The sequence below is a fragment of the Paenibacillus sp. PsM32 genome (assembly GCF_030433815.1).
GTDB lineage: Bacteria > Bacillota > Bacilli > Paenibacillales > Paenibacillaceae > Saccharibacillus > Saccharibacillus kyungheensis.
The window spans coordinates 1-346,857 of the sequence record NZ_JARUWY010000004.1 but is presented as its reverse complement, the minus strand read 5'-3'; the positions used below and the strand labels follow the sequence as shown (position 1 = coordinate 346,857).

Annotated in this window: 313 protein-coding genes, 1 tRNA gene, 2 pseudogenes and 4 riboswitches; of the genes and pseudogenes, 89 read left to right on the top strand and 227 right to left on the bottom strand. The window is 39.6% G+C overall.

What is annotated here, in order from left to right; translation table 11 throughout:
• Positions 1-22 precede the first annotated feature (22 nt).
• Genes QCD85_RS11610 through QCD85_RS11600 form a run of 3 tightly spaced genes read right to left on the bottom strand, consistent with a single transcriptional unit; the run spans position 23 to position 3,518 of the window.
• Positions 23-1,273 carry an MFS transporter gene (locus tag QCD85_RS11610; protein WP_301262697.1) on the bottom strand — a complete coding sequence of 417 codons (1,251 nt, stop codon included), beginning with the start codon at positions 1,271-1,273 and terminating at the stop codon, positions 23-25.
• A gap of 20 nt (positions 1,274-1,293) precedes the next feature.
• Complete coding sequence (locus QCD85_RS11605; RefSeq protein WP_301262696.1) at positions 1,294-2,289, bottom strand: ROK family protein; 996 nt, start codon at positions 2,287-2,289, stop codon at positions 1,294-1,296.
• Positions 2,286-3,518: an ROK family transcriptional regulator gene (locus QCD85_RS11600; protein ID WP_301262695.1), complete on the bottom strand. Its 1,233-nt coding sequence runs from the start codon at positions 3,516-3,518 to the stop codon at positions 2,286-2,288. The genes QCD85_RS11605 and QCD85_RS11600 overlap by 4 nt, the downstream gene beginning before the upstream one ends.
• A 245-nt stretch (positions 3,519-3,763) precedes the next feature.
• On the opposite strand from QCD85_RS11600, the gene QCD85_RS11595 reads away from it, so the two are divergent.
• A complete protein-coding gene (locus QCD85_RS11595; protein ID WP_301262694.1) occupies positions 3,764-4,270 on the top strand; it encodes a Crp/Fnr family transcriptional regulator in 507 nt (168 codons plus the stop codon).
• Between the two features lie 48 nt (positions 4,271-4,318).
• Here QCD85_RS11595 and QCD85_RS11590 read toward each other — a convergent pair whose 3' ends face one another.
• Positions 4,319-5,335: a PTS transporter subunit IIC gene (locus QCD85_RS11590; protein ID WP_274171535.1), complete on the bottom strand. Its 1,017-nt coding sequence runs from the start codon at positions 5,333-5,335 to the stop codon at positions 4,319-4,321.
• Between the two features lie 215 nt (positions 5,336-5,550).
• A complete protein-coding gene (locus QCD85_RS11585) occupies positions 5,551-5,970 on the bottom strand; it encodes a FlxA-like family protein (RefSeq protein ID WP_273614028.1) in 420 nt (139 codons plus the stop codon).
• Between the two features lie 134 nt (positions 5,971-6,104).
• Here QCD85_RS11585 and QCD85_RS11580 point away from each other — a divergent pair, with 134 nt between their 5' ends.
• The gene (locus tag QCD85_RS11580; protein WP_301262693.1) at positions 6,105-6,617 is read left to right on the top strand and encodes a cupin domain-containing protein; all 513 of its coding nucleotides are present in this window, start codon (positions 6,105-6,107) and stop codon (positions 6,615-6,617) included.
• Here the strand turns inward: QCD85_RS11580 and QCD85_RS11575 are convergent, their stop codons facing one another.
• On the bottom strand, positions 6,618-8,669 hold the full coding sequence (locus QCD85_RS11575; RefSeq protein ID WP_301262692.1) for a methyl-accepting chemotaxis protein: 2,052 nt from the start codon (positions 8,667-8,669) through the stop codon (positions 6,618-6,620).
• A gap of 561 nt (positions 8,670-9,230) precedes the next feature.
• Here QCD85_RS11575 and QCD85_RS11570 point away from each other — a divergent pair.
• Positions 9,231-9,395, top strand: coding sequence for a hypothetical protein (locus QCD85_RS11570; RefSeq protein WP_273614031.1), 165 nt, complete (start codon positions 9,231-9,233; stop codon positions 9,393-9,395).
• An 82-nt stretch (positions 9,396-9,477) separates the two neighbouring features.
• Here QCD85_RS11570 and QCD85_RS11565 read toward each other — a convergent pair whose 3' ends face one another.
• From QCD85_RS11565 to QCD85_RS11555, 3 genes are read right to left on the bottom strand one after another with little or no spacing between them, the layout of a single operon-like run.
• Entirely contained in the window at positions 9,478-10,386 is a 909-nt protein-coding gene (locus tag QCD85_RS11565; protein WP_301262691.1) for a serine/threonine protein kinase, read from the bottom strand.
• A 35-nt stretch (positions 10,387-10,421) separates the two neighbouring features.
• On the bottom strand, positions 10,422-11,471 hold the full coding sequence (locus QCD85_RS11560; RefSeq protein ID WP_273614033.1) for a YcjF family protein: 1,050 nt from the start codon (positions 11,469-11,471) through the stop codon (positions 10,422-10,424).
• A gap of 33 nt (positions 11,472-11,504) precedes the next feature.
• A complete protein-coding gene (locus tag QCD85_RS11555) occupies positions 11,505-12,536 on the bottom strand; it encodes a zinc-binding alcohol dehydrogenase family protein (protein WP_301262690.1) in 1,032 nt (343 codons plus the stop codon).
• A gap of 210 nt (positions 12,537-12,746) precedes the next feature.
• Between QCD85_RS11555 and QCD85_RS11550 the strand changes: the two genes are divergently transcribed.
• The 4 genes from QCD85_RS11550 to QCD85_RS11535 all read left to right on the top strand — a co-directional run bounded on the left by QCD85_RS11550 (position 12,747) and on the right by QCD85_RS11535 (position 16,898).
• Complete coding sequence (locus QCD85_RS11550; protein WP_301262689.1) at positions 12,747-13,604, top strand: sugar phosphate isomerase/epimerase family protein; 858 nt, start codon at positions 12,747-12,749, stop codon at positions 13,602-13,604.
• A complete protein-coding gene (locus QCD85_RS11545) occupies positions 13,601-14,785 on the top strand; it encodes a Gfo/Idh/MocA family protein (protein ID WP_301262688.1) in 1,185 nt (394 codons plus the stop codon). The genes QCD85_RS11550 and QCD85_RS11545 overlap by 4 nt, the downstream gene beginning before the upstream one ends.
• Before the next feature lie 37 nt (positions 14,786-14,822).
• A complete protein-coding gene (locus QCD85_RS11540; protein ID WP_301262687.1) occupies positions 14,823-15,956 on the top strand; it encodes a Gfo/Idh/MocA family protein in 1,134 nt (377 codons plus the stop codon).
• 75 nt (positions 15,957-16,031) lie between these two features.
• Complete coding sequence (locus QCD85_RS11535; RefSeq protein ID WP_301262686.1) at positions 16,032-16,898, top strand: AraC family transcriptional regulator; 867 nt, start codon at positions 16,032-16,034, stop codon at positions 16,896-16,898.
• Between the two features lie 86 nt (positions 16,899-16,984).
• Here QCD85_RS11535 and QCD85_RS11530 read toward each other — a convergent pair whose 3' ends face one another.
• The 3 genes from QCD85_RS11530 to QCD85_RS11520 are packed head-to-tail and all read right to left on the bottom strand — an operon-like array spanning position 16,985 to position 23,063.
• Positions 16,985-18,763 (bottom strand): S-layer homology domain-containing protein, encoded by a 1,779-nt coding sequence (locus QCD85_RS11530; RefSeq protein WP_301262685.1) that lies wholly within the window; start codon positions 18,761-18,763, stop codon positions 16,985-16,987.
• Positions 18,764-18,804: 41 nt separating this feature from the next.
• Positions 18,805-19,929, bottom strand: coding sequence for a response regulator (locus tag QCD85_RS11525; protein WP_301262684.1), 1,125 nt, complete (start codon positions 19,927-19,929; stop codon positions 18,805-18,807).
• Positions 19,926-23,063 (bottom strand): hybrid sensor histidine kinase/response regulator, encoded by a 3,138-nt coding sequence (locus QCD85_RS11520; protein ID WP_301262683.1) that lies wholly within the window; start codon positions 23,061-23,063, stop codon positions 19,926-19,928. The genes QCD85_RS11525 and QCD85_RS11520 overlap by 4 nt, the downstream gene beginning before the upstream one ends.
• Before the next feature lie 214 nt (positions 23,064-23,277).
• Between QCD85_RS11520 and QCD85_RS11515 the strand changes: the two genes are divergently transcribed.
• Positions 23,278-24,216 (top strand): NADP-dependent oxidoreductase, encoded by a 939-nt coding sequence (locus QCD85_RS11515; RefSeq protein WP_274171522.1) that lies wholly within the window; start codon positions 23,278-23,280, stop codon positions 24,214-24,216.
• A gap of 20 nt (positions 24,217-24,236) precedes the next feature.
• Entirely contained in the window at positions 24,237-24,572 is a 336-nt protein-coding gene (locus QCD85_RS11510; RefSeq protein WP_301262682.1) for a hypothetical protein, read from the top strand.
• Between the two features lie 90 nt (positions 24,573-24,662).
• Here the strand turns inward: QCD85_RS11510 and QCD85_RS11505 are convergent, their stop codons facing one another.
• The gene (locus tag QCD85_RS11505; RefSeq protein WP_367317641.1) at positions 24,663-25,304 is read right to left on the bottom strand and encodes a pyroglutamyl-peptidase I; all 642 of its coding nucleotides are present in this window, start codon (positions 25,302-25,304) and stop codon (positions 24,663-24,665) included.
• 183 nt (positions 25,305-25,487) lie between these two features.
• Between QCD85_RS11505 and QCD85_RS11500 the strand changes: the two genes are divergently transcribed.
• From QCD85_RS11500 to QCD85_RS11490, 3 genes are all read left to right on the top strand, one after another.
• Positions 25,488-25,982, top strand: coding sequence for a glutathione peroxidase (locus QCD85_RS11500; RefSeq protein ID WP_204826009.1), 495 nt, complete (start codon positions 25,488-25,490; stop codon positions 25,980-25,982).
• A gap of 85 nt (positions 25,983-26,067) precedes the next feature.
• A complete protein-coding gene (locus tag QCD85_RS11495; RefSeq protein WP_204826008.1) occupies positions 26,068-26,463 on the top strand; it encodes a rhodanese-like domain-containing protein in 396 nt (131 codons plus the stop codon).
• Between the two features lie 456 nt (positions 26,464-26,919).
• Positions 26,920-28,506: an alpha-amylase gene (locus QCD85_RS11490; protein WP_301262681.1), complete on the top strand. Its 1,587-nt coding sequence runs from the start codon at positions 26,920-26,922 to the stop codon at positions 28,504-28,506.
• 83 nt (positions 28,507-28,589) lie between these two features.
• Here the strand turns inward: QCD85_RS11490 and QCD85_RS11485 are convergent, their stop codons facing one another.
• Positions 28,590-29,225, bottom strand: a complete 636-nt coding sequence (locus QCD85_RS11485; RefSeq protein ID WP_301262680.1) for a nitroreductase family protein — start codon at positions 29,223-29,225, stop codon at positions 28,590-28,592.
• A gap of 102 nt (positions 29,226-29,327) precedes the next feature.
• Here QCD85_RS11485 and QCD85_RS11480 point away from each other — a divergent pair, with 102 nt between their 5' ends.
• Positions 29,328-30,407 (top strand): DNA alkylation repair protein, encoded by a 1,080-nt coding sequence (locus QCD85_RS11480; RefSeq protein WP_301262679.1) that lies wholly within the window; start codon positions 29,328-29,330, stop codon positions 30,405-30,407.
• Positions 30,408-30,560: 153 nt separating this feature from the next.
• Here the strand turns inward: QCD85_RS11480 and QCD85_RS11475 are convergent, their stop codons facing one another.
• Positions 30,561-31,163 carry a nitroreductase family protein gene (locus QCD85_RS11475; RefSeq protein WP_204826005.1) on the bottom strand — a complete coding sequence of 201 codons (603 nt, stop codon included), beginning with the start codon at positions 31,161-31,163 and terminating at the stop codon, positions 30,561-30,563.
• Between the two features lie 282 nt (positions 31,164-31,445).
• Between QCD85_RS11475 and QCD85_RS11470 the strand changes: the two genes are divergently transcribed.
• Entirely contained in the window at positions 31,446-32,297 is an 852-nt protein-coding gene (locus tag QCD85_RS11470) for a DUF72 domain-containing protein (RefSeq protein ID WP_301262678.1), read from the top strand.
• Between the two features lie 88 nt (positions 32,298-32,385).
• On the opposite strand, the gene QCD85_RS11465 is transcribed toward QCD85_RS11470, so the two are convergent.
• The 3 genes from QCD85_RS11465 to QCD85_RS11455 form a co-directional block, all read right to left on the bottom strand.
• Positions 32,386-34,056, bottom strand: a complete 1,671-nt coding sequence (locus tag QCD85_RS11465) for an alkaline phosphatase (RefSeq protein WP_441005620.1) — start codon at positions 34,054-34,056, stop codon at positions 32,386-32,388.
• A gap of 172 nt (positions 34,057-34,228) precedes the next feature.
• A complete protein-coding gene (locus QCD85_RS11460) occupies positions 34,229-35,557 on the bottom strand; it encodes a cryptochrome/photolyase family protein (protein ID WP_301262677.1) in 1,329 nt (442 codons plus the stop codon).
• Between the two features lie 45 nt (positions 35,558-35,602).
• The gene (locus QCD85_RS11455) at positions 35,603-36,271 is read right to left on the bottom strand and encodes an HAD family hydrolase (protein ID WP_273614051.1); all 669 of its coding nucleotides are present in this window, start codon (positions 36,269-36,271) and stop codon (positions 35,603-35,605) included.
• 282 nt (positions 36,272-36,553) lie between these two features.
• Between QCD85_RS11455 and QCD85_RS11450 the strand changes: the two genes are divergently transcribed.
• Complete coding sequence (locus QCD85_RS11450; RefSeq protein ID WP_204826001.1) at positions 36,554-36,742, top strand: CsbD family protein; 189 nt, start codon at positions 36,554-36,556, stop codon at positions 36,740-36,742.
• 109 nt (positions 36,743-36,851) lie between these two features.
• Here the strand turns inward: QCD85_RS11450 and QCD85_RS11445 are convergent, their stop codons facing one another.
• The 3 genes from QCD85_RS11445 to QCD85_RS11435 all read right to left on the bottom strand — a co-directional run bounded on the left by QCD85_RS11445 (position 36,852) and on the right by QCD85_RS11435 (position 38,283).
• Positions 36,852-37,160, bottom strand: coding sequence for a hypothetical protein (locus QCD85_RS11445; RefSeq protein ID WP_301262676.1), 309 nt, complete (start codon positions 37,158-37,160; stop codon positions 36,852-36,854).
• Between the two features lie 99 nt (positions 37,161-37,259).
• Entirely contained in the window at positions 37,260-37,442 is a 183-nt protein-coding gene (locus QCD85_RS11440) for a hypothetical protein (protein ID WP_301262675.1), read from the bottom strand.
• Positions 37,443-37,611: 169 nt separating this feature from the next.
• Positions 37,612-38,283 carry an NAD(P)H-dependent oxidoreductase gene (locus QCD85_RS11435; RefSeq protein WP_273614054.1) on the bottom strand — a complete coding sequence of 224 codons (672 nt, stop codon included), beginning with the start codon at positions 38,281-38,283 and terminating at the stop codon, positions 37,612-37,614.
• A 200-nt stretch (positions 38,284-38,483) separates the two neighbouring features.
• Here QCD85_RS11435 and QCD85_RS11430 point away from each other — a divergent pair, with 200 nt between their 5' ends.
• Positions 38,484-38,891, top strand: a complete 408-nt coding sequence (locus tag QCD85_RS11430; RefSeq protein ID WP_301262674.1) for a DoxX family protein — start codon at positions 38,484-38,486, stop codon at positions 38,889-38,891.
• Positions 38,892-38,951: 60 nt separating this feature from the next.
• Here the strand turns inward: QCD85_RS11430 and QCD85_RS11425 are convergent, their stop codons facing one another.
• Positions 38,952-39,770, bottom strand: coding sequence for an AAA family ATPase (locus QCD85_RS11425; RefSeq protein ID WP_273614056.1), 819 nt, complete (start codon positions 39,768-39,770; stop codon positions 38,952-38,954).
• Positions 39,771-39,877: 107 nt separating this feature from the next.
• A complete protein-coding gene (locus tag QCD85_RS11420) occupies positions 39,878-40,828 on the bottom strand; it encodes a hypothetical protein (RefSeq protein ID WP_301262673.1) in 951 nt (316 codons plus the stop codon).
• Positions 40,829-41,087: 259 nt separating this feature from the next.
• Between QCD85_RS11420 and QCD85_RS11415 the strand changes: the two genes are divergently transcribed.
• The 3 genes from QCD85_RS11415 (at position 41,088) to QCD85_RS11405 (ending at position 47,639) form a co-directional block, all read left to right on the top strand.
• Complete coding sequence (locus QCD85_RS11415) at positions 41,088-41,891, top strand: VLRF1 family aeRF1-type release factor (protein WP_273614058.1); 804 nt, start codon at positions 41,088-41,090, stop codon at positions 41,889-41,891.
• A gap of 291 nt (positions 41,892-42,182) precedes the next feature.
• The gene (locus tag QCD85_RS11410) at positions 42,183-42,602 is read left to right on the top strand and encodes a hypothetical protein (protein WP_274171513.1); all 420 of its coding nucleotides are present in this window, start codon (positions 42,183-42,185) and stop codon (positions 42,600-42,602) included.
• Between the two features lie 18 nt (positions 42,603-42,620).
• Positions 42,621-47,639 (top strand): DUF4132 domain-containing protein, encoded by a 5,019-nt coding sequence (locus QCD85_RS11405; protein ID WP_301262672.1) that lies wholly within the window; start codon positions 42,621-42,623, stop codon positions 47,637-47,639.
• Between the two features lie 150 nt (positions 47,640-47,789).
• On the opposite strand, the gene QCD85_RS11400 is transcribed toward QCD85_RS11405, so the two are convergent.
• Both QCD85_RS11400 and QCD85_RS11395 read right to left on the bottom strand, forming a co-directional pair.
• Positions 47,790-48,989, bottom strand: a complete 1,200-nt coding sequence (locus QCD85_RS11400; protein WP_301262671.1) for an ROK family protein — start codon at positions 48,987-48,989, stop codon at positions 47,790-47,792.
• 246 nt (positions 48,990-49,235) lie between these two features.
• A complete protein-coding gene (locus QCD85_RS11395; RefSeq protein ID WP_273614062.1) occupies positions 49,236-49,877 on the bottom strand; it encodes an NAD(P)-dependent oxidoreductase in 642 nt (213 codons plus the stop codon).
• A 279-nt stretch (positions 49,878-50,156) separates the two neighbouring features.
• On the opposite strand from QCD85_RS11395, the gene QCD85_RS11390 reads away from it, so the two are divergent.
• Positions 50,157-51,038 carry an NAD(P)-dependent oxidoreductase gene (locus QCD85_RS11390; protein ID WP_301262670.1) on the top strand — a complete coding sequence of 294 codons (882 nt, stop codon included), beginning with the start codon at positions 50,157-50,159 and terminating at the stop codon, positions 51,036-51,038.
• Between the two features lie 151 nt (positions 51,039-51,189).
• Here the strand turns inward: QCD85_RS11390 and QCD85_RS11385 are convergent, their stop codons facing one another.
• A complete protein-coding gene (locus QCD85_RS11385) occupies positions 51,190-51,747 on the bottom strand; it encodes a guanylate kinase (RefSeq protein ID WP_301262669.1) in 558 nt (185 codons plus the stop codon).
• 144 nt (positions 51,748-51,891) lie between these two features.
• On the opposite strand from QCD85_RS11385, the gene QCD85_RS11380 reads away from it, so the two are divergent.
• Both QCD85_RS11380 and QCD85_RS11375 read left to right on the top strand, forming a co-directional pair.
• On the top strand, positions 51,892-52,638 hold the full coding sequence (locus QCD85_RS11380) for an ATP-binding cassette domain-containing protein (protein ID WP_301262668.1): 747 nt from the start codon (positions 51,892-51,894) through the stop codon (positions 52,636-52,638).
• Positions 52,635-53,396 (top strand): ABC transporter permease, encoded by a 762-nt coding sequence (locus QCD85_RS11375; RefSeq protein WP_274171507.1) that lies wholly within the window; start codon positions 52,635-52,637, stop codon positions 53,394-53,396. Before QCD85_RS11380 ends, QCD85_RS11375 begins: the two co-directional genes overlap by 4 nt.
• Positions 53,397-53,476: 80 nt before the next feature.
• Here the strand turns inward: QCD85_RS11375 and QCD85_RS11370 are convergent, their stop codons facing one another.
• The gene (locus QCD85_RS11370; protein ID WP_301262667.1) at positions 53,477-54,403 is read right to left on the bottom strand and encodes a DMT family transporter; all 927 of its coding nucleotides are present in this window, start codon (positions 54,401-54,403) and stop codon (positions 53,477-53,479) included.
• Positions 54,404-54,676: 273 nt separating this feature from the next.
• On the opposite strand from QCD85_RS11370, the gene QCD85_RS11365 reads away from it, so the two are divergent.
• Positions 54,677-54,973: a DUF6509 family protein gene (locus QCD85_RS11365; protein WP_307301301.1), complete on the top strand. Its 297-nt coding sequence runs from the start codon at positions 54,677-54,679 to the stop codon at positions 54,971-54,973.
• Positions 54,973-55,674 (top strand): NAD(P)-dependent oxidoreductase, encoded by a 702-nt coding sequence (locus tag QCD85_RS11360; RefSeq protein WP_301262666.1) that lies wholly within the window; start codon positions 54,973-54,975, stop codon positions 55,672-55,674. The genes QCD85_RS11365 and QCD85_RS11360 overlap by 1 nt, the downstream gene beginning before the upstream one ends.
• Before the next feature lie 121 nt (positions 55,675-55,795).
• On the opposite strand, the gene QCD85_RS11355 is transcribed toward QCD85_RS11360, so the two are convergent.
• The 12 genes from QCD85_RS11355 to QCD85_RS11300 form a co-directional block, all read right to left on the bottom strand.
• Complete coding sequence (locus tag QCD85_RS11355) at positions 55,796-56,224, bottom strand: hypothetical protein (protein WP_301262665.1); 429 nt, start codon at positions 56,222-56,224, stop codon at positions 55,796-55,798.
• Between the two features lie 114 nt (positions 56,225-56,338).
• Complete coding sequence (locus tag QCD85_RS11350) at positions 56,339-56,695, bottom strand: hypothetical protein (protein WP_301262664.1); 357 nt, start codon at positions 56,693-56,695, stop codon at positions 56,339-56,341.
• Between the two features lie 52 nt (positions 56,696-56,747).
• On the bottom strand, positions 56,748-57,929 hold the full coding sequence (locus tag QCD85_RS11345) for a response regulator (protein ID WP_301262663.1): 1,182 nt from the start codon (positions 57,927-57,929) through the stop codon (positions 56,748-56,750).
• A complete protein-coding gene (locus QCD85_RS11340; protein ID WP_441005619.1) occupies positions 57,904-59,781 on the bottom strand; it encodes a cache domain-containing sensor histidine kinase in 1,878 nt (625 codons plus the stop codon). Before QCD85_RS11340 ends, QCD85_RS11345 begins: the two co-directional genes overlap by 26 nt.
• Before the next feature lie 148 nt (positions 59,782-59,929).
• The gene (locus tag QCD85_RS11335) at positions 59,930-60,754 is read right to left on the bottom strand and encodes a carbohydrate ABC transporter permease (protein WP_273614071.1); all 825 of its coding nucleotides are present in this window, start codon (positions 60,752-60,754) and stop codon (positions 59,930-59,932) included.
• Positions 60,755-60,770: 16 nt separating this feature from the next.
• Positions 60,771-61,661, bottom strand: a complete 891-nt coding sequence (locus QCD85_RS11330; RefSeq protein ID WP_274171504.1) for a carbohydrate ABC transporter permease — start codon at positions 61,659-61,661, stop codon at positions 60,771-60,773.
• Positions 61,662-61,778: 117 nt separating this feature from the next.
• Positions 61,779-63,098, bottom strand: a complete 1,320-nt coding sequence (locus QCD85_RS11325; protein ID WP_301262662.1) for an extracellular solute-binding protein — start codon at positions 63,096-63,098, stop codon at positions 61,779-61,781.
• A gap of 211 nt (positions 63,099-63,309) precedes the next feature.
• Positions 63,310-64,380: an ABC transporter substrate-binding protein gene (locus QCD85_RS11320; RefSeq protein ID WP_301262661.1), complete on the bottom strand. Its 1,071-nt coding sequence runs from the start codon at positions 64,378-64,380 to the stop codon at positions 63,310-63,312.
• Positions 64,377-65,198, bottom strand: a complete 822-nt coding sequence (locus QCD85_RS11315) for an ABC transporter permease (RefSeq protein WP_204825979.1) — start codon at positions 65,196-65,198, stop codon at positions 64,377-64,379. Before QCD85_RS11315 ends, QCD85_RS11320 begins: the two co-directional genes overlap by 4 nt.
• A complete protein-coding gene (locus tag QCD85_RS11310; protein WP_204825978.1) occupies positions 65,191-66,000 on the bottom strand; it encodes an ABC transporter permease in 810 nt (269 codons plus the stop codon). The genes QCD85_RS11315 and QCD85_RS11310 overlap by 8 nt, the downstream gene beginning before the upstream one ends.
• Positions 65,990-67,099 carry an ABC transporter ATP-binding protein gene (locus tag QCD85_RS11305; protein ID WP_273614076.1) on the bottom strand — a complete coding sequence of 370 codons (1,110 nt, stop codon included), beginning with the start codon at positions 67,097-67,099 and terminating at the stop codon, positions 65,990-65,992. Before QCD85_RS11305 ends, QCD85_RS11310 begins: the two co-directional genes overlap by 11 nt.
• A 147-nt stretch (positions 67,100-67,246) precedes the next feature.
• Positions 67,247-67,615 carry a hypothetical protein gene (locus tag QCD85_RS11300; RefSeq protein ID WP_301262660.1) on the bottom strand — a complete coding sequence of 123 codons (369 nt, stop codon included), beginning with the start codon at positions 67,613-67,615 and terminating at the stop codon, positions 67,247-67,249.
• Between the two features lie 170 nt (positions 67,616-67,785).
• Between QCD85_RS11300 and QCD85_RS11295 the strand changes: the two genes are divergently transcribed.
• The 4 genes from QCD85_RS11295 (at position 67,786) to QCD85_RS11280 (ending at position 74,500) form a co-directional block, all read left to right on the top strand.
• On the top strand, positions 67,786-69,021 hold the full coding sequence (locus QCD85_RS11295) for a right-handed parallel beta-helix repeat-containing protein (protein ID WP_301262659.1): 1,236 nt from the start codon (positions 67,786-67,788) through the stop codon (positions 69,019-69,021).
• 287 nt (positions 69,022-69,308) lie between these two features.
• Positions 69,309-70,910, top strand: coding sequence for a hypothetical protein (locus QCD85_RS11290; protein ID WP_301262658.1), 1,602 nt, complete (start codon positions 69,309-69,311; stop codon positions 70,908-70,910).
• Positions 70,911-71,036: 126 nt separating this feature from the next.
• A complete protein-coding gene (locus tag QCD85_RS11285) occupies positions 71,037-72,191 on the top strand; it encodes an aminotransferase A (RefSeq protein WP_301262657.1) in 1,155 nt (384 codons plus the stop codon).
• Between the two features lie 269 nt (positions 72,192-72,460).
• Complete coding sequence (locus QCD85_RS11280; protein WP_301262656.1) at positions 72,461-74,500, top strand: methyl-accepting chemotaxis protein; 2,040 nt, start codon at positions 72,461-72,463, stop codon at positions 74,498-74,500.
• Between the two features lie 136 nt (positions 74,501-74,636).
• Here QCD85_RS11280 and QCD85_RS11275 read toward each other — a convergent pair whose 3' ends face one another.
• Complete coding sequence (locus QCD85_RS11275) at positions 74,637-75,473, bottom strand: YitT family protein (RefSeq protein ID WP_273614081.1); 837 nt, start codon at positions 75,471-75,473, stop codon at positions 74,637-74,639.
• A 408-nt stretch (positions 75,474-75,881) separates the two neighbouring features.
• On the opposite strand from QCD85_RS11275, the gene QCD85_RS11270 reads away from it, so the two are divergent.
• Complete coding sequence (locus QCD85_RS11270; RefSeq protein ID WP_301262655.1) at positions 75,882-76,316, top strand: nuclear transport factor 2 family protein; 435 nt, start codon at positions 75,882-75,884, stop codon at positions 76,314-76,316.
• Positions 76,317-76,367: 51 nt separating this feature from the next.
• Positions 76,368-77,243: an NmrA family NAD(P)-binding protein gene (locus tag QCD85_RS11265; protein ID WP_301262654.1), complete on the top strand. Its 876-nt coding sequence runs from the start codon at positions 76,368-76,370 to the stop codon at positions 77,241-77,243.
• Here QCD85_RS11265 and QCD85_RS11260 read toward each other — a convergent pair.
• The 10 genes from QCD85_RS11260 to QCD85_RS11215 form a co-directional block, all read right to left on the bottom strand.
• Positions 77,240-77,836: a TetR/AcrR family transcriptional regulator gene (locus QCD85_RS11260; RefSeq protein WP_301262653.1), complete on the bottom strand. Its 597-nt coding sequence runs from the start codon at positions 77,834-77,836 to the stop codon at positions 77,240-77,242. The genes QCD85_RS11265 and QCD85_RS11260 overlap by 4 nt on opposite strands.
• A gap of 54 nt (positions 77,837-77,890) precedes the next feature.
• On the bottom strand, positions 77,891-79,012 hold the full coding sequence (locus QCD85_RS11255) for an N-acetyldiaminopimelate deacetylase (RefSeq protein WP_301262652.1): 1,122 nt from the start codon (positions 79,010-79,012) through the stop codon (positions 77,891-77,893).
• 172 nt (positions 79,013-79,184) lie between these two features.
• Positions 79,185-79,898 carry a 2,3,4,5-tetrahydropyridine-2,6-dicarboxylate N-acetyltransferase gene (gene dapD / locus QCD85_RS11250; RefSeq protein WP_204825966.1) on the bottom strand — a complete coding sequence of 238 codons (714 nt, stop codon included), beginning with the start codon at positions 79,896-79,898 and terminating at the stop codon, positions 79,185-79,187.
• A gap of 231 nt (positions 79,899-80,129) precedes the next feature.
• Entirely contained in the window at positions 80,130-80,819 is a 690-nt protein-coding gene (locus QCD85_RS11245) for an ECF transporter S component (protein WP_301262651.1), read from the bottom strand.
• Complete coding sequence (locus QCD85_RS11240) at positions 80,792-82,474, bottom strand: ABC transporter ATP-binding protein (protein WP_301262650.1); 1,683 nt, start codon at positions 82,472-82,474, stop codon at positions 80,792-80,794. The genes QCD85_RS11245 and QCD85_RS11240 overlap by 28 nt, the downstream gene beginning before the upstream one ends.
• The gene (locus QCD85_RS11235; protein ID WP_301262649.1) at positions 82,456-83,334 is read right to left on the bottom strand and encodes an energy-coupling factor transporter transmembrane component T; all 879 of its coding nucleotides are present in this window, start codon (positions 83,332-83,334) and stop codon (positions 82,456-82,458) included. Before QCD85_RS11235 ends, QCD85_RS11240 begins: the two co-directional genes overlap by 19 nt.
• The gene (locus QCD85_RS11230; RefSeq protein ID WP_301262648.1) at positions 83,331-84,404 is read right to left on the bottom strand and encodes a DUF4430 domain-containing protein; all 1,074 of its coding nucleotides are present in this window, start codon (positions 84,402-84,404) and stop codon (positions 83,331-83,333) included. The genes QCD85_RS11235 and QCD85_RS11230 overlap by 4 nt, the downstream gene beginning before the upstream one ends.
• A gap of 103 nt (positions 84,405-84,507) precedes the next feature.
• Positions 84,508-88,581 carry an S-layer homology domain-containing protein gene (locus tag QCD85_RS11225; protein ID WP_301262647.1) on the bottom strand — a complete coding sequence of 1,358 codons (4,074 nt, stop codon included), beginning with the start codon at positions 88,579-88,581 and terminating at the stop codon, positions 84,508-84,510.
• A gap of 170 nt (positions 88,582-88,751) precedes the next feature.
• Positions 88,752-88,951, bottom strand: a riboswitch (cobalamin riboswitch).
• Between the two features lie 137 nt (positions 88,952-89,088).
• Entirely contained in the window at positions 89,089-90,165 is a 1,077-nt protein-coding gene (locus tag QCD85_RS11220) for a branched-chain amino acid aminotransferase (protein ID WP_301262646.1), read from the bottom strand.
• 231 nt (positions 90,166-90,396) lie between these two features.
• Positions 90,397-91,272: an Abi family protein gene (locus QCD85_RS11215; protein ID WP_301262645.1), complete on the bottom strand. Its 876-nt coding sequence runs from the start codon at positions 91,270-91,272 to the stop codon at positions 90,397-90,399.
• Positions 91,273-91,495: 223 nt separating this feature from the next.
• On the opposite strand from QCD85_RS11215, the gene QCD85_RS11210 reads away from it, so the two are divergent.
• Positions 91,496-92,320 carry a class I SAM-dependent methyltransferase gene (locus QCD85_RS11210; protein ID WP_273614093.1) on the top strand — a complete coding sequence of 275 codons (825 nt, stop codon included), beginning with the start codon at positions 91,496-91,498 and terminating at the stop codon, positions 92,318-92,320.
• A 136-nt stretch (positions 92,321-92,456) separates the two neighbouring features.
• On the opposite strand, the gene QCD85_RS11205 is transcribed toward QCD85_RS11210, so the two are convergent.
• Positions 92,457-93,059, bottom strand: coding sequence for a YjgB family protein (locus QCD85_RS11205; protein WP_301262644.1), 603 nt, complete (start codon positions 93,057-93,059; stop codon positions 92,457-92,459).
• Positions 93,060-93,350: 291 nt separating this feature from the next.
• Here QCD85_RS11205 and QCD85_RS11200 point away from each other — a divergent pair, with 291 nt between their 5' ends.
• The 6 genes from QCD85_RS11200 to QCD85_RS11175 all read left to right on the top strand — a co-directional run bounded on the left by QCD85_RS11200 (position 93,351) and on the right by QCD85_RS11175 (position 100,106).
• Positions 93,351-94,901 carry an NAD(P)H-binding protein gene (locus QCD85_RS11200; RefSeq protein WP_301262643.1) on the top strand — a complete coding sequence of 517 codons (1,551 nt, stop codon included), beginning with the start codon at positions 93,351-93,353 and terminating at the stop codon, positions 94,899-94,901.
• A gap of 215 nt (positions 94,902-95,116) precedes the next feature.
• On the top strand, positions 95,117-96,355 hold the full coding sequence (gene pepT, locus QCD85_RS11195; RefSeq protein ID WP_301262642.1) for a peptidase T: 1,239 nt from the start codon (positions 95,117-95,119) through the stop codon (positions 96,353-96,355).
• A gap of 62 nt (positions 96,356-96,417) precedes the next feature.
• Complete coding sequence (locus QCD85_RS11190; protein WP_301262641.1) at positions 96,418-97,536, top strand: 5-methyltetrahydropteroyltriglutamate--homocysteine S-methyltransferase; 1,119 nt, start codon at positions 96,418-96,420, stop codon at positions 97,534-97,536.
• 37 nt (positions 97,537-97,573) lie between these two features.
• Positions 97,574-97,843 (top strand): YkgJ family cysteine cluster protein, encoded by a 270-nt coding sequence (locus tag QCD85_RS11185; RefSeq protein ID WP_301262640.1) that lies wholly within the window; start codon positions 97,574-97,576, stop codon positions 97,841-97,843.
• A gap of 371 nt (positions 97,844-98,214) precedes the next feature.
• Complete coding sequence (locus tag QCD85_RS11180) at positions 98,215-99,057, top strand: methyl-accepting chemotaxis protein (RefSeq protein ID WP_273614099.1); 843 nt, start codon at positions 98,215-98,217, stop codon at positions 99,055-99,057.
• A gap of 206 nt (positions 99,058-99,263) precedes the next feature.
• The gene (locus tag QCD85_RS11175) at positions 99,264-100,106 is read left to right on the top strand and encodes a methyl-accepting chemotaxis protein (protein ID WP_301262639.1); all 843 of its coding nucleotides are present in this window, start codon (positions 99,264-99,266) and stop codon (positions 100,104-100,106) included.
• Positions 100,107-100,193: 87 nt separating this feature from the next.
• On the opposite strand, the gene QCD85_RS11170 is transcribed toward QCD85_RS11175, so the two are convergent.
• Entirely contained in the window at positions 100,194-101,357 is a 1,164-nt protein-coding gene (locus QCD85_RS11170) for a GGDEF domain-containing protein (RefSeq protein ID WP_301262638.1), read from the bottom strand.
• Positions 101,358-101,621: 264 nt separating this feature from the next.
• On the opposite strand from QCD85_RS11170, the gene QCD85_RS11165 reads away from it, so the two are divergent.
• A complete protein-coding gene (locus QCD85_RS11165; RefSeq protein ID WP_204825942.1) occupies positions 101,622-102,245 on the top strand; it encodes an acetate uptake transporter in 624 nt (207 codons plus the stop codon).
• Positions 102,246-102,362: 117 nt separating this feature from the next.
• Here QCD85_RS11165 and QCD85_RS11160 read toward each other — a convergent pair whose 3' ends face one another.
• The 4 genes from QCD85_RS11160 to QCD85_RS11145 form a co-directional block, all read right to left on the bottom strand.
• Positions 102,363-103,007, bottom strand: coding sequence for a class I SAM-dependent methyltransferase (locus tag QCD85_RS11160; protein ID WP_273614102.1), 645 nt, complete (start codon positions 103,005-103,007; stop codon positions 102,363-102,365).
• Positions 103,008-103,165: 158 nt separating this feature from the next.
• Positions 103,166-104,269 (bottom strand): carbohydrate ABC transporter permease, encoded by a 1,104-nt coding sequence (locus QCD85_RS11155; RefSeq protein WP_273614103.1) that lies wholly within the window; start codon positions 104,267-104,269, stop codon positions 103,166-103,168.
• On the bottom strand, positions 104,269-105,351 hold the full coding sequence (locus QCD85_RS11150) for a carbohydrate ABC transporter permease (protein WP_273614104.1): 1,083 nt from the start codon (positions 105,349-105,351) through the stop codon (positions 104,269-104,271). The genes QCD85_RS11155 and QCD85_RS11150 overlap by 1 nt, the downstream gene beginning before the upstream one ends.
• Positions 105,352-105,458: 107 nt before the next feature.
• A complete protein-coding gene (locus tag QCD85_RS11145) occupies positions 105,459-106,886 on the bottom strand; it encodes an ABC transporter substrate-binding protein (protein WP_274171482.1) in 1,428 nt (475 codons plus the stop codon).
• 482 nt (positions 106,887-107,368) lie between these two features.
• Here QCD85_RS11145 and QCD85_RS11140 point away from each other — a divergent pair, with 482 nt between their 5' ends.
• Positions 107,369-112,150, top strand: coding sequence for an immunoglobulin-like domain-containing protein (locus tag QCD85_RS11140; RefSeq protein ID WP_301262637.1), 4,782 nt, complete (start codon positions 107,369-107,371; stop codon positions 112,148-112,150).
• A 201-nt stretch (positions 112,151-112,351) separates the two neighbouring features.
• Here QCD85_RS11140 and QCD85_RS11135 read toward each other — a convergent pair whose 3' ends face one another.
• Complete coding sequence (locus QCD85_RS11135; RefSeq protein WP_273614107.1) at positions 112,352-112,687, bottom strand: DUF1475 family protein; 336 nt, start codon at positions 112,685-112,687, stop codon at positions 112,352-112,354.
• 522 nt (positions 112,688-113,209) lie between these two features.
• On the opposite strand from QCD85_RS11135, the gene QCD85_RS11130 reads away from it, so the two are divergent.
• Positions 113,210-114,145, top strand: a complete 936-nt coding sequence (locus tag QCD85_RS11130) for an aldo/keto reductase (protein WP_301262636.1) — start codon at positions 113,210-113,212, stop codon at positions 114,143-114,145.
• 212 nt (positions 114,146-114,357) lie between these two features.
• Here QCD85_RS11130 and QCD85_RS11125 read toward each other — a convergent pair whose 3' ends face one another.
• The 8 genes from QCD85_RS11125 to QCD85_RS11090 form a co-directional block, all read right to left on the bottom strand.
• On the bottom strand, positions 114,358-114,831 hold the full coding sequence (locus QCD85_RS11125) for a DUF6526 family protein (RefSeq protein WP_301262635.1): 474 nt from the start codon (positions 114,829-114,831) through the stop codon (positions 114,358-114,360).
• 137 nt (positions 114,832-114,968) lie between these two features.
• Positions 114,969-115,469, bottom strand: coding sequence for a DinB family protein (locus tag QCD85_RS11120; RefSeq protein ID WP_274171477.1), 501 nt, complete (start codon positions 115,467-115,469; stop codon positions 114,969-114,971).
• 30 nt (positions 115,470-115,499) lie between these two features.
• Entirely contained in the window at positions 115,500-116,867 is a 1,368-nt protein-coding gene (locus QCD85_RS11115; protein WP_301262634.1) for a sodium-dependent transporter, read from the bottom strand.
• Between the two features lie 98 nt (positions 116,868-116,965).
• The gene (locus QCD85_RS11110) at positions 116,966-117,535 is read right to left on the bottom strand and encodes a GNAT family N-acetyltransferase (RefSeq protein WP_301262633.1); all 570 of its coding nucleotides are present in this window, start codon (positions 117,533-117,535) and stop codon (positions 116,966-116,968) included.
• Positions 117,532-118,074 carry a hypothetical protein gene (locus QCD85_RS11105; protein WP_301262632.1) on the bottom strand — a complete coding sequence of 181 codons (543 nt, stop codon included), beginning with the start codon at positions 118,072-118,074 and terminating at the stop codon, positions 117,532-117,534. Before QCD85_RS11105 ends, QCD85_RS11110 begins: the two co-directional genes overlap by 4 nt.
• A gap of 23 nt (positions 118,075-118,097) precedes the next feature.
• Positions 118,098-118,418 (bottom strand): hypothetical protein, encoded by a 321-nt coding sequence (locus QCD85_RS11100; RefSeq protein ID WP_273614114.1) that lies wholly within the window; start codon positions 118,416-118,418, stop codon positions 118,098-118,100.
• A gap of 45 nt (positions 118,419-118,463) precedes the next feature.
• Entirely contained in the window at positions 118,464-119,201 is a 738-nt protein-coding gene (locus tag QCD85_RS11095) for an oxidoreductase (protein ID WP_301262631.1), read from the bottom strand.
• A gap of 81 nt (positions 119,202-119,282) precedes the next feature.
• Complete coding sequence (locus QCD85_RS11090; protein WP_301262630.1) at positions 119,283-119,678, bottom strand: hypothetical protein; 396 nt, start codon at positions 119,676-119,678, stop codon at positions 119,283-119,285.
• Between the two features lie 121 nt (positions 119,679-119,799).
• A riboswitch (cyclic di-AMP (ydaO/yuaA leader) is annotated at positions 119,800-119,977 on the bottom strand.
• A gap of 410 nt (positions 119,978-120,387) precedes the next feature.
• Between QCD85_RS11090 and QCD85_RS11085 the strand changes: the two genes are divergently transcribed.
• The 3 genes from QCD85_RS11085 to QCD85_RS11075 all read left to right on the top strand — a co-directional run bounded on the left by QCD85_RS11085 (position 120,388) and on the right by QCD85_RS11075 (position 122,476).
• On the top strand, positions 120,388-120,846 hold the full coding sequence (locus QCD85_RS11085) for a hypothetical protein (RefSeq protein WP_301262629.1): 459 nt from the start codon (positions 120,388-120,390) through the stop codon (positions 120,844-120,846).
• A 51-nt stretch (positions 120,847-120,897) separates the two neighbouring features.
• The gene (locus QCD85_RS11080; RefSeq protein ID WP_273614118.1) at positions 120,898-121,548 is read left to right on the top strand and encodes a universal stress protein; all 651 of its coding nucleotides are present in this window, start codon (positions 120,898-120,900) and stop codon (positions 121,546-121,548) included.
• Between the two features lie 238 nt (positions 121,549-121,786).
• The gene (locus QCD85_RS11075) at positions 121,787-122,476 is read left to right on the top strand and encodes an SDR family oxidoreductase (protein ID WP_273614119.1); all 690 of its coding nucleotides are present in this window, start codon (positions 121,787-121,789) and stop codon (positions 122,474-122,476) included.
• A 108-nt stretch (positions 122,477-122,584) separates the two neighbouring features.
• Here the strand turns inward: QCD85_RS11075 and QCD85_RS11070 are convergent, their stop codons facing one another.
• Both QCD85_RS11070 and QCD85_RS11065 read right to left on the bottom strand, forming a co-directional pair.
• Positions 122,585-122,881 (bottom strand): hypothetical protein, encoded by a 297-nt coding sequence (locus tag QCD85_RS11070; RefSeq protein ID WP_301262628.1) that lies wholly within the window; start codon positions 122,879-122,881, stop codon positions 122,585-122,587.
• A gap of 46 nt (positions 122,882-122,927) precedes the next feature.
• Positions 122,928-124,514, bottom strand: coding sequence for a DUF4153 domain-containing protein (locus QCD85_RS11065; protein WP_301262627.1), 1,587 nt, complete (start codon positions 124,512-124,514; stop codon positions 122,928-122,930).
• Between the two features lie 533 nt (positions 124,515-125,047).
• Between QCD85_RS11065 and QCD85_RS11060 the strand changes: the two genes are divergently transcribed.
• On the top strand, positions 125,048-126,913 hold the full coding sequence (locus tag QCD85_RS11060; RefSeq protein ID WP_301262626.1) for an ABC transporter substrate-binding protein: 1,866 nt from the start codon (positions 125,048-125,050) through the stop codon (positions 126,911-126,913).
• A 158-nt stretch (positions 126,914-127,071) separates the two neighbouring features.
• On the opposite strand, the gene QCD85_RS11055 is transcribed toward QCD85_RS11060, so the two are convergent.
• From QCD85_RS11055 to mmuM, 3 genes are all read right to left on the bottom strand, one after another.
• A complete protein-coding gene (locus tag QCD85_RS11055; RefSeq protein ID WP_301262625.1) occupies positions 127,072-128,076 on the bottom strand; it encodes an asparaginase in 1,005 nt (334 codons plus the stop codon).
• Positions 128,077-128,143: 67 nt separating this feature from the next.
• Complete coding sequence (locus QCD85_RS11050; RefSeq protein ID WP_301262624.1) at positions 128,144-129,559, bottom strand: amino acid permease; 1,416 nt, start codon at positions 129,557-129,559, stop codon at positions 128,144-128,146.
• Positions 129,560-129,621: 62 nt separating this feature from the next.
• Complete coding sequence (mmuM, locus tag QCD85_RS11045; protein ID WP_301262623.1) at positions 129,622-130,611, bottom strand: homocysteine S-methyltransferase; 990 nt, start codon at positions 130,609-130,611, stop codon at positions 129,622-129,624.
• Positions 130,612-130,988: 377 nt separating this feature from the next.
• Here mmuM and QCD85_RS11040 point away from each other — a divergent pair, with 377 nt between their 5' ends.
• The 3 genes from QCD85_RS11040 (at position 130,989) to QCD85_RS11030 (ending at position 134,965) form a co-directional block, all read left to right on the top strand.
• Positions 130,989-132,518, top strand: coding sequence for an MFS transporter (locus QCD85_RS11040; RefSeq protein WP_274171464.1), 1,530 nt, complete (start codon positions 130,989-130,991; stop codon positions 132,516-132,518).
• A 197-nt stretch (positions 132,519-132,715) separates the two neighbouring features.
• A complete protein-coding gene (locus QCD85_RS11035; RefSeq protein ID WP_301262622.1) occupies positions 132,716-133,846 on the top strand; it encodes a glycoside hydrolase family 88/105 protein in 1,131 nt (376 codons plus the stop codon).
• A gap of 165 nt (positions 133,847-134,011) precedes the next feature.
• Complete coding sequence (locus tag QCD85_RS11030) at positions 134,012-134,965, top strand: serine hydrolase domain-containing protein (protein ID WP_301262621.1); 954 nt, start codon at positions 134,012-134,014, stop codon at positions 134,963-134,965.
• 100 nt (positions 134,966-135,065) lie between these two features.
• Here the strand turns inward: QCD85_RS11030 and QCD85_RS11025 are convergent, their stop codons facing one another.
• From QCD85_RS11025 to QCD85_RS10995, 7 genes are all read right to left on the bottom strand, one after another.
• Entirely contained in the window at positions 135,066-135,611 is a 546-nt protein-coding gene (locus QCD85_RS11025; protein ID WP_273614129.1) for a DinB family protein, read from the bottom strand.
• A gap of 93 nt (positions 135,612-135,704) precedes the next feature.
• Positions 135,705-136,637, bottom strand: a complete 933-nt coding sequence (locus tag QCD85_RS11020; RefSeq protein ID WP_301262620.1) for a helix-turn-helix transcriptional regulator — start codon at positions 136,635-136,637, stop codon at positions 135,705-135,707.
• 180 nt (positions 136,638-136,817) lie between these two features.
• Complete coding sequence (locus QCD85_RS11015; RefSeq protein WP_274171461.1) at positions 136,818-138,179, bottom strand: nucleobase:cation symporter-2 family protein; 1,362 nt, start codon at positions 138,177-138,179, stop codon at positions 136,818-136,820.
• Positions 138,173-138,805 carry a xanthine phosphoribosyltransferase gene (locus QCD85_RS11010; RefSeq protein ID WP_301262619.1) on the bottom strand — a complete coding sequence of 211 codons (633 nt, stop codon included), beginning with the start codon at positions 138,803-138,805 and terminating at the stop codon, positions 138,173-138,175. The genes QCD85_RS11015 and QCD85_RS11010 overlap by 7 nt, the downstream gene beginning before the upstream one ends.
• A 193-nt stretch (positions 138,806-138,998) precedes the next feature.
• Positions 138,999-139,102, bottom strand: a riboswitch (purine riboswitch).
• 640 nt (positions 139,103-139,742) lie between these two features.
• Positions 139,743-141,053 carry an MFS transporter gene (locus tag QCD85_RS11005; protein ID WP_301262618.1) on the bottom strand — a complete coding sequence of 437 codons (1,311 nt, stop codon included), beginning with the start codon at positions 141,051-141,053 and terminating at the stop codon, positions 139,743-139,745.
• Positions 141,054-141,293: 240 nt separating this feature from the next.
• Positions 141,294-141,950, bottom strand: coding sequence for a bifunctional 2-keto-4-hydroxyglutarate aldolase/2-keto-3-deoxy-6-phosphogluconate aldolase (locus QCD85_RS11000; protein ID WP_301262617.1), 657 nt, complete (start codon positions 141,948-141,950; stop codon positions 141,294-141,296).
• A 56-nt stretch (positions 141,951-142,006) separates the two neighbouring features.
• Positions 142,007-142,801, bottom strand: coding sequence for an IclR family transcriptional regulator (locus tag QCD85_RS10995; RefSeq protein WP_301262616.1), 795 nt, complete (start codon positions 142,799-142,801; stop codon positions 142,007-142,009).
• A 331-nt stretch (positions 142,802-143,132) separates the two neighbouring features.
• Between QCD85_RS10995 and QCD85_RS10990 the strand changes: the two genes are divergently transcribed.
• Positions 143,133-143,723 carry an AAA family ATPase gene (locus tag QCD85_RS10990; protein WP_301262615.1) on the top strand — a complete coding sequence of 197 codons (591 nt, stop codon included), beginning with the start codon at positions 143,133-143,135 and terminating at the stop codon, positions 143,721-143,723.
• A 138-nt stretch (positions 143,724-143,861) separates the two neighbouring features.
• Here QCD85_RS10990 and QCD85_RS10985 read toward each other — a convergent pair whose 3' ends face one another.
• From QCD85_RS10985 to QCD85_RS10975, 3 genes are all read right to left on the bottom strand, one after another.
• Positions 143,862-144,794, bottom strand: a complete 933-nt coding sequence (locus tag QCD85_RS10985) for a dihydroorotate dehydrogenase (protein WP_301262614.1) — start codon at positions 144,792-144,794, stop codon at positions 143,862-143,864.
• Positions 144,775-145,521, bottom strand: a complete 747-nt coding sequence (locus QCD85_RS10980; protein ID WP_301262613.1) for a dihydroorotate dehydrogenase electron transfer subunit — start codon at positions 145,519-145,521, stop codon at positions 144,775-144,777. The genes QCD85_RS10985 and QCD85_RS10980 overlap by 20 nt, the downstream gene beginning before the upstream one ends.
• A gap of 97 nt (positions 145,522-145,618) precedes the next feature.
• Positions 145,619-146,650, bottom strand: a complete 1,032-nt coding sequence (locus tag QCD85_RS10975) for a YdcF family protein (RefSeq protein ID WP_273614135.1) — start codon at positions 146,648-146,650, stop codon at positions 145,619-145,621.
• Positions 146,651-146,833: 183 nt separating this feature from the next.
• Here QCD85_RS10975 and QCD85_RS10970 point away from each other — a divergent pair, with 183 nt between their 5' ends.
• From QCD85_RS10970 to QCD85_RS10950, 5 genes are all read left to right on the top strand, one after another.
• On the top strand, positions 146,834-147,202 hold the full coding sequence (locus QCD85_RS10970; RefSeq protein WP_301262612.1) for a YxeA family protein: 369 nt from the start codon (positions 146,834-146,836) through the stop codon (positions 147,200-147,202).
• A gap of 185 nt (positions 147,203-147,387) precedes the next feature.
• Positions 147,388-148,095 carry a response regulator transcription factor gene (locus QCD85_RS10965; protein WP_301262611.1) on the top strand — a complete coding sequence of 236 codons (708 nt, stop codon included), beginning with the start codon at positions 147,388-147,390 and terminating at the stop codon, positions 148,093-148,095.
• Complete coding sequence (locus QCD85_RS10960) at positions 148,092-149,081, top strand: sensor histidine kinase (protein ID WP_301262610.1); 990 nt, start codon at positions 148,092-148,094, stop codon at positions 149,079-149,081. Before QCD85_RS10965 ends, QCD85_RS10960 begins: the two co-directional genes overlap by 4 nt.
• A 106-nt stretch (positions 149,082-149,187) precedes the next feature.
• The gene (locus QCD85_RS10955) at positions 149,188-149,952 is read left to right on the top strand and encodes an ABC transporter ATP-binding protein (protein ID WP_301262609.1); all 765 of its coding nucleotides are present in this window, start codon (positions 149,188-149,190) and stop codon (positions 149,950-149,952) included.
• Positions 149,927-151,819: an ABC transporter permease gene (locus tag QCD85_RS10950; RefSeq protein WP_301262608.1), complete on the top strand. Its 1,893-nt coding sequence runs from the start codon at positions 149,927-149,929 to the stop codon at positions 151,817-151,819. The genes QCD85_RS10955 and QCD85_RS10950 overlap by 26 nt, the downstream gene beginning before the upstream one ends.
• Before the next feature lie 102 nt (positions 151,820-151,921).
• On the opposite strand, the gene QCD85_RS10945 is transcribed toward QCD85_RS10950, so the two are convergent.
• Positions 151,922-152,893, bottom strand: coding sequence for a pectate lyase family protein (locus QCD85_RS10945; protein ID WP_301262607.1), 972 nt, complete (start codon positions 152,891-152,893; stop codon positions 151,922-151,924).
• A 260-nt stretch (positions 152,894-153,153) separates the two neighbouring features.
• On the bottom strand, positions 153,154-154,260 hold the full coding sequence (locus tag QCD85_RS10940) for a metallophosphoesterase (protein ID WP_301262606.1): 1,107 nt from the start codon (positions 154,258-154,260) through the stop codon (positions 153,154-153,156).
• A 332-nt stretch (positions 154,261-154,592) separates the two neighbouring features.
• Here QCD85_RS10940 and QCD85_RS10935 point away from each other — a divergent pair.
• Positions 154,593-155,003, top strand: a pseudogene (locus QCD85_RS10935) (Rpn family recombination-promoting nuclease/putative transposase); the annotation flags it as partial.
• Between the two features lie 94 nt (positions 155,004-155,097).
• Here the strand turns inward: QCD85_RS10935 and QCD85_RS10930 are convergent.
• Complete coding sequence (locus tag QCD85_RS10930) at positions 155,098-156,543, bottom strand: DEAD/DEAH box helicase (protein ID WP_273614143.1); 1,446 nt, start codon at positions 156,541-156,543, stop codon at positions 155,098-155,100.
• 190 nt (positions 156,544-156,733) lie between these two features.
• Positions 156,734-157,312: a hypothetical protein gene (locus QCD85_RS10925; RefSeq protein WP_301262605.1), complete on the bottom strand. Its 579-nt coding sequence runs from the start codon at positions 157,310-157,312 to the stop codon at positions 156,734-156,736.
• A 191-nt stretch (positions 157,313-157,503) separates the two neighbouring features.
• Between QCD85_RS10925 and QCD85_RS10920 the strand changes: the two genes are divergently transcribed.
• On the top strand, positions 157,504-158,406 hold the full coding sequence (locus QCD85_RS10920; protein ID WP_301262604.1) for a PhzF family phenazine biosynthesis protein: 903 nt from the start codon (positions 157,504-157,506) through the stop codon (positions 158,404-158,406).
• A 71-nt stretch (positions 158,407-158,477) separates the two neighbouring features.
• Here QCD85_RS10920 and QCD85_RS10915 read toward each other — a convergent pair whose 3' ends face one another.
• From QCD85_RS10915 to QCD85_RS10905, 3 genes are all read right to left on the bottom strand, one after another.
• Entirely contained in the window at positions 158,478-158,984 is a 507-nt protein-coding gene (locus tag QCD85_RS10915) for a GNAT family N-acetyltransferase (RefSeq protein WP_301262603.1), read from the bottom strand.
• Between the two features lie 73 nt (positions 158,985-159,057).
• Positions 159,058-159,543 carry a transcription elongation factor GreA gene (gene greA / locus QCD85_RS10910; protein ID WP_273614148.1) on the bottom strand — a complete coding sequence of 162 codons (486 nt, stop codon included), beginning with the start codon at positions 159,541-159,543 and terminating at the stop codon, positions 159,058-159,060.
• Positions 159,544-159,782: 239 nt separating this feature from the next.
• A complete protein-coding gene (locus QCD85_RS10905; protein WP_273614149.1) occupies positions 159,783-160,460 on the bottom strand; it encodes a TIGR00266 family protein in 678 nt (225 codons plus the stop codon).
• 264 nt (positions 160,461-160,724) lie between these two features.
• Here QCD85_RS10905 and QCD85_RS10900 point away from each other — a divergent pair, with 264 nt between their 5' ends.
• Positions 160,725-162,218, top strand: coding sequence for a peptide MFS transporter (locus tag QCD85_RS10900; protein WP_274171444.1), 1,494 nt, complete (start codon positions 160,725-160,727; stop codon positions 162,216-162,218).
• 110 nt (positions 162,219-162,328) lie between these two features.
• Here QCD85_RS10900 and QCD85_RS10895 read toward each other — a convergent pair whose 3' ends face one another.
• The 13 genes from QCD85_RS10895 to QCD85_RS10835 all read right to left on the bottom strand — a co-directional run bounded on the left by QCD85_RS10895 (position 162,329) and on the right by QCD85_RS10835 (position 177,466).
• Positions 162,329-163,624: a glycosyltransferase family 2 protein gene (locus QCD85_RS10895; RefSeq protein ID WP_273614153.1), complete on the bottom strand. Its 1,296-nt coding sequence runs from the start codon at positions 163,622-163,624 to the stop codon at positions 162,329-162,331.
• Entirely contained in the window at positions 163,617-163,760 is a 144-nt protein-coding gene (locus QCD85_RS10890) for a hypothetical protein (RefSeq protein WP_273614154.1), read from the bottom strand. The genes QCD85_RS10895 and QCD85_RS10890 overlap by 8 nt, the downstream gene beginning before the upstream one ends.
• A 32-nt stretch (positions 163,761-163,792) precedes the next feature.
• Positions 163,793-164,698 carry a GGDEF domain-containing protein gene (locus tag QCD85_RS10885; protein WP_301262602.1) on the bottom strand — a complete coding sequence of 302 codons (906 nt, stop codon included), beginning with the start codon at positions 164,696-164,698 and terminating at the stop codon, positions 163,793-163,795.
• Complete coding sequence (locus QCD85_RS10880; RefSeq protein WP_301262601.1) at positions 164,699-165,814, bottom strand: glycosyl hydrolase family 8; 1,116 nt, start codon at positions 165,812-165,814, stop codon at positions 164,699-164,701.
• Between the two features lie 216 nt (positions 165,815-166,030).
• Positions 166,031-167,446, bottom strand: a complete 1,416-nt coding sequence (locus tag QCD85_RS10875; protein ID WP_301262600.1) for an alpha-L-fucosidase — start codon at positions 167,444-167,446, stop codon at positions 166,031-166,033.
• 58 nt (positions 167,447-167,504) lie between these two features.
• Positions 167,505-169,259, bottom strand: coding sequence for a glycoside hydrolase family 35 protein (locus tag QCD85_RS10870; protein ID WP_301262599.1), 1,755 nt, complete (start codon positions 169,257-169,259; stop codon positions 167,505-167,507).
• 34 nt (positions 169,260-169,293) lie between these two features.
• Positions 169,294-170,187: a carbohydrate ABC transporter permease gene (locus QCD85_RS10865; protein WP_273614159.1), complete on the bottom strand. Its 894-nt coding sequence runs from the start codon at positions 170,185-170,187 to the stop codon at positions 169,294-169,296.
• A 1-nt stretch (position 170,188) separates the two neighbouring features.
• Positions 170,189-171,073, bottom strand: a complete 885-nt coding sequence (locus QCD85_RS10860) for a carbohydrate ABC transporter permease (protein ID WP_301262598.1) — start codon at positions 171,071-171,073, stop codon at positions 170,189-170,191.
• Between the two features lie 60 nt (positions 171,074-171,133).
• Positions 171,134-172,516, bottom strand: a complete 1,383-nt coding sequence (locus QCD85_RS10855) for a carbohydrate ABC transporter substrate-binding protein (protein WP_301262597.1) — start codon at positions 172,514-172,516, stop codon at positions 171,134-171,136.
• A gap of 201 nt (positions 172,517-172,717) precedes the next feature.
• The gene (locus tag QCD85_RS10850) at positions 172,718-174,043 is read right to left on the bottom strand and encodes a response regulator transcription factor (RefSeq protein WP_301262596.1); all 1,326 of its coding nucleotides are present in this window, start codon (positions 174,041-174,043) and stop codon (positions 172,718-172,720) included.
• Entirely contained in the window at positions 174,033-175,850 is a 1,818-nt protein-coding gene (locus QCD85_RS10845; protein WP_301262595.1) for a sensor histidine kinase, read from the bottom strand. Before QCD85_RS10845 ends, QCD85_RS10850 begins: the two co-directional genes overlap by 11 nt.
• 154 nt (positions 175,851-176,004) lie before the next feature.
• Positions 176,005-177,105: a 23S rRNA (adenine(2503)-C(2))-methyltransferase RlmN gene (gene rlmN / locus QCD85_RS10840; protein WP_301262594.1), complete on the bottom strand. Its 1,101-nt coding sequence runs from the start codon at positions 177,103-177,105 to the stop codon at positions 176,005-176,007.
• 43 nt (positions 177,106-177,148) lie between these two features.
• The gene (locus QCD85_RS10835; protein ID WP_273614165.1) at positions 177,149-177,466 is read right to left on the bottom strand and encodes an ArsR/SmtB family transcription factor; all 318 of its coding nucleotides are present in this window, start codon (positions 177,464-177,466) and stop codon (positions 177,149-177,151) included.
• A 170-nt stretch (positions 177,467-177,636) separates the two neighbouring features.
• Here QCD85_RS10835 and QCD85_RS10830 point away from each other — a divergent pair, with 170 nt between their 5' ends.
• Entirely contained in the window at positions 177,637-178,014 is a 378-nt protein-coding gene (locus QCD85_RS10830) for a nuclear transport factor 2 family protein (RefSeq protein WP_273614166.1), read from the top strand.
• 270 nt (positions 178,015-178,284) lie between these two features.
• Here the strand turns inward: QCD85_RS10830 and QCD85_RS10825 are convergent, their stop codons facing one another.
• Genes QCD85_RS10825 through tenA form a run of 4 tightly spaced genes read right to left on the bottom strand, consistent with a single transcriptional unit; the run spans position 178,285 to position 181,898 of the window.
• Positions 178,285-179,025 carry an energy-coupling factor transporter transmembrane component T family protein gene (locus QCD85_RS10825; protein ID WP_301262593.1) on the bottom strand — a complete coding sequence of 247 codons (741 nt, stop codon included), beginning with the start codon at positions 179,023-179,025 and terminating at the stop codon, positions 178,285-178,287.
• A complete protein-coding gene (locus QCD85_RS10820) occupies positions 179,022-180,620 on the bottom strand; it encodes an ABC transporter ATP-binding protein (RefSeq protein WP_301262704.1) in 1,599 nt (532 codons plus the stop codon). The genes QCD85_RS10825 and QCD85_RS10820 overlap by 4 nt, the downstream gene beginning before the upstream one ends.
• Positions 180,598-181,194: an ECF transporter S component gene (locus QCD85_RS10815; RefSeq protein WP_301262703.1), complete on the bottom strand. Its 597-nt coding sequence runs from the start codon at positions 181,192-181,194 to the stop codon at positions 180,598-180,600. Before QCD85_RS10815 ends, QCD85_RS10820 begins: the two co-directional genes overlap by 23 nt.
• Before the next feature lie 17 nt (positions 181,195-181,211).
• Positions 181,212-181,898, bottom strand: coding sequence for a thiaminase II (tenA, locus tag QCD85_RS10810; RefSeq protein ID WP_301262592.1), 687 nt, complete (start codon positions 181,896-181,898; stop codon positions 181,212-181,214).
• A 145-nt stretch (positions 181,899-182,043) separates the two neighbouring features.
• Positions 182,044-182,147: riboswitch (TPP riboswitch) on the bottom strand.
• A 171-nt stretch (positions 182,148-182,318) separates the two neighbouring features.
• Between tenA and QCD85_RS10805 the strand changes: the two genes are divergently transcribed.
• Together QCD85_RS10805 and rluF are read left to right on the top strand one after the other, a co-directional pair.
• The gene (locus QCD85_RS10805) at positions 182,319-183,215 is read left to right on the top strand and encodes a TIGR01777 family oxidoreductase (RefSeq protein ID WP_301262591.1); all 897 of its coding nucleotides are present in this window, start codon (positions 182,319-182,321) and stop codon (positions 183,213-183,215) included.
• A gap of 121 nt (positions 183,216-183,336) precedes the next feature.
• Complete coding sequence (rluF, locus tag QCD85_RS10800; protein WP_204825881.1) at positions 183,337-184,044, top strand: 23S rRNA pseudouridine(2604) synthase RluF; 708 nt, start codon at positions 183,337-183,339, stop codon at positions 184,042-184,044.
• Between the two features lie 96 nt (positions 184,045-184,140).
• Here rluF and QCD85_RS10795 read toward each other — a convergent pair whose 3' ends face one another.
• From QCD85_RS10795 to QCD85_RS10785, 3 genes are all read right to left on the bottom strand, one after another.
• Positions 184,141-185,013 (bottom strand): Abi family protein, encoded by an 873-nt coding sequence (locus QCD85_RS10795; RefSeq protein ID WP_301262590.1) that lies wholly within the window; start codon positions 185,011-185,013, stop codon positions 184,141-184,143.
• Between the two features lie 118 nt (positions 185,014-185,131).
• Positions 185,132-185,488: a nucleotide excision repair endonuclease gene (locus QCD85_RS10790; protein ID WP_204825879.1), complete on the bottom strand. Its 357-nt coding sequence runs from the start codon at positions 185,486-185,488 to the stop codon at positions 185,132-185,134.
• A 163-nt stretch (positions 185,489-185,651) separates the two neighbouring features.
• Positions 185,652-186,053 carry a GNAT family N-acetyltransferase gene (locus tag QCD85_RS10785; RefSeq protein ID WP_273614172.1) on the bottom strand — a complete coding sequence of 134 codons (402 nt, stop codon included), beginning with the start codon at positions 186,051-186,053 and terminating at the stop codon, positions 185,652-185,654.
• 136 nt (positions 186,054-186,189) lie between these two features.
• Here QCD85_RS10785 and QCD85_RS10780 point away from each other — a divergent pair, with 136 nt between their 5' ends.
• Positions 186,190-187,551 carry a hydroxysqualene dehydroxylase gene (locus QCD85_RS10780; protein ID WP_301262589.1) on the top strand — a complete coding sequence of 454 codons (1,362 nt, stop codon included), beginning with the start codon at positions 186,190-186,192 and terminating at the stop codon, positions 187,549-187,551.
• 90 nt (positions 187,552-187,641) lie between these two features.
• On the opposite strand, the gene QCD85_RS10775 is transcribed toward QCD85_RS10780, so the two are convergent.
• Positions 187,642-188,406, bottom strand: a complete 765-nt coding sequence (locus QCD85_RS10775) for a sugar phosphate isomerase/epimerase family protein (RefSeq protein WP_301262702.1) — start codon at positions 188,404-188,406, stop codon at positions 187,642-187,644.
• Between the two features lie 154 nt (positions 188,407-188,560).
• Here QCD85_RS10775 and QCD85_RS10770 point away from each other — a divergent pair, with 154 nt between their 5' ends.
• Both QCD85_RS10770 and QCD85_RS10765 read left to right on the top strand, forming a co-directional pair.
• Positions 188,561-191,143 (top strand): LuxR C-terminal-related transcriptional regulator, encoded by a 2,583-nt coding sequence (locus tag QCD85_RS10770; protein WP_301262588.1) that lies wholly within the window; start codon positions 188,561-188,563, stop codon positions 191,141-191,143.
• Positions 191,144-191,479: 336 nt separating this feature from the next.
• On the top strand, positions 191,480-192,007 hold the full coding sequence (locus tag QCD85_RS10765) for a hypothetical protein (protein ID WP_301262587.1): 528 nt from the start codon (positions 191,480-191,482) through the stop codon (positions 192,005-192,007).
• Positions 192,008-192,076: 69 nt separating this feature from the next.
• Here the strand turns inward: QCD85_RS10765 and ypfJ are convergent, their stop codons facing one another.
• Positions 192,077-192,919, bottom strand: coding sequence for a KPN_02809 family neutral zinc metallopeptidase (gene ypfJ / locus QCD85_RS10760; RefSeq protein ID WP_274171425.1), 843 nt, complete (start codon positions 192,917-192,919; stop codon positions 192,077-192,079).
• 337 nt (positions 192,920-193,256) lie between these two features.
• On the opposite strand from ypfJ, the gene QCD85_RS10755 reads away from it, so the two are divergent.
• Both QCD85_RS10755 and QCD85_RS10750 read left to right on the top strand, forming a co-directional pair.
• Complete coding sequence (locus QCD85_RS10755; protein ID WP_274171424.1) at positions 193,257-194,111, top strand: alpha/beta fold hydrolase; 855 nt, start codon at positions 193,257-193,259, stop codon at positions 194,109-194,111.
• 205 nt (positions 194,112-194,316) lie between these two features.
• The gene (locus QCD85_RS10750; protein WP_273616382.1) at positions 194,317-195,837 is read left to right on the top strand and encodes a sensor domain-containing diguanylate cyclase; all 1,521 of its coding nucleotides are present in this window, start codon (positions 194,317-194,319) and stop codon (positions 195,835-195,837) included.
• Positions 195,838-195,891: 54 nt separating this feature from the next.
• Here the strand turns inward: QCD85_RS10750 and QCD85_RS10745 are convergent, their stop codons facing one another.
• The 3 genes from QCD85_RS10745 to QCD85_RS10735 all read right to left on the bottom strand — a co-directional run bounded on the left by QCD85_RS10745 (position 195,892) and on the right by QCD85_RS10735 (position 197,979).
• The gene (locus tag QCD85_RS10745) at positions 195,892-196,392 is read right to left on the bottom strand and encodes a GyrI-like domain-containing protein (protein ID WP_301262586.1); all 501 of its coding nucleotides are present in this window, start codon (positions 196,390-196,392) and stop codon (positions 195,892-195,894) included.
• 63 nt (positions 196,393-196,455) lie between these two features.
• Positions 196,456-197,394 (bottom strand): helix-turn-helix transcriptional regulator, encoded by a 939-nt coding sequence (locus tag QCD85_RS10740; RefSeq protein WP_301262585.1) that lies wholly within the window; start codon positions 197,392-197,394, stop codon positions 196,456-196,458.
• Between the two features lie 9 nt (positions 197,395-197,403).
• A complete protein-coding gene (locus QCD85_RS10735) occupies positions 197,404-197,979 on the bottom strand; it encodes a GNAT family N-acetyltransferase (protein ID WP_301262584.1) in 576 nt (191 codons plus the stop codon).
• Between the two features lie 163 nt (positions 197,980-198,142).
• Between QCD85_RS10735 and QCD85_RS10730 the strand changes: the two genes are divergently transcribed.
• Positions 198,143-199,027 (top strand): arylamine N-acetyltransferase family protein, encoded by an 885-nt coding sequence (locus QCD85_RS10730; RefSeq protein ID WP_301262583.1) that lies wholly within the window; start codon positions 198,143-198,145, stop codon positions 199,025-199,027.
• 112 nt (positions 199,028-199,139) lie between these two features.
• On the opposite strand, the gene QCD85_RS10725 is transcribed toward QCD85_RS10730, so the two are convergent.
• The 3 genes from QCD85_RS10725 to QCD85_RS10715 all read right to left on the bottom strand — a co-directional run bounded on the left by QCD85_RS10725 (position 199,140) and on the right by QCD85_RS10715 (position 201,561).
• The gene (locus QCD85_RS10725; protein WP_301262582.1) at positions 199,140-199,937 is read right to left on the bottom strand and encodes a class I SAM-dependent methyltransferase; all 798 of its coding nucleotides are present in this window, start codon (positions 199,935-199,937) and stop codon (positions 199,140-199,142) included.
• A 100-nt stretch (positions 199,938-200,037) separates the two neighbouring features.
• A complete protein-coding gene (locus QCD85_RS10720; protein ID WP_301262581.1) occupies positions 200,038-200,781 on the bottom strand; it encodes an SDR family oxidoreductase in 744 nt (247 codons plus the stop codon).
• A gap of 183 nt (positions 200,782-200,964) precedes the next feature.
• Positions 200,965-201,561 carry a TetR family transcriptional regulator gene (locus QCD85_RS10715; RefSeq protein WP_301262580.1) on the bottom strand — a complete coding sequence of 199 codons (597 nt, stop codon included), beginning with the start codon at positions 201,559-201,561 and terminating at the stop codon, positions 200,965-200,967.
• Between the two features lie 163 nt (positions 201,562-201,724).
• On the opposite strand from QCD85_RS10715, the gene QCD85_RS10710 reads away from it, so the two are divergent.
• Positions 201,725-202,549 carry an SEC-C motif-containing protein gene (locus QCD85_RS10710; protein ID WP_301262579.1) on the top strand — a complete coding sequence of 275 codons (825 nt, stop codon included), beginning with the start codon at positions 201,725-201,727 and terminating at the stop codon, positions 202,547-202,549.
• Between the two features lie 38 nt (positions 202,550-202,587).
• Here the strand turns inward: QCD85_RS10710 and QCD85_RS10705 are convergent, their stop codons facing one another.
• From QCD85_RS10705 to QCD85_RS10685, 5 genes are all read right to left on the bottom strand, one after another.
• Positions 202,588-202,875: a hypothetical protein gene (locus QCD85_RS10705; RefSeq protein WP_273616383.1), complete on the bottom strand. Its 288-nt coding sequence runs from the start codon at positions 202,873-202,875 to the stop codon at positions 202,588-202,590.
• 339 nt (positions 202,876-203,214) lie between these two features.
• The gene (locus tag QCD85_RS10700; RefSeq protein ID WP_301262578.1) at positions 203,215-204,264 is read right to left on the bottom strand and encodes an LLM class flavin-dependent oxidoreductase; all 1,050 of its coding nucleotides are present in this window, start codon (positions 204,262-204,264) and stop codon (positions 203,215-203,217) included.
• Positions 204,265-204,425: 161 nt separating this feature from the next.
• Complete coding sequence (locus QCD85_RS10695; RefSeq protein ID WP_301262577.1) at positions 204,426-205,208, bottom strand: isocitrate lyase/PEP mutase family protein; 783 nt, start codon at positions 205,206-205,208, stop codon at positions 204,426-204,428.
• Entirely contained in the window at positions 205,205-206,305 is a 1,101-nt protein-coding gene (locus tag QCD85_RS10690; RefSeq protein WP_301262576.1) for a bifunctional transcriptional activator/DNA repair enzyme AdaA, read from the bottom strand. Before QCD85_RS10690 ends, QCD85_RS10695 begins: the two co-directional genes overlap by 4 nt.
• Positions 206,306-206,472: 167 nt before the next feature.
• Positions 206,473-206,814 (bottom strand): zinc ribbon domain-containing protein YjdM, encoded by a 342-nt coding sequence (locus QCD85_RS10685; protein WP_301262575.1) that lies wholly within the window; start codon positions 206,812-206,814, stop codon positions 206,473-206,475.
• Between the two features lie 173 nt (positions 206,815-206,987).
• Here QCD85_RS10685 and QCD85_RS10680 point away from each other — a divergent pair, with 173 nt between their 5' ends.
• On the top strand, positions 206,988-207,749 hold the full coding sequence (locus tag QCD85_RS10680) for an AIM24 family protein (RefSeq protein ID WP_274171412.1): 762 nt from the start codon (positions 206,988-206,990) through the stop codon (positions 207,747-207,749).
• A gap of 189 nt (positions 207,750-207,938) precedes the next feature.
• Here QCD85_RS10680 and QCD85_RS10675 read toward each other — a convergent pair whose 3' ends face one another.
• The 3 genes from QCD85_RS10675 to QCD85_RS10665 are packed head-to-tail and all read right to left on the bottom strand — an operon-like array spanning position 207,939 to position 211,562.
• A complete protein-coding gene (locus tag QCD85_RS10675) occupies positions 207,939-209,207 on the bottom strand; it encodes a PTS ascorbate transporter subunit IIC (RefSeq protein ID WP_273614191.1) in 1,269 nt (422 codons plus the stop codon).
• Between the two features lie 25 nt (positions 209,208-209,232).
• Positions 209,233-209,499 (bottom strand): PTS sugar transporter subunit IIB, encoded by a 267-nt coding sequence (locus QCD85_RS10670; protein WP_069326492.1) that lies wholly within the window; start codon positions 209,497-209,499, stop codon positions 209,233-209,235.
• Complete coding sequence (locus QCD85_RS10665) at positions 209,496-211,562, bottom strand: BglG family transcription antiterminator (RefSeq protein WP_301262574.1); 2,067 nt, start codon at positions 211,560-211,562, stop codon at positions 209,496-209,498. The genes QCD85_RS10670 and QCD85_RS10665 overlap by 4 nt, the downstream gene beginning before the upstream one ends.
• 353 nt (positions 211,563-211,915) lie before the next feature.
• On the opposite strand from QCD85_RS10665, the gene QCD85_RS10660 reads away from it, so the two are divergent.
• Positions 211,916-212,842, top strand: coding sequence for a prenyltransferase (locus QCD85_RS10660; protein ID WP_301262573.1), 927 nt, complete (start codon positions 211,916-211,918; stop codon positions 212,840-212,842).
• A 220-nt stretch (positions 212,843-213,062) separates the two neighbouring features.
• Here QCD85_RS10660 and QCD85_RS10655 read toward each other — a convergent pair whose 3' ends face one another.
• From QCD85_RS10655 to QCD85_RS10635, 5 genes are all read right to left on the bottom strand, one after another.
• On the bottom strand, positions 213,063-214,187 hold the full coding sequence (locus tag QCD85_RS10655) for a type II asparaginase (RefSeq protein WP_373462007.1): 1,125 nt from the start codon (positions 214,185-214,187) through the stop codon (positions 213,063-213,065).
• A 240-nt stretch (positions 214,188-214,427) separates the two neighbouring features.
• On the bottom strand, positions 214,428-216,611 hold the full coding sequence (locus QCD85_RS10650) for a carbohydrate-binding domain-containing protein (protein WP_301262572.1): 2,184 nt from the start codon (positions 216,609-216,611) through the stop codon (positions 214,428-214,430).
• A gap of 52 nt (positions 216,612-216,663) precedes the next feature.
• The gene (locus QCD85_RS10645; RefSeq protein WP_273614198.1) at positions 216,664-217,350 is read right to left on the bottom strand and encodes a DUF4956 domain-containing protein; all 687 of its coding nucleotides are present in this window, start codon (positions 217,348-217,350) and stop codon (positions 216,664-216,666) included.
• Positions 217,343-218,110, bottom strand: coding sequence for a polyphosphate polymerase domain-containing protein (locus tag QCD85_RS10640; RefSeq protein WP_273614199.1), 768 nt, complete (start codon positions 218,108-218,110; stop codon positions 217,343-217,345). The genes QCD85_RS10645 and QCD85_RS10640 overlap by 8 nt, the downstream gene beginning before the upstream one ends.
• 267 nt (positions 218,111-218,377) lie before the next feature.
• Positions 218,378-219,583, bottom strand: coding sequence for a hypothetical protein (locus QCD85_RS10635; RefSeq protein ID WP_301262571.1), 1,206 nt, complete (start codon positions 219,581-219,583; stop codon positions 218,378-218,380).
• A 185-nt stretch (positions 219,584-219,768) separates the two neighbouring features.
• On the opposite strand from QCD85_RS10635, the gene QCD85_RS10630 reads away from it, so the two are divergent.
• Positions 219,769-220,449: a response regulator transcription factor gene (locus QCD85_RS10630; protein WP_301262570.1), complete on the top strand. Its 681-nt coding sequence runs from the start codon at positions 219,769-219,771 to the stop codon at positions 220,447-220,449.
• Positions 220,449-221,729, top strand: coding sequence for a sensor histidine kinase (locus tag QCD85_RS10625; protein ID WP_274171401.1), 1,281 nt, complete (start codon positions 220,449-220,451; stop codon positions 221,727-221,729). Before QCD85_RS10630 ends, QCD85_RS10625 begins: the two co-directional genes overlap by 1 nt.
• A 130-nt stretch (positions 221,730-221,859) precedes the next feature.
• On the opposite strand, the gene QCD85_RS10620 is transcribed toward QCD85_RS10625, so the two are convergent.
• The gene (locus tag QCD85_RS10620) at positions 221,860-222,885 is read right to left on the bottom strand and encodes an endo-1,4-beta-xylanase (protein WP_273614203.1); all 1,026 of its coding nucleotides are present in this window, start codon (positions 222,883-222,885) and stop codon (positions 221,860-221,862) included.
• Between the two features lie 211 nt (positions 222,886-223,096).
• The gene (locus QCD85_RS10615; protein ID WP_301262569.1) at positions 223,097-224,113 is read right to left on the bottom strand and encodes an SDR family oxidoreductase; all 1,017 of its coding nucleotides are present in this window, start codon (positions 224,111-224,113) and stop codon (positions 223,097-223,099) included.
• A gap of 258 nt (positions 224,114-224,371) precedes the next feature.
• Here QCD85_RS10615 and QCD85_RS10610 point away from each other — a divergent pair, with 258 nt between their 5' ends.
• A complete protein-coding gene (locus QCD85_RS10610; RefSeq protein ID WP_301262568.1) occupies positions 224,372-225,259 on the top strand; it encodes a diacylglycerol/lipid kinase family protein in 888 nt (295 codons plus the stop codon).
• 157 nt (positions 225,260-225,416) lie between these two features.
• On the opposite strand, the gene QCD85_RS10605 is transcribed toward QCD85_RS10610, so the two are convergent.
• The 4 genes from QCD85_RS10605 to QCD85_RS10590 form a co-directional block, all read right to left on the bottom strand.
• Positions 225,417-226,022: a WGxxGxxG-CTERM domain-containing protein gene (locus QCD85_RS10605; protein WP_301262567.1), complete on the bottom strand. Its 606-nt coding sequence runs from the start codon at positions 226,020-226,022 to the stop codon at positions 225,417-225,419.
• Between the two features lie 122 nt (positions 226,023-226,144).
• Positions 226,145-226,690: a DUF2812 domain-containing protein gene (locus QCD85_RS10600; RefSeq protein WP_301262566.1), complete on the bottom strand. Its 546-nt coding sequence runs from the start codon at positions 226,688-226,690 to the stop codon at positions 226,145-226,147.
• Positions 226,683-227,009, bottom strand: coding sequence for a PadR family transcriptional regulator (locus tag QCD85_RS10595; RefSeq protein ID WP_301262565.1), 327 nt, complete (start codon positions 227,007-227,009; stop codon positions 226,683-226,685). The genes QCD85_RS10600 and QCD85_RS10595 overlap by 8 nt, the downstream gene beginning before the upstream one ends.
• A gap of 294 nt (positions 227,010-227,303) precedes the next feature.
• Complete coding sequence (locus tag QCD85_RS10590) at positions 227,304-227,858, bottom strand: hypothetical protein (RefSeq protein ID WP_301262564.1); 555 nt, start codon at positions 227,856-227,858, stop codon at positions 227,304-227,306.
• Positions 227,859-227,954: 96 nt separating this feature from the next.
• On the opposite strand from QCD85_RS10590, the gene QCD85_RS10585 reads away from it, so the two are divergent.
• The gene (locus tag QCD85_RS10585; RefSeq protein WP_273614210.1) at positions 227,955-228,869 is read left to right on the top strand and encodes a phosphatidate cytidylyltransferase; all 915 of its coding nucleotides are present in this window, start codon (positions 227,955-227,957) and stop codon (positions 228,867-228,869) included.
• An 84-nt stretch (positions 228,870-228,953) separates the two neighbouring features.
• Here QCD85_RS10585 and QCD85_RS10580 read toward each other — a convergent pair whose 3' ends face one another.
• The 19 genes and pseudogenes from QCD85_RS10580 to QCD85_RS10500 form a co-directional block, all read right to left on the bottom strand.
• On the bottom strand, positions 228,954-229,709 hold the full coding sequence (locus QCD85_RS10580) for a class I SAM-dependent methyltransferase (RefSeq protein ID WP_301262563.1): 756 nt from the start codon (positions 229,707-229,709) through the stop codon (positions 228,954-228,956).
• Between the two features lie 341 nt (positions 229,710-230,050).
• A complete protein-coding gene (locus QCD85_RS10575; RefSeq protein ID WP_301262562.1) occupies positions 230,051-230,944 on the bottom strand; it encodes an alpha/beta hydrolase in 894 nt (297 codons plus the stop codon).
• 167 nt (positions 230,945-231,111) lie between these two features.
• Entirely contained in the window at positions 231,112-231,402 is a 291-nt protein-coding gene (locus tag QCD85_RS10570; protein ID WP_301262561.1) for a putative quinol monooxygenase, read from the bottom strand.
• Between the two features lie 90 nt (positions 231,403-231,492).
• Positions 231,493-231,975 (bottom strand): HEAT repeat domain-containing protein, encoded by a 483-nt coding sequence (locus QCD85_RS10565; RefSeq protein WP_273614214.1) that lies wholly within the window; start codon positions 231,973-231,975, stop codon positions 231,493-231,495.
• Between the two features lie 16 nt (positions 231,976-231,991).
• Positions 231,992-232,684: a hypothetical protein gene (locus QCD85_RS10560; protein WP_301262560.1), complete on the bottom strand. Its 693-nt coding sequence runs from the start codon at positions 232,682-232,684 to the stop codon at positions 231,992-231,994.
• A gap of 157 nt (positions 232,685-232,841) precedes the next feature.
• A complete protein-coding gene (locus QCD85_RS10555) occupies positions 232,842-233,345 on the bottom strand; it encodes a DUF2247 family protein (RefSeq protein WP_301262559.1) in 504 nt (167 codons plus the stop codon).
• Positions 233,346-233,361: 16 nt separating this feature from the next.
• On the bottom strand, positions 233,362-233,796 hold the full coding sequence (locus QCD85_RS10550) for an Imm8 family immunity protein (protein WP_301262558.1): 435 nt from the start codon (positions 233,794-233,796) through the stop codon (positions 233,362-233,364).
• A gap of 57 nt (positions 233,797-233,853) precedes the next feature.
• Positions 233,854-234,135, bottom strand: coding sequence for a hypothetical protein (locus tag QCD85_RS10545; RefSeq protein ID WP_301262557.1), 282 nt, complete (start codon positions 234,133-234,135; stop codon positions 233,854-233,856).
• Positions 234,136-234,406: 271 nt separating this feature from the next.
• The gene (locus QCD85_RS23945) at positions 234,407-234,583 is read right to left on the bottom strand and encodes an Imm8 family immunity protein (protein WP_367317640.1); all 177 of its coding nucleotides are present in this window, start codon (positions 234,581-234,583) and stop codon (positions 234,407-234,409) included.
• 138 nt (positions 234,584-234,721) lie between these two features.
• The gene (locus QCD85_RS10540) at positions 234,722-235,054 is read right to left on the bottom strand and encodes a hypothetical protein (RefSeq protein WP_273614218.1); all 333 of its coding nucleotides are present in this window, start codon (positions 235,052-235,054) and stop codon (positions 234,722-234,724) included.
• Between the two features lie 11 nt (positions 235,055-235,065).
• Positions 235,066-235,299 (bottom strand): annotated as a pseudogene (locus QCD85_RS23940) (polymorphic toxin type 17 domain-containing protein).
• Positions 235,296-235,913 (bottom strand): RHS repeat-associated core domain-containing protein, encoded by a 618-nt coding sequence (locus tag QCD85_RS10535; protein WP_301262700.1) that lies wholly within the window; start codon positions 235,911-235,913, stop codon positions 235,296-235,298. The pseudogene QCD85_RS23940 and the gene QCD85_RS10535 overlap by 4 nt, the downstream one beginning before the upstream one ends.
• 252 nt (positions 235,914-236,165) lie before the next feature.
• Complete coding sequence (locus QCD85_RS10530) at positions 236,166-236,414, bottom strand: hypothetical protein (RefSeq protein WP_301262556.1); 249 nt, start codon at positions 236,412-236,414, stop codon at positions 236,166-236,168.
• A 315-nt stretch (positions 236,415-236,729) separates the two neighbouring features.
• Complete coding sequence (locus QCD85_RS10525) at positions 236,730-237,014, bottom strand: colicin immunity domain-containing protein (protein ID WP_301262555.1); 285 nt, start codon at positions 237,012-237,014, stop codon at positions 236,730-236,732.
• Positions 237,015-237,158: 144 nt separating this feature from the next.
• Positions 237,159-237,491 carry a hypothetical protein gene (locus tag QCD85_RS10520; protein ID WP_301262554.1) on the bottom strand — a complete coding sequence of 111 codons (333 nt, stop codon included), beginning with the start codon at positions 237,489-237,491 and terminating at the stop codon, positions 237,159-237,161.
• A gap of 268 nt (positions 237,492-237,759) precedes the next feature.
• Positions 237,760-238,098 carry a hypothetical protein gene (locus QCD85_RS10515; RefSeq protein WP_301262553.1) on the bottom strand — a complete coding sequence of 113 codons (339 nt, stop codon included), beginning with the start codon at positions 238,096-238,098 and terminating at the stop codon, positions 237,760-237,762.
• A gap of 163 nt (positions 238,099-238,261) precedes the next feature.
• Complete coding sequence (locus tag QCD85_RS10510; RefSeq protein ID WP_301262552.1) at positions 238,262-238,699, bottom strand: Imm8 family immunity protein; 438 nt, start codon at positions 238,697-238,699, stop codon at positions 238,262-238,264.
• Positions 238,700-238,972: 273 nt separating this feature from the next.
• Positions 238,973-239,476, bottom strand: a complete 504-nt coding sequence (locus QCD85_RS10505; RefSeq protein ID WP_301262551.1) for a barstar family protein — start codon at positions 239,474-239,476, stop codon at positions 238,973-238,975.
• Positions 239,477-239,983: 507 nt separating this feature from the next.
• The gene (locus QCD85_RS10500) at positions 239,984-243,769 is read right to left on the bottom strand and encodes an S-layer homology domain-containing protein (RefSeq protein ID WP_301262550.1); all 3,786 of its coding nucleotides are present in this window, start codon (positions 243,767-243,769) and stop codon (positions 239,984-239,986) included.
• Between the two features lie 265 nt (positions 243,770-244,034).
• Here QCD85_RS10500 and QCD85_RS10495 point away from each other — a divergent pair, with 265 nt between their 5' ends.
• The gene (locus QCD85_RS10495) at positions 244,035-244,304 is read left to right on the top strand and encodes a hypothetical protein (RefSeq protein WP_301262549.1); all 270 of its coding nucleotides are present in this window, start codon (positions 244,035-244,037) and stop codon (positions 244,302-244,304) included.
• A 5-nt stretch (positions 244,305-244,309) separates the two neighbouring features.
• Here QCD85_RS10495 and QCD85_RS10490 read toward each other — a convergent pair whose 3' ends face one another.
• From QCD85_RS10490 to QCD85_RS10415, 16 genes are all read right to left on the bottom strand, one after another.
• Positions 244,310-244,711, bottom strand: coding sequence for a hypothetical protein (locus QCD85_RS10490; protein WP_301262548.1), 402 nt, complete (start codon positions 244,709-244,711; stop codon positions 244,310-244,312).
• Between the two features lie 40 nt (positions 244,712-244,751).
• Positions 244,752-245,210 (bottom strand): VOC family protein, encoded by a 459-nt coding sequence (locus QCD85_RS10485; protein WP_273614230.1) that lies wholly within the window; start codon positions 245,208-245,210, stop codon positions 244,752-244,754.
• Positions 245,211-245,480: 270 nt separating this feature from the next.
• Positions 245,481-247,133, bottom strand: coding sequence for a rhamnogalacturonan lyase B N-terminal domain-containing protein (locus QCD85_RS10480; protein WP_301262547.1), 1,653 nt, complete (start codon positions 247,131-247,133; stop codon positions 245,481-245,483).
• Between the two features lie 451 nt (positions 247,134-247,584).
• A complete protein-coding gene (locus QCD85_RS10475) occupies positions 247,585-248,481 on the bottom strand; it encodes an ABC transporter substrate-binding protein (RefSeq protein ID WP_301262546.1) in 897 nt (298 codons plus the stop codon).
• Between the two features lie 233 nt (positions 248,482-248,714).
• Entirely contained in the window at positions 248,715-249,143 is a 429-nt protein-coding gene (locus QCD85_RS10470; protein ID WP_301262545.1) for a hypothetical protein, read from the bottom strand.
• A 389-nt stretch (positions 249,144-249,532) separates the two neighbouring features.
• Positions 249,533-250,096: a HupE/UreJ family protein gene (locus QCD85_RS10465; protein WP_301262544.1), complete on the bottom strand. Its 564-nt coding sequence runs from the start codon at positions 250,094-250,096 to the stop codon at positions 249,533-249,535.
• Entirely contained in the window at positions 250,089-251,291 is a 1,203-nt protein-coding gene (locus tag QCD85_RS10460; protein ID WP_301262543.1) for a hypothetical protein, read from the bottom strand. Before QCD85_RS10460 ends, QCD85_RS10465 begins: the two co-directional genes overlap by 8 nt.
• 249 nt (positions 251,292-251,540) lie before the next feature.
• Positions 251,541-252,143 (bottom strand): TetR/AcrR family transcriptional regulator, encoded by a 603-nt coding sequence (locus QCD85_RS10455; protein ID WP_301262542.1) that lies wholly within the window; start codon positions 252,141-252,143, stop codon positions 251,541-251,543.
• Positions 252,144-252,313: 170 nt separating this feature from the next.
• Positions 252,314-253,822 carry an efflux RND transporter periplasmic adaptor subunit gene (locus QCD85_RS10450; protein ID WP_301262541.1) on the bottom strand — a complete coding sequence of 503 codons (1,509 nt, stop codon included), beginning with the start codon at positions 253,820-253,822 and terminating at the stop codon, positions 252,314-252,316.
• A 53-nt stretch (positions 253,823-253,875) separates the two neighbouring features.
• Positions 253,876-255,414, bottom strand: a complete 1,539-nt coding sequence (locus tag QCD85_RS10445) for a DHA2 family efflux MFS transporter permease subunit (RefSeq protein ID WP_301262540.1) — start codon at positions 255,412-255,414, stop codon at positions 253,876-253,878.
• A 14-nt stretch (positions 255,415-255,428) separates the two neighbouring features.
• Positions 255,429-256,082, bottom strand: a complete 654-nt coding sequence (locus tag QCD85_RS10440) for an HlyD family secretion protein (protein ID WP_273614241.1) — start codon at positions 256,080-256,082, stop codon at positions 255,429-255,431.
• Between the two features lie 80 nt (positions 256,083-256,162).
• Entirely contained in the window at positions 256,163-256,705 is a 543-nt protein-coding gene (locus tag QCD85_RS10435) for a PadR family transcriptional regulator (RefSeq protein ID WP_273614242.1), read from the bottom strand.
• Between the two features lie 305 nt (positions 256,706-257,010).
• On the bottom strand, positions 257,011-258,939 hold the full coding sequence (locus QCD85_RS10430) for a PTS fructose transporter subunit IIABC (RefSeq protein WP_301262539.1): 1,929 nt from the start codon (positions 258,937-258,939) through the stop codon (positions 257,011-257,013).
• A gap of 15 nt (positions 258,940-258,954) precedes the next feature.
• A complete protein-coding gene (locus QCD85_RS10425; RefSeq protein ID WP_273614244.1) occupies positions 258,955-259,833 on the bottom strand; it encodes a ketose-bisphosphate aldolase in 879 nt (292 codons plus the stop codon).
• An 18-nt stretch (positions 259,834-259,851) separates the two neighbouring features.
• Positions 259,852-261,717, bottom strand: a complete 1,866-nt coding sequence (locus tag QCD85_RS10420; RefSeq protein WP_273614245.1) for a BglG family transcription antiterminator — start codon at positions 261,715-261,717, stop codon at positions 259,852-259,854.
• Positions 261,718-261,993: 276 nt separating this feature from the next.
• On the bottom strand, positions 261,994-262,443 hold the full coding sequence (locus QCD85_RS10415; protein WP_367317642.1) for a VOC family protein: 450 nt from the start codon (positions 262,441-262,443) through the stop codon (positions 261,994-261,996).
• Positions 262,444-262,619: 176 nt separating this feature from the next.
• On the opposite strand from QCD85_RS10415, the gene QCD85_RS10410 reads away from it, so the two are divergent.
• On the top strand, positions 262,620-263,057 hold the full coding sequence (locus QCD85_RS10410; RefSeq protein WP_273614246.1) for an Lrp/AsnC family transcriptional regulator: 438 nt from the start codon (positions 262,620-262,622) through the stop codon (positions 263,055-263,057).
• A gap of 226 nt (positions 263,058-263,283) precedes the next feature.
• On the opposite strand, the gene QCD85_RS10405 is transcribed toward QCD85_RS10410, so the two are convergent.
• The 8 genes from QCD85_RS10405 to QCD85_RS10370 all read right to left on the bottom strand — a co-directional run bounded on the left by QCD85_RS10405 (position 263,284) and on the right by QCD85_RS10370 (position 277,375).
• A complete protein-coding gene (locus QCD85_RS10405; protein ID WP_441005618.1) occupies positions 263,284-267,201 on the bottom strand; it encodes a glycosyl hydrolase 53 family protein in 3,918 nt (1,305 codons plus the stop codon).
• Positions 267,202-267,508: 307 nt separating this feature from the next.
• Positions 267,509-269,038: a malate:quinone oxidoreductase gene (locus tag QCD85_RS10400; protein ID WP_301262538.1), complete on the bottom strand. Its 1,530-nt coding sequence runs from the start codon at positions 269,036-269,038 to the stop codon at positions 267,509-267,511.
• A 365-nt stretch (positions 269,039-269,403) separates the two neighbouring features.
• Positions 269,404-270,405 carry a glycoside hydrolase family 43 protein gene (locus QCD85_RS10395; RefSeq protein ID WP_301262537.1) on the bottom strand — a complete coding sequence of 334 codons (1,002 nt, stop codon included), beginning with the start codon at positions 270,403-270,405 and terminating at the stop codon, positions 269,404-269,406.
• 135 nt (positions 270,406-270,540) lie between these two features.
• A complete protein-coding gene (locus tag QCD85_RS10390) occupies positions 270,541-271,113 on the bottom strand; it encodes a cysteine hydrolase (protein ID WP_301262536.1) in 573 nt (190 codons plus the stop codon).
• 274 nt (positions 271,114-271,387) lie between these two features.
• Entirely contained in the window at positions 271,388-272,806 is a 1,419-nt protein-coding gene (gene araA, locus QCD85_RS10385) for an L-arabinose isomerase (protein WP_274171365.1), read from the bottom strand.
• Positions 272,807-272,960: 154 nt separating this feature from the next.
• Positions 272,961-273,656 (bottom strand): L-ribulose-5-phosphate 4-epimerase, encoded by a 696-nt coding sequence (locus QCD85_RS10380; RefSeq protein ID WP_301262535.1) that lies wholly within the window; start codon positions 273,654-273,656, stop codon positions 272,961-272,963.
• Positions 273,657-273,658: 2 nt separating this feature from the next.
• On the bottom strand, positions 273,659-275,275 hold the full coding sequence (locus QCD85_RS10375) for a xylulokinase (RefSeq protein ID WP_441005617.1): 1,617 nt from the start codon (positions 275,273-275,275) through the stop codon (positions 273,659-273,661).
• A 531-nt stretch (positions 275,276-275,806) separates the two neighbouring features.
• Positions 275,807-277,375, bottom strand: a complete 1,569-nt coding sequence (locus tag QCD85_RS10370) for an SAM-dependent methyltransferase (RefSeq protein WP_301262533.1) — start codon at positions 277,373-277,375, stop codon at positions 275,807-275,809.
• 342 nt (positions 277,376-277,717) lie between these two features.
• Between QCD85_RS10370 and QCD85_RS10365 the strand changes: the two genes are divergently transcribed.
• Genes QCD85_RS10365 through QCD85_RS10350 form a run of 4 tightly spaced genes read left to right on the top strand, consistent with a single transcriptional unit; the run spans position 277,718 to position 281,664 of the window.
• A complete protein-coding gene (locus QCD85_RS10365) occupies positions 277,718-278,791 on the top strand; it encodes an iron-siderophore ABC transporter substrate-binding protein (RefSeq protein ID WP_274171362.1) in 1,074 nt (357 codons plus the stop codon).
• Positions 278,784-279,824: a FecCD family ABC transporter permease gene (locus QCD85_RS10360; RefSeq protein WP_301262532.1), complete on the top strand. Its 1,041-nt coding sequence runs from the start codon at positions 278,784-278,786 to the stop codon at positions 279,822-279,824. The genes QCD85_RS10365 and QCD85_RS10360 overlap by 8 nt, the downstream gene beginning before the upstream one ends.
• Complete coding sequence (locus QCD85_RS10355; RefSeq protein WP_273614255.1) at positions 279,821-280,852, top strand: FecCD family ABC transporter permease; 1,032 nt, start codon at positions 279,821-279,823, stop codon at positions 280,850-280,852. The genes QCD85_RS10360 and QCD85_RS10355 overlap by 4 nt, the downstream gene beginning before the upstream one ends.
• The gene (locus QCD85_RS10350; protein WP_301262531.1) at positions 280,852-281,664 is read left to right on the top strand and encodes an ABC transporter ATP-binding protein; all 813 of its coding nucleotides are present in this window, start codon (positions 280,852-280,854) and stop codon (positions 281,662-281,664) included. The genes QCD85_RS10355 and QCD85_RS10350 overlap by 1 nt, the downstream gene beginning before the upstream one ends.
• Positions 281,665-281,833: 169 nt before the next feature.
• On the opposite strand, the gene QCD85_RS10345 is transcribed toward QCD85_RS10350, so the two are convergent.
• From QCD85_RS10345 to QCD85_RS10330, 4 genes are all read right to left on the bottom strand, one after another.
• Positions 281,834-282,814: a hypothetical protein gene (locus QCD85_RS10345; RefSeq protein ID WP_301262530.1), complete on the bottom strand. Its 981-nt coding sequence runs from the start codon at positions 282,812-282,814 to the stop codon at positions 281,834-281,836.
• A gap of 368 nt (positions 282,815-283,182) precedes the next feature.
• The gene (locus QCD85_RS10340) at positions 283,183-283,881 is read right to left on the bottom strand and encodes a hypothetical protein (RefSeq protein WP_301262529.1); all 699 of its coding nucleotides are present in this window, start codon (positions 283,879-283,881) and stop codon (positions 283,183-283,185) included.
• 148 nt (positions 283,882-284,029) lie between these two features.
• A complete protein-coding gene (locus tag QCD85_RS10335; protein WP_301262528.1) occupies positions 284,030-285,178 on the bottom strand; it encodes a PQQ-dependent sugar dehydrogenase in 1,149 nt (382 codons plus the stop codon).
• A 319-nt stretch (positions 285,179-285,497) separates the two neighbouring features.
• Positions 285,498-286,610: an NADH-dependent flavin oxidoreductase gene (locus QCD85_RS10330; RefSeq protein WP_301262527.1), complete on the bottom strand. Its 1,113-nt coding sequence runs from the start codon at positions 286,608-286,610 to the stop codon at positions 285,498-285,500.
• A 175-nt stretch (positions 286,611-286,785) separates the two neighbouring features.
• Here QCD85_RS10330 and QCD85_RS10325 point away from each other — a divergent pair, with 175 nt between their 5' ends.
• Positions 286,786-287,208, top strand: coding sequence for a MerR family transcriptional regulator (locus tag QCD85_RS10325; protein WP_273614261.1), 423 nt, complete (start codon positions 286,786-286,788; stop codon positions 287,206-287,208).
• Between the two features lie 96 nt (positions 287,209-287,304).
• Here the strand turns inward: QCD85_RS10325 and QCD85_RS10320 are convergent, their stop codons facing one another.
• On the bottom strand, positions 287,305-287,778 hold the full coding sequence (locus QCD85_RS10320; RefSeq protein WP_301262526.1) for a DinB family protein: 474 nt from the start codon (positions 287,776-287,778) through the stop codon (positions 287,305-287,307).
• A 230-nt stretch (positions 287,779-288,008) separates the two neighbouring features.
• On the opposite strand from QCD85_RS10320, the gene QCD85_RS10315 reads away from it, so the two are divergent.
• A complete protein-coding gene (locus QCD85_RS10315; protein ID WP_301262525.1) occupies positions 288,009-288,404 on the top strand; it encodes a MerR family transcriptional regulator in 396 nt (131 codons plus the stop codon).
• Positions 288,405-288,549: 145 nt separating this feature from the next.
• On the top strand, positions 288,550-289,737 hold the full coding sequence (locus QCD85_RS10310) for an MFS transporter (RefSeq protein WP_301262524.1): 1,188 nt from the start codon (positions 288,550-288,552) through the stop codon (positions 289,735-289,737).
• 488 nt (positions 289,738-290,225) lie between these two features.
• Here QCD85_RS10310 and QCD85_RS10305 read toward each other — a convergent pair whose 3' ends face one another.
• The 45 genes from QCD85_RS10305 to rpmH form a co-directional block, all read right to left on the bottom strand.
• A complete protein-coding gene (locus QCD85_RS10305) occupies positions 290,226-291,965 on the bottom strand; it encodes an ABC-F family ATP-binding cassette domain-containing protein (RefSeq protein WP_301262523.1) in 1,740 nt (579 codons plus the stop codon).
• 384 nt (positions 291,966-292,349) lie between these two features.
• Positions 292,350-293,069 carry an SDR family NAD(P)-dependent oxidoreductase gene (locus QCD85_RS10300; RefSeq protein WP_301262522.1) on the bottom strand — a complete coding sequence of 240 codons (720 nt, stop codon included), beginning with the start codon at positions 293,067-293,069 and terminating at the stop codon, positions 292,350-292,352.
• A gap of 61 nt (positions 293,070-293,130) precedes the next feature.
• Complete coding sequence (locus QCD85_RS10295; protein WP_301262521.1) at positions 293,131-293,409, bottom strand: hypothetical protein; 279 nt, start codon at positions 293,407-293,409, stop codon at positions 293,131-293,133.
• Between the two features lie 255 nt (positions 293,410-293,664).
• Positions 293,665-294,315 carry a DUF2306 domain-containing protein gene (locus QCD85_RS10290; RefSeq protein ID WP_301262520.1) on the bottom strand — a complete coding sequence of 217 codons (651 nt, stop codon included), beginning with the start codon at positions 294,313-294,315 and terminating at the stop codon, positions 293,665-293,667.
• A 447-nt stretch (positions 294,316-294,762) separates the two neighbouring features.
• Positions 294,763-295,869, bottom strand: coding sequence for a HEPN domain-containing protein (locus tag QCD85_RS10285; RefSeq protein ID WP_301262519.1), 1,107 nt, complete (start codon positions 295,867-295,869; stop codon positions 294,763-294,765).
• A 248-nt stretch (positions 295,870-296,117) separates the two neighbouring features.
• Positions 296,118-296,597, bottom strand: coding sequence for a 23S rRNA (pseudouridine(1915)-N(3))-methyltransferase RlmH (rlmH, locus tag QCD85_RS10280; protein WP_301262518.1), 480 nt, complete (start codon positions 296,595-296,597; stop codon positions 296,118-296,120).
• Between the two features lie 85 nt (positions 296,598-296,682).
• On the bottom strand, positions 296,683-298,116 hold the full coding sequence (locus QCD85_RS10275; protein ID WP_301262517.1) for a VanZ family protein: 1,434 nt from the start codon (positions 298,114-298,116) through the stop codon (positions 296,683-296,685).
• A gap of 710 nt (positions 298,117-298,826) precedes the next feature.
• Complete coding sequence (locus QCD85_RS10270) at positions 298,827-300,785, bottom strand: acyltransferase family protein (protein ID WP_301262516.1); 1,959 nt, start codon at positions 300,783-300,785, stop codon at positions 298,827-298,829.
• Between the two features lie 402 nt (positions 300,786-301,187).
• Entirely contained in the window at positions 301,188-301,355 is a 168-nt protein-coding gene (locus tag QCD85_RS10265) for a CxxH/CxxC protein (RefSeq protein WP_069326412.1), read from the bottom strand.
• 50 nt (positions 301,356-301,405) lie between these two features.
• Entirely contained in the window at positions 301,406-302,659 is a 1,254-nt protein-coding gene (locus QCD85_RS10260) for a S1C family serine protease (protein WP_301262515.1), read from the bottom strand.
• Positions 302,660-302,746: 87 nt separating this feature from the next.
• Positions 302,747-303,553, bottom strand: a complete 807-nt coding sequence (locus tag QCD85_RS10255; protein WP_204825770.1) for an MBL fold metallo-hydrolase — start codon at positions 303,551-303,553, stop codon at positions 302,747-302,749.
• Positions 303,554-303,562: 9 nt separating this feature from the next.
• Positions 303,563-304,264, bottom strand: a complete 702-nt coding sequence (yycI, locus tag QCD85_RS10250) for a two-component system regulatory protein YycI (protein ID WP_441005621.1) — start codon at positions 304,262-304,264, stop codon at positions 303,563-303,565.
• Positions 304,265-304,330: 66 nt separating this feature from the next.
• Positions 304,331-305,662 (bottom strand): YycH family regulatory protein, encoded by a 1,332-nt coding sequence (locus QCD85_RS10245; protein ID WP_301262514.1) that lies wholly within the window; start codon positions 305,660-305,662, stop codon positions 304,331-304,333.
• Positions 305,659-307,509, bottom strand: coding sequence for a cell wall metabolism sensor histidine kinase WalK (gene walK, locus QCD85_RS10240; protein WP_273614277.1), 1,851 nt, complete (start codon positions 307,507-307,509; stop codon positions 305,659-305,661). Before walK ends, QCD85_RS10245 begins: the two co-directional genes overlap by 4 nt.
• 1 nt (position 307,510) lies before the next feature.
• Positions 307,511-308,239 carry a response regulator YycF gene (gene yycF / locus QCD85_RS10235; RefSeq protein WP_273614278.1) on the bottom strand — a complete coding sequence of 243 codons (729 nt, stop codon included), beginning with the start codon at positions 308,237-308,239 and terminating at the stop codon, positions 307,511-307,513.
• A gap of 159 nt (positions 308,240-308,398) precedes the next feature.
• Positions 308,399-309,952 (bottom strand): M23 family metallopeptidase, encoded by a 1,554-nt coding sequence (locus QCD85_RS10230; protein ID WP_301262513.1) that lies wholly within the window; start codon positions 309,950-309,952, stop codon positions 308,399-308,401.
• Between the two features lie 314 nt (positions 309,953-310,266).
• Complete coding sequence (locus QCD85_RS10225) at positions 310,267-311,553, bottom strand: adenylosuccinate synthase (protein WP_274171336.1); 1,287 nt, start codon at positions 311,551-311,553, stop codon at positions 310,267-310,269.
• Between the two features lie 315 nt (positions 311,554-311,868).
• Positions 311,869-312,258, bottom strand: coding sequence for a GNAT family N-acetyltransferase (locus QCD85_RS10220; RefSeq protein ID WP_301262512.1), 390 nt, complete (start codon positions 312,256-312,258; stop codon positions 311,869-311,871).
• A gap of 80 nt (positions 312,259-312,338) precedes the next feature.
• Entirely contained in the window at positions 312,339-312,557 is a 219-nt protein-coding gene (locus QCD85_RS10215) for a hypothetical protein (protein WP_273614282.1), read from the bottom strand.
• 5 nt (positions 312,558-312,562) lie between these two features.
• Positions 312,563-313,066, bottom strand: coding sequence for a hypothetical protein (locus QCD85_RS10210; protein WP_301262511.1), 504 nt, complete (start codon positions 313,064-313,066; stop codon positions 312,563-312,565).
• A 53-nt stretch (positions 313,067-313,119) separates the two neighbouring features.
• Positions 313,120-314,481 carry a replicative DNA helicase gene (dnaB, locus tag QCD85_RS10205; protein ID WP_204825760.1) on the bottom strand — a complete coding sequence of 454 codons (1,362 nt, stop codon included), beginning with the start codon at positions 314,479-314,481 and terminating at the stop codon, positions 313,120-313,122.
• A 2-nt stretch (positions 314,482-314,483) separates the two neighbouring features.
• Positions 314,484-314,927: a 50S ribosomal protein L9 gene (rplI, locus tag QCD85_RS10200; RefSeq protein ID WP_273614284.1), complete on the bottom strand. Its 444-nt coding sequence runs from the start codon at positions 314,925-314,927 to the stop codon at positions 314,484-314,486.
• Positions 314,924-316,918, bottom strand: coding sequence for a DHH family phosphoesterase (locus tag QCD85_RS10195; RefSeq protein ID WP_273614285.1), 1,995 nt, complete (start codon positions 316,916-316,918; stop codon positions 314,924-314,926). Before QCD85_RS10195 ends, rplI begins: the two co-directional genes overlap by 4 nt.
• A gap of 11 nt (positions 316,919-316,929) precedes the next feature.
• Entirely contained in the window at positions 316,930-317,877 is a 948-nt protein-coding gene (locus QCD85_RS10190) for a DUF2232 domain-containing protein (protein WP_274171333.1), read from the bottom strand.
• A 96-nt stretch (positions 317,878-317,973) separates the two neighbouring features.
• Positions 317,974-318,432 (bottom strand): CBS domain-containing protein, encoded by a 459-nt coding sequence (locus QCD85_RS10185; RefSeq protein WP_204825756.1) that lies wholly within the window; start codon positions 318,430-318,432, stop codon positions 317,974-317,976.
• Positions 318,433-318,600: 168 nt separating this feature from the next.
• Positions 318,601-319,623 carry an LCP family protein gene (locus tag QCD85_RS10180; RefSeq protein WP_273614287.1) on the bottom strand — a complete coding sequence of 341 codons (1,023 nt, stop codon included), beginning with the start codon at positions 319,621-319,623 and terminating at the stop codon, positions 318,601-318,603.
• A 225-nt stretch (positions 319,624-319,848) separates the two neighbouring features.
• Complete coding sequence (gene rpsR / locus QCD85_RS10175) at positions 319,849-320,124, bottom strand: 30S ribosomal protein S18 (protein ID WP_069326395.1); 276 nt, start codon at positions 320,122-320,124, stop codon at positions 319,849-319,851.
• Positions 320,125-320,145: 21 nt separating this feature from the next.
• The gene (ssb, locus tag QCD85_RS10170; RefSeq protein ID WP_273614288.1) at positions 320,146-320,652 is read right to left on the bottom strand and encodes a single-stranded DNA-binding protein; all 507 of its coding nucleotides are present in this window, start codon (positions 320,650-320,652) and stop codon (positions 320,146-320,148) included.
• 40 nt (positions 320,653-320,692) lie between these two features.
• Positions 320,693-320,980, bottom strand: a complete 288-nt coding sequence (rpsF, locus tag QCD85_RS10165; RefSeq protein ID WP_204825753.1) for a 30S ribosomal protein S6 — start codon at positions 320,978-320,980, stop codon at positions 320,693-320,695.
• 255 nt (positions 320,981-321,235) lie between these two features.
• A tRNA-Ser gene (locus tag QCD85_RS10160) sits at positions 321,236-321,327 on the bottom strand.
• A gap of 587 nt (positions 321,328-321,914) precedes the next feature.
• Positions 321,915-322,133 (bottom strand): DUF951 domain-containing protein, encoded by a 219-nt coding sequence (locus tag QCD85_RS10155; RefSeq protein ID WP_204825752.1) that lies wholly within the window; start codon positions 322,131-322,133, stop codon positions 321,915-321,917.
• A gap of 106 nt (positions 322,134-322,239) precedes the next feature.
• Positions 322,240-323,268 (bottom strand): mechanosensitive ion channel domain-containing protein, encoded by a 1,029-nt coding sequence (locus QCD85_RS10150; RefSeq protein ID WP_273614290.1) that lies wholly within the window; start codon positions 323,266-323,268, stop codon positions 322,240-322,242.
• 12 nt (positions 323,269-323,280) lie between these two features.
• Positions 323,281-323,532 carry a DUF3343 domain-containing protein gene (locus tag QCD85_RS10145; protein ID WP_301262510.1) on the bottom strand — a complete coding sequence of 84 codons (252 nt, stop codon included), beginning with the start codon at positions 323,530-323,532 and terminating at the stop codon, positions 323,281-323,283.
• Positions 323,533-323,698: 166 nt separating this feature from the next.
• Positions 323,699-324,211: a DUF4446 family protein gene (locus QCD85_RS10140; protein ID WP_273614292.1), complete on the bottom strand. Its 513-nt coding sequence runs from the start codon at positions 324,209-324,211 to the stop codon at positions 323,699-323,701.
• A gap of 97 nt (positions 324,212-324,308) precedes the next feature.
• Positions 324,309-325,481: an aminotransferase class V-fold PLP-dependent enzyme gene (locus QCD85_RS10135; protein WP_301262509.1), complete on the bottom strand. Its 1,173-nt coding sequence runs from the start codon at positions 325,479-325,481 to the stop codon at positions 324,309-324,311.
• 16 nt (positions 325,482-325,497) lie between these two features.
• Complete coding sequence (locus tag QCD85_RS10130) at positions 325,498-326,346, bottom strand: ParB/RepB/Spo0J family partition protein (protein WP_301262508.1); 849 nt, start codon at positions 326,344-326,346, stop codon at positions 325,498-325,500.
• Positions 326,339-327,100 carry a ParA family protein gene (locus QCD85_RS10125; RefSeq protein ID WP_204825746.1) on the bottom strand — a complete coding sequence of 254 codons (762 nt, stop codon included), beginning with the start codon at positions 327,098-327,100 and terminating at the stop codon, positions 326,339-326,341. Before QCD85_RS10125 ends, QCD85_RS10130 begins: the two co-directional genes overlap by 8 nt.
• Positions 327,101-327,193: 93 nt before the next feature.
• A complete protein-coding gene (gene noc, locus QCD85_RS10120; protein WP_273614295.1) occupies positions 327,194-328,012 on the bottom strand; it encodes a nucleoid occlusion protein in 819 nt (272 codons plus the stop codon).
• A gap of 278 nt (positions 328,013-328,290) precedes the next feature.
• Positions 328,291-329,013: a 16S rRNA (guanine(527)-N(7))-methyltransferase RsmG gene (gene rsmG / locus QCD85_RS10115; protein WP_273614296.1), complete on the bottom strand. Its 723-nt coding sequence runs from the start codon at positions 329,011-329,013 to the stop codon at positions 328,291-328,293.
• A gap of 3 nt (positions 329,014-329,016) precedes the next feature.
• Positions 329,017-330,903, bottom strand: a complete 1,887-nt coding sequence (gene mnmG, locus QCD85_RS10110) for a tRNA uridine-5-carboxymethylaminomethyl(34) synthesis enzyme MnmG (protein WP_301262507.1) — start codon at positions 330,901-330,903, stop codon at positions 329,017-329,019.
• Between the two features lie 197 nt (positions 330,904-331,100).
• Entirely contained in the window at positions 331,101-332,477 is a 1,377-nt protein-coding gene (mnmE, locus tag QCD85_RS10105; RefSeq protein ID WP_273614298.1) for a tRNA uridine-5-carboxymethylaminomethyl(34) synthesis GTPase MnmE, read from the bottom strand.
• A gap of 112 nt (positions 332,478-332,589) precedes the next feature.
• Positions 332,590-333,324 carry an RNA-binding cell elongation regulator Jag/EloR gene (gene jag / locus QCD85_RS10100; RefSeq protein ID WP_273614299.1) on the bottom strand — a complete coding sequence of 245 codons (735 nt, stop codon included), beginning with the start codon at positions 333,322-333,324 and terminating at the stop codon, positions 332,590-332,592.
• Between the two features lie 113 nt (positions 333,325-333,437).
• Positions 333,438-334,301: a YidC/Oxa1 family membrane protein insertase gene (locus tag QCD85_RS10095; RefSeq protein ID WP_204825740.1), complete on the bottom strand. Its 864-nt coding sequence runs from the start codon at positions 334,299-334,301 to the stop codon at positions 333,438-333,440.
• Between the two features lie 76 nt (positions 334,302-334,377).
• Entirely contained in the window at positions 334,378-334,728 is a 351-nt protein-coding gene (gene rnpA, locus QCD85_RS10090; protein ID WP_069326379.1) for a ribonuclease P protein component, read from the bottom strand.
• Positions 334,729-334,853: 125 nt separating this feature from the next.
• Entirely contained in the window at positions 334,854-334,988 is a 135-nt protein-coding gene (gene rpmH, locus QCD85_RS10085) for a 50S ribosomal protein L34 (protein ID WP_069326378.1), read from the bottom strand.
• Positions 334,989-335,651: 663 nt separating this feature from the next.
• Between rpmH and dnaA the strand changes: the two genes are divergently transcribed.
• The 8 genes from dnaA (at position 335,652) to QCD85_RS10045 (ending at position 346,317) form a co-directional block, all read left to right on the top strand.
• Positions 335,652-337,004 carry a chromosomal replication initiator protein DnaA gene (dnaA, locus tag QCD85_RS10080; protein ID WP_069326377.1) on the top strand — a complete coding sequence of 451 codons (1,353 nt, stop codon included), beginning with the start codon at positions 335,652-335,654 and terminating at the stop codon, positions 337,002-337,004.
• A 210-nt stretch (positions 337,005-337,214) separates the two neighbouring features.
• Positions 337,215-338,357: a DNA polymerase III subunit beta gene (gene dnaN, locus QCD85_RS10075; RefSeq protein ID WP_273614300.1), complete on the top strand. Its 1,143-nt coding sequence runs from the start codon at positions 337,215-337,217 to the stop codon at positions 338,355-338,357.
• 151 nt (positions 338,358-338,508) lie between these two features.
• Positions 338,509-338,727: a S4 domain-containing protein YaaA gene (gene yaaA, locus QCD85_RS10070; RefSeq protein WP_204825738.1), complete on the top strand. Its 219-nt coding sequence runs from the start codon at positions 338,509-338,511 to the stop codon at positions 338,725-338,727.
• A 17-nt stretch (positions 338,728-338,744) separates the two neighbouring features.
• Positions 338,745-339,857: a DNA replication/repair protein RecF gene (recF, locus tag QCD85_RS10065; RefSeq protein ID WP_273614301.1), complete on the top strand. Its 1,113-nt coding sequence runs from the start codon at positions 338,745-338,747 to the stop codon at positions 339,855-339,857.
• Between the two features lie 15 nt (positions 339,858-339,872).
• A complete protein-coding gene (gene remB / locus QCD85_RS10060; RefSeq protein WP_069326373.1) occupies positions 339,873-340,124 on the top strand; it encodes an extracellular matrix regulator RemB in 252 nt (83 codons plus the stop codon).
• 51 nt (positions 340,125-340,175) lie between these two features.
• The gene (gyrB, locus tag QCD85_RS10055) at positions 340,176-342,095 is read left to right on the top strand and encodes a DNA topoisomerase (ATP-hydrolyzing) subunit B (protein ID WP_273614302.1); all 1,920 of its coding nucleotides are present in this window, start codon (positions 340,176-340,178) and stop codon (positions 342,093-342,095) included.
• Between the two features lie 314 nt (positions 342,096-342,409).
• Positions 342,410-344,959: a DNA gyrase subunit A gene (gyrA, locus tag QCD85_RS10050; protein WP_301262506.1), complete on the top strand. Its 2,550-nt coding sequence runs from the start codon at positions 342,410-342,412 to the stop codon at positions 344,957-344,959.
• Positions 344,960-345,210: 251 nt separating this feature from the next.
• Entirely contained in the window at positions 345,211-346,317 is a 1,107-nt protein-coding gene (locus QCD85_RS10045; RefSeq protein WP_301262505.1) for an HD-GYP domain-containing protein, read from the top strand.
• Positions 346,318-346,857 lie beyond the last annotated feature (540 nt).

The following is a 346,857-nucleotide window of genomic DNA, read 5'->3' as shown; positions in this document are numbered from 1 at the left end:
TTAAAAATAAAATAATCATTGATTAAGATTGAGGAACAGAAGAGGAATAACGGCTGTGCACCGCTACATATAATAATAACAAAGAACCCAGTAAGGCACTAATGACGCAAGAAAGGTTCATCGCTTGCGATCCGCCAAGCTCAAGTAAATATCCATTGAGCAAATTACCAATAATACCTGCTATCCCGACAAACACCATATTAAAAATACTTTGTCCGGTCGCTTGCATATGTTTGGATGTAATGCGTGATACATATTCTACTGCCGCAATATAAAAGAATCCGAACGATAAACCATGTAACAATTGTACAGCTAGCATAACCGTTGGAACAGGAAATAACCACTGGATACCCCAGCGCAAAATATAAGCAAAAGCCGCTAACAGCAACATTTTCTCATGCCCGATCCGGCGAATCACTTTGGCGGCTATTAGCATAGATGGAATATTCGCTGCTGAAGCGATCAGCAATCCTACTCCTGCCAGTTGAAGTGTACCCCCTGCATCTTGAAAAGACAGCACAAAATAAGAATTAAATGCTGTTAACGTCTGGTTCACCAACAAGCTACCACCGAGGAAAAATAAAAACAAACGATTCGTTAATAATGTTTTGATTCCTGCACTAAGCGATTGATTGAGAATCCGGCTTTCATCTGAACGTCGTGGTAACGTGAATGCTAATATTGCCGCTAACACATTGAACAACATAAACGGAATCCAGATCAGCGATACATCATATTGACTGACATACAATCCGCCTAAATAACCTCCAACTGCTGTACCTGCACTACCAAGAAAACGGATCGCTCCGTAGGTAGTATTGGCTTTTTGCGCGGCAACCAGTGCATACGAATCTGCCATAGGCGCTTGGGTCGCTGTAAATACAGTAGAGATCGTATAGACCATAATTAGAATGAGAAAGTACGGGCTTTGATACAAAATCGATAACAATCCTGGAATCGCTACACTTAACAGCAAAACCAATCTCATTTGTTGAAAACGGTCAACGATTAATCCCCATACTGGCTGTACCAGAATCGAGATAAACGTACCTATCGATAGCAATAAGCCGACCTGTCCACTTCCCAGCCCTCCACCTACAAGCATCGAAGATAAATAAGGATTAAATATACCTCCAGCTAGTCCTGCCAGCAGATAAAAGCTACGAATCCGTAGTAGTACATCTTTGGGTGATTGTTCCTCTGTCCATTGATCTGCTAGCCGCTTCGAGGAGTCCCGTATTCCTTTTAATTTAGCACTCCATATCGAAATCATTATGATCGGCTCCTTTTGACCTAACGGCTATGTTTGTAGATTGCTAATGGATGATGTAGTACACCATAGACAGCTCCAAGCGCACCCGCTGTATTGCCTAATACCGCAGGCACCAGTTGAGTCTGAATTGGGGTAAAATGACCAATCCGTTGATGTAATTGCTCAATATAATAAGAAGAATCCGCTACACCGCCACCAATAACGACACATTCTGGATTTAGTAACGAAATCATATTAGCTATTCCTACTGCCATATAATCGATCGGTACAGTCATAATCTGCTGTGCATCGGGATGCCCTGCTTGAGCCAATCGCAATACATCTACAGCATTCACCTGCTCGATCTGACCGCCTGCATGTTCTACAATCGGATGAGTATGATCTGCTCTATGCTCGGTTAACCATTGTCTTGCATATACACCAATGCCTGTACCTGACGCATGTGATTCGAATCGTCCAAATTCCTGACTATTCGCTGTGGCTGACGATACCTGTTCTGGCTGATGATCGACCACCAAATAAGAGACTTCACCGGCGGTATAATCCGCACCACGAAACAATTGATGATGCAAAATGATCGCTCCACCGATTCCTGTGCCTACTGTGAGCATAATCAGATGCTTTTTCCCGATGCCTGCACCTTGCCAGTGTTCTCCAAGAGCCGCTACATTCACATCATTATCCAGATAAAGAGCACCCTCATAAAAAGGTTGAATCTGTTCTAGCAATGACACTCCATCTAACGGCAATGCAGGAATATGAGTGATAACACCTGTCTCGATATTGACTGCTCCTGGAAGTCCCATTCCTATCGCTTCAACATCTGTTATCGTGCGATCGATCGTAGCCAGTAGCTGATCCACCTGTTCAAATAACAAAGCAAAAAAAGTTGACGGTTGCTCTGCTTGTATCGTAGGTTGTTTTTGTTGTGCCAGTATAGCTCCATTCCGATCTGTTACGATCATTAATGTTTTGGTTCCACCGATATCAATACCGATCATCAAGCCTACAGTCATTCTTTTTCCCCCTGCTCTGCAAATAACATTTTACCGCCAACGACTAACATATCTTCTCGTATATATTGAAATGCTCGATGAATCCCTGACCATGCGGCTCCTTGAATAACCCCTTTGCCAGTTAACATCGTTGTCGTTAATTGAGGGCATACCGGAGCATACTGCTCCATCTGCTTCTGAATAGTAGGGATAAATACATCTGCATACTCTCCAATCTCACCACCAAATACAATCATTTCAGGTGCTAACATCGATGCTAGATTGATCAGAGATAGTGATAATTGTTGACCGTATTGCTCGATAATGTTGTGTGCATCAGCATTGCCTTGACGCGCTTGATTCATCAACATCTCTATATTCCAATGACGAATAGTATCTGCTGTGTCCGAATCAGAATGAGAGTCACTATATTGCTGAATAAGACGACGAATTCCTGCGCCACCGATCTGTTCTTCTAAGCGCTCATTATCTCCAGCTCGGGAAAGGCATCGTCCCATTTCACCTGCTGATCCAGATAATCCACGATATAATTTACTGTCGATCATAATTCCTGCTCCGACACCTTCACCCAAAGATACATAGACGATATGCTCTACTGATTGAGCCGCGCCATATTCTTTTTCAGCGATAGTTGCCAGATTCACATCATTATCAAGTAGGATTTCACAAGGAAACAAAGAAGCTAGTGAAGAAGAGGATAATACCGAATGATATTGTTCAAATTGAGGAAGTAACGTATGAATCGTTCCATTTTCAGGATGTACTACTGCTGGAATCCCTGCTGACAAAAAGCGTACATGATCCCATCCGATATTCGCGTCGGCAATTAACCGATCCATATGCTGTTTGAGATGTTCTAACATATCCTGCCCGTTATACGAAGCATCAAGAGGAAAATGCCCTGTCTGAATAATATTCCCTGCTAGATCTGTTAATCCGGTGCGAATATAATCTGCTCCGATATCAAGTGTTACAATATAAAATACAGTCGGATTAAATGAAAGCAATTGCCCTTTGCGTCCCTGCTGATGGCTATCATCTTGTCCTATTTCTGCAATTAATTGATGTTGCAATAAATTCTGCACCGCTGAAGAGACTGTAGGCTTACTCAAGCCTGTACGCCGACTAATCTCTGCTCGTGATAAGCTATCGTGTTGCACAATCACTTCCAAAATCAAATATTCATTCAGATTGCGGATCATTTGCGGATTGCCGATAGATAGTAACATGACATGCTCCTTTGAACTTTTTTTGTAATTAGTAAATGTTCTTTACTAATGAGTTGACAATAGTATACGTCGGCTTGAAGATGCTGTCTAGCGTATTTGTTAAAGATATTTTACGGTAATGAATATATTTTTATAATATCGTTTGTTCTCTTGCTCGCCCTATACATATTTTCAAATAAAAAAGCTATTTTACTGCATCTATACAGTAAAATAGCTTTAGCAAACTATCGAAAAGAGGTTAAATGATGATTTTACATAAAGGTGAGTTTTTGTTCCGCCAGGGAGAACATGGTGGACTTTATCATATTACAAGCGGACTTTTCAAAATTGTACGTCTGCATGAAGATGGCAATCATATTTTATTTAATATTATTGTGCCCGGTGAGACGATTCCACATCATTCGTTAATTAGCCCGATGGCATATCACGGTACAGCGATTGCGTTAACGACCAGTGAAGTCGAACCGATTCCTGCTACAGAATGGTATGCTCAATTGGAACGTGAACCGCTTCGCTACCGTGATATTGCGATACAACTGCAAGACAAACTGCGCATGATGCAACAACGGATAGATCAATTAACCCAGATTGCTCCAGCCGACAAATTGACTCATTTACAGAGCTGGTTCCAGAATTATCTAAGCGATATTCCGATTACTGCTATTTTGACTCAAGATGAGATTGGACAATTAATCGGGGTACGACGGGAAACGGTAAATCGATTGTTACGAGCACAGATCAAACATATATAATCGAATAGATCATGACAATCACATCAAATTCTACTTATCTGTTTACACCTATTGTACTTCCATGTGAAGATCCCCTGTTTTGGCCCAGCCAATTTTTTTGAGTACATAATACAGCACCAACGTAATGATTGCTGGTAATAACACGCCGATCATGAGATAGATGATAAAGGCGCTTGCTCCTTGTGTTGCCAAAATATTTAACGGTGCAATCATCGAGTTCAAGCCTAATCCTGCTAATTCATATGACGCTTGAAAATGGAATACCAGTGTTGCAATCGGAGCACAAATAATAGCTGCGATAAACGTAGGTAACACCAACCGCGGATTTTTGACCAGATTCGGAAATTGTACTTTTGGCGTAACTAGAATCTGTGCTATAATTCCGCCTGCATCATTTTGGCGAGCAGACATTAATGTAAATCCAACAAACTGTACCGTACAACCAATCAATGCCGCTGCACTAGAGACTGGATCTAATTTCAAAGCAATCGCAATCGCTGCTGAGGATGCAGGAGACATTAACAATATACTCCATACTAATGAGATCGCCATCGAAGCCAAAATAGGAGAACCCTGTACAGATTGAGTAATGCCTGCGCTGATCGTAATCAACAATGGAGTCACTACTGCTGCCAGCCCTGCTCCGACCAAACCACCGACAAATACAGCTCCTAACGGAATCGCCATCATATCAAGTTTGGTACGTCCGGTGATTCGCTTCCCTACATATGTAGCTACAATCGCTGCCAGTACAGCACTGATCGGTTGCCCGGGAACCAATGTCATGCCGCCTTCTACATTGAGATGAAGTGCTGCTCCACCAATCGTACTTGCGATCATGGCACTAAAAAGAACCAGTGTATTGCCACCCAATTGGAAAGCAATCCCTGCGCCTAATGCGGGAGCAAGCAATATTTTTGCAACCGATCCGATAGCGATCAGTGTGTCCCATCCAAGAAATTTACCAAATGTCTCAAAAAGTAATCCGATCCCCAGTGTAACGAGAACCGCATTTGCCATTCCTGCTGAAGCTTTGTACATCCGACTAACGACATATTCTTTCATTTGCTACATACTCCTCTGTGCTCCATGCGTGTAATGGTCAAACTGATTATTAGTTATCCTAACACTATCATTTTGATACTGTAAATCATATATTTTCAGAAATACCTATTTTCGATGAAAATGTTCATAATGTTGCAATTCATTTCAGCAGTGAATATCACAAAAAAAGCCATCTCCAAGGAAAGATAGCTTTTCAAAATTCAGATATACGTTTATTAGACAGTGATATCTAGCAATCCGCCTACACCCATATCGGCTGTACTGCGTTTTGCTTTTTCTTCTTCTTGTGTTTTGCGAACAGCTTCTTGTACATCTTTGAGCGATTGAATCGCTGCTTTGGCTGTTGAACCGGTACTGCTTGTAGAATCAGTTGAATCGGTAGAGGCTGTACCCGTATCTGACGAATCGCTACCACTTGACTTGGCACTCGCTTGAGCGATTTGGCGCTCGATTTGTTGAATCTGTTGTTGCACTTGTTTGATCTGTTGTTCGCTGTCTTTTTTGTCTGTACTGCTTTGTAATTTGGTTAATTGTGCTTGTAGCGCTGTTTTTTGCTTTTCAAGTGCGCTCGTGTCTGTTGTCGTTGCAGTAGAAGCTGCCTGGTAAGCACTTGATGTTACTGAAGAAATATTCATAGGTATTACCCCTTTGTCCGATAGATTACCCCTTTCTTGTTCATTATTCCCTGCATGTATTATCGGCAGTTTATGTCACTTTGTGTATAGTGATATTGTATATGTATACATGTATTTAAGGAGGTTATAAAGATATGACTGATCATTCTGTCCAAACGTATTATTTTGAAGCGAATCATGGAATACCCAATCATCCGACATTGCCTGTACTACTGTATCCACAAGCACTGCAATCTAAGCCGACAGATACTGAATCTATTTTCAATCAGAATCATTGGTTAAATAGCTGGACAAACGGTGTATTTAATTACCATCATTATCATAGCAATGCACATGAGGTATTAGGCGTGATCAGCGGACAAGTTACTGTTCAGCTAGGCGGAGAAGAAGGTCAATTATTCACCATGTATGCAGGTGATGTCGTTGTTCTACCTGCGGGTACAGGGCATAAGCGTATATCTGCTAGTCCTGACTTTCGCATTGTTGGCGCTTATCCTGACGGAATGTCTTACAATACTCGCACAGCGACAGAAACAGAAAAAGAACATGCGACAGCTTTAGCTGAAATCTCACATGTTCCTCTTCCGAAAATGGACCCTATATACGGATCACAAGGACCACTTTTACAATACTGGCATTCCGTCTAATTAGATTTTGAAGCGTTGAATCAATTGGTTCAGACGATCTGCACTATCATTTGTTTTCTTCGCTTCTTCTGCAATTTCATTCGCTTTGTGAACTACAACTGTTGTTTTGTCTGCAATCTCTTCTGTGCCTTCAGCAGACTCATTGTTAGAGATCGAAATTTCATTGATCGCTTGAGCTAGATTCTGTACAGAAGCACTTAATTGTTCACTGGTTGCGCTAAATTCAGACACCATACGGTCGATATACGTCGCATCATTCATATACGATTCGCTAGTTTTGTTCATCATTGCATAATCTTCTGAAATGTTGCCTGCTAGTAGACCGATTAGACGTTGTGTAAAGTGCTGTAAGTTGCCTACAGAATCGGTTACGTTGTTCGTAATCACTTGAATCTGACCTACAGTGTCTTTAGAAGCATCCGCTAATTTGCGGATTTCTTCTGCCACTACAGCGAATCCTCGACCCGCTTCACCCGCTCTTGCAGCTTCAATCGAAGCATTAAGCGCTAGTAAATTGGTTTGTTTAGTAATCTGTAGGATCGAATCGCTTAACTCTTTGATAGTATCTACAGATTTGGATTGTTCTAGAGCTTCATTTAATCCTATTTTCACTTCTTCATAGACTACGCCAGTTTCAGCAACCGATTTTTCCAAAGCTACTTTGAAATCAGTCGCACGTTTACTAATAATATTTGCTTCTTCTGCACCTTCTTGCGCACCTTTAGCAATAGACTCAATCGCTTTTTCAAATTCTTCGGTTGACGCATTGATTTGTTGTGCAGAAGCGGCTGTTTCTTCCATACCAGCAGACATATTTTGTGTTGTCGCTGAGACATCATGCAACTCTTTGTCCATATCCATAAACATCGTATGCGCTGTATTACTTGCTTCTTTTAGCTTTTTGGATTCTTCGCTAACCGATTGAACCACTTGCTTCGTAAACTGGTGCATCCGGTTCATAGAACGAATCAGAACTCCTGTTTCACCTACACTATTTTCATATTGCAAAGGCAATGTTTGCGAGTAGTCTCCTTGAGACATCATTTCTAATTGTTCGGAAGCTAGACGAATCGGTTTGACAATACTGCGTACGACTAGGAACAGAACTACCAAAGCAATCAATAGAGCAATAATCGTAATCACGATAATCGTTGTTAAAATGCTATATAGATCACTCATATAACTGCTAACCGGTAAGAACGTTACTACATTCATTTTAAGAACATCATCTTTTACAAACGAAGCTAGATAATGTACTCCATCGATCGTTACATACCCTGTACCATTTTCAGCAGTCGTAATATTTTGCAGACCATCTTCATTATTCAATTTCGTAAAGTCTGTTTTGAGCACTTGATTCGCATCTTGTGAGGCGATAACTACCCCTTTATCATTGGTCACGATAGTACTGATCGTTTGTTCTTTTTCTTTTTCAGTAATGCCGTCTAGTAATATATTGATATTCAGTGGAAGAGCAAATACGTTTAACACTTTATTGGTAGTCGGGTTTTTGACAGGTTCGACAACTACGATAACAGGGTTACCTGTAACTGGTGAAATCTGAGTATCCGATACCATCGGATTGCCACTTTCTAGCACTTTTTTGTACCACGGTGAAGTCGAGATCAAGTCGGTACCTTGAGATTTTCCAGCAAGACCATCTAAGAATACTTTGTCTTGATACGAGAAAAATATATTTTCATACAATCCATTTGAATTTTGCAATTTTTCATTAAGGTTGCTTTGAATACGATTGAAGTTAGTTGTATTCACTACGCCTGTTGCGGTAAGATTTTGAAAAAAGTCGACATTGTAAATTTCTTTAGCGATTGAGCTAGCTAATGTCTGTTGAGCTGCTACAGCCATTTGAAGTTCAGTAACTTTCTCATTGGCTACACGTGTTAATGAATTGGTGTTCATCGACTCATACGAACGAGTAGTCATAATTCCTACAGTAACAATAGAAACCAGCATAGACAATATAATACATACAGCAGCAATAGATAATATCCGCGAGAACAGACTCCCGGTTATATTTCGAAATAATTTCATAGTAATGATTAACTCCTCTTAATATAAATTCTGATTGATACTCTATGTGACTAACGACAGGTGATTAAATCACTAATTAAAAGACTAATTTAGCCTTTTATAGAATAATAGACTAATAATAATACTTTTTTCGACATTTAATAATCTATTAGGATTAGTTCTTAATAACTATATATATTTTAATATATACTTTTTTTCGACATTTGAATCACTATTGTTTATATTTTTTTCTAATTTAATTCATAAAATTAAATTTTGCGTGATTCAATTTTTATGTAACTTCTTTTATAAAGGGCTTACATAATATAGAAATACGAGCAAAACGTTGTTACAACAACGTTTTGTCCACATGTAGATATTGTGTCGTTCTCGTAGCAATTGCTATAAAATTTAGAAACCTTATCGTGTATCTTTCGTAAAAAGGAGAGATGAAGAGGAAAAACAACGATTTTTAATGCAGATATGTTAAACGTTTATCATGCCATATGACCTACTTCATCTTCATTCATGTGACAGCAATACAAATAGTAACCAAAAAAGCACATAAAGGAGCTAACGATTATGGGTATTCTGAAAAGTATTATCAAGCAAATCATTTCATCTAAAAAAAATCGTCGTCGTTCGTATAGCAGTAGTGATCGTTATCGTCGTGGAGGATTCCACAATCAACATGGACGTGGTCATTATCGGGGGAAGCGTTCCTCTAGTTCGTACAGCAGTAGCTAATACCGCTATCATGTTCTTATGTATATTTAGCTATCTTCACATCACAAATATCCCGCTCAGTCTATCGTAGATACATCCGATATTAGACTGGCGGGATATTTAGGTATGTGCTGTTGTTGGCAGGTAAAGATTCCAAATCTGTAATAATCCGATCGATATCTTGCACAATCTCATCAATATGCTGATACGGTTGCTCTGGCGCTACCAAAAGCATTTTGCGAATCATCTGATGTGTACGTGGATGAAGTTGTAATTCCTCTTCCCAGCTACGTTCTTGACGATCTGTTAGTGAAGAATGTGAATTTCCCTCTTCTTCGTAGCTATAGAGAAGAAATAATAACAAATGCCCTAATCCGTAAAAATCACTCGTTACATCTAGTGCACGTCTAATCCGCTTTTCTTCCTGATCGCCACTCACCAGTTCATCAAGCAGAGCGACATCTGCTGTTCCTTCTCCTTGTTGCCACATTAATCCTAGATCGATCAAATAGACTTTATGCTGATGATAGATCACATTGGATAGACTAATATCTCGATGTACCCATCCTTGTTGATGAATCACTGTTACAATCTCTACTAGTTGCTTGATCCATTGTAACGATTGAAGCTCTGTAAAGGTAAGCCCCTCTTCAAAAATCCATTCACCTACATTATGCCCTTCAATATATTCCATCACCAGACAATGATAATGATGATACTGAAATGTATCTAGCAATGACGGAATGCTAGGATGATCTATTGCACTCATCGCTCTGCATTCACGTTCATAGATCAATTGTGCTCGCATATGACCACCACGCAAAGGATACACTCTTTTCAAAACACAGATCTGCGCGGTCTGGATATCTTCACATAGATAAGTGACACCATAGCTACCTTTGCCCAAACGACGGCAAATTTTATAGCGCTCATGAATCAACTGTCCTTCGGAAAAGTGTCGTTCTTGAATCCAGCGCATCATATGCCCTTGTATGCGTTGTAATGCCTTCAATACATTATCCAGCCTTTCGATTCACATCATTATCGTTACTTGGGATCATCTAATGATGTGATTTGAGATACATCTTGCTTTTTGGTACGTTCACGGAATTTTTTATACAATCTGCCTACCGTTTCGGGAGTTACTTCGATATTGCGTTCATATGCGTATTTGACAGAATACCCGAGTGCCAGTGTAATCGCACCTGCTACCCCTGCTCCGGCTACAGAACCTGCTCCTGGGAAGATTTTGAGCACTTGAGCAAATAAGCTTTTGCCTAGATTACCGACAATAGCGGTAATCACAATTTCTTTAGCTGTTTCCCGACTAATCGGCTTGTTGTATAACGCAGCTAATCGAGTTAACAGACCTATCTGAATAGCAGTGATCGGAATAATATCAGCGCCCGGAATCGGTGCCGCTCCTACCGCCCCCGCCGAAGTAGCCGCGCCAATAATCCATTTGTTGGCGGTTGACGACTTTTCTTTGATCGTACGGGCGAATAAAATGTCTTTACTTTTTTTTTTCAACAAATCCAATATACTATCACGTAGTGTATCGATATTTTGTCCGGTACGTGAAGACACAGGAATCACCTGATATTTATGACCGGTTTCTTGTTGAATACGACGAACCAGACGATCAATCTCATCTGCCGCATCAATTTTGTTCAGTACAATAATAATATTGCTATTGATTTTCTCTAACGCTTGTAACGAATTTTTTTCCGCTTCCGAGTAGACTGTTCCTGCGGCATTGAGGAAAAAAAGAACTACATCTGTTTTGCGATAGTATTCACGGGTAACCGCAGAATTGCTTAAATTCACATCATTCAATCCCGGTGTATCGATAAAAATAATTTTTTCCCGATAAGCATAAGGCTTAATCTCTGTAGTCTCTCCAGGTTCTGCACCTACGCCTGCGACCTCTTCGCCTACAATGCGATTAATAGTAGAAGATTTCCCTGCATTTACATCGCCGATCAAAGCGATCAATACTTCATCTTTCATCTGGCGGTTAATCTCATCCATTTCTTTGTCGAACGCTTCATCTGCTGTTTTGCGAATCGTTGCTTTGAGCTGTTCATTCGTACTCATCCTGTGCCTCCTGTATATAGATCAAGATATTGATTAAGATTCAAAGCCTTCTAATACCAATTTGCCGATCATATCTCCTGCTTCTAGCAAACGATGAGCTTCTTGCAATTGAGCCGCATTAATCGGACGCAGACGCTTCGTCTCTGTCGTGCGAAGCTTGCCTTCATCAATCTGAGTCGCAATCCGGTTCAAAATCACACCTTGCTCGTTCATATCGTCTGTCTCATACATTGAACGGGTGAACATAAATTCCCACACAAAGGTAGCACTTTTATTTTTGAGTGCTTCCAGATCAATCGGTTCCTCTGTTTCTACAATCGAACAGATTTTGCCTTGAGGAGCGATCGCATCCGCCATATGTTGCCAGTGTTGATCAGTATGATTTAAGCATAAAATATAATTCACATCAGAGATACCTATCTTTTGCAATTGAGGAACAAATTCATCATGATGATTAATTACATGATCAGCTCCATGTGCTCTAGCCCAATCGGTTGTCTCTGAACGAGACGCTGTACCGATCACTGTTAGGCCTGCTTGCTGAGCAATCTGTGTAGCGATAGAACCAACACCACCTGCGGCATTGATAATCAGAATCGTCTGACCCGAGTTCGCTGACGCATCCTCAGAGATACCCAGACGTTCATGAATAGCTTCCCATGCTGTCAGTGATGTTAACGGCAGTGCGGCAGCCGCAGAGAAATCAAGTGACTTCGGCTTATGACCTACAATACGTTCATCAACCAGATGGTATTCACTGTTACCTCCTGCTCTTGTCACACTTCCTGCATAAAAGACTTCGTCCCCGATCTGAAAATCGGTCACATGCTCTCCTACTTCAACAACAGTTCCAGCTACATCCCAGCCTAGAATACGAGGATTCTCCTCGACTTGATCTTTGGGTGCTCGAATCTTTGTATCCACCGGGTTCACCGAAATCGCTTGAACTTGCACAAGCAGATCACGTCCGCTAGCAGATGGTTTGGGTATTTCTACATCCAATAGACTATCCGGTTGATCAATTGGCAAATAACGGGTTACTCCTACAGCTTTCATCATACTCATTGTTTTCATCCTTTCGGTATCTATGTATGTCGTTACTGTATATTTACCCGTTATTCATTTATCTCACACTAACCGCTTTTCTCTTTTGTTTATCCCTTATTCTACTTCTACGCTTCGATCCTCTTATTGGATACAAATACATGGTACATTGTGCAAATCAATGTATTTGTTTTTATCCTAACCGATGATGAAGGAGCTGACTATTTACGTATGAAACTTTCAGTGTTTACTGTATGTACGCCTGATCTTACACCAGAACAATTAATAACAGCAGCTACACAGGCAGGTATAGACGGGATTGAGTGGCGCTTTGCTGCTATTCCGCAAGATGCGCAAGCAGAAGTTCCTTCTTTTTGGCGACATAATCGTTGTTCGATTGATCCAGAACATACTGAACCTAGTGTTTCTATTATCAAGCAATCTGTACAACAACATCAATTAGAGTCGATTGCTCTTGTTCCTTATCTGAAATGTGGGGATCTGGATAGTACCCATCATGCGTTTGCCACTGCCAGCCAATTAGGGGCTTCGATGATGCGTGTCGGTGTACCCATGTATGATCGTAGCCGTCATTATCGCGATCTGGATGCAGAAGCTACCCGTTACCTTTCCAGTGTACAAGAATTATCTCAACAATACGGGATTCAAGCTCTAATAGAGACCCATCATCAGACGATTGCTGCTAGTGCTTCTGCGGCGTTACGTCTGGTCGAACATCTGGATCCACAGTATGTAGGTGTGTTATACGATCCCGGCAATATGGTACATGAAGGATATGAAAATTACCGGATGGGGCTTCAATTGCTAGGGCCTTATCTCGCTCATGTTCATGTCAAAAATGCAGCATGGATTCAGCAAGATCAGCAATGGCAGTGTCAGTGGGCACCTATGCTTGAAGGAATTGTGCCCTGGCAACAGATCATTAGCGATTTGCAAAGTGTAGGCTATGACGGTTATCTGGGTGTTGAAGATTTTAGCGGGCAAATGGATTCGTTTGAGATGTTATCGTATTTTGCCAGATCATTTCGTGAACTTGCCGGACAGTCTATCAAGGAGGGTCAACGATGAAAGATACATCTTCTACTATACGTGTAGGCATTATTGGTGTCGGGAATATGGGGAGTGCTCATGCTCGTACATTATTATCAGGGACGATTATCGGTGCAGAACTGGTCGCTGTTTGTGATATTCGCGAAATGATGCGTGATTGGGTAAGTGAACAGCTATCACCGACTATTGCATTTTGGAGCAATGCCGAAGACATGCTCTCTTCTGGAACAGTAGATGCAGTGATTCTGGCAACTCCACATTATGATCATGCCAGACAAGCCGCGCTCGCATTTGCCAAAGGTATTCATGTTCTTGTAGAAAAACCTGCTGGCGTATACACCAGACAAGTACGGGAAATGAACGAAGCGGCAGCAGCAAGTGGTAGTGTATTTTCGATTATGTACAATCAACGCACCAATCCACTTTATATCAAATTAAAAGACTTGATTTCTTCAGGAGAATTAGGAGAGATCAGACGTCTGAATTGGATTATTACGAACTGGTATCGCTCGCAAAGTTATTACGATTCCGGTGGTTGGCGGGCAACATGGAGTGGTGAAGGCGGTGGTGTATTGATTAACCAATGTCCGCACCAGCTTGATTTGTTGCAATGGACAACAGGGATGATGCCGACCCGAATACGTGCTTTTTGCCAGTTCGGTAAATATCGCAATATTGAAGTGGAAGATGATGTGACCGCCTATGCAGAATATGAGAATGGCGCAACAGCCGTTTTTATTACAACTACAGGCGAATATCCGGGTAGTAATCGATTTGAAATTACAGGCGATCAAGGCAAAATTGTGATCGAAAACGATACGTTAACTTTCTGGCGTTTGCGTGAATCCGAGACGGTATTTAATCAAAATTATACAGGCAAGTTCGGACATCCTGAATGTTGGAAATGTGAGATTCCGATTGAAGGAAATGAGACTGGACATCCTGGCATTATACGCAATTGGATTGAAAGTATTCAGCATGGTACTCCATTGATTGCTCCCGGCGAAGAAGGGATTCGTGGTCTAAGTCTATCCAATGCGATGTATTTGTCGACATGGATCGATGATTGGGTAGAACTACCTGTGAGTGAAGAGCAATTTGAGCATGAATTGGAGCAACGCAAACAGCAATCTTCTATTGCCAAGCCTGATTCTTCGGCAGATGAATTGCCTGCTGATCTAAGTGCTACTTATAAATAATAGAAACCAAACCAAGCTATGTTAAGGAGATTACACTATGAGTCATTCGCAAAAAGACGGTATGTTCTACGCACCAACTAGTGAATATCGATCCCAGCCGGTCTGTGCACCCGATCAATGTCAAATTGCTGTGGCTGCACTGGATCACGGGCATATCTACGGAATGTGCGAAGGATTGATACAAGCCGGTGCTACGCTAAAATGGGTATACGATCCTGATCCGCTCAAAGTACAGCAATTTTGCAAGCAATTTCCTCAAGTGAGCGTGGCGCCAACATTAGAACATATTTTACAAGATGAAAAGATTCTTCTGGTCGCTGCCGCTGCTATTCCATCAGATCGGGGACCGCTTGGCATACAGGTGATGCAAGCTGGCAAAGATTATTTTACCGACAAAGCGCCTTTCACCACATTAGAACAATTAACCCAAGCTAAAGTCGAAACTGTTCGTAGTGGACGCAAATATATGGTCTATTATAGCGAGCGCCTGCATGTAGAAAGTGCTGTCTATGCAGAGCAACTTATTCAACAAGGTGCTATCGGACAAATAGTACAGGTTATGGGTACAGGCCCACATCGCTTGCAAGCAACAAAGCGACCGGATTGGTTTTTTGAGCGTGAACGATATGGCGGTATTCTTTGTGATATTGGCAGTCATCAGATTGAGCAGTTTTTGACATTTACCGGCTCTACAGATGCGACAATTCAGCATAGTCGTGTCGCTAATTTTCATCATCAGCAGTATCCTGAACTAGAAGATTTCGGTGAAATTTCATTGCTAGGCAATAGTGGTGCTTCAGGGTATATGCGTGTAGATTGGTTTACGCCTGAAGGTCTTAGCACATGGGGAGATGGACGCACTACCATTCTAGGGACAGACGGTTATATTGAACTGCGTAAGTATGTAGATATTGCTCGGGATAATGCAGGTGATCATGTCTATCTTGTTAATCATGAAGGGGAATATCATTTTGAAGTCAAAGGTAAAGTAGGCTTTCCATTTTTCGGTCAGTTGATTCTAGATGTATTAGAGCGAACTGAACATGCGATGACTCAAGAGCATGCGTTCAAAGCCGCTGAATTATGTCTGCTCGCGCAACAGCAAGCGTGGAAAAGAACAAACGCACTACAAGGATTTAATACTGCTCCTTTGGCCAATCGTCTGTCCTAGCGCTCTTTGCCAGTGTTACAATGGAGTCAAGATCATCTGATGAATAGACCCCATTGCAGGAGGTATACTGGCAAGATGCCTAATACATTGCGCTTAGACCAGTCTGTGACTTATGGATATCGCTCGGAAATGCCTTTTCAGCCACCGACTGTAGACGGATTCCACTCTCATTTACATTATGAGATTTATTATTTTCATGCAGGCGTGTGCACCTACATTATAGGAGATCGTAGCTATGATCTGCGTCCGGGCGATGTGTTATTGATGCATGGTATGACTTTGCATCGCCCTCATCCTGCACCTGATCAACCGTATATTCGCTCGATTTTGCATTTCGATCCAGCGGTGTTACACAATTATATTCAACCTGAACATATCTCGGAATTGCTGTATCCTTTTGAACATATCGGAAATTGTCGGCTGTCTCTCAATCCAGAACAACAAGCAGAATGGGAGCAGTCGTTAGCTTATCTACAACAGATCGCTCCTCAGCCAAATGAAAAAGTATCTTTGCGATTTATAATGCGGATGTGTGATCTACTATCACTGCTTGCTGAACGTTGTAAGCAAGAACATATCACTTATGAACGGATTGGAAAATCAGGATATGCGCAAGCGATTCTGGATTATATCGAAGCTCATTATATGAACGATATCACTCTGGATGATATTGCCGATCATCTTCATTTATCCAAGCCTTATATTGCGAGTGTGTTCAAGCAATCGACAGGAACTACAGTATTCAAATATCTATACAATCGGCGGATTACACAAGCTACTTTATTATTGCAATATCAATCCGATCTATCGATCACTGAAGCTAGTCGATTGGTAGGATTCAAGCAATTGACTCATTTTAGCCGATTATTCAAACAAATGGTTGGTTGTTCGCCTGAAGTATATCGTGCCCGTTGGTTACAGGATGCGATCAATGAACACTAGCTCTATGACAAAAGCCTACCCCTATTATGATACATTTTAGGGATAGGCTTTTATTGTATTGTAGTCTTTATTTCAGTTAAGTTGGATCAGATCCAACCAGATCGTTGTAACAATCGGCGAATCATGGTTGTTGCTTGTGCACGTGACACATCGCTTTGTGGCTCTATAGCTCCTTGATTTCCTTCAACAATATGATATTTGACAGCCAAAGCCAGTGCAGGCACAGCCCAATTGGAGACTTGCTTGCGATCAGAAAAACCGCTTAGCTGTGCATTGGCTTCATTGGTCGTAATATCTGTACTCAAGCCTGTTAATTTCATCGCATGACTCAATATTTCGCTTGCTTCTTCGCGGGTAATCTGTTGATTCGGGCGAAACGTAGTATCGTTATATCCTTCGATCAATCCATGATTACTTGCACTGCCAATCACACCAGCATACCAATCAGAATCATTCACATCGGAAAAAGTAATTTTGCTAGGTTCCGCCGACAATCCCAGTGCTCTAACAATCATCGCTGCAAATTCCGCCCGGGTTACCAGTCGATCCGGTGCAAAGACTCCTCCTTTTTCCCCTGTTACGACAAGCCTTGCAGCCATATCATTCACATCTGTACGGCTCCAATGTGTAGTCATATCGACAAAAGATGGATGATGAGCTATCAGTGCATAGATACCGTTACTCCATCCATGAATACGTGCTAGTGATTGACTGTCTGCTGATGAGGGTGAGATCACTGTAGGAACAGGATTGATCGTCTGATCACTGTGATACACAATCGCTGTAGTGGCTGTAGCATTAGCAGAAGGAGTAGAGGTTGTATTCGGTACTGACATTGTTACGTCGAGACTTTGGTCACTTCCCTGCGGATTCACGGCTACTGTCTGTCCGTTATATTCAGCATGTAATTGAATACCTACCGGAGAACCGATCATCGTCAGCCCTTGTTGGTTCACAATAGATTGCAAAGGTGCTAACTCACTACTGGATGGTGTACTGATATTGATAATTAGCGTAATCGGAGTGACCGCTGATGGCGGGTTGGTAAATGATTGAATTAACTGTTGTTGCGGTAGTATAGCGATAGGCAAAGTGTACGTTACTTGCGGACACACAATTATCAGCGAACCCTGTTGCTCATACAATGCTTGTAATAATGAACCTTCAATTGGTACTTGAATCGATGGTTGATCTTTTGGGATTGAAATCGTTAATTGATGATCATTGTTCGCTGTTAGTTGTTGAATCGCTAAAAGATTGTTGATGTGGATGGTAGGCAAAGTAGAATCTGTAGCCGGGTCAATTGTAACTAGCGGCTTCGTCTCCATACTATTCTCTTCATTCGTAACCATAGGAGTCGTTGCCATATCTGCGGAATCCGGTGATCCGATAACAGGTTCTGCAAGCGACGAATCTACAGTCGTTGGGGCAATAGATGTTATGGTAGGATCGACAAATATATAAGCGCCATCTCTACCCAACTGTATAACCGCTACTAAGCGAATATTAGTAGGATCTGCTTGTTCTCGAATATACAGATAACCCGGTTGCCATTGTACAGGTGTAACGATCATTTCTGCTTGAACCCATGTACCATTGGTGCCGTTAGTAGAATCTATGCTATATTCCATCGCTGTGGTCGTCCCTGTTAGCCACCCTGCTAGAATATTCACACCTACATCCGCTAGATCCACTGATGACCCTGCTAGTACAACAGGCGATGATAAGCTGTCTGATGAAGTAGATTGTTCGGCTGCTTGAACATCTTGTACAGCTCCCCATCCCCAAGCCACCATCATTAGCAGACTGATGCAACAGATATACAGCGAATACCGACTGATATCACGTCCACGATAATGCGCCATCGCGAACCCCCTATCCTTTTTATAATTATATATTTGGTCATTTATTGGTGAAGTCGTTGATATAATTGTATCGTTTCTTTTTGAGGTTCAATGCCTAGATCTTCTTGTAGTAAATTCACAAAACTTCGATAGCAACTTGTTAGCAAAGCATAATGACCGATACTGGCATAAGCAGTCATTAACAATCGGCAAATTTCTTCTGAATACGGATCTTTTTGCCATGCGCTTAATAGACGCTGAATAGCTTGCTGTTCCCGATTATGATTGATCTCATATTGAGCGGTGGTGAACAATAGATTCATATAAGCTTGCAATAAATTTTGGCGACGAATACTTGCCCATGGATAATCATGTTCTTCTAAATAATCACCTCGATATAACGATAACAAGTGTTCATTTTGATGATAGCAATCTTCGGCATAATCTTTGTCCGCTTGAATGCCTGCTTCAAATCGATCTACATCATTCATAATACCTTCTTGATTCAATCGATATCCTTCTTGTGCATATTCCAGCTTGGTAGTGATACCCCATTCTTTGAGCAACTTCCGAATCTGATATACCGATGTATGCAAATGAGTGGTTGCTTTTTCTTCCGTATATTCCGGCCATAACGCATCTATAATTTTTTCTTTGGAGACCCATTCTCCTTTGTGATGCATCAGAAAAGCAAACAACTCTTGAGCTTTCATTGTACGCCATTTTAGTTTTTTGCCATCATGGTGTCCATCTTGTAAAGTAAGCCGCTTAAAGCATAATACTTTGACCATATCTTCAGCAGGCTCGGTCTCTACCACTTGAGTAGTTGGAATCGAATTGCGTATCCGTTCTAACGTTTTTTGAAAACGAACAGGCACAATCGGTTTTAATATATAATCCAGTGCATTTAATTCAAATGCTTCTAAAGCATATTCAGAATAGGCTGTAATATAAATAATTTTGATTCTATGATCAATCTGTTGAATATATTCAGCCGCTTCTAGCCCATTAATCTCAGGCATCCCAATATCGAGAAAAACAATATCGGTTTTGTCTTTTTTCAAATGATCGATCCCTGCTTGAGCAAATGTATATTTGCCAACGACCTCAATATTGCCATCTTTGTTTAACAGTTTTTCCAAGTGTAACAATGCTGGTTTTTCATCATCGATCAAAATCGCTCTCATGCGCTTATTTCACCTCCCGGAATCATAAAGCTTACCGTTGTTCCTTTACCGATAGTACTTTCAATTTGTAGCCCTTCCCCGTACATTGCGAGTAGACGTTTGTGAATATTAATCACACCTACACCACTATTGGCAGACGCCGCAGACTCGCCTGCTAACAACGCTTGAATCTTTTCAGGTGCGATACCGATACCATCATCGTGAATACGTACGAATAGATCATTCTGTTGTTCTTGAATCGAGATCGTCAGTATACCACCTGCTGCTCTGTTCATCAGCCCATGTCGTACTGCATTTTCAACAAGCGGTTGTATACTAAGCGGTGGAATCATTTGCCCGATTTCACGATCAATATCCCATACAATCTGCAAGCGTTCATCAAAGCGTGCTTTTTCCAAAAATAAATACGATTGAATCAATTCGATTTCTTTGTTCAATGTGGTTAACTGATCCCGATTCTGAAAATCAAAACTTCGCCGTAAATACTGACTGAGCTCAATCAACAATTCCGAAGCTTGATCTGGATCAATCGAACACATCGCAATAATCGTATTCAGCGCATTGTATAAAAAATGAGGCTTGATCTGTGCTTGTAAAAAAGCCATTTCTGTCCGTAACACAGTCTGTACAGATGATTTGAGTGCTAATAATGTATTCACACGTGCTCTTAGCTCGATCGCATGAACAGGCTTGCCTAGAAAATCATTAATCCCTGCTGCAAATCCATTCTGAATATCTTCAGGACGACTTCGTGCAGTCAACATCAATATCGGTAATTCAGATAGAGAATACCGCTGACGAACCTGCCGGCATAATTCCAGTCCCGACATCCCTGGCATCATCCAATCGGTAATCATTAGATCAATTTTCGGATGGTACCGTAATTTATCCAGCGCTTGCTTCCCACTTTGAGCTTCAATCACCACATACTGTTGTAACGATAAAATATTGTTCAACACCTGCAAGTTCATCGGATCATCATCGACAATCAAAATAACATGCGTATGCGGAGCAACAGATGATTCATCATCGTTATGTGCTACTGCATCTTTTTCACGTTGTAACACAGGTTTGTTTTTAGAGATCGATTGTTTGACTTCGTGTTGAACAGTGATCGGTTTGGAGAACGTGGTAAGTTCTTTGGTGATCGGTACATCCGCTGTCGGCAACGTCACTGTAAATGTAGATCCTTGACCGGGAACCGAGTCTACAGTGATCTGTCCATCGTTCAGCTCGACTAGCTTTTTAGTAATGCTAAGTCCTAGCCCTGTACCAGCATAACTTTGTTCTGATAGCCCTAACCCTTGCTCAAATGATTTGAAAATATCTTCATACCGATCTGCTTCGATCCCGATACCTGTATCTGTTACAGAAAAAGTAACCGCTTGTGCACCGACTTCTACAATAAAACGAATCTCTCCTTGTTCAGTAAATTTCACAGCATTGCCAAGCAAGTTATATAAAATCTGAATTAACCGATCTTCATCGGTATACAGTGGAGGTACATATTCAGGCCATTCTTGTATAAATACAATTTGTCGTCCTGCTGCGGTATAACTAACAATTTCGAGTACGGATTCAGCAACAGTACGTAGATCAACCGCTTTGCGATCTAACAACAGATCACCATTTTTCAATTTGGAATAATCCAGAATATCATTGATTAATGCTGCTAGCTTACGCCCTGTTGAAGATACTAAGATCAGTTGCTCCGCTTGCTGGTCTGCTACAGGCCCGGCCGCCCCTTCTATCAGTGATTCCGTCATATTAATCATGCCATGTAAAGGGGTACGAAGCGCATGTGATGTATTGGCTATAAATTCATCTTTTAATTCATCTAACGTCAGTAATTGCTGAGATAGGTTCTCGATTTGTTGAAAAGAAAGGGCAAATTGTCGGCCGATCAACAGACACTGCGTAATGACAAAAAATAATACTTCTAAAGGAATAATCACTGTATTGTCGATAATCCCTCGCAGACTGATTAAACTAATAATCGCAACGACCGCTAGACTATGCACACTTAACAGCATTGCCTGACTATTCGGTTGCTTGCGAATAACCGCTCTCACTACGATATAGAGGATATATGCCACTGTAAGCAAGTTACAGAAAAACCATCCTTTATCCACCTGAGTGAAAAAAGTTGTCGGTGTTGCTAACGCCATAATCAGCAATATAATAGACATGATTCGATACATACGTAACACCCAGCGATGAGCTACATTCGGTAACGATTTACTTACATAAAACAGCAAACAATAATAGAAGGTTACCGAACAGATGAGTTGAACACGCAATACAATATCGTAGGAAAGATCGGGTAATATCATACTGAATAACTTTTCTCCATGTGTTAGAACATGTACAAAAGCAGCGATACAGAAAAATCCTAGATATAGCAAGGTCTGATCTTTACGACGCATATGATAAAGAATCAATACATACAGACCGGGAAGCAGAAATCCTCCCATCACTGCGATATCACTAATAATCGAAATTTCACGTTCTTTAGTAATCGAAGCCAGATCACCAAAATTGATCGGATAAACGATACCACCAGACGAATAACTATAATTCGAGACTTGAACAACCAGATCTATCGTATTACCATTTACAGGAACCCATGTGTTATAAGGAACATTGTTAGGGATCGTCGTTGCTGCTGTCGTCCCCGGAGACCCGCTAGACCCTACAAGTTGTCCATTGATAAAAATGCGATTAGCTGTACGGATATTTTTGACATGAATACCATACATGCGTTCCGCTTGCTCTGGATCTGATACCAGAATGCGCAAATGATACGTTGCATACCCAAAAGCAGAAGCTCCATGTTGCTCCATCACTTTATTCCATGATTGAGGAACTTGAATAGGTTGAGCCGGAGTATTCGTCGATATTGCTTTTCCATGTTGAAAATCTTGCGGATTCAGCAAAACAGAGGGGTAAATATCCCATTCCCCATTAAGGGGAACAGTGCCATCTGCTGTGTAATCCCACTGACGCAAATCCATGACTCCATGTTGTGAGACAGGATGTTTGATTGTATCGTCAAGATATTGCCGGATAAATCCATATACAGGCAAAGCGATTAATAAGAATACAATTATGGGGACTAGCCATTGTTTTTTCATAACGGCTCCTTCATCTTCTTCTGATGTTTACTATTTATGTAAGAATCATTTGCAGATTTGCGCAAAATAGTTCATGTTCTAATCTATATAACGGTCAAAAGCATCCAGAAATGTTGGTTTTGACGCAAAATAATTAGACTTTTTACTAATTATTCAAGATGTATGATTTGGTGTATGTTAACTATAGAGTCATAGCATATAAGGAGGAATAATAATGAAAGCAGTTGTAATCGAACAATACGGTGAAAAAGAAGAACTGAAAGAAATGAATGTTCCTGATCCTGTGCCCGGAGAACATCAAGTAGTCGTCAAATTAAAAGCGACTTCGATCAATCCGATTGACTGGAAATTACGTGCGGGTTATTTAAAACAAATGATGGATTGGGAGTTCCCGATTATTTTGGGATGGGATGCTGCTGGTGTGATTACAGAAGTCGGCTCTGCGGTTACCGAATGGAAAATCGGAGATGAAGTATTCGCTCGTCCGGAAACAACGCGCTTTGGTACGTATGCAGAGTACACGTTGGTAGATGATCATTTGTTAGCAGCATTGCCTGTTAGTGTGACCTTTCAAGAAGCGGCTTCGATTCCGTTGGCAGGACTTACTGCATGGCAAGCTCTGTTCGATCATGGACAATTGAAAGCCGGTGAAACGGTACTGATTCATGCAGGAGCAGGTGGCGTAGGTAGTCTTGCGATCCAACTTGCTAAAAATGCAGGTGCTCATGTTATTACAACAGCTAGCGAAAAAAATAAAGAATTTCTTGAATCATTAGGAGCAGATCAAATAATCGATTACAAATCGGCTGACTTCTCCGAAATCTTGTCCGATGTCGATCTGGTATTTGATACGATGGGCGATAAGATTCAAGCCGATAGCTTCAAAGTACTCAAACCCGGTACTGGACGCTTAATCTCAATCGTTGGAGAACCGGATGAGAAGCTCAAAGCACAATACGATGTAACTGCCAAATCGATCTGGTTACAACCTAACGGCGAACAGTTGCAAAAGTTAGCGTTATTAATGGCTGAAGGTAAGCTCAAAGCCATCGTCGGCACTGAAATTCCTTTTTCTGAAAAAGGTCTTCAAGAAGCTCATGAATTAAGTGCTACTCATCATGCTAAAGGTAAAATTGTAATCACGTTTGAATAGAAACGGTGGTGCAATCTCCAATGGGATGGATTAATCCTGCAAGTGTGTTTCCAGATCCTTTATTTCGTCTGGTCTGGTTGATTGAATTGTTGGTTTTATTATTTATTATTTTGGCAGGTTCACGTTTTTCTCGTAAAAGCTGGATCGGTACGACAATCTTATTTGTACTGGGATTGTGTGCTCTTCTGCCGGGGTATATTTATCAACTAACTCATCCAGATCCAATAGGAGCGTTAATTGATATTCCGTTATTATTGATGTTCCCGATTATGTTGGTCAGTCTGATATGGGCAATCATCATCTGGATCTATCGATGGTACAGTAGACAACGTTCACGCTCTTCTACCACAGGTTAACATCACAAAAACCTCTTACTTCGATAGATCACCGAAATAAGAGGTTTTTGCTTTTTATTTATAAGAATAGACTACAGATAGGACTAGCAATTATTCGTCTTTTTGCAATTGCTCTACTGTCGTACGTATAATTAATTGTAGTGCTCGGGACATTAAGTTGATCGGCAATGTCGGAAGACTTGGCTTATGCAGAGCCATTTCTGTTGAAGCTGGAAAATGAACAAAGCCTGCACTAACACCCGGACTGGACTGCTTTACATAATCCAGCATACCGTACATGACATTGTTACAGATAAACGTTCCGGCTGTATTAGAAATGACGGCTGGAATCCCATTTTCAATCAATCGATCAGTGATCACACGAATCGGTAACGTTGAAAATAATCCATCCGGTCCATTCGCCCGAATCGGTACATCTTGTGGACGTTCGTTACGGTTATCAGCATAACTGGAAGCTTCGATGTCTTTGATATTTACTGCAATCCGCTCCAAATTAACAGCTGTACGTCCTGCTGCCAGCCCGCAAGCGATAATAATATCAGGCTGGAATCGCTCCACTTCAGCAAGCAGTAGTTCGACACATTCATCATAGTGTACAGGTAACAAGATCGTATGCAGTTCTAACGAAATATCTGTAAATGAATAATCTTCCATCGCTTGCAATAAAGACTGTGTTGGATTGATAGTATGACCACCAAATGGTTCAAATCCAGACAATAATAGTTTCATCATTTACCGCCTCCTGTATCGTATACGGGTGTGCTATTTGTAGAAAAAAAGACCTTTGCTTTGTTTACAGTTTACATGAAGTTGATCAAGTTGGACATTGACATTTAAAATGGATACGTTACAATTAAGATATATATTTATGAAAATTAAATTTTGCAAAATCATTTTTAAAGGAGATGGAATAGAATGTCAGTCTACGATTATTCAGCAACAACAATTGATAAAGAAGAAAAGTCTCTTGCCGATTACAATGGTGATGTACTCCTTATCGTGAATACAGCAAGTGGTTGCGGTCTAACTCCTCAATATGAAGGTCTGCAAAAATTATACGATACGTATCAAGAACAAGGATTCAAAGTACTTGGCTTCCCTTGTAACCAGTTCAAAGGACAAGAGCCAGGCACAGAAGAAGATATCAAATCTTTTTGTCAGGTGAACTATAATGTTAGTTTCCCGCTATTCTCCAAAGTAGATGTGATTGGTGAAACTGCTCATCCATTGTTCCAATATCTAGTGAATGAGACTCCTGCTCCTTCTCGTACAGGCGAGATCGAATGGAATTTTGCCAAATTCTTGGTTGACCAAAAGGGAAATGTGGTTAAACAATATCCATCACGTCTTGATCCAGCAGAAGTAGAAAGTGATATTCAAAAAGTACTTGCTGGTGAAAAGTTAAACTAATTGTATGCTGAATACAGTTGTTAAATTGTGGTAAAATAATGATGAAGTACTACTTTCACACTAACTAACTGGAGGTCGATGAACAATGGCATTAACATTTACGGATATGGTAACAAAAGCAAGAAATAACGTACCTGGTGTATCTTCTGAAGAAGCACGCAAAAAAATCAACGCACAACCTGAAACATTTATTATTGATGTACAGGATGCTAAAGACGCTGGAGCTTGTGGTCTAATTCCAAGTAGCGCTAATATCACGTTGGGTATGTTGCCAATTCGTGCTGATCTACAATTGCCAGAAGAACTGCGCGATGGTCGTTTGTCAGATCGTTCACGTCCGATTCTAGTGACTTGTGGTGCAGGCGGACAAGCTGCTCTTGGTGCTTACCTTCTTAAAGAAATGGGCTTCACTGATGTAGCTTATATCGATGGCGGAACAGCAGCATGGAAACAAGCTGGCTTTGAAGTCGAAGAAGCATAATTTATTTTCCTCACAACTATTATTGTCTATTTATTTTTTAAAAGAAGCCTTGAAGATTGCTTTCAAGGCTTTTTGTTTATCGTCTTTTCTACATTACATACTGACTTGATTGTTGTTGATAAGGGTAAATAATAATGGCTATTATTTGTAATCGTTCTCATTTTTGGATTTTTATAAAAGTTGTTCTGATGTTGCTAAAAGATTATTTTTATAAAAAAGGCGAAATAGAGCGATATTCCTGCTCAAATGGGCTTAATCGCTTATTAAAAGTAGATACTCTTCTACATTATAGCGATAACCTGCACTTTGCTACGTTTAACATGCCTAACTAAATGGGTAATGTTTTTCACAGCCGTACGCAGTCTACGCCGAGATTGGTACTTTTGAGAGTTATGGTCTCTCTTCTTCCTCCGGTGGCAGGTCGTTCGCTTGAAAAGATCAAGGGGGTAATAATAGATGAGTCGCAATGTAACAATGATGCAATTTTTTGAATGGCATGTCGAGGCTGATGGTTCACACTGGAAAAGATTGCAGGAGACAGCAAAAGACCTTAAAAAAGCAGGAATCGGAACGGTATGGATTCCACCGGTAACCAAAGGGCATACACCACAAGATACAGGATACGGTGTGTATGATCTGTATGATTTGGGTGAATTTGACCAAAAAGAATCAGTACGTACTAAATATGGTACCAAAAAAGAATTGCTAGATGCGATTGCTGCCTGTCACCGACTTGGAATCAATGTGTATACCGATCTAGTCATGAATCACAAAGCAGGAGCAGATGAGACCGAAGCATTCCATGTCATCGAAGTCGATCCGAATAACCGGACAGAAGAAATTTCTGAGCCATTCGAAATCGAAGGTTGGACGAAGTTCACTTTCCCGGGTCGTGGCGAAGAATATTCTGCTTTCAAATGGGATTATCATCATTTCAATGGTACAGATTATGATGCTCGTGCAGAACGCACAGGTATTTTCCGTATTGCTGATGAAGGCAAACAATGGAATGAAAATGTAGATAATGAATTTGGTAACTATGATTATTTGATGTTTGCTAACATAGATTATAATGTTCCAGAAGTTCGTGAAGAAATGATCAACTGGGGTAAATGGATGATTGATACCACTCGTTGTGACGGTTTCCGTCTGGATGCTATTAAACATATTAACTATGAATTCCTACGTGAATTTGTAGGCGAAATGATCAACAAACGTGGACAAGATTTCTATATTGTAGGCGAATTCTGGAATCCTGAATTAGCTGCTTGTCAGGAATTCTTGGATACTGTTGATTATCAGATTGACCTGTTTGACGTATCACTACATTACAAATTACATGAAGCTTCTCAATCTGGAGCTGCTTTTGATTTGTCTACGATTTTCAACGATACGTTAGTACAGACTCACCCGACCAATGCAGTAACCTTTGTCGATAACCATGATTCTCAACCAAATGAAGCGTTAGAGTCATGGATCGAAGATTGGTTCAAACCATTAGCGTATTCATTGATTTTGCTACGTAAAGATGGATATCCTTGCGTATTCTATGGTGATTATTTCGGAATCGGTGGCGAACATCCAGTAGAAGGTAAAAAAGATATGCTGGATTGCTTGCTATACTCTCGTTACCACAAAGCTTATGGTGAACAAGATGATTACTTCGATGATGCCAATATTATCGGTTGGGTACGTAAAGGTAGCGAAGAGATCGAACGCTCTGGTTGTGCAGTCGTGATGTCTAATAGTGATGGTGGCGACAAACGGATGTTTATCGGTGAAGATCATGCTGGTGAAATCTGGGTAGACATGACCAATGCGCGTGAAGATCATATTACGATTGAAGAAGACGGTTGGGCGACTTTCCCTGTCAACGGTGGTAGCGTATCGGTATGGGCATTGCCTGAACTGGATATCGAACATACAGAAGACAATGAAGATGACGGCTGTGTAGCTGTTCCTGAAGGAGAAGAATTAGAAGCGAACGTTGTAACCGATCATGATCACCATGAATCTCATGACAACGAACCTGCTAATTCATAATAGTCGATCATAAATCAAAGCGGAATATCCCCTTATACAAAGGAGATATTCCGCTTTTTTTGCTATATAATTGAAAGAACATATCAATTGGATTGAAACTGATGATAACTTACAAATTCAGCGACAGGCTTGCGGTAACCGCGAGGTCTTTGACTGGAAGTATCTTCTTTGCCAATAGTAATCATCATAACAGGTACATGGGTATCTGGAATATCCAGTTCGTTCACAACTTGTACCGGATCGAAGCCGATCATTGGACAAGTATCCCAGCCTTTTTCTTTGGCGATAAGCATTAATGCCATAGCAGATAGACTTGCGTTACGAATCGCTTCTTCTTTTTGAAAAATCTCGCCTCGATCTTGATAAAACTGGATCGTAGAAGACACGGTCTGATCATATTCTTGCTTGCTAAGTATCCCTAGATTGAACATACCTTCATAAATCTCAGCTGTATGCTGGTGAGCTTGTGTATTGCCCAACACCACAATCACAGCCGATGAAGTAAGTACTTTATATTGCTTACCTGAAGCTTCATACATTTTCTGCTTACCTTCAGTATCGTTAACGACTACATAATGAACATGTTGCAAATTAAAAGCAGAAGGTGCAAGCTTAACAAGGTTGAAAATTTCATCTAATTCTTTCTCAGTGATCTGAATATCCGGTACAAATTTGGTTGCTGATCTTCTGTTTTTGTATACATCCAAAAATTCTCCCAATGTATTTCCTTCTTTCTTATAACTAATTTATAGTATATATTATTTTATCGGTTAGTTATTATAAATATGTATACCAATATTCAAAAAGATTGGAGTTCTACGATGGAAAATTTTAAAGATCGATTTAGCGAATCTTTTTTACAGCATTTTGTTGATGTGATGATAGAACAATCTTCCGAGTTCCAAGCAGATCTATTTTTGCAACAGATTTATGATGATCAGTGGCACGAACTTGCTTTCAAACAACGTTTACGGCATATTGCTGAAGCGATTACGGTTGCTCTTCATCTACCTTATCCACAAGCTATCGATATCTTAATTAAAGCCGCTCCCTACTGTCGGGGTGTAGAATATTTATTTTTCCCGGATTATGTAGAGTTAAATGGTCTGGAGCATTTGGATGTGTCGATACGTGCTTTGGAAGTATTCACTGTGTATTCTAGTGCTGAATTTGCTGTACGTCCTTTTATTATTCGATATCCGGCACAGATGTTAGAGCAGATGGATCGCTGGATCGTAAGCGATAATGAGCATCTACGCCGTCTGGCGAGCGAAGGATTCCGTCCACGCTTACCCTGGGCGACCCAGTTGCCTTTGTTTATTCAAGATCCATCGCCAACGCTAGAACGGTTAACCAAGCTTAACAACGATCCTTCGCTTTATGTACGTAAAAGTGTAGCCAATCATCTAAATGATATTGCCAAAGACCATCCTGATCGTATCGCCGAGTTAGCTCAACAATGGTATGGTCATCATACTCATACAGATTGGATTGTTCGTCACGGCTGTCGTACACTGCTGAAGCGTGATCATCCTGCTATATTGCAATTGTTCGGCTATATCGCCAGTGAAGACGTACATATAACCCATTTTCAAGTACAGCCGACTACAGTGATGATGGGCGATTATGTTGAGTTTTCATTTACACTGGTTAACGAATCGGCTACAGAGCAATCGTTGCGGATTGATTACGAGATTCATCATATGAAAGCAAACGGCAAAAATGCTCCTAAACGGTTCAAATGGACAGCCAAATCTTTCGCTTCTGGCACCCATGTTATCCGTAAAAAGCATCTATTTAAAGAAATTACTACACGTAAATATTATGCAGGTATTCATTATGTATCGATCTATATTAATGGTGTAGAGCAAGATAAAGCTTCGTTTATGTTAGAGCTGTAGTTCATTTCAGTATTATCATTGCTTATAAGATTGCTTATGACTTTTGTTATGAAATACCACTCTTATATACCATCCAGATAGAATCATTCCAGCAAAAAAAGCAAGCCAGCTACAGCATTTAACTGTAGTTAGCTTGCTTTTTGTTATTAGCCATTATTTCAAAACGCGAATACGTTCTTCAAGCGGCTTGAACTCTTTGTCGCCTGCAGGTGCTGTTGGCTTACCAAACGGCATTTCTGCAACCAATTTCCATGATTCTGGAATATCCCATTCTGCTTTGATCTTCTCATCGATCAATGGATTGTAATGCTGTAGTGAAGCGCCATAACCTTCAGCTTCAAGCAATGTCCAGATCAAATATTGATGCATACCGGAAGATTGTTGTGACCATACCGGGAAGTTATCTTGATATGCTTGGAACTGCTCTTGCATACCACGAATAACCGACTCATCTTCGAAAAATAGGATGGTACCATAACCAGCTTGGAAGCTATCCATTTTTTCTTGTGTAGGGCCGAATTTATCAGCAGGTACGATTTCTTTTAGAATATCCGTTGTAAACTGCCACAATTGATCATGTTTTTCACCTAACAACACAATTACACGAGCACTTTGAGAGTTAAATGCGGATGGTGTATGTAGTACCACCTCTTCTACAATCTCTTGAATACGTTCGTCAGAAGTTACAGCTTCTTTGCTAATACCATAGATACTTCTTCTGTTCTTCATTGCACTAAGTATATCTGGATTCGTCATTACAATCATCCTCCTTCAATCAAATTGAGTACGGAAATATAATTGGTGCTCCTATGTTATTTACCCATTGTGATAAAAAACTATCAGTAACGTACAAAAATAAAGAGAAATACAATGTACTTTCTTGATCTATACATCTGTAAAGCTCGCTATAAGTATATAAAAATAATACATATGTAGAGACACGGTCATTTCATTTGTTTAAGGATTTATCTCTTTCGTTTAATACTACTTAGAATTCAAAATTATTATTCAATTAGAGACGCTAGGAGGGAAATGAGCATGATTGAGATCGGACTTACCGGATTCGGAGATCATCCCGAACTCTATGGCAAAATCAAAGCGCCAGAACGATTACCTACGTATAGTGAACATTTTCCTATCGTTGAAATAGATAGTTCGTTTTATGCTGTTCAACCTGTCAAAAATGTAACCAAATGGGTAGAACAGACACCTGATCATTTTGGGTTTGTATTCAAAGCCTATCAAGGGATGACCGGACATTTACGCGGGAAAAAGAATTATTTTGATACCAAAGAAGAAATGTTCCAAGCATTCCATGTGTCGTTACAACCGGCGATCGATGCAGGCAAATTAAGGATGGCGTTATTTCAATATCCACCGTGGTTTGAATGTAATCGTGACAATGTCGATACCCTGCGCGAAACACGTGAACTCATGGGCGATATTCCTTGTGCTTTAGAATTTCGTAACCAGACCTGGTATATGCCAGAATTCCGGGAGAAAACGCTAGACTTTATGCGTAAAGAAGATTGGATTCATACGATTGTTGATGAACCTCAAGCAGGCATGGGCTCGATTCCGATCATTACCGCCGCTACTTCCAAACAAGCAACCTATGTACGGATGCATGGACGCAATATAGATGGCTGGCATAAAAGTAGTGATCCAAATTGGCGCAAGCTCAGATATCTGTATAAGTACAATACCGAAGAGTTAACAGAATGGCGGGATCGACTGCTAGAGATTCAAAATCAGTCCGAACATGTCTATGTAGTATTCAATAACAATTCCGCTGGCGATGCGACGCCGAATGCCAAAGAGTTAATTGAACTATTAGCTGACAAAAATGTGTTGTCTGAAAAACATGATATCGGAAGTTCTTCATCATAATATATTTTAATGTAGTTTATACCGCTATTTTTTTACGCAAAAAAGTCATATCTCTTAATAAGAGATATGACTTTTTGCTTGGTCTTATTTATGAAAACAAATCAACAGCATCTTGTGGTACATAAGTCTGTACACCGTTATGAATAACATTGCCTTTGAGCTTCACCGTTTTGCCATTCCAGTCTGCTGTATTTTTAAATACAGGTAAGCGCAATGTATCGTTTCCTTTGGTGACGACCACCACTGGATTACGAGCATCAGTCGCATCCCATTTAACAGTAGCGCCTTTAGCTGCAAAAGCAGTTTTGGCAGGTACAAATAATTGCTTCGATACATCTGCTAGATCCACTTGCAATGCTGAAGCCATATAACTAGCGATATCACTATTTTCAACCACTCCTGTTAACTGTACACCGCCCGGTGCATACGAATACAGAACCACTTCACCGCCCGTATGACCGCCTGTTGTCCAGCCGATATGAGCACGTTTGCTAATCATTGGACCGACTGCGTAATTCATACGTCCTTTTTCGGCTGCTTTGATTGTAGCGATCTCTTCTTTTGTCAGATCAGTAATACCATAGTATTGCTTCATCACTGCTTTGATATTGGTACGGTTACTATTGAATTTCTTTTCCAATCCTTCACCGGTTGCTTTTGCTTTTTTCAACGGAGCAATAAAGGTAGACAACGGTTCTTCGTCATATGTTCCGGTTGTACCTGCATCCCCAATCGTAATCCCGCCGTTACCATGATCGGTAGCCGCAATCACTAATGTATTCTGATCTTGTTTGGCAAAAGCAAGTGCTTTCGCAACAGCGCGATCAAAAGCATTCACTTCACTAATAATCCCGATCGGATCATTGGCATGAGCTGCCCAATCCACTTTACTGCCTTCTACCATTAAGAAGAATCCTTCTTCATTTTGGGAAAGGACTTGAATCGCTTTGTCTGTCATTTCCGCTATACTTGGTTGCTTCACAGGATCACGATCCATATCGTTTGCCATCGCTGTATCTGCAAACATTCCCCATAACTTGCCGGAAGAAGCGGCTTTTAGTTCTGCTGTATTTTTAACGATATTATAACCGGAGCTCGCGATCACTTTGGTCAAATCTTCGCCATCTTCACGTCCTGCTGGTGTAAAGTATGTCGCTCCGCCACCAAGTACCACATCCATACCTGCATATACTTGTTGTTCGCTTAGAGCATCATAATTGCTTCGATCTGGATAATGAGCACTAAAGTCTGCCGGAGTCGCATGCATAATTTCAGAAGTCGCTATAATCCCTGTCGATTTACCTGCTAATCTTGCTGCTTCTACAATATTGGCAACAGGTTTTTTAGCATCACCAGGTGCTAATTTGGGAAGCCCTGGCATTGTATTTTGATCAGGCAATACGCCTACATAACCAGTATGTGATTTGAATCCTGTAGCAAAAGCTGTTCCTGCGGGAGCCGAGTCAGCGATAGCGGCATCCGCAGAATATGTACGCACAAGTCCGCTTGCCATTTCATCAAGTGCTAATGCTTTGCCTCCATTATACCAACGGGCTAACGTTGTACCATCCATGCTCATTCCATCTGGAATTAACATAATCACATTTTTGGCACGAATTTCTGGCTGTTCTTTACTCGCCGCACTAACCGTTTCACCAGCAAGACCGAGTAGTAATGAAACAGCCAGTGTACCCGCTGTAATAGAAAGCTGTAGCTGATTTAATTTGCGTTTGTTGATCATCTTAAATATAACAATCATCCCCTTTTTTCTTTATGAACAGGATGATTGTAGCAATCAATGATCAATTAAATACCTTTATTACGTGCAATCTTTGTTAAAATCAAACCTAATGATTAACGCTATATTAAATCTTTTATTTTATATGTCATTATTCAAATAAACCTTATAAAACCTTTTATACAGGCAATATTTACACATTATTCACGATTTTTTTATAGATTTCAATCGCACTTGCACGTGATTGTTTAAGATCAACGATCGCATTTTTTTGCGGTTGGTGAATTTCTTTCGCAGATAAGTGTTTTAGCTCTGGCATCCATTCACGAATATAGTCGCCTTCTGGATCATACTTGGCAGACTGAGTTACTGGATTAACTACCCGGAAATAAGGAGCCGAATTGACACCTAATGAAGCACACCACATCCAGTTGCCCCGATTGATCACATTATCATAATCCAGTAATTTGCGACGGAAATACTGCTCGCCTAATGTAAAAGGACATTGCAGATTTTTGGTCAAAAACATACCGGATAAGATCCGCAACCGATTGTGGATTCGCCCTGTTTCATTGAGCTGTCTCATCGACGCATCTATAACTGGAATGCCTGTTTCTCCTTTATACCATGCTTCAAAATGCTGATCGGTCAATTCAGACAGATCATACTTGTGTTCATATTTAAAATAATGCTCATCATAGATCGCCTGATATAAGTAGAAATCACGAAAAGATAGCTGTCGCACCCATTCTTCGTGTCCCTGTGTACGCAAAGCATCATCAAGCATCTGCCGAATCGAGATCGCTCCAATCGTCACATGTGGATTCAGATCGCTAGAGGGATCAATACTGTAATAATCACGTTCTTCACCATAATCAACCATTTTGCTTTGAAGAAATGTATGCAAGATCGGTTCTGGATCTTCTGCCGGTTCATAATCATCCAATGAAAAAGGTAAATCAAATTCAGCAGACAAAGATAAAGGATCACGCGAAACATGCAAGTCTTTTAGACTGATACTGGACTCATGATTAGGATGCTGTTCGAGAAAGTCTAACCATTTACGATGAAAGGGAGCAAACACTTTATAAAACCCATCTTTTCCTGTGAAATCTGTAAATGGCTCGACATCGATTAACATATGATCGACAAGTAATGTGAAAGCGACATCGGCTTTGTCTGCAACAGCTTTTAATTTGCGATCTCGTTCTTTGGCATACGGGGTAAAATCGCGGTGAGTCACCACTTCGTCAATATCAAGCTTGTCCAATACCTGCTCTAACACCCTATCAGGCTGTCCATATACGATATGTAACGTTTTGTGTTGAGCCTGATATAACTTCTGTAGACGATGCACATGGCGTAGAAAGTTCACACCGCTATGCTCTTTTTCTCTTCCTTTTCGCAATAAAAAAGGATCAATAATCAGTAGATGTACACTTTGTGCTTCGGCTTCATGAATATAATTAAATCCGACTAGATCATGAGCTCGCAAATCTTTGCGATGAATAAATAATTTCAAAAGGAATTCCTCCTATAATGTACGTCTGCTACTCTTAATTAGGGATTACCCTTTTGCCGTACTTTCATTCAACCGTTCAATGATTTCAGTCAACGTCATATCTGTCATAGATGTTAATCGTAGGTCATGGTGTTCAAATGGCAAAAAGGATGTCACCGGATTCGGCACAATAGTACAGCGTAATCCAGCGGCTTTGGCGGCAGTCAATCCATTTAACGAATCTTCAAAAGCCAGTGCTTCGTACGGTTCTACTCCAAGCGCTGTCACCACCTGTGTATACAATTCTGGATCAGGTTTCACTTTGGTGACATCATCACTGGTGCGAATGACTTGAAAATAATCTGCCAATCCTAGCTTCGTCAAAAAGCGCTCAATCCATGCACGATTCGAACTGGTTGCCAGACCTATTTTTAATCCCAATTGCTGTGCTTCGGCTAGATACTCATGTACACCTGCGCGAGCTTCTAAATGTTCCATTTTCTGATCGTGTAAACGGCTGACCGCTTGATCCACTTCTGCTGAAATACCCGGTTGCTTCAATGTGAGATCAATATAATCTAGAAATTCTGTTCCATGTGTGCCAATACTCGGTGCGAATTGTTCCAGTGCAAGCTCCATTTTATACGTACGTAGTACCTCTTGATAACATTCAAACCACACACTTTCGGTATCCAATATTAACCCATCAAAATCAAAAACGACCGCTTTTATCATTCCCTTTTCTCCCCTTTAGTTCAAGTATTTATCTACATTTATTTAGTCGTTAAATCGGTTATCACATCAGCTATTTCACTATCTTTTTTCTTCTTAAACATTTTGTCTGTTCATGTAATCTTTTGTCAAACGATTAAAATGTATTGTTTAAATTACAATGCTGTCGGGTAATGTTAACTATCAGCGAGTTCGAGCTAAAGCATAGACGGCTTGTTGATCATTTAAAAATGATTTCTTTACATTAAATACAAATTTATTCTATTTGAACAGGAGATGTTAATGATGAGTAACGATAACGGTTTGGGCGATAAAATTAAAGGTGCAGTATCTAAAGCTAAAGGCGAAGTGAAAGATCAAGTAGGTAATGCTACAAATAACACTTCTCTACAAGCAGAAGGTAAAGTAGATAAAGCTAAAGGCGCAGTACAACAAAAAGTCGGCGAAGCAAAAGACGATCATAACCGCCACTAAAATTAAATTTCAACACAATCCCCTATAGCATATGCAGTCATAAATATATTTTATAAAAAAACTCACCTCATTTGATACGAGGTGAGTTTTTTGTTGCTATTAATTAGTCTTATTCTTTCCCTTTTACAAAAGTACCCGAATCCATCATGATCACAGTAGTAGAATCATCTACATCGGCATCATTATATACAGTATGCGTATATTCAGGAGCAGGAAGCGGATGACTAGCATCTACTCGATAAAAAACACCGTATTCGTTGTAAATCGTGCCCACTCTGTTTTGCAGTTCTTCCATTTGTGTAGAACTTGCCAATTGTTGATCTGTAACCTCATTAGCACTTTCAAAGCTATGCACAGCTACACCAGCAGTCAATACAAGCGCACTTGCTACTGTAATGACACTTAACTTCTTCATCATAAACGCATCACCTACTTTATTTTATATGTACTTTTTAAATTTAACATTTATTAGATAATAATACCATTTTAAGGTTAACGATTCTCAAGAATAAAATATTTAAGATCTTTCTTGGCGATCTGCAAACAAGAAAATGACGAATACTATGAAAGAGATCAATACGAAATACATATTTTCTACCCAATCGAGTTTATATAATGTATCTGTAAACAAGCGATAGAGCACAATCAAGATACCGGATACCACCATAGACAAAATAAAGCTGATAATTTTCTTTTTCATACATTATATTTGCATCCATCTCATGATTTCATTGTTGGATGTCCTTTCTTCTAGTTTGTTGAAGTTTTCATTCTAAACTTGTCATCTATATAAATCAAATACCTTCTCAAACAAAAAAAGACCCAACTTCTTGGGTCTTTTCGTATATTTAGCAGTGATATTCTGTTTCTTATTTAACCCATTGCACGATTTCGTCTAGAGATCTTCTTGCTTTAGGGCGTAATTCTTTTTCTGTACGGTAGCCAAAAGCAGCCATAACACTTACGCCGTACTCGCCACTACCCATTAGACCTGCATCGCTCAAAATTTGTTCAACCGCTTCTTTTTGGAAGCCTTCGATCGGACAAGAGTCGATACCGATTTCTGCCGCAGCCGTCATCATATTACCTAGTGCAATATAGGTTTGTTTGGAAGCCCAGTCAAAAAGAGCACGTTCGCTTTCCAACAAGTTCAAGTCTCTTTCTTGGAACTCTTTATAACGTGGAAGAATTGTTTCGAACATTTCTGCTGGCATTTGTTTTACTTCGATCATTTGATCTCGCAAATAATCAGAATCATAACGTACATCTGTACGCGCCAAAATGACTACAAAATGACTTGCTGTTGGTAATTGACCTTGTGCACCCCATGTAAATTCACGTAATTTCTCACGCAATTCCGGGCTTTGGATCACTAGAAATTTCCAAGGCTCTGAGCCCACAGAACTTGGTGACAAGCGACCTGTTTCTAAAATAAATTCAAAATCGTCTTCGGAAATTTTTTGCTCTGGATCAAATGCTTTGGTAGCATGTCTTGCTTCATAAGCTTGCAAAATCTCTTGTTTGCGTTGTTCTTTATTCATGGATATCTCTCCTATACCTATAATTTATTCTCTATTATAGTATGCACGATATATAACATACTTACTTTTAAATACCAAAGATAGTATAACGTTTATATCGTTTGTCGTCAATTGGATCACATTCAATTTGTGGCGATTGGTTTAATATATACATAAGCCTGTTATGATATACGTTAGACATGCTGTAAAGGAGATGAATTATGAATACATATCCAACCACAGTGCCACGTACGATTGCACGTTTTATCTTTGCACTCTTTTTTATAGCGGCGTGTGTAGCTCACTTTGTTGAAGTTGATGGATTTGCCAAATTATTACCTGCCTTTGTTCCTTTCAAAAGTGCATTAATTATTTTGACAGGGATTATCGAATTAGCATTAGCGATTCTGATCTTGATTCCTGCCTGGCGTCAACGTGCGGGTGTATGGACGGCATGGTATCTAGTGCTGATTTTCCCGGCGAATATTTATGCAGCGATTTACCAGATTCCAGCACCGGGTCAAGCGTATACTGATCCTGCTGCTCTATGGATTCGCTTGATTTTTCAGCCATTGATGATCTGGTGGATTCTATGGTGTACCCGCCCACCGAAGCCACGTACAGACTAAGTCTATCCCAATCCAAACAAAAAGCACTGGTGAAAGAAAGATGCCAGTGCTTTTTCTTATTTATACATATGCATGCACTTTAGGATTGTATTCCTGATACGCTGTCTGCAATTGATTCAGTGTTAATGCGCTATCTTCGATAATAGCTTTACGCTTTGCTTTGAGTACAATCTGTTCAATATCTGCAAAGCTACACCCATGTAGCATCGCTGATGCTGATTGTTCCAGACTTCCTATTGTAGCAAATGAACCGATCAGTAAATGAATATACTGCTGACGATCTTGCTCGGACGGCATACCATAATCCATCTTCGTATCAAAACGACGCCACACTGCATGATCTAACTCATCTGCTAGATTGGTCGCCGCTACCAGAATACTTTCTCCTTCGAATTCATCCATACATTGCAGTAGCGTATTGACGACCCGTGACATCTCTTTTACTTCATCGTTGTTATCACGAGTGCGTGCAATCGCATCGAATTCATCTAGAAATAACACACAAGGCGAAAGACGGGCAAAATCAAATATTTTGCGAATATTCGAAGCTGTTTCTCCTAAATGGCTATGAATAATCGTATCCAAACGAACAAGTACCAGTGGCAATTGTAGTCGCTCTGCTATATAAAAAGCAGTTAGCGTTTTTCCTGTTCCCGGAGGCCCTGACATCACTAATTTGTTAGGCATAGGTACATCTTGTTCGATAAACTTTTCTTTCATATCCAGGATCATCATAAATTCATCTATAATACGTTGATTGCACTCATTTAGCACGATATGTCTTACTTTGCGAGCACATTCTTTAGGCATATATACAGTCGCCATATCTGTTCCTTTTGCTTTGGGCAAACGGCTGTTATTTTTATTCGTTTTGTTCATACAGGTTAACAACTCCTTGCTCCACTTTATTAATAGTAATGATTACTATTAAACAGTTTAACAAGTTTTGCACTGAAGAACCAGTCTTTTCTTTATAGTTGTATCGTCTATTTGGTAGTAACGATAGTGTAATTGCCTGATAAATGGGTAGCAAACTGAATCGCTTTGGTCGTCGGATTGTAGTTGGTTAATTTGCCTTTCAAATATTGCTGTGTTCCATCTGCATATTCTGCACAGACAGAGAGATGATTCAGTTGAGACGCTGTTAATTTTTTGTCAGGCAATGGAAGAGCGATCCATACATCTTGAGGCGAACTGGTATCTGGGATCACGACTTGTAAGGTAGTTCCTACTGCTCCTTGTGGGGAAATCGTTTGACGATCGCTACCTAACCGAATCGTCATATCTGTATGATCAGATTGCAATGCTTGGCGAGGAATCGTCATTCTACCATGCCAGGCTTGGATACTAATTCCCAGTTGGGAGTCGGCAAACAATTTTTGAGCACGTGATGTTAATACTACAGCTAGTTCAGCCGCAGGAGGCATTTCTGGAGGAGCAGGCATACTCAAGTAAGCTGTACTTCCTGTATCTCTACGCAACATATCTACTGTTAAAGCAGCTTCTTTCACATCAATTTTGGCGGTATCTTGCAGATATTCATTATCTTTTAGTAGACGTTGTACTTGCATAGAAACAGGATGCCCTTTTTGATCGGTATGCATAAGCGCTTCAGATACAATTGTTCCAACAATGGATTCATCTGCCGAAGGATTCACCATATGTTCGTCTGGCATAATATCGGTCATACTTGGTGCTTCTGTCGGAATAGTTACAGCAGGTTCAGGCTCGGATCTATATTCATCCTGAACTTCAGTCACTTTGCCGGATTCATCGGTACTCATCATCGCATACGCTTTATTTTGTTGATGTTCATTCGTCAATTGTATAGGTAAAAAAGAAGTTGTCGTTATGGCTACAATAGATAAGGATGCCATCATCGCTACAGGGGTATGAATATATTTGTTCATTTTTTGAATGAATAAGCGTAATTTCATCCTGATAACCTCCATTAATAAATGTTATAATCTGGAATATCAGATTACTATTAGTATAATATATTCCGCTGAACATTTCCTGAACATTCCTACTTTTAGTAAATACTTCCTATTCCTAATTTTAACTTTTTTCCCCTCCTATATCGCTTAATTTCCGAATATAAAACCACCGAAATTTGACTTCTTATTTACAGTTATTGTTTAATTTAAGTGTAAACGGGTAATTACAAAGGAACTCTCTTTGAGGAGGTACAAACTAATGGGATTTATGGAAAATTGGAAAGCACTTCAGAAGTACTCTGCTAATGCAGCAGAACGGTTTTTGACCATCTATCTGAACACCGAACCAACTGCCAACACCCAGCCGGAATGGAAGCTACACCTCAAGAACGGTTTCAAAAAGCTTGCTGAATACACTGAAGCCGGTGACGAACGTAGACATTTAGATAGCCTACTTGCTCTACAGTCCAAAGTCGAAGAACGCGTAGAAAACAGTCGGAATGATATGAAAAAAGGTCTGATTATCGTAGCGGATTCATCTGGTGGATTATTCTTTTGTGAAAAAGTACAGATTGGATTATCAAATGCTTTTTATTATGAAGCAGAACCACGTTTAGAAGAATTACATGCGATTACGTCCAAATGCCCTGCTGCGGGTATCGTGCAATTGAGCAGTGATTCGGTAACTATTATTGATAGTCTACTATGTGAGATTAACAATGAATATTATTTTGAATGGGATATTGTGAATGATGAGTGGCGTGAACGTCCAAGTCAGAGTACAAGCGATCTCAAGTCAACGGTGAACAAGCAACGTGAGGATTACAAAGAACGTTGGGAAGTTGATCAAGCTCGTTGGGTCAAACGATTGACTCCAATCATTGAACGTATGGCTAGAGAAAAGCAGTGGGAAGAAATTATTTTAAGCGGTGAAAAAGCTGCTGCTTCTCATGTGAAAGAAGCTCTGCATACAACCACACCGATTCATATTGTTCCTAAAAATCTAAACAATATGAAATCACGTGAAGTGTTACAAGAAGCTTATGCTGTTCTTCAATCGTAAAATGCATATGTAATCTATGATTTGATTTCTAATAAGCATAATCATAATGGATCATTGACATGATAGTGAAAATAACAGCCCTCTATTGCTGGTTCTTAACCATAAATAGAGGGCTTTTTTAGTATGTATTTATAGGAACATTTGTTCTTGTTATTATTTTGTGATAAGGTGGATATCATAGCAGTGTATCGTATACACTTAATAGCAAAAGGCCAATCATCGCTTAACAACGGATATAGCTTGTTTGCATAGTATACGATTGATAATGATGATAGGTAAGGAGGATAGTATATGCGTATTTATGTGACTGTCAAAAGTCTGGGCAAACGCAAAAATGCTCTAACTCGTGAACCTCTAGATATTCTTAATGTGCCTGGCACATTACGCGACTTTTTAACTGAAGTTGTTCAAGAAAATGTACGTGCTTTTACAGAGCGTCAGAGCAATTCTTCATTGCTCTCTTATTTAACACCAGAGCAGGTTAATGAACAAGGCGAAACAGGTAAAGTTGGATTTGGTCATATTCATGATGATCGTATTCCTGACGAGGCAAATGCTGTTCAAGCTGCATTGTTGGCTTTTGAAGATGGACTGTATAAAGTATTTATTCGTGAACAAGATATTGAACATCTAGATGATGTTATTCAACTCTCTGATGGAGATGATGTTGCTTTTATTCGATTTACAATGCTGGCTGGACGCCTATGGTAAGAAAGGGGAGTATCGATAATGAGTGAACGCAATTATTATGGTGAATATCTTGAACATTTGCAATCAGTGACTGCTGAACTAACAGGTCAACAACAGCAGATTGCTCAGTGCTGTGTACACTTTTACGAGCATACGTATATCAGTAATAGTGAGGATGAAGTCGAACAATTAAAACAGATATTAGGGGTAAAAAGTGAGACACAGACTGTGTCATTTGAACCTTTAATTGAAGTCGTGGAACATTTATCAGATCAAGCGACTGCGGATAAATTCCGTTATATTACACAACATGCGACCGAATATCCGTATAGTGTAGGTTATTATCGTCGTCCTTATCGTACAAACGATATCTCTTTACATATAGAAGCTATCTTATCTCAACTTGTGTCTCTCTTTTTCCTGAATGCTTATGAGTTCGATCTGATGACGTATTTGACTGATCGCAATTATCCGCTAAATCAGGATTATCGTGTACAAAAAGATGCGATTGCTATTCATATTGCTTACGCATGGGATCACGATCAAGCTGAGGTAAAGCAAGCGTTACATGACATTATTTATGGTGATAATCAGACTGCTCTATTCGATCGCTTGATGATTGAAGGAATGCTGATGAGTCATCAACCTGAAGCATATCAGATGATTAGTGAGTTACTGGTAGCGGCTCGTCTGCAAGAAGGTCTACGTCAAAGTATCGTCGAGCAACTGGATGAAGGTACTTTAGAAGCGACGATGACTATACTTCGTACTATTATTGAAAATGATCTGATTCGTTACAGCTCTATCGTGCGTGCATTAGGAACATGGACAGGTATTAATCTGGAAGCGACCAATCCACGCCTATCCAAGCAACTCATCACACAAGCATATGAAGCATTAACAGACAGTTCGGTACGAGAAGAATGGTTAAGCAGTGAGAATGCGAATCATATCTATATGAGCCTTTGGGCAACTGCTGTACATGAAGAACAGGATGTCTATGATCGCATTCAACATCTAATGGATACAGGAGCACGTTATCAGAAGATTGTAGCGCTCTATGTTCTTCGAAATAGTCAGAATAAAGATTTGCGTCTACGCATTGCACAGCCTCATCTGTCTGAAGAAGATGATGAATTACGCTACTGGGTACTGGTGAACTATGATTATGAATGTAACTACTCATGGCAAACGATCAATGATACGTCCGCTCTTCAATTGGTTGTTCCTCGTACCCCATTATTAGAAGATAAAGACGTACGTAGACGTGATTTTGAACATTTCCGCCATCTATTTTTAAGTCTTAATGGACGTGAGATCTCATTCCAATCGAGCGTACTTGATTTTGTACAGGTGAGTTATTCTGCAGATCTGCCTGTCAGAAAAATGCTGTATCTAGCGGCTTATGATATGGATGAACAATGGATCAGTGAGATTTTGCAATTAAAAGATAAATTAAGCCCTGATCTACGGGGAACTATACTACAACATTATCTTTCCAATACAAATGCACCGGAACAACGTCAATTTGTGTTTGCTTCGCTGTCTGACAAAAGTATGTCTAATCGGGAGTTAGCACTCAAACAAGCTAAAAAGCTTACTTTAACCGATCCTGAATTACAAAATATCGAAAATCTACTCAAACTCAAAACAGGTTCATTGCGTCAAGGTTCTATTCAATTACTATTGAATCAACCTGCGGACTCACTAGATGTTACAGTGGAACGTCTGATCCAAAGTAAAAGCGAATTGCAACGTCTAGCTGGACTGGAGACGATCAGCGAATTACAAAGCAAGCCAGAGCGTTCTGAGCAGTATGAACGTTTGCTTCCATTGATCGAAAAAATCTCCAAACCAACAGCCAAAGAACAAGTATTGATCGACAAATTAGGGGCTTCCGAGGAATATAACGAAACCAATGGCTTTGGATTGTTTGATCCGCAAATGATGGATACATGGTTAAAAGAAAAGCCAGAACAACCTGATTTCCAGTTGAATCGTGATGTATTTACAGTGGAACCGAAGCGTATCACCGATTTTCTACAAGGATTAAACGATCTAATACATGAACATCGAAATCATGAATATACAGTCGAATACTATAGTGGTTATAAAGAAACGCTGTTAATTGGTAATCGACTCAGGGGGAATTGGCAAAATCCGAATGCAGATAGTCAGACTCTGCAAATAGAGCAATATCCTTTGCCTGAAGTGTGGCAACACTATTTACAACAAAGCGATCTTCCGGTTGAAGGAATGATACAGTTGTATCTGTATACCCAATCCGAAATGTATGATCAGACTTTAGATGATCTATACAGCTATTTTATCGATCAAATGGATTATATGGAGCTTGGAAAACATAGATTGTTAGAAGGTTGGCGAAAAACATTTATCGAGTCTATTTATCCGTTAGAACAAATCTTAGAAATACAGACATTCTACCAAACACTTCCATATCGTCAACAATTAGATGAGCTGATTCATCGCCAACAATTGGATGAGCTAATCCGAGCTTATTTGGAAGATAGTGATAAACAGGCTACTTTCGCTATGGTTCGGGATGCGCTGATTACAATAATCTGTACATTCCCACAAGAAAAGTTAAAAGAAGAAAGTGGTCTTTTTAAATTTTTGATTTCACCGTGGCGTTCGTTAGTACGAAGTCGTCTCTACGATCAAGAATCGTCAATGCAAATGTTCCATATCTTTTATACATTGGAATTTTATTATGGTCAGGATGGTCTACTGGGCACAACCGATTATGCACGTGCTTATGAATGGGACAAAATCAGCGATAACGAAATCTACTCCAAAATCATGAGCAGCGATCTGAGTCGCCAGTTTATTCGAGAATTAACATCTCAAAATATCAAATACGATACTCAGATTAATGTAAAAGAATATCCTAAAATGATACCGATTCGAGATGCTGTACTTGCTCGCATTTTGGAAATTGAACTTAGCCGTGGGGAATTGGTAACGGGAGTCACTTCACTGGCGATGAATATTCAACGTGTAGAAGGCACGGAAGTCTTTGTACGTATTCTATCGAATCTACAAAAAGAAACGTTTGTACGAGGATATATTTACGGATATGGCGATAGTATTACAAAGAAAGAAACGTTCAGTCATTTGCTCAAAAATACGTATCCTTTAGAAGGTGAAGATGAGCACACGCTAGAGTCGTTACTTCAGCAATATCCTATCGATGATAAAAAGTTACTCGAAGCGGCAATGTATGCTCCGCAATGGATCGAACTGATCGCCAAACATCTAGGTTGGAAAGGTCTACGTAGTGCGGCATGGTATTTCCATGCACATATCAATGAGACATTTTCGGCAGAAAAAGAAACGATTGTCGCTCACTATTCACCGATCTTACCACAGGAATTCAACGATGGTGCATTCGATATTGTCTGGTTCCGACAAGCTTATGATGAATTAGGAGCAGAACGATTCGATATTTTATATGAATGTGCTAAATATATCTCAGCAGGTTCGAATCATCGTCGCAGTCAACTGTTTGCAGATGCTGTACTTGGTAAGCTTGATCTGGCATCGATTCAGCAATCGGTAGCCGATAAGCGTAACAAAGACCAGTTGCTGGCTTATAGCTTGATTCCACTCGCTTCCGGTACCAAGCGTGATGCTGATATTCGTCAGCGGTATGAATTTATCCAATTGTTCCTGAAGCAAAGCAAAACATTCGGTGCACAACGTCGTGCTAGTGAAGGCACAGTCTCTGCCATTGCTTTAGATAATTTGGCACGTAATGCAGGTTATACCGATGTTACCCGTCTACAATGGGATATGGAATCACGTAAATTGGATGATTTGCTCAGTTATTTTGAACCACACGAGATTGAGGAAGGACTGAATGTCTCTCTTGTTATTGATAGCGAAGGACAGACTAGCTTAACAGCGATCAAGCAAGATAAGCCGCTCAAGTCAGTTCCATCACGTCTGAACAAAAATGAATATATTATTCGTTTAAAAGAAGTCAAATCCGAACTGACCGACCAATATCGTCGTGCCCGTCAAGAATTAGAACGTTCCATGACGAACAGCACTACCTTTACAGCAGATGAACTGATCAAATTGTCACATAATCCGGTTCTTGCTCCACTGGTCAACAGTCTGGTATTACAAACAGACAACAAGCTTGGTTATATAGATGGAGCATCTTCTGTATTGCGAAGTCCTGACGGCACAGAGCATCCGTTACAATTAGACGATCAAGTGATTATCGCTCACCCTGTTCATCTTTATGAAAGTGGTCAATGGAGTCTATATCAACGTGATCTGTTTGACCGTCAACAACGTCAGCCATTTAAGCAAGTATTCCGTGAATTGTATATCCCTAACGAAGATGAGAAAGCTAACGGTACATTATCTCGTCGTTATGCGGGTTATCAGATTCAACCGAACAAAGCGGTCGCTTTATTACGTGGAAGAGGTTGGACAGTGAGTTACGAAGAAGGATTGCAGAAAGTGTATTACAAAGAAAATATTATTGCGAATCTGTATGCACTCGCAGATTGGTTCTCACCTGCGGATACCGAAGCACCTACACTGGAGACTGTACAATTTTATAATCGTGCTACGTATGAAATGGTGCCATTTGATCAAGTATCGCCACTTATTTTCTCTGAAATTATGCGCGATGTTGATCTAGTGGTCAGTGTAGCTCATGTAGGCGGTGTAGATCCAGAAACAAGCTTAACTACGATTGAAATGCGTCGTGTGATTGTTGAAGAATCGCTACGTTTACTTCGTATCGATAATGTACAAGTTGAAGGCAATCATGCTCGCATAAAAGGAAGTCTGGGCAATTACAGTGTGCATCTTGGTAGTGCGATTGTGTATCAACAAGCGGCTAGTGCTCTGCATATTATTCCTGTGCATTCTCAGCATCGGGGACGATTATTTTTACCATTTATGGATGAAGACCCGAGAACAGCAGAGATTTTGTCCAAAATCGTAATGCTTGCTCAAGATAATAAAATCAAAGATCCACAGATTCTAGCACAATTACAACCGCAACAATCTTCATAACGTTAACATAAATAGTGCATCTGTATCGGGGAACAATCCAACGTATATCCCAAAGTATGTAAGTCTCTACTTCACCTAAACAAATCTAAAAAAACCTCTGATGACTCTTTCTAACGTATCTCTAGAAAGAAGATCAGAGGTTTTTTTCACTTACAACTCCATCTCATGCCAGACCATAACTGCGGCTCCGGTAGCGACTGCATTTTCTTCTAATATTCCTTTAGAAAACACAGGGCGATAACTATTTGAATAATAGATATTCTGCTGGGCTACCGCAATAGCTGTATTGTAGAACAGATCATGTGAATTGATCAGTACACCGCCAAGAATTATCTTTTCAGGGTGTAAAATATTGATCAGATTAGCCAGCCCTATGCCCATGTAAGCCGCAGATTGTGCGAAGATTTCTTTGATGTAGTCATTTCCTGTTTCCAGCGATTGTACCAGTGTAGTGAAATTGATCGCTTCCGGCTTGACTGCTACATGTCCATCCCACACATCGCGTCCCATTTTACTACGTGCTCGAACTTGTTGTTCTAATGCTTGTACCGAGGCAAAAGCTTCTAACGCTCCATAATTACCTGCACCATGAAGTCGCGGGCCGTCTGTCTGAATAATCATCTGTCCGATCGAGCCTTCCATATCCACAGCGCCATGTACGACATGTCCGTTAGACATCATTGCAGACCGTAGACCTGTACCGACATGCACGTACAACATATGCTGGATATGTTCATCACGCACCATCCAGTGCTCTCCTGTCAAAGCGGTATTGGCTCCATTTTCAAGAGTAACCGATAATCCTGTTGCTTCTTCTAACCAGCGCCGAAGAGGAACATCTTTCCAACCCGGAGCGGCAAAATATAGGGGGTTAAGTATTTTTCCTTGCTCACGACTAAGCGGGCCTACAGCACCTACGCCCATTCCTATCACTAATTCTGGTGCTATTCCTTGCTGAGATAACATCTGTGCTACTTGCCCTTGAACATGTTGAACTAACCGCTGAGGTGTCATACTTTCATCCATAGACCAACGCACCATTGCTAACGGTTGCATCCGCATATCATATAAGCCTAACACTGAATAAATACGTGAAATATCCAGACCAAAAATATAGCGGAAATTCGCATTGATTCGATACAAAATCGGTCGTCTTCCACCTGTCGATTGACCGAATCCAGACTCCATAATCCAGCCTTCATTGGTCATTTCTTCAAGCAGACGGGTTAGACTACTGCTGGTCATCTGAAATTCATTCATAATTTCTGCTTTGGATATATCGTCCTGCATCGCGATTCGGTCATAGACTGCTTTTTTGATGGAGGTTACGCCTTTCATATGCTTACCCATAATAATCCCACCGTTTTCCCTACAATTCTGATCGGAATTGTTTTTTTCACTTATTATATATGGTTTTTACAGGGAATGCTATGTATTTATTGCATTAAAATAGAGAAATATAACGATAAAAAAACCTCTTTTCTATAAGCAGAAAAGAGGTCGGTACTATCATGCTAATGTTCTAACAAACGATTATATCTAAAAAGATACGATCAGTCATAGATGTTCATTTGCAAAAATGGTTATTAAAAATGATTACTTCGCTTCGCCCACTACACTAAAGCGCGCGTTCACATGTGCTGCTTTTTCCGCTTCGTCTACAATTGCAATCGCATAATCAGCATAACTGATATAGCTGTTACCTTCATTGTTAACGATCATTTTCTCTCCACCCGCTGTGTAAGAACCGGTACGTGGACCTTGTGCATCAAAAAAGGCAGCAGGGCTTAAAAATGTCCATTGAATACCGCTTGATGCTTTCAAATCGTCCAAGTTTTTACCCTGGTTAGATGCTGTTGGTTTGTAAGCATCAGGGAAGTCCGGTGTATCGATAAGGCGTACAGAATGAGCATCATCCACATAAAGGCTACCTGCACCACCTACAACGATTAAACGAGTATCAGGAGCACCTTTCAAAATGTTGATCAACGATTGACCTACAGTGATATGAGATTCTTCTTGTCCTTGTGGAGCAGCATACGCATTGACTAGAATATCGTATCCTTTAATATCTTCGGTTGTAATATCCAATACTTCTTTTTCGATTACATTTACTTTGTCATTTTGCACTTTAGAAGCGTTACGTACGATAGCTGTAACTTCGTGCCCTCTGCTCAAAGCTTCTTCAACGATCAATGATCCTGCTTTACCTGTTGCACCGATAACTGCGATTTTCATACTTAAAACCTCCATGTTGTATTAGTTGATGTATTGTAATGCTTATTACTATATGTGTAGCTCTAAAGCTTGTACTGTGTATTTCGCCTTACATGTAACAATTATAGTTACAGGATGAAATAATGTCAACTGTTCTGGTCGGATTACCAATAACTATTTATTATAAAGTATAGATAGCAGTGAAATTGGGTATTCATACATTAGTACCTTTAGCGCGGTTATTCTAAACAAACGATAACGTCAATTACACGGTAGTATCCAAAACTAAGGAGTGTCATTATGAAAAATATAGCGTGGATCGGAACAGGGCATATGGGCTTACCGATGGCTCATAATTTGTTGAAAGAAGGATATACATTACATGTCTACAATCGCACCAGTGAGCGTGCGAAGCCGTTAGAACGTGCAGGAGCAACACTGTATGCTAGCCCTGCCGAAGCGACTGCTCAAGCTGAAGTGGTGTTTGTGATGTTAACCAAAAAAGATGCGATTGATGATGTATTAAGCGGCGAACAAGGTATTCTTAGTCAGCTACGTGCAGGTATGTATGTGATCAATATGAGTACGATCAGCCCTGAAGAAGCCAAAGCGTTGGCGAAGCAAATTACAGATAAAGGCGCAATTTATGTAGATGCTGCGGTATCTGGCTCTGTCGCTCCGGCAGAACAAGGAAATCTGGTTATTCTTGCAGGAGGTCAGGCTGAAGATATTCAAGCTTGCCAACCGTTTTTTGATATTTTAGGTAAAAAAACGATCCATTTCGGCGAAATTGGTCATGGGAGTTCTGCCAAATTATCTATCAATCTATTGTTAGGCATTTCGACACAAGCGATTGCCGAATCACTATTAATCGCTGAACGTTCAGGACTGCAACGTGAACAAGTATTAGAAATGTTCGGTGAATCTGCTGTAGCCACTCCGTTATTAGCAGGCAAAAAAGACATGTTTATCAACAACGAATTTCCAGCGGCATTTATGTTAAGTCTAATCTCCAAAGATCTAGGCTTACTCACTAATGAAGCCAAACGATTACATGTACAATTGCCTCTAGCTGAAGCAGCAGATCAGACATATCGTGAAGCTAATGAGAACGGTAAAGGTGAACTTGATCTAGCCGCTATCTGGCTTGAATTGCAAGAACGTCATCCCGATCAATCCTAAAACTTAACGATTCTTGAGATGATTCTATAGACATACGAAAGCCTCCCATAAAGTCAGCCATCTATACTCACTTTATTGGAGGCTTTTATCTAGTTATTATGACATCAATTATCCTATTTCTATTGATCTGTATGTTAGCGAGAACATGAATTTATTTGCGCGCTGTACGAGTAATGCCTTCTCGAATATAGTCGATCACCTTTTCTGCTGTACGCAATTGTCCTTCTGAATTATGAATAATCAGATCACATTGTGATAATGCCGCTCGTTCCTGATCATAGCTCTGAAGACGTTGCTCTTGTTCATCAATACTCACTTTACGATCAAATAATCGCTTTGCCAGTTGCTCACGATCTGCTAGCACTCCGATTAACAATACCCGATCGCCCCATTTTTCTTTGACCAGCTTAGCTCCTGGCGGGTCCATTACTGTCGAACGTACCTGTCCATCTTTTCCTGCATCTTCAATCGAACTGATCGAAGTTCCGTACAGATTGTTACGGTATTCGCTCATTTCTAACATTAATCCCTGACGAAACATAAGCTCAATTTGTTCTCTAGTCGCAAAATGATAATCAACCCCATCTTGCTCGCCTGCTCTGGGTTGACGGGATGTCCATGTGACAATTTTGGGTACTCCTAATCGTGCTTGTAATGTGCTTTTACCTGATGCACTGGGCCCTTGAAAAACAACGATTGAAAATGACATATTACATCCTCCTGCATCTGTAGTTCTTGTTTTTTTGTACAATCAGTATACCAAAAGATACACTGCATGATCTTTCTGCTGTGAAATACGCATTTATACTACAATAATACTTAGCCAAAACCCGAAAGGATGCTTGATCCACAGATGACATTATCGCCATCACCTACATATGCAGTTCAATTCCAACATATCTCTAAATCTTTTCCCAGTGCACAGCGTGCTAGACCTGTATTAGACCAGATTAGCGGGAATATCGAACAAGGCTCGATCACCACACTAGTAGGCCCTTCCGGTTCAGGCAAAAGCACATTATTATCGCTGTGCAATCTATTACTTACACCAGATTCAGGACAACTATATATTCAAGGCAAAGAAATACAGACATGGTCGATTACTGAATTACGCCGAAAAGTTGGCATCGTATTTCAAGATGCTCCAATGGTACAAGGAACCGCACTTTACAATTTACAGACTGCGCAACGATTACATGGGATTGATATCGGTGATCCTTCGACTCTTATCGAACAAGTAGGATTGTCTGCTCATGTGCTTCATCAGCAAGTACAAGACCTTTCAGGTGGTCAAAAGCAACGGTTAGCTCTAGCGCGCACCCTTGCGAATCAACCTCAGATTTTGCTGCTGGATGAGATTACTTCTGCACTTGATCCTTCTTCTGTACGGGAGGTTGAGCAATTGCTACTAGATATCCAACGCACATCAGGCATTACACTCATCTGGGTCACACATCAGATGGAACAAGCGCAACGTGTCGGACAACAAACATGGTTTCTGATGAATGGGCAATTGCTAGAACAGCGACCAACCGCAGAATTTTTTGCACATCCACAGACCGAAGAAGCACAGCGATTTATAAAAGGGGAACTCCAATGACGATTATTGCGTTAACGCTGTCTTTATGTTTTGTTTTATTTGCTGTAGTGTTGTCTCGTTCGTTCAAGTTAGGTCTGGAAAAAGATGTGCTAATCGCCACATTACGAGCTACGATCCAACTGCTAATTATCGGCTATGTATTGAATTTTATTTTCGGCTTAGAGCAGTTATGGGTCGTCGGCTTATTTCTATTAGTGATGATCACTGTCGCGTCGCTCAATGTATCTAAAAAAGGCAAATCGGTTCCTTATATGACGATCAAAGTTTTTTTGACACTGGTGATTGTGGAGATCGTAACGCAGGCACTATTGTTAGGATTCGGAATAATTCCAGCAACAGCACGTTATATTATTCCGATCAGCGGTATGATTATCGGCAATTCTATGATTCTAGGCAGTCTATTAGTGACTCGGTTACGTTCGGAAGTGACGTTGCGACAGCGTGAAATCATTTTGCTATTGTCGCTTGGAGGCACACCTAGACAAGCGATTTTGCCGGTGCTCAAAAGCGCTGTTCGTTCCAGTATGATTCCAACGATAGACGGGCAGAAAACACTCGGTCTGGTTCAGTTACCCGGTATGATGACCGGACAGATTATCGCCGGTGCTGATCCGATTACAGCAGTGCGTTTTCAATTGTTAATTGTGTTCACTACGATGACTTCGGCGATTATTACAAGTATTTTGCTTAGTTTATTTATTGCGCCTAGCTTGTTTAACAAACAACAACAGTTGCAGACCGAACCGTTAGAACAATAGATAAGCATACAAAAAAGACTCCTCAGTGCATGATGATGCGTAGAGGAGTCTTTGCTTATAGTAATTAGATCAGATGGTGATTACGAATGAACTTCTTTGGTATCGATATTAACGATAGGCGTATGACCGGACTTTTCTTTTGGTGTACGATTTACCAGCAAGATACTAATAACGATCAAGACCAAGCCGATAATCAGATTCACTGTTACCGATTCACCCATAAATAACACACTAAGAATAATAGATACTAATGGAATCAAAAACGTATATGAACCGACTGTACTCGCTTCGCCTGAACCAACAAGACGGAAAAAACATAACCAGCTAAGAGCGATAGCGAAAATACAGATAAACAGTAATACTCCGATAAATGTAGCGTTCCACGTAATATCTGACCAGCTTTCGGTACCTGTACCAACGGCTGTCATTACGACGCCACCCATAATCAATTGAATGGTTACTAACCAGATCGGATCAACCCGATCGCCTACTTTTTTCACATAGACTGTTCCTACACCCCAACTAACCGCAGATGCTAATGCAAGTACGATACCAATTACCGAGATGGAACCAGAGAATCCTCCTGCACTAATCGTGGCTACACCTGCGCAACCTAATACAAGACCTATCGCTTTGAGCGGATTCATCGATTCGCCTACCCATAACCAGGATAAAAATCCGACTAATACTGGCTGTAAAAAGACAATCGCCGAGAACAATCCAGCAGGCATATAAGCGATACCGATCGTCTGACAACCGTAAAACAAAATAATATTTAGAATGGCAGAGATTGCATAGATTTTCCATGTCTGCTTCCAGCGAAGATCACGCAAACGTGGTAAAGCAACAATCAATAACAACAACCCTGCAATCAATGTCCGAATACCGGAAAATAAAATAGGTGGTGCATAGTTTAACGCGAACTTGGATAACGGCCAGTTCACGCCCCACATTAAGATCAAAAATGCTAAAAACAGAGCAGTCTGCCCTTTGGATAACGCCTTCATTCTATTTCTCTCCTCTAAGCCAATCTGGATGACGATCACTTACGACAAAGCTGACATGTCATGTACCTTTCGAGTATACAACGCTTTTTACAATTGTTCAATAGACATTAAACATTTGTTCAAGTAAAAAGAAATTACTACTTTCACTATCCTCTACTTCCTAGCAATCGTGCTATAATAAGACTTCACTGGACAATGACAGTGCACTTCGTATGTACATCATGATTAGAATAATATAAGCGCATCTTTGCTAGATGCAGGAGGAATAGAATAATGGAAATAACAAGTTATCAGGTAGAAATGATTAAAGACCCTTTTGAAATTTTGGTCGGCACACGTTACGAATTTTTTATTGATTTTGAAGTCGATGAAGAGGACGATATCTATTCGGTAAACGGTCTCTATATTCGTGCTATTTATAAAGTTCAAGAAACAGGCAATGGTATTGTAAACTACGATATTATTGAAAAAGGAACCGATCGTGTACTGGATTTCGATCTAGAAGAAGAGGAAGAGCAAGAGTTAGCAGCGTTTTGTGAGCAAAACTGGAAAAACGCTGAGTCTAACTAATGCGTATTCTACTGCTTGGTGCGACAGGTCGTGTCGGACAATCGGTTCTACAATATGCGCTTCATGATGGTCATGAAGTGACTGTATTGGTACGTTCTCTGGATAAGTTAAATGAACAATTGGCAGACTATGCAGAGGGTTTGGTAGAGACTTCTAAAGCATTGTCAGCGATCAATCACTCTTTACCTATCAGCGAACAGATTCCGAATCTGCATGTTATGGTGGGCAATGTATTGAACAGCAATGATCTTGAGACCGCTTTGAACGGGGTACAAGCTGTCATTAGTACACTCAATACCGATAAAACGAATACGTTATCTGTTAGCACGCCGATCATCGCCCAGCTGATGCAGAAGAAGTCGATTGCACGCATTATTACAGTAGGCACAGCAGGCATTTTACAGAGTCGTATCGAAGCAGATAAATACCGCTATGAATCTTCTGAATCCAAGCGAAAAAGCACTCGTGCTGCTGAAGAACATCGGGTGATGTATGAGACGTTGCGAGATTCCGGGCTCGACTGGACAGTAGTCTGCCCGACGTATTTGCCGGATGGAGAGTATACGGGTGTCTATCGTGATGAAAAAGATGTGCTACCTGAAGATGGAGCATCGATTTCTACAGGAGATACAGCCTATTTCACATATCAGCAATTAAGCGATCCTCGTTATATTGGACATCGTGTAGGATTGGCTTATTAGATTAGGCAGTATTTCATTTTCAGATTTAAGTATCAAATAAATAACAGTTCTACACATAAAAACCCTAATTTCTATACGAAGTTAGGGTTTTGTGTATTCAATATTTAATTCACGATCATGCTTATTTTACTTTTATTTTCAAAGCATAGATTACGCCATCATTTCCCCATGTACCATCCACACCAAATACATATACACCTGATTTGTCCGGTACGATGATTTGATTAGATGCTTTATCTATATTTTTAAATTCTGTTTTACTCGGATATTCACGAATTCGAATTTCATCAGGACTTGTACCATTAAAAGAAAGTTGAATAGTAGCATTTCCTTTTACAATGGTAGGTTCTTGCTTTTCTGTAGCTTCCCAAGGTCCTCCATACGTCATTTGTCCATGCCAATTGTACGTAGCTACTGTGACAGGGATACTTATTTTTTTACTAGAATCATCCCATTGTGCATTTAACTCAGGAATGTTGTTTTCAGATTTTTGGTTACTGCAACCTATAGCAATACAAAAACAGAAAACGATAAAAAATACCAAACGCATAGCATATGTATTAATAATCAGTGCATCCTTTCTACTCCGAAATTCATATCAATGAAACTAACTTTCCAATTACAAAACTAAACAGTTTGTTATATAGATTACTACGAGTATTTATTATTTCAATCTAGTGTTCCGTTTACTAATCATCAGCTTTTTTGCATATCCATAGAAAAGACATCCTTCTAACACCCAGAATATTAATTTAATAATGATCCATTGGTGCACCCAAAATAAATACACAATGATCATCAAAGACGAGACCGTCACAAACACGTTAAACCATCTGTATTCAATGCTCGTCTGATTGTTATAATCATGTATATATTTGATAATAGCTTGTAACGTAAGCATCCCCATTAAGATAACCGAACCTATCGAAACAGTATTCAACGGTTGCGAAACATAGATCAGTGCTACACCCAACACAATGAGTAGAATAATATTAAACATATTCTTTTCTGACGTAGACATCATTCACCTCCTTTATATGTTGATTCATCTCTATTCTGTTCTCACATCGCACTCACGTATTCAAGATTTTTTCCTGCATTCGATATTCGGTCGGAGTAACCATAAACTTCTTGCGAAATACTTGGGTGAAATGCCCTACATTGGTGTAGCCGATCTGTTCTGCAATATCAGCAAGCTTGAGCTTGGGGTTGTGCAGTAGCACTTTGGCTTGTTCCATGCGCAGGCAGATCACATAATCTTTGTATCCTTGCCCTGTTTTCTGCTTGAACAATTGACTGAAATAAATTGGATTAAGAAATACAACAGCCGCTACCTTTTCTAAAGATAACTCTTCGTTAAAATGAGCACGAATATATTGCAGAGCGACTTGGATCGCATGATCGCTACTGCTTCCTTCTTCTGGCGCATCCACTTGTGCTGTCTTTTCTTCACGTAAGCGATTCACTTCAACAGCGACATGTTCAATCTCTTGGTGAGGACCGGAATGTCTGGTCGCAAACGGGACTTTCAAATACTTTTGCAAATGTCCTTGTAGCGGTTCTAATAGTTGCTCAATCTGGATATGATTATGCAGTGTGACCAGCCCTAATAGACTATTGCGATCAAAGCTCACGACGAACCCTTGACCTGATTGATCGATCAATTCATTTAATACATTTTCTACGATAAAATGCTCCAAATGGGTACTGCGTTGATCTTGTTCGATATTGACCAGAATGAGATAGAATTCAGGATAGTCTGCGATAAAGGTATCTAGACTGATTTTGCCCATACTGAGCCCTGCGGCTAATCGTTGAAATACAGCTTCACGCAAATAATTTAGCCCATCTTTGAGCGCTTCTTCCCCTTTAGAGACTACTCGCTCCTGACGAATCTCGATTGTGAGCGATTCCATTAATTCCACCAATTTCTTTTTGCCGATCGGTTTGAGTAGATAGTCTCGTGCACCTAGATGCATCGCTTGTTGAGCATAGGAAAATTCCGAATGTGCCGAGATAACGATCCATTTGGCTTGTGGCTGACTATGACGGGAAATACGCATCAGTTCCAGACCATTGATGCCAGGCATCAGAATATCGGTCAAAATAATATCGATTCGGTGCTCACTCATAATCAACACCGCTTCTTCAGCAGATGAAGCCAGATGAACATGATAATTAGGAAAAACACTTTCGATGGTACGCTTGATCCCTTCACGAATAAAACTTTCATCGTCTGTAATCAGAATGTGCACGAACAATACCTCCTTTATCGATCGAAATAGGTTGATCTGAATATTCAGACTCTACAGTCTGTGAAGATAATTGAGCGACAGCGGAAGCATCGGATAACGGCAATACCAATTTGACTGCTGTTCCTTTGTCGAGAGCGCTCTCAATATGTATCCCGTTCGTGATCCCGAACATATGAGAAAGTCGCTGATGTAGATTTTGCAAACCGATACTTTTGCGTTCACGATGAACAGGATCGGTGGGGTGAAGCAAAGAATCTCGTAGTCGTTCTAATGTAGATTCATTCATCCCTTTGCCATTATCTGAAATAATAATATTAAGGTATTTCCGATCCGGTATCGCTCTTACTCGCAAAACACCCGGTCGATCTAACGCTTCCAGACCATGCTTGACTGCATTTTCGATAATCGGTTGTAATAACATCTTAGGCACATGCAGATCCATCCACTGCTCTTCGACATCGATCTCTACGCTCAATCGACCATCCAGTCGCATCGTAATAATCGTCAGGTAATGACTAATCTGCTCTATCTCTTCACGTAACGTCACCAGTGCATGATCTTCCCAGTGACTGCTATACCGGAACATATGCGATAACGATAACACCACATCGCCTAGCTCATCATTGCCTTTTTCATCTAGCATCCAGTAGATCATATCCAGTGTGTTGTAGAGAAAGTGAGGATTCACCTGTGATTGAAGCGCATGGAGTTCTGCATTTTTTTCACTGACTGAAGAGACTTTGACCCGTTCGATCAGTTCTTCGATTCGAGCGACCATATGGTTAAACGATACTACAAGCGAATTGATTTCTTCGTAAGAAGTCACAGTAACCATCCCGCGAAAGTTTCCATTTTCCACTTGCTTCATTTCTCGAATCAGTCGCTTTAACGGAGAAGAAATCGTACGGGATACGATAAAAGCGATCAACGCAGACACTACAATCAGCACAGTAACCACAATAAATAAATACCGCTTCGTCTGCGTCAGTTCGACATTGAGATCACGATCCGGCGTTGAACTGACAATCGTCCAATTGGTGGTGCCAAGCTTGGAAGCGGCGATCAGACGGCTATTATTCTGCTGTACATTCACCTGACCCGGTATCTGTGGCAACGAAATATTCGGCGGTAATGAACCGGGCTTACTGTTCGGTTCGATCGAAGTGGGCATATGTTTACCGTCTCCGGTTACAATATTCACTTCGCTATGTGGGCCTAATTTCAAATTATTCATCGCTGTCAAAAACGTATCTGCCCGCGCTTCGATCAGTACAATTCCGATCTGATGTTGTTCATTGAGATTGAATATCGGACGACCGAAAGCAAATACAGGTTGATCTTCCGCCTGATCAATAATCGAATGAGGAAACACACCTAACCAGACCATCTGACCGGACGAACCACTAATCTGCTGATACCATGATGACTTGGTGTATTCAGGATCGATCACATTCATCGAATTGCTATAGTCGTAGATTTTGCCATTTTCACCGATCACATGAATACCTACCAGATCGTCTCTGGAAAAGTAGATTGCTCCCATAATCGTTGTAATATAATTCTGATTAATATACTCAACCTGCGGCGAACTTGCTGACTTCTGACCGAGCAGGCGTACAATATCCACATTGGCACTAATCGACTTGGACAGGCTATCATAACTACCGAGTAGAAGATCAAGCAATCCCACCGTTTGCGATACATTTTTCTGCGCAATCTCGCCTAACTTTTCATGAAATTGAGTGGTTGTACGGTTATAAAAAAGGATACTGACTAGCAGTACAATCCCTGCCATACAGAATAGAAACAAAATAAACAATCGATTATGGATCGAATGTAGACTACGTGACAAAGTGAAATGCTCCTTTCTACAACGGTCGCTAAAAAAGCCAAAGGGCGGTAACCATAAAAAGGATTGGGTCCTCTTTATGATTACCGCCAAGTCCCTATACAGAGATAGTACCAATAAAGGTAGCTTCTGGCAAAATCATTTTATACAATTATCCTTTAACTGCTCCTGCTACCATACCTTTAGTGATGCGTTCAGACAAAATAAAGTAGAAAATAATAACCGGTAACGCACCCATGACAAGGAATGCTCCGATATTTCCGTAATTGACCGAATACTGACTGACAAACGTATACACCCCGAACGGCAATGTTTTGAGTTCTTCGGATGAAATAAACGTCGCCGCTACAATATACTCATTCCAGATATTGATAAACGTCAGAATACATACAGTCATCACAGGTGGAACCGAGATCGGCAAAATAATGCTACGGAAAATCCGGTATACACTTGCTCCATCCATAAACGCAGATTCTTCAATATCTGTCGGGATCGACCGCATAAATCCACTTAAAATAAATACAGCAATCGGCAACGCAAACGCGGTATACGGAATAATGATCGACCAGCGTGTATTTAGTAAATCTAGATTTTTGAAAATAATCATCAATGGCAATAATGTCGCTTGTAGTGGAATCATCATTCCTAGTAAAAATAGCAACATCACATATTGCCCATATTTCCACTTAAATCGAGTAATCGCATAAGCGGTCATGGAGCTCAAAATAACAACTGCAAACAAACTAACCGCTGTAACCAGTACACTATTTCCTAGATATTTCAGATAACTACCGGAAGTATAAGCATCTGCATAGTTATGCCACTGAGGAATATTCGGAAGAGCGAAAAAGCTACCTCCCAGAATTTCTTCGTTTGTTTTGAGTGAGTACATCACTAACCATAACAGCGGATATAACTGCGTAACGATCAGGATCGCGAAGAGTAGATACACGAACCATTTTTTCACATTATTCATATCGTGCTCTCCTCCTCTACGTCACTTTACGTTCGATTTTGTTAAATACGCCATTAATAATCACAGTAATGACCAGACAGAAAATAACAAGGAATGTAGCTACCGCACTACCGTAACCATACTTCTGAGATAAGAACGACATGTTATACATATGCGTCGCTATCGTATCGGTCGCATGTGCAGGGCCACCGCCTGTCATAACCATAACTAACTCGAATGCTTGTAATGATCCGATAAACGCTAGCACAACCGAGATTTTGAAAATAGGTACAACCATCGGGAACGTGATATAACGGTCTGCTTTGAATCCATCTGCACCATCAATTTTGGCAGCTTCATAGATTTCATCCGGTATATTTTGTACCCCTGTAAATTGAATAAGTAAATGGTAACCAAAGTACTGCCATAGCGATACAAAGTAAATCGCATACATCGCAATTGCAGGCTCCGTTAACCAGCTATGTGTCCAGCTATCCAGACCTAGCTTGATCAATACACCATTTAACATCCCGCCCATTGAAGCCGGGTTGTAGATCGTTTTCCACAATTGTCCTAGAATAACGTTAGACAAAATAACCGGTACGAAATAGATCGTCACCAGACGATTTCCTTTACGTACATAGCGATTCAGCAAAATAGCAAACAGCAAACAAAATGGAATCTCAATAATGGAGAAGACGGCATACATAATCGTACGCTTCACCGACATCCAGAAGTTCGGATCATCGAACAGTAATGTTTTGAAATTCGCCAGACCGACAAACTTGGCATCTGAAATCCCATTCCAGTCCAACATCGCCGTATAAAAAGAAACTAGAATAGGAACAAACACCGTCCCTATGTAAAGGATAAGACAAGGAAGTACAAAAATAGCGATCGTGCGAGCAGGTACTTTTAGTACATTCATGGCTTCTCCCTCCTTCCAACTCAAAAGTGTATTTTCTCTCTTTAGCCTTATTCTACTCATAGCGAAGGGGACGCTGTTGACGCCCCCTCGCTGCTACATATCCGTCTCTATGTTGATTTAAGGATTCGCTTCAAATGCAGCTTGGTGCTCTTGTGCAATTTGTTTTGGATCAACTTGTTGTACAAATAGACTTTGAATACTGCTCAAATGTACTTGAGATACCGCTGGATTCATCGTGTTATCGAATGACAGATCGCCACCTTTTACATTTTTGAACAGATCAAGTACATCAATCGCTAGTGGAGAATATCCAGCCGCTTTGAAGTCACCGTCTACTTTTTGACCTAGACCAACTGCATTTTTCAATTCAAATGATACTTTAGGTAAGTTCAGTGCAAAGTAGTTTAAGAAATCTTTCGTTTCTTGTAAATGTTCGCTGTTCGCAGATACGGCAAATGCACTACCTGGAGCAAGCATGAACTCATCTGGATTTCCTTTGCCATTGACTGTTGGGAATTTGAATACGCTCACGTCTTTACCTACTGTTGAACCATCATTCGCACCAGTCTCCCATGTACCGATAAAGAACATCGCTGCTTGACCTGTACGGAACATATTACCGCCTGCTGTAGCATCAATCGATGTTGCTCCTTCAGGGAAAGCTCCGGCTTGAACTAATTTTTGGAAAGCATCGACAGCTTCGACAAAGGCAGGATCATTAAATGTCTTTTTGCCATCAGCTACATCTTGTAAGAATCCAGGACCACCGTTAGTGCGAAGCAAGATGTTCATAAATAGGAATGAACCTGTCCATGAATCTTTTTCACCGATCGCGATAGGTGTGATACCTGCATCTTTAAGCTTTTTCACATCAGCTAATAGCTCATCAAATGTTGTTGGTGGAGCAGCAATACCTGCTTTGGCAAATAGAGCTTTGTTATAAAATCCAACTTCGATATTATTACCATCTGGAAGAGCGTACACTTTTCCATCTTTGCTGTAATAATCAAGCAGTCCTTCTTGATATGTATCTTTTAGACCGCCTTTGTCAATGACATCGTTTAATGGAGCAAGCAAGCCTGCATCGATATACGGTTTCATCTGAGCTGCTGGATTCACAATCGTGATATCAGGAATTTCTTTCGAAGCAGCCTGTGTTTTAAGTTTGAGTTTTTGTTGATCTGTATTTAGTGTATCCAGTTCGATATCAATATTTGGATGTTCTTTCTCATATTGATCAACGATCTGGTGAATCATTTTGTACGTTGGTGTGGTTGGATCAGGATAAATATTTTGGAATGTGATTTTTGTTTTGTCACCGCTATTTCCACTTGCTCCTGAACCGCTTGAACTTGAATCGCTGTTCCCACAACCTGCAAGTCCGAACGCCATTGCTCCTGCTAATAACAGAGCTACTGTTTTACTTGGCATTTTCATATCTTTTAATATCCCCCTCAATGGATAATTTGTACAAAACGTACTGTTTATGACTTTATTATGATGTTAGCGCTTACTTTTAACAATGTGTGAAATTAAGATTTATAGTTTGTATTTTCAAGGTATTCGCTTTTCTTATATTTTTCTTTATTTTGCCAACCACAAAAAAAGCTGCCCTTTATAGAGGACAGCTTGCTTACTACATCTCAGATCACTTATTCATTTTAAACTGTAAAAATAGCTCATTATAATGCACCAACATCTTTTTCCCCAGATTATCATACACTTCAAGCTTATCAGTCAGCTCTTGTGGCGGGTAAAAGCGTTCATCGCCAGAGATGTCTTCCGGCAATAATTTGAGTGCTTCGGCATTCGGAGTCGAATAACCGACATACTCTGTATTTTGCTCGGCAACTTTGGGATCAAGCATAAAGTTGATAAATTTATGAGCGGCATCGACATTGGCGGCTGTTTTGGGAATTACCATATTATCGAACCATAGATTCGTACCTTCTTTGGGAACGACAAAATCCAATTGATCATTTTCGCTCATAATCTCAGAAGCATCACCGGAAAAGACCAATCCTGCTGCCGCTTCATTATTCGCTAGTAACATTTTAATTTCATCCCCGACTATCGCTTTGACATTAGGAGTTAACGTTTTGAGCTTGTTTAACGCTTGTTGTAAATGTTGCTCATTGGTATCATTCAGCGAATATCCCAGACTGTTGAGCGACATCCCGATCACTTCGCGGGCACCATCGGTGAGCAGTACATTGTTACGTAGCTTCGGATTCCAGAGATCGTCCCAGCTATCGAACTTGATCCCTTGAGCTAGATTCGGATTATAGACAATCCCTACCGTTCCCCAGAAGTAAGGTGCAGAATATTTATTGTCTGGATCGAACGATTGATTCATAAATTTAGGATCGATATTTTTCAAATTTGGCAATTTGCTATGATCGAGCGGAATCAACAGATTTTCTTCACGCATTTTGGAAATCGCATAATCCGACGGAATCGCTACATCGAATGTTGTTCCACCTTGTTCGATCTTCGTCAACATTGCTTCATTGGAATCAAAGGTCTGATAGATCACCGTAATACCGGTTTCTTTTTGAAATTGAGCCAGAATATCTGGATCGATATAATCGCCCCAATTGTAGATTGTCAGCGTATTGCCACTTGAATAACCTTCGCTCACATTTAAGCGTGACGCAGTGTACATTAAGATCAGCGCTACCACCATAATACTGAGAAACATTCGGGTAAGAGTCTTCATCTTGGACCTCCTACTGCGATCGGTTCTTCGCGGCGTGGTTTGTTCGTGGCACGTCGATTAATCATATAGTAGCCAACTACCAGCATAACAGTGAATAAGAAGATCAATGTAGATAACGCATTGATCGATAACGCTACCCCTTGTCTAGCACGAGAATAGATTTCAACCGATAATGTGGAATATCCATTCCCTGTTACAAAAAAGGTCACCGCAAAATCATCTAACGAATACGTAAACGCCATAAAAAATCCTGCAAAAATACCGGGCTTGATAAATGGCAAAATAACTTTACTAAGTACATCACGACGACTTGCACCTAGATCACGCGCCGCATCAATCAAAGAAGGGCTCATTTCTTGCAATCTCGGTAGAATCATCAGTACCGTAATCGGAATACTAAAGGCGATATGCGAGATAAGTACCGAAGCAAAGCCTAACTTGATGCCGATCATCGTAAATAAGATTAGAAATGATGCACCAATAATAACATCAGGGCTAACGATCAATACATTATTGAGCGACAACACCGTATCTTTTAACCGGCGACGACGAATCCGATCGATTGCTAGCGCGCCGATAATCCCGATCATTGTTGCAATTGTTGAAGATAATAAAGCAATTACTAATGTGTTAATCACAATAATAATCAGCCTTGTATCTTGAAAAACTTCGCCATACCATTCCCATGTAAATCCTTCAAATTCATGCATATTGCCTGCACTATTGAACGAATAATACATCAGATACAGAATCGGCGCATATAATAGAGCAAACACAAATACAAGATAAAGATTGCCCCAACCATTTTTGTTAGTCATGACGTACCTCCTTGCCGAAGCCGCCACTTAGAATCATGATCACAGCCATTGCAATAATTAAGACTACCGCTACTGTTGAACCCATTCCCCAGTCCTGTGTCACAAGGAAATGCTGTTCAATCGCTGTACCGAGCGTAATGACTTTATTCCCTGCTATCAACCTTGTAATCATAAATAGCGAGAGTGATGGAATAAAGACAGCCATACAGCCAGATTTCACTCCTGCCATCGTTAATGGCAAAATAACACGTCGAAATGTTACCCAACCGGATGCGCCTAGATCACGTGCCGCAGATACCAGAGTAGGATTCATTTCTTCCAGTGCATTATAAATTGGCAAAATCATAAATGGAATAAAAATATACACCGATACAAATACAAAACTAGACGCATTAAATAACAACTGTTGCTCACCGAATCCAAGTGTACCCAGTAGTGCATTAATCGGGCCATACGTTCCAAAAATACCGATAAACGCATATGTTTTGAGCAATAGATTAATCCATGTCGGCAAAATAATCAGCAGAATCCATAACTGCCGATGTTTGGTACGAGTCAGCAGATAAGCCGCAGGATACGCGACTAATAGTGAAAATAATGTTACTAGAAAAGCATACCAGAACGAACTGATCGTCATTTGCAAATAAGTCGGGGTAAAAAATGTCCGATAATTCTGAAGCGTCAAATTCCCATCGACATCAAAAAAAGAATAATATCCTACCAGCACCACCGGTGCGATAACAAATAACACGATCCAGATATAATAAGGCAGCATATAAATGCTGCGTGTATTAGCCTGCATAGACCCCACCTTCTTCATAACCTTCAAGGCGACGATCAAAGTCTTCTTCACTTTCACCAAAACGCATAACATGAATCGCTTCTGCTTCAAAATCAAGCCCGATTTCACTACCTGGATCAGCTTTGCGAGTCGAATGTACCAACCATTCATGACCGGAATCATCATAACAGCTAATCTCATAGTGAACGCCACGGAATAATTGGGTATCTACACGCACTTTAAGCTTGCCTTTTTCAACCGTAGTCAGTTCCAGATCTTCCGGACGAATCACGACTTCAATACTTTCATTATCACGTAGACCCTGATCGACACAGTGGAATCGCTTGCCGTTAAATTCCACCAAAAAATCTTCGATCATACGTCCGGGAACAATATTCGATTCTCCGATAAAATCAGCTACAAAGCGGTTAATTGGCTCATCATAGATATCATTCGGCGTACCACTTTGTTCGATTTTCCCTTTGTTCATCACAAAAATCTCATCAGACATCGCCAGTGCTTCTTCTTGATCATGCGTAACAAAGATAAATGTAATCCCTAGACGTTGCTGAATTTCACGCAGTTCATATTGCATTTCTGTACGTAACTTCAGATCCAGTGCAGACAATGGTTCATCAAGTAACAGCACTTCCGGTTCATTCACCAGTGCACGCGCGATCGCTACCCGTTGCTTCTGTCCACCAGACATTTCACTGATCGAACGTTGATCATATCCTTCAAGATTGACGAATTGCAGAGCTTCTTTGACTTTGGTCGTCACTTCGTCTTTTTTCATTTTTTTGATCCGCAATCCGAAAGCTACATTTTCAAATACATTCAAATGTGGAAAAAGGGCGTAATCTTGAAATACCGTATTCACTTGACGTTTATTTGCAGGTACTTTGTTGATGACCTGACCGTTAAAATAAATCGAACCTCCTGTCGGTTCAGTAAAGCCAGCGATCATACGCAAAATCGTTGTTTTCCCGCAACCGGAAGGGCCGAGTAACGTGTAAAACTTACCCCGTTCTACTTCAAACTCTATATTCTCAAGCACTACTGTTCCATCTTCATAGCGCTTGGATACTCCGTCAAATCGAATAATTGTATTGTCCCCCATAACAGCCTCCTTTAATAACCTCTATCTCTTATTATAACCAATAGATGTCACAACGATTAAAGTATTGTATCCCCTATGTTAAATAGCGATCTGCTAAACATAAATAAAATCCAATCCGCAATTCTCAAGATTGGATTACGATATACTTTATAATTGACGTTTTCTACCTAACCAGCTATCCAATAGACCAAATATCATCGTATAAAATGGTGCTATTTGCCATTCCGAGTACTCTATCCATATCCCTATAAAATAAAGGTTCAATGCAATTATAAAGAAAACAGCCAGAATTGCAATTACATTATCAGTCAAAAGCCTTACAATAAAAGAAATAACAGCTCCGCCCACCCATACAAAACAATAACTAACCGCAAAAAAGATCAAACCGATCCATACTGTATCGCTTGTATTAAAAAGTAAAGGGTCACTATTCTTATCGATCAATAAAAGACCTATCGTTACGATCAAGCAAGTTAGTGCAGTCACTATACTATAATGACGTATTGCTAAAGGCATACCTGTACTCTCCTTATACGCTATTTGATCGAGCACCCAATCTGTATGTATTTCTGCATTTTATGATGATTTACTTCTGTATTATCTTGCAATGACTTAACCTGTCCAAATGCTCAAGTCCCCCATCAATATTCTATCTACAAGGAGGAATTAACCTGCACACCCTTTCTATGAAGCGATGGGTCATCCTATCGATTTCTGTTCTTATCTTATTCTTTTTACCTGCTATCTTTTCACATGCAGACTCTTCTACATCACTTTCCAAAGAACCAGATGAAAGTATTGTCGATGCTTCTGGAAAAGGGGATTATGTCTCTCTTGAGCAAGCCCTTCAAGCGCAAGCTACTGATATTTATATACGGAATGGGATCTATGATGTAAACACTACGCTTCAAATTGATCTGGACGACACAAGCATACGTGGACAATCCCGGGATGGTGTTGTTCTTCGTCAGGCACAAGCACCTAACGATCTAGTAGTGATCCGCGCAGATCGTGTACATATTTCTAATCTTACACTGGATACGTATACCTATAATGCAGGAGCAACTCTGGTCGTTGCCGATGCGAATCAAGTAATAGTGCAAGATTGTTTGTTTAAAGGTTCAGAACGTATTTTTGCTGTTTATTTTGCAGGGCCTTCAGTTGCCGCAGGTCAGGATACACTAGCCGCTGTCGAATCAGGAACACTTGATGATGGCAACCAATTTCTGCGCAATGAAGTATATTCTCATTATGCAGGCGACGGATTGTCTTTTTCATTACAAAAAAATGGGCTCGTTCAACATAATACTCTTCATAACGCTGTACTCGCTTTTTATATGTGCCGTAATAGCGAAGTGTCAAACAATCTGATCAACGATTCACCTGGCGTCGGTATTCATTATTCGATGCCTGCGTATGACAATATTATTCGGGATAATGAGATCTATCGTTCATTAGGATCAGGGATACGTGCTTCTGCTAATCTAGAACACCCTGTACCAACAACCGCTCTATACGAAGGATTGCTGATTGAGCATAACATTATTAAAGATACCCGTTCATTTGGAATAGAACTCGATCAAGTAGGTAGTCGTACACGAATTCAGCGTAATACGATTCGCCAGACTGACTTTTCTGGAATCATCGTTCTTCGTTCCTATGATCTACGGATTCATAATAATCAGTTATCGAACAATGCGTATTATCGTGTACGTGGCAAAATTCATGATTGGGCAGGTAACAGCGGTGGCATTGATTTGGAAAACACCGTTACTGCTACCAAAATCACATACAATACGATCACCTCTAATGGAAAAAGTGATTTTGGGATTCGTTTTTCACCGATACAAGGAAAAAATACGATCTACAAAAACAAACTTGTAGGCACAACTGTAATGACGGATATTATTCGTTTACCTTAAAAATTCCTACTATATATAGCTATATTCCTTGTCTCTATCACTTATCCTTTTCAAGCGACTCCTACTCTACAGTAAGCTAAGTAGGAGTTTTGTTTTTTCAAGAATTTTAGTTACAATTCCTTGATTATCCATATTGACGTAAGCGCTTCCATAAGTAAAAATGAGTGAGATAAATGCTACATAATGGAAAAAAGTGTGGGTTTTGGAACTTTGATCAATTGAGTGTGAAACCTTCCTTTTTAGTATTTTATGCTTCATTTATCTACTATCCTTGAGGAGGAATATGGATGAAAAAGAAATTCACTCACTTGTTGCTCACAGCAGTACTGGTTGTAGGTGCGACTTTACCATCAGCAGGCATTGTGAGAGCAGACGCGGCAAGTGATGCTTCTAACCGAGCATTAACATGGTTAGAAACACAACAAGATGCTACAGCAGGGCTGGCTTTTGACGGATTAGTAGATAGTTTCGAAGATTTCTGGGGCCCTAATAATCCGAAACAGATCGTCTATACTTATGATCAGGCGGTAGCCGCGATAGCATTTATCGTAAAAGGCGAGCGTGGTCGTGCTGAAAAAGTACTTAACAAAATGCGAGATATTCAAGATCCTACAGGCTACTGGCTCAATTCGTACTGGTACAACAATGGTGCAGGCGAAGAGATTCGTGAACATGTAGGCCCTGTTGTATGGATGGCAATGGCAGCGATGGCTTATGAGAAACAATACAACGATACTCGTTACCGTCCTATGGCGCTCAAAGCACTGGATTGGTCATTACAGTATCAACAAGCGAATGGTGGCGTAGCTGGCGGTTGGAGTGCTTGGAGCAACTCTAATGAACCGTGGAGCTCTACCGAGCACAATATTGATATTTATCGGGTATTGCAATATTATGCATCTGTCGATTCAACCAAAGCAGCTAAATATAATGCGGCAGCTACTAAAGTGAAAAGCTTCCTTGATACTAAAGTATGGGACGATGCTAACAAACGCTTTACCGGTGGATGGAAAAACGATACCAATCTGATCGATCCTAAACTCCCACTTGATGTGAATCCATGGGGCGTATTAGCACTGGGTACAACAGGTACGCATAATTATGGAGCAAGCTTAGATTATGTTGAAAATGCTAACGGTGTTCCGGGTACACTGGCGAATCCTCGTTACAAACAGACGCTGACTTATAATGATGCTGGCAATACATTAACCGGTTATGATTTTGATTGGACCGATGAAGTGAAGCCTGCTTATGACGACAATGGCAATCAGATCGGTAATACAGGTGCAGACGTATGGTTTGAAGGATCAGCCTTTATGTCACTGGCGTATTATATGAGAGGCGATGTCTCCAAAGCCAATGCGATTAATACTGAAATTATCAAAAAACAAGGAACGAGCGGAGCTTCATTAGGCGGTATTCCGTATTCTCTTAAAGGTACAAGTAATAGCTATTGGGTGATGGCGCAACAGAACTGTGTATCCAGTACAGGTTGGTTGATCTTATCGCTTGCTCATTTCAACCCGTTCACAGGTCAGTATCTGACAGGTGGGAACCCGACAACACCTACTGATCCAACAACACCTACACCTGATCCGGGCACAGGCACAGGTGATCATACAACTGCGGATTATACAGCAGGTGTAACCAAATCATCTGCTACAGCGATCAGTATCAATATTAAGCCTGTAACTACTGCTAAATATGTAGATGTTCATTACAAAATCAATGGTGGCACTCAGCTTAATTACCGTATGACGAACAGCTCGGGAACATGGAAACAAAGTGTGACCGGACTGAGCGCAGGTACCAAAATCGAATACTGGTTTACGTATGAAAAATCAGGCCCTCAATACGATTCAGCTCATTATACGTATACCTTGAATTAAATCATCTCACAGAGCATCTAATAGAGTATTCTATTAGGTGCTTTTTGCTGTTCGCGGGCAACCTTTTCGTCTATGATTTAGATAGAGTATGATATACATATTATTGTTCAAGAAAGGAACGAAATGATGGAACATTTAATCAATGCTTCAGTCAAAGATATTCAAATTAGCGGTATTCGCAAAATTGCTAATGCAGCCGCGCAGTATCCGAATGCAATCTCACTTACGATTGGACAACCTGACTTTCCTACACCTCAACATATTATTGGCGCGGCTGAAGTCGCAATGAATAATGGCAAAACAGTCTATACGCCCAATGCAGGTCTACCTGCTCTACGACGTGCAGCAGCACATTTTGTCAGACAAAAATACGGGCAAGATTACAATCCTGATGATGAAGTGATTGTAACTAACGGAGCAAGTGAAGCGCTGGATATCACACTACGGACGATTATTACACCGGGAGATGAAGTGATTTTGCCCGGGCCAATCTATCCGGGATATGAGCCGTTGATTCGCTTATCCGGTGGGATTCCTGTATATGTAGATACTCGCTCGACTGACTTCAAATTAACTGCCGATTTGATCGAAAAACATCTATCGACACGTACGAAAGCCATTATTTTAGGTTATCCTTCTAACCCTACTGGACGGGTCATGAGCGGTACAGAATTACAGGAGATCGCTACATTATTGCAAGCACGCGAAGTGTTTGTCATTTCCGATGAAATCTATAGTGAATTGATCTATGATACCCCTCATCAGTCGATTGCTTTATTCGATGGTATGCGTGACCAAACGATTGTGATTAACGGATTGTCCAAGTCTCATTCGATGACAGGCTGGCGGATCGGCTTTACTTTTGCTCCTGCTGAGCTGACTCAACATATGCTTAAAGTGCATCAATACAATGTCACCTGCGCCAGTTCAGTGAGTCAATATGCTGCACTCGAAGCACTTACACAAGGCATCGACGATGCCCTTCCGATGAAAAAAGAATACCAGCAACGGCGTGATTATGTGTATGATCGCTTAATCGCTATGGGGCTAACGTTAACCAAGCCAGAAGGCGCTTTTTATTTGTTCCCTTCGATTGCTCATTTGAATATCGGTTCGATGGAATTTGCTTTACGTTTATTGGAGGAAGCAGGATTAGCGGTTGTTCCCGGAGATGCTTTTTCTGAATACGGAGAAGGATATATTCGTATTTCTTATGCTTATTCGCAAGATGTTTTGAGCAGAGGATTAGATCGGTTGGAACAGTTTATACAGCAATTATAATATGCACCAGACAGTATAAATAAAAACAGGTATCTTTGGAGCGATTTTGGCACCTAGAGGTACCTGTTTTTGCGTTTACAATTAGAGATAATCAGATGTAAAACGACTTTTTTTAGTAATAATCGTTGCTCCTATCAGACAGATATGAAATGAAAATTTGAGTTTCATGAAAAATCTTTAATATTTTCATGCTCTACTCTATTTCTTTAAGCGATATTTGCCGATGTTAGTATAAGAATAAATATGCAGATATTATTAGGAGTGGAGTTATGAAAAATATTAAACAATTTTTGAAATGTCAAACGATTGGCAGTAAATTAATCATTTCTTTCTTTATTGTGATGATTTTAGCTTTGGGTACTTCTAGCTTCACTTCGTATTGGTTAGCTCAAAAAACGCTAAGTAATGAAATGCTCAATAGCGCTTCTTCGAGCGTCGAAACATTGAATTCAACCGTCAATACTGAAATGCAGCAAAATATAGATATTGTTGATTATTTCGCCAGTCAGGTAGCTCAAGCTAATTATGCAGATAGAGATGCTCTTGTGAACGGATTTAGAAGTTATTCTACTTCTCTCAAAAAAATAGAATCACTGTATGTAGGAAATACGACAGGTCAATTTTTTACTTCTTCTGACAAACCTAATCCTGCCGGATACGATCCTCGTGAACGTGACTGGTACAAGCAAGCTTTGACTTCACCTGGAAAAGCTATTATTACGAATCCTTACATTTCTGCTTCTACCAAGAAGTTAACCGTTACGATTGCTAAGCAAACAGCAGATCAAAGCGGAGTTATCGGATTAGATATTAATCTAGAAGCATTACAAGCAACAACAGCAACAGTCAAAATCGGTAAAGAAGGATATGCTTTTATCGTAGGGAAAGACAGCAACTTTATTTCCCATCCTACAGCAATTGGACAGAAAAATGCTTCTTCCGAAGAATTGATGGCTCGTCCAGATGCCAAAGGTAGCTATACCTATCTTTATCAAGATAAACAAAAAGAATTAGTCTATACGACCAGTGATCTGACTGGATGGCGGATTGCAGGTAGTTTTTATCAAAATGAAATCAATGAAGCAACACAACCTATCTTATACAAAATGGTGATTGTTCTATTACTTTCTCTTATTGTAGGTGGTATTGTGGTTGCACTGGTTACTCGCTCTATTACCAAGCGTCTAAGTAATATTGTCGTTGTAGCTGAAGCGATTAGTGATGGCGACCTAACACACCATATCGTAGACCGTAGCAAAGACGAGATTGGCAGATTGTCGCATACCTTTAACAATATGAACGCATCGCTAAGTTCATTGATCCACTCTATTAACGATTCCGTCAGTGACGTTGTCTCTTCTTCAGAGCAATTGAATGCAAGTTCAGAACAAACTAGCCATGCAACCGTACAGATTACGACAGCGATCGAACAATTCTCGGTCGGTAATGAACGTCAAAATAAAAATGTAAATCAAAGCGCAGAGCAATTAACTCAAGTCGCCAATTGGTTACAAACGGTCAAAACCAATTCGAACTCATTACTTTCATTGTCTGAATCATCGAATTATTTAGCAGATAGTGGAGACCGCTTAATGCAACAAACGGTAGGTCAGATTCAGCATATTGATCAATCGGTGCATCAAGCGAATGAAGTAGTCACGAACCTTTCTCGCAAATCCGAAGAAATTTCGGTTATTTTACAAACAATCAATGATATTGCCAAACAGACCAATCTATTGTCTCTTAATGCGGCAATCGAAGCAGCGCGCGCAGGCGAACATGGCAAAGGATTCAATGTCGTTGCAGGTGAAGTGCAGAAGTTAGCCGAGCAATCCCGTTCTTCTTCTCAACATATCGAGAATCTGTTGAAAGAAATTACAGACGAGATTGGGCGTTCATTGTCTACCTTTACCGATATTCATGGTTCTGTTGCTGAAGGGATGATGACGGTTCAACAAGCAGCCGATCAGTTCCAACAGCTACGTACATCATCACATCAGATTTCTTCAAGTCTGACTGAAATGAATACGTTAGTGCAAGAAGTGAACGGCAATGCTGTAGAAGTCGCTCAATCGGTACATGAGATCAGTGAAATTTCCAATGTAAATACTGCTTCTACCCATGAGATTGCGGCTTCAGCAGAAGAGCAATTAGCAGCAATGGAAGAAATCACTGCCTCCGCTCACGCTCTAGCTTCATTGGCAGAAAATTTACAACAAGAAATTCACCGCTTCAAAACAACCGATTCGGTAGCTAGTCCATCAGCGTCTCACGCTACAGCAAGCACTGATAACGATACTGTAGAATAACAGCTATTATGATCTAATTTGAATACGATTAGTACAAAAAAAGCCTTACCGCTTCTATGATTGCATAGACGGTAAGGCTTTTTAGTTGTGCTTTGTGATTGGCTATTGGCTATCGCTTGTTGCATATCACCGAGCATTATTTAGATAATTCAAGGAACCCTTCACCAAATACATCCCGTACATCATGAATGGTGATAAAGGCATTAGGATCAGCCGCTTTGACGATCTTTTTGAGTACCGATACTTCTTGCTTGCTAATCACGATATACAGTACTTCTTTCGGTGTCTTTGTATAATATCCATGACCGGATAATACCGTCACTCCGCGATCCATCACTGTAATGACTTTTTCCGCGATCTTATCTTGCTGTGCGGAAATGATCATCACAGCTTTTTTCGGATTCAATCCTTCAATAATAAAGTCCATCGTTTTGGTACCAATATACAACATCACAATCGTTAACATCAGGCTTTGTGCCCCGATAATAAAGTAAGACGAGAAAGCTACAATCAGATCGAAGAAGAGCAACCCATAACTAATATTCCAGTCCAGATATTTGTTCGCAATCCGCGCCAGAATCACTGTTCCTGCTGTTGTACCACCTGCTCGAATAATCAGCCCGATCCCTACACCTGTAAACAATCCACCGAATATCGTATTAATCATAATTTCACTCGAATCGATCCGCCAGTCTGCGGTCAGATGAAGGAAAAATGAGTTAAAAGCAACTGCCAGAATCGTATAGATCGTCGTCGTTTTATCCAGAAATTTGTAACCAATAATCAATAGAAACGCATTAATCACCAAGTTCATCAGTCCAGGTGACAATTGCCATACATAAAATAAGATAATCGTAACCCCGGTTACGCCACCTTCACCCAGTTCATTCGGTATTACAAATAAGTTAATTGCTAACGCAAAAATAAATGCACCCAGTGCTATAAAAGCAATATCAATAATCCTTTTTTTCATCTATTTATACTCCCCTTTTATCCAACCCTAACAAATGAGTATTGTAAGCGATAAAACCTTGACAAGTCAAAGCTTTTTTAAGTTACTGTCCTCTGCTATTTCGGTAGTCTATCACCGTTAAAAAGCACGTTGTTAGGTGAAAAATAATGCCATTTGGATAGGCAGTGTATATTTATGCTGGAAAGAGGAATATTTTGTTTATTTTTTAAATAAATCTTGTATATCTAGTGTATATCAATAAAACGTAACCCATAATCATGCGATGTATTTATCTTTTAAAATAATTCCAGACCAATCATTCCGAATATTATTGACTAATTAGTCCGGAATGATTATAGTAAATGTATCGCTTCTGAATTTGAGCCAATTTATTAACTACATTCACTCATTCGAAAGGCAGGTACCCCTATGGAAAATCAATCTCTACATGAATCTTCAACATTATCTATTGAGGCTTATCTTGAACAAGCTACACAGATGATGAATACGTTTAGTCAAGCGATGCTAAATGAGGATATTGATTTATTCCTTAGTCTTTTTAGTCAGGATATAGTCTTTCAATTCCCGTATGCACCTGAGGAATATGCCAAGCAATTGGATGGCATTGATGCTCTACGACAACATCTCGAATCGTTAAAAGGAATGATCGCTTTTACTCATTTCACTACTCCAGTGATTCATATTTCTGCGGATACTTCTACCTTTATTGCTCAATTTCAAGGTGTGGGTACTTTTGTTGCTACAGGCTTACCTTATGAGCAAGACTATATCTCAGTAGTCACTACAGCAAATGGGCAAATTACCCGTTATCAAGATTATTGGAATCCTCTTCAAGTATCTTAATCTTGTGCCATTTTTATTTACTATCTGAATAGCATTATAAAGGAGTATATTATGAAATCTATTGATCGAATTTTAGTTACTGGTGGACAAGGTAAAACGTCTTCTCGTATTACATCTCTTCTTCTGACAGAGGGTTATCACGTTCGTACAGCAGGTAGGAGACCTTCTTCATTGCAACATCCTCACGCCGAACATGTGCTTTTTGATTGGCATGATTCGTCTACGTATGCACAAGCTTTGCAGGGAATTGATGCCATCTATGTGGTGATTCCTGTCACGATGCATCCTGAACAACCCGTTGTTCCTTTTATCGAGCTTGCCCTTGCTCAAGGTATCCAACGGGTTGTGTTACTATCCAGTGCCTCGATCCATATCGATGAACCTGTTTTTGGATATTTACATGGATGGATCAGTGAACACGTACCGCAGTGGGCAGTATTACGACCTTCTTATTTTATGCAAAATTTTACCGAAGCACAGCAAGCCGACTTGATTCACCAACATAGAATAATTGCTAGCGCTACACATGAAGGGAAAATTGGATTTGTCGATGCTGATGATATCGCGGCTGTTGCTGTAAAAGCATTAACAGATATCACTCCTCATAATACTGAACATCTGATTACAGGTCCTCAATCACTCACTTATGAGGAAGTAGCGACTATAATTACAGAAGTGACAGGCGTACCGATTACGTATCATGCCACCAGTGAATCAGAGTTGCAACAGCAATTGATAGGGGCTGGAATCGCACCAGATTATGCTAGTTTTCTAGCTCATTTGGATACACGAATTGCTGTAGAAGGGATCGAAGATCAGGTAAGCGATAGTGTTGAGCGTGTCACAGGGAGACCCCCAAGATCATTCCGCCAATATATTGAGGATCATCGACATTTATTTGTAAATACAACAAAAGGCAGCGCTTAATGCTGCCTTTTTGCATATAATACGGATAATGCGATCTCTGTAATTGTGTTCAATTTAGCCTGATCGGCACCCAACTTGGTCGTAAAAATCAGTGCTGTTCGTTCATGGACTAGATACTGTGCCATTGCAGTCAAATTCACCTCTGACCCCAATTCTCCTTGCTCTACAGCACGTTCTAATAAACGGTAAAATCCTGCTTCAATCTGTGCGTTATTATCCTGCAAATATTGATGTAATTCTGTATCATGTGGAGCATATTCTATAGCACTTGCGATAATAAAACATTCTTGAGCTAATTCGTTATCAGTCAGTACACTAATCATCTTTTGAAAAATCTGCTCGATTAATGGCAAGACTTCACCAGATTGCTCTAGCAATGATAATAAATCTGCTGTTTTATGATCCATATAGTGCTTAACCGCAAGAATAAATAGATCACGCTTGGTTCCATACGTATCATATAGACTCTGACGAGCAATCCCTAATTCTTGCAACAGATCAGGTAAAGTCGTTCCTTCATATCCCCGACTGCCAAACGTCTTCATCGCTCGATGCAACACGATAGTCGTATCAAAAGCTTTCGTACGTGCCACTATCTTTCACATCCTCTATCTTTCACTCTACCCTATAAGCTAACCTTACACCGCTTACTGCACTGATTTCCAGCTCAAATAATCAGTAATCGTCGTGATCGCTACGTCAATCGCATCTTCACTCGGCTCAAGCTTTGCATGATGCAATCCATAAGGCGTGTCCACACCTAACCAGAACATAAATCCCGGAATGTGATCCAGAAAATAACCAAAATCTTCGCCGGTCATCGCTTCTGTACATTCTACTAGATTTACATCAGAACGTTGTCCTAACCAATCCATAAATTCATGAGTTAAAGTCGCTTCGTTAAACACTTGCAAGTAATTGGAGCCCCAATCAATCTCTGCCTGACATTCAAATCCTGCTTCGATTCCTTTGACCAGTGCTTCTATACGAGATTTGACAGCGACCATCGTATCGGCTGACAGTGTACGAATTGTGCCTTCCAGACGGGCACGCTCGGCGATAATATTTTGCTTGGTACCGCCTTCTACTTTACCAATCGTCACAACAGCCGAGTCTAACGGATTGATATTACGGGCGATAATCGTCTGCAACTGTCCCACCAATTGACAGCCTGCAACGACCATATCATTGGCTTTGTGCGGATAAGCGGCATGTCCTCCTGTACCGATCAGATCGATAAACAATTCAGATGTATTGGCAAATAAAATTCCTGCACGTGTCGCGATCGTACCGACAGGATATTCAGGTGCCACATGAAGTCCGATCATCTGATCTGGCATCCAATCGGCTAATTCTGCACTGGCTAACATCGGTTTGGCTCCGCCCGGCCCTTCTTCTGCTGGTTGGAAAATAACCACAAGATCGTCGGTCATTTGATGATTTGCAAAATGAGTCAATACGCCGAGTCCAATCGTCATATGTAGATCGTGTCCACAAGCGTGCATATATCCTTCATGTTCACTTTGAAAATCGTAAGACGTCTGCTCGACAATTGGCAATCCATCCATATCGGCACGATAACCAAAACGGCGCTTCGGTGCACTGCCATGAATATAGACTAGAATCCCTGTACGCCATGTGCGAATTTCCAAATGGTTTTGTGGAAGAGTAGCGATATAATCAAGCAAATACTGTTGCGTTTTGAATTCTTGAAATCCTGGTTCAGGAATACGATGAAGATCACGCCGAATCTGAGTAAAAGTAGTCATCTGAATCTCCTTTTTCTTTCTCATTCTATACGAATAGTTATACTACATAGCGTCAGTGTACCATCCAAAGTAGCACTAAAAACAAACTCAACACCAAGCTCAAAGGATGAAAGAAAGACCCAGCATGTGCGGGGTCTCCAGATCGAAATATATAGTTATACCTAATTATCAATTACAGTGTACGTAGATCTTGCAAAATTTCTGTTTTAGACTTTGTTTTGTCGTCTACTTGCTTGATTACACGTGCTGGAGTACCTGCTACAACAGAGAAAGGAGGTACGTCTTGCGTTACCACAGCGCCAGCCGCTACAACAGCACCTTCACCGATACGTACGCCTTCAAGTACAACCACATTAGCACCGATCAATACATCATCTTCAACCGTTACAGGTTGAGCAGAAGGTGGTTCAATGACGCCAGCAAGAACAGAACCTGCTCCGATATGACACATTTTACCGACTTGTACACGTCCACCTAGAACAGCACCCATATCGATCATTGTACCTTCACCGATCACAACACCGATATTGATAACAGCGCCCATCATAATAACAGCGTTGTCGCCGATAGATACCATTTCACGAATAAATGCGCCTGGCTCAATACGTGCATTGATGTTTTTCATATCTAACAAAGGAATCGCAGAGTTACGACGATCGCTTTCGATCACTTGATCTGCAATTTTGCTTGCATTTTCAGTCAAAACGCCTTGAATATCTGCCCAATCGCCGAAAATAACACCTGTGTTGCCAGTGATAAATGTCTGTACGTCTTCAGGGAATGTAATGCTGTCCAATTCACCTTTAAGGTATACTTTGACTGGAGTTTTCTTTTTGCTCGTTTTGATCAAGTTAATAATTTCGTGTGTATTCATTTCCGTGGACATGTATAAAGGCTCCTTTTATATAACTGCATGTATTTTTAAATGGATCGTCAGACAAAAATCTGAGCTACATCCTTTATAGCACAATCAAAGGTGCAGTCGCAATGGACACAAGGCTTCCAAATGTTCACTACGTATGGAATAACTATACCATATGCACTCTATAAGTTCGCCCTAATCCGCAAAAGATACAAAAAAATAGAGAAGAAGTACAAATGCACTCTTCTCTCGTTTTTAACCGCTATCCAGTAACCCGTATTTTTTGCGAAAACGTTCTAATACTTTGATCCATCCACCTGCCAGAATCGCAAGGAAAAAGACATTCGATAACGCATGAGCTAGATCAAAATAAAAGCTTTGTACATATACTGCTAACACGGCTTTCCATTCCAAAGCAACGGCAAGATCGATCACGACCCACAGATTCATAATCCAGCCAAATAAAAAGCCCCAGATCAGCCCGAATGCAAGTAAGCCGAGTCGCTTTTTCATCCACCATGTCTGACGAAGTAAGCCTGCACTTACGCCCATCATCCCCCATGCAAACATCTGCCACGGTGTCCACGGGCCTTGCCCAAAATAGATATTCGATACAAGTGCCGCCATCGCGCCCACAATAAAGCCTGCTTCAGAGCCAAATACGAGTGCCGACAGAATGACGATTGCCGATACAGGCTTCACACTGGGTAAAGCGGCAAAAGGAATCCGGCTGACTGCTGCAATCGCCGCTAACATCGCCAGCAGAACCAATTCACGCGCTTCAAGCTTACGCCGTTCAAAGCGGACAAATAACGGCAACATCACCGCCAATAACAATACAAAACTTAACAACATATAATGATCACTCAGCACTGCATTAGACAATGCTAATATTAAAATACTTAGACCTACTGCAATCATAAGCCAGAGGCGGGAACGCGCCATACATCCAGTACCTCCTCTGCGGTGAGTACACCCGGTAACCAATCACGTACAACCCGATTAACGGCTGTCGTATAAAATACATTTTCGCTAAAAAAGATCGAAGGTATATCTGTCGTAGTAATCATGCCATCAAATAACATCGCACAACGACTGCTATAACTTGCTGCAAATTCTACATCATGCGTCACGATCACAATCGTATGTCCGGCTTGACGAAGCTCTAGTAATTGCTGGGCTAGAGCGATTTTGGCAAGTGGATCAAGTCCTTTGGTAGGCTCGTCTAATAGCAAAATATCTGGATTGAGCAGTAACACAATCGCTAAGGCTGTTTTCTGCTGTTGTCCACCACTAATATCATGCGGATGCTTCTGTTCTAATCCTTCTAATTGTAGTTGCTTCATCAGCTTCGCAATCGCAATCTCTGGTTCTGCAATACCTGCATGTTGAGCCGCTGTTGATAATTCTTCAGCAACTGTGTCATGACTGAAATACAGCAATGGATTTTGCGCAAGATAGCCGATGTTTAGCTTATTGGCTTTTTTGATTGTTCCTCTTCGTGGTTGAAGTAACCCTGCTAGCAATTGAAGTAATGTCGATTTGCCTGCTCCATTGCCTCCTAGAATCGCTAACATTTCTCCCTGAACAATCTGCAAATCTAACTTTTTCAACACTTCATCACTTTTCTTCTCATATTGAAAAGTGACTTCACGACATTCTAGCAATATCTGTTCTTTGGCAAAAGAAGTCGTAAGCGGTGCTGAATCAGCTAATGGTGCTATCGTGTCCGCCAAAGAGCGATCCCAGTCCAACGTCTGTAACCACTGCTTTCCTTCACGTACTGTAAAAGGAACAGCAGATAGAGCAGGAACCTTTTCGGTTATTTGCTTGTTATGCATCGTCCAGAATAACTGTGTAACCGAAGGCAAATATTTAAAATCATCGGGATCATGACGCTGTATCTGTTCACTCACTTCACGAGGAGAGCCGCTGTATTTCAACTTCCCTTTTTCCAACAGAATCATCTGATCCGCTAAAGGAATGACTTCTTCTAAGCGATGTTCACTAATAATAACAGTTGTTGAAAATTCTCGATTCAATCGGTAGACCATCGAAATGAATTCACGTGCCGCTACCGGATCAAGTTGTGAAGTCGGTTCATCCAATAACAGTAATTTCGGTTGTAACAGCAACACAGAAGCTAGATTAAGCAGTTGCTTTTGCCCGCCCGATAATTCGTGAATTGGCTTGTATAATAAAGGCTCTAATCCAAAAAACTGCGCAATTTCTGCTAATCGACTGCGCATCACTGGAAGAGAATAGCCCAAATTTTCCATCCCAAATGATAGTTCATGCCAGACTACATCCATCACAATACTGTTATCTGGATTTTGAAAAACCATCCCGATCTCTTGCGCTGACTGATGTGCTGGTAATTCATTTAACATATTGCCGTTATAATAGATCGTACCGCCGATTTGACCGACAGGCGTTAATTCAGGCTTGAGCTGGCGTAACAATGTCGTTTTGCCACAGCCTGACGCTCCGCACAATACAACAAAATCTCCTGCATGGACAGTGAAATGAATATCACTTAATACCTGATGTTGCTCGTCAGGATAAGCAAAAGAAAGTTGATTTACTTGGAGTATTTCCATGATATCCATTCCTTTCCTTCTATAATCACTGGAATCAGCAGATACAGACCAAAGCATAAGTATAGTATCCAATCTTGCATACTAAATACCATGGACTGCATACGCGGATAGATGACAGCTCGTCCCCAGCCAAGCGCCCCACCGATCATAATAACGATAATCAACACAGACAGACATCCGGTTAACCAGCGATCTCTGCGATCCATACGATGGACTGCATACGCTGTACGCTTGGTTGTACCATATCCGCGTGCTTTCATCGAGTCTGCACTTTGTAGCGCTTCTTCTAGTGACCAGACTAGCAGTACTTTGACAAGAGTCATTCCATCTCTCATACGCTTGGTGAGCGATCCTTCATGAACGCTGATTCCACGTGTACGTTGCACCAGCGTAATCTGAGTTAATCTTCGGCGCAATAATGGCACAAATCGTAATGCCATCATCACTACCAGTGCACTTTGAGGCACAAGTCTGGCAAACAAATACATAAATTTATCAGTCGTTACATTATAGTTATACGATAGACTGGTCAGCAGAATAAGCGTGAGCGATAACAACATAGTGACGCCATACAATACGGATTCCAACGTAATCGGCTGATCCATAAAGTAAAATAAAATATGTCGACCTCGGTGTGAAATCAATGGATTAATCACTACAATCGCTATACCGATCAGCAGATAAAAAGGCAACATACGCACGATAGTACCTGCATGCTTTTGTATACTAATTAACACAATCAGCAAGATGATACCTGTCAGCAAAAAGACAGGATGAAATAACAACATCCCGCTCAATAACAATCCTCCATAAAACAAAAACAATGTGATGGGATGCAGAGCACGAAATCCGCTGTTCAATTTTTGGCTCCTACATCTTTTCCAAGATCAGTCGTATACAACCAGTCAATCTGATCTCCCGCTTGCACTTTGTATGCGCCTGCGCTCATATTTGGAAAATTGCCATTAACTTTGAACATCCATCCACTGGTAGGCCCTTCGTCAAATTCATACAGATTATCGATTCCTTCTACATAAGCGAACCCACTAGACCCTTGATACTCCATAGGTATTCCTTTGCTACGGGTTACACGCTTCAGTAAATCCAGCGCGCTTTCTCCTGCTTCTACTGGCACAGAGGTAGATCCCAGTATGTTACTGTCGCCTGTAATAGATAATGTAACTGTAGACGCTTGAGGTTGTGGCTTAGGTGCTGATGGTGTTGTAGGCGTTGCTGTTGTACCTGAATCTTTAGCTGTATTGCTAGATGGTTTGGATGTACTGGTTGATGGTTTGGAATCTTTTATTGTTGTTTTGGTGTTGTCTTTGGTGCTCTTTGTAGATGTATCTTTGGTAATGCTTTTAGACTGATCTTCAGAAGTTGCTGTTGATTTTTGAGATAATTGAGTATCTGAATCACTAGATGTCGAACTGGATTTTTCTTTGGTGTTACTGGTCGATGGTGTGCTAGTTGAAGTCGATGATTGGTCTTTGTTGGTATCTGTCTTCGTTGAAGCACCATCAGGCGTGTTCTCTTTGGGATCAGCCGTCTTTTGTGTGTCTTTCGTTGTCTGCTGGTCTGCTTCTTTTGCCCCGGTAGAAGCTTGAGAATCGGTAGCTGGTGTGGTGTCTTTATCTGTTGGTGCTGTCGCAGAATTGGATTGATCTTTAGTTACAATCTTATCTGGAGAAGCAACTTCATCCGAAGTTGTCGGTGACTCTGTGATCGTAGCTGTTGAAGAATCGGTAGCCGATGATTGATTAGTCGGTGCAGTAGAAGAACAACCACTGATCAATAACAACGTCAACAACATTGCTATGATAGCTACTGGCAAGTGTGAATATTTGCCTGAATGCTGAGCAGAAGTTGGTGTTAGCACAGTATGATGATGTTGTTGCTGACAATCTCTACGTGGATGTTGATTGCTCATCTTGATCGATACCCTCCTTACATACACAAAACGGAACGCTGGACACTATGATCCCCGTTCCGCTATTTGTGTAATCTATTATTTCTTTTAGTTTACCGTAAAATTAGTTCGCTTGTGCCATCTTCTGTACATTGATCGCTACGACAGCTGCCATTTCACGTGTTACTTTGGCTTGAGGATCAAATTTGTTATTGGCACCCACCATAATTCCATTATTCACTACAGCGCTAACTGCGCTACGTGCATAACTACCGATTTTCGCTTGATCTGCAAAAGAAGCAGTCGATGTGCCTTGAAGTGCAAATGCACGAGTTAACATCACAGCCATATCTTGACGGGATACCGGCTGATTCGGTTGGAATGATGTTGCGCTAATACCTGTGATAATGCCTTTATTTTGGGCAGTCATAATTGCATTATAATACCACTGATTAGCCGATACGTCTTTAAATGTCGATTTACTAGTAGAAGTATTTCCTGACTCGGTTGCTCCGGTCAAACGAACTACTAATGCAGCAAATTGAGCACGTGTTAATTGTTGTTTAGGAGCAAATACAAGTTCCTGATCACTCACACCTAACATCAACCCTGCATCGTAAGCACGATGTACAGAATCAGAAGCCCATGTTGAAATGGTATTTTCATCTGCAAATGTAACTGTTGTACTTGTACCTGTATCTACAGGCTTAGTAGCAGTACTTGCTAAATTATAAATCGTATTTCCACTGTTCATATACTGCTGATATGCAACCAGAGCAAGTAATGCTTGTTCTGTAGCGATATTGTCGCTTGCACCGCCTACCGTATGGCTATAATTTCCATTTGCTTGACGGAACTGGCTTAGACGCGTAATTAGGTCACCATTGGACTTGGTAAAACGTGCGTCTTTTGGATTGATACCTGCTGATGTTAGTGCAACGATTACTTGAGAGACACTTTCGCTACTATCATCGTTATAAGCAGAATATCCTCCGTTAGCTTGCTGTTGTGCAGATAGATATTGAACAGCTTGGTCGATCGCTGTTTGGACTTTGGCCTGTGTGCGTTCAGGTGCAAGTGCAGCAACTGCCATTGCTGTCATATCTACACTGCTCGCTTCGCCTGTTGCCAGTGGGAATCCACCATCGCTATTTTGCGCACTTAACAACCATGTCACTAGCTTGTCTTGGTTCCATGTAGCTGTTGAAGGCATTGTATACTTATCGCTATTTAGCGCAATCAAAGCAAAGATAGGTCCATTGGTTCCTTGAGCTGTCATTTTCTCATGGTTGACCATTTTGTCGATTAAGTTCACACCGCTCACAGATGTTGGATCGCCACCTGCTGCTTTGATCCCTAGAATCAATCGTTCCAGATCAGTCACTTTGCGGAATGTACCTGCTGATTGTTTGACTTGAGCTGTTGCATTAGTTAGGTAACTGGCTGGCAAAGTTCCACCTGCACGTACGATTCCTACTGCTTCCCATTCGGTTAACGGGTTATGAGAAAGCACATTTTTAACTGTTGCATTGATATCTGTTGTTATTTGTTGCTGGTCTGCTGAGCTTGCTAATACATCTTTGTTGATCACCGCATATTGGGTAAAGTGAGAGACTGCTCCGGTGATAATACCAGTTTTGGCATCCAAAGCTGTTGGAACAGGAACCCATTGCTTAGTTTCTTCATTTAGCCACGCAATCGTCAGGCTAGACATTGTATTAGCATAGACTGGGATTTTGAATGAAAGGTATACAGGCTTTTCAAACTGTTGTCCTTTTGGCGTAAATTCATACAGACTGGATACAAGCTCTGGACGACTAGCCATTTCTTCTTCAATTCCAATCGTAGTGTTACTCTTCACACTATTGGCTGGCACAATAAATTGTACTTTACCTGCTGGATCAGCAAGTGTCGCTTTCTGATCAGCAGTCACTTCTGCACTGACACTTACTTTTGCCGCAGATGCTAAAGCTTTAGCAATTGAATTGGCTGTACTAGCAGTCATTGGAGAACCCGAGTTGAGTACTGTACTCGACTGCCCTGCTTCGTTCACAGCCAGTTGATTGTTGGATTTGATTTTCAGTTGAGACAATTCACTTTCTACTTGAGAAGGAATGATTGTCGGGAAAGGAACTCCCAGACTGTTATTCGCACTTCCTCCACCGCCACCAGAAACAGTAGCTGTACCATCGCTATAGCGCCATGCTAGATTGTCTCCAGCTTTTAACGTATAGGCTCCGGCTCCTGTGTTCGGTTGTTGTCCGTTGACTGTGTACACCCAACCGCTTAATGGCCCTTTATCAAATTCACTTAATCCATCAATAGCTGTTACATAAGCAGTAGCACCACTACCTCTGTAACTTACACGACTAGAACCTAACTGACGTAACAATACGCTAAAAGCAGTATCTCTATTTTGCAATGTAATCGAAGTCGTAGGCAGAATCGTACTATCACCTGTGACGGACATCGTAATTGTATTGGCAGTAGGTGTAGTTGTACTGCCACCTGTACTGTTATCGTTCGCCACAATTAATGTAGAAGTACTGCGTACAATCGAAGGTACACTGTTATTCTGGTATCCTGTCACTGCTACAGTATAGGAACCTGAACTCATTTTATTAAATGAAGCTACACCCTGTGCATTGGTTGTTACTGTTTGGTTACCGACTTGTACTTGTACATTTGCCGCAGGACTGACTACTTTGTCGCTAGTAAATGTATCGTTATTCCATATCCAATCGGCTTTTTGTACCGTAATATCGAAGCCACTGCTTGCTTTTGGCACCGCAGGCGATGTCGTTACAGACTCTACTAATGAGATTCCATAAGCTCCGAAATACACATACACTTGATCCGAAGGTTGTAATACAAAGGCATCCATACCTACATCCGGTGATATCCATTGACCATTACGTTTTACCGCGAATAACCAACCACTAGATGGATCAAGATCACCACTATTGATGCCTGCGATCCCTGTTACATATTTACCAAATGAAGCAGATGCAATCGTTAGCTTTACTCCATGTTGTGAAGCAACATTTTGTAATGCGTCTAATGCATAGACAGCTTCAGTCACGCCTGTAGTTACAGGAGCAGAAGGGCCTTCTACGATAACACTTGCTTGTACTTTGGTGCCCTGCCCCGGTTCAGGAGTAGGCGTTGGTTCTGGCTCAGGCTGTGGTGCTACAGGAGGATTAGGATTGGTATACAGCACTCCTGCATTTTTTGTATACAGATCATACGCTACTAATGCTCGTAATGCTTGATCTGTTGAAAAAGCTTTGTCCGATGCACTTGCAGCTAATTCATGACGGAAACCACCATCACTATTTTGAAAAGCAAGTAAACGGTCGATTAACGATTTGCCATTTTTCTCAAATTGTACATCGGTTGGATCGATTCCAAATGAAGCTAATCCAATAATCTCCTGTGCAATCGATTCACTGCTTGAATCGTCTGATTTTTGGAGCAACCAATTCACTGCTTTTTGCCCTGCTGTCTGTACATCTGCACGATCTTTGTACGGAGCTAGAGCACTAAGTGCCATTCCATAATAATCTGTCGACATTTGCGGGCCATTAATCGCTGCAACTACACTATCGATCAGTGTATCGCGTCCTTGCTTGGCATCATTAGGCACTTGATATGTACCAGAATCTAATGCGATCAATGCAAACATCGGTCCATTAACACCTTGTTGATTGATATTCGCATGATTGTATAATTTTTCGATCAAATTACAATCGGAAATATTCGTAGCATTTAAACCTACCGATGCGCCTGCAATCGCCATTCGTGCTAGTTCGGTTACCGAAGGCTTCGCTTGAGCACACAGATTTTTTACTTCTGTTCTTAAACTACTGTAGTAGCTAGCAGGAATGGCTTTGCCTGTACGTGCATAGCTGACTGCAATCCAATCGCCATCGACTCCACCATTAGCGTCGATATATTGCATCGCTTGCGTGATAGCCTGACCATATACAGATTGGGTGACGTTCGTATTGACGATTGAATCGTTAGTAGAAGAATCATTCGAAGTGTAGACCGCTTGAGATACAGTGGTTGTCGTAGGATTCGGTTCATCTGCTGCATACGCAGAAGCAGAGAATACACCGGACGGTACTAATGTAGCGATCGTAAGCACCAGTGTTAAGATCGTAGCGATCCACTGACGGGATAGAGATGATTTCATAGGAGACCTTCTTTCTTGGTTTAGTAAAATAGACATAACGACAGTACAACATAAAAAAGCCACTTCAACGGAAGTGACTTCAAAGGCATAACAGCACAACCATTCACCACCTGTGACGATACAGGCTTAGAATGCTAGGACTGTTTCTCCTCTTTGCTCCGAAGATGATAGAAACGATTGCTCGCAAGGCAGGTCTCCTGGCTATGCTTCATCACATCCTCCTACCTTCCCATCGCTTCATGCAACAGTGGCTCGATTCAGGAGTTGTTCAGCATTTACAGTGGCGGGACCGCGCCGGAATACACCGGACTTCCCTTTTAAGCGGATACAAAATCATATTCGTATCTGCACCTTGGACAATAAATTATATAGATTTGTAGTATTTATCATAGCGATAGCACCGGGCTTTGTCTACGAATTCTAGCAAATTACTTATCGGAAACATGTGAAAAAATAAAAGCGCATCCTGATCACAGGACACGCTCATAAATAACGATACGATTTAGCTTACGCTTTAACTTCTAACGTCCAACCAAATGGATCTTCGGCTACACCTTTTTGAATACCGGTCAATGTCTCATACAATTTGGCAGACAATTCGCCTGTTTTACCTTCGTTGATAACCATTTTCTCACCTTGCCAGTTCAATTCGCCCATAGGAGAAATAACGGCTGCGGTACCGGTACCGAAAGCTTCTTCTAACTTGCCTTCTTTGTGCGCTTCTTCCAATTCATCAATCGAAAGAATACGTTCTTCCACAGGAATATCCCAGTGCTTCAGCAATTGGATAATCGAATCACGCGTAATCCCGCTTAGAATACTGCCGTTGAGTGCAGGTGTTACGACGATACCGTTAATTTTGAAAAAGACGTTCATACTACCGACTTCTTCAATATATTTACGGTGTACACCATCTAACCACAGTACTTGAGAATAACCCAATTCTGTAGCGCCTTCTTGTGCTTTGAGTCCAGCAGCATAGTTACCTGCTGTTTTTGCCATTCCTACGCCGCCGGGAACAGCACGTACATATTTGGATTCTACGAAAATTTTAACCGGATTGATGCCTTCTGCATAATAAGCACCTACAGGTGAAAGGATAATCATAAATTTATATTGACGTGAAGGTGATACGCCTAGTGTTGGTTCTGTTGCAATAACAAACGGACGTACATAGAGTGAATTACCTTCACCTTCTGGAATCCATTCACGATCGGTAAGAATCAACTGACGCAAGGCTTCAAGCGCCAATTCAGGATCCACTTCTGGAATACTCATACGCTCGTTAGAGATATTAAGACGCTCTATATTTTTAGTAGGACGGAACATAAGCACACGTCCATCTTCTGTTGCATATGCTTTGAGTCCTTCAAAAATCGTTTGTCCATAATGGAATACTTTAGCTGCCGGATCCATCATAATCGGTTGATACGGAACGATACGTGCATCATGCCAACCTTGTCCAGCATCATAATCCAAAATAAACATATGATCTGTAAATTGTGTACCAAATACTACCCCATCCATGGATGCCGGTTTCTCTTTTTTATTCGTTGAGTGTTCGATCTTGATCTCTATAGTCATGGTTTATGTCTCCTTAAACAATTATTCCTTAAATCATATCACTTCTTATCCCAAATCGAAAATACTTAAAAACAATAAGTTGATAGGCAATATGTCAATAGACATACTATAGTTTAATTTATGTACCATATATAATGTAAAAAAACTCTATAAAAAAACTAAGAGCGGTCGCTGACAGCGACCGCTCGTACAAACCACAAAAGTGATTTTTTCCTTAGACTTATTTTAAGCTTAGTCTACAATAAAATCAACCAGTTTATGAATGTAATCAAAAATACTTTGTAGTAATTGATTTTTATTATAATAATGAATATTTTTCTTGATTCTCTGCATAATTAATTGTAATTCATCATTTCGTTTTTTCCTAACTCCGCTACTGAGCACATATGTTGAGTGACAATATAACAAAGCTGATAGATCATGTATTCTTTGATTTTCTAATCTTTTCTTCCTTGTATGTTTGCTAATATTCGGGACTTTTCCAACAAATAATTTAATATACTTTGATTGTCTATCATGTGTTAAAGTTTGCTCATTTAATTTTATTAAAATAGGGCTGCTGTGAGCACATATATTTCTAATATTCTTTACGTATCTTATAATAGAGGCAATTTCTATATATTCATTTTGATGCTCATGTTCGTAATAAAACTCCACAAATCTAACAAATTCTCCAAAAGTTATAATTTCAAATAATACCCATATCGATAAATCGTTTTTTCTTTTTAGATAAAGATCATAATTATAATGTCTACTTGCGTATCTAATATGATCAAAAAAAGATTCTGAACTTTTACCTATTTTTTGCGAAAACCTATCTATAATGGTGTATCCATCTTCCTGACTCTTAGTAATATCAGCTAATATTTTCGTTTTTAAAAAGTGTTCAATATCAAGCGTCATTTGAAGAAGAGTATATCTAAGTTGCATATCAATACTTGCTAAATCAACAAGATGTTGAAAATCTAAATGAATATATTTTCCTTTATTATCCTTAGGAAAATTACTTCGATAAGCAGATAACTTATAATAGTAATTTGAGTGTTCCAGAATATGCTCTGGTGTTTCTAAAGAAGGAAGATTAAACTGAATTCCTTTATCCTTCATATGAACTATTAACTCTGAAAAATCAAGCTTTTTCTTGCTCCCAATAATGCTCAGTCCTCCTTTCGATATAAATCATATATAGCCCTTATTCTTTAATATATTATACGACTTTTATAAGTGCAAAAAATTATTTTTGCATATTATTTCTATTTTCCCTGTAGAGCTGTTTCTTTCTCCTTTATAATAGAACAAAGTACATTCAAACAAGGAGGCAATATCTGTTATGACTATTCCTGAAAATAATTCTATCAACAATATCGAACGATTTTCCGGTTTTGAAGATGTGTATGATCAGTATCGTCCGACGGCGCCTAGTCTTGTGGTAGATATTCTTTCGAACTATTTGCAAAAGAAACCTGGATTGGTCGTGGATGTAGGCTGTGGCACAGGGTTATCTTCGTTTATTTGGCGGGATCGAGCAGATCGTATTATTGGGGTAGAACCCAATCAAGATATGTTAAATAAAGCACGTTATAAATTAAGTCTGACGACTCAAGCAGATCACCTTTCGTTTGAACAAGGATATTCCAATCAACTTTCGCTGGATTCCAATAGTACAGATATCGTTACTTGTTCGCAGTCTTTTCACTGGATGGAACCGAAAAGCACATTGAAAGAAATTGCTCGTGTACTGGTACCCGGCGGAATTTTTGCTGCTTATGATTGTGATTGGCCACCAACTGTGAACTGGCAATTGGAGCGCGAATATATCCATCTATTAGCGATCTCGGAACGGATTATTGCAGAGCAAGCGAACCCCGAGCAAGTCGCTCGTAAGCGAGATAAAGACAACCATCTACAACAGATTGAGCAAAGCGGACATTTTCGGTTTACTAAAGAAATTGTATTCCATCATATTGAACCCTGTAGTGCAGAACGGTATGTAGGTATTTTGCTTAGTCAGGGCGGGATTCAAGCCGCATTGAAGTTGAACTCCGATTATTTAAAGTCTGAAATTCAGATTTTCCAAGCGATGGCAGATGATTACTTCCGTGGTGGAGTCACCAATGTAATGTTCAGCTATCGACTAAGACTTGGCATACATTGATCTTATTCTGGTAAACTTCAAGCAGAAAATGATAGTTGTAATAGAACAAAAAAAGCACTGAACATATGTTCAGTGCTTTTTCGATTCAAAAATGAGAGTATACTCCAGCTCATCTTCAATTCAGTTGAAGTTTGATTTATACGCCTTTTTCACGCAAATTGATATGATCTAGCTCTGTACTACTGTTGAAAATAAATTCTAACTGATACGCTCCGCGAACATACGTCACTTTGGTTTGTTTCAGTTTACCGTTTTTGATCGTAGTAGTAGATGTTGGTGTATACCAGTTTTTGAGCAACATTTTCATGGTAATCCCGCCAATATTCGTCTGGCGTTCCACACTTGTGCCCATATAACGCATTTCACGAATTTTTGTTAATTTGTAATTGAATGCATAACCAGGGTTACCCATCTCTGCATGATACACATCAAATCCATCAGAGTCTTTCATGGCTTGATCAGGCTTACCGAAAGCTTTGACTACTTCATTTCTTGTCGTTTTACCTACAGTAAATGCACTGGCATTGCCCGGGAATTGACCTTTCAATGCTGGCTTGTAAAAGCTATTCAATGTTTTCAAAGCCATTTGACTATCGCTAGCAGTGACTTTACTCGTTGTAGCAGCAGATGCTGTCTGTACCGAAGATATTCCACTGGTTACTCCAAGTGTACCCACAGCTAATACTCCTGTCAGTGTTGCTGTACATATCATTTGTTTGATCGATTTCTGAGTGTTCATGTTCTTTTCCTCCTTGTAGATAAGGTATTTCAAGTGCTCATACTTGCCTAATTCTAATACATTCCAGTTCTACTTATTGTCTCTTTATTCAAATACTAACATAATAAAGTATCGCATTTCAAAAGTATAAGCGCTTATACTTAACGATTTTGAGTATACTTTTTAACGTGTTATTTTGTCAATCAAATAGGACTTTGGTCGCTGTATCAATCTATTAACATGAGGTTGAAGTGCTACGAAAAAGGGTATGTAAAAGCTACAGACTTTTAAATGAACAGGGGTGTGGAGACAATGGATATGGAGACAACTGCAAGCGAAGAAACGACTATACAACACCGTCCTAAAATTGCCTTAACAGGAGCAAGTGGTTATATCGGGCACAATTTACTGAAGCGGTTAACAGATGAGTATGATGTGATTGCATTATCCAGACATGGCGATGACAAAGAAAATAGTGAGCATGTTGAATGGCGTTCTTGTGAGCTATTCTCGATATCTGATGCAGAAAAGGCACTCAAAGGTGCAGATTATGCTATTTATCTTGTGCATTCTATGATGCCTACTGCGAAGTTGACCCAGGCTCATTTTGAAGATATGGACGTGATTTTAGCAGACCATTTTGCCAGAGCAGCCAAAAAGAATGGTATCAAACAAATTGTGTATTTAAGCGGTATTATCCCTGAAGGTGTACCACGGGAAAATTTATCGCGTCATTTACGCAGTCGTCTAGAAGTAGAGCAAATTCTAGGTTCTTATGGAGTACCTGTGACAACGATTCGGGCTGGATTGATTGTGGGACCGCAAGGTTCTTCGTTCCCGATTCTAGCGAAGTTGGTTCAGCGTCTGCCGATTATGACACTACCAACATGGACACGTACTGAGACGCATCCGATTGCACTATCTGATGTATTGCAAGCTTTGAAAAAGAGTATCGGCAGTAATGAGTTATACGATCGGGCAATCGATGTTGGTGGCCCTGATATTATGACCTACAAACAAATGATGATGAAAACCGCAGAAGTGATGGAGAAAAAGCGTTCGTTCCATGATGTTCCTTTTCTAACGATCCATCTTTCTCGTCTCTGGGTGACATTGGTTACCGGTATGCCTAAAGAAATGGTCTATCCTTTGGTAGAAAGTCTAGCGCATCCGATGGTCGCTAATCCTGAACGCAAAGTAGAAGGCATTAGCGATGGACAGATTACTTTTGAAGAGTCTGCCAAATCTGCACTTGAAGAAGAAGAGAAGGAAAAAGAAAAAGCACAAGAGAAAAAGGAACAATCTGGTTCTTCTCCTGAACACAAAACCGAATCGGTATCTGATGTGCGTTCGATTCAACGTGTTGTTTTGCCGGATGGTAAAAATGCCGATTGGGCTGGTAAATACTATATGAAATGGCTGGGTGGAATCGCCAAATGGTTGATTCGCACCGAGTACGATGGTAGCAGTATTTATCGTGTCTATATCCGCCCTTCCAGTCAACCTATTTTGGAGTTAACATATTCTCCTGAATTGAGTAGCGAAGATAGTGCCGTCTACCATATTACAGGTGGTGCATTTACCAAAACAAAAGAAAATCATGAAGGACGATTGGAATTTCTACAAGTTCCCGGCACACAGGATTGTGTTATTGCTATTCATGATTATCTTCCATCATTACCATGGTTTATTTACAAATTCACACAAGCCAAAGTCCATCTATGGGTTATGTATGCATTCCGCCGTCATTTAAAACGGATGATCAAAAGTGGTAAGCAACATGAATTCCCAGAAGGTCATCAATCTCAAGATTCACAACATCCGGCTACTCATACGATGAGCAGTTCACATAGTACGCCGTAATTCGATAATCTATTCAACTGTAAAATATATAATGTTATCTAGCAGGTCTGAACGCTCTTCATCTTCGTGATGAATAGCTTCAGACCTTTTTAGGTATAGCCTATTTCGATATCAACATAGTTGGAATCTCAATCTCCTTTTGGGATGATCCGCCAATTCATGATAAAATGAATACATACGATTGATACCACAAGCCGAAGGGAGCTTTTTATACTGTGAAAAACGAACTGATTGATCGCTTAACTTCTTATGTGCAAATAGATACACAATCCAATGAGGATAGTGAGACATGCCCTTCTACACCCGGACAATGGACGCTTCTTCATCAATTGGTAGAAGAATTAGAACAGATCGGTATGGAAGATGTCACATTAGATGGTAACGGTTATGTGATGGCGACTTTACCTTCAAATACAGATCAACCAGCACCTGTTATCGGCTTTTTAGCTCATGTGGATACAGCGACTGATTTTACAGGGAAAAATGTAAAACCTCAACTGCTTGAAAATTACAACGGTGGCGATATTCTACTTAACCAGAATGAAGGGATTGTATTATCCCCAAAAGACTTCCCTGAATTGGAGCAATATAAAGGTCATACATTGATCACTACTGATGGCACTACACTTCTTGGTGCAGATAACAAAGCAGGGATTGCTGAGATTATGACAGCGATGCACTATTTGATCGATCATCCAGAGATTAAGCATGGCAAGATCAGAGTCGCTTTTACACCGGATGAAGAGATTGGTAGAGGTCCTCATTTGTTCGATGTAGCTAAGTTTGGTGCCGAATATGCGTATACGGTAGATGGTGGCCCTCTTGGAGAACTGGAGTACGAGACATTTAATGCCGCAGCAGCCAAAATCACGTGCAAAGGCAGTAATGTGCATCCAGGTACTGCCAAAAATAAAATGGTAAATGCTGCGAAAATCGCGATGGAATTGCATCGTCGTCTACCCGCAGGAGAAGCGCCTGAATTTACAGAAGGCTATGAAGGATTTTTCCATCTGTCTTCGATCAATGGTGATGTGGAAGAAACGCAATTGTCTTATATTATTCGTGACTTCAAACGGGAAGACTTTGATCATAAGAAAAATCTTCTGAATAGCATTGTCGAAGAATTCAGACAAACCTATGGCGAGAACAATATCTTGATCGATATGAAAGATCAGTACTATAATATGCGTGAAAAAATCGAACCTGTAAAACATATTGTTGATATTGCAGGACAAGCGATGAAAAACGTAGGGGTTGAACCTCATATTACACCGGTTCGCGGTGGTACAGATGGTGCTCAATTATCGTATATGGGTCTGCCTACACCTAATATTTTTACAGGTGGCGAAAATTATCATGGCAAATACGAGTATGTATCTGTCAACAATATGGTGAAAGCTACAGAAGTGATTGTAGAAATCACTCAATTGTTTGCTAAGCCCAATCAGGCGTAAACCTATCCTACGTTTTGATATTTTAACGTTCTTACATTATATAGAAAGCAGGTAATGATACGATGACATTTTCGACTTCTCTTCAACGCACAGTAGCGCCTTTTCGCGCAGATCAAGTAGGCAGTCTATTACGCACAGATAAGATCAAGCAAGCTCGTCTGGACTTGACTAACGGTACACTGGATGCAGAACAACTACGCATGATAGAAAATGAAGAAATTCGCCGCATTGTTGCCAAACAAGAAGAAATCGGTCTATTGTCGATAACAGATGGTGAATTTCGCCGGGCTTGGTGGCACTTTGACTTTCTAGAACGTTTGGATGGTGTAGAAGGCTATGATACCGAAGGTGGTATTCAATTCCACAATACAACGACCAAAGCACATGGTGTCAAAGTGACAGGCAAAATCGACTTTACTACTCACTCTCATCTAGAAGATTACAAATTTCTTCATAGTGTCGTGAGTACAGGTCATACAGCCAAAATGACGATTCCAAGTCCAAATATGTTGTTATTCCGCGGACAAATTCAGACCGATCTGTATCGTGATCCTGAAGTGTTATTACATGATCTAGCTGAAGCATACAAAAAAGCGATTCGTGCTTTTTACGATGCAGGTTGTCGTTATCTGCAATTGGATGATACGTCTTGGGCTGCATTCTTTTCAGAAGAAGCCAAAGCCAAATTACGCAGTGATGGCAAAGACCCTGATCAAATGCTTGCTGATGCCGCTAAATTAATCAACCAATCAGTAGCCGATCGCCCGGCGGATATGACGATTACAATGCATATTTGCCGTGGGAACTTCCGCTCGACATGGGCAGCATCCGGTGGTTATGATGGTGCCGCCGAAACGATTTTGGATGGACTGGATCTGGATGGATTATTTATGGAATACGATGATGAGCGTTCAGGATCATTCGATGCGTTGCGCTTTGTGAAGCGTCCGAACTTACAGATTGTTCTTGGTCTGGTCACTTCTAAATATGGTGAATTAGAGAATCCTGATGATATCAAGCGCCGGATTGATGCTGCATCCAAATTCGTTAATTTAGATCAATTGTGCTTGAGTCCACAATGCGGATTTGCTTCAACTGAAGAAGGTAATTTGCTGACAGAAGAGCAACAATGGGATAAGTTACGTCATGTCATCCATATTGCTCAGGATGTATGGAAATAATTATAGTGTAGTGTATTAAATATTGGAGTGAATTATTATGGAATGTCGGGTTGGCTGTGCCGCCTGTTGTATAGCAATCTCTATCTCTTCCCCAATCCCCGGTATGCCGGAAGGCAAGCCTGCTGGAGTTCCTTGTCCACAATTGACCGCAGAACGTCGTTGCGGATTGTTCGGTCGACCAGAACGTCCAGATGTCTGTGGAGGGTTGCCGGCTTCATTGGAAATGTGTGGCACTACCAATGAAGAAGCTTTTGCTTATTTAGAAGCGTTGGAGCAAGCTACTGCTCCAACAAAGCGTTCTCATTAACAACGCTAATGTGTTTACGTTAAGATCGAATAGAATCCCTTGCATTCATTAAGAGTGTAAAGACATCTTTTATAGATGGATTTGCTCTTACAATATGAAAGGGATTTTTTTCTATGCTATTTTCTAATCGCTTCTAAATAAGGAAATCTACCGAAACATCTACATTTGTATTGTCCAAACAATTATATTACTTCTATTTATGTAAATAAATTTCTTTTACTATATAGAAAAGTTAAAATTTAAAATATAATTATGTATTTATTGCTATTTTATCTGTTTTTCCGAGCAATTACCCTTAATTTCAACATTTAAACGTCCGATAATATAGGAGTATGATGACTATAAAAATGAGATTAAAGGGTGATTGACACATGAGTATGCTTGATTCTTTTTTACTATTTGTGCCGTACATTGGAAAAATTTTGAGAGAAAGAGCCACAGTATGTTTGTACGACAAGACACATATGCTTTACTATGAACAGTTAGATGGTATCGATCTTGGTTTCAAAACAGGTGATGTTCTTCCAGCCGGATTCGATAATTTCTCTTCCCTCCCCGACAAAGTCAATCCTTCTATTAGTCATTATCCCAAAGAAATGTTCGGTGTGCCGTTAGAAGGAATCAATGTTCCTATCTATGATGGTAATACACTATTTGCTGTACTTTCTGTTAATTATGATAAGAGTACAAAAGAAAACCTGGATTCTGTGTTACAAGAAAATGTATCTGCTGCTGATGGTCTTGTTGATATGGTGCAACATGTTGCCGCTCATGCACAGCAACTACAAGCAACGAGCGAACAAATTTTGCAAAATAGCAAAATAACAGTTGAGAAATCAGGCAAAATTAATGAAGTCGCTACATTGATCAAAGATATCTCTGAACAAACGAATTTGCTGGGTCTAAATGCCGCTATTGAAGCTGCTCGTGTAGGTGAATTGGGTGCAGGATTTGGTGTGGTTGCGACTGAAGTTCGTAAATTGTCAGTGAATGCCAAACAAGCGACTGGAGATATCGAAACGGCTCTTCGTGATGTACAACAATCGATTCGCCATATGGAAAATGAAATTGCTCAAATTACAGCCTCTTCTCAAGAACAATCTTCTCTTGTTGGTTCATTTACAGACGTGATTGAACGCTTGCAATCCGCAAGTACAGAAATGAAATCGATCACCAACAATCTATACCGCTACAGCGTCCCTCTTAACAAATAATCTCAGCCTATCTACTTCCCTTATCACACTAGAGCCTATTCTGAATAAAAAGCTCTAATGTATGTTAGAGTTTTTTATTTTTACAATTTGTTATCTTCTATACCACATTAACTCAAAAGATTAGTCTTTATTATAAGGCTCTTCTGTCCGATAGTAATACATATAGATACTATCAAAAATTGAGTAAGAAAAGGATGATTAGAACTATGCCAGTAATGCAAGCACTTTTAACCGCTTTGCCATACATCGGAAAACTTTTGCGCGAGCGCGCTACCATTTGCTTATATGATCATGAAAAGATCCTCTATTATGAACAATTTGGAGGTATTGATCTAGGATTTGTAGCAGACGGTCCTTTAGCTCCTGGCTTTGAAAACTTTGCTGGAATTGCGGATAAAGTGAACCCATCCATTACTCCTTTTCCTAAAGAAATGTTTGGTGTTTCTCTTGAAGGAATCAATGTGCCGATCCATGAAAATGGTCAAATCGTAGGCGTTATGACGATTAGCTATGATCAAAGAACACAAGAAGATCTTGAAGGTGTTATGACAGAAAACGTATCTGTATCTGAAAATCTTGTAGATATGGTGCAACATATTGCGGCTCATGCACAGCAACTACAAGCAACCAGCGAGCAAATTTTGCAAAACACGAAAACAACGGTTGAAAAATCAAGTAAGATCAATGAAGTAGCAATCCTAATCAAAGATATCTCTGAACAGACCAATTTGCTTGGTCTTAATGCTGCGATTGAAGCTGCTCGTGTAGGAGAATTGGGCGCAGGATTTGGTGTAGTTGCGACTGAAGTTCGTAAATTGTCTGTTAACTCCAAAAAAGCTACAGGCGATATTGAAACAGCACTTCGTGATGTACAAGAATCTATCCGTCAAATGGAAAATGAGATCACTCAAATTACCACTTCTTCTCAAGAACAAGCGACACTTGTCGGTTCATTTACAGAAGTAATCGACCGTCTTCAAGCTACAGGCGAAGCGATGAAAGATATCACTAAAAATATCTACTACTATAACAGTCAACCCAATAAATAAGCAGATTCATTTTTCTATATTCCAAAAAGCTCTACAACCACATTCAGTGATTGTAGAGCTTTTTTTCAATAGATAACCATATCACTCTTAGCCGCTCTCTTCTTGCACCATTACCAGACTCCGTGCTGTACGATTACGACCTGCATATTTGGCTTCATATAATGCTCGATCGCTGTGTTGATATAACATACTAAGCTGCGTCTCTTTGGTAGCAGATACTGTGACCACTCCTACACTAATCGTATACGACAACGGCAAAGCATGAAACCGATGATGCTCAATCGTAGAACGTAGTTGTTCAGCGATTTGACTGGATCGTTGTTCATCCGTATCAGGTAGCAGAATAGCAAATTCATCACCACCATATCTTCCAAATATCGCTTGTTCCTCTAACTGCTCTGTCACAAGTATCGCCATATCACGCAATACCCGATCGCCAATATGATGACCATATGTATCGTTGATCGCTTTATAATGATCGATATCAAATAAAAGGTACGATACGGATTGCTGCTTTTTGGCTAATTCATAGATACAATTTTTACTTTCGATCATAAATGTCCGCCGATTCAATATACCTGTCAGATCGTCATAGCTGGCAATACGCAGTAGATCGACATCTGCTTGCTCTTTGGATAACAGCACAAAACCGGTATTGCCCAAAATCATAATCAAATACAGCGACAGAAACGTAAACGTCTGATACATCCCTGTTGTAAATAATCCAACAACAGCACCAAAATACATAGCAAACACAGCTCTAAACCATAGACTAATCACAACAATACTATACAAATAACCCATCAAATGCTGAAGTGAAGATGCTTGTCGATCTGAGATCATGCGGTAGGCGGGATAAAGGATAAACAAAGAGGTGGCGATAGAAGCATAAATAATACGAGTCGTTTCTGTTACACCTAAGAAGTAAATTGATACAAAACCAATAATCGTTATCGTAGTATAGCCCATATACAGATTGCGAATTTGTTTAGAAAACGCTTTTTGTAACACTAGAAACGAAGCTGTCTCCAAAGCGGCACCGATAAATAAAAAAGAATTAGCAACTGCAATCGAGAAAAAATCAGGAGCAGTATTGCGAAAAATCAACATAAACCATGCGATAGCCTGTACCCATTTGGAAAGGTAAAACATGTTAACAGCACGATCTTTCATATAATTCTGACGATATGCACGGATCAAGATGACAGTAAAAATGTGTCCAAATACAAGGGAAATGAACACTGTTTTCATATCCAGATTGAAATCCATCTGTTTTATTCACACACCTTAACCAATGAAATGTAATTACCTATCAGTATAACAAGTTTTGAGCGACGTAAATAGTCAAATAATTCCCCAAATTGAAATAAATAAACAGTAGTATGACAGGTATTTCTCTAATTGATATGTAACTAATAATATTTCTTTTCTATCTGCGTCTTTTCAGGTACAATGCTTGAGGTATGTCTGACGACAGTGAGGGATACCTAACAATTATTGGAGGCTAAATTCCTTATGCAAACTTCTTCGCAAACTCATGTTAAGATCATCAATGCTGATCCTAGCGCACTCGGCCTGTTCGGTCTGGCTATTGTTACTCTGGTAGCTTCTTCTCAAAAGCTAGGTCTAACGACAGGACTCAGCTATGCTATTCCCTGGGCGATCTTTCTGGGCGCTTGCGCTCAATTATTCGCTTGTATTCAAGATTCCAAGCGAAACAATACATTTGGTACGACGGCATTTGGAGCATTTGCTTTCTTCTGGTTCGCGATGGCAGGCAACTGGATGATCAAAATGGGCGTATTCGGCACTGCTCTAGCCAATGATGTAGATGGTAAGCAACTAGGCTTTGCTTTTGCCGGTTATCTTGTTTTTGTACTCTTTATGACGATCGGTGCCATGGAGACACACAAAGTATTATTTATTATTTTCTGCTTGATCGATCTGTTATTCCTCGGACTCACCTTTGATGCGTTTGGTGTGGCTCCTCATATTTTCCATACACTTGCTGCTTATGCAGAGATGGGTATTGGGATTATGTCTTTATACGGTACAGGTGCATTGGTATTGAATACTCATTTTGGCAAAACATTTTTACCTATTGGTAAGCCATTTGGTATTTTCAAAGACCATAACTAAGTATTGTTCTCTATAACCAAGCACCCATTAAGCACCAATCAACACATGCGATTATTCTATTGCATGTGTTTTTTTATATCTATAGTGCGAGACTTTATCTGCGAGAAAGTACAATAACTATACGCCTACTTTATAAATATAAATTTTGGTACGGTGAATATCCACACATTGTACAATCTTTTCAGGTGTCCAATCGGGCAATGCAAAATAGACACTAATAATATATGTATACGCTACAGCACGTTCACGCAAAATCGTACTCAATTGCTTCATCGCTCCCGGAAACAAATAACACACAATAATATTTGCTTCTTCATAAGGGTATTGATACATATCTCCACGGATAAATGTAAGTGGCACTTTCTCAAACTTGGCCCACCATTTAGAAATCCAAAAAGGCACTACCGAATTTTCGATACCGATCACATGATAATTCGGGATATGTTTGGCTAAAAATATCGCTAATGTTCCCCAGCCTGAACCGGTTTCTACAATAGTTTTTTGACGTGCTTGGTATTCCATATGTTGTTGGATAATCGAATATTGTTGCGCAGGATCATCTGTTTCTAATTTGAAAAGCGGATGATCTAATTCTTGTACTTTAGACAAACGCAACACTTCTTCTGCTACTTTACTTCGCAACAACAATGATGCTGGTAATGGGGAGATGCCATTACGCCAGCTATAATACACAATCGACAATACAGCCAGTAGTGCAATAACAAGCAATACCGTCGATATAATCAATGATCCTGTATCCATACACTTCCCACCTTTTTGTAACATGTAGTCTATTCATGATACAATTCTAAGCCAATAAATTCCAGTTGCTTCTCTACTATTCAACAAATACATAAAAGACCGCTCCTCCTATATCGAAGAGCGGTCTTTTATTATCGTCTTTTGGACTAAACACCTTATTATCCTTTGATCGATCCACCCAATAGACCACGTACAAAGTACTTCTGTAATGCAAAGAATACAGCAAGTGGTGTTAGCATAGAGACAAATGCTGCTGCTGTTAACAGATGCCAGTCACTACCACGCGAACCAACCATATTCGCAATATTCATTGACAATACCTGTACTTCCGGTTGAGAACCGAGGAAGATAAGCGATACCAGATAATCATTCCATACCCATAAGAACTGGAAGATACTAATCGAAGCCAGTGCAGGTACAGATAATGGAAGAATTAATTTAGAGAAAATGGTAAAGTTAGTTGCTCCATCCATATAAGCCGATTCGAATAGATCACGAGGAAGCTGACTAATCGAATTGTACATAAAGTACGTAATTAGCGGCAGACCAAATGCCGTATGTGCTAACCATATACCGAAGTACGTTCCATTGAGTCCAAGTGCTGTGTAATCTCGCAAAATCGGAATCAAAGCCACTTGTAAAGGTACAACCAGTAGTGCAATCACGATTACAAAAAAGACGCGTCGTCCTTTGAACTTGAGCCATGCAAAAGCATATGCGGCAAAAGAAGCAATAAAGATTGGGATGACTGTCGATGGAATAACAACAGCGATTGTATTCCAGAACGATCTTCCCATCCCGCTACCTTGCTCGGTTTTGACGGTGCCATCAGGTTGCGTGATTTTGTACTGTTTACCGCCTAGCACTGTTTCATAGTTCAGCGTTGTAAAATCAAGTGTGAATCCACTCCATTTTTTATCCTGCACATCTACAGTACGTGAACGGCGATTTTCCCAGACCAGACGTTTATCACCTTGCATTACACCTGATTTGAGTTGATCATCGCTAAATGTCTGTCCATTAACGGTGATCGGCTGACGAAGATCAGTATCTTTGGGAAGTTTCACTTGTTCTTCAGTTGCCCACTGGCGATGAGGGAATACCGTCCACCAACCAGTCTGCAAAATATCTGCTGCCGGACGCACTGATGAGATCAACAGCCCCAGTGTAGGAATAAACCAGATAATACAGATAATCGCTAGAATCGTATTAACCAACCAATTCGCTTTGCGTTTGGGTGCTTTATTTTTTCGTTTAGCCATCAGAAGCTTCCCTCCTTCTGAAGCTGGCGCAGATTCAGGATAATAACCGGAATAACTGCAATCAGCAACACAATCGCAAGCGTCGAACCGTAGCCTGCATTTTGATACATAAATAATTGACGGTAGAATTCAGTTGCAACTACTTCTGTTCCGTACTGTCCACCGGTCATAATCATAACGACATCGAATATTTTCAGTGTAAATACGATAATCGTTGTGGTAACTGCAAGTACTGTACTAGAGATCACAGGCAACATAATTTTGAAAAAGATACGTACTTCACCTGCGCCATCCATCCGCGCGGCTTCCAACATATCTTCCGGTATACCTTTGATCGAAGCGGAAAAGATAACCATAGCAAACCCGGTCTGCATCCAGACCAATATGACAATCAAGAAGAGGTTATTCCAGGGTTGCACCATACTGAGCCAGCCCTGCGGCTGGAGTCCTAACTGCACCATAATAGCGTTAAGTAGACCGATCTGGTCATCGCCTGGTTGGTAGTAATAGATGAATTTCCAGATAACCCCTGCGGCTACGAACGAAATCGCCATCGGCATAAACACAATCGCTTTGGCAAGACGTTCAAAGCTACTGCGGTCAGCCAGTACAGCGACTAACATCCCTAAAATAACGCATGCTAAGGTTCCGAATACTACCCACAGCAAGTTATTCCGTAGCGCTGTTAACAATAGTCTGTCTGTAAAAACAGCTCCAAAGTTAGCTAGCCCTACAAATCGGGTCGAATCGGCATTGAAAAAACTAAGATATAACGTACGTAATGTTGGTAAAAACAGCAACCAGCCTAGCAATAATACAGCCGGTCCTACAAATACATAAGGAATGACGCGTTCTTTCCATTTATCCGAATATTGCTCAACTACCCAGTTCAATGAAAAATAAATAGAATAGATCCCAAATATTCCCCAGATCACAGCAAGCAAAGCATTCAAGACCGGTGGAAGATCCGAGCTTCTAAAAAATAAAAAGATCGAGAAATGCAAGCCTACGTTTAAAGCAGGAACAAGTATTGATAACAAAATCAACTTCAACATAGACCCTTGATTGGCTCGCACGTCCATCGGCTTTCCCCCTTAATCAAGCCAAAATCGGACCGATAGCATCGGCCCGTTCTGACTCATGTCAATGTATACCTGCTATCTACATGCATAGTATCTATCGTGCGATACTATTGTTTTTTGAAGCCTGATTGAATCTCAGCCATCGCTTCATCTAGATTAGCTGTACCACTCACATAATCCGTCATACCTTTCCAGAACGTTCCTGCGCCTACAGCACTTGGCATCAAGTCAGAACCGTCAAAGCGGATTGTTTTGGCTTCTTGTACAAACTGAGACATACGACGTTCTTGATCATTAGCGAACCAATCATCAGGAGTACCGTTCATTGGAGGTGTTACACCACCGGATTGAATCCAGCTTTGTAGAGATTCTGCTGTTGTAAAGAATTCCATGACTGCACGTACTTCTGGACGATCATTGAACATCGCATAGATATCACCAGAGATCATCGCAGGTGTACCATATTGCTCATCGATCGATGGGAACGGGAACCAGTCATACTCGTCTGCTGTTACACCTTCAGGAATAAAGGATACGATAAATCCAGCTTGACGGTTTAACCATGCTTTTGGAGGATCTGTAAACAACGGTTGGATGGAATCCCCGAAGTTCGTTGTTACGATTGAACTACGTCCACCGTATACATAATCTTTGTTGAACCAAATATCAGACATTTTTTTAACTGCATTTTTAACAATAGGATCTGTAAATGGCAAGTCGCCTTTTACCCATTTGTCATAGTTTTCAGGAGTAGTTGTACGAAGCATAATATCTTCGATCCAGTCTGTTGCAGGCCAGCCTGTTGCTGTACCACTTTCAATACCGATACTCCAAGCAGGATCGCCATCTTTAGCGATTTGCTCTGTTAATGCCATCATTTCATCCCAAGTCTTAGGTACTTCATAACCAGCATCTGCGAATGCTTTTTTGTTGTACCATACTAAGCTTTTCACACTACTACGTGCCCATACGCCCGCAGTAATTTCTTTGCCGCCTTCACCTTTCATCTTCGCCATATCTAGCCAGCTATCTTTGTATTGCTCTTTCAGATAGTTAGCATCCATAAAGCTAGATACATCAACCACTTTACCAGAGTTAGCGAATCCTTCTAACAATCCTGGTTGTGGGAAGTCAGCGATATCCGGTGCATTACCACCGTTAACACGTACATTGATAGTAGCTTCAAATTCTTTGGAACCTTCATAAGCAATATCAATACCGGTTTGATCTTCGAATGCTTTGATACTTGCATTGAATTTCTGCTCATCCGCGTCTACGAATGGACCGTACATCGTTACTTTGGTTCCTTTATATTCACCTTTTAAGGCTTTTTCTAATTCAGATCCAGCTGGAACTTTCGCTGTCTTGATCATATCTGTACCTGTTGTTGTCGTTGCTGTTGTATCTGTTCCGGTTGCAGCGGGTTCTGTTGATGCTGTATTACTTGTTGTTCCTCCACATGCACTCATGACGACTGAAAATAGCAAAACCATCATCAGTGACATTGTGCTGCTTTTTTTCAACTTACGCTTCATGTACTCAGCCCCTTTTTTTTAATTACACCTTGAATCAAGAACAACAAAAGAACATAAATAACATAATTAGATATTTTTTACTTCTTACCCATTTTCTTATGTAATGAGCAAAAAGTAAATAGGAATTTGATAACGCTATCAAAAAATCTTCAAACTCCTGTTATACAGTAGAAAAATAGCATTTACAAAAGAGAGGGATTACATCTATACATGTACTCACAACACTCTTTGCAAACGCTTGCATTCATCTGCAACCTCATTTTAGGACATGATTGACTCATAAGCAAGAGTTATTTTCATCGATGAAAATAATTTAAATTTACCCTTATCTGTGCTATATATCGCCATTAATCATTAATAGATATGTAATGGATAAAAATGGTAAAATCATGATCTTAATAAATGTTCAGAAATTGTTCAGTCTGATTCGATATAGTAAAACAAGATTCACAGATTTAAAAAGCAAAGGGGATATTTATAGCATGAAAAAATGGATGATTTTATGCTTAGCTGTATTGATTGCATTGCCGGGGACAGCAACGACAAATGTTTTTGCTGAGGACAATACAACCAATACAACAACTAGCAACGAATCAAGCTCGGTTACCAATGACACTTACTCTTCTGGCACTCCTGTCACTCATGTCGAAAGTACAAATACTGGTGTTTCTTCGAATCAAACAAACAGTAAACCTGTGATTACGTTGATTGGAGATGCACAGATTCAAATTAAAGTAGGTAGTACCTTTTCTGATCCAGGTGTAACCGTACAAGACGATGTATACCCTGATCTCAAAACAGCTAATATCACTTACGATTATAATGGTTCTCCTACATCAGGTATTGATACAAATAAAATAGGAGTCTTTACTATCCATTACAATGTAACGAATGGTGATCATGCAGTTGCAGATGAAGTGACACGTTCTGTTGTTGTTACATCTACTCAAAACTATGTTGATCTTTCTAAAATTTCTATACCTAATGCATATGGCATGGCTTACTACGGCGATTATGTATATGTAGCACAAAGGGACACAGGAATTTCTCGTGTTAACCTCTATACAGGTAAAGTAACACCTGTTGTAGAAAGCGATACTTCCTTCATGTCAGTCGCTTTAAATTCAGCTGGCGATTTATTTTATACTATCGATAGCGACAAAAATATTTACAAATTATCGCATACTGAGTTAGACCAACTCCCACTGACAGCGACAGACTTTTCTGATAAAAGTACTGTAATTTTCTCTAATACGTATAAACGTATATATGGATTAGCTTTTGATGCTAATGATAAGCTTTATTTTTTTGATAGAGGTAATAACGCAATACTAAGACTTCAACCCGGTTCAATTACGCCAGAAACGGTAATTAGTGATTTTCAAACTACTTATTTCGTAAGCTTCTCATTTGATTTAGCAGGGAATCTTTATGCAGGTGGAGACAATTCACGTATTTATCGTATTTCTTCACAAGATCTAAAAAGTATTCCAACGGATGAAAGTAGGCTTGTTGATTTAAAAACTGATTCTTTTGATAGTGTTTACGGTATGGTCTTCCTTCCTAATGGCGATTCTTATATTGGAAATAGTGATAATATGCAGAAATCACCTATAGCATCCAGTCGCCCAGTTATTAATCTTATTGGTTCTTCTGAGATCACGTTAAATGAAAAAGATACTTTTACAGATCCTGGTACAACTGTTACAGATAGTAACTATAATAATCTAGTAGCAAAAGTAACTTTTACATTCAATGGACATTCTGTCGCTAACATAGACACTTCTATCGCAGGCACATATATAATCCATTACAATGTGATCAATCCTGCAAATTCGTACGCTGATGAAGTGACTCGTACTGTTATTGTTAAGCCATTTAATGGTTATTTTGATCTTAGTAAAGTAAAGGTTCTAAACCCATTTGATATGGAATATCACAATGGATATGTATATGTAGCCTCCTATGGAAACGGGATTGATCGTATATCTGTAACTACAGGTGAAGTAGAACATGTCGTTAAATCATCAGGTTCTTTTTTAGGCGTTGCTTTAAATAAAGCAGGCGATCTATTTTATACCAAAAACGGAGATAAAAATGTTTACAAATTATCTGCAAGTTATCTACAAGATCTTCCGTTAGATTCAGCAACTCTTAATAACAAATCAAACGTTTTCGATTCATACAATACTAACAGTGATTCTAATACCACTATGTATTCATTGGCTATTGATAACAATGACAATATGTATATCGGAAACTACAATTTCGGTTACGATCTTGACGGTATACTTATCAAAGTAAACCTGACAACGAAAGCAAGACAAAAGGTACTCACAAGTACTACAAGTTCTAATTATAATGGTATTTTGGGACTCACTATAGACACCAAAGGAAATTTATTTTATAGCCCTAACGGAAACATTATGGGACTTAAAAAGATAAGTTATGATCATTTACAAAACTTACCTGTGGATGATTCATTCATTGAGTCTTACCAAAGTGATTTCAATTCTGCTTTTGGACTGGTTATCCTACCGAATGGTAAAGGATATTATAGTAATGGTGCTTCTATTCAACCATTTAAAACAGCCGCTCCTCCTGTTATCAAATTGAATGGTGATTACTCTGTACGACTAACTCAAGGTGATGCTTATGTTGATGCAGGCGTTGCTATTACAGATGCTGTAGATAGCAATCTTCAACCAACGGTAACTTATACGTTGAATGGTGAGCCTGTGAATGCTATTGATACCTCTGTTGTAGGTACCTATATTATTCATTACAATGCAACAAACAGTTCTGGTTTGAGTGCACAAGAAGTGACTCGTTATGTATCTGTCAAAGCTATTCCGACTGACCTTACTAATGTTGAACTGAATTACCCACTTGAATTAGCTTATTTCGATGGTGATGTTTATTATTCTAGCTATAAAGGAATTTACAAAGTATCTGCCACTACTTTAAAAACAACTCAAATCGCTAAAAGCGAAAGTAATATAACTGCTGTGACGGTAAGTAAAGCAGGCGATATCTACTACTCTCAAAGAGGCGATTCTAAAGTATGGGTATTAAAACAAAAGTATCTACAAAACAGTGAATTATTGCCTTATAGCGCATCAGATTTAGAAGATTATAGTACTCTTTATTACAGCGCACCTACTCAAACATTGAACCCTTCAAGTACGTCTAGTAATGAAGTTTCAATCCAAACTCCTGTAAATAGCACTTACATTACTGGATTGGCTATGGATCAACAAAATCGATTGTATGTAGCTACAACTACAAATAATTACTTTGAAGAAATTACGACTTCTACTATTGTTCGTGTATCTGGTGCTGAACTTAATTCTGAATTGGTAGCATCCTATCCAACAAGAATTAGTGGTATTACGATTAGTCAGCTTGGAAATCTGTATGTAAATATTGATTCTGTTGGTTTGTATAAAGCTAAAGCTTCCCTACTTCAAAATCTTCCTGTTGGAGCACAAAATTTTGAAATGATGGGTAGCAAAGAATATGCTTATGGTGTTACATTCTTACCTGATCGTACAGGTTATATAAGTTTTGAAAAATCTAATGTCTTAACTAAACTAGACTTCTTGGATGAAGCAGAAGTGATTCCAGTAACTGGCATTACTTTAGACAAAGCAACATTAGATTTCAAGAAAAAAGGCGCTGCTCAAACATTAAAAGCAACTGTTACTCCTGATAATGCTACAGATTCCACTGTATTATGGATCAGCAGCAACCCAAGTGTAGCTACAGTTACCGATGGAGTAGTTACTCCAATAGGTAAAGGTACAGCAGTTATTAGCGCTTACTCTGTAACTCAAAAAGAAATTTTTGCAAGTGCAACTGTAACAGTCAAAGAATCCGATGATAAAACATCTTCTTCAGGTGGTTCACAAAAGATCACACTTGATGTAGATGATGGTAAAGGCAAAACAACGATTCCTGCTACAGCAGTGGTTAACCGTACGACTCAATCTAATGGTCAAAAACAAGATCAGATCACATTCTCAACTGATAAAGTGATCGAAGCGATTACGAAGCTAAAAGATGCTGCTCAACAAACGGTTCGTCTAGTTGTTCCAGATGCTAGCGATGAAGTATCTCAAACCGATATCACTTTACCGTTAACAGCAGCGAAAGATTTGAAAAATGCAGCAATGAATTTAGAAATTAGCACTAACGATGCGAAATTGTCTGTTGCTTCTACTTCATTGAACAATATTACAAACGATCTTTATTTCCACTTTGTACCACTCAAAACAGTAGCACAACAAAATGCAGTAGCAAATCGTGCAAAACAAGAACAGATCGTAAAACAAGCTCTAGGCAATGGTGATATCTCTGTAGTGGGTCGTCCAATGACGATTGAAACGAATTTGCAAAATCAACCGGTTCAATTGGTAATGCCGATCGACAACAGTTCGATTCCACAAGATGCAACAGCCAAACAACAATGGTTAAATCAATTGCGTATCTTTATCGAGCATAGTGATGGCGATCGTGAATTGGTACAACCAAGCGTAGTGGATTATGGTAATGGTCAGACAGGTCTACAATTTACAGTTAACAAATTCAGTACATTTACGATTGTAGATATGCAGAACCTGGCATCTGCTCCAACGAATAATTCAACAACAGATAATAACAATGTCAATACAGATACAACGGCTGGCGTAGTCAAACCTGCTTATATCCAGGGTTACCCGGATCAAACATTCCGTCCAAACAACAGCATTACTCGTGCGGAAATGGCTTCCCTATTGTATCGTTTACAAGCAACTGCACCAAAAGCATCTGCTAGTGGTAACGGAAGTTATTCTGATGTATCTGCTACGTTCTGGGCACATCAAGCCATTGCTTCTATGCAATCCACTGGGCTGATGAAAGGTCTAACAAACGGTAAGTTCGCTCCAGCTCAACCGATCACTCGTGCAGAGATGGCTGCTATTGTAAGCCGCTGGCAAGGTCTTAGCGGTACAGGAAGCTCCTTTGCGAATGATATCAACGGACACTGGGCAGCAAACGATATCAAGCGTGTAACAACGGCTGGATTGATGCAAGGTGTATCACCTTCTAGCTTCCAACCAGATCAACCGTTAACTCGTGCTCAAGCCGTAACAATTTTGAACAAAATTTTAGAAAAAACAGCTAACTTAACAGCTGGCAACAAAGCATGGAAAGATGTTCCTGCTAGTCACTGGGCTTATGCAGATATCATGGAAGCTTCTAACTCCTACACTTTGAAATAAGTAGCGATTAAGAAGACAAATGAGCATAGTATCATTCAAAGGGCAACCTCCTATTCGTAGGAAGTTGCCCTTTTTGATTTGTCTTACGAATTGTATTGTGAGTCGTCTTGTGAATGATCATTTTAATAGTAGAACATTGTTAATTTTCTAAACTCACATTATAATTTAGCGATTTTTTTCATCTAGTTTTATATTCATTTTCTAGTGCCCTATTACTCGTTTGCCATAAAAGAATTTATTCCAATCTCCATCACTATGACGTAACGCTAGATAAATATACAGCGACGTGGAGAAGTTACCCAGACAGATACATAACAAGATCCACAGAAGCAATTGCCAACCCGATTCTTTGCGAAAAATCATCCAAGAAATAAATAAAATCATCCCCACATAAAAATCGACCAGCACCAACCGACCCCATAACAATGACAACAACATTTGCCCTTCTACCAACACATCCCCAAATACAGCTCCATACACATTGCTACAAATCATCACAATAAATAAAACCAAACTCAACACCTTAGCCGTTTTCATTGATGCTCTTCTCCTACCTTCCCTCACGTACATATTCATTCCCTACACTGACCCAATCCTATAGAACATATCTGATAACTATCTTCTTGCCATCTATTTTCTTGCCATCTATTTTCTTCCAATCTATTCATCCAACTACCCTATACATCCTCTTACTCCACACCATTCATAACTACACTAACTCCTAATTATATACTCTTTCCCTTCCTGCCCCTCCTCTTCAAGGAGAGGAATCATTCACACTTGTTTTAAATTACCCACCCCCATGCCTCCTCGCACAGAGCGGAAGAAAATAATTTATTCTGAAAGTCGCCTTTGAAGTCCAATCCCGACTGCTTGCCAGTCATTCAAGGGATTAGACTTCACCAGCGACGGCAAGAACAAATTATTTTCTGGAGCGTATTCCCACCAAGCATAAAATTCCGAATTCAAAACCCAATTATTCCGATATTTTAACTCCACATGATATTCTGTTAAAATAGAAGAGAATCAAGTAAAGAGATCAAAGGAGCTGAATGAATCATGACTGAAAAACAACAATTAGGTAAAAGCGATCTATGGGTAAATCCAATCGGACTGGGTACGAATGCGGTTGGTGGACATAATATTTATCCTAATTTGGATGAAGAAGTCGGTAAAGAAATGATCCGTACTGCACTAGCAGAAGGAATAGATTTTCTAGATACTGCATTCATTTATGGACCTAAGCGCTCTGAAGAATTGATTGGTGAAGTGCTTCAAGAAACAGGTAAGCGTAAAGACGTTATTATCGCTACCAAAGGTGCTCATAAATTTACAGATAGCGGCGAAGTGGTGATTGATAACTCACCTGCATTTCTACGTGCAAGTGTAGAAGAAAGTCTACAACGCCTACAAACCGATTATATCGATTTATTTTATATTCATTTCCCTGATGAACATACACCAAAAGATCAAGCTGTAGCCGAGCTGAAAAAGTTGAAAGACGAAGGTAAAATTCGGGCGATCGGTGTATCTAACTTCTCGTTGGAACAGTTAAAAGAAGCGAACAAAAACGGCGATGTCGATGTTCTTCAATCTCATTACAATCTGTTCCATCGAGATGCTGAACAAGATCTATTACCGTATACCGCTGAAAATGGAATTACATTTATTCCTTATTTCCCGCTTGCTTCAGGATTACTAGGTGGTAAATATACCAAAGATACCAAGTTCGATGATATTCGTGCAAATAACCCACTCTTTACAGGTGAAGCGTTTATCAATAATTTAGAAAAAGTAGATAAACTTCGCCCGATTGCACAAGCCAAAGGTGTCGATATTGCTCATATTGTATTAGCATGGTATCTTACACGCGATTCGATTGATGCTGTTATTCCAGGTGCGAAGCGTGCTGAGCAAGTGAAAGACAATCTTCAAACGCTACATGTACAATTAACACCACAAGAAATTGCACAGATTGATACCATTTTTAGCTAATTGATTATCTGTATTCTAAATAGCAAAGCCGAGCGTCTACATGATCTGTAGTGCTCGGTTTTTTGGTATGGTTTCAATTTTTATCGTATCTATTTGGAGTGATCGAGGTATGTTGCAACAAAAAAAGCCGCTCTGTAGAGAGCGACTTCAGGCTATATTTTATATCATTTCGATACACATCATAAGTTGATAAGTATCATATTCGCTATCGACTAGATACGCATATGATCGGCGCGCCAGTTCGTAATCGCATTTTCGATATCTGAACTAGATAGATTCTCATTGGCTGCACGTTCGGATAATGCAGGAAATTCTGCATCACTTGCATAACGAAGTGCAATAATTTGAGCTTTGGATAGACGAGGGTCTAATTCTTTACCGGTTAAACGGAAATAACGGAACTGTTCTTCGATACGCACAATACGATCTTGCGTTTTGGTCGCATAGACTCGAATCCGTGGAATCGCAAAAAATAAACAAACCATTAATATTAACAGTAACCATGATAACAATACATGCTCATCATAACGAATCGCTTCGATCCAATAGATCACAGTTAGCACAAACGTTACTAATAAAAGAGGCAAAGCCACAAAATGATACGGCCAATCATAACGAATCGATTTCTTCTTCGGTGGTGTTGCCATGATTACACATCCTTTTTCTACTGTAAATGTAGTTCCCATGTATTATTACACCAATCCCTGGAAATACTACCATGATCACAAAGAAAGAAAAGAGATCGACGGCTCATAGCAGAACACTTTCGCTTATAAAGAAGAAATAATACTCAACTCAATCATACAAAGACCTGATGTATACGTTAAGCAGGATATCCGCCGCCCGGTGGTGGCCATGCGCCAAACAGACGACGTAACAATACGATTTCGCCTAAATGATACGTATTATGCGAAGCGATATTACGCAACAATCCAGCAGCTGTTTCTCCCGGGAAATGCACTAATGGTTGCTCCAGATTCATCGTACGTGCTAACTCACAAGCGTAATCGATCCCTTGCAAAAAGCGATCCAATACATCTTGCCATGTCGCTTCATCGACAGCTTGGACTTCTGTAGGCCAACTTTCGCTAACATTCGCTGGCAATTGAGGCTTTTCACCACGTAAATGAGTCAACATAAAATCTTGCCAGTAACTCATATGACTAATCAGTTGGTAAATTGTATAAGGAGAATGTTCTAGCACACGACCGGACAATTCTAGATCGATATCCGACAACGCGCGCGCGATAGGTAAATGCCCTCTTTCTCCGATCAAAGACTGTACTAATGCTTTGGAAAAAGCTTCTTGAGAAGAAATAGTCATGAGAGTGCTCCTTTGATTGTTGTATTCAGTTTATTCTGGTTGGATAATACCTACCGAATATAAGAAAATCAGAATAATTAAGATTGGTGCCACATAACGTAGAATAAACATCCATGTGTTGTACCAGAAGCCAGATATTCCTGCTTCTTCTCCTGCACGTTTCCATGCATATCCTGTAAAGATCGTGACAATAAATCCGCCCACAGGCATCAAAATATAAGAAGTGACAAAGTCGAATACATCAAAAATACTTTTGCCATCCAATGTGATAAAGCTAAGAACACCCCCGACAGATAACGCGGCAGGAACACCGAGTATGAAAGAGAAAATACAGACAATACTCGCTGCTTTTTTACGAGTCCAATTCCATTGTCCCATCGCATACGCTACAGGTACTTCGAGAATAGAGAAGCATGAAGTAATCGCCGCAATCGCTAGCAATAAGAAGAATAGACCGCCAAAAAAAGCACCTAAAGGCATTTGCGCAAATGCCGCAGGCAACGCCATAAATGCTAGCCCCACCCCTTGATCCGGTTTGAGTCCATAAGAGAATACTGTAGGGAAAATAATCAGTCCTGCTAATAGTGCATAGAACAAGTCTCCTGCTCCAATAGCAAGCGCTGCTTTACCTAGTGATTGCTCTTTACGTACATAAGAACCGTACGTTAACATACAACCCATTCCAAGTGACAGCGAGAAGAACGCATGTCCTAGCGCTGTTAAGATCGAAGCACGACTTAATTTAGAAAAATCAGGTGCTAAGAAAAATTCTACCCCTGCCGCTGCTCCAGGCAACGTCAATGAACGGAACATCAATATTAGCAAAATAACCAAAAATCCTGGAATCAGAATCTTATTGTACTTCTCAATTCCGCCAGATACCCCTTTAGCTATAACGATACCTGTAATTAGCATTACAACCGCTTGCCAAAACAATGGTGCATAACCACCAGCAAAATTCGTAAATGCTGCTGTAAAATCAGTATTAACATCAGACAGACTACCGCTAAAAGACAATACCGTATAATGCAGTGTCCATCCTGCTACCACACCGTAATAACACATAATCAAGAAAGAAGTCACTACTGGAATCGTACCGATCCATTTCCAATGCTTCTTCCCTGTAATGTTGAAAAGCGAAGCCGCAGCATTACCCCGTCCACTTCGACCAATCGCCATTTCTGCCAATAGAATCGGTAGACCTACTACGATCAGACAAATAATAAACATTAAGAAAAAGGCAGCCCCACCGTATTTACCGGTGATATAAGGGAACTTCCACATATTCCCCAGACCTACTGAACTACCAATCGCTGCCAAAATAAACCCGCTTGTTGAAAACCGTTCGATCTTACCACTGCCTGTACTTGCTGAATCTGAACCTTCTTTTTGTGCCATAGGTATACTCCTTATCAATAAAGTGAATTATGCCTATGTTACACAAAACGTTATATATTGTCCATGAAAAGAAAGTAACAAACTGAAAAAAATCATGATTATTCGTTTTTTTGCTGATTATTAAAGCAATACGAGAGCAATTGTTGCTGATCTTCATCTGTTATTTCGCGCTTACTGTACTGATCCTCTGTATATTGTGACAATATATTGTTCCAGAACGATTGAGTATGATGATTTCGTGAGGAAGCATTGGTCTGTAGTTCCCAATCGCCTCGATATTGGTCAAATACGTGAATAGCCGCTTGCTGAGCGACTCCTTGTCCACGAAATGGACGCATAACAAAAAACTCGTTTAAGTAATATTGTGCATGAGAACCATCAGGGATATAAGGAGGAGTCGCTATCAAAGCAAATCCAGCAGGCACGCCGTTCACACGAATAATCCACGGATATAGAACCCCTGGATGTCGCCACCAGATCAGAAACGCATCGCTTTGCTGGTGAAGCGTAGCATATTGTTCTTCATCAAATATGCCTTGTGAATTCGGCTGACGCTCCCATATCTCTGACAGATCGTACAAGTAATATGGATACATATTGCATATGATATGAGCTTCTTCTTCCCGGCACAGAGTTACCTGAATATGGTTGTTCGTATCGTGATTCATCTTATTCTCCTGTCTGCATCATCTGCCGGATTCCATTTCCATTCTATAATGACATAATCGCTATATTCACGCCGTATCGTGGCTCCGCAACGCTCAATATACGTATGATGTAATTTGGCATACGAGCGTTCATTTTTGAAAATATGTGCAGCCAGTAGACGATATCCTTCAGCCGATAATGTATCTCGTAACAGCGTAATTACAGGTACAGCTAATTTGAGATCTTGATAATTGAAATAGATTTGAAAATCACTGATATAGACCGCATCCAGCCCGCACCCTTTTTCAGAAGGATCATCTTCTGACTCGGTAGGCTTAACAGCTTGTGAATATGTGACCTTGAGATACCCGATCAACAACATCGAAGCAGGCGGAATGGTAGATTGATCATCCGATACAATCGTAGAACTATCTGTAGATACTTCGAGCGCTGGTTCTGGTCTGTGCATATAGATATTTAGACTATGGGAGTGCGGTTCAAATGCAATATAAAAATCGCCAATTACACGACTGCACAGTGGAATATACCCGTCTGGCATAGAGCACTCCTGCCTGTCATTCATTATTTTTGTAGAAATTGGATCGTAAATTGAATCGCTTCTAATGCTTCTTGCACAAATGCTTTATTTTCTTTTTCCCATTCATTCGGATCGTCCATAAATGAATCATCTAACCAATCTTCAAGTCCAGCCACGATTTTGCGACGTTCATTAGGTGCAGGTGCTTTTCCACGTAATGCTTGAATAGCACTGCGCATCACTTTGCAAGAAGATTGGATAAAAGGATAATCGTCTTTATCCCATGCTTTGGCATTATCCATATCGTAAAAAGCAATCCATTTTTCGATAATTGAAGCAGCTTGCTTTGGTTCTAACTGAGGCATATTGATATTCTCCATTTCTATAATTAAAAATTGAACTATAACCTACTATGATCTCGCTGATTTGCTCATTGAAGCGGAGCGACTCTGGGACTCGTCTGCGATTCGTTGCAATTGATCTGACATATATATGTGAGTACCTGACTTGGAGGTCTGAGCGATCCGATACATCGCTCGTGCAACGTCACTTGCTTCGATACCTCGATATTTGCGGAGAGGACCTATCATTAGAAATGATAGTGCTTGAGAGACTACAGCACCGAATTGCTCTCCTGCGCGGCTATTTTTGCGTTTGCCTAGCAATAAAGAGGGGCGAACAATCGATAATGAAGAATAACCAACTTGTTGTAACCGTTGCTCCATATCTCCTTTGGTACGTGTATAAAAAATACTGGATTTGGGATCAGCGCCCATCGAGCTGATCACGATAAACTGCTTGGCTCCTTGTTTGTACGCCACCATAGCGACAGACACAGGATACAATACATCAATCTCGATCATCTGCGCTTGCGTTCCTGCTTGCTTAATCGTTGTACCGAGACAGCAAAAAACATCATCTGCTTTCATCTCTGCTCGATAATCTTCTAATCTATGATAATCCACTACGATCTGTTGCAACTTCAGATGTTGTAGTTGTTGCACAGGTTCGCGGACAAGAGCAATCACTCGTGTATATTCTGTGCTATCTAATAACTGACGCAACAACTTTTTGCCCACAAGACCTGTTGCTCCAGCGACGAGTGCTGTTTTACCGATCACAACGATCATCTCCATTCTGCGCATCATCTTGGTTCTCTATCTTCTTTATTATCAAGATATCACCGACAAATTGCAAAATAAAATGATCGTTGGATCAGCAGTCTTTTTTTATAATAAAAACGAAGCGCTACTTCCATTGGTATGAATAATATAATCTGCACCCAAACCACGATAAATTAAGCGTGATTGGCTGCCTTCTGTAATGACATATAGCTTATCAGATGTCCATGCACGACAGATCTGGATATAACGACAACATAACGGTAGACTACGTTCAAATAAATAGATTTTGCCAATATTCAATTGCGGGATACGCCATAAGTCTTGTCGCTGAGTATCTATTACTAGAATATGCTCAATACCTATCTTTTCAAATCGAATCTGATCTGCCTGACTGTTCACTATAATAGCAAACGGTATTTTTTTAACTTTGAGTAATTGAATAAATTGCTCCCCTGCTACTGTAGCAGGCGATACCAGTACAAATTCCTGTTCGTACTCCATGCGTGTTCGCGCTCCTCCACTCATTGTAGACAACAAAAAAAAGCCGTTAGAAGAGGACCTCTTCATCAGCTTCTAAGACAGGAGCAAAAAAGCCCCTGATAATGGCATAGATGACTGTTGTCGTCTCTCTTATTGCAGCTTACGAGGTTAGCTGACGGATTCGGAAGTAAGAGTCTCCCTACAGATAGATCAGCCTGAGCTGTCATCTCTGATTCACCCCTGAATAGATCTTGTAATACCCTGTCTATTCGTATGGTTCCCCCGCTTTCTGAAAGGTCTAGATTTAGCCTTTCAGTCATTAAGCTGTAATGAACTTGAATGAAATCATACGCCCGCCTTTTTCGTTTGTAAAGCAGTCTGACTCTTCATAAGGAGTGAATTTGAATCAATTCCTTTATCTTTTGAGCAGTATGCTCTTATTTGCATCATTCCATCCTTTTTTTCTGCTGTTTGCGCAGTATTTATATAAAAGGTTGCATCAGCGAGCATGATAGCCATTAGAACGTGATTGAGTCCAATGAATCCGATTACATCGTTATTTTCAAGCATATAACGCCTATTAAAAGCTTAGATTTGATTTTACTTCTACCCTTAACGGTACTATGATTGCTAACAATATCTGACATCAAAAAAGTGTGCCGGCTACTGATTTATCTGGTTTTACTATGTATAGAGATAGCGATTTTATTTGAAGGAGTGTAGATTTGAGATGAGTTTAATTTCGCCGATAGCGCCTGCTAGCAACACTGTATCCACGGTGGATCTGGCTATACATCATATTCATTCGATTGAAGTGTTCCAGTATGATAATCATCTGCTCGCGTTACCTGATATGGATGGGTATCTGCATTGTGGGCTGTTAAAAATAGCAAGTCATGGGATTACCGGTTGGGCGGAATATTCGTTTACCGATCAGGTTCAACATTTAGACCTGGTGAAATGGTGCCGGGTATTCTCTACGCTGAAAAAATGCTCGTTACAGCAAGCACAATCTCATATCGCTCAACATCATGCTAGCTGGGGAGATGTACGTAGTCAGGTGATGGTAGAGGCTTTAACTGATCTATGCAATCGACTACAAGATCCGCCCGATGTATGGGCATCTTCTGATATACTGGTGAATCATGCTTTTTTGTTAGATTATACAATCGCTTATTATTCCTTTTAAATAATTATGGTTAATGGATCATAACTACCTCAATAAAGGAGTGTATCTAGCTTGAATTCTGAAAAGATTATGGTCTGTGTGTATTATGGACCCAATGGAGAACGATTGATCAGGCGTGGTATTCATTTATCTCAACTTATTCAGTCTCCACTTTGTGTATTAAGTGTAATCGATCAACCTCTCGATGAAATGGATCAACAACAAGAGAACTATGTAGCGTTATGGCGTAAATTAACAGAAGAAGCTGGCGGTCATTTTGTGCTTTTAGAAAGTAACGGACAAGAAGCGGCTGATATTATTACTTCTACCGCTCAACAACATGATATTACACAACTTATTATTGGACAATCGGCTCAGACTCGCTGGCAAGAAATTATAAAAGGTTCGATCGTAAACGACCTACTGGAAAAGCTGGGAGCGATCGATCTACATATTGTAGCGGTACAGCGTATGCAAGCCCATCTCGAAGAAACCCATGAACAAGGTGTAGATGTAGACGTGATTCAGACTTCGCGCGGATACGAAATTGCGTATGAGACGCATGGTCGACCGATCATTACAGAAGGTATCTTTTTCAAAGATATGCATACAGACTTCGATAACGGGTTGCTCAAATTATGTATCGACGGGCAATATCAATATCTGAAAGTATTCAAAGGCAAGTTGATTGATGAATTGGTATTGGAACCTCATTCGGTGTAATATAGCACATGTAAAAAAGACACTCACTCTTAGCCTGCAATTTCTTCATCTATCAAAGGGTTGCAGGTAATTTGCTATGCGATCAGGGAAATCAATTGGAATATATTTTGATTATCAAAAATTTATATTCAAAAATGTTGTTAACTATAATCTTTCTCACTGTGCTCCTTACCTAGACATGATAATGTGAAGTTGTTCCCTTCCACTATCTCATATCAATAAAGGAGTTTATTGAATTATGAAAACAGGATTTGTTGTGATTACAGGCGCGTCGTCAAGTATAGGAGAAGCTACTGCCAAACTTTTTATCGCTAAAGGACATAATGTATTGTTACTTTCTCGTCGTGAAGATCGGTTAAAAGCATTTGCTGGTCGTCAGGTGATGAAAGCGATTATTGATATTACAGATCGACCTGCTCTGGATCAAGCGATTGCAGAAGCAGAAGAACATTTCGGTCCGGTCAAAGGAATTGTGAACAATGCAGGTCGAATGTTGCTTGGTGATATTACGACTCAAGATCCAGCAGAATGGCAAGAGATGTATAATACCAATGTCATTGGACTTCTCAATGGAATGCAAGCTGTACTTCCATCAATGATTGAGCAAAAGTCAGGTACTATTATCAATATCAGCTCGATTGCAGGCAAAAAAACATTTGCCGATCATGTCGCTTATGGTGGAACCAAATTTGCTGTTCATTCAATCAGCGAAAATGTACGTGAAGAAGTAGCTCCGCACAACGTACGGGTCGTTACGATCTCTCCTGGATTAACTGAGACCGAGTGGAACGATCAGACGACCGGAGAAAAAGCTAAACTCAACTTAATGCCACAAACGATTGCAGATACGATTTACTTTGCATTCAGTCAGCCTCAAAGTATCAATATTCGTGAGATTGCTCTAGCTCCAACGCAACAACAAAGTTAAGTGTATTGACTATAGATATAAGATCAATGATGGCTCTAGCATAGAACAAACACCATAGACTATATAAAAAAGCCCTCCTTTGATATGGAGAGCTTTTTGCGTTATATATTAATGAGTTTCCCCTACAATCGTCACATCGGCTACATAAGAACCTGCCCATAATAAAAATGTAAATCCTTCTTCTAACGGATCATCGGGATCGGTCAGAAATTGAACTTCTGCATACGTATTCCAAGAATCTGGCAAAGATTCTGTAATTCGAATCCGGATATTCCATCCTTCCTCTGTAGGGTCAACGGTAGAAGAATACAAGTCTACATTGAGTTGTTGATCTGTTAACCATTTCTGCTGTGGCAACGAAGTGGGATCTATATTCCATTCGATCAATGCTTGAGTTACCATCATATTTCGCTCCTTTGGTGCTGTAAGATAATATGCTTTTCGATCCAAATTAAGAAGATCCATCGCTACGAAGCGCTCGTATTGCGCGGTAATCTGCCCAGTTAATCGACTGCCAGGATTGTTCTTTTTCAAATAAATAAGCTTTATCCTGACGGAAATAATGCTGAGATGCAGGTAATAGTGTCGCACTTCGCTGTAACAATACAGGAATCGCATCACTGGACAAATTGTTGAGATAATCGAAATCAATCTGTCCTGTCTGTTCATATCGATCTAAATTCTGCACAGCGATAATTCGATCCATCCCTACATAATTCACAACCACATAAGCGGTAAGCGCAAGCACGATATAACATTTGACAAGTGGTACCTTTTTCCAATAGATACGCAAGCCTGCGACCAGTAATAATACCCCGAGAAAGATCATAAACGCATGCACAAGAAAACGGGTATACGTATATCCATAAGCTTGTTCATATAAGATAAGACGGGCAAATGCTGAATATAACATCACACCAGAGCAAATCAGTAAAATATACAACATACTATTGTTGATACGGCGCAAGATCAGATTGCTGTCTGCCATATACAAAAGTACACATACCATAATCAGAAAGTTCAATGAAGTCACCATGACCAGTTCAACAAATCCACTGCGAGCATATTCTGCATAAGAATGTCCATCTGGAATCTGCCCTTGTCCTGCACCAAATAAGTAAGAGAATTGCACCACTACAAAGAGCACATACACAATATTAATCAAGATCAGTATCGTCGCCATAATAATAGGATCAATGCGTACCGGATGACGCTTGGCAACAGGAGACGCTAATAGCGGTTGCGGTCCATAGACAGGCGGAACAGGTGAAGATAGACCGACTCCAGAGACAGAAGAAGCTGAACGCGGTAACGGTTGTTGTCTATAATCAACGACTGGCGGATAGATATAGGGTTGTACAAATCCCCACAAATATCCGAAAAAAATCAGTCCTCCAATCACAATCCATAGCACGCGAAAACTACCTTCTCCAAACGACAGTCCATCAATCCAGTTCGGCAATGTAGATAATAAATTTCCAAATATGCGATCAGCCGATGTTAGCAGACTGATAATAATCAATAGTAGCGGAAAAGAAATTACCAGACCGATCAATATTTTGGTTACGATTTTCTTTTTTTCCTGTTCCATTTTGCCTGTAGCAGCATTTTTGAGTATACGAAAAGGAGTAACCCAATGTCGTACTGCTTGTGGAATCATATGATCCAGTGCGTCGATCAACAGCTTAGGACGATGCCAAGCTAACCTGCGATGGCTTAACATATAAGCAAGATGCAAAAAGATCAGACAAGGCACAAACAAAGCATTCAGTACCATAAAAATCGGATTGGTGAACAGTCCATATGTGAGTGACAGTAAAATAATAACGGTCATCGCAAAACGGCTAAACCATGATCCTGCACGTAGCTTGTCCCCTGCATAAGTGTACATATATAAGTAGAATAAAAGAATAAATACCGGATACGAAATCCCCAGGCTATGCCCGTAAAATAAATACTGATGAACAGTCGCCAATCCCAACGCGCCAAGCAAAGCAATCCACGTCCGATGCTTAGCCACGATCAATTTCTCGTACATTTTCGATCTCCTTTTTTTGGAATTGCATCATTGTAGTAACCTATTTAGCTAACAGATCCTATTTTTCTTATCATCACGCTTACCATCTGTTAGGTTTGTTGTTATTTTTATTGTAGATGATAAAATAAGAAGATAAAGAGAAGAATTATTTTATTAAATTTCCTATTTTAACAAATCAATTTTAATAAAGATATAATTACATATTCACTCAACTTTATTTACTGTCTCAATACATCTTTATAATTCAACTATAACTTACAAACGTAACCTGTATATTTTTTATAAAATCAAATTCTCTAAAATCTACTTTTACGCTTTTTTAAACCTGCCCGCCCCACATTACAATCATTGAGGTGTCTCCATGCTCGGAGCGGAGGGAAAGAAATCGTCCGTAAGAAGCGAAGCGTTCTCCTTTGTAGCCGGATTTTGACCGCTACAGCGGTTATCCAAAAAATCCGGCTACAACAGCGATCGACAGGACGATTCCTTGCCCGAAGCGGTCCCCAGCATGTAACCCAAGGAGTATAATCCCTATGAAATTACATCATCAGTTTTTGTTATTACATTCACAGTATGGTCAGCATAGCGAAGTGCAGATTACATTAGATGAGTTAGCGACTACATTTGAGTGTACCCATCGTAACGCTCTGAATTTAATCACACGAATGACAGAACAAGGATGGATCAAGTGGAGTTCACAACGTGGACGTGGACGGCGATCGACACTGACTTTTAGTATTCAGCCTGAAGAAATCGCTATTGAGTCGATGATGCAGACGATTCAGCGCAAAGACATTCAGCAGACGTTAACCGAGATTCGGCAATATGCTCAATCCTCTACATTAGAAAATAGGGTACAAGATTGGCTTTTTGGCTACTTCGGCCCCCATTCCGAAATACAACGCAATCGACAGGTCGATACGCTACGATTACCGATTCGTCAGCAGATTCATACTGTCGATCCGCTATATATGAATTTGCTAGCCGAATCGTTTGTATCCAGTCATATTTTTGATGGATTGGTACGACAAGCTTCACATTCACAGCAGATTATTCCTCATCTTGCACATGCCTGGGAAGTGAATGAACAACGTACAGTGTGGACATTTTTTCTACGAAAAGAAGTCATGTTCCATCACGGGCAAATGATGACAGCAGACGATATTGTGTATACATTTCAGCGATTAATGGAGACTTCGCAACCGATGTTATATCGCTTTATCGCCAAACAAATACAGTCTGTACACGCGCTCAACAACAATACAGTGCAGATCATATTGAAACAACCGAGTGAATTGTTTTTGCCTTTTTTGTGTACCAGTCGAGCGGCAATAGTACCGAACGGATTGAACCGAAGAGGAGAAGAATTATTCGGAGTGAAGCCTAGCGGTACAGGCCCTTTTCGGATGGTTGAAATGAGTAAAGATAACTGTGTGCTGGAAGTTTTTAAGCCTCATTTTCAAGGACGAGCACATCTGGATCAGGTGGAGATTATTCATATCCCATGGAATGTAGCACCCGATCAGCTAGAACAGCCTGATCGTCAATCTCCTTTTCATATGATGCATCAGCATACCTCGGGTTCGGCATCAGAACAAGGCGCTTGGAGCCAGATGCATTCCCCTGTAACGGTACGCAAATTCGTCACCTATAATACGCGCAAAGAAGGATTACTACGTGATCCGCATATTCGCGCTCATATCAGTCGGTGCCTGCAATATGCGCGTGAAGCAGAGTCTTTAGCGATAACCAGCACTATCTTCGAAAATAGTTCCGATCACATCGAAAATTATACAGAAAACAATTCTACTACGAATAACAATACTTCTTCTGCATCTCATGATTCTTTGGATATGAATAGCCGTTCTAACTACAGTTATCCTAAAAAGCTTCATCCTGAACTGGATCAAGCAACGATAGCACAGATCGCCGAGACACCGCTTCGAATCCTCACGATTCCACAATATCGCAAAGATGCACACTGGATTGCAGATACGCTACAGCAAGCAGGGTATCAGTGTAATGTGGTATCTACGCCTGTAGAGCAATTTAAAGGCAGTGTGCGGATGGAATCCGATCTCATCGTCTTTTCACTGACAAGAGATCAAGATGAGCAACTACGATTATTCGATCTCTATCGCACATTAGCCGGTCATGTGGAGCATCATACGGTGATCGATATTGAGCATTTGTTAGAACAGATTCAGCGGCAACCTGATCCGCTGATCCGTACTCAATATTTTCAGCAGATCGAAGATCGATTACTGGCAGAATATCAATTGCATATTTTATATGAAAAGCCTTTTCAGACGACATATCTTCCTTCTGTACGCGGAGTTACTTTTAACAGTCAGGGCTGGGTCGATCTGCGTCATATCTGGTTCCCACCTAAATTATAAAATGTGACTCTATCTAACTTTGACAAAAAAGATGTAGCGGTATATGAAAAACCCTGCTTCCTTAGTGATTCAGGAGCAGGGTTTCATTTAGTATAGCTTCACTTGTATTCCAGTGTATGATCTAGTATTTCAATGTAACGACTGGACGATTACCTTCTTTATCGAATCGGCATCGTAATCTCATCGACATAATTGGTCGCCATCATTCGCTCTACTTCAGCTGGATGGTCTGTCTGACCAAGCACCCACATCATTTTGGTTGTTAGTGCTTCGGTAGTCATATCGTAGCAAGGGATAACACCTTTTTCGAGTACCTTTTGCCCGACTTCATAGATCGTCAGATCGCCACCTTCATATAGACACTGAGTAGTGACTACAATGCTGATGCCGCTTTTAACCAACTCTTCGATCTTATCGATTAGATTGATTTCTTTGAAAGGTACACCACCCATACCGAATCCTTCAACGATAATTCCTTTATATCCTAACGCTTTGACCGCATCGAAAATATCAGGTTGCATACCAGGAATCAATTTGAGTAGAAATACATTAGGCGAATAATGATCATTGTATACATGCCCTGCTGGACGCTGAGTATGTGGAATGTCATTATAGACAATCGAATCTTCTTCCAAATAACCGATATACGGATGATTAATACTTTCAAATGCATTGTAGCTTTTGGTTCTGACTTTAGAAGCACGTGCTCCATTAATGATTTTGCCATTAAAAACAACGAATACGCCGGATAATTCAGTGGATGCTGTACGGAACGCATCTTTGATATTAATACGTGAATCACTATGCTCTGCCAGTACGGATACTTGAGAACCTGTAATGACCACAGGCTTATCCAGTGCACCTAACATAAAGCTAAGTGCGCTTGCTGTATATGCCATCGTATCTGTTCCATGAGCAATAACAATGCCATCGTAATGAGGCAAATGTTCATGGACGGTCTGAGCAATCGTCACCCATTCTTCCGGCTGAATATTGGTGCTGTCTACACTCATCAAAGTCATCGCTTCAATATTACAAATATCTTTGAGTTCTGGCACAGCGGCAACAATATGTTCTGCGGATTGAGTAGGAGTAAGTCCTCCACCTTGCTCGCCAGAAGAAGAAATAGTACCGCCTGTATTGATAAACAAAATATTTTTCATTAGTGTAAGTCCCTCCGCTGTTCTTTTACCGCTATACTAGCCTTGCTTGCTCATTTCAGTATATCACTCAAAGTGCCTTTTTTCCTCTTCTATTCTGGATATAATACGCCAGATAACACAGCACCATAAAGGCAATTCCACAATAAAAAGCAAGACTTTGATTGGGATCAAAAGCAATCCCGATACAAGAAGCAAAACAAAGTACAAATGCAGCAATCGGCACAATCGGATACAGTGGTGTCCGGTACTTCAGCTCGCTAAGATGATGCCCATCACGCACAAATTGACGACGGAACATGTATTGAGAAGCCGCAATTCCCATCCAGACGACCACGACAGCGAACCCTGATACCGATACTAAGAAAATATAGATCGTGTCCGGCGCAACAACACTAGATAACAGCGATAATCCACCACCAACCATACTGATAATCATCGCGTTCAGTGGAATACCTGATGAAGTCAGACGTGAAAATACAGAAGGCAACATTTTTTCTTTAGATAACGACCATAACATCCGTGAAGAAGCATATAGCCCTGAATTCGCCGCAGACAATAACGCTGTAATAATCACAAAGTTCATAATATCTGCTGCATATGGAATCCCAATTCGATCAAATACAACAACAAATGGACTTTCGATCACCCCTGCATCTCGCCACGGAATCAACGCAGACAGAACAAAAATCGTACCGACAAAAAAGATGATCAATCTTCCGACTGTTGCTTTGATCGCGCGCGGAATCGTTTTGTCTGGATCTACACTTTCCCCTGCCGCTATCCCGATTAATTCTGTACCGGAAAACGCAAAATTCACTGATAACATCGCCATAAAGATCGGCAAAATCCCGTTCGGAAATAGCCCGCCATCACTTGTGAAATTACTAAATAACGGTGCACCCGCTCCTGCTTCTCGCATCGGAATAACACCAAACACAGCAGCTCCACCTAATATAATAAACAGTAAAATAATAGCGACTTTGATCCCTGAAAACCAGAACTCGGCTTCTGCAAAAAAACGCACTGAAAAAGCATTTAACAGAAACACAAGTAAAGCAAATACGCCACTCCACATCCAGACCGATGTGTCCGGGAACCAGCGCTGCATCAACAACCCTGCTGCGGTAAATTCAGAACCGAGCGCTACTGTCCATGTTAACCAGTACATCCATGCCACCATATAACCTGTACCCGGCCCGATAAACTTGGCAGCATACGCATGAAAAGCTCCTGTAACCGGCATATGCACCGATAGCTCTCCTAGACATAACATCACTAAATACACAATCACAGCGCCCACTAGATAAGCAAGAATCGTTCCAAGTGGCCCTGCTTGATTGATCGTATAACCAGAACTTAGAAATAACCCTGTGCCGATAACTCCACCCAAAGACAACATCACTAGATGTCGGCTTTTCATTTTCCGCTGAAAAGTACCTTCTTCTGTACCTGTTGCTTCAACTTGCTCTTGCTCTAATGCCATCGTCCCCCGACCTTTCCTAGCTTATCTTCAAAAATAGCAAACCTTTGACAGAATCTATTTCGTTAGTTCATAATTTCTTTAATTTGAGCAATATCTTGGGGTGTCGTACGACAACAACCGCCGATAAGACGCGCGCCTTTGTTATACCATTGATGTGCTTGTTGCCCGTAATGTTGATCACAAGAGTTACCATGCCATGTTTTGGTCACCGGATCATATTGTTCACCCGAGTTCGGATAGACAACAATAGGCTTATCGGTGCTTGTAGCGATCTGCTCGATCAGTGATGGAATATATTCAAGCGCTGTACAGTTAATACCCACTGCCGCTACTTGCTCATGAGTGTGTAACCATTTTGCACAATCGGCTATACGTTCTCCATTGCTAATATGCTGTTGGTCTTTGGCACTGAAGCTAATCCATGCATAGGAACCTGGGAACTCTTCCAGCACTTTGACGATCGCACGTGCTTCGACCAGACAAGGAATCGTTTCACAAGCTAAAATATCTGCTCCAGCTTCGATTAATAATTGAATCCGTGGACGGTGAAAATCGATCAATTGCTGTTCAGTGAGATCATAGTCTCCTCGATATTCAGAACCATCTGCTAAGAAAGCTCCATAAGGCCCAACAGAAGCAGCAACAAGTGGCTTAGGACGATCATATTGATCGTTTGGTTGGAGTGTATCCGCTGATCCTTCGATCGGTTGCTCTGTACGATATTTTTGCACATAGGTTGCCCAGAACTGGTCTCTAGCTTCTACAGCGATTTGCACTGATTTTTGTATTAAATGAATAGCTTCTTGTTCTGTGTATCCTCTAGCAACAAAGCCTTCGATAGTCGCTTGATAGCTAGCCGTTATCGCACAATCTGCGCCTACTTCAAAATATTGACGATGCACATCTGCGATCAATTCAGGATTTTCAATTAATAATTTGGCAGACCAGAGACTATCATTCAGATCAGCGCCCTGACGCTCTAATTCGGTTGCCATTGCTCCATCCAACACCATAAGCGGAAAGTGTTGCAAAATATATTGTATAGGGTTCATGGTTTACTCCTTTTATGCGGTAATGTGAATGAGTCTGAACGTATTCTAGATGATTATACATCCTTTGTAAACCTTCATCCTACTCTTCAAATACATCTTTTTTAAAAGACCGATGAAAGAGGAAATCAATATCATATACCATTTTAGATATAGATGCTGTAAAAATTATTGTTGTAAGCCTTTTCCTAAATGATGTAGAATAATGTTATTAATTGGTTTATTTATGTGTATTAAGGTTCTTATGGGTTCAAATGGTTATCTAAAAACTATTGAGATTACAACGAAAGGAGGAAAATGTTAACGTTAACAATTAAGGTATAATAGAGGTAAAGAGGAGTTACATATGATAGTCATTATAAAGCGAGGTGCCATTCACAATGGAACGAACGATTAAGACACGTCATACACTTGCTTATGGGAGCGGTAACATCTTAGGAAGTGGTGCACTGGCTGTTAGTGGAGCATGGTTATTATACTTTTATACTACTTTTTGCGGACTATCTCCTGTTCAAGCAGCATTAATCTTTTCGATTGCGAGTATTGTTGATGCAGTCAGTAATCCTATTATGGGTTTTGTCAGCGACAATTTCCACCGGACACGACTCGGGCGACGGTTTGGACGACGTAAATTTTTTATTATGCTAGGTATTCCTTTAATGCTAGTCTATCCGTTAATGTGGATGGATGGTTTTGGATTCTGGTATTACTTATCTACCTACGTACTATTTGAATTGATTTATACATCGGTAATGGTTCCTTATGAAGCACTTGCATCAGAGATGACACGTGATTTTGGAGCACGTTCACGTCTCACAGGCTGGAAAGCGATGTTTGGTAAAATGGCGAACTTTGCGGCTGCTTTTATTCCCGGACGCTTTATCGCTGAATATGGCAAAGATTCACCGTTACCGTTCTTTTATACAGGCTTGGTGTTTGCCGGATTATTGATTGTAGCATTGATCTTTCTGTATAAAAACACATGGGAACGTCCATCTGAAGAATTGCAAAAAGAATTGGCAGATGAAGCTCCACTGTCATTTATCGATTCAATGAAAAAACTGTTTATCGATATTTCTTCAACGTTTCGGGTCAAAACGTTCCGTCATCATTTGGGGATGTATCTAGGTGGATTTTCAGCAGAATGGTTATTCACATCTGCATTTACGTATTTTATTGTATTTTCTTTATTTCAAAGTTCAGAACAAGTATCCAATCTTAACAGCTTTAACTCGGTTATTCAGTTGATCTCTACCTACTTTTTTATCCAATTCTGTGTACGTAAAGGATTCAAAATGCCATTTATTATGGCACTTACGATTGTCTGCTTCAGTGTCGCAGGATACGGTATTCTGTATCTGACCGGTGCTTCTAATATGATGGTCTGGTTGTATGTGATCACTTTATTTATGGGTCTGGGTACAGGCGGTGTCTATTATATTCCATGGAATCAATATACATTTCTAGCCGATGTCGATGAAGCGCTCACCGGACGCAGACGAGAAGGCATCTACGCAGGGATGATGACATTTGCAGGTAAAATGGTTCGAGCTGTCGTTGTATTTATTCTCGGCTGGGTATTACAGTACTTTGGCTTTGTCTCCAAAGCATTAACACAACCGGTCAGCGCGCAACATGCTATTTTCGGGGTACTCGTATTTGGAACGATTATTTTAGCGATTGTCGGTATTTTGGCTACACTTGTAATGAAATTGACGATTGATAATCACAAAAAAATGATTGCCGAGATTGATCGACTCAAAGCAGGCGGTTCTATGCAAGACGCTACACCTGAGACACGTACTATTTTTGAACAACTGACTGGATTTGCTTATGAACGCTGTTGGGGACACAATAATGTAGGTTACAAAAACGTTCCTCGCGATCAAAGTATTCCTGTCAAAACATAATAAAAGCGCTTTGGAAAGTATGTACTTCTGTTATCTACACTCAATGCAGTGTACAATAGTGACAGTAAGCAATATCCGCTTAACTAGTCGTTATTTCAACTTTTTCCGCTTTATTATGTAAGCACTTCTATTTACTTATATTCCAATAACAAGTAAATAAAATGCAACACAAATTAATGATTGAGGTGAATAGTGTAATGACAAGTACAGTATATGATGTAGACACGATTCAAAATTGGGCTGCACGAATGAGCGATTCTGTGATGCAACGTACTCCTGAATTAAAGCACAAATGGGAATACGACAACGGTGTTATTTTCAAAGGAATGGAACTGGTCTACGAGTTAACGCAAGATCACAAATACTTAGATTATATTCGTACTAATATGGACTTTTTTATTGAAGAAGCAGGCAGTATTCGTGGTTATACGGTTGACGAATACAATATTGATCACGTGAACAATGGTAAATTATTATTCCCTCTGTATCGTGCAACCGGTGAAGAGCGGTATCGTATCGCCGCAGATCTGCTACGTCAGCAATTGATGAATCATCCACGTACCAGTGAAGGCGCATTCTGGCATAAGCAAATTTATCCGTACCAAATCTGGTTAGATGGGCTGTATATGGGTGCTCCATTCTACGCCGAATACATTCGTGAATTTGCCGATATCAAAGACTATAGCGATGTGACGCAACAATTCAAATTATGCTATCAACATACACGTGATCCACAGACAGGACTGCTCTATCACGCATGGGATGAGAAAAAAGAGCAACCGTGGTGTGATCCTGAAACAGGGCTATCCAAAAATTTCTGGGGACGTTCAATCGGCTGGTTTGTGATGGCATTGGTCGATGTATTGGATATTTTGCCAGAAGATCATGAAGATCGGGATGCTATTATTCAGATGCTTACAGAAACGATGGAAGCATTGATGAAAGTACAAGATCAAGAGAGTGGTGTGTTTTATCAAGTTCTGAATTTGCCAGATGCGAAAGGCAATTATCTAGAATCGTCCGCTTCTTGTATGATTCTGTATGCTGTTACCAAAGGACTGCGTAAAGGTTATCTACCCGAACGCTATCGTGTCAAAATGGAGCAGATTCGCAACGGAATTATTGAGGAATTTATCACGATCACCGAAGAAGGTCTGATCAATCTGAATAAAACTTGTCAGGTTGCTGGGCTTGGTGGTAAAGACAAACGCGATGGCACCTATGCTTACTATATTAGCGAACCGATTATCTGTAACGATCCCAAAGGAATCGGTGCTTTTATTCTAGCGATGGCTGAAGTGGAACTGTTGAACCAACCCGTTAAGTAAATAGAATTAGCAGATAGAACACCCATACGATCTACTTTCGGATCTATAAAAGATAGTCCTATCGAACAAGCGCTGTGAAGCTGTAACGATTCTGTTATCGCTTCACAACGCTTGTTTTTGTTTTATGATGAGAAGAGCAATGATCTCAAAGGAGGTACCATTTCTATGAAATTGATCGATACTACACCGCTCATCTCTCAACTGACTGAGCGAGAATTATATAGTTGTCTGATCGTCCAACAGGGCGTGCAAATTTTAGATTATTATCGTGAGCCTGATCAAAAAGAGATTCCACTCAAAATCAATTCCTGTACCAAAAGTATATTGTCTAGCTTGGTGAGTATAGCGATTGATCAAGGCATTATGCCTGCGCCAGATACAGCGATCTCTACTTTTTTTCCACAGCTTCATCAAGATCCTGATCCACGTAAAGCTCAAATTACAATCGAGCAGTTACTTACGATGTCTGCTGGATTCAACTGGACTGAATTTGGAGGACAACATTCATTTCCTACAATGAGCAAAACGTCCAATTGGATTGAATTTGTACTGTCGCAACCGCTTGTTCATGAGCCTGGCACCGTGATGGAATACAATTCAGGTTGTTCGCAGTTGTTAGCAACGATTCTAGCACGCACGTCAGGGCAATCGGTAGCTTCTTTTGCTGAACAGCATCTATTTGCACCATTGGGTATTACTCATTATATCTGGGAGACTGATCCGCAAGGTGTACATACAGGTGGATTTGGACTGCAACTACCTCCAGCAGCGATGCTACAATTTGGATTGTTGTATTTACATGAAGGTCAAGTGAACGGGCACCCATTGATTCAATCATCTACTGTACGACATGCTACAAGCCCGCTAATCGCTGTAGATAGTCCGCAAAAAGCACACTACGGTTGGCACTGGTGGCATTCTTCTTTTACATTGGACAGCCAGCCCAAAGTCGATATTCCCTATTATTATGCGCTAGGATTCGGCGGACAGTATATTGTCGTTGTGCCTTCTTACGAGCTAGTCGTTACAGTATCAGCAGACCGATTCAAACGCAAGCGTACACCGCTTGATGTATTTCGTGATTTTGTAGTGCCTTTGCTAGAAGAACAAGACGTATAATCATGGCACTTAGCGTATACATGTGATAAATAAAATATACAAAAACACGACTACGATTATAGGCAGTCGTGTTTTTGCTATTTCGATATTATTAAACTTGTTATACTGTCATTCCCAAAAATTGATCTAATCGATTTTTTTGAAGCCAGTGATGACGGTAATGCATATCAATAATCGTAAACCATTCCTGAGCGTTTAAATGCCCAAAGCGTGGATGAGCCACTGTATATTGTGGATTCACTGTCGCTAAAAGAGGCTCTATATTCTGCATACGTGCACGTACTTGTTCTAATCCTTCTAGCAATTCGGCTTTGGTAGAAGGTTGTGTAGGTGTATAAAATGGAGAAGCTGGAACCTGTACACGAATAGGTGGAAAATTGCCTAATTCCAGTATTGCTTCCCCTGCATAGGTTTTGTAGTTCACTTCGGTAATCTCTTCTTCTGCTTGCTGACGCTTGATACAGGTATCAATATTGGCAAGATGCATCTGTTGCGCCGATTGTATCAAATGATTGTACATTTGACCGAGTGACCATTGTTCTGCCTCAGGTTGTAACGTTAACTGTTCAATACTATACGGTTCCAACGCTTGAATATACTGATCGACTTCCTGTTCAAATTGTTGCAGTACCTTTTTCGTATCCATCGATATCTCTCCTTGGGCGCTTCACGATCTGAAGTAGCGATCTGAGCGGTTGATTTGTATTTACTATACAAAAACGCTACTGACAACATTATGTCAGTAGCGTTTTAACATATTATTTATTTTTTCAATCATTTGTAATCGCAACGATGTCGGGTCTAACACAGTCACCTGATCTCCCCAACTCAATATCCAGAAAAGCACATCTTCTACCTGCCGTACACGTAGCGTAACGATCGTAGCAGATGGTTCTTCTTCTATTTTTTCGATATAAAAATTGCCTACTTCTTGAATACGTTCGGTCATATGAGGATCAAATTGTAAACGTATCACCATGTTCCGATCATCAGGCGGGCGGTACTCGGACAATTTGAAATGCTCGGGTAACACAAAGCTATCCGTTAATTCCACCAGATCAGAAATACGTGACAACCGAAAATGCCGAATATCTTGCCGTAATTCACAATAAGCTACCAGTACCCAATGATTCGTATTAAAGGCTAGACCGTATGGACAGACTGTTCGTGTAATAGCAGAGTGATGTGGCTTACTATATCCAAATTGTAATTTGCGTTTTTGGACAATCGCTTGTCCGATCGGTTCAATATATTGCCTGTCGTCTACTGTCGCTGGTGTTCTTTTTTGAGCCAATAAGCGAATCCCTTCACGCATTGGATTCGATTGTTCACGTACGATAGCTGGCAAAATAGATTCGATTTTGCGCCTTGCCACTTCTGCATTACGGCGATAATGTTGTCCGAATTGCTGTTCTACAAAATCGGTACCGATTAACAAAGATACTGCTTCAGAGGCTGTAAAATGAACCGGTGGCAAAAAGTACCCTTCCATTAACGAATACCCTTGCCCGGGAGAACCAAGCAATGGCACACCTGCTTCACTGAGTGCCTGCATATCGCGGTAGATCGTTCGTACGCTGATCTCAAAGGTACTCGCTAAATCTTCTGCACGTACCCACGATTTGCGCTGAAGCTCCAGTACAATCGCTAACATGCGCTCTGTTTTGTTCATTGCTTCACCTCATCCGCTCCCACAATCACTATTTAAAAAATACTATACTGTTATTTACTTTATTTGACCAACTTTTTACGGATAGCTATCTATAATCCACACTCATGACTGGGTAGCACAAAAAAGCCGTTACTGCATAGTTTACAGTAACGGCTTAGTAGATATGAATTTGTACAAATATTACGTGGTTTGCGAAGAAATCCCTGTCTTCACCTGTGTGCTATCTCCAGCATCAGATGCCATAGCACTTGAATTTTCATTGTCCTCTGGATTGTCGAACATTTCACCTTTACGCGATAAAATAATATTTAACAAGACCGCTGTAATCGAACCGGTCACGATCCCGTTTTGCAAAAGAGTCTGAGCAAAGCTTGGCAATTGACCGAACATATCTGGCAATACCGCAGAACCTAATCCAACAGCAATACTACATGCTACGATCATCAGATTGCGATCATTACGCAAATTCACTTCTGACAGGATCGAGATACCCGATGCCGCTACCGATCCGAACATCACGATCATCGCTCCGCCTAATACTGCATTTGGAATCACAGTCGTAAGAGCTGCTAATTTCGGCAATAAACCCAGTACAATCATAATGCCGGATGCTGCAAAAATGACATTACGTGTTTTGACTTTGGTAAGCGAGATTAGCCCGACATTTTGAGAGAACGCTGTATACGGAAAAGCATTGAAAAATCCACCTAACATAATCGCTAGACCTTCAGAACGAAGTCCGTTGACGATCTGTTTTTGCTCGACTTTCTGCTCAATCGCTTTCCCGACCGCAATATACACCCCTGTCGATTCAACCATACTCACAATATTAACAATGACCATCGTAACAATGGCGGTTAAGCTAAATTCCGGTATACCGAAGTAAAAAGGCTGTGCTACACGTACCCAAGAAGCTTCCCCAACCGATCCGAAATGCACCATTCCCATACTATACGCCACTACAGTACCAACAAATAATCCGACCAATACCGAGATCGAACGCAAAAATCCTTTAGCCAGACGATTGACTAACAAAATCACTAATAACGTTATTAGGGCAAGCATAAGATTACGAGGTGCGCCAAAATCACTACTGCCTTGTCCGCCTGCTACATTGTTCATTGCAACTGGAATCAAAGATAAACCTATAATCGTTACTACCGAACCGGTAACGATTTTCGGGAAAAAGCGAAGCAGTCGACCATATAATGGCGCGATCAAGACGACGAATAATCCAGATAAAATAATCGCTCCATAGGCAGTGGCGAGATTCGAGGTCGACGCGATGGCAATAATCGGTCCTACAGCAGTAAACGTACATCCCAATACAACCGGCAAACCACTACCAAAATAACGTGTTCCTAGTACTTGTAGCAATGTAGCAATCCCGCAGGTAAATAAATCAGCGGCGATAAGATAAGCCATTTGTTCGGCAGTCAGATGAAGTGCTCCACCAACAATAAGTGGTACAGCAATCGCACCTGCATACATCGCCATCACATGTTGAAGCCCTAGTGTAAATATTTTGCGTCTGCTTAACATGGAGAATCCTCATTTCCAGAAGCTACGGTCACCAGAGAAGGAACCAATGGTGTCTCCTCAATAAAATCAACATGCCCTGGAGACATCGATGAAATGCGTGCCAGCGATTGAATCGGAATCTGGCGTTCTTCCAGTAGTCCGCGTCCCTCCTGGAATGTCTTCTCGATCACACAACCGACACCAACCAATGTTGCTCCTGAAGCTTCTACAATATCTGCTAACCCAACTAGCGCCGCTCCTGTGGCTAAGAAATCATCCACGATCAAGATACGATCTTCTTTATTCAGATAACTTTGGACGATGGTCACTTGATACGTTTCTTGCTTAGTAAATGAATGTACAGAAGCCGCATAGACCACATCACCTTGCGTGATCGCTTTTTTCTTTTTGGCATAGACGAAAGGAACACCCAAAGCAATTCCCGTTGCCATCGCAAATTGAATCCCGCTTGCTTCAATCGTTAACACTTTGGTGATCTTTTCATGGGCGAAAAGTCGGGCGAATTCTTTGCCGATCTCAACCGCTAATCCAGTATCCACCTGATGATTCAGAAATGAGTCCACTTTCAATACCTTTTCGGACAAAATCTGTCCTTCCTGACGAATACGTTCTTGTAATTCTTTCATATGGTCTCTCTCCTTTAGAATAACGATGTAATTTGGGGGGAAATAAAAAAAGACAGACTTCCTTGAGTGATTGCTCTCAAGTGAAGTCTGTCTGTATCGGTCATCTATAATCATCATGTCCAATTATAAAAAATATGATCCGTATCACATAACAAAAGTCTGTATTGATCCCAAGCGAATGTTATCGCTATGCTTCAATACATGCTTCACTCATAGTCAGATCATTACAGTGGTGATCCGGTAGAAACTTTTGGGCCATATTCCCAATATTATATGAGGTTGATTGCCGATTTCTCACGCAATCTGTATAAAATTATATATGTATACTACACGTATTCATGTAACGTTTCAAGAATAATTTTCACATTTTCATAAGAGAATAGCCTTTTATAAGATATTCTCCTTCAACAAACCATTTTTTCAAATTATTTTCTGCTTTAATATAGGATTCAATAAAATAGAGATGAACAAATGAGCTAACCCGATAGCAGAAGCCATAAAAACAATAAATATAAAAGAAAGAACGTATTCTTCATATCCTGCGATAATCATCAGTACTACAAAGTTAAGGATATACATACTACCAATATACGTTTTTACTCTGTTTTGATACGAATTGAAATATAAAAGAACCTGCAAGAGGATAGAGAAAAATAAGATATAAAAAGCAGGCAGAAATATAATCACTGTGGCAAGATTATTAAACAGTAGAAATTCATCTTTCAAAGAACTACTTGGCCAATAAATCATTACTCCGTAGGAAGAAACAATAGTAGAGGCCATAATCCAAATGTAATAAATGTATATCAATGTGCTTCTCCTCCTTTCTACAACTGTACAGATCTTATAACAAAATTAAATATACACAAAAAAAACCGCCAAAGAGTTCTTACTACTATCAGCGGTTTTTATCTACATTTTCTACAATTATTAAATGTTACACTACCGTACTAATAGGCTTTTTTAAAAAGACACCGTAAGAAATAGCGCCCATCACAAGCAATCCTGCTCCAAGCAAAAATACATTATTGAAGCTACCCGTGGTATCCAAAATATATCCGGTGACGACAGGAGCAAGTGCGGCTCCCAAAAATCCACCGAAGTTCTGGATCGCACCGAGTGAAGCGACTTGTTCACTTGGCGCGATATCCGCTGCAAGTGTCCAGATCACACCCGAAGGTAGTTGTGAAGCAAAATAGCCAATCGATAACAATACAATACTCAGTGTCGTATTATCTATAAATGGAATCGGAGCTACGGAAGCGGCTGCTAGAATCGCTCCACCAACGATAGGCACTTTACGCGAAGTTACAGGAGCAACGCCTTTACGAATAAAATAATCTGAAATGAAACCGCCGAGCAACACTCCAATAATCCCTGCCACAAATGGAATCGAAGCAATCCAGCCTGTTTCTTTTAGTGTAAATCCTTGCTCTTTCTCTAAATAACTTGGCAACCACGTTAAATACACCCAGATTGTAAACATGATACCAAAGTTACCTATAATCATAAACCATGTGCTGGGATGCTTGAACAAGCCAGACCATTTGGCTGGCGATGCTTCGGTTGAAGTTGTTACTGGTTCTTGCTCTGGTTCTACAGGTGTATCTGCTTCATTGATCCACTGTTTCTCTGCTAGTGTCGGATCACGATACACTTTGAGCCAGATCAACATAATAATAAATCCAATCACCCCGATAAAAATAAACATGCCTCTCCACGTCATCGTCAACATCAAGATGGTTAATAATGGAGGAGCAATCGCATTCGCAATCTGTGAGCCCGTATTAATAATCGAAGTCGGTAATCCACGTTCATTTTTAGCAAACCATTTGCCTGTTACTTTCAACCCTGATGTGAAAAAAGGAGATTCTGATACGCCGAGCAACATCCGCATCGCATATAGCAATGAATATGAATTCACAAATGCGCTTATAATTGTTGCAGCAGACCATAATCCTGAAGCCCAAGCAAACATCTTTTTCGGACCAAAGCGATCGACTAACCAGCCCGCAGGTAGATTCGCCAGTGCATACGGCCATAGAAAAGCAGATAATAACAGACCCATCTGTGTAGCTGACAATCCAAATTCAGCAGCAATTGTAGTGTTGGCAATACTTAGATTCGACCGATCCAAATAATTCACTACCGCTCCAAGCAATAATAGCAAAATAATCCCCCAGCGTAAGCGAGGTTTTTGGGTAGGGATCGTAGATGTTGCTTGAGAAATAGTACTTAATTTTGCCATAAGAATACACTCTCCTTATTCTTTCCCACTTTTCATATATATCATCTATACGTTGTTAAAAGAATATTAATCTTTTTAAGTTTGTTGCTTATTTGGTGGCATGTATAGAACAGTGATGACTTTATTCATATTTGTATCCGCTTGCAGAAAATGCTTTATTAAAAACTTGTTGTATTGTTCAATTACTGAACGAAAAAGTGGATCTGTCCGGCTATATAGCCGGCATTATCCATAAATACTTTATTTGATAGAAGAACGTGCTTGCGCAACAGCTGCTAAAAATTCTTGAGCTGCCGCAGTGACTTTACTATAGTCTCCATCTTTTTGCGCGGCTTTGGTAATATAACTACCTACACCTACACCGATACATCCAGCTTCTAGCCATTCATGTACATTTTGTGGTGTGACTCCACCTGTTGGGGTGATTGGTGCTTGAGATAATGGCGCTGTTACCGATTTTACATATTGAGGTCCTAATGTTTCGGCAGGGAATAATTTGACGATATCTGCTCCTGCTTCTAATGTTTCTAAAATTTCAGTCGGTGTATACGCTCCGCTCACCGTCACCGCTTGATAACGATTCGCCATTTTGATCATAGCTGGATTCAATTGTGGGCTAACTAACAATTCAGCTCCTGCCAGAATAGCCGCTCTAGCTGTCTCCGCATCTAGAATCGTACCTGCTCCAACCAATACATCAGCACCTTTATACTTTCGGGCTAATGTCCGAATAACATCAAGTGCATTCGGAACACTCATTGTAATTTCTAATGCTTTGATTCCACCTGCTACAGCAGCTTCGGCTACAGCGAGTGCTTCTTGTTCATCATCCAGACGAATAATCAATACAATGCCTGTATCTGCGATCCGGTTGAGATTCTCCAACTTTCTCCACATAATTCTGTCCTCCAATAACGGATATAGCACCTATAGCTATATTAATATGTCTACTTTTATATCTGATTCGGATACAAACGATGACCACTATACCCAAGCTGATTCGATAATTTTAGAGCCGCTTCTTGTACAAGACGAACAATCATTTGCTCGCGTTCAGGATTCATACCGGAATACATACTGGCTACACTAATCGCAGCAACAGGATGATTCCATTGATCATAGATTGCTGAAGCAATACAGTACATCTCCAAGTTATCTTCGCGATCATCAATCGAATATCCACGCTCACGAATCGCTCGCAAATCTTGCAATAAGTCTGGTATCGTAACTTTGGAATATGATGTTCTGGCAGGTAATTCACTATCCCCTAGAATATGTTGAACTTTATCATCAGGCATAGCTGCTAATAACGCTTTGCCCAGTCCAGTTGTATGAATATATCTTCTTGAGCCTAATTTGGCTGTAGGTCGCATCACAGAATAACTTTCTGCTTTGTCTAGATATACGACTTTACCTTTGTCTTCTATACCAAGAAATACAGTACTGCCAGTTTGACGATTCAGTTCTTGTAATAGCGGTCTTGCCAGATGTGGAATGCCAAGGTTGGACACATAAGCCATCCCTGTCTCAAAAATACCTAGCCCCAGACGATACGTTTTCAGGCGCGCATCATCCAACTCAATAAAACCTTTATATAGCAAAGTCTGTACTAACTCAAAAGCACTACTTTTGGGTAGCCCCAGTTCTTTACAGATTTCATTTAACGTCAGAGGCGAACTACTTTTAGATAACAGTACCAAAAGATCGACAACCCGTTCTGCTGATTTGTTCACACGAATTTTATCCATATAGACTCCTTAAAAGCACTATCTTTTAAAGTTCGTATATGTGAACTAGTTTCGCTATTTCGAACTATGACCCCATTATATAGATAACATTTTGGAAATTCAATCATTTTCGACAAAAAAATTATTTTATAATTCTCCTATGAAAAGGACTTGAATTCTAAATGAAAACGTTATACTCTATTTATGTTCATTCGATATTGCGAATCAAGTTCGTATATACGAACTACGAGTGCGATATATTAGTGTTTATTTTGTTTATTTTGTACTTTTGTATATTGAAATCGCTTTATATCTTATTATTTTATCATTCCTGCTTGAGGAGGAACATACTTTGCAACCAACTGTAATTTTTTTGATAGGTTCTGCTGGTTCAGGTAAGTCTACCATCGGTCAATGGATAGCCCAACAATATAATTATTGCTATTTGGATAAAGATACCATTTGTAATACATTTACTGGAGAATTGTTAGAATTGAAAGGGTACTCACGAAACGATCGTGATGGATGTGCTTACTATAGCGAAGTGGTGATGCCGTTAGAGTATCAGGCTTTGCTGAATATTGCGAATGATAATGTGCAATTAGGTCGCTCAGTTGTACTGGATGCTCCATTTCTAAGCTATTTCCCTGATCCACACTATATTACTAACCTTATTGACAAGTATGGATGGCAACAGACACGTGTAAATCTAGTCGTATTACAGATTACCGTAGATGATAAAGTACTGCGTACACGTATGCAAGAACGCAACTTGGAACGGGATCAGTGGAAATTTGATCATTGGGATGCTTTTATCGAAGGGCTACGCAGTAAGCATTGTCTCTGGGAAGGGATTAGTAAAATACAGTTTGATAACAGCTCGGCTACGATTCATACCGAACACTTAAAGGAAGTATTGGATATTCACTCTATCCATGAATAGATCACAAGTAGGGACAGACTGCGGTCTTATTGTGTAGGTGCTGTATTGTCTGTGGCATCACCACGTATCCCTACTTGCTGGAATGTTCTATTGTTTATACGCTTTTCTGATTTGAGAGATCGGTATTTGCGATTGAAGTCAAACAATCCCACGAATCTCGTCTAGCGACTGTACCTTTTCCTTTTCCATCCATGCTGTCAATCCAGATACCAATTCCTCACCTGCATGTAAATTCACAAAATTATACGTCCCGATCTGCACAGCTTCAGCGCCTGCCATAATATATTCAATGATATCTTCTACAGAGCTAATCCCGCCCATCCCGATCACTGGAATAGAGAGTGCTTGAGAGACTTGATGCACCATTCGTAGCGCTATCGGCTTGATCGCAGGGCCAGATAGACCTGCATACGTATTTTGAAAAGCACTACGCCGCTGAGCAATATCGATCTTCATCGCTGAAAAGGTATTCACCAGCGATACTGCATCCGCACCTTCTTGCTCACACATGTACGCCATTGCGACAATATCTTGTGCATTGGGCGATAATTTGACGATTAACGGAATACGAGTAACCTGTCTAACTGCACGTACAATCTGACGAGCCACTTCGGTATCGACTCCGAATTGAATACCGCCTTCTTTGACATTCGGGCATGAAATATTCAGTTCCAGTAGATCAACAGCCTTCTGTCCCAAACGTTGACGGAGATCGCAAGATTGGCTGATCTGCGCCGCACCAGTTACGTATTCTTCCAGATGTGCTCCACCCAAATTGGCAATTACCACCGCCCCACTGGCAACCATATAATCTAATTCATTTTCCAAAAAAGACGTTATTCCTGGATTCTCCAGCCCGACACTGTTCATCATACCCGAAGGAGTCTCCTGCACACGACAACCGGTATTGCCTGAACGTGGATGCAACGTCAGACCTTTACTCGCTATCCCGCCAAGTATACTGAGATCATACAACTCGCCATATTCTCGTCCGAATCCGAATGTTCCAGAAGCCATAATGATAGGATTACGCAGTGCTACGCCTGCTAGATTACATATGAGAGAGGTCATTCCAGTTCACCTCCTCTGCTGTAAATACAGGGCCCTCTTTGCACACACGAGCATTGCCATGCACTGTCCGAATTGAGCAAGTGAGGCAAGCGCCGATACCACATGCCATTCGTTTTTCTGTTGAAATGTATAATAATGTGCGCGCATGGAGTGATTTTATTTTTGTAACCAAAGCTTGTAACATACCCGCAGGGCCACATGCCATAATGACTGAATACAATCTAGGATCTACGATATCAACGATATTGGTGTGTTGCCCCTGAGTGATATGAATCTGCTGGCTGTCCTCTACGATCTGCTCGAAAGACTCGACCGCAAACGAATGATGATTAAATCCTACATAAATATCTGCCTGACGGTAATGTTTAGCCGCTAATAGTAACGGCGCTACTCCCATTCCTCCGCCAACCAAAGCAACCGATTCAGAAGGATCAACGACCGGGAATCCATTTCCAAAAGGGCCGGACAATTGCAATTCCTGTCCTACCGATAAGCTTGCTAATAGAGCTGTTCCTCTACCTGTCACTCTATATAAAAAGGCGATATAATCATCGCCTTGATCATGAATACTCAGCGGACGAGACAGCAAAGGATCGGTTATAGCAATCCCCTGTGTAGCACGATGACGTATCATATAAAATTGTCCCATCGCTCCTGCCCATTGACCTGCTACCTTGATCACATACACGCTTGGAGATACTTCTATATTTGAGATAATCGTTGCCATTCACACTTCCCCCTTTTCACCGCTCACTATCTTACAGGGAAGTGTAGTATTTGGTTGTAACTATTTTCACAGTTGTCTTATCTTTTTGATCATTTATTTAGCGTACTAGATTAATATTTAGCAGACTAAGCCCTATCACTGTTAACAAAATAAAAGCAGTCATCATCACATGTACTTTGCGGTACATTACCAGAATAGCGATATATTCGCGGATAAAAGCATTTGGTAAATAATAAAATGCAGTACGTGAACCTACCCCATCGCCTGTAATCCCTGCTTCTCGTGCATAGATACCTGCGCGGAATAAATGGAAATTGTTCGTCACAAATATACAGGAATATGGATTACCTTCCATCAATGCATCCATTTTTTGTTTGGAAAATTGCATATTTTGTAGTGTATTTACAGATTGATTTTCGACAATAATCTGATCATTAGGGATTCCTTTGGATCGCAGATAATTGCGTATCGCTTCTGCTTCAGCAATCGCTTCGTCACTACCCTGTCCACCTGAAGCAACAAATCGAGGGGGTGATTGTATTTTTTGTTGTCGATAATAAAAAGTAATCGCACGATCAATACGACTTGCCAATAGCGGGGGAACCCGATCTTTAATCAATCCACTGCCTAAAATAATAATAAAATCTTGATTGAGCTTTACTCGGTTGAGGTTGTACAAAGTGGAGGATACCAGATAACAAATAAATAAAAATCCATAATACACAAAGCATAACTGAATAAAGATAATAACAGGTTGCAAAATACCGACCGAAGGCATCAGGAATGTAATAACAGGTAAAGTCGCTATCCCTATGCCTACAAGCAAAGATAGCAAGTTAGGTAATTTCCAGCCTTCTTTGGATAATAACGTACGTCCATTGTAGATCAGTGCAATTCCAATCACTAATAACATGACAGGAGCAAGTAATACTAGAATAAGTACTAATAATAGACCGATATATGGAATAACCCCATCCAGATTACTGATTGCATACACAATCGAACTGAACAAAAGAAGCAATATTCCAATCGTCAGAAAGACTCCATTTCGTACCCGCCGCTGATCGATTGCGTAATTGATAACGAACAAGATAAGAAAAAAGACAGTCAAACTGTATATATAAATCACGTATTTTCCTCCTGTTGTCTATGTTCCATTTTGATCATTCAGACTTCTTTTTTAGCATATCGGGTTGGTACGATAAATCAACTTACAATACTGTAAGGTAGACGTAAGCCAAATCGATAGTACACATAGCTAGTTGGTTAGTAAAGTAGATCGTAACATCTCTACACGAAAGGAACGATCATTATGCGTAACGGAACTAAGCTTTTACTATTTGTACTCACGATAGTTATCTTGCTTGTGATCACATTGGTTAGTCAATTATCTGAGAACGACCTGACCAAACTTAATCCGTTGATTCCTAAGCAAATCTATTATGTACAAGTTCATAATTCGTCTTCTAATACTCCATCCTCACAGGATGCAACTGTCGAATACACATTACCCGCATGGGATGAAAAAGGAAACCCTCAAACGATTACATTTTTCGGTATGCATTCATTACGTGAAGGTGCTTATCTCCAATTAACACTCAAAAATCAACAAGTGCTATCTTATAAGGAAATTTCTTATGACCAGATTCCCACAGTAGTCCAATCCTATTTGCGTCACTAACTATTTATTCTACCGTTGAGAGCTACGTCATCTCATGACAGGTTGCCAGTCTATAAATAATTAGAATACTTCTTTTATGTAAAAAAAGGACTCTCTTTTCTTCGTGTTTGCGATAACATGAAATAGAAAAGAGTTCTTTTTAGGTTAAATAATACCGATGAATTGTAGGTAAGGAGTGAATAATCATGCAGACTATTTTGATTGTCGAAGATGATCGTAAGATTGCTGAATTATTGCAATCGTATATTGTGAAATATGGCTACCATGTTATTGTAACCACAGACTTTGAACATGTGCTACAACAATTTCAACAAGAGCAACCGGATATGGTACTTCTGGATGTGAATCTCCCCAGTTATGACGGGTATTACTGGTGTCGTCAGATTCGTGCCCATTCCATCTGTCCGGTGATCTTTATTTCGGCACGTGCAGGGGAAATGGATCAGATTATGGCTCTGGAAAATGGAGCCGATGACTATATTACCAAACCGTTTGATTATGGTATCGTCATGGCCAAAATTCGCAGTCATCTACGGCGTGCTTACGGAGAATATGCTTCCAAGCATGAAGAGATTATTTTGCATAAAGAAGGATTATCTTTATACCCTGAACGACTAGAACTTCATTACAACCATCAGAGCGTATTATTAACGAAAAAAGAAGCTGATATTATCGAAAGTCTGATCGAACGCCATCCACGTGTAGCTAGCCGGGAAGCGTTACTTGAAAAGTTATGGGACGATCAGACCTATGTCGATGAAAATACACTGAACGTTAATATCACTCGTGTACGCAAAAAGTTTCTTGATCTGGGTCTATTGGATGCGGTAGAAACGGTGCGCGGCATCGGTTACAGACTGCATATTTCGTGGAATCAGGATGATGGATTATGAAGCTTTTTTTGAAAGAACATGCGCTGTTAATCGTTATTCAGATTATTCAATTTAGTGCCGTTATGAGCATTTATTGGTTAGATGGATACCGGAATGTTGGCCCTGCTCTGTATTCGATTATGTTAGGGCTGTTTTTCTTAGGTGGATATTTATGTTATCAGTATTACAGCCGTCGTCATTATTATCGGCGCTTACAGGAGCCTCTACTCTCATTAGATGATTCGGTTCAGCAGTTAGATCAAGCTCCTGTCTCAGAAGCATTAGAACAATTGCTACGCCAGCAGTATCGATACTACCAACAACGCCTTGCTACGATTAATCAACAACAGCAAGAGCATTTAACATTTATGAATCAATGGGTACATCAGATGAAGACACCATTATCTGTGATCGAATTAACAGTACAAGATGTGGATGAACCTGAATTTGCAAGTATTCGTGAAGAACTGGAACGGATGAGTTCAGGGCTAAATACGATTTTATATATGGCACGTTTAAGAACATTTGAACAGGATTTTCATATTCGCTCGATCTCTTTATCTGAAATAATCCGTGAAGTCGTGCAAGAACATAAGCGTCTCTTTATTCGCAATCAAGTGTATCCTGATGTGCAGATCAAAGACGGTGATCTCTGGACAGAATCGGATCAGAAATGGCTCTTTTTTATGGTTTCCCAACTGGTAGTCAATGCGGTCAAATACTCGGCACACACCAACAATAAAGTGATTCTTTCTTCATATATTGTAGATCATCAAGCGGTGATCGAAGTACAAGATTATGGTGTAGGGATTCCAGCTTCGGATATAAAGCGTGTATTTGAACCTTTTTTCACCGGCGAAAATGGTCGGCATTTCCGAGAATCAACAGGTATGGGCTTATACCTAACACACGAAGCAGCTCAGCGACTAGATCATCAGTTGGAGCTAGAATCTACGGTAAATCAAGGTACAACAGTACGTATTCTTTTCCCATCATATCAGCGTTAATGCTATCTTACAGCGCTGTAAGGTGATTGAAAGAGAAATCGATAGTTCCTTTAATCGGTTCTATCTATACTAAACGTATCGAATCAATCACCTAGGGGGATAAGACATGTTACACGTTAATCAGGTTAGCAAAATATATGAGGGCAAAGTCACTTATCAAGCGTTATCCAATATTCAATTTACGATCGAAGATGGTGAGTTTGTCGGTATTATGGGGCCTTCAGGTAGCGGTAAAACAACACTGCTTAATATGATTGCCACTATTGATGAACCGACCACCGGAGAAATTTTGATCAATAATCAGAATATCAATCTTTTGAAAAAAAATGATCTTGCTACATTTCGGCGGCGTGAACTTGGATTTGTTTTTCAAGACTTCAATCTTCTGCATACACTGACAGTCGAAGAAAATATTGTACTTCCTTTGACACTGGATGGGGTAAAAGTCGGTGAAATGAAAGAAAAAGCGGCTATTATCGCTGATAAGCTCGGTATCACAGCAATTATGAATAAGCGTACTTATGAAATTTCTGGTGGACAAGCACAACGTGCCGCTATAGCGCGTGCAATGATTCATACGCCGCATCTTTTATTAGCGGATGAGCCGACAGGTAATTTGGATTCCAAGTCTGCTCGTGATGTGATGGAGCTACTGGAAACGATCAATCAAGAACAACAGACAACAATGATGCTTGTCACTCATGATCCGCTTGCTGCTAGTTATTGTCAGCGTGTGATCTTTATACGCGATGGCAAATTGTATACCGAGATTCATCGCGGGGAACACCGTCAGACTTTTTTCCAAAAGATTATTGATACGTTATCACTGCTAGGGGGTCACGCTAATGACATTTCGTCAATTCGCGTATAACAATATCGCCCGTAATAAGCGTTTGTATGCCGCTTATTTTCTAAGCAGTATGTTTACAGTTATGGTCTTTTTTACGTTTTCGATTTTTGCTTATCATCCAGCGCTCAATCAAGGTACGCTAAATCATGGTGCTGCTACTGGACTATCTGCTTCCAAATGGGTCATTTATGTATTTTCATTCTTTTTCGTGCTTTATTCGATGAGTTCATTTCTACGTTCCAGACAAAAAGAATTTGGATTATTAATGATGCAGGGAATGTCTGTAGGGCAACTACGCAAGATGGTATTTTTAGAAAATATGATGATCGGATTTGCCTCGACACTGGGCGGTATTGGACTTGGACTTGTATTTGCTAAAGTCATTTTGCTCATAGGTGAACGGATGCTTATTCTGGAGGAATCTCTTTCTTTTTATATCCCTTTGCAAGCAATGATCGTAACGTTTATTTCATTTATGATCCTGTTTATGTTGATTTCGTTATTTATTACGTTTGTGCTACGTAATCGGCAATTAATCACTTTAATCAAAAGTAATCAGACTTCCAAAGGTGATCCTAAATCATCCATCTGGTTATCAATGATAGTCGTTTTATTGATCGGGATTAGCTACTTCGTCTCCTTAACTGCTTCCGGAGAAGAAGCGATCTATTTACTATTCCCGGTTATTATTATGGTCAGTATTGGAACATATTTGTTATTTACACAATTAAGTGTCTATATTATTCACCGCTTAAAAGCACGCAAATCATTATTTTGGTACAAAACAAATATGTTGTTATTTTCGGATCTAGCGCATCGGATGAAAGATAATGCTCGTACCTTTTTTCTTGTCGCTATTGTATCAACTGTTTCTTTCTGCGCAATCGGTTCATTGTATGGTCTTCAGTCTGTATTAATGTCGAATACCGTTTCATCTAGTGCTTATCCTATGACTTATTTTTCTACAGAAAAAGATACAGCACGAGCACAACATATTCAAGATATTAATGACGCGTTAAATACACATCATATTGATATGACTCCTGCTGAATTACATCTATTGCGTTATAAAATCAATGATTCTAAAGATACCGTCACAATTGTTAGTCTTGCTGATTATAATCGATTGGCTACTTTGCTAGGTGAACCTACTCTTACTTTACCGAATCAACAAGCCGTCATTCGCAAAACATCTACAATTGGAGAACAATCGAAAAACGATGTGTTACACGGACAAATTACGTTAGAAAAAGGATTGTCTATTCAGATAGCCAATCAATCAGCTATGTCTCAAGTCATTCCAATGGTTAGAGATTATATCGTTGTACCAGATACTTTTTATCAAAAGCTTCAACATCCGTATGCTACCAATCAGATTAATGTATGGAATGGATCTGTAGAGCAATCGACAGCTATACAAGTTGCTTCAGACATTCAGCAGTCTGTTAAGACTAATGAAGCTGATTATCAATTTTTCGCTAAAGACTATGAAATCTATATGCAAAAGAAACAATTTGGTTTGCCTCTGTTTATTAGTTTGTTTATCGGGATTGTGTTTTTTGTCTCGGCAGGGAGTTTCTTATACTTCCGTCTATACAGCGATCTGGATGAAGACAAACAGAAATTCAAAGCTATTTCTAAATTAGGATTAACAACCAAAGAGTTACACAAAGTACTCAACTGGCAGATTGCATTACTGTTTTTCGCTCCGATCGTCGTGGCTTTGGTTCATGGAGCTATAGCGTTAACAACATTATCGAATATGTTTAACTTTTCACTTGTAAAAGAATCCAGTATGGTGTTAGGCATATTTTTATTGATACAGATTATTTATTTCTTTATTGTGCGACACTTTTATGTCGGGCAAGTGAAATCCGCTTTACGCTAATAAATCATAAAAAAGCATCCTGTTTATCTACAAATCTCTGTAGTATAAACAGGATGCTTTTGGTTTTTGGTTATCTGTTATTCCAGTTCTGATCTAGCATGATTATGGAGTGACTACACCTGTTCCACCATATTGAGCAATCGTTGATTGTAATGTACTTCCACTGTCCAGATTGTAGGTGTAAGGTACACTGGTTAAGCTTCCAACTTGTCCGATCATATTATTTCCACTACTTACATATACATTGTTACGCTCTACTACATATCCATCGATTCCTTTTGTTTTGGTCGTCATAATCGGAGTTTTAACATTGTTAAAGTAATTACCTTCTACAAGTACCTGAGCTCCGATACGTGAATTGACGCCTGTTTCTGCATTTTCATAATAATTGTTGTAGATATGCCCTGTTCCAAAGCGTAAAGAAGGTAAGCGAGAATTGGTATTTACAAATGAATTATGATGATACGTCACATGGAACTTACCTGTATCTTCGCTAGCATTGTTATCACTATGCCCTACAAGCGATGTTTTGAAATGATCATGGAATTTGTTCCAGGAAGCAGTAACATAATCTGATCCGTGAGAAATATCAAGTAATCCATCATAATAATCTTTGTCATGAGACAGGTCACTCGATAGATCATTATGATCTACCCATACATGATTAGAAGCTTGTACTGTGATGGCATCGGTTCCGGTTGCTTCAGAAATATTTAAGTTTTGGATAATGACGTTACTAGAGTTTTTAACACGTAATCCGCCACCGGTTAAGCCTGAGCTTTTGCCTACGCCTACTACTGTTTTATTAGACGTGATATCGACTTGTCCGCTTAGATTAATTGTACCGTTGACTTTGATAATATATTTACCTGATGCAGTACCGTAATTTTTTAACGAAGCTAGATCACTTACTGTAACGGTTGTTCCTCCTGCCCCACCTGTTGTCGATCCGCTTACTGTGGCATATCCTTTTATCGCAAAGTCAGGTGCTGCTGAAGCAGGTGCTATTAAAGCTAAAGAAGTGACAACGCCCAGACAAAGTGCCATGATCGATTTCTTGTTCAATACTTTCATTAACTATTTTCCACCTTTCAAATGTGAGATAACAACCTGGCATCAGCATAAGTTTATTTGTAAATAATTACCATATAAAAATAAAGAATATGATAATAATGAAATATAAATGCATCAATATCCCCTTAATGTTAACGTTTACATTTTGAAAGTAGTAATAAAACGAACAAAAAAAGAAGATCCTCTTATCTCAACAGAGTATCTTCTTCCCTTTGATATAGAACTAACTTGAAATATCACTACTGATTACTGATATTACATTACGATTCACTTTGTGGTTGAAATGAAATATTGATTTCGACGATCTCTGAACGTGTACCTATGCGCATCGGTGTTCCCCAGAATCCATAACCTGACGATACGATCGAATGCAGTTGCCCTTTTTGCAAATAGCCCCAATCATTCTCATAGATACGTTTGGTGATCAGATGCGCTGGAGCAACCTGTCCCCGATGCGTGTGACCGGAGACAACAAGATCAGTTCCTAATTTCTGCTCAGCATCTAATTCATACGGTTGGTGATCCATCACAATAATCGGCTTCGAATGATCGACCGATTCTAATAATTTCGCTAATTCTGCACGTGGACGATCACTGTAATCTTGACGACCAACCAGTGTAATCCCATTATCCAGCACTGTCGATTCATCATACAGTATATTCAGATCGCTATCATCTAACACCTGAATCAGATTAATCCCTTTTTCAAAACGATCATGGTTCCCAAGAGACGTATATACAGGAGCTTCGATCCCTTTCAAAATCTGCGGAATATTTGTTTTCACAAAGTACGGCAGATTATCATCGATCACATCACCTGGAAATAGCACCAGATCGGGCTTTAATTCGTTGATCATTTTCACCATTCGTCTAGCATGCGATTCATTGGACAAAACACCAAAGTGAGTATCCGATACCATAATCACTTTCATATCCTGCTTGCCTGTAACTGGCTTATCAATCGTAATATCATAATTACGTACCACCGGACTGTACGCATTGAACATGCCTACACACGCTACAATCACAAATACAAACAGTGTAGTCCATCCCGCCCATACAATTACTAGATGTTGAGATAAAGAGGTGAAACGAGTAATAAGTACACCTAGATTCATGATCGGTAACCATAAGACTAAAATATATAACACCATAAACCAGACAGCACTAATGATTTTAATTGTTATACTTTCACGTACCCAGAAGTTCAAAAAGAATGAATAGGCTAAAACAACCAGCACCGCAACAAAGATGTATCTCACAAAATGATGATCTGGCAAAATCTGTCCAAACCATACCCAACCATTCCATCCCATATACAGCAAGATCAAATTATAAACAATAAAAATAATGATTCCTATTAACAAATAAGTTGACTCCTATCTCTGTTGTATAATGATTACTTTTTGCTTGTAACTATCTCTATATAAGTATATACGATATACAATCATGTACCAAATTATAAAATTAGGATTCCTTTCTTTTTTACTATAAATACTTAAATACGAATAAAATACAGTAAAAACGCTTTATAAAAATCGTAATTAAGATATAATAAACGTAATTACATATTAAAAATTTATTTTTACTACTCTCTTTAGCTATCGGAGGTTCTCACCTGTGTCTGAACTACTTGATCCCAAAAATGATTTTTTATTTAAACGTATTTTTGGTAGTGAAAAAAACAAAGATGTATTGCTTAGACAGTCCATTAGTGAATTGGTTATTATTTCTTAAAGGTACTGATCCATCACACTGGGAGGTGCTATCTATGAATGAACCTGAATTAAAAAAAGCGATGACTACGCTCGAATTCCTAAGTCAAGATCGCGAAGCTCGTATGCGTTACGAAGCGCGCCAGAAATTCCTGCATGATGAAGCTTCACTTGTCGATTCTGCGATGGCAGAAGGCGAACGCCGTGGCGTTGAAGCAGGTTTTCAAAAAGGAATCGAACAAGGTATAGAAAAAGGCTTAGAGCAAGGCATTCAGCAGGGGAAACATCAAGCACTGTTAGACATGGCTCGTAATATGCTTTCTCTTCGATTAGATATTGAAGTGATTGCCAAAGCAACCGGTTTATCTCAAGAAGCTATTCGTTCTCTATCCTGAGTCTACAATTCAAAACTGCATTGTTCTCTATAATTTAGCTTTAGATTCGTAATATAAGTAAAAGCCTATCATCGCGATAGGCTCTTTTTTAACTTTATTTCAACGCTTTGTGCACTTTCAGCAATTTACCTTTAACTGTCGTATCCTTCATCACTTTCAGTACATGAGGGCCTTTGCCATTCAGAATCTCTACATAAGTCACATTATCCTGAATCGTAATAATTCCAATATCTTCAGCCGTTACGCCTTCGATCCGAGCAATTGTGCCTACAAAATCGACTGCACGTAGTTTTTTCTTTTTGCCGCCATTAAAATACAACTTCATGATTTCTTTGTTCAATTGCTCACTTTTGGCAGGTTTGCGTTCTGCACGAATTCCCATTTTTCCCTCAAATGCTTCACGCGCACGATCCACCTCTGTCGCTTCAGGTGCTTCTTTGTGTGGAATCGCAAATCCGATATAGTCTTGAATTTCACGCAAAAATTTATCTTCAAATGGAGTGACAAATGTGATCGCTAGACCGCTTTTACCTGCACGTCCTGTTCGTCCTGTACGATGCACATAGCTTTCTTTTTCCAGCGGTAGATCATAGTTAATCACATGTGTAATATTGTCGATGTCGATTCCGCGAGCAGCCACGTCGGTTGCTACTAAATAACGGAATTGTCCTCGTTTGAAATCTTCCATTACAGCAAAACGATCTTCTTGCAACATCCCGCCATGAATCTTCGCACAGGTATAATCGTTCGCTGTTAATCGTTCACTCACCATGTTTACATTATCTTGAGTACGGCAGAAAATAATACAGCTATCTGGATTCTCAACAACCGTAATATCTTGCAATAGATTAAATTTATCTGCATCTTTCACTTCGTATAATGCATGCTCTATCGTTGCAGTCGTAAGCCCTGTCGCTTGAATCTCAATATGCTCCGGCTGGCGCATATGACGATGGCAAAGACGTTCGATATCTTGTGGCAACGTTGCCGAAAACAGCAATGTAGTCCGATCTTTCGGCAATGCTTTGATAATATTTTCAACTTGTTCTATAAAGCCCATATTTAACATTTCATCGGCTTCATCGATAATTAGAAATTCTATTTTGTCCAAAGCCAGTGTACCGCGCTGAATATGATCCAATACACGTCCAGGTGTACCAACTACAACATGACTTTTTTGCTTCAATTCGAGTGTCTGCTTGGCATAAGGTTGTTTTCCATAGACTGCGGTTGCTTTGATACGCTTAAAGCGTCCGATATTAGTAATGTCTTCTTTTACCTGTGCAGCCAGCTCACGTGTCGGGGTGAGGACTAACGCTTGTGGTTTGTTCTCATTCCAGTCTACTAACTCGCACAACGGAATACCGAATGCAGCCGTTTTACCGCTACCTGTCTGCGATTTCACGACTAGATCTTGACGTTCCAACGCCACAGGAACCACTTTTTGCTGTACTTCTGTAGGCTGGGTGTAGCCCAGTTGTTGCAATGCTTTTAAAATATCTTCACTTAATCCATACTCTTGAAAATTAGACTGACTCATGAAATACCTCTTCTTTTTATAAATTAACATACTTTTCATTTCATTAAGCATGCTGAATAATGAACATAAAATCGCTTCAACAATAGCACAAATAGATCGCTTGCCTGATCGTATACATTTTCACTCACTCTATTCAGTATACGCTATATTGGCAGGTAACATCTGAGAAAATAGCAAAAAAAGACGTAGCTTACTGCTCAAATTCAATAATTTTTATATTTCGTAAAAGTTCTTCTAGTTCATGTGTGACTTTATCCCAGATCACAGTCGCTTCTTGAACCAATACCTGTTCACGTTCATCCTGATGATGCTCTACTTGGACGGATGTACATAGTATTAATGTTCTGTCTGCAAAAGAGCGTAACAGGTCTGCAACTGTAGACATATGATCTGACGAATTAGACAACTCTAATCGGTTAAAGTAATAATCCATCTCTTCGGATAATTTACTACGTATCTTGGTCGTATCTGTTCTAGATAAATCTGCATCTTGAAAAGCTAATTCGATCGCTGTCGTCATCATATATCTTGCTTCATACATATTCAAATTGTAGTGTCGTTGCTGGATATGTAGTAAAACTGCTACTTGCAACGCAGTCAGACGGAACCAGTACAGCTCTGCATATACTGAACCCAATTCCCTTTTAGAAAATAATACAGAAGATGTATTACAGATATGTAGTGATTCTATTTGAGGCCAACGAATAATTGTTCGAGCAACTTGCCGTATCGCTTTGCCCAAATGTATACGACTTGGTGGTTGATCCATAGTAAACACATCTCCTTCCAGCAAGCAAATTAGAGGTAACCTACACCTCCTTACCCATTTCACTGCAAAAGAAAAATAAAATCTAAAGCATCTATATAACAAACGATTTTACAAATAGCAAAAAAATATGTATGATAGATATATCGAATTATCTCGATATATCTATCATACATAAAAAGGAGTGGATTTCTGTGCGAAACATTAGAGTTTATCATGTCGATGCTTTTACAGATCAACCGTTTACAGGAAATACCGCAGGGGTCGTATTGGATGCAGAACAACTAACTGGAGAAGAAATGCAACAGATTGCAAAAGAACTTAATTTATCTGAATCTATCTTTTTACTTCCTTCGGATCAAGCAGGTATCGATTATAAAGTCAGATATTTTACACCGACTGACGAAATTCCTTTTTGCGGACATGCTACTATCGGATTAACCTGGTTATTGGCTACAGAACTTGGATTATCTCAGCAACAAGATGGAGTCGTTCTAGGAACCGGAGCAGGTGCTATTCCAGTCGTCTGGCATCAAGAAGAAGGTCGTGTACAGCGGGTTGAAATGACTCAGATTGCTCCGCAAATCAAATCGTTACCTGTAGACTTACAAGCAATTAGCGAAATGGTAGGCGTTCCTGTCGATGCAATAGATCCTGCTTATCCAATCCAATTATCCCACACCGGTAACTGGCATTTATTCATTCCTGTACATAGCCAGCAAGCTATAGACGAAGCAACACCTGACCTTACAGCACTAAGTAAGCACAATAAAGAACACCAGATTGCCACAACTCATTTATTTACGTTTACTCCTGATGCTGAGGATGATTATGATTTGTACACTCGTGATTTTGCACCCGCTATCGGGATCGCTGAAGATCCTGTAACAGGCGCAGCCAACGGAGCTTTGACCGGATATCTGTATCTCAATCATATGATTCCACAGGATCAGATAACACAGCTCAAAATTGCGCAAGGGCGTGCTATCGGTCGTCCTGGATTTCTATATGTACAAGCGATCCCAAATGGAGATCATCCAATTATCAAAGTAGCAGGTACTGCAACGATTACGATTCGAGGCACATTAGATATCTAATGATATATAGTAAAAAAGCAAAGTCTTTAGCTATTGCTAAGGCTTTGCTTTTTGAATAAATACCTTGTAGATCAATGGGTCAAATCTAACACCATAAATTCCTCATCCCAATACTGACCTTCATATTTTAGTGCATTGCGTTCGAATCCATATACGATAAATCCTAGACTCTGATATAGTTGCTTGGCTGCATTATTATTAGATATAACGGTTAAATGTATCTGCTCTAGCCCTTCAAATAAACGTGCTCTTTGGACTAACTCTGTGATCAAAGCTTTACCTAGCTTTTGACCTCTAGCTTCTGGCGAAACGTACATCGCATAGATATTGCCTTTATGTATCGTTTTGGCATTACTTTCTCTTATAAAAGTCACCATTCCTACAAGCTCGTCCTGATCAAAAGCACCTAATGTGAATCGATTATTAGAATATTGAAGCTTATGTTGTACATCTTCTATCGGTTTGGAGACTTCACTATCATATGTAACTAAAAAAGCTTCGGGATTTTCTTGTAATGACCTTAACCTAAGTTCACGATAGGGTACTGCATCTTCAGAAGTCAAAAGCCTAATATCCATCTTACAACCTCCTATACTTATATAAAAAAACAAAGCCTTTAGAAAATCTTTGGCTTTGCCTTTTGAACTACAATTATACGATTCTAATTTCCAACAGCTTATACTTGAATGTTCCCATAGGCGCTTCAAAAGTAATCGTGTTACCGACTTTTTGTCCGATCAACGCTTTACCTAGTGGGCTTTCATACGATAATTTGTTGTTAATAACGTCTGCTTCAGCAGGTCCGACAATCTGGTATTCGATATCTTCACCGAACTCCAAATCATGTAGGAGTATAGTAGAACCAATACTGACTTTGGAAAGATCCAAGTTATCTGCATTGACCACTTGTGCATTACGTAGCATTTTTTCTAGAATAAGAACGCGTGTCTCCATAAAAGCTTGATCGTCCTTCGCTGAATGGTATTCACTATTCTCTTTCAAATCTCCGTAACTGATAGCAAGCTTCAAACGTTGCGATAACTCTTTACGGCGTGGCCCTTTCAGTTCTTCAAGCTCATCTTCCAGCTTTTTGATACCTTCACGGGTCAAAATAATTTCTTCGTGTTCCTTAGCCATATGCGCTCAACTCCCTCATTTAACAGTATACGCTATATTGGCACACTTTCGTTACTTTAATTGTAAAATAAAGTGATTAAATTTATAAGATATCTAAGTTGTATACAAATAAAACGCATACATTGGTTAAACATCAACTTTCATCCTTATTGTATTGCCCCTGATAAAGACAATGTACCAAAAAAGCTAAATTCTATCTCAACGCTCGAGAAATGAATTTAGCTTTTGGTGAATATCTTTTACTTGCTCGGAATAAACTGTCTGATCCAATTACCGAATCCAGCCGGATTACGAGACTGAATTAGAACAACCCCTTCGCCCCGGAAGCGACACACAATGCCCTCTCCACTGGTTACACTGGATAACCAACCTTTGGATGCTTTTTCAATCTGGTAATTCATATATCCCGGCCATGCCACCAGATGGGCATTATCGACGATTACTTCTTCACCATGAGCTAGATTGATCGCATGAATCGAACCATACGAAGATAAGAAAACAGTTCCTTTACCCCGAATTTCGATAATAAAGAAACCTTCACCTGAAAATAATCCTTTTTTCAGATTTTGCATTTGCGTACCCACTTCAATACCTTCTGTACCTGCTAAAAAGCCATCTTTCTGAACATACAAACTATACGATCCATCTAATTCTACAGCAGTTACATCGCCAATACTGGAAGGTGCTAACAACACTTCCGCAGGGCCACGTGTAGAACGCAACTCTTGAAAAAAGAATTTTTCTCCTGATAACATACGACCCAGACCACCCATCAGTCCGCCGTCCATCGTTCCTTTAATTTCTACATTGGGAGACATCGAGACCATAGCGCCAGATTCAGCTTTGATCGCTTCTCCTTGTTCTATATGTACCTTCAACATGGCAAACGCGCCTTCATACAAAATGTCATATTTCATCTTTGTTCACCTATCCTTTCAATATATTAAGCTTATTTATATTATGACACTTCACCTTTGGCATTGTATATATGCACTACGTTTAATTGTCTTTGTAATTTCTCATTGATGATATGCAAAATATGTTGTATTCTGATGGTTCGATTGCTGAAGTGACGTGTAAATATTTTCGATAGCCCTATATGTTGATATGTAAGTATTTAAGCGTGTAATTCTGTAATGAATCTATTCAAATAAAAGATAGTTAGATCAGGAGGTTCATTTGTGTCAGAAGTGAATAAGCAACAAGTAGTAGACAGCGTACCGCAAAAAGGATTCTTCGGTCATCCTAAAGGATTGTTCACTTTGTTTTTCACTGAATTCTGGGAGCGGTTCTCTTATTATGGAATGAGAGCGATTCTTGTATTCTACATGTACTATGAAGTATCTAAAGGTGGACTTGGATTCGATGAAGCGACAGCGCTTGCGATTATGTCGATTTACGGATCACTTGTCTATATGTCCGGTATTATTGGAGGATGGTTAGCTGACCGCGTGTTTGGCTCATCCCAAGCGATATTCTATGGCGGCGTTTTGATTATGATCGGGCATATTGTGCTCGCTATTCCTAACAGCGTACCGCTATTATTTGTATCGATGGGCTTGATTGTACTCGGTACAGGACTACTCAAACCGAACGTTTCTAATGTAGTTGGTGAATTGTATGGGGAAAAAGACAATCGCCGCGATTCTGGTTTTAGTATTTTCTATATGAGTATCAATCTAGGTGGATTTATCTCTCCTTTGATCGTCGGTGGATTGCAGACCAGTTATGGTTTCCACTGGGGTTTTGCTACAGCAGCGATCGGGATGTTTTTAGGATTGGTTGTATTTGTATTAACGAAAAAGAAAAATCTAGGTCTAGCAGGTACTGTAGTAGGTAATCCACTATCTGCTGATGAGAAGAAAAAAACGATCAAAATTTTTGCAATCAGTGCGGTGATTATTGCGATTATCGTAGTACTGGCAATTATGATGGGTTGGTTAACGTTAAAATCATTTGTCACTGTAGTGGCTATATTAGGAATTTTGATTCCTATCTGTTACTTCGTTACGATGTATCGTAGTAAAAAAACAACAGATGTCGAACGTTCACGTCTGCTTGCTTATATTCCTTTATTTATAGCGGCTGTGATGTTCTGGTCTATTCAAGAACAGACGTCAACCGTACTGGCAACTTATGCAGACAAACGTACTCAATTGGACTTTATGGGTATTCATATTGCTCCTGCATGGTTCCAATCACTTAATCCGCTATTTATTATTGCGCTATCTCCTGTGTTTGCAGCGATCTGGCTCAAACTTGGAAATCGTCAACCGATCATTCCGCGCAAATTCTCTTTAGGATTGCTGTTTGCAGGGTTGTCGTTCCTTGTTATTCTTATTCCTTCTTACTTCGGTGGTGAGAATTCGCTTGTAAGCCCGCTATGGCTTGTACTGAGCTATTTTATTATTGTAGTTGGAGAGTTATTCCTTTCTCCAGTTGGGCTGTCTGCAACAACCAAGCTCGCTCCTGCGGCTTTCTCTGCGCAAACGATGAGTCTATGGTTTTTATCTAATGCTGCTGCTCAAGCGATCAATGCGATTATCGTTCAATTTTATAGCCCTGATACCGAAATGATCTATTTCGGAGTGATTGGCGGTGTATCTATCGCACTTGGTGTGATCCTGTTCGTGATGGGTCCCAAAATTCAAAGCTTTATGAAGGGTGTACTTTAACCTAGATACGTACATTCAACTGCAAATAAAGCCAGTCTCTTTAAAAAGAGATTGGCTTTATTTGATTTCACTATATAAATCAAGACAGATCGAGATGGATCAAGCGATCTTTAGCCAAAGCGCTTGGTTTTGTACCATTTGCTTTCTCTACCGGTAATCCGATCATACGTAATCGAGAAGAATGCTTTGACCGAGATAATCAGGAATAATTGCGAATACGTAAAGTAAGAGACGCACGATAAAATAAAGTTACGTGTATTACTTTGTCCGATATCTGTTGCCAATGCCATATTAATCTGCAATACATAGATGTAATACATAAGCGCCCAACCAATGACCAGATACACATATACATCTCCAACAAATTGAACAGGAGAAACAACCGCAGGATTAAATAGCTCTATAATCTGATACACAATATTAGCTAGAAAAATAATATCGGAAACAATAATAGCGATCATAAACCAGAAATAACTAGCTGCATAATACATAACATGTAGCTTGATACGCCAGCTTGTTTTATCAAATAAATGATGAATATTGTCCATCACTACACTGTAATTCCCTTTAGACCAGCGTTCCCGTTGCTTCATATACACACTGAGCAGTTCCGGTTCTTGTTGATACGCTTCGGCTTGAGGAGCTAATGCAATCAGCTTACCACGCGTCAAAATTTCAAATGAAATCGCGGTATCTTCTGTTATGGCTTGCGGGTCCCATCCACCGATCTCTTCCATTAAGTCTTTGCGCACAATAAAGTTCGTGCCCGGAATCGTACCCAATCCGAATAACTCCCACATACCTGTATGATGCACGCGCTGAATGGTGACAAGTTCCAAATTGATACAACCGGATAAGAAGTTCTGGCTGCGATTACGTGCTTTGTTGCGACCGAATACAGCGCCGTATTTCTCGGGTTGTTCCATTGCTTTTTGGGTTAGAAAAAGAAGTGCATTTTTCTCGGGCGCGGCATCTGCATCATATACGCATAACCATTCGCCTTTGGAGATCACCATCGCATCATTTAACGCACCGGATTTACCACCACTACCCGTACGCTCCATAATAGTAAAGTCACGATCAGCATAAGCAGGTTGTTCTTTCAAAGCTCGCAAACGAGCAGCCGTATTATCACTACAATTATCAGCTACGATAATAATCTGTACTTTGTCTTGAGGATAATTCAGCTTCAAAATATGCTCGACGGTAGACATAATGACGATCTCTTCATTATGTGCAGGTACAATCACTGTTACATTCGGGAAATGATCCATATTTTCAGGAATCACCATCGGAATTTTATTCTGCTTGAACATAAACCGAATCGCACCCCACATAATTACGATTGATTCGAATACAGCAATCCATATACTCATAATCGAGATGAGCAAAATAGCATCAGACATGATTTTTCCCCCGGTCATACTTTTTATTTACATTTGCACGGAAAACCAATGTCATAATGGTAAGTACAATAATAGCGATACCGAATAAGCTACTAATCACAATACAAAGCGGGATAAACCAGCTCGTATATTCCATCTCTATCAACCTCCTTATGAACAAACATGTATTTAAATATATTCTGCAATCAGATCGGTTTCTGTATTGCGTTCTAGCGCAGAGATAATGCCATCAATATTTTCATAGGTGCTGAATTGTTCTTTTTGAAATACGAATGCTCCTGCGCGAATTACAAATTTCAGCTCTTTGCCTTTTTTATCTAAAAATTTGATATTCATCATAGCGTTTTTGATCCGATCGGTTAGCAATTGCAGATATTGTTGATCGGTCATAGGACACAAAATAATAAAGCGTCCATCTTCAATCGAGAACTTATAATCTTCATACCGAATTTGTTTTTGAATCGTCTCGGACAACTCCAACAGAAATTGCGAATAGAGCTGGCTACCTAACGATTCTTGTACCAGTGCTAGAAATTCAATCTTGAACATCGCCATCGAAAATGTATACTTTTCGGAATAACGTCTAGCCAGGTTAGACTGCTTGATAACAGTAGCTTCTAACGCTTTTTTGTTGCCTAAGGTCGTATACAAATCAATTTCAGGATCACGCTTGCGCAAGTCTTCTAATCGTTCGCTAACTCTTTGATTACGAATCAACGTCGATTTGATAAAAGCAGCAATCAGAATATTAGCTGGTATCAAAAATAGTTCAAAAAAGATCAGTGTATTGACTGGCGCATATGTCACCATCCATACAAAATAGGTCACTATAAATATAAAAATAACTACTACAGCAATGCCCATCGAAACGACAAACCCGAACAACAATGCAACCATTGCCCCTATATTCAAAGCGATCTCTAATAAGCTATAGCCACCATCTGCATAAATATTAAAAAATACAAGCACTTCCTGTGCGATCGCCAGCACAATCAAAATGATATAACCCAAACGCATTTGATTAATAATGCTGGTGTTGGTACTTAATTCTTTACGTTTTCGACTTGTTCTCATTTACTTCGTGTCACTGCCTTTCTGCAAATGTGTCTCTGCTAACAGAGGAAATAAATCATCAAAAATATGGGTATCTCCATCAAATACATAGCCTCCCGGATAAGCTTGATCCCATCCTCTCATCGTTAGCATTTGTGCATATAATTGGTCTGCCCACTGCTGATCTTTCTCCTGTAAAGCTAACAAAATCGCAAGTCCGTACACTGCTGGCGATTCATATGCTACATCTGCGGTCTGATCAGCACGCTTATAGCGTCCGGCTAACTTATGATTCTGCTCAAATTCTTTTTTCATAAAAGTGATCAGTTGATCGGAAGGCTCACCTAATTCACTCCGATGGATCGCTAAAATCAGTTGATCTATCAGATTAATCGTATCGTCATAGTTGTATTTGCCTGTAGCTACGCTGTATGTTCTGGGGTAAAAGACTCCATCATTGGGCGTATTGTGAAGTAGATCGGTGTACTTCGTGTACTCTTGAGTGGTGATGATGTTGGTCTGCTTCATCTGTTCCAAAGCAGGCACATCAATATACGTTAGGCTGAGTACATCTGCGGAATATCCATGTTCAAAATCATGATAATCGACAAGATAACCATGTTGCTGATCTGAAGCAAGCAACGTATCGACAATTTGCTTGGCAGTTGTATGATAACTAGGCTGTTTCCACTGGGTAGATGCTTGTAACAGCGCGCCTACGATACGTAGATCATCTCCAAGTGCGTTGGTATTCACTTTCGATTGTCCGTTCGGCTCTAATTTCCAATAAATATAATGCTTGTCTTTGTCCAAAAAATACTGTTGTAACAACGTATAACTGTGTTCAAAACTTTTGGAGTCATCGGTTAGTAGCGCATATTGCATCCACAATCCTAGCGATTCAGATAATGCTTCTCGGCCAGCTACAATATCAGGATCTGTCGAAGTAGCGGGTAAAAGACGACTCGCTAACGTCCCATTCTCATTGACCATATGGGATGTAATAAACGTTGCTGTAGGGGAGGCTTCTGGTTGAGAACGATATGTATACACTCCGCCTATGATCACAATAACTGCGATACAACCTATCATAAGCAATATCCATTTCTTCGGAAAATGATGTTTCTCTCTTTTCATATCTTTCTCCTATTGCATACATTTCTGCTTTAGAAATATACGTATTCTACTTTATTTATCGGTTACTCTTGAAGATATAGTTACTTTTTTCTATCAAAATTCGACAATATATGCATCTGCTATATTTTGAAAAGCAAAAAACCAGATCATTCGCAGTCATATGCTACGAAATATCTGGTTTTATCATATAATCTCGTTCGATAGCTGTCTAGTTGATTAATACACTTCTATCGATTGTAATGTTGGACAATAACGCGATTCGACAATAGATATTCGAATATACTGTGCACTAATATCTGAAAAACGACAAATATGCTTATATCCGACAATAGAACCATGATAACATTCGATCCATTGTTGATGACAATCCTGATAAGAAATCGTAAAAGATTCGATACGTTGCCCTGACTCAATATGTTCCATTAATACGATTCGATGAAATGTCTGGATTGTTCCCAGATCCAGTTCGATCTCAGCTTGCTCTGTTCCATAGGGAGTACACCAATACGTCTCTTCCGCGAGATCGATAGCGAGAGGAGCAGGATGCTCTGGATCTGAATCAGATGCTTGAATTAGAGCATGTTCAGCTAGATTGTATTGATAATAATTCTTTATCTTCCCCCCTAGTTGTTGCAACTCATACACATCTTGTTCATGAATTAACCCTCTACGATCAGGCGGTATATTTAGCAAAAAGCAAGCATTCCCACCTACTATTCTTTCATATAATTCCATAAGTTCTGTGGATGTTTTGACCTGATTATCTTCAGCCGAATGATAAAACCAGCCCGGGCGAATCGATGTATTAACTTCTGCAGGATACCAGATCAAATGCTCTGTTTCGGCAATCATATGGCGACTACCTAGATCGTCTTGATCCGAACGCACCAATGTAGCAAATTCTCCATTATCTTCAGTTTGTGAGTTGGCTTGTATCTTTTCGTTATCCTGCATGCTTGCAGGTACAACACTCCATTCAGAAGAACGGGTATGCCCTGCTTCATTACCACACCAGCGTACATCGGGGCCACATACTGAAATCACCGCTTGTGGTTGAAGTCTGCGAATAACTGCGTAATAGCGATCCCAATCATACACTTGCTTTTTCCCTTGCTTGCCTTCTCCACAAGCCCCATCAAACCATACGCTAAATAATTCACCATATCCAGTTAACAGTTCTTCAAGCTGATGTACAAAATAATCGTTGTAGGCTTCAGAATCTCCATATGTAGGTTCATAACGATCCCATGGAGAAAGGTAAATCCCGAATTTCAGACCTGCTTTGCGGCAAGCTTCGGATACTTCTTTGACCAGATCTCCTTGTCCATTGCGCCACGGACTACTCTGTACCGAATGGTCTGTATATTGACTGGGCCACAAGCAAAATCCATCATGATGCTTGCACGTTAGAATAAGTCCTTTCATGCCTGCCGCCTGACAAGCATCTACCCATTGCTCTGCATCCAATTGCTCTGGATTAAATAACGCAGGTGACTCATCACCCATTCCCCATTCCCTATCGGTAAATGTATTCATCGAAAAATGAATAAAGCTATAAAATTCTAACTTTTGCCAGGCTAATTGTCTGGCAGATGGATAGATATGAGCCGCTTGTTCAATCGAAATCACCATATGTGGTTCTTCCTTTCGTATCATCAGTATGCTATATCGAATCTGTTATCTTTTTTTACTAGCCTAGATCAGCAGTATCCACCAACTGTACTTGCAATTGCTTGTATCCATGTAATTCGAACAGGATTAACTCATTATCGCCTTGCTTCAACAATGGCGCAGGAATATATAGTGTTTTCTGCGGCCCTACTTGCCAGTATCGACCTAGATTAAATCCATTTAAAAACACTACCCCTTTGACCCAACCATCTACTCTTAGAAATGTATCGACTGGAGATTGTACATGAAATATGCCACGGTAAAAAGCTGGTTGATCAAGTGGGGCTGATAGCGTCTCTGTCTGCGTATAGATAAGGTCGCTGAGCGAATGTAGCGGTAATGGATAGATCGTCCAGTCATATAGAAACGCATTGCCATGCCGTGCACCTTCCGTAATCCCTTTAGGATCGCGTAAGTAAGGGCCATAATTAATACGTCCCATATTTTCGACTAGAATATCTAAACGTATACCTTGTTCCGGTACTTCTAAAGGAAGATTAGACGGGGTCCAGCGCTCGATAATCCCTTGATATGTTTCATCTACATATACGATAGCCCGATCACTTACCTGTTGAAGAATAAGTTCCATTTCGGTTCGTGGCCCTTTGACTATAGTGGAATATAAAATAAAGCCATACGCTTGCCCTAGCTTTTCCATCGGTTCAGGTGAAGAAGAATGAATCGCTGTAGTTAGCACATCTAGATTCTGAAATAAAGGACTATATTCATGTAAAGTTACAGTGCCATAATTAGCAGTCGGGATCGGTACAGGTAATTCCAATGCAGGTAAATCTATATATTCACCAAGCACTTCTCGAACCGCAAAAAATTTGTCTGTTGGCTGTCCCTGTTCATTTAATAAAGCTCCATAATCATAACTTCCTACAGTTGGTTCATACTGCTTAATATGATTGGCTCCATTGTAAAAGCCAAAGTTTGTTCCTCCGTGGAACATATAGAAGTTGAGTGAAGCTTGTTCATATCGCATAATGTCATCAACAGTCTCTGCTGTATCTTGTGCTGAACGGGTCTGATGAGGTTCCATCCAATGATCAAACCAACCATCCCAGAACTCCATCACCATAAGTGGAGCATCCGGTTGATACTGCTTGAGCTTAGCAAAAGCAGACGTTGCATTCGATCCAAAATTAACAGTCGCTAGTACACCAGGAACCATCCCACCCTGCAACATAAAGTCTTCCGGTCCATCTGAAGTGAACAACAATACATCCATTCCCCGTATCACCATTGCTTCTTGAATGTATTGAAGATATGCTGTATCGTTGCCATAACTTCCGTACTCATTTTCGATCTGCATCGCTATAATCGGTCCACCTTTGGTACATAACAAAGGTTGAAGAAGCGGTAATAACACATCATAATAAGCATCTACTTTATCCAGATAAGATACATCATAACTACGTAGTCGCATATTCTGATCAGCAAGCAACCATGCAGGCAATCCTCCAAATTCCCATTCGGCACAAATATAAGGGCTGGGTCTAACAATCACATGCAATCCTAATGATCCGGCTAGTTGAATAAAGGCTACTACATCTGCGATACCTGTAAAATCAAAAACACCTTCTTGTGGTTCATGCAGATTCCATGGAATATACGTCTCCACTGTATTTAAGCCGAGAGCTTTTAACTTGAGCAACCGATCTTCCCAGTATTCAGGCACAATGCGAAAATAATGTATTGCACCAGACAGCAGACGAATCGGCTGACCGTTATAGACAAAGTCATTGCCAACAACTTCAAAAGTGTTCAACAGCGCTTCCTCCCTATGATCTGATCTACTTCGATCAACCTTTGACCCCGCCCATCATCATGCCTTCGGTTAATCTTTTCTGCAATAATGCATAGACAATGACGGTAGGAATCAATACAATTACTAATCCTGCAAACAGAGAACCCCAATCTGTCGCATATTGTTGAATCTGCATCAGATTAGCCAGCCCGATCGGAATCGTTTTTTTCTCATCACTTGTGACTAATGTTAATGCCAGTACATATTCATTCCAGAAGTCAAAAAAGCCGAATACCACCAAAGTGACAATCGCAGGACGTGTAATCGGTAAAATAATACGGAACAAAATATTCATATATCCTGCTCCATCAATCAGCGCCGCTTCTTCAAAATCTTGTGGAATCGACTTCATAAATCCAATCATCAGATAGACAGAAAAAGAAAGGCTACCTGTCGCATAGACTGCACTTAGCCAGAAGCGATTGTCCAGCATATGTAGATTATTCATCAGAATAAATAGCGGTACAATAATATACGCACCTCCGATAAACAACCCTGCCATATACAGATTGGTAATCAATCCTCTGCCTCTAAATTGCATTCTACCTAACGCATAGGCTGTCGGTAAAGCTACCGCTAACAAAATAACCATCGACATCGCAACCACTAATACCGAATTCAGCATATAATCGCCAATACGAGCGGTAGTAAAAGCATTCACATAATTTTCCCAGTTCAATGTCTTTGGTAAGCTCCACGGACTTTCCATCACTTCTGTATTTGTTTTGAACGAAGCTAATACATTCCAGATCAAAGGATAAACGACGATTAATGCCTGTATGATCAAAAAAATACGTAACACGATATGACCTACCCAGCGCAGTGGTGTTTTGGATACACTAACCTTAGGCTTTGTGCTCCCGCTTTCAAAGTTGGCTGTCATCGACATGTTAAGATGCCTCCCTTCGTGTTAAACGGTTGCTTAAAATCGCTAACAAAAACGACATTACAAACACAAATACACCGATCGCCATCGCATAGCCAAAATTCGAATTGGAAAAAGCCTGACTGTACAGATACGTCATAATCACTTCGGAATGACGATTTGGCCCTCCGCCTGTCATGATCGATACGATAATAAAGCTAATTGTAAGCACACCGTTAATACTGAAGATAATCGTAATTCGAATAATTTCCCATAACATCGGAATCGTAATATGGATAAACTGCTGAATTGGGGTAGCTCCATCTATACCTGCCGCTTCATACAAATCAGGAGATATACTATCAATTCCTGCCATATACATCACCATATAATAACCAACCGCTTGCCAGATCATCGTGATTGCTAACGCCCACAATACTGTCCGTTCATCGCCTAACCACGGAAGCGCCCAGCTACTTAATCCGATGAAATCAAGCCCTGAATTGAGAAATCCAATCGTCGGATGATAAATAAACGACCATAGAATAGCAATGACGACAAAAGATAAAATACTGGGAAAGAAAAATAAAGTGCGATAAAGTCCACGTTCTTTCAATTTGGAACGTGTTAGAATCGATGCATTAATCAATGCGATAAATAACGTCAACACAGGTACCACTAACATCAAAAATCCGGTATTGCGTAACGATAACAAAAATACATCATCATTGAATAAGTCGATAAAGTTTTGTAGCCCTACCCATTTCGGCTCATCTCCGATACCTGTCCATAAGTAAAAAGATTTCTGGAATACTTCGACCGTAGGATACAACTTAAACAACGTAAGCAATAAAAGTCCGGGCAACAAACAAAATAATAAAAACCAGCGCCGTCTTGTCTTCATTTTCATAGGATGCGAAGACTCCTTTCGATCAAAGAGGACGATGTTATCGCCCTCCTTAGTTTTTACTTATGGTGTATTATTCGCTAACTCTTGATTCAGTTCAGTATATAATTTGGTCATTTGCGCACTATATTGATCTAATGTCATCTGCTTATTCATCAATGAAGAAATCGGATTATACACTTCTTCGCTTGGATTGTATTTGCTACCTTTAGCTACCGATTTAAACGAACCGTTTATTGCTACCATACCGCTATCGACTGTTTTGTAGACATTGTAAGTCGTATCAGAAATATACTCTTTGACCAGATCGGGTGCTCCTTTAACAGCAAGGATTCCTTTCGATTTTTCAGCATTGAGTTTTACACTTTTATCAGTATACAGATACGATAAAAAGGCTTTAGCTAATTCTGGATTTTTGGCTTTGGCTGGAATAACGATCTGCTCTACACTGGTCATCGCTGTAACCGGATCACCTTTTTTAAAAGCAGGTACGCCTAGAAATCCGAACTCAAATCCTTCTTCACGCGGAGCATCTTTCATTTCATCTTCAAACCATGTGCCATTCGGAATAAACATCGCATGACCTTGCATAAATTCAGTCTGTGCTTGTGTATGATTCAAAGCGACTGTACCTTTCATCAATCCGTTATCTTCGGTAGCGATCTTTTCCAGTACACCCCATACCTGACGGAATGTGTCACTTGTCCAAAATGTAGGATTGTAATCAAAAAAATCAGTTAATCCCTTCTGCTTACTCACACTATAGATCGAAGGTACAATGATTTCTTCCAGATAACCTGGATATAACCCTTGATACGTAAATAGCGCTCTATTATTTTGTTGTGCTGTTGTATTGAGTGCTAATAATTCATCCCATGTTTTTGGAACTTCAATTCCTTTTTGTTTAAAAAGAGTTTTGTTATACCACAATCCCATTACACCAAAGTTAAACGGGGCAGCATACACTTTGCCATCTCCATAAGGAGCCATCGCTCTGGATTCTAAAGCACCGAGTAGAATTTTATTTTTGAGCGGCTGTGTTTCTCCTTTTGGCGTGCTATCAAACACATCGGTTAAATCTAGTAAAGCATGGTCTTTGACCAGACCATCTAGCAACGATGTATTATCACTGCCTGCAATATACATTAAATCTGGCGGATTACCGGCTACAATTTTGGGGCGAATCAATTCAGCGATCTTGGGACTGGCGGTAATATTGATCTTGGTTCCCGGATAATCTTTCATAAAGTCTTCTGCAATCGTATCCCAGTATTCCCGTCCATATCCTCCTTGAAAAACAGCGATATTGAGGTCTGGATCAGCAAATTGGCTATTGGCTGCTTGAGTGCTTTTATCTGTACTGCTTGCATTACCCCCACATCCAGCCAACAACGAAAATGACAATACAACTGCACTTAACATATTTAATGTTTTGATCCCCTTCATACATTCACCCCATTTATATAATGAGCTTCTGGATAGAAGCGACGCTGCATGTATTCAGTATAGAAGGGTTCTGATGATAGTAAAATGTACAATAAAGGTAAACCTTATAGATGATTTTTAGTTTTTTTATATACGATGAACAAAAAACTAGACAATTTTATGATCATACATAAAATCATCTAGTTTTTTTATTTTTATCTATCATGATAAGACAGGTTTTATCTGTTTAGGTGAGATTCCATAACGTTTTTTAAACAAGCGATTGAAATAAAATGGATCATGAATACCTACTTCTAACGCTACCTGTTTGACCAGCCATTGTCCTGAGGATAGCATTTGATACGCATGATTCATTCGAATATCGTTTAGATATGTTAGAATACTTTGTCCTATTTCTACTTTAAATACCTGACACAAATAAGGTTCAGACAGATTCACATAAGCCGCAATTTCAGATAAATGAATACGCTCTGCATAATGAGTCTGCAAATAATCGATCACTTTTTGTACTTCTGGCCGAATCATCACTTTATGATCGGAATGAGATGGACTTAATCTATGGGGTGTTGGCTTTATTGCTAAAGGTAGAGGGGATTCTTCGATATTCAGACAGTACTGGATATGTTGTCTGAGTTCATGCTCATTACTTGCTCCTATCGTATACACAATCTGTAAAGGAATATTGTAATACATGTTGGATAAACTGATCAGCCGTTGCGCTATTGTTTCACTCCAAGAGGATGGATTCGCAGATATTAACGAAGAACTTTTTTCACAAGTTACGCCTACAATAAATTGATGATTGTTCAGTTCAGCTAACATTACATGATGACTATTGGAAAAAAGTTCATCTGACAATCCCGATAAAGCTGATTTTAAGCGTTGAGCTGCATTCAATAGATTGTCGTTAGCATTAGCTTGTTCGATATTGACTGCAAATAAAAAGAGGAGTTGTCGCTCGATATCCAATGGACGATAAGAAGAGTCTGAAGATGTAGATGATTGTGTATTGATCTCTGCACGTTGAAGTAACTGGATAGCGGAATGATCTATACCGCATATCTCCAATAATTGCTGCTGAAAATCACTATATTCTACAGGGTCAGCGATACTGAGAGATGTATTTTTTTGGAGTACGGGTTCTTTTTGATCTATTTTAGCAGCCATTTCTTCAAGCACTTGCATAAAGTTATCTGTCTGCAATGTTAATTTGAGCATATAATCATGTGCACTATGCTTGAGTGCTTCACGTACCAATTCAAAATCATTGTAGTTGCTCAATACTAAGATCTCTCCATGATACTGATCAGCTCGTAATTGCTTAATAAGCGCTATCCCATCCATATCAGGCATCTTGATATCGGTAATCACAATATCAATATCAGTCTGTGCGATAAGTTCAAGCGCAGTACGTCCATTCGAACATGACCCCGCATATTCAAATCGACTGCCTTCCCAATGAATCAGCGTTTTTACAGCATGACGAACAATCAACTCATCATCAACAATCAACACTTTATACATCATTTTTGTCCTCCTTTGTACGATCTCGCTTAGGTAATATAATCTCAGTCGTTGTTCCATAATTAATTCTACTATGTGTGATTAGACCATAAGGTTCTCCATAATGAAGCCTGATTCGTTCATGTACATTTGTAATACCTATTCCAGATAATGAGCGATATAACGCTGTCTGTTGACGTTGTTCAGTCTGGTCAAATCCTTTGCCATTGTCGCAGATAAGAATCTGTATTCCTTGATCAGACAGACTGGCTTCTATTCGAATATTTACTTTAGCATGTTCATCTGCTCCAGCATGCAAGATCGAATTTTCGACAATCGGCTGTAAAATAAATTTGGGTACCATCCATGTAGCGGTGTCTTCGTGTAACTGCACTTCCAGATGAAATGAATCACCATAACGAATACGCTGAATATTTGCATAATGTTGTACATTTTCAATTTCTTTTGCTAACGGGATCATTTCTTCTTTTACTAGAATCGTATTGTGAAGCAGTTCAGATAATGAGCCAATCCCTTGTGTTAGCGAAGCATTGCCACTGAGCATTGCACTCCATTTCAACGAATTTAATGTATTAAATAAAAAGTGAGGATTAATCTGAGCTTGTAGCATTTTGAGTTCTGCTTCCCTTTTCGCTTGCTGTTCGGTCTGGATCTGCACGATCAATTGTTTGAGTCTATCTACCATGTTGTAGATAGTTGATGTTAATTGCTGCATTTCATCTGGATAAGGCCCTTGTTGAGGCATTCCGTCTAACTTCCCACGATCTACCCGTTTGGCAAATAATAAAAGCGAACGCATCGGCGAACTAATACTAAAATATATCCACATAGATACGATAGCAGACAATAGTAACGTCAATAGACATAACGCAATAATATGATTTCGTAATCCGGTAAGTTCTGACACGATAAAAGAATGAGGAATCAAGCCGATAATATGCCAATTTGCCATCTGAATCTCTGCACTGGTCACCAGCATTTTTGTATTCAAAATCGTTGATTCAAATGCTTCAGATTTGCCTTGATGTTGTTCGCTGATCATTTTAGATATGATATCTTTGTGAAAAATATTGCCTTGTACAATCGCTGGATTCAACGAAGAAATCACCATTCCATTATCATTGGTTATGTAGATACTACTACCTTTTCCTAGATTGACAGACTGATATAGATTACGGGCAAAACTTTTTTCATCAAAACAAAGAACAATATAACCTAGAGATGAATTTAGATCATTTTCGGAATAGATTTTGCGGGTGAGGGCTAATGTTGGCGTACCACGATTAGAACGAAGGTAAGACCAATACGCATTACGAGCAACGCCTTCTGTTTGAGTCATCACTTTACTTAATTGATCACCTGGATACCATTGATATCCTAGATCGAAAAAAGCCGCGCCTGTATTGGTCATAATAACGACATTAGAAAGGTTACTAAAGCTGAAAATCTGCTGATCCAGTTGTTTGCGAATCAACGTTTGCAATACATTTTTGTCCAGATCGGTTAACTGATTGTAATTGGCTAGCCCTGTCTGAATCGAAGGGTTAATAATAATATTTTCACTTAATGTCTCGTATTGTTCCAGTTCTCTAGCAATATTGCGAGCTAATTCATCTAGTGTCTGTGTAGACGTCTCGCTGATCTTGGTTGTGGTCGATGTCTCATAGATTTGATTGGAGTAAAAGGCGACAATAACGACAGGTAAAAGAGAAGTAATGAGAAAAGCGATAAGTAAGCGATGCTTGATCGAAAGATGACGAAGTAGGAACGAGGATTTTTTGAACCATTTCAATTTAGCGTTAGAGGGCATACCAGAACACCTTCTTGCATCATTTTTCATACTATAATAGCAGAAATTAGAACGCTTGCAAGATCACATCAAGATGATATATTGCAAAAAAGACTGCCGGAATTCACCGACAGCCTGCTTTATTTCATCTTCATACTTTATCAATTCATTAGAATCATGAACCAACCACAACAGGATTGTCTTCATTTTTCGCTTGTGCTGCTTTTTTAATTTGTTTACTGCGCAATTGTCCGCAAGCTGCATCAATATCTGTTCCATGCTCCAGACGAACTGTACAGTTCACACCATTCTTTTTCAACGTATCGTAGAATGTAATAATCGATTCTTGAGAACTACGTTGATACTGGCTATGCTCATCAACCGGATTGTATGGAATCAGATTCACACTAGCTGACTTGTTCATATGAGCGATTAGATCAGCCAATTGCTGTGCATGTTCTTGATGATCGTTCACATCGCGTAGCAAAATGTATTCTAGCATAATACGGCGATTTGTTTTGGTTAAATAGTACTCTACAGCAGACATCAATTGCTCTAATGGATAAGCACGATTAATTTTCATAATGCGTGTACGCAGTTCATTATTCGGTGCATGTAAAGAAAGAGCTAGATTCACCTGTAGATCACTATCGGCAAATTCTCTGATTTTGTCAGGCAGACCACTTGTAGAGACAGTAATACGTTTGGGCGCAATTACCAGACCTTTGCGATCTTTCACAATATTTAAGAAATCGACCATATTTTCAAAATTATCAAATGGTTCGCCGATTCCCATGACTACGATATGCGTAACCAATTGATCTTGCGCGGCTGCATCCAGATGAAATTGCACTTTCATAATCTGTTCCACAATCTCACCTGCGGTGAGGTCACGACTTTTCTTAATTAGACCACTGGCACAAAAGCTACAGCCGATATTACAGCCTACTTGAGTGGTTACACATACCGATTGACCGTACTTCTGACGCATCAATACCGTTTCGATCAAGTTGCCATCTTCCAAACGGAACAGAAATTTCACTGTGCCATCAGCAGATTCTTGCTTCACATGTTCGGTTAATGTCTGAATTGCAAAATGCTCAGCAAGCAAAGCGGTACAAGCCGGATTCACTTCATTCATTTCATTAAATTCGGTTACACGCTGACGATACAAATAATCCCAGACCTGACCGGCGCGGAATTTCTTGTGTCCACGCTCACCAAGCCATGACGATAATTGATCTAATGTTAATCCATAAATGGATGGTTTATTCATGGTATACCTTCTTTCAAAGCTATTAAATTTGAGGAAAAACAGATTAGAGTAGATCTTTTTCTTCCGTTTGAAGAATAGATGCTAACAATCCAGGAAATTGAGTGTCTAGTTCACTTTGGCAAATACGATAAAAATGTTGTCTGCCATCAATGCGTAATTGGATTAATCCCGTTTCGCGTAATATTTTAACATGATGAGACAAGGTGGATTTGGAAATATGACTCATTTGAAAACCTGCACAACTTTTTTCTCCATGATGTGCAAGACACAGTAGTATTTTCAATCGCACAGGATCACTTAGTGCGCTGAATACATCGACAAGCTTGATCGGTGTCGGTCTGGTAGCTTCTAATATTTTCATACTCTTCAACTTATCATTTATTGGAGCAACTATCAATTGAAAAGTACGATTTTGGTCGAACTATTTATTATGTTAGATGTATGATACACTTTAACAGTTCGAATTTCATCAAACTATTAAATACAATGAGAGCAAGATTGTGTTTTTTTACCAAAAAGGAGCCTTATCAAATGACAACAGCTATCCAAACATTAAACGACTATTTCCGCTTATTCGATGCTTCACGTACTGATCCACAAGCGATGGAACAATTGTTGGATTTATTTATTCCAGATGTAGAGATTGTACTGAACGGAGCTACACGTAACGGGTTCAAAACCTTTATGGATACATTCTATCAATACAATATTGATATCAAACATATGCATGAGCCGTGGGAACTGCAAACCAACGGAACCTACGAATCCCGCTGGGCAGTATGTGGCATGTCGAGTGAAGGAACAGTCTATGCCAAAACAGGAATTGATATTGCTCGCGTGAATGAAGAAGGTAAGATTGTATTTTTGGAAAATGTACAGGAGAATCAAGACGCTTTTAGCAAGTATTAATGCTAAGTATGTAGATTAAGTTCTATGTTTATTGCGATAGGATCTGACTGCTACAATCGTAATCCATGTCAGTACCGCTACGACAGCAATCAGTATTCCCATCGTAATCAACAAATTACTCCATACGATATGCATATCATTCACCTCATTTATATCTGGATTTTATTGGTAATGATAATAAGTGTACATAAGCGATCATCATCATGCAAATGAACAGCATATAGACAAGCAAAGGAGCATCTTCGTTCACAAGATGCTCCTTCTTTTGATCTACTTTTTCAATATAAATGTTATTCCTAGAACGACTATTAACAATAACCCCATATACCAACCATCTCTGCCTGCTAATTGTGGAGTCAGATAATAGGTACGCTGACGTGTGCCTGTGAATCCGCGTGCTTCCATCGCTATCGCTATTCGTTCAGACTTGCGAATACCTTGCGTGAATAGTGGTAGTGCATAACGGATAAAAGATTTCCAGCTATTCTTCTGCTTATACCCTCTAATCTTATGCGCCGATTTCATTTGAGCCAGTTCTGTCTGGAACAAAGGGATAAAGCGAAATCCTGCTAACAGTCCATAAGCCCACTTTGGCGATAATCTACATTGATGAACCAGACTCATAATCATAGCAGTAAGATCGGTGGTCGATGTGAACAGCAGTCCATACGTAACAAATCCAAGCATCCGCAGGGCGATCATTAGACCATTATTCAGACTTTCTTCAGTAATATGGAACCATCCCCATTGCCAGATGGTATGCTCACCTTTACCAAATGCCGCCATCATCCAGAAAATCATTACAAAAAAGATCGTGTACGGCAATAATCGTTTGAGCAAATAAGCAATCCGCCAACCACCCAAAGTCATTCCAATCACCAGTGCTACTAACCAGATCGCTAAAGTGATACGAGGATCAGTGACTGCCATCAATACGCACATCACTAACAAATGAGTCACCAACTTGATCGTCGGATTCAAGGTGGATAACCACGAATGATTGCTTTTCATACAATACTCCGCTCCTTCTGTGGCTGTAGCAACCGGTAATGAAGTGGAGGGATAATCGCATGATCCCCGATCTGTTCTGGATTAGCAAAGAGATGATAAGGCGCTCCATTGTAGATTACTTTGCCCTGATCAAACAAAATCACGGTATCGGCGTATTCATCGACCAGATCCATATCATGAGTGACCATCACAATCGTTGTTCCTTGAGCTTGCCGTTGTTGCAGTCGCTTGATTAATTCAGCCGATGTTTTAGCATCTTGCCCGAATGTAGGTTCATCTAATAGAAGTAACGACTGATCGAATAACAGCATAGTCGCTACACTCAAGCGCCTTTTTTGCCCCAGACTAAGTGTAAATGGATGTTGATCTTGATAAGCTTCTAAGCCGAATTCTTGCAACAATTGTATCGTTTTGGAGGTTACTTCCTCTTCTGACCAATTCCGTTGTCGTCCACCAAAAGCGATCTCGTCAAACACCGTATCGGTTACAAATTGCAGTTCAGGATTTTGAAAAACAAATCCTGCTTGCTCATACAGATCACGATCACTCCATTTTTTTAATAATTTATGGTGAAAAGAAAGCTGACCACTACGAATACGTTCTAACCGAATTAAGCTTTTGAGAAATGTACTTTTCCCACTTCCGTTAGCTCCGACAATCGCTACCCATTTCCCTGACTGAATCGAGATATTCATATCGCTCATAACGGATTTTTGACGATACCCGATCTCCAGTTGTTCGGTAACTATGATATCAGGTGTATGATTGTCTGTTGTATCTGCATGTAGTGTAGCTGTATGGCGTTGTTGTAGTGTGTGTTGCAACTGCTTCGCTAATGGATGAGACGGATGATCTTGTACATCTTCCCATGTATACGGGAATAATTGAGGTTGCCATATGCCAGCTTCTTCCATCTCTGCACGATACCGCTCGATCATCTCTGCTGGCTTGCCTTGAGCCATAATACGCCCTTGTGCATTCATTAAAATGACTGTATCCATCCACTCAATACACCCATCTAATGTATGTTCTACAAATACCATCGTCTGCCCGTACTGATCAGCTAAGCCATGTAGCAATTGAAAGATTTCTTTGCGACTGATCGGATCAAGTTGCGCTGTCGGTTCATCGAAAAAAAGAACTTCCGGTTCAAGCGCTAACAGACACGCTAGCGCTAGCCGTTGCTTCATACCTCCAGATAGTGTCTCAATAGCAGTATGACGATCTATATTCAGACCGACTTGCTTCATCACTGTATCTATCATAGTGTCCATCTGAGCACGCGGAATAGAGCGATTTTCCAAGCTAAAAGCAATCTCTTCATCCACATGAAGCATACAGAACTGCGAATCCGGGTCTTGAAACATCACGCCACATTGAGGAGCTAACTGAATCTCGCCTTCCACTTCAGCTTCTACATGTTCAGGAATAATACCGGACAATGCAGACAATAGCGTCGACTTGCCACTACCACTTGGCCCGAGAATCAATACTTTTTCTCCACGTGAAATCGATAAATGAATATCTGTTAATACATTTTCTTCTCGCTGATAAAAACGTACTGACAGATCTTTACACCCTAGAAGCGATTCCATTCGCATTTCCCTTCTTCCGCCGTACTTTCATAATTTCGTATTGATCCAGTACCCCTGTTTTGCACAAAGCTTCTACAATAATTTTGGCTAACCATCCACCTAAAATCATTCCACTGATCACTTGAATAACTAGAGTAGTCAGCAATACTTGTGTGGTGTAATAGCCGAATCCATTAGCGATAACGTTATACAATACTCCACCTACTGCCGCCAGCGCTCCTGATAACATTAACGTCATCAAGTTATAACGTTTGTAGCCAAATAGAGCAAAAGCAATCTCTGCTCCAATCCCTTGAAAAACACCGATCAATAAAGCAGACAATCCAAAATGACTACCTGTTAACAGCTCTACAGCCGCAGCCGCTACTTCAGCGATCAATGCCGCCCCTGGCTTACGAATAATATAAGCTACAATCGGACTTGCAATAATCCAGATACCGAACATAAATCCTGCACCTACAGGCCCCACTAATGCAGAGATCGGTATCCATAATGTGGACCATCCTAGATAAATAACGCCACAAGCCACCGCCAGAATAACAGTCAACACCACTTCTTTCATTTTCCATGTCATAGAGATCGATGAGGAACTCATACGCGTGCAACCTCCATCGGCACAGGCCAATCTTCCAGAGTGTACGCCATATCCCAGAACATATATTCAAACTGACAACTTAGAAGAAAATGCTCTTTCATACGCGCCCGATGTGCAGGTGTCGTCTGCTCTGCCCATTCATCCAACCGAGCACAGAATTGATGAGTAATCGTATCGGTACGATTGCCATAGAAGTTAATCCAATCATAAAAAGGATGGGAGGCATCAGGCTTCACTTCATCCAATAATTTCACACCAATCTCCCAATACGTCCACGGGCAAGGCAACAATACCGCCAAAATATCGCCTAAACCCCCTTCATGAGCCACAGTTAACATATGACGAATATAATGATGAGAAGAAGGAGAAAGCGCATATCCTTGCAAATCTTCATACTTGACGCCAGCCACCTCGCAAAAGTTATTATGAGGATGAATTTCACTATGAAGCACAAATGAAATCTGCTCGTTAAACATCGCCATATCTTCACGTGTTGGGCATTTCGCAATCGCCGTTCCATAGATACGCATAAAAGAATTCAAATACTCAAAATCTTGCTTTACATAATGGATCAATTGCTCACTACGCAGATCACCTTTGGCAATCCCTTGTACAAATGGATGATTAAAAATCGCTTCAAAAATAGGGTCTGCGGCCTGTCTAATTTCCTGTGAAAAACTCATAACTGTATCCTCCTTAGATTGAAGCATCGATAGCGACGCTTGGTTAATAAAGAAGGACCACTACTGGAATATATGGAAAAATACATGCAAAAAAGCCGCCCCGTGATGGAGCGGCAGAATAGGTGTACGTATATGTACAGGTACCCTTGCACAGTCTCCACTTTCCTACGCTAGTATGAACTAGATCAGGTTCCAAGGGTCCGGGATCTTCCCGTCTCAGCCTACACAAAGGCTCCCCTAGTGGTCATTCGATTCATTTGCATCTTACTGTACACACGATTGAACAGACTGTCAACTGCTATAACCTCAGTAATCTTTCCTTTTTTAACAGTTATAGGGTTATAAAATGGTGTAAAATATAATTATTAGTAAGGATTTGCGCGTAGATTTAACTATCTAAACAGAATTGAGTTGATCTCGATGACACGTAAAGTGGTATTGGCAGGTGGCACAGGATTTATCGGACAGTATTTGGAAAAAAGATTTGCAGCATTGGGTATTGAAGTGCAGATCATTTCCAGACAATCGCCGCATATCGCATGGGATGATCATCAAGGAATTGTTCAAGCTCTCGATGGAGCAGAAATGGTGATTAATCTAGCGGGTAAATCGGTCAATTGTCGTTATAACGAACAAAATAAACGTGAAATTATGAACTCTCGAATCGAAACTACCCAGATTCTTGGAAACGCTATCCTGGCTTGTGAACATCCGCCTGCGCTTTGGATCAATTCCAGCACAGCTACCATTTATCGCCATGCAGAAGATCGCCCTATGACCGAGACCAAAGGCGAAATCGGTAGCGGATTTTCGGTAGATGTTGCCAAAGCGTGGGAAGAAGCTTTTTTCTCTTTTAGCCTTCCCCATACCCGTCAAGCCGCACTACGGATTGCTATCGTATTAGGGCCCGGTGGTGGTGTGATGACCCCTTTCAAAAATCTAGTTCGCTTCGGGCTGGGCGGTCATCAAGGGTCAGGGAAGCAGATGTTTAGCTGGATTCATGTTGAAGATTTATTTCAGATTATTTTATTTATTCAAGAGTGGGAATCGCTTGAAGGAGTATTCAACTGCACGTCTCCTAATCCGGTGACCAATCGTGAACTGATGGCAACGATGCGCAAAGTGATGCATCGTAAAGGCGGTCTACCTGCGTCTACATGGATGCTTAATCTAGGGGCTAGAGTGATTCGGACGGAACCCGAATTGGTGCTTAAAAGCCGTTGGGTGATCCCTAATCGTCTCATCAAAGAAGGATTTATGTTCAAATACGGACGGTTGGAACAAGCACTACACCATATTTTGCATACAAAATCATAACATCATACCGTACAGACGAACATGACTTTTAAAATAAAGCAAAAAAGGGTATCGTAGAGGTAGACTTGAGTAACGGCTTGAATAGCTTACTCAAAAATTAGAGTTAAAGGTGTGCTTATACGTGCGAATTAATAAATATATTAGTGAATCTGGAATTACATCCCGCCGGGGTGCTGATAAATGGATCAATGAAGGTATTGTCACAATCAATGGTGTGGTTGCCGAGCTAGGCAGTCAGGTCGAAGAAGGCGACGATGTGCGGGTCAAAGGCAAACCGATCAAAGTCGAACAAGAAAATGTCTATATTGTGCTCAACAAACCGGTAGGCATTACCAGTACAACCGAGCGTCATATTCGGGGCAATATCGTAGATTTTGTCAATCATCCTCTGCGTATTTTCCATGTCGGACGATTGGATAAAGATTCGGATGGCTTGATTATGCTGACCAATGATGGCGATATCGTTAACGAAATTTTGCGTGCTGAAAATAAGCATGAAAAAGAATATATCGTCACTGTGGATCAACCGATTACACCTTCTTTTCTCAAACAAATGGCTTCCGGTGTAGAAATACTAGATACAGTTACGTTACCTTGTCAGGTCGTTCAACAATCCAAATATGTATTCAAAATCATTTTGACGCAAGGGTTGAATCGCCAGATTCGCCGCATGTGCTCTGCACTGGGCTACGAAGTTCGCGCTCTGCGTCGCACACGCATTATGAATATCCGTCTGGGCAATCTACCAACAGGCAAATGGCGCGACCTGACGACCGATGAACTCAATCGCCTATTCCGCGATCTGGAATATACGCCCAAAAAACGCTAATAGACCAAAAATGTAAAAAAACCTCTTTTATAATCTGTTACCGAATGTAGGGTAGCGGATTAATTAAAAGAGGTCTCTTTCACTTAAATTATTATTTTATTTTTTTAAAACAGTATACCAATCTGGCGGAAATCCTATTAATGTTCGATCTATTTCTGAATACATATCAAGTAAACTTTTAAGTTTTTCTAACCAATCATTCCATACATCTTTGTTTGGGATGAAGTATTTCATAATCAAAATAACAGAAAAAACTTTCTTATCATCTATAATTTTTGGCTTATCTTTTTTAAATAATTGAGGAGGATGTGGAAAATTTCTATTATACACTCGTCCATAATGAGCACATATATTTCTAAGATTACTAATCGAATGTAGCCAACTACTTACATAAAACCCTTTTATACCACCATAATACATATATCCTATGTAGTCTTTATCTTCCTTCTTCAAGTTTTTGAACAATTTAGATATCATTCCAAAAGTAGTAATTTCCATAGCTACCCATACAGGAAACTCACCAGCATATTTCGAATAATAATGCTTAACAAAAACATCTTTAGACAGCTCAAGAGTTCTATTTAATTCTTTGATAAAATTATCATGCTTATCTGAATCCATAAAGTTTTCAGCATATATATAACCAATGCCATCATATTTTTGGGAAAGTGTAAGAGAAATATGTGTACGCATAGATATTTCAATAGCTTCAGTAACTTCCATTACTAAAGATCTTAATTTTAGATCAAACTCATAAAGACGATAAATATTCTCGAACGTGACATTTTTGTTGAATTGATCTCCATTTTTTAGAGATAAAGTATATGCAGTTAAGCGATAGTAACTAACATGGGTAAGTATACTCTTCGCCCATTCTTCATTCCCAATAATTAATCCTCTTGATTTAAAAATATCTAATTGCTCTTCAACAGTTTTGGAAGGCTTAACAGAGTGAGGGATACTTTTCATTGTATGTAAATAACTCCATATAAAAAAATTGTCTCGCCCTGGTGCGCAACCTTGAGGTATGCGTGGCGAGATCTGTTACCTTAATTATAAAGGATTAGCGTATATCTATCAACACTATTTACTTGTAAAATACTTTTTCTACATTGTATTTCGCATGAAGTGTATTGATAATGTACGTCTCGTAAATTTCACGATCCATAGCGTTGTCGATCAAGCAGACTTCAATCTTAGTGACTTCATCACGGTGATCTTTGATCGGTGATACGGTATCTTCGAAATGCTTTTTGATACGAGGTCTAAGCTTACGTGCTTTACCGACAAATAGTAATTCATCTTGTTCGTTATAGAACATAAAGATACCGCCTGTTTCACGCGAAATCAGATGAAAATCGGTAAATCCGTAAATATGGCTAAGCTCAGGGTTAATTTGTTTGGTAATCGTAACATCCGCTGTCGGGATTGTTATAGTAATCAATATGGTCACTTCCTCATTCTATATAGGTGTTCATCCTATCATAATTTACACTGCAAAACTACGAATACTCTCATCTTACCACGTTGCTGATCTGCATCTCTATATGATTTTGCTAGTTATAGATGAGGTATCACTCTATTTCAGCAAATGATTTGTGCAAATGCTATACCTTTTTCCACCACATGCCTAAGGAATGAGGTGCTGTATACGTAAATCCATACTGTGCATACAATTGGTCTGCCGGCGGATCTGCGAATAGTACCGCATGAGATTGAAGAGACATATTCTTTTCCAAGTATGTTGTGATCTCACGCATAATCGCTTTGCCGTAACCTTTGCCTTGATATTCTGGGCGCACACAGATATCGGTAATATGAAAAAATAATCCGCCATCTCCTACGACCCGTCCCATCCCGATTGCTTGTCCTTCTTCTTCCAACACAACAGCAAATAGGGTATTCGGTAATCCTTTACTTGCGCCTTCGACACTCATTTCGCTCAGCCCGGATACTTTACGCAACGTTAAGTACTCTTCGATCGCTGGAATACGATGAACAATCTGCATGTATGTACAACTCCTTTTTTTATCTCACATGATAACAAATAATCCCTATACTGCATACGAATGTATACAAATAAAGTTGACGCTCTCTATTAATGGTTAATATCTTAGTAAAAGAGGAAAAGGTTGGTGACATTACATGGCGGTACATAACCAAAAAGATACTACGGTAGAACCTACAATAATTATTGGAGCAGGACTGGCAGGTCTATGTTGTGCTTTTGAATTAGCCGACCAAGGCAAGTCTGTAATCGTTCTTGAAGCAGCTCCTTATATCGGAGGAAGAACAGCCAACTGGGTCGAAGACGGCATGGCAGTCGAATCTGGATTTCATAAATTTCTAGGTTACTACACTGTCCTGCCTGAAATTTTGAAAAATGCAGGTATTTCGATAAGCGATATGGTGCACTGGGAAGAGACCACCAATATTCGTCATACAGAAGCACAGGGTACATTCGGATTAGACCCTTTCAAAGCTCCTCTCAAAACGATTGCAGGTGCACTTGGGAATAACGATCTTATCTCTCCAGCAGACAAAGCATCGTTGATTCCTTTTTTTGCAGCCGGATTTAAAGATTATGTCAGCAAGCCAGATAAACTCGATCAATCTTCGATTAAAGAATACGCTGAACAGCATGGTGTATCTACCGATGCGATTGAGCGATTGATTCAACCATTATCATCTGGGATTTTCTTTTTACCGATTGAAGAATATTCTGCGTATGCGTTTTTCGGTCTATTTGCTCCAGCTCTGCCACGTATCGCCAAAGTACGTATCGGTGCTTTTAAAGGCGGAATGACTGATGTTATGACAGGCCCTCTTGCCAAAGCGATCGAAGAACGTGGTGGACAGGTGCTAACAAATAAAACGGTAGCTCATTTACTATATGATAATGAAAAAGTCGTTGGTGTGCAGTTGGAAGATAGCTCTCAAATTTATGGCGAACAAGTAGTTGTTGCTACAAATATCCGTCGTGCTCAGATGCTATTATCCGAACATTTCCATGCACATGAGTGGTTCCAAGATTTCTTATCATTAGAATCGATGCCTTATATTACAGCTCAATTTGAAGCAACAGAAAAATTAGCAGCCGTCGATCATACGATGTTTGGCCCGGGTACACAATTAGGTTCGTTCAGCGAACAATCTCGAACTACATTTGAACGTCCAACTGGACGAGCTTCGATCATTCTGGTTGATCCTGATACATTAATTGATCTACCGGATAAAGAAGTATGGGAAATCACCAAAAAATCACTTCACGATGTTGATCTTCCTAATGTAGATACGATGACACAGTATCGAATTATACGGGGCAAAGAAAACTTTTATCGTCTGGCAAAAGGAAATGAACACAAACGTCCGAAGCAGATTACTCCAATTGATGGACTATTTCTTGCAGGTGATTATACTGATCAACCGCTCCTTGCAACTATGGAAGGTGCAGCTATTTCAGGCAGACGAGCAGCAACCGGTATTTTAAAAGGAAGAGTCATTTAAGAATAAAATTAGCAATAAGACCTTGTCATAAGACAAGATCTTATTGCTAATTTTTATATATTCTACTAACACTAATTTTTATAATTATACTTATAGAGCTGTAAAATATTTGGCACTCTCGACCATCGGTGTACAATCGCTGTGATCGCCTACTAGATTAATCTCAAAAATATAATCTTTGCCTTTTACAAAAGGCTTCACCATCTGCCAATCGATCAGACCTTCACCCAGTGGCAAGGAATCATGAACTTGTCCCATACTATCCACCAGATGATAATAGACCGCATATGGAGCAGTACGTTCAAGCACATCACGTAATTTCTGATTATCTCCTCGAAAAGCGATAAAGGTATGGCTTACATCAACATTCAACGGCAAATCTAACGGAATAATAAGATCATCTATTAAGTATGGATTGGAATAACAAAATAGCCCTTCTGTTGAATCTTCCCAGACAATCTGTTCACGTCCATATTCTAAAATAGCAGCAATTTCTTCTCGCAATGCGATTGTACGTTCACGTGAAACTTCTGCATTTTCACTACGTACATAATGTGCATGTAACACACACTTTGCACCTTCTGCTTTACAAATTTGAACCAATTGGCGTGTTGATTCATGATAAAATCGGCGCAGCTCGATATTTGTACTCATAATATCTAAAAATGTATTTTGATATCGGGATGGATGGTGTAAATATACTGTAACTCCTCTATTTTTCAACTCACGTATTCGAGCAACAATCAAGTCGGGTTGTTGCATATCTGTCGCACTCAAATAAAATTCGATAATCTCGGGGTTATACGCAAGTCGGTTATCTAGACTTGATCGATCTAAGCTTCCTTTTAGTCGCATATTATTCACAGTACTCTCTCCTTTTTTCACTCTATCTACTCTATCGTTTTCTATGTATCTATATATTACAATATATGAAATAAACCTTGATGCGTAATTATATGTGTATTTGTAAAATACGAATATAATCAGCCAGGGAGACAGGACGGAATCTATGGAAAGTTCGATACTTCTAAAAACGAAAGTTTCTAAACCGATGATTCGTAACTACACGATTGACCGTCCAGAGTGGATTCATCGTGTAGAACAAGGCATGAATTTTAGAATAAATATGATCTATGCACCAGCAGGAAGTGGTAAAACTACCTTACTAGGACAATGGTTATATGAAAAAAAGCAACCGTACGCATGGCTTTCCCTAGACGAACGTGATAATGATCCTCGTCGATTCTGGCGCTATATGATCTATTCTTTGTCTTGTTATATGATTCCTGATCTAGAAGAGCGATTATTACCTCTGCTGTCCAACTCTTCTATGAGTAGTATCACGTCTTTTATCGATATGTTTATTCATGAATTAGACCAATTAAAAGCACCACTTGCTATGATACTGGATGATTATCAATTTATAGCAAGTTCTGATATTCACAAAGGATTGTGTTATCTGAGCGATTATTTACCACCCCATATTCATCTCTATATTTCGTCTCGCCAAACACTTCCATTTGTACATATTGGAAAATGGTTAGTTCGACAACAATTAAATATTATCGCCGCCGGTGAAATGGCTTTTTCAGAAGAAGAAGTTGCTTTACTTTGTCAGCATACGATAGGTTATTCGCTACCTACTGAGATTATTCATAAGCTTGTTCAACAAACCGAAGGCTGGATTGCAGGGATTCAATTGGCTTTGATTTCATTTCAACAAGATGAAGGACAATACCGTTTTACTTTAGATTTTAATGGCAAGCATCGCAGTATAGCAGATTATTTATTTTATGAAGTATGGAGCGGTTTTGATGAAGAACTACAATCTTTTTTATTACAAACGTCTATTTTGAAGCGTATGAATGCAGAGTTATGTGATGAGCTCACCGGTCTGCAAGACAGTCAGTGCAAATTACATCGTCTACAACAGCTTACTCTATTTCTAATTCCACTGGATGAAGATGGCGAATGGTATCGATATCATCATTTATTTGCAGAATTTGTCCAAAATGTATTACGTCAATCGTCACATACACGATGGATCAGCGGGCATCAGAAAGCGAGCCAAATCTATATCGAGCGACAATGGATCGAAGAAGCAATCGATCATTCTTTGATCGCCCACAACTATGAACAAGCCGCACAATTAATCGATAATCATGTAGAAGAATGGCTAAGTAAAGGTGAACTCGATACGTTACTGCACTGGTTCCAGCTATTCCCTGCTGATTATGAATTTACAATAGCACTCTGTCTGATTCAAGCGTTTATTTTAGGAATTGTGGATCGTTTTGAAGAATCGATTGAATTACTAAAGCGATGTGAGCAACGTATTAAAGCATTATCTTCTTCTGACAAATATTCTAATTATTTAGGCATTTTATTTTTGGTCAAAACTAATATTTTATTTGCATCTCGAGACTTTGATGAATGGTTTGCTTTTATGCGTTCTATTCAACAACAAATCCCTCAAAACTCGGTCTTTTTCCACTTTAATTATAATAAAAACGAACCGTTTGTTAGAAATACAGCTTTTGGCTTAAAAGGGCTTCTAAGTCAGGAAACAGCTCATGTCAGTGCAGAAATGATCCGTATCTTGCATCAGCAACATGGAGAAAATTCGTTATTGGTACAGTATGTTATGCAAGCTGTTGTTGAAGGATCTTATGAACGTAACGATCTCAATACCTGTATCTATTGGGTTCAAAAAATATCGAAAAACGATAACTATCGCATCGTTCCAGGATTGCTTGTTCCTTTCCGCTTAATGACAGTCAAATTAAAATTGAAAGAAAAACAGTATATTACAGCACGTACTATTCTCGAAAATACATTACAACTGCTGGAAGATCCTCAATATCATAACTGGCGCAAACATCTATATGCTTTTATCGCATGGATCGATCTTTTAGAAGGTGATATCGAGAAATCTATCCATGTATTAGATTCGATCTCAATCACTAGCAAGCAACGTATCTCTTTAGATCAATCGCTTGCATTTATGATATTATCTCGTGTACTTATAGCTAATAAAGACTATAATACCGCTCTGGAAATTTTAGCTTCTATTCGCTTTTTTGCAGAAAATGAGCATTCGACCAATATTGAGTGTTCTGTTATTGTTCTTCAATCGATCTGTACTTATCGCAAAGGACAAGTAGATACGGCTATTTTATTGCTCCAACAAGCGATTGAATTAGTCATGCCGTTTGATTATGTACGAACATTTGTAGATGAAGGAATGGTTATCTATATTTTGCTACAAAAATTAAGCCATAAAAAGCATATCGTTAACCATCCTCAGATGCTTAAATATATAACTAAATTACTAAATATATTAGAAGCAGAAGGTAAAACGCCTCTATTATTGTCAGACAATCATCTTATTGAAGCGTTAACACCTAAAGAATTAGACGTGCTCAAATTGATTCGTCAAGGTCATTCTAACCAGCAAATTGCTGATCAATTGGGGCTTACGATCGGTACGATCAAAGTGTATATCAATCGCATTTATAATAAGCTGGGCGTGACTTCTCGTGTTCAAGCATTACTCAAATCGCAGGAATTAGAACTGCTTTCCGGTCTATAAATAAAGGGTTGAACATTATATTTTTTTATTAAAAAAGTATCTCATTTGTAATAAAAATGTATTCAAGTTAACTTTAGTTAATAGATGCGTACGGCTTGGATTTGCTACAATAAAAACAACCCAGATCATGGGAGAATAAATGACATCAAATAGAAAATCTTCTGCTATCATTCGATTTTTCTCTGTGATCTTACCTATCCGAACGGTTTCCTCCAATCATATTTTTGTAGACCTCGATTCGGCAGATATTATCGAGGTCTTTTTTTTTACAGATAATAAATGGTCAAAAAGATGGTTGATACCGATGTACCGTTTAACCAAAAGGAGTTGTTAATGATGAATTATCGTATACAAGCTTGTTCCAATGCGGTGTATCAAGAACAACATATGACATTTGTATTAGAAAATTATGTTCCGCTTCATGTGCCTAATACTTTTTTATTAACACTTGGCTTTACGTCTGCTCCTCTTCTTTTAGAAGAAGAATGTTTTATCACTCTCGATCAACATGATGAAGTGATCGGGGCTTGGAATTATCTGTATGGAACAGAAGAATATGCTTATTACAATACTGAAGTGATCCAGATTCAATCTGTGATTTTGAGCGCTCCTTATCGCAAAACCAGACTATTTGCTCAAGGCCTTCAACATCTGGTTCGACATATTGATCAATCCAGAAGAGGAGTCAAAGAAGTGCGCTTCTGGATTGCTGCTGATCCCAAATTAAAAAGGTTATGTTCCAAATTCGCCAAGCCTACTTCTACTTTATTGACCCCTCAAGGTATTGTAGAAGAATATCGTGTTCCTTTTAACCAACTCTATAATTATGCTAGAGGATTACAAAGCAAACGACATGCCCGATAAATTAAAATAAGCCCGATACGGCTTCTCTTATGCTTACAAAGAGAAGATCGTATCGGGCTTTGTGATGTCTTATAGGCTGCTAGCGTTAAATGTATCTCCACCGGCAATCGTTCCAGATTCAAATCCTTTATAAAACCAGCGTTGACGTTGTTCTGACGTACCATGTGTAAAGCTATCCGGCACGACATACCCTTGTCCTTGCTTTTGCAAGGTATCATCACCGACAGCACTTGCGGCGGTTAATGCTTCTTGTAGATCGCCTTCTTCTAACAGATTGGTTCCTTGGGCATCATGAGCCCAGACACCTGCTAGATAATCGGCTTGTAACTCTAATTTAACCTGCATTTTGTTATATTGCGTTTCGCTCATATTTTGACGGGCAGATTGAATCTTATCCATCGTTCCAAGCAATGTTTGTACATGATGACCTACTTCATGAGCAATCACATAAGCCATCGCAAAATCACCCGGGGCTTTGAATTTCTGTTGAAGCTCATCATAAAAACTCAGATCAATATATAATTTCTGATCACCCGGACAATAAAAAGGCCCTACCGCAGAACTGGCTGTACCACAAGCAGAATCAACACGATCGTTATACAGTACCAGTGTAGGCTTAGTATAGGTTAATCCTTGCTTTTCAAATTGAGCTGTCCAGACATCTTCTGTACTGGCTAATACTACAGATACCATATTCACTAACTCTTGTTCTTCTGCGGTTGCTTGATAAGGTGCAGACGATTCAGTCGTTGTGGATGTTGTCCCATTCAATAATTCACTAGGATTGCCTCCTAATAACGTTACAATCAAAATAATAATAATACCGCCAATTCCGCCACCTATAATTGTTTTTCCACCTTTACCTCTGCGATCTTCTACGTTGGAACTTGTTCGTCTACCCTGTAACTTCATCTTTCTGCCCCCTAATGACTGATCCAAACCGATTTCTTTTACGTATGTATTAGTGATATACCCCAAAAGAATTGTAACATCCCATTTACGTTCTATCTCAAGCCATTTATTTCGTTTTTTACCTATCTACATAGTTCTATCACAACGACAAATTATTGAAACCCTATTTCATATAATTAAGTTAATTTTTTAATATAAGGTTTTTTCTTTAGTAAATATGTTTAATATAGTATCAATCAACTACATCGATAATCATGATACGAATATATACGGTTGTATCATTTATCAAAATAGCATGATCACACACTATAATAACAAACATCAGGAGGCGACAAGAATGGGACGTTACGTACAAGTAGAAGACAATGTAAAGATTTATGTAGAAGATATTGGTGAAGGGATTCCGGTTATTTTCTTACACGGATGGCCAGCAAACAACCTTATGTTTGAATATCAATACTCTATCCTACCTAAAGAAGGCTACCGTTGTATCGGAATCGACTTCCGCGGATTCGGTAAATCAGATGCACCGTGGGAAAGCTATTCATTTGACCGTATGGCAGATGATTTGAAAGCGGTTATCGACGAGCTTGATATCGAAAATGCAGCTTTGATTGGCTTCTCAATGGGTGGAGCAGTGGCTTCTCGGTATATGGCACGTCATCAAGGTAAAGGCATCTCTCATCTTGCATTGATGGGTTCTGCAACACCAGTCTTTACACAGCGTCCTGATTTTGAATATAACATCACGAAGGAAGACCTTAATGAACAATTAATTATTCCTACGTATGAAGATCGTCCAAAAATGCTATCTCAATTCGGTCTTAAATTTACGCATACGAAGTCCAAAGCAGCTATGATGGTATGGTTAGAATCATTGTGCTTCCAAGCTTCTAATCACGGTACAATCAAAGCAGCAGAATCATTACGTGATGAAGACTTGCGTGGAGACTTGCCACATATTAATGTACCGACAGTCATTTTCCAGGGTCAAAAAGATAAAATCTGTGATCCTCAATTAGCTGAATTAACACAACAAAGTATCGCTGGTTCTCGTCTTGTTGAATTTGAACATAGCGGTCATGCTATGATGTTCGACGAGCAAGAGAAGTTTAATTCAGAGTTACTATTATTCCTTAACCAAATGTCTCGTGATAACCATACACCAAGAGCAGCAAGCCGTAATCTATAATATTTCCTATCATCTGATGAAGATTAAAGCTGGCGATCCCAAGTTGTGATCGTCAGCTTTTTTTATGCTTATTTTTTACGAAATAATGACGATATTATACGTAGTATCTGTTATTCCATAGTAACGCAATAATAGATATGTATAGGGAGCATGCACGAAAGGCTAAGTATGTAATCTATGGGAAAGGAGAAGTATACGCTTGAATGTGCTGGAGTCACTAATTCCGATAGCTCTTTATGTTTTACCGATGCTCTTCTTTTTCTATATGGGGATTAATGTGTTATTACGCAATCCCAAAAAAGTAGAACATCGTCTGGTAAGTATCGCGATTGGTTGTTATTTTTTACTTTTTTTAGAAGAGTATGTTCGCTACCAATTACCGCTTGAATATAGTTCTACTCTGTCTTCTTTGTGGTTCGCTAATGTAGGTATTGTGTTACCGAGTTTGAGTTTTCATTTTATTATCAAGCTATCCGGAGCTTATCGCAAAATGCCCAAATGGTTGTATCCGTATATTTTTTATCTTCCTCTCCTGATTATTCCGGTAGGCATTATGAATAACTCAAAATTTATTTCTTCACAACAATTCGTCATGGCGGGCATGTGGAAAGTGCCTGTATATAATACTTCTTATTATGCCGCTCTTACTGTAAGTATTCTAATCAGTGTTGCTTCACTAATCTTTCTTTCCCGTCATCAGGCTTTGAATCGCTCATCTGAACACCAAGCCATCTATCGTATATTGCGACGGGGTATGAGTATTTCTTTAAGCTGGATCGCTTTTTTTGGTTATTTTCATTTCGGTGAATCTTTGCCGCCTTATCCGTATTTGTATGGCGGATTAATCTGGTGCTTTACGTTACAAGTCGCTATGAAAAAATATGATTTTCTCAACTTTGATCATCATCGTTACAAAAAATTGTTTGATATGAATCCAGCGGCGATCCTGTTAGCTAATGTATCAGGCACGATTAAAGAAGCGAATCCCAGTGCCAGACAATTATTTTCTTTTGTTGATTTGGATGATACGAATTTGCATACACTAGCCAGTGAAGACTTGGCTTCTAAATTACAAAGGCATCAAGGCATTATTGATATGGAAACCAAAGTGTGGAATGGTGAACAATGGATCGATATTCTGGTCAAAGGCGACTATGTATTCGTAGAGCATGAAGATCATGTTATTCTTATTATGCGTGATATTACAGTCAAAAAAGAACAACAACGTCAGATTGCTTTTCTCGCTTATCATGATTCTTTAACAGAATTGCCGAATCGTCGTTACTTTTATCAAGAATTAGAGAAGTCGATTGTACAAGCCGAGCAACATCAAGAACAACTTGCCATTATTCTGATTGATCTGGATTATTTCAAAGAAACCAATGATCGGTACGGGCATCAAGCAGGTGATGAGATGCTTCAACATACCGCCAAGCTTATTCAACAATTAGTAGGCTCTACCGGTATGGCGGCACGTCTTGGAGGCGATGAATTTGTGTTATTTATTCATCCTGTCGAACATCAGATTCAAGTCCAGAAGATTGTGAATCAATTGAATGCTGTATTCGCTCAAGCGGAACTGGCATATGGTAATGATACACTTTCGATTCCGATGAGTTGTGGTGCTAGTATCTACCCACAAGACGGTACCGATGTCGATACACTGCTCAATCATGCAGACAAAGCCATGTATCGTAGCAAACGTCAACGTAAATTAAAAATATAAAAACCGTCTATATCACCTGACTGTGGTATAGACGGTTTTTTTATAGAAGAAATCTTATTGAATCGCAATATAAATCTTCACTTCTGCTTGTTCAGGATTAGCCGTCGATTCATACACTTCAAAATCGCCTGTATATGTTCGCACTTCCGAAGCATCCTCGAAATAATTCCAGATCGTGCCCCATGTCTGAGCAACAGTCTCAAATACAGGTCCTTTCGGTGTGGTAAATACCATATAACGACTGGCTGGTACAGTAATCTCTAGTTGTCGCTGTGCTGATTCTGAAGCATTAGCATAATCTTCTGCTTGCTGTCCGATCACCACTGTATAAGCTCCGGTCGCATCACTTTCATAATCGGTATACAGTGCATAGGTTGGAGCATCACTAGAAAATAGATCAGGATGTTGACCTTTGTAATGCAGATAAGATGCCCACAACTGTGGTAAACGTGCATTGGTAACTCCTAATTCGTCTGCATTGGTTGTTCTTGTGCCCATGCCATGTATTACAAAAGCAGGTAACTGTACAATCGTCGGTGTCGCTACAGTAGTCATACATCATCCCTCTTTCTGTTCTTTTATTCAAAGTATACAGAAGGAATATAGACAACTGTCTGTCTAGTTAGAATAGCGGTCGATTATTTTTTGCGCACGCTGTATTAATTCTGGAATAAGGGTTGGCGGCGATTGTATCTGCACCTGATCTCCGAAGCCCAGCACCATACTATAAAACCAATCATCTATAATAAAAGCACCTTGCACATCAATATCTCCATCTGGTTGCACAGTAATCCAAGCAGGGTCAAATATATCGCTTAAACGATGGCGAACTTGCGGACTGAATCGTAATCTTACGTCCTGTCGCTGTTCTTCATTTGTTCCACTATTCCATTGATATTGATCCCAATCTGGAATGTCACGCCGCTCAAATGTATGTGAAGTACATTCTAATTCCAGAATACGAGACAACCGGAACAAACGAAAATCTTGCCGTAATGTGCAATAGGCGTGTAGATACCAGACATATCCTTTCAAAATCAAAGCAGACGGTTCTACGGCTCGTTCACTTTCAACGCCGTTGGTATTGAGATAATGTAAATTCACCTGATAGGTATTGGTGATCGCTTCACGTAATAGATTCACTTTATCACGTGTCGCTGGATTCTGTCCCCAGGGGTTAAAATCAAATACAATACCTGCACTTTGTATCGTAGTCTGCATTCGATCGTGTGGACGAAGTAGCGCTTGTACTTTATCCAGTAATGTAGCAAACATCTGATCATTGAATACGGTTGTCATCCCTTTTACCGCAGAGATCATCGCATCAATCTCACTTAGTGTCAAAAACTGACGGGCAATCGTGTACTGCTCCATAATCTCAAATCCGCCGGTGGTGCCTTGATGAGCGACAATCGGAATACCTGCCTGACTGAGAGTATCAATATCTCGATAAATCGTTTTGGTCGATACTTCAAAGCGTGTCGCCAATTCTTTGGCACTGATCCGTTGGCGATTCAATAACAATACAGTGATCGCAAGTAATCGATCTATTTTCATAATGTCTCCTTAGCTTATGCTCTCTGCTGTATACTCACTTTGCAATAGAGCAAAAATCGCAAGATCCACATACGTTTCTTTTTCATATTCATGTTGTCTTAGTAGACCTTCTTGTACAAATCCCAACTTTTCTATTAGACGAATCGAAGCTTGATTGGCTGGCTCAATTTTGGCTTCAATCTTATTCAATTTCATCTGCTCAAATCCAAACTGAATAATACATAAAGCCACTTCTTTCATAATGCCTTTGCCCCAGTATGCAGAAGATAGATCATATCCTAATTCTGTTCGATGATGTTCCTGCTCATAAGCTAGAAATCCACATGTGCCTATCACTTTGCCTGTCTCACGATCTTCGATCATCCAGCGTAATCCAGATTGTTCGGCAAAAATACGCTCATACCATTTCATCTCATCTAGCGCTTCTTCCACCGAAGTGAACGGAGTAAATGACATATATTGTATAACAGCTTGATCTGCATACAATTGATATAGATCATCTGCATCTGTGAGTTGTGCTTGTCTTAATACAAAACGTGGAGTCTCTAACTGTGGAAATTGCTCAAACGTAAATAAATCGCTCATTGTTGTACTCCTTTAGATTATGTATGGTGCCACACTTCTATCTGTACCGTTACAGTTGGCTGATTTGGAAAGTACCCATCCTACATTATTCTCGTATACTACATATCATACTACTTATCCTAATCTTATCATCATACCTTTAATATAATCGAGGTGCGTATCCATGTACACATTATCTACAACAGAAATTCAAACCTATCTTCAACAACTGGGAGTCGAAGAGATTCAGCCTCCTACTCTAGATTATTTAGTTCAATTGCATCAAGCTCATGTGCGCCGCTTTTCATGGCAAACGGTCGATATTTTTGCAGGGCATCCGACCGGTATCGATATACAGCAATCTATTGCACTGCTTTTAAGCGGGCGTAGCGGTTATTGTTTTCATCTGAATGGAGCGTTTAGCACTTTGCTACGTTCTCTAGGTTATCAAGTGTTCTGGCATCGAGCAGGTGTACAGCCTTTGGGTACAGAACCGCGTATCAATTCGTTTCATTTAGGATTAACAGTTCATCTGGATCATGAAGGAATATCGCAACCATGGATTATTGATGTGGGTCTTGGCGATATGCCTTATACGCCGCTGCCTTTAATAAAAGGGACTTATACTCAATCGCCTTTTCAATATGCAGTAACATCTTCAAGTATTGATCCCAAAGGATGGCGGTTAGAACATGATGCTTATGCTTCTATTGTCGGTGTCGATATCGATCATCAGGTGGTCACTGATCTCCAACCTTTTGAAGATAATCATGAATTTTATAGCCGTTCTCCGCAGTCACCGTGGTTTGATGTCTTTCTTTTGCGCCAACGAGATCAATCCACCAGTCATGAATTACGTGGATGTGTGCTCAAAACGATTGATGATACAGGTGTTCAGTATATCGAAATTGTACACAAACAAGAATGGTTGAATGTGTTACATGATATATTTGGCGAATCTTTTGTTCCATACACTGCTTTAGAAAAAGACGAGTTCTGGCATCGTGTACAGCAAGCTCATGAAGTATGGAAACAGACCCAATCATTGTCCAATCATCCACATTTATAATCACGTATTGCACCTGTGTATCTTATAATTTCAAGTATCCTACATGTAAAATGCTAAAAAGCCACTCCTACGTAGGAGTGGCTTTGCTGATTATATTGAATATCAAGCTGGATTACACATGTAACTGCTGTGCAACGATAGTGAATGTTTTGGGAATCCCTTTATCAAATACTTCTGAAGATTGATTCGGCAATTCTTCCAGTACTTTGATCATCAGACCCGATGTAGCCACAGCAGTAACAATCTCGCCGATTGTCCACTGACGTAAATACACTTTTTGCTCGTCTTTGATCTGTTGATCAGATTCGGCATATTTAGAATAAGAGACGGCTTTTTCTGTTAATGAAGTATCAAAGTAATCTCCTGTTACTTTATGCTTGCGAATATTAGCTGTTGTACCTTTAGAAGTAATCAGCTTGGTCGAGATCGGGTGGAAATCTTGTAATACCAATTGACCACCTGGCGCAAGTAAGCTAGATACTACATGGAATAATGGCTGTAGATCGGTAAAATAATGCAAAATGCCAAATTCCATAAATACGATATCATATTGATTAGCCAGTTCCTGTAAAGGCAGTTGAAGCACATCAGATACGATATACTGCAAAGGCACTCCTGCGGCACGTGCTAAATCTTGAGCATATTGCTCATTTTCAGCAGAGAAATCTACGATCGTCAGTTCAGCCCCGAGCAAAGCTAATGCAACTGCTTTGTTACCATTAGAACCGAGTAAATTGATGATTTTTTTGCCTTGTATATGGTCTTCCATATGTTTGAATGCTGTACCGATCCGTTTTTGCGGATCTTGTTTAATTTTCTCAGCCGCTTCTTCTGGTGTACCAAAGCGATTCACCCATGATTGATAGGTGCCGTTGTTCCAAGCATTTTTGTTCTGTTGTGATGATTCCATAAAAAACCCTCCATAGATAGCGTAACGCGCAAAAATATTATTTTATCTATCGTACCATCTTATGAAGGAATGTAGTTATTTTTATCGTTTTTTATAGCGATTAGATAAATCCACCATTGGCACGTAACGTCTGACCTGTGACCCATTTGGAAGATTCACTTGCTAGAAATAATACAACCCCTGCAATATCATCTGGTTCACCCAAGCGTCCAAATGAATTCATATTGCGAAGACCCTCGATCTGTTGCTCGGTTTTGCCTACTGTGAACAATTCGGTATTAACCGGTCCCGGAGCTACTGCATTGATCGTAATTCCTTTTTTACCAAATTCTTTGGCGAGTTGACGGGTGAATTGCTCGACTGCACCTTTGGTTCCTGCATAGACGCTATAACCAGGGAACATCTGACCTATAACCGATGTTGAAAAGTTAATAATACGACCGTTAGGCTCCATATGTAGAGCCGCTTGCTGACACGCAAAAAATGTTCCTTTGACATTGATCCCAAACTGTTGCTCAAAGTCCTCTTCGGTTACTTCTGTGATCGATTGTGTTTTCATTACACCTGCATTGTTGACTAGAATATCTAATTTGCCATATGTCGATAAAGTAACGTGAAATAATTGTTCAAGTTCAGTCAGTTGACTGATATCGGCTTGAACAGCTGTAGCTTCACCGCCTGCTTGCTTGATCGCTTCCACTACTTCTGCTGCTTTGTCAGGGCTACTTGTATAGTTCACAATCACTTTAGCGCCATGAGCAGCTAATTGTTGTGCAATCTCACGACCGATTCCTCGGGATGCGCCTGTAACTAAAGCCACTTTACCTGCTAATATGGTTTCCATAACATAAACCTCCTCTGTGTACTGTACGATCTATATATTTGATGTGTTGATTATAAATAACTCCTCTCAAATAATCAAGTGACAATTTTTGATATTTGTCATTATAGCTATTTTATTGATTATATGCATAGCAAAAAAACACACTCTCTGTGATGCAGAAAATGTGTTCTGGGACTGATACGTCTATGATGAATGAGCTTGAATACTGGCTAAAACCATATGCCAGACCTGTTCAAATTGTTGATCGATTGCCGGATCTGTCCATTGATAAGCATGAGCAGGATGATGAAAATAAGAAGTCGCTATTATTAATGTTCGGGCTATCTGCTCAGGTTGACCCTGCTTAAATTCGTTATCTTCTATCCCTTGCTGAATAATAAGAGATACTTGCTCCACTAGCAGATCAACATGATTCACTATAGAAGGCAAAGCTTCCATAGTAACCGCTGTATACATTTGGAACATCTCTGGATCTTCCACAGCATATTTTCGCTTAGTCTGTGCCAGTGTCTCTAACCATTGACGTAAACGTTCTGTTGCGGAATGATCATGATCTTGAACGATATGCTGTAAAGGGCTTGAAATCTGTTGTAACCAACGTTCTGTGACTGATTCTCGTAGTGCTGCTTTGCTAGCAAAGTGGCGATAAATCGTGCCATGACTGACTTTTAAAGTGCGGGCAACATCGACGACCGATGTTTTGTCAGGCCCGTACCGACGTAACGCTTGCTCTGCCGCATCCAAAATTTGTTCTTTTGTTAATGGTGCATCATATGCCATCTGTTTCACCTCAATATATGTTTTACGATAGCATAGCAATAATGGGATATCAATTCATGTTTATTGTTATTCTCAAGCAACATAGAACTTCCAGAGCAATTAGCGATATAATAGTCTATAGCTCTACAGCACGTTAGCAACAGGAAAGGACGTGACTTCATCCGTGTCCGATACAACTTCTTACTCATTCTCTCGAAATCAGCTATGCTTTTGTGGAAGCGGGCAAAAGCTTAAACATTGTCATAAAACAGCCGAGCCGGATAGCCGGGCTGCTCATCTATACCAATTGTATCAAGATATCGATCATACGATTGACGATTACCGCGCAACAAGTGTGCAACAGCCTCCTTGTTCAGCAGGTTGCCGGGCTTGTTGTTCGGATTATGTACCTATTTCGCAGGTGGAATTTGAATTGTTGCTGATCTATATGGAGCGCAATTGGAGTACATCTGATATTGAAAATGCTTTTGCCAAAGCGGCTAAAGACTGGGAGACTTTTCGAGTAGAAAATCCACCCATGTATGCTTCTTTAGCACATCCTACCAACACTGATGACGAATTGAATGCGATCCGTCATCACGCTACACGTAATAGCTTTGCTTGTCCATTACTGGATGCTGAAAAAGGAACCTGTCGTGTGTATCCAGTACGTCCTTTTATTTGCCGTACTCATGGAAGTTCTCATACTTTTTATGGAACATGGAAAGAACGTCTTCGCCCTGAAAAGATATGCGAATATATTCCCGGTGGTAAGCCTCATCGTAAAATCACACCTAATATTGCAGATCGTTGGAGTGATTATGAACGTATTGCGGATGTAATGATTGGACCGAAGCGTCGCCCACTCCGTCAATATCCGATTATGTACTGGTTGGTATTGTATGCCAAACATGGTGGCGGAGCTACAACAGCTATCGGTAATCTCGATAACTTCAAGCTTTCTCTTCAAGATCACAATAATAAAATGGCTCAGTATACAGGCAAATAAAAAAAGAGCAGCGATATCGATATCGTTGCTCTTTGTGCTTATTTCTTATGCGTATATTCTTCGTTGGCTTTGTCTAACATCGATTTCCAATCACTGAAGTTTGTCTCACGATTGACATGACGATCAAACAATTCGCCTTCAACATTTTGAATGTCCTCTAGCGTGTCTGCTTGGAAATTACCTTTTTTCAAAAATTCAGCAAAGCTATCCAGACTCGAATACTTGCTCATAAATCCGCGGTTAAACAACATATCCAAAGATACATAGCCTTCACCTTGTGCTTCTTTTTGCCCTTGCAAATCTTTTAACAAATCTTCCATTGACATCGGTTTTTGCTTTTTCAAATGACCACTCCTATATTGTGTTTTGGCAATAGATAACTTTCGTTCGATTGCAAACATCTTGTTATTGTAAGCTATCTCAACAGAAAGCACCATACTTCTACAAGTGAAATAGAATATAGATACTCCCTATGACTTCTTTATATAACATACTTCTACTTATTATAACATTAACCGCTCTAGATACCCAGAAACACCTTGTGATTTCTTTCCCAATTCTTTGCTACATATTTATGGATTGCCGTTACTTGTTAACAAAAAAACCTTCAAGATCATAAGCAACAGAAATCATGCTTATGACTTTGAAGGTTTGGAATTGCTTTATTATTGATTGGCTTCCCATTCTGCAACTTCTGCACGTACCCGTGGTGCAACTTCTTTTCCTAACAATTCAATCCCGTGCATCACCTGATCATGTGGCATGGTACCTACAGGTGCATGTAAAAAGAATCGTGTAATTCCAACTTGTTTGCGCAAATTAATAATTTTACGAGCCACTGTCTCTGGATCACCGACATATAGCGCGCCTTGCTCACTACGAGCAGCATCAAAACTATTGCGTGTATAAGGACCCCAACCACGTTCTTTACCCAGCTTGTTCATACTTTGTTGAGTCGAAGGGAAAAACTGCTCTACGGCAAGTTCAGTCGTATCTGCAATAAAGCCATGGGAATGACAAGCTACAGACAGTGTCGAAGCATCATGCCCTGCGTGAGCCGCTGCTTTGTAATATAGCTGAACCAATGGAGCAAATTGAGCCGGTTGTCCACCAATAATCGCTAATACCAATGGCAAGCCCAGCATACCTGCACGAATCACAGACTCTGTATTTCCTCCACTACCTATCCATACTGGCAATAATTCTTGTACAGGACGCGGGTAGACCCCTAGATTGTGAATCGCTGCGCGGTGTTGTCCTTGCCAGCTTACTTTTTCAGAAGCTCTAATTTTCAAAAGTAAATCTAATTTCTCATCAAATAATTCATTATAATCATCTAGATCGTAGCCGAATAAAGGGAACGATTCGATAAAAGAACCTCGTCCCGCCATAATCTCAGCCCGTCCATTTGAAATACCATCTAATGTTGCAAAATCTTGAAACACACGTACCGGATCAGCCGAAGATAGTACAGTAACAGCACTGGATAAACGAATACGTTCGGTTTGCGAAGCCGCTGCTGCAAGAATAACCGCTGGTGAAGAAGCCGCATAATCTTCTCGATGATGCTCTCCTACTCCATATACATCCAATCCTACTTGATCGGCAAGTACAATCTCTTCAACCACTTCACGAATACGTTGTGCATGACTCATGACTTCACCGGTTTGTGCATCTGGCGAAGTTTCTACAAAGGTGCTTATGCCTATTTCCATCGAAACATTCCCTGCTTTCTTATTCTATATTATTCTTTATCTATATCGCTATAAATTTGTTATTTACTAACTTTACAAGTAATATCTTTATATTGAACCTTTTTGACATGAATATCAAGTCTTTTATAACAAATATAGATAAAAAAAGAATAATTAAGGAATTAACGACTGGCTAAAGCTTGCTGACCTACTTTTTCCAACGTATTCATCACTTGCTGATAAGGTGACGGCCCATAACTTATTCGGGATACTCCCCATGCAGAACATTCGGATACGGAAGGGGTATCTGTAGTAAGCATAATATTGATTGGTAATGGAGAATGAGTGCATAACATTTGAATCGAAGAAGGATCACTCAACCCGGGTACAAAAAATCCATTCGCTCCTGCATGAGCATAGGCGATAGCACGTGTTAAAGCCTGTTCGGTATTCTCCTTTTGCACAGAAGCAGAAGACAGCGGATCGGCTTGTAAAAAAATATCGGTGCGAGCATTAATAAACAAAGGAATACCTAACTGGTCAGCAGCTTGGCGAGCTGCAACAATACGTTCACATTGATCTTCGATCGTATATAATCGTTGTTCACCGATAATCTGATCCTCGATATTGATGCCTACTGCTCCAGCTTCGATAACCATTTTTACAGATTGAGATACTTGTTCAGGAGTATCGCCATATCCACCTTCTATATCAATCGTGACAGGTAACTGTACTTTTTGCGTAATCTTTTTGAGATTGTCGATCACCTGTGTAAAAGGAAATGCTTGTCCATCTTCATAACCATGCGCACTAGCGACAGACCAACTGCCTGTAGCGATCACTTGGGCACCTGTACGTTCGATAACCGCTGCACTTCCTGCATCCCATATATTGACCAACACCAACGGATTTCCTTTTACATGTAGATCATGTAATACTTGTGCTTGCTGAATTTGAGTAGTCATAAGTTATATTCTCCTTGTTCATGTATTAAAGGGGTAGACGATTGAATAGCTTGTAGTGGAGTTCGTTCATGTTGTAATAACCATGTTTTGCGGGTAAGCCCACCGCCATATCCACCCAATTCTCCATTGGAATTAATCACACGGTGGCAAGGGATCACAATCGCTAATTGATTCGCTCCATTGGCTTGAGCAACCGCACGAAAAGCAGACGGCTTCCCTAACGCTGATGCAATCTGAGCATAAGAACGAGTTTCTCCTGCTGGAATCTTCATTAATTGATCCCATACCTGTTGTTGAAAAGGGGAACCTAGTAATTGTAGCGGTGTTGTAAATGTCGTAGATTTTCCTGAAAAATACGCATTCAATTCTTGCTCGATTAAGCGAATCGGTTCAGTCATTCCTGGTATAATCGCCGATTTTGTTTTTATCCGTAATCGTTCAACTTCACGTTCCAATCCTCTACGATCTACAAATTCTAATAGATACAATGCTTCTTCACTTGAGACAGCAATCATCGGACCGAGTGTCGTATCGATCCAGGAAGCTTTGAGCACTCGATCTTCTGTTAACAACGTCGGTGCAGCACCCATAATTCGTGCAAACGCATCTCGAAATCCACTACTCGACTCATATCCTGTTGACAACTGTGTATCAATAACCGTTTGCCCGGAACGGATATGTTTGAGCGCTAGTCCCATTCGGCGAGCACGCGCATATTCGACAAACGTCATGCCAAAGCGCTTTTTAAATTGGCGACGAGCGGTGGACTCATCTACTGATAATTGACGGAAATCTTCTTCACGCCAGCGCTTTTCAGGTTCTTTTTCTACCGCTTCCACCAGTGTACGTACAACATCCGATACATGATTCGGATGGGACAATGGACGACAACGTTGGCAGGGGCGATAAGAAGCGAGTAAAGCTTCTTGCGCAGTTGCATAAAACTCACAATTTTCAAATTTCGGCTTACGCGCTGGACAAGTAGGACGACAAAATACGCCTGTCGTTTTGACACCGACATAAAATAAACCTTCGTATTCTGTCTTTTTCTCAAGTAATGCTTGGTAATACTCTTGCTGGTATTCAGGCGAGATCATAGAGATGCTCCTTTACGAGAAGTGGATACGTTTATTATAATTCCCCGACTGTATGTTCATCGCCGAAATTCAGGCATTGATTTTTTTATACGAAAAAAGCTAAGCACAATGCTTAGCTTGATCCCCGTTATATCGCTATTGTATAGACTTATTCAAAGAATTAATCATTAAATCTTTTTCACAAATTCAGACTTCAATTTCATCGCGCCAAAGCCGTCGATTTTACAGTCGATATCATGATCGCCATCGACCAGACGGATGTTTTTGACTTTGGTGCCAATTTTGAGGGTAGAAGAACTACCTTTCACTTTCAAATCTTTGATAATCGTGATCGAATCGCCATCTTGTAAAATATTGCCGTTGGCATCTTTAACGACTTTCTCTTCGCTATCTTGAGTCTCTTTAGCGTTTGGATTCCATTCATAAGCACATTCCGGGCAGACTAACATATCGCCATCTTCATATGTATATTCAGAATGACATTTAGGGCAATTGGGCAAGCTCGACATCTTTTCATTTCTCCATTCGTTCGGTTCATTTGACAACCTGTTTATGCTTATATTTTGCCATAGACTTGGAAGTTCTACAAATTTTTATTCCAGATCAACTATGATTTCCTTATTGCTCCATATTTCGTTAAAATAAAGATATCTTTTTACGATATGAACAGGGGGCGTTACATATGGCTTTTACTATCAGCAATCTTACCGATAATAGCAATACAGTGATCAAAGACAAATTAGGTAGTTTTACCGTATTGGAATATATCAAAGATCTTAGTTGTACCTCGGTAGGTGAGGCTAGTGCTCAATATTATATGTCCAAAAGCAATATGCATCGCAAACAGTTAATGATCGAAATTAACAATAGCGAAATTATGATGCGTGCAGGCGCGATGCAGTACACCGTTGGTAATATGGAAATGACAACAGGCGTTAAAGGCGCTGGTGGTGCTGTGCGTGGTTTTCTAAGCGGAGCGGCAACAGGTACTGGCTCTATCAAACCACTTTATAACGGAACAGGTACGATCTTGCTAGAACCTACCTACAAATACATCTGGTTAATTGATGTCGATAACGATGAAATTGTGCTGGATGATGGATTATTTTTGGCTTGTGAGACGACACTCAAAATCGGCGTTGTCGCACGTAGTAACTTCTCTTCTGCTGTACTTGGTGGTGAAGGATTATTTAATATGAGTGCTAGCGGTAAAGGCGTTATTGCTCTCGAAGCACCTGTTCCTGCTGAAGAAGCTGTTGTGGTTGAACTGCAAAATGATGTACTAAAAGTCGATGGCAATTTTGCGATGATGTGGTCGAATACACTCAACTTCACAGTCGAGAAATCAGGCAAAACCAAAATGGGTTCTATGGCATCTGGTGAAGGATTAGTGAACGTGTATCGTGGTACAGGAACTGTCTGGTTAGCTCCGCCTTCGAATTAACATATCATAGATTAATCAGACATCTTGTGCTCTACTAATCTACTCATTATTTAATGAATAACATTGATAAGGACACCTCATATAAAAGAACAACATCAAGATTAAAAAGACAATAACAAAAAAGGTAAAGAACGCGATTATGCATTCTTTACCTTTTGTTAGTTTATTATCACAATAGATACGATGTACTTAAGCCGCTCCAAAAATCTTCATTAAGCCCATAATCAGAATCCCTACAGCGCCAAAGTCAGTATCGCCAAATGTCGAACCGCCGAAGCCAAACTGTGTCAGGAAGATGAGCAAAATTGCTGGTAAGAAGCTAATTAACAATCCATTTGCAAATGCACCGATCATCGCTCCACGTCGTCCACCTGTCGCATTCCCGAATACCCCTGCTGCCGCTCCTGTAAAGAAGTGAGGAACCAAACCCGGAATAATCACCTTCAAGCCGACAGCTGGCAAAATAAACATCGACAATAATCCTGCCAAAAAGCTAAATAAGAAACCGATAATCACTGCATTGGGTGCAAATGGGAATACAGTCGGGCAATCGAGTGCTGGCTTCGTATTTGGAGCCCATTTCTCAGCTATCCCTTTAAATGCAGGTACAATCTCTGCAATCAACATCCGTACACCAGCAAGAATAATATATACCCCTGCTGCAAAAGTAATCGCTTGAATTAGAGAGAAGACGATAAAGTTAGAACCGTTAGACAATTCGGTCTGGATATATTCTTGTCCTGCAAACAAAGCCACGACGATAAAGAAGATCGACATTGTCAGCGAGACTGCTACAGAAGTATCTCGCAAAAAGCCTAACGATTGCGGAACTTTAATCTGCTCGGTCGTTTTTTCTTTATTGCCGAACCATTTCCCGATGGTCGCAGAGACAAAGTAACCGATCGAACCAAAATGCCCTACAGCAAAATCATCACTACCTGTAATCTGACGTACATACGGCTGTAAAATCGCCGGGAATACAACCATACATAATCCCAAAATAATCGATCCTACAATCACCAGTGGTGCGCCGCTCATACCACCAACTGTTAACGATACAGCAATTAGACAAGCCATAAATAGCGTATGGTGTCCAGTTAAGAAAATGTATTTAAGCGGTGTAAAACGTGCCAGTATAATATTCACGATCATCCCGAATACCATAATAAGAGCCGTAGATGCTCCAAATTGACTTTGGGCTGCTGCTACAATCGCTTCATTGGTCGGAATAATACCGGGAACCTGAAAAGCATGAGTAAACATTTTGCCAAAGATATCTAAAGCACCTGTTAATACTGTTGCACCGGCTCCAATAATTACAAACCCCATAATCGTTTTGAGTGTACCGGAGACTACGGTAGCGATAGGCTTGCGCTGTAATAGTAGTCCGATCAGCGCAAACAATCCAACCAGTATAGACGGTGTGCCTAGAATATCGTTCATTATTAAATTCATCATATCGGCTCTACCTTCTTCCCTCAGATCAAGCTAGAAGCGGTTCTAATTTGGATTTAATTTCAGGGATACTCATCATATTTTCAAGCGATACGACTGTACGACCCCCGTCGCTAAGTTGTGCCATAATATCTGCCGCTCCGATAAAGATATCTGCTTGCTCGGATTTGGCTGACGATAGATCGGTATGATCCACATCTGCTACTTTGCCCATTTCTGTTAAAGCCTTTTTGATATTGATCTCCATAATAAAACTGCTTCCTAATCCGTTTCCACATACGACCATAATTTTCATTCTGTTTCCTCCTTAGAATATTGATGAATATATTGCATGAGTACATTTTTATCCGGGCTGTTCAAAATATCTTCGATATTCGACGGTTCCCCTAGCAAATGCGTTAATTGCACCAATGCTCGCAAATGGGACGAACGATCTGCCGCCGCCAAAATAATAATCAACCGTACAGGCTTATCCGGTGCAAAATAAACCGCTTCTTCTAATCGCAAAAAGCTCATTGATAGCGAGCGTACTCCTTGATCTGGACGAGCATGAGGAATCGCCACTCCCGGCGTAATTACCACATAAGGTCCATTTTGTTCAATCGATTGGATCATCGCTTCAATATATTGTTCTTCGATCGTACCCATCTCTAATAGTGGCTGAGAGGCTACTGCAATCGCTTCTTTCCAATCGCTAACGTTGGACTGGAAAGTTATTGTCTTTTCAGTAATCAATTGTTCCAGCACAGGTTTCTCTGCCCCCTCTAGGGAATGCTTATTTGTTCTATGCGTATAGGTATATATGTGTGCTTGTAATGCTTTTTCTAACTCTTCCGGTTGCAAAATAGTAGCGTGCTGACCAATCACTTTGAGCAGTGAAGCGGTATCTACTTTTTCTATCGTGTACCCGTATAATTCTTGCATCACTTGCTGTCGTAGCTTTTGTTTATCTGGAATCTCCATAATTGGCGGAACTACGAACAATGGCGCAGATGTTCTAAGATGAACGGTTGAAAAAACCAGATCATATCTTAGCGTATAATTCGCCATATCTCGTACTGACAAAGCATCCAAAAATAGAATATCTGGAAACATTTCACGAAGCGTATACATCAGAATATGACTGATTCCTATACCGTTCGCACAGACAACAATCGCGCGCTTGCGATCATCAAGTACAGTTCCCTGTCTACGTAACCATCCACCAAAATGAATCGTAAAGTAAGCGGCTTCATCTTCAGGCACTTTGACCCCGATACTTTTTTCAAGCGGAATCAGTGCTTTGTGGGTTAAATGATGAAGTTCAGGATAGACTTTCTGAATCCGCTCGGTCATCTGGTTGATCAAAGAGATTCCATATAACATCCGGTAATACGCAGGACGCAAATGAACATATAACTGTTGGTACAACAGCTCCTGATCTTGCAGACTTACACATGCCCAGCGTTCAAATTCCGATACAATCTCACGAATCAACTGCTGGATCACTTTGTCTTCCTGTAGTGGCGAGATATCTCGGGTACGATTCATACTAAGCAAATGAAGTGTCGCATACAGACATTCATTTTGACTCCACTCCTGCTCAAAAGCAGACGATTGCACCATTTGCTTCACCAGTTGATACTCTTGTGTAGCTGTTAACTCTTCCCAACTTTGCTGGACTGATAAAGTAGCACCTTTGCCAATCAATTGATCGGTACATAATATCAGGTATGTCAGTTCTTGCAGGCGTTCATCGGCAAAGCTAATTGCCAGTTGATGCTCAATCTTTTCCAATTGTTGACGAATCTGTTCCAACTGCTCTGTGTGATCTTCCCAGATACATTGAATAATTAATAAATGGCTAGGGCTATGAAGCACCTCGGGTAACCATTCTTCAATTAGATGGCGTTTGCGATGATTGCTTCCTTTGATCACATATCCATCTTTTTTGGAATATTCAATCGACAATTTGTAGGCGTGTAACTTGGACTTCAGTCGTTGCAGATCTTTGAGCACCGTATTACGAGACACACTGGCGATCGACTGAAAATGGTAAACAGATAATGATTCTTTGCTTAGTAGTAAAAGCAGTCCGAATACTTTTTCCCGATCTCCTTCTGAAAAAAGATAAGATCGTTTGGTTAATTTCACAGGCACATCTTCTGCTCGAATAATATCTGTTAAGTAGTAACCGACTTGACGATCATAAGAAATCTCAGAGTAACCATGATGTACCAACCAATCATTTATTTTGTTGATGCTGTATTGCAATTGTCTTCGGGTAAGCTCCATATGAGTTTCCAACTCGACCATCGTGAGTGCTGATGACTGTTGAAGTAATTGTAAGATGCCGGCACTTCGTTCATCTAAAATCATCTTTGTGTTGCCTCCCTTGTGATAACGATACAACAATAACCGACAAATCTATACTGTTTTTGAGTCCCTTTATTGTCGAATAATCTGCACAACAATATACACTTCTTGTGCATAGTGATATCAACAAGCATCTTTCCAGTCAATGACTAAATATTCTATTTTTACTTTTGATATAGTGTTCTCAACTTTGAAAACCTATTGATAAAAAGACGAAATTGATTGTGCATATGAACAGCTAAATAAGATTGTTGTGTTGGATCATATCAAGGTCCAATGTGCCGCAATTCGGGTAATAGACAAAGAACCATACCCACGATACATATTATACTTTGCGTATGAAAGGAGTTAACCGCTTGAATCCTTCGGCTATTTTGCTTTTGAAAAACACGATCCGGTTATTACGACCGATTGCTGTGATTACTTCCAGTGTGGTGATTATCTTCTCAGGTGTTTTTCCACTTTTCGCTTATTATGATCTGCCTAAAGGGGTATTAAGCGCTGTCTCGTTATTACTACTGGTTGGATGCTTTATGATTCATGGCGCATTAACTCATGCACTGAATGATTATACCGATTATTTATCAGGTACCGATCAACACAGCCCTGCTTATTTATCTGGAGGAAGCCGGGTTATTCAAGAAGGTCGCATCGCTCCACAGACACTCAAATGGATCGGATATGGACTTGCGATCGGGTTATTGGTGATTGCCGGAGTACTGGCTTTGCTCGGATATTATCCGTTAGCTTTACTGCTGGTGATTGGTGTCTGGGGAGCCGCTTCTTATTCGATGCCTCCGTTACGATTCAGTTATATTCCGCTAGCAGGTGAATGGTTAAGTACATTTCCGTCAGCCTTTTTCTTAGGATTAGCAGGCGTATGGATCATGTTAGGGGATTTTCCAGAATGGGCGGTACAAAATGCTGTTATCAATGCGCTATATTGTATCGCCTGGGTAATGATCCACCATATTCCTGATCTAGCAGCCGATCAGCAAGCTTCTCCTGTGAAGCGGACAAGTGTAGTCTGGTCTGTCGCTATGTTTGGTCCCAAGTACAGCTCGCTTCCTGCAATTGTCTATATGATTCTGATCGGATTATGTGCATTATGGTTAGGTACCGATCGGCTATGGGCAGCTATAGGTGTAGCAGTAATTACGATTGTATCTATCTTTTTGATCGTCAGAACTGATATACAAGATGCCGAACAAGTAACTGCCTGTGAGAAAAAGCTATTATTGATCGCGATGATCACAGCGATATGGTTAGGTATTTTTATATAAATAGATACAGATATACACTTCACTACATCTAACCATGCTTCAATGATAAAAAAAAGAAACGCTATCGACCAAGCTTGATGATCGGTAGCGTTACTTTTTGGTTTTTTTCATGTTGATGTGTTCATTACATACTGCACATCTATTGATTAGATAGCGCACATACAATTATAGGTACTTACCACTTTGGACAAATTATAGGATTATCGCTACATCCCTATTCTTAATACGCTTCAAAGTAGCTTTGAATCGTTGCAGGGTCTTTGGTCTGAGTTAGAGCTAACATTAACAAAATGCGAGCTTTCTGCGGATTCAGTGAATCAGCATATAATGTACCTATTTCAGCATCCGAATCTAATGGAGTGACTACACCACTACCTGTACGTGTCGAACGTACAACAGTTACTCCTTGATCAACCGCTCTAGCTGCGCCTTCACTGGAACGGGTAGATAATGATCCATTCCCACTACCTGCTACGACAATGCCTTTAGCACCTGAAGCTACTGCCGCATCATACAGATAACTGCCATTGTTTTGATATTCGTATAAAATATCGACCTGTGGCAATTCGGTCATTCCTTTGACATCAAAAACTGTATTTGCTGTATGTTTACGTGTCGATTGATTATAAAAGTACACTTTATCGCCAGACACGACACCCAGATAACCTTGTTCGACCGATTTGAATGTATCGGTTCCTGTCGTATTGGTTTTGGTAATATAACGTGCCGCCCCAATCCGATCATTCAGAGCAATCATGACTCCTTTGCCAGTAGACTCAGGGTTACTCGCAATTTTGACAGCATTGTATAAATTAAATGAACCGTCTGCACTAATCGCTGTTGCCGGGCGCATCGCTCCTACAACCACTACGGGCTTATCACTTTTGACGACCAAATCTAGAAAATACGCTGTTTCTTCTAATGTATCTGTACCATGTGTCACTACAATACCATCGACATCATCAGAAGAGAGTAATTCATTGATCCGATTGGCTAATTTGAGCAAAACCGCATTGTCGATATCAGGGCTACCAACATTCGCAATTTGTTCTCCGCTGATATCTGCTACTTTTTTCATTTCAGGTACAGCATTAATTAATACATCGATACCTAATGCGCCTGCTTTATATCCGGTTACATCGGTATTGGATTCTGAAGAACCTGCAATAGTACCGCCTGTAGCAAGAATTTTGATGTTTGGCAAAGATGTTTGTACAGCTGTCGTCTGAGAAGTAGGATTGGTGTCTGTCGCCGCCGATGCAGAATAACTCATAACAGGCATTAACAATACCGCTGTTAACATAGAGACACACCATTTTTGTTTCCATTGCACTGATAATTTCATACCTATTCCCCCTTGTAATTAAATAATAACGCTATGACTTTAAATCTTATGTAAATTAATATTACATAAATATAATATTAATATGTATTATAGCGATAAAAAGCTAAATAACTCAATAGTATTGTATATTTATGCAAACAATATGTTATTTTATATAACACAAAATAAGGATATCAGCTTATAATAACTGATATCCTTATTTTCCATGTTAGATTATATTTACTTTTTACTACATAATGATTATTGTGCTGTATCTGATGTGCTATTGGTTGTACCTGTCGTGTTGTTCGTCATATTTCTAGTCGGTCTTTGACCGCCGCCTCCACCAAATCCTGTGTTCGCCGTTGTTACCCCTGACTCATTCACCCATGTGATCTGGCTAGCTAATTCAAAATCGACTACTTTGGTTCCGCCTGTATATTCACCATCTGCATATAGTCCATCTGTTGCTGTACCTGTAGACGTTCCACCTGTGTAGATCGAGTATGAATCACCTTTGACCAGATCAGGAGAACTGACAACAACGGATTGATAATCTTTAGTCGGTGCAAAAGTAAGGATATTTTTGCCTGTGCTATCTTGAATATGAACCAGTGTACCTGCTGATTGGGTAGCAGAATAACTCATACTGATTGCAGATTGCGTAGAATCGTCAGAAGGTGCTTGAGCCATACCTGAACTGCCGACAGCGACTACATATCCACCTGTCATTTCAAAGGTACCATCATAATCGAGTGGGCCATTTCCGTTCGCAGTTGGGCCATTAACGATAACAGTTCCGCCTGACATCGTAATAGATCCATTGGAATCTAATCCATCTCCCTGTGCATCTACAGTAAGTGTACCTCCTGTAATATTTAATAGCGCATTTTGGGAACTACCTTGACCGCCGCCTCCACCAAAACCTCCTGGAGGAGCGCTGTTACCTGCTGGATCGGTGTCTGTCGATGTTGCTGGTTCTGTAGTCGTTGCAGTGGTTGACTCTGTGGTGGTTGAAGCTGTTGTCGATTCAGTCGATGCTGTTGTACTTGTTGTGTTCGCATCACCAGAAGCATTTACACCATCATCAGAAGCTATCACATTCGTATCTCCACCAGAGACATTGATATTTGTCGCTTCTAACCCTTCATAACTGGTAGTTACATTGATCTTGCCACCAGAGATATTCAGATCCACATCTGCATGCATAGCATCATCACCTGTAGCAATTTCAAGTGTACTGCCTGTGATATGAATTGTTGCATTACTATGAACAGCATCATCTGCGGAATCTATGGTGAACGTTCCACTATTGATTGTGATATCACCTGTTGCTTTCAGCCCTTTGGTGCTGTTAGATTCAGTAGCTGTTGCATCTGTGTCTGTGGATGCAGTCGTGTCTGTCGATGTTGTTGTATTAGCAGTCGCTTTGGTAGTTGCTGTAGCTTGATCTTCTTGACCTCTTGGTCCACCGAATCCTCCACCTTGACCGGGTTGTTCTTCCACTTTGGCTTCAGCTTTGGTATGACCTCCACCGGATACAATCGTAAATGTACCGTCATCAATAACTAACTGCTTTTCAGATTGAATACCATCATTCATAGATTGGATATCGAAAGTTCCACCTGCTATAGCGACAAATCCTTTATCTGCATCAGTATCGTTTGTAGACTTGATCCCATCTCCACCCGCTACGATCTTAAATATTCCATCTTCGATCGCCACCATATCTTTACCGACTATACCATCATCTGTAGCGGTAATATTTAGTGTGCCAGATACGATTTTGAGATCGTCTTTGCTGGTAATGCCGTCTTTGTAATTGGCATGTACAGATAATGTACCTTCACCATTGATAGTTAAGTCTGCTTTGCTAAAAATCGCTGCGCTTGGTTCATCTGTAGTATCATCTGCAAAAGTATATTCTGCTCCATCTGTGATCACATTTTCTGTACCGTCGGCTAAGGTAATAAACGCATTCTTCGCTTCTTTGATATAAATTGGTGCACTATCACTATCTGTAATCGTTACGCCATTTAGTACCAGTATGACATCTTCTTCATCCTGTGAATCGACCACAATCTGTCCATCTGTCAATTGACCGCTAAGCACATACGTACCACCTGCGGTAATCGTAATGACTCCATCTGCTACAGTTGCACCATTGCCTGTAATGGTTGCACTGGAACCTGTTAATTGGATCGCTGTATAGTCGGATGATTTCCAATCTATCGCATCGTCTCCACTATCAAATGTAACCAGATCAGAGACTTTCAGTGGTGTTGAAGAGGATACTGTAGTCGCTGTTGTTGCCACTGTAGCAGTCGAGCTAGTTGCTGCCGCTAATGCCTCGGATGCTGTCGGTGTTGTTGAACTGCATGCTGATAATGCCAGTGTACTTAGAAGAACTATGCTTAAGTTGGTTTTTGTGATCCATTTTTTCATATGATATCGTTCCCTTCAATCGTTAGTTTGGAATTCGTTCGGTTTGGATAATTTAATATGCTTCTACTGCTGTTGGACTCATCGTTAAGGAGAGGTCGAGGTTACCGTTGCGACACCGGATCGCATCCAGAAATTCTTTTTGGTTGGTAACCTGGTTCATTGTGACCAAGTAGACCAGTTCATACAGACTGCCAAGCTCGGTTGTTCTAATTTTTTTCAAATCATACTGTACGTTAAATTGTTGGAATACTTCTGCAAATGCTTCGTCATAAGCTAAATTTTCTGGAATCGTGACTTTAAGTGTTTTTTGCAATTTTTTACTGACACCAAATTTGAAGCGGTTGAGTACAAACATCATCACACACAGGATGATCGTGAATAACACAGCATAACCAAAGTATCCTGTACCACAGGCAAGACCTGCTGCCATGGTGAACAATACATATGCGATATCTTTAGGATCGCCGGGAGCACTTCTAAAGCGAATAATCGAGAATGCACCAGCAAGACTGAATGCTCTGGCGATGTTGCTACCAATCAGTAGAATAATGATAGCGACGATCACTGGAAGCAGTACCATCGTTAATGTAAAGTTTTGCGAATACCCGCTCGGGTTCGTTTTCATATACGTCAAGCTGATTAATCCGCCTAGAACAATAGCGACGAATATCGTGAGTAGCGAAGTGGTTAAAGTCAGGTCTGTTGTGGTTGTAGCCACCGTTAGTAATGAATCAAGCATAAAGAATGCTCTCCTTTTCAGTTGGAATATGTTCTACAGGTTGGTTTATTTTTGATTTCAATAGTTGTTTGTATTCGTTGCCGTATTTGGAAAAGCTCGTACGGTACATTCCGTGTTCGGACAACTTTTGTGATAACCATAATGGAATCGTTTTTTCAGCTTTGACTTCCATCAGCCATTGCCCTTTCTCCATCAACTGGTCGCCATAATCACCTTGTTCTAATTTGAGATCATAACGCCGGGTGCGGATATTGCTATCAAATGTGATCCGTAGATCACGATTGTGCTTGCTGAACAATGCTTTGCGATCATACGAAAGATATAATTTCGGTGCTAGATCGTAAATTTGCAAAAAGTAAGTCAGCTCGTTCAGCACTTGCTGATTCATATAATCCTGGTACTCCGGTGCCAGACCTGTGCGAACAAATTCATAGGCTTCGTCTAATTTCAGCGCTGTCCGGCGTTTGTTCACCAAGCCCATCACTTTCTTTTTAATTTCCAGATAGACTTTAGCATTCTCACCGGGAACGCCGTAAGCCCGCAAGCGTAGCTTTTCTTTGTATTTCGGTTTGGAAAGACTCATACGAATTAACGAGTCATGCGGTGTATCAAAGTACAGATTGCTGATCGAGTAAAAATCGTGTTGTTGGCAATATTCATCGACTTCCATATACTCCAACAATTCGTTATACAATTTGAAATACGATGGAGTGTCCATCAGATATTTACTTTCATACCGGTTGAATACTTCGATTGCCATGTGGATCATTTCCTTTCGTGTAAGCATGTATTGGATATTGTCTGATTGGTTTTTGGAAATAGTTATAAAGTGTGTATTGAGTCTTACCTCACATGTAGATGTTGTTGTCTGTTGGTGTGTCTCGCTTGCTTATATTTGAATCTTACAGCCCTAACCTTTAGTGAATCTTAAATGTTTTACATTGCGAAAACATTTTTGACAAAACACAAAAAAAGCCATGACGCATACGCGCACATGGCAATAATGAATGATTTATATGATTGACTTCTATAAAGAAGAATGTTGCTCGCTTTGTTTTATTTTGAATATAAACTGCTGCTTGTAATCGATCCGGGCACAATCTTCTGTCCATAATGTATATCCCTGATCATTATAGATATATAATTGCCGATCTTCACTCCCCAGACGTTGATCTATAGTAACAATTCCTTCTTCTATCATCGTAACGATTCCTTGAGGTTGTAAAATCTCAGCAATCTGCTCGCCTGTGCTTAACTTATACAATCGAGTAGACATATCCGACGTGTGGGTAGCATAAAAGATGTGGTTCAGATGATATAATTTGTTATACACATGTGGATAACTAATATATTCTTTATTTTGGTTATCCACAGTGTATATCATCAATAGAGAATCTGCTGTATCAAATCGCTCGACTAAAATGACTAATTGATGATCCAGTATAATCAAATCTGCAAAAGCTTCATGACTTTGAGCAGAAAATATAATATGATCACTTAAATCTGTATCGTTAGCTTGCACTTTGGCAATAAATTCATCGACTGCAATCACTATTAATTGTTCGACTTCTGGACGGTTATATTCCCAATCTATTTTTCGTTCATGTACCATATGTTCACCTGTTTTGATCAGCAGATATTCTGTCCCATTACAGTTGAATCCCATGATAGATTCTATATTGCGAATGATATCACCGGGTATAAAAGGAGTGATATTTTGCTCTACGGCATCGATCAGCGCATAGTTATACCCTCGCTCTTGATCTGGCAACAGATAAGAGATCAGAGCATACCGATTATTCAGGGAACAGAAATGATGAACAGACCAGATACGATTGATCGATGGCTCGTAGGCGCCACGTATATCTTTTGTAAATACAAGCTGATCTACTTCTGCTTCCAGATCGCGTTTATAACAGTAAAGCCTATTATAATAATCACTATAAGCTAGATAAAATAACGTATGTGTATTTGCACTATTACTTAATGTTGCTACTTTAGATTGCGGAAAATAATATGTAATCACTTCACCTGTTCTGGCATCACAACTTAGAATGCCTTTATATAGAAACAAATCTTCAATATGTAGATCAAAATCAAAATCGTCTGGAGACATATCTACGTATTTCTTGATCGCAAATAATTGCCTTGTCTGGTACATGAATTGGATATGTCTGATCTCATATTCTGGCGAAATCGTGGTTGTAACAGTACGCATTATTGGTTTACTCATATAAGCCCACCTTCTTAGATATATTCAAATTTGGTGCAGATCTGGTCGATACAGTAATAAGGTTTAAGATTGGCTAAAGCTTTGACCATTATCATTAATGTATCATACAAACAATCCGTTACTCTACCAAGTACGTGGATAATGATCAATGTGTAGAGAACGATATATAAAGGAAGATAGCCACTATGCGAATATTAATAGTAGAAGATGAACTGCATTTAGCAGAAGCGTTAACCCAAATTTTGAAAAAAAATCATTATTCCGTTGATGCCGTACATGATGGTCGTACAGGGATGGATTATGCCCAAAGTGGGATCTATGATCTGTTATTACTGGATATTATGATGCCCGAAATGGACGGGATCAGCGTTCTCAAAACATTACGTCAACAAGGCGTAGCAACACCTGTTATTTTGCTGACCGCTAAAGGTGAGATTACCGATAAAGTGATCGGACTGGATTATGGCGCAGATGATTATATCGCTAAGCCTTTTTCATCGGAAGAATTGTTAGCTCGTATTCGGGCTGCACTCCGTCGTAAAGGAGAAGTTTTACCCGAAGATGGACTCCGATTTGGAGATATTCAATTAAATACAGCCAATCTCAAGCTATCGGTGAATGGCAAAGAGATGAAGTTAAATCTGAAAGAGAATGAGTTGTTAGAACTTCTTATCACTCGCAAGCAAGGGGTCACTTCCAAAGAGCAGATTATCGAAAAGTTATGGGGATTTGATTCGGATGTAGAGTACAACAATGTGGAAGTATATATTTCTTTTTTACGGAAAAAGCTGAACTTCCTGCATTCCCAAGTTAAGATTAATACGATTCGTGGAGTCGGTTATGTATTAGAAGAGGTGACTTCTTAATGTTCAACAAGCTTCGTAATCGATTTCTGATTGTTAATCTCGTGACGATTTCGGTATTGATGCTAATCGCATTTGCTTCGATCTATACGATTACGTATCGTAACGCTCAAAATGATATCCGTAGTGAGTTATCTCGCATTGCTAACATCGCTCCGCGTAACTTCGATAATGGACAGAATCCTCCAGGTGGAGGGGGTATGAACAATCCCGGCGGGATGAATGGAAATGGTCAACCTGTAGACGATACATTTACAGAACGTTCGTTATCTTTTTCTATCGAAATCGATAGTAACTGGAAAATGACAGCCACCCATTCTCCATTTGATATGGATACTACTTTGTATCAATCTGCTCTGGCAGAAGCGAAAGCGATTAACAAAAACAATGGACAATTCAAGCTCGATAATAGTGACTGGGCATTTATCAAACAACCTATCAGCACAGGGTATAAGCTTATTTTTCTAGATGTCACTGCGCAACAAGATATTTTAAAAAATCTGATCTATACATTTGCTGTAGTAGGATTAATCATGTTGGTCGCGTTGTATTTCACCAGCCGCTTTTTTGCTAATCGTTCGATTTATCCGGTTAAAGAAGCTTTTGATAAACAAAAGCAATTTATCGCCGATGCTTCACATGAACTCAAAACACCGCTGGCGATTATTAATACGAATGCCGATGTGCTGTTATCTAATCGCGAAGAAACGATCGAAAGTCAGGCTAGATGGCTAGAGTATATCAAGTTAGAAACAGAGCGCATGGCTCGCTTAACCAACGATCTATTGTATTTGACAGAAATGGACGATTCTCGAACTTCGATGGTATATACGCCATTTGATCTGAGTGAAACGGTAGAACGAATTATATTAACGATGGAAGCTGTTATTTTCGAAAAAGAATTAACACTGGATTATGAGATTGAGCCGAATCTTATGGTACAAGGTAGCCAAGAACAGATTCATCAGGTGATTATGATTGTTCTGGATAATGCGATCAAATATGCTAATTCTCAAGGGACAATTACGATTTCACTTACACATCAGCAACAGGAAGTTTTATTGAATGTGACCAATACTGGCGAAGGGATTGCGCCAGAACATCTTACCCGTATTTTTGACCGCTTTTACCGGACAGATACTTCACGTGCTCGTAAGCAAGGCGGTTATGGATTAGGGCTTGCTATTGCACGCTCTATTGTCGATCAGCATGAAGGCAAGTTATATGCTACTAGCGTCGTAGGAGAGTCGACCACTTTTCATTTACTATTCAATGCGGTCTGAATGAGATTCATCGTACTCCCAATACATGTGTTATATAGACACTATATAAACAAAGGATGCTAACGATCAAGCTAGCATCCTTTTTGTTGCTATTTTATAAAACTGTTCCATCTATCAGGTATATTCACAATTATGGAGCAGGTACTTCAGTAGTCTCTAAGTTATCTTTTTCCAGCATAATAGACTGTCCATCTGTGATCCCTTTGCCGAAAAATTGTTTTAACCATTTTAGTGCAGGGCGTTCTGTACCATTCGCATTCAGTAAATGCGTATTCGGCTCCCATGTCTGTCCTTCGATGTATCCCCATAGTGTCACTCCTTTGACAGAAGGGTGATTCCAAAGTACAGGGAATTTTTCTTTATAACGTGCTAATTGAGTGGCATCGTCACCGGTCATATCCAGTTCAGATACGTAGATCGGTAATCCTGTCGATCCTAATTTGTTCAGTACTGTTGTCATTGTACTGGTCGATACATTATTCATATTAAAATGGTGACATTGAATACCGATTCCATCGATTAAGCCACGACTTTTGAGAATATTAATAATTTTCACATATTGATCCGCTAGATTAGGATCGCTAATAACGCCGTATTCATTGATAAGTAATTTGGAATTAGGAAATTGTTGTCTCGCCTGTTGGAAAGACCATACAATCCAATCCCAGCCTGTCGCTCCACTTCCACCGATCGCATTACTGTAAGATGGCTTGGCATGAAATGGCTCGTTGACTACATCAACAAAAGCAGATTTCGAATATTTCTGACCTGCTAACTGTATCCATTGGGTTACTTCTGCTTTTTGCTCTGCCGCAGATAGACCACTTACCCATCCAGGTTCTTGACTTCCCCAGACTAAAGTATGGAATTTGAAAGGGTAGCCTTTACTTTGCGCATAATTGTACGCCATATCGGCTTGTCCCCAGTTCATCGAATTGCGATTGCCTTCAACGGCTCCCCATTTGGTCGAATTTTCCGGTGTCACTTGATTCCAGTAGTTACCGTAACTTGCGGGAACATTCCCAGCAATAATATTACCTAAAAACTTACTTCCACTGGTTAGACTCGCATAGCTGTACTCTGCAAAAGTAGATGTACATAATACCCCTGTTAATGCGACCGTTCCAATCACTTTCCATAGGCTTGATTTTGACATCTCATTTCCTCCTCTGGATAAATAGATGGACTGCGTATGTTTCGATATCGAACATTACCAAAATATGAGATAAGCGCTTACATTTGTAAGTTTAACAACTTATCTTCATTTTTTCGCTATAAACATAAGGAAATAATAGAATATGCTATATAACCACATAACAAAAAAAGAGAAAGCACTGTATATGCTTTCTCTCTAATGAAATAAAATTTTAAGAACGAACAGATTGAACCGCATTTTCCAAAGCTACAATCACTTTATCGCACCATGTATCAAATTCAGGATCTTCTTTTTGCAATGCAGGATGATTCAGAATATGATTCACTACCTGCTTCACTCCTTGATCGAAGCGAGTCGTCGCTACAAAGTCAGGTACTAACCGTTTAAGCTTACTATTATCAAATACAACCGAATTGGCTTTGTCTCCAAGCAAACTTCCACGATAATCTTCTGTACTGCACGCATCCAAGAATGTAGAAGAGACATAGACTGCATTCAGCTTCACACCAAGCGCATCTGCTACCGCTCCATATATCTGATTCCAGGTTAGCGATTCATCTGATGTGATCTGTACCGCTTCTCCAATCGCTTGAATATTACCCATCAACCCGATAAATCCTTTGGCAAAATCAGTATTATGAGTCATCGTCCACAACGATGTACCGTCTCCATGAATAATCACCGGTTTATTTTCTAGCATCCGCTTGGCGACTTGCCAGCTTCCTTCGCTACCATGTACACCCATAGGAATCGAACGTTCATCATACGTATGACTTGGACGTATAATCGTGACCGGGAAATTGTGTTCACGATACATTTTCATCAAATAATCTTCGCAATCGATTTTGTTACGTGAATATTCCCAATAGGGATTGGATAAAGGAGTGCCTTCATTAATGCGATAATCCGCAGGTGGGGACTGGTACGCAGAAGCGGAGCTGATAAAAATAAATTGCTTTGTTTTACCTGCAAACAGTCGATAATCTCGTTCCAACTGAGAAGGTTCAAATGCAATAAAATCAGCAACGACATCAAAGTCTAGATCTGCAATCAATGCTGCTACTTGCTGTTCATTATTAATATCTGCTTGCAACAGATGTGCATTAGCAGGTAAATCTTGATTACGATTTCCTCGATTCAGCAGATACAATTCGCAATCAGTGGTTAACAATTGTTGCGTGATCGCCGAACTGATAATCCCTGTACCTCCAATAAATAGCGCTTTCATAAATACACCTCCGTTGCAAAATAGCCAATCTTTTGAGCAATAATCTGAAATCTCCTATACGATACCATTTCTAGAGGAAGCAAACAAATGATAAAGGAAGGACTTTTATTATTATATTTTTCAATAATTTAGGCGAAAAGGTAATATTCTTGTATCATCACTGCTATTTTGGGTAATGGTAATTGATGTCGAATTCATTTCCAACTTTTCAAAATTGCTTACATGCACTTATATAAATTGTAGAGGGGAATTCATCTCATGAAGGCAACGATCATTATTAATCCATCTTCAGGTAAAGAACAAGCCTTAGAATATGTCAAAAAAGCAGAAGATATTCTCAGCGAACAAGGATACCATGTTACAGTCAACGAGACTGCCAAAGAATTAGATGCTACTCAATTCTGCACAGACGCTTGTAAAGAGTGCCATGATCTGGTCGTATCGATTGGTGGAGATGGTACTCTGCACGAGACGATTAATGGATTGATGGATCAAGACCATCGTCCGAAATTAGCGATTATTCCACTTGGAACAGTCAATGATTTTGCACGTGCTCTTCAGATTCCATTGAACCCTGATCAAGCGATAGAGACACTGCGATCTTCTCATGTCAAAAATGTAGATATGGGTAAATTAAATGATCAATTATTTGCCAATGTGATTGCTGCTGGTTCTCTGGCAGAAGCATTATCGTCTGTTCCTTCTGAAGACAAATCCAAATTAGGCGCATTTGCTTATTTTAGAGATGGGATGAAAGAATTGATGAGCAATTCGGCTTCTCCTTTAAAAATCGAACATGACGGCGAAATTTGGGAAGGGGAAGCTCCTCTTTTTCTAGCGGCACTTACCAACTCGGTTGGCGGATTCGAAAGTATGGTTCCTGATGCGGAAGTAGATGACGGGTTATTGCACTGCTTTATCATGACGAACCTGAATATGTTCAATACATTAACCGCAGGATTATCGTTATTGCTTGGTAATCTAAAAGACCACAAAGATGTTATTTATTTTACTGCCAAGCATGTTAAAGTCAGTTCAACCGATCCTGTCAAAACCAATGTAGATGGCGAAGAAGGCCCTCCTTTACCTGTGGATCTGCGGATTATTCCTGGTCATATTCGTGTAGTTGTACCTGAAGAATTGTAAAAGATAAACGATAGGCAAACGTTAGATGTCTGTATCATGTCTATATTCATCGCTGTATCCAAAAAAACACCGACGACATATTTTGTGTCATCGGTGTTTTTTGATTGATCTTATTTTGGAGATATTTATCTAATCTATTTGGGTAATTGATGTGTGATTAAAGAGGTCTATTGGTGTCACGTGGATCATGACGTCGTCCTCGAAGACCTAACAATCCAAGAAGACCTAACAACCCGAGCCATCCCCAATCCATATCATTATCGTCATCATCCATATCGGTAGTCATCGGTGCATCATTTCCAGTAGTTGTTGTAGCCACACCAGTTGCTCCAGTAGAAGTTGTTCCTGTGGTTCCTGTTGTATCGGTTCCTGTTACGCCAGTCGAGTCTGTTCCTGTGGTTCCTGTTGTATCGGTTCCTGTTACGCCAGTGGAATCTGTTCCGGTCGTTCCGGTCGCATCCGTTCCTGTTACTCCAGTCGAATCTGTTCCTGTAGTTCCCGTCGCATCGGTTCCTGTTACGCCAGTAGAGTCTGTTCCGGTCGTTCCCGTTGCATCCGTTCCTGTTACGCCAGTAGAATCTGTTCCGGTCGTTCCTGTAGCATCCGTTCCTGTGACTCCGGTAGAATCTGTTCCTGTGCTACTTGTAGTACCTGTGCTTCCCGTCGTTCCAGTAGTTCCTGTTGTCGAAGCGAATGTCGGCGTTGCCCCAACGGTCAATACGATTAATAATGAGAGAAAAGTAGTCTGAAATTTTTTCTTCATGATGTCATAATCTCCTTAGATTAATGTATTTTGATGTTAGGCTATATTAACCGTTAGTCTACTATTCAAACACTATTTTTTACATTTTTATGAATAAATTGTATAAATGTAGTGGAATAATCTTACTGCTTCAAGGATGTAGATTTTTCTTGTAGTCTACGATTTTGGGCATTAAGACGAGTAATCCCGTACAAAAATAGTGCGAAAATCAACAGATAAACGACCAGAATCGTCGTGCGAATTTGCCACATCGGTTGTAACATCATATTCATAATTAGAATAGGTATTAATACCAGACCTACCGTAAGCAATGTTGTTTTGATCCGATTGTTACGCTGAACTATTGAGTCCACATCTGAATAAATTTCTGGACGTTGCTCTGGATGATCTGCTAGATAGGATTTACGCCATAAATACCAATTATTTTTCGCATACATCTGTTCCCAGCCTGCATCTTCATACAACTGCTTATAATCCTCAGCTACGTCATACTGATAATCAAATACATATCGCATTGTGCGTGGAGAACCTTTTGCAAATTGAAATCTCAGCAAGTTACTTTTTACTTGGACTAAATGCCAGCCTTGTATTTCCTGTGCTTCGATCCACCGCTCTATTTTTTCAGATTCCCAACTCCACCACCAACGGAATACATTCTTGTTACTCATTGTTATTCCCCTCCATTTGGATAGCGTTATGATATAATTCGCTAATTCGTGCGATTTCTTGCTGAAGCAAACTTTTGCCCAAATCTGTGGCTATATAAGACTTACGTCGATTTTCTTCACCTACTACCTTAATCAGCCCATCCTTTTCCATTCGAGATAGACTGCCATAAATAGTTCCTGCACCAAGCTTAATCCGACCTTTAGTTAATTTCTCTACATCCTGCATAATGCCGTAACCGTAACGAACTTTCTGCAAAGTTAGTAGAATATAAAAGGCAGTCTCTGTCATTGGTAGGTAACTGCTTATTTTTTTGTTCATAAATTCCTCCACTTTTCTACCCCAACTATATCGTACCTCGATATAGTTTAATACAGCTACTATATCACGCCACGATATAGTAATTCAATAGTAAACTCCATCATTGAGAAAATATACAAAAGCTTATGGGTGCTAGTTTTTACATTCTTCTGTGTTATAAAGCTCACTACTCAATACTTTTATTTGATTAGTCTCATAAAAAAATCCACAGTCTAAACCTGTAATATACAAGTCTACATTGTGGATGCTTACTTTTATTTATTCTTATTTATTGGTGTACAGACTATATGAGAATTAGCGACTTTCTTCAGACTTCACTGCATACTCACTTAACTTGCCTTCATAGATCAATTGCAATTGGTCACTTTGGCGAAAGTCGTCTGGAGTAACAAGTGCAGGAAGCTTGTTCCAGATTTTGATACCGGAACGTTGCAATATTTCAGCGACAAATTGAGAGCAAAAATAAGAATTACTGAACTCGACAGGTTCTTTGAGCGTGATGCTGATTACGCCTAGAATATTGTATAAATATTTCTGATGCTTACGGATAAACAGTTGCAACACCCGTTGCATTTTCTCTACTTCACGCTCGGTAACTTGAAGTTCATAGATCACACAAGTGGTATTCGGATATTTGCTATATGTACCTGTTTTAATATCTTCTTTCACAAAACCACCATTCAGCGGATTGCTCGGATGCTTCCTTCCAAAGCTATACAACTCCGATAATTCACGATCAAACGAAATCGAAGCATGATTGTACGGTGCTTTCGTATAGGTCTGAATCATTTTGGTAAATAACGTTCCTGTATTGGTCAATAAAATAAAAACTGATCGCTCTGCCGCCATCACAACATTTCCCCTTATCAATTCACCTTTATTCCTTCATAATAGCATATGATCCCTTTTATGGAATCCTAATTCAAGGTAAGTTGGTGCTGATTTATGAATAGTTCGCTAATAACATTAATCCTTATTTTTATTGCTTTACTGGTTATCCATTTTATTTACATTATCGTCAGCAAAATTCAAAAAAATCAAGATTATAGTGTAATCGGATTGCGGATCAAAACGTGGTGGGGAATGTTCTTTATTTTCTGTCTGGCTACGCTATTTAATCCAATTGTATCGCTATTGTCGCTGATGGTTTTGACCTTTTTTGCACTAAAAGAATACTTTTCGATGATCCGTTCACGCAAAGCGGATCGGCGTTTATTTTTATGGGCGTATCTAGCCATTCCTATTCAATTTTATTGGATCTATATCGGTTGGTACGGCATGTTTATCGTATTTATCCCGATCTATGTGTTTTTGCTGTTACCTTTGCCACGCTTAATTAACAAAGGCACAGGTGGATTCCTACGGAGTGTTAGCTCAACCCAATGGGGATTGATGCTAATGGTATTCGGACTCAGTCATCTTGCTTATTTTCCATTTGCGACGGCTCAATATGGAGGAAGATTGGTATTATTTCTGGTGTTACTTACCCAGCTTAATGATGTTGTGCATTATGTCGCCTCTATGTATATCGGGAAACGCAAAATTGTACCGACATCCAATGCTAGCTTAACTTGGGAAGGCTTTGCTTGTGCTTTTGTAGTGACGGCTGTGACTTCTTACTTTGTAGCTCCTGTGCTTACACCACTCGGTGCTAACTTTGGTCTGGTCACCGGGATGCTGATTAGTTTGAGTGGCTTTTTCGGTAGTCTAACCGTTTCTGTACTCAAGCGAGATCTGCTCATAGGCGAAGATCAGAAAGTAGATAATGAAAAACAAAGTTATCTCAGCCGTATCGACAGCTTAACGTATACCGCTCCTGTCTTTTTCCATGTGGTACGTTATGTGATGGACTTTATGTAATACGCGATTGTATATCAGAATAGATCAGCAAAAAAGCCTCTATCTTTGAAGATGGAGGCTTTTTTTAGATAATATATAATCCAGTTAGACTTCTCCCCAGAACACTTCAGTCTCATAATCGAAAAAGACTACCCCTTCTTGTTGATTCTGCTCGAAAATAACCTTTAATTGCTCCATCATATCGTGATACTTAGGATCATCTGAAGTAGGCACATAGGAAGAAGATTGTAAACGTCCTGCTAATCCATCGAAATCAAATACCTGCCGATTGCCGAACTTCGCCAGTTCCATCGTATCTTTTTTGAAAAAAGGTTCTAATTTCTCTGCTGAAATATTTTTATGATTAACTTTCGTATAATCTGTTCCATAATCACGCAATAATTGCTCATATTGTTCTAAAAATGGAGTGCCTGTCGTCAATCTAGAATTCCAGACTAACATCACTTTACCTTCAGGTCGCAAAATACGTTTGAACTCGGTTTGAGTCGCTTGCTGATCAAACCAGTGAAAAGCCTGTGCACAAGTAATATAATCCACCGACTGATCTGCAAGACCTGTCGCTTCTGCCGATCCTGCAATCACTTCGAAATTAGGTTCTTCTGCTAGCTTGGTTGCCGCTACTTCCCGCATTTCAGTATTCGGCTCAACCCCAATCACATGGTTACCACGTTCCAAAAGCAATTCAGCAAAAATACCTGTACCTGCACCAATATCTGCAATCTTACTTTCTCGCTCGACACCAATCACATCATACAAATAATCTATAGCGGCTACCGGATAACTAGGACGGTATTTGACATATGAATCTACTCGATCTGAAAATCTTTCTTTACTATTCATTGTTATCACGCTCCTATAGTTTCATCTAATAAAACTATGTTTCATTTAAATATTATAAATCAATCTACTTGAGATAGCTAGTTCCGGTATGCTGTTATTGTGGCTTTATAATCATGTGATTTACGGTTAGAACGCCATTTTGCTTGATATCACTTTTTTATAGATATATTTTCTTGTCGATACGTAGGTTTTCGATATATAGATATACTTTTATCCATTGAGTTATATTCCTTATATGATCTGATTGCCAAAAAAGACGATCCTCTACTATATCAGGGATCGTCTTTTTTGTATGATGCTATATTCAATTATGGATGCAAGGTAAATTCTATATTCAATTATTAATGTGCCGTAAATGCTTCTTTTAGTTTATCGCTCATTAGATGCCAGGCATCTTCTGCTACAGCTAGCTCACCGTTATGAGTAAATCCATGTGCGGCTCCTGCATATTGCTTCGCTGTAACCTGCACACCTGCTTCCTCCAACTGCTTAGCATAGCCTACCGTTTCTGCTGCCAATGAATCGCGTTCTGCGGTAATAACCAGTGCAGACGGAAGCCCTATTAAAGATGGAGCAAATACAGGTGAAGCTAACGGATTACGTGCATCTTCTGGATTTTCCAAATAACAAGCGTTAAAGATGCGAGAAATATCATTAGGAATCGCTTCAGGAAATTGTGGCTTTTGCTCAGGATCGGTAGCGAGATCAAGCGGTGCATAATCCAGCACCTGATACACAATATTGAGTTCATCGCCACGCTCTTTGTTCAATAGACAGATCGCTGCCGCTAGATTACCACCTGCGCTATGCCCGCCGACCGCTATACGTGTTGCATCAATACGGAGTTCTTCGGCGTGTTCTGCAATCCATTTTACCACTTCATACGATTGGTACACTGGAGCTGGAAATTTATGTTCAGGCGCTAATACATAATCCACATTAATCACAATACATTCTGCGCGATCGGCAATCACACTACACCACGGATCATCCATTTTGGGATCACCCATCACAAATCCACCACCATGAAAGTTAACGAATACCGGTAACGGATGAGCAACCTCTCGATCAGGGATGTGCACAGTCACAGGGGCATCGCCATACGTTGTTGGGATGACGCGCTGTTCTTGCTTCACCTGTGGTGTGTAGCTTGGTTGTAATGTAGAGCCACTGACATTATTCATCGATGCTTCTCTTACTTTTTTCACCATTGCAAGTTGTTGGTCTTTATCCATTGGTTCTCACTCCTATTCGTCTGGTGCATGATCTAATTATAAAAAAGATAATGGAAGATAATCAAATTTGGCGCTCAGACAGCGTATGGTTGCTACTATTTACGCAAAATCCACAAACTAAAAAGTGATTTCTACGATCAGAAATCACTTACGTGGTGAGCTTGCTTTTACTGTTCTACTTTGTGCAAACGGAACGCTTCACGAGAATCGACCAGAGACGCAATATTTTCACGATACGATTTGAAATGAGGCGTATTCATATGAAATTCAAGCGCCGCTTCATCTTCCCAGATTTCATAAAATACAAATACACCCGGTTCAATCGATTCATGTAACGTATATTGAATACAACCACTTTCACTACGAGAAGGCTCCAACATTTTGATCAATTCTGCTTTCAACTGCTCTTCATGCCCTGCTTTTGCTTTCAAAATCGCATTATTTACAAGATTCGTCATAGATCTATTCTCCTTGTGGTTCATTTATTTTTGAGGTGCTATGTATTATCATACCCGTTTTGGAGGAAGATCAAAAATCGATACTTTAAATTACAACATATCCCTAGCTTCGGATAGAAGATCGTGTTTCTCCTCTAAACGCTCAATCTCATCTTTTAATCTCTCTAGATATTCTTGTTTTGTTCCTTCCGATATATTTTCGATGATAGATTCAATTAATAAAAAAGACTTTCTACTTACTTCAAAATTACCTTCAATTAAAAAACCGAAAAGCATATCAATATGATTAGAATAATCAAACGGTTCTAAAGAAGCTAATAAAGTCCCTCTATACCCTAGCGTTTTAGGATCTTTTAATACATGTACTATAGGTTCAACCGCATCTGAATTTCCGATATCACGTAAAGCAAGAGCAATTGAATTTCTCAATACATGACTTTTGGTGAGTTGTAATTGTTCAATAAGATAAGGAACAGCTTCATTCAGCCTTTTCTCTCCTATTTCTTCTATCATACATATGGCTTCATCGATATGATTTGTATTTATTTTTTCTTTTAATATAGAAATTAACAATAGCTTTTCTCCTATTTTATATAATCGTAATACTGTTATAATAAATATCTTGTTTATTAAGGCATAAATTTAATCGGTATGAAGATATACCTTCTATTATTTTTTTCAGATGTTGTAAGCGTGTCTTTTCATCGTTGACACTTATCGTTGTACTTCCGCCTAGATTTCCGATAGATATAATCTTATTTTGTTGATGTCTTAATGCATCGTGAAGATGTAATACAGTTACGACTGTCTCATGTAAAATACAATGACTTCCAGTCTGAATAACGAAAGAGGATACCCAACGTTCAAGTTGATCTACTTCTAATACAGACAAATACTGATCATCTAGCACTTTATTAGCGAGAAAATATATTTCTTCTACATATTTAATCTTTGCTTCAAGTACGTTCTCTTGGACTATCATTACTTCTATAAAATTTCTTTTTCCAACTAAAAATTCATATATTTCATTAAGCTCTTCTATATAAATAGATTGTTTGCTTTCTGTATAACCCCATTCCCAATCATCTAACAAAGGATCGTTAATATCTCGAAGTCTCAACAAAATATCTAGTATTAATCGGTATCTCAAAAATGTATTGTACCCTTGCTTATACATGAAATGATGTTTCTCATCTGCCCAACGAGATAAAGATTCTATTTTAGTGAGATTTTGAATAGTGTATTTTACCTTGATTATAAGTTCTTCTATCATGTCTTCCATAGATTACCTCACTGGTGTATAGAATCCTATTTTATATCTATCAGTATGCATCATCAATTGCTACACAGATGAGATTAAATAGTTAAAGTAAAGGGCCTTGAAAAATAGCTGTTTTAAATTCCCTATAAAATATAGCCATTTCTATGTATACATAAAATCACTTAGAGAATTTTATTTTTGCTGCTCTTAAATACATTTCCCAATTCTTAAACAGTCTATCTATACTTGCTTCTACTGAGTTCAATCTATGTTCGGATGAAGGCATATAACGAACAAAATTAGAAATTTCTTCAGGATAATCGAAATCAACATAAATAATCTCCACCATCTGAAGCGGATCTGAAAATTGTTCTTTATGTTCAAAAATCCAATTCAATAGCAGATATAAGAATTTCTCTTGTAAAGTATTGTCTTCTTGTTCTACAATTTGATTCGTTAACTCATTTAGATAAAAATCGATCTCTGCGTCATTATTAACCCAAGCCAAGGAAAGAACGGTCTGCGTTGGTTTTTCTTCTTTTTCAATAACATCATAGGCATATTTCACAGCAGCATTCTTAGCCATGAGATTATGTTCTAGAGCAAATAAAATGTCACTCCATGTCAAATCAATATGACTTATAACATACTCGTAAGGAAGCATTATATGTAACGTGTTCATCTTTATCGCTCTATTCTTATTCATTATCTTTCTCTGATTCTTCTTTAATCATTTCAAATAATTCCTCAACAGTCAATCGTACAGAATCTGTATATTCCCACGAGAAATAAGGTTTAAGAGATATAGCAACCTCTTCCCAGGTTTCGCCTTGATGCTTTGATAAGATTTGATTAATCGTTTCAGTAATCAATTCAAAGTCTAACTTATTTACAATAAAATGTTGTGCACCTAGAATAATTTGTTTTCCATCTTCCAATTTTTTGGCTAATGCTTTGGGTGTGATGATAACAAAATCGAAATTATCTTCACCTATCGAATCTTCTTCTCCTATACCCGCCGTCCCGAATAAACAAAAATCGTCCCCAATATCTTCGGTTTCTGTAAATTGTAGCTTTCCATAAATATTAGGGTTCCCTGTGATGGTAAGGTCTTTCAATACGGGTTGGATCAAATGCTATTTCACTCCTTCAAATATAATTATACTATCTGTACCATTTATTATAATCCTCTAATCGAAATGAATAGCTATTAACAACTGCTTTACTTTAGGCAATAGAATCTCTAATTTGGAGCTATCAAACCACTCTATGTCTTTCAATAGTTCAACAGCTAATTCAAATTGCTCAGAAGCATAGACGATATCTTCTCGCTGATAAATATCATTTCCATGTATAAGATCGTCTATGATTTCAAAGCAAATTACTTCGATATCATCAACCTTCATATCTTCAAATAATTCTTTGCAATCTTTCAATTCTTGTATTTCATCTGTAGAGAATAATATTTCCATAACAATTCTCCTTCTTTAAACCATCTAAACAGCTTCTATTTTAGATCAAAAAAAGCAAACTAATTATGAATGTGCATAAACATAATCATCTCAGGATGTTACTTGATAGGGTTATTTGTGAATCAAAATGTAAGTATTACCTTGCTTAACATACTATGCTACTTCGTAATCAAGAAAATCTTGAAAGACACAAAGCTAATCAATATCATATTTAATATGTTAAAATCTAATTCTTACTTTTCTACAAATCCAGATGAAATACTATAAAAATTTAGGTATCCATCTCCCATCTAAAATATTTGGAGAGCTCCTTCATTGCTACATCATAATCAGCATTCTGACATTTTGAGATAATCTGATTTACTGTAGATTCTATATGTTTTATATTAAAATCATTCATGATTAAATATCCTCTACCTATTTCGATATCGATTTGAAATATTTCCAATTTCTCATCTTTTGTTAAGAATTATTGTACTTTATTTTTCATGTTCATTCCTAAATTTTATAAACTGATTTCGAGCTTCTTTCAGGAAATTTTGGAGTACTGCATCAACGTACGATTCTGTAATATGACCTACGAATATTACTCAAATTGAATATTTATCATTTTGATTCCTTCTAACATAAAAATACAGTTTTCAGTTGTATCAGAGGCTAGAAGTTCAGTTACAGGGTCGCCAAATCGTATCCATTTGTTTGCAATACATTCCAAAATTCTATTTAGTTTCGATTCAGTTTGATTTTCCGAAATTAACATTGTAATTTCTACAATATATACTTCGTCCATCTTCCAATAAGGTTCTATCTTCTTAATTTCTTTATTCTCTAGTATAGGGGAAAATATTCTAAAAACTTTTTCTAAAACTACACGCGCTTCAGTTTCACTCTTTGCATTTACAAAAAGTCGAACAAACATACTTGATCACCTTATTTATGAGTTATTTTACCATCTAATGATACATTTAAATGCGAACCATCTCTACTAAAATGCCCCAATTGATTTTTTCCTGTTCTTTAAAGTTGGACATTCCATTCAAAGGATTGTCCTTGAGTTCTAGATGGTCCTTTAGTCTAAAGATTTCCAAACCTATCTTTATAACCACCATTCATCTTAGGTAAGGGTTCAGATGGTGACCAGTTACTCGGTGGAACATATCTTATCTTACCCTTAGTAGGTAATTGAGCACCTTTAAAACTGATTTTACACTGGATATAGATTTACTTTTACCTGATCCATTACCAACCACTGTGCCCATAGCAAGTACCGCAACATATTCTGCCGCTTCATACTCCTGATATGCACTTATCAACTGACCTATCGCCCAGTCTGATTTCCCTGTGCTATTTCCATAAGTACTTGTCTTTGTCGTTAAATCAAATAGGTAATTGTAGGTGTTCTCATCTGTGAAATTTCCATAGATTTCAGTGATCTTTGCTTTATACTTCCCGTATAATTCACTCGACTTTGATTTCACCTTACTTCGAGCATCTTGTAGTAAATTCCGTAGTGCTCCATCATTATACGATTCGTTAATATGACCTGTCGGATCGACATACCCCATCGGATTGTTATTGACATAGGCATAAATATTGAGAGTCAATGGATTACCAATCTGTCCCTCAACCGTATCTTCGTTCAAGAACCGTCCCATAGTTGAATCATAATAACGAGCATTTAGATAATACAATCCACTCTTGCTATCCTGATACTCGCCTGCATATTTGAATGGATTGGACGTCTTCTCTTGTTCCGCTACCGTTCCATTATCATACAGAATCCCGATAATGTCGCTATGTTATACAGGTACCTTTCTACATTTTTTATCAGTAGTAAATGATCCCAGCGAATGAAGTCATAATTAATATTACAAAAATTTTAAAAACAGATTGATTATAGTCATATCTGACCATAACCGATCTGTCGATGTAACTTAATATATTTAAAATACTATGATAAAATTTTTAAACTAATACTAACTCATTTATTAAGCGATGGAGACATTCAGCACTGAATAGTTCTTGTTTGGTTAACATTTTTCCCAATATACAGCCTGTGCTATAATGTTCACCTTTCCTACATCATGTTCACCCAGCAGTATGATTTCGATAACCCTATTTTCAGGATAAATTTTCGCTTTGAGAATTTCACTACTGTTTATCAAAAACGAAAGTGGCTCTATTGTAAATGACTCTACATCAGTGAAAGATAATATGCCTTCCTGCATTTCGGATTCGGATTCATCATAATCAGCTTGCTTCCATTGGCATAATTCCAATGTGATAAGAACCTTTTTCTCAGACGGTAAATATTCAATATTCTCTACTACACTATCATGCAGATCATAAATCGCTAATAATTCGCTTATTTTAATTTCGATCTCCTCCTGAATTAAGGTAAGATATAGGACATTTTTGAACCTTTTGCAATAACATCAAATCTTGTTCTCATTTCAGACTCAGGGTTAATGTACTCTCTAGAAATTGTATTTGATTATTATCTGCATTTTCTTTCGAATCTGTTCCAGCTAGGGCCATATGTATACGTTTCTTGGGGTACATTGGAACAAACCAATACACCTTAGTAAATAACTTTATTTCTTTAGAATATTGAGTTTTCTGTTGATTTCTAAGGCTTCTCTTTTTACTTCTTGTTCAGTATAGTATACATTTTGAAAAACAAAATCTTTTTCATATGGAGAAAACCTTGTAGTAACCGAACTCAACTCTAAGAATAATTTATTTTCTACTTCATTTAAATCTTCATAATCAGTTTCTGTATTGAATATGATTGTAAATTGATCACAGAAAGTTTTTGTATCGTAATTACCTTTGATATACTCATGAATTAGGTAATAGAGCTGCTCTTTTGATATCATAAGTGATTCCTCCTTTATTCAGGGTTAAATTCTTTTGGTTCGTACTGCCTCACTCATTCGATATTAGGTAGGAATAAAGAAAAGACTTTGAAAGATTGTTGTCCTCAAGGTCGAATTTTGATAAATCTCTCTTAGAAATGTTCATTAAATCCTTTCCTCTTCCATAGTAAAATAGTCATCATCAATTTTTCCATCTAAATTAAATAGCAATCGGTATAACCCTATTTCTTTTCCATTATAAATTATTGGAACATAGGATATTACATGATTATGATTACATTCAGGGTAATTACCTAGCATCAATGCTATTTGTGTTATTTTCACATCAAGATTATCTCTACTAAAATTTTTAAAAAAATGGTTGAACTCATCAGGATCTTCTTTTTGATAAGAGTTCAAGTTCAACCAAAATCCTTGTAACGTTCGTTTTTCAATTTCTTGTTCAACTATCCATTGTTTAAATTCATCGATAGGCATTCAACCACCCCAGTCTAATGTTTTCTTTTGACAAACAAATTAAATAATAATAGAAAATGTTACTTTCTTTTCACCCGCTCTATCGAAAAAAAGTGTTTTACTATTCTACAGTTGCGATTCATTTTTGAAAAACTATAATAAAGTGAAGATAACAAAAATAGGTCAATCATGATAATATCCACGTAATCAACTCATTAAACGGAATAGTGCTATTTGGGTAAAAAAAGACCTTAAAGAAAATAATCTCCAATATCAGACAGACTATCTTTTAATATGTATCAAAGTATTCATCTGAGAACTCACCATCAATATTATAATCAACATGATAGTAGAAAAGTTGTATTCCCGTTTTGGGATGAACCAAGTCAAAACAAATCCTAAAATAAGGAAACTCTCTATCAAAGCTATTTAAAAATATACTTACATATCTATATTGTATTTTTAAATCTGAATAGCTTAAGTCTTTTGGCAAACTCATCTCCTTATCTTTTAAAAAATTGTTCGAGCATTTACGTACAAGTCCTTCAAGTATTGCTTGGGTAGAATCCTTCAATTTTTCGAAGTCATAAATGAGATTAAAAGTGTTTTCTATTGACTTCAAGTCCATTCTTCTCACCACTCTCTATTTGCTATTTCCCACTGGTCATATAATCAAATATCATAGCACCATTATTACACGAGTATTTAAAAACCCAGAAGAGCATAAATACTCATCTGGATTAACTGAAAAAACTATATTCAATACAATTATTTCTAAATGTTAATTCATATTATTCATTATCTTTCTCAGATTCTTCTTTAATCATTTCAAATAATTCCTCAACAGTCGTCAATCGTACAGAATCTGTATATTCCCACGAAAAATAAGGTTTAAGAGATATAGCAACCTCTTCCCATGTTTCACCTTGATGCTTTAATAAGATCTGATTAATCGTTTCAGTAATCACTTCAAAATCTAACTTATCTACAATAAAAATTCCTTTACCTATAATAATTTGAGTTCCGTTCCTCAATTGTCTTTCTAATTCTTTTGGAGTCATAATAGTAAAATCAAAATTATCTTCACCAATCGAATCTTCTGTCCCTATACATGCTGTTCCAGATAAATAAAAGTCGTTCCCAATATCTTCTGTTTCTGTAAATTGTAGCTTTCCATGAATATTAGGATTCCCTGTGATGATAAGGTCTTTCAGTACGGGTTGGATCAAATGCTAATTCACTCCTTCAAATTATGATGAAACTGCTGTACCGTTTATTGTAGTTGTATAATCAACGTTTTTTGGAATTTCGTTTAATCTACATTGATCAAACAAACAATTCATTCTTTAATATTTGGAATAAAAAAATCTTGCAGATTTGCGTTTCCAAGATCAAGATATTTAATCACCTGCAATATGTATAGCTTTGATATTTGCACCACTTAAAGCTTGGATCAAACGATCTAACAACGAATGATGCATGGAGTCAATATGAGTTATTTCTTAAATGATTACTAGATCAATTCCTAGCTCTTGAAACTTATTTATAACTTTTTGTGCATTACCTTCTGTACTATGGAAAATAATTTTAAAAGGAATTGGAGATGTTTTCATCGCTCCAAAATCTCTACCCTGTTCCCATTCCATAATAGTATTCTTCATTATATTTAAGAACGTCACTAGACTCTCCATGTTTAACTCTAAAAGAGCCTCTGAATTGCTAATGAATAACACATAACTCTCAGCATTTAACCAACTAAGATCATTTATGCACTCGTCAAAAGCATTCCAATTCTCTCCGAAATACCAAGGAAACTGAAAAACCGCAGAAAACTCATTAAATAAATTTTCAGTTGTAGTGCATTTTGTTCCTCTAACCAGTCTAGCTATCCATTGTTCATTAACTCTTTTCAAATCCCATAATAGGTTTGTAAACTCGGATAGATCACCTTTTTTAATATAAAAATAAGGTTGACCTAAAGTTAGATCTATATTGTTACTAATCATGTATTCGACAACCTCATTTCTAGCTAATTTTCACTTTAGAGAATTTTATTTTTGCCGCTCTCGAATAGATTTCCCAATTTTTAAAGAGTCTCTCTCTACTTGCTTCTACTGATTTCAATCTATGTTCTGATGAGGGCATATACCAAACAAATCAGCTATTTCCTCAGGATAATCAACATCAGCGTAAATAGTCTCGACTATCTAAAACGGATCTGAAAATTGTTATTTATGTTCAAAATCCAATTTAATGAAAAATATGGATGTCTATTCATCTTTAAGATAAATCCCTTTTTTATCACGATACTTTGGATTATACTTGGTAATTCTCCACATGAAATTGGTTGTCATAATAATACCTACTTTATTCACTTATTCTATTTAATATACCATTCTAAGTTTCTATTATTTTTATGTAGTTAATCACAATATAAAAGAAGCTATTTTGAGTGCTTATTGATTTTATAAAAAGCAGACACCTTATAGATGCCTGCTTTTTATAATTAGTAGTTATTCATTAACCTTAGTTACACTTACATATCCAAAGTCAGATAATGGTGTACCTACTCGATCAGCTAACTGATGTTTAAATCCTTCAATAGAACGTGTATATTTGATTTCAATATTTTGACCTTTATCCATAGCTTCTTTTACTTTAGCTGCATAAGGGTCATTAAGATCAATAAATAAGAGATTTCCTTCTCCCTGATAGTGGCCTTCTGGAGTCCATTTAAAATTATAACCTGAAGCAATCGTTCCACGAAGTAAATATTCTTGACCATCTACTTTGACCGTCATACCTGCTACGTTGCTCGAGCCGCCCTTAATATTGTAATCAGGCGCAAATATTAAAGCTATTTGTCCAGATTGTTGCGAATACTGTGCTTCAGGTACTCCTGCATCTATCATTTGAGAAAAGTAGTCCCTTTTGAGTTCAGAAGCAAAAGTATCGCCTGCCCAATTCTTCACACCATTTGTATCTAGTTTGAGTACTGCTTCACCCTCCGGTAAAGACTGTTCGAATGTTAATACATAGCTAAGATTGTTCATCGTAGCTGTACTAGCAAATGCATCAACGGATATGGTTGGTTTTGCAGAGATAGGATGATATGTTTTTCCTGCGACTTCTACAGTGAACTTAGAAAGAATATCATTACTAAATGAAGAATTATCTTCTGGATACCATCCTGGATTAATATTTACATCTATTGTTTTACGATCCACACTAATATAAAGAGAATTAAGTTCTTCCGTTCTTGGTAAGTTACGATGGTTTTGATATGTCGGCATCTTTACAGGAACAGGACTAAGATCTTGCAAGCGATCACCACTATAACTTACATACACTTCATCTGCTAGATTTTCCGCCTTCAACTCTACATAGGAAGCAGGCCAAGCTTTTGCAGTGTCATAATTGTGTATACTTACTGACTTCACTTTTCTAACTCCACCATACTGATAAGACCATGTGAAATCTTCTGGAGAAGGTACAGAATTAGGATCAAGCTTCTGATAATAATAAATACGAATCGTATCTCTAGCATCATTAACATATATCGTTCTTAGACCAAGATTATACGGAGAATCTTCTTGTCTAGTCGCTTCGTCTAATGAAAGAGTTGTTACTTGATTAGATGTGTACAATGATTGAGCATCTTTAACTACAAATTCAATATTGATCCGATCACTATCTATAACGGAAAGACCCACACCTGTATCAAAATCTTGTACCTGACCGACTTGATTTTTATTAATTTCGAAATAAGGCCATGCTAAGATACCTGTCGGTTCTATGCCTGTTTCACTAGCTCCTTGTAGAACTGATGTTACACTTGCAGATTGAGCTCCTTTTAGACCATGAATCACCATATACACTTCACCTGATTTGTTCAGTGCATACTTCACATGAATCGTTCCATCTTTTACATAAGCTTGCGGATAGCCTTTGACAAAATAGCTGTCCACATAATCACTATGATGTACAATACCCGTCTGTTGTGCACGCACAATGACGTTGTACGTATGTGAACCTTCTAATGTGCCACTAAGTGTAGCTGTTACGTTCACAATTTGATCGTTCTGTTGATCTCTCGTTACTTTTCCATCCTGATTAATAGCTTGCTCTTGATCTATTGTCCAGTTAATATTGACACCTTCATAATCTGGTAACGAATTAGATAATGTTAGGTCACTTACAATATTACTTGCATCACTATTACTACCTAAATATTGATCTTCTAATGAAGCGAATACTGCCTCACTATTTTTCGGATTCGGATTCACATCTACGGGCTGATACGTAATCTGCATCGACAGATCAGGAGATCCATTTTGAGATGCTACTACATTATAGACATTCACTTCATTTGGATTAGACATATTCAATCGTACAAGGAATTTGCCATCTTGATAACCTTTTATAGAGGATTGACTTTTATCTGATGTATACGTGTTGTTAGTCACTGTCATTTGGACAGCAGAATTGTTAAGAAACGGTTGACCCAAAGAATCAGTTAATCCTACAACTGCATATACAGCATAAGTCACAGAAGATTTTTCTTTTTGTAAAGGTGCTTGTGCTGTTAAAGAAGCATTATAATGATGCTCTTGTTGTAGCGACTTCTCGTAGCTTGTGACTTTTACATTTTGGTTGTTTTTTACCGTTTGCGAATCAACAGTTATAGTGGAATCGACCAAATCGTCTGTATATGTTGATAATGTTAGCCCTGATACTATTGTAGAAGACGGAACAGTTACGGTAGCTGTACCGACAAATCCGCCATCACGTGTCGTTGCTGTTACTTTAGCCGTTCCTGGTGCTTTGGCAGTAACCTTTCCATTCGTACTTACTGTAATAATACTTGCACTTTCAGGTGCTACAGCCCATATTACTTGAGGATTAGTCGCTGTATTTGGATTAACTGTTGCTATTAATTGTTGGCTTTGTCCTACCTGTAAAGATACTGTATTGGGAACAATAGCGACTCCTTTAACAGCAACTGTAGAAGTTCCACCACCTCCGCCTCCACCGCTTCCAAAGGAAGTTACCGCATTTGTTCCGTTAGTAGTAGGAGTAGGGGACTGAGCAGTTGGCGCTGTTGTTCCATTTACAAGCACAGTAGCACTACCTGTTTGTGTAGTATCAATTTTCACATTACCTGTAAGCTGAGTAGCTACATTAGCTACCAATACTTTAATATTTCCGTTAGCTACAATAGATGCCTGTGATGATTGATTCGTTACTTTATTGAAATTACCATCCAAGTTCACAGCCTGAGCTGCAGGAATACGAGATGAAATCTCTACACTATCGAAAGCACGCTCAGCTCCGTCAGTAGTCACCAAAGAGGCTCCACTATTAAGTATGGTTACTGGAATATTTGTATTTCCTTTAGCTTGAATACGAACTTTACCGTTGTATTTATTGATGTTTAAAGATTGCTGTACCGTTGAGTTATTGAAAATAACCGAGTGTTCTCCTCCACCCTGTACATATACAGAACCACTAACAGTCACATTATTCAGTGTAACTTCACCTTCTCCAACACCTTGAGTTAGATAAAGATCGCCTGTAATTTTAGAGTTATTTAATACAACATTCGGTATGTTAATAACCATATTACCCTGTACATCTTCTTGATACTGTCCCGGCTGTGTTACTAAAGTGTGAATCAAATGATCAAAAATAGTAACAGCTTCAGCACGAGTCAGATTTTTTTGGGGACTGAATGTACCATCTGGTAATCCACCTATAATCGCTTTAGAAGCTAGCGCCTGAACTGACCCTTTTGCCCATGGCGCAATTTGTTGATTGTCTTTGAATGCGCTGGTAGTTAAGGCATTGTTGATCTGAAATGCTCCTGCGATAAGTGTAGCGGCTTCTTGTCTGGTGATTTTATTTTGCGGTAATGCTTTACCATCTGTTCCTTTTAATACAGAAGCTGCGCTTAATTTACGTATAGAATCGGTATACCATTGGTTCTCACGAATATCAGAAAATTCAGTATTTCCTTCCTCTATGTATTTCATAATATTATTGATCATTACTGCGAACTCAGCTCTTGTTACAGGTTCATTGGGTCTAAAGCTACCATCTGAGCCTTTAACAATACCGTATTTATTCCACTTCTCAATCGCACTTTGTCCCCAGTGTCCATGTACATCACTAAATACAGAGCTTGCTATTTGCGCCTGCGATGCGCTAGCTACATTACCATGAAACGGTGCTACTCCAGATAGAAGTAAAGTAGATATAACACTAAGCGAACCTATTCTTTTCAACAAAAGCCTTCTCATTAATGTAGCCCCTATTCTATTTAATTTTAAAATGATTTGTATTCACTATTTTATATTGAATCTAACTTTCACCACCTTTTAATAAATATAGAAAAAAATTAATAAATAGTTACTTTACCATAATATCACAATCTACTTATTTACTTCCTCTAAATCTTAAGGAATCTTTGCCCAATTTACATTCATCTAATATCGTATAAGTAAGCGTTATCTTTTATAATCAATACATAATACTAGAACTTCAATGCCAAAGGAGAGTTTAACGATGCAGTTCACAGCAAATGCGACGTTAATTATCGAAATAGAAGATGTGAATGCGATGTGTTGTTATCGAGATCGAGATGGGTATACATTCGAAGAATCATTACGATTTGAAATTCTATTGCAGGATTTCATTTTGACGCCGAGTTGTATATTAGCTATCGACTTTCCAGCAGAGATGTTTCTCGATCCTTATTATGAAGCTGAAAAAATAATGGATGCAGTACAGCATGTGATACAAGAACTCTATACTGCTCCTAGGTCGATCTATTAATCACTTTACAGATAATATAACTTGGCTTGCTCTATCCACTCTTCCTTACTAAAATCTTCAAAATCTCCTGCGGATTCACACTTTTCTAAATAAGCCAGTTCGGCTTTAGCTTCTTCTTCATCTATATCTAGTAGATATAACTTGGTCTGCTCCAAGCCAGCTCCGCATAACAATTGCACATCAATCATCACAAATGAGTCCATACTGAGACGTTTGGCTTGCCAGATCAACCTTGTATCTTCTATCTGCCCTAGCGAAAATAACTGCATACATAACAGTCTCATATATTCATGATCTTCCCGCCCAGTATTGGCACATTCTTCCTGTAGTAATGTGCGAATCGTCTGCAAATGCTCTATCTGTGGTGTTAATCCATATATTTCGATAACCTGTTCTAATTGATTCATGTTTGGTCTCCTTTATCTAAATCAAATAGACTACAGATGCCTACTCTCTGCCATGAAGTGTCTCCCATTCTTGCCAGGACATGATTTCCAGATCGGCTCTAGGCTCATCTTCTAACATCGCTAGTAACTCGACCGAATGACCATCTGGATCTGCAAAATAAATCGAGACCGCAGGCATAAATGGAAATACCGATAACTGTTCAGCACTTTCTCCAAAAAAGTTCGTCGTCTCAATACCCAAACCCTCCAGATAACTACGAGCTTGTGGCATATCTTCTAGCTTAATACGAAAAGCAAAATGTTGTCTTTGCACAAGTGGCGACGGATAATTTTCCCGAATCCCGAGCATCGCTTCTCCCGGCTTACCTACCCAATAGAACTTCGATTTGCGAAAAGGATCATGATGGAGCGGAGTAATATGTAACAATTTCTCGTAAAATGCTGCGGATCTCTGGTAGTCACTCACATTAATATGCGTTTCAAAAATTCCTTGTATCATTTAAAAATCTCCTCGCTTTAGATCGTAGTTATATAGTTTTATTTTAACGCGAATAGTTTTTTACTGTCTACTAACGAGCACTACTACACCAACAAATGAACATCTATCTGATGATAAGTAATCACCAAAAAGAGGTGCTACGTTCTTATAGATCAGAACATAGTACCTCTTCTCATTTTTTTGCTTTCTTAAGCTTTAGTTTTTACTCTTTTTTCATTACTTTGAACTTTTTATCATTACCAAACCACTCTATTCTAACCCTTCAACTGCTTAATTCAACAACTCCACCGCATCATATACCCATCCTGCACTAAGCCAATTTCCAAGATCGCTTGAACCGCTAATCGGAGTGAGCGAGATTGTATTGGTGCCTTCTACTAGAGCGGAAGCGGGGATCGTCCATGAAAATGTAGTGTTGTTGCCACGATAGGTTCCAATCGTAAAGCTACGTGAATTCGGTTGTGTGGATGCTTCTGGATTACTTAATATGGTGTTATTCACAGTCACACTAGGACGACCATTATTATATGCCGCTGTAATTCCGATATTCAGCACATGTGGTAAAGACGCTTGAGCGGCTGTTAGATTAAATGTGATCTTAGTTGGTGAATTTTGCCCTCTAAATTGAATTGCAGGGAATTTATTGGTTGCTCCACCGACGGCATACGTCACAGGGCCCCAACTTGCATTACGACTGTCGGATGGATGACGGACAGCAATAGTCTGTCCATTCAAGAATTCTAGCGGTGTGCCATCCCATGTGCCGATACGCCATAGTGCTGGTTTGCTTGCAGGATCACCTGAAATGGTTCTTGTATTGATCGTTGTTGTATTACCTGCGGTGACATTGACACTTTCTTTATACACGCCTAACTCGCCTTTGTAGACGGTCATCGTATATGTGCCAGGGATCATATCGCGGCGGACAGCCGCTCCACTCGATGATGCTGTTGTCCAGTATTGAGCATTATCATTGGCAAATCCGATAGTATACGGCGAACCGCTCACCATGCCAGATAGTCCATTCAATACAACTGTTCCACGACTGGATACCCAACCTGTTAATCCCAGCCCAGACATCCAGCTAAAGTCTGGTACACTTGGCGTTGACCCTGTAGTAAAGATCAGCGCATAAGGCCCATGTAGACCAAGTCGCCAATCTTCTGTCTGCTCATGACCAGAGTTCATATAGTTGTAGACTTCGGTATCTCCACCACTTTGAAATTGAATATCTCGAAAGAAAGGGCCTCCTGAACTTTTCTCCCGATTGCCATACGCCATAAATACACCTACGCCATTGCCTGTCACACCGCGAATACTCAAATCTTTCGCCTGATCGTTGCCAAAATATTTGGATACGGTCTGACCGTTAGACAATCCAAACACATCCTGACTTTCAATCGCTCCTGTATTGTTGCGGATATTCGAATTGGTAGGAACACCTGTCAATACATTGCCATTTCCTCTAAAAATATAACGCAATTCCCCGACAGAAGGCTCTGCTGTAATATATGTCGCCATATAAATAATATTTTCGCCGCTACGTGAGACATAATAGTGTGTTAACGTGCTTGTTTTAGTAATAATCGTCACTGTGGCACCGGATGGAGATGTATTCCATGTGACATCTGCCCCTGACCCCAGACCAGAACTGATATGAGAACCTTTGCCTGCGGAGCTACTTAATTCGATTCCATTCATTTTGCTAGATGTAATATCTCCATTGTCTTTGTTTACGGTATAGACTAGCCCTGCACCTGTATTGACAACAATCGTTGATCCATTGTCTGTTACACCGATAGCCGCGGCATGTCCGGTAGAAGCAGGAAATACACTCAATACACCTACCAATATCACTACAATCCACAGCGTCAACCATTGACGCCATCCCCATTGTCTTGCTTGCGATTCAACTTTGTTCATCATTATCCCTCCATGATTAGAATAGAAGTCATTTTGATAACGCTTACAAAATACTGAACGACAGGACATTACTTTCAAAGGGCGATGTTTAGTGATTATCATTTATTAGTATAATAAGGAATAAAAAGTAATTTTCTATATATTATATGAAGTTACCATCGTTTTGAATGGATTTTCGGAATTGTTATACGGTAACTCTGTTTTTTCATCTGCTTTGTATAGTAGAGGTAATTATTGTCTAAATATTATAGATAAACGAGGTATAGTAACGATTTTAGGTCATCATTTAAAATAATAATTTGTATTCATTAATTAAAACACAAAAAAGCCTTCATGCTTACAACGAAGGCTTTTCTTTGTGTAGATCTTATGGTGCTTGTATATTTGCTCTTCTATGACTGATGATTGTATGTCTGCTTACTGTACATCTGTGATCTGGATAACAGATAAATCACTTCTCATCTAACATCTTTTCCAACTGTTCTAACGCTTGTAGATTACCTGAAGCAGAATAGTCTAACCATGGTTGCTCTGTGATCATATAGATTTGTTTGTTTTTAACAGCTTTGAGACCTAACCAGATTGGATCGGATTGTAGCTTTTCAAATACTTGATCACTGCCTTCGTCTACCGAAGAGACGAGTACAAAGATCGCATCTGCATCCAAATCAGGTAAGATTTCTTTGGAGATATTTTCCCAGTTCTTATCGATGGTGGTGACGTTGGGAGAAGGGGTTAATTTCAAATCTTCAAACAAAATAGGGCCAAGCGGGCGATCCATACCATAGATACGGAATCCTTTTGCTGATACACGCATCGCTAACACTTTACCATTGCCAATCTTTTGTTGGAATCGCGTACTGACTTCTTTTGCTTTGGCTTCGTAAGCAGTAATAAATGATTCTGCGTTCTCTGTGCGATCTACGATTTGGGCGATTGTGCGTAAGTGATCTTGCCATCTTCCTTCATCCAAATTAATCACATGTGTAGTAGCTATCTGCTCAAATTTATCTAATCCATGCTTATCTGCAAATTCAGCATCTATAAAAATCTCATCCGGTTGTAATCCGATCAATGCTTCCATATCCGGTTCTTTGGTAAATCCTAAATACTGTATCCCTTGATATTGCTCCCCTGTAATCGGTAAATAATCGCTTGTTGTTGTTGCCGCAGGCTTAATACCCAATGCCATTAGATCACCTGTCAAAAAAATAGAAATCGAAGCAATCTTTTTGTTCTCTGTAGCTTCTGTTGTGCTTGTTGTTGCAGTTAGTGCTGGTGCTGACCCACAAGCACTCAGTATCCAGATCATACAAATTCCTAGTGTTAACCCTATCCACTTTTTCATACTTAACCCCTTTATGTGTTTATTTCTCTCTGTGGAACGATTGACATATTGTAATGTATATAGAATTAATCTGTGTACTCATCTATATACTCAAACAACCTAATTGATAATTATTATCAATTAGGTTGAATTTTATAGTAGCTTCTATTCGTTGTCAATGGAAATGATTGTTACCATGTCACCCTATACATATGATACTTGTTCTGTATCATAATCGATAATTGTAGCTCATTCTAATCGTCATTTATATTGTTGAGCAGTTCTTTTCTATATTTCTCTTTGAACTGATCAGGAATCTGATCAAAAATATGTAAAGGTATTCCACATATAGACTTTAGGATTGTAGCCTGCTCATTTGTATAACTGTCAAGAAAATCCCAATATATCAAAAGAAAATTTTCTTCATGAATATATTCGAGCCAACCATCTGCAATCCTCTGATCATTTTGGTCAAACACCGCAATCCCTGAAAAATTATCCAGCGGTTCACCCATGTATGTAGTCATTTTTCCTTCTATACAACTATCTGACCAATCGAATTTATAGATATCTTTTTGAATGTGATAAAAATTCAAATCCTTTACTAATTGACGTTCGATTTCTGCTCTCAACTGGTTACTCAACGGATAACTTAACCCCAGATCTATATAGTTTGGTTTCAATATATACCTCCATCTATGTGCCTATTATAGTTATCTTCATTTCTTACTTAGCAAATATATTCCCAAAATGACTACGATTAGAATAGCTAGTATTCGTATCTCATGAGGCAAAAATTTTGTCATCCATAAAGCTGTAAATATTGTGGATATCGCTAGATAGCCTATCCATTCTGTAGCATCAATATTCTTTTTATTAAGAAATATATTTATATATCCTATTGGGGGAACTACAATCGATAATACAATAATAACTATTGGTCGCAAATACCATTTTGTTTTCATTTAACCTCCGTATATTTAATTCTTGTTACATGTATTTAATAATAACAGATACTATACCCACCTCTTTAACTGCAATGTCTGTTCCTTAAAATATTTTCTATATTTTTTCAAAAGAAAATCAGTTTCAGTCCTACGATTAAAATCACTATCCCTATCCCTCGTAACCGGATAGCTCCTTTGGGTTCTTCCAATATTAATAAACCTCCTACAGCTCCGATCACATGCAAGCCAATCGTGGTGATTAAGAATCCAGTAATGTAGACGGCTGGACTGAGCAGTAGAGGAATTTCAAGCCCATGTGCGTAACCATGTGCAAATCCGAAAAGAGCGACTCCACAACTTGCAATCCATACGGACTGTTGGCGATTCCAGACAATCGCTAATCCTAACAAACACACAGAACAAGCAATATACACTTCCAGATGTGACCATAGCCATCCCTCTAATCCAACTACACCCCCTAGCAACATCATCAAGACAAAGCAAGATGGCACGATATAGATCGCTTTGCCACCAATCTGCGCGCTCCATACTCCAACAGCAAGCATCGCTACCAAATGATCCACTCCTGTTAATGGATGCAGAAAACCACTGCCTCCAAATCCATGTGCATCGGCAATACTTGTATAGAATCCTCCTAAGATCAGTACAAGCACTATAATTCTAATCATGTGACATCATCTCTTTTTGCTTTTGATGATCTTTTACAATTACGATCAAACTTAGAATCGCAGGGATCATCGGAAACAGCGACGTATACATGCCTGAGAAATACTCATATCCTACTCCTTCTTGCACCATTCGGACGATAGGAAATACAAGCAAATGTGTAGGTTCCCCTAGAATCATACCTACAATCATAAACCACAAAATAAAATTGCCAAATGCTTGTCTTTTCCATAGACTATACGCACCCAATATCCAGAAAAATGGGCCTATCAAAGTAATCAAATAATCGAAATCGCGATCTGTCCATGTCTGTCCGGTAATCGATGCAATGCCTTGATTAAAATGAGTCAATACTTCTTCTCCAACATGAATATAAAAAAGAGCTTGTAACAATAAATATAGCGGTACTACTGTATATGGATCAGCCGGTAGATACGAAGTTGTTTTTCGCCAGCAGACCAATCCACCCATCATAGAACCGATAATCACACCTACTGGTAATAAGCTACCTGTTTGCGTATAAAAAGTCATCCCATAGATCGCAATACAAGTGACAATCAAAATCGTCCATAGATTTTTTTTACGTCGACTTAGTGGTTGTATCGATTCATAATGTATAACTTGTTCTTGTGGTCGAATAAGCTTCAGTATGCCTGTACTTCCTAGATAAAATAATAACATTGCTACCCAGACTCCGCCGAAATAATGATGCATATATAACGAATAGTGTCCTAATTCTACAATCAGTTGAATCACTGATTCCACAGCTACATAGGCATATCCCCACCATGCAAAAAATGCACCGACTGTATATCCTTTGCTCAAAAAATAACCACCAAACAACAAAATAACAACAGGTAATCCAACCATCCAGATAAACCAATAGGTATGACTCATTACAAAACCATTAGCAAATCCTACTGAATAATGTATTGCTATAAAACTTGCATACATCGATGTATAACGAAGCGTATTCAGTGCTATTAGCAATACGATACAGATGATATAGACAGGCAAAAGTGAATCCATACGAGGAGCTGAGCGATAGGAGTAAGTTAACCACCCTACCAAAGCAAGTCCAGTTACCAGCGCATATTCTACACTTATTCCCCACCCTACATGAATCAATAATAAGACTGACAAGGTAACAGATATCGAAATAACGGTCAGCAAACTTTTAATATTAGAAGTGGTCATCTTTTATCACCTATCTCCCCTCAAAATGTGATTTAGATTCGAAGTAAATAAACAACATGTTGTTGCTTAAATTGTAGCAATTTGACGCCTATATTCAACAAACAATACCGCTAGAATTGTTGCTTAACCTACACTTTATTGTAGAGTGATGATTATCTCTGGAATTACGCACAATACTGATAATAGTGACGAGCAACAGCACAAAAAAAGCCACTTCATTGATAGAAGTGACTGTTGTCTGAAAAAGGATTAAGTTGAAGTCTGTTGTAAAGTTTGTAGCGGCCCTTCCACAAAAAGATGCGCCATTTGGGTAGCCATAAATTCGGCTGAATAAGGCATTACACCTGTTAACCATTGTGTAAGTAACCCTACATTGGCTGTTGCTACATACGTAATAGCTATATCTTGAATAATCTGTTGTTGAGGATTAGAAGAAAAGTGTTGCCCGATCACTTCATAAAGATTAGCTTTGATTACCCCGGTAAGTTGAGATTGAAAAGAAGGTAACCCTTTATCTCCAAGCATTACTTTAAAATAAAGCTGATGACGAGAAATAATTGTAAGTACACGCAAAAATAAAGCTTCTAACGAGTGAATATCTAATTGTACTTTTTTCATATCACTTACTTTCACTTCAGCTTGGAGTGAAGTTAGCATATCATTCATACTTTTTTCCAATAGATCGTATTTATCCCGGTAATGCTGATAAAAAGTAGCCCGATTAATCCCTGCTTCGCGGGTTAGACTTTGTACAGTTACCGCATCGAATCCTACTTGATCTATTAATTTGATCAATGCTTCTCGTAGCCAACTTTGTGTTCGTACCACACGTAGATCATTGACATTCACCATGTATGCTCACCATCCTTGGTGGTATAAGTCTAGCCATGTAAATAGGAAATAACTGAAGATTAGATATATAAAAGATTCATTACCATCTATTTTATACAATTACACAGCAAAAAACCGCTCTATACAAAGATAGAACGGTTTTTTAGAACTAATTAAATATACTGAACAGTTTAATCTCCACTTACTGTAACCGTACCTTGATCGCTAAGAAGCGCTATATTATTTTGAATAACTTTATCGCCATCTTTTAATCCGCTAGTAATCAACGTCTGAGAACCTACTTCACTGCCTACTTTTACTTCTTTACGAATCGCTTTGTTATTGACAGCTACATAGACATAAGAAGTGTTACCGTCTTTTTGAATCGCTTTGGTAGGTACGATAATGCCTTCTTTGGCATCTTTACCGATAAAGCTTACATCTGCCAGCATCCCCGGTTTGAGTTTGTTATCTGCATTGGAGACAGCTACTTGAACAGGATAACCATTTCCACTACTATCGATAGAGTTAATATTTTTCACTTTACCTGTTGTCAAAATATTGGATGAAGCTACACGTACCTGTACACGATCTCCTGCTTGGATACGATTGATCTGATCTGCCGGTACATAGATCAACATATTCACTGTACTAAGATTTGCAATCACAAGCGAAGGCGCAGAAGGAGCGACCATTTCACCGGTTTCTGCATTTTTGGTAGTAATGATGCCGTTAATCGGTGAAGTGACTACTGCATTTTTGAGATTATCTTGAGCGATATTGACATTCAATCGAGCTTGCGCTACTTTTTGCTCGCTTGCCGAGATACCTGCTGTACTTTGAGCCACATCCAGTTGACGTTGAGCATTACTGTAACCGCTATTGGCATTCTCATAACTGCTGGTTGCATTTTCATATGCACTTTGAGCAGTGGATAAGCCTTTTTGCGCAGTACCTAGAGCATTTTGAGCAGCGACCAGTTGTTCTTCTGCATTGGCTTTGGTATTTAGAGCATTCTGATAAGCGGTCTGTGCGGTAACGACAGCAGCAGTTACCTGTTCTAATTCTGCTTGTGTCGCTAGACCGTTATTGAATAATGATTGCGTACGTGATGCTGTTTTTTGCGCAGTAGTTACATTTTCTTGAGTCTGCTTAATCGTATTGGTTGCTGTAGAGATAGCAGTCTGTGCTTGCTTGAGCGCTGTTTGAGCTTGATTGACACTTGCTTGCGCTTGATTCATTCCACCTGTCGCTTGATCGATCGCGCTTTTAGACGAAATAACGCCACCTTTAGAACTGACTACACCTGAATTGGCAGAGACCATTCCGGATTCACGTGAATCTTTAGCAGTGGTCACTCCTGCTGCCGCTGCTTCTACATTCGATTGAGCAATTTTGAGATTGTTACGAAGATCGTCGTCCTCTAATTTGAATAAGACCTGCCCTTTTTTCACTTCTGTTCCAATATCGACAGAGATAGCCGAGACTTTACCTGATATTTTGGGCATAATATTTACTGTCTCTGAAGGGGTGACTGTGCCTGTATAGATTTCGCCTTGTCCGATCATTCCTTTTTGCGCCTGACTGACTTTGACAGTGACATTCATCGCTTGAACCGGTTCACCACTAGAACAACCCGCTAACATCATACTACTTACTATTAAGGCAACGGCTGTAACTTCCCACTTTTTGATTTTCATCGCTTCTTTCCTTTCTATAAGAACATTCCTGAACATATTTATCTGTTGTCACCTTAGGCTTTGGCTAAAATAACTTCTTCTTTCGGTACTTTCGGTTTGCGTTTGCTGATAAATAACAAGATCAATGGAATCGAGCAAAATAGTGGAATCGACGAGATCACAAATGTATCGGCAATTCCGCGTGAGTATGCATCCAGAGAAATCATACCGGTTAACGAAGATACCCATGAGCTACCGAGTGTAGATTGCAAGGTCTGTGCACCATCTGTCGTAATCGATTCAGCAATATGTTGACCATGTAAAGCAGTTCGACTTTGCATAATAAAGGTCAAAATCGCAATAGCGATAGAACCGGCAATTGTACGAATCAGATTGGATGCCGCAGAAGCATTGGCTACTTTTTCCGGTGCAACAGCATTCATGCCTACAGTAGACAAAGGCATAAGACACATTCCGATCCCAATTCCGCGCAGCACTGTAATCGTTTCGAACCACGTACGAGAAGTCTGAGGAGACAGGCTGTACATATGGAATGTCATCAGACTGGTTAACGTCAAGCCAACTAGCCCTATAGGCACAATCCCTACTTTATCGAGTAATTTACCGGCAAATGGCATCACAATTGCCATCGCTAATGCTTGCGGAAGTAAGATCAAGCCGGTATCAATCGCCGAGTACGACTGTACACTTTGTAAAAATACAGGAGCCAAAAATGTTCCGCCATACATCCCCATCATGACAAAACTAGAGGTAATAACACTGATCGTAAATTTATAATTTTTAAATAAAGATACATCGATAACAGCATTGTCTTTACCGGATTCGACAACGATCAAAAAGATCAATGACCAGATAGAGATAAACAGCAAGCCTACAATTTCAAAAGATGTCCATCCTTTAGAAGAACCATTCGATAATGCATACAATAATGTACCTGCACATGTTCCTGCTAATATAAAGCCCAGCATATCGAATTTAATCGGTTCACTTTTGGGTGGTTCTTTGATCAACAGAATCACCATCAGAATAGCGAATAATGCAATCGGCACACAGGCGATAAATAGAAAGCGCCAGTTAAACCATTCAATCAAATATCCACTTAGTGTAGGCCCGATCGCAGGAGCTGCCATTGCTGAAATCCCCCAAATACCGATTGCCATCCCTACTTGCTCACGTGGAATAATTTTATAAATAATCGTCATACTTAGTGGAATAATAACCCCACCGCCAAGCCCTGCAATAATACGAGCAATAATTAGCGACATATCATTCCATGCAAAAATACAAAAGGCTGTGCCCAGAGTAAACACCGATAAAGCACCTATCAGGAATTTTTTATAACCGACTTTGCGCTCCATAAATCCGGTGATCGGTACGATAATACCTGAAGCCAGCGTGTACCCTGTAATCACCCATTGAATTCGAGTGGTCGTTGATCCTAGATCTGTTGTTAATTGCGGAATAGCTACATTGATCAGACTGTTATTCAGTACAGCGATAAAAGCACCAAGAACAATAGCGAAGAAAGCAAGCCAGCGTTCTTTGGATGAGGTATCCAAGGAAGGAGCAACAGCGATTTCATTAGAAGCCACAGAGACTCCTCCTTTTACTGTGTATAGATTTTTATTTCAACATTTGTGCCGGGAATTAGTGTCAATCCATCCGGTACATTTAAAGCAATTTCGATCGGAATCCGTTGGGTGACTTTGTTAAAGTTACCGCTTGTATTGGTAGCAGGAATCGCAGAAAATACCGAATTTGAAGCTTGTCCGATTTTACGAACTTTTCCTTGAATACTTTCGCCTTCGATAGTATCAAGAGTGATATCTACCCGCGCACCTAGCTTAATACGGTTAATATCTGTTTCTTCGATATTGGCAGAGACGTATAGATTTTTCATATCAGCCATAATGGCTATCGCTGCACTGGGTGATCCCATTTCACGTTCTTTGGATTGTACTTTAAGTACAGTGCCGTCAATCGGTGCACGTACTACAGATTTGCTAATATCACTAGCTTCCAGACCGGAAACATCTTGTTCAGCGATCGGTTCATTCTTTTTGAGAATATCGCCTTCTTCTACATCAATATGATCTAAGCGTGCGGTTAGCTGAGGCATGACTTTATACTGATCTGCACTGATACGTGCATCTTCTGTTTTGACAAAATGACTTCCTTGATACCAGTAGTAATAACCGAGCGCTCCACCGCTTACTACCAGTAGCACCAATAAAATGATTAAAACAATCTTTTTCTTCACACATTCCACCTCAGCAGTCTAAAAGTTTTGAATAATTGATAGCTCTCATATTGATCTTCAGCGCCAAAAGACACCGTAGATCAAGACTGTTTTTGCTCTAATAAAGATAGTAATTTTTTAAAAGATTTCAGTTCGACTTTTTGCTTTTCGGATTTGTAATCTTTCATAAAAAGGGCCATTTCTTGTTGCTCTGGTGAAATATATTCCGGCAACGGATGATCAGCATTCGCTTCTAAGTACGCCAGCTCTTTTTCGATGTTCTCAATCACTTCAAGTGTGGAATAGATCAGCTTATTCGTATCGACCAAATGCACAAATAACAAAGAAGCAAATAAAGACCGCACATCATCAGCGTTTTTAAAACTTTTATAAATCATATCTTTGAGTGCTTGTTTGCCTTTTTCGGTAATCGCGTAATTGGTTTTTTCAGGACGGTTGTCGTTTTGCACTGTATTTACTTTTTGAACATATCCTTTTTTCTGCAAGGCTTCGAAATTGTAATACAGATTACCGTCTGTTACGCGAACTAGATTTTCACCAGCATTGTTAATACTTTTTTTGATATCGTACGGGTGATAATCCTGTTCATGAAGTCGTCCTAAAATAAAAATTTGTAAAGACAATAGAGTTCATCCTTTCATTGCACGTTCATTTTTTATAAAAGACATATTAATGTCGCTTATTTTTATACAGTAGATGTCTTTCCCCCGAAAGTATACTTTGTATAGATTACTCTGTACAGAGTAATGAACAGATTTATTCTATGTAATTTTTTGAAGACTGTCAATACTTTTAGCCATTTAATTAGGTATGTAATGTATTTGAGTATGAATAGGGCAATATATGCACAAAAAAGAGTAGAATCTTTTACGTAGATGTAAAAGGTTCTACTCTTTGCGCTAGCTGTGTATCTATATAATATTTGACATTAAGCAGATTTGATCGTTGGAGATACTGGATTAGAATCGACTTTGTCTTCGGTTTGCTTAGTAGCGCTATACATCGGCTTTTTCAAAAAGCCAATAATACAAGCAGTCACTACAGACCCGACAGCAATACATAGGATATACAGTAGTGGATTACTTGCCGCAATCGGTATTACGAAGATTCCTCCATGTGGAGCTTGAAGCGAAATGCCCAGTGCCATACACATTCCGCCACCGATCGCTGCCCCGATAATATTCGCTGGAATAATCCGTAAAGGATCATTAGCGGCAAAAGGAATAGCGGCTTCCGTAATAAAAGATGCGCCCATCACATAAGCGGCTTTGCCTGCATTACGTTCTTCGATTGAGAATTTATTTTTAAATAATGTGGTCGCTAGTGCGATCCCGAGCGGTGGAACCATTCCTCCTACCATCAGAGCTGCTGACGGTTCAAAAATCTGATTGGCAAACATCGCCAATCCAAAAGCAGACGCTGTTTTGTTAATCGGGCCACCCATATCGGATGCCATCATACCCGCAAGTAAAGCACCTAACAATATCGCATTGGTACCTGTTAAGCTATTCAGCCAGCCTTGCAACGATACGTTAATCCATGCCATCGGTGTATTGACGACAAAGTACATAATCAGAGCGGTCACAAACGAACCAACTAATGGTAAAATCAGTACTGGTGATAGACTTTGCAAAGAGTCTGGAATGCCTCTCACCAATCGTTTGATTGCTAAAATACTATAACCTGCGATAAATCCAGCTAACATCCCGCCGAGAAATCCTGATCCGCCAAGTGTAGCCAGCATTCCGCCAATCATACCAGGCGCTAGACCCGGACGATCTGCAATACTATACGCAATATAACCTGCAAGTACAGGAACCATTAATGCAAAGGCTGCGCTACCACCTGCTGTACTAAGAAAAGCAGCAAAAGCATTATAATCAGGGCTATTAGGATCAGCCGCGTGAATGCCGAACATAAATGAGAGCGCAATCAATATTCCGCCAGCGACAACGAATGGAATCATAAACGAGACACCATTCATAATATGGCTATAGATTTTAGGCTGTTTGAGACGTGTCTTTTCTTTGGCTTCTTTGAGATTGGATTGACCTTGATTCTGAGCGACCCCTTTACCTGCAATCGCTTCTTCGATCAGATCTTTGGCATGATGAATACCGTTTTTGACTGAAGTCTGGACTACTTTACGGTCGCCAAATACACTCATATCGACTTTGACATCGGCAGCGACTACAATTCCATCGGCTTGCTCAATATCTTCTGCGGTTAACTCATTTTCAACACCTGTTGAGCCATTGGTCTGAACTTTGATCTGTACGCCTAATTCTTGAGCGGCATTTTTTAGTGATTCTGCCGCCATAAAAGTATGTGCAATCCCGGTAGGGCAACCGGTAACGCCGACTATTTTTTTGCCCGCATGTTTCTTATGACTATGCAGAGCTGCTGTATCTTGTTCTTCTGCTTGTTCAAATAATCGTACAATCTCTTCCCGATCACGAGCCAGAATCAGCTTCGCTCTGAATAATTCATCCATTAAAAAGGTTGAAATTTTGGATAAAGTCTGCAAATGTTCAGACGAAGAATGTTGATCGACCGCAATCATAAAAAACAGATTACAGGATTCTGTACTGTAATTAATACCGCTGAGCGATCGCCCCATAATAATCGCCGGGGCTTTGACACCTGCGGACTTGGCATGAGGAATAGCTATACCAAATCCTACTTCTGTTGGCACCTGTTCTTCACGCGCCCAGATATCTTTTTTAAATTGCTCCATATCGCTTAAATAACCATTATCCTTTAACTTCTGCGCCAATTCATCGATCAATTCTGCTTTGGTGGTAGCTGTGACATCCAATATGATATTTTCCGGTTGTAACACACTAGAAATCTTCATGATCGATCGCTCCTTTTATAGCTCTCCCAATTTGTAAAGTGGCGCTTTGCCTGTAGAGCCGAATAGATCCATTTTTTTCTTCACTAATTCTGTTGCCGCTTGCGTCGCTTCAGGCATTAAGAAATCAGGCTCATACGCATTTGGATTCGCATCAAGTGTTTTTCTTAATTGATTGTAAAAGGCTCGCTTCATATCTGTAGATAAGTTAATTTTGGCAATACCATGCTTCACGGCTTCTCGAATCTCTTCATCTGGATTATCTGATCCACCATGTAAGACTAACGGAATTTTTACTTTTTCATGGATTTGTTTGAGTCGATCAATTTTGATCGAATGGTCTTTCGTTTGCGGATAAATACCATGAGACGTTCCTACTGCAACCGCCAGTGTATCGATACCTGTCTGTTCTACAAAAATCGCAGCTTCATCTGGGTTGGTATACAAAATCTCGTCTGCTCCACCTTCTGAACTACCTTCATTACTACCGATCGTACCCAGTTCACCTTCAACCGATACATCCACCAGATGTGCTAATTCTACCGCTTCACGAGTAGCTGCAATATTTTCTTCAAATGGTAAATGCGAAGCATCCATCATGACAGAGGTATAACCGTTACGAATCGAGCGGGTGATATCTTTGATACTTGCGCCATGATCCAGATGAATAACAAACGGCACTTTCGATTTGGATGCGGCTTCACGTACATAAGCGACAAAACTATCTGTTACCAGATCAATTTCATTGGGATGAATCTGCATAATAGCAGGAGAATTTTGCGCTTCTGCGGCATTGATCACGACTTTGACAAACTCACTATTCGCTACATTAAAAGACCCGACTGCAAATTTATTTTCATACGCCACTTTAAGTAAATCTCTCATATTGATTAACATATCATTTCCTCCTAAGGGTTATTTGGAAGACCAGACTTCCAAAAATTCATCGTAATTTGTAATATTGAGTAGTTTCTCTGTCATATTGGTCTGCTTGAACACATCGTAAATTTCTTCAAAAAATTTGGTATTGTTCACCTTTTGATTTTTGGGTGGGATAAAAAGAAAAATGATCTGTGCCATCTTATCGCCCCACAATATCTTTTGCTTATTGATCGCCACGAGTACACGTAATTTTTTGTTATCTCCGCAATCAAATGGATGGGGCATAGCAACCAAATTTCCAATATTGGTACTCGACATTTTTTCCCGTTCCAGAATACTGGTATACAAATGTTGAATATCTCCTAATTCTGTAAGGGTTTTCAATAAATCGATAGGTTGATCTTCATCCAAGAAAAAGAGATCATTCGGTGATAAATAATATTTCAGCAAGCCTCGATTTAACTGGATCGAAATATTTTTCATATCTTCACTGGTAATCATTTCACTAACGACAATAATATTTTGAGCATCCAGATGGTGTTGCTCGGCAATCTCGCTTGTCGTAATAATCGTTTCAATCCCTTCAGGTAGAAGATGAATTTCATGATTGGCGAGCAGACTATCAATTTTGATATTCGGAAAATATAGATTGATCTTGCGTTCTAACAGCTTCCCGACTAACGGATTTTTACCATAAATAATAGCGATTCGTTTGCGGGTTTCTTGAGAGTTCTCGATAATACCCATAATATGGAGGGTCAAATAACCGATCTCATTTTCAGGGATTTTGATATTTAAGCAAAATTGCAGTTCTTTCGCTAACACAACCGCGATATTATAAGCATTGGTATATTCTGATTTTATTTGAGCAATAAAAGGATTTTCGACAGGAAAGTAATATTTTAACGGATATAAAGACTTGGTAATATGAGCCAGTAGTCGATCAAATAGTTCTTCATTTTTATAACTCACAAATCCATACTGCTCTCCAACATGCTGGATGACTGCTCTGATTTTGGCTTCAATCTCATTGGATTGTTCATGCTCGATGCCTTCATTTTTTTTCGGTAAAATCTGTAGCGCAATCAGCAGATAGCCTAAATACTGATATTCGTATTCATCAAACGGAGTCTTTAATTCCTGAGTCAGACGGTTCAAAATAGAGCGTGCGATACGCAATTCTTCAAAACTTGTATGATCGAGTCGCATATCTTGTTCTGCGATAGGTTGTCCCAATTCAACCCGCTTGAGGCTGATCAGTACATTGACACAGATCGAAAATAATTCCTGCGAACTCAGTAGCAATTGATATCGTGCCACTTCTTCCTCAATACAATTGTAGATAAAAGTAATCGCTGATTCGTTAAACCAATCGCCAAAATAATACTGTAAGGCTTCATCTAACGACATACGTTTGAGACAATCAGCAGTGACCAATTTTTTGAGCAAAATCCGTTTTTCGACTTCGCTTCCTTTGAGCCGTATCCCTTGAAAAATAATCGCTTCGATCTCAATATTTTGCTTTTCCGCTTGAATCGTCTGTAGTAATTTTTGTACATCTTTACGAATCGTTTGTGTAGAAAAGTAAAGATTTTTGGCTAAGTCTTCATAGGTGATAAAGTCTGTCTGGGACAGCAACGCTTTAATAATATGAAAAGCTCGCTCTTCGTAATCATCTTCATTCTGATGGAGATTCGATAAATCTCCGACAAGCTTATATCCTTTGCGAGTGTTACCCGTGATGATCGCTTTATCTAAATAATTCTCGTTGATTTCTTTGATGTCATTGCGTATCGTTCTCGTCGTTACATCAAATAGATTAGCTAATTCGCTCCCACTCACAAAGTCATGCTCCGATTGTTTTAAATGCTCCAATAGCTTAATGTAACGTTTCCGCATTTGTTTTCCTCCTCGCATTTATACTAATGCAAGCGCTTTATTTACACCAAGCCTATAGTGTTTCCTAATAGTTAGGAAGTGATTCGTTGTTTGTTCTATGATACCTACTTTTTAAATATCTAAGGCACTTCACTATTTAAGAATCTTTGATAAAAAAATAAATAGCAAAAAAGCCTTGAAAAAGTAACGAATAGATATCATCACTTTTCAAGACTCACGTTTATGATTTTAAATTAAAGACATCCTACATCCTATTTCAGAAAATGTATTCAATCTCTACGATATAGCATTAACATCAAAACTGATTTCTTCTAAGAATTCAATGACTTCTCCATTTGGACTTTGAATAACAGCATTATGCACCACCAATTCTGGATGACCTAATACAAGATGCGCCGGTTTGATATAAGGGGAGGCTCCATATAACAAAGACTGCTGATATATAGCTTCTACATCATCTACATAAAAAGCAAAGTGTAACATCGCTCCATAGCGAACCTCATCGCGTGATTGTGCACGCTCTCCTTGCGCAGGAATAACTGCGCCTGTATCAAATAACTCGATACAAGTACGCTGATCCGGTGAAATAAGCATACAAGCATGTTCAATATGAAAATCAGGTAAACTCCATTGATGACCTATTTGAAATCCAAGAACCTCTTGATAAAAAAGAAGCGTTTTTTTATAATCTTCTGCTTGAATCGCTACGTGTGCTAATCCATTAATGCCTATTTTAATCGCCCCTTCATGATATGATCATTTTATTATAAAAGAATATAAAGTAGTCATATATAAAGAAACAACGGACTTTAGCGAATAATAATAAAGAAAAAAGTTGATTTATATGATTTGCCTTTTATTCAAATAATTCAAAAAATGAATCCTAAAGGAGAAAATATAGCATGCCCTATTCAATAGATAGTACCGATCGCAAGTTGATGCTCAAGCTTCAACACAATGCTCGTATCACTGTTGTTCAACTGAGCAAAGAACTTCATATGTCTGCTCCTTCGATCAGAGAACGAATACTACGGTTAGAAGAACAAGGAATTATTACAGGATATCATGCAGCATTTGATGATAAACAATTAAATCTTCATTTGACAACTTTTATAATGATCAAAACAGAGCGCTGTCAAGAATTTGTAGAGTTTTGTGAACAAGCTTTGGAAGTTACTGATCTGCATCGAATCAGTGGTGAATATAATTATTTGCTAAGAATTCAGACAACTTCGATGGAAGAACTTGTACAATTTCAGGAGAATATCAACCATTTAGGTGTTTCCAAATCACATGTAAGTATCAAAAGTATATTTGAACATCGCTATCCTAGTTTTTAATACTCTGTTCTAGCCTTTGTGTAGGAGATAAGTTAACATCAAGGCTATTTTGTTTGATAATTCCTGTATTAATCTTTTATACAGAGATCAAGTCTGTTGCAACTTCTTCGACTACTGACTATATCGCATAGGTCATATTTACACAAAGAGCAAACATTTCTATCTTTATTTATAACGAATAGAAGCAAGATAAAAAAACGTTCCAGCATATAGCCAGAACGTTTTTTTAGTTTATCATAGGAGTTTTTGCTGTTGCTGTCATAATATCTGCAAATGCCCAATGAGATGCTGGAACATCTGACCAGTTCGACAATGTTGTACCCGTTGCAGGCGCTATCTTCAATACGCGATTGAACAAAGTGACTGCTTCTGCACGACTTAATGTCTGGTTGGGCTTGAATGTTCCATCTGGCATCCCTTGCATATAACCTGCTTGCTGAACCTGAGCAATCGCTACGGCTGCCCAGTGTCTTTGGGTATCTGCAAAAGTTGCTCCTGTTCCACTAAGCTTCATCCAACGCGCGATAACGGTTGCGATTTCAGCTCTAGTGATCGGACGCTCTGGTGCGAATGTATTTTTATCGTACCCTTGCATCCATCCTGCACTAGTTACTGCTTGGATCGCTTCCGTACTCCATTTGCCAGCGATCACATCTGTATAGTTTGGTGTCTGAGTAAGAACACTCGAAGACGATGCTAATTCCCCTCCCAGACGGAAAAGAATAGAAGCTAACTCCGCACGCGTCACTTTCCCGCCAGGTTGGAATGTTCCATTAGGATATCCTTGCATATACGATGTTGTTGCCTGCGTACTTTCTGTCCCTTTATCATTTGGTACAGAAGGATCAAGATGAACAATCGTAAATGTACTGAATTTGCTGACGTTAAATTGTAATCCGGACGGTGTATTGCCTTCAGATACTACTGTAGGTTGTACCAGCTCTTTGGTTCCATCGCTATGCTCAGTATAGATCATTAGATTGTTCACAAATGTCTGACGTTCTGTTGTCGATGTTGGTAAAGATTGCTGTGGTAAAGGAAGGACTAGATTCACAGGCTGTCCTTGTAGATTTGTATCGATCTCTACAGGAGTACCGATTACTTGTACAGTTCCACTGCCAATCTTAGCTTGCACCAGACGATCTTGTTGCACACGCTCAGTAACAGCTTGTTGATCGGTTGCTTTTTGCAAAGGATGTACTGTAAATTGACGATCTTCGCTCACTGTAGACAATGTAGATACAGGTAAGCTTAATCGTGCATGATTCGTATACACTTCTAGATTTATCCCGTTAGTTGCTAGAAGTTGAGCTGTTGCTTGAGGTAAGCCAAATTGTAATTGACTCACTTCATTGTTAGCATCCGGCATCACCAGACGTATAGTTGATTTACCTGTTGCTTTTACTTTTTGCACCGCTTCTTGTGCTTGGGAAGCTTCATAATTGACAGTGTCTTTTTTGGAGCCGTCTGCAAGTGTTGTGCGCTTGATCGTAATATTCGCTAATGACGTACTATTTTGCCCGCCATCTACATAAGCTGTGATATTCTCAGTCGCTACCGATGAACCACCACCGCCTTTACTGGAAGAATTACCAGTGTTTGGGGTAGGCTCGGGAGTTGGAGTTGGTGTTGGTTCTGGATTAGGGATAGGAGTAGGTGTTGGCGTTGAACCATCATCCGGTGTTGTAGCTTCTAAGTCGCGTGCAAAGGTCAGATAGAAATCATCTAGTGACCCCCATGCTCCACCGCCTGCTTGAATCGTCGCGCCTACCGTTAACATCCCATCGGTCACTTTAATCTCTTTCAGTTCTGGCTGATTCCATTGTACCCAGCCTTTAACACCTGTCTCTGCTTGTACTTCTTGTCCAATCGTTGATGCGAATAATGCCATGTTTGCATTTGAAGCATCGCCACCTTGAATCGCCATTGAAAGATCATAATAACCTGGCTTCAATCCTTGTACAGTCTGCTTCACTTGAAAATTCACACCATCTGCTGAATAGAAATGAAGCGAGTATTGACCGGATTTGGCATCTGAAGCTTTGTTCTGGAAATCGGTATGTGGTGTACTTCCATCGCCATACGCAATCTTCCACATACTGCGATCGCTTTGTTCGAATCCACCATTTAGCAGTAGATTAGGACGGCGAATATCCAGTACCGCTTTTGCAATATGTCCACCTGTCGTCGTACCTTGTATCGTATACTGACCTGCACCTTTACTAATTGCTTCTTGTAACGCTTGCTGATCCCAGCTTACCGATAACGTACCTGTACTACCATCGTTATAAGTGGCTGTGACTACCGTAGGTAATGTGATCGGATCACCTGCATTGACAGTGATATTCACAGTCTGCACCTGATCGACTTGGAGTGCTGCGACAGCTCCTGTATTTACATATTTGAATACATTGAGCGAAGGTAATGGATGACCTGCAAAATCAAACAACGCCTGATTATCGACAGCACTACCGCCATACCATTTACCTGCATCATCAGGATCGTATTCTGCGGCATAACTAGATGCCCAACCTGATCCATATTGTTCCCAAAGTTTTTTATTTTGCTCTAGATTTTCTTTCGATCCTACCGGTAACCATGCAGGCTCCCAGTAAAATACACCGATTCCTGCATCTCCAACTTGTGATACCGCTTGGATTACGTTACGCACCGATGTCGCTTGCCCTTGAACACTGATCGGGTAATCCAATGTCTGTCCAGAACTGCGAGGTGCTGTATTTTCATGTCCATCGCCATCTTCAGCAGTATACGCATAAGACGTTTCAGCCACCATTACTTTTTTGCCGTACGTATCAGCGACTTGCTTCAATACAGAAGTTAGATTGCTAAGTGTGCCATGCCAGAACGGATAATATGAACTAGCAAATACATCATAGTCTACCCCTTGTTCAGAAAGTGCTTTGGCATAAGACAGATAACGACCCGGTGTCTCTGGATTCGTAAAATGCAAAGCGATCAGAATATGAGGATCAACTGCACGTATCGCCTGACTGCCCTGGTTGAACAATTTGCTAATATTGACCCAGTTATTTTCGCCGATAAATGATTGGTTGGTCTCATTACCAACCTGTACCATGCCTACATCAACCCCTGCGTCAATAATCTGTTGCAGGCTAGTTTTGGTATACGTATAGACAGCTTGCTCTTTATCAGCGAGCGATAGATTTTCCCATGCTTTTGGAATATGTTGCTTGCCTGGATCTGCCCAGAAATCAGAATAATGGAAATCGACTAACAATTTCATGCCATTGGCTGTTGCTCGTTTTCCCATTTGGATCGCTTTGGTAAGATCATTATCTCCACCGCCATATCCTTTGCCATCCGCCGTATACGGATCATTCCAGATGCGCACACGAATATAATTCACACCGGATTGTTTTAACGTGGTGAATATATCTTGCTCGATCCCTTGCTCATTATAAAAACGCACTCCACTTTGTTCTAGTGAAATAATACTCGATACATCGACACCTTTGATAAAATCAGAATTCAATCCCTGTACTTTTTGCACAAAAATATCTGCTGTTACAGGGGTAGAAGTATCGGTACTTGTCTGCTTCAACTTCACTGCATCAAGGTATCCCCATGCTCCTGCTCCACCTGTGATTCTAGCTCCGATCTTGAGATTGGATGTCGGCTCGGTTAGCACAAATTTCAATGTTACTGTACCCCACTGATTGTAGCCTGTCGTGGCGACTTCTTTACTTTGCTCATTGCCTGCGAACAATTGAACATGACCGGCTTCTGTCCCTGTACCGCCCATCGACTGCACAGACAACTCGTAACTTCCAGCCGACAAAGTAGGTACGTTTTGACTGACAGTGACTTGTTGATCGGTTGTCGATTGATCGCTTACCCAATATTTGAACGCATACGTATCTTCTGCTGGTGTAATAAAAGAATCATTTGCATACGCATATTGCTGAATATCGACGAATTGCCAATCTGAAGCATCCACTTGCCAGGATTGATCACTCCAAAAGTCGCTTTCAAATCCTCCATTTTGGATCAATGCGTTGTTAGTAGTGTCTGCTGCTAGAGCAGGTGTAATGTGAATCGGTAATAGTCCGATTATCATAACGATCATTAACAACAATGAAGCTATCTTTTTCTCCCTTTTCAATTGCTTATCCCCTTCCGTTATTCCTATGTGTATATCTTCACATAAGCACTCATTTGCATTGTGAAGCGCTTACATATAGCTGTGATCACTATAGCATCCTCTTTTCACTAGCGACATGGGACGATTGCAACATTTTGTGTTTTTAGACAAGCATTTTAGTAATCCATATCATTCCTACGATTTTGATTGGTTATTTATGTAATTTTGATCAAAAAAAGAACCTTTCATCTGTAATAGATCAAAGGTTCTGCTGTATTTGATATCTTTTTTTATCCTACCTATTCGCATAGTAAGCCTAGCTGTGAAGCTATACTTTTTTAAAGACTTTGGTATCCATATCTAGCTCGGTTGCTGGATAATCGCTTAGACCTAACGTTTCGGAAGTTGACGCATGAATAGTCTGGAACAGGTCTGGATGTTCCGCTAATCTTTTACCATAAGAAGGAATCATATCTCTAAGCTTCGGTTCCCACTCTGGCATCCGTTGCGGGAAGCACTTCTGGAACAGATCGAGCATCACATGTACTGCGGTCGAAGCACCCGGAGAAGCTCCTAACAAGGCAGCGATCGATCCATCCGCCGCACTAACGACTTCTGTCCCGAATTGAAGTGTGCCTTTGCCATCCTCGGTGTCTTTGATAACCTGTACACGTTGACCTGCAACAACGATTTCCCAATCTTCGCTTTTCGCATTAGGAACGAACTCACGTACTTCTTCCATCCGTTTATCGTTTGACAGCATCACTTGTTGAATCAAATATTTGGTTAGTGCCATCTCTTTCGCACCTGCGGCTAACATCGTGAACAAGTTGTTCGGTTTGACCGAATTGATCAGATCCATATTTGAACCCGTTTTCAAAAATTTTGGTGAAAAGCCTGCAAACGGCCCGAACAATAATGCTTTTTTGTTGCCAATATATCGGGTATCCAAATGCGGTACAGACATTGGCGGAGCGCCCAATTTTGCTTTACCATACACTTTCGCATGATGTTGCTCAATCACTTCAGGATTTTTACATGACATAAAGACGCCACTCACCGGAAAGCCACCGATATGCTTGGACTCGGGAATACCTGTTTTTTGTAGCAACGGTAGACTACCGCCACCACCGCCAATAAAGACAAATTTGGCAATATGATGTTCTGTTGTGCCTGTGCTGATATTGTGGACTTTGACTTCCCAGCCACCTTCAGAAGCACGTTTGATATCTTTAATAATATGGTTATAGTGTATTTCTACATTTTTAGTTTTGAGATCTTCGAATAATATACGGGTTAATGCTCCAAAGTTCACATCAGTTCCGTAATCGATTTTGGTCGCTGCGATCGGTTCATTCGATGTACGACCTTCCATCATCAAAGGAATCCATTGTTTTAACTTATTTGGATCTTCTGAATATTGCATTCCTTGAAATAATGGATTTGCCGAAAGCGCTTTAAATCTTTTATTGAGAAAAGTAACATTACTTTGTCCTAATACAAAACTCATATGTGGAATTGGCTTGATAAAGTCTTGTGGTTGACGGATAATATTGCGCTTCACTAGATGAGACCAGAACTGCTTGGACAATTGAAATTGCTCGTTGATATTCACAGCTTTGCTAATATCGATCGATCCATCTGGCTTCTCAGACGTATAGTTCAGTTCACACAGTGCAGCGTGACCGGTTCCTGCATTATTCCATTCGTTAGAGCTTTCTTCTCCTGCACTGGCTAGCTTCTCAAACACTTTAATTTCCCATTCCGGTGCTAACTCTTTAAGCAATGACCCCAAAGTCGCACTCATGACTCCGGCACCAATTAAGATAATGTCTGTTTTTTTCGGTATGCTGTTCATAAAAACCTTCCTTTATCTCTTTATATTTGCAAAAAAGAGCAGGCGCTTCTATCCAGGTCATTCCAGAAGCAAAGCTCCACTCAGGAATATACGTTATCTGTATTCATTATAACCAAATTATCTTCTATTTAAAATATTATCGGCATGTATCTCTTCATTATAAACTATTTTGATCTGGTAAAAAATGAGAAGATTGACTGAAAAAGTCGTACAACTTAAAGTCTATCGGGTTACTTTGCTTTTGTCTAGCAACACCCTTCTTTTATTATGTTATATTATACATAATATGTAGGTCAAAAGGATACCCTAACTCGTCTAAGTTAGTCATGTATCCTTTATAATACAACGCTACCTTCTCTCTATCCTTAGACAGTTTGAGCAGGATATTTTAATAGAAATTGATCTCCAGTATCTTCTATTTCATATAGATAGCAACGGGATGCTGGCATGTCAAAAGGTCGGTGTAAAATTAACATCCATTGCTGATCAAACGTCTGGAACAGCATGCCGTGACCGCTATCTTCTTTCACTAATGGCTCCAGTTGTTCCCATGGACCTGCGAGTGTACCACTGATCGAACGAGCTATCGTCTGTACATAACTATTCCGTTCATAGCTTGACCATAGCATCATCAAATGTCCGCCAGATGTACGATATAACTGACAACCATCGGTTACATAGACTGTATCTTCTGGATGATCTGATATGTTTTGTTCACGATCCTGCTGAATCCATAGTGCAGAAGATGCTTGTAACAAAGTGATCGGCTCCCCTACAGCAGTAGACAAATCTTCGGTAAGACGTACCGCTTCAATCGTACCATCGATTGTCTGAATCCATTCATGGCAATAGACCATCCATGGTTGATTCTGTTCATCAATATATAGCGTACCATCTAATGTCATCTGGGTTGGAGAGACAACCGGAGACTCGGAATGGATCATTTCAAAAGGGCCTGTCGGTGAATCGCTCACAGCAATCACAGTGCCTCTCCAATGCTTGGCATAGCCTTGAACAGGTTCACCTTCTAACGGCCGATCCTGATGATGCAATGTCACAAATAAATAATAACGCCCTTGATAAGCGTGTACTTCGGGAGCCCATGCTCCATGTTGTGGATGTGCCCAACTATCTTCTGGTACTGTAAAGACCACGTAAGGCCCTTCCCAATGCTCCAAGTCTTGGCTACTATACGTTAATACTCCATAAGCTTCTACCCCATGTAGCGAAGGCACTGCGCCGGTATACAAATAATAGGTACCTGTAGATGTATCTGCCAGCACAAATGGATCATGAGCAGGAATATCAGTAAGCAGGTGACCTTGCTTCGGTTGACTTACATCACAAGCACTATTATAGACAGTCATAGCGATCAGCTCCTTTTATTGAACACGCTTTCAAATCAATAGAGAAGGTAATACAATAGACGCTTTAGAAACAGGATAACCATTCCAACAACGCCTATGTATTTTCATTATCTCTAATCAACTAGTATTACTTTACTATTTTTGCAAAGAATTGACCCATTCATCGACCGTCGATACTTCAGCTTGCATTGGAAATACTTTCTCGATCAGTACACGATGCACTTCAGGATCATTATCTATACACGCATCAGACAGAACATGTAACATAAAGTCTTTATCTGCACTTTCTCGCAACGTCGACAAAACCACTCCACTTGTCGCAATACCGCTCAGAATCAACGTATCAATCTGTTGAGCACGTAATATTACTTCAAGGTCACTGCCTGTAAAAGCACTGACTCTGCGTTTATTTAAGATCATATCTTGTGGCTGAGGCTTGAGCGAATCATGAATTTCCATCATTTCTTCTGGAACAGCAGATCCTCCACGCTGTGCGATCCCGCCAAACATTTTGTTACGCAGGCTAATCTCAGGATAACCTTCACGAAACGTCACCCGTACATAGATCACTGGAATATGATGCTCATGTGCGGTTTGCACAGCTTTTTGAAAAGGAAGAAGTTGCACTTCATCTTGTACATAACGGGAAACAATACTATTTTGCATATCCATCATAAGGAGTGCACGTTTACCTGTTGTACCCGACATTATTTATTACCCCTTTGTTATCGCATTAATAGATCGTTATCATGACTTCTTCTAATCCCATGATATATATAGATGTAAAATAGAATATTCTTCGAAAATTAGATAGGTTTACTACTTATTTAGCATTATACCGTAATAAAAGGCTTTTAGGTATACCGGATTTGTTAGATTGCTTGGGAGTCAATAAAACGATCAAAAAGCACATGCAAAGCCAGCAATACACTCCGGCTTTACATGTGCAATCATCTATCACATCTATACTTGATTCAATTGATTATTTAATAATGACATAATCCAAGTTTACTAATTTTGCATACGTTACGATTTGGTCTGTTGTAAGGTTCAACGATACAACTGTATGGTGACCGCCACCGTTTTCGATCCAAGCACGTACGCCATCTTGGAAGTTAGGTTTTACTTGCCATAGTACACGTGCTACCGGTAAGTTCGGTGCAGGAACTGTTGGTTCGAATGCAGATACTTCGTTGATTAGCAATTTGTAATGAGTACCAAAGTCAGCCATCGATACCACCACACCTTCGCCTGCTTTACCATCAAATACAAGACGTGCAGGATCTTCGCGATCGCCAATTCCTAATGGAGATACAACCACTTTTGGTTTGCTACTTGCTAGAGTCGGATCGACTTCCAACATATGAGATTGCAAGATCGCTTCTTGACCTGCTGCCATTTCATACGTGTAATCTTCCATAAAGCCTGTATTTTCGTTATGGCTCATCACTTTCATTAGACGATCCAATGCTGCTGTTTTCCAATCACCTTCACCTGCAAAACCATAACCTTGCGCCATTAGACGTTGCACAGCAAGACCTGGAAGTTGCTTCATACCATGCAAATCTTCAAAGTTAGTTGTAAATGCAGTGTATCCACCGTTATCTAAGAAACGCTTGATAGCGATCTCATAACTTACTTGTACACGTACACTTGCTTCCCAAGCTTCTTGACTATACGTACCATATTCGAAGTCATATAACTCTTTGTATTCTGCAAGTAGTGCATCGATTTCTTGTTCAGTCACAGCATTTACATATTCAACAAGATCGCCAATACCGTAGTAATCGACTGTCCAGCCAAATTGAATTTGTGCTTCGACTTTGTCGCCTTCGGTTACGCCTACATTACGCATATTGTCGCCAAAGCGAGCAACTTTGATATTAAAGCTTTCGTTATAAGCAAAGGCAACATCCATCCAGTCAGCGATCTGCTGTTGTACTTCTGGACGTTCCCAGTAGCCGACAACGATTTTGTTTTGTTTGCCCAGACGAGCATTGATAAATCCATATTCACGATCACCGTGTGCCGCTTGGTTCAAGTTCATAAAGTCCATATCAATTGTAGACCAAGGAATACTTTCATTATATTGTGTTGCCAGATGAAGCAACGGTTTTTGTAGCAATTTTGTACCACGAATCCACATTTTTGCAGGAGAGAATGTGTGCATCCATGTGATCACACCTGCTACTTCGTCACGGTAGTTAACTTCTTTCATAATGCTTGTGATTTTATCTGCGGTTACAGCCAAATCTTGCAATACCAATGGATACGGCAATACTCCGCTTGCGTTTAAAGAATCTGCGATTTTTTGAGCATTCGCTTTTACCTGTCCCAATGCTTCTTCTCCGTACAAATGCTGTGAACCGACTACGAACCAAAATTGTTTAGTTGCTGACATATCATTTCATCCTCTTTTCATCATTATATTAGTGAGCGTTATTTACAAGTGAGTTAATTGAAAAAATCTAGTGTATAAAGAGACCTGTATATATAGTTACTTTAATAAATCATCATAATCTTGTACTCTCTACATTCAAAAAGATTCCAGTGGATTACTTTTGACCGTAATAAGCGTCTTTACCATGTTTGCGTAGGTAATGTTTGTCCAAAATATTCTGTGGCAATTCTTTCGCAAAGTTGTTCAATTGACGTGCATATAGATTCATTTTGCAGACTTCTTCCAGTACTACACTGTTCACTACAGCAGACTTCGCATCTTTACCCCATGTAAATGGTGCATGACCGTGAAGCAATACGGCTGGTATCGCCATCACATCAATTCCACGTTGTTCAAATGTCTCAATAATCACATTGCCTGTCTCTGCTTCATAGCCGCGATCAATCTCTGCTTGATTCAGAAAGCGTGCACAAGGCACAGCGCCATAAAATGTATCTGCGTGGGTTGTTCCCATTACAGGAACATCCAGACCTGCTTGCGCCCAGATTGTTGCCCATGTAGAGTGGGTATGCACAATGCCGCCGATTTGCGGATAATGCTTGTACAGAACCGCATGAGTCGCTGTATCGGAAGAAGGTCTCATATCGCCTTCGACTACATTGCCATCCAGATCGACAACGACCATATCGCTAGGTTTCATCGTCTCGTAATCTACACCGCTTGGCTTGATGACAAATAGATTACTTTCACGATCGACAGCACTTGCATTACCCCATGTGAATTTGACCAATCCATGCTTCGGTAATTCCAGATTCGCTTGATAGACTTCTTCTTTTAACTGCTCTAACATGCTTAATTCCTCCCATTCTCTAACAAATGATCTACAGCCGCTTGTTCAATAGCCAGTCCCTGCTGGTAACGTTCGATAAATGCTTCAAATCCTTTGACATCCGATGCATCCGGTTGTACTTGTTCACCGACAACATCATGGAATACTTTTTGCTCCAAAAAGACATCTAGACTTTCCTGTTCGTCTTTGTTGATCATGTATGAAGCAAGTAACGCCATTCCCCATGCGCCACCTTCGCCAGCCGTAGCCATAACTGAGATCGGAACATTCATAGCGGCTGCCACGATTCGCTGTCCGACTACAGGCGTTTTGAACAGACCACCATGAGCGAGAATACTATCAATAGCTACATTTTCATTTTTCGTTAAAATATCCATCCCGATCTTCAATGCACCGAATGCAGAGAATAGATGAGTACGCATAAAGTTCGCTAGATTAAAGCGACTTTCTGGTGAGCGTACAAATAACGGGCGACCTTTTTCGATACCTGTAATATTTTCACCGGAATAATAACCATAGCTAAGCAGTCCGCCACCATCTGGATCAGCTTCAAGTGCTTTGTTAAACATCACGCTGAACAATTTGGCATTATCAGCTTCATATCCCATCGCTTCGGAAAATTCACGGAACAATCCTAACCATGCATTGATATCACTAGAACAGTTGTTAGCATGTACCATACCAACAGGGCTACCATCTGGTGTGGTTACGATATCGATCTCTGGATGAACTTTAGACAATTCTTTTTCCAGTACGATCATGGCAAATACTGATGTACCTACCGAAATATTACCGGTACGCTTTTTGACACTATTCGTTGCTACCATACCTGTTCCAGCATCGCCTTCTGGCGGACAAAATGGAATACCTGACTGTAGTGCTCCTGTCGTATCGAGCAATTTAGCGCCTGCTTCTGTTAATAGACCGGCTTGTTCGCCTGCACGATACACAGTAGGAAGCAAATCTTCAATCTTCCATGCGTACCCTTTATCTGCAATCAATTCGTTAAATTGAGTCAACATCGATGGATGATAATTATGAGTCGCTTCTTCAATCGGGAATATGCCGGAAGCATCGCCGATACCGACTGCTTGATTGCCTGTTAACAACCAGTGTATGTATCCAGCTAATGTTGTTAGAGAAGCAATCTGAGGCAAATGATCTTCTTGATTCAAAATCGCTTGATATAGATGCGCAATACTCCAACGTTCAGGAATATTGAACTGGAACAATTCGGTTAATTCTTTGGCTGCGACACCTGTAGTCGCATTACGCCATGTACGGAAAGGAACCAGTAATTGCCCTTGTTGATCCAGTGCTACATAGCCATGCATCATCGCTGAGAATCCAATTGAGCCTACCGTCTGTAACGTGATTCCATATTGACGCTCTACTTCTTGCTTCATTTCACGATAAGCTGTCTGCATCCCTGTAATAATGTCTGCTTGATCGTATGTCCAGAATCCGTCTTTTAGTAGATTTTCCCATTCATAACTCCCCGAGGCGATCGTCTCAAATTGCTTGTTGATCAATACCGCTTTGATTCGGGTAGAACCAAATTCAATCCCGAGCGAAGTCTCGCCACTCATAATCGCTTCTTTCATATCCACATGACTCATGCTCATGTAGTCCCCTCTCTTCTTGCAGTCTGGTGTTACTACGATTGCTGTGCTGAATAAAGCATATATTTCCGAACAAAGTCGCTACGTTATCTATAAGTATGGTAATCTCCAATATTCTTTTTAAAAAGAATGCGTTTTCTTTTTGTAACAGTTACAGTATATTTTTTGTACGTACATTTGTCAATGTGATATGTATTTTTTGATCATAAAAAGAATAAAAATAGGTCTTTATGTTGCAGTACAAGTAAGAAAGATCATCTTGGATATTCCTTTCTAAAATCTTAAATCAAGTAAAAATGCGCTAAAAAAGCCTTTTTAACTCTTTTATTAACGTATTTAAGATCATTTATAGCTTTCTTTCTAGTATTTCTGAACAAGTTTTACGATAGACAAAATATGTACGTACAAGTTAGAGATATTGATCTGTAATTGTCTGTTTATGGGCAAATAAAAGAAGCATCAAAGAGATACTATGTCTCTTTAATGCTTCTGAATATTAAGCTTATATATACCTAGTCATGCCAGCGATTATTCTTCAGCCACCAGCACCGACATTAACGCTAATGCTTCTTCATGATCCGGTTCAAGAACAAGCAATTGCTTCAAGTACTCTTCTGCTTGATCCATCAGATCGAGTTCCAGACAAGCAATCGCCAGACAATAATAGACCGTCGATACCACTTCATCTTGCTCTTGAGCAACCGATATTTCTAGATATTGCTTCGCTTCTTCAAACATATCCATTTCAAATAAAATCAGACCAGCATCCAGTGCCAGATCATACCGCTGTGGCATCACATAGAACGATGACCACATTTTCTGAATGCCCATCCAGAGGTCTTTCTTTTCCTCGTCATTGGCTTCTGGCAATAATGCTGAGAGTTGCTTGGTGGTCTGAATAAAGAATTCAGCATCATACCCACCTAAGCGCCAAAAACTTAAAATCTGTTGCATACCTAGCTCATCCAGATGGCGATCAATCCACATTTTCAGACTAAAGAAATCATCCGGTCCAAAGCGTTCAACTGAACGACGATAAGCTAATCGTGTATTCGTATAGGCTTTGGGCTGACCTACATGTAAAATACAACCTACATTAATATTGTTGTAATGATGAGGAACGAATAGGATTTCAGCACCTTTTTGCTGGAATACATATTGCACCGCATGGTAATTCGCGATTAATGAAAAGCTACCATGCAACACCAGTTCAGGCGGTTCTGCAAACTCCCAATTTTCGATCAAATGATCTCCTTTATCAGCAGTCAACAACATAAATCCTGATTGAGATAACGCATCCAGACGATCCAGACATTCGAGTCCTACTTTGGGAAATAAAATATGTGCATCTTCCAGACGTTCTTGATAAATGGCAATCAGATCACGATAGATATAATCATCTTGCTCATATTCCGGCGCTTTGCGGTATTCATAACTTAAATGAATATGATTCAGTTGTTGCGATGTAGTCAGCGCTTCAAATTCTGCGCCTGTTTTGGAATATTCGATATATACATCTGCTTCATAAATACTACCTTCATCCACATAGATCAATTCTTGCGGAATCGCATCGAAAAAGTAGTTTGCAATAATCAGTAATGGCTGCGTAAGATCCCCTTGCTTAATCACCTGACCCGATACAGTTAGATGAAGTGCATCACTTTGCATCGCATCAAATGGAGCAAAATCAAGAATCCCTTGCTCAATAAATGGTTGTAAAGCAGGATGCTCTCTCCACCCGATCACATTGTTCATCGCTAGATCGGTCATCACATAATGATACTCTGGCAGATCGATCCCGGCGTATTCTTTAAGCTTTTGCAATTCATATAACACATGGTACGCCAGACGACCTGCGCCTGCACCCAATTCTACAATATAGACAGGTTCTGCCCCTAATCCTTGATTCATCTGATCTTGTAAAAAAGCAAAAATCATTTCCGCATAAGCAATAGCTGTTGCTGGATTGCTGGTGATATATTGCGGAACCTGATCGTTTCTCCATGCTTCTAATCCTGCATCTTCGTAATATTTGCGTTGTAGACTCCATATCGGTGCTTCACTAAAACGGTAACGTTGTTGGTGCTGTTCTGTCATTTTATAATATCCTGCTTTCTTGAAATTAATCATTTACGATTTCGTGGAAATATCTATAAATATATTGTAAACCACTACCTGCTTGTGATGTAAAAAAGTTTATTATACCAATGCATACATACTTTAGCGAAAAGAGAAGAATTATCGCGGATTTCCTTGTAAAATTGCCATTTTTTTATTGACACTATAGAAGATAAAACGCTATATTGTTGAGGTTGATAATCATTATCATGTATTACATATCTTTATATTTCATTTGAGTTTACTCATTTAAGATAATCAACACCACATTAGTGATAAAGTGCTACGACCGATACGGATCGAGTACGAAAGGGGATCATTATGAATACTAGACAGAAGTTATCTTTTACCGCGGTACTGATCTTAATGTTGTCGATTGTTGCGCTTGTTGGTTGTTCCAACAATCAAACAGCATCTACAACTACTCCAGCTCCAACAGAATCGACCACTACGGAGACTGCTACACCGGCAGATACGACACAATATCCGATTGTAATCAAGCATGCGCTTGGCGAGACAGTGATCGAAAGCAAGCCTGAACGTGTAGCTACTGTACAATGGGCGAATCAGGATGTAGCTCTTGCGCTTGGCGTTGTGCCTGTAGGGTTTTCGGCAGCGAACTTTGGTGTTCAAGACGGTAGCGGGCTTTTGCCATGGACAGCCAAAAAGCTAGATGAACTTGGCGTGAAAAATCCAAACGTTTTTCAGGATACCGATGGACTTGATTTTGAAGCCATTTCCGATTCTAATCCAGATGTGATTCTGGCTGCTTACTCCGGTATTACGCAAGAAGATTACGATACACTTAGCCAGATTGCGCCTGTTGTCGCTTATCCAACTGCTCCTTGGGCAACCACGTGGCGTGAACAAGTTCTACTAAATGCAACAGGTATGGGCATGAAAGCTCAAGGCGAACAATTGATCAAAGATACCGAAAAATTAGTGAATGACAAGTTAAGTGCCTACCCGCAAATCAAAGGTAAAACTGTTGTGTGGGTAAATTTCTCTGATACCGATATGTCGAAGCTTCATATCTATACACCTGCTGATTCGCGTGTCGCTTTCTTAAAAGAATTAGGTATGGAAGCACCTGCAAGTATTACGAAAGAAATCAAAGATCCTAAAAGCTACTCTTTAAGCTTGAGTGCTGAAAATGCAGAAGCATTAAATGATGCAGATATCTTAATCGGCTATGGTGATGACAAATTGTATCAAGCCGTCAAAGCTGATCCATTGTTAGGCAAAATTCCTGCAATCCAAAGAGGTTCTGTAGCGTTTATTACAAGCGATACACCTTTGGTTGCTGCTGGAACACCTAATCCACTTTCGATCTCCTACACCATCGATGAATATTTGAAATTAATCGGTGCTGCTGCTGATAAAGTAAATGGATAGTTCAACTCTTTCTCATGATAAACAGGTACATTCACATCTACCTAAACATTTCATATGGGTGCTGATTAGTTGCTTGGTCTTACTGATTCTCACTATTGTTGCCTCACTGGTCTTAGGTTCACGATCAGTGGGGTGGCATGAATTAATAAATGGTTTATTTCATCCCAATGTCGATACCTATGGCGCTAATATCGTACGCAAACGAATTTCTCGTACCGTATTCAGCTTATGTTGCGGAGCAGCACTGGGTGTATCGGGAGCATTAATGCAAGCTGTTACCCGTAACCCGATTGCTGATCCTAGTATACTGGGAGTCAATACAGGGGCATCGTTGTTTGTTGTATTCGGGATTGCTTTTCTCAATATTAGTCATGCTGGTCAGTATATCTGGTTAGCACTGGCGGGAGCGGCGATCACAGCGGTATTCGTATTTGGAATCGGCTCGATGGGGCGTGGCGGCGCTACACCGATCAAGCTTGTGTTAGCAGGAGCAGCGACCAGTGCAGCACTTTCTTCACTCGTTACAGCCATTATGATTCCTCGTTCGTATGTAATGGATCAATTTAGATTCTGGCAAGTGGGTAGCGTCGGCTCTGCCAATTGGAGCGCGATTGCTACCTTTATCCCGTTTTTGGCGGTCGGATTGTTAATCGGTCTGATCACAGCACCTGCACTGAACGCACTTGCACTCGGTGATGATGTTGCTACAGGACTCGGTGTACGCACCGGAACATTGCGATTCATCGCGGCATTAGCAGGGGTTCTATTATGCGGAGCGGCTACAGCATTGGCAGGCCCGATAGGCTTTGTCGGCTTACTGGCTACTCATGTCATACGGCTAATTCTGGGAGCTGATTTACGATTGGTGATCCCGATGTCGGCGATTACAGGCGCTATTATTTTGACGGTATCTGATGTCGGCGGCAGACTGATCAGTAACCCGGGTGAGCTTGAAGTTGGTGTAGTCACTGCATTTATCGGTGCTCCTATCTTAATCGTCTTGGCGATGCGCTCGAAAGTACGTTCACTATGAGCCAGTCTGCAATTGAATTTATCCAAGCAGGTAGACGTCAACGACACCGCCGCTGGTTGCTTGTGACCGGACTGCTTGGGATACTTGCTGTGGTGCTTTGCTGCGCTATGCTTGTACTGGGAAATACAATCTATCCTCTTGAAGATGTACTTCGTGCACTATCAGGGGAAAAGATCAAAGGCGTTTCATTTGCTGTCAGTACGATTCGTTTGCCACGTATGTTAGCAGGTCTTTTTGCCGGGTTTGCTTTTGGCGTAGCTGGCTATACTTTTCAGACCATATTACGCAATCCACTGGCGAACCCGAATGTGATCGGGATTACGTCAGGTGCAAGCGCAGCAGCCGTATTTTGTATTGTTATTCTTCATGCTAATAACGCAGTTATCTCGATGGCTTCAGTGATAGCAGGGTTAATGACAGTTATTTTTATTTATATCTTATCTAGAGGTAAAGTCTTTTCCATCGGGCGCTTAATTTTAGTCGGTATTGGGATTCAGGCGATGCTAGATGCGGTGATCTCTTATCTGCTACTTATCAGTGCTCAGCAAGATATTCCGTCCGCCCTTCGGTGGTTAACAGGAAGTCTGAATGGTTCACAGATGCGTGAATTGCCACCGCTGATTATTATTGTGCTGATCGGTGCGCCGCTGATTATGGGGCTTAGCAAACATTTGAGCATTTTAGAATTGGGCGAACAATCTGCTTTTTCTTTAGGTGTAAATACAGATATGACACGAATTGTGCTGATCGTTAGCTCGGTATGTATGGTAGCCATTGCAACAGCCACTACAGGGCCAATCGCTTTTGTATCATTTCTAGCCGGACCAATTGCCAAACGATTAGTCGGTGTAGGTTCATCCAATATTCTGCCCGCAGGGTTAGTCGGCGTTAATCTTGTGCTAGCAGCCGATCTGATCGGACAATTTGCTTTTGAGTACAGATTCCCCGTAGGTATCATTACCGGATTACTCGGAGCGCCTTATCTCATCTTCTTGCTTATCCGAATGAATCAAAAGGGGGAACTATAATGAAGCCGACACATCTATTTCAAGCAGAACAATTAGTCGCAGGTTATGAACATAAAACCGTTATTCATGGCGTAGACCTGACGATACCCAGTCATCAGATCAGTGTCATTATCGGCTCAAATGGTTGCGGTAAATCGACGCTACTCAAAACACTGGCACGATTGATTAAGCCAACATCCGGTCATGTTACTTTGGATGGTAAGCCGATTAGCAAATTCCCTGCTAAATCGTTAGCACGTATCATTGGACTGCTTCCCCAGTCGCCTATTGTGCCTGAAGGAATTTCAGTAGCTGATCTGGTTGGACGAGGACGGTTCCCTCATCAGAAAATGTTCGGAAGCTGGAGCAAAAAAGATTATGAAGCTGTTGCAGAAGCGATGACCATTATGGATATCACGCAATTCGCTAATCATAATATCGACGAATTGTCTGGTGGACAACGTCAACGGGTCTGGATCGCAATGGCACTCGCTCAACAAACAGATATTTTATTTTTGGATGAACCGACTACTTTTCTAGATATTACGTATCAAGTAGAGATTCTCGATCTACTAACCGATCTGAATCGCAAGCATGGTACTACTATCGTAATGGTACTTCATGATATCAACTTATCTGCGCGCTATGCGGATCATATGTTTGCTCTTCATACCGGCAAGCTCGTTGCTCAAGGTACACCTGCGGAAGTGGTTACCAGTGAGCGGGTGAAAGAGATTTTTGGATTGGATTGTACTGTAATTCCCGACCCTATCTCTGGCTCACCATTAGTCGTGCCAAAAGGACGGTATCATGCAAGTGGAGCTTTAAAATAGATTCTGTAATTCATCCAATTCAAAATAGTAAGCTAGTTATAAGCAGATTTTGTTTATTCTTTACTACTATTTCATAATAAAAACCTTATAAATAAGCTAGAAAATTAAATTTATCAAAAATAGGATTACTTCTTAGTAAGAAGTAATCCTATTTTAAAGAAATAAAAACTTATTTTAATGAACTGGCAATATTTTTTAATTGATCTTCTGTATAAATTTTACTGCCTGAAGCAAACAAAGTATAAGACAAGCCATCTTGTTCCCAATCTAAAATCTGTGTTACACCATTATTTAAATAATTTGTTTCTAAGTTATTTTTAACAAGTTCACCTTTTTGAATTGAAAAATTATTAGATGTTGGTATTACACTAGCATTACTGGCTTTTAAAGTTATATAGTCTGAATTCTCTTCACTCAAATAAGTAACCTCAGTAGCGTCTATTTTGCCAATTTTTGATTTTTGAGAATATACATCTTTTATCTGAAAAGGTAAAAATGAAGGTAACTTCATTCCTAATGAATTATTTCCTAAAGCTTTTGTTCCATACACACTTTCAGAAACAGTAGTAGATTTCACTAAAGAGTCCTCATTATTATTTTGAGGCAATAAACTCGCACTAGATACAGAAATTTGATTAGCTTGTGTGTAAGTTCTACAAAAAGCTGCTGTTGCACCTGTACAACTGATTGATGGCATATTTTGAATTTCTAAAACTGATACTGGACTTTTATAAGATGCAGGATAATAACCTGCAGTTTTATTAATTCCAGTAGTGACACTACTATAATCCCATAAATGATATCCATAATGATCATTATCTGTAAACAAAAGACGATTGTTATAATTATCTGTAACGTAATAAGATTTGTATATAGGATCCCCACGCGTAACACTTGGCTTCCAAGTTGTAGTTATGTAGTTTATGTGATAAGCGTCAGTTGCATTAACATAATCAGAAAGAGTATTTTTAAAATTTACAAAATCATCAATTTTAGATAATGAATTAGCACAGGTTAAACTTTTACCTATACCTACACTACAGAGTTTATCAGAATCACTTGCTAAAGCTTTTGAAGCATAGTTTCCTCCTAACAACAAAATAGCAATAAATCCTAAACAACAAACAAATTTTAAAACTCTAATTTTCAAATCAGTACAACTCCTTTTTTTATTTTTTATTACATAAAAAGGATATCATACATTTAATTGTATTTGAATATTGAAAAATTTATTTATTTTGTATATAATATGGGTTAAACTTAATTATAGATAGAGGTGCTTAATGATTATAGGATTTATTATTATACTTATTGTAACCTTAACTCCCTTATTTTATCGTCAAAATCAGAGATTACGAGTAATAGAAGAAAAATTGAATCGTTTAGATGATAAAAATATTAAATAATCAAAACTTAATTCATAATCATGAATTAAGTTTTGATTTGTTTATAGAATCATTATATTTAATATGAATAAATTCTAATTATGCTAAAAATAACCTCTTTAATAAATCACTTCTAAATTATTCCTCTCCATCGATGTGCTTTGCCGTATTCCTGTTCTGTATAATACCAGATCACAAAATCCAACCATTCAGATGATCGTTCTACACTCACTTTATGAAGTGTCTGGCGTATATTTTCTTGATACAAATAAATAAGTACCGGTTGAAGTGGCTTAATGATATCGCTCAGCTCCAGAATATACTTCGTAATTACGGCTTGATCTGCGTTATTTTTTGCTAATAACATACACATTGGATTTTGAAAAAAACAACATTCTACAATAACTACTTCATCGGTAGATACTAATCGCTCTGCAAAATCTCTCCAACTCTGTAACATCAATTCGCAATGTCGAGCTAACGATAATTCGTAAATATCATAAGTCGCTATATATGTATATAGATCATCTGCAAAAGTATCTTGTAATATCTGTTTTGCTTTTTTGTACGAGAAAAAATAATTGTAGCCCTCAACACGAACCATCTGCTGAATACATTGTTGGTCATATGCAAACTGATGCAATAATAAATTGTACTCTTGTTCATTCAGACAAGAGACACCTTCAAAATCAATCGGATGATCGAGGTCTCCTTCCAAAAATACATTTACTTTCCTATGCTGTTGTTCTACATATTTCCCGATAAAAGAAGCTGTAGAGGTTTTGCCTGTCCCCATCAGACCTTCGACAATAATCAACTGAGTATTCTTCATATCTGCTCCTCTCCTACTGTATTCCATTCAATCATACCACTTTGGTGTAGATCATAGAAAAAGAAGTAATCCAGCACAGATATCATGCCCAAATTACTTCTTTTTATTTGGATCATCAAGTAGTAAATCTATCTATAATGACCTTTACTTATTTTAAAATCAGCAAGCGATCATCGTTCTTTTCTGGTGTTCCGCCTGCGGTATTGTTAGTAATCACATAAATCTTACCGTTATGGATCGCTACATCACGTACACGTCCGACATCGGTTAAGATATCAGTCATTTTTTTGGAGATAGGATCGAATTCTTTCAGACTTTTGCCTGCCAGTGTAGCGACAAGTATTTTATCGTCTGGAGTCGTCGCGATACCGGATGGAGCAATCGCTTTGGAACTAGCTACATAGAGCGGTGAAACCATATTTGGCGCTGTTTCGGTTCCCATAATCTTAGGCCAGCCATAGTTGGAACCTGGCTTAATTAGATTCATTTCATCTAGTCCTGTGCGATCGGTGCCACCGCCTGGTATTGGTGCACCACTTGGCCCATGATCGGATGCATACAATTTGCCATCAGATGTCCATGCGATCCCTTGCGAGTTACGTAGTCCATAAGCATAGACGTATGAATTTTTGATCGGGTTGTCTTTGGGAACTTTACCTGTAGACGTCATCCGTAGAATCTTGCCACCCAAGCTATCCAGATCTTGAGAAAGCTCTCTGACATTGGTCTCACCGGCTGTACTATACAGCATACCGTCCGGCCCAAAAGCTAAACGTCCACCTTCATGAATACGTCCGCCGGGAATACCTTCTACCAATTTACTTTGCTCTTTCCAGACGTTGCCAACTAACTTCACTTTAACGATTCGATTGAATCCTTGTCCATTTTTCTCATACGCATGATAAATATATGCCATTTTATTTTTAGTAAATTTAGGATCAAGTACAAATCCTGTCAATCCTGCTTCGCCTACAACACGAAGTGGCTTTTTGGTTTGCACTTTTTGTACGGTTTGCTTCCCATTCTTAATCTGTACGATACCGCCACCACGTTGTGTGATATACACCGTATTGCCAGAGAACTGCATAGACCACGGTACATCTAGCTTCGTTCCTGCTACTGTGTAGCCACCTTTTAACGCGCTGGTAATTTTGGATGGAGTAGTTGTCGATGTTGTAGCAGCGATTGCTGTTTCTGATGAGGATATAGATGGTATGATACCTGCGACAGTAGATAGCGGTAGAGCAATCAATACGGCTACCGTTAATGCTTTCCCTTTTGATTTCATATTAAACATTATATTCCTCCTCTTCCTTTTAGTTGTTCTTTACCCGTTGGAGGTGTGTTTAATCGGGAAAAGATAAGGAAATCGGCAAAAATACTTAAAAATCCATCGTCATATTCACATAGATACATAAAAAAATTCACTCTAATTGTTAAGAAGAGATTACTCCTATAAATAATCTACATTCACTTTCTAGCTATTCCACATTACACAATTTGTGTATACCACTAAAAAGACAGATCATCTTTAAGATAATCTGCCTTTTCAAAGTAATAGAGCATTATTTTTGATTTATAATGTGGTATACATTTATCCGAACTATCACTCTATATTATTCGCTAATATTAAACCAACCTGGTGAGTTTTTAAGAATAGTTACCAATTTTTCTGGAAGTTGAATACGGGACAGATTTAATTCGGAAGTAATCTCTGATTCGCGTCCGCTTTCCACTTTCTCTACCCAATCAGGATTCATAATTATTGTATGTCCAAGCGCAATCAATGGTAATCCTGATTCTACATGTTCAAGAGCTTGATCTGCTGTTGTTACCGAACCTGCTGCTAATACAGGCACTCTACCGTTTGCTTTTTCCAAAATCAATTCAAGTCTGGTGCGATCATCTTGAGCATCTACTGGCTTGGAGGACAAATGATCTAATGAAGCATGAATATAATCCAGATCTTGTTCGACTAGAAAATCGATCAATTCATACGTATCTTTCATACGCAATCCATCGGCTTTGGATGATTCTTCTGGTGACAAGCGATAGCCTACCATGAATGGCTTGGTAGCATATTTTGCTATAACAGATTTGATTTCTTCAATAATCGCTAATGGAAAACGTAGTCGGTTCTCTAGTGTACCGCCCCATTGGTCTGTCCGTTGGTTCGTCGACGGTGACCAGAAGTTTTGAATTAAAAATCCATGAGCGCCATGAATCTCAACTCCGTCGAATCCTGCTTCTATCGCTCTTCTTGTTGTATCTCCAAAAGCTTGAATCATCGAAAGCACTTCTTCATGTGACAATTCTCTTGCTGCTGCGGTTGCTCCAAGAGCTGTACTTTCAGAAGGTAATGCACTTGCACTGACAACATCCAAGTCTGGCAATGCTTTATTACCTGCATGGAAAATCTGTAAAATAGCTGGTGCGCCTCCACTTTGGGTGACTTTCGCTAATTTTTGTAGACTCGGTACAAATTCATCAGCATATCCTGCAAATTCATGTGTAAACCCTTGTCCATTCGGAGTTACATGCGTACATCCTGTAATTACAAGTCCAACCCCATTTACACGCTCTTGATAATAGTCCACTTCTTCATCGGAAACGGTAAGATCTTCATTGCTTGCCCATGTGGTCATCGGTGCCATAACCACTCTATTATTAATGGTGACTCCACTTTTAAAAGTAAACGGTTCAAATAACTTGCTATATTTTGTATTCATATCGGTATCCCTCTTTATGTTATATTTTCTTTACAATACTTATTGTAATTGGTTGACGTAAGGGGAAGTAAAGAAGAATTTTTTATAGCTTTACTAATATTTTTATAGTTTCTACTTCTGCTTTTATGATATGATCTAGTTACAGTAACTGTAACTAAAAGGTGGAGAAAATAATATGGTCTATACCATGAATTATGTTATCGAAAATGTAAATATTTCTGCGAAAACGCTAAGATTTTATGAAGAGCAAGGCATATTACCTAATATCTCCCGCGATGAAAAAGGAAGAAGAGTCTACACCGAACAAAATATAGATTGGCTTGCTTTTATTCGGTGTCTTCGAGAAACAGGAATGTCTATTGCCAAAATCAAAGAGTATAAAGAGCTTTTTGAAGCAGGCAATTCTACTTTTTTGGAAAGAGAAGAAATGTTAAAAATTCATAAATTAGAAATACAAAAACATATTGAAGAAGAATTAAAACATCTGGAAGAAATCAATTACAAACTAGCGATGTATGATTTGCAGAAAGAAGATATTAAAAACAACCCTGATCATGTTTTCAAATGTCATGGTATGGAAGTAAATATTGTTAATTAATCGAAAAAAGATCATTTTATATATTAAGTATTGTGACCTAAAAAAGTGCCCTGCATCCTAACAGTATTGAAGTTAGCGTGCAGGGCTATATGTATTTTATTCAAACAATTGCACATTAGGCTCTCGCTTCAACACATGAACGAGCATCGCATGTAGTTGTCCACGATGATGGTAGAAGTGTGCTTGAGTATCCAAAAGCCATTCATACCGAGAATGCGTACCACCCCAGAATGCTGTGGTTTGTCGCAAAAGTTCGGATTCTTCTAGCTCTGCTATCCCTTCTTTGAGAAAAGCATAATGATGTAGTAAACCCTCTGCGATAGCACTTAGATGAGGCGCAGGTTCCGCTTCTTCATAGAAACGATCGATCTCCTCTTCTGTGACACCTTTTCCGATCAGAAAGTCTGCTTTGCAAAGTACAGACATATGCGCAAGCAACTCTCCAATAGACATTTTCTCTGCGGTTGGTCTAATACTCAGATCATCGTCACTCAATGTGTTAATGAGCTTAATCACAGAATCGACAGCCATATCCATCTGCTTAAAAATCCCCTGACAATAGATGTTCATGCGTATGTTCCTCTTCTCTTCCAAAAAAATATTTGAATTTTTTACAACTACTCTACTGTATTTTACCTCTTATTATTTCATACCCTTTCTTATTAATCTTCTAGTTATAAAGGTCATATGTATAGATTACAGCGATCCCACTATCCTTATTCTACTATGCTCTTCATCATAAAATGTACCGCGAAAAAAAACTTGCATTAGAGTTTACTCGAAGGTATATACTTTGTCTCATGGAAACATTATTAACGATTCGACAAGTAGCTACTGTCACAGGTCTTAGTGTCCACACCCTTCGATATTATGAAAATATCGGACTGTTGTCTTCGATTGATCGCAATGAGCTCGGGTATCGTTGCTATTCTTCAGCAGACTTAACATGGATTCAATTTCTCACCCGTCTTAAAGCAACAGGAATGTCTATTACCAACATGCTTGAAATTGCCGAACTTCGAAGACAAGGTGATTCTACTCTAACAACAAGGAGGATTCTTCTCGAAGAGCACTACGCAGAAGTACAGCAGAAAATGAGAGAATTACAGCACAATATGGATTTACTCGCTGATAAGATCGTTACCTACAAAGGAATAGAACACGATTACCAATCAAAACAATCATCTGCCGAGTAAATATCATCTGCTTTTCTTCACCATGTCCTCAACCTATCCAGCTAGAATACATTCCCTGCTGGTTCTTATAGGATGGTTGAGGCTTTATGATAAAACCAACTAAATCAATTGAATTAGTCAACTAAACTTTGAAAGGATGATTATGTTGTACTCCAATAAAACATTTTTCACTTATGCGATTGCACTCGGCGTATTTGGGATTACAAATACAGAGTTTGGTATCGTTGGTATTTTGCCAAAAATCGCTGAACATTTTCAAATCAGTGTATCTCAAGCAGGAATGTTAGTGAGCATGTTTGCTTTGATTATTGCTATTTTTGGGCCGTTTATGACTCTTTTACTTTCAAGGTTCAATCGAAAAAGGGTTCTGATTAGTGTTCTTCTTGTATTTACCATCGCTAATATTTTCTCTGCATTTGCTCCCAGTTATGAAGCGTTGATGATCTTTCGGCTTTTACCTGCTTTTCTACACCCTGTCTATTTTTCTGTCGCTTTTGCAGCTGCGGCAAGCTCTGTACCCAAAGAGCAAAGTGCAATCGCCGTAGGCAAAGTATTTACTGGCTTAACGATAGGTATGGTATTAGGTGTTCCGATCACTGCTTTTATAGGAGACGAGTTTTCACTTGAAACCGCATTTCTATTTTCAGCGGTAATCAATGCGATCGCGATCGTTGGCATTGTGGTCTTTATTCCAACATTACCGGTTGAGACAAAGTTATCTTTTGGCAAACAGTTAACCGTACTGAAAAAACCACAACTCTGGCTTACGATTGCAACAGCTTGTTTATTTCTAGCTTCTTTATATTCTGTTTATTCTTATTTTGCAGAATATCTTCAAGTCGTAACCGGGATGAGTGGCAAAGTAGTTAGTATTATGTTAATTCTTTTTGGTGCGAGCGGAATCGTTGGCAATATACGAGCAGCTACATATTTAAGTAGAAATATGCTAAAAACGACTATTGTCTATCCTTTTGCACTCGGTATTATTTATCTACTGGTCTATTATATGGGCAGTTATACAATTCCTATGATAATCATTATTCTGTTGTGGGGAGCTGTGTTTACCAGTGGTCTAATTGTCAGTCAGACCTGGCTCACTTCAGAAGCCTCGGAAGCACCGGAATTTGCTAATAGCTTATTTGTCTCGTTTGCTAACTTGGGAGTTACGATTGGAACAACGTCTGGCGGATGGTTTATATCGCAGATCGGAATACATTCGATTACGTGGAGTGGTATTTTATTTCTACTGCTTGCATTGGGCTGTATTGTGATCAAGATCAAGGTTTTTGATTCTAAAAAAAGGCTTCAAATGTCTAGTGAAGTAAGACCATAATCTACTTTATATATAGGTGCATAGCTTGAAGAATTAACTGCATTTCAATCTGAAATTCTATCGAAAATAGGTAAAATAAAAAGACCACTTCTTGTGCTAGTAGAAAGTGGTCTTTGATTTTATGCATTTGCTATAAAAAATGGGTCAGCAAACTTTACTGCGCATTTCTTTCGCGAATCGCTTCTTCTTTCTGTGGAATCAGGAAATCGACCATCACAGCCAAATAAAAGATCATACGAGTGTTGTTGATGCAGATAAATGATACTTTATACTTCAAATTTGTTTGCTGTAGTGACTGTTCGATATATTCTCATCCCCACTATCGCAAATCAAAAAGTAATGCTTAGCCCTAGCGACAAAGACATCTGTACAACAAAAAAGACACTGAGATGTGATGCACCAGTGTCTTTTTGCTGTATAGAGGCTTTTCTATCATCTTATTTTATTGCTGAACTATAGCTTATTCACTCTAATCGTATCGCTGTCCGTTAAACCAACTTAATCAATTCTTCCAGTTCGTCTAGTAGACGCTTGGCAAGTTCGAAATTCGTATCTTTTAACGCTAGTTCGATTTTCATTTCAACAGCTTTTTTATTTTGCTCTGCTTCCAGATATCCTTTATTAAAATGACTCGTATAAATCATCTCTTTAAATTCAACCATACTCATTTTTTTAACCGTTTTATCTTCAATAATCAACACATAATCCATACCATTCACAACCGAATAGAAATCATGCGAAATCATCAGAATCGCACCTTTATAGTCTGCTATCGCTTTTTCCAGTGCGATCTGAGTATAGGTATCTAAATGGCTTGTCGGTTCATCCAGAAACAATACATTGGCGTGACTAGCAGCAACTTTAGCCAATTGAAGCAAGTTTTTCTCTCCACCGGACAAAGAAGCTATCTTCTGGTTCAAAATTTCGCCTTCAAAGCCGTACTCTGCAAGGTAGATGATCACCTCGTCATACGTTTTAAAGCCAGCTTCTATAAATTCTTCAATAATTGTATTGGAATCGGTGAGCATTTCACCTTGAAACTGAGATAAATACGCCATGCTAGCATCAGTCTTGATGTCGATTGCTTCATGATTATTTTTGAAAATATCTCGAAGCAATGTCGTTTTCCCTGTACCGTTCGGACCGATCAGAGCGACTTTATCTTTAGGTTTCATTTTAAAGGTTACATTTTCCAAAAGCAGTTCGTCAAAAGAAACGCTATAATCGCGGACATTAATCGCAAATCTACTCTCGATTTCGTGATCAATATCCAAATGAATATTCGGTTGCTTAATATCTACAAATGGTGCTTTGAGTCGACGGGCTTCGAGTCTTTCGGTAAATCTTACTCTAGCTTTGAGCGCTCTACCACGGGATGCTTCTGAGTTATAGGTAGCGATTTCTCGTAGATTATCGACGATACTTTCATTTCTCTCAATTTCTTCCGCTTCAGCAACGGTCAATTCTTGCAACTCAACCTTCGTCTGAAGAAGAGAGAAGTTATAGTCGATATAACGTCCATCGAATTCTTGGAGTTCTGTATTTTCAAGGTGAATGATTTTGTTAAAGCAATGATTCAATAGATAACGGTTATGCGTAACCACAAGTAACATGCCTTTGTGGGTATTGATTAATTTTTTCAGTGAATTAAGGTTCTCAAAGTCTAAAAATACATCCGGTTCATCCATAATCATTAAGTCTGGACGAGCTAGCATTTCTTTCATCACTTGAATGAGCTTGAATTCTCCACCGCTTAAAGAAGTGACATCCAGATCTTTGAGCTTCATCAGGTTCGCTAGATTGAGTTGCTTGTTAATGTTATTTTCAAAATTGTCTCCGTCCATCGCATCAAATGCGTCTGAAGCCAATTGATGTCTCTCCATTAACGCATCCATATCAGACGTCGTTGCCATTTCAGCATAGATCGCTGTAATCTCATCTTGGATCTTAATAAATTCTTCTGCAATATATTCAAAAACCGTCATTGGTTTGGTTTTGTCGACTTGCGAGAACTGACTGACATATCCGATTTTGCAATCCGGGTCGATCTCCAGCTTGCCTTCGAACAAATACCGTTCAGGATCGGTCAGAATATCGATCAGCGTACTTTTCCCACTACCACTTGTTCCGATAAAAGCACAATGCTGTCCCTCTTCAAGCGTAAATGAAATATAGTTATAAAGTTCTTTTTGCGGAAATGAGAAGGATAAGTTTTCAACTTTTATCATAGTGTTACCTTTCTGTATAGCTAAAATGGTGATAATTGTATAAGAAGTCTTGCCGAATAGAAGTGTCAATTGTGCCACTCCTCAGAGTAACACGGTTTACGGGGAAGTACAATTGATTTGTGGTTTTTGATCGTATTTTATACATCATTAAAATTGAATTACGGCAACATTAAGATATTGAATTGTATTTTAGTTATTTATATAGAAATATACCTTTATCTTTACTTAGATAGAATTACGAGTTAATACTATATATCCAAGTCAAACTAACATCTCACTATAACGTGTATATCCTCATACAAAATAAAAACCACTCCTAAACATAGAGTGGTTTGTTTGAAAAGAATTTCAATTTTATCGTCATATTGTTCTCTCTAAAGCCAATTAACCGTTGCTATCTAACATTGCCGGCATGTTGATTTCTTTGACACAAGAAGCTTTGGACAGATTCATTACGCATTTGACTAAAGAAACCAAATCTTGAAGGGGAATCTGGGTTCCTCCATATGTAGACAACACTTTTTCAACTCCATCTTCTAACGGAATTTGGGTTGCAATCTCACCCGGATTGATACAAGTGACACCAATTCCGTATTTCTTCACATGCTCTCTGATCGAATTGCCAATACCACGCAAACCAAACTTGGAAGCGGTAAATGATACTTGTGTAAAATCATTATGCTCCAGACCTGCTGTAGAGCCGATCAAGAAAATCTTGGCGTTATCTGACTTTTTCAGATTCGGTAAAAGCTTCTGTATACAGGTAATTGTAGAAGTCACATTGATATTGATAATGTTCGCAATTTCAGCGGGATCATCATTCTCAAAATCATAGTCGTCTCTAAACCCTTTGCTCTCCCATATGCCTACATTGTATATCAAGACATCTATAGTAACATCGTTCAATGTATTCCCAATCAGAGTACTGGCATCTGGTTTTGCCAAATCAGCTTCAATCCAATATTTTTCAATACCATCTTCAACATCTAAACTATTAGGGTACGTTCTAGAAACCACCCACACACGATCACCTTTTTCGGGTAGTCCATTAACAAAGGCTTCCCCTAATCCTTTACTAGCTCCAAAAATAATAAAATTTTTCATAACGTACGTATCCTTTCGAGATCATTTTTTATTGCTCATCCTTAAGCAAAATTTTACCCATTTACATATCACGAAGCAACGAAGCATCTAAATACGCTTTTCCCAAATATCCACTACAGAGCACAGGACGTGCAAGGATTTCATATGTTTTGGGATACTCTGGTGCATCTTCAGACCAGACTTCAAATGAATCGAACTCTTCCTTCGAAATCTGATGAAACTCGGCAGTGTCTGTGATACCTGTTAGCATCTCAAATACATAAATATCATCGCCAAATTTACCTACAGACTGGTATTGACCTGTTTTCATACGTACATAATCGGTGTATCGGATACTCATCGTTTTCACCCATTCTTTAATTAAATAGCAATATAGGATATACGTACCCCATATTTTAGTAGGTATTATACACTGATTTAGTTTACGCATACAAATGAACACAACATTTTTACAATATCAGTTGTTGTATTTGGATAAGTATTTATATCAATCTTCTACGAGCGAATGAATGTTTACTTACATTTATCCTTATGCAAGATACTTATTCCACTGTATGCAAAATAAAACTGCGCTATGGATGCGCAGTTTTACGGATTATTTTGGCGTAGCAGTTGTAAATCCTTGTTGTCGCCGTAACCTCATTCTGGAAATCACGACCTCTATGACGATCAGATTAGGAATCCAACAAAGCCAGGCGACAGCCCGAAACGCCGCCTCGAAATCGCCAAGCAGAAAAATCAGCGGTGCTAACAAGATGCGAAGCGTGACCGCCGAAAACGTAAGCGCATAACTACGAAGCATCCATACTTTATGAGCTTGGATGTCTTTGAACAGAATTTTTCTCGTTGCCATAAACGTAGTCGTAACCCACAGTACATCGAGCGACATGAACCCAAGCGAGGAAATCCAACCTCCTGTCGCAAAAATAGATAAATACACATTCACGATCCCACTCACTGTAATCGAAAGAACATATCCATACCCCAATAGGCGATGCCAACGTTTCCTGCCATTAGTTGGCTTTATAAATAGTTGAAAGGGTCCTATAATCAAAGCGAATATCGCGGTGAAAATATGGGTGTATAACACATAGATCCATGGTTGGAGTTCAAAATTCGGTTTTTGCAATTTGAACGAGACAAGTCCAGCATTACTAGCGTTAAGAAAGCCATACTGCACAATAGCGTATCCGGCAATCGAAATTGCTAGAATGAACACAAGTCCCCTAATTATTTTATTTCCCATATGAATGCCCCTCCTCTGTTGTTGTATGCTAATTAAGCCTGTCGCTCCAACTAATTCATGCATTTTCAAAAAGCTTCTTTCCTATCGGTAGGATATTTACTCTAAGTATAGGGGATTGAATACTGAGGTCTTTGCCTTTTCTGTCGGAGTCCTTGCCTAATTCAACAGATTTCACTGCTTAATAAAGAAAAATCCGCTAGGCTCAATGCCCGCGGAAATTGGAAATAAGTTTACGTATGCGTTTCACTTCAACTGCTTCTAGCGCCGCCTTGTGATATCTCTAATTGGCGGGCTTTTTGTAGTAAGAATAATAATTTTAACATGTTTTGCAGTCGCTATCTTTGTTGCAATCCTCAAAAGTTCGCCCTATTTATGATATGGTTCCCCTCGTTGAGTGTTTCAGCAACGGGAAAAAGCAGAGACTGGTCTCTGCCTAATTGCTCTATTCTACCCTTCATCTTCTGACAAGTACTCCATACGAAGCCCTCGCCCCGATGCACTTAGGCTGAGCAAAACATATTCACTTTCTAGTTTTGTAGAAAATTTTGTCTCTGAAATGTAGCCATCTTCTTGAGGTGCTAATTCCATACTCATTTGAAAGTAGGGATAATAGTCACTTAACAATTTTCCAACATCTTCTTCCTTTATTATCACGTCTATAAAGTGAACTTCTCCAAGCTTCAAGGGTGAAATATAAGAAAGGTTTTTTAAAGTGGTGTCCTTCTCACTTCTATTCAGTAAGAGCAAGATGCCTTTATACAAAAGCTCTGCAATCTTTGGCATCAAGTCTTCACATTCGGCTTGAACATCTTTTAATGACTTAAAACCATGAGAAATTCCGTTTCTAGCTTTACTTATCTGTTTCCACGCCTTTTCTTCTAAACCAATGTGTCTCACTAATTCTTCCATACCTTGCTTTGTTGTTCTCATCTCGTAAAATACGTTACCAGTAACACAGCATGTTTTTTCAATCTGCTCATAGCCAGTTTTCTCACAACCAAAGTGTTCAATCAAAAGTGGATTTAGCGTTTCGACTCCTTGCCAAAAAGCTAGGAACTGATCTAGAACGTCTCCTTCGTTTAAACCTTTTCTAAACCAATGTAGTGCACGCAGAAATCGGTCTCTATCTTTTCCTTCATACCGTAGCCAAATTGCTCCTACATGTTCAGTAAATTCCGAAACTTCTATAGTGTCGCCCCGTGAAAAAGATTGATCATAAAAAAATTGTCTAAACCCCCTCTCTTTTACTTCATTGCTTGTATCCAGAACGATTAAAAGCTTTTTCTCATGAGTTTCTAAGCCTGATTCTAGACTAATAGTAGATAAAAAGAAATCTATAAAATTGTTAGCTAGTGTAATAGCAGACTCCATACCATCTGCATTCAATTCAAGTTGGATTATCCAGCCATACTTTAGTCCTGTAAAAGCTTGATCTCTTTCATCTGATATTTTTTTAAATCCTACTTTAATATCACCAATAACAAATTTGTAATTCGCGTTTTCTTTAAAGCTAAAACTAGATCTTGTAGCTGCTACTACTAAACAATGCTCCATTATAGACCCTCGTTTCAATTTTTTATATTATATTCTTCTTTCCTAGTCGTTCAAAAGCATAAGTATTACGAGAGGAGTTGAAAATCTATATTCTAATGAAAAAATAAACCTGAGAGATTCTGATGGCAATTCAGCAGATTCATAAGAAGTTTCAGAAAGACCTAACCAATCTACACTTGTAGATTTACTTGTTTAAGAGAATATACATATAATCTCATACTGTAAAAAAGTAAGAGATCACGTTGCCATCACTTATGATACGGCTCCCCACGATTAATCTTCACTGCCCGATACACCTGCTCCACGAGCACCAATCTCATCAACTGATGCGGTAGGGTCATACGTCCAAAGCATAACTTCTGTTGCGCTCGCTTCAAGACTTCGTCCCCAAGCCCATGACTCCCACCGATCAAAAACACCACATGACTGCTACCATACGTCCCTAACCGATCGAGTTCACTTGCTAGATCTTCCGAACTCCATAGCTTCCCGTCTAATGTCAACGCAATCACATGTGCATCTGGCTTGATCTGAGACAGTATCCGTTCGCCTTCCTTGTCTTTGACGATCCGTACTTCTGCATCGCTTAACGTATCCGGTGCTTTCTCATCGTTCACTTCAATTGTCTGGAATTTGATATACGGCGTTAATCTTTTGCTATATTCGGCGATTCCTTGTACTAGATATTTTTCTTTTAATTTGCCGACCCCAATAATCTGTATATGCATGACGTTCTCCTTTGACTATCCTTTGGCTGATCGTGAGCCTGTTTACTGTTAAGTGTACACTATCTAGCCCTGGGCAAGCATCCCCTTAAGAAATAGACATTGCGGGTACAAGCGTTTCCCACTGTTCTTTGTTCACATTTCCAGTGAAGCGATACACCGGTTGGTAATATCCTTTCGAATCATAGTTATATGCAAGCTCATATTTCTCAACGGTTAGCACGTCGCCTTTCTTCAGATGATTATACATATAGAAATCCCCTTGAAGGATGTACGTATATGCTTGTGCTGGACTTATTACGTCTACTTTACGTACATACTCATTCTTATTCATCGCATCAAATAAATCACGAGGCGCCTGCTGATCATCAGCAGAAGGTATAATCATAATCATGCCGTCGGCAAAATCCTTTTCGTCCTTTGCAACAGCATCCACTGATTTTTGGATATCCCATCTCAGCGTATCCTCGTTCTGTATGCTAAATACGGTATCAGCAGGCAACATATCATTGTCTAGCATCCATTTTTCGTAGAACTCTCTTTGCGTTGTTAGTTCTTCCTTACTAAGCTTAACCTCTTCACCACTCGCATTATACAGCTGCCATACACCATCTTGCACGTTATAGTTGAACGTATACGAGTTGCCGTTACTATCGGTAAATGACCATATTCGATTCATTCCATCCACTCGTTTTCCTTGCTTCTGCTGAAGATGGAAAGATGGTTGAATAAGCGCAGTTATATGCTTGCCATACTCCAGATTATAAATCCTATGATTAACATAGAGTGAAACTGGCTCCGCCTTCTCTGGAAGCTTGGTAGCTATATTAACTTCGACCCCATCCATATTCTGCTTGATTGCTGGTCGAATTGAGAGATTACCCAACTCTTTTGCCTGATAGACAGCTAACGCACCGGTAAACAATAGAACAAACGCTATGGGAATGCACAGCGCAAGCCCTGTCGATTTGAAGTCTAGCTTTCGCTGATTCACACTGTTTAGAATAGCCTGCATGATCAAGTAGCCTGCTATACTGCCTAGTGTGTTGTGAAAAATATCGTCTAACTCAAAAATACCCCTTTTGCTAAGCACCTGAGTCAGCTCAATACCAATAGTTACGATTAGAGAAATCACTAGCACAGGAGTAAAACGCCGCGTTCGAATGCTCAGCAGTGGCAGTAAAAATCCAAGTGGCATAAACATCATCATATTAAAAATAATGAGTTGAAGCTCGCTTAGAGACCATTGATTCCACGCACTCAGATAGCCGCTAAACAGTCGAAAATTCACCCACCCCTCAAAGTTTTCCCCTCTGCTGAATGTAGTTAACATCATAACCAAGCCAAACCACATAATGAGCAAATAACCCGCGGTAAACTGTGTGACTGAGAACTTTCTCTTGCCACCTCTTTTTCGATATAGAACATAAAAAAAGAAGGTAACGCCTAAAAGCACTAACGCTATAATGATTACCTTTGGTAGAAGTGGTAACAGCGCGCCAAGTATCCCTTGAATATCCATGTGTGTACTCCCTTCATTTTGGCTGTATGAATAATACGTTTTGCCACAAGGAAGACACTGCTTACTCGTATTTTGTAACAACGTGTACAAAAAAATGACTAGATGCTTCCGTACTACCGTGATCACAGCTAGCGATCCAGTACGGTAGCTGGTAGTCTTTATTTTGAAAAATGAAGTATACACGTAAGTAAATCATCTAGAGTAACTTCAATTCATATCCAAAATAAAAAAAGCCTATTCCGCAAGGAATAAGGCTTCTAATTTCGAACATTTCAGAGCTGTATAGTCTGTTGATGATACAAAGCGAAGATTTCAATCCGTAAAAATAGATTCATGTTTCTGATATTAGTAAATTTAATTTATTTTAGTTAAGGTTGTACTATTAATCATCTTCATTGGGCATTTGAGCTCTATACAAAATGTCGTACTTAAAACTTTCTAATACAAGAAACAATACTTATAATCATTAATCATTTGTATATGCATAACGTTTTCCTTTAGATATCCTTTTGCTACTTATATGTATAGGCTGATTATTCTACTCATCTGAATACTCCGATAAATTGAAAACTCCCCGCACGCTAACTGTATCTCAGTCGGCATGCAGGGAGCACTTATGAAGCCATCTTTTCTTTTATCGGCATTTAGTAATAGGTTGTGAATACCTTTTTAAAATAATAATGGATTTATTTCCTTTTTGTTCCATTTCACTATTTTAATGCTTTGACGACCAATGCAGCATATGCACGCGCACCCGATGGATTCAAATGGACACCGTCTGGAGCAAAATATGAATCTTGTCCAGCACTGGCGGAATACCAGTCAATAATCGTAATGCGTGAATCTTCTGCGGCGGCATCACTGAGTGCCTGATTGACTACACTTTCCCATGGGCGAGGAACACGTGTATTCACTACAATAATTTTCTTCACACTATCGCTTTTCAGATCAGCGAGCAGATCGTCTAATTGCTCTTTGGTAAATGATCCATTCGTTCCAAGTTCTAAGATCACTTTGTGACCCAGTTGTCCGTTACGTGAAAGCTGTTGGACGACTCCAGATGCTTCGGTTAACTGTCTGCCAATTTTGCCATCGATCACAATGCCTGGCATCGCTTCGCTCAAATAAGGAGCGACATCTAACATAACAGAATCGCCGATTGCGCTGATGCCTTTGCCAGAAATGGTATCGACTTCTGTCGTTTTAACCGGTTCTTTATGCGTAGAATTTGATTTTTTTTCTTCAGTACCTGTTTTACTAGTTTCTGTTGTTGGTTGCTTACTTTCTGGTGAATCTTCTGTAGTTGCTGTTGAACTTTCTTTGGACGGATCGGTTGAATCTCCTGTAGCGGATGATTCTGGATTGGTATGATCCGTTGTTGCTGAATGAGAAGATACATTTTTAGGCGCAGGTGTGATCACCGTTGCTGAAGGTTGCGCTGCATGTTGTGCGATAGCTGTATCTTCATTATTAGAGATAAGATGACTGATTGCTGTTGAAGCCAGTACGAATACGACCAAAATGACAGCTCCATGCAACCAGACTCTAGATCCCATATGCTGTAACCGATATTTGAGACGAATACTGCGGAAGCCGTTGTATCGAATCGGTTGTTCTATATATCGCCACGATAACTCTGCAAGGGCTAGACTGACTGCTACTTGTACAATACTTTTGATAATCGAAGGTTCTGTTGTACTGATCTGTGAAGTCGAGAGTGTGATCACCGGGAAATGCCACAGATACAGTCCATAAGATCTTTTGCCTAACCAGCGTAAAGGCTTGCAACCGAGCACAATCGCAAGGCGACTTGCTGGATGAGCCAATGTGGCAATCAGCAGTGCTGTGATGATGGCGATCAGCACCATTCCACCACGATATAGAAATGGCTGATATTCATTTGTATGCCAGATCATCCAGCCCAGTACGAATAACGTCACGACACCAACAACATCCAATACAGTGCGTGCTTGAGAAGAGACGCGAGCTTTGAGCTTGGCACTTGGCCATACAATCGCAAGCGCTGCTCCGATCAATAGTGCAAAGATACGTGTATCTGTTCCATAGTAGACACGACTGGGATCGCTACCCGGTTCATATAATACAGCCATTAACAGTGCTGAGATTGCAGCTAGACTCAGAATCCAACCTGCTAGATTAACACGTTTCGGTAGGAATTTCAGCCCTAATGCAAGTAGCAATGGCCAGATTAGATAGAATTGTTCTTCGACAGCCAGCGACCACAGATGACCGAGTGGTGAAGCCGGGCCGAAGCTTTCAAAGTACGATACTTTATGGAAAATAAACCACCAGTTGCTGACATAAAATAATGCCGCAGGTACATCTCCCATCAGTGCTGGCAGACGTGAATGATCTACGACCAGACACCATAATACGACCAAGATGATCATTGCGAACATAGCAGGTAATAAGCGTCTTGCGCGTCTAATCCAGAAGTCGACTAGATCGAATCGATGATGACGTTCCCATTGCCCTGCAAGAATATCTGTGATGAGATAACCGGATAATACAAAAAATATACCGACACCCAGCAATCCACCGGGCGCCCAATCTATATTAAGGTGATACAATACTACTGCCATGACAGCAAAAGCACGTAACCCATCCAGTCCTGACATGTAACGGTGCTGTTGAAGCGGTTTAGACATGACGTAACCGCCCCTTATGTAAAAGTGCCCAGATGTTATTCATTTCTTCTACCCTTTCTGTACATGTTCCTCATTTATTTACCCATTTTCTATTCTTTTATTATATAGAAGTACGCTATTCAGAGAATCTCAGCAAAGTTAAAAAATAATGACAGTAACGTCAAAATATAAAATGTTATGCCTCATATAAAAAGCACATACACTCTGTTCAGACCAAAGGAAATAAGGAACCGCGCTTACGGTTCCTCCCCCTTTTGATCCGTTCATGATCTGTACGTGCTGGTTAGAATGCCTGTTAGTTATAAATTCATGATTACATTCACTTTATTTCTCTCTATACAACGCCATTTCATGAATACCTAAGTCACTGTATAATAGTTGCGATCTTGTTACCTGCTCTGGTTAGACCACCAAAAATTCAGCATGTTGTTCGCAATAACTACATTTTGCAGGCGGGTCCCAGTCCGAAAATTCGGTCTCTTTTAGATCGACAACATCCGGTGCTTCTTCCAATTCATCTACGAATTCTTCCAATGCTTTTTCAATGTGTTCTTTACATACGACATACATCAATAGGGTCAAGCTCCTTTACTGGTTCAATATCTATATCGGCAAGTAGATCAATCAGGCTTGGACAGAAGTTGAAGAGTAATATCCTTCTTCACGCCATCCCGATAATAGGTGATCTCAAGCGAATCACCGACCTTCTTATGATTATACAAATACTTGCGTAAATCAAGTGTAGAAGTGATTTTTTGTTGATCTAACTGCACGATAATATCATCGGCAAGTATTCCTGCTTCTTTGGCAGGTCCACTAGCTTCGACGACAATAATGCCATCGGTTACCCCTTTCGGTAACTCTGGCTTTTTGTAATCTTTTTCTTGTTCATCGAACAAACGATATGCATTTTTATTATCAAAGTCTGTTGTATATACGCCCAGATATGGACGGCTAATTTTACCATTTTTAATCAAAAGATCGACATTCTTCATGACTTCATTGATCGGAATTGCAAATCCCAGTCCTTCGACACCGGTATCCGAGATTTTCATCGTATTGATGCCGATCACTTGTCCGTTCAAATTGACCAATGCTCCGCCACTATTGCCTTCATTGATCGCGGCATCGGTCTGAATCACATTTTGTTCCCAATCATACGTACCGTCTTGATTAAGCGATACTGGAATCAGACGATTGTTGTAGCTAATAATTCCTGATGTCATCGTACCATTAAATCCTAGTGGATTGCCAATAGCCATCACAGTCTCGCCTAATTGAAGCTGATCCGAGTTGCCTAATTGAGCGATCGTATCGATATTTTTACTGCTAATCGACAGCACAGCAATATCGCTTATAAAGTCTGTACCTACAACAGTCGCCGCTAATGTGGTTCCATCGCTTAGCACTGTTTTAACTTGATCTGCGTCTTGAATGACATGATTATTAGTGACGATATAAGCTTTACTGCCCTCTTTGCGGAAAATAACTCCTGATCCAAGTGCAGACTCATTCAATGTAGACGACTCATCTTGATAATTCACAATACTTACCATCGCCGGACGTACTTCATTCGCCACATGAATTAACTGTTCATATGGATTACCGTCTGTTTGTTGAGTCGTCGTAGGAACGATACTGCTAGCGACAACAGAAGAAGAGGAGCTGTTGCTATACCATCCGAATAAGCTAATGATCGCTATTACTGTTACTGCACTACTGATCGAGCTAATCGCTATCACTTTGATCGTAGATGACGATCTGGAACGTCCAGCTAAGGAACGATTTCGATAAGATGAAAATGGCACAGACATTTTACGTTTGGATCGCCGTGATACTTTGGTGTTGTAGAAATCATCATCAAATAAGCTCATGCTGATCGCCCCTTTGCTTGTCTATGCTAATCAGATTAATTATATGATTTCAATTTTACCAAAAATAACCATTTTCTGAAACTGAATTTATTTGTCGCTTATAATATCCCATGGTGTTGGACGATCATAATACGTTTCACATAGCTTAAATTCATGATCTTTATAAAAGCAGCCTCTGCTCTCCATCGCATCACGTACTGTTAGCTTGGCAAGTTCCATCATATTGTGATCTCGACTCAAGTGAGCAAGATAAGTACGCTTAGTTTTGCGTGTAAGTAGTTCACTTAATGCTTCGCCTGCTGCATCGTTCGATAAATGACCGATATCGCTAAGAATCCGTCGTTTGGTATTCCATGGATATCTGCCCATCCGTAGCATTTCAATATCATGATTAGCTTCAAGCACTAATACATCAGAACCGGCAATACTTTGCATGACTTTGTCGCTTACATATCCAAGATCGGTAGCCAGACTTAACTTTTCATCTCCATCTGTAAAAAAATAACCTACAGGCTCTGCCGCATCATGCGAGATCCCGAACGATTCAATTCGCATCGAACCGAATGTAAGATGATCGCCTGTTTGCATAATTTGCTTTTGCTCTGGTGACAATTTGCCGATCGAACGTTCCATCGCGCCCCATGTTTTTTCATTTGCATAGATCGGTAATTCGTATTTTCGAGCAACAGCTCCTAATCCTTTAATATGATCAGAATGTTCATGTGTAATCAGAATCCCATGAATCTGTTCACCGGTAAGATCACGTTCTTGTAATAATTCACCGATTCGACGTGCACTCAATCCAGCATCGATCAGGATGGTTGCATCTTTATTTTGAACAATAGTCGCATTGCCTGTTGATCCACTTGATAAGACTGTAAACTGTATTCCCATGTGTCTACTCTACTCCTTATTTTCTGCCGCTGGAGGAACAATCACTTCTCCATTTATTGCTTGTACATAATAAAAAGCTCCACTATCTAGAGCAATACGCCATACCGGTACAGCGAGCTGATGCGTACTATCCAGTGTCTGCCCGTAAAAGCCAAGCGCTATATCTTTAATTACCGAACTTTCGGGTATTTCTTTTTCAATTAAGCTTCCAAGAGCATTCGATGCAGAGATAATTTCTTGCTTCGGTTGATCTTGATTGGCACTTACTGTCCATTGAGGCTCTGTATACGAAGTAATCTTCTGATTACTATAATACAACTGTAAATTCATATTAAATAGAGGAAGATCACTATTAATAAGCGGATGAAGCATAAATACACTTTCTTCGCTCACTAACGGATCATACCGATAATTTTCGATATCAGGAATTTCGTCTGCTAATTGATTACGTAATTCGTCTTCATTAAAGATCAATTGACTATCAACAGAGCTTTTCAGCTTAATCGGAGTCTCTATAACATCTTGCCCATTATACTGGTAAATGATTTTGGACAAAATAGGTGTATCTCTTGGAATCTGTGCGGTGACCTGAATATGTTTCTCTTCCATCGCTTGCTGCGCGTTATCGCTTAAAGAGGTAAAGTCCAGATTGGATTGGGCTTGATCACGTACATCCACCCACAACTGGTATCCCAGTAAAACGTTTAGCAATAAAAAAGCACAGATCAGTACGCTTTTTGCTCTTCCCCAATCCATCGTGGACCTCCCAAATCATGTTCATTTTTTCATGCTTGTATTCGTATTGCTTGAGTTCAGTACAATACTTTTGCCATCTTGCAATTTAACCATCCATACCGGACTCAGCACAATCACTCCATTACCAAGTGTAGGACGATATGCTGGATAAATATTACGAATCATCTGATCAGCAGGAATCTGTGCTTTGATCAAGTTCTGTAATGCTTTGCCGCCCGGTAATGAGATCACTTTGGCTCGTGTAATATTCGATTCATTGATTGGCGGATTGTTAGTACCGGTATACAACATCGAACGTTCATAAGAAGATACTGTGCCATGCTCCATTACAAGTTTCATATAGCCGAATTTTAATTTGTCGGTATCTACAATCGGATACGACTGAATATACTGGCGGAAAATAAACTCTTTATCATCATTTGTGTTATTATCCATCATCAGCATATAGGATCCCGGCCATCCACCATGTTGATTAACAAAATCGATCGCAGATAATACATTATCCGATACATTGTTCGTTCCTGTTGTTGGTGCTGTCGGATCGGTATAGGTCATCCATTTTTGCTTCGTATCGACCTGTAGACTGCGCTTGCTATCGGTATAAATTTCGGTTCCATTTTCTTCATTAATATTACGTGTTGCTCCTGGATCAAAAAACAGATTACGCTGCATCTGTTCTGTTGTATACATTTCAAGCTTGAGTGTCAGTGATTGAATATTCAGCGCTGTCTGCGGAATATAATAACCGTCTGTTTGATAAAGGTAATTGATCGAATCTGTACTCATTATCATCATCTGCTGAATATCTGTATTCGTCCATGCCATATCTGTGGCTTCATAGACTACATCTCCACTAGCACTAAAAAAGAAAGCGCGTGGTTTGGTACTGTTCGTTGTGTTATAGATCCAGATTCGGTTAACAGTATCGCCTTCAAATAATGAGTCTGGGCTAATATCCAGTGTGCGTTCCAACAGACTTACAGGGATTCCGCTACTGAATGTCATTTCTAACCCGGCATCATTACGAATTTCATTCCAATTGACCGTTTGCACTGATAATCGTCTAAACTGGCTAAAATTGCTACCTTTTAGACGGCTATAAATCGCATTGTAATTTGATGATGCTGGATAGAATACCGTGTGTTTATTATTTTTAAGATGCACAATCATCTGATCTGGAAAAATAGTATTTTCAATCGTAGTCCGTGGACCCATATCTTCAGTCTGCACATAACTAGCTTCCGAATTAGCCACCGAATCTGCTCCAGGCATCCGGTAAATCAGGTAATAACTCTGTACCAGACTGACGACGATTAAGCCTACAAGTAAGATGGATTTGATATTTTCTCTCAATGTACTCCATCTCCTTCTTCATGCAAAGGTAGCGTAACAGTGACTTTGGTCCATTGCCCGAACTCTGATTCAAGGGAAATATGACCTTCATGAGCAAGCACCATTTCCCGGGCAATAGAAAGTCCTAATCCGGTTCCTCCCATATTGCGAGAACGTGCTTTGTCTACTCGATAAAAGCGTTCGAATATCCGATCCAAGTCTTGCTTCGGAATCCCGATACCTGTATCAGTAACCGTTATCGCAACCATGCCATCTTCTGTACTATAAGCACCCAGTGTCACTTTACCACCATCCGGTGTGTATTTTAACGAATTAGAGACTAGATTATCGAGTACTTGATCCATATGATCTCGATCTATCCATACACTGCCGACATCAATATCCAGATCAGTAGCAGATTGAATATCTTTTTGCTGCATTTGTACAGAAAAGCGATCAATCGTATCTTCTAACAGTTCTCGCACATCCGTACGTTGCTTGCGTAACATCGCTTCGCTAGAATCTAAGCGTGATAAATGAAGCAAGTCAGTGACTAGCCGAATCATACGTTGCGTTTCATTTTGGATTACACCGATAAATCGCTCTGCCAGCGCACGTTCTTCTAGCGCTCCATCTTCCAATGCTTCCGTGTAACTTTTAATCGTAGTCAGCGGAGTACGTAATTCATGCGATACATTAGCTACGAATTCACGCCGAGCGCCTTCTAACTTTTCTTGCTCTGTTACATCTTGCAATACGGCAATAATACCGGTAATACTTTCTTTACGGCGATGGATCGGGCTAAAGGTAACACGTACAATCGAAGAATTACCTTCATATTCTTCGCCTAATTTGAGCACTGTACGGCGAAGTGTGCCATTTAACAATTTGGTACGTTCATTTTCAGGCAGGTGCAAAAGGTCTGCTAACTCTTTACCTACAATCTCTTCTTCACTAACATTCATCATCGTTCCAGCGACTCGATTAAGTAAAATAACGCGACCTTGTTCGTCTGTAGCTACAACGCCATCACTCATATTTTTCAATATCGAAGCCAGTTTATCTTTTTCTTCTTCATTCTGCGCAAGTGCATCTCGCAGACGACTGGTCATATAATTAAATGCTTCACTTAGCTGACCGATCTCATCATCGCTATAGACGGTCATCTGATGATCAAAATTCCCCTCTGCTACTTCTTTGGCTCGGCGGGTCATTTCTTTGATCGGTTGTGTGATCGTATGTGCCAGAATCACTCCAAGCACAGCTGTTAAAGCGAGCGCAATCAGAATACCGGATAAGAAAATACCATTGATACGCTTCATCGTGCTGTACAATTCTTTCATAGAAGCAACAATATAGACAGCACCTACTGTTTTGCCACCGCTAATTACTGGCTTGGCAACAACACGCTTGCGCTCTCCTGTCTCATCAATAATATATTCTTCATTATCGCTTATTCCTTGTAATGCACGACTAACTACGGTTTGTGTATTACGACGACCTTCCAGATCGGCACCTGATTGTAAGGAGGAAATAACGACCCGACCACTGATATCCAGTACCTGAATTTCTTGAATCTCTGTTCCGCTCATATTGTATAGATTATCAACCATCAACTTTAGATCATTGATCGCATTAGAACCTGCTTCTCCACTACCCGACCATTTATCTGCTGCAAGTACCGATAGCAATTCAGCACGTTCTTGTAGATCCTGTGTAAAATTACTAGTTAACGAGTTTTTCATCGCACTCACAAAATAGACGCCAATCAACTGCATCGCAATCAAAATAAGCAGTACATAAATAATAATCAGCCGTGCTTGAATCGTACGGCTGAACCCTGGAAGCAACGGAAATCTGCGCTTCACGTTATAGTCCTCCTGATTTTGGACTACGCATCATATAACCAAGACCACGACGCGTTAAAATGTATTCGGGCTTACTGGGATCGTCTTCGATCTTTTCACGTAATCGACGAATCGTAACATCGACTGTACGGACATCGCCAAAATATTCGAATCCCCAGACAGCTTGAAGCAAATGCTCACGCGTCATGACGCGACCTGCATTTTTCGCCATATAATACACCAATTCATACTCTCGGTGTGTCAGATCAAGCGGTTGATTTTCTTTATAAACCATATACATATCTGTATCAATAAATAGCTCTAACAATCGAAGCCCTTTTTTCTCTTCTTCTTTGGCAGCTGGTGCAGTTGGTACTGCTGTTAATTTCTGCTGACGACGAATCTGTGCTTTGACACGTGCTAACAATTCGCGCGTGCTAAATGGCTTGGTGACATAATCATCTGCGCCGAGTTCCAATCCTAACACTTTATCAATCTCAGCATCTTTAGCAGTTAACATAATAATAGGCATATGCATACGTGTACGTATTTCACGGCATACATCCATCCCGTCTTTTCCTGGCAACATCAGATCCAATAAGATTAAGTCCGGTTCTTCTGCAAATGCTAATTCAACAGCGGTTACTCCATCAAATGCACAGATGACTTCATAACCTTCTTTTTCCAAATTAAATTTCAATATATCTGCGATCGGTTGTTCATCATCGACAACCAGAATTTTCCCTTGCATCTGTATTATTCACCCCATGCCTGCCTGTTATGGTTTTATTTTAACATATCCCTTTACTCCACGACATCATCAGTACTATGCAATTTCAATAGATATATACAAAAATACAGCTTCTATATCAAAAGTATATAGAAGCTGTATAGAATTCTACTATTCGATTTATGGTAAGTATCCTAGTGGATTCTGAATCGCACCACCACTGTGTACTTCAAAGTGTAAATGAGTTCCTGTGGAATGCCCTGTATTGCCCATTACACCGATATGTTGTCCTTGCTCGACAATAGCACCTGTACTGGTATCAATCTGGCTTAAATGTCCGTATAACGTCTCATAGCCATTGTTATGATTAATAATAATGACATTACCATAACCGGTCATTGTTCCTGCATAGCTGACGACACCATCATCTGCTGCCATAACAGAAGAACTACCGACAAGATCGATCCCTTTATGTGTTTTGCCCCATCGTTGTCCAAAAGGACTGGTTACACTTGCTCCAGATACCGGCCAGATCAAATTACCTGATCCTTCCCCTTGTACTACTTTGGTTCCTTTAATGATTACTTTAGGTGATGATTTCTTCGTCACCTCTTGACCTAACCATTCCTCACGTAACATCTGACCGTTTTGTTTGGTTACCCGATAATCGATCCGTTTGAGTCCTGTACTTCCTTGAGCTACCACTTTGGACTCGCCTTCACGCATACTATCGCTTTTCCGAATCTCTACAGAAGGTTCTGTCACAATCTGCTCGGAATAATCTTCAAATGTAGTGACTGTAATCGGCGGTTGCGGAACCGTTAATGTTAATTCATCACCGATCTGCATCGCCATTTCATCAATTTTGGGATTATTCGCAAAAATTTCTTCTTGAGTAATATCATGATCTGATGCTATCGAGCTGATCGTATCACCTTCACGTACCACATAAGTTGTTGGTGATTCTACACCTGTTGTCATGACTTTCGCTAACTGTGTACTGCTTAACAATTTATTAGGATTGGCTTTGATTTCGCCAGTAGATACTTTTTGCTTTAATGTCACTGATTCTAAGCCTGTGACTTGTTTTGGATAAGCTTTAGTAGATGTTTTGGTAGAAGCTTTAGCCGATTCTGCTTTTTTTGTATACTTTTCTTTCACTTGTTCTAGGGCAGCATCAATCACTTTCTGGTCTTTAACGATGCCGATCACTTTGCCATCGACATTCACTTCTACACTTTTAGCATAGGCAGTAAGCATACCATCAAGTGTTTTGAGTGTGTTTGCAGAATTGACCTGTGCTTTGTAAGCACGTTCTTCTGTAGTTGTAATGCCATTGGTATTCAGTACCATCGTCGCTTTTGGATACTTCTTCTGATACGCTGCCCGCTTTGTTGTAAATAACTGCTGTAATTCTTCCTTATGCAAAATCGTACCGATAGCCTGTCCTTTGACAGATACCACATAATACGGAATCGTATTTGCTGTTACATAATGATTGCCTGCCCAAATAAGCCCGCCAACTACTACCAGACCTCCAGCAGCAATCATCAGACGACGACGCATTTTATTTTTCCCCTTGCGGATCGAATCGACTGTAATGGTATACCATGCTGATGGCGCTTCTGATTGATCGGTTGATTGCTGTTCGTTCTGCACTTCTAACTGTGGATCACGCGGCTGATCTTGCTTGGGCGTGTTCCCCATCCCCAGTTTGCTTCTAAACCCTTTCATGACCGTCTCCTTTTATCCTTATCCCTATTCATGGTTAGATACGTTATTAGTGAAGTTCAGTTAATTGTTATAGTTATAAGTAGTAATTATTAAAAATTGTCATCTAAAAGTGTCAAAAAATTAACCTTTTCTACTCCCCGTTTACTTTACCATAATCTCGACAAAATTTTCAACTTTACTGTTCATTAACATTTCTCTTCTGATGGATAGGAATCACAGTACGACAAAAAAGGCACCCTCGTGGATGCCTTTTCTATTTTGTTTCTATTAATTATGATTTCTATAAGTGACTTACTATATATAGTAGCTAATGATTACAGATAGATCGGTGCTACTTGATTTGTCTGCTCACGATTACGTCCTACAGAGAAGATAGCAATCGGAATACCAGTCAATTCAGAGACACGAGTAACATAATTGCGTGTTGTTTCTGGCAATTCGTCCAATGTCTTCACGCCAGTAATATCTTCGCTCCAACCTGGCATTTCTTCATAGACTGCTTCACATTCAGCAAGCATTTTAAGACTTGCAGGGTAGTGCGTAATAAACTCGCCTTTGTATTTGTAGCCAGTACAGATTTTGACTGTATCTAGACCTGTTAATACATCTAAAGAGTTCAAAGACAATCCAGTAATACCACTTACACGACGTGCATGACGAACTACAACACTATCGAACCAGCCTACACGACGTGGACGACCAGTTACTGTACCGTACTCATGACCTTTTTCGCGGATAGTATCACCTGTTGCATCTAACAATTCAGTAGGGAAAGGACCATCACCCACACGAGTTGTGTATGCTTTCGCTACACCAATAACTTGTTGGATTTTGGAAGGACCTACTCCAGAACCGATACATACTCCACCAGCAGAAGGATTAGACGAAGTCACAAATGGATATGTACCCTGGTCGATATCCAACATTACACCTTGTGCGCCTTCAAAAAGAACACGTTTGCCAGCATCGATCGCATCATTCAACACAACAGATGTATCTTGTACATACTGACGAAGAATTTCAGCATAACCTAAGTAATCTTTCAAAATTTCTTCTACATCTACAGGCTCGCCGCCATAGACTTGTGTAATCACTTGATTTTTTTCTTTTACTTGATGACGCAATTTAATTTCAAATTCTTCCGGGTCCATCAGATCAGCAATACGAATACCCGAACGAGCTGTTTTGTCCATATAACAAGGGCCAATCCCTTTACGTGTAGTACCGATTTTGTTAGGACCTTTGCGATCTTCTTCCAAAATATCCAATACCATATGGTACGGCATAATCACGTGAGCGCGATCGCTAATCGTTAAGTTTTTGGTAGTGAAGCCATTGTCATGCACATAGTTAATTTCATCGATCAATGCGGATGGATTAATAACCATACCGTTACCGATTACACAAGCTTTATCTTCGTAAAATATTCCAGAAGGAATCATAGTTAATTTGAATTTTTTCTCATTAATTAGGATGGTATGACCTGCATTGTTACCACCTTGGTAACGTGCAACAAGATCAGCACTCTCCGAAAGATAGTCTGTAATTTTACCTTTTCCTTCGTCTCCCCATTGCGTTCCCACAACGACTACAGTTGACATGAAATCATTCCTCCGTAGGTGTTTTTATACACCGTGAATTTGAGCTGTCCGTTGCAAAAAACAACTGATCAACAGCGAATATATTGCAAACAGCCAGACAGCATGAAAACTTCCTTGCGAGGAACGGTCAGACGTGTGCAAATCATAATGATCCGTTTCGCAGCGGAAGGGCATAGCAGTGCTGTAACGCAAAGACTTACTAAAGCAATGTAAGCTTTTCAACACCATTATCAGTGTAACAGGCTGCTTTTTTAAAGTCAAATGAAAAGCGAACAATACATTCAATTAAAAATATTATCGTTCGGAAATGATCACTTAACTTCTCCATACTCCACCTTTACTTAACGTCAAACCACATTTTTGGTAAAAAGAAGCGTGTTCTTCTGTAAACGTACAGGTTACAATTTCAATTTGATGATGCTTCGCTTGCTGTAATAGCGTATGTACCAGATGAGTTCCTAGCTGTTGATAACGATAGTCAGGATGAACAAGAATGTCTTCTAAATACCCATGTTGCAATCCCATACCTGAGATATAGCCAAATGCAATCAATCGCTGTGCTTCATCTCGCGCTCCTGCATAAAACTGACACCGCTCTAATAAAGCAGGATAATCTTGCTCTCGCCGCTCCCATCCTACCGCTGCACGCAGATCAGGTACTTCGTGAGGTCTTATAGGTAGATTGATATGGATATGTTGTTTCATGTATTACACCCTTTCAAAAAGAAGTCAGTCTTTAAAAAGCACATCTACAAAAGAAAAGAACCGCCTGAGCAGTTCTTTTGTTATATATTGATGTTCATTTGTTTACGTAACTCTTCTATCTTAGAACCAATTTGTTTGGCTCCATCTTCAGATAAAGGGGCATGCATAGTAAGGGTGTGAATAGTATTCGTTTCTTGCTCGGATTTACCGTATAGGCGTGAGTATCTACGAGGTATAGCTGATCTTGCCTTTTGCAAAGCAAAATATCCATAAGTTCCACGTCTTATTTTGTTTGTCATTGGCATCACATCCTCTCTCTGTAGTATAACATAATCAAAGATTTCCCTATAGCTGGATCAAGCAAATAACGGGGGTAATGATCTATATTTCCTATAAACTGAGCACGATATACCCGTTCATAATAATCAATTAAGTTTGTTTTGGGTGTAAGTACTACAAACCCATCAAATCCAGCATCAAAACTAATCTTATACGCACAAGCGAACAGCACTTTACCAATATTAATATAGGAAACTGTACGTTGATGTTGCGGAGATTTTTCTACTAAAGCAAGCTCTACAAATAAATTGCCCTGATCTTTTCGATATGCCAAACAGCCATGAATCATTCCATGGCTGTCGACTAACTTCAAAGCAGTAAATATAGAGTTAGATTGTAAGTAAATATTCCAATCAAATGATGCTTCCCAACCTAATTTAGCAGAGATGTGTGGCAAATCTGATGTAGTTAAAGGAAAAAAATCAGCAAATGTGATAACGCCCGCTGTATCTTCAAGAATCCAAGGCACTTTCTACACTCCTCTATATCCACTACTTACTATTGAAATAATATGTTGTACCGCTATCCTGCGAACATATCCGATTGAACACGTTCGTAGTTTACGAATTTATTAAAGTTTTTCAAAAACACCAATTCTACCGTACCTACCGGACCATTACGCTGTTTAGCAATAATAATCTCGATAATATTTTTCTTTTCTGTATCTGCATTATAATAATCATCCCGATACAAGAAAGACACAATATCCGCATCCTGCTCAATGGAACCGGATTCCCGCAAGTCAGACATCATCGGGCGTTTATCTTGACGTTGCTCTACACCACGACTGAGCTGAGACAGTGCGATAACCGGTACAGACAATTCACGAGCAATTTGCTTTAGCGTACGCGAGATTTCAGAAACTTCTTGCTGACGGTTCTCGCCGGCTTTACCGCGTCCAGAGATAAGTTGAAGATAATCGATCACGATCATACCCAGACCCTTTTCTTTTTTCAAACGACGGCATTTGGCACGAATCTCTGAAACGGTAATGCCCGGTGTATCATCAATATAGATCTCTGCTTCAGACAACGAAGAAATACCCATCGTCAGCTTCGCCCAATCTTCATCACCTTTAAATTCACCGGTACGCATTACATTCGCATCCAGATTCGCTTCCGCACAGATCATACGTTGGACAAGCTGTGCCGCTGACATCTCCAGACTGAAAATAGCTACCGTTTCTTTGGCACGTACCGCTACATTTTGCGCAATATTCAGTGCAAATGCCGTTTTACCTACCGAAGGACGAGCCGCTACAATAATCAGATCGCTTCGCTGAAATCCAGCCGTCATTTTGTCCAAGTCGACGAATCCAGACGGAATACCTGTCGTATTCCCGCTATTTTGATGCAAAATTTCAACCCGTTCAAATACTTCCATCAACACATCACGAATCGCGATAAAGCCACTACCTGTACGACGATTAGAAATTTCCAAAATCCGTCGTTCGGCATCGCCAAGCATACTGCCGACATCTTCGCCGCCACCATACCCTTCGCTAACAATCTGTGTTGCTGTTCGAATCAAGCGACGTAACATCGACTTTTCTTCGATAATTTGAGCGTAATAATCGACGTTAGCCGCTGTTGGTACCGCATGAGCAAGCTTCGCCAAATAACTAACGCCACCGATATCTTCTAGCTGTCCACGATCTTGTAATAAAGAAGTTAATGTAATCAGATCTATCGGCTGATTTTCTTCACCGAGATTAACCATTGCTTCATAGATCAGTTGGTGTGATTTATCGTAAAAATCTTCGCTGTCTACCCGTTCCATCACTGTAATTAACGCTTCCGACTGAAGCAAGATCGCTCCGAGTGCCGCCTGTTCCGCTTCTAAATTCTGTGGCGGAACCCGATCGTAAAACATTTCGCCGCCCATTTTTACTCCTCAGTAACTTGGACTTTGAGCGTTGCTTTAACATCATGATGTAATTTTACAGCAACTTGTGTTACACCCAATGTACGGATAGGCTCATCCAATTCAATTTTACGTTTATCGACTTTATGTCCTTTTTTGCTCAACGCTTCAGCGATTTGTTTGCTTGTGATTGCTCCGAATAAGCGTCCACCTTCACCGGATTTAGCTTTTAGATCAATCGTCAATGCTTCAAGTTGTTTCGCAAGAACTTCTGCTTCTTCTTTTTCTTCTTGTTTTTGTCTTTCTACAGCGGCTGCTTGATTTTCAAGAATTTTTACATTGCCGCCTGTTGCTGGTTTAGCATGACCATTTTTGATCAAGAAGTTTTGTGCGTAACCGTCTGCCACCTCTTTTACTTCACCTTTTTTACCGCTACCTTTTACGTCTTTAAGAAAAATAACTTTCATTCAAATAACCCCTCTTCCTTTTCCATTTGATCTAGTACTTCACGAAGTCGTGACTCCGCATATTCAATACTACCTTCAAGCTGAACGGCTGCATTGGTCAAATGACCGCCACCGCCTAATCGTTCCATCACGACCTGTACATTCATTTTACCAAGAGAACGGGCACTAATTCCAATCAAGCCATCCATTCGCTCGCTAATCACAAATGAAGCATGTACATTATTCATATTAAGTAGCGAATCTGCCACCTGTGCAATCAACAGTTGTGGAACCTGATGACCGGGTTCAGTTACAGCCAAAGCAACATGATTATGAATAATTTTGGCGTGCTTAATAATCTCAGCTTTGGCGATATAGTCGCCTAATTCTTCTTTGAGCATTCGTTGTACCAATACGGTATCTGCACCATTGCGACGCAAAAATCCTGCCGCTTCAAATGTACGTGAACCGGTATGTAGCGCAAAATGCTTGGTATCTACAATAATCCCAGCTAGAAGCGAAGTAGCTTCTAGTGTTGTAAATTGTACTTTATCATGAATATATTGCAATAGTTCGGTTACAAGTTCACAAGTAGAAGAAGCATACGGCTCTAGATATACCAGAACAGCATCATTGATAAATTCTTCCCCTCGACGATGATGATCGACAACCACAACACGCTTCGCTCGATCAACCAACTTCGGCTCAATCGTCATCGACGATTTGTGCGTATCAACCACCACTAACAATGTCTGTTCAGACATCGCATTCAGTGCTTCATCTGGTGTAATAAAGCGTACAGATAACCGTTCGTCCAGCTCAATACGCTCCATCATTTTCTCAATTGATGGATTGACTTTATCAAGTACGATATACGCATCTACATCATACATATCAGCAGCTTTTAACATGCCGATAGCTGCACCAACCACATCCATATCCGGTATTTTGTGACCCATAATAAGCACTTGATCACTATCTAGCATCAGATCACGTAGAGCATGAGCAATCACGCGCGCACGCACTCTTGTACGCTTCTCTACCGCATTAGACTTACCACCGTAAAAAGATAGACGTTGATCTGCTTTGACAGCGGCTTGATCTCCGCCACGCCCCAGAGCCATATCCAGACTGGATTGTGCCAGTTCACCCAGCTCACTGATGCTACCTGCCCCGAATCCTACTCCGACACTAAGCGTTAACGGCACTTTAAGATCAGCAGTCATTTCTCGAATCTCATCCAAAATCACAAACCGACTTTGTTCCAATTCGCGCAAAGATTTTTGATTAAGTAGCAATAAGTAACGCTCGGAGGATAATCGTCTTACATAGATACCGTAGTTTTTGGCCCAATCGGTAATTCGTGTAGCAACACGCGCAATCAGACTGGTACGCTGTTGATCGTCCATTCCTTGCGAAGCTTCATCAAAATTATCTAAAAATACAATACCAAGTGCCAGACGTTCTTCTTCATGACGATCACGCAAATCTGCAAATGTCGTTACATCTTGCAAATAAATCAATCGTTCATCAGGTAAAATAATAAACTCGATCGTTAGATGTCCATGTGGCAATTCAAAGCGTACTTCTTTTGAAGACTCTTTGCGTGCTTCTTCTTTGGCTTGCTGATACGTATCACCAAACCTTGGAAAACATTCTTCAAGGGAAGTGCCTACCAGTGTTTTGCGTCCAAACATACTACCGATATAACGATTATGCCATTCAATCGTATACTGATTGTCATATAAAATAAGACCAAAAGGAAGCGTACTGACCGCTTCCTCCTCTACCCGTCTAATCCGAAAAGATAATCCCGCGATATACTCATCCAATTCCCTGCGAAACGTAAGCTCTGCACGAAGTAAAGATACACCGAACAAAATTACACAGCAAAGTGCAGCCAGTCCGATCATCCAATTGAACCAAGACAGCAAAATGACCAGAACAAGCATAAGCAATGAAGCCCATACTGTTCGATAACCATGCCAGCGGTTTAATAAAAAATTAGGCATCATTCATCACCTTACCGTTTCGGTCTCGTAATATATTCGCGGAGCGGGAACGCTAGATCAATAATACCAACAATACGAAGTGGTGGAATCAATACCACAACTAAAGCTAACAGAAACGGAAGAAACGAATTCCATTTCCGATGATGACCTAAGAAAAATACAAAGCCAATCGTTTGAATCGTAAAAGCAATATGTATCAGCGGCATGAAATTAAGAACAAACGCTGCCAATACACCTGTTATATTTGTAGCTACAAAATATTCTAAAAATACAGCAAGTAAATAATACCAGATCAATGATCGAGGTAATCTCCAATCACGTGCAGGTCTTAATTTAGGAACAGAGTAGTTCATGCCTTCCAAAATCGGACGACAAATAGCATGTGTAATCACAACCATTGTAAATGAACTGATAATCAAAGCAAATGGAATCATCTGTAATGTATAATTCCACAATCCTCGCACAAATTCAGGCGAGAAGATATCAGCGATATCTGGATTGATATCCGCCATAGCTCGCATCGGAGCGACAGATAGCTCTACAATATCTTTTACATAGATCGCTAGATTAAACTTATAGACTACTGTAGCAAAAATTAATAACAATAACATTTCGACTAGCGTGGTAATTCCGGTCGTAAATATTACTCGAAGTGCAGATGCATTCTTTTTGTACAACCGTCCCATTACAATACCTGGAACCATAAAGAATATACCCAGTATCGCTACATAAATGCCTAACCTACCTTCTAACTGAATCGCTACGATCATCGTAATCAACCAGACTGGAACCAGGTGCATAATGAATTGGCGCAAGGATAGTGTCGAGTACAGCACGACTACAGGCACAATCAGAAAAAATATCGTTATAATGGATAATGAAGTTAATAAAGACAGCAACAGAAGCAAATAAGCTATACTCCATGCCACCGATGTCCAGCGCAATTTCAAAACATTCACCTCTTACCTACATGTTATTCAGCAATTAGCTAAAAAAGATTTACTCATAATTATAGCATAAACGCTAATAAACACACATCGATTTATCGATACTGCTTACGTAACTTTCATATTCTTAGCCATTCTTGATTTTTCAGGGTTATACTCCCCACTACGTACAAATTGCTCACAATATTCTATAATCTGACTACGTCTAACAATACCAATAAAACGATTCATATCATCGACAACAGGTACAAAGTTCTGTACTTTTGCTAGATTGATCAAATCCTCCATATTCGCATCGATGGATACAGGCTTATTGTCTTTTTGCAAAGGTACATCCGACATTAGAAATTTAGAAGCGTTCTCAAAAGTCACTTTGCCTTCGGAATTTTTCATAAACCATAATAGATCGCCTTCTGTTACTGTACCTGCGTATCCTCCATCTTTATTCAACATCGGCACTGACGTATAGCGATGGTATTCCATTCTTTCAAGCGTCTGACGTAGTGTCGAATTAAGGGTGACACAAACGACCTCCTGCTTCGGTAGCAGAAAAAACGCAATATTCATGAAAAATCCTTCCTCTCATAATCTCAAGACCACGAACATGATCTTATCCTGAATCATTGTTTTGGTATGAATAGGCTTGTGCTCAATCCTGTACAGTACGTTTCAGCCCATACTTCGTTTCAGGATTCTCTTTTATTCTAAGCGATATTGACGTGACAATAAAGCAAGCTAGTGAATCAGAGAACCCGCAGTGTCGGTAGCTCCATCGGCTGAATCTCTATTATTTATATCGGAATCAGAAGCGTCTGATTTCATCCATTCATCGATCAAATCTCTCGCTTCTTTAATTTCACTTTCACGCGGCACTTCATAATATACACCATCTACATATTCTCCATCACCAGCAATCGTAAATGAAGTCACTTCAGGCTTGCCGGTACGTAAGATTTGACTTGCTAAGCCTGTAATCGTTTGTGGGCGCATATCTGTTTTGAAATTAGTACCCATAATATCTAACAATTGAGGAATTTTTTCAATCTGATTAAGCTGTATCGCTTGGTCTGCGAGAGCTTGTAAAAAAATCTGCTGACGTTTGGTACGTCTAAAATCACTATCTTCACGATAGCGCACATAATAAAGTGCTTCTTGTCCAGAATAAATAGGCTTACCGCCTTTGATAGTAAACTGCTCATGGTTAGGATCTTTATTTACGATATCTTCTTCTATCGGTAATTTTATGCCTCCTAAGGCATCTACAGAATCAATAAGACCTTGAAAATTAATCGTGGCATAATATTGTAGCTTTTCATCCATAAGATTCTCAACCGTATCCATCGTCATCTTGATACCACCAAATGCAAAGGCATGATTGATTTTATCTTTTTTGTCTTTGCCTATAATCTCAGTGTACGTATCGCGTGGAATCGAAATGAGTAGCACTTTAGATTCCAGAGGACGCATAACAGCATAGATAAGGGTATCTGAACGTGCAGTCTCGTTATCACGTTGATCACTACCAACCAATAACATTGAAAACGGCTCTGTCAGTACAGGAAGTGCTTCGGTAGCTTCTTGCTCGCCACCAATTTGACGTACAGGTTGATATGTCTGTGCTAATTGATCTTCAATACTGCCCGCTACGAACCAATCGAACATCAATGCAGAGATCGGTTTCCGCAACAGAAAAAGGCTTCCAGCTACGACAACTAATGCAATTGCAGCTCCAATAGCTATTTTACGTTTTCTCGCCATTCATCCATTCCTCTTTTCAGACAGACCCGTATTATCTTCATTAAACGTTTGATAACGACTATGACACAGGTTGATGGTTTTGCTAATTATACTTCAAAAAGCATATTTACAACATAAAAAGCGCACAGGATCACATCTTCGAAATCCAGACATGATTCTGTGCGCTATAGAAACAGACAAATCAACGATTTATCTGCATATATTTATAATAGTAATAAATATATACTACTCAGTTGTGTAAGGTAGCAATGCGATTTGACGAGAACGTTTAATCGCGATAGTCAACATACGTTGGTATTTAGCACTTGTACCTGTTACACGGCGTGGCAAAATTTTACCACGTTCGCTGATAAATTTACGAAGCAAGTCCGTATCTTTATAATCGATGTGCTTAATTTTGTTTACAGTGAAAAAACATACTTTACGACGTTTGTTACGGCCACGGCGTCCACCTGGACGTCTGCCTTCTCCATCGCCGCTTTCGCGTCTATTGAAGCTCATATCATTCAGTCCTTTCTTTCATTAAAATGGCAAATCATCATCGGAAATATCTATCGGTTTACCGTCATCAGAGAATGGGTCCTGGTTATCTCGTGAGTTGTTGTTTCCATTATTACTATTATAGTTGCTACGGTTATTACCGCCGCCGCTATTGTTAGAATTATTGGAAGACTCTTCACGGGATGATCCTCCACTGCCGCCACCATCACGATTAGATTCAAGGAAACGAACATTATCAGCAATAACTTCAGTCACGTAAACACGTTTTCCTTCATTATTCTCATAATTACGTACTTGAATTCGGCCTTCAACCGCAGTTAAGCGACCTTTTCGTAAATAGTTAGCACAAGTTTCAGCCAGTTGTCTCCAAGTGACGACCGGGATAAAGTCCGCTTCGCGCTCTCCACCTTGGCTCGTAAAAGGACGATCCACTGCTAATGTAAACTGGGTTACAGCTACACCAGCGGGTGTATAGCGAAGCTCCGGGTCTTTGGTTAACCGGCCGATCAAAATGACACGGTTTAGCAATCCAATCCCCTCCTCGAACGGTTCTTACAATTTAAGCAGATTATTTAGTAACGTCAACAGTAATGAGATAACGAATAACATCGTCAGAAATCTTCATAAGACGTTCTAGTTCAGCAACAACTTCTGGTGCTGATTGGAAGTTTACCAATACATAGATACCGTCACGAATTTTCTTGATCTCATACGCAAGACGACGTTTACCCATTACATCATGCTTTGTAATTTCGCCGCCGTTTGTGATGATGCCTTTGAACTTCTCAACAGCTGCATCTACAGCTTCTTGTTCCAGTTCAGGACGAAGAATGTACATCACTTCATAATTGCGCATAGTTTTCACCTCCTCTTGGACTAAGGCCCCTAATCAATGTCAGGAGCAAGGAACGAGCACAGACTCGAACTATATGATTATACCAAAATATAAGATACGAATACAAGCTTTATTTTAACGAAAACAAAATTTAGTTCAGCTTCTTATAACTTCCTCTTTATTACTATAGATATAAATTAAAAAAGCTCCATCGCAATTCTGCGACAGAGCTTAGTAAACGATATGTAAGTTGCAAAAATAATATGGAAGTAAAAGTGGCGGAGAGAGAGGGATTCGAACCCTCGCACGCCCTGAAGCGCCTAACTGATTTCGAGTCAGTCCCCTTATAACCTCTTGGGTACCTCTCCTTGTCTGAGTTGACAACAAAATTGATTATACTGCATTGTATTTAGGTTGGCAAGAATAGATTTCCCTTTACAGAACAGCATTTTCCGCCTATATTGGTACCTGGTCATAATCCAACTTAACTATACATATTGTCGTTCAATTGTTACTGTATCTATCTGTACTATAACAGTTTTAGAGTCTTTATTGCCATTAGGCAAAGCCTTATACATCCTATGCATTTTTATAGATTTTGATGAATATCCTTTGTTTTGATAGAATTTACCGCTAGGAATCTCATTTCTTTGCTGGTGCTCTTCCTGTATCTATTTCCTCTTAATTTTGCTGATAATTATATAAAATCAACTACGTTCTATACTTTATCCTCTGATTTATGACTAGATTTGAGCCATAATCTACTATAAAACTTGCTTTCGATCGTCTCCTGTTATATTCTACTATCTCGCTGTTATATCTATCTTTTTGATTTCTAGAGTTATGCACAATCCTACTAAAAAGCAAATAAAAAAGGTTATCCACAGTGGATAACCTTTGATTTCACTCTTTTTGATCTGTATGCTGTTGATAACTTTATATTTTCTTCAGTCGCTTACTCACTCATTGGTTGAACTTCACTATCTGCTGAGCGTAATACTTTTTTCATATTTTTCTCAAATTTGGCTCTAGGTACTAATATACTATGCTTACAACCTACGCATTTTATCCGAATATCCATTCCCATTCGAATAATCTCCATTTCATTACTTCCACAAGGATGTGGCTTTTTCATTTGCACAATATCGCCCAATTGAAAAACCTTACGTTCCATTTCTTCACCCTCCACCGTTCCTGATCGCATTACTTTCTCTATCGTCCTATAATCTTATACTTTAGCACACTTATCCACATGTTTATATTGATTATTCTTATAGCTTTTATTGATCGTTTGATATATTTTCGTCTCGTTTATCTTTTGCCTGTGATTCTAGTTCTCCTTCACCTTGTAACGGAGTATTGGCTGCTTCTAGTTCTTTTTGTTTTCGAGCTTCTTCCTCTTGTTGCTGGGCTTCTAACAATAGTCGTTGCTCTTCTTCATGATCCAGTGCTTTTTTGACAGCCGTTTGTACCGCACGCTCTACTCCTGCTCGTGAATTCGGCTGACACTCGGCAACGATTCGAATCGCATACTCTGCTGTTGTTAACGATTGAATCCCTAACACTTCTGGCATTTTCAACATTTCTGGATGATCGTCTTTCAATTCTTCTACCGCTTGTTTTACTAATTTCAGCGCATCGTCCATACTTCGTTCTAATTTCAATGGAACATCTACAACAGCCAACGAATTAGAAAGTGAAAAGTTCGTTACACTGATAATCGAACCATTTGGAATAATATTCACTTCACCATTCCAGCTCACTAGACGGGTTGTACGTAATCCCACCATCTGTACAGTTCCTTTATACGTTCCTACTTGAATCACATCACCTACTGCAAATTGATCTTCAAAAATAATAAAGAATCCTGTAATAATATCTTTAACTATACTTTGTGCACCAAAACTGATTGCTAGACCTGCTACCCCGGCCCCTGTTAATAACGGTGTCAAATTAAATCCAAATTCATTCAACACTAACATAATCATAATAAAATTAAACACACTAGAAACAACGTTTTTTAATAGTTCACCTATCGTAATAAACCGTCTTGGATTCGTTCTTAGCCTACTTTTGTCTTTCCCTTGCAAAGAACGTTCAATCACTTTACTTATAACTTTAATAGCGATTTGAGTTAGTATAAAAATCAGAACTATACGAATACTGGAAAATAAAAATTGCCACCACATATCTGTATCGCTCGCCCATTTCCATAACCCGCTCGTAAATCCGCTAACTTGATCTGTAGCTGTTTCTGTTAATTGCTGAATATCTTGTCCACCTGTTTCTTGATTTAAAAAGCCTTTCATTCATTCACCCTCCTATAACACAACTTGCTCATATGTCTGTTGTTTTTGTTTGAAAATGCCTCGGATCTCGACTTGTTCTGTTTTAATAATATGATCGACTTCGTGCAAATCTGTTTCTGGGAATTGTATACATAGCGCACAACCAGCGGTAATTTCTTTCGGTGTAGGGAACATATCATTTTCAATATCTGCGTATTCCAGTAACATCTCTGCTCGTAATGCCTGTTGCGTAGAATCAAAAGCAATCACCAGTATATCATCCATCTTTTTCTTTACCCCCTTTTACAATTGATGTCCCTACAAATTATGCGTTCTCTTTCTTAAAGCTTACACGTATCTGTCTATAGATACAAAATCGCCGCCGTAAACATAAGAGCTATATTAGCATCTTTGTGATCACGACGGCGGTAATAAGGCTTTTAAGCCTTACTTATGATTTGGTTGGTGTTGGCGATTTTGCAAGTTGAATGGCTTCTTTTTCTTCAGGAGATAAGTTGTAGGTAGATTCGCTTTTAACAATCGGCTTCGCATACATATACGAGCTATCTCGATTGTGAAGCCCTGTAAGAATAACACCGTCTGATTCATCATTTAGAATAGCTAGTGAAAAGCTAAGATCACTACCATGATCAGAAAAAGCATTATATCGTTTCATTCCGATATGTGCCGGTACCTGACGCAAACGATTTTCGATCGCTTGAAAACGATCACGTTTGTTCTGTTCATCATCTTCTATCGAATCCATTTGTAATTTCAAGTCTAGCAATAGGGTTTCCAAGTTTTCGACTCCACTACCTGCCATCATCTGATTGTACCGTTTGCGCATTTTGCTTAATTTGACTGCTTGTACGATAGCAATAATCAATAAGATAATCATGATTACAGCTATACCTCCTACAAACAAATACAACTGCTCTGCTATCAGTCCATTCAATTCCGCCATCGTTGTCTGCTCTCCTCTTTCCTTCTTTTATTGCTATTTATATTTTCTAATAAGCTTAGTTAGAACATCGTATTTATTGAATCATCCATCTCTGATCTTACGTACGATGAATATATTGAATGGCTTCAATCAGACGATCGATATCATGTACGGTAGATCGATATCCAACACTAGCACGTACAGCCCCTGTATTTAAAGTCCCTGCTGATATATGAGCAAGTGGAGTGCAATGCATTCCTGCTCGTACCGCTATGCCAAATTCTCGATCTAAGCGAAAAGCGATTTCTGCACTGTCTTTATGCTCCATTATAAAAGATACAATACCTGTACGTTCTTTGCCAAGTTCAGGTCCCAAAACATGTACACTCGGGATATTTAATAACTTTTCGATCATCATTTGCGATAACTGTTGCTCTTCTTTAGCAATATTAACCACTGAACGCTCTAACACATACCGAGCACCTGCCTGTAGACCTGCTATACCGGGCGTATTAGGTGTTCCTGCTTCATAGCGATCCGGTCTTACAGTCGGTTGATTGATCTCTTCTGATTGGCTACCAGTGCCTCCATAGATCCAGGGGTGAAGATCCATATCAGGTGCTATATATAAACCACCTGTTCCTTGCGGGCCTAACAATCCTTTATGACCTGGAAAAGCAGCCATATCAATTTGCCATGCTGATAACGATACAGGGATATGACCAGCACTCTGAGCGATATCGACCAAAATTTTGGTTCCATGATCGTGAGCGATACTAGACAATTCAGCAACAGGTAAGATGCTACCCAATAGATTAGAACTATGATTACATACCAAAAGCCGCGTTCGCGGCGTAAAGGCTTGATTCACTTCAGCTAAATTAATATTTCCTTGAGCATTTACAGCAATATACGTCACTTCTATACCGATACTACGTCTTAGCGCTTCTAAAGGTCGACGTACAGAATTATGTTCTGTCATCGTCGATATCACATGATCTCCTGCTTCTAGATACCCTTGAATAGCCATATTCAGAGCTACTGTAGTATTGGCTGTAAAAGCAATATCTACAGGGTTATGTACATCTAGAAGTTGGGATAATGTTTTGCGACAATTAAATAATTCGCGACTCGCTTGAACAGCCATACGATGGCTACCACGACCAGGATTAGCAGAAGCTTGTTCTAACGCATATAACAACGCTTGACTCACTTCAGGCGGCTTAGGAAAAGATGTAGCTGCATGATCTAGATAGATTACATTTTGAGTCTCATGATATTGAGCTGACAATGTAGCATCCTCCTGCTTACATCTGATTTAGCATTTCTAACAATCGTTCTAAATCTTGCTTACTGTAATAATTCAATTCGATTTTGCCTTTGTCTTTGTTGCTATGTTTAATTTTAACAGTCGTCTGAAAACGGTCACGTAACGTTTCTTCAACGTCTACCAGATAAGGATCTGTTTTTTTGATTTTACTTTTAGTTGAATCTTCTTTCTTTTTGTCTAGGTTCTGAACTGCTTCTTCTAGTTGGCGTACATTCCAAGCTTGTTCAATAGCTTTATTAGCCAGAGCAATAATCAGTTCTTCTTTTTTAACACTGACTAATGAACGGGCATGTCCCATTGATAATGTTCCACGTGAAACATGTTCTTTGACAGCATCAGGCAGTGATAATAATCGTAAAAAGTTAGCGATATGAGAACGAGATTTGCCGACTTTGGTCGCTAATTCTTCTTGCGTCATTTTGAACTCTTCCATCAGAGCTTGATAAGCAGTAGCTACTTCCAGTGCATTTAAGTTTTCACGCTGTACATTTTCGATTAATGCTATTTCCATCACTTGTTGATCTGTAAAGCTACGAATGACTGTCGGAATCGACTTTTTACCGGCTACTTCTGAAGCACGATACCGACGTTCTCCGGCAATAATTTCGTATCCTTTTAACACTTTACGTACAATAATTGGTTGAATAACCCCGTGCTGACTGATCGATTCTGCTAATTCTTGAATCGACTCATGATCGAAATGTTTACGCGGTTGATATGGATTAGGACGTAATTCTTTTAAGCTAACTTCTATAATTTTATCGTCATCACTTACAGATAATGAAGGAATCAGCGCATCTAGCCCCTTACCAAGACGTTTACTCATAAGAAACCACTTCCTTTGCCAGCTCTAAATAAACTTCTGCTCCTTTAGAACGAGGATCATAAGTAATAATCGCTTTACCATGTGAAGGTGCTTCACTCAAGCGAACATTACGCGGAATAATAGTCCGGTATACTTTATCTTGGAAATATTTTTTAACTTCTTCAATGACTTGAATACCTAGATTGGTACGTGCATCTAGCATCGTTAACAATACGCCTTCGATCTGAAGATCAGTATTCAAATGTTTTTGTACCAAGCGAACTGTGTTTAATAGCTGGCTTAGCCCTTCCAAAGCATAATATTCACATTGAATCGGAATCAACACAGAGTCTGCTGCGGTTAACGAATTGATCGTCAAAATACCAAGCGATGGTGGGCAATCAATCAATATATAATCATAATCTTGTTTGACCTGACTGATCGCATTTTTCAAGCGCAATTCTCTTGATATCGCTGGCACTAATTCAACTTCTGCTCCTGCAAGCTGTATTGTAGCCGGAATAATATGCAATCCTTCGATTACAGTTGTTTTGATTGTATCTTTCGGGGCAACATCGTTAATAATAATATCGTAAATACAATTTTCAACATCTGCTTTATTGATACCTACTCCACTGGTTGTATTTCCCTGTGGATCAATATCGATTAACAGAACCCGCTTCCCCAAAGTCGCCAGACAAGCTCCCAGATTGACAGATGTGGTTGTTTTACCAACGCCACCTTTTTGATTCGCTATAGCTATAATTTTTGACAACTCATTCACCCCAATATTATGAAATTCGCTTGATGATAACAATGATTATTCCGTTCTATACTAACAGCCGAGGTGTGTATAAAAAATTCGCTGTTAGCGCTTTGGTATCTTTATCACAATTTCATAATGGTCTTCATGATCTTGTTCAGATGTATTAATAGCGAGCCCTGATCCAGACACAAGATCAATCGATTGGCGAATTGTATTCAATGCTAGTCTTACATCTTTGGTGTACGAGATCCGTTTGGATTTTTTAACAGTATTTGTTTTCTCTTTATAAAAAGCTACACGAGCTTCTGTTTGTTTTACATTCAATTCTTTTTCAATAATGTCATTCAATACACGAAGTTGTAACTCTTCACTTCCAAGCGATAATAAAGCGCGAGCATGTCGTTCAGTAACTTGACGAGCCATTAATGCTTGCTTGATCACATCAGGTAAATTTAAAAGCCTAATTTTGTTCGCAATCGTAGACTGGCTTTTACCCAAGCGTTGAGCCAAACTTTCCTGAGTCAGATCATGCAGATCAATTAATTTTTGATAAGCCATCGCTTCTTCGATCGCTGTTAATCCTTCACGTTGCAAATTCTCGATCAAAGCGATCGAAGCTGCTTGTGAATCATTGAACTCTCGAACAATAGCTGGAATCGTTGGCATACCTAATTTGGTAACCGCCCGATAGCGTCGTTCACCTGCAATAATTTCGTATTTATTATTACGAATACGTACAACAATAGGCTGAATTACACCATGAGTTTTGATCGTCTGGCACAATTCTTCGATTTTAGCATCATCAAAAATAGTACGGGGTTGATACGGGCTAGTTGTAATATTCGCAACCGGTATCTGTTTGACTTCTTCCCCATGTGCGCGTTCAGTCAAGCCAAACAATTTGGAAAATTGTTCTTTCATTCGGTATAAGACCACCTAATCTCATGATAGCAACACCTGAATAACAGATGTACTTGATAATACGAATAAGACATTCAACTAATTTCCTTGTACTTCCATCTATATTATTTTAGCACTTTTCAACCCATAATCCTATGATAGAACAACAAAAATTGTGACTAAAATTATAGTGATCTATATTCAAACATAACAAAAAGTTGTACAGCATGTTCCACGTGAAACAATGCTATACAACTTTTGTACAAAGACTATTCTAGTCATGATCAAGCTATCACATATTAGCCTAACGGTTCTTTCATCGGTGTACCTGCTTTGCGCGGATACTTGGCTGGTGTAGCGGCTTCTTTAGTAATAAGAATAATATGACGATCCGATTCTTCAACAGGCAATTGGAAATGATGAACTTCACGAACTTTTCCTTTTAACAATCCTAGACTGCGAAAAGCATGCTGAATTTCTTCAGCAGGATCGATCCCTTTCATCGCTGCAAATGTACCCCCTGTTTTTACAAACGGTAAGCAAAATTCATTTAATACCGAAAGTTTAGCAACTGCTCTAGCGGTTACTAGATCGTGATGATCACGATAACCTTCTTTTTGTCCCCACTCTTCTGCACGACCATGAATCAATTCCACATCCTGTAGTCCCAGACGATTCACTACACTTTGCAAAAACTGAATCCGTTTATTAAGCGAATCAATAATCCGTAGCTTGATATGTGGAAACATAATTTTAAGCGGAATACCTGGAAATCCAGCACCTGATCCGATATCAGCAAGTGTCTGTATTTCATTCAAATCCATATAAAAAGCAAGAGAAATGGAATCATAAAAATGCTTATTATACACTTGATCTCGTTCAGTGATGCCAGTCAAATTCATTTTTTCATTCCACGTAATTAACTCTTGATAATACCCTTCAAACTGTTCTAATTGTTGCTCATTAATTGCAATATGTTGTGCTGCTAATGTGTCAGTAAAATGCTGTTGAATTGGATCCATTCCTTACCCCCGTGCTGCGGTTACCCGATTATAGTGTTCTAGATATACAAGTAGAACTGAAATATCTGCTGGTGTTACGCCAGATATCCGTGAAGCTTGTCCGATTGATAAAGGGCGGATTTTAGCCATTTTTTGTTGAGCTTCTGTAGCTAATCCTTTTACTTCTTCATAGACAATCGTTTCAGGCAATTTCTTTTGTTCCATTTTTTTCAGACGTTCGACATGAGATTGTTGTTTTTCAATATAACCTGCATATTTGATCTGAATCTCAACTTGCTCTTTCATATCTTCTGTTAATGGTTCAGGTGAAGGCGATACTGCTTCAATAATGCTATACGATACTTCTGGACGACGAAGCACTGTTAGTAGATCTACACCATTTTGTAGAGCAGACGAATCGATCGTTGCTAACAATTCATTGATCTCGACAGGTTTTACTTTTGTTTTGCTAAGACGTTGAATCTCTTGCTCTACTTTAGCTTTTTTGTCCAAAAACTTCTGATAACGATCTTCTTTAACCAGACCAATATCATGTCCAATTTCGGTTAAACGCATATCGGCATTATCATGACGAAGCAACAAGCGATATTCTGCACGTGAAGTCAGTAGACGGTAAGGTTCGTTAGTTCCTTTAGTCACTAGATCATCGATCAATACACCGATATATCCTTGTGAACGATCTAATACAACGCCTTCTTTACCTTGTGCTTTGCGTGCAGCATTGATTCCAGCCATAATCCCTTGACCTGCTGCTTCTTCATAACCAGATGTACCATTGATTTGTCCAGCTGTGAACAATCCAGGCATTTGTTTGGTTTCAAGTGTAGGCCACAATTGTGTAGGCACCATTGCATCATATTCGATTGCATATCCGTTACGCATCATTTCTACTTTTTCCAATCCCGGAATCGAGCGCAATACTTGCAATTGCACTTCTTCAGGCAGACTGGTAGAAAGACCTTGTACATAATATTCAGACGTATTTTTACCTTCTGGTTCTAGGAAAATCTGATGTTTTGGTTTATCGCTAAAACGAACAATTTTATCTTCAATAGACGGACAGTAACGTGGCCCTGTTCCTTCGATCATACCCGAGAACATCGGTGCCCGATGAAGATTGTCGCTAATAATTTGATGCGTTTCTAAAGAAGTATATGTTAACCAGCAAGGCATTTGCTCATTGCTTGACGATTCGGTTTCATAAGAGAAAAATTTAACTTTATCATCACCTGGTTGAATTTCTGTTTTGGAGAAATCAATACTATCACGATGCACACGTGGTGGTGTACCTGTTTTGAAGCGAACCAATTCAAAACCTAGCTCTTTCAAATGTTCTGACAATTTGATTGAAGGTTGTTGATTGTTCGGACCACTTTCATAAGCCAATTCGCCCATAATGACTTTACCACGTAAATACGTGCCTGTTGTCAATACGATTGATTTACCTTTATACGTTGTACCTGTCTTCGTAATAACTCCTGTGCACTGTCCATCTTCAACGATAAGACGCTCTACCATACCTTGACGAAGCGTCAAATTAGGCTCTTCTTCCATCGTTTCTTTCATCGTATGCTGATATGAAAATTTGTCTGCTTGTGCACGTAGCGCATGTACAGCAGGACCTTTAGCTGTATTTAACATCCGCATTTGAATAAATGTTTTATCGATATTGCGTCCCATTTCGCCGCCAAGCGCATCAATTTCACGTACCACATGCCCTTTAGCCGGTCCACCTATAGAAGGATTACATGGCATAAATGCCACCATATCCAGATTAATCGTAATCATCAATGTACTGCATCCCATACGTGCCGCCGCAAGTGCTGATTCACAACCTGCATGCCCTGCACCGATTACAATAACATCATATTCTCCACCCATATATGTCATGGAGTGTACCTCCTCTATATTTCAAGTCATACAGTTTTGCTGCACAACTAAACATTATATTATTTATAGCTCACGTCAGATTGAATCATACTCAAGCCTACACTCAAGTATATCGTAAAACAACCACACTCATGTGATAAAATCGTAAATTTAACGCAATTTTTAAATGTTTATGTTACAAAACGCTGTATAACGACTTATTTTCCCAGACAAAATTGCGAGAAAATTTGATCAATCAACGAATCTGGAGCAGAATCGCCTATAATTTCCCCTAATTGTTCCCATGCTAGACGCACATCAATTTGAATCAAATCGATTGGAATCATATCATCAGACGCTTGATACGCATCTTGTAACGAACGTTTCGCTTGTTTGAGCAGTGCAATATGGCGCACATTACTTACATACGTCAGATCAGCCGATTCTAATTTACCGCCAAAAAATAATGTTGAGATTGCTTCTTCTAACTTATCAATACCTTTTTGATCTTTCACAGACATCGTAACAATACTTTCTTTCGGGAAATACTCTTCCAATTTCACCAGATCCAACTGACGATACAGATCCATTTTATTCACAATAATAATAACCTGACGATCTTTCAATTGTTCTAATAACTGAATTTCATCTTCATGTAGAGCTTCATTGTGATTAAGTACCAGTAAGATTAGATCCGCTTCACTTACAGCAGTACGGGAACGTTCAACACCAATCTTTTCTACTACATCAATCGTTTCTCGAATGCCTGCCGTATCTAACAATTTCAAAGGAATATTGTTAATCGTTACGAACTCTTCTATAACATCACGAGTGGTACCCGGAATATCAGTAACAATAGCGCGATTATCTTGCGCTAGCGTATTAAGCAGTGAAGATTTGCCTACATTTGGTCGCCCTACAATTGCGGTTGTAATGCCTTCACGCAGAATCTTACCTTCATTAGCGGTACGTAGTAATTCATCGATCCCACCGATCACTTCAAGTGATTTTTGTTTGATAAAATCAGAAGTAACTGATTCTACATCATGTTCAGGATAATCAATATTCACTTCAATATGAGCAACCATTTCGATTAATATCTGTTGGAGTGGTTTGATCTGACGGGATAACTTCCCTTCCACCTGACGCAATGCTACCGAAAAAGCTTTGTCTGATTTGGAACGAATCAAATCGATTACACCTTCAGCTTGCGACAAATCGATCCGTCCATTTAAAAACGCACGCTTGGTAAATTCTCCTGGTTCTGCAATTCGAATCTGTTGTTGCAGTAGAAGCTCCATCAGACGACGTACAGACACAACCCCACCATGCGAACTGATTTCAACCACATCTTCAGTAGTAAATGAACGAGGTGCACGCATAATCGTCACCAGTACTTCTTCCATTTTTTCACCTGAATCAGGATCAATAATATATCCATAATGTACAGTATGACTATCAGCATCAACTAATTTTTGTTTTCCTCGAAAAAGTTGATCCACTTCTCCGATCGACTGTGGTCCACTGACACGAATAACTGCTATCCCGGCTTCTCCGACAGCAGTAGATATAGCAGCAATAGTATCACTTATCATAATGATGATTCACCTTTCTTTCTCCAAAATTAAAATCAATATCTTCCTAACTAAATAAAAAGCAATGATCTTCTGCCCGAAAGGCAAAAAATCATTGCATGACGTTTACTCATTATCGAAGTGTAATCACTACACGGCGATTAGGTTCTTCGCCTTTACTGATCGTTTTCACACGAGCATGGTTTTGAAGTTTGGCATGAATCACTTTACGTTCCTGCGAAGACATAGGTTCCAGTACCACTTCTTTTCCACTACGAATCACTCTACCTGCCAAACGATCTGCTAAATCTTCTAATGTTTTCCGGCGACGTTCGCGGAAATTTTCAGCATCTAACAAAATGCGTACATATTTGTCTGAATAACGATTGGCTACAATATTTACTAGATATTGAAGAGCATCTAACGTTTGACCGCGGCGACCTATCAGTAGCCCCAGATCATTACCCGAGATATTCATCGTATATCCATCACGATTGCGCTTAATATCAACTTCTAATTCAAGACCTATACTTTGACCGACTTCTTTGACAAATTGTATGGCTTCATCATGAGAATGAGTAGATGCACTGCCTTCCTTGTCTGCTATCTCTGTAATTGATGGAGATGCAGTAGAACGATCTTCCAGGGAGACAGGGACAGCAGGGCTGGAAGGAATCTGCACAGTCGGCTTAGATGACAACAGTGTCAATTCTACTTTGGCAGGTTTCGCTCCAAATAGACCCAGGAATCCTTTTGACGGCTGTTGCAATATTTGCACTTGCACTTGTTCCTTACTCGCACTTAGACGGGTAAGCCCTTCTGCTATAGCATCATCAATGGTTTTTCCAGACGTAATGACTGTGGTCATTTCGAAATTGGGCCCTCCCTTGTGGTGCTCAGAATGTAAAAACGATAGATCGATAATACGTTACATCTATAGTTAGAACGCTGCCCCGGGGAACAGCGCTCCAATAGAATTTCTTAACGACGTTTCTTTTTCGATTTTTTCTTGTTACGAGCTTTGTTGTTAGCAATTTTGCGAGCAGCACTTGTTGTATCTGTAACTGCGCCCAGATCAGTAACGACTGTATTTTTGTTACGATACAAGAAATAGTTCTGTACGATCGTGTAAATATTACTGTATACCCAGTACAGCGGAAGTGCTGATGGGAATTGATAAGACATGACGAAAATGATGATCGGATACATATACATCATAATTTTCATAGGACCCTGCATTTGCGCCGGGTTCATACTCATCATCATTTTAGTTTGAAGGAATGTAGTGATTGCAGCGATAACCGGCAAAATAAACCATTTATCCGGTTCACCTAGTTGTAACCATAAAAACGTATGCTCACGAAGCCCTGTGTTGTAGATAATCGCATTATACAAAGCGATAAAAACAGGCATCTGAATAATCAATGGTAAACAGCCGGCAGCCGGGTTAACCTGATTTTCCTGGAATAACTTCATTGTTTCAGCTTGTTGTCTTTGTGGATCATCTTTGTATTCTTCGCGCAATTTTTGTAATTGCGGTTGAATTGCTTGCATTGCTTTAGAACTTTTGACTTGTTTTAACGTCAATGGCAAAATCAATGTACGTACGATAAGCACCAGAACCAAAACCGCCAGACCATATTCTCCGCCAAACCAATCAGCGAAAGTGTCTAAAGCGTAGGCAAACCAGTACACGACGTAACGTTGCCACCAACCTCCGTTCTGTAAATCCTCTGTCGAATGCGTTGCCATATTAGTCGGTGTACAACCCGCTAAAATAGCCATCATCAATCCGGCAGCTATGAGGAGCATCCATCTTCCTCTGCGAATCTTCAATAACGACACTTCAAAACCCCTCTCTTAGCCATTCCATTTCCCTGCAAATCATACCATATTTAGCAACACAAATAAACTGAAAGCACTACCGTTGTGAACGCTTAATTAAAGAAGATTTACGTAGGACGTGGAGGATACTTTTTTCAAGCTCCTTATATTGTAGAGAAAGTGCACCTTTGCGTACGATAAATACCATATCGATCTGCGGTACAATCTCAGCAGCATGATGACGCACAATTTCTTTCACCATACGACGCATCCGATTACGGACAACTGCATTCCCTACCTTTTTACTGACAGACACACCCATCCGAAATTGTTCAATATCTTTTTTATGAAACCAATACACCACAAATTGATGGTTTGCAAAAGAACGACCATGACGGTATACACGGCTGAAATCTGCTCGGTTCCGTAAACGCAGTTTTTTTTGCACCGTAATTTCCCCTTAATTTCAAAACAAGAATAGTAGACTTCTTTTATATATAGTAAATGAAAAACTTTTTTATCATTATTTTGAGTGTAAAGAAAAAAAGACCACCGCAGTGGTCTTAAAGTAATTTACGCGCTTAGGACTTTTCTGCCTTTAAGGCGACGAGCCGCCAGCACTTTACGGCCATTTTTAGTACTCATTCTTTTACGGAATCCGTGTACTTTACTACGTTTTCTTACGTTAGGTCTGAATGTTGGTCTCATATTGTGCACCTCCTTGCAGGAAATCTATATTCCATATTTAATTGGTTCTATTCACATAAAAATTCCCTTATACATTTAAACACGAAATGTCTATATAAGTCAATGAAATTTCATTTATTACATTTGTCCTATTTTCTTTATATGTAGAAAGAGGGAATACGTAACATAAATTATCTTTATCCACCATGCTTATTTTCAAGCAAAAAACTCCTCATTTTTCGGTTTATCCACAGGGTTCTTTTCCTGCTCTTTTTTCCACAGTTATACACTTTCTAAAAATCTGCCTGTGTATAATTAAAAAATTTTTCCACAACCAAAAAGTTTGTTCCAAACAATTTATAAACAATATCTAGTGGTGTGCATAAGTTTTATACACAACAGATTGAATTTGTGGATAAATTATCGGTTTTCGTTGAAATAAAGGGTTCTTTTTGGTATTATTATATTGTTTTTGACTGTGAATAGATTATTCTAACCTAAAAATTATCAACAGCCTGTGGATAAAGTTGTGAACAATTTCTTCTTATCCTTTTTTTAGTTTATCCACCTTCTGGTATTCTGGGGATAATTCTACGCCATTCATTATAATTATCATTTTCAATATTTCCGATATCCGCGCATGGCTTCAGCCACACATTGGAAGTTTAAAAGGAGTGACAGTCTGTGGACAGCCATACTTCCGAATTATGGCAGCAAATATTATCCATTATTCAAACAAAGCTGAGTAAGCCTAGCTTTGACACCTGGTTCAAAGCAACCAAAGCGCTGACTTTTACCGAGAACTCAATTGTAATTTCAGCACCAACCACTTTTGCTGTAGAATGGCTTGAAAGCCGGTATACCAAATTGGTAAGTTCAACCGTTTTTGAATTTTTGGGAAGACAAGTAGATGTGAAGTTTGTGATCGAAGAAGCACTTCCTGAGGAATCGCTTTTACCTGCACAGACTCAATCGCAACCTGCTATTTCGATGCGAGAAGAACCACTTGCTAATATGCTAAACACCAAATATACATTTGATACATTTGTAATTGGTGCTGGTAATCGTTTTGCGCATGCTGCTTCATTAGCGGTAGCCGAAGCACCTGCCAAAGCATATAATCCATTATTTTTGTACGGCGGCGTAGGACTGGGCAAAACTCATCTAATGCACGCAATCGGACATTATATTTTGGAGCATAATCCAAATAGCAAAGTGGTATACATTTCTTCCGAGAAATTTACAAACGAATTTATTAATGCTATTCGTGACAACCGCGGGGAAAGTTTCCGCAACAAATACCGCAATATTGATATTTTGTTGATCGATGATATTCAATTTTTAGCGGGCAAAGAACAGACACAAGAAGAATTTTTCCATACGTTTAATGCACTGCATGAAGAACGTAAGCAGATCATTATTTCTAGTGATCGACCGCCAAAAGAAATTCCAACACTTGAAGAAAGACTTCGTTCACGGTTTGAATGGGGATTGATTACTGATATTCAGCCTCCAGATCTAGAGACACGCATCGCTATTTTGCGGAAAAAAGCGAAAGCGGAGAATTTAGATATTCCGAATGAAGCGATGGTCTATATTGCTAATCAGATTGATACGAATATTCGCGAACTAGAAGGTGCTTTGATTCGTGTTGTCGCTTATTCGTCACTAACCAATCAAGATGTAACTTCTCATCTCGCTGCTGAAGCGCTCAAAGATATTATTCCGTCCAGCCGTCCACGAATGATTACGATTCAAGATATTCAACAAAAAGTTGGCGAATTTTATAATTTGAAAATGGAAGATTTTAAAGCCCGTAAAAGAACCAAAGCTGTGGCTTATCCACGCCAAATTGCGATGTATTTATCACGGGAATTAACAGATTATTCTCTGCCTAAGATTGGGGAAGCTTTCGGGGGACGAGATCATACTACCGTAATCCATGCGCATGAGAAAATTTCAAGAACGCTTAAGATTGATCAGGAGTTGTTCAAAGTTGTGAATAACTTAACGGAAAAGATTAAAAATCCATCCTGAATAAGTCACAAGCCTATACACAATCTATACACATGTGGATAGGCTTACTTACACGTGGGTTTGAAGGGGTTATCCACATATCCACTGCCCCTACTACGATTACTATAAAGATTTAATATATATCTTCTTAATAAAAACACGTTCTGAAATTCATCAAATGACTTCAAACATTTGTGATAAAGATGAACCTTGCTGATTAGGAGTGAAACCATGAAGATCCAAATTTCCAAAAGTTATTTGAATGAATCGATACAACATGTTTCCAAAGCCATTTCGAGCCGTACAACGATCCCTATTTTGACAGGGATCAAATTTGATGTTTCGTATACAGGTGTCACGTTAACTGCAAGTGATACAGATATTTCGATCCAATCCTTTATTCCTGCTGAAGACAATGACAAAACGATCGTACAAATTGATCGTGCAGGCAGCGTTGTTTTACCTGCTAAATTTTTCGTAGAAATTATCAAAAAACTTCCTTCTTCTGAAATCGAAATGGAAGTTCGTGACGGTTTTCAAACGTTTATTCGTTCAGGTGCTACAGATATCCAGCTGGTAGGACTAGATCCAGAAGAATTCCCTGTTCTTCCAAGCATCGAAGAAAATCAACAAATCTCTATTCCAGGCGATCTGCTCAAAAATATGATTAAACAGACTGCTTTCTCTATTTCTACACAAGAAACAACGCCTATTTTGACAGGGGTACTTTGGAATCTAAACGAAAGTGAACTCAAATTCGTTGCTACAGACCGCCATCGGTTAGCAAGTCGTACTGTTCATATGAGCGAAGATACAGGAGTACGTTTTAGCAATGTTGTTATCGCTGGTAAAACGTTAAACGAATTAAGCAAAATTATTCCTGACCAAAACACATTATTAGATATCGTTGTAGCGGATAATCAGGTATTATTTAAAATTGATCGTGTGCTTTTCTATTCCCGTATACTGGACGGAACATATCCGGATACATCCAAAATCATTCCGACCAATTTCAAAACAGAAATCGTTATCGATACCAAAAAATTAGCCGATTCAATCGATCGTGCGTATTTGCTTTCTCGTGAAGAAAAAACTAATATCGTGCGTATGCAAACATTGGACAATGGAGCTGTTGAAATTTCCTCCAGTTCTTCCGAGCTTGGTAAAGTAACGGAACAGCTTGAAGTTGCTCGTTTTGAAGGCGAACCATTACGCATTTCTTTCAACTCCAAATATATGTTGGATGTGCTAAAAGTGATCGAAAGTGAACAATTAGCGATTCAATTTACAGGTGTAATGAGCCCGATCATTATCAAACCGCAAGATGATAGCCGCAGTCTGTATATCATTTTGCCTTACCGTACAACCAACTAATCCAATCATCACAAACCAAAGGATTAAATAAAATAGCCAGGTATTTTGCAACAAGTTCCTGATCTGTTACCAATCATGAGAACCGTTGATAAATACCTGGCTATTCATATCCATCACCTATTTTGCTCTACGAAAGGACGATACTTTTCTCATGGAACATATCACAATATCCACAGAATATATTAAGCTTGATCAATTTTTAAAATTAGCAGGTTGTATATCCACAGGCGGTAGTGCCAAAGCTCTTTTGCAAGAACAAATGGTACAGGTAAACGGAGAATTAGAAGAACGTCGCGGACGCAAATTGTACCCTGGGGATGAAGTCCAGGTGCAGGGAGAGGGCTCATACAAAGTACAAAGTGAACAATAATCTGGAGGACCTCATCCATGTTTATTAACGAAGTCAGTCTGCAAAACTATCGCAATTATGATCATCTCCACCTGGATTCCTTCGCTGCTGTCAATTTGTTTATCGGGCAAAATGCTCAAGGTAAAACAAATTTGATCGAAGCTCTTTTCGTTTTGGCACTTTCCAAATCTCATCGAACCAATAAAGATAAAGAACTGATTGCTTTTCATGCCGAACAAGCTCGAATTACATGTGAAGCTGAAAAAAAATACGGTAAAGTCAAATTAGAGTTAAACTTTACGAACAAAGGCAAACGTGCTAAAATCAACGGTCTGGAACAACGCAAATTAAGTGAATTTGTAGGAACGATCAATGCGGTGATGTTTGCACCAGAAGATTTAGAAATTGTTAAAGGATCTCCTGGAGTACGTCGCCGTTTTTTAGATATGGAGATTGGTCAAGTTCAACCAAGCTATCTTTTCCATTTGCAGCAATACCAGAAAATTTTAATCCAGCGTAACAATTATTTAAAACAAGCATGGAGCGCAGGGTCTAAAGATTCTACAATGCTTGATATTTGGAATGAGCAGTTAGTCGAACATGGCGTCAAAATTATCAAAAAACGAAAACAGTTTATCCACAAGCTTCAAGGCTGGGCAGAAACTATCCACATGGGGATAACTGGCGGCAAAGAGAATTTGATTCTTTCGTATGTCCCTTCGTTTGGCACTGCGGATGAGGAAGATGAAGCTGTCTTATTTGAGCAATTTATGGTAAAATTATCACAAGTGAAAGAACAGGAATATCGTCGTGGAGCAACACTTGCAGGTCCACATCGTGATGATCTAACTTTTCATATCAATGGCAATGAAGCAGCTGTTTTTGGTTCTCAGGGACAACAGCGTACAACCGCCCTGTCATTGAAATTAGCAGAGATCGAATTGATACGTGAAGAAATTGGAGAATACCCTATTCTTTTGCTAGACGATGTTTTATCTGAACTGGATCCTTATCGTCAGACACAACTGATCGAAACCTTTCAAGGTAAAGTACAGACATTTATTACAGCAACCGGAATCGAAAGTTTAAATACAGAGCGTCTTAAAGAAGCTCAGATTTTCCATGTCCATCAAGGACACGTTGAGAAGTAGGGAGGACTACAGACTATGTATATTCACTTGGGCGGCGAGAAGATTATCCGTTCCTCGGAGCTTGTCGCGATTTTTGATATATCGATCGAAAAGTCTTCCAAAATTTCTAAGCAATTTGTAAATAATGCTCTTGAAAATAAAAAAGTAGAATCGATTGGTGAAGAAGAACCCAAGTCGATCGTAGTCACGAAAAACAAAGTGTACTACTCTCCTATTTCTTCCTCGACGCTCAAAAAACGAGCAAATAGTTTTTTTGTTAATGCATGAACGCAGTTGTAGATATAGCTGCCTGAAATTATAGAAGTAGGTGAAAATCGCATGTCTATGAATCAACCGGCTTATGATGCGAGCCAGATACAGGTACTTGAAGGACTAGAAGCGGTTCGCAAGCGTCCGGGTATGTACATTGGATCCACAAGCTCTAAGGGTCTTCATCACTTGGTTTGGGAAGTCGTAGATAACAGTATCGATGAAGCACTTGCAGGTCATTGTGATCACATTGAAGTGACTATTCATGAGAACAATAGTGTAACTGTTGTCGATAATGGACGTGGGATTCCTGTAGGGATTGAAGCCAAAACGCAACGTTCTGCACTAGAAGTTGTTATGACTGTTCTTCATGCCGGTGGTAAATTCGGTGGTGGAGGATACAAAGTATCAGGCGGTCTGCATGGTGTAGGTATCTCTGTTGTTAACGCACTTTCTGAACATGTTAAAGTCGTTGTCAAAACGGAAGGTCAAATTCATCAACAAGAGTATATGCGCGGAGCTCCTCAGTACGATATTAAAGTGATCGGACAAATGGGAGAAGATGAAGATACAGGAACAACTGTTACCTTTAAGCCTGACTCTGAAATCTTTACAGAAACAACGATATTCGATTACGACACATTGCTTGGTAGAATTCGTGAATTAGCTTTCCTGAACAAAGGAATAGCAATGACGATTACAGACGAACGCACAGGTGTAACCAACACCTTTAAATACGAAGGCGGTATTATCGAATATGTTCAGTATTTGAACAAAAATCGTGAAGTACTGAATGAACAACCGATCTATGTTGAAGGTTCACGCGACATGATTCAAGTTGAAGTGGCTTTGCAATATAACGAGAGCTACGCTGAGAATATTTATTCTTTTGCTAATAACATTAATACGCATGAAGGTGGTACACACGAATCTGGATTTAAAAGTGCCCTAACACGTATTATTAATGATTATGCTCGTCGTAACGGATTGCTCAAAGATAACAACGGTAATCTAACCGGTGAAGATGTTCGTGAAGGATTAACAGCGATCATTTCTGTTAAAATTCCTGAACCTCAATTTGAAGGACAGACCAAAACAAAATTGGGAAACAGTGAAGTTCGTGGGATTGTAGAATCTTTATTCTCAGAGAAACTACAAGAGTTTATGAACGAAAATCCTGCTGTTGCTCGTCGTGTACTTGAGAAGTCTTTACAAGCGTCTAGAGCACGTGAAGCTGCTCGTAAAGCGCGTGAGTTAACTCGCCGTAAAAGTGTGCTAGAAGTGAGTGCATTGCCAGGTAAACTAGCAGATTGCTCTTCCAAAGACGCTTCGATCAGCGAATTGTATATTGTCGAAGGTGACTCTGCTGGTGGATCAGCGAAGCAAGGACGTGATCGTCACTTCCAAGCGATTTTGCCTTTACGTGGTAAAATTCTAAACGTTGAAAAAGCACGTTTGGATCGTATTCTAGGTAATGCTGAGATTAGAGCAATCATTACTGCTTTAGGTACAGGTATCGGTGAAGAATTTGATCTTTCCAAAGCACGCTATCACAAAGTAATCATTATGACTGATGCTGATGTCGATGGTGCTCATATTCGTACACTGTTACTGACTTTCTTTTACCGCTATATGCGTCAACTACTGGAAGCAGGCTTTATTTATATCGCACAACCGCCTTTATTCAAAGTAGAACGCAACAAAACAGCAGTCTACGCTAACTCTGAAAAAGAGCGCGATGCGATTATTGCTGGCTTTGGCGAAAATGCTAAATTCAATGTTCAACGTTACAAAGGTTTGGGTGAGATGAATGCAACTCAACTTTGGGAAACAACGATGGACCCTGAAAGTCGTATCATGCTACAAGTAAGTATTCCTGATGCGATTTTAGCAGATACTATTTTTGATACATTGATGGGTGATAACGTAGAACCGCGTCGTGACTTTATTCAAGAGCACGCTAAATACGTAACCAACCTTGATGTATAATTCTTACTATTTATCGATTTAAAGATATAAATATGCAGTAGATAAAGAGCATCTTGTTATATACAGATGCTCTTTTATTTTTGTAGTCACTATATTTACAAAAGCTTTGAAAATCATGATGAAATACAGGACATTATCCAATAAAAATGGTATAATAAAGTGATGTAGTCGTAAGCATAGCTAGAGCGGACAACACAGTACAGAGTAGAAACTTTTAACCATATTCTGGCGACAAGAAACTTATTTTATACATTGTATAAGCAAGCATTTGTGTAAGCAAAACGAAGGCTGCAATAAGGGAGGTTAAGCTTAACATGGCGGAAGAAAAGATTTCGCAAATTAAAGATCGGGACATTGGTGTAGAAATGCGTGATTCCTTTATGGATTATGCAATGAGCATCATTGTAAGCCGGGCTTTGCCTGATGTACGTGACGGTTTGAAACCTGTGCATCGGCGTATATTATTTGCCATGTCAGAGCTTGGTATGGCTCCAGATAAACCGTATAAGAAATCAGCAAGAATCGTTGGTGAAGTTATTGGTAAGTATCACCCTCATGGTGATTCTGCGGTATACGAAACGATGGTACGGATGGCGCAAGATTTCTCTATGCGTTATATGTTAGTGGATGGTCATGGTAACTTTGGATCGATCGATGGTGATATGGCAGCAGCTATGCGTTATACAGAAGCTCGTTTGTCTAAAATTGCTATGGAAATGTTACGTGATATCAACAAAGAAACAATCGATTTTGCACCTAACTATGATGGTGAAGAAAAAGAGCCTATCGTTTTACCAGCTCGCTATCCTAACTTATTAGTAAATGGTGTGTCCGGTATTGCTGTAGGTATGGCTACCAATATTCCTCCGCATAATTTAGGCGAAGTTATAGATGGTGTACAAGCGATGATCCAGAATCCAGAGATTACTTCAATGGAACTGATGGATTATATCCAAGGCCCTGATTTCCCAACCTCTGGTTATATTTTAGGACGCTCTGGTATTCGTCAAGCGTACCAAACAGGTCGTGGATCGGTAACGATGCGTGCCAAAGCAACAATCGAGGAAAATAACAACAAAGCACGTATTGTAGTCAATGAATTACCTTATCAGGTCAACAAAGCTCGTTTAGTAGAGAAAATTGCTGAACTGGTACGTGAGAAAAGAATCGAAGGTATTACCGATCTACGTGATGAATCTGACCGTAACGGTATGCGTGTCGTTATTGAACTACGTCGTGATGTGAATCCAAGCGTAGTACTGAATAACTTGTACAAACACACAGCGATGCAATCTACATTTGGTGTGAATATGCTAGCTATCGTTAACAATGAACCTAAATTGCTAACTTTACGTGAAGTACTACATCACTATATTCAACATCAGATCGAAGTTATTCGTCGCCGTACACAATATGATCTCAAAAAAGCAGAAGCGCGCGCTCATATTTTAGATGGTTTGCGTGTAGCTTTAGATAATCTAGATGAAGTTATCCGTATGATTCGTGCTTCCAATACAAGCGATGTTGCTCGTGAAAGTCTAATTGAGCGTTTTTCTCTTAGTCTAGAGCAAGCACAAGCGATTATGGATATGCGTCTACAACGTTTAACAGGACTAGAACGTGAGAAAATCGAGAACGAATACAATGAATTGTTAGTCAAAATTGCTGAATACCGCGAAATTTTGGCAAATGAAGATTTGGTTCTTGAAATTATCAGTACAGAGCTTAATGAAATCAAAGAACGTTTTGGTGATGAGCGCCGTACAGAAATCACAGTAGGCGAAGAAAGTATTCTGGATGAAGATTTGATACCGAAAGAAGAAGTTATTGTTACAGTAACGCATACGGGTTATATCAAACGCTCACCAGTTACAACATTCCGTAGCCAAAAACGTGGTGGACGCGGTGTTATTGGGATGGATATGAAAGATACTGACTTTGTGCAGCATCTATTTGTAACCAACTCTCATAACCATCTGCTATTCTTTACAGACAAAGGTAAAGTATACCGCATCAAAGCCTATGAGATTCCTGAATTGGGACGTACAGCGCGTGGAACACCGGTCATCAACCTTATTCAGATTGAACAAGGAGAATCGGTTAACGCAGTCATTTCTGTAGAACAATTTGAAGGAGATCAACATCTATTCTTTGCAACCAAGCAAGGGGTCGTGAAAAAAACACGTTTGGATGATTACACGAATATCCGTAAAGGCGGTTTGATCGCAATCAATATGCGTGAAGATGATGAGCTGATTGAAGTCAAATTAACAGATGGCAAACAAGAAATTATCATGGGTACTTCTTATGGTATGTCTATTCGCTTCTCTGAAAGCAACGTTCGCCCTATGGGACGTAGTGCGACAGGTGTAAAAGGTATTACCCTCGATGAAGGCGATGCTGTCATTGGTATGGATATCGTTGATGATGATCAGAAAGTATTGATTGTTACATCGAAAGGTTACGGTAAACGTACACCAGGTTCTGACTACCGTATTCAGACACGCGGTGGTAAAGGAATCAAAACGATGAATGTAACCGATAAAAATGGTAAGTTAGCAGGTCTGAAAGTAGTTAAAGACGAAGAAGACCTAATGATTATCACAACAAGCGGAACATTGATTCGGATGGATATTGAAGGAATCTCTACGATGGGACGTAACACACAGGGTGTCAAACTGATTCATATTCGTGATGAAGATTCTGTAGCTACGATCTGTCGTACAGACAAAAACGAAGAAGACGAGTCACCAGACGATGAAGTATTTGCTGAAGATGCAATAGGTAGTACAGAAGAGCAAGATACTGTGCAACCAGACACTGAGCAAGAAATCGCGATCAATGATACAGAAGAAGCAGAATAATCTGTTTTAAGTACGACAAAATAAAAAGAGAACTTTCTGAAAAAGAAAGTTCTCTTTTTTTATATCTATCCACCAAAAAATAGTTAAGAAGTTTACTAAATTAGATTGAAGAAATAACAAATACCGCATATAATAAGTCTAAGTAATCAAGTCTTTAGTCCCTATTTTGTACATAAATTTTTAGAACTAGCGAATAATGAAAAATGCGATCTAAAGGTTTTTAGTATCTTAAATAGAGTGAGGTTAATCCAATGCCAGCGATATTAATTGATGATGTAACACCAGGCGTACAAATTACACACGATGTATTCACAACCCAAGGCAATTTGCTTTTTCCTAAAGGCAAAACAGTCATGCCCAAAGATATAGAAATTTTGCGTGCTTTCTTAATAGAAGAAATTAATAATGGGAAAACACCAAAAGAAGAAACGAAGACTTCTCCTGCTGAATCCAATACCACCAATGAAATAGGAGCAAAAGTCAAAGCATTACAAAAAGTATTATCGTTTGAGAAAGACTATGAAAAGATGATTACTTTACTTAAAAATGCTTTTCGGAATATGTCAGCAACAGAAATCCCTGTTTTAGAATTACGCGGGCAGCTAGAAAAGCTATTACAATATACAAGAGAATACAATGTATTAACATTTTATCCAAAAGGTATGAACAAACAAGATTACTGGTACCATAATGCAGTGCTGACCAGTCTTACTTCTTATAAAATTTCCAAATGGTTAGGGCTTCCTGCTAATGAAGGAATGCAAGTCGCTTTTGCAGGGCTTTTCCATGATATCGGTAATGCCAAAATTGATTTGGATATTTTACAAAAGCCTTCCAAACTAACATCATCAGAAGTGGAAGAAATACGTAGACACACGATGTACGGCTACGAACTCCTCAAAAATGTTAAAGGCATTAGCGAAGGGGTACGTTTAGCAGCACTACAACATCATGAGAAAGTAGATGGATCAGGGTACCCACTTCGTCTACAGGCTGATCAGATTCATATCTATGCCAAAATTGTGGGAGTCGCCGATATATTTCATGCGATGACTCTTTCCAAAACGTACAGTCAGGCACAATCGCCCTATCTTGTATTGGAACAGATCGATGCTGAAGCATTTGGCAAATTAGATCCCAAAATCGTAACCACCTTTATTAGCAAAGTAACCCAGTTTCATAATGGCACAATGGTTCGCTTAAGTAACGGTCTAATAGGAGAGATCATTTTCTCTGATCGTTCACACCCTACTCGTCCGCTTGTTTCTGTAGATGGTAACATCTACAACTTAATAGAACATCGTCAGCTATTTATTCAGGAGATTATTAAAAGAAAAGAAGCACTACAAAAAAATTAAAGAACATCTAAACTATATACAATAGATAAAAGATATCTTATTAATAGAAGATACATTAAAATAGAGGGTAGTTCATTTGCTGTAATTCAGAAAGCAAACGAACTACCCTTTATCTATTTCAAGGAAGATAACAAAACATCATCAAATAACAAGCAAAAAGCCAGTAAATACAAGCTTATAAAGCATATTATTAAATTCTTAAAAAAAGTGTTGACTACACAATACGATACATGATATATTATAAAAGTTGTCACGAACGAACGACAACACAAGCAACACATCATACGAAAACAACTTGAAAAAACACTTTAAAAAAAGTGCTTGCCAAGTGGTTGAAAACATGATATGATATAAAAGTTGTCACCGAGAAACACTGACAACGAAAAACGAAATGTTTGATCTTTGAAAACTGAACAACGAGTGAGTAAATGAAGGTCTTAGCCGACCTTTACAAAATAGAGAACTTCGGTTCTCGCCAGTTTCAAATTGAGCAAGTCAAACACTTTATGGAGAGTTTGATCCTGGCTCAGGACGAACGCT

What these genes read in the sequence shown, in the direction of transcription:
- QCD85_RS11475 (WP_204826005.1), bottom strand. Translation starts at nt 31,163, where the DNA reads ATGACGAATCCAGATATACTTAGTGCAATGAAGAACAGAAGAAGTATC.
- QCD85_RS11200 (WP_301262643.1), top strand. Translation starts at nt 93,351, where the DNA reads ATGGATATGGAGACAACTGCAAGCGAAGAAACGACTATACAACACCGT.
- QCD85_RS11265 (WP_301262654.1), top strand. Translation starts at nt 76,368, where the DNA reads ATGAAATCTATTGATCGAATTTTAGTTACTGGTGGACAAGGTAAAACG.
- QCD85_RS10745 (WP_301262586.1), bottom strand. Translation starts at nt 196,392, where the DNA reads ATGACTACTGTAGCGACACCGACGATTGTACAGTTACCTGCTTTTGTA.
- QCD85_RS10995 (WP_301262616.1), bottom strand. Translation starts at nt 142,801, where the DNA reads ATGGATAAAATTCGTGTGAACAAATCAGCAGAACGGGTTGTCGATCTT.
- QCD85_RS11020 (WP_301262620.1), bottom strand. Translation starts at nt 136,637, where the DNA reads ATGAACAAAACAGAGCGCATGTTAGCGATTGTACTGGAGCTTCAGCGC.
- QCD85_RS10705 (WP_273616383.1), bottom strand. Translation starts at nt 202,875, where the DNA reads ATGTCAATGGAAGATTTGTTAAAAGATTTGCAAGGGCAAAAAGAAGCA.
- QCD85_RS10185 (WP_204825756.1), bottom strand. Translation starts at nt 318,432, where the DNA reads ATGAATATTGCGTTTTTTCTGCTACCGAAGCAGGAGGTCGTTTGTGTC.
- QCD85_RS10850 (WP_301262596.1), bottom strand. Translation starts at nt 174,043, where the DNA reads ATGATGTATAAAGTGTTGATTGTTGATGATGAGTTGATTGTTCGTCAT.
- QCD85_RS11335 (WP_273614071.1), bottom strand. Translation starts at nt 60,754, where the DNA reads ATGAATAATGTGAAAAAATGGTTCGTGTATCTACTCTTCGCGATCCTG.
- QCD85_RS11555 (WP_301262690.1), bottom strand. Translation starts at nt 12,536, where the DNA reads ATGAGTATGATGAAAGCTGTAGGAGTAACCCGTTATTTGCCAATTGAT.
- QCD85_RS11130 (WP_301262636.1), top strand. Translation starts at nt 113,210, where the DNA reads ATGACTGAAAAACAACAATTAGGTAAAAGCGATCTATGGGTAAATCCA.
- QCD85_RS11560 (WP_273614033.1), bottom strand. Translation starts at nt 11,471, where the DNA reads ATGAGTACGAATGAACAGCTCAAAGCAACGATTCGCAAAACAGCAGAT.
- QCD85_RS11305 (WP_273614076.1), bottom strand. Translation starts at nt 67,099, where the DNA reads ATGGGGGACAATACAATTATTCGATTTGACGGAGTATCCAAGCGCTAT.
- QCD85_RS11525 (WP_301262684.1), bottom strand. Translation starts at nt 19,929, where the DNA reads ATGAGAGCGATTTTGATCGATGATGAAAAACCAGCATTGTTACACTTG.
- QCD85_RS10480 (WP_301262547.1), bottom strand. Translation starts at nt 247,133, where the DNA reads ATGAACAAAGTTGAATCGCAAGCAAGACAATGGGGATGGCGTCAATGG.
- QCD85_RS11410 (WP_274171513.1), top strand. Translation starts at nt 42,183, where the DNA reads ATGCGTATTTATGTGACTGTCAAAAGTCTGGGCAAACGCAAAAATGCT.
- QCD85_RS11505 (WP_367317641.1), bottom strand. Translation starts at nt 25,304, where the DNA reads ATGATGAAACTATTATTGTCTGGATTTGAACCATTTGGTGGTCATACT.
- QCD85_RS10260 (WP_301262515.1), bottom strand. Translation starts at nt 302,659, where the DNA reads ATGAGCTTATTTGATGATGATTTCTACAACACCAAAGTATCACGGCGA.
- QCD85_RS10585 (WP_273614210.1), top strand. Translation starts at nt 227,955, where the DNA reads ATGAATAGTTCGCTAATAACATTAATCCTTATTTTTATTGCTTTACTG.
- QCD85_RS11285 (WP_301262657.1), top strand. Translation starts at nt 71,037, where the DNA reads ATGGAACATTTAATCAATGCTTCAGTCAAAGATATTCAAATTAGCGGT.
- QCD85_RS10980 (WP_301262613.1), bottom strand. Translation starts at nt 145,521, where the DNA reads ATGGCAACGATTATCTCAAATATAGAAGTATCTCCAAGCGTGTATGTG.
- QCD85_RS11115 (WP_301262634.1), bottom strand. Translation starts at nt 116,867, where the DNA reads ATGGCACAAAAAGAAGGTTCAGATTCAGCAAGTACAGGCAGTGGTAAG.
- QCD85_RS11315 (WP_204825979.1), bottom strand. Translation starts at nt 65,198, where the DNA reads ATGACTAACAAAAATGGTTGGGGCAATCTTTATCTTGTATTTGTGTTT.
- QCD85_RS10150 (WP_273614290.1), bottom strand. Translation starts at nt 323,268, where the DNA reads ATGAAAGGCTTTTTAAATCAAGAAACAGGTGGACAAGATATTCAGCAA.
- QCD85_RS11435 (WP_273614054.1), bottom strand. Translation starts at nt 38,283, where the DNA reads ATGAATAAAGAACAACGCAAACAAGAGATTTTGCAAGCTTATGAAGCA.
- QCD85_RS11405 (WP_301262672.1), top strand. Translation starts at nt 42,621, where the DNA reads ATGAGTGAACGCAATTATTATGGTGAATATCTTGAACATTTGCAATCA.
- QCD85_RS10225 (WP_274171336.1), bottom strand. Translation starts at nt 311,553, where the DNA reads ATGTCAACTGTAGTCGTTGTGGGAACGCAATGGGGAGACGAAGGAAAA.
- QCD85_RS10825 (WP_301262593.1), bottom strand. Translation starts at nt 179,025, where the DNA reads ATGAAAAGCAATCATTCGTGGTTATCCACCTTGAATCCGACGATCAAG.
- QCD85_RS11545 (WP_301262688.1), top strand. Translation starts at nt 13,601, where the DNA reads ATGAAAGATACATCTTCTACTATACGTGTAGGCATTATTGGTGTCGGG.
- QCD85_RS10675 (WP_273614191.1), bottom strand. Translation starts at nt 209,207, where the DNA reads ATGATGAATTTAATAATGAACGATATTCTAGGCACACCGTCTATACTG.
- QCD85_RS10300 (WP_301262522.1), bottom strand. Translation starts at nt 293,069, where the DNA reads ATGAAAAATTTTATTATTTTTGGAGCTAGTAAAGGATTAGGGGAAGCC.
- QCD85_RS10525 (WP_301262555.1), bottom strand. Translation starts at nt 237,014, where the DNA reads ATGATATCAAAAGAGCAGCTCTATTACCTAATTCATGAGTATATCAAA.
- QCD85_RS11425 (WP_273614056.1), bottom strand. Translation starts at nt 39,770, where the DNA reads ATGAACAAAACGAATAAAAATAACAGCCGTTTGCCCAAAGCAAAAGGA.
- QCD85_RS11110 (WP_301262633.1), bottom strand. Translation starts at nt 117,535, where the DNA reads ATGAATCACGATACGAACAACCATATTCAGGTAACTCTGTGCCGGGAA.
- QCD85_RS10290 (WP_301262520.1), bottom strand. Translation starts at nt 294,315, where the DNA reads ATGGGAAATAAAATAATTAGGGGACTTGTGTTCATTCTAGCAATTTCG.
- QCD85_RS10350 (WP_301262531.1), top strand. Translation starts at nt 280,852, where the DNA reads ATGAAGCCGACACATCTATTTCAAGCAGAACAATTAGTCGCAGGTTAT.
- QCD85_RS10625 (WP_274171401.1), top strand. Translation starts at nt 220,449, where the DNA reads ATGTTCAACAAGCTTCGTAATCGATTTCTGATTGTTAATCTCGTGACG.
- QCD85_RS10655 (WP_373462007.1), bottom strand. Translation starts at nt 214,187, where the DNA reads ATGAAATTATCAGTGCAATGGAAACAAAAATGGTGTGTCTCTATGTTA.
- greA (WP_273614148.1), bottom strand. Translation starts at nt 159,543, where the DNA reads ATGGCTAAGGAACACGAAGAAATTATTTTGACCCGTGAAGGTATCAAA.
- QCD85_RS10460 (WP_301262543.1), bottom strand. Translation starts at nt 251,291, where the DNA reads ATGACCACTTCTAATATTAAAAGTTTGCTGACCGTTATTTCGATATCT.
- yaaA (WP_204825738.1), top strand. Translation starts at nt 338,509, where the DNA reads ATGGAACATATCACAATATCCACAGAATATATTAAGCTTGATCAATTT.
- QCD85_RS10140 (WP_273614292.1), bottom strand. Translation starts at nt 324,211, where the DNA reads ATGGCGGAATTGAATGGACTGATAGCAGAGCAGTTGTATTTGTTTGTA.
- QCD85_RS10930 (WP_273614143.1), bottom strand. Translation starts at nt 156,543, where the DNA reads ATGAGTCAGTCTAATTTTCAAGAGTATGGATTAAGTGAAGATATTTTA.
- QCD85_RS10965 (WP_301262611.1), top strand. Translation starts at nt 147,388, where the DNA reads ATGCAGACTATTTTGATTGTCGAAGATGATCGTAAGATTGCTGAATTA.
- QCD85_RS11040 (WP_274171464.1), top strand. Translation starts at nt 130,989, where the DNA reads ATGGAACGAACGATTAAGACACGTCATACACTTGCTTATGGGAGCGGT.
- QCD85_RS11295 (WP_301262659.1), top strand. Translation starts at nt 67,786, where the DNA reads ATGAAGCGATGGGTCATCCTATCGATTTCTGTTCTTATCTTATTCTTT.
- QCD85_RS11155 (WP_273614103.1), bottom strand. Translation starts at nt 104,269, where the DNA reads ATGGCTAAACGAAAAAATAAAGCACCCAAACGCAAAGCGAATTGGTTG.
- QCD85_RS11180 (WP_273614099.1), top strand. Translation starts at nt 98,215, where the DNA reads ATGAGTATGCTTGATTCTTTTTTACTATTTGTGCCGTACATTGGAAAA.
- QCD85_RS11175 (WP_301262639.1), top strand. Translation starts at nt 99,264, where the DNA reads ATGCCAGTAATGCAAGCACTTTTAACCGCTTTGCCATACATCGGAAAA.
- QCD85_RS11125 (WP_301262635.1), bottom strand. Translation starts at nt 114,831, where the DNA reads ATGGGAACTACATTTACAGTAGAAAAAGGATGTGTAATCATGGCAACA.
- QCD85_RS10890 (WP_273614154.1), bottom strand. Translation starts at nt 163,760, where the DNA reads ATGGAATATACGAGCTGGTTTATCCCGCTTTGTATTGTGATTAGTAGC.
- QCD85_RS11580 (WP_301262693.1), top strand. Translation starts at nt 6,105, where the DNA reads ATGACTGATCATTCTGTCCAAACGTATTATTTTGAAGCGAATCATGGA.
- QCD85_RS10315 (WP_301262525.1), top strand. Translation starts at nt 288,009, where the DNA reads ATGGAAACATTATTAACGATTCGACAAGTAGCTACTGTCACAGGTCTT.
- QCD85_RS10605 (WP_301262567.1), bottom strand. Translation starts at nt 226,022, where the DNA reads ATGAAGAAAAAATTTCAGACTACTTTTCTCTCATTATTAATCGTATTG.
- QCD85_RS11350 (WP_301262664.1), bottom strand. Translation starts at nt 56,695, where the DNA reads ATGTCTACGTCAGAAAAGAATATGTTTAATATTATTCTACTCATTGTG.
- QCD85_RS10615 (WP_301262569.1), bottom strand. Translation starts at nt 224,113, where the DNA reads ATGAAAGCGCTATTTATTGGAGGTACAGGGATTATCAGTTCGGCGATC.
- QCD85_RS11470 (WP_301262678.1), top strand. Translation starts at nt 31,446, where the DNA reads ATGATTGAGATCGGACTTACCGGATTCGGAGATCATCCCGAACTCTAT.
- QCD85_RS10960 (WP_301262610.1), top strand. Translation starts at nt 148,092, where the DNA reads ATGAAGCTTTTTTTGAAAGAACATGCGCTGTTAATCGTTATTCAGATT.
- QCD85_RS11515 (WP_274171522.1), top strand. Translation starts at nt 23,278, where the DNA reads ATGAAAGCAGTTGTAATCGAACAATACGGTGAAAAAGAAGAACTGAAA.
- QCD85_RS10730 (WP_301262583.1), top strand. Translation starts at nt 198,143, where the DNA reads ATGTACACATTATCTACAACAGAAATTCAAACCTATCTTCAACAACTG.
- QCD85_RS11430 (WP_301262674.1), top strand. Translation starts at nt 38,484, where the DNA reads ATGAATACATATCCAACCACAGTGCCACGTACGATTGCACGTTTTATC.
- QCD85_RS10520 (WP_301262554.1), bottom strand. Translation starts at nt 237,491, where the DNA reads ATGCCTATCGATGAATTTAAACAATGGATAGTTGAACAAGAAATTGAA.
- QCD85_RS11535 (WP_301262686.1), top strand. Translation starts at nt 16,032, where the DNA reads ATGCCTAATACATTGCGCTTAGACCAGTCTGTGACTTATGGATATCGC.
- QCD85_RS11395 (WP_273614062.1), bottom strand. Translation starts at nt 49,877, where the DNA reads ATGAAAATCGCAGTTATCGGTGCAACAGGTAAAGCAGGATCATTGATC.
- QCD85_RS10755 (WP_274171424.1), top strand. Translation starts at nt 193,257, where the DNA reads ATGGGACGTTACGTACAAGTAGAAGACAATGTAAAGATTTATGTAGAA.
- QCD85_RS10560 (WP_301262560.1), bottom strand. Translation starts at nt 232,684, where the DNA reads ATGGAAGACATGATAGAAGAACTTATAATCAAGGTAAAATACACTATT.
- rpsR (WP_069326395.1), bottom strand. Translation starts at nt 320,124, where the DNA reads ATGAGCTTCAATAGACGCGAAAGCGGCGATGGAGAAGGCAGACGTCCA.
- QCD85_RS10475 (WP_301262546.1), bottom strand. Translation starts at nt 248,481, where the DNA reads ATGAAAAAGTGGATAGGGTTAACACTAGGAATTTGTATGATCTGGATA.
- araA (WP_274171365.1), bottom strand. Translation starts at nt 272,806, where the DNA reads ATGTCAGCAACTAAACAATTTTGGTTCGTAGTCGGTTCACAGCATTTG.
- noc (WP_273614295.1), bottom strand. Translation starts at nt 328,012, where the DNA reads ATGAAAGAACAATTTTCCAAATTGTTTGGCTTGACTGAACGCGCACAT.
- QCD85_RS11445 (WP_301262676.1), bottom strand. Translation starts at nt 37,160, where the DNA reads ATGATGAAGAAGTTAAGTGTCATTACAGTAGCAAGTGCGCTTGTATTG.
- tenA (WP_301262592.1), bottom strand. Translation starts at nt 181,898, where the DNA reads ATGAGTTTTTCACAGGAAATTAGACAGGCCGCAGACCCTATTTTTGAA.
- QCD85_RS11290 (WP_301262658.1), top strand. Translation starts at nt 69,309, where the DNA reads ATGAAAAAGAAATTCACTCACTTGTTGCTCACAGCAGTACTGGTTGTA.
- QCD85_RS10270 (WP_301262516.1), bottom strand. Translation starts at nt 300,785, where the DNA reads ATGTCTAAACCGCTTCAACAGCACCGTTACATGTCAGGACTGGATGGG.
- ypfJ (WP_274171425.1), bottom strand. Translation starts at nt 192,919, where the DNA reads ATGAAGTTACAGGGTAGACGAACAAGTTCCAACGTAGAAGATCGCAGA.
- QCD85_RS10555 (WP_301262559.1), bottom strand. Translation starts at nt 233,345, where the DNA reads ATGAACACGTTACATATAATGCTTCCTTACGAGTATGTTATAAGTCAT.
- QCD85_RS10950 (WP_301262608.1), top strand. Translation starts at nt 149,927, where the DNA reads ATGACATTTCGTCAATTCGCGTATAACAATATCGCCCGTAATAAGCGT.
- mmuM (WP_301262623.1), bottom strand. Translation starts at nt 130,611, where the DNA reads ATGAACCCTATACAATATATTTTGCAACACTTTCCGCTTATGGTGTTG.
- QCD85_RS10835 (WP_273614165.1), bottom strand. Translation starts at nt 177,466, where the DNA reads ATGAAAATATTAGAAGCTACCAGACCGACACCGATCAAGCTTGTCGAT.
- QCD85_RS11590 (WP_274171535.1), bottom strand. Translation starts at nt 5,335, where the DNA reads ATGAAAGAATATGTCGTTAGTCGGATGTACAAAGCTTCAGCAGGAATG.
- QCD85_RS11455 (WP_273614051.1), bottom strand. Translation starts at nt 36,271, where the DNA reads ATGATAAAAGCGGTCGTTTTTGATTTTGATGGGTTAATATTGGATACC.
- QCD85_RS11570 (WP_273614031.1), top strand. Translation starts at nt 9,231, where the DNA reads ATGGGTATTCTGAAAAGTATTATCAAGCAAATCATTTCATCTAAAAAA.
- jag (WP_273614299.1), bottom strand. Translation starts at nt 333,324, where the DNA reads ATGACCACAGTCATTACGTCTGGAAAAACCATTGATGATGCTATAGCA.
- QCD85_RS10275 (WP_301262517.1), bottom strand. Translation starts at nt 298,116, where the DNA reads ATGGATATTCAAGGGATACTTGGCGCGCTGTTACCACTTCTACCAAAG.
- QCD85_RS11030 (WP_301262621.1), top strand. Translation starts at nt 134,012, where the DNA reads ATGAAATTGATCGATACTACACCGCTCATCTCTCAACTGACTGAGCGA.
- QCD85_RS10575 (WP_301262562.1), bottom strand. Translation starts at nt 230,944, where the DNA reads ATGGATAAAGACCAACAACTTGCAATGGTGAAAAAAGTAAGAGAAGCA.
- rpmH (WP_069326378.1), bottom strand. Translation starts at nt 334,988, where the DNA reads ATGAGACCAACATTCAGACCTAACGTAAGAAAACGTAGTAAAGTACAC.
- QCD85_RS10590 (WP_301262564.1), bottom strand. Translation starts at nt 227,858, where the DNA reads ATGGCGGCAGAGCGATCAGTTTTTATTTTATTGACCAATACAGGAACG.
- QCD85_RS11300 (WP_301262660.1), bottom strand. Translation starts at nt 67,615, where the DNA reads ATGCCTTTAGCAATACGTCATTATAGTATAGTGACTGCACTAACTTGC.
- QCD85_RS11385 (WP_301262669.1), bottom strand. Translation starts at nt 51,747, where the DNA reads ATGTCATTTTCAATCGTTGTTTTTCAAGGGCCCAGTGCATCAGGTAAA.
- QCD85_RS10335 (WP_301262528.1), bottom strand. Translation starts at nt 285,178, where the DNA reads ATGTTTAATATGAAATCAAAAGGGAAAGCATTAACGGTAGCCGTATTG.
- QCD85_RS10570 (WP_301262561.1), bottom strand. Translation starts at nt 231,402, where the DNA reads ATGACGAATCTTGTAAATAATGCGATTTTGAAAGCAAAAGCAGGGCAT.
- QCD85_RS10145 (WP_301262510.1), bottom strand. Translation starts at nt 323,532, where the DNA reads ATGGATGATATACTGGTGATTGCTTTTGATTCTACGCAACAGGCATTA.
- QCD85_RS11010 (WP_301262619.1), bottom strand. Translation starts at nt 138,805, where the DNA reads ATGAAAGAATTACAAGAACGTATTCGTCAGGAAGGACAGATTTTGTCC.
- QCD85_RS11360 (WP_301262666.1), top strand. Translation starts at nt 54,973, where the DNA reads ATGCGTATTCTACTGCTTGGTGCGACAGGTCGTGTCGGACAATCGGTT.
- QCD85_RS11325 (WP_301262662.1), bottom strand. Translation starts at nt 63,098, where the DNA reads ATGAAAATGCCAAGTAAAACAGTAGCTCTGTTATTAGCAGGAGCAATG.
- QCD85_RS10830 (WP_273614166.1), top strand. Translation starts at nt 177,637, where the DNA reads ATGACAACAGCTATCCAAACATTAAACGACTATTTCCGCTTATTCGAT.
- QCD85_RS11075 (WP_273614119.1), top strand. Translation starts at nt 121,787, where the DNA reads ATGAAAACAGGATTTGTTGTGATTACAGGCGCGTCGTCAAGTATAGGA.
- QCD85_RS10640 (WP_273614199.1), bottom strand. Translation starts at nt 218,110, where the DNA reads ATGGCAATCGAAGTATTCAACCGGTATGAAAGTAAATATCTGATGGAC.
- QCD85_RS11595 (WP_301262694.1), top strand. Translation starts at nt 3,764, where the DNA reads ATGATTTTACATAAAGGTGAGTTTTTGTTCCGCCAGGGAGAACATGGT.
- QCD85_RS11500 (WP_204826009.1), top strand. Translation starts at nt 25,488, where the DNA reads ATGTCAGTCTACGATTATTCAGCAACAACAATTGATAAAGAAGAAAAG.
- QCD85_RS11060 (WP_301262626.1), top strand. Translation starts at nt 125,048, where the DNA reads ATGAAATTACATCATCAGTTTTTGTTATTACATTCACAGTATGGTCAG.
- QCD85_RS11375 (WP_274171507.1), top strand. Translation starts at nt 52,635, where the DNA reads ATGACGATTATTGCGTTAACGCTGTCTTTATGTTTTGTTTTATTTGCT.
- QCD85_RS10595 (WP_301262565.1), bottom strand. Translation starts at nt 227,009, where the DNA reads ATGAACAAAAAAATAAGCAGTTACCTACCAATGACAGAGACTGCCTTT.
- QCD85_RS11140 (WP_301262637.1), top strand. Translation starts at nt 107,369, where the DNA reads ATGAAAAAATGGATGATTTTATGCTTAGCTGTATTGATTGCATTGCCG.
- QCD85_RS10395 (WP_301262537.1), bottom strand. Translation starts at nt 270,405, where the DNA reads ATGACTGTCTATAATAGTGCTTGTGATGTAAGTCAACCGAAGCAAGGT.
- QCD85_RS10580 (WP_301262563.1), bottom strand. Translation starts at nt 229,709, where the DNA reads ATGAATAGTAAAGAAAGATTTTCAGATCGAGTAGATTCATATGTCAAA.
- QCD85_RS11190 (WP_301262641.1), top strand. Translation starts at nt 96,418, where the DNA reads ATGACATTTTCGACTTCTCTTCAACGCACAGTAGCGCCTTTTCGCGCA.
- QCD85_RS10985 (WP_301262614.1), bottom strand. Translation starts at nt 144,794, where the DNA reads ATGACCTCTCTCATATGTAATCTAGCAGGCGTAGCACTGCGTAATCCT.
- QCD85_RS10925 (WP_301262605.1), bottom strand. Translation starts at nt 157,312, where the DNA reads ATGGATCAACCACCAAGTCGTATACATTTGGGCAAAGCGATACGGCAA.
- QCD85_RS10320 (WP_301262526.1), bottom strand. Translation starts at nt 287,778, where the DNA reads ATGAACATCTATTGTCAGGGGATTTTTAAGCAGATGGATATGGCTGTC.
- QCD85_RS10670 (WP_069326492.1), bottom strand. Translation starts at nt 209,499, where the DNA reads ATGAAAATTATGGTCGTATGTGGAAACGGATTAGGAAGCAGTTTTATT.
- QCD85_RS10780 (WP_301262589.1), top strand. Translation starts at nt 186,190, where the DNA reads ATGGCGGTACATAACCAAAAAGATACTACGGTAGAACCTACAATAATT.
- QCD85_RS10285 (WP_301262519.1), bottom strand. Translation starts at nt 295,869, where the DNA reads ATGGAGCATTGTTTAGTAGTAGCAGCTACAAGATCTAGTTTTAGCTTT.
- QCD85_RS11000 (WP_301262617.1), bottom strand. Translation starts at nt 141,950, where the DNA reads ATGTGGAGAAAGTTGGAGAATCTCAACCGGATCGCAGATACAGGCATT.
- QCD85_RS11245 (WP_301262651.1), bottom strand. Translation starts at nt 80,819, where the DNA reads ATGGCGCGTTCCCGCCTCTGGCTTATGATTGCAGTAGGTCTAAGTATT.
- QCD85_RS11415 (WP_273614058.1), top strand. Translation starts at nt 41,088, where the DNA reads ATGGGATTTATGGAAAATTGGAAAGCACTTCAGAAGTACTCTGCTAAT.
- QCD85_RS10495 (WP_301262549.1), top strand. Translation starts at nt 244,035, where the DNA reads ATGCAGTTCACAGCAAATGCGACGTTAATTATCGAAATAGAAGATGTG.
- QCD85_RS10390 (WP_301262536.1), bottom strand. Translation starts at nt 271,113, where the DNA reads ATGTCGGGTACAACAGGTAAACGTGCACTCCTTATGATGGATATGCAA.
- QCD85_RS10425 (WP_273614244.1), bottom strand. Translation starts at nt 259,833, where the DNA reads ATGTTAATCAATATGAGAGATTTACTTAAAGTGGCGTATGAAAATAAA.
- QCD85_RS10735 (WP_301262584.1), bottom strand. Translation starts at nt 197,979, where the DNA reads ATGAGCGATTTATTTACGTTTGAGCAATTTCCACAGTTAGAGACTCCA.
- QCD85_RS10740 (WP_301262585.1), bottom strand. Translation starts at nt 197,394, where the DNA reads ATGAAAATAGATCGATTACTTGCGATCACTGTATTGTTATTGAATCGC.
- QCD85_RS10490 (WP_301262548.1), bottom strand. Translation starts at nt 244,711, where the DNA reads ATGAATCAATTAGAACAGGTTATCGAAATATATGGATTAACACCACAG.
- QCD85_RS11065 (WP_301262627.1), bottom strand. Translation starts at nt 124,514, where the DNA reads ATGTACGAGAAATTGATCGTGGCTAAGCATCGGACGTGGATTGCTTTG.
- QCD85_RS10915 (WP_301262603.1), bottom strand. Translation starts at nt 158,984, where the DNA reads ATGGATATTAGGCTTTTGACTTCTGAAGATGCAGTACCCTATCGTGAA.
- QCD85_RS10880 (WP_301262601.1), bottom strand. Translation starts at nt 165,814, where the DNA reads ATGAAAAGAGAGAAACATCATTTTCCGAAGAAATGGATATTGCTTATG.
- QCD85_RS11210 (WP_273614093.1), top strand. Translation starts at nt 91,496, where the DNA reads ATGACTATTCCTGAAAATAATTCTATCAACAATATCGAACGATTTTCC.
- QCD85_RS11205 (WP_301262644.1), bottom strand. Translation starts at nt 93,059, where the DNA reads ATGAACACTCAGAAATCGATCAAACAAATGATATGTACAGCAACACTG.
- QCD85_RS11605 (WP_301262696.1), bottom strand. Translation starts at nt 2,289, where the DNA reads ATGACTGTAGGCTTGATGATCGGTATTGATATCGGTGGAACCAAAACA.
- QCD85_RS10505 (WP_301262551.1), bottom strand. Translation starts at nt 239,476, where the DNA reads ATGATTAGTAACAATATAGATCTAACTTTAGGTCAACCTTATTTTTAT.
- QCD85_RS10230 (WP_301262513.1), bottom strand. Translation starts at nt 309,952, where the DNA reads ATGAAAGGGTTTAGAAGCAAACTGGGGATGGGGAACACGCCCAAGCAA.
- QCD85_RS10905 (WP_273614149.1), bottom strand. Translation starts at nt 160,460, where the DNA reads ATGAAATATGACATTTTGTATGAAGGCGCGTTTGCCATGTTGAAGGTA.
- QCD85_RS10295 (WP_301262521.1), bottom strand. Translation starts at nt 293,409, where the DNA reads ATGAGTATCCGATACACCGATTATGTACGTATGAAAACAGGTCAATAC.
- QCD85_RS10420 (WP_273614245.1), bottom strand. Translation starts at nt 261,717, where the DNA reads ATGCGGAAACGTTACATTAAGCTATTGGAGCATTTAAAACAATCGGAG.
- QCD85_RS10375 (WP_441005617.1), bottom strand. Translation starts at nt 275,275, where the DNA reads ATGAGTCATGTGGATATGAAAGAAGCGATTATGAGTGGCGAGACTTCG.
- QCD85_RS10715 (WP_301262580.1), bottom strand. Translation starts at nt 201,561, where the DNA reads ATGGCATATGATGCACCATTAACAAAAGAACAAATTTTGGATGCGGCA.
- QCD85_RS10700 (WP_301262578.1), bottom strand. Translation starts at nt 204,264, where the DNA reads ATGGAAATAGGCATAAGCACCTTTGTAGAAACTTCGCCAGATGCACAA.
- QCD85_RS10795 (WP_301262590.1), bottom strand. Translation starts at nt 185,013, where the DNA reads ATGAAAAGTATCCCTCACTCTGTTAAGCCTTCCAAAACTGTTGAAGAG.
- QCD85_RS11480 (WP_301262679.1), top strand. Translation starts at nt 29,328, where the DNA reads ATGGAAAATTTTAAAGATCGATTTAGCGAATCTTTTTTACAGCATTTT.
- QCD85_RS11165 (WP_204825942.1), top strand. Translation starts at nt 101,622, where the DNA reads ATGCAAACTTCTTCGCAAACTCATGTTAAGATCATCAATGCTGATCCT.
- QCD85_RS11610 (WP_301262697.1), bottom strand. Translation starts at nt 1,273, where the DNA reads ATGATTTCGATATGGAGTGCTAAATTAAAAGGAATACGGGACTCCTCG.
- QCD85_RS11255 (WP_301262652.1), bottom strand. Translation starts at nt 79,012, where the DNA reads ATGACTACTTTTACTCAGATTCGGCGTGATCTTCATCGTATTCCTGAA.
- dapD (WP_204825966.1), bottom strand. Translation starts at nt 79,898, where the DNA reads ATGTCCACGGAAATGAATACACACGAAATTATTAACTTGATCAAAACG.
- QCD85_RS10610 (WP_301262568.1), top strand. Translation starts at nt 224,372, where the DNA reads ATGAAGGCAACGATCATTATTAATCCATCTTCAGGTAAAGAACAAGCC.
- QCD85_RS11170 (WP_301262638.1), bottom strand. Translation starts at nt 101,357, where the DNA reads ATGAAAACAGTGTTCATTTCCCTTGTATTTGGACACATTTTTACTGTC.
- QCD85_RS10885 (WP_301262602.1), bottom strand. Translation starts at nt 164,698, where the DNA reads ATGAGAACAAGTCGAAAACGTAAAGAATTAAGTACCAACACCAGCATT.
- QCD85_RS10785 (WP_273614172.1), bottom strand. Translation starts at nt 186,053, where the DNA reads ATGCAGATTGTTCATCGTATTCCAGCGATCGAAGAGTACTTAACGTTG.
- mnmG (WP_301262507.1), bottom strand. Translation starts at nt 330,903, where the DNA reads ATGACATATATGGGTGGAGAATATGATGTTATTGTAATCGGTGCAGGG.
- QCD85_RS10430 (WP_301262539.1), bottom strand. Translation starts at nt 258,939, where the DNA reads ATGAAGATTTCTAGTGTGTTACAACCGGAAAATATCATATTGGATGTC.
- QCD85_RS11585 (WP_273614028.1), bottom strand. Translation starts at nt 5,970, where the DNA reads ATGAATATTTCTTCAGTAACATCAAGTGCTTACCAGGCAGCTTCTACT.
- QCD85_RS11440 (WP_301262675.1), bottom strand. Translation starts at nt 37,442, where the DNA reads ATGAAAAAGAAAATTATCAGCTTTATTTTGTCTATGGTGGTATCCGGT.
- QCD85_RS11095 (WP_301262631.1), bottom strand. Translation starts at nt 119,201, where the DNA reads ATGATGCGCAGAATGGAGATGATCGTTGTGATCGGTAAAACAGCACTC.
- QCD85_RS11520 (WP_301262683.1), bottom strand. Translation starts at nt 23,063, where the DNA reads ATGAAAAAACAATGGCTAGTCCCCATAATTGTATTCTTATTAATCGCT.
- QCD85_RS10665 (WP_301262574.1), bottom strand. Translation starts at nt 211,562, where the DNA reads ATGATTTTAGATGAACGAAGTGCCGGCATCTTACAATTACTTCAACAG.
- QCD85_RS10815 (WP_301262703.1), bottom strand. Translation starts at nt 181,194, where the DNA reads ATGACATGGAAAATGAAAGAAGTGGTGTTGACTGTTATTCTGGCGGTG.
- QCD85_RS10720 (WP_301262581.1), bottom strand. Translation starts at nt 200,781, where the DNA reads ATGGAAACCATATTAGCAGGTAAAGTGGCTTTAGTTACAGGCGCATCC.
- QCD85_RS11105 (WP_301262632.1), bottom strand. Translation starts at nt 118,074, where the DNA reads ATGCCAGACGGGTATATTCCACTGTGCAGTCGTGTAATTGGCGATTTT.
- QCD85_RS11370 (WP_301262667.1), bottom strand. Translation starts at nt 54,403, where the DNA reads ATGAAGGCGTTATCCAAAGGGCAGACTGCTCTGTTTTTAGCATTTTTG.
- QCD85_RS10540 (WP_273614218.1), bottom strand. Translation starts at nt 235,054, where the DNA reads ATGTTTGTTCGACTTTTTGTAAATGCAAAGAGTGAAACTGAAGCGCGT.
- QCD85_RS11135 (WP_273614107.1), bottom strand. Translation starts at nt 112,687, where the DNA reads ATGAAAACGGCTAAGGTGTTGAGTTTGGTTTTATTTATTGTGATGATT.
- QCD85_RS11575 (WP_301262692.1), bottom strand. Translation starts at nt 8,669, where the DNA reads ATGAAATTATTTCGAAATATAACCGGGAGTCTGTTCTCGCGGATATTA.
- QCD85_RS11275 (WP_273614081.1), bottom strand. Translation starts at nt 75,473, where the DNA reads ATGAAAAAAAGGATTATTGATATTGCTTTTATAGCACTGGGTGCATTT.
- QCD85_RS11090 (WP_301262630.1), bottom strand. Translation starts at nt 119,678, where the DNA reads ATGGAGTACGAACAGGAATTTGTACTGGTATCGCCTGCTACAGTAGCA.
- QCD85_RS11230 (WP_301262648.1), bottom strand. Translation starts at nt 84,404, where the DNA reads ATGAGCAATCAACATCCACGTAGAGATTGTCAGCAACAACATCATCAT.
- QCD85_RS11600 (WP_301262695.1), bottom strand. Translation starts at nt 3,518, where the DNA reads ATGTTACTATCTATCGGCAATCCGCAAATGATCCGCAATCTGAATGAA.
- QCD85_RS11270 (WP_301262655.1), top strand. Translation starts at nt 75,882, where the DNA reads ATGGAAAATCAATCTCTACATGAATCTTCAACATTATCTATTGAGGCT.
- QCD85_RS11160 (WP_273614102.1), bottom strand. Translation starts at nt 103,007, where the DNA reads ATGGATACAGGATCATTGATTATATCGACGGTATTGCTTGTTATTGCA.
- QCD85_RS10450 (WP_301262541.1), bottom strand. Translation starts at nt 253,822, where the DNA reads ATGAAAATCAAAAAGTGGGAAGTTACAGCCGTTGCCTTAATAGTAAGT.
- rlmH (WP_301262518.1), bottom strand. Translation starts at nt 296,597, where the DNA reads ATGCATATACAGATTATTGGGGTCGGCAAATTAAAAGAAAAATATCTA.
- QCD85_RS10400 (WP_301262538.1), bottom strand. Translation starts at nt 269,038, where the DNA reads ATGAACAGCATACCGAAAAAAACAGACATTATCTTAATTGGTGCCGGA.
- rsmG (WP_273614296.1), bottom strand. Translation starts at nt 329,013, where the DNA reads ATGGATCCAATTCAACAGCATTTTACTGACACATTAGCAGCACAACAT.
- QCD85_RS11320 (WP_301262661.1), bottom strand. Translation starts at nt 64,380, where the DNA reads ATGAAGACTCTTACCCGAATGTTTCTCAGTATTATGGTGGTAGCGCTG.
- QCD85_RS11145 (WP_274171482.1), bottom strand. Translation starts at nt 106,886, where the DNA reads ATGAAGCGTAAGTTGAAAAAAAGCAGCACAATGTCACTGATGATGGTT.
- QCD85_RS10340 (WP_301262529.1), bottom strand. Translation starts at nt 283,881, where the DNA reads ATGAAGAATACTCAGTTGATTATTGTCGAAGGTCTGATGGGGACAGGC.
- QCD85_RS10305 (WP_301262523.1), bottom strand. Translation starts at nt 291,965, where the DNA reads ATGATAAAAGTTGAAAACTTATCCTTCTCATTTCCGCAAAAAGAACTT.
- QCD85_RS10685 (WP_301262575.1), bottom strand. Translation starts at nt 206,814, where the DNA reads ATGTCGAGCTTGCCCAATTGCCCTAAATGTCATTCTGAATATACATAT.
- QCD85_RS11355 (WP_301262665.1), bottom strand. Translation starts at nt 56,224, where the DNA reads ATGCGTTTGGTATTTTTTATCGTTTTCTGTTTTTGTATTGCTATAGGT.
- QCD85_RS10500 (WP_301262550.1), bottom strand. Translation starts at nt 243,769, where the DNA reads ATGAGAAGGCTTTTGTTGAAAAGAATAGGTTCGCTTAGTGTTATATCT.
- QCD85_RS10215 (WP_273614282.1), bottom strand. Translation starts at nt 312,557, where the DNA reads ATGACAAACAAAATAAGACGTGGAACTTATGGATATTTTGCTTTGCAA.
- QCD85_RS11450 (WP_204826001.1), top strand. Translation starts at nt 36,554, where the DNA reads ATGAGTAACGATAACGGTTTGGGCGATAAAATTAAAGGTGCAGTATCT.
- remB (WP_069326373.1), top strand. Translation starts at nt 339,873, where the DNA reads ATGTATATTCACTTGGGCGGCGAGAAGATTATCCGTTCCTCGGAGCTT.
- QCD85_RS10325 (WP_273614261.1), top strand. Translation starts at nt 286,786, where the DNA reads ATGGTCTATACCATGAATTATGTTATCGAAAATGTAAATATTTCTGCG.
- QCD85_RS10545 (WP_301262557.1), bottom strand. Translation starts at nt 234,135, where the DNA reads ATGGAAATATTATTCTCTACAGATGAAATACAAGAATTGAAAGATTGC.
- rpsF (WP_204825753.1), bottom strand. Translation starts at nt 320,980, where the DNA reads ATGCGCAATTATGAAGTGATGTACATTCTTCGTCCTGAACTGGAACAA.
- QCD85_RS10650 (WP_301262572.1), bottom strand. Translation starts at nt 216,611, where the DNA reads ATGAAAAAATGGATCACAAAAACCAACTTAAGCATAGTTCTTCTAAGT.
- QCD85_RS11390 (WP_301262670.1), top strand. Translation starts at nt 50,157, where the DNA reads ATGAAAAATATAGCGTGGATCGGAACAGGGCATATGGGCTTACCGATG.
- yycF (WP_273614278.1), bottom strand. Translation starts at nt 308,239, where the DNA reads ATGCAAGGGAAAATTCTGGTTGTCGATGATGAACAACCGATCGCAGAT.
- QCD85_RS10770 (WP_301262588.1), top strand. Translation starts at nt 188,561, where the DNA reads ATGGAAAGTTCGATACTTCTAAAAACGAAAGTTTCTAAACCGATGATT.
- QCD85_RS10955 (WP_301262609.1), top strand. Translation starts at nt 149,188, where the DNA reads ATGTTACACGTTAATCAGGTTAGCAAAATATATGAGGGCAAAGTCACT.
- QCD85_RS10600 (WP_301262566.1), bottom strand. Translation starts at nt 226,690, where the DNA reads ATGAGTAACAAGAATGTATTCCGTTGGTGGTGGAGTTGGGAATCTGAA.
- QCD85_RS11280 (WP_301262656.1), top strand. Translation starts at nt 72,461, where the DNA reads ATGAAAAATATTAAACAATTTTTGAAATGTCAAACGATTGGCAGTAAA.
- QCD85_RS11465 (WP_441005620.1), bottom strand. Translation starts at nt 34,056, where the DNA reads ATGATTGTTATATTTAAGATGATCAACAAACGCAAATTAAATCAGCTA.
- QCD85_RS10380 (WP_301262535.1), bottom strand. Translation starts at nt 273,656, where the DNA reads ATGTTAGAGCAGTTAAAAGAAGAAGTCTATCAAGCGAATCTGGAATTA.
- QCD85_RS11005 (WP_301262618.1), bottom strand. Translation starts at nt 141,053, where the DNA reads ATGGCAAAATTAAGTACTATTTCTCAAGCAACATCTACGATCCCTACC.
- QCD85_RS10680 (WP_274171412.1), top strand. Translation starts at nt 206,988, where the DNA reads ATGGCTTTTACTATCAGCAATCTTACCGATAATAGCAATACAGTGATC.
- QCD85_RS11490 (WP_301262681.1), top strand. Translation starts at nt 26,920, where the DNA reads ATGAGTCGCAATGTAACAATGATGCAATTTTTTGAATGGCATGTCGAG.
- QCD85_RS10155 (WP_204825752.1), bottom strand. Translation starts at nt 322,133, where the DNA reads ATGGAACGTAAGGTTTTTCAATTGGGCGATATTGTGCAAATGAAAAAG.
- rplI (WP_273614284.1), bottom strand. Translation starts at nt 314,927, where the DNA reads ATGAAAGTTATTTTTCTTAAAGACGTAAAAGGTAGCGGTAAAAAAGGT.
- QCD85_RS10410 (WP_273614246.1), top strand. Translation starts at nt 262,620, where the DNA reads ATGCCCTATTCAATAGATAGTACCGATCGCAAGTTGATGCTCAAGCTT.
- QCD85_RS10845 (WP_301262595.1), bottom strand. Translation starts at nt 175,850, where the DNA reads ATGCCCTCTAACGCTAAATTGAAATGGTTCAAAAAATCCTCGTTCCTA.
- QCD85_RS10690 (WP_301262576.1), bottom strand. Translation starts at nt 206,305, where the DNA reads ATGATCTCGCCTGAATACCAGCAAGAGTATTACCAAGCATTACTTGAG.
- gyrB (WP_273614302.1), top strand. Translation starts at nt 340,176, where the DNA reads ATGTCTATGAATCAACCGGCTTATGATGCGAGCCAGATACAGGTACTT.
- gyrA (WP_301262506.1), top strand. Translation starts at nt 342,410, where the DNA reads ATGGCGGAAGAAAAGATTTCGCAAATTAAAGATCGGGACATTGGTGTA.
- QCD85_RS10775 (WP_301262702.1), bottom strand. Translation starts at nt 188,406, where the DNA reads ATGCGACTAAAAGGAAGCTTAGATCGATCAAGTCTAGATAACCGACTT.
- QCD85_RS10130 (WP_301262508.1), bottom strand. Translation starts at nt 326,346, where the DNA reads ATGAGTAAACGTCTTGGTAAGGGGCTAGATGCGCTGATTCCTTCATTA.
- QCD85_RS11120 (WP_274171477.1), bottom strand. Translation starts at nt 115,469, where the DNA reads ATGACTATTTCTTCTCAAGAAGCTTTTTCCAAAGCATTAGTACAGTCT.
- QCD85_RS11220 (WP_301262646.1), bottom strand. Translation starts at nt 90,165, where the DNA reads ATGACTATAGAGATCAAGATCGAACACTCAACGAATAAAAAAGAGAAA.
- QCD85_RS10370 (WP_301262533.1), bottom strand. Translation starts at nt 277,375, where the DNA reads ATGACAGAACAGCACCAACAACGTTACCGTTTTAGTGAAGCACCGATA.
- QCD85_RS10945 (WP_301262607.1), bottom strand. Translation starts at nt 152,893, where the DNA reads ATGAAAGTATTGAACAAGAAATCGATCATGGCACTTTGTCTGGGCGTT.
- QCD85_RS11085 (WP_301262629.1), top strand. Translation starts at nt 120,388, where the DNA reads ATGAGTTTAATTTCGCCGATAGCGCCTGCTAGCAACACTGTATCCACG.
- QCD85_RS11330 (WP_274171504.1), bottom strand. Translation starts at nt 61,661, where the DNA reads ATGAATGTACTAAAAGTACCTGCTCGCACGATCGCTATTTTTGTACTT.
- QCD85_RS10805 (WP_301262591.1), top strand. Translation starts at nt 182,319, where the DNA reads ATGACACGTAAAGTGGTATTGGCAGGTGGCACAGGATTTATCGGACAG.
- QCD85_RS10330 (WP_301262527.1), bottom strand. Translation starts at nt 286,610, where the DNA reads ATGAATACAAAATATAGCAAGTTATTTGAACCGTTTACTTTTAAAAGT.
- QCD85_RS11400 (WP_301262671.1), bottom strand. Translation starts at nt 48,989, where the DNA reads ATGGGTAAGCATATGAAAGGCGTAACCTCCATCAAAAAAGCAGTCTAT.
- QCD85_RS11050 (WP_301262624.1), bottom strand. Translation starts at nt 129,559, where the DNA reads ATGGCATTAGAGCAAGAGCAAGTTGAAGCAACAGGTACAGAAGAAGGT.
- QCD85_RS10725 (WP_301262582.1), bottom strand. Translation starts at nt 199,937, where the DNA reads ATGGAATCATCACAACAGAACAAAAATGCTTGGAACAACGGCACCTAT.
- QCD85_RS10265 (WP_069326412.1), bottom strand. Translation starts at nt 301,355, where the DNA reads ATGTATGTCGTATGTAAAGAACACATTGAAAAAGCATTGGAAGAATTC.
- QCD85_RS11035 (WP_301262622.1), top strand. Translation starts at nt 132,716, where the DNA reads ATGACAAGTACAGTATATGATGTAGACACGATTCAAAATTGGGCTGCA.
- QCD85_RS11240 (WP_301262650.1), bottom strand. Translation starts at nt 82,474, where the DNA reads ATGGAAATACTCCAAGTAAATCAACTTTCTTTTGCTTATCCTGACGAG.
- QCD85_RS10635 (WP_301262571.1), bottom strand. Translation starts at nt 219,583, where the DNA reads ATGAGTAAACCAATAATGCGTACTGTTACAACCACGATTTCGCCAGAA.
- QCD85_RS10895 (WP_273614153.1), bottom strand. Translation starts at nt 163,624, where the DNA reads ATGTCTGATGCTATTTTGCTCATCTCGATTATGAGTATATGGATTGCT.
- QCD85_RS11070 (WP_301262628.1), bottom strand. Translation starts at nt 122,881, where the DNA reads ATGATGGTAACTCAAGCATTGATCGAATGGAATATAGATCCCACTTCG.
- QCD85_RS11215 (WP_301262645.1), bottom strand. Translation starts at nt 91,272, where the DNA reads ATGAAGGATAAAGGAATTCAGTTTAATCTTCCTTCTTTAGAAACACCA.
- QCD85_RS11100 (WP_273614114.1), bottom strand. Translation starts at nt 118,418, where the DNA reads ATGCCTCAGTTAGAACCAAAGCAAGCTGCTTCAATTATCGAAAAATGG.
- QCD85_RS10820 (WP_301262704.1), bottom strand. Translation starts at nt 180,620, where the DNA reads ATGGAATCGCTTCTAGGGTGTAAAGATCTGTCAGTACGTTTTTATCAG.
- QCD85_RS10765 (WP_301262587.1), top strand. Translation starts at nt 191,480, where the DNA reads ATGAATTATCGTATACAAGCTTGTTCCAATGCGGTGTATCAAGAACAA.
- QCD85_RS10630 (WP_301262570.1), top strand. Translation starts at nt 219,769, where the DNA reads ATGCGAATATTAATAGTAGAAGATGAACTGCATTTAGCAGAAGCGTTA.
- QCD85_RS11150 (WP_273614104.1), bottom strand. Translation starts at nt 105,351, where the DNA reads ATGGACGTGCGAGCCAATCAAGGGTCTATGTTGAAGTTGATTTTGTTA.
- QCD85_RS11380 (WP_301262668.1), top strand. Translation starts at nt 51,892, where the DNA reads ATGACATTATCGCCATCACCTACATATGCAGTTCAATTCCAACATATC.
- QCD85_RS10875 (WP_301262600.1), bottom strand. Translation starts at nt 167,446, where the DNA reads ATGGTGATTTCGATTGAACAAGCGGCTCATATCTATCCATCTGCCAGA.
- QCD85_RS11225 (WP_301262647.1), bottom strand. Translation starts at nt 88,581, where the DNA reads ATGAAATCATCTCTATCCCGTCAGTGGATCGCTACGATCTTAACACTG.
- rlmN (WP_301262594.1), bottom strand. Translation starts at nt 177,105, where the DNA reads ATGAATAAACCATCCATTTATGGATTAACATTAGATCAATTATCGTCA.
- recF (WP_273614301.1), top strand. Translation starts at nt 338,745, where the DNA reads ATGTTTATTAACGAAGTCAGTCTGCAAAACTATCGCAATTATGATCAT.
- QCD85_RS11550 (WP_301262689.1), top strand. Translation starts at nt 12,747, where the DNA reads ATGAAACTTTCAGTGTTTACTGTATGTACGCCTGATCTTACACCAGAA.
- QCD85_RS11055 (WP_301262625.1), bottom strand. Translation starts at nt 128,076, where the DNA reads ATGAAAAATATTTTGTTTATCAATACAGGCGGTACTATTTCTTCTTCT.
- QCD85_RS10360 (WP_301262532.1), top strand. Translation starts at nt 278,784, where the DNA reads ATGGATAGTTCAACTCTTTCTCATGATAAACAGGTACATTCACATCTA.
- QCD85_RS10860 (WP_301262598.1), bottom strand. Translation starts at nt 171,073, where the DNA reads ATGAAAATGAAGACAAGACGGCGCTGGTTTTTATTATTTTGTTTGTTG.
- QCD85_RS10970 (WP_301262612.1), top strand. Translation starts at nt 146,834, where the DNA reads ATGCGTAACGGAACTAAGCTTTTACTATTTGTACTCACGATAGTTATC.
- QCD85_RS10865 (WP_273614159.1), bottom strand. Translation starts at nt 170,187, where the DNA reads ATGTCGATGACAGCCAACTTTGAAAGCGGGAGCACAAAGCCTAAGGTT.
- QCD85_RS10485 (WP_273614230.1), bottom strand. Translation starts at nt 245,210, where the DNA reads ATGATACAAGGAATTTTTGAAACGCATATTAATGTGAGTGACTACCAG.
- QCD85_RS10515 (WP_301262553.1), bottom strand. Translation starts at nt 238,098, where the DNA reads ATGGACTTGAAGTCAATAGAAAACACTTTTAATCTCATTTATGACTTC.
- QCD85_RS10045 (WP_301262505.1), top strand. Translation starts at nt 345,211, where the DNA reads ATGCCAGCGATATTAATTGATGATGTAACACCAGGCGTACAAATTACA.
- dnaB (WP_204825760.1), bottom strand. Translation starts at nt 314,481, where the DNA reads ATGGGCGGCGAAATGTTTTACGATCGGGTTCCGCCACAGAATTTAGAA.
- QCD85_RS11540 (WP_301262687.1), top strand. Translation starts at nt 14,823, where the DNA reads ATGAGTCATTCGCAAAAAGACGGTATGTTCTACGCACCAACTAGTGAA.
- dnaN (WP_273614300.1), top strand. Translation starts at nt 337,215, where the DNA reads ATGAAGATCCAAATTTCCAAAAGTTATTTGAATGAATCGATACAACAT.
- QCD85_RS10220 (WP_301262512.1), bottom strand. Translation starts at nt 312,258, where the DNA reads ATGAAACAACATATCCATATCAATCTACCTATAAGACCTCACGAAGTA.
- QCD85_RS10855 (WP_301262597.1), bottom strand. Translation starts at nt 172,516, where the DNA reads ATGAAGGGGATCAAAACATTAAATATGTTAAGTGCAGTTGTATTGTCA.
- QCD85_RS10465 (WP_301262544.1), bottom strand. Translation starts at nt 250,096, where the DNA reads ATGATTAGAATTATAGTGCTTGTACTGATCTTAGGAGGATTCTATACA.
- QCD85_RS11185 (WP_301262640.1), top strand. Translation starts at nt 97,574, where the DNA reads ATGGAATGTCGGGTTGGCTGTGCCGCCTGTTGTATAGCAATCTCTATC.
- mnmE (WP_273614298.1), bottom strand. Translation starts at nt 332,477, where the DNA reads ATGATAAGTGATACTATTGCTGCTATATCTACTGCTGTCGGAGAAGCC.
- QCD85_RS11510 (WP_301262682.1), top strand. Translation starts at nt 24,237, where the DNA reads ATGGGATGGATTAATCCTGCAAGTGTGTTTCCAGATCCTTTATTTCGT.
- QCD85_RS10195 (WP_273614285.1), bottom strand. Translation starts at nt 316,918, where the DNA reads ATGCCTAATTTTTTATTAAACCGCTGGCATGGTTATCGAACAGTATGG.
- QCD85_RS10255 (WP_204825770.1), bottom strand. Translation starts at nt 303,553, where the DNA reads ATGGGAATACAGTTTACAGTCTTATCAAGTGGATCAACAGGCAATGCG.
- QCD85_RS10355 (WP_273614255.1), top strand. Translation starts at nt 279,821, where the DNA reads ATGAGCCAGTCTGCAATTGAATTTATCCAAGCAGGTAGACGTCAACGA.
- QCD85_RS11310 (WP_204825978.1), bottom strand. Translation starts at nt 66,000, where the DNA reads ATGCAGGCTAATACACGCAGCATTTATATGCTGCCTTATTATATCTGG.
- QCD85_RS10455 (WP_301262542.1), bottom strand. Translation starts at nt 252,143, where the DNA reads ATGGTGAATGTCAATGATCTACGTGTGGTACGAACACAAAGTTGGCTA.
- QCD85_RS10695 (WP_301262577.1), bottom strand. Translation starts at nt 205,208, where the DNA reads ATGACTACTCAAATTCAGCAAGCACAAGTATTACATGATCTACATGTA.
- QCD85_RS11015 (WP_274171461.1), bottom strand. Translation starts at nt 138,179, where the DNA reads ATGTTAAGCAGACGCAAAATATTTACACTAGGGCTTCAACATGTGATG.
- QCD85_RS11365 (WP_307301301.1), top strand. Translation starts at nt 54,677, where the DNA reads ATGGAAATAACAAGTTATCAGGTAGAAATGATTAAAGACCCTTTTGAA.
- QCD85_RS11025 (WP_273614129.1), bottom strand. Translation starts at nt 135,611, where the DNA reads ATGGATACGAAAAAGGTACTGCAACAATTTGAACAGGAAGTCGATCAG.
- QCD85_RS10620 (WP_273614203.1), bottom strand. Translation starts at nt 222,885, where the DNA reads ATGTCAAAATCAAGCCTATGGAAAGTGATTGGAACGGTCGCATTAACA.
- QCD85_RS11530 (WP_301262685.1), bottom strand. Translation starts at nt 18,763, where the DNA reads ATGGCGCATTATCGTGGACGTGATATCAGTCGGTATTCGCTGTATATC.
- QCD85_RS10365 (WP_274171362.1), top strand. Translation starts at nt 277,718, where the DNA reads ATGAATACTAGACAGAAGTTATCTTTTACCGCGGTACTGATCTTAATG.
- QCD85_RS10180 (WP_273614287.1), bottom strand. Translation starts at nt 319,623, where the DNA reads ATGGCGAGAAAACGTAAAATAGCTATTGGAGCTGCAATTGCATTAGTT.
- QCD85_RS11420 (WP_301262673.1), bottom strand. Translation starts at nt 40,828, where the DNA reads ATGAAATTACGCTTATTCATTCAAAAAATGAACAAATATATTCATACC.
- QCD85_RS10645 (WP_273614198.1), bottom strand. Translation starts at nt 217,350, where the DNA reads ATGCTTGATTCATTACTAACGGTGGCTACAACCACAACAGACCTGACT.
- QCD85_RS11495 (WP_204826008.1), top strand. Translation starts at nt 26,068, where the DNA reads ATGGCATTAACATTTACGGATATGGTAACAAAAGCAAGAAATAACGTA.